Annotated in this window: 429 protein-coding genes, 5 tRNA genes, 3 pseudogenes and 5 riboswitches (2 of these 442 cut by a window edge); of the genes and pseudogenes, 248 read left to right on the top strand and 189 right to left on the bottom strand. The window is 61.6% G+C overall.

Annotated features, from left to right (window positions below; genetic code table 11):
- Positions 1-1467, top strand: partial view of a cation:proton antiporter domain-containing protein gene (locus ACWHTU_RS17745; RefSeq protein WP_447860740.1) — the 3' portion only. 540 nt of this gene lie to the left of the window's left edge; only the last 1467 of its 2007 coding nucleotides appear in the window; the start codon falls outside the window, past its left edge; the stop codon is at positions 1465-1467.
- 5 nt (positions 1468-1472) lie between these two features.
- Here the strand turns inward: ACWHTU_RS17745 and ACWHTU_RS17740 are convergent, their stop codons facing one another.
- Entirely contained in the window at positions 1473-2162 is a 690-nt protein-coding gene (locus ACWHTU_RS17740; protein WP_447860739.1) for a S16 family serine protease, read from the bottom strand.
- Between the two features lie 20 nt (positions 2163-2182).
- Positions 2183-3313 (bottom strand): Rieske 2Fe-2S domain-containing protein, encoded by a 1131-nt coding sequence (locus tag ACWHTU_RS17735; protein ID WP_447860738.1) that lies wholly within the window; start codon positions 3311-3313, stop codon positions 2183-2185.
- A gap of 212 nt (positions 3314-3525) precedes the next feature.
- Here ACWHTU_RS17735 and ACWHTU_RS17730 point away from each other — a divergent pair, with 212 nt between their 5' ends.
- From ACWHTU_RS17730 to ACWHTU_RS17695, 8 genes are all read left to right on the top strand, one after another.
- On the top strand, positions 3526-4056 hold the full coding sequence (locus ACWHTU_RS17730; protein ID WP_447860737.1) for a DsrE/DsrF/DrsH-like family protein: 531 nt from the start codon (positions 3526-3528) through the stop codon (positions 4054-4056).
- Positions 4057-4152: 96 nt separating this feature from the next.
- Complete coding sequence (locus ACWHTU_RS17725; RefSeq protein WP_447860736.1) at positions 4153-4398, top strand: sulfurtransferase TusA family protein; 246 nt, start codon at positions 4153-4155, stop codon at positions 4396-4398.
- Between the two features lie 438 nt (positions 4399-4836).
- A complete protein-coding gene (locus tag ACWHTU_RS17720) occupies positions 4837-5190 on the top strand; it encodes a hypothetical protein (protein ID WP_447860735.1) in 354 nt (117 codons plus the stop codon).
- 56 nt (positions 5191-5246) lie between these two features.
- Positions 5247-5588, top strand: a complete 342-nt coding sequence (locus ACWHTU_RS17715) for a hypothetical protein (protein ID WP_447860734.1) — start codon at positions 5247-5249, stop codon at positions 5586-5588.
- Between the two features lie 120 nt (positions 5589-5708).
- Positions 5709-6989: an imidazolonepropionase gene (gene hutI / locus ACWHTU_RS17710; protein WP_447860733.1), complete on the top strand. Its 1281-nt coding sequence runs from the start codon at positions 5709-5711 to the stop codon at positions 6987-6989.
- A gap of 28 nt (positions 6990-7017) precedes the next feature.
- Positions 7018-8574, top strand: coding sequence for a glutamate formimidoyltransferase (gene ftcD, locus ACWHTU_RS17705; protein WP_447860732.1), 1557 nt, complete (start codon positions 7018-7020; stop codon positions 8572-8574).
- Between the two features lie 87 nt (positions 8575-8661).
- A complete protein-coding gene (gene rpsU, locus ACWHTU_RS17700) occupies positions 8662-8856 on the top strand; it encodes a 30S ribosomal protein S21 (protein ID WP_447860731.1) in 195 nt (64 codons plus the stop codon).
- Positions 8857-8927: 71 nt separating this feature from the next.
- Positions 8928-9587: an endonuclease III domain-containing protein gene (locus tag ACWHTU_RS17695; protein ID WP_447860730.1), complete on the top strand. Its 660-nt coding sequence runs from the start codon at positions 8928-8930 to the stop codon at positions 9585-9587.
- An 85-nt stretch (positions 9588-9672) separates the two neighbouring features.
- On the opposite strand, the gene ACWHTU_RS17690 is transcribed toward ACWHTU_RS17695, so the two are convergent.
- From ACWHTU_RS17690 to hutH, 4 genes are all read right to left on the bottom strand, one after another.
- Positions 9673-10092 carry a hypothetical protein gene (locus ACWHTU_RS17690; protein ID WP_447860729.1) on the bottom strand — a complete coding sequence of 140 codons (420 nt, stop codon included), beginning with the start codon at positions 10090-10092 and terminating at the stop codon, positions 9673-9675.
- 74 nt (positions 10093-10166) lie between these two features.
- Positions 10167-11813, bottom strand: coding sequence for a urocanate hydratase (gene hutU, locus ACWHTU_RS17685; RefSeq protein WP_447860728.1), 1647 nt, complete (start codon positions 11811-11813; stop codon positions 10167-10169).
- Entirely contained in the window at positions 11810-12226 is a 417-nt protein-coding gene (locus ACWHTU_RS17680; RefSeq protein WP_447860727.1) for a hypothetical protein, read from the bottom strand. Before ACWHTU_RS17680 ends, hutU begins: the two co-directional genes overlap by 4 nt.
- On the bottom strand, positions 12223-13749 hold the full coding sequence (hutH, locus tag ACWHTU_RS17675; protein ID WP_447860726.1) for a histidine ammonia-lyase: 1527 nt from the start codon (positions 13747-13749) through the stop codon (positions 12223-12225). The genes ACWHTU_RS17680 and hutH overlap by 4 nt, the downstream gene beginning before the upstream one ends.
- Positions 13750-13851: 102 nt before the next feature.
- Between hutH and ACWHTU_RS17670 the strand changes: the two genes are divergently transcribed.
- Both ACWHTU_RS17670 and polA read left to right on the top strand, forming a co-directional pair.
- Positions 13852-14262, top strand: coding sequence for a PGPGW domain-containing protein (locus ACWHTU_RS17670; RefSeq protein WP_447860725.1), 411 nt, complete (start codon positions 13852-13854; stop codon positions 14260-14262).
- Positions 14263-14293: 31 nt separating this feature from the next.
- Positions 14294-17014, top strand: a complete 2721-nt coding sequence (polA, locus tag ACWHTU_RS17665) for a DNA polymerase I (protein ID WP_447860724.1) — start codon at positions 14294-14296, stop codon at positions 17012-17014.
- Between the two features lie 47 nt (positions 17015-17061).
- On the opposite strand, the gene ACWHTU_RS17660 is transcribed toward polA, so the two are convergent.
- The 4 genes from ACWHTU_RS17660 to ACWHTU_RS17645 form a co-directional block, all read right to left on the bottom strand.
- Positions 17062-18264 (bottom strand): hypothetical protein, encoded by a 1203-nt coding sequence (locus ACWHTU_RS17660; RefSeq protein WP_447860723.1) that lies wholly within the window; start codon positions 18262-18264, stop codon positions 17062-17064.
- A 352-nt stretch (positions 18265-18616) separates the two neighbouring features.
- Positions 18617-19756, bottom strand: coding sequence for a baeRF10 domain-containing protein (locus tag ACWHTU_RS17655; protein WP_447860722.1), 1140 nt, complete (start codon positions 19754-19756; stop codon positions 18617-18619).
- Positions 19753-20019 carry a zf-HC2 domain-containing protein gene (locus tag ACWHTU_RS17650; RefSeq protein ID WP_447860721.1) on the bottom strand — a complete coding sequence of 89 codons (267 nt, stop codon included), beginning with the start codon at positions 20017-20019 and terminating at the stop codon, positions 19753-19755. The genes ACWHTU_RS17655 and ACWHTU_RS17650 overlap by 4 nt, the downstream gene beginning before the upstream one ends.
- Before the next feature lie 15 nt (positions 20020-20034).
- The gene (locus ACWHTU_RS17645; protein ID WP_447860720.1) at positions 20035-21033 is read right to left on the bottom strand and encodes a sigma-70 family RNA polymerase sigma factor; all 999 of its coding nucleotides are present in this window, start codon (positions 21031-21033) and stop codon (positions 20035-20037) included.
- A 381-nt stretch (positions 21034-21414) separates the two neighbouring features.
- Between ACWHTU_RS17645 and ACWHTU_RS17640 the strand changes: the two genes are divergently transcribed.
- Positions 21415-23391 (top strand): hypothetical protein, encoded by a 1977-nt coding sequence (locus ACWHTU_RS17640; protein ID WP_447860719.1) that lies wholly within the window; start codon positions 21415-21417, stop codon positions 23389-23391.
- A gap of 92 nt (positions 23392-23483) precedes the next feature.
- Positions 23484-24245, top strand: coding sequence for a glycosyltransferase family 2 protein (locus tag ACWHTU_RS17635; RefSeq protein ID WP_447860718.1), 762 nt, complete (start codon positions 23484-23486; stop codon positions 24243-24245).
- 91 nt (positions 24246-24336) lie between these two features.
- Here the strand turns inward: ACWHTU_RS17635 and ACWHTU_RS17630 are convergent, their stop codons facing one another.
- The 3 genes from ACWHTU_RS17630 to ACWHTU_RS17620 all read right to left on the bottom strand — a co-directional run bounded on the left by ACWHTU_RS17630 (position 24337) and on the right by ACWHTU_RS17620 (position 27704).
- Entirely contained in the window at positions 24337-25611 is a 1275-nt protein-coding gene (locus ACWHTU_RS17630; protein ID WP_447860717.1) for a hypothetical protein, read from the bottom strand.
- Between the two features lie 69 nt (positions 25612-25680).
- Positions 25681-26313 (bottom strand): hypothetical protein, encoded by a 633-nt coding sequence (locus ACWHTU_RS17625; protein WP_447860716.1) that lies wholly within the window; start codon positions 26311-26313, stop codon positions 25681-25683.
- Complete coding sequence (locus ACWHTU_RS17620; protein WP_447860715.1) at positions 26310-27704, bottom strand: hypothetical protein; 1395 nt, start codon at positions 27702-27704, stop codon at positions 26310-26312. The genes ACWHTU_RS17625 and ACWHTU_RS17620 overlap by 4 nt, the downstream gene beginning before the upstream one ends.
- A gap of 268 nt (positions 27705-27972) precedes the next feature.
- Between ACWHTU_RS17620 and ACWHTU_RS17615 the strand changes: the two genes are divergently transcribed.
- Genes ACWHTU_RS17615 through ACWHTU_RS17605 form a run of 3 tightly spaced genes read left to right on the top strand, consistent with a single transcriptional unit; the run spans position 27973 to position 30915 of the window.
- Positions 27973-29052 (top strand): alkaline phosphatase family protein, encoded by a 1080-nt coding sequence (locus ACWHTU_RS17615; protein WP_447860714.1) that lies wholly within the window; start codon positions 27973-27975, stop codon positions 29050-29052.
- Between the two features lie 4 nt (positions 29053-29056).
- Positions 29057-29512 (top strand): hypothetical protein, encoded by a 456-nt coding sequence (locus ACWHTU_RS17610; RefSeq protein WP_447860713.1) that lies wholly within the window; start codon positions 29057-29059, stop codon positions 29510-29512.
- 35 nt (positions 29513-29547) lie between these two features.
- Positions 29548-30915, top strand: coding sequence for a HEAT repeat domain-containing protein (locus ACWHTU_RS17605; protein WP_447860712.1), 1368 nt, complete (start codon positions 29548-29550; stop codon positions 30913-30915).
- Positions 30916-31010: 95 nt separating this feature from the next.
- On the opposite strand, the gene ACWHTU_RS17600 is transcribed toward ACWHTU_RS17605, so the two are convergent.
- The gene (locus tag ACWHTU_RS17600) at positions 31011-32270 is read right to left on the bottom strand and encodes a hypothetical protein (RefSeq protein WP_447860711.1); all 1260 of its coding nucleotides are present in this window, start codon (positions 32268-32270) and stop codon (positions 31011-31013) included.
- Positions 32271-32577: 307 nt separating this feature from the next.
- On the opposite strand from ACWHTU_RS17600, the gene ACWHTU_RS17595 reads away from it, so the two are divergent.
- From ACWHTU_RS17595 to ACWHTU_RS17580, 4 genes are all read left to right on the top strand, one after another.
- Positions 32578-33660: a HEAT repeat domain-containing protein gene (locus ACWHTU_RS17595; RefSeq protein WP_447860710.1), complete on the top strand. Its 1083-nt coding sequence runs from the start codon at positions 32578-32580 to the stop codon at positions 33658-33660.
- 118 nt (positions 33661-33778) lie between these two features.
- Entirely contained in the window at positions 33779-34879 is a 1101-nt protein-coding gene (locus ACWHTU_RS17590) for a HEAT repeat domain-containing protein (protein WP_447860709.1), read from the top strand.
- Positions 34872-35645: a HEAT repeat domain-containing protein gene (locus ACWHTU_RS17585; RefSeq protein ID WP_447860708.1), complete on the top strand. Its 774-nt coding sequence runs from the start codon at positions 34872-34874 to the stop codon at positions 35643-35645. The genes ACWHTU_RS17590 and ACWHTU_RS17585 overlap by 8 nt, the downstream gene beginning before the upstream one ends.
- A 23-nt stretch (positions 35646-35668) precedes the next feature.
- A complete protein-coding gene (locus ACWHTU_RS17580; protein ID WP_447860707.1) occupies positions 35669-36388 on the top strand; it encodes a HEAT repeat domain-containing protein in 720 nt (239 codons plus the stop codon).
- Between the two features lie 21 nt (positions 36389-36409).
- On the opposite strand, the gene ACWHTU_RS17575 is transcribed toward ACWHTU_RS17580, so the two are convergent.
- Positions 36410-37735 (bottom strand): UDP-glucose dehydrogenase family protein, encoded by a 1326-nt coding sequence (locus ACWHTU_RS17575; RefSeq protein WP_447860706.1) that lies wholly within the window; start codon positions 37733-37735, stop codon positions 36410-36412.
- Positions 37736-37969: 234 nt separating this feature from the next.
- Between ACWHTU_RS17575 and ACWHTU_RS17570 the strand changes: the two genes are divergently transcribed.
- The 3 genes from ACWHTU_RS17570 to ACWHTU_RS17560 all read left to right on the top strand — a co-directional run bounded on the left by ACWHTU_RS17570 (position 37970) and on the right by ACWHTU_RS17560 (position 40777).
- Complete coding sequence (locus ACWHTU_RS17570) at positions 37970-38380, top strand: CBS domain-containing protein (RefSeq protein WP_447860705.1); 411 nt, start codon at positions 37970-37972, stop codon at positions 38378-38380.
- Positions 38381-38444: 64 nt separating this feature from the next.
- Entirely contained in the window at positions 38445-40037 is a 1593-nt protein-coding gene (locus tag ACWHTU_RS17565) for a fused MFS/spermidine synthase (protein WP_447860704.1), read from the top strand.
- Between the two features lie 260 nt (positions 40038-40297).
- Positions 40298-40777: a hypothetical protein gene (locus ACWHTU_RS17560; protein WP_447860703.1), complete on the top strand. Its 480-nt coding sequence runs from the start codon at positions 40298-40300 to the stop codon at positions 40775-40777.
- A gap of 89 nt (positions 40778-40866) precedes the next feature.
- Here ACWHTU_RS17560 and ACWHTU_RS17555 read toward each other — a convergent pair whose 3' ends face one another.
- Complete coding sequence (locus tag ACWHTU_RS17555) at positions 40867-41208, bottom strand: hypothetical protein (protein ID WP_447860702.1); 342 nt, start codon at positions 41206-41208, stop codon at positions 40867-40869.
- Positions 41209-41489: 281 nt separating this feature from the next.
- Positions 41490-41837, bottom strand: coding sequence for a 4Fe-4S dicluster domain-containing protein (locus ACWHTU_RS17550; RefSeq protein ID WP_447860701.1), 348 nt, complete (start codon positions 41835-41837; stop codon positions 41490-41492).
- 242 nt (positions 41838-42079) lie between these two features.
- Here ACWHTU_RS17550 and ACWHTU_RS17545 point away from each other — a divergent pair, with 242 nt between their 5' ends.
- From ACWHTU_RS17545 to ACWHTU_RS17475, 15 genes are all read left to right on the top strand, one after another.
- Positions 42080-42574, top strand: coding sequence for a DUF192 domain-containing protein (locus ACWHTU_RS17545; RefSeq protein ID WP_447860700.1), 495 nt, complete (start codon positions 42080-42082; stop codon positions 42572-42574).
- Positions 42575-42622: 48 nt separating this feature from the next.
- On the top strand, positions 42623-42940 hold the full coding sequence (locus tag ACWHTU_RS17540) for a Rieske (2Fe-2S) protein (protein ID WP_447860699.1): 318 nt from the start codon (positions 42623-42625) through the stop codon (positions 42938-42940).
- A 2-nt stretch (positions 42941-42942) separates the two neighbouring features.
- Positions 42943-43296: a protease inhibitor I42 family protein gene (locus tag ACWHTU_RS17535; protein WP_447860698.1), complete on the top strand. Its 354-nt coding sequence runs from the start codon at positions 42943-42945 to the stop codon at positions 43294-43296.
- On the top strand, positions 43293-44132 hold the full coding sequence (dat, locus tag ACWHTU_RS17530) for a D-amino-acid transaminase (protein ID WP_447860697.1): 840 nt from the start codon (positions 43293-43295) through the stop codon (positions 44130-44132). The genes ACWHTU_RS17535 and dat overlap by 4 nt, the downstream gene beginning before the upstream one ends.
- An 81-nt stretch (positions 44133-44213) precedes the next feature.
- Positions 44214-44720: a ribosome maturation factor RimP gene (locus ACWHTU_RS17525; protein ID WP_447860696.1), complete on the top strand. Its 507-nt coding sequence runs from the start codon at positions 44214-44216 to the stop codon at positions 44718-44720.
- 30 nt (positions 44721-44750) lie between these two features.
- Entirely contained in the window at positions 44751-45953 is a 1203-nt protein-coding gene (nusA, locus tag ACWHTU_RS17520; RefSeq protein ID WP_447860695.1) for a transcription termination factor NusA, read from the top strand.
- Between the two features lie 12 nt (positions 45954-45965).
- A complete protein-coding gene (gene infB / locus ACWHTU_RS17515; RefSeq protein WP_447860694.1) occupies positions 45966-48614 on the top strand; it encodes a translation initiation factor IF-2 in 2649 nt (882 codons plus the stop codon).
- Positions 48615-48647: 33 nt separating this feature from the next.
- Entirely contained in the window at positions 48648-48929 is a 282-nt protein-coding gene (locus ACWHTU_RS17510; RefSeq protein WP_447860693.1) for a DUF503 domain-containing protein, read from the top strand.
- A gap of 76 nt (positions 48930-49005) precedes the next feature.
- Entirely contained in the window at positions 49006-49425 is a 420-nt protein-coding gene (rbfA, locus tag ACWHTU_RS17505) for a 30S ribosome-binding factor RbfA (RefSeq protein WP_447860692.1), read from the top strand.
- A gap of 23 nt (positions 49426-49448) precedes the next feature.
- Positions 49449-50435 carry a tRNA pseudouridine(55) synthase TruB gene (gene truB / locus ACWHTU_RS17500; RefSeq protein WP_447860691.1) on the top strand — a complete coding sequence of 329 codons (987 nt, stop codon included), beginning with the start codon at positions 49449-49451 and terminating at the stop codon, positions 50433-50435.
- A 47-nt stretch (positions 50436-50482) separates the two neighbouring features.
- Positions 50483-50752 carry a 30S ribosomal protein S15 gene (rpsO, locus tag ACWHTU_RS17495; RefSeq protein WP_447860690.1) on the top strand — a complete coding sequence of 90 codons (270 nt, stop codon included), beginning with the start codon at positions 50483-50485 and terminating at the stop codon, positions 50750-50752.
- 188 nt (positions 50753-50940) lie between these two features.
- Entirely contained in the window at positions 50941-53055 is a 2115-nt protein-coding gene (gene pnp / locus ACWHTU_RS17490; RefSeq protein ID WP_447860689.1) for a polyribonucleotide nucleotidyltransferase, read from the top strand.
- A 6-nt stretch (positions 53056-53061) separates the two neighbouring features.
- Complete coding sequence (locus ACWHTU_RS17485; RefSeq protein ID WP_447860688.1) at positions 53062-54315, top strand: M16 family metallopeptidase; 1254 nt, start codon at positions 53062-53064, stop codon at positions 54313-54315.
- Positions 54316-54655: 340 nt separating this feature from the next.
- The gene (locus ACWHTU_RS17480; protein ID WP_447860687.1) at positions 54656-55165 is read left to right on the top strand and encodes a hypothetical protein; all 510 of its coding nucleotides are present in this window, start codon (positions 54656-54658) and stop codon (positions 55163-55165) included.
- An 83-nt stretch (positions 55166-55248) separates the two neighbouring features.
- Positions 55249-55908, top strand: coding sequence for a hypothetical protein (locus tag ACWHTU_RS17475; RefSeq protein ID WP_447860686.1), 660 nt, complete (start codon positions 55249-55251; stop codon positions 55906-55908).
- A gap of 70 nt (positions 55909-55978) precedes the next feature.
- Here the strand turns inward: ACWHTU_RS17475 and mutS are convergent, their stop codons facing one another.
- Genes mutS through ACWHTU_RS17445 form a run of 6 tightly spaced genes read right to left on the bottom strand, consistent with a single transcriptional unit; the run spans position 55979 to position 62371 of the window.
- Positions 55979-58624 (bottom strand): DNA mismatch repair protein MutS, encoded by a 2646-nt coding sequence (gene mutS, locus ACWHTU_RS17470; protein WP_447860685.1) that lies wholly within the window; start codon positions 58622-58624, stop codon positions 55979-55981.
- The gene (locus ACWHTU_RS17465; protein WP_447860684.1) at positions 58617-58961 is read right to left on the bottom strand and encodes a LapA family protein; all 345 of its coding nucleotides are present in this window, start codon (positions 58959-58961) and stop codon (positions 58617-58619) included. Before ACWHTU_RS17465 ends, mutS begins: the two co-directional genes overlap by 8 nt.
- Positions 58958-59503 (bottom strand): HIT family protein, encoded by a 546-nt coding sequence (locus ACWHTU_RS17460; RefSeq protein WP_447860683.1) that lies wholly within the window; start codon positions 59501-59503, stop codon positions 58958-58960. The genes ACWHTU_RS17465 and ACWHTU_RS17460 overlap by 4 nt, the downstream gene beginning before the upstream one ends.
- Positions 59500-60027, bottom strand: a complete 528-nt coding sequence (gene tsaE / locus ACWHTU_RS17455; RefSeq protein ID WP_447860682.1) for a tRNA (adenosine(37)-N6)-threonylcarbamoyltransferase complex ATPase subunit type 1 TsaE — start codon at positions 60025-60027, stop codon at positions 59500-59502. Before tsaE ends, ACWHTU_RS17460 begins: the two co-directional genes overlap by 4 nt.
- A gap of 34 nt (positions 60028-60061) precedes the next feature.
- Complete coding sequence (locus ACWHTU_RS17450) at positions 60062-61615, bottom strand: NAD(P)H-hydrate dehydratase (protein ID WP_447860681.1); 1554 nt, start codon at positions 61613-61615, stop codon at positions 60062-60064.
- Between the two features lie 42 nt (positions 61616-61657).
- Positions 61658-62371 (bottom strand): pyridoxine 5'-phosphate synthase, encoded by a 714-nt coding sequence (locus ACWHTU_RS17445; protein WP_447860680.1) that lies wholly within the window; start codon positions 62369-62371, stop codon positions 61658-61660.
- Positions 62372-62657: 286 nt separating this feature from the next.
- On the opposite strand from ACWHTU_RS17445, the gene alaC reads away from it, so the two are divergent.
- The 13 genes from alaC (at position 62658) to rlmB (ending at position 75359) form a co-directional block, all read left to right on the top strand.
- A complete protein-coding gene (gene alaC, locus ACWHTU_RS17440; RefSeq protein ID WP_447863391.1) occupies positions 62658-63842 on the top strand; it encodes an alanine transaminase in 1185 nt (394 codons plus the stop codon).
- Entirely contained in the window at positions 63842-65155 is a 1314-nt protein-coding gene (locus tag ACWHTU_RS17435) for a homoserine dehydrogenase (RefSeq protein ID WP_447860679.1), read from the top strand. Before alaC ends, ACWHTU_RS17435 begins: the two co-directional genes overlap by 1 nt.
- A gap of 50 nt (positions 65156-65205) precedes the next feature.
- Positions 65206-66264, top strand: a complete 1059-nt coding sequence (thrC, locus tag ACWHTU_RS17430; RefSeq protein ID WP_447860678.1) for a threonine synthase — start codon at positions 65206-65208, stop codon at positions 66262-66264.
- Positions 66265-66279: 15 nt separating this feature from the next.
- Entirely contained in the window at positions 66280-67524 is a 1245-nt protein-coding gene (gene apgM, locus ACWHTU_RS17425) for a 2,3-bisphosphoglycerate-independent phosphoglycerate mutase (protein WP_447860677.1), read from the top strand.
- 9 nt (positions 67525-67533) lie between these two features.
- Positions 67534-68757 carry an aspartate kinase gene (locus ACWHTU_RS17420; RefSeq protein WP_447860676.1) on the top strand — a complete coding sequence of 408 codons (1224 nt, stop codon included), beginning with the start codon at positions 67534-67536 and terminating at the stop codon, positions 68755-68757.
- Entirely contained in the window at positions 68754-70466 is a 1713-nt protein-coding gene (gene cimA / locus ACWHTU_RS17415; RefSeq protein ID WP_447860675.1) for a citramalate synthase, read from the top strand. Before ACWHTU_RS17420 ends, cimA begins: the two co-directional genes overlap by 4 nt.
- A gap of 106 nt (positions 70467-70572) precedes the next feature.
- A complete protein-coding gene (locus ACWHTU_RS17410; protein ID WP_447860674.1) occupies positions 70573-70848 on the top strand; it encodes an integration host factor subunit alpha in 276 nt (91 codons plus the stop codon).
- 41 nt (positions 70849-70889) lie between these two features.
- Positions 70890-71240, top strand: coding sequence for a MerR family transcriptional regulator (locus tag ACWHTU_RS17405; protein WP_447860673.1), 351 nt, complete (start codon positions 70890-70892; stop codon positions 71238-71240).
- A 78-nt stretch (positions 71241-71318) separates the two neighbouring features.
- Positions 71319-71395: transfer RNA gene (locus ACWHTU_RS17400), tRNA-Pro, on the top strand.
- Between the two features lie 288 nt (positions 71396-71683).
- Positions 71684-72469, top strand: a complete 786-nt coding sequence (gene surE / locus ACWHTU_RS17395; RefSeq protein WP_447860672.1) for a 5'/3'-nucleotidase SurE — start codon at positions 71684-71686, stop codon at positions 72467-72469.
- 7 nt (positions 72470-72476) lie between these two features.
- Positions 72477-73136 carry a DedA family protein gene (locus tag ACWHTU_RS17390; RefSeq protein WP_447863390.1) on the top strand — a complete coding sequence of 220 codons (660 nt, stop codon included), beginning with the start codon at positions 72477-72479 and terminating at the stop codon, positions 73134-73136.
- Positions 73127-74593 carry a cysteine--tRNA ligase gene (gene cysS, locus ACWHTU_RS17385; protein WP_447863389.1) on the top strand — a complete coding sequence of 489 codons (1467 nt, stop codon included), beginning with the start codon at positions 73127-73129 and terminating at the stop codon, positions 74591-74593. Before ACWHTU_RS17390 ends, cysS begins: the two co-directional genes overlap by 10 nt.
- On the top strand, positions 74514-75359 hold the full coding sequence (gene rlmB / locus ACWHTU_RS17380; protein WP_447860671.1) for a 23S rRNA (guanosine(2251)-2'-O)-methyltransferase RlmB: 846 nt from the start codon (positions 74514-74516) through the stop codon (positions 75357-75359). Before cysS ends, rlmB begins: the two co-directional genes overlap by 80 nt.
- On the opposite strand, the gene ACWHTU_RS17375 is transcribed toward rlmB, so the two are convergent.
- Positions 75346-75627 carry a LuxR C-terminal-related transcriptional regulator gene (locus tag ACWHTU_RS17375; protein ID WP_447860670.1) on the bottom strand — a complete coding sequence of 94 codons (282 nt, stop codon included), beginning with the start codon at positions 75625-75627 and terminating at the stop codon, positions 75346-75348. The two genes, rlmB and ACWHTU_RS17375, sit on opposite strands and share 14 nt — an antisense overlap.
- Positions 75628-75844: 217 nt before the next feature.
- Between ACWHTU_RS17375 and ACWHTU_RS17370 the strand changes: the two genes are divergently transcribed.
- The 20 genes from ACWHTU_RS17370 to ACWHTU_RS17275 all read left to right on the top strand — a co-directional run bounded on the left by ACWHTU_RS17370 (position 75845) and on the right by ACWHTU_RS17275 (position 99010).
- On the top strand, positions 75845-76627 hold the full coding sequence (locus ACWHTU_RS17370) for a prepilin peptidase (protein ID WP_447860669.1): 783 nt from the start codon (positions 75845-75847) through the stop codon (positions 76625-76627).
- A 323-nt stretch (positions 76628-76950) separates the two neighbouring features.
- On the top strand, positions 76951-77427 hold the full coding sequence (locus ACWHTU_RS17365; protein WP_447860668.1) for a GspH/FimT family pseudopilin: 477 nt from the start codon (positions 76951-76953) through the stop codon (positions 77425-77427).
- Entirely contained in the window at positions 77424-77957 is a 534-nt protein-coding gene (locus tag ACWHTU_RS17360; RefSeq protein WP_447860667.1) for a type IV pilus modification PilV family protein, read from the top strand. The genes ACWHTU_RS17365 and ACWHTU_RS17360 overlap by 4 nt, the downstream gene beginning before the upstream one ends.
- A 41-nt stretch (positions 77958-77998) precedes the next feature.
- A complete protein-coding gene (locus ACWHTU_RS17355; RefSeq protein ID WP_447860666.1) occupies positions 77999-78730 on the top strand; it encodes a PilW family protein in 732 nt (243 codons plus the stop codon).
- Positions 78731-78811: 81 nt separating this feature from the next.
- Positions 78812-80248, top strand: coding sequence for a hypothetical protein (locus ACWHTU_RS17350; RefSeq protein WP_447860665.1), 1437 nt, complete (start codon positions 78812-78814; stop codon positions 80246-80248).
- 251 nt (positions 80249-80499) lie between these two features.
- Complete coding sequence (locus tag ACWHTU_RS17345) at positions 80500-82215, top strand: GspE/PulE family protein (RefSeq protein ID WP_447860664.1); 1716 nt, start codon at positions 80500-80502, stop codon at positions 82213-82215.
- A 365-nt stretch (positions 82216-82580) separates the two neighbouring features.
- Positions 82581-83075 carry a GspH/FimT family pseudopilin gene (locus tag ACWHTU_RS17340; protein WP_447860663.1) on the top strand — a complete coding sequence of 165 codons (495 nt, stop codon included), beginning with the start codon at positions 82581-82583 and terminating at the stop codon, positions 83073-83075.
- Between the two features lie 13 nt (positions 83076-83088).
- Positions 83089-83574, top strand: coding sequence for a type IV pilus modification PilV family protein (locus tag ACWHTU_RS17335; protein WP_447860662.1), 486 nt, complete (start codon positions 83089-83091; stop codon positions 83572-83574).
- Entirely contained in the window at positions 83571-84698 is a 1128-nt protein-coding gene (locus ACWHTU_RS17330) for a PilW family protein (RefSeq protein WP_447860661.1), read from the top strand. Before ACWHTU_RS17335 ends, ACWHTU_RS17330 begins: the two co-directional genes overlap by 4 nt.
- A gap of 32 nt (positions 84699-84730) precedes the next feature.
- On the top strand, positions 84731-85351 hold the full coding sequence (locus ACWHTU_RS17325) for a PilX N-terminal domain-containing pilus assembly protein (protein WP_447860660.1): 621 nt from the start codon (positions 84731-84733) through the stop codon (positions 85349-85351).
- Positions 85352-85360: 9 nt separating this feature from the next.
- A complete protein-coding gene (locus ACWHTU_RS17320) occupies positions 85361-85705 on the top strand; it encodes a hypothetical protein (RefSeq protein ID WP_447860659.1) in 345 nt (114 codons plus the stop codon).
- Between the two features lie 79 nt (positions 85706-85784).
- Positions 85785-89816 (top strand): pilus assembly protein, encoded by a 4032-nt coding sequence (locus tag ACWHTU_RS17315; protein ID WP_447860658.1) that lies wholly within the window; start codon positions 85785-85787, stop codon positions 89814-89816.
- A 249-nt stretch (positions 89817-90065) separates the two neighbouring features.
- On the top strand, positions 90066-90866 hold the full coding sequence (locus ACWHTU_RS17310; RefSeq protein ID WP_447860657.1) for a putative Ig domain-containing protein: 801 nt from the start codon (positions 90066-90068) through the stop codon (positions 90864-90866).
- A gap of 109 nt (positions 90867-90975) precedes the next feature.
- Positions 90976-92043: a PhoH family protein gene (locus ACWHTU_RS17305; RefSeq protein ID WP_447860656.1), complete on the top strand. Its 1068-nt coding sequence runs from the start codon at positions 90976-90978 to the stop codon at positions 92041-92043.
- Positions 92043-92501: an rRNA maturation RNase YbeY gene (gene ybeY / locus ACWHTU_RS17300; RefSeq protein ID WP_447860655.1), complete on the top strand. Its 459-nt coding sequence runs from the start codon at positions 92043-92045 to the stop codon at positions 92499-92501. Before ACWHTU_RS17305 ends, ybeY begins: the two co-directional genes overlap by 1 nt.
- 74 nt (positions 92502-92575) lie before the next feature.
- Positions 92576-93499 carry a signal recognition particle-docking protein FtsY gene (ftsY, locus tag ACWHTU_RS17295; protein ID WP_447860654.1) on the top strand — a complete coding sequence of 308 codons (924 nt, stop codon included), beginning with the start codon at positions 92576-92578 and terminating at the stop codon, positions 93497-93499.
- Between the two features lie 95 nt (positions 93500-93594).
- Positions 93595-94380: a response regulator gene (locus ACWHTU_RS17290; RefSeq protein WP_447860653.1), complete on the top strand. Its 786-nt coding sequence runs from the start codon at positions 93595-93597 to the stop codon at positions 94378-94380.
- Between the two features lie 28 nt (positions 94381-94408).
- Positions 94409-96676: a M1 family metallopeptidase gene (locus ACWHTU_RS17285; protein WP_447860652.1), complete on the top strand. Its 2268-nt coding sequence runs from the start codon at positions 94409-94411 to the stop codon at positions 96674-96676.
- 64 nt (positions 96677-96740) lie between these two features.
- Positions 96741-97883, top strand: a complete 1143-nt coding sequence (locus ACWHTU_RS17280; RefSeq protein WP_447860651.1) for a TolB family protein — start codon at positions 96741-96743, stop codon at positions 97881-97883.
- Positions 97884-97951: 68 nt separating this feature from the next.
- A complete protein-coding gene (locus ACWHTU_RS17275; RefSeq protein ID WP_447860650.1) occupies positions 97952-99010 on the top strand; it encodes a phosphatase PAP2 family protein in 1059 nt (352 codons plus the stop codon).
- A 13-nt stretch (positions 99011-99023) separates the two neighbouring features.
- Here ACWHTU_RS17275 and ACWHTU_RS17270 read toward each other — a convergent pair whose 3' ends face one another.
- The 3 genes from ACWHTU_RS17270 to ACWHTU_RS17260 form a co-directional block, all read right to left on the bottom strand.
- Positions 99024-100787, bottom strand: a complete 1764-nt coding sequence (locus ACWHTU_RS17270) for an ArnT family glycosyltransferase (protein ID WP_447860649.1) — start codon at positions 100785-100787, stop codon at positions 99024-99026.
- Positions 100784-101077, bottom strand: coding sequence for a lipid-A-disaccharide synthase N-terminal domain-containing protein (locus ACWHTU_RS17265; protein ID WP_447860648.1), 294 nt, complete (start codon positions 101075-101077; stop codon positions 100784-100786). Before ACWHTU_RS17265 ends, ACWHTU_RS17270 begins: the two co-directional genes overlap by 4 nt.
- 253 nt (positions 101078-101330) lie before the next feature.
- Entirely contained in the window at positions 101331-102065 is a 735-nt protein-coding gene (locus tag ACWHTU_RS17260; RefSeq protein ID WP_447860647.1) for a glycosyltransferase family 2 protein, read from the bottom strand.
- 206 nt (positions 102066-102271) lie between these two features.
- Positions 102272-102350, top strand: a riboswitch (Fluoride riboswitch).
- A gap of 51 nt (positions 102351-102401) precedes the next feature.
- On the opposite strand from ACWHTU_RS17260, the gene ACWHTU_RS17255 reads away from it, so the two are divergent.
- The gene (locus ACWHTU_RS17255; protein ID WP_447860646.1) at positions 102402-102731 is read left to right on the top strand and encodes a hypothetical protein; all 330 of its coding nucleotides are present in this window, start codon (positions 102402-102404) and stop codon (positions 102729-102731) included.
- A 196-nt stretch (positions 102732-102927) separates the two neighbouring features.
- On the opposite strand, the gene ACWHTU_RS17250 is transcribed toward ACWHTU_RS17255, so the two are convergent.
- From ACWHTU_RS17250 to ACWHTU_RS17115, 28 genes are all read right to left on the bottom strand, one after another.
- On the bottom strand, positions 102928-104196 hold the full coding sequence (locus tag ACWHTU_RS17250) for an MFS transporter (protein WP_447860645.1): 1269 nt from the start codon (positions 104194-104196) through the stop codon (positions 102928-102930).
- A gap of 369 nt (positions 104197-104565) precedes the next feature.
- Complete coding sequence (locus ACWHTU_RS17245; protein WP_447860644.1) at positions 104566-105591, bottom strand: hypothetical protein; 1026 nt, start codon at positions 105589-105591, stop codon at positions 104566-104568.
- Between the two features lie 34 nt (positions 105592-105625).
- Complete coding sequence (locus ACWHTU_RS17240) at positions 105626-106642, bottom strand: hypothetical protein (RefSeq protein ID WP_447860643.1); 1017 nt, start codon at positions 106640-106642, stop codon at positions 105626-105628.
- Positions 106632-107303, bottom strand: coding sequence for a dual specificity protein phosphatase family protein (locus ACWHTU_RS17235; RefSeq protein WP_447860642.1), 672 nt, complete (start codon positions 107301-107303; stop codon positions 106632-106634). Before ACWHTU_RS17235 ends, ACWHTU_RS17240 begins: the two co-directional genes overlap by 11 nt.
- 147 nt (positions 107304-107450) lie before the next feature.
- Positions 107451-107852, bottom strand: a complete 402-nt coding sequence (locus tag ACWHTU_RS17230) for a hypothetical protein (RefSeq protein ID WP_447860641.1) — start codon at positions 107850-107852, stop codon at positions 107451-107453.
- Positions 107853-108077: 225 nt separating this feature from the next.
- Entirely contained in the window at positions 108078-108284 is a 207-nt protein-coding gene (locus ACWHTU_RS17225; RefSeq protein ID WP_447860278.1) for a hypothetical protein, read from the bottom strand.
- A gap of 39 nt (positions 108285-108323) precedes the next feature.
- The gene (locus ACWHTU_RS17220) at positions 108324-109112 is read right to left on the bottom strand and encodes an IS110 family transposase (protein ID WP_447860556.1); all 789 of its coding nucleotides are present in this window, start codon (positions 109110-109112) and stop codon (positions 108324-108326) included.
- A 135-nt stretch (positions 109113-109247) separates the two neighbouring features.
- On the bottom strand, positions 109248-109604 hold the full coding sequence (locus ACWHTU_RS17215) for a YkvA family protein (RefSeq protein WP_447860640.1): 357 nt from the start codon (positions 109602-109604) through the stop codon (positions 109248-109250).
- Between the two features lie 50 nt (positions 109605-109654).
- Entirely contained in the window at positions 109655-110083 is a 429-nt protein-coding gene (locus ACWHTU_RS17210) for a universal stress protein (protein WP_447860639.1), read from the bottom strand.
- Between the two features lie 91 nt (positions 110084-110174).
- Entirely contained in the window at positions 110175-110597 is a 423-nt protein-coding gene (locus ACWHTU_RS17205; RefSeq protein ID WP_447860638.1) for a universal stress protein, read from the bottom strand.
- Positions 110598-110610: 13 nt separating this feature from the next.
- Entirely contained in the window at positions 110611-111816 is a 1206-nt protein-coding gene (locus tag ACWHTU_RS17200) for a cation:proton antiporter (protein WP_447860637.1), read from the bottom strand.
- A gap of 30 nt (positions 111817-111846) precedes the next feature.
- Complete coding sequence (locus tag ACWHTU_RS17195) at positions 111847-112143, bottom strand: PepSY domain-containing protein (RefSeq protein WP_447860635.1); 297 nt, start codon at positions 112141-112143, stop codon at positions 111847-111849.
- A gap of 186 nt (positions 112144-112329) precedes the next feature.
- A riboswitch (Fluoride riboswitch) is annotated at positions 112330-112409 on the bottom strand.
- A 121-nt stretch (positions 112410-112530) separates the two neighbouring features.
- Positions 112531-113376, bottom strand: coding sequence for an ATP-binding protein (locus ACWHTU_RS17190; RefSeq protein WP_447860634.1), 846 nt, complete (start codon positions 113374-113376; stop codon positions 112531-112533).
- 54 nt (positions 113377-113430) lie between these two features.
- A complete protein-coding gene (locus ACWHTU_RS17185; RefSeq protein WP_447860633.1) occupies positions 113431-113856 on the bottom strand; it encodes a universal stress protein in 426 nt (141 codons plus the stop codon).
- 30 nt (positions 113857-113886) lie between these two features.
- A complete protein-coding gene (locus ACWHTU_RS17180; RefSeq protein WP_447860632.1) occupies positions 113887-115917 on the bottom strand; it encodes a proton-conducting transporter transmembrane domain-containing protein in 2031 nt (676 codons plus the stop codon).
- A complete protein-coding gene (nuoB, locus tag ACWHTU_RS17175; protein ID WP_447860631.1) occupies positions 115914-116765 on the bottom strand; it encodes an NADH-quinone oxidoreductase subunit NuoB in 852 nt (283 codons plus the stop codon). The genes ACWHTU_RS17180 and nuoB overlap by 4 nt, the downstream gene beginning before the upstream one ends.
- A 21-nt stretch (positions 116766-116786) precedes the next feature.
- On the bottom strand, positions 116787-118367 hold the full coding sequence (locus tag ACWHTU_RS17170) for a hydrogenase large subunit (RefSeq protein WP_447860630.1): 1581 nt from the start codon (positions 118365-118367) through the stop codon (positions 116787-116789).
- A complete protein-coding gene (locus ACWHTU_RS17165) occupies positions 118364-119836 on the bottom strand; it encodes a hydrogenase 4 subunit F (RefSeq protein ID WP_447860629.1) in 1473 nt (490 codons plus the stop codon). The genes ACWHTU_RS17170 and ACWHTU_RS17165 overlap by 4 nt, the downstream gene beginning before the upstream one ends.
- Before the next feature lie 9 nt (positions 119837-119845).
- Complete coding sequence (locus ACWHTU_RS17160; RefSeq protein WP_447860628.1) at positions 119846-120496, bottom strand: hypothetical protein; 651 nt, start codon at positions 120494-120496, stop codon at positions 119846-119848.
- On the bottom strand, positions 120496-121452 hold the full coding sequence (locus ACWHTU_RS17155) for a respiratory chain complex I subunit 1 family protein (RefSeq protein WP_447860627.1): 957 nt from the start codon (positions 121450-121452) through the stop codon (positions 120496-120498). The genes ACWHTU_RS17160 and ACWHTU_RS17155 overlap by 1 nt, the downstream gene beginning before the upstream one ends.
- Positions 121449-121724, bottom strand: coding sequence for a universal stress protein (locus ACWHTU_RS17150; protein ID WP_447860626.1), 276 nt, complete (start codon positions 121722-121724; stop codon positions 121449-121451). Before ACWHTU_RS17150 ends, ACWHTU_RS17155 begins: the two co-directional genes overlap by 4 nt.
- A 99-nt stretch (positions 121725-121823) precedes the next feature.
- Positions 121824-121903, bottom strand: a riboswitch (Fluoride riboswitch).
- Positions 121904-122022: 119 nt separating this feature from the next.
- On the bottom strand, positions 122023-123600 hold the full coding sequence (locus ACWHTU_RS17145; RefSeq protein WP_447860624.1) for a MutS-related protein: 1578 nt from the start codon (positions 123598-123600) through the stop codon (positions 122023-122025).
- Positions 123597-125132 (bottom strand): MutS-related protein, encoded by a 1536-nt coding sequence (locus ACWHTU_RS17140; RefSeq protein ID WP_447860623.1) that lies wholly within the window; start codon positions 125130-125132, stop codon positions 123597-123599. The genes ACWHTU_RS17145 and ACWHTU_RS17140 overlap by 4 nt, the downstream gene beginning before the upstream one ends.
- A 150-nt stretch (positions 125133-125282) precedes the next feature.
- Positions 125283-125780 carry a hypothetical protein gene (locus tag ACWHTU_RS17135; RefSeq protein WP_447860622.1) on the bottom strand — a complete coding sequence of 166 codons (498 nt, stop codon included), beginning with the start codon at positions 125778-125780 and terminating at the stop codon, positions 125283-125285.
- On the bottom strand, positions 125774-126751 hold the full coding sequence (locus tag ACWHTU_RS17130) for a HEAT repeat domain-containing protein (protein WP_447860621.1): 978 nt from the start codon (positions 126749-126751) through the stop codon (positions 125774-125776). The genes ACWHTU_RS17135 and ACWHTU_RS17130 overlap by 7 nt, the downstream gene beginning before the upstream one ends.
- Before the next feature lie 54 nt (positions 126752-126805).
- Positions 126806-128617, bottom strand: a complete 1812-nt coding sequence (locus ACWHTU_RS17125) for a dynamin family protein (protein WP_447860620.1) — start codon at positions 128615-128617, stop codon at positions 126806-126808.
- Positions 128618-128643: 26 nt separating this feature from the next.
- A riboswitch (Fluoride riboswitch) is annotated at positions 128644-128713 on the bottom strand.
- 92 nt (positions 128714-128805) lie between these two features.
- Complete coding sequence (locus tag ACWHTU_RS17120; RefSeq protein ID WP_447860618.1) at positions 128806-129357, bottom strand: hypothetical protein; 552 nt, start codon at positions 129355-129357, stop codon at positions 128806-128808.
- Between the two features lie 31 nt (positions 129358-129388).
- Complete coding sequence (locus ACWHTU_RS17115) at positions 129389-131065, bottom strand: ATP-binding cassette domain-containing protein (protein WP_447860617.1); 1677 nt, start codon at positions 131063-131065, stop codon at positions 129389-129391.
- A gap of 51 nt (positions 131066-131116) precedes the next feature.
- Positions 131117-131198, bottom strand: a riboswitch (Fluoride riboswitch).
- A gap of 177 nt (positions 131199-131375) precedes the next feature.
- Between ACWHTU_RS17115 and ACWHTU_RS17110 the strand changes: the two genes are divergently transcribed.
- Entirely contained in the window at positions 131376-131717 is a 342-nt protein-coding gene (locus tag ACWHTU_RS17110) for a hypothetical protein (protein ID WP_447860616.1), read from the top strand.
- Positions 131718-131735: 18 nt separating this feature from the next.
- Here the strand turns inward: ACWHTU_RS17110 and ACWHTU_RS17105 are convergent, their stop codons facing one another.
- Positions 131736-132116 carry a hypothetical protein gene (locus tag ACWHTU_RS17105; RefSeq protein WP_447860615.1) on the bottom strand — a complete coding sequence of 127 codons (381 nt, stop codon included), beginning with the start codon at positions 132114-132116 and terminating at the stop codon, positions 131736-131738.
- A 273-nt stretch (positions 132117-132389) separates the two neighbouring features.
- Complete coding sequence (locus ACWHTU_RS17100; RefSeq protein WP_447860614.1) at positions 132390-132944, bottom strand: hypothetical protein; 555 nt, start codon at positions 132942-132944, stop codon at positions 132390-132392.
- A 371-nt stretch (positions 132945-133315) separates the two neighbouring features.
- Between ACWHTU_RS17100 and ACWHTU_RS17095 the strand changes: the two genes are divergently transcribed.
- The 7 genes from ACWHTU_RS17095 to ACWHTU_RS17065 all read left to right on the top strand — a co-directional run bounded on the left by ACWHTU_RS17095 (position 133316) and on the right by ACWHTU_RS17065 (position 141227).
- Complete coding sequence (locus ACWHTU_RS17095) at positions 133316-134782, top strand: SAM-dependent methyltransferase (RefSeq protein ID WP_447860613.1); 1467 nt, start codon at positions 133316-133318, stop codon at positions 134780-134782.
- Positions 134783-135072: 290 nt separating this feature from the next.
- Positions 135073-135363 (top strand): twin-arginine translocase TatA/TatE family subunit, encoded by a 291-nt coding sequence (gene tatA / locus ACWHTU_RS17090; protein ID WP_447860612.1) that lies wholly within the window; start codon positions 135073-135075, stop codon positions 135361-135363.
- 108 nt (positions 135364-135471) lie between these two features.
- Positions 135472-135762 carry a twin-arginine translocase TatA/TatE family subunit gene (tatA, locus tag ACWHTU_RS17085; RefSeq protein WP_447860611.1) on the top strand — a complete coding sequence of 97 codons (291 nt, stop codon included), beginning with the start codon at positions 135472-135474 and terminating at the stop codon, positions 135760-135762.
- Between the two features lie 127 nt (positions 135763-135889).
- Positions 135890-136459 (top strand): Uma2 family endonuclease, encoded by a 570-nt coding sequence (locus ACWHTU_RS17080; protein ID WP_447860610.1) that lies wholly within the window; start codon positions 135890-135892, stop codon positions 136457-136459.
- Between the two features lie 499 nt (positions 136460-136958).
- Positions 136959-138650 carry an alginate export family protein gene (locus ACWHTU_RS17075; RefSeq protein ID WP_447860609.1) on the top strand — a complete coding sequence of 564 codons (1692 nt, stop codon included), beginning with the start codon at positions 136959-136961 and terminating at the stop codon, positions 138648-138650.
- A 123-nt stretch (positions 138651-138773) separates the two neighbouring features.
- On the top strand, positions 138774-139181 hold the full coding sequence (locus tag ACWHTU_RS17070; RefSeq protein WP_447860608.1) for a hypothetical protein: 408 nt from the start codon (positions 138774-138776) through the stop codon (positions 139179-139181).
- Positions 139182-139532: 351 nt separating this feature from the next.
- Positions 139533-141227 carry an alginate export family protein gene (locus ACWHTU_RS17065; RefSeq protein ID WP_447860607.1) on the top strand — a complete coding sequence of 565 codons (1695 nt, stop codon included), beginning with the start codon at positions 139533-139535 and terminating at the stop codon, positions 141225-141227.
- A 47-nt stretch (positions 141228-141274) separates the two neighbouring features.
- Here ACWHTU_RS17065 and ACWHTU_RS17060 read toward each other — a convergent pair whose 3' ends face one another.
- On the bottom strand, positions 141275-141946 hold the full coding sequence (locus ACWHTU_RS17060; RefSeq protein WP_447860606.1) for a transposase: 672 nt from the start codon (positions 141944-141946) through the stop codon (positions 141275-141277).
- A 103-nt stretch (positions 141947-142049) separates the two neighbouring features.
- Here ACWHTU_RS17060 and ACWHTU_RS17055 point away from each other — a divergent pair, with 103 nt between their 5' ends.
- Positions 142050-143714 (top strand): RecQ family ATP-dependent DNA helicase, encoded by a 1665-nt coding sequence (locus tag ACWHTU_RS17055; protein ID WP_447860605.1) that lies wholly within the window; start codon positions 142050-142052, stop codon positions 143712-143714.
- A gap of 112 nt (positions 143715-143826) precedes the next feature.
- On the opposite strand, the gene thrH is transcribed toward ACWHTU_RS17055, so the two are convergent.
- Positions 143827-144447, bottom strand: coding sequence for a bifunctional phosphoserine phosphatase/homoserine phosphotransferase ThrH (gene thrH, locus ACWHTU_RS17050; protein ID WP_447860604.1), 621 nt, complete (start codon positions 144445-144447; stop codon positions 143827-143829).
- 303 nt (positions 144448-144750) lie between these two features.
- Positions 144751-145539 carry a YkgJ family cysteine cluster protein gene (locus tag ACWHTU_RS17045; protein WP_447860603.1) on the bottom strand — a complete coding sequence of 263 codons (789 nt, stop codon included), beginning with the start codon at positions 145537-145539 and terminating at the stop codon, positions 144751-144753.
- Positions 145540-145758: 219 nt separating this feature from the next.
- On the opposite strand from ACWHTU_RS17045, the gene ACWHTU_RS17040 reads away from it, so the two are divergent.
- Complete coding sequence (locus tag ACWHTU_RS17040; RefSeq protein ID WP_447860602.1) at positions 145759-146124, top strand: hypothetical protein; 366 nt, start codon at positions 145759-145761, stop codon at positions 146122-146124.
- Positions 146125-146132: 8 nt separating this feature from the next.
- Positions 146133-147320: a PQQ-dependent sugar dehydrogenase gene (locus tag ACWHTU_RS17035; RefSeq protein ID WP_447860601.1), complete on the top strand. Its 1188-nt coding sequence runs from the start codon at positions 146133-146135 to the stop codon at positions 147318-147320.
- 4 nt (positions 147321-147324) lie between these two features.
- Here ACWHTU_RS17035 and ACWHTU_RS17030 read toward each other — a convergent pair whose 3' ends face one another.
- Complete coding sequence (locus ACWHTU_RS17030) at positions 147325-148137, bottom strand: YdcF family protein (RefSeq protein WP_447860600.1); 813 nt, start codon at positions 148135-148137, stop codon at positions 147325-147327.
- Between the two features lie 152 nt (positions 148138-148289).
- On the opposite strand from ACWHTU_RS17030, the gene ACWHTU_RS17025 reads away from it, so the two are divergent.
- Both ACWHTU_RS17025 and ACWHTU_RS17020 read left to right on the top strand, forming a co-directional pair.
- Complete coding sequence (locus ACWHTU_RS17025; protein WP_447860599.1) at positions 148290-148763, top strand: EVE domain-containing protein; 474 nt, start codon at positions 148290-148292, stop codon at positions 148761-148763.
- A 25-nt stretch (positions 148764-148788) separates the two neighbouring features.
- A complete protein-coding gene (locus ACWHTU_RS17020) occupies positions 148789-149454 on the top strand; it encodes a phosphoribosyltransferase (protein WP_447860598.1) in 666 nt (221 codons plus the stop codon).
- Between the two features lie 75 nt (positions 149455-149529).
- Here ACWHTU_RS17020 and ACWHTU_RS17015 read toward each other — a convergent pair whose 3' ends face one another.
- Positions 149530-149778, bottom strand: a complete 249-nt coding sequence (locus ACWHTU_RS17015) for an ImmA/IrrE family metallo-endopeptidase (RefSeq protein ID WP_447860597.1) — start codon at positions 149776-149778, stop codon at positions 149530-149532.
- 627 nt (positions 149779-150405) lie between these two features.
- Between ACWHTU_RS17015 and ACWHTU_RS17010 the strand changes: the two genes are divergently transcribed.
- The gene (locus tag ACWHTU_RS17010; RefSeq protein ID WP_447863388.1) at positions 150406-150909 is read left to right on the top strand and encodes a PilZ domain-containing protein; all 504 of its coding nucleotides are present in this window, start codon (positions 150406-150408) and stop codon (positions 150907-150909) included.
- On the opposite strand, the gene ACWHTU_RS17005 is transcribed toward ACWHTU_RS17010, so the two are convergent.
- The 5 genes from ACWHTU_RS17005 to ACWHTU_RS16985 all read right to left on the bottom strand — a co-directional run bounded on the left by ACWHTU_RS17005 (position 150860) and on the right by ACWHTU_RS16985 (position 154356).
- A complete protein-coding gene (locus ACWHTU_RS17005) occupies positions 150860-151309 on the bottom strand; it encodes an arsenate reductase ArsC (RefSeq protein ID WP_447860596.1) in 450 nt (149 codons plus the stop codon). The genes ACWHTU_RS17010 and ACWHTU_RS17005 overlap by 50 nt on opposite strands.
- A 67-nt stretch (positions 151310-151376) precedes the next feature.
- Entirely contained in the window at positions 151377-152474 is a 1098-nt protein-coding gene (arsB, locus tag ACWHTU_RS17000; RefSeq protein ID WP_447860595.1) for an ACR3 family arsenite efflux transporter, read from the bottom strand.
- A gap of 4 nt (positions 152475-152478) precedes the next feature.
- Entirely contained in the window at positions 152479-153312 is an 834-nt protein-coding gene (locus ACWHTU_RS16995; RefSeq protein ID WP_447860594.1) for an arsenite methyltransferase, read from the bottom strand.
- Positions 153313-153476: 164 nt separating this feature from the next.
- Entirely contained in the window at positions 153477-153803 is a 327-nt protein-coding gene (locus tag ACWHTU_RS16990) for an ArsR/SmtB family transcription factor (protein WP_447860593.1), read from the bottom strand.
- A gap of 109 nt (positions 153804-153912) precedes the next feature.
- Positions 153913-154356 (bottom strand): PilZ domain-containing protein, encoded by a 444-nt coding sequence (locus ACWHTU_RS16985; RefSeq protein ID WP_447860592.1) that lies wholly within the window; start codon positions 154354-154356, stop codon positions 153913-153915.
- Between the two features lie 323 nt (positions 154357-154679).
- Here ACWHTU_RS16985 and ACWHTU_RS16980 point away from each other — a divergent pair, with 323 nt between their 5' ends.
- The 15 genes from ACWHTU_RS16980 (at position 154680) to ACWHTU_RS16910 (ending at position 172885) form a co-directional block, all read left to right on the top strand.
- Positions 154680-155768, top strand: coding sequence for a saccharopine dehydrogenase family protein (locus tag ACWHTU_RS16980; protein WP_447860591.1), 1089 nt, complete (start codon positions 154680-154682; stop codon positions 155766-155768).
- Between the two features lie 101 nt (positions 155769-155869).
- A complete protein-coding gene (gene amaB, locus ACWHTU_RS16975) occupies positions 155870-157384 on the top strand; it encodes an L-piperidine-6-carboxylate dehydrogenase (RefSeq protein WP_447860590.1) in 1515 nt (504 codons plus the stop codon).
- 94 nt (positions 157385-157478) lie between these two features.
- Positions 157479-158078, top strand: coding sequence for a VOC family protein (locus ACWHTU_RS16970; RefSeq protein ID WP_447860589.1), 600 nt, complete (start codon positions 157479-157481; stop codon positions 158076-158078).
- Between the two features lie 254 nt (positions 158079-158332).
- Positions 158333-158521, top strand: coding sequence for a YgaP family membrane protein (locus tag ACWHTU_RS16965; RefSeq protein WP_447860588.1), 189 nt, complete (start codon positions 158333-158335; stop codon positions 158519-158521).
- 205 nt (positions 158522-158726) lie between these two features.
- Positions 158727-160100 carry a TolC family protein gene (locus ACWHTU_RS16960; protein WP_447860587.1) on the top strand — a complete coding sequence of 458 codons (1374 nt, stop codon included), beginning with the start codon at positions 158727-158729 and terminating at the stop codon, positions 160098-160100.
- A gap of 11 nt (positions 160101-160111) precedes the next feature.
- On the top strand, positions 160112-161173 hold the full coding sequence (locus tag ACWHTU_RS16955) for an efflux RND transporter periplasmic adaptor subunit (RefSeq protein WP_447860586.1): 1062 nt from the start codon (positions 160112-160114) through the stop codon (positions 161171-161173).
- A 77-nt stretch (positions 161174-161250) separates the two neighbouring features.
- Positions 161251-164697, top strand: a complete 3447-nt coding sequence (locus ACWHTU_RS16950) for an efflux RND transporter permease subunit (RefSeq protein ID WP_447860585.1) — start codon at positions 161251-161253, stop codon at positions 164695-164697.
- Between the two features lie 87 nt (positions 164698-164784).
- Positions 164785-165861, top strand: coding sequence for a cytochrome-c peroxidase (locus ACWHTU_RS16945; RefSeq protein WP_447860584.1), 1077 nt, complete (start codon positions 164785-164787; stop codon positions 165859-165861).
- Positions 165862-165976: 115 nt separating this feature from the next.
- Positions 165977-166504 carry a DUF1264 domain-containing protein gene (locus ACWHTU_RS16940; protein ID WP_447860583.1) on the top strand — a complete coding sequence of 176 codons (528 nt, stop codon included), beginning with the start codon at positions 165977-165979 and terminating at the stop codon, positions 166502-166504.
- Between the two features lie 121 nt (positions 166505-166625).
- The gene (locus tag ACWHTU_RS16935) at positions 166626-167087 is read left to right on the top strand and encodes a c-type cytochrome (protein WP_447860581.1); all 462 of its coding nucleotides are present in this window, start codon (positions 166626-166628) and stop codon (positions 167085-167087) included.
- A 178-nt stretch (positions 167088-167265) separates the two neighbouring features.
- Complete coding sequence (locus ACWHTU_RS16930) at positions 167266-168639, top strand: sigma-54-dependent transcriptional regulator (RefSeq protein WP_447860580.1); 1374 nt, start codon at positions 167266-167268, stop codon at positions 168637-168639.
- Between the two features lie 4 nt (positions 168640-168643).
- Positions 168644-169708 (top strand): two-component system sensor histidine kinase NtrB, encoded by a 1065-nt coding sequence (locus tag ACWHTU_RS16925; protein WP_447860579.1) that lies wholly within the window; start codon positions 168644-168646, stop codon positions 169706-169708.
- Between the two features lie 281 nt (positions 169709-169989).
- Positions 169990-170349 (top strand): response regulator transcription factor, encoded by a 360-nt coding sequence (locus ACWHTU_RS16920; RefSeq protein WP_447860578.1) that lies wholly within the window; start codon positions 169990-169992, stop codon positions 170347-170349.
- Positions 170350-170448: 99 nt separating this feature from the next.
- A complete protein-coding gene (locus tag ACWHTU_RS16915) occupies positions 170449-171894 on the top strand; it encodes a sigma-54 interaction domain-containing protein (RefSeq protein WP_447860576.1) in 1446 nt (481 codons plus the stop codon).
- A gap of 673 nt (positions 171895-172567) precedes the next feature.
- The gene (locus tag ACWHTU_RS16910) at positions 172568-172885 is read left to right on the top strand and encodes a hypothetical protein (protein ID WP_447860574.1); all 318 of its coding nucleotides are present in this window, start codon (positions 172568-172570) and stop codon (positions 172883-172885) included.
- Positions 172886-173069: 184 nt separating this feature from the next.
- Here ACWHTU_RS16910 and ACWHTU_RS16905 read toward each other — a convergent pair whose 3' ends face one another.
- The gene (locus ACWHTU_RS16905) at positions 173070-173327 is read right to left on the bottom strand and encodes a hypothetical protein (protein WP_447860573.1); all 258 of its coding nucleotides are present in this window, start codon (positions 173325-173327) and stop codon (positions 173070-173072) included.
- A gap of 811 nt (positions 173328-174138) precedes the next feature.
- On the opposite strand from ACWHTU_RS16905, the gene ACWHTU_RS16900 reads away from it, so the two are divergent.
- From ACWHTU_RS16900 to glgP, 42 genes are all read left to right on the top strand, one after another.
- Positions 174139-175533 (top strand): two-component system sensor histidine kinase NtrB, encoded by a 1395-nt coding sequence (locus tag ACWHTU_RS16900; RefSeq protein ID WP_447860572.1) that lies wholly within the window; start codon positions 174139-174141, stop codon positions 175531-175533.
- The gene (locus ACWHTU_RS16895) at positions 175530-176891 is read left to right on the top strand and encodes a sigma-54-dependent transcriptional regulator (RefSeq protein ID WP_447860571.1); all 1362 of its coding nucleotides are present in this window, start codon (positions 175530-175532) and stop codon (positions 176889-176891) included. The genes ACWHTU_RS16900 and ACWHTU_RS16895 overlap by 4 nt, the downstream gene beginning before the upstream one ends.
- Positions 176892-177199: 308 nt before the next feature.
- Positions 177200-177835 carry a hypothetical protein gene (locus tag ACWHTU_RS16890; RefSeq protein ID WP_447860570.1) on the top strand — a complete coding sequence of 212 codons (636 nt, stop codon included), beginning with the start codon at positions 177200-177202 and terminating at the stop codon, positions 177833-177835.
- Positions 177836-177953: 118 nt separating this feature from the next.
- A complete protein-coding gene (locus tag ACWHTU_RS16885; protein ID WP_447860569.1) occupies positions 177954-178292 on the top strand; it encodes a hypothetical protein in 339 nt (112 codons plus the stop codon).
- Between the two features lie 12 nt (positions 178293-178304).
- Positions 178305-178466, top strand: a complete 162-nt coding sequence (locus ACWHTU_RS16880) for a hypothetical protein (protein WP_447860568.1) — start codon at positions 178305-178307, stop codon at positions 178464-178466.
- 133 nt (positions 178467-178599) lie between these two features.
- Entirely contained in the window at positions 178600-178935 is a 336-nt protein-coding gene (locus ACWHTU_RS16875; protein WP_447860567.1) for a hypothetical protein, read from the top strand.
- Positions 178936-179118: 183 nt separating this feature from the next.
- Positions 179119-179295 (top strand): hypothetical protein, encoded by a 177-nt coding sequence (locus tag ACWHTU_RS16870; RefSeq protein WP_447860566.1) that lies wholly within the window; start codon positions 179119-179121, stop codon positions 179293-179295.
- 54 nt (positions 179296-179349) lie between these two features.
- On the top strand, positions 179350-179661 hold the full coding sequence (locus ACWHTU_RS16865) for a hypothetical protein (protein WP_447860565.1): 312 nt from the start codon (positions 179350-179352) through the stop codon (positions 179659-179661).
- A 14-nt stretch (positions 179662-179675) separates the two neighbouring features.
- A complete protein-coding gene (locus ACWHTU_RS16860; RefSeq protein WP_447860564.1) occupies positions 179676-179960 on the top strand; it encodes a hypothetical protein in 285 nt (94 codons plus the stop codon).
- Between the two features lie 659 nt (positions 179961-180619).
- Positions 180620-181552, top strand: a complete 933-nt coding sequence (locus ACWHTU_RS16855; RefSeq protein ID WP_447860563.1) for a carboxypeptidase regulatory-like domain-containing protein — start codon at positions 180620-180622, stop codon at positions 181550-181552.
- A 170-nt stretch (positions 181553-181722) separates the two neighbouring features.
- Complete coding sequence (hyfB, locus tag ACWHTU_RS16850) at positions 181723-183747, top strand: hydrogenase 4 subunit B (RefSeq protein ID WP_447860562.1); 2025 nt, start codon at positions 181723-181725, stop codon at positions 183745-183747.
- Between the two features lie 102 nt (positions 183748-183849).
- Positions 183850-184800, top strand: a complete 951-nt coding sequence (locus ACWHTU_RS16845; protein WP_447860561.1) for a respiratory chain complex I subunit 1 family protein — start codon at positions 183850-183852, stop codon at positions 184798-184800.
- Between the two features lies 1 nt (position 184801).
- Entirely contained in the window at positions 184802-185473 is a 672-nt protein-coding gene (locus ACWHTU_RS16840) for a hydrogenase (protein WP_447860560.1), read from the top strand.
- Between the two features lie 3 nt (positions 185474-185476).
- Positions 185477-186952, top strand: coding sequence for a proton-conducting transporter transmembrane domain-containing protein (locus ACWHTU_RS16835; RefSeq protein WP_447860559.1), 1476 nt, complete (start codon positions 185477-185479; stop codon positions 186950-186952).
- Positions 186952-188496 carry a hydrogenase 4 subunit F gene (locus tag ACWHTU_RS16830; protein WP_447860558.1) on the top strand — a complete coding sequence of 515 codons (1545 nt, stop codon included), beginning with the start codon at positions 186952-186954 and terminating at the stop codon, positions 188494-188496. Before ACWHTU_RS16835 ends, ACWHTU_RS16830 begins: the two co-directional genes overlap by 1 nt.
- Positions 188497-188500: 4 nt before the next feature.
- On the top strand, positions 188501-190093 hold the full coding sequence (locus ACWHTU_RS16825; protein ID WP_447860557.1) for a hydrogenase large subunit: 1593 nt from the start codon (positions 188501-188503) through the stop codon (positions 190091-190093).
- 173 nt (positions 190094-190266) lie between these two features.
- Positions 190267-191055: an IS110 family transposase gene (locus ACWHTU_RS16820; RefSeq protein WP_447860556.1), complete on the top strand. Its 789-nt coding sequence runs from the start codon at positions 190267-190269 to the stop codon at positions 191053-191055.
- Between the two features lie 39 nt (positions 191056-191094).
- Positions 191095-191301: a hypothetical protein gene (locus tag ACWHTU_RS16815; RefSeq protein WP_447860278.1), complete on the top strand. Its 207-nt coding sequence runs from the start codon at positions 191095-191097 to the stop codon at positions 191299-191301.
- 225 nt (positions 191302-191526) lie between these two features.
- Positions 191527-192054, top strand: a complete 528-nt coding sequence (locus ACWHTU_RS16810) for an NADH-quinone oxidoreductase subunit B family protein (protein WP_447860554.1) — start codon at positions 191527-191529, stop codon at positions 192052-192054.
- Between the two features lie 562 nt (positions 192055-192616).
- Positions 192617-197554, top strand: coding sequence for a hypothetical protein (locus ACWHTU_RS16805; RefSeq protein WP_447860553.1), 4938 nt, complete (start codon positions 192617-192619; stop codon positions 197552-197554).
- Positions 197555-197751: 197 nt separating this feature from the next.
- Positions 197752-198696 carry a carboxypeptidase-like regulatory domain-containing protein gene (locus ACWHTU_RS16800; protein ID WP_447860552.1) on the top strand — a complete coding sequence of 315 codons (945 nt, stop codon included), beginning with the start codon at positions 197752-197754 and terminating at the stop codon, positions 198694-198696.
- A 50-nt stretch (positions 198697-198746) separates the two neighbouring features.
- Positions 198747-199628: a formylglycine-generating enzyme family protein gene (locus ACWHTU_RS16795; protein ID WP_447860551.1), complete on the top strand. Its 882-nt coding sequence runs from the start codon at positions 198747-198749 to the stop codon at positions 199626-199628.
- Between the two features lie 80 nt (positions 199629-199708).
- A complete protein-coding gene (locus ACWHTU_RS16790; protein ID WP_447860550.1) occupies positions 199709-200674 on the top strand; it encodes a formylglycine-generating enzyme family protein in 966 nt (321 codons plus the stop codon).
- Between the two features lie 130 nt (positions 200675-200804).
- On the top strand, positions 200805-201551 hold the full coding sequence (locus ACWHTU_RS16785) for a HalD/BesD family halogenase (protein ID WP_447860549.1): 747 nt from the start codon (positions 200805-200807) through the stop codon (positions 201549-201551).
- Positions 201552-201589: 38 nt separating this feature from the next.
- Entirely contained in the window at positions 201590-202105 is a 516-nt protein-coding gene (locus tag ACWHTU_RS16780; protein WP_447860547.1) for a hypothetical protein, read from the top strand.
- A 53-nt stretch (positions 202106-202158) separates the two neighbouring features.
- Positions 202159-202863, top strand: coding sequence for a hypothetical protein (locus ACWHTU_RS16775; RefSeq protein ID WP_447860546.1), 705 nt, complete (start codon positions 202159-202161; stop codon positions 202861-202863).
- A gap of 236 nt (positions 202864-203099) precedes the next feature.
- Complete coding sequence (locus ACWHTU_RS16770; protein ID WP_447860545.1) at positions 203100-204209, top strand: radical SAM protein; 1110 nt, start codon at positions 203100-203102, stop codon at positions 204207-204209.
- Positions 204210-204252: 43 nt separating this feature from the next.
- The gene (locus ACWHTU_RS16765; protein ID WP_447860544.1) at positions 204253-205917 is read left to right on the top strand and encodes an alpha-keto acid decarboxylase family protein; all 1665 of its coding nucleotides are present in this window, start codon (positions 204253-204255) and stop codon (positions 205915-205917) included.
- The gene (locus ACWHTU_RS16760; protein WP_447863387.1) at positions 205917-206390 is read left to right on the top strand and encodes a DUF4149 domain-containing protein; all 474 of its coding nucleotides are present in this window, start codon (positions 205917-205919) and stop codon (positions 206388-206390) included. Before ACWHTU_RS16765 ends, ACWHTU_RS16760 begins: the two co-directional genes overlap by 1 nt.
- A 71-nt stretch (positions 206391-206461) precedes the next feature.
- On the top strand, positions 206462-206965 hold the full coding sequence (locus ACWHTU_RS16755) for a hemerythrin domain-containing protein (RefSeq protein WP_447860543.1): 504 nt from the start codon (positions 206462-206464) through the stop codon (positions 206963-206965).
- 79 nt (positions 206966-207044) lie between these two features.
- Complete coding sequence (locus ACWHTU_RS16750) at positions 207045-207401, top strand: DUF488 domain-containing protein (RefSeq protein WP_447860542.1); 357 nt, start codon at positions 207045-207047, stop codon at positions 207399-207401.
- Between the two features lie 176 nt (positions 207402-207577).
- Complete coding sequence (locus ACWHTU_RS16745) at positions 207578-208789, top strand: HlyD family secretion protein (RefSeq protein ID WP_447860541.1); 1212 nt, start codon at positions 207578-207580, stop codon at positions 208787-208789.
- 141 nt (positions 208790-208930) lie between these two features.
- Positions 208931-210925 carry an ATP-binding cassette domain-containing protein gene (locus tag ACWHTU_RS16740; protein WP_447860540.1) on the top strand — a complete coding sequence of 665 codons (1995 nt, stop codon included), beginning with the start codon at positions 208931-208933 and terminating at the stop codon, positions 210923-210925.
- Positions 210922-212076: an ABC transporter permease gene (locus tag ACWHTU_RS16735; protein WP_447860539.1), complete on the top strand. Its 1155-nt coding sequence runs from the start codon at positions 210922-210924 to the stop codon at positions 212074-212076. The genes ACWHTU_RS16740 and ACWHTU_RS16735 overlap by 4 nt, the downstream gene beginning before the upstream one ends.
- Positions 212073-213248, top strand: a complete 1176-nt coding sequence (locus ACWHTU_RS16730) for an ABC transporter permease (protein ID WP_447860538.1) — start codon at positions 212073-212075, stop codon at positions 213246-213248. Before ACWHTU_RS16735 ends, ACWHTU_RS16730 begins: the two co-directional genes overlap by 4 nt.
- Before the next feature lie 222 nt (positions 213249-213470).
- A complete protein-coding gene (locus ACWHTU_RS16725; RefSeq protein ID WP_447860537.1) occupies positions 213471-214601 on the top strand; it encodes an ABC transporter permease in 1131 nt (376 codons plus the stop codon).
- 207 nt (positions 214602-214808) lie between these two features.
- Positions 214809-215615 carry an ABC transporter ATP-binding protein gene (locus ACWHTU_RS16720; protein ID WP_447860536.1) on the top strand — a complete coding sequence of 269 codons (807 nt, stop codon included), beginning with the start codon at positions 214809-214811 and terminating at the stop codon, positions 215613-215615.
- A gap of 113 nt (positions 215616-215728) precedes the next feature.
- A complete protein-coding gene (locus tag ACWHTU_RS16715; protein ID WP_447860535.1) occupies positions 215729-216691 on the top strand; it encodes an MlaD family protein in 963 nt (320 codons plus the stop codon).
- A 103-nt stretch (positions 216692-216794) separates the two neighbouring features.
- The gene (locus ACWHTU_RS16710; protein ID WP_447860534.1) at positions 216795-217439 is read left to right on the top strand and encodes an ABC-type transport auxiliary lipoprotein family protein; all 645 of its coding nucleotides are present in this window, start codon (positions 216795-216797) and stop codon (positions 217437-217439) included.
- Positions 217436-217777: a c-type cytochrome gene (locus tag ACWHTU_RS16705; protein WP_447860533.1), complete on the top strand. Its 342-nt coding sequence runs from the start codon at positions 217436-217438 to the stop codon at positions 217775-217777. Before ACWHTU_RS16710 ends, ACWHTU_RS16705 begins: the two co-directional genes overlap by 4 nt.
- A gap of 57 nt (positions 217778-217834) precedes the next feature.
- The gene (locus ACWHTU_RS16700; RefSeq protein WP_447863386.1) at positions 217835-218311 is read left to right on the top strand and encodes a hypothetical protein; all 477 of its coding nucleotides are present in this window, start codon (positions 217835-217837) and stop codon (positions 218309-218311) included.
- A gap of 64 nt (positions 218312-218375) precedes the next feature.
- A complete protein-coding gene (gene glgP / locus ACWHTU_RS16695) occupies positions 218376-220112 on the top strand; it encodes an alpha-glucan family phosphorylase (protein ID WP_447860532.1) in 1737 nt (578 codons plus the stop codon).
- A 12-nt stretch (positions 220113-220124) separates the two neighbouring features.
- Here glgP and ACWHTU_RS16690 read toward each other — a convergent pair whose 3' ends face one another.
- On the bottom strand, positions 220125-220526 hold the full coding sequence (locus tag ACWHTU_RS16690) for a ComEA family DNA-binding protein (RefSeq protein ID WP_447860531.1): 402 nt from the start codon (positions 220524-220526) through the stop codon (positions 220125-220127).
- Positions 220527-220821: 295 nt separating this feature from the next.
- Here ACWHTU_RS16690 and ACWHTU_RS16685 point away from each other — a divergent pair, with 295 nt between their 5' ends.
- The 3 genes from ACWHTU_RS16685 to ACWHTU_RS16675 all read left to right on the top strand — a co-directional run bounded on the left by ACWHTU_RS16685 (position 220822) and on the right by ACWHTU_RS16675 (position 223424).
- On the top strand, positions 220822-221292 hold the full coding sequence (locus tag ACWHTU_RS16685; protein WP_447860530.1) for an FKBP-type peptidyl-prolyl cis-trans isomerase: 471 nt from the start codon (positions 220822-220824) through the stop codon (positions 221290-221292).
- Positions 221252-222907 (top strand): acetolactate synthase large subunit, encoded by a 1656-nt coding sequence (locus ACWHTU_RS16680; RefSeq protein WP_447860529.1) that lies wholly within the window; start codon positions 221252-221254, stop codon positions 222905-222907. The genes ACWHTU_RS16685 and ACWHTU_RS16680 overlap by 41 nt, the downstream gene beginning before the upstream one ends.
- Positions 222908-222986: 79 nt before the next feature.
- Positions 222987-223424, top strand: coding sequence for an OsmC family protein (locus tag ACWHTU_RS16675; protein ID WP_447860528.1), 438 nt, complete (start codon positions 222987-222989; stop codon positions 223422-223424).
- A gap of 553 nt (positions 223425-223977) precedes the next feature.
- On the opposite strand, the gene ACWHTU_RS16670 is transcribed toward ACWHTU_RS16675, so the two are convergent.
- Positions 223978-224460 (bottom strand): aminoacyl-tRNA deacylase, encoded by a 483-nt coding sequence (locus ACWHTU_RS16670; RefSeq protein WP_447860527.1) that lies wholly within the window; start codon positions 224458-224460, stop codon positions 223978-223980.
- Between the two features lie 612 nt (positions 224461-225072).
- Between ACWHTU_RS16670 and ACWHTU_RS16665 the strand changes: the two are divergent.
- From ACWHTU_RS16665 to ACWHTU_RS16630, 8 genes and pseudogenes are all read left to right on the top strand, one after another.
- Positions 225073-225951: pseudogene (locus tag ACWHTU_RS16665) on the top strand (cache domain-containing protein); the annotation flags it as partial.
- 189 nt (positions 225952-226140) lie between these two features.
- Positions 226141-226821: pseudogene (locus ACWHTU_RS16660) on the top strand (sensor histidine kinase); the annotation flags it as partial.
- Positions 226822-226961: 140 nt separating this feature from the next.
- Positions 226962-227432, top strand: a complete 471-nt coding sequence (locus ACWHTU_RS16655; protein WP_447860526.1) for a response regulator — start codon at positions 226962-226964, stop codon at positions 227430-227432.
- Positions 227433-227579: 147 nt separating this feature from the next.
- Positions 227580-229892, top strand: a complete 2313-nt coding sequence (locus ACWHTU_RS16650) for a PAS domain S-box protein (RefSeq protein WP_447860525.1) — start codon at positions 227580-227582, stop codon at positions 229890-229892.
- A gap of 122 nt (positions 229893-230014) precedes the next feature.
- Complete coding sequence (locus ACWHTU_RS16645) at positions 230015-230647, top strand: response regulator (RefSeq protein WP_447860524.1); 633 nt, start codon at positions 230015-230017, stop codon at positions 230645-230647.
- A gap of 272 nt (positions 230648-230919) precedes the next feature.
- Positions 230920-231198 (top strand): hypothetical protein, encoded by a 279-nt coding sequence (locus tag ACWHTU_RS16640; RefSeq protein WP_447860523.1) that lies wholly within the window; start codon positions 230920-230922, stop codon positions 231196-231198.
- Positions 231199-231532: 334 nt separating this feature from the next.
- Positions 231533-232528, top strand: a complete 996-nt coding sequence (locus ACWHTU_RS16635) for a sugar phosphate nucleotidyltransferase (protein ID WP_447860522.1) — start codon at positions 231533-231535, stop codon at positions 232526-232528.
- Between the two features lie 191 nt (positions 232529-232719).
- A complete protein-coding gene (locus ACWHTU_RS16630) occupies positions 232720-233118 on the top strand; it encodes a hypothetical protein (protein ID WP_447860521.1) in 399 nt (132 codons plus the stop codon).
- On the opposite strand, the gene ACWHTU_RS16625 is transcribed toward ACWHTU_RS16630, so the two are convergent.
- The gene (locus ACWHTU_RS16625) at positions 233092-234690 is read right to left on the bottom strand and encodes a phytoene desaturase family protein (protein ID WP_447860520.1); all 1599 of its coding nucleotides are present in this window, start codon (positions 234688-234690) and stop codon (positions 233092-233094) included. The two genes, ACWHTU_RS16630 and ACWHTU_RS16625, sit on opposite strands and share 27 nt — an antisense overlap.
- Before the next feature lie 233 nt (positions 234691-234923).
- Between ACWHTU_RS16625 and ACWHTU_RS16620 the strand changes: the two genes are divergently transcribed.
- From ACWHTU_RS16620 to ACWHTU_RS16470, 31 genes and pseudogenes are all read left to right on the top strand, one after another.
- Complete coding sequence (locus tag ACWHTU_RS16620) at positions 234924-235409, top strand: N-acetyltransferase family protein (protein WP_447860518.1); 486 nt, start codon at positions 234924-234926, stop codon at positions 235407-235409.
- A 223-nt stretch (positions 235410-235632) separates the two neighbouring features.
- Positions 235633-236067 (top strand): c-type cytochrome, encoded by a 435-nt coding sequence (locus ACWHTU_RS16615; RefSeq protein ID WP_447860517.1) that lies wholly within the window; start codon positions 235633-235635, stop codon positions 236065-236067.
- Between the two features lie 300 nt (positions 236068-236367).
- On the top strand, positions 236368-236586 hold the full coding sequence (locus tag ACWHTU_RS16610) for a YgaP family membrane protein (protein ID WP_447860516.1): 219 nt from the start codon (positions 236368-236370) through the stop codon (positions 236584-236586).
- 83 nt (positions 236587-236669) lie between these two features.
- Complete coding sequence (locus ACWHTU_RS16605; protein WP_447860515.1) at positions 236670-237917, top strand: NAD(P)/FAD-dependent oxidoreductase; 1248 nt, start codon at positions 236670-236672, stop codon at positions 237915-237917.
- A gap of 52 nt (positions 237918-237969) precedes the next feature.
- Complete coding sequence (locus ACWHTU_RS16600; RefSeq protein WP_447860514.1) at positions 237970-238539, top strand: hypothetical protein; 570 nt, start codon at positions 237970-237972, stop codon at positions 238537-238539.
- 280 nt (positions 238540-238819) lie between these two features.
- Positions 238820-239257 (top strand): CBS domain-containing protein, encoded by a 438-nt coding sequence (locus tag ACWHTU_RS16595; protein WP_447860513.1) that lies wholly within the window; start codon positions 238820-238822, stop codon positions 239255-239257.
- A 76-nt stretch (positions 239258-239333) separates the two neighbouring features.
- Positions 239334-240131: a sulfite exporter TauE/SafE family protein gene (locus ACWHTU_RS16590; protein ID WP_447860512.1), complete on the top strand. Its 798-nt coding sequence runs from the start codon at positions 239334-239336 to the stop codon at positions 240129-240131.
- 13 nt (positions 240132-240144) lie between these two features.
- Positions 240145-240558: an OsmC family protein gene (locus ACWHTU_RS16585; protein ID WP_447860511.1), complete on the top strand. Its 414-nt coding sequence runs from the start codon at positions 240145-240147 to the stop codon at positions 240556-240558.
- Between the two features lie 137 nt (positions 240559-240695).
- Positions 240696-241055 carry a DsrE family protein gene (locus ACWHTU_RS16580; RefSeq protein WP_447860510.1) on the top strand — a complete coding sequence of 120 codons (360 nt, stop codon included), beginning with the start codon at positions 240696-240698 and terminating at the stop codon, positions 241053-241055.
- Between the two features lie 39 nt (positions 241056-241094).
- Positions 241095-241625, top strand: a complete 531-nt coding sequence (locus ACWHTU_RS16575; protein WP_447860509.1) for a c-type cytochrome — start codon at positions 241095-241097, stop codon at positions 241623-241625.
- Positions 241626-241747: 122 nt separating this feature from the next.
- Positions 241748-242011, top strand: coding sequence for a c-type cytochrome (locus ACWHTU_RS16570; RefSeq protein WP_447860508.1), 264 nt, complete (start codon positions 241748-241750; stop codon positions 242009-242011).
- 397 nt (positions 242012-242408) lie between these two features.
- Entirely contained in the window at positions 242409-242846 is a 438-nt protein-coding gene (locus ACWHTU_RS16565) for a hypothetical protein (protein WP_447863385.1), read from the top strand.
- A gap of 154 nt (positions 242847-243000) precedes the next feature.
- Positions 243001-243285 carry a hypothetical protein gene (locus ACWHTU_RS16560; RefSeq protein ID WP_447860507.1) on the top strand — a complete coding sequence of 95 codons (285 nt, stop codon included), beginning with the start codon at positions 243001-243003 and terminating at the stop codon, positions 243283-243285.
- A gap of 212 nt (positions 243286-243497) precedes the next feature.
- The gene (locus ACWHTU_RS16555) at positions 243498-243869 is read left to right on the top strand and encodes a c-type cytochrome (RefSeq protein WP_447860506.1); all 372 of its coding nucleotides are present in this window, start codon (positions 243498-243500) and stop codon (positions 243867-243869) included.
- 80 nt (positions 243870-243949) lie between these two features.
- A complete protein-coding gene (locus ACWHTU_RS16550; RefSeq protein WP_447860505.1) occupies positions 243950-244420 on the top strand; it encodes an Hsp20/alpha crystallin family protein in 471 nt (156 codons plus the stop codon).
- 228 nt (positions 244421-244648) lie between these two features.
- The gene (locus tag ACWHTU_RS16545; RefSeq protein WP_447860504.1) at positions 244649-244942 is read left to right on the top strand and encodes an Hsp20/alpha crystallin family protein; all 294 of its coding nucleotides are present in this window, start codon (positions 244649-244651) and stop codon (positions 244940-244942) included.
- A 360-nt stretch (positions 244943-245302) separates the two neighbouring features.
- Complete coding sequence (locus tag ACWHTU_RS16540) at positions 245303-246007, top strand: hypothetical protein (protein ID WP_447860503.1); 705 nt, start codon at positions 245303-245305, stop codon at positions 246005-246007.
- Positions 246008-246394: 387 nt separating this feature from the next.
- Entirely contained in the window at positions 246395-246640 is a 246-nt protein-coding gene (locus tag ACWHTU_RS16535; RefSeq protein ID WP_447860502.1) for a hypothetical protein, read from the top strand.
- 4 nt (positions 246641-246644) lie between these two features.
- Positions 246645-247280, top strand: coding sequence for an RNA polymerase sigma factor (locus ACWHTU_RS16530; protein ID WP_447863384.1), 636 nt, complete (start codon positions 246645-246647; stop codon positions 247278-247280).
- Positions 247281-247297: 17 nt separating this feature from the next.
- Positions 247298-247432 (top strand): hypothetical protein, encoded by a 135-nt coding sequence (locus ACWHTU_RS16525; RefSeq protein WP_447860500.1) that lies wholly within the window; start codon positions 247298-247300, stop codon positions 247430-247432.
- A gap of 74 nt (positions 247433-247506) precedes the next feature.
- Positions 247507-247806: pseudogene (locus ACWHTU_RS16520) on the top strand (Hsp20/alpha crystallin family protein); the annotation flags it as partial.
- A 17-nt stretch (positions 247807-247823) separates the two neighbouring features.
- Complete coding sequence (locus ACWHTU_RS16515; RefSeq protein ID WP_447860499.1) at positions 247824-249314, top strand: DegQ family serine endoprotease; 1491 nt, start codon at positions 247824-247826, stop codon at positions 249312-249314.
- 108 nt (positions 249315-249422) lie between these two features.
- Entirely contained in the window at positions 249423-249959 is a 537-nt protein-coding gene (locus ACWHTU_RS16510) for a hypothetical protein (RefSeq protein ID WP_447860498.1), read from the top strand.
- Between the two features lie 162 nt (positions 249960-250121).
- Positions 250122-250460, top strand: a complete 339-nt coding sequence (locus ACWHTU_RS16505) for a hypothetical protein (protein ID WP_447860497.1) — start codon at positions 250122-250124, stop codon at positions 250458-250460.
- On the top strand, positions 250453-250896 hold the full coding sequence (gene trxC, locus ACWHTU_RS16500) for a thioredoxin TrxC (protein WP_447860496.1): 444 nt from the start codon (positions 250453-250455) through the stop codon (positions 250894-250896). Before ACWHTU_RS16505 ends, trxC begins: the two co-directional genes overlap by 8 nt.
- 9 nt (positions 250897-250905) lie before the next feature.
- Positions 250906-251904 carry an NAD(P)/FAD-dependent oxidoreductase gene (locus ACWHTU_RS16495; RefSeq protein WP_447860495.1) on the top strand — a complete coding sequence of 333 codons (999 nt, stop codon included), beginning with the start codon at positions 250906-250908 and terminating at the stop codon, positions 251902-251904.
- An 18-nt stretch (positions 251905-251922) separates the two neighbouring features.
- Positions 251923-252567, top strand: coding sequence for a protein disulfide oxidoreductase (gene pdo / locus ACWHTU_RS16490; protein ID WP_447860494.1), 645 nt, complete (start codon positions 251923-251925; stop codon positions 252565-252567).
- Positions 252568-252665: 98 nt separating this feature from the next.
- Positions 252666-254438 carry an adenosylcobalamin-dependent ribonucleoside-diphosphate reductase gene (locus ACWHTU_RS16485; protein ID WP_447860493.1) on the top strand — a complete coding sequence of 591 codons (1773 nt, stop codon included), beginning with the start codon at positions 252666-252668 and terminating at the stop codon, positions 254436-254438.
- 546 nt (positions 254439-254984) lie between these two features.
- Entirely contained in the window at positions 254985-256694 is a 1710-nt protein-coding gene (locus ACWHTU_RS16480) for an ABC transporter permease (protein WP_447860492.1), read from the top strand.
- Positions 256695-256697: 3 nt separating this feature from the next.
- Positions 256698-257990: an ABC transporter ATP-binding protein gene (locus ACWHTU_RS16475; protein WP_447860491.1), complete on the top strand. Its 1293-nt coding sequence runs from the start codon at positions 256698-256700 to the stop codon at positions 257988-257990.
- A 554-nt stretch (positions 257991-258544) separates the two neighbouring features.
- Positions 258545-259021 (top strand): hemerythrin domain-containing protein, encoded by a 477-nt coding sequence (locus tag ACWHTU_RS16470; protein ID WP_447860490.1) that lies wholly within the window; start codon positions 258545-258547, stop codon positions 259019-259021.
- A 44-nt stretch (positions 259022-259065) separates the two neighbouring features.
- Here ACWHTU_RS16470 and ACWHTU_RS16465 read toward each other — a convergent pair whose 3' ends face one another.
- The 9 genes from ACWHTU_RS16465 to ACWHTU_RS16425 form a co-directional block, all read right to left on the bottom strand.
- Positions 259066-259896 carry a hypothetical protein gene (locus tag ACWHTU_RS16465; protein WP_447860489.1) on the bottom strand — a complete coding sequence of 277 codons (831 nt, stop codon included), beginning with the start codon at positions 259894-259896 and terminating at the stop codon, positions 259066-259068.
- Positions 259897-260053: 157 nt separating this feature from the next.
- Positions 260054-261439 carry a 4Fe-4S dicluster domain-containing protein gene (locus tag ACWHTU_RS16460; RefSeq protein WP_447860488.1) on the bottom strand — a complete coding sequence of 462 codons (1386 nt, stop codon included), beginning with the start codon at positions 261437-261439 and terminating at the stop codon, positions 260054-260056.
- A gap of 4 nt (positions 261440-261443) precedes the next feature.
- Positions 261444-264881 (bottom strand): molybdopterin-dependent oxidoreductase, encoded by a 3438-nt coding sequence (locus ACWHTU_RS16455; protein WP_447860487.1) that lies wholly within the window; start codon positions 264879-264881, stop codon positions 261444-261446.
- A 540-nt stretch (positions 264882-265421) separates the two neighbouring features.
- Positions 265422-266879 (bottom strand): sigma-54-dependent transcriptional regulator, encoded by a 1458-nt coding sequence (locus ACWHTU_RS16450; RefSeq protein ID WP_447860486.1) that lies wholly within the window; start codon positions 266877-266879, stop codon positions 265422-265424.
- Positions 266880-267048: 169 nt separating this feature from the next.
- Complete coding sequence (locus ACWHTU_RS16445) at positions 267049-269142, bottom strand: ATP-binding protein (protein ID WP_447860485.1); 2094 nt, start codon at positions 269140-269142, stop codon at positions 267049-267051.
- A gap of 248 nt (positions 269143-269390) precedes the next feature.
- A complete protein-coding gene (locus tag ACWHTU_RS16440) occupies positions 269391-269768 on the bottom strand; it encodes a c-type cytochrome (protein WP_447860484.1) in 378 nt (125 codons plus the stop codon).
- Between the two features lie 4 nt (positions 269769-269772).
- Complete coding sequence (locus ACWHTU_RS16435) at positions 269773-269931, bottom strand: FmdB family zinc ribbon protein (protein ID WP_447863383.1); 159 nt, start codon at positions 269929-269931, stop codon at positions 269773-269775.
- A gap of 100 nt (positions 269932-270031) precedes the next feature.
- Complete coding sequence (locus ACWHTU_RS16430; protein WP_447860483.1) at positions 270032-272458, bottom strand: Lon protease family protein; 2427 nt, start codon at positions 272456-272458, stop codon at positions 270032-270034.
- Positions 272455-272997: a cold shock domain-containing protein gene (locus ACWHTU_RS16425; protein ID WP_447860482.1), complete on the bottom strand. Its 543-nt coding sequence runs from the start codon at positions 272995-272997 to the stop codon at positions 272455-272457. Before ACWHTU_RS16425 ends, ACWHTU_RS16430 begins: the two co-directional genes overlap by 4 nt.
- A 477-nt stretch (positions 272998-273474) precedes the next feature.
- Here ACWHTU_RS16425 and ACWHTU_RS16420 point away from each other — a divergent pair, with 477 nt between their 5' ends.
- Complete coding sequence (locus tag ACWHTU_RS16420) at positions 273475-274563, top strand: phosphotransferase (RefSeq protein WP_447860481.1); 1089 nt, start codon at positions 273475-273477, stop codon at positions 274561-274563.
- A 123-nt stretch (positions 274564-274686) separates the two neighbouring features.
- Here the strand turns inward: ACWHTU_RS16420 and ACWHTU_RS16415 are convergent, their stop codons facing one another.
- The 10 genes from ACWHTU_RS16415 to glgC all read right to left on the bottom strand — a co-directional run bounded on the left by ACWHTU_RS16415 (position 274687) and on the right by glgC (position 290081).
- Positions 274687-276315, bottom strand: a complete 1629-nt coding sequence (locus tag ACWHTU_RS16415) for a putative maltokinase (RefSeq protein WP_447860479.1) — start codon at positions 276313-276315, stop codon at positions 274687-274689.
- 23 nt (positions 276316-276338) lie between these two features.
- The gene (locus ACWHTU_RS16410) at positions 276339-278333 is read right to left on the bottom strand and encodes an alpha-1,4-glucan--maltose-1-phosphate maltosyltransferase (protein WP_447860478.1); all 1995 of its coding nucleotides are present in this window, start codon (positions 278331-278333) and stop codon (positions 276339-276341) included.
- 70 nt (positions 278334-278403) lie between these two features.
- The gene (locus ACWHTU_RS16405; RefSeq protein ID WP_447860477.1) at positions 278404-279105 is read right to left on the bottom strand and encodes a mechanosensitive ion channel family protein; all 702 of its coding nucleotides are present in this window, start codon (positions 279103-279105) and stop codon (positions 278404-278406) included.
- A gap of 4 nt (positions 279106-279109) precedes the next feature.
- On the bottom strand, positions 279110-280363 hold the full coding sequence (locus ACWHTU_RS16400) for a glycosyltransferase (RefSeq protein WP_447860476.1): 1254 nt from the start codon (positions 280361-280363) through the stop codon (positions 279110-279112).
- Entirely contained in the window at positions 280360-281559 is a 1200-nt protein-coding gene (locus tag ACWHTU_RS16395) for a glycosyltransferase (RefSeq protein WP_447860475.1), read from the bottom strand. Before ACWHTU_RS16395 ends, ACWHTU_RS16400 begins: the two co-directional genes overlap by 4 nt.
- An 85-nt stretch (positions 281560-281644) precedes the next feature.
- A complete protein-coding gene (gene treS / locus ACWHTU_RS16390; protein ID WP_447860473.1) occupies positions 281645-283378 on the bottom strand; it encodes a maltose alpha-D-glucosyltransferase in 1734 nt (577 codons plus the stop codon).
- Complete coding sequence (locus ACWHTU_RS16385) at positions 283347-284045, bottom strand: DUF5752 family protein (RefSeq protein ID WP_447860472.1); 699 nt, start codon at positions 284043-284045, stop codon at positions 283347-283349. The genes treS and ACWHTU_RS16385 overlap by 32 nt, the downstream gene beginning before the upstream one ends.
- Positions 284042-285874: a glycoside hydrolase family 15 protein gene (locus ACWHTU_RS16380; RefSeq protein WP_447860471.1), complete on the bottom strand. Its 1833-nt coding sequence runs from the start codon at positions 285872-285874 to the stop codon at positions 284042-284044. The genes ACWHTU_RS16385 and ACWHTU_RS16380 overlap by 4 nt, the downstream gene beginning before the upstream one ends.
- 20 nt (positions 285875-285894) lie before the next feature.
- Complete coding sequence (treY, locus tag ACWHTU_RS16375; protein ID WP_447860470.1) at positions 285895-288822, bottom strand: malto-oligosyltrehalose synthase; 2928 nt, start codon at positions 288820-288822, stop codon at positions 285895-285897.
- Between the two features lie 2 nt (positions 288823-288824).
- Positions 288825-290081 (bottom strand): glucose-1-phosphate adenylyltransferase, encoded by a 1257-nt coding sequence (gene glgC / locus ACWHTU_RS16370; protein ID WP_447860469.1) that lies wholly within the window; start codon positions 290079-290081, stop codon positions 288825-288827.
- Between the two features lie 285 nt (positions 290082-290366).
- On the opposite strand from glgC, the gene ACWHTU_RS16365 reads away from it, so the two are divergent.
- Positions 290367-291416, top strand: coding sequence for a potassium channel family protein (locus ACWHTU_RS16365; protein WP_447860467.1), 1050 nt, complete (start codon positions 290367-290369; stop codon positions 291414-291416).
- A gap of 81 nt (positions 291417-291497) precedes the next feature.
- Here the strand turns inward: ACWHTU_RS16365 and treZ are convergent, their stop codons facing one another.
- Positions 291498-293375: a malto-oligosyltrehalose trehalohydrolase gene (treZ, locus tag ACWHTU_RS16360; protein WP_447860466.1), complete on the bottom strand. Its 1878-nt coding sequence runs from the start codon at positions 293373-293375 to the stop codon at positions 291498-291500.
- Positions 293376-293665: 290 nt separating this feature from the next.
- On the opposite strand from treZ, the gene glgX reads away from it, so the two are divergent.
- The gene (gene glgX / locus ACWHTU_RS16355) at positions 293666-295801 is read left to right on the top strand and encodes a glycogen debranching protein GlgX (protein WP_447860465.1); all 2136 of its coding nucleotides are present in this window, start codon (positions 293666-293668) and stop codon (positions 295799-295801) included.
- A gap of 6 nt (positions 295802-295807) precedes the next feature.
- Here the strand turns inward: glgX and ACWHTU_RS16350 are convergent, their stop codons facing one another.
- The 21 genes from ACWHTU_RS16350 to ACWHTU_RS16250 all read right to left on the bottom strand — a co-directional run bounded on the left by ACWHTU_RS16350 (position 295808) and on the right by ACWHTU_RS16250 (position 322047).
- Positions 295808-296941: an ABC transporter ATP-binding protein gene (locus ACWHTU_RS16350; protein ID WP_447860463.1), complete on the bottom strand. Its 1134-nt coding sequence runs from the start codon at positions 296939-296941 to the stop codon at positions 295808-295810.
- A gap of 136 nt (positions 296942-297077) precedes the next feature.
- Positions 297078-298163, bottom strand: coding sequence for a HEAT repeat domain-containing protein (locus tag ACWHTU_RS16345; RefSeq protein ID WP_447860462.1), 1086 nt, complete (start codon positions 298161-298163; stop codon positions 297078-297080).
- Between the two features lie 122 nt (positions 298164-298285).
- On the bottom strand, positions 298286-299110 hold the full coding sequence (locus ACWHTU_RS16340) for a hypothetical protein (protein ID WP_447860461.1): 825 nt from the start codon (positions 299108-299110) through the stop codon (positions 298286-298288).
- A gap of 157 nt (positions 299111-299267) precedes the next feature.
- On the bottom strand, positions 299268-300557 hold the full coding sequence (locus ACWHTU_RS16335) for a 4Fe-4S dicluster domain-containing protein (RefSeq protein ID WP_447860015.1): 1290 nt from the start codon (positions 300555-300557) through the stop codon (positions 299268-299270).
- Between the two features lie 107 nt (positions 300558-300664).
- Positions 300665-304102: a molybdopterin-dependent oxidoreductase gene (locus tag ACWHTU_RS16330; protein WP_447860460.1), complete on the bottom strand. Its 3438-nt coding sequence runs from the start codon at positions 304100-304102 to the stop codon at positions 300665-300667.
- Positions 304103-304624: 522 nt separating this feature from the next.
- Complete coding sequence (locus tag ACWHTU_RS16325; RefSeq protein WP_447860459.1) at positions 304625-306085, bottom strand: sigma-54-dependent transcriptional regulator; 1461 nt, start codon at positions 306083-306085, stop codon at positions 304625-304627.
- Positions 306086-306205: 120 nt separating this feature from the next.
- The gene (locus ACWHTU_RS16320; protein ID WP_447860458.1) at positions 306206-308293 is read right to left on the bottom strand and encodes an ATP-binding protein; all 2088 of its coding nucleotides are present in this window, start codon (positions 308291-308293) and stop codon (positions 306206-306208) included.
- A gap of 109 nt (positions 308294-308402) precedes the next feature.
- Positions 308403-309257, bottom strand: coding sequence for a carbohydrate ABC transporter permease (locus tag ACWHTU_RS16315; RefSeq protein WP_447860457.1), 855 nt, complete (start codon positions 309255-309257; stop codon positions 308403-308405).
- Positions 309258-309401: 144 nt separating this feature from the next.
- Entirely contained in the window at positions 309402-310310 is a 909-nt protein-coding gene (locus ACWHTU_RS16310) for a carbohydrate ABC transporter permease (protein WP_447860456.1), read from the bottom strand.
- Positions 310310-311629 (bottom strand): ABC transporter substrate-binding protein, encoded by a 1320-nt coding sequence (locus tag ACWHTU_RS16305; RefSeq protein WP_447860455.1) that lies wholly within the window; start codon positions 311627-311629, stop codon positions 310310-310312. Before ACWHTU_RS16305 ends, ACWHTU_RS16310 begins: the two co-directional genes overlap by 1 nt.
- A gap of 170 nt (positions 311630-311799) precedes the next feature.
- On the bottom strand, positions 311800-312507 hold the full coding sequence (locus ACWHTU_RS16300) for a mechanosensitive ion channel family protein (RefSeq protein WP_447860454.1): 708 nt from the start codon (positions 312505-312507) through the stop codon (positions 311800-311802).
- A 70-nt stretch (positions 312508-312577) separates the two neighbouring features.
- Positions 312578-313858: a glycosyltransferase gene (locus ACWHTU_RS16295; protein ID WP_447860453.1), complete on the bottom strand. Its 1281-nt coding sequence runs from the start codon at positions 313856-313858 to the stop codon at positions 312578-312580.
- 268 nt (positions 313859-314126) lie between these two features.
- A complete protein-coding gene (locus ACWHTU_RS16290; RefSeq protein ID WP_447860452.1) occupies positions 314127-314357 on the bottom strand; it encodes a hypothetical protein in 231 nt (76 codons plus the stop codon).
- A 105-nt stretch (positions 314358-314462) separates the two neighbouring features.
- Complete coding sequence (locus ACWHTU_RS16285; protein ID WP_447860451.1) at positions 314463-315731, bottom strand: glycosyl transferase; 1269 nt, start codon at positions 315729-315731, stop codon at positions 314463-314465.
- A 191-nt stretch (positions 315732-315922) separates the two neighbouring features.
- On the bottom strand, positions 315923-316321 hold the full coding sequence (locus ACWHTU_RS16280; RefSeq protein ID WP_447860450.1) for a response regulator: 399 nt from the start codon (positions 316319-316321) through the stop codon (positions 315923-315925).
- 99 nt (positions 316322-316420) lie between these two features.
- Positions 316421-316669 (bottom strand): hypothetical protein, encoded by a 249-nt coding sequence (locus tag ACWHTU_RS16275; RefSeq protein WP_447860449.1) that lies wholly within the window; start codon positions 316667-316669, stop codon positions 316421-316423.
- Positions 316670-316693: 24 nt separating this feature from the next.
- Positions 316694-316906, bottom strand: a complete 213-nt coding sequence (locus ACWHTU_RS16270; protein WP_447860448.1) for a hypothetical protein — start codon at positions 316904-316906, stop codon at positions 316694-316696.
- A gap of 255 nt (positions 316907-317161) precedes the next feature.
- Entirely contained in the window at positions 317162-317809 is a 648-nt protein-coding gene (locus ACWHTU_RS16265; RefSeq protein WP_447860447.1) for a response regulator, read from the bottom strand.
- Positions 317806-319689 (bottom strand): PAS domain-containing sensor histidine kinase, encoded by a 1884-nt coding sequence (locus tag ACWHTU_RS16260; RefSeq protein WP_447860446.1) that lies wholly within the window; start codon positions 319687-319689, stop codon positions 317806-317808. Before ACWHTU_RS16260 ends, ACWHTU_RS16265 begins: the two co-directional genes overlap by 4 nt.
- Before the next feature lie 176 nt (positions 319690-319865).
- Positions 319866-321155, bottom strand: coding sequence for a hypothetical protein (locus ACWHTU_RS16255; RefSeq protein ID WP_447860445.1), 1290 nt, complete (start codon positions 321153-321155; stop codon positions 319866-319868).
- The gene (locus ACWHTU_RS16250) at positions 321109-322047 is read right to left on the bottom strand and encodes a hypothetical protein (RefSeq protein ID WP_447860444.1); all 939 of its coding nucleotides are present in this window, start codon (positions 322045-322047) and stop codon (positions 321109-321111) included. The genes ACWHTU_RS16255 and ACWHTU_RS16250 overlap by 47 nt, the downstream gene beginning before the upstream one ends.
- Before the next feature lie 181 nt (positions 322048-322228).
- Between ACWHTU_RS16250 and ACWHTU_RS16245 the strand changes: the two genes are divergently transcribed.
- From ACWHTU_RS16245 to ACWHTU_RS16235, 3 genes are all read left to right on the top strand, one after another.
- A complete protein-coding gene (locus tag ACWHTU_RS16245; protein ID WP_447860443.1) occupies positions 322229-322459 on the top strand; it encodes a hypothetical protein in 231 nt (76 codons plus the stop codon).
- Between the two features lie 93 nt (positions 322460-322552).
- Positions 322553-322867, top strand: coding sequence for a hypothetical protein (locus ACWHTU_RS16240; RefSeq protein ID WP_447860442.1), 315 nt, complete (start codon positions 322553-322555; stop codon positions 322865-322867).
- Positions 322868-323186: 319 nt separating this feature from the next.
- A complete protein-coding gene (locus ACWHTU_RS16235) occupies positions 323187-324782 on the top strand; it encodes an OmpA family protein (protein ID WP_447860441.1) in 1596 nt (531 codons plus the stop codon).
- A gap of 98 nt (positions 324783-324880) precedes the next feature.
- Here ACWHTU_RS16235 and ACWHTU_RS16230 read toward each other — a convergent pair whose 3' ends face one another.
- The 22 genes from ACWHTU_RS16230 to ACWHTU_RS16125 form a co-directional block, all read right to left on the bottom strand.
- Complete coding sequence (locus ACWHTU_RS16230) at positions 324881-326851, bottom strand: AMP-binding protein (RefSeq protein WP_447860440.1); 1971 nt, start codon at positions 326849-326851, stop codon at positions 324881-324883.
- Positions 326826-327998, bottom strand: a complete 1173-nt coding sequence (locus ACWHTU_RS16225; protein ID WP_447860439.1) for a citrate/2-methylcitrate synthase — start codon at positions 327996-327998, stop codon at positions 326826-326828. Before ACWHTU_RS16225 ends, ACWHTU_RS16230 begins: the two co-directional genes overlap by 26 nt.
- Positions 327982-328893, bottom strand: a complete 912-nt coding sequence (gene prpB / locus ACWHTU_RS16220) for a methylisocitrate lyase (RefSeq protein WP_447860438.1) — start codon at positions 328891-328893, stop codon at positions 327982-327984. The genes ACWHTU_RS16225 and prpB overlap by 17 nt, the downstream gene beginning before the upstream one ends.
- A 3-nt stretch (positions 328894-328896) precedes the next feature.
- Positions 328897-330324 carry an MmgE/PrpD family protein gene (locus tag ACWHTU_RS16215; RefSeq protein WP_447860437.1) on the bottom strand — a complete coding sequence of 476 codons (1428 nt, stop codon included), beginning with the start codon at positions 330322-330324 and terminating at the stop codon, positions 328897-328899.
- Between the two features lie 130 nt (positions 330325-330454).
- Complete coding sequence (locus ACWHTU_RS16210; RefSeq protein ID WP_447860435.1) at positions 330455-331234, bottom strand: enoyl-CoA hydratase; 780 nt, start codon at positions 331232-331234, stop codon at positions 330455-330457.
- 56 nt (positions 331235-331290) lie between these two features.
- Entirely contained in the window at positions 331291-331665 is a 375-nt protein-coding gene (locus ACWHTU_RS16205; protein WP_447860434.1) for a tetratricopeptide repeat protein, read from the bottom strand.
- Positions 331666-331788: 123 nt separating this feature from the next.
- The gene (meaB, locus tag ACWHTU_RS16200; RefSeq protein ID WP_447860433.1) at positions 331789-332550 is read right to left on the bottom strand and encodes a methylmalonyl Co-A mutase-associated GTPase MeaB; all 762 of its coding nucleotides are present in this window, start codon (positions 332548-332550) and stop codon (positions 331789-331791) included.
- Positions 332547-333506, bottom strand: a complete 960-nt coding sequence (locus ACWHTU_RS16195; protein ID WP_447860432.1) for a hydroxymethylglutaryl-CoA lyase — start codon at positions 333504-333506, stop codon at positions 332547-332549. Before ACWHTU_RS16195 ends, meaB begins: the two co-directional genes overlap by 4 nt.
- The gene (locus ACWHTU_RS16190) at positions 333475-334314 is read right to left on the bottom strand and encodes an enoyl-CoA hydratase-related protein (RefSeq protein ID WP_447860431.1); all 840 of its coding nucleotides are present in this window, start codon (positions 334312-334314) and stop codon (positions 333475-333477) included. Before ACWHTU_RS16190 ends, ACWHTU_RS16195 begins: the two co-directional genes overlap by 32 nt.
- 102 nt (positions 334315-334416) lie before the next feature.
- The gene (locus ACWHTU_RS16185; RefSeq protein WP_447860430.1) at positions 334417-336021 is read right to left on the bottom strand and encodes a carboxyl transferase domain-containing protein; all 1605 of its coding nucleotides are present in this window, start codon (positions 336019-336021) and stop codon (positions 334417-334419) included.
- 14 nt (positions 336022-336035) lie between these two features.
- A complete protein-coding gene (locus tag ACWHTU_RS16180; protein ID WP_447860429.1) occupies positions 336036-336443 on the bottom strand; it encodes a cobalamin B12-binding domain-containing protein in 408 nt (135 codons plus the stop codon).
- Positions 336444-336476: 33 nt separating this feature from the next.
- Positions 336477-337319, bottom strand: coding sequence for an MBL fold metallo-hydrolase (locus tag ACWHTU_RS16175; protein ID WP_447860428.1), 843 nt, complete (start codon positions 337317-337319; stop codon positions 336477-336479).
- 48 nt (positions 337320-337367) lie between these two features.
- The gene (locus ACWHTU_RS16170; RefSeq protein ID WP_447860426.1) at positions 337368-338963 is read right to left on the bottom strand and encodes an acyl-CoA mutase large subunit family protein; all 1596 of its coding nucleotides are present in this window, start codon (positions 338961-338963) and stop codon (positions 337368-337370) included.
- 44 nt (positions 338964-339007) lie between these two features.
- Entirely contained in the window at positions 339008-339907 is a 900-nt protein-coding gene (locus ACWHTU_RS16165; RefSeq protein ID WP_447860425.1) for a 3-hydroxyacyl-CoA dehydrogenase family protein, read from the bottom strand.
- Positions 339908-339930: 23 nt separating this feature from the next.
- Complete coding sequence (locus ACWHTU_RS16160; protein ID WP_447860424.1) at positions 339931-341118, bottom strand: thiolase family protein; 1188 nt, start codon at positions 341116-341118, stop codon at positions 339931-339933.
- A gap of 182 nt (positions 341119-341300) precedes the next feature.
- Positions 341301-342443 (bottom strand): dihydrolipoamide acetyltransferase family protein, encoded by a 1143-nt coding sequence (locus ACWHTU_RS16155; RefSeq protein ID WP_447860423.1) that lies wholly within the window; start codon positions 342441-342443, stop codon positions 341301-341303.
- A gap of 31 nt (positions 342444-342474) precedes the next feature.
- Positions 342475-343464 carry an alpha-ketoacid dehydrogenase subunit beta gene (locus ACWHTU_RS16150; RefSeq protein WP_447860422.1) on the bottom strand — a complete coding sequence of 330 codons (990 nt, stop codon included), beginning with the start codon at positions 343462-343464 and terminating at the stop codon, positions 342475-342477.
- On the bottom strand, positions 343461-344462 hold the full coding sequence (locus tag ACWHTU_RS16145; RefSeq protein WP_447860421.1) for a thiamine pyrophosphate-dependent dehydrogenase E1 component subunit alpha: 1002 nt from the start codon (positions 344460-344462) through the stop codon (positions 343461-343463). The genes ACWHTU_RS16150 and ACWHTU_RS16145 overlap by 4 nt, the downstream gene beginning before the upstream one ends.
- Before the next feature lie 186 nt (positions 344463-344648).
- On the bottom strand, positions 344649-345404 hold the full coding sequence (locus ACWHTU_RS16140; RefSeq protein WP_447860420.1) for a hypothetical protein: 756 nt from the start codon (positions 345402-345404) through the stop codon (positions 344649-344651).
- Entirely contained in the window at positions 345401-346402 is a 1002-nt protein-coding gene (locus ACWHTU_RS16135) for a fumarylacetoacetate hydrolase family protein (protein WP_447860419.1), read from the bottom strand. The genes ACWHTU_RS16140 and ACWHTU_RS16135 overlap by 4 nt, the downstream gene beginning before the upstream one ends.
- Positions 346399-347505 carry a homogentisate 1,2-dioxygenase gene (locus ACWHTU_RS16130; RefSeq protein ID WP_447860418.1) on the bottom strand — a complete coding sequence of 369 codons (1107 nt, stop codon included), beginning with the start codon at positions 347503-347505 and terminating at the stop codon, positions 346399-346401. Before ACWHTU_RS16130 ends, ACWHTU_RS16135 begins: the two co-directional genes overlap by 4 nt.
- Before the next feature lie 76 nt (positions 347506-347581).
- On the bottom strand, positions 347582-348154 hold the full coding sequence (locus tag ACWHTU_RS16125; RefSeq protein WP_447860417.1) for a VOC family protein: 573 nt from the start codon (positions 348152-348154) through the stop codon (positions 347582-347584).
- Between the two features lie 317 nt (positions 348155-348471).
- Here ACWHTU_RS16125 and ACWHTU_RS16120 point away from each other — a divergent pair, with 317 nt between their 5' ends.
- The 8 genes from ACWHTU_RS16120 to ACWHTU_RS16085 all read left to right on the top strand — a co-directional run bounded on the left by ACWHTU_RS16120 (position 348472) and on the right by ACWHTU_RS16085 (position 358107).
- Positions 348472-349215 (top strand): TenA family transcriptional regulator, encoded by a 744-nt coding sequence (locus ACWHTU_RS16120; protein ID WP_447860416.1) that lies wholly within the window; start codon positions 348472-348474, stop codon positions 349213-349215.
- 59 nt (positions 349216-349274) lie between these two features.
- On the top strand, positions 349275-350978 hold the full coding sequence (locus ACWHTU_RS16115) for a long-chain-fatty-acid--CoA ligase (RefSeq protein ID WP_447860414.1): 1704 nt from the start codon (positions 349275-349277) through the stop codon (positions 350976-350978).
- Between the two features lie 36 nt (positions 350979-351014).
- The gene (locus ACWHTU_RS16110; RefSeq protein WP_447863382.1) at positions 351015-352205 is read left to right on the top strand and encodes a thiolase family protein; all 1191 of its coding nucleotides are present in this window, start codon (positions 351015-351017) and stop codon (positions 352203-352205) included.
- Between the two features lie 124 nt (positions 352206-352329).
- Positions 352330-353553, top strand: a complete 1224-nt coding sequence (locus ACWHTU_RS16105; protein ID WP_447860412.1) for a 3-hydroxyacyl-CoA dehydrogenase — start codon at positions 352330-352332, stop codon at positions 353551-353553.
- A gap of 9 nt (positions 353554-353562) precedes the next feature.
- Positions 353563-354351 carry an enoyl-CoA hydratase-related protein gene (locus ACWHTU_RS16100; RefSeq protein WP_447860411.1) on the top strand — a complete coding sequence of 263 codons (789 nt, stop codon included), beginning with the start codon at positions 353563-353565 and terminating at the stop codon, positions 354349-354351.
- A gap of 68 nt (positions 354352-354419) precedes the next feature.
- Positions 354420-355661, top strand: coding sequence for a patatin-like phospholipase family protein (locus tag ACWHTU_RS16095; protein WP_447860410.1), 1242 nt, complete (start codon positions 354420-354422; stop codon positions 355659-355661).
- 107 nt (positions 355662-355768) lie between these two features.
- The gene (locus ACWHTU_RS16090) at positions 355769-356731 is read left to right on the top strand and encodes a hypothetical protein (RefSeq protein WP_447860409.1); all 963 of its coding nucleotides are present in this window, start codon (positions 355769-355771) and stop codon (positions 356729-356731) included.
- Positions 356728-358107 carry a tryptophanase gene (locus tag ACWHTU_RS16085; RefSeq protein WP_447860408.1) on the top strand — a complete coding sequence of 460 codons (1380 nt, stop codon included), beginning with the start codon at positions 356728-356730 and terminating at the stop codon, positions 358105-358107. Before ACWHTU_RS16090 ends, ACWHTU_RS16085 begins: the two co-directional genes overlap by 4 nt.
- A gap of 64 nt (positions 358108-358171) precedes the next feature.
- Here the strand turns inward: ACWHTU_RS16085 and ACWHTU_RS16080 are convergent, their stop codons facing one another.
- Positions 358172-358354, bottom strand: a complete 183-nt coding sequence (locus ACWHTU_RS16080) for a hypothetical protein (protein ID WP_447860407.1) — start codon at positions 358352-358354, stop codon at positions 358172-358174.
- Between the two features lie 80 nt (positions 358355-358434).
- Positions 358435-358875: an Hsp20/alpha crystallin family protein gene (locus ACWHTU_RS16075; RefSeq protein ID WP_447860406.1), complete on the bottom strand. Its 441-nt coding sequence runs from the start codon at positions 358873-358875 to the stop codon at positions 358435-358437.
- A 391-nt stretch (positions 358876-359266) separates the two neighbouring features.
- Here ACWHTU_RS16075 and ACWHTU_RS16070 point away from each other — a divergent pair, with 391 nt between their 5' ends.
- Positions 359267-360709 (top strand): DegQ family serine endoprotease, encoded by a 1443-nt coding sequence (locus ACWHTU_RS16070; protein ID WP_447860404.1) that lies wholly within the window; start codon positions 359267-359269, stop codon positions 360707-360709.
- Positions 360710-360797: 88 nt separating this feature from the next.
- Here ACWHTU_RS16070 and ACWHTU_RS16065 read toward each other — a convergent pair whose 3' ends face one another.
- The 16 genes from ACWHTU_RS16065 to ACWHTU_RS15990 all read right to left on the bottom strand — a co-directional run bounded on the left by ACWHTU_RS16065 (position 360798) and on the right by ACWHTU_RS15990 (position 376687).
- A complete protein-coding gene (locus ACWHTU_RS16065) occupies positions 360798-362615 on the bottom strand; it encodes an ATP-binding protein (RefSeq protein WP_447860403.1) in 1818 nt (605 codons plus the stop codon).
- Between the two features lie 302 nt (positions 362616-362917).
- Positions 362918-363394 carry a hypothetical protein gene (locus ACWHTU_RS16060; RefSeq protein WP_447860402.1) on the bottom strand — a complete coding sequence of 159 codons (477 nt, stop codon included), beginning with the start codon at positions 363392-363394 and terminating at the stop codon, positions 362918-362920.
- 30 nt (positions 363395-363424) lie between these two features.
- On the bottom strand, positions 363425-363622 hold the full coding sequence (locus ACWHTU_RS16055) for a hypothetical protein (protein WP_447860401.1): 198 nt from the start codon (positions 363620-363622) through the stop codon (positions 363425-363427).
- An 89-nt stretch (positions 363623-363711) separates the two neighbouring features.
- Positions 363712-366477, bottom strand: a complete 2766-nt coding sequence (locus ACWHTU_RS16050; RefSeq protein ID WP_447860400.1) for a DUF499 domain-containing protein — start codon at positions 366475-366477, stop codon at positions 363712-363714.
- Positions 366478-366564: 87 nt separating this feature from the next.
- Entirely contained in the window at positions 366565-366903 is a 339-nt protein-coding gene (locus tag ACWHTU_RS16045; RefSeq protein WP_447860399.1) for a HEPN domain-containing protein, read from the bottom strand.
- On the bottom strand, positions 366887-367231 hold the full coding sequence (locus ACWHTU_RS16040) for a nucleotidyltransferase domain-containing protein (RefSeq protein WP_447860398.1): 345 nt from the start codon (positions 367229-367231) through the stop codon (positions 366887-366889). Before ACWHTU_RS16040 ends, ACWHTU_RS16045 begins: the two co-directional genes overlap by 17 nt.
- 31 nt (positions 367232-367262) lie before the next feature.
- Entirely contained in the window at positions 367263-368003 is a 741-nt protein-coding gene (locus tag ACWHTU_RS16035) for a hypothetical protein (RefSeq protein WP_447860397.1), read from the bottom strand.
- On the bottom strand, positions 367987-369540 hold the full coding sequence (locus ACWHTU_RS16030) for a hypothetical protein (protein WP_447860396.1): 1554 nt from the start codon (positions 369538-369540) through the stop codon (positions 367987-367989). The genes ACWHTU_RS16035 and ACWHTU_RS16030 overlap by 17 nt, the downstream gene beginning before the upstream one ends.
- Positions 369522-370382 (bottom strand): DUF1156 domain-containing protein, encoded by an 861-nt coding sequence (locus tag ACWHTU_RS16025; protein ID WP_447860395.1) that lies wholly within the window; start codon positions 370380-370382, stop codon positions 369522-369524. The genes ACWHTU_RS16030 and ACWHTU_RS16025 overlap by 19 nt, the downstream gene beginning before the upstream one ends.
- A complete protein-coding gene (locus ACWHTU_RS16020; RefSeq protein ID WP_447860393.1) occupies positions 370379-371191 on the bottom strand; it encodes a four helix bundle suffix domain-containing protein in 813 nt (270 codons plus the stop codon). The genes ACWHTU_RS16025 and ACWHTU_RS16020 overlap by 4 nt, the downstream gene beginning before the upstream one ends.
- Positions 371188-373353 carry a helicase-related protein gene (locus ACWHTU_RS16015; RefSeq protein ID WP_447860392.1) on the bottom strand — a complete coding sequence of 722 codons (2166 nt, stop codon included), beginning with the start codon at positions 373351-373353 and terminating at the stop codon, positions 371188-371190. Before ACWHTU_RS16015 ends, ACWHTU_RS16020 begins: the two co-directional genes overlap by 4 nt.
- An 84-nt stretch (positions 373354-373437) precedes the next feature.
- A complete protein-coding gene (locus tag ACWHTU_RS16010) occupies positions 373438-374541 on the bottom strand; it encodes a DEAD/DEAH box helicase (protein WP_447860391.1) in 1104 nt (367 codons plus the stop codon).
- Between the two features lie 634 nt (positions 374542-375175).
- Positions 375176-375251 (bottom strand) — tRNA-Lys (locus ACWHTU_RS16005).
- An 81-nt stretch (positions 375252-375332) separates the two neighbouring features.
- A tRNA-Arg gene (locus ACWHTU_RS16000) sits at positions 375333-375408 on the bottom strand.
- Positions 375409-375446: 38 nt separating this feature from the next.
- The gene (locus tag ACWHTU_RS15995) at positions 375447-376088 is read right to left on the bottom strand and encodes a YkgJ family cysteine cluster protein (protein ID WP_447860390.1); all 642 of its coding nucleotides are present in this window, start codon (positions 376086-376088) and stop codon (positions 375447-375449) included.
- Positions 376089-376114: 26 nt separating this feature from the next.
- Positions 376115-376687: a hypothetical protein gene (locus ACWHTU_RS15990; RefSeq protein ID WP_447860389.1), complete on the bottom strand. Its 573-nt coding sequence runs from the start codon at positions 376685-376687 to the stop codon at positions 376115-376117.
- A gap of 286 nt (positions 376688-376973) precedes the next feature.
- Here ACWHTU_RS15990 and ACWHTU_RS15985 point away from each other — a divergent pair, with 286 nt between their 5' ends.
- The gene (locus ACWHTU_RS15985; RefSeq protein ID WP_447860388.1) at positions 376974-377261 is read left to right on the top strand and encodes an HU family DNA-binding protein; all 288 of its coding nucleotides are present in this window, start codon (positions 376974-376976) and stop codon (positions 377259-377261) included.
- Between the two features lie 155 nt (positions 377262-377416).
- On the opposite strand, the gene ACWHTU_RS15980 is transcribed toward ACWHTU_RS15985, so the two are convergent.
- Positions 377417-377692: a MoaD/ThiS family protein gene (locus ACWHTU_RS15980; RefSeq protein WP_447860387.1), complete on the bottom strand. Its 276-nt coding sequence runs from the start codon at positions 377690-377692 to the stop codon at positions 377417-377419.
- Between the two features lie 120 nt (positions 377693-377812).
- Between ACWHTU_RS15980 and ACWHTU_RS15975 the strand changes: the two genes are divergently transcribed.
- The 8 genes from ACWHTU_RS15975 (at position 377813) to ACWHTU_RS15940 (ending at position 383443) form a co-directional block, all read left to right on the top strand.
- Positions 377813-378211 carry a hypothetical protein gene (locus ACWHTU_RS15975; RefSeq protein ID WP_447860385.1) on the top strand — a complete coding sequence of 133 codons (399 nt, stop codon included), beginning with the start codon at positions 377813-377815 and terminating at the stop codon, positions 378209-378211.
- A 301-nt stretch (positions 378212-378512) separates the two neighbouring features.
- Positions 378513-379073, top strand: coding sequence for a dTDP-4-dehydrorhamnose 3,5-epimerase (gene rfbC, locus ACWHTU_RS15970; protein WP_447860384.1), 561 nt, complete (start codon positions 378513-378515; stop codon positions 379071-379073).
- Between the two features lie 79 nt (positions 379074-379152).
- Positions 379153-379656 carry a Fur family transcriptional regulator gene (locus ACWHTU_RS15965; protein ID WP_447860383.1) on the top strand — a complete coding sequence of 168 codons (504 nt, stop codon included), beginning with the start codon at positions 379153-379155 and terminating at the stop codon, positions 379654-379656.
- Complete coding sequence (locus ACWHTU_RS15960; RefSeq protein WP_447860381.1) at positions 379653-380081, top strand: rubrerythrin family protein; 429 nt, start codon at positions 379653-379655, stop codon at positions 380079-380081. Before ACWHTU_RS15965 ends, ACWHTU_RS15960 begins: the two co-directional genes overlap by 4 nt.
- Before the next feature lie 78 nt (positions 380082-380159).
- On the top strand, positions 380160-381461 hold the full coding sequence (locus ACWHTU_RS15955) for a heterodisulfide reductase-related iron-sulfur binding cluster (protein WP_447860380.1): 1302 nt from the start codon (positions 380160-380162) through the stop codon (positions 381459-381461).
- 31 nt (positions 381462-381492) lie between these two features.
- Positions 381493-382110 (top strand): DUF3501 family protein, encoded by a 618-nt coding sequence (locus ACWHTU_RS15950; RefSeq protein WP_447860379.1) that lies wholly within the window; start codon positions 381493-381495, stop codon positions 382108-382110.
- Positions 382111-382217: 107 nt separating this feature from the next.
- Entirely contained in the window at positions 382218-382538 is a 321-nt protein-coding gene (gene erpA / locus ACWHTU_RS15945; protein ID WP_447860378.1) for an iron-sulfur cluster insertion protein ErpA, read from the top strand.
- A 122-nt stretch (positions 382539-382660) separates the two neighbouring features.
- A complete protein-coding gene (locus tag ACWHTU_RS15940) occupies positions 382661-383443 on the top strand; it encodes a 6-pyruvoyl trahydropterin synthase family protein (protein WP_447860377.1) in 783 nt (260 codons plus the stop codon).
- A 34-nt stretch (positions 383444-383477) separates the two neighbouring features.
- Here ACWHTU_RS15940 and ACWHTU_RS15935 read toward each other — a convergent pair whose 3' ends face one another.
- The 4 genes from ACWHTU_RS15935 to typA form a co-directional block, all read right to left on the bottom strand.
- Complete coding sequence (locus tag ACWHTU_RS15935; RefSeq protein ID WP_447860376.1) at positions 383478-383843, bottom strand: thioredoxin family protein; 366 nt, start codon at positions 383841-383843, stop codon at positions 383478-383480.
- Between the two features lie 33 nt (positions 383844-383876).
- Complete coding sequence (locus tag ACWHTU_RS15930; RefSeq protein WP_447860375.1) at positions 383877-384350, bottom strand: peroxiredoxin; 474 nt, start codon at positions 384348-384350, stop codon at positions 383877-383879.
- A 161-nt stretch (positions 384351-384511) separates the two neighbouring features.
- Positions 384512-385282 carry a DUF4026 domain-containing protein gene (locus ACWHTU_RS15925; protein WP_447860374.1) on the bottom strand — a complete coding sequence of 257 codons (771 nt, stop codon included), beginning with the start codon at positions 385280-385282 and terminating at the stop codon, positions 384512-384514.
- A complete protein-coding gene (gene typA, locus ACWHTU_RS15920) occupies positions 385279-387168 on the bottom strand; it encodes a translational GTPase TypA (RefSeq protein WP_447860373.1) in 1890 nt (629 codons plus the stop codon). The genes ACWHTU_RS15925 and typA overlap by 4 nt, the downstream gene beginning before the upstream one ends.
- A 232-nt stretch (positions 387169-387400) precedes the next feature.
- On the opposite strand from typA, the gene ACWHTU_RS15915 reads away from it, so the two are divergent.
- On the top strand, positions 387401-389803 hold the full coding sequence (locus tag ACWHTU_RS15915) for a penicillin-binding protein 1A (protein WP_447860372.1): 2403 nt from the start codon (positions 387401-387403) through the stop codon (positions 389801-389803).
- Between the two features lie 35 nt (positions 389804-389838).
- On the opposite strand, the gene iscX is transcribed toward ACWHTU_RS15915, so the two are convergent.
- The 7 genes from iscX to ACWHTU_RS15880 all read right to left on the bottom strand — a co-directional run bounded on the left by iscX (position 389839) and on the right by ACWHTU_RS15880 (position 395420).
- The gene (gene iscX, locus ACWHTU_RS15910; protein ID WP_447860371.1) at positions 389839-390051 is read right to left on the bottom strand and encodes a Fe-S cluster assembly protein IscX; all 213 of its coding nucleotides are present in this window, start codon (positions 390049-390051) and stop codon (positions 389839-389841) included.
- A 97-nt stretch (positions 390052-390148) separates the two neighbouring features.
- On the bottom strand, positions 390149-391969 hold the full coding sequence (dnaK, locus tag ACWHTU_RS15905) for a molecular chaperone DnaK (RefSeq protein ID WP_447860370.1): 1821 nt from the start codon (positions 391967-391969) through the stop codon (positions 390149-390151).
- A gap of 8 nt (positions 391970-391977) precedes the next feature.
- Positions 391978-392655 carry a Fe-S protein assembly co-chaperone HscB gene (gene hscB, locus ACWHTU_RS15900; protein WP_447860369.1) on the bottom strand — a complete coding sequence of 226 codons (678 nt, stop codon included), beginning with the start codon at positions 392653-392655 and terminating at the stop codon, positions 391978-391980.
- A 192-nt stretch (positions 392656-392847) separates the two neighbouring features.
- Positions 392848-393204 (bottom strand): HesB/IscA family protein, encoded by a 357-nt coding sequence (locus ACWHTU_RS15895; protein ID WP_447860368.1) that lies wholly within the window; start codon positions 393202-393204, stop codon positions 392848-392850.
- Positions 393205-393245: 41 nt separating this feature from the next.
- Positions 393246-393644 carry a Fe-S cluster assembly scaffold IscU gene (gene iscU, locus ACWHTU_RS15890; RefSeq protein WP_447860367.1) on the bottom strand — a complete coding sequence of 133 codons (399 nt, stop codon included), beginning with the start codon at positions 393642-393644 and terminating at the stop codon, positions 393246-393248.
- 85 nt (positions 393645-393729) lie between these two features.
- Complete coding sequence (locus ACWHTU_RS15885; protein ID WP_447860365.1) at positions 393730-394947, bottom strand: IscS subfamily cysteine desulfurase; 1218 nt, start codon at positions 394945-394947, stop codon at positions 393730-393732.
- Positions 394944-395420 (bottom strand): RrF2 family transcriptional regulator, encoded by a 477-nt coding sequence (locus ACWHTU_RS15880; RefSeq protein WP_447860364.1) that lies wholly within the window; start codon positions 395418-395420, stop codon positions 394944-394946. The genes ACWHTU_RS15885 and ACWHTU_RS15880 overlap by 4 nt, the downstream gene beginning before the upstream one ends.
- A 179-nt stretch (positions 395421-395599) precedes the next feature.
- On the opposite strand from ACWHTU_RS15880, the gene ACWHTU_RS15875 reads away from it, so the two are divergent.
- Positions 395600-396016, top strand: a complete 417-nt coding sequence (locus ACWHTU_RS15875) for a 2Fe-2S iron-sulfur cluster-binding protein (RefSeq protein WP_447860363.1) — start codon at positions 395600-395602, stop codon at positions 396014-396016.
- Between the two features lie 114 nt (positions 396017-396130).
- Here ACWHTU_RS15875 and ACWHTU_RS15870 read toward each other — a convergent pair whose 3' ends face one another.
- The gene (locus tag ACWHTU_RS15870) at positions 396131-396847 is read right to left on the bottom strand and encodes a ferredoxin--NADP reductase (protein WP_447860362.1); all 717 of its coding nucleotides are present in this window, start codon (positions 396845-396847) and stop codon (positions 396131-396133) included.
- A gap of 125 nt (positions 396848-396972) precedes the next feature.
- Here ACWHTU_RS15870 and gltX point away from each other — a divergent pair, with 125 nt between their 5' ends.
- Both gltX and ACWHTU_RS15860 read left to right on the top strand, forming a co-directional pair.
- Positions 396973-398394 carry a glutamate--tRNA ligase gene (gene gltX, locus ACWHTU_RS15865; protein ID WP_447863381.1) on the top strand — a complete coding sequence of 474 codons (1422 nt, stop codon included), beginning with the start codon at positions 396973-396975 and terminating at the stop codon, positions 398392-398394.
- Between the two features lie 37 nt (positions 398395-398431).
- Positions 398432-398505: transfer RNA gene (locus ACWHTU_RS15860), tRNA-Gln, on the top strand.
- Positions 398506-398511: 6 nt separating this feature from the next.
- Here the strand turns inward: ACWHTU_RS15860 and ACWHTU_RS15855 are convergent.
- From ACWHTU_RS15855 to ACWHTU_RS15845, 3 genes are all read right to left on the bottom strand, one after another.
- Positions 398512-398862, bottom strand: coding sequence for a hypothetical protein (locus tag ACWHTU_RS15855; protein ID WP_447860361.1), 351 nt, complete (start codon positions 398860-398862; stop codon positions 398512-398514).
- 7 nt (positions 398863-398869) lie between these two features.
- A complete protein-coding gene (locus ACWHTU_RS15850; RefSeq protein ID WP_447860360.1) occupies positions 398870-400582 on the bottom strand; it encodes a glutamine--tRNA ligase/YqeY domain fusion protein in 1713 nt (570 codons plus the stop codon).
- Positions 400583-400731: 149 nt separating this feature from the next.
- Positions 400732-401121, bottom strand: a complete 390-nt coding sequence (locus tag ACWHTU_RS15845; RefSeq protein ID WP_447860359.1) for a DUF6941 family protein — start codon at positions 401119-401121, stop codon at positions 400732-400734.
- A gap of 123 nt (positions 401122-401244) precedes the next feature.
- On the opposite strand from ACWHTU_RS15845, the gene ACWHTU_RS15840 reads away from it, so the two are divergent.
- The gene (locus ACWHTU_RS15840) at positions 401245-401439 is read left to right on the top strand and encodes a PilZ domain-containing protein (RefSeq protein ID WP_447860358.1); all 195 of its coding nucleotides are present in this window, start codon (positions 401245-401247) and stop codon (positions 401437-401439) included.
- 247 nt (positions 401440-401686) lie between these two features.
- Here ACWHTU_RS15840 and ACWHTU_RS15835 read toward each other — a convergent pair whose 3' ends face one another.
- Positions 401687-402223, bottom strand: coding sequence for a hypothetical protein (locus tag ACWHTU_RS15835; RefSeq protein ID WP_447860357.1), 537 nt, complete (start codon positions 402221-402223; stop codon positions 401687-401689).
- Positions 402224-403118: 895 nt separating this feature from the next.
- On the opposite strand from ACWHTU_RS15835, the gene ACWHTU_RS15830 reads away from it, so the two are divergent.
- The 11 genes from ACWHTU_RS15830 (at position 403119) to ACWHTU_RS15780 (ending at position 411787) form a co-directional block, all read left to right on the top strand.
- Positions 403119-403196, top strand: a tRNA-Glu gene (locus ACWHTU_RS15830).
- Between the two features lie 213 nt (positions 403197-403409).
- Positions 403410-403724: a hypothetical protein gene (locus ACWHTU_RS15825; protein ID WP_447860356.1), complete on the top strand. Its 315-nt coding sequence runs from the start codon at positions 403410-403412 to the stop codon at positions 403722-403724.
- 259 nt (positions 403725-403983) lie between these two features.
- Complete coding sequence (locus ACWHTU_RS15820; RefSeq protein WP_447860355.1) at positions 403984-404595, top strand: PilZ domain-containing protein; 612 nt, start codon at positions 403984-403986, stop codon at positions 404593-404595.
- 31 nt (positions 404596-404626) lie between these two features.
- Positions 404627-405382 carry a S16 family serine protease gene (locus ACWHTU_RS15815; protein WP_447860354.1) on the top strand — a complete coding sequence of 252 codons (756 nt, stop codon included), beginning with the start codon at positions 404627-404629 and terminating at the stop codon, positions 405380-405382.
- Between the two features lie 264 nt (positions 405383-405646).
- The gene (locus ACWHTU_RS15810) at positions 405647-406756 is read left to right on the top strand and encodes a deoxyhypusine synthase family protein (RefSeq protein WP_447860353.1); all 1110 of its coding nucleotides are present in this window, start codon (positions 405647-405649) and stop codon (positions 406754-406756) included.
- The gene (locus tag ACWHTU_RS15805; protein ID WP_447860352.1) at positions 406753-407454 is read left to right on the top strand and encodes a DsbA family protein; all 702 of its coding nucleotides are present in this window, start codon (positions 406753-406755) and stop codon (positions 407452-407454) included. Before ACWHTU_RS15810 ends, ACWHTU_RS15805 begins: the two co-directional genes overlap by 4 nt.
- A gap of 74 nt (positions 407455-407528) precedes the next feature.
- A complete protein-coding gene (locus ACWHTU_RS15800; protein WP_447860351.1) occupies positions 407529-407807 on the top strand; it encodes a hypothetical protein in 279 nt (92 codons plus the stop codon).
- A gap of 35 nt (positions 407808-407842) precedes the next feature.
- Positions 407843-409270 carry an aldehyde dehydrogenase family protein gene (locus tag ACWHTU_RS15795; protein ID WP_447860350.1) on the top strand — a complete coding sequence of 476 codons (1428 nt, stop codon included), beginning with the start codon at positions 407843-407845 and terminating at the stop codon, positions 409268-409270.
- Between the two features lie 164 nt (positions 409271-409434).
- Positions 409435-410010: a pyruvoyl-dependent arginine decarboxylase gene (locus ACWHTU_RS15790; protein ID WP_447860349.1), complete on the top strand. Its 576-nt coding sequence runs from the start codon at positions 409435-409437 to the stop codon at positions 410008-410010.
- Between the two features lie 53 nt (positions 410011-410063).
- Entirely contained in the window at positions 410064-410996 is a 933-nt protein-coding gene (gene speB, locus ACWHTU_RS15785; protein ID WP_447860348.1) for an agmatinase, read from the top strand.
- 71 nt (positions 410997-411067) lie between these two features.
- Positions 411068-411787 (top strand): pseudouridine synthase, encoded by a 720-nt coding sequence (locus tag ACWHTU_RS15780; protein ID WP_447860347.1) that lies wholly within the window; start codon positions 411068-411070, stop codon positions 411785-411787.
- A gap of 108 nt (positions 411788-411895) precedes the next feature.
- Here the strand turns inward: ACWHTU_RS15780 and ACWHTU_RS15775 are convergent, their stop codons facing one another.
- The 4 genes from ACWHTU_RS15775 to ACWHTU_RS15760 all read right to left on the bottom strand — a co-directional run bounded on the left by ACWHTU_RS15775 (position 411896) and on the right by ACWHTU_RS15760 (position 417812).
- A complete protein-coding gene (locus ACWHTU_RS15775) occupies positions 411896-412681 on the bottom strand; it encodes an MCP four helix bundle domain-containing protein (RefSeq protein WP_447860346.1) in 786 nt (261 codons plus the stop codon).
- Between the two features lie 276 nt (positions 412682-412957).
- Positions 412958-414628, bottom strand: coding sequence for an ATP-binding cassette domain-containing protein (locus ACWHTU_RS15770; protein WP_447860345.1), 1671 nt, complete (start codon positions 414626-414628; stop codon positions 412958-412960).
- 144 nt (positions 414629-414772) lie between these two features.
- Positions 414773-416254: a TolC family protein gene (locus ACWHTU_RS15765; protein ID WP_447860344.1), complete on the bottom strand. Its 1482-nt coding sequence runs from the start codon at positions 416252-416254 to the stop codon at positions 414773-414775.
- A 124-nt stretch (positions 416255-416378) separates the two neighbouring features.
- The gene (locus tag ACWHTU_RS15760) at positions 416379-417812 is read right to left on the bottom strand and encodes an HlyD family secretion protein (RefSeq protein ID WP_447860343.1); all 1434 of its coding nucleotides are present in this window, start codon (positions 417810-417812) and stop codon (positions 416379-416381) included.
- Positions 417813-418053: 241 nt separating this feature from the next.
- Between ACWHTU_RS15760 and purE the strand changes: the two genes are divergently transcribed.
- Both purE and ACWHTU_RS15750 read left to right on the top strand, forming a co-directional pair.
- Positions 418054-418617: a 5-(carboxyamino)imidazole ribonucleotide mutase gene (gene purE, locus ACWHTU_RS15755; RefSeq protein WP_447860342.1), complete on the top strand. Its 564-nt coding sequence runs from the start codon at positions 418054-418056 to the stop codon at positions 418615-418617.
- Positions 418614-419795, top strand: a complete 1182-nt coding sequence (locus ACWHTU_RS15750; protein ID WP_447860341.1) for a 5-(carboxyamino)imidazole ribonucleotide synthase — start codon at positions 418614-418616, stop codon at positions 419793-419795. The genes purE and ACWHTU_RS15750 overlap by 4 nt, the downstream gene beginning before the upstream one ends.
- 225 nt (positions 419796-420020) lie before the next feature.
- Here ACWHTU_RS15750 and ACWHTU_RS15745 read toward each other — a convergent pair whose 3' ends face one another.
- The 4 genes from ACWHTU_RS15745 to ACWHTU_RS15730 all read right to left on the bottom strand — a co-directional run bounded on the left by ACWHTU_RS15745 (position 420021) and on the right by ACWHTU_RS15730 (position 423720).
- Positions 420021-420743: a rhomboid family intramembrane serine protease gene (locus ACWHTU_RS15745; RefSeq protein ID WP_447860339.1), complete on the bottom strand. Its 723-nt coding sequence runs from the start codon at positions 420741-420743 to the stop codon at positions 420021-420023.
- Between the two features lie 58 nt (positions 420744-420801).
- Positions 420802-421701: a phosphoesterase gene (locus ACWHTU_RS15740; RefSeq protein WP_447860338.1), complete on the bottom strand. Its 900-nt coding sequence runs from the start codon at positions 421699-421701 to the stop codon at positions 420802-420804.
- Between the two features lie 75 nt (positions 421702-421776).
- Entirely contained in the window at positions 421777-422838 is a 1062-nt protein-coding gene (locus ACWHTU_RS15735) for an LOG family protein (protein WP_447860337.1), read from the bottom strand.
- Positions 422839-422952: 114 nt separating this feature from the next.
- Entirely contained in the window at positions 422953-423720 is a 768-nt protein-coding gene (locus ACWHTU_RS15730) for a CBS domain-containing protein (RefSeq protein ID WP_447860336.1), read from the bottom strand.
- A 179-nt stretch (positions 423721-423899) separates the two neighbouring features.
- On the opposite strand from ACWHTU_RS15730, the gene ACWHTU_RS15725 reads away from it, so the two are divergent.
- The 4 genes from ACWHTU_RS15725 to ACWHTU_RS15710 all read left to right on the top strand — a co-directional run bounded on the left by ACWHTU_RS15725 (position 423900) and on the right by ACWHTU_RS15710 (position 427931).
- Positions 423900-425366, top strand: coding sequence for a multinuclear nonheme iron-dependent oxidase (locus ACWHTU_RS15725; RefSeq protein ID WP_447860335.1), 1467 nt, complete (start codon positions 423900-423902; stop codon positions 425364-425366).
- The gene (locus tag ACWHTU_RS15720; RefSeq protein ID WP_447860334.1) at positions 425363-426547 is read left to right on the top strand and encodes a tRNA dihydrouridine synthase; all 1185 of its coding nucleotides are present in this window, start codon (positions 425363-425365) and stop codon (positions 426545-426547) included. Before ACWHTU_RS15725 ends, ACWHTU_RS15720 begins: the two co-directional genes overlap by 4 nt.
- A gap of 3 nt (positions 426548-426550) precedes the next feature.
- Positions 426551-427183 (top strand): Maf family protein, encoded by a 633-nt coding sequence (locus ACWHTU_RS15715; protein ID WP_447860333.1) that lies wholly within the window; start codon positions 426551-426553, stop codon positions 427181-427183.
- Positions 427184-427295: 112 nt separating this feature from the next.
- Positions 427296-427931 carry a hypothetical protein gene (locus ACWHTU_RS15710; RefSeq protein WP_447860332.1) on the top strand — a complete coding sequence of 212 codons (636 nt, stop codon included), beginning with the start codon at positions 427296-427298 and terminating at the stop codon, positions 427929-427931.
- Positions 427932-428017: 86 nt separating this feature from the next.
- On the opposite strand, the gene ACWHTU_RS15705 is transcribed toward ACWHTU_RS15710, so the two are convergent.
- The 3 genes from ACWHTU_RS15705 to ACWHTU_RS15695 all read right to left on the bottom strand — a co-directional run bounded on the left by ACWHTU_RS15705 (position 428018) and on the right by ACWHTU_RS15695 (position 430186).
- Positions 428018-429742, bottom strand: coding sequence for an ABC transporter ATP-binding protein (locus tag ACWHTU_RS15705; protein ID WP_447860330.1), 1725 nt, complete (start codon positions 429740-429742; stop codon positions 428018-428020).
- 99 nt (positions 429743-429841) lie between these two features.
- Complete coding sequence (locus ACWHTU_RS15700) at positions 429842-430060, bottom strand: DUF6812 domain-containing protein (RefSeq protein WP_447860329.1); 219 nt, start codon at positions 430058-430060, stop codon at positions 429842-429844.
- Positions 430061-430090: 30 nt separating this feature from the next.
- On the bottom strand, positions 430091-430186 hold the full coding sequence (locus tag ACWHTU_RS15695) for an AURKAIP1/COX24 domain-containing protein (RefSeq protein WP_083448210.1): 96 nt from the start codon (positions 430184-430186) through the stop codon (positions 430091-430093).
- Positions 430187-430391: 205 nt separating this feature from the next.
- Between ACWHTU_RS15695 and ACWHTU_RS15690 the strand changes: the two genes are divergently transcribed.
- Both ACWHTU_RS15690 and nadB read left to right on the top strand, forming a co-directional pair.
- A complete protein-coding gene (locus tag ACWHTU_RS15690; protein WP_447860328.1) occupies positions 430392-430907 on the top strand; it encodes a hypothetical protein in 516 nt (171 codons plus the stop codon).
- Positions 430904-432550, top strand: coding sequence for an L-aspartate oxidase (nadB, locus tag ACWHTU_RS15685; RefSeq protein WP_447860327.1), 1647 nt, complete (start codon positions 430904-430906; stop codon positions 432548-432550). Before ACWHTU_RS15690 ends, nadB begins: the two co-directional genes overlap by 4 nt.
- Here the strand turns inward: nadB and ACWHTU_RS15680 are convergent.
- The 3 genes from ACWHTU_RS15680 to ACWHTU_RS15670 form a co-directional block, all read right to left on the bottom strand.
- Positions 432486-433202, bottom strand: coding sequence for a lytic transglycosylase domain-containing protein (locus tag ACWHTU_RS15680; RefSeq protein WP_447860326.1), 717 nt, complete (start codon positions 433200-433202; stop codon positions 432486-432488). The two genes, nadB and ACWHTU_RS15680, sit on opposite strands and share 65 nt — an antisense overlap.
- Before the next feature lie 94 nt (positions 433203-433296).
- On the bottom strand, positions 433297-434178 hold the full coding sequence (locus ACWHTU_RS15675; RefSeq protein WP_447860325.1) for an aminotransferase class IV: 882 nt from the start codon (positions 434176-434178) through the stop codon (positions 433297-433299).
- 2 nt (positions 434179-434180) lie between these two features.
- Complete coding sequence (locus tag ACWHTU_RS15670) at positions 434181-435680, bottom strand: anthranilate synthase component I family protein (protein WP_447860324.1); 1500 nt, start codon at positions 435678-435680, stop codon at positions 434181-434183.
- 243 nt (positions 435681-435923) lie between these two features.
- Between ACWHTU_RS15670 and ACWHTU_RS15665 the strand changes: the two genes are divergently transcribed.
- The 3 genes from ACWHTU_RS15665 to atpF all read left to right on the top strand — a co-directional run bounded on the left by ACWHTU_RS15665 (position 435924) and on the right by atpF (position 437544).
- Positions 435924-436145 carry an AtpZ/AtpI family protein gene (locus ACWHTU_RS15665; RefSeq protein WP_447860323.1) on the top strand — a complete coding sequence of 74 codons (222 nt, stop codon included), beginning with the start codon at positions 435924-435926 and terminating at the stop codon, positions 436143-436145.
- A gap of 43 nt (positions 436146-436188) precedes the next feature.
- Entirely contained in the window at positions 436189-436935 is a 747-nt protein-coding gene (locus ACWHTU_RS15660; protein WP_447860322.1) for a F0F1 ATP synthase subunit A, read from the top strand.
- 87 nt (positions 436936-437022) lie between these two features.
- A complete protein-coding gene (gene atpF / locus ACWHTU_RS15655; RefSeq protein WP_447860320.1) occupies positions 437023-437544 on the top strand; it encodes a F0F1 ATP synthase subunit B in 522 nt (173 codons plus the stop codon).
- Between the two features lie 34 nt (positions 437545-437578).
- Here the strand turns inward: atpF and larE are convergent, their stop codons facing one another.
- The 4 genes from larE to rlmN all read right to left on the bottom strand — a co-directional run bounded on the left by larE (position 437579) and on the right by rlmN (position 442367).
- The gene (gene larE, locus ACWHTU_RS15650) at positions 437579-438349 is read right to left on the bottom strand and encodes an ATP-dependent sacrificial sulfur transferase LarE (RefSeq protein WP_447860319.1); all 771 of its coding nucleotides are present in this window, start codon (positions 438347-438349) and stop codon (positions 437579-437581) included.
- 93 nt (positions 438350-438442) lie between these two features.
- The gene (locus ACWHTU_RS15645) at positions 438443-439837 is read right to left on the bottom strand and encodes a M16 family metallopeptidase (protein WP_447860318.1); all 1395 of its coding nucleotides are present in this window, start codon (positions 439835-439837) and stop codon (positions 438443-438445) included.
- 10 nt (positions 439838-439847) lie between these two features.
- Positions 439848-441236 carry a M16 family metallopeptidase gene (locus tag ACWHTU_RS15640; protein WP_447860317.1) on the bottom strand — a complete coding sequence of 463 codons (1389 nt, stop codon included), beginning with the start codon at positions 441234-441236 and terminating at the stop codon, positions 439848-439850.
- A 27-nt stretch (positions 441237-441263) separates the two neighbouring features.
- Positions 441264-442367, bottom strand: coding sequence for a 23S rRNA (adenine(2503)-C(2))-methyltransferase RlmN (rlmN, locus tag ACWHTU_RS15635; RefSeq protein ID WP_447860316.1), 1104 nt, complete (start codon positions 442365-442367; stop codon positions 441264-441266).
- Positions 442368-442565: 198 nt separating this feature from the next.
- Here rlmN and ACWHTU_RS15630 point away from each other — a divergent pair, with 198 nt between their 5' ends.
- The 9 genes from ACWHTU_RS15630 (at position 442566) to ACWHTU_RS15590 (ending at position 452011) form a co-directional block, all read left to right on the top strand.
- Entirely contained in the window at positions 442566-444800 is a 2235-nt protein-coding gene (locus ACWHTU_RS15630; RefSeq protein ID WP_447860315.1) for a transglycosylase SLT domain-containing protein, read from the top strand.
- 81 nt (positions 444801-444881) lie between these two features.
- Positions 444882-445136 carry a cell division protein ZapB gene (gene zapB, locus ACWHTU_RS15625; protein ID WP_447860314.1) on the top strand — a complete coding sequence of 85 codons (255 nt, stop codon included), beginning with the start codon at positions 444882-444884 and terminating at the stop codon, positions 445134-445136.
- Complete coding sequence (locus tag ACWHTU_RS15620; protein WP_447860313.1) at positions 445129-445437, top strand: cell division protein ZapA; 309 nt, start codon at positions 445129-445131, stop codon at positions 445435-445437. Before zapB ends, ACWHTU_RS15620 begins: the two co-directional genes overlap by 8 nt.
- Before the next feature lie 597 nt (positions 445438-446034).
- Complete coding sequence (gene rny, locus ACWHTU_RS15615) at positions 446035-447603, top strand: ribonuclease Y (RefSeq protein WP_447863380.1); 1569 nt, start codon at positions 446035-446037, stop codon at positions 447601-447603.
- Between the two features lie 12 nt (positions 447604-447615).
- Positions 447616-448395 (top strand): TIGR00282 family metallophosphoesterase, encoded by a 780-nt coding sequence (locus ACWHTU_RS15610; protein ID WP_447860312.1) that lies wholly within the window; start codon positions 447616-447618, stop codon positions 448393-448395.
- Between the two features lie 36 nt (positions 448396-448431).
- A complete protein-coding gene (gene xseA / locus ACWHTU_RS15605) occupies positions 448432-449787 on the top strand; it encodes an exodeoxyribonuclease VII large subunit (protein ID WP_447860311.1) in 1356 nt (451 codons plus the stop codon).
- A 62-nt stretch (positions 449788-449849) separates the two neighbouring features.
- Positions 449850-450107, top strand: coding sequence for an exodeoxyribonuclease VII small subunit (gene xseB, locus ACWHTU_RS15600; protein WP_447860310.1), 258 nt, complete (start codon positions 449850-449852; stop codon positions 450105-450107).
- 54 nt (positions 450108-450161) lie between these two features.
- Positions 450162-450944: a TlyA family RNA methyltransferase gene (locus ACWHTU_RS15595; protein ID WP_447860309.1), complete on the top strand. Its 783-nt coding sequence runs from the start codon at positions 450162-450164 to the stop codon at positions 450942-450944.
- 143 nt (positions 450945-451087) lie between these two features.
- Positions 451088-452011 (top strand): SDR family oxidoreductase, encoded by a 924-nt coding sequence (locus ACWHTU_RS15590; protein ID WP_447860308.1) that lies wholly within the window; start codon positions 451088-451090, stop codon positions 452009-452011.
- Positions 452012-452042: 31 nt separating this feature from the next.
- Here ACWHTU_RS15590 and ACWHTU_RS15585 read toward each other — a convergent pair whose 3' ends face one another.
- Positions 452043-452366: a rhodanese-like domain-containing protein gene (locus ACWHTU_RS15585; protein ID WP_447860307.1), complete on the bottom strand. Its 324-nt coding sequence runs from the start codon at positions 452364-452366 to the stop codon at positions 452043-452045.
- A 416-nt stretch (positions 452367-452782) separates the two neighbouring features.
- Here ACWHTU_RS15585 and cutA point away from each other — a divergent pair, with 416 nt between their 5' ends.
- From cutA to ACWHTU_RS15570, 3 genes are all read left to right on the top strand, one after another.
- Positions 452783-453112, top strand: a complete 330-nt coding sequence (cutA, locus tag ACWHTU_RS15580; RefSeq protein ID WP_447860306.1) for a divalent-cation tolerance protein CutA — start codon at positions 452783-452785, stop codon at positions 453110-453112.
- Positions 453113-453237: 125 nt separating this feature from the next.
- Positions 453238-454266 carry a M23 family metallopeptidase gene (locus tag ACWHTU_RS15575; protein ID WP_447860305.1) on the top strand — a complete coding sequence of 343 codons (1029 nt, stop codon included), beginning with the start codon at positions 453238-453240 and terminating at the stop codon, positions 454264-454266.
- 259 nt (positions 454267-454525) lie between these two features.
- Positions 454526-456214 (top strand): formate--tetrahydrofolate ligase, encoded by a 1689-nt coding sequence (locus ACWHTU_RS15570; protein WP_447860304.1) that lies wholly within the window; start codon positions 454526-454528, stop codon positions 456212-456214.
- 6 nt (positions 456215-456220) lie between these two features.
- Here the strand turns inward: ACWHTU_RS15570 and hflC are convergent, their stop codons facing one another.
- Positions 456221-456484: the end of a protease modulator HflC gene (hflC, locus tag ACWHTU_RS15565; RefSeq protein ID WP_447860303.1), read on the bottom strand. The gene runs 597 nt beyond the window's last position; the window shows 264 of its 861 coding nt (coding positions 598-861); the start codon falls outside the window, past its right edge — the gene reads right to left on this strand; it ends in the stop codon at positions 456221-456223.

Here is a 456484-nt window from a genome sequence, read left to right as displayed (position 1 = left end):
GTGTTGCTTGCCCTGGCCAAATCGGCCGTGTTCGTCGGCGTCATCGTGGTGGCGGCCTGGTATCTCGTGCCCAAGCTGCTGGAGCACATCGTCAGGAGCCGCAGCCGGGAGCTCTTCCTGCTGACGATCATCGTGTTGTGCCTGGGCATCGCCTGGCTGACGTCCTTGAGCGGGCTGTCCCTGGCCCTGGGCGCCTTCATTGCGGGGCTGGTCATTTCCGAGTCGGAGTACAGCCACCAGGCGATGGCCGAAGTGCTCCCTTTTCGCGACAGCTTCAGCAGCCTGTTCTTCGTCTCGCTCGGCATCCTGTTGGATGTGCGTGCGGTGTTGGCGCATCCATGGTTGGTTATCGGAGTGATCGCGGCCGTCTTGATCGGGAAATTTCTCGCCGGTGCCGTCGCAGTGCTGGCGGCGAGTCAGCCCCCGCGTGCCGCGGTGTTGACCGGCGTCGCCTTGGCGCAGGTGGGAGAGTTCAGTTTCATCTTGGCGCAGGAGGGCGAGAAAACCGGACTGTTGGCCGGCGAACCTTACCAACTGTTCCTGGCCGTGTCCGTCCTGACCATGGTGATCACGCCGTTTTTGATTCAATGGTCGCCGCATTTGGCCAGACGGACCGAGGCGCTCCAGCGGCTGCACCATCTGCTGCCGGGGCGGACGATGGCCCATGTTGCGTTGGCCGAGGGACAACAGCTCAAAATCAGGGACCATGTGATTATCGTGGGCTACGGGCTCAACGGCCGGAACCTCGCCCGGGTGCTTGCAGAGACTGAAATCCCCTATGTCGTCCTCGATCTCGACGGCGATACTGTCAGGCGGGAATCGCGCCACGGCGTGCCCATTTTCTATGGAGACGGGACGAACCCGAACGTGCTGCGACACATGAAGATAGAAGAGGCCAAGGTGCTGGTGTTGGCGCTTTCCGATCCCTTCACCACTCGCCGGGCGGTCCAGGTGGCGCGGGCGCTGAATCCCAAGCTGCACATCGTCGTCCGGACCCGGTACCTCCGCGAACTCGACGAGCTACATCAATTGGGCGCAGACGACGTCGTGCCGGAGGAGTTCGAGACGTCGATCGAAATCTTCGCGCTGGTGCTCCGCACCTATAATATGCCGCAGGACTTCATTGTGCAGAAGGCGGAGCAGATCCGGCGCGAGGGCTATGCCTTGCTTCGGCGGAGCGAGTTGCCGGAATTGGCGCATCACTTGAGGGGCGGGACGCTTACCGACGTGGAAGTGGAGACCTGCCGAATCGATGAGGACTCGCCGGCGATCGGAAAGTCGCTGGCGGAACTGTCCATCCGGCCGCGAACCGGTGCCTCGGTGATCGCCTGGACGCGAGACGGGATCACCCAATCAAATCCGTCTGAAAAAGTGCGGCTGGAGTCCGGAGACGTGGTGGTGTTGCTCGGGTCGCGCGAACAGATCCGGCGCGCGATGAGTCTCCTGGCCGAGGCGAAGACTGAATAGCCCGGTCACGGCGGGGCTTCGGTCATCAGGGCGTACGCTTCCTGCAGAGACCCGATCTCGATCACGGTTATCTGCCGCTGTGCGGCAAGTTCCGTGAGACTCCCGTGCGGAGTTCGTATTTGGCCGCGGGGAACCAGCAGCGTGGTGAACTTCGCCCCGGCCGCGGCCTCCAGTTTGCTGGGCAGGTCATCCACCTCCAGAATCCGGCCGTCCGCTGTAATGGCGCCCGTCACCGCCACGTCCGGTCGCACCCGATCGCCGCGCCAGGCGGCCATCACGCCTACCGCGACCGCGCTGCCCGCGCTTTCCCCGTCGATCACCGTGTTGGGCGCATGGTTTTTGATGATGACCGTCCATCCGCGCGGATCCCGCCCGAGCGCGTTCGCCGCGGCGATCACAGCCAGCCGTGCAGCGGCTTTCCAATCCTCCCCGACGACCGAGCCGCCGCGAAACGACGATTCGTCGAACAAAACCCTGGGTCCATTGAGTCCGGCGTTCTGATCGACTTGGATGACAACGTAGTGAACGCCGCCGACCCCTTGGAAAGTCGGGCTCACGGCCAGCGCCGGCACGGTCGCGAAACGATGTGATGAGGCGGCGTCGGCTCCGCCCGTCGCAACCCACATTAGGCCAGCAACGGCGGCAGCGAGCAATTCGGCCCGCCATCCCAGTTGGTTTGCGGATCGCGTTATCATCGTAAAACGCAGCGCGACGGTCAGCTTCTCCACCGCAGCGTTACCGGCCCTTTGAGCGGATGATCGAGAGGCTGGCCGGTCTCCGCGGCGATCAGATAGGCCGCTTTCAATTTGTAATACCACTTGGCGGGTGTGTCGGCGTCGTCCAGCAACATGAGGGCGGGTTTGTACCGGAGGCCGACGGCTTGACGTTCCATCGCGCGCTTGTCCTGGTTCAGGAAGGCCGCGGCGAACAACCGGAACAGCGTTTTGGCGAACGGAACCCAGCGAAAACAGTTCCAGGCGGCGCAGAAGTCGATCCGGCATTCGTGTTCGGTGATGGGCGTGACGGTCGCGCGGGTGGACACCCACCACTTTCCGCACTGCACGAATTCATACCGCAGGTTGGGCAAGACGAAGTCGATCGTCGTGGTGAGGGGGCCGCTGCCGGCCAGGCCGAGCAGTTTATAGGGACCGCTGTTACGCGAGGGTGTATGCGCGACCATCCGGAACCCGCCGGGAATGGGCTCGAAGGTCTTGGCCTTTTCGTGGATGCTCTTCCGGGTCCGCCACCAGGCGCTGTGATGCACGAACGGGCCATGGGCCGGGTCCATCAGTCCGACGATGCCGTCGTCGATGGTGCAGTTCAACATGGTCGAGATATGGAGGAGAGTATGGGGCTTGGAAGGAACCGGCAGGCGCGGTACGTCGGGTCGGGGACGATTCGGATCGCGAGCATCCACCATGTAGACCCAGATGTAGCCGTCCTGCTCCTGGCACGGATAAGCCTTGACGCCGATTTTCTCTGGCTCGAGCGTTCCGTTCACGAGAGACGGAATCTGCTTGCAGCGACCGTGCAAATCGAACTGCCAACCATGGTAGGCGCACTCGACGCGGTCTCCGTCAAAGCGCCCGAACGAGAGCGGCATACCTCGGTGCGGACAGATGTCCCGGAGCGCAGCGATCCGGCCCTGCGGTGTCCGACAGAGGACGAGCGGTTGTCCGAGCAACACCTGCGCTTTCATCTTGCCGGCGCGCACTTGCGAGCTGCGGGCAGCCGGATACCAAAAACCGAAAAGCGGACCAGTGCGTGACGGCCTGAAACCGATCTCTGTCTCGTGCTCTGTCTCGGGGTTTATGGAGGAGGATCGCTGCACGTGAGATGGATCCATGTGAATGGAGGAGACACTGAAGACGGACTATAGCGGTCCGTGAGTGCATGGTCAAGCCTGGCGGCATTCGAAGCTCCGGAGCGAACCGCGGCTGGCGCAACGTTCGCGCGCGGTCGCCTTGACAAGGCGAAGAATCGGAGAATATAGTCACCTCGCGCAGTTTTCGCGTGCGTGGGATGTAATCCATCCAGAGAAAGCATTGAGGTGACGCCATGAGTATTGCGCAGATCGAACCGGCCGCCGCATTGGCGGAACTGGAACGGACGAAGCCCGACAAGGTGACAATTGTCTTGCTCAGTGGCGATATGGATCGCGCAATGGCGGCCTTCATCATCGCGACCGGTGCGGCGGCGATGGGCATGGAGGTCACCATGTTCTTCACGTTCTGGGGCCTCAACGTCATCCGCAAGGACGGTGCGACCACGACGGCGAAAGATTGGCTCCGCCGCATGTTCGGATGGCTGAACAAGGGAGGAGCGAGCCGGTTGCCGCTTTCCCGGTTTCACTTTTGGGGTTTGGGCACCAAGATGATGCACAAGGTGATGCGGGACCATCGCATGCCCGGCATCCCTGAGTTGATGCAGATGGCCCAAGATCTCGGCGTTCGCTTCATCGCTTGTACGACCACGATGGGTTTGATGGGGGTTTCGAAGGAGACCCTGATCGACGGTGTGGACCAGTTGGCGGGCGTGACCACCTATCTGGCGGAAGCGAAGCAGGGCAGCGTGAATCTGTTTATTTGACAAGCGAGACATGCGGGACTGGCGAGAAAGGCCAGAATGGAGGTATGGCTCGTTTCTCGTTTCGCGCCCATCTCGCTTGCCACGTGGAGCTTGAGCATGATGCAGGCTGATGTGAAACTCGATACCATCGGGTATTTCTGTCCGATGCCGATTATTATGACCTCGAAGAAGATCAAGGAATTATTGCCGGGTCAGGTTTTGGAAGTCCTCTCGGACGACGAGGGCATCAAGAAAGACATGCCGGCCTGGTGCCAAACGACCGGGCATGAGATGCTGGGCCTCGAAGAAGAGCAGAATCAGTCCAAGCGAATCTACAAGGCCTTTGTCAAGAAAACGAAATAGCTTGCTTGCAGAGTGAGCATCATGAAGCCGCGACTGTGGAACAAGGCACCGGCTTCCTTATCGACAAGTCGTCCACAGTATCGAAACAGGTTATCTTCAATCTTTCCCCAAGATATTGTTTGTAGCTAATTCAATCCCCCCGCATATAGTAGTTTTTCATTGACACGCAAGGAACCCTCTGGTACAACGCAGCTCGATTCTCCTTGCCGGATCGGCGACAAGCTGCCTAGCTAAGTCCTGAAAGGCCACCCGTTTGGGAGGCAGTCAAGGATGGCGAGTCGGAGTCGGCAGCAACGCACCTGCCTGTTGCTTCTTCTCAACGCGATGGTCTCGGCCGGATTTTTCCAGGTACCGCTCCCGCCCTTCCGCGGTCGACACAATCAGCCGCATCAGTCGGCAGCGTCACGGAACGGATGGACTCAACCAAGGAGGTTCCCAATGGCGACGTCTGCACCTGTCGTGGACGAACAACTCGAAAGGATTTCCAGTGAGATTGCCGCCAAACTGGATGGAGGGCGAACCGGAGCGCTTTGCGATCCGGACACCGGTCAGCAGGTGGGGATCCTCGTGAGTTCCTTCCTGGAGAACGTCGCGATCTTCGGTCACACCGGCGAGACGTTGTCGTTGGCCGATGTGCGTCGCCTGCACCGTGCGGCTGTGCAGGCCCATGCCCGGCGAGCCCTCCTGTGTGTGCCGGCCTCGACGATGATCCCCAATTCGGTTTTGCTGCTGGCGACGCTGTCGAAGATCCGCATTGTGCGCCTGCAGGACTCCGAACCGGTGTTGTGGTAAGGCGGGTCGGAAGACGGGCTCGGAGATCCGTCGTCCCGTCCCCGAGGAGGCCATTCATGTCCGGACCGTATCGTTTGCGACTCTTTCATTTGTTCGTGAATCGTCGATCGGCCGGCGCCTTTATTCTGTCGAGAAACGGCCGACTGGCGGATTTCGTCGGGTTAAGCGCCGACGATGTGGCCAGCGCGTTGGCTCGATTCCGAAACGGGTCCAGGTATCGGTATTTTTGGTACGCCTACGCGCGGTCGCCCACCGAAGCAGCCTCTCTTGCCGGCTATTGGTATCATCGTTATCGGCCGACCGATAATGTCGTGCCTCCAGAAGGGACCGTGCATTCCGGTTGGCGATGCTCGATAGCCGGTTGTTCCGCCTGTGCGCTTACACTCACGGGCCGCTGAGCGGGACTCTCCGCCCATCCCCCAGCGTCCTTGTGCCTCGCTTGACTTGGCTCAGGGACGACTTTAGGGTAATCATCGTCTTGACGATCGACGCCATTCGGCCTGCCGAAGAGACGAATCTTGCAATCGGTCGGAACGAGACCGCTTCTGTTGATCAATTGCCGCCAACTTCTGACGCTCCGGGGAACCGCCAGCCCACGAAGCGGCGGGGCCATGGGCGAGCCGGGGTTGATTCGCAACGGCGCCGTGCTGATCCACGGCGCGACGATCGAGCTGGTTGGCCCGCTGGACCGTGTCACGCGATCCCTGGCGGCCCGCAGGGCCGAGTGCATCGATCTGCGCGGTGGAGTCGTTCTGCCCGGCTTTGTCGATTCCCACACCCATGCGCTGTTTGCCGCGTCGCGTGTGGACGAATACGAAGCCAGAATCCGCGGGGCTACGTACAGCGAGATCGCTGAAGCAGGCGGGGGCATCCAAGCCAGCGCCAGGCAGATACGAACGATGAGTGAGCGGAAATTGATCCGGCGGCTCATGGAGGTGGTCGGCCGGTTTGTCGAGCACGGCACGACGACTCTTGAGATCAAGAGCGGATACGGTCTTGAGCCGGCGCAGGAACTGAAAATGCTGCGGGCGATCAAGGAAACCGCCTGCCGCGTCATAGGCGAGTTGATCCCGACGTTGCTCATCCATGATGTACCGGCTCGACTCAAGCCCAGACGGACGGCGTATCTTCGTCTCATCGTCCGGCGCCTCATCCCTGAAGTCGTGCGCAGGAAGCTGGCGGACTGTTTCGACGTGTTTTGCGATCGCGGATATTTTTCAGTGGCGGAAGCAAGGACCCTGTTGGCAGCCGCCGCTCAGGCAGGCTTGAAGCTGAAGTTACACGCCGAGCAGCTTGCGCATACCGGGGCGGCCCGTATGGCGGCCGAAATGGGGGCCGTCTCGGTCGATCACCTCGATCATGTGAGCGACGCCGATATACGACGATTGCGGAAACACGGGACGATCGCCACGCTCCTGCCGGGCAGCGTTCTGCATCTGAATTCCGGTCGGTATCCTCCGGCCCGCCGCCTGATCGATGCGGGCGTGCCGGTTGCGCTCGCGTCCAACTTCAATCCGGGCAGTTCCCCCACCCTGAACATGCAGATGATTCTGGCCTTGGCTTGTTCCCAGATGCGCATGACACCGGCGGAGGCGATCGTGGCCGCCACGATCAACGGCGCCTATGCCGTTGGCCGCGGCGATCGTGTGGGGTCATTGGAGCCAGGGAAGCAAGCGGACCTTACGGTGATGGACGTGGACGACTACCGAGAGATTCCGTACTACTTCGGCATGAATCACTGCAGACTGGCGATCAAGAAAGGGCGTCTCATATTTTCGAAACGGGGTGAGGGGCTATAGCCAGCGCCTCTCGCCCGGAGCGTCAGCGATGGACCACATTGTCGAATGTGTTCCCAATTTCAGTGAAGGCCGGAACCCGGAGACGATTGCGGCGCTGGTGGCGGCGATCCGGTCGATTAGGGACATCTTCCTGCTCGATCAGGAGATGGACTATGACCATCATCGCGCGGTCATGACCTTCGCCGGCTCACCCCACAGCGTCGCGGAAGCGGCCTTTCAGGTCACCCGCGCCGCGACTGGCTTAATCGACCTCCGTGGGCATCAGGGGGGGCATCCGCGAGTCGGTGCCACGGATGTCGTCCCCTTCGTACCGATTCGCGGCGTCACGATGGACGACTGTGTCGCTCTCGCGCGCGAAGTCGGGCGCCGCATCGGGACCGAGCTCAACATTCCCGTGTTCCTCTATGAACGGGCGGCCAGCGCGCCGCATCGCACGAATTTGGAGGCGATCCGGAAGGGAGGGCTGGAAGGGCTGGCCGAACGGATGCGTCACGATCCGGCCTGGCGACCGGATTTCGGGCCGCCTGCGCCCCATCCGACCGCGGGGGTGACCGTCGTCGGCGCGCGCCCCCCACTCATCGCGTTCAACGTCAATTTGAACACCGGTGACCTGGAAACCGCCAAAGCGATCGCCAAGAAAGTGCGGTTCTCCAGCGGCGGGCTGCCTTACGTGAAGGCGATCGGGGTCGAGCTGGCGAGCCGCCGGCTCGTGCAGGTCTCTATGAACTTGACCAATTTCGAGGAGACGCCGATCCACGCTGCGTTTGAAGCGGTGAGGCGGGAAGCCGAGATGCGCGGCGTGCAGGTGGCCGGTAGCGAGATCGTCGGGTTGGTGCCGCAACAGGCGCTGCTTCACGCGGCTCAGTGGTTTCTCGCACTGGAACGCTTCGATTCGAGTCAGGTGCTGGAGACGCGGCTGGCGAACGCGATCGCGCAGGGCGGATCGTCTTTGGAGCGGACCGCGCCAACGTCTTCCGCCGAATGGGCCGCTTCAATGACGGCTTTCTTGGCCGCCGTTTCCGCCGGTACACCGACGCCGGGGGGCGGAAGCGTGGCGGCCTTGGCGGGCGCCCTGGCGGCGGCGCTCGGCGTAATGGGGTGTCGGATCGGACCACCGCGGAGCGGCGGTGCAGCGGCGGACTCCCCGGCGGCTTCGAAGCCGGATCTCGATTGGGCGAGGATCGAGCTCCGCCTTCTGGAGCTACGCGACAAGTTGCGACAGTTGATGCAAGCCGATGCCGACGCCTACGAGACCGTGCTGCGCGCGTATCGCTTGCCGAAGACCGATCCGGTGAGAGCCGAGGCTGTCACGGCGGCCTTACAAAAGGCCACGGAGGTGCCGTTGGAGACTGCGACCTTGACGGCGGAAACCGGGGAGCTCTTGCGCTCGCTGCTTCGCCGCGTCAAGCCGTCCGTCGCCACGGACGTTAAGGTCGGTCTGTGGATGGCGGTTGCAGCGATTGAGGGTGCAAGGGAGAATGCGGCGGTAAATCTAAAATCGCTAACAAATCAAGATGTTGCCAGTCACCTCAAGACGAAGCTTCAGGCTGTCGAACGGAGCCTTGAGGACCTGAAACGTTTGTGATATACTTCCCCCCTCGCGATTTTGCACAAGCAACCTAAACCTAATAGGTGGGTGATTGTTCCACGGGAAGGGCGCAGGCAGAGTGACATGGAAATCAAGGTATTCAACAACAATGTAGAAAAGGCGCTGAAGGTCGCCAAAAAAAAGCTGGCCGGAGAAGGGCTTTTCCGTGAGCTGAAGCGGCGCCGGTTCTACGAGAAACCCAGCGTACGCAAGAAGGCCAAGCAACGCGAAGCTCAGCGGCGCCGGCAGAAGTGGCTCGCCAAGCGTCGGATGGACTGACTCCCTCGCAGCCTTTCCCCTCCCCGCGCCGGTTTTTGCCTTTCGGGTTGTTCGCGACCTCCCGCGTTAGCATGCGTGACGAGGAGATTCATGCCGTGCTGCGCATCCTGCGCAAGGAAGTGCAGCGGTGGCAAGACCCTGTGGTGGGCGTCGTGGCCAAGGAATCCGGTCGCGACCCATTCCGAATTTTGATTTCCTGCCTGCTCAGCCTCCGGACCAAGGACCGTACGACCGCCGAAGCCAGTGCGCGGCTGTTTGCCTTGGCCGCCGATCCGGCCACCATGCTGGAACTGCCCAGGCAGCGCATCGAGCGGACCATCTATCCGGTCGGGTTCTACCGCACCAAGGCCAAACAGATCCACGAGATTTGCCGCCGGCTGTTGGATCGCTACGGCGGTCGGGTGCCCGACTCAATCGATGAACTGCTCACCTTGCCCGGGGTCGGAAGGAAGACGGCCAATCTGGTCGTCACGGTCGGTTATCAAAAGCCCGGCATTTGCGTGGACGTCCATGTTCATCGGATCAGCAACCGTTGGGGATACGTGAGGACGAACACCCCGGAGCAGACGGAGGAGGCCCTCCGCAAGAAGCTGCCGCGGCGATACTGGATTACTTACAACGACTTACTCGTGCCATTCGGGCAGAATCTCTGCCTGCCGGTCTCTCCTTACTGTAGCCGGTGCAAGCTCACCCGATATTGCGAGCGGGTGGGGGTGGCGAAATCCCGTTAGAGGAAAAGGACGCGTTTGTTTGGTTTGTCTGGTTTATCCGGTTAAACCAAATAAACCTGCCAAACGAGACAAACCAGAAGCATATTCAGATGAACAGCTTCGTTTCCGCGTCGGCGGTGAGAGTGAGAATGGCGGGCAGGCCAAGGATTTCATCGACGTTCTTGGCCACGGCGGTGGGATCGACGCCCATATATTCGAGTCCGGCGCTGCAGGCGATCACGCGAAAACGTCCTACCAGGCGGGCTTCCTGGAACATCTCTGAAATTTTTGGAACTTTTTTTTCTTGCAGGAGTCGGCGGACTTCTTCGGCCGAGCCCATATATTCCGATGGAAAATCGATCTCGTCGATCCGTCCCTGGGCCAATTTCTTGATCGTCCAGAACAACAGGATGACGATCACGTCTTTGCCCATTGCGGCGGCGGTCAGCCCCAAGGTGGCGACCTGGTGGAGTTTGTCGTAGGTCGCATTGTGGGCGAAGATGACGAATTTGGGTTTCTGTTGCACGGGTTTTTCCTCGGCTCGTGGGAGGTGATTATACCGTCGGCGTCAAAACCTTCACAAGCCGCGGACGCTGGCGCCTAGGAAGATTTTGTCATGGGGATGTCCAGGCGATGACGCGCGGCCGCGGTAATCGCCTCGGGATATCCGGCGTCGGCGTGCCGCAGAATAGCGAGGGCCGGATCGTTCGTGAGCACGCGCTCGATCTTTCGAGTGGCTTCCGGCGTGCCCTCCGCCACTGTGGCCTGGCCTGCGTGCAAAGAGTAGCCGATCCCCACGCCGCCGCCGTGGTGAAGCGCAACCCAGCACGCGCCGGAGGCGGTGTTCAAGAGCGCATTGAGGATGGGCCAGTCGGCGATGGCGTCGCTGCCGTCGCGCATGGCTTCCGTTTCTCGATGGGGAGAAGCGACCGAGCCTCCGTCCAGATGATCGCGGCCGATAACGACCGGCGCCTTGAGCCTGCCGATGCGAACCAGCTCATTGATCCGAAGACCCATCGCTGCGCGCTCACCGTATCCCAGCCAACAGATCCGCGCCGGCAACCCCTGGAACGCCACCCGTTCGCGCGCCAGCGTGATCCACCGTTGCAGCCGTGCGTTGTTTGGGAACAGCTCCAGGGCCGCTTGATCGATGACCGCGATGTCCGAGGGGTCGCCCGACAACGCGATCCAGCGAAACGGCCCCGTGCCTTCGCAAAACAGGGGCCTGATATAGGCGGGTACGAAACCGGGAAACGCATAGGCGTCTTTGACACCCCGCTGAAATGCCATCGTCCGGATGTTGTTGCCATAGTCGAACACGATCGCGCCGGATTTTTGCATAGCCAGCATGGCCAGCACATGTGCCGCGATCGAATCCAACGCCCGCTCGACATATTCGGACGGCTTGCTTTGCCGCAACTCAGCCGCCGCAGCGAGGGAAAGACCGGCCGGGATGTATCCGTTGAGCGGATCGTGGGCCGAAGTCTGATCCGTGACGAGGTCCGGCACCACGCCGCGACGCACAAGGTCGGGCAGGACCTCCGCGCAGTTGCCCACCAACCCAACGGACAACGGCTCCCTCTTCGCCCGGGCCGCCATGACCCAGGCAAGCGCCTCGTCCACCGAAGCGGTCATCCGGTCGCAATAGCGGGTCTTGATCCGACGTTCGATCCGGAGTGGATCCACTTCGACGCACAGAATGGCGGCGCCGTTCATAGTGGCGGCCAGCGGCTGGGCGCCACCCATGCCCCCCATGCCGCCGGTCAGGACGAATCGTCCCGCGAGATCGCCGCCGAAATGCTTCGCCGCCGCCGCGGCGAACGTTTCGTATGTCCCTTGCACGATGCCTTGCGTGCCGATGTACATCCACGATCCGGCTGTCATCTGGCCAAACATGATCAAGCCCAACGCTTCCAGCCGATGGAACTCTTCCCAGGTGGCCCATCGGCTGACCAGGTGGGAATTGGCGATCAATACCCGCGGCGCCCACTCATGTGTGCGAAGAACGCCCACCGGTTTGCCCGATTGCACGAGCAGGGTCTGATCGTGGTCCAAGGCTTGCAGCTCGCGGACGATGGCGTAGTAGGCGTCCCAGTTGCGCACAGCCTTGCCGCTCCCGCCGTAGACGATGAGATCGCGCGGGTTCTCCGCGACCTCGTCGTCCAAGTTGTTCATCAGCATGCGGAGCGCAGCTTCCTGCGGCCAGCCTTTGCAGGAGAGCGTCGGCCCGCGCGACGCCCGGATCATTTCTGTTTCTCCGTCTTGACCTGGGCTTTTACCCCGTTGATGAAGGCGTCGATGGCAGCGTCCACTTCCCCCGAGGTCATGGCGCGGTCGTGGTTCTCGCTCTCGTCCACGATGTAGGTCTCGTTGTCTTTTTCCTGACGGACCACCACAGTGTTCTCAGGAGTGACCTCGATCATCATGAACCACTCCCTGGCGCCTTTCCGAATGGAGACTTCTTTCGCGAAGGTGCCTGAGCTGACTGTCCCTCTCTTGCTCACTTCAACCATCAGGTCGTCGCTCTCGGCGGCGACGGACCGGGTTGCGAACATGGGAATCGTGCCGGCTGCTCCGGCCAGGACGACTGACAGGAGAGTCGGCAAGCCGGTCACAAGTGTCCGTCTCAGCGTGCAGAGAATTGGGCTCCGGTCGTTCATGACGGTCTCCTTCGTCTGCGCTTCGAATCGGAGAGCACGGTGGTCAGCGCGCCGCTCGCCACCAAGCTCCGGACCCGCTCGATGTCGGGCGCCAGAACACGGTCCTGCACGACGCGCGGAACCCGCTGCCTGATGAGTTGAAGGGTCCGGCGGCTTCCTGCGCCGGGTTGCAAGGGGCGATGGAATTCCACTCCCTGAGCCGCGCACAACAGTTCGATCGCCAGGATGTGTTCCGTGTTGGACAGGATCTGCTTCAACTTCAACGCCGATCCCATGCCCATACTGACGTGATCTTCCTGGTTTCCGGAGGTGGGAATCGAATCGACCGAGGCCGGGTGCGAGAGCACCTTGTTCTCCGAGGCTAAAGCCGCGGCCGTGACCTGCGCCAGCATGAAACCGGAGTTCAGTCCCGGGTCCGGGCTTAGGAACGGAGGCAAATCGCCGTACTCGGGATTGATCAGACGTTCGATGCGCCGCTCGGAGATGCTGGCCAGTTCGGTCATGGCGATGGCCAAATAGTCGAGCGCCAGACCGAGCGGCTGCCCGTGAAAATTTCCGCCGGACAGCACTTCCTCCCCTTCGGCGAAAACCAAAGGATTGTCCGTCACACTGTTCATTTCGATGCACAAGGTTCCGCGGACGTGATCGAGTGCGTCACGCACAGCACCGTGTACCTGCGGCATACAGCGGAGACTATAGGCATCCTGCACGCGGGGACAGCGCAGGTGCGAAATGCGGATCTCGCTCCCGGCCACGAGGGCCCGCAGATTAGCCGCAACGGTGCGTTGCCCCCGATACGGACGCAGTCGATGGATGCGCGGGTCGAACGCGACCGGCGTCCCTTTCAAAGCTTCCAGTGACAGGGCGCCAGCCACATCGGCGGCGTCGACCAGCAGCTCGCAACGGCGCAAGGCCAGTAACCCGACCGCGAGCATCGCCTGGGTGCCGTTGAGGAGCGACAGCCCTTCCTTCGCCTCCAAGTGTAGAGGCTTCAAACCGACCTGCGCAAGCGCGGCCCGTCCTGGCACGCGGCGCGGACCGACGAAGGCTTCGCCTTCTCCGATCAAAATCAGCGCAAGGTGGGCGAGCGGGGCAAGATCGCCGCTCGCACCGACCGATCCCCGGGAAGGGATCACTGGCAGGACATCATGGTTGAGCAGGGTCAACAGCGACTCCACGATCGCGGGTCGGACGCCGCTGTGTCCCCGCGCCAGCACGTTGGCGCGCAGAAGCAGCATACCGCGCGTCTCTTCGCGGCTGAGCGGATCGCCGACGCCGGCGGCGTGGCTGCGGACCAGATTCATCTGGAGTTGACGGATGTCGGACGGCGAGATGCGCTGATCGGCCAGCTTGCCGAAACCAGTCGTAACACCGTAGACGGGGTCGGAACGCGCCGCCACCCGCTTGATCACCTGGTAGGCGGCCGTCATACGGCGCTTGGCGAGGGGAGCCAGCCGGACCGGGCGACGGCCCACCACGACGTCGTAGAAGGACGCGAGCGTCAGGTCTTCGCCGGTCAGCATCAACGGCTTCACGGCTGCGGATTATAGCCCGCCGGAAGATACGGAAAAAGTCAAAGTAGCCTCATGACTTTTTCTGGAAGCCTTTGCTAGGATGCGCGCCCGATGGAAGCGCTGTCGTGGGACACCATCCTGGCCTGGCTGGCCGTTCTGTCGGTGGTCGGATTTATCGGGACCCTTATCGCCATTCCGTATGTGTTGGTCAGGCTTCCGGCCGACTATTTCGATGTCCGCGTGCCGAGGACCTGGATGAAAGACCGACACCCGATTCTGCGGATGATCGGGCTGATTGCCAAGAACGCCATTGGCGTGATTTTCTTCCTGGCCGGTGTCGCCATGCTGTTTCTGCCGGGTCAAGGGATTCTGACGATGCTGATCGGCGTCTCATTGATGGATTTTCCCGGCAAGCGCCGCTTGGAAGCGAAGCTGATCGGGCAGCCGACCGTGCTCCAGGCCATCAACGCGATGCGGAAAAAATTCGGCAAGCCGCCGCTGACGGTGAAAGGCGATCCGTAGAAACCGTATCAACCAGACAGACAAAATTGACATGCCCGTGCTTTATCTCATCGACGGCAGCGCCTACGTCTATCGTGCCTTCTTCGCGCTCCCGCCGTTGTCGAATTCTAAGGGCCTCCAGACCAACGCGGTCTATGGCTTCACCACGATGCTGATGAAGATTCTCCGCGAGCATCGGCCGGACGGCTTGGCCGTGGTGTTCGATGAAAAGGGACCGACCCTGCGCCACGATGAGTTCAAGGATTACAAGGCCCAGCGGCCGCCGATGCCGGAGGGAATGAGTGCGCAGATGCCGTACATCCATCGCGTGGTGGAGGCATTCGGGCTCCCCGCCGTGCGACTGGCCGGCTATGAGGCGGACGATCTGATCGGCACCCTCTCACGCAAGGCGGAGGCGGCGGGGTTCGACGTCGTCATCGTCACCGGCGACAAGGATATGTTCCAACTGCTGACACCACATGTCCGCATTTACGATCCGGTCAAGGACAAATGGTACGGCGAAGCCGAGTGCCGCGAACGGTTCGGCGTCGAGCCGACCCGGGTCGTGGAGGTGATGGGGCTGATGGGCGATGCCACCGATAACATTCCGGGAGTCAAGGGGATCGGCGAGAAGACGGCGATTAAGTTGATCACACAGTTCGGCAGCATCGACGAGTTGTTGCGGCGTGTGGAGGAGGTCACCCCCCCAAGGACCAGAGCCTTGCTGATCGAACAGGCGGACAACGCCCGCTTGAGTCGGCGGCTCGCGACGATTCAGACGGACGCGCCTCTCGAATTCGATCCGGGACAATTTGCCGTCCGGCCAGCCTATGGGGAAGAACTGATTGCCCTGCTGCGGGAGCTCGAGTTCACCAGCTTGCTCAAAACGCTCCAGTCGGCCGGGACCGTCGGCGACGCGCTTGGCTCCGAGGTCCGCATGATCAAGGATTCGGCCGATGCGCGACGTTTCGTCGATACGGTCGGGGATACGGATATGGTGGCGCTCCAATGCGTCTGCAGCGGCGCAGACGGTACCCCGGAACCGGCGGGAGTGCGGGCAATCCTCCAGGGCCTCGCCGTGAGCGTGTCCAACGGCGTGACGGTCTTTGCCGCACCACCTCACCCGGAGTCGCTTCGCGCCGGTCGGCCTGACCCAGTCCATGCGCTTCTGGAGCCGCTGGCCGATCTGCTCCAGAGTCCGACACGGCTCAAAGCGGTGCACGATCTGAAGTTGGCTCTACTCGCCTTGGGCCGGGCCGGATGGGAGCTGGGGCCGCCCTGGTTCGATACGATGATCGCCGATTATCTGTTGAACCCCAATCGCCGGTCCCATTCGCTGGAGACGGTGGCGATGGACCTGCTCGGCTATCGGCTGGGGGTCGGACAGGCGACCGCGTCAACCGAAAACGAAACGTCGAGGCGGTTGTTCGACGAGCCCGGCGACGAAGCCGAACAGCGGACGGCCGAGCTGGCGGCCGAATCGGCGTCGGTGATCCTCCGGCTCGTGCCGCTGCAGAAAGAACGGCTGCAAGAGCAAGGAAGTTGGCGACTCTTCGAAGACGTGGAAATGCCGCTCGTGCCGGTGCTGGCCGAGATCGAGCGCAACGGGTTCCTGCTCGACGTGCGGGCGCTCGATCAGCTCAGCAAAGAGTTGGAACGGGAGCTCGATCGGATGATGGAAACGATCGCGCATTTCGCGGGGGGGGAATTCAACATCAATTCGCCCAAACAGCTCGCGGCCGTGCTCTTCGACAAGCTGGGCCTCACGCCGATCCGCAAGACCAAGACAGGCTATTCGACCGACGAAGACACGTTGACGCAGTTGGCGACGCAACATGAACTGCCGGCGCTGATTCTCAACTATCGCAGCCTCAGCAAGCTCAAGTCCACCTATGTCGATGCGCTCCCACAACTCGTCAATCCCGAGACGGGCCGGCTGCATACGTCCTTGAACCAGACCGTGGCCGCGACCGGGCGCCTGTCTTCGACCGAGCCCAATTTGCAGAACATTCCTGTGAAAGGAGAATACGGACTCCGGATCCGCGAAGCCTTCATCGCACCGCCCGGCCATCTGCTGTTGTGCGCCGACTACAGCCAAATCGAGCCGCGCATTCTCGCCCATCTCTCCCAGGACGAGCGGTTGTTGCGGGTATTTGAGCGGGGCGAAGATATTCACACGGCGACGGCGGTGGAGATTTTCCGGCTGCCGCCGGAGCAGATCACCCGAGAGATGCGGCGGGCGGCCAAGACCGTCGTCTTCGGGATCGTGTACGGGATCAGCCCGTTCGGTCTGGCGCAGAACATCGGCGTCTCGCAGACCGAGGCGAAGAAATACATCGACACATACTTCGAGCGGTACGCGGGCGTGAAAGCCCTGCTGGATCGCACTATCGCCGAGGCCAAAGAGAAAGGATACACCACGACGATCCTCGGCCGCCGAAGGCCGATCCCCGAACTGCAGAGCGCCGATCCGACCCAGCGCAACTTCGGCGAGCGCATGGCGGTGAACAGCCCGATTCAAGGCTCCGCGGCTGACCTGATCAAAGTCGCCATGATCGACGTCCACAAACGGCTCCGTGCCGAACTGCCTGGCACCAAGATGATCCTTCAGGTCCACGATGAGCTGATCTTCGAGACGCCGGAGAACGAGCTGGCTCATGCGAAGCAGCTTGTGAAAACCGAGATGGAAGCTGTCGGGCCCAAGTTGGGGCTCTCGGTGCCGCTGAAGGTAGATGTGGGAGCGGGGAAAAATTGGCGCGCCGCCCATCCGTAGCGCGCGACCCGCGTATGACGGGGCTTCTGCGGAGGCGGGAGAACGGGTTACTTGGAGATGGCAATGGCAGGGACCATGGCACGGGAGACGTCGGTGACGGTCAATTGGAACAATTGATAGACCAGCGCGAACGCTTCGCGGTCCCAGCTTGCCGTTGGGTCACTGGCGATCCAATAGACGCGCCCGTTATACATGACCGCCAAAGCGGCGTCTGCGGGAGCGGACTCGCTTGTGTGGATCGCAAGCGTGCGCACCGGGTTCAATCCGTGAAAGCGGCTCCGTGGATCGGGCTCGACCCCGTATTCAGGTGTCTGTGCCAGTGTGTGCGCCACAAAGTTCAGGATTTCATACAGGCTTCGAAGCTTGATCAGGCCGCGAAACGCATAGGTTCCGCCAGGGCCTTCAGGGCGAATGTCGATCAGGATCGCGTTCGGCGGCGCCTGAACCGCGCTGTCCTGCCAGCGTTTTCGCTCGGCGTTGGGTAAGTGCTCCGGGTTCATGTTCGTGATAACCGTGCGTCCCGTGACCTGCCGACGGAGCACGTAATGGCCATCCGGTCCTGTTTTGCTCCACTGATATCCATGCGTCAACGCGCCGAGCACTTCAGTCGCCGTGGGCGGTTGCGGCAAGAGGGCCTCTTGCTCTTCTTCATAGCGCAACGGCCCAATGAACAACGCCTTAGCCTCGTGGAGTGCCGCCAGGTGCATGACCAGGCGTCGAAACTCCTCATAATCACCTGGCTTGGCCGGATCGTTCACGATAAGGCGGCGTCCGCTCGGTTCATCGAGATAGAATGCGCGCCCCATCAGCCGCAGCAGCAGGTGCAGATTGCGACCTTCGTGCACCACAAAGTCGAATTTCATATGGTCCAACGGGGTCAGGATCCGCCTGGCGAATTCTTCTCCTTGGATCGGCACAATGCTGATCGTCGGATTTTCCGCCACAGACGCGCCAAGGGTCAGCCCGTATGTGTTTCGAGAAAATGCGGTCCCTCCACGCTCGAAAATCTGGCCGCTCACGCCGGCGTTGGAGCGAAAGTCGAATGTGGCGGCGATGTTCGAGGTCACCGTGAAATGCACCGGCGCTTCCTGATGGAGCCGCGCGATATTCAGCAACAGCATCTCGCTCTCCGCCTCCGCGACGCTCCGATCGTATTCCAGCATCGCCCGGTGCAGCGCGACCGGACTCAAACAGCCGGCCGGGAATCCGAGTAAGACCGCGCAGGCCGCGAGATGCCAGGGCCGGACCATCCACCGTCTTGTACAGGCGAATATGCGGACTGCTTGCTCTGCCACGATGCACCCGGTTCTTGTCCCAGAGAGACTCCGGTCGGACACCCGATCTCGGCGTTCAATCTCCCTGCGCAATTGTAAGTCGAATGGGTCCCGTGGAAGAAGGGCGGCGTCGCTCTCCGCCAGACAAGACCGCCCGGAAGCTTTCCGGGAGTGCGCTGGGCAATTGGGTGCACGAGCCGCGGGTTGGGAGGGCCATTGCCGCGCGGTCAAAGCCGCAACCCGATCTTCCAGGGATCGCATGGTCAACCGATCGAGTCGCGGGGCCGTCGCCTTTTTCACGGACCGGTTTTCCCGTCGTGGACGTCGTTCACCCGCGAAGCCATCCGCCGATACCCCCGGCCGCCCGCAGTCTCGCCGCAGCTTCTCCTCGTACCTGTTCGACTGCGGCGCCCTGTTCAAAGGCGCGCTCGGCTGCTCGGGCGACGAGATCGGGCACCTGACGAAGACGGCCGTTGCAATAGGCGCACATGTCCCGTCCCTGTGAAAAGAGGGCTGCGCAATGCTCACACTCCCATCCCTCGCTCTGAATTCCCTCGGCGTGCACCAGTTGCCAGACGCGGCCCTCCTGGATGAAAACCAGGGTGTCATCCAGCCCGATCACCGCACGCTCGTTTTTGCTAGCCGAGGCGATCAACGATTCGACCAACTCGTGCTCGTACGCCCGTTCGACGTGCTGGATGACGGGCAGGAGCGCGTTCAGGACATCGGAGGGACCAGCGTCGATCGGCAGAGGCAGTTCCGCCACTACCCGTGTCCGGAGGCGTTTAGGGAGCAGCCTTCGCAATTCGGCCGTCGCTTCCGTCGGGCCGGCCAACACCAGCCGGTCAAAGGCGTACTCAGTGAAGAGCCGATCCGTCTCCCGGGCTACGCATTTCAGATGCCACAGGGCGTGCATGTCCGCTTTGCGTTGAAACTGTTGGTGCGACCACAGCCGGTCGGTCCCGATACTCTTCACTCGATGGACATCCCTAGCTGCGAACACGCCCGTGTGTTCTGCGATCTCTCCCAGGAACACCGTAAAGAGACGCGCGCGGGCACGGTCGGTGAGGATCACCCCGTACCGTTCGTGCTCATCCAGCGCGTCCAACAGCGGGCGGACGAACGGGGTGTCGCTCCAGAACACATCGTTGCGTAACCTGACGCGCAGCTCGCGCCACCACAGAAAATGCTCCGATTCGTCGCAGAAGATGCACAGGCTTTGGGCGGACGGTACATACTCACCTACAAGCGTCCGCACGCGCGCAGCGTCCCGCTCGAATTCTCGCAGGAACGGAGTCTGGGCAAGTTGTCGCTCGAGTGAGCGCAGCATGTTGTCCAGCGCAACCTCAAACCCCCGATTGAGATTCGCCGGCCGGGCTTGGTCCACGTCGAGATACGCGCTGAGCACGGGGCTCCCGGGAGTCGGTTCTCTGGCCAATAAGGTGTCGATGTCCGAGCGCGTGATCATGTTTCCTTCCTGGCGACCGTCGAACCGGACGTGCTGCCCAACACGGCTTCGACCCGCCGGCGCACGGAGGCCGGCGCTTCGATCGTGGGAGCGGTGCCGAAGAACGCCACCGCCGCTCGCATGGAGCGTGCCCACGACGCGCATCGAGGACATGCGCGCAGATGCCGGCGCACCTTGCGATCCATCTGTCCGTCGGGCAAGCCGAACGGATAGGCGGTGAGTAATGTCACGGTCCGACTGCAGGAAAGCATTCGTGTTCTCATGATGCCGGTCCGTCGCTACGCAGGAACGGCCAGGCGGACTTCAGCCAGCTTCTGGCTGAGGAAGACGCGCGCACGTTCGAGCGCCTCCGCGGCGTCTCTCTCAGTCATCTCCAATAAGTGGGCCGTTTCCGCGATGGAACAGCCTTCTCCATGGTGGAGCACAAACGCTAGGCGCCAGCGCTTCGGAAGCTGCGCGAGCGTTTGATTGATATACCGCTGGAGTTCGCGGCTCTCGAACACTTGTTCCGGCGTCGGGATAAACGGAGCGGGCACGAGATCCTCGAGCCGAAGGACCTCATCTGGTTGATAGAAGTCGTAGATCTCGTCCTCCGAAGCCCGCCTGCTGGCCGTGTCTTCCAGCCGGGCGTCCCGTCCGGTCTTTCGCAGCCGTTCCACTTCCGCCTCGACCTGTTCGATCGCCATCTTCAACAGCCAGCGGTCAATGGGAAGCGTCTCCGGACGCCGATGAAAATCGCGGGCCGCGCGCAACACGACCGCGTCTACGATGTCCTCGGCCGTCACTTGGCCAGGCAGGAGCTGACCTGAAGCGAGGTGCGCGGCGATCTCGCGGCGGGCAAAGCTGTAGAGTTTGTCCAAATGGGTGTGGACAACGTCCAGAAGCGCCATGCGTTCGCGTTCCGGCAGCGGCAGCGATCTGGTTTCTACGGCCTGTGCCGGTTCCTTGCGTCCTTCTCGTCTCTTCCAGATCGGCTCCCGGCGGAGAAACGCTTTATGTTTTTTGAGCTGGCGCTCCAATTCCTGGAATGCGTCCTTGAGCGCGAGCTCCGCCTCCGGCCGCTCTTCCTTCGCCACCAAAGTTCGCCCGGGCACATCCAGCAGCAAAGACACCCGGAACAGCATCCGCGTCGCATGCTTTTCGATGACGCCGCGGAGATAGACCAGATCCTCTGCGAATATTTTCACCTGCCGCTCCAATGTGGCGCGAAGCCGGTCCAACATCCGGCTGAGACGCGAACCGCCCTCGAACCCTTTGAAAGAGACGTGCCACTTCACAATCGTATCCCTCCGTCAGCCTCGGCGACAGACCGCTCCGGCGGATCACGCTCCCCGCTCGCCCACGTTTCCCGCCGACATCCGTGTCCTCCTGACGGTTTCGGCGACTCGTGCGTTGAATGCGTTACGGAGCGAAACTTCAGAATTCTTCGAACAGGCTAATAATCATCCGGCTCCCTGCGGTCAACGGAAAGCGACGAAGAAGAATCTCCCGTTGGGAGAACGGTGCGGCTATCGGAGTTGGAATGTCGCGCGGGCCGGCGGCAGCCGGGGGGAACGTTTTATTTTATTGTGACAAATTCCTTGTCAACCTGGGCGGATTTGCTACAACCATGATCCATCCATGATTCACCTCATCACCCAGTCTGATAACTTGGTCTGATGGAAGACGTGGTTTCGCCAGCGTATCGCTCCGAAGCGGCATGGGTCCTTGTCGTCGCGTCTGGCGTATTGGCGATCGGAACGGCTTCCATAGACGCTCAGCGGGTACCGCTTCTGCTGGTGCCGCTGTCGTTTCTGCTGGCTGCGTACGGCGCCGGCGCATGGTTCGCACGGGTGTGCGGAGAGATCGACCGCAAAGCGCGTTGTCCGGTCTTCGGGCTCGTCACCCGGTTGGGGCTCGGTGTCGCCGGGCTCTCCTTCGCCGTTACGCTGATGGCCATGGGAGGCGGGCTTTGGTTCAGCCCCGTTGTGGTTCTCCCAAGCATTGCGGTCGGGTTGCGGAGTCTCATGCAAACCGTCCGTAACCTCGGACACGGTCCGCCTCCGATGAGACCAGCGCTGGCCGGACTTGTCCTAGGCGCTGCATGGCTTGTCGCCTGGCTGTGGGCGACGATTCCTCCGATCTTCTTTGACGAGCTGGTCTATCATCTGGTGATTCCTCAACGAGCGTTGGCGACTGGCCGTCTGGAGGATACCCCGTGGGTGTTCTACACCCTGATGCCGCACGCCTCGGATGTCCTGCTGGCCTGGGGCATGGCGTTCGCGGGAGACCTTGGTGCGCGTGCCACGCATTTCTCGATGTGGATCGTCTGTTCACTGGCGGCGTGGGCGCTGGCCCACGCCCTTGCGGGCTCTTGCGCATCGGTTCGAGGCGTAGTCCTTGCGGTCTGCGCCCTGGCGGCGTCGCCGACAGTGTGGTTTCTGGCGACCTTGCCGTTCGCGGAACTCTGGCTCGCGACCGCCGTGCTGATCAGCAGCCTCATCCTCGTCAGACCGGACCTGTACACGCGGCCGTGGCTCGCCCTGGGCTTGCTCCTCGGATTGGCCGCGACGCTCAAACTCACCGGCCTGGTTTGGGTCGCCGCCGCGCTGGCCGCGGCTCTGGCGATGCGGTGGACCTGGACGGAGGCGCTCAAAGCGGGACTGGCGGCCTGGGGCGCCGTGCTCCCTTGGTGGCTTCGCGCCTTCCGGTCTACCGGCAATCCGGTCTATCCATTGGCCTATCGGTGGCTGGGGGGAACCGGCTGGAACGACGAGAATCAGGCCCGTTTGCTTGCCGACTTGCCCTATGGATCGGCAAGCTTGGGAGCGGCGGACCTCCTGCGCCTTCCCTTCGACATTCTTCAACACCCGGAGCAATTCGGGTCTGCGGGCGACGCGGGCACGGTCGCGGTTCTTTCGACCGGTGTCCTCCTCGCCATGCCCGTGTTGTCGAGGCTCGCCCGTCGGGATACCCGCCACCAACGCTGGGGCGATGCGGGAGCGGTCTTTGTGTTGATCGCTGGGACATGCTGGGTGCTCACCACTCCCACCGTCCGATTTTTCGCTCCCGTGCTTGCCCTCGGTCTCGCTTCGCTTGCAGCCATCGGCCTGCGCCTTCGAGGGTATGCCCAGGCGTTCATGATAACGCTCCTCGGAGTTGCCGGCGTTCTGGGCGCGCAGAGTTTTCTTAACCAACACATGCAGGTCTTTTCCTCGGATCGGATCGCGCTGGGACGGGAAACGCGCCACAGCTTCTTGAGCAGGAATCTGGAGCACTTTCATGCTGCGGAATTCGTTCGTGCCGCGTTGCCTCCGGACGCCCGTGTCTTGTTCATCGGGGAAACCCGGCCCTATCATTTCGCCCGTGCTGGGATTGCGCCTTCGGCGATGGATTTCCACCCCCTCTCGCAATGGGTCGCGGAAGCGTCCTCGCCGGAAACCCTCGCAGCCAGACTGGCGGAAGAGGAGATTACCCACGTGGTTCTCAATGTTCGCGAGTTCCATCGCCTGCACAAGGCTTACGGGTATCTCGCGTTTCGTGGGCAAGAAGCGGAAGAGCAGGACCGGCGGCTGAAGGCGTTACCACGGGCGCTGAAGCTCTTATTCCAACGCAACGGCGTGTATGTCTTTGAAGTGCCGCGCCAGCAAGAATGAGCAATCAATTGCGAGCGCTCCATGATACGGGGCGCCGAGATTCACGGCAATGGATCCCTTCAAAAGCGGGGGTCGGAAAGGTCCTTGCATCGATGGCAACTCCGGAAGCGGGTGACCGTCCCAAACTGTCGGTGGTCATCCCCGTCTATAATGAACGCGCGACGATCGAGGAGGTGCTACGGAGAGTGAGTGCGGTTCCGATCGACAAGGAGATCATCGTCGTCGATGACGGGTCCGACGACGGAACTGCGGAGCTTCTTGAGCGATTCAGCTCCCGGTCTTCGCAGCCTCATCAGGAGTCGGTCTCGAAGGACGGTAAGGAAGGCTATGGAAATGTTCGGGTTCTGTTCCAAGAACGCAACCGCGGCAAAGGGGCGGCGCTCCGGCGCGGATTCCAAGCGGCGCGCGGCGAGATCGTGATCGTGCAGGATGCCGACCTCGAATATGATCCCCGAGACTATCCCCAGCTTCTCGATCCTATCGAGCGGGGCGTCGCGGACGTCGTCTACGGCTCGCGATTCATGGCCGGCCCCCACCGCGTCCTGCTGTTTTGGCATTACGTCGCGAATAAGACGTTGACGACACTTTCCAATATGCTGACGAATCTCAACCTGTCCGATGTATGGACGGGCTATAAGGCGTTCCGTAAAGAGGTGTTGGACACCATCGCGCTGCAAGAAGATCGGTTTGGGTTTGAACCGGAGATCACGGCAAAAATCGCCGAAGGTGGGTGGCGGATCTATGAGGTGGGCATTTCGTATTATGGGCGCACGTATCAAGAAGGGAAGAAAATCACCTGGAAGGACGGCGTGAGGGGGATTTGGTGCATTCTTCGCTACAACTGGTTCTCTTGATGGGGGCGCGGAAGGGCGCCCAACCCGGTGAATGGACGGGGAATCGCATGCCAGCCCACTCGCGTCGGCCTTGTGAGAATCGAGTCGGGAGCTAGCCGCTACCTGGAGCGTACAGCGTACGCACGATTTCGCTCGTATTGAACAGCATCGCGTTCATCCGCGTGTAGGCTGCATGGCCGAAGAGGTGGTCGAGAGGGTTGGTGGAGCCGGTGCAGTCTTTGTAATCGACCAGGCGGCACAGGCCGTCGGTCGGGCACCGGACGGCGCGGCGAACGCATTCCAGCCAGCGTTCGAAACCGTCGTAGGGCTCGACCAGTTCCCACAGCGCTTTGTTGGCTGCTTTGGCTTCTTCCGTGGTCGGCACCGCGTCGCTGGCGGCGACGGCCAGTTGCTGCACATAATCGCCGCCCCAAGCGACCGGCATCTCCATGGTGATCTGCGGCAGCTCCATTTTCGCCAGCCAGGTTTTCCCGTCGGTTCTCAACACCCGGTGATTCACCACGTGGAGCAGGTTTCCTAAGCCGGACGGGTCCCATCCATAGCGCACCGGGGTCCCGAATGTAACGACATCCAGCGCCACACCGGTCAAGATTTCGGTCGCATGCGCTCGTTCCAGCCGGTCGAGCATCGCCGACAGTTCGACGTGCGTTGTCTGCTCCGCGTATTTGCGCAAGATTTCGAACACCCGCTTTCGTCCGACGATCGGGGCCGGCGTGAGGAGATTCGAGGCGAAGGCCAGCACTTGCCCGGCGTGGCCGTGGGCCTGAATTAGAATCCGGTCGCCGTCCCGGAGTTGATGCTCCCTGCATAGAGCGCGCAAGCGATCAAGCAACCTGCAGGCGGCGAGTGCCCGTCCGAGGTGGTGGTGCTCGCTCGACCAGAGCTCGCGCACGCAGACAATCGGTTTCGACACCGCCTTGTTGACGGCCTTGCTGAACACATCCACGTAGGCGCCGGTAAAATTGCCGGCGTCGCCGGCCCGCTCATCGAGCAGCTTCTTGGTCGGCTCGTCATTAGCAAACGGTGGCTTGAGGCCGGTGCGGCTGCTCGGCAAGCCGTTGTCGCCCTCGCGCATCAGGGCCAACAGGGCGTCGACCCCGGAAATCCCCCTCGAGTAACCGCGCTTCAGACCGCCTGCTTCGTCCAGGCGCTGTACACCGAAAAGATCGCTTCCCAGAAAGGTCCCGTGGAAGAACACCACCACCCGTACCCCCGCTTGCGATAGCTTGACGCCCAGCGCGGCCATCGCGTCCAGCCAGGCGGGCGAATCCGGCGGAGCGCCGGCGGTCAGCTCGCGAAAGCCGACCCGGTCGCCGGGATTTCTGCGGGACATCTCATCGTGCTGAAAATTGTTGTCGATCGGCATGGCGGGATGTACTTACCCGAAACGGGCTTCGGAGTGCAAATGGTCGAAATAGGGTCGGAAGTGTGCGGTTCAGCGGACGACCGCGGGGGGTGAGACCGGAGCCTCCGGCGCAGGTGGGGGAGCGATCCGGGTCTTCGGCATCACGGCGGTGGCGGTGCATGTGCCGCCCGCTTCATCGATCTGACGGTCGATGATCTTCACCCCTTGGAGATATTCCTGGACGATCTCTTCGCGCGTCACTTCGATGTCCTGCTCGGTCTCCCGACCGGCGCGCTCCCGCATCCGGTCAATGGCGTGCTCCTTGATCAGCACCCGGATTTGCTTGGCCAAGTCGGTGCGGGCGGCCAATTCCGACACCCGTTGACAGACGAGGCGCCCTTTCGAGAGATCCCCATAACCCCGGCCGACCAGAAAGTGGTCGGAAGAGGAGATCTGGGATTGCAAGTCGCGTCCCTCCGACAGAAGCGCATCGGCATCGGGCCGAACACCCTGTGATCGGCTCGCCCGCCGCTCATGCTGCTGGAGCTGGTCGAACGAGGTGCCGGCATGTCCGCGGATCGGGGGCGAAACGGGCGAGGGGTCTGCCCCGCGACTTTCTGAAAGAAAAAGCCAGCCGCCCACCACCGCCAAGCCTGTTGCAATGATCAACGAGCAAACCCGCCCTGGCACAGCCAGCCATTCTTTCTTCATCATCAATTTCATTTGGCTCCCTTGTGGCCAGGTCCACCCTGACTCTCGCTTAACCCACGGCCCGGCGGGAACGGCCTGACGTGCGGGGATTCGCGGGGGAGATGGGGACCTGCTCCCTGCGGCGCGAAAAGCCGATCGAGTCCCGGAGACAAACGCCGTTTCCGCGGTAGCGTCGCGCCATCCGGAGCAGGGAGCACCTTGGCGGCAGGTAGAGTTCCGCGCACCGTCGGTGGCGAGGCCGGCATCGTTGCCGGAGTGTGTTGGAGCATCGGCGAAAGATTGCGGGACGACGTGTGCGGCGAATCAGGCATCGGCGGTGTCTGAGGGGTTGGGGGTGGTGCGCTGCCGGTGATCGATCCTGGAGGTGCTAGGAGGAATGGCGTCAAATGCGTCATTGTCGAGAGTCGCCGTGACAGAGAAGATGAAGCGGGTTGGGGCGCGGTCGGCTGCTGATCCGCAGGAGGAGAACTTGCCCCCGGCTGCTTCATCGGCGCCTGGAGGAGTTGGTTCAGCGTGGGCGGAGATGAGAGCGGCAGCGGTTGCTGTGGCACGACCTGGTAGGTCGGCATTGCAAGCGTCGTGTGTGGCGGCGCAGGCGGAGCTGGCGGCTGCGGCGGGGTCGGCGGGACCCGGGCTGTCAGCACCTGCTGAACGACTCGAACATGGGGGTTCGAGGGATTTAATTGCTCCGCTTGTGCGAGAAGCGCCTGGATTGAAGCCGCGTTCACCCAGGGGGAAAATCCAACGAACGGGGAGACGATCACCCAATCGGTCCAGGCTTGCGACACGAGCGCGTTGGATTGGACCTTGTCGAGGATGTCCTGCCGCAGTCGGCTGATCTTCCGGACCTGCTCTGGCGAGGCCGCTTCGGCTAATGCGTGATTCGCGGCGTCCAGCTCCTGGTGAAGCCGATCCACCTCCGCCTTGAGCGCGACCAACTCTTCCCTGGCATCTTCGTTTTTGCGCAATGCGGCAATGGCCCGAATGACGTCCTCGCTGTCGACCTGCGCCGTGAGATCAACCCGGATCACAACCGTTTCGCCGTCGAGGCTCGTTGTGATGTGCTGATCGAGCACCAAGACGACGCCGGCTGTATAGGTGCGGATTTCATCCTGCGTCACATCGAGATCGCGGACGACCGTCACGCTTTCGAGATAGGTCGCCACCTGTTCGAGCGCGTTGCGCTTTGCGGCCTCCGCCGCGAGTTTGATTGCGTCCTCGCGCGTGTCGCGGTCGCCCATACGGTGCTCGCCGCTGGCCGTCACGATGCGGATTTCGGCCCGGGCCTGAACGTCGGAAAAGAACCATGAAAGAAGCAGGATGGCCGCGCAAAGGAGAGAGGAAATGAAGAGGGAACGCCTGGAACCCATCGCCGAGGTCAGGCTGAGTGATCGAGTGAGCATGATCCGCACCCTGCCGGGGATGGATGAGACGCCGGCGCTCTGTTCCGTAACAGCCCTGCTGACTTTTTCCTGCCCGGGCGGCTCAGGCGTTTGGTCCGGTCGCTGTGCTCTTGTGTATAGCATAACACAGGACACTGATCCGCCACCCATGTCACAAGCCTGCACCGATCCCGCTTGCCTTCGCGGAAATTCACATGTTAACTTACAAAGCTCCGGGCTCCCGAAGGGAAAGCTCAAGCGAACAAGGTGATGGGGGGTTTTTAAATTTATGGAGAGAGATGAATTCACTCGAAACAAGTCGATCCCCTTCGTTGCGGCGCTCTTGCTGGTCGCCGCGATCTCTCCCGGGAACTCCGCAACAGCCACGACGATGACGAATGTTCCGGCGGAAGCCGGCTCGGTCGGAGTTTCCCATCCGCCGACGGTTCAGACCGAACACGTGATTCTCTTTGTCTTGGAGGGGCTGAGCCAGGACTCGTTGAAAGGCGGAACCATGCCGGTACTCAGCCGGCTGGTCAAGAATGGAGCGGTTACTTGGTCGGCGACCGCGGTGAAACCCGCGCTCAGGCTGCCGACGATGGCCTCGCTGCTGACCGGCTTGCCGGTCGAGAAACACGGCGTGACCTGGAACTCCTTTGAGTTCATCCGCGGCTATCCGCGCCCTCCGACTGTGTTCGACTATCTGGATTTGAGCGGCGGTAGGGACAGCGCGATTTTCTTCATGGACGAATCTCTCTATCAACTGGCAAAGCCGGAGCCCTACACGGACTATCAGATGTGCGGGCCGCTGAAACCGGAATGCAGCACGGAGACCGTGGTCCGCTACATTCGGGACTATTTCAAGAAAGCGATCAGCGGTCACGGCCACGGCCACGCAATTCTTTCCCTTCCCCACTTGCTGGTGGTGCATCTGCCTGAAGCGGGCCGGGCCGGGGAAGCGCATGGGTGGAACTCGAAAGAATACCGGGAAGCGCTGAAGACAGTAGATAAGGCAATGGGATCGGTTCTCGATCTGTATCGGGAACTCAAGCTGCTAGACCGGACCACCGTGTTCGTCACTTCATTGAGCGGAAGCGGCGAGCGGCAAATCAGTAAAAACGGCAGCGGAGGGCGGGGAGGCGATCTACCTGTGGTGCCCTGGATTGCGTCGGGTGTCGGTATCAAGCCAGGACACGAGATCCGCCAGCCGGTCTCGATCATCGACACGGGCGCCACGGTGCTCCGGTCGTTGGGTCTGGAGACCCACACTGAATGGGAAAGCCGTCCCGTGGAGGAGATTTTCCTGACGGCGTCGGCCGCTGCTCCGGTCAGTGCGGGCTCCATAGAAGTTTCGCCTCAGGGACGGTGATCGCATGCGCATTCGCCAGAAACCTTCTCTCGATCGATCGGTGTTGCGGTGGCGAGAGGCCTGCCTGGTGTCGGTCCTGATGGTCGGGTTTGTGTTGCACACCGCTTCGGCCGCCCCTCCGGCGGCCTATTCGAAGGAGTATCCGATCATAGTGGATGCGACGGCACTCTATCCTCCGACCAGGTGGCAGGTGCCGGGGGTGACACCGATGATCATGACGCTCGATCCCGACACCTCCGACGCCTATCGCACCACCGAACGCAAGGAGCTGAAGTTAAAACCGGGGAAGTATCGCTTCGGTACCTTTACATTCGATTTCCCATTTACCGTGACACTCGACGGCGTCCTCGAATTTTCCCAGACACTCGATCAGTGCGTTGAAGGACGAGGCACGCAGACGCTGACGGTCCGATGTACGAGGACCGTGCCCTACGGCGGCCAGCGGGACTGGGAATACTGAGCGAAGCCTCACGAGGCGGGCTGAGGCAATAAGCTATGGCTCAAGCGGTCGAAGATCTGCTGGAAGCATTGGAAGATGTCGATGACGCCACGCGCGAGGAAGCCGCCAAGGCACTGGCCGAATTGGCTGATCCCGGCACGCTGGAACCCTTGATCCAGGCGTGTAGCGACGACTATTGGTCGGTTCGCGCGCATGCGGCGTGGGGTATCGCCAGAATCGGAGGATCCAAGGCGGTCGAGACCCTCATCAACCTCTTTAACGATCCGATCACAGAGGTGCGCAACGAAGCCGTGGCCGCCATAGCCCATCTGGGGCCGCCGGTCGTCGATCGACTCGTCAAGTGCCTGAAAGACGAACGATGGCGGGTTCGGGAACATGCGGCCAAAGCTTGCGGTGAGATTAAGGACGCACGGGCCGTCGATGCGTTGATTATCGCCTGCCGGGATCGGGACGGCGCAGTGAAGAGTGCAGCGGCCGAAGCATTGGGGAAAATCGGCGATCCGAAAGCCGTGCCTACGCTAATCAAACTTTTCCGCGACTCTTCGAAAATCGTCCGAGAGACGGCCGGAACGGCGTGCGTTGCGATCGGCCAAGCCTCGGTCGAGCCGTTGATCGAATGTCTCAAGGACAAAGATTTTGTCGTCCGGTGCCATGCGGCCCGCGCCCTTGGCGGCATGACGACCGACTATCAGATCGGTCGGCCGTGGGTCCGCGAATCGCGCGTGGTCGACGCTTTGATTGAGGCGCTCAAGGATCCCGACCGCGCGGTGCGGGAGGACGCCACGATCGCGCTGGGCATGATCGGCGATCCGCGTGCGATCGATCCGCTCATCGAGGCGATGAAGGACGGGGCGGTGAAGCGGCATGCGATCGCATCCTTGGGTATGATCGGCGATCCGCGCGCGCTGCCCGCAGTGTTGGATGCGCTGCGCGGGAAAGGCATTCGCCAGGACGGGACGCCGACTCCCGGTTGTATCGTGAGCGAAGAGGCGTTCATCAAGGAGGCGGCGGCGACCGCCCTCGGCCACTTCCGCGACCCGCGTGTCATTCCGGATTTGATTATGTTGCTGAAGGATGGCGTTTTGCGCGAGAAAGCGGCGCAGGCGTTGGTCTTGATCGGCGATACCGCGATCGAGCCGCTGGTCGCGTTCCTACACGACCCGAAGGCGTCGGAGGTGGAAGGGGAAGGCGAGCGCGTCTTATCCTTCGCGTCATCTCGCCTGAGCGCCAAGGACGCCTTGCGCCTGCTGGTGCTGGATACGCTGGAGAAGCTGGGCTGGACGCCGCCGCCCGAGGAAGCGACGGTGGATTCCAGCATGGCCGACAACCTTCGGGTCGAGAAGCCGCTGGGTGAAACCGGGCGATTCGGTCCAGCCGGCGACCTCGCCAAGGGCGCCATGTAAGGCTCAGCGTTGAGCCCCTCCACGGCTCAACTGTCTGCTTGTTAGCAGCTGGGGGACGGTGCTGAACGCTGAGAGCCCAGGAGTTGTGGTCGTCCCTATTTTCTCCTTACCGCCACTCCGTGCGTGTCGGCGGTTTCCTTGCCGTCCTTCATGTTGGTGATCCGTGCGATCCCCACGAATTCCCCTCCTCGGCCTCCATTCGTCACCTTGATCACCCCGACGCCGGGAGTTGATCCCTTGGCGTTATTGACGTTCTTGTCGTTGCCCGTGAGAGGAATCGGCCCTCGCGTTCCTACGAACACATACGCCTGGTCCGGGGATACATCCATCAGGTCCGGCGCCGGGTCATCGCTCACGGGCCCCGCCAATTCGATTGTCCCGACGCTCAGGTTGCTCAACGTGTCGATGACCTCGATGTTGTTGCCCGCCCGGTCCGCACTCCATAAATAGCGGCCAACGGCAACCATTCCATGTGAATCGGCGAACTGGGTATCGCGCGTGGTGATCAGCTTGGCTGAGACCGATTTCGGGAGATCGGAGATGTTCAAGGCGTAGACATCGTAGGACAACGGTGCGACCGGCCATCCTCCGCCGGAATTGATATAGACGGTGTCTCCGACCTGAATCCCGCCGCAACCGGCTGGGTGGATCTGGACATTGTCGAGCGTGGCGACGACCTTCATCGGCGTAACCGTGACGTCTACGACGAATAGTCCTCCTCCTCGAAGCGTGATGAAGGCATATTTGCTGGATGCTTCCGTAATCGGGCAAATCGGTGCCGTGTCCGGGCGCTCTCCGCTCTCCATCGCGCCAAGGTTTATGACGTCCTTTTCAGGGTCGAACCGGAATTGATGACTCGCGTAGTCCGTCCAGATTCTGATGAATTTCTTCTCCGCGATATTGGCGGCGATCACCATCTTCTGGTCCGGCGTCGGCCAAGCCGCATGGACATTCTTTCCCATGCTCAGGCACGCTTCCGGTTTTTTCGTCGCGGCATCCATGAAGAGGACGTGGCCGCTGAGGAACGACAGAATGGCGTGAGACTGGTCCTGGGTGAAAAACAGCATGTGCGGACGGCGGACGGCTTTCTGTGTCGCGTCCTGGCAGAATTTGTTGATGTCGCCGGCGAGATCGATTGTGACCGCCGGTTTGGCCGACGAAGGGTTAGCCGCCAACTGCGCGCCCTCATAGATATAAAGATAGCCGCCGCTTTCCTTCCCGGTGTCCGATTGATCCGTGATCCACACCTCGTAGGCACGGGCTGCCACGGAGAGCCCTAAGCACAAGGCCAAGGCAATGGATCCCGCCAATCCCCATACGCGCGTCGTTTGGTGCCCGGTCCTCTTCATGTTCATTTGGAACCTCCTTATCGGATGAACGGATGAGATGCTCTGCCTGTCAGGTCCTGCATGCTCCAATACATCGGCGTTCAACTTAATTGGAAGCCATGGTGGGAATACGGAATACGATAATCTCATAGTAGAAGGCGAACGGAGCGCATGTCAATCTGAAGTGGCCTCGATCTGTCGCTTGCGGGTCCAGAGGTGGCCGATGGACGCTGGAGGTCTCTACGGTGGTTATGCGCCTGTCCTGGTGGGGCGTCCGTTGACCGCGCGAAAAAGCCTGTGTTAAGGTCAACCGCGGTGGTGGGAGAGGAAAAGCGTGTCCGATTACGTGGCCGAACAAATTGCCGCGCTGAAAGACGAAGATTGGGCTGTCCGCGAAGAAGCCGCGTCGACCTTGGGCTCTCTGCGTGAGGCACGGGCGGTGCTGCCCCTGGTGTCCCTCCTTCGCGATCCCGATCGGGCGGTACGCCAGGCGGCCATCGGCGCGCTGACAGCGATCGGTGAGCCGGCGGTCATGGTGTTAGGAGCCTGCCTTTCCGATCCGGAGCTTTCGATCCAGGAGGCGGCTTCCTCTATCCTCGCAGTCATCGGCGACAGGCGGGTTCTCGAGCCGCTGGTGGCGGCCCTCCAAAGCCCGGATTGGATCGTCCGCATGCATGCCGCCAAGGCGCTGGGGCGAATCGGCGCGGCCGAGGCTGCCCAACCGCTTCTGCCGCTGTTGCAGGACAAGGTGAAAGCCGTGCGCGAAGAAGCCGCCCAGGCGTTGGCCTTGATGGGGTCGGCGGCCGTTCCCCTTCTCTTGCAGGCGCTGAGGCATGAGGATTGGCTGGTCCGGCTGCACGCGGTCGAATCCCTGGGAAAAATGAAATCCCCAGCCGCCGTCGAACCCTTGCTGTACGTGCTGTTCAATGACCGCGATGCTGCGGTGCGGGAGGATGCCATCCGTGCGCTTGGCGAGATCGGCGACTCTCGGGCGGTTGAGTTCCTGATCATGGCCATGAAGGAGCCCGGTTTGCGGTTGCTTGCGGTGGAAGCGTTAGGGCGGATCGGCGATGCCCGCGCTGTGCCGGCCTTGATCGAAGTCGTCAACGGATCGAGCAGGCCGGCCGTCAGCCGTCCGCTTGACGGGTGCGGCGACCGTTGGGACGAAGAAATGGTCGTGATGGGTGCGGCCGTCCGGGCGCTGGGCCTCATTCGCGACGATCGAGCCCTCCCGATCCTAGTTGCGGCGCTCCAGAGCACGATCACCCGCGCCGAGGCGGCGGCCGCGTTGGTGCGATTCGGTCCAGCCGCGGTTCCATATCTTCTCCCGGTGCTGGCGAAGGAACAAGACGACAACCTCCGCTACCACGTGAAGGAGGCACTGACACAACTGGGATGGAGGCGGGGACGGACATAGAACAGGCGAGGAGGCATGGGGCAATGGCCAGGGGCGAGATGGCAGCAGAAGGCGTGAACTTTTTCTGATGGAGCTGCAGCCTCCATCCCCTCATCCGTTGTCTGTCTCGTGAGTCGCTATGCCGAAGGAAAGTATCGAAACCCTCGTTGCGGAGCTGGTGCACGAGGAAGACTGGCGCCGCATGCGGGCGACGGCGGCCTGTCTGTCCGGCGGGCCGAGGGCTGTCCAGGCGTTGATCCGCGCGTTGGAGACGGGCAGTCCTGCGTTGAAGATCGAGGCAGCGGGTATGCTGGCCCGGATCAAGGATCCGCACGCCGGTGTGGCGCTGGTGCGTTTGCTCCGGCATGAGGAGGAAGCGGTTCGGAGGGCAGGCGCTGCAGCGTTGGAGCAGATGGCCGGGGTTGTGGATGCCGAGACAGCCTCTGCCTTAGTGCGACTGCTCTGTGACGCCCAGGCCGAGGAGACGCGCAAGCTGGTGACGCATCTCCTGGGGGTCATTCCCAACGCCATTGCCCCCTTGGGCGAAATGCTCAAGCACCCGGATGAAGAGGCGCAGGTGACGGCCGCGACGATTTTGGAGCATCTGCTCGATCCGCGCTCGGCGGAGGCGCTTATCGATGCGATGGGCTCTCCGGCTGTCCGTGACATCGCTGTCCGCACGCTCAAGAAACTGGGCGCGATCCGCGAGCGGATCGACCGCGCGTTCAACGCGCTACGGGATGTCGAGGGCGCGAGCGAGCGGGAGGAAGCCCGCATGGCGACCGTGATCGATCTGCTGGCCATCGGGCGACCCAGCGTGGAAATTCTCATCGAGTATTTGCGCGACGAGGATTGGGTGGTGCGCGAAGCGGCGGCTGATCTGTTGGGCAAGATCGGCGACGTGCGGGCGGTCGAGCCGCTCATGGAACGGTTGCGCGTGGACAAGGATACGGGGGTCAAGGAGTTGGCGCTTAAAGCGTTGGGCTTGATTGGCGATGCGCGGCCGGTCGAACTGTACATCGAGGCGATTCCGATCCGGCCGTTGCGCGTGTTTGCGATGGAAGCGCTGGCCAAAGTCAAGGATGTGGAAGTGCTGAAGCCATACAAGGATCTCTTCGAGCGTCTGAAGACGGATCGCGATGGGCTGGTCGCGTACAACGCCGGTCTGATTTCGAACAAATTGGCAGCGCTAGAAGGCATGCACACCGTGGAGCACGAAGAGCAGGAACACCATGCGTGATGAGGAACATCGATCGGATCGGGTGGAGCAGTTGATTTCCGCGTTGCGCGACGACAACGACGCGCTGCGGGACCATGCGATCGCGAGCCTAGGGCAAATGGGGTTGGAAGCCGTGCCGCAACTGATCGGTCTGATGGCCGACGAAGACGCGGTGATCCGGGAAGCAGCCACCAGCGCGATCGTCAGGATCGGTCCAGCGGTGGTGGATCGCCTCATTGAGGCGCTCGAGGACGAGGAGTGGTCGGTTCGAGAACAGGCGGCGTCGGCGTTGGGGAAACTCAAGGATCCGAGAGGCGTCGAGCCGTTGGTCAAGGCGCTGAAGGATAAAGACGGCGCCGTCCGAACCGCGGCGGTCTGGGCCTTGGAGCGGATCGGCGATTCGCGTGCTGTGCCCGGCCTGATCGAAGCCTTGAGCGACAGCACGGTCCGGGAGGACGTCGCTCGGGTGCTCAAGAAGATCGGCGACGCCCGCGCCGTGGACGCGTTGATCGAGGGGCTGATGGGCAATAATTGGATGGTCCGCCGCCACGCGGCCGAGGCGCTGGGGAAGATCGGCGATCCCCGCGGCGTTGAGCCTTTGATCGAATCGTTGAAAGACGAGGATTGGCTCGTGCGCCGCAACGCGGCCGAGTCCTTGGCCCGGCTGGGAGACAAACGGGCGATTGAGCCGTTGCTGCCCTTACTGGAGGACGAGAACACGATCGTACAGGAAACCGTGGAAGGCGTGCTGGCCAGTCTCGGCTGGAAGCCCGAGCGCACGACGTAACCGAGGCATAGAGGACGAACACCATGGCAGACGAAGCACCGGTGAAGCTCATTCAGATCGGTCCGAAGGGCGGGATCAAGAAGGACGGATTCAACCTCGTCACCGAGCGGGTGGTGGCGGTGAATCCCGAGGCCAGGCAGATCGAGGTGGAACTGCTGGCCTATGACGGCAAAACCGTGGTCCTGGATGTGGCGGAAGAGGTTCTGGAAGACCTCAAGAAGATTAAGGTCGGCGACGGCGCGACTATCCGCGTTGTGGAGGAGGGCGGGAAGCGCGTCGCCAAGAGCTTTAAGATCCGGGCCAAGGATCCACATGCCGCCAAAGCCGATGCGATGCTGCTGGATCTGAAAGATTCACACTGGCTGAACCGCAAGTACGCGGCCGAGGTGTTGGGAGAGCTGAAGGATCCGAGAGCGGTGGGGCCCCTGGTCGAAGCGCTGACCGACGAAGTCGGGGATGTGCGGCAACGGGCCTACGATGCGCTGATCAAGCTGGGTGGCGTGTCGGTGCCGGCGCTGATTCCTTTGCTGGTGTCCGAGGAAGATGAGTTGCGGCAATCAGTGACGGAGATTATTCGCAAGATCGGCAAACCGGCAGTCGAACCTTTGGCGACGGCCTTGGTCGATGCGGACGATCGACTTAAGAGCCGCATCATGAAGGTGTTGGATCGAATGGGATACAAGCCCAAGCCGAAGGAAGAGCCGGTGGTGGAAAAGCCGAGGCTGACCAGTTCATCCACCTAAAATCGAAACTCCACGTGAGGATCAGGAAGAGAGGCGGGGTTCCCGATCGGGTCGGCCGACGGACACATAGTGAAATCCGAAGCCGGCGATTCGAGCAGGATCGTACACGTTCCGTAGATCGATCAGCAGCGGGCGCCGTAAGGCCGTTTTCAATCGATCGAAATCTAGGTTTCGGAACTGGTTCCATTCCGTCATGATGATCAATGCGTCGGAACCTTCCGCCGTATCGTATGCGTCTTTGCACGGAACGAGGCCGGGGAGCAGTTTGCTTCCCTCGTCCAACGCGGCCGGATCGTAAGCACGGATCACAGCCCCTTCCTTCATCAGTTGTTGTGCGATCGCCAACGCTGGCGCCTCCCGCAAGTCGTTCGTGTTCGGTTTGAACGACAGCCCGAGTAACCCCAGCGTCTTGCCTTTCACACCGCCGAGCGCGCCACGGATCTTTTCCACCATGCGCTGGCGCTGTTGGGTATTGACGCGCGCCGCCGCGCTGGCGATTTCCAACTGATAGCCCACCCGTTCACCGGTCTGCACGAGCGCGGCCAAGTCCTTGGGAAAACAGGAACCGCCGAAACCAGGGCCAGCGTGAAGAAACTTACTGCCGATACGGTGGTCCAAGCCCATACCCTTGGCGACCACTTGCACGTCCGCGCCGACCCGTTCGCACAGGTTGGCGATCTCGTTGATAAACGAGATTTTCGTGGCCAGAAACGCATTGGACGCGTATTTGATCATTTCGGCTGTCGGAATGTCCGTGACCACAAACGGAGTCTCGATCAGATACAGGGGACGATAGAGATCCTTCATGATCGCAATGGCCTGATCGCTGTCAGCTCCGATGACTACGCGGTTGGGCCGCAAGAAGTCTTCGATGGCCGAGCCCTCGCGCAGGAATTCCGGATTCGACACGATGTCGAAGCGATACGGACCTGACAGATTCGCCTTGATGACCTCCCGGAGTTTCTCGCCCGTGCCGACCGGCACGGTAGACTTGGTCGCGATGACTTTGTAACCGTTCATGTTCTTGGCAATGCCGCGTCCGACTTCTTCGACATAAGAGAGATCGGCTGAGCCGTCCGCGCGGGATGGCGTTCCGACAGCGATGAACAGCACTAGCGCTTGGTCAACGGCCTTGGCGATGTCGGTGGTAAAAGCCAGGCGGTTTTCTCGTAAACCTTTGGCGACCAATTCGGTGATACCCGGTTCGTAGAAAGGCACCTCCCCCTTTTCCAACTTGGCGATCCGTCGGGAATCGGTGTCCATGCAGACTACGTTGACCCCGAATTCGGCGAAGCACGCCCCGGTCACCAATCCGACATAGCCGGTCCCGATGACGCTGATATGCATAGTGGAAACCCTCCTGAAGCTGGCGATCGTATGGCCGGATCGTCCGGCGATTATGTCATGTCAAGGTCGACGGAGGGCGAGTATAGCAAAGCGTCGGAAAGCCAGCCACCCAATTCGTTTTCTTCAGCACCCAGGTACGGCCGCTTTCACGGAAGTCAGGTTCCTCGATTGACACCCCTCAGAACCGTTCAGTAGAATTCTGACCCTGCAAGAACACGGGGGAGGATCCGCGTCATGGCCCTGCAGACGGGAGCGATTTTGCGTCCTCTGGCGGTCATGATGAGCCGAGCGCTCAAAACGGTCAGCCCTGATGCGACCCTCCTCGAAGCCGCGAGACAGATGCGCGACGCCAAGGTTGGTGCGTTGCTGGTGAGCGAACGAAATGTCTACCTAGGCGTCGTCAGCGAGTCTGATCTGGTGCGCAAGGCAATGGCTGAGGGAGTCGATGCCCGGCAGACCCGCGTCTGCTCGGTAATGAGCAGCCCCTTGATCACGATCGAGATCGATCGCTCCGCGCACGATGCCAGCGACCTCATGGCGGAAAAAGGCATCCGTCACTTGGTTGTCACCGAAGAAGGCCAAATCGTCGGCATTCTTTCCGTCCGCGATCTGCTCCGGTATTTCAAGAACTGGGGAACGTTGTGATCTCTCATCCCGCGCCGCTCTCTGCTTGAACCCGACCGGACGACTTGATGAGTCCCCCAGCTACATGACCACGGGACCGGGTTCCCCTCCATCCTCTGCGGTGCTGTTGTTGGTAACCGCGCTTATCTCTGGGGCTGTCGTGATGGCGCTGGAGATACTCGGCAGCCGGTTGCTGGCACCTGTCTTCGGAAATTCCTTGTACGTGTGGGGTGCGCTGATCGGCGTGATTCTGGCGGCGATGAGCAGCGGCTATGCCTTCGGCGGGTGGTTATCGGATCGGCAGCCCGGTGAGCGGGTCCTGGCGTGGCTCTTGCTGCTTTCCGGGGGCTGGACCTTTCTGCTGGCGTGGAGCGGGCATCCCGTCATGTTCAAGGTCGCCGCACTGACGGACGACCCGCGATGGGGTCCCTGCTTGGCGGCGAGCTTCTTATTGGCCCCTCCGGCGTTTGGTCTCAGCGGGGTACTTCCGGCTCTTCTCCGCCTCGCCGTGAAGGATATGGGATATTTGGGGCGGCATGCCGGACGCATGATCGCGGTCTCGACGGTGGGGAGCTTGGTCGGAACCTGGGGCACGGCGTTCTTTCTTTTGTCCTGGCTTGGAACCCTGGCGCTGATCGGCTGGTTGGGTGGGATTCAGATTGCGCTTGGGGTACTCTGGTTCGGGCGAGGGGCTGCGTTCCGAACCCGGTCCCTTCTCCCCGTGTTCGGCGGGCTGTTTCTTCTGGCAGGATTGGTAGGCCTGGGTGGGCTGGCGGTCTATCGTATCCAACAACTGCCGAAGCCTGTGCATCAGGAGGATAGCCCCTACCAGCAGATTCGGGTGCGCGATGATGACCTGTTTCGCTATCTGATTCTCGATCGGACCTTTCACGCCGTTATGTGGAAGGCCGACCCGGTCGCACTGTTCTTACCTTACAGCCAACTATTTGTCGCAGCTCTTGCGTTTGTGCCCGAGCCCACACGCGGTTTGCTTCTTGGACACGGCGGCGGATCAATGGCGAAATGGCTGGCTCGGACCTGGCCGGATCTGGAGCTGGACGTGGTGGAGGTCGATCCTGCTGTCGTGCGGGTTGCGGAGCGGTATTTCGAGTATCACCCGCCTCCGCAGCACCACATTCATGTCAAGGATGCACGCGCGTTCCTCCGTTCCACGGCGGCGACCTACGATGTGATCTGGATCGATGTCTTCGCCAGGCACATGGTACCGTTCCACCTCACGACGAGAGAGTTTTTTTCGGAAGTGCGGGCCCACCTGAAGCCCGACGGAGTCGTCGTCGTCAACTTGGCCACATCAGGGGAAGGCGGGGATCGCTTGCGGGAGAGCGCTGTCATGCGCACGTTGCGCACGGTGTTCCCCGCTGTCGAATCATTCGGGGTGAAAGGCCCCTGGCGCACGAAACAACCCGGTGCGCAAAATGTGCTTTTCTTTGCCGGAGTTCCTCTCGATCGACTCACCTTCGAAGAATTTGCAAGCCGGGTCAGCGCCCTTGCCGCGAACGGACGGCTTCCAATGGAAGCGCTGGCGTTGCTGTCGACGCGCAGGATAGAACCTTGGCGGGCCGGACTTGCTCTCACGGACGACTATGCTCCCTACGATCTCCTGATCGGGCGCGCAGTCGATGACGGAGGACTAGAGCCGGCGGGCTTATCGCAATGATGTGAAAGCGTTGAAGAAAATTAATTGAGGCGAACGGCGTCGGCTCCCAGGGCGGCGGGAGCCAAGTGTTCCAAACTACGAGCTTGCTTCCCTTTTCACCCCTATGTTATAAGGTTCCCCACTCTGCACAGGGGCAAGTCTCTGTCTTGACAACAAAAGGAGGCGAACTGGTATCTCGGAACGAGTTCACCAATCCGTGGGCTTGGCGAGGGTTCTTTGCTAAACCTAATCACATTTCTTCTTCATGAAGGAGGTTGGTCATGGGCAAGATGATCTTATTTGTCTTTTTTAGCCTCGTCATGGTTATGGTCGGCGCGTCGGGAGCCTTCGCTCACCAGGCTGGCGGCGTCGAAATCGGCGATCTTGAAACCGGCTCCGTGGTCGGTCAACCGTTCAAGGAATTAGTGGTTGATGCGGAACTGTATGCGGTTGAGATCGGGACCGTCAAAGCCTGGTATCCGCCCGCCACGATCTTGGATTTCAAGGCTCGGCCGGGCCGTCCTGTGTTGTTGAAAGTCACGAACAGTTCCTCTGCCGAGCATGGCTTCTTGTTGACGGCGGACGAGGCATTTGGCGCGCCAACGGTGCTGAAGGCTCAAATTGTGCTGAAGCCGGGCGAAACCAAATACATCGGGGTGCCGACGAGCGATCTGTTCTATGCTACGCAGGGCGTGACGTTGAAGTACCGCTGCCATCTGCATCCGGCTCACGTCGGCGGGACGCTGCTGATGATTAAGTAGGATCCGTGCAAACAAGCGGACATGCAACCCCCGTTCATCCTGGGAGGGTGAACGGGGGTTCTTTTAGGATTTCCAGTCCTGCCGGCTGATCAAGCCTGATTCTGCTCTTCCGGTTGACATTCGGAAGGCGAATCGAGCGGGATGTTCTGAGCTCCGGCCACCTTACCCTCGACGATCAGCAGGAGAAACCGGCTTTCGGTGGGTTCTTGTTTGAATCGTTCCAGGACGACGGTGTTGACGTCCACGACGAGTTCATCCTCGTCCCATTGCGCGCTGTTCACCACCCAGAAATGGCTCATCGCGTCCGGGAACCGGGCGGTCACGAATCGCTCGATGATGGAGCCAAGGTCGCCCGTGCTTGGATCGGCTGGTGCCGCCAGCCACAGGGTCGTCGCAATAAAAAAATAGAACAGAGCCCGTGTAGGGTTCATGGTTTCACCTCCGAGCGCTTGCCCAACTCGGTTCGGCCGGACATTCTCTACGATGATCAGCTTGCCCGCCGCAGTTGGTTCTGATGAGAAGAGGCCAACGCGCCCTTTTTTAGAAAAAATTGTACTGCTCCGCCGACCATAAAATCCAGGAATATGCTGGTTGGTCCCGCAAAGGTGACGGGGTCAAAAACAAAACAGCAAGGCCCTCGCCTCCGCTACAGCGGCGAGGGCCTTGGATGTCAAGGGAAAGCAGCGCGAAGAACTGTGAGGCTCGGGGCGGTTTAGTTCCGCACCCCGCTCCACACCTTATTAGGATCGATCTGCTTGTCGGGATTGAGCTTCCTTGCTTTTTCGAGGAGTGCCTCCGTGGTCTCGGGATAGGCCGGGTCTGGCACACAACAGTTGTCCACCGGACAGACAGCGGCGCACTGGGGTTCGTCGAAATGGCCGACACATTCGGTGCAGCGATCATGAGTGATCACATAAATATTGTCGCCGACCCCTTGGCCATCGCTCACATGGTAGCCTTTGCTTTCGGCATCGCTCCTGGTTTCGAAGATGGCCTCGTTGGGGCACTCTGGGAGACAGGCTCCACAAGAGATGCATTCGTCGGTAATCAGCAGTGACATGACCCTTGCCTCCTTCCCGCGGTATCCGATGTGCTAGAAAAGACAGATCAAACGTTGAATCGCTCCGGTCGCTTCGGCGCGGCCTTCAAAGATCATAAAAAGTGTGTCATTCTAGTTCGCTGTACTTTTCCAAGTCAACTGTGGCCGGGCTGTTCAGAAGACCTATGTGCTCGATATGATGATGAGCCGTTCGACCCAAGCCTCGCGAGAGAATATGCGCGTCCTAAGTTGAGCGTCACGCGATGAGTTCTACAACAGAGTCCGATCCTCGTCAGAGAAAACAGCGCGCGGTCGTTCTGATCCTGCTCGCCATTTTGTTGATCAGCGCTAGCGTGTTCTTCGGCAATCATAAAGATGCCGACATCATTGTCGTGACACTTCCGAGCGGGAATCAGATCGAAGCCGAGGTCGCCGACACGCCCGAGAAGCTGCTGTTCGGGCTTGCCTTCAGGGAGGAATTGCCCGAGGGCTCCGGAATGCTCTACATCTTTGAAGCTTCCGGTCCGCATCGCGTCCGCACGAAAGGATACCGCATTCCCGTGGACATGATCTGGGTCGACGAATATCGCCACATCGTCCATCTCGTCGAACATGCGGAGCCATGCGCCGAAGATCCCTGCCCTTTTTACGGACCTCCTCCTGAACACGCGCGCTATATCCTTCAGGCGACCGCCGGGCTGATCCGTCGCGAACATCTTCAGACCGGTGCTGAGTTGAAATTCGCATTGCGGTTGTAAAATCCTCCGGTCCGCTCTGCGGACTGACTGTTGAGCAAGGGGTGAACGATGAACGGATTTCAATTCGTGGCGCGGGTCGATGAAATTCCTCCGGGCCGTGCGAAGGTTGTGATCGTGAACGGGAAGCCAATCGCGCTGTTCAACGTCGACGGCGCATTTTACGCGATTTACAACGTCTGTCCGCATGAAGGTGGCCCACTCGCTGAGGGACGGCTGAAGGGATGTGTGGTGTCCTGTCCATGGCATGACTTGGCGTTTGATGTGCGGAATGGGCAGGGAACCGATGGAGGTGGATACTGCGTCGGCAGCTATGAAGTCCGCGTCGAGGGGCAGGACGTCTTTGTCGGTGGCCGGCGCAAACTCTAGCTATGAATCGGCAGGGCGAAGCGCTGGCGAGCGAACAAGAGCGAGACGCTAAGGTGCTGACGTCTCGAATGGGCGAGCTGTTGCGGATTCGCCTCTGGGAAGACCGTACCAGAGGAGAACTCTGGATTCCGTGCTACGATCCCGCGGCGTTGGTGCTCGTCGGTGACGATTTCCTGCGGATCGCGAGTGGCAATGCGGTCGATGCCGGTCGCCGGACTTTTGAGTTCAAACCGGTCGCGCCGGGTACGCACCGGGTGGTATTCGAAAAGCGGTTGGGCTGGAAATTCACAGCCGAAGAGCGACGCGTGTTTCTCGTTCAGGTCTCTCCGGGAGGCGACTGTTCGGCGAGGGGATGATGCCTGACATCGGATTTGTCAATGGGCAGTTCATGCCGCTGGCGGACGCCGTCGTTTCCGTCGAGGACCGCGGCTTTCAATTTGGCGACGGAGTCTACGAAGTCATCCGAACATACGGCGGCCGGCCGTTTCACTTGAACGCGCACCTTGCCCGGCTGGAACGCAGCGCAAAAGCCATCGACTTGCCCTGCCCGCTCTCTCCCGCGCAATGGGCGGAACGAGTCGCCGAAGGAATCCGCCTGGCCGGCTATCGGGAGTGCAAAGTGTACCTTCAGCTCACGCGAGGGCCTGCGCCCAGAGATCATATATTCCCCACCGCCGTCCATCCTACCGTGGTGATGACGGTCCGGGAACTCCATCCCCTGAGCGACGGCCTCCGGTCCGGTGTGAGCGCGATTACCCTCCCGGACTTCCGCTGGGGACGATGCGATATCAAGAGCATCGGTCTCCTGGCCAATGTACTGGCCCGTCAGCGTGCCAAAGACGCGGGCGCGTTTGAAGCCATCTTTATCAGGGACGGAGAGGTCACGGAAGGTGCGGTCAGCAACGTGATGATCGTGCGACGCGGCGTCCTCGCGACCTCTCCGGAGGGGGAGCGCATTCTGTCCGGCGTGACGAGGAGCCTTGTGCTCGAGCTGGCTCGCAAGGAGGGTCTTGCCGTACAAGAGCGCCCCGTATCGGAAGCGGAGTTGCGAGGAGCCGACGAAGTTTTTCTGACTGGGACGACCGTCGAAGTGCTGCCGGTCAACCGGATCGATGGAATCGCGATCGGGTCCGGTCGGCCTGGCCCCGTCGTGACCCTGTTGGCAGCGCGTTTTCGCAACCTGACGGTGTAAAGGCCCCTTGCTTTGCTGGGGACATCGTGGTATTTTGCTTTCGCGTGAAGTGGGCGTCGGCCCACTTTTTTGTTTGCGGCGATGGCTGCGGCGGCGGTCGCGGAGGGATATGTGTACAATTCCCAGCGAGTCGCCGAGCGCATCCGGGAGATCGCGTCTCCGATTCTCTGGGCGCTCGGCTTGGAGTTGGTGGATGTCGTCTGCTCGGGAGACGGCCCTCGCACGGTCGTTCGGATCTTCATCGATAAGCCGGGCGGCGTGACGTTGCACGATTGCGAACAGGCGCATTTGTCGCTCGGCCCGGCGATGGATGTGGCAGATCCTATCCCGCATGCGTACACGCTCGAGGTGTCGTCCCCCGGATTAGACCGGCCCTTGAAACGAGTTGAAGATTACCGCCGGGCGGTCGGGAAATCCCTCAATCTGAAGCTGAAAGCTCCCGTCGAAGGCCGGTGGCGGATTGTCGGACGGCTTGTGGCGGTCGAAGATCACGCCGTGGTGGTGGAGTTGGAAAACTCGGCGGTTCGGGAAACGGTTCGGTTGGAGTTGGAGGCTATTGCGGAGGCCAAATTCGAGGTGAGGTTCTAGGGCGAGCGGGACGAGGGGCGAAGGTGAGCCATGAACAGAGAACTGATCGCGGTCATTGATCAAATCGGACGGGAAAAAGGCATCGACAAGGCGAGGGTGATCAGCGCCATCGAGGCCGCTCTGCAGACCGCAGCCAAAAAGCGATTCGGCCAGGCTGAGAACATTCAAGTCGAAATCGACCCGAAAACCGGTGAGATTTCGGTCGTCTCGAAGAAAGTCATCGTCGATACGGTCACCAACCCCAAAGCCGAAATTTCGCTTGCAGAAGCCCGGGAGTTCGACAGCGAGGCGGAGATCGGCGATGAGATCGGCTCGTTGATCGAGATGGACGAACTGGGCCGCATCGCGGCGCAAACGGCCAAGCAGGTGATCTTTCAGAAGGTCCGGGAAGCCGAATGGGAGGCGGTCCAGAAAGAATATGCGACGCGGGTGGGCGATCTGGTCAACGGGATCATCCTAGGTATGGAGCGACGCAACTACCTCGTCGATCTGGGTAAAACGGAGGCGATTTTGCCCGTGCAGGAACAGATCCCTCGGGAAACTTATCGACGGGGTGATCGCGTCAAAGCGTACCTGTTGGAGGTGCGGCGCACGCCCAAGGACGTGCAAGTGATTCTGTCCCGTAGCCATCCTCAGTTCGTCGCCAAACTGTTTGAACTGGAGGTGCCCGAGGTCGCGGAAAAGATCGTGGAGATCAAGGCGATTGTGCGGGAGCCGGGCGACCGGACCAAGATCGCGGTCGCGTCGCGCGACAAAGCTGTGGACCCCGTCGGGGCCTGCGTCGGCATTAAGGGATCGCGGGTGCAGGCGGTGGTGCGGGAGTTGCGGGGAGAAAAGATCGACATCGTCGCCTGGACGTCTGATCCGCGAGTATTCATCGCAGAAGCACTCAACCCCGCCACCATCGAGAAGGTCGGGATCGATGAAGAGAAGAAGTCCGCGCTCGTTGTCGTCGCCGATTCGCAACTTTCGCTGGCAATCGGCAAAAACGGCCAAAACGTCCGTTTGGCGGCGAGACTGACGGGCTGGAAGATCGACATCATTAGCGCGACCGAATACGAGAAAGAGAAGGCCGAGCGGGATAGGGAGATCAGGGCGGCTCTCGCCGAGGAGGCCGAGGCGCAACGAGAGCAGGAAGAAGCGGCCCGGGCGAGCCGTGGCGCTGGTGAAAAGCCGCTGCTAGCGGAAGCCGCTGCGATGCCCGAGGCTGCAGCCGCGGGTGAGGTCCAATAGGGATGGAGCGAGATGCGGGTGTATGAGCTGGCCAAGAAGCTGAGCATGGAGAATCGTGAACTCATTCCCGAGTTGAAACGGATGGGTATCGCGGTCGCCTCCCACAGCAGCACTCTCGACGACGAGACAGCGCAGCGTGTCATAGAAAAATTAGCGCCGAAAGGCAAGACCACGGTCAAAGGCGAAGCCAAGACCGCGGAGACGGGCGACCAACCCGAGTCTCGCGCCGAAAAAAGAGGAATCCGTTCTCACCGCGAAGAAGGGAGTGTGGCATCTCAGGCTTCAGTGCGGGAGGCAGGACGCGATTCGGGCAGGCCCGCTTCCGCGCGACTGCAACAGCCGGCCGTTGAGGAGGCTCCCAAGCCGGACAAGCGGCGCATTCTGATCAAAAGAAAAAAAACCGAAGAAACGACCGTGGAGCCAGTTGCGGGTGCGCCACCGGACGTTACCACCAAGCCAGGCCCCTTGCTCCAGGATACCGCCCGCCTAGCCGGTCCTTCACCGACGCCTGCAGCGGCCGAGCCGCCGCAGGTTGAATCCCAGCTCGAGAGCTCACCGTCTCCGGTGCGGACGGCTGATGTGGTTTTCCCTAGTATTCAGCCTGAGGTGCGCGAGATTAAACCGGCTCAGCCGCCACCGACGGTCTCCACCGTCGAGCCGCTCCTCCCTATCGGGAAGAAAAAGAGCTTCTCGATCGAGGCGCTCGAACCCGAAGGAATTGGGCTGAAGGACAAGCTCAAGAAAGTCCGCAAGCCCAGCCGGGCCCGCGAGGAGGAAGACGTCCGGTTTCGTGACGATGCGGCTCGCTGGGAAGACTTGCGGGCCATTCCCGTGCACCGGAGGGAAGATCGCTCCCGCCATGTTCAGCCGAGTTCCACCGCCGAGATTACCAAGCCTCGCAAGAAGAGCGTCAAGCTGACCGCCGGTCTGACGGTGAAAGAGTTTGCGGAATTGATCGGACAGCGACCGGCCGATATCGTCCGCAAGTTGATGGACATGGGGCAGATGCTGACGTTCAACCAGCCCATTAATCTGGACGCCGCCGTGCTGATCGCCGAAGAGTTCGGTGTCAGGGCGGAAGTCTCGACGGAAAAGGCGGCTGAAGAACTGCTGAAGGAAGCGGCCGAGGAGTTGGCCGACGAACGGCTGGAGCCGCGGCCTCCCGTCGTCACGATCATGGGGCACGTCGATCACGGCAAGACCTCGCTGCTGGACGCGATTCGTCAGACCAGAGTGACGGAGCAAGAGGCCGGCGGTATCACGCAGCATATCGGCGCCTATACGGTCCGCGTGAACGGTAGGCAGGTGACCTTCTTGGATACGCCGGGTCATGAGGCGTTCACCGCCATGCGCGCGCGAGGAGCAAAAGTCACCGACATCGTGGTGCTCGTGGTGGCGGCCGATGACGGCGTGATGCCGCAAACCGTCGAAGCGATCCACCATGCAAAAGCGGCCGGGGTACCTCTCATTGTCGCGATCAACAAGATTGATAAGCCCGGTGCAAACCCGGACCGGGTCAAGCACGCACTTTCAGAGCATGGCCTGATTCCCGAGGCCTGGGGCGGCGACACCATCATGGTCGAAGTCTCGGCCAAGCAAAAAATCGGATTGGACACGTTGCTGGAAATGATTTTGCTCCAGGCCGAGGTGCTGGAACTCAAAGCCAATCCGCATCGTCCCGCCAAGGGCACGGTGATCGAGGCCAAATTGGATCGTGGGCGCGGACCGGTGGCGACGGTGTTGGTTCAAAACGGCACCCTGCGCGTGGGTGACGCGTTCGTGGTCGGGACGTTCAGCGGCCGCGTCCGGGCCTTGATCGCGGATACGGGGGGCAAGGTGCAAGAAGCCGGACCCTCGACACCGGTCGAGGTCATCGGCCTCCCCGGCGTCCCGTCGGCCGGTGATGCCTTTCAAGTCGTCAAAGATGAGCGTGTGGCCCGGGAGATCGCCGAGGCCCGGGCGCTCAAGCAGCGGACTGCAGAGCTGGCGGGTCCAGCGAAAGTCACCCTGGATGATCTGTACGCCAAGATCAAGGAAGGGGATGTCAAAGAGCTCCCGCTTGTGATCAAGGCCGACGTGCAGGGGTCTGCCGAAGCGTTGGCAGCCGCGGTGGAAAAACTCCCGGCCGGCGCCGTCAAGCTTCGTGTGATCCACAGCGGGGTCGGCGGCATTACGGAGACCGATGTGCTCCTGGCGTCCGCGTCGCGGGCGATCATCATCGGCTTCAACGTTCGCCCGGAAGCCAAGGCCGCAGCCTTGGCTGAGCAGGAGGGCGTCGACATCCGGCTTTACAGCGTCATTTACGACGCCATTGCGGATATCAAGGCCGCGATGGAAGGATTACTCGAACCCACGGTGAAGGAACGCGTGCTAGGACGGGCTGAAGTACGTCAACTCTTTACCATTCCCAAGGTCGGCGTCATCGCCGGCTGCTATGTGGTCGATGGAACCATCACCCGGGCGAGCGCAGGTGTGCGGGTCGTCAGGGACCATGTGACTGTGTATGAGGGCAAACTGGGCTCGCTGCGCCGGTTCAAGGACGATGTGCGGGAGGTGCAGCAAGGCTACGAGTGCGGTATCGGCATCGAAAACTTCAACGATCTCAAAACCGGAGACATCATCGAGGCCTACGTCCTCGACAAGGTCGCGGCTAAGCTCTGAGCCAAAAGGCCAGTGTCTCCCTCGGCGGCGGACATGATCGTCGGGCTGTGCACGGTCGAACTGTTCATTCCGAACGGCCACTCTCTCAAAGCCAAACGCCAAATTCTGGTGAGTCTCAAGGACCGGCTGCACGGCAAATTTAACGTCTCCGTCGCAGAAGTGGGCGAGCAGGAGTTGTGGCAAAAAGCGATTCTGGGCATCGCTTGCGTCTCGAACGAGCGGGCCCATGTCAACCGGGTTCTCGATCAGGCGCTGAACGTCATTCGGGGAGTACCGGCGATTCAGGTCGTGCGCACTCAGATAGAACTGCTGTGAGGCGAACGGGGGGCGCGGAGTCGGGGTGTATGAACGCGCGCCTGCGCATGAGGCAAAGCTGTGAGGAGCGGAAATAATGAGGACCGCGTACAAGCGCGCCGATCGTGTAGCCGATCAAATCCGCATGGAGGTTGCCGACATCCTGATGCGCAAGACGAAGGACCCTCGCCTGCGCTCCGTCACGGTCACGGATGTGCTGCTCAGTAATGACCTGCGTCTGGCTCGCATCTACGTCACCACGATCGCGGGAGAAGAAGGCGAGCGGGAGGTTTTCGCCGGACTGACCCGGGCCAACGGATTCATTCGGACCGAGTTGGGGCGGCGATTGACGATCCGCCATATCCCTGAATTGCTTTTCGTGAAGGATGTCAGCGGTCCTCGGGGGGACCGGGTGCTGCGTCTGCTGGAGAGTCTCCACGTAGAACCGGAGGTCGAACCGGGGCCGCCCGAGACGAACTCCGCGACTCACACGATTGATCCTGCCGATGCTTCGTAGCAGGGAACTCTTGGGACCAACGCATGCTGCGTGGCGCTCAGACATCTCAATCCTGTGAAATCGGCGACGGCGTTTTGAACGTGAGCAAACCGGCGGGCTGGACCTCGCACGATGTGGTGGCCAAGGTGAGAGGCCTGTTGCGGGAAAGTAAGATCGGCCATGCTGGCACCTTGGACCCGGCGGCGACGGGGGTGCTGCCGCTGTTGATCGGGCGAGGCACGCGGATTGCCGAATATCTACTGGATTGGGATAAGGAATATCAGGCGGTACTGCGGCTGGGAGTGACGACCGACACCCAAGACGCGACCGGCGCTACACTGGCGACGTGCGTTTTGGACGGGTTGACTGCGGACCGAATCCAGCAGGCGGCGTCTCGCTTTCAGGGACGGCTGATGCAGATTCCCCCTATGTATTCGGCCGTGAAAGTGAGGGGGGTGCCGCTGTATAAGGCGGCGCGGGCGGGCAAGAGCGTGATGCGCAAACCGCGTGAAGTGACCGTCTATGAAATCGAGGTACTGGAAGTGAACCTGCCCGACGTGTCGTTGCGCGTGCGCTGTTCCAAAGGGACATATATCCGGACCTTGTGTGTCGACATCGGCGAGGTGCTTGGGGTGGGAGGCCATTTGCTGGCCTTGGAGCGCCGGCGTGTCGGGCCGCTCGTGTTGGAGCAAGCGGTTACGTTGGAGGACATCGCCCGCCGGTCTATGACCGGACGGCTGGCCGAGTCTCTCCTGTCGCTGGACGAAGCGCTCCGAACACTGCCTGCAGTCGTCGTGGATCAGCGCACGGGGCAGAGGGTCGTCCATGGAGCGCCGGTTCCGCTGCGGGGGGTTATGGAATGGGAATCTCCGACTGGGGAGCCCTACCGGCGGGGACCGGTCCGAATCAAGGATCAAGCGGGGCGTCTGCTGGCGATCGGTGCTGTGCCTGATAGAAGTGGAGCAAGCGGAGCATTCCAGGATCCGGCGGAAATCGCGGTGGTAGTCGAGAAAGTGTTGGTTGAAGCGTAAGGTGAGCGGGATAGAGGTGGACGAGGGACAACCAGGAGCAGGGGAACATGGCGTTGCTCAAGGAGACGAAAACAGAATTGATTCGCCAGTATCGGCGGCACGACAGGGATAGTGGCTCGCCGGAGGTGCAGATCGCCATCCTGACGAACCGGATCGGCTATCTGACGGAGCATTTCAAAATCCATAAGAAAGACCATCATTCGCGGCGTGGGTTGCTCAACCTAGTCGGCCGGCGACGGCGCCTGTTGGACTACCTGCGCCGTATCGATGAGGCCCGCTATCGGGCGGTTCTGGAGCGACTGGGAATCAGGAAGTAACCCTGGCTCCAGTCGCTCCTGCGCTTCGGCGCGTGTATTCACCGGCTGCCGCCACAGGTGAACACGGACATGGGCTGGAACCAAGCTGGCAGCTAATGGCTAGCAGCAGGCTTTTCGCTGTTACGAGTTTTGCGTTCAAGCGCATCTCTGTGGGCATCTGTGGGGCAGGGAACAAAGGAGACCTCTAGATGATTCACGCAGTGGAACTGGATGTCGCGGGCCGCAGGCTGAGGCTCGAAACCGGCCGTGTGGCGAAACAGGCCAGCGGTGCCGTGTGGGCATCCTACGCCGACACGGTCGTACTGGCTACGGCCGTCGCGTCGCAGACCGTAAAGCCCGGGATCGATTTTCTCCCATTGACCGTCGATTACCAGGAAAAAGCCTATGCGGCCGGCAAGATTCCCGGCGGCTATTTCAAACGCGAAGGCCGTCCCTCGGAAAAAGAGGTGCTGACCAGTCGGTTGATCGACCGGCCCCTGCGGCCGCTGTTTCCGGACGGCTATTACTTCGAAACGCAGGTCATCGCCTCCGTGCTCTCGGCCGACAAGACGGGTTCGTCGGATGTGATCGGCATCACCGCCGCGTCGGCGGCGTTGGCGATCTCAGACATCCCGTTCGGCGGACCGGTGGCCGGGATCAAGGTTGGGCGAGTGGACGGGCGGTTCGTCATCAATCCCGACCTGGAGACCCTGGAGCGGAGCGATCTGCATCTGGTGGTCGCCGGAACCGCGGACGCGGTCATGATGGTGGAAGGGGGAGCCAACGAGCTGCCTGAAAACGTCATGATCGAAGCGATCGAGTTGGCGCACGAAGAAATCAAAAAAATCGTGGCCAAGATTGTCGAGCTCCAGGCGGTGGCGGGCAAACCCAAACGTCCGGTGGTGAACGAACAGATCGATCCGGCGTTGGAGGAAGCCGTGCGGGCGCTCGTGGCGGGTCCCATTCGCGACGCGATCCTCATTCCGAACAAGACTGCCCGGCAAGAACGGCTGGATCAAATTCTCAGTGAAGCGGTCGAGAAGCTCAAGGGCGATGACCCAAATCGCGAGCGGCACATCAAGCTGATCTTTCACTCGCTGGAATACAGCGAAGTGCGCAACATGATTTTGGAGAAGGGCGTACGGGCCGACGGCCGAGGGCCGGCTGATATCCGGCCGATCACCTGCGAGGTTGGCGTCTTGCCTCGTACCCATGGGTCGGCTCTGTTTACACGGGGAGAAACCCAGAGCCTGGCGGTCGTCACTTTAGGAACGACTGAAGACGAGCAGCGGGTGGACGCTTTGGAAGGCGAATATTCCCGAACCTTCATGCTCCATTATAATTTCCCGCCCTTCAGCGTTGGAGAAGCCAGGCCGCTGCGTTCTCCTGGGCGCCGGGAGGTCGGACACGGTGCGCTGGCGGAACGAGCCTTGAAACCCGTCATTCCTTCCAAAGAAACGTTCCCCTACACGCTCCGGATCGTGTCGGACATCCTGGAATCAAACGGCTCATCGTCAATGGCGACTGTCTGTGGCGGGACGCTGGCTCTGATGGACGCGGGTGTGCCGATCAAGGAGCCGGTCGCGGGGATCGCCATGGGGCTCATTAAAGAGGGAGACCGGGTCATGGTGCTCTCGGACATCCTGGGCCTGGAAGACCATCTGGGGGATATGGATTTCAAGGTTACGGGGACCAAGCATGGCGTAACGGCCCTGCAGATGGACATCAAGATTGCCGGCATCACGCCGGCGTTGATGCGGCAGGCGCTGGATCAGGCCCGGGTGGGCCGATTGCATATCCTCGTGCGAATGCTTGAAGCGCTCAGCGGGCCTCGGGCGAATTTGTCTCCTTTCGCGCCCCGCATTTTCACCATGAAGGTCAAGCCGGACAAGATTCGCGAAGTCATCGGCCCCGGGGGGAAAACCATCCGCAGCATCATCGCCGAGTGCGGCGTCAAGATCAACGTGGAAGACAGCGGCGTTATCTCTATCGCCGCCGTGGACGAGGCGTCGGCCAAGAAAGCGATGGACATGATCAACAAGCTGACGGAAGAGGTCGAGGTCGGCAAGATCTATTTGGGAACGGTGCGCAAGATCATGGACTTCGGGGCATTCGTCGAAGTCCTGCCCGGGACTGACGGGTTGGTGCACATTTCTCAGCTCGCCCATCATCGCGTCAAATCTGTCTCCGACGAGGTGTCCGAGGGCGATCAGATCTTGGTCAAGGTTCTCGAAATCGACAAACAAGGCAAGATTCGGTTGAGCCGGAAGGAAGCGATGCCCGCGCCGTCAACATCCGCTGCGAAAGAACCTGCCGCAGGATAGCGAGACGTGTATAGAAAACTCGTGCTGGACAACGGCCTCCGCGTGGTTACCGAGAGGATTCCGACCTTGCGATCGGTGACCGTCGGGATTTGGGTCACTGTCGGCTCACGCGATGAACGGAAAGGCGAGGAGGGACTGTCCCACTTCATCGAGCATATGTTTTTCAAAGGGACCCGGCGCCGATCGGCGACGCAAATTTCGCGGGAGATCGACGCGCTCGGCGGAGAGATGAACGCCTTCACCGGCCGGGAGACGACGACGTTTTACGTCAAGGTGCAGGATCAGCAGCTCGAGCCTGCTCTCGAGTTGCTGGCAGATCTGTTTCATCACTCCCGGTTCGATGCCAGAGAAATCCAAAAAGAAAAACAGGTGGTCCTCGAAGAAATTCGGATGGTGCAGGACGATCCCGAAGATCTCGTGCAGGATCTCCATACCAAACAGGCGCTGGCGCGCCATCCGCTTGGGCGTCCAATCCTGGGACGCTCATCCACGATCAAGGGATTGCGCCGACAGCACCTGCTGGACTATACGCGGCGCCACTATGATCCACGTCACACGATCATTGCGGTGGCCGGGAATTTCGAGGAGAAAACCATAGAGCCGTTGCTGGCCCGCTTCTTCGGCCGGTTCAAATCGAACGGCTTTCCGCAGCCCAACCGATGGCCGCCGGAAATCAAGGGCGGTGTGATCGTTCAACGGAAGCCGTTGGAGCAGGTTCACCTCTGCCTCGGGCTGAAGGGAGTACCGGCCGGGCATAAGGATCGGTACGCCGCTCATGCGCTGAACGGGATCCTGGGCGGCAGCGTGAGTTCGCGACTGTTTCAAGAGATCAGGGAGAAGCGCGGCCTGGCGTATTCCATTTATTCCTATCTCTCGACCTTCTCCGACGCGGGAACTCTTACTGTCTATGCGGCGACGAGGCCCAAGGAAGTGCCGCGCGTGATCGAGTTGGTCTGCCGCGAGTTGAATCGTCTGCGGTCTTCCGGGGTGGGGAAAAAGGAACTTGATCGGGCCAAAAACCAGATGAAAGGCAGTCTGATGTTGAGCCTGGAAAGCTCGGACAGTCGGATGAGCAAGCTGGCCAAAGATGAACTCTATCTCGGCCACCATACGTCTCTTGGCGATATGCTGGTCGAAATCGATCGGGTTTCCGAGGAACAAGTGCACCATCTGAGCTGTGAATTGTTCGATCCGCGCTGTCTCTCCGTCACTGCGCTGGGGCCCGTTTCCCGAAATGCGATCCAGCCGTCTTTCGCTTGAGAATCCTGCTTCGCAACGGACCGTCGACGACCAGGGTATGATCGGTAAGTCGGTCCCCTAAGAACTTGAGATTCCGACTGGTTTTGATAGATGACCGCAGAAAGGGACGGCCCAAAACATTCCCTTGACACCATACTGGGATTTCAGTACGATGTCCGCGTTTTTCGTCGCAGAAGCAGAAAAAGAGATTTCAAACGCGCAGCGGGAACGAAACGAAAGGGGGTGTGGAGCGGGTTCTCGCGTTGAGGCGTTCTGGGAATTATAAAAAAATGGAATTTTCGTGTGGGGTATGGTTCTTCATCGTTTTTGTCGTTCATTCATTATGAAGGAGGGACAAGGTATGAAGAGGGTCGTAGTCATAGCGGCAGTCGCGCTGCTCGCCGGTGTTGGCTTGATGACGGCCGAGTTCGTGGCCGCAGCCGACGCTCCCAGTGCTGCGGGTCCCACGGAGCAGATCATCGGCGGAAAGCCTCTAAAAGGTGAACCGGTCAAGACGTTGAAGGGACGCGTCTGGGCACAGTGGGCGGATAACCCTGATACAGAGTTGTTGTTCGGGATTCAATATTGGAATACCGGTGAGCCGGCGTCAGGGACTCCTTTTGGTCGCTCTTCCACCGACTTGGATGTGAAGCCGCCCGATCCGCTATTCACCTGCTGCGCCTGGGGGTTCACCGGCGGAACTGAGAAGAACAACCCGTATTCCGGCTGGTACCATGCCGCGACGACCGTCCGTCTGGCGGTGAAGGACAAGGCGCTTATGGACCAAATCATCAAAGCGTCCCAAGACCTTGTGGCGATGGAAGTCACCCTCGATGGCCGGACCATCACCGGGTTCAAAGTGCTCAAATAAAAAATAATACAACATAGGTCATGGCGGCGCTTGGAAAGACGAATTTTTATCGTTCATAGCCAGCGTTGAAGGAGGGATAGATCATGAAGCTTCATACAAAAGGCTGGGCCTTTCTGGCTGTCTTGGCCTTGATGGTCGGTGCGACATCGACCGCTCTTGCCATTGAGGCGTTTCAGGAGCGGTTCGAATGGGGGGATATGAGCCAGCCGACGACCCTCCAAGGACGGGTGATTATCCTGGATCCATATGACGAGGCGGTGTGGATTAACATTGCTGTCTTCGGCGGTAACGCCGAGAGCGGATACTTCTGGCAAAAGATTCATCCGGGCAAGACGTTGAAATTCTATGCAGCGAACAAGGAGGTATGGGAAAAACTGAAAGCCTTGGCTCGCCCGCATGCCGGTCCGGCTGCTGCCAAGGAAGTGCCGCCGGCAAGCAAGACAGCCCTGGTTGAGTTCGTTGCCCAGGAAGTCGAGCAGAACCATCGGGTGATCCACTCCGTCAAGGAGCTTCCGGAGATCGCTGGCGCACCGGGCAAGACACTGAGCATTACTGCCCTCCGGCTTAAGGAATGCCAGGGGAAGAACGAATTGGATCCGGCGTGTTACAAGGCCAAGCAGACCCTCAACACTTCTCCGAAAGGGGCAGAGGCTGTGGCGATGCAATACGACGTGCTGAGCCCCGACAAGAAGCCGCTGGCTGGCTTGATTCCCTGGACAGCGCCTTATAACGAAGGCAAATAACGCGGGGCCTTTTCAGGAAAAAGCGGCACCCTCGAATGGGGTGCCGCTTTTTTAATTTCCGCGTATGCGCCTAGTTGGCCTGCTGCTCGATTCGCCGCTGGAGGTCGGCCAGGCGGTTCAAAGCGTCCAACGGGGTCATGGAAAACAGGTCCATCTGTCTGACTTCCTCGATAAGCGGGTGCGGTCTGGGCAAGGGTTCTGCTTCCGACCGGGCATGGAGTTCGGTGCTTTCCCCGCAAACGGTCGCCGTTGGTTGTTCCAATTGCGCCAGCACTTCCCGAGCGCGATCGATTACAGGCGAAGGGAGACCAGCCAGCTTGGCGACGTGGAGGCCGTAGCTCCGGTCCGCCCCGCCGGCCACGATTTTACGCAGGAAGAGTACGTCTCCGTCCCGTTCCTGTACGTCCACGCGGTAGTTCCTGACCCCCTCGCGCTGGTTCGCCAGTTGCGTCATCTCGTGATAATGGGTGGCGAACAACGTCCTCGCGCCGAGGTGCCGCCGATCGTGGATGTATTCGGCGACGGCCCAGGCGATGCTGAGCCCGTCGTAGGTGCTGGTGCCGCGTCCGATCTCATCCAATAAAATCAAGCTGCGCGGGGTTGCGGAATTGAGAATATTGGCGGTCTCGATCATCTCCACCATGAAAGTACTTTGTCCTCCCGCCAGATTGTCCGAGGCGCCGACGCGCGTGAAGATCCGATCCACCACCCCGATCTTTGCTTCCGTCGCCGGTACGAAGCTGCCCATTTGCGCCATGAGCACGATCAACGCCACCTGACGGAGATAGGTGCTCTTTCCGGCCATGTTCGGACCAGTAAGGATCAGGAGCCGATTGCTCTCCAGGTCAAGCAGCGTGTCGTTTGGCACAAACCCGCCGTCGATCTCCAGCCGTTCCACGACAGGATGGCGTCCCTCGACGATGCGAATGGTTTCTCCCTCATCGACGGTCGGGCGGACATAGCGGTTGAGGGCGGCGGTCTCCGCGAGGGCGGCCAGCACGTCAATCAGCGCGAGCGCGGCGGCGATGGCCTGCAGACGCGGTGTCTCCCGGGCCACCTGCGCCCGAAGGCGTTCAAAGAGTTCTTGCTCCAGCGCTTTGACCTTGCTCTCCGCGCCGATGACCCGTTCCTCCAACTCTTTCAATTCGGGCGTCGTGAAGCGTTCGGCGTTCACCAGAGTCTGTTTGCGGATGTAGGAATCTGGCACGCGCGAAAGATTCGCCTTCGTGACTTCAATGTAATAACCAAAGACTTGATTGTAGCGGACCTTGAGCGAGTCGATGCCGGTACGTTGGCGCTCCTGAGCCTCCAATCCAGCGATCCAGTTTTTCCCTTCCTTGCTGGCCTTACGCAGTTCGTCGACCTGGGGGTGGACGCCGTCCTTGAAGATGCCGCCGTCGCGCCATGCGGCTGGCGCACCGGGGTGAATCGCGCGGTCGATCAGGTCGTGCAGGTCGCCGGCGTCGTCCCACGCGCGGACAAGATCGCGGACGAGCGGAGCCGAAAGCCGGGAGAGGTGTCGGCGTAGTTCGGGTAGCGCCGCGATGGACTGCTTCAAGGCCAGCAGTTCACGGGGTCCCGCCACGCCGAGGGAGAGTCTGCTGCCGAGGCGGCCGATGTCTTGGACGTTTCGCAGGGCGGTCCGAATGGCGGCGCGAGCCTGGAAAGCGTCTTTTAGTTCGGCGACCGCGTCCAATCGCGCGTTGATTGCGTCGCATGAGAGCAACGGCTTCAGGATCCAGTCCCGCATCAAGCGACTGCCCATCGCTGTGACAGTTCGATCCAGAACGGCGAGCAACGTCATTTCTCCGCGCCGCTCTCCACCGATCATCGGGCGAACCAACTCCAGGTTCTGAACGGTCGCGCAGTCCAGGTGCATGTCCTGGCCGATCCGTCGGACCTGGAGGCGACGGATGTGTTCCAGGCGGGACGACGGCTGGGTCTCGCGCAGATAACGCAACGCGGCGCCGGCGGCTTGAATTCCCAACGTCAGAGATGCACATCCGAACCCATCCAGCGAACTGACGCCGAACTGTTGCTGAAGCACACGCCGGGCTTCCAATAGGTCGAAGCAGGCGGGAGACCGGGCGCACAGGCGTAGTCCTTTGAGTCGTCCGACCCATGGCGCTCCGCCGGGCGACGGTTCTTCCGGATACAGCAGCTCTTTCGGTTCCAAACGGGACAGTTCGTCGATCAGGATTGTGGCGGCCCGATCGCCGTGGAACTCCATGGTCCAGAATTCCCCGGTCGAGAGATCGAGCGCGGCAAGGCCGAAGGCGGGCGAAGCGGCGGCTTGTGCGGAGCGGCGTGACGAGGTCGCCACTGCGGCGAGGAAATTGGGCTCAGCGGGTGATAAGAGTTCGGTGTCGATCAGCGTACCCGGCGTATACAGGCGCACCACCTCGCGCCGCACGAGACCTTTGGCGAGTTTGGGGTCTTCCACCTGGTCGCAGATGGCGACTGTGCGTCCAGCCTTCAGCAGCTTGGCGATATAGCTGGTCGCCGCGTGGTACGGCACCCCACAGAGCGGGACCGGATTTGCACTGGCTTTGTCCCTGGATGTGAGCGCGATGGACAACAGCCGCGAGGCCTCCTCGGCGTCTTCGTAAAACATTTCATAAAAGTCGCCAACGCGGAAGAACAGAATCGCATCGCGGTAGCCGCGTTTGATTTCGCGATATTGCCGCATGAGCGGAGTCAGGTCGGTATCACTCATCCGATCGTTCCTCGATGAATTCGGGCGTCGTGTGTCCGGAGCTCTTGTGCAAAGCCTTGTCGAGCGACTGGCGCAACCGTTCCAGATCCACCTCGGCCTCCTGAAGCGCTTTGGTTTTTCGTCGCAGCTCGATCCGTCCTCGCACCCAGGCGGGAAACAGCAGGATGCCGGCGAGCAGGAGCCCGGTCACGAAGGCTCCCAGAATAGGTTTATAGATCGGTGTTGAGGCGGAGCGGAATCCGAAGAAATAGCGGAGCGTCACCTCCTGTTCCTGGTTCTGAAGGAAAAACGCCAGGGAGAGTAATAACAGGATGCCGACGAGGATAAGCCTGATCATGACCGACGTGTTCCGGTCCTTCGGCGTGAAATGGACCGGTATCCGCTCCGTCCGGTCAGAGCGGCCGTGAAGCCGGCTTTGAGCTTGCGATAGGTGACGTCCAAATGTTCCGGCATGACCCTGGTCTCAGAGAACAACGGCATAAAGTTCGTATCACCGTCCCAGCGAGGCACGATGTGCAGATGGACATGGCCCTCCACGCCGGCGCCGCTCACCCGTCCCAGGTTCACCCCGACATTGAACCCGTCGGGTTTGATTTGCGCCCGCAACACTCGGAGGCTGAGATTGGTGAGCCGCATCAGATCCAGCGCGCTCTCGTCCGACAGCCATTCGATGCTGTTAACATGCGCGTAAGGAGCCACCAGCAGATGCCCGCTGTTATAGGGAAACAGATTCATCATGACGAATCCATGCTGGCCCCGGTGCAGCAGCAAATTCTCCCGGTCTCGCGCTGCCTTTGCCTTGACGCAGAAGATACACTGGGAAGGCTTCGGTGATTGCTGGATGTACGCCATCCGCCAAGGCGCCCACAGCACCTTCATCCGGTTCGACTCCTCGATCGAGGGCGCGATCTTCCAGCCGCGAGACAGAGTTTTCGCAACAGAGCCCCCGAAATTGGGCCGGTCGCGCTCAGGTGTAGCACTCTGGTCTCCCGTCCCCTGTGGGTTATGCGGATCTCGAGCCGGTCGTTAGGTAATTCGGCGCCGGCATGGTCCGCCCATTCGACCACTGTGACCGTGGTGCCGTCCAGATAATCCGAAAGCCCTGTCTGTGCGACGTCGTCAGGGGAAGCGAGGCGGTAGAGATCCGCATGGGCGAGGAGCAACCGGCCGCGATATTCGTGAATGAGCACGAAGGTCGGGCTGCTGACCAACCGGGGGGCGGCGCGAAGCCCTGCGGCGATCCCGCGCACCAGCGTCGTCTTCCCGGTTCCGAGGTCCCCGTAGAGGCCGATCACTTCTCCGCCGCGCAGAGCCCGACCGATCACCCGTCCCAGGCGCTCCGTGTCCTCGACGGAGGAAGAAATAAATCGGAGACAGTCTCTGGACGAAGTTGCCCAAGCCATGCTCACCACACGCCGGGGAGACAGGATCGAACACTTAGCGCCCTGCAACTTGAACGAGGGCATGGGGAATCTGGTCGATGACATCGCCGGCGATCATGCCGGCAATACCCAATTGGGCGGCCGCGAGGTCTCCCGCTAGTCCGTGGAGATAGGTGGCGGCACATGCTGCGTCCCACGGGTTGAGGCCCTGGGCCAGTAAGCCGACGATCATGCCGGTCAACACATCGCCGGTGCCGGCTGTGGCCATGCCCGGGTTGCCGGTCGGGCAAATGGCGACCGTGCCGTCCGGTCTCGCCACGACGGTCCTGGCTCCTTTCAGCACCAGAATGACGCTCCGCTGGACGGCGAATCGGCTGGCGACCCCGATGCGATCCGCATTCACCGAGTGCGGCGTCGCCTCCGTTTCCAGTCTAGCCATTTCGCCGGGGTGCGGCGTGAGAATCGGCGGTGCCTTACACTCCCCCAGTAACGACGCCTTGCCGGCCAGCGCGTTCAGTGCGTCGGCATCCAGTACAGCGGGCTTGCCCATTTGCCTGATCAAGGCTTGGACCAGTTCGACCGTTTCCGGATGAGTCGTGAGGCCGGGTCCGACGGCGACAGCGGTCCTGGCGCTGATGAACGTCAGCAACCGGTCGAGGCCGGACCGCGCCAGCGTCCGGGCTTTGGTCTCCGGCATGGGCACGGTCATGGCTTCCAGCAACTTAGCTTCCAGCGTGTCGTTCACGCTCGACGGCGTGGCCACCGTGACCAGTCCGGCTCCCACCCGCAAGGCGGCCTTGGCGGCCATCGCCGCGGCTCCGGTTTTACCGACCGATCCCGCAATGATCGCGGCATGGCCGAAAGTGCCCTTGTGTGAGGATGGGGGACGGTGAGGAAGGACGCCGCGAACCGCGGCTTCGGTCAGGAGCGACACGCGGCTCTCGACCGCTTCGACATACGCGGGCGGAATGCCGATGTCGACAATCCTGACCTGTCCCGCATGGTCGATGCCAGGTCCCACGTACAGACCCAGTTTCGGCAGCCCGAACGTGACGGTCAACGTCGCGCGGACGGCGGCGCCCAACACGGCACCCGTGTCGGCGTGGATTCCCGAGGGGAGATCCACCGACACCGTCGGTCGGTTCGCCTCGTTGATCGCTTCGATGACTTCCCGATAGTTCCCGGTGATCGGCGCGGAGAGACCGGTTCCAAGCAGCGCGTCGACAACCACATCGCTTTCAGCGAGGACGGTTTTGAGCGGTTCGACGGAGCCAAGCGTGCGCACACCAGACTTCCCGACCGCCCGGATGCAGCGGCGATACATGGTCCGCGCGTCGCGGGAGAGGTCCTTCTCGCCCGTCAGGAGAAACACTCGAACTCCGGCACGCTTCTTCGCCAGCAGGCGCGCGACGACGAGCCCATCTCCTCCGTTGTTGCCTTTCCCGCAGATGATCGTGACGGTCTTGCCGCTCAAACGGCCGAACACGTCTTCCATGTGGCTAACCACGCCAGCGCCGGCGCGTTCCATCAATGTCAGGCTGGGCACGCCGGCCTCCTGAATCGTGCGGCGATCGAGGGTTTGCATCTGCTCGGCGGTAACGATCTTCATCACAGGAGGCATGAAGTTGGAGGCGCGGAGCGATTCGCCGGGTTACGAGAGGAGCTGTTTCATCTCGCGCACCGCCCGTTCGAGTCCGACCAGAACGGCTCGGGCAATGATGCTGTGGCCGATGTTGTATTCGACGATCTCCTGGATATGGGTCAGCCGCTTCACGTTCCGGTAATTCAGCCCGTGGCCGGCATTGACTCCCATCCCGAGCTTGTAGGCCAACTTGGCGGCTTGTGACAGTGCTTCGACTTCGAGTTGCTCCTCTTTCGCGCGCTTCGCGTTGGCATAGCGGCCGGTATGCAATTCCACGTAATCGGCCGCCACCTTGTGCGCGGCCTTGACTTGCACGAGGTCCGGCTCGATGAACAGGCTCACCGGAATGCCCCCATCGTGGAGCAACTCGACGATTTTTTGGATTTTGTCCCGCTGGCCGTCCACATCCAGGCCTCCTTCGGTAGTCAACTCCTGGCGCCGTTCCGGGACCAGGGTGACCAGGTGCGGCTTGACGCTGAGCGCCATTTTGGCCATGGACTCATCGGCCGCGATTTCCAGGTCCAGCTTGGTCTGGACGATCTCTCGGAGCCGGGTCAAGTCGCGATCCTGGATATGGCGGCGGTCCTCCCGCAGGTGTACGACGAGCCCGTCGGCGCCGGCCAGTTCCACCAGCACCGCCGCGGCGATGGGGTCCGGCTCGATACCGCCCCGTGCTTGTCGGAGGGTCGCCACATGATCGATGTTGACACCGAGTCTCGCCATGGCGTCGTTCCTGCGCTGGGCGCGCGATGCGTCGTGCGGAAACTCATTGCGAGCTTGCGCAAGGTGAAGCGCATTATTACAGAAACCTCAGAGGCGAGCAAGAACCAGCCCGTCGGTCCCAGCGGCGCGCGGCCGGAGTCTGCTCGCCGACCCAACGACAACCTGCAAGTATCGGCGAAAATTGACTGAAATCGCCCCGGTCGATTAGAATAGGCCACCTTTGGGACCAGGACAGCCTATCCTGTCAACCCGTCCCCGGCCTGCGTCTGGCGAAGGAGTGTTCGTGCTGGAGGGATTCTACCGGATCAAGCGGCTTCCCCCTTACGTGTTCGCGCAGGTTCAGGCCCTGAAGCTGGAAGCCCGTCGCAGGGGCGAAGATATCATCGACTTCGGCATGGGGAATCCGGACCAGCCGACGCCGAGCCACATCGTCGAGAAACTGATCGAGACGGCCAAGAAGGCCAAGAACCACCGGTATTCCGCCTCGCGCGGCATCACCAAACTGCGCCATGCGATCACCGGCTGGTACAAGCGCAACTACAACGTCGACCTTGATCCCGAAACCGAGGCGATCGTGACCATTGGTTCGAAGGAGGGTCTCGCCCACCTCGCCCTGGCGATGATCGGGCCCGGCGATGTGGTCCTCACGCCCACGCCGACCTATCCAATTCATATGTATAGCTTTGTCATTGCGGGCGGCGAGGTGCGGGGGATTGAACTGCGGCAAGACAGCGATTTTTTTGAAGACTTGATTCGGGTCTATCGGCAGACGTTTCCCCGTCCCCGTATCCTTGTGATTAATTTTCCGCACAATCCCACGACGGCGGTGGTTGACCTGGAATTTTTCAAGAAAGTAGTGGCCTTTGCCAAAGAGCACAACGTCGTTGTGATCCACGATTTGGCCTACGCCGACATCGTCTTCGACGGCTATAAGGCGCCTAGCCTGCTGCAGGTGCCGGAAGCCAAGGATATCGGCGTGGAGTTCTACACGCTGTCGAAAAGCTACAACATGCCGGGATGGCGTGTCGGATTTTGCGTCGGCAATCGCGAGGTGGTAGGGGCGCTGGCCAAGATCAAGAGCTATCTGGATTACGGCATCTTCCAGCCGATCCAGATTGCCAGCATCATCGCGTTGAACGGACCGCAGGATTGCGTGAAGGAGACGGTGCAGTTGTATCAGAAGCGGCGGAACGTTCTGGTGGGCGGTCTGAACCGGATCGGATGGCCGGTCGACAAGCCGCGCGCGACGATGTTCGTCTGGGCTAGGATCCCGCAACCGTACCGGGGCATGGGGTCGCTGGAATTTTCCAAGCTCCTCCTGAAAGACGCAAAGGTCGCCGTGTCACCCGGCATCGGTTTCGGCGAGGGCGGAGATGACTACGTACGGTTCGCACTCGTGGAGAACGAGCACCGGACCAGGCAGGCGATCAGGGGGATCCGCAAGGCGTTGAAATTGAATGGAAACGGGTAATGAGGTCGCGTATCGGGGTCGGCCTGATCGGATTCGGCACGGTCGGAACGGGAGTGGTCAAGATCCTCATGGGGCACGCCGCTCTCATCCGGCGGCGGGTCGGCGTGCCGATCGAATTGGTGCGCGTCGCGGATCTCGACATCACGCGGGACCGCGGTGTCGCGTTGCCGGACGGCGTGCTGACGACCGACGCGAAACGGGTCATCGACGATCCCGCGGTCGACATCGTCATCGAATTGATCGGAGGCTCTGATGCGGCCAAGCGAGTGATCCTCGATGCGATGGCGAAGGGTAAGGCGGTGGTCACGGCGAACAAGGCCTTGCTAGCCGTCCACGGCGAGGAGATTTTCGAGGCCGCGGTCAGGCACCGGGTCGATCTGGGTTTTGAAGCCAGTGTCGGCGGAGGAATCCCGGTCATCCGCGCGTTGGTCGAAGGCCTGGCCGCCGATACGATTCTCTCGGTCTACGGCATCATCAACGGGACGTCCAATTACATTCTGAGCCGCATGACCAAGGAGGGACACGGCTTCACCGAGGTGCTTGAAGAAGCCAAGCGGGCTGGCTATGCCGAGGCGAACCCGACGTTCGATGTAGCCGGTATCGACTCAGCACACAAGCTGGCCATTATGGTCAGCCTAGCCTATGGGACGCCGGTCAACTTCAAGGATATCTATACAGAAGGCATCACCAAGCTGACGCCGCTGGATATCACCTATGCGAAGGAGTTCGGGTTTGCGATCAAGCTGCTCGCCATCGCGAAATTTTTGGACGGGGAGATCGAGGCTCGCGTTCATCCGACGATGATCCCTTCGACTTCCCCTATCGCGCAGGTGGACGGAGTCTACAATGCGATCCAATTGATCGGGGATGCAGTCGGCGATGTCGTCCTCTACGGCCAGGGCGCCGGATCATTGCCGACCGGCAGCGCGGTCGTGAGCGACGTTGTCGCGATCGCCCGCAATCTGCTCGTGGGCGCAGCCGGCCGGGTGCCTCCGGCGTCTTTCCGGCAGGATCAGCGCCGGCCGCTCCGAGTCCGTCCGATCGATGAAATCCGCTCCTTGTACTACATGCGATTTATGGTGCTCGACAAGCCCGGAGTCTTATCGCAGATTTCAGGAGTCCTGGGACGGTATGGCATCAGCATTTCATCCGTGCTGCAGCAGGGCCGCAAGGAGGGGCAAACGGTGCCGGTCGTGATCATGACGCACACGGCGACCGAGCGAGATGTGCAGGCCGCCCTCCGCGAGATCGATCAGATGGCGTTCATCTCCCAACCCACCACCTTGATCCGCGTCGAGGGGCAGGACGAATGAGGCATGCGCCCCGCCGGGTCCGATGCGGTCACTGACCGGCTGTCTTTCCCATGACACGCTGGCGCGGCGTCATCAACGAGTATCGCAAATTCCTCCCGGTGTCCGAGCAGACGCCGGTGGTGACCTTGGGCGAGGGCAATACGCCCCTCATCCATGCCGTGCGCTTGGGGAAAAAGGTCGCGCCCGGCGTCGAACTGTATCTGAAGTTCGAAGGGGCCAATCCGACCGGGTCGTTCAAAGACCGCGGGATGACGATGGCGATCTCCAAGGCCATGGAGGCCGGAGCCCAGGCGGTGATCTGCGCCTCCACAGGCAACACCTCGGCCTCGGCCGCCGCCTACGGTGCTTGCGCGGGCTTGGCAGTTTACGTTTTGATTCCGGCTGGCAAGATCGCGCTCGGCAAGCTCTCTCAAGCCATGATGCATCAGGCAACGGTGATTCAGATCGAAGGCAATTTCGACCAGGCGCTGGCCATCGTCAAAGAACTGGCCGCCGCCTATAAAATCGAGCTGGTGAACTCGATCAATCCTTTTCGAATCGAGGGGCAGAAAACAGCCGCGATGGAGGTCTGCGACCAACTCGGCGATGCGCCGAGCGTCCATGTCTTACCGGTGGGCAACGCCGGCAACATCACCGCCTATTGGCGCGGCTACAAGGAGTATCGCGCAGCCAACCAATGCACCCGTCTCCCGCGCATGATCGGGTTTCAAGCGGCGGGAGCCGCGCCGATCGTACTCGGCCGGGTGGTGGAGGAGCCACAGACGATTGCGACCGCCATACGGATCGGCAATCCGGCCAGTTGGACTGCGGCGCTCGAGGCGGTGCGAGAATCCTTCGGGCTGATCGACATGGTCACCGATGAGGAAATCCTGCACGCCTATACGCTGATTGCGGCGGAAGCGGGCGTCTTTTGCGAACCGGCTTCGGCTGCTTCGGTGGCCGGTGTCATCAAGCTGAGCCGGGTTGGCGCGTTGCGGGAAGGCGACACGGTGGTGTGTACGTTGACCGGCCACGGGTTGAAAGACGCTGATACAGCGATCAGCGTATCCAGGCAACCGCTGACGGTGAAAGCCAGCCGCGAGGACGTAGCCCGTCTCTTGAAGGTCTAGCTCGACGGATGTGCCATGAAATACGTGATTCTCCACGCAAGCGGAATGAATGACGAGCCCTACCGGGAACTGGGCGGGAAAACCCCGCTCCAGGCGGCCTCCACTCCGAACATGGACCGGTTGGTTCGGGAGGGAGAATTGGGACTGGCGGCTGTTCCGTCCGACGGGACGCTGGCAGGCAGTGATGTGACAGGTGTGTCGATCCTCGGCTATGACCCGCGCAAATACTACCCCGGGCCGGCGCCGCTGGAGGCGGCCAGTCTCGGCGTGGCCGTCGGCGAGCATGATGTCGTGTTCCGTTGCACCATGGTGACGTTGCGCACGGAAGCTGTCCAGGGGGGGAAACCCACGATGGATGTCAAGAAGTTCGGCCCGCATGTGATCCTGGATGACCCGACCGCCGGCTACATCGACACGGAGCAAGCGCGCGAGCTCATCGATGCGGTCAACGAGCAGCTCGGTTCCGAGACGATTCAGTTTTATCCCGGCATTGGGCATCGGCATCTGATGGTGTGGGTCGGAGGCAAGGCCCGCGCCTCGTGTGTGGATCCACGCCAAGCGGTCGGGCGCCAGATCGCCGAGTGTTTGCCGACCGGCGATGGAGCGGATATTTTGCGAAAGCTGATGGAGGCCGCCCTCATTATCCTCCGGGATCATCCCATCAACGACGATCGGCGTGAAGCAGGGCTGAAGCCGGCCAACTGTTTATGGTTGTGGGGACCTGGACGTCCGCACGCTTGGCCGAGCTTGACGGAACGCTTCGGGGTCACGGGCGCCGTCGTCGCCTCCAGCGACCTGCATCGGGGAATCGGGATCTGCGCCGGTTTGGAGGCGGTGGAACCGGTGGTTTTAAGCGGAGCCGACGGCCCCACATTGACGACGGTGGGTGAAGCGACGCTTCGCGAGCTGGCCTGCAGGGACCTCGTGTATGTGCACGTGGCGTTGCCCGACGAGATCCTGTACGGTGGCGATCCCAAAGCCAAACTGCGGGTGATCGAGGAATTCGACAAGCACGTTGTGGGGACCGTGGTGAGTGGGCTCCCTCAATGGGGGGCCTACCGAATGTTGCTCGTCTCGGACCATGCAGTGGCGGGGAACAACAAAATGCAGTCCCCGCTGGCGCTGTATGTGTTCGCAGAAGGGCCGGCGCAAAAGATTGCCCCCAGCTCGCGGCGATTCAGCGAAATGGATGCCAAATCGAGCGACGCGCCTTTGCGGGAAGCCACCAAGCTGATCACCAAGCTGTTCCCGCGCGGATAGAGACGGGACATGGCGTTGATCGTCCAAAAATACGGCGGCACGTCGGTCGGGAGCATCGAGCGGATCCATCGGGTCGCCGACCGTGTCGCCCGGGATCACCGGGATGGACACCAGATCGTCGTGGTCCTCTCTGCGATGAGCGGGGAAACCGATCGGCTTCTCCGGTTGGCGCACGAAGTCACGCCCTCGCCGGACGAGCGCGAGCTGGATATGCTCCTGTCCACCGGGGAACGGGTGACGATCGCGCTGTTGGCGATGGATCTGCGGGGACGAGGGCTCAACGCCAGATCCTTTACCGGCCGGCAGGTCGGGATTCTGACTAACAGCTCCCATACCAAGGCCCGTATCGCCCGGGTGACGGCCGAACGGATCAGAACCGCGCTGGCGGAAGGCGTCATCCCGGTCGTGGCGGGGTTTCAGGGGATCAATGAACAGTCCGACGTGACCACACTGGGGCGGGGCGGATCGGATCTGACGGCGGTCGCTTTGGCCGCCGCGCTCAAAGCTGATCGGTGCATTATCTTCACCGATGTTGACGGCGTCTACACAGCGGATCCGAACATCGTGCCGACCGCCAGGCGTATCGATAAGATCTCATACGAAGAGATGCTGGAACTGGCGAGCCTGGGCGCAAAGGTTTTGCAAAGCCGGTCGGTCGAGTTCGCCGCGAAGTATGGGGTGCCGATCGAGGTTCGTTCCAGTTTTACCGAAGGAAAGGGAACGCTCGTGACGACTGAAGACGCGGACATGGAAGGCGTGGCGGTCTCCGGGGTCACCGGCGATCGCAATCAGGCGAAGATCACGATCGTCGGAGTCCCCGACAAGCCGGGCATCGCGGCGCGCATTTTTGGGCCGGTGGCGGAAGCCAATATCGTGGTCGACATGATCATCCAAAACGTGAGCCAGGCTTCGCTGACGGACATTTCGTTCACCGTGCCACGGGCCGATCTGCGGAAAGCGGTCAGCCTCGTGCAGCGCGTGGCGAAGGAGATCGACGCCAAGTCAGTGGCTGTGACCGAGGCCATCGCCAAGGTGTCGCTCGTGGGTGTGGGGATGCGGTCGCATTCCGGTGTTGCGGCCAAGATGTTTGAGGTGTTGTCTCGGGAAGGCGTGAACATCATGATGATCAGCACCTCGGAGATCAAAATCTCCTGCGTGATCGATGAAAAATATCTCGAGCTCGCCATGCGGGCTCTGCATGCCGCCTTCGGATTGGATCGGGTGCCATCATGATGCGCAAGCAAAAGGGCGCGAAGCGAGGGACGAGAAGCGAGAAGAGAGAAGTTCTTCTTCATGATGCCTCCGCGCCTTGCGCCGCCAGCCTCTCGCCTTCGTTGGAGATCTACGACACGACCCTGCGCGATGGCGCACAGGCCGAGGATGTGAGTTTCTCAGTCGAGGACAAGGTCCGCGTGGCGCAGAAGCTGGACGAGTTGGGCGTGCAGTACATCGAAGGCGGGTGGCCGGGCGCCAATCCCAAGGACATCGAGTTTTTCCGGATCATCAAGACCATTCCGCTGCGGCATGCGACGATCGTCGCCTTCGGCTCGACGCGCAAGGCCAGCAATCCGGTTCAGAAGGACCCCAACATTCAGGCGTTGCTCGCCTCGGAGACGTCGACGATCACGATTTTCGGCAAGAGCTGGGGCCTGCACGTGACGGATGCACTGGGGATTTCCTTGGCGAAAAATCTCGAGATCATCGGCGATTCCATCCACTATCTCCGTTCCAAAGGGCGGAGGGTCTTCTACGATGCGGAGCATTTTTTCGACGGATACAAGGCCCATCCGGACTATGCGCTGGAGACGCTGCGGAGGGCGGTAGACGCGGGAGCGGAGCGGATCATCCTGTGCGACACGAACGGCGGGACCATGCCGTGGGAGGTCCGCAGGATCTGCGAGGCGGTGCGTCGGGAGTTCGCCGTGCCGCTGGGCATTCACGCGCACAATGACTGCGAGATGGCCGTCGCCAACTCGCTGGTGGCGGTCGAAACCGGCATCGTTCAGGTGCAGGGGACGATCAACGGCATTGGCGAACGGTGCGGCAACGCCAATCTCTGCTCGATCGTGCCGAATCTGGAGCTGAAGATGGGCCGGCCGGTGCTTGGCGAACGCCTCACGCATCTCAAGCAGGTGTCCGGATTCGTGACCGAGATCGCGAACCTCATGCCCAACAAGCATCAACCGTATGTCGGGGATTCGGCCTTCGCACACAAGGGCGGCGTGCACATCCACGCGGTTCTCAAGAATCCCGCCACCTACGAGCATGTCATCCCCGAGCGGGTTGGAAACCGCCAGCGCATGTTGGTCTCCGATTACGCTGGCCGCAGCGGTCTGCTGGAGAAAGTGGAGACGTATGGAATCAAGCTAAGCAAGGATCATCAGAAGCTGCAAGAATTGGTCAATACGCTTAAGGAGCGCGAGAGCCAAGGCTATCAGTTTGAAGGAGCCGAGGGATCTTTCGAACTGCTCATGCGTAAAGCGATGGGCACCCACACGCCGTCGTTCCATCTGCTTGGGTTCCGGGTCATCGTGGAGAAGAAAGATGAAAACGGCGCGCCGGTCTCGGAGGCGACCGTGATGGTCAAGGTCGGCGAGGCGATCGAACACACGGCTGCGGTGGGGGCCGGCCCGGTGAACGCGCTGGACCATGCGCTTCGCAAAGCACTGGAGAAATTCTATCCCCAGCTTCGTGAGGTCAGGCTTCTGGATTACAAGGTTCGTGTCCTCACGGCCAATAAAGGCACCGAGTCGAAAGTGCGGGTGCTGATTGAGTCGGGCGACCATAAAGACAAATGGGGAACAGTCGGGGTGTCGGACAATATTATGGAAGCGAGTTGGCAGGCCTTGGCCGACAGCATCGAATACAAGTTGCTTCAGAAGGAACGCTCCCGCGGGACCGACATTCCGCGTACCTCATCCAGGTCTGAGAAAACTCCTTGACACGGCTGATAACCTCACGTAATTTATGAAAAAATCTCACTAAAGCTCAGGGATTCGCCGGAGCGATGCGGCAGGAGTGTGCAAGCAGGCTGTCAGGAGGGACGGCATGAGAAAGGCTGATATCGCCAATGAGATCTACAAACAGGTGGGAGTGTCCAAGAACGAGGCCGCAGACATCGTCGAACTCATCCTGAACCTGCTCAAGTCGGTCTTGCAAAAAGGAGAATCGGTCAAGATTGCGGGGTTCGGGAATTTCGTGGTCCGCAGTAAGGGAGCACGGAAAGGTCGTAATCCGCGCACCGGGGAGGAGATCGGGATCACGCCGCGCCGGGTCGTCACTTTCCGTCCCAGCCAGGTGTTCAAGAAGTACGTCAATTCGTAAATCTCTTCGTACACGCCGGCGATCCAGTCGTGAGGGTCGTTATGGGGAATGAACCCAGACTGGGGAGCAAGGTTTTCTACAAGATCGGAGAAGTCAGCCAAATCACGAAACTTCCGGCCTATGTGTTGCGGTTTTGGGAAACCGAATTCAGCTTTCTCAAGCCCAAGAAGAGTCGAGGCAATCAACGGCTATATGTCCAACGCGATATCGAAACGATTTTGGAAATCAAGCGCATGCTGTATGAAGAAGGCCATACGATCGCCGGGGTGAAGCGGTACTGGGCGCGTCGTGGCCGTCATGCGCACAAACAGATCAGGCCGAGGGAGTTAGCTCAGCGAGTACGAGGGGACCTCCAAGCGATCCTGCGCATCCTGGAGTCGCACTCTGGCTGAGCGCATCGTCTTCGCTGAGATCAGAGAACGGTAGCGGTTCCCAGACGATCGAGAAGAACGAGCAGAAATAAGCACGGTCGGGGCGTGGCGCAGCCCGGTAGCGCACTCGTTTGGGGTGCGAGTGGTCGGCCGTTCAAATCGGCTCGCCCCGACCATCCCGCACTGACGAAGTGCGGTGCTGGTAATCCGATGGCGCCGCAAGAAACATTTCCAGGATTCCATTGCAGCGTGCAGGAGCCCGCTCGCCCTGTATCAGGCTGCCGAAATTGCCGTGAGCGGCTAGAGCCCTCAACCGAATTGTTTGAATTGTCGTTCTTCAGATCACTACACATGCTACACATGGTTTGAACCACCGGTTACTTGTTGCCTCATCGCGATGGTGCCGGTGGATCAACGTCTCGGAAGCTGCCCCGTGCAGCTTTTTTTATTGCTTTGCGCCATCCATGCACATCCTGGTGACCAATGACGACGGTGTGGCCTCCCCTGGCCTGCATGCCTTGGCCGAAGCCATGCGGGCGCTCGGTACCGTGTGGGTTGTCGCTCCCGATCGGGAGCGAACGGCGGTCGGACACGCCCTGACGCTGCACAAGCCCCTCCGGCTGACCCCGCTGGGCAATCGGATCTTTGCGGTGAACGGGACACCGACCGATTGCGTGAATCTGGCGGTCAAGGTGGTGCTGCCGAAACCGCCGGGTCTGGTGATCTCCGGAATCAACAGGGGTGTCAATCTCGGTGACGACGTGACCTATTCCGGAACGGTCTCGGCGGCGTTGGAGGGTACCATTCTTGGGGTTCCGTCGATCGCGGTGTCGCAGGAGGGCGGCGACCGATTCCGGTTCGAGGTTGGGGCGCGGTACGCCAAGCGGATCGCCCAGTTGACGCTCGAACACGGTTTGCCGGAGGAGACGATGCTTAACGTGAACATTCCCGACCGTCCCCGGAACGCCATCAAGGGGGTGCGGGTCACCTGTCTGAGCCGCCGGCGATTCGAGAACCCGATCGTCGAGAAAATCGACCCGCACGGGCGCAAATATTATTGGATTGCCGGCACGCGCATCGCCTGGAACCGGCAGAAGGATTCCGATCACGAGGCGATCCGACAAGGAATGGTCTCGATCACGCCGATCCATCTCGATAGTACGCACTACGGCGTGCTGGAGCGACTGCGGAGTTGGGAGCAATTGATTGAAGGCATCCGGCCCGCGGGGCACGCGCGAGGCCGTCGGTAACCTGGGCATGTTGATCTTATGGCTTGAACAGCTCATCACGGAACTCACCCAGTTCATCATTGCGACGATCTCGAAGTTCGGCTACGCCGGTATCCTTCTGACCATGGCGATCGAGAGCGCCTGCATTCCACTGCCGAGCGAGATCATCATGCCGTTTTCCGGGTACCTCACCTCGACCGGCCGGTTTTCCATGCTTGGCGTGACGCTGGCCGGCGCCATCGGCAACGTCGTGGGATCACTTGGGGCGTACTACGTCGGCATCTGGGGCGGGCGGCCGTTCGTGGAGCGATACGGTCCCTATCTGCTCATTTCACGAAAGGATCTCGACCTGGCCGATCGCTGGTTTGCCCGATACGGTGAAGCAGCGGTGTTGCTGAGCCGCCTGTTGCCGGTCGTGCGGACGTTCATCTCGCTACCGGCCGGCGTGGCCCGCATGAACGTGACCCGTTTCGTCGTGTTCACCTTTGTTGGCGCTTTGCCATGGTGCTACGCCTTGGCCTATCTCGGGCTGAAGCTGGGCGAGCGGTGGGACCAGTTGCGCGAGCACTTCCATCGGATCGACGGCGTGATTGGGTTGCTTCTCCTGCTCGTTCTCGCCTATTTTGTATGGTCGCATTGGCCGCGGCGTCGCCGCGTTGATCTGGAATCGGGACCTCCATCGTGTTGAAGATCTATAACACCCTGTCTGGTCGGAAAGAACCGTTCGAGCCGCTCGCGCCGGCCTCGGTGCGGATGTACGTGTGCGGCGTCACGGTCTACGACGAATGCCATCTGGGGCACGCCCGGAGCGCGCTTGTGTTCGATGTGATCCGGCGATATCTGGAACATTGCGGGTTTTCTGTCACCTTCGTAAAAAATTTTACCGACGTGGACGACAAGATCATCCATCGCGCCAACGAGCTCGGGATTCCCTGGCAGGCGGTGACAGCACGCTACATCGACGCCTACTATCGGGACATGGGGCGTTTGGGGATCGGCCGAGCGACGGTCGAGCCCAAGGCCACGGAACACATGGCCGATATCATCGACTTGATTCAAACGTTGATCCGAAAGGGCGTTGCGTATCGGGTGAACGGCGACGTCTATTTCCAGGTGGAGAAATTTCCGGCCTATGGAGTCCTGTCCAAGCGTAAGCTGGAGGACATGCAGGCGGGCGCCCGTGTCGAGGTGGACGAGCGAAAGCGGCATCCGATGGATTTCGCCCTCTGGAAAGCCGCCAAGCCGGGCGAGCCGTCATGGGACAGTCCCTGGGGCCCTGGTCGGCCAGGGTGGCACATCGAATGCTCGGCGATGTCGATGAAACACCTGGGTGAGACATTCGATATTCACGGCGGGGGGGCGGACCTGATCTTCCCCCACCATGAAAATGAGATCGCCCAGTCGTGTGCCGCCACCGACAAGGAGTTTGTACGCTACTGGGTGCACAACGGGTTTGTACAGGTTAATCAAGAAAAGATGTCCAAGTCGCTCGGGAACTTCTTCACGATCCGGGAGGTCTTCGAAAAATGGGGTTACCGGGAACCGGTCACGGCGGAAGTGTTGCGGTATTTTTTCCTTTCCACCCACTATCGCAGCCCGCTGGATTTTTCCGATCAGGCCCTGCAGGAAGCGAAGCGGGCACTGGATGGGTGCTACGATCTCTTTCTTCGGCTCGAAGAAGCGCCCTCCGCTGACGGTGGTGGGGCTGCCAGGCTCTCTCCGGCTCTGCATGCACTTCAACACGCATTCCGTGAAGCCATGGACGATGACTTCAATACGCCGGCTGCGCTGGCGGGCTTTCAACAGTTCCGCTCCACCGTCAACCAGTTGCTGAAAACGGGGCTGTCCCGGGAGCACCGCGCACAGGTCCGTGCGGCGTTTCGGTCCTTGGGGTGGGTGTTGAATTTGTTCCAATTGGAGGTCAAAGCGTGGGAGTTTGCCTCGCGAGGGGAGATTTCAGCGGCGGAGCGGGAAACCTCGAGTCCGTCGCTGGAAGATGCGGAAATCGAACGCTTGATCGCCGAACGGAACGAGGCGCGGAAAAAGAAAGATTTTGTGAGGGCGGATGAAATCCGGAAATCGCTGGCGGCCAGGCGGATCATCCTGGAAGACCGACCGGACGGCACCACTCGCTGGAAGCGGTGAATCCACCGACGTCATCTACGGCCTGCATGCGGTCCGGGAAGCGCTGCGCGCCGGTGCTCGGCCGTTCCAGCGGATCCTCGTGCTTCGCACCGATCGGCAGTTCGCCGAGATCACGCAGCTCGCCCGCGCTAAGCGCGTCCCCATTCATGTGGAACCTCGACCGGCGTTGGATCGACTGGTGCGCGAGGGGCGGCACCAGGGCGTCATTGGCGTAATCGCCGCCAAAGCCTATGCCGAAATGGACGAGATCCTGGAGTGCGCACGCGTGCGCAAGGAGCCGCCGTTCGTCGTTATCCTAGACGGCGTGGAAGATCCGCAGAACTTGGGTGCAGTGCTCCGGTCGGCCGACGCCGCGGGCGTGCACGGAGTCTTTGTGCCGGATCGACGCTCGGCAGGGCTCACGGGGGCGGTGGCCAAAGCGTCGGCTGGCGCGCTCGATCATGTCAGAGTCGGCCGTGCGCAGAATCTATCGCGTCTGATCGAGGATCTGCAGGCCTCCGGGTTGTGGGTGTACGGCCTCGACGCGAGAGCGTCGAAGCCCTACACGTCGCTCGACTTTCGGCGACCCATCGCGGTGGTGCTGGGAGGAGAAGGGAGAGGAATCCGCCCAGGTGTGTTGGAGAAATGCGATGACCGCGCACGGATCCCCATGCACGGCCGGGTCAACTCCCTCAATGTCTCAGCCGCCGCGGCCGTGACCTTCTTTGAAGTGGTCCGGCAGCGATCAGGCGCCGATCCCGTTGTCGCTGCGGTCAGCGGATCTTGATCATTCCTCCCTGAATCGCCGCCTTGAGCAACTGCGCGGTGTTCGACACCCGGACCTTCTTCATCATATTGGCCCGGTGCGCTTCGACGGTTTTGACGCTAATCTTCAATCGTTGGGCAATTTCCTTGTTCTTGAACCCGGACCAGATAAGCTCGAGAATTTCCTGCTCCCGGCTGGTGAGGGCTTCCGGACGCTTGCGTCTGGGCGGAACAAGCTCCAACGTGGCCTTCCGAGGACGGCTTCGAGGGCTGACTTTCACCTTTGGCATAAATCAGGCTCTCCTTCCTGGTTCATCGCAAGACCGGAAAAGTCTCCATGGTCACAAAGCACCGCAGGCGCGGAAAAAGGTGCTGAATGTATAAATAACCTGGATCGCTAGGGCAAATGCAAGTATTTTCTGTCTGAGAAGTTTTGCTCTGGGTGTGGTCGCTAAGATTACCATTCTTGCCTGACTCTGCTTAGGCAGACAAACCGGGATAGGCTCGATGGTTTCGATCCCTGGGTATGTGATCACCGGTCTTTTCGGAGCGCTCATCGGCAGCTTCCTCAACGTATGCATTTACCGGCTTCCGCGGAGGGAGTCGATCGTCTGGCCATCGTCCCGTTGCCCGGCATGCGCTCGGCCGATCGCCTGGTATGATAATATCCCGATTCTGAGCTTCCTCGCGCTGAGAGGAAAGTGTCGGGCCTGCGGCGCACCGATTTCATTCCGCTATCCGCTTATCGAAGCCGCGAATGCGGTCGGATACGGCGTCATCTTCTGGCATTTCGGTGCCGGATGGGTGTCGGCGGCGTACGCGGTCCTCTTTTCCGCGCTACTCGTCGTGACCGGCACTGACTTCACCCACCAAATTATCCCCAACGTGATCACTGTTCCAGGCATGCTGCTCGGTCTGCTCTGCGCGTCCACGATCCTGCCGGTGGGATTGGTCAACTCAATTATGGGTATGCTGGTCGGCGGGGGACTTCTGTGGGTCTTGGCTTGGGTCAGCCCCTATCTTTTTGGGAAGGAAGGCATGGGGGGAGGCGACATCAAGCTTCTGGCTATGATCGGCGCGTTTCTGGGATGGAAAGCGACCCTGTTGACGATCATGATCGGTGCGTCTGTCGGGTCTGTCGTAGGGATGGGGTTGATCTCTCTCAACGTGATCAAGAGAGATGACTACATCCCTTTCGGTCCCTTTTTGGCGCTTGGCGCCGTTCTGTCCCTCTTTTTCCATGAGCCACTGCTCGAATGGTATTTCAACTTGGTCGCTCCGCTGGAATGATCTCGCCGCGGCCCTTGCGCCGACGGTTTTCTCTACGTGTGTCATCCCGTGATCACCGGTTCAAGCTGTATCTAATCCGGCGTCCCCCTGTATCCGAACCGTGACAGTTGGCTCCCCGTCCGCTGTCAGATTATTCCTACCCGCTGCACGCCTCTCATAATGGTCGTCGCGCGTTTCCCGCTTCCCGTGCGGGAGAACCGCGCGTCACCGATTTCGCCTTTGGGAATGTTGCTGCCGGTTTTGGGTGCCGATAGCCGCGGCACGGCTTTTGGAAAACCCTGCGGCTGACGAGGGCGCGCGAACGCAAAGCAGCGCTTCCGATTATGAGAGACACACGGTCCAGTGCAACGTTTCGGAACCGCCTGATCCGGGAAGAGGGAACCAGCCTCATGGAGCTGCTGGTGGTAATCGCCGTCATCGGCGTGGTGACCGTCTGGGGAGGAGAAGGTTTCCTGGCATTGGCCGCCCGACAACAGGAGAAAGCCGCGGTCGCGGAGATCGCGACGGAGCTGCGGTTCGCTCGTCAGCTGGCGATCGGGCGTCGGGAGCGAGTTCGAGTGGTGTTCGATCCGGGGAATGCGAGTCTGAGAACAGAACTGGCAAACGGATCCGGTCGTCTGCTGCGTACATATCGCTACAACGGCAGGAGGACGGTAATCGAGCGGCTCAGCGGCGGCACGCAGATCATGTTTCATCCGAATGGGCGCTCCGCCTCTCCTACCACGATCGTGCTCCTGGGCCAGTCGGGGGAACGCCGGACGATCACCGTCAGCATCACGGGGAGGGTTGCTCTGTCATGAGCACGGAGGATGTTCGATTCGGGTTGAAGCCATTCCGTCAGGTCGCCCTTGCGATGCGTGCCCAGAAGGGATTCAGCCTCATCGAGGTCATGATCGCCATGGTAATCCTTTCCATCGGGTTGCTAGGTGCCGTGACGACTTTTGAGTGGGCCGATCGCGGGCTTCGGGAAGGAATCACACGGACACGTGCGTTGGCCTTGGTGGAGTCCAAGCTGGAGGTCAAGCGGGCGGTGGCGTGGAATCTGCTGCTCACAGAAGATTGGGATGCGGATGGTCTGCCCGATGCGGTGATGCGCGACGACGGCGTTGAGCCGGATGAGATCGCCGGCGATCGGGTCTACACGGCAAGTTCCGATCACCAGGGCATCCGTCTTGTCTGGACGGTGGCGATGGACCACCCCGGTCCCCTGGCGTATGCCGGATCGGTTGTGATCCATGTTCGAGCCGACTATCCGACGGCGAGCGGTCAACGTCGAGCGGTGCGGCTCGGCACGGTGCGGGCGAATCCGCAGTTTGTCGGCTTGCGATAGAACGTTTCCTGAGTATGTGACCAGAGGGATTATTTATGGGGATGGCGAAGTCGCTGGGCGATGAGCAAGGCGCGACGCTGATCGAGTTGTTGATCGCCATGACGGCCGGGGCGGTCGTGTTTTCGGCGGTTCTGCAAACGCTCCATCACTGCCAATGGCGGTTTCATACCCAGCAGGACACGATCGCCCGCCACCAGGATCTTCGCCTGGGGCTGGAGGTGATGGCCAGCGAGCTCCGTTTGGCTGGATCCGGCTTCTCACCGGCCGATCGGCCGGTGCGGAAAGCTGACTCCCAGGAAATCGAGTTTGCGGCGAACCTCGGTGGCTATGTGACGACGTTAGCGCAGCCGGTCATGGCGGGTCAGCAAGAGCTCGTGGTCGGTGATGGTACCGACTGGCCTAAAGGAAAGCGCATTGTGGTGTGTGCGGCGGAGCAGTGCGCGGAAGGGCGATTGGCCAAGGACGGTCAGCGTACCAGGCTGACACTGATCGCGCCGCTGGGACAGTTCTTCCCGTCGGGTAGCGTCGTCTCCGTCTCCAACGATGTTCGTTACTACCTGGGCCATGACGGGCGCGGCGTGACCCGGGTCATGCGCATGGTGGACGGCGGCGCCGGTACGCTGATCGGCGACGTCGCGCATTTCGAGCTGAAATACTTCGATCGAGAGGGGAGGCCCGCCCGCGCGCCGGACCGCGTGGCCCGGATTCGCGTAGAAGTAGCGGTCAGTCGCGCGCCAACGATGGTGATTCAGGAAATCGGACTCCGCGGGTAGGGGGAGGTGCCAATGAATGGAAGATCGGCAAGTGCTCGAGCGTCAGGGAAAAAGAGGGCCGGGATCGTGAATGAGCGGGGGATGGTTTTGTTGGGAACTGTTCTGACCCTGCTGATTCTCGCAGTGCTGGGAATGACATCCCTCAATTTAGCTGGCCTGGAAATTCAGGCGGCCGGCGCGACCAGGGAGGAGAGAACGGCTCAGCATCTGGCCGAGGCCGCAGTGGATCAGGTGATGACGTGGTTCCACGATCCTGGTGCTGCGCCGGAGGGACCGGTGGGAGCGCTGCTTGCGAAACGATTCGAACTGCCCGGAAGCGGCCCGTCGTTTTTCGACGCGCAGGGACGGTCACAGTTTACGGGTACGGCCGAGAAACCGGACGTGCTGTTCGACGCGACGCAGCCCGCCCATGATGAGCTGTTAAACGGGCCGACAGCCGGATGGTTTCGGTCGCTGCGAGGGCTTGGTCGGGTACTCAAGCTCAAGGTGTACAGGCCGACGCGACCCGGTTTGCTGTGCACGATTGAGGCCACGGCAGCGGCCGCCTCTCCGGGGTCACCGGGGCTCGCCAGAACCGTGTCGGTGCAGTTGGGGACACGCACCATTCCTGCCGTCCGAGCAGCCGTCCAGGCAGCCGGGCTTCTCGCCACAGCCACCGGAGGTGCGTCAGCGCCGGTCGAGGTCCATTGGGGCGATCTAAAAGTGGGAGGAGATGTCCGGTGGAACACGATCGATGCGGTGCCGCTCAAAACGGATCTTGCGCCGGTCACGGGTCAATCGTATTCGGAGATGGCACGCCGCGAAGACCGATGGGTCGAGATCTGGGTTGGCGGCTCTGTATCGTTCGGCGCCACGAGTCCGGCGACTGGAGTCTCCCTGCCCGTGAATATCCATCCGTGGCAGGAACCTGTTCCGGGATTACGGATGGATCAATGGGACTACGAGAGCCTCAAACACGCTGCGCTGTTGTACGGGCGTTACTATGCCAGAGGCCGAGACAGCCTGCTCTATCCCGACGGTATCGTCGAGCCGGGGCGCGGGGTGACTGCGGACGAGGTATTTGCCTCCGGTGGCGTGGGCGATCATCGCGGGCTTGTGTTCATCGATACCCTCGATCGGCTCCCGCCGCGTGCGGATAACTTAGGGACCATCGCCGTTGCAACGGACTATGCGGAAGGGCTGTTTGTGGTCAATGCGCACCTCTCGTGGAAGCCGCGCGGAACGGGGCGGCCGGTGCCGGCTCTCAGTCCGCCCCGCGAGGGGCTCACGTCCTTGGCGACGCGGGTGCCCGTTCAGTTGAGCGGAGTGCATCTGCAGGGGGTCGTGTATACCGCCGGCAACTTATTATTCGAAGGCCGGCCGCGAGTCTATGGGGCAGTGCTCGCCGCCGGTTCGCTCGGAGAAGCCGGCGGGACAGGGAACTCACTCGAAGTCTGGTACAACCACGACCTGCGCGGCGGGCTCGTGCGGGGACTCCCGTTGGTCTATCCGGCAGCCGGAACGTGGCAACTTCAGTAGTCTTAAAGCAGGCCTGATCATATTTGCCCGGTGGTTGGACGGGGCCCGAGTCTGTCCGTGCCGCGATGATCGATGAGTTTCGTTAACCTGGCGGACATGCCTATGCTTCGGGGATGAGGAGTGATCTGTATATGGTTGTGACAATCGGAAATCGTCATGACACCGTCCGTTCGAGAGAGGGCTGCGGTGACCGGTCTCCTGTGAAAGAGAGAGTCAGGTGGACATCGCCCGTCCCGGCGGTGGAGAGGGGAATGTTCGAGTATCTGATCCGCAACGGCCTGCTCAGTGCCGCCGACCTCGATACGGCGATCGAAGAGTCGAAGCGGCGCGCCATCGACCTGGAATCGCTCTTACTGGATGCCTACCATGTGCCGAAGATGGAACTCGGCAGGTCGTTGGCCGAGTACTACCGCTGTCCCTATACGCCCTATGATGACCGGACGGTCGTGAATCCCGCGCTGCTGAGGAACCTGAGTCACGATTATCTCAAGAGGAACCATTGGATTCCGTTGAGACGGGACAATAACCTGCTGGAGGTCGTGATTGACAATCCGCACGATATCGACAAGGGCTCGGACATCAAACGCGCCTTTCCCGGGTTGGCTGTCCGCTTCACGGTCGGGCTCAAGCGGGACATCGAGCAGTTTCTTCTGACCGCCGTAGGCCGTGTAGCGACCGGTTCCATCAGCGATATTCTTGGCGAACTCATCAGCGAGGCGCAGTTGGAGCAGTGCGAGGAGGCGGGCAGCACGGTCATCGATGAAAACGACAGCGCAATCGTCCGGCTGACGAACCAGATCATCGCCGAAGCCGACCGTCGGGGTGCGTCCGACATTCACATTGAGCCGTATTCCGATCACAAGGAAACGGCGGTGCGGTTCCGCGTGGATGGAACCTGTTTCACCTATATGAAGATCCCGCCCGCCTACCGGCGGGCGGTCGTGTCCCGCATCAAGATCATGGCCAATCTCGACATCGCCGAACGCCGGAAGCCGCAGGACGGGAAAATTCGGTTCAAGCTCAATAAAGAGCGGCAAATCGAACTGCGGGTGGCGACCCTCCCTACGGCCGGTTCCAACGAAGACGTGGTGATACGGCTCCTGACCGCCAAAGGACCGATGCCCTTGGACGCCATGGATTTCGCTTCACGGACGCTCACGACCATCAAAGAATTGGCGGAGAAGCCCTATGGGATCGTCCTGTGTGTCGGACCGACGGGTTCCGGCAAGACCACGACGTTGCATGCGATTCTGGGTTACATCAATACCGACGAGCGAAAGATTTGGACGGCCGAGGATCCGATTGAAATCACCCAGGAAGGGCTGCGGCAAGTTCAGGTCCAGCCCAAGATCGGCTTCACCTTTGCGACGGCAATGCGGGCGTTTTTGCGGGCCGACCCGGATGTGATCATGATCGGAGAAATGCGCGACAAGGAAACCGCCGACATCGCGATCGAGGCGTCGCTAACAGGCCATCTGGTATTCAGCACGCTTCACACCAACAGCGCGGTGGAGACCGTGACCCGCTTGTTGGATCTGGGCTGTGACCCCTTCAACTTCGCCGACGCCATGCTGGGGGTGCTGGCCACCAGATTGTGTAAACGCATTTGTCGTGGGTGCCGGGAAGCCTACCATCCGACAAGACACGAATATGACGAACTGGTCCACGCGTATGGCGCGAACCATTGGCCGAAGCTCGGTATTGAGTACACCGACGAATTTCGGTTGTATCGCGGGCGGGGCTGCGACGCCTGTAACGGAACCGGATTTAGGGGACGCGTGCCGCTGCATGAATTGCTGCGTGCCTCGGAAGATATGAAACAGCTCATCCAATCCAGAGCGAGAACTTCAGAGATGCTGGCCGTTGCGATGAAGGAGGGGATGACGACGCTGGTCCAGGACGGAATCGAAAAAGTGCTCAAAGGCGTGACGACGCTCAAACAGGTCAGGGCCGTCGCGCTGAAATAGCAGACAGGCCGTCAACCTGCCGGTAAGCGACTGGGGAACGCCTCCTCCACATGCCCGCCATCTCGCCCACCTCCTGCCCGATCGCCTCCGCTGAGGGCCGAATGCTCTTGTGCCCACTGGTGTAACGGGGCCGTGCCCGGCTACTTGTTAGCCGGAAGCTGAAAATGGTCCGATGCGGCAAGCTGTTCGCGGCCTGTTGAGTGGGCGCGGCCGGTCAGTTCATGACGAAAATTGTCATAAAGAAAGACCGGCGAAGTGCGAATTTGTACTCCACCAAATGAGGGGTAACAACGTGAAATCAACCAGTTGGAAGATCACTCTCTTCTCAATCTGAGGGCACGGCACTTGCTCACCTTTGTCGCGCTATGTCTGCCGGTTTGCCGAAATCTGGCCATGTCGACATACCCGGAGAACGGGGATTTACATTTCTGGAAATGATGACCGTCATCACGATTATCGGGATCGGCGCGGCGTTGGCGGTTCCGAGTTATACACAATGGAATGCGCGTTACCAGCTACGACAAGCGGTCACCGAGATCAACACTCAACTAGCACTCGCCAGGTTGGCGGCCATGAACAGAAATATGGCGGTCACTGTGACGGTGAGCGCCGTCGGGGGAAAAGTCACAGTGACGACAACGGATGTGTCAGGTGCGCAGGTGTTGCCGACGCAGGCGATGATGGTCCACGTGACCAACGTCGCGGGAGGACCAGTGCAGTTTAACTCGCTTGGCCTGCGATCCGGCGGCGGAGCAGGGAACCAAACGCTGACGGTGACGAACACTCAGGGATTGACCTATTCGATCAAGATCACCCCGGGCGGGAAAGCGACCTGGTGCGCAAGCCCGACCTGTCCCTGAAGACGAGAACGCCATGCACGCAACGCGTTCAGCGCAGTCGGGTTTTACGTTGATCGAAGGCATGATCGCGGCCGTGGTTCTGGGCGCCGGCCTTTTAGCGCTCTCGGGGATGCAGGCCATCTCGTTCGGACGCAACGTCGATGCCAATGAGTTGACGAGAGTCACGAACCTCGCAGCCGACATGCTGGAACGGATTCAGTTCAATCGACGAAACGTTCTTGCGTACAACAACATCGACACCTTGAACGCCGCGACGCAACCGCCGACGAGTCAGCCCATGGCTCGCGGCGACTATGCCCAGTGGCAGGCGTTGCTGAATTCCTCCGGCCTGGCCGGGGTGCAGGGGCGCGTCACCGTGGCGGCGATAGGGCCGACCACACCGCCGCTGAATCAGAACTCGGTGACGGTGACGATCACGTGGAGCGGTTCTGTGCGAGGGGAGACGAGCGTGATGCGAAACAAGGTCGTCACGCTCACGACGGTGGTGTCGCCGGAATGAAAACCACCGGAACGAATCGAAGCCGGGTCTACGGAGAGGAGCGCGGCGTGACGCTCGTCGAGCTCATGGCGGGCATCTTTGTCACGCTCGTGGTGGTCGCGGCGGGTTTTACGGCGCTCAACACGACCAACAAAGCCGTTCGCGCTAACGATCAAACCGTGGATACGCAACAGAATGTGCGGGTGGCGATGGAATTGCTTTCGCGCGATATCAAGCTGGCCGGGTTCGGCATGGTCAATCAAGTAGGGGCGTGCGCGCTGGCCGGATCGCCTGCGGCCATCGTCCCTGCGGACAACAATCCCGGCGGGGCCGATGCCGGTCCGGATTCCATTTCGCTGGTCGTTCCGACGACCAGTTCGACGCCGCCGCTGTGGACGCTCGCCAGCGCCGTCGGGCCCGGCTTCAACCAAATCACGCTCCAAGCCGGTGCCGTGGCCGAGATGGTGGCGGTCGGTCTCAATCCGGCGCAACCGACCGCCGCGCAAATTTCGATCAATGGCGCAGTCACGGCGACCGTCGCCACGATCAGCGGCGATACGTTAACGCTCTCGAACGCGATCGCTCCACCGGCGACGTTTCTCGCGGGAACCCCGGTTTATCTGCTGCAGTGCGTCACGTACCAAGTGATACGCTCTCCCGATAACAACGCGCTCTGCGGCGGAAACGCGCCCTGCCTGGTGCGCGGCGTCACGGCTGCGCTCAACTGTGATGTCGTGAACAGTCTTTGCGCGCCCATCACGGATGGCATTGAAGATATCCAATTCGCATACGCGTGTGACGGCTGTAATGCGACGGTGAACGGTGGAGTGGCGGACGGAGTCGTCGATGACCAGAACGCATCCAACACGTTTGACCAAGCGGATTTCATCACCAACAGCGCTTGGACCTTGGCACCGTTGACTCCGGACAAAATCCGACTCGTCCAGGTCAACGTGGTGGCTCGACAGACCGTGGCCGATCGGGGGTTCGGCGAGGGCCGGACGGCGATGACGGCAACCGCCGTGCCATTGGTCATCAGCGACCACAACCACGCCGCCGATGCCGCGTATGATCCCGTCACGTATCCGCAGTTCCGCCGGCGGGTGCTGACGCGGACCGTGCAGACGAGGAACTTGGGGCTCTGAACAAATGGGCGGCGGACGGAGACCGTCGGGAGATGACCAAAACCGAGCGCGGGTTTACCGGAAACCAGCGAGGCGTGGCCTTCCTGACGGTCATGCTGCTGCTGCTGATCCTGACGGTCATCGGAGTCGCGGCGGTGACGGTCAGCGGACTGGAGAACCGGATTGCGGGACTCGCGCGAACAAGCGAAGCGGCATCCAGCGCGGCCGAATCATGTTTGGGGACGGCGGTGAACATTATCCAACAGACCATCGACCAGGGTTCGTTGCCGGCGACGTTCTTGAGCAATGCGACCCCGGCCGGCCCTGTGCCGCAGACCAATGCCACCGTGCTCAATCAAGAGATCCTGGGGCAATCGGACAACAATCCCGATGTGGCCGACGGAACAGGGGCCGTGCCGAACCTGGTGCAGACGGTCGGAGCCTACACCGTGAACGGCGACATCGACCGGTTGTATGCCAAAGCGAAAGCAGGCTCCGGCATGCAAATGTTCGGCGGATACGAAGGAACGGCTGGAGGGTCCTCGGCGGGCGGCGTCGACATTCTCTACCGTGTGAACTGCGTGGCGAGAAACGCCGCCACAGGCGCGAGCAGCCGAATCACCGCGATCTACGCCTGCACGATGACGGGCGAAAGCTGTCAGAAACAACTATAGGAGTCGACCATGGACACGCGAATGAGAGCACGGCGCCAGCGGTTCGTTTTCTCCTTAGCGGTCGTGGCCTTGCTCATCGGCGGCTTACCGAAAATGGCACGAGCAGCGGTTGAGGCGCAAACAGGGCAGCCAACCGCGTCCGTAAGCAACTTCCAGTCCGGGCTGGTGACATCGGCGAAAAGCGGAACGACGCTGCAAATCAACAACACGAACTTTACCCTCAAGCCTCAAGTGATCATCAAGGACGATGAGGGGAGGCTGAGGGACGAACGTGAATTGTTGCCCGGGGTGCAGGTTCAGTATCACCTGAAAGAAGGGCAGATCGATCAGATCATGATCGTCCTTCCCAAATGACCCGACGATGATTCACGGATCACGGGATTGGACGCAAGTGGAATCGATGCCGATCCATGCAACACGCGGAGGCCAGACGATGAAACGGCATACCATGACACAGTCGAGCAGAACCGGAATCATGCTCTCGCTGGTGCTGGCAGGGGCTGTGATGTGGCCGGTGGCCGTCAAGGCCCAGAACATGGCCGACTATACCGCCTCGCCGCCGTTCATCACCGATGCGGTGCCGCCGAACGTCTTGTTGCTGATGGACAATTCGGGCAGCATGAACGAAGCGGCGTACGAGGACGCCGCGTTTAATCCGGCCCAGACCTATTACGGTCTGTACGATCCATTGGAGTGCTACAACTATAGCAGCAACAAATTCATTCCTGATCCGGCGGCTAATCCCGCGACGCCGGGAACCTGCACGAACTCTCCGTACTTGTGGTCCGGCAACTTGCTGAACTACGGCACCATGCGCCGGATCGATATCGTCAAGTGGGTCATGATGGGCGGGACCTGTTCGGTCGGCGGACGGGACGCCCAAGGCGGATGCCGGCAGTTGATCGGACAACAAAATTTCGACAACGGGGCTTGTTGCCGGGATCAAACTACGTCGGTCTCGCGGGCTGATGCCAACGGGAGAATCCCTTCCACGTATCTACCTGCGGTCGGCGGCACGGTCTATTTTCATATGATGGGGAGCAGCGGGACCCTCAAAGGCAGTTTTTGCCTGGACGACGATCCGACGCAACCAAGTGGTTCAAGTTGCGGTGACGGCGATGCGTATGCCGAGTCAGGGCCCTGGACGATCCGGATCGACCATTTCGAGAACGCGACGGGTGTTCTCCAGGAGGTTGGCAATAAGGCCCGGTTCGGCCTGATGCAGTTCAAAGGAGCCGGCGACGGCGGCAAGGTGCTTTCCGATGTCGGATCCAGCAATATTCAGGATCTCATCACCGCGATCGAAGCGACGACGCCCTCCACCTGGACGCCGCTGGCCGAGTCGCTCTACGAGGCCACGCGGTATTTCGCGCAGGTTCCACCTGCCTATACCAATTCCGACTATTCATACAACGTCACCAACCGCGATCCCTATTACTTCACCCAGCCCAAGTGGGCGGGCACGTCGCAGTATGTCACCTGCTGCAAGAGTTTTGTCATCATCTTCACGGATGGTGAGCCGACCCAGGATTTGAATGTTCCGTCGGCCTTGCAGGACTACGGGCACACCTATCACGGCGCTCATTGTACGAGCGCCGTCATCACGGATCCCTGTACGCCGCACAAGACGAATTATGCGAACAACGGGTCCCATTATCTGGACGATGTGGCATATTACGCACACACTACGGATCTGCGACAAGCCACGCTTCCGGTGATCAACGAGTCCGGGAAGAATTTGGCGGGCAACCAAAATTTGATCATCTACAGCTTCTACGCGTTCGGCCAGCCGATCGGACGGGAAATTCTTCAGACGACGGCGAAACTCGGCGGTTTCGAAGACCGCAATGGGAATAACGCCCCTGATCTCACGGAAGAATGGGATCGGTACAACAACTACACCGGGGCGGAGGGGCCGGACGGCTTGCCGGACACGTATTTTGAGTCGGCGAACGCCAACGATCTGCGCGAAAAGCTCATGGCCGCGATTACCAGCATCCTGCAACGAAGCGCCTCGGGAACCGCGGTCTCGGTGCTCGCGACGTCTTCGACTGGTGACGGATCGCTCTATCAGTCGTATTTCTATCCCCTCATCTTCGAGGGGTTTAGGGACATCAAATGGACCGGCTATACCCAGGGACTGTTCCTCGACACGTTCGGGAATCTCCGGGAAGACACCGACGGCGATGCGCGGCTCATTTACCAGAACGACAGCATCGTGCAGACCCGTTTCGACTCGAGCACTGGGAATGTGTTTGTCGATCGTTTCCGCGATGCCAATGGTGACGGCAAGGCCGACAGTACGACCCCCTACGAGACCGTGACCTTACGGGACATGAAAGGAATTTGGGAAGCTGGAAAGCAACTCGCGTTGACCGACCCGGCGAATCGGACGCTGCTTACGTGGGTGGACCTGAACAACGACGGAGCGGTGGATCCGGGAGAGCAAATGGACTTCACGACAGCCAATTCGGCGACGCTCGCCCCCTACCTGCGGGCGGGGGCTGCTCCCTACACGGCCGACAACATCGTTAACTTCATCAGAGGGAGCCAAATCGTCGGTCTCCGGGATCGACAGCTCACCGTCAACGGCAGCTTGAAGGTCTGGAAGCTGGGCGATCCCATTCATTCCACGCCGACGGTGGTCGCGGCGCCGAAGGAACGCTTCGACGTGCTCTACGGCGACTCGAGTTACACGGCGTTCTTCCAACAATATCGCAATCGCCGCCAGGTGGCGTACGTCGGAGCCAATGACGGCATGCTCCATGCCTTCAATGCCGGGTTCTATCATCGTGGCGATGATCCCAACACGACGACGGTGACGGAGCACGGATGGTTTACCCGCAATCCCAACGATAACACGAGCGGCAAGTTGCTCGGCGAAGAGCTGTGGGGGTTCATCCCCTATCAATTACTGCCGCACCTGCAGTGGCTCACCAGGACGGATTACACGCACGTGTATTACGTCGATCTCAAACCCAAGGTGACCGATGTGCGTATCTTCACCCCCGATGCGGATCATCCCAATGGCTGGGGGACGATCCTGATCGGCGGATTCCGGATGGGTGGGAGCTGCGGGACTTGTGCGGGGGCGGGCGCGCCTCCCATGACCGTGAATATCGGCGGGACGAGCCGGACGTTCTACAGCGCGTATTTCGTGTTGGACATTACCAATCCCGAGGTGCCGCCCAAGTTGCTCTGGTCATTCTCGTCGTCGGACCAAGGCTTGACGACAAGCTATCCGACGGTCGTTCGGATGAATCCCTCCAATGAGGCAAAGACGAATAATACGAATGCCAAATGGTACGTGGTCTTCGGGTCAGGCGTGACCGGCTACGATGGCAGCGTCGCGCAGGCGGCCAAGCTCTACGCGGTCGATCTGGCGACCGGGCCGGGACCAAACAACAGCTTGGTGACAACGCTCCCCATTGGATCTTGGTATTCATTCATGGCGGACTTGATCACCCTGGACCGCGATTTGGATTATCGGGCCGACTCCGTCTATGTCGGACGGACGATCGATCCGGCCAGCAGCGGCCGCAGCATCTGGTCCGGGAAAATGTATCGGTTGACGATGGGGGCCTGCCCAGGTGCCCCCTGCTCGACTGCCACATGGGGAATCGCCTCGGGGAGCAATCGGATTCCGACGGAGGTCATTGATACCTTCCCGACAGGTGGGAGCACCCTGGTCGGCCCGATCGTAGCCGCGCCCACGGTCACACTGGATGACACGGGGAAAGTCTGGATCTTCTTCGGGACCGGCCGGTATTACAGTACGGCGGACAAGACCAACACCGACACCCAATATTTCTTCGGGATCAAGGACTCGGTGCTCGGCGGGGGCTGTACACAGACCAGCGTCGTCAGTTGCTTGGACGACGATCTGGTCAACGTGTCCGGCGCCACGATTTGCGTAGTCGGCGTCGGGACATGCGGCAGCGGAACAAATCAAGTCACTGGGGTCGCAGGCGTCACCACGTTCGAGGGGGCGGGAACGACTTCCTTGATCGGACTCGTCCAAAGCAAAGACGGCTGGTTCACCACATTGCCGGCGTCGCGCGAACGCGTGCTGGCGAGTCCGACGATTATCGGGGGCATCGTGTTCTTCCCCTCCTTCATTCCCAATAACGACATTTGCAGTGCGTCGGGAGAAAGCAACCTGTACGCGCTCTTCTATCTGACCGGCAGCGCCTACAAGGAAGCGGTGATCGGCACGACCGCGGCTGGAAGCAACAAGACGGTCAACCGGTCGATGGCGTTGGGGACCGGTCTAGCCTCGCAAATGGCCGTCCAGATTGGCACCCAGGGTAGCGGAGGCACAGGCGGAGGGCCGAGCGGGTCCGGCTGTCAAGGCGGCGTGATCGGCTTTGTGCAGTCGAGCACCGGCGCGATCGCACAGCCCTGTACGAAGCCGGCATTGCCCTCGTGGAGCCGGTATGTCTCGTGGATTAATCAGAGAGATTGATCGTTTGCTCTGTGGCGGTAGCCGCACACAATGGTCCGCTTCTGTGCGGTTGTTCGCCGGAGCGGACCATCGTGTGGCTGGAAGCCTATGACAAGCAGAAGGCGATCGGTTTCCCATCGTCTATTTCTGGCGATACCACTCGGCCTTCTGCTCATGGCGGCCTGCTCGCCTGAATCGGCTCAGGTGAGCGGTGCGGAATCGTCTCCCACAAGGAACAACCACCTGCCTTCCGTTCGATCAGCTCGGATCGTGCCGATTCCGCCTGTCCTGTCCGAACCCGTGTCAGTCCAGGTTGAAGGAGAAGATCCGGACCGTGATCCGCTCACCTTTCGCTATCAATGGCTGGTGAACGGCGAGCTGCTTTCCGGAGCCACCGGCCATCAGTTGAACCCCGATCAACTCAAACGCGGCGACCGCGTCAGCGTCGAAGTCATTCCCTTCGACGGCAAGGCGCAAGGTGCTCCGTACAGGTCCGAGCCGGTCATCGTTGGCAATACGCTTCCGGTCGTGTCGCGAGTGACGATCGAGCCCGGTCGGATACAGGTCGGAGATGTGTTGAAAGCCCAGGTGGAAGCGACCGATGCGGACCACGATGAGGTCCGATTCCGATTCCGATGGTGGAAAAACAATCGACTCGTCTCCGAAGGCGAAGAGAACATGTTTGAGACGACCGGGTTTCTCAGGGACGATGCCGTTGCGGTCTCCGTGATCCCGCGCGACGACAGCGGAGAGGGCAAAGAAGTGTTTTCTTCCACGATGATCATTGCGAACAGCCCGCCGAAGATCACCTCGATTCCTCATTCGGCCATCCAACGGGGGCATTACCTCTATACCGTCACAGCTGCCGATCCGGAAGGCGATCCGGTTTCGTTTGCGCTGACGACCGCCCCGCCCGGCATGACGATCGATCCGAAGACCGGCCGTATCGACTGGCAGATCCCGCCGGAATTGAAAGGGTCGTACCGGGTCAAGGTGGTGGTCCAGGACGATCGGGGCGGCTGGGCTTTTCAAGAGTTCGATTTGTCCCCCAGCGCACCCGCTTCGTCCTGATTCGAATCGCCTGGCCCGCTCGCGTCTTATCCCTTGACCTTGTCACGTTTTCCGATCCTCTGTTAGAATCCAGTCGCCACGGAATGGGAGGTTGTCGCAAAAGCGTCGCGTGCGTAAAATCAAGCTGCGAGAAGGGACGAATACCGCTGCGCTCTTCGGTCATCACGACCGGCACCTGAAACTGATCGAAGAAGAGTTTGGCGTTCGGTTGTCGGCGCGAGGCGAAGAGGTGGCGATCGAAGGCTCGCCCGACGCCGAACGGCGGGCCGAACGGGTGTTGACGGAACTGGCTGCTTTAGCGACCGAAGGATACGAACTGAAAGCCGAAGACGTGGGGTTGGTCCTGACGGCGCTTCGGCAGAATCAGGACACACCGCTCAAAGACCTCCTGCTCAGCGCCGCTCCCATCGCCACCAAGAAACGGTTCATTGTTCCCAAGTCTGCCGGTCAAAAGGCGTACATCGAAGCGATCGAGAAATACGACATCGTGATCGCCATCGGTCCGGCAGGAACAGGCAAAACCTATCTGGCGATGGCGATGGCGGTCAACGCGTTGCTGCGCAGAGAAGTCAGCCGCATCATCCTGGCCAGACCGGCGGTCGAAGCGGGGGAGAAACTTGGTTTTCTGCCAGGAGACATGTACGCCAAGGTCAATCCCTATTTACGGCCGCTCTACGACGCGCTCTACGACATGATGGATGTGGACCGTGCCAACCGGCTGGTCGAGCGCGGCGAGATCGAAATCGCGCCGCTCGCGTTCATGCGCGGCCGAACGCTGAACGACTCGTTCGTCATCCTGGACGAAGCACAGAACGCCACGGCCGAGCAGATGAAGATGTTTCTCACCCGTCTGGGGTTCCACTCAAAGGCCGTGGTCACCGGGGATGTGACCCAGGTCGATTTGCCGGCCGACCGCGTATCCGGGTTGATCGAGATCCGGGACATCTTGCGCGATATCGATGGGATTCAGTTCGTCTATTTCGATGAGCGCGACGTGGTCCGCCATCGGTTGGTGCAGGAAATCATCAAAGCCTACGATCGGCACGGCGCCGGTCGCGAGGCGGAGACCAAATCGGCGAAGGCCTCCAGGCAGCCCCCGGCTGCGCGCCATCCTTCCACCCGCCGATCTCAGTCTTCCGACCAGACCTCAAAAGACCACTGGGGTCAACCGCACTAATGCCGGTATTGCTGCGGGCAAGGCCGCGCCGTATTGTGATCCGAACCGCCGCGTTCAAGGCATTGGCCCAAAAGCTGTTAGAGACGGTCGGCGAGTCCCGCGCCGAACTCAGTGTGGAGCTGGTCGGCGATCGTCGGATGCGGAAATTGAACCGCCGGTATCGCGGGCACGATGCGCCGACCGACGTGCTGGCGTTCGCGATGCGAGAAGGGCCGACGCCCGTGACGCCGCTTCTCGGGGATGTGGTAATTTCTCTGCCCACGGCCGCACGGCAGGCGGTACGTGACGGCCGTCCCGTCGATCATGAAGTCGCGGCGCTGCTGATCCACGGGGTCTTGCACCTGTGCGGATATGATCACGAACGTGGAGAGAGAGAAGCCCGCCGGATGAAGCGCAAAGAACGTGCCGTATGGCGGGCGCTGCAGCCAATTCCGACGCTGATAGCAAGTAGTAAATAGCGAATAGCCGAAGGCAGTAAGTGGGATTCCGGGGTTGCTCGCTCCTCGCGATTTGCTTCAAGCCAAGGAAGAAGATGAGTTGGTTTCAACGGCTCAGCCAAGGGTTAGCCAAGACCCGCGGGGTCATCAAGGGCTCACTGAACCGGTTGACCGGCCGGGCTCCGGATCCGGCCTTGCTCGACGAACTGGAGGCCGCGTTGATCTCAGCGGACCTGGGAGTCCGTGTCGTGAGCCGGCTGATGGAGCGTGTGCGGGTGCAGGCCCGCAGCGGAGGCTCGGACGCCGCATATCTGCAAGATCAGCTTCGGGCGATCATTCTCGACAGCCTGCGCGCCTGCGCCGGCGAATCGATTGAACGATTGATTGCCAAGGGCCCGCGCCCCTATGTTGTCCTGACGGTCGGCGTCAACGGGGTGGGGAAAACCACGACGCTCGCCAAACTGGCCCAGCGATTACGGCAGGGCGGCACCACGCCGCTCCTGGTGGCGGCCGATACCTTTCGGGCCGCGGCGATCGATCAACTCCAGGTGTGGGCGGACCGGATCGGTGTGGAGCTGGTTCGCCAGCGGCATGGCGCCGATCCGGCCGCCGTCGCCTTCGACGGCCTGGCGGCCGCTAAAGCCCGCGGCGTTGAGGCGGTGTTGATCGATACCGCCGGCCGGTTGCACACGAAGTCGAATCTGATGGAAGAATTGCGGAAGATCAAACGCGTGCTGGCGCAGGAACAGCCCGGCGCGCCGCAAGAGGTACTCCTGGTCCTGGATGCCACCGTGGGGCAAAACGCCCTGTCGCAGACGCGGCAGTTTCACGAAGCGGTCGGCGTGACGGGGCTGGCGTTGACCAAGCTGGACGGCACCGCGCGCGGCGGAATCGTCGTGGCCATCGCCGAGGAGTTCAAGATTCCCGTCCGCTTGATCGGCGTCGGCGAGGCGGTCGACGATCTGCAGGATTTCGATCCGCAAGCTTTCGTGGAGGCGCTGTTCGACAAGTCGGCCTAATCGCCGGCTTGCTTCGATCACGTCAATTCCTTCTCATGGTCCGGCGCCTGTGTTATGCTGACGGCAGCCTCACGGCTCCCTTCACGAGTCATCCTGTGAACACCCTTCTTGTGATCGATGACGATCGGTTGAATTGCGACCTGCTCCAAGCCGTCTTCTCGCGCCAAGGCTATCACGTGCTCGCGGCGACCAGCGGGCGCGAGGGTCTGGACCTATTTCGCAAACTGACTCCGCGCGTCACGTTGCTGGACTTGCGGATGCCTGAGATGGACGGGCTGACGGTGCTCAAAGAGATCCGCGCCATCGACCCCTATGCTCCAGTCATCATCCTGGGAGGCGGGGCGACTGAGGCGCAGGAAAATCAGGCTCGCGAATTGATGGTCACGGATTTTCTGCGGAAAGGGTTGTCCCTGGACGTGCTGATCGGGACGGTGAATCGGGTGGCCCAGCAACCGACTGCGCGAGCGTTCACCCCGTCCTTACCGCAAGCGATTGCCCCAGCCAGCACCGAAGGCGAAACCATTCTCGTGGTGGACGACGAAATGATGGTGCGTGACCTGCTGGTCCGCTTCCTGAATCTGCGCGGGTATCGCGCGCAGGGAGCCAAAGACGGACCCGAAGCGCTGAGGATGATCGAGCAAGCGCCGCCGGATCTGGTGCTGCTGGACGTGATCATGCCGGGCATGAACGGCGTAGATGTGCTGCGCGCCTTGCGGGAACGAGAATACCAGGGCGGAATCATCATCCTCACCGGCAGTCAGAGCGAAGAGTTGCTCGACAAGGCCTGGGCCATGGGCCCGCAGGAAGTCTTGGGCAAACCCATCGACCTGGAGCGATTGTTGACGGCGATCCAACTTGTGCTGGTGTGTCGGGAATGTTGAGTTTGCTGCTTCTGTGCCACGGTGGAGGGTGATTCTGTTTCGCCTCGTGCGCCTCGCCGGCCTGTTCCCCGCCGCAGTGCTTTCCTTCGCCGGCCTTCTGCAGGGAGGCTCTTCGTTCGCCTGGGCCGCCACGGGACCTGCCGACCCGCTCAAGCCGCAGGACGCGCGCATCCGGTCTCATGCGCTCACCATCGATCTCCTTCCGGATACGCATCGGCTGATCGCCGTCGACCGCATGACGGTCGAACTCGGGGCCGGCCCGATCGAGCAACTCGCGTTTTCGCTGGCGGCGTCGCTTCAGGTACGCCAGATCCGGGCTAGCCTGGAGTCCCAGTCGATCACGGTTACGTGGACGACCGAATCGGAAACAACCCCGGCGCCTTCTGGATCGCAAGGCCAACGGGTGCTCGTCCGATTGGAACGCGCGATTCCGTCCGGCCGGACCCTCATGTTGGAATGGCGGTATGAGGGCCTCATCAATGATCCGCCGCGCGAACCCCGACATCTGCGTTTCGTGACGCCCAGCGAAACCTCCGGTCATATCGGTCCGGAAGGCGTGTATCTGAGCGGCGAAACGGAATGGTACCCGGACCTCGCCGGTTCGCTCGCGACCTTCCATGTCCTGGTGACTGCGCCTCGCGGGTGGGTGGCCGTCACACACGGCAGAGAACTCTCCCGGCGAGAAGCCGGCGGGGGACCAGAGTCGGTAACGGCCGAGTGGGAAGTGGCGGAAAAGACCGAAGCGCTGACGCTCGTGGCCAATCGCTTCGTCACGTCGCAGCGGGAGTGGCGGGACAAGGGAGGACGCCCGATCCGGGTGGCTACCTATCTGTTCCCCGAAGACGCCCACCTGGCGGACGAGTATCTTGACGCGTCCCTCCGCTATCTGGAAGTCTACAGCGGGATCCTCGGCCCGTATCCGTTCCCCAAGTTCGCCGTCGTGGAAAATTTTTTCGCCAGCGGCTTGGGCATGCCGTCGTTCACCCTGCTGGGAAGCGGCGTGATCAAGCGCCACTATGTGCAGCCTTACGCATTGGGCCATGAGATCGTGCACTCCTGGATCGGCAACGCCGTCTTGAACCGGACGGGAACGGGGAATTGGGTCGAAGGCCTCACCACCTACCTCGCCAATTACTATTGGCACGAGTTAACCGGGAAGGCCGAGGAGGCCACACGGGAACGGCGCCTGATGCTCTACGGCTACGCCGTGCATGTCAGGCCGGAGCAAGACTATCCGGTTGCAAGGTTCACGCGGAAAACGGACGAGAAGGACAATGCCATCGGCTACCAAAAAGCGGCTATGGTCTTCCACATGCTACGCGGCGAGATCGGCGAAACGGCCTTCTGGGCCGGCGTGAAGAGGCTGGTGGCGGACTATCAGGGAGCGTATGCCGATTGGCGCGATCTCGAACGAGTCTTCGCCGGAACGGCCGGCAGGGATCTGCGCTGGTTTTTCGCCCAATGGATCGAGCGACCCGGCGCCCCGGATGTGAAAATCACGGGTGCGACGGCACGGCCGGCGGCCGGACCGGCGGAGCCGGGCGGCTATCGGCTTACCGTCCGAGTCGTGCAGGCGGGAACTCCGTTTCGATTCCGGATGCCGGTGCTCGTCCAAATGGAGGGAAATCTGGCGCACCGCGCGGACATCACGATCGAGCAAGCCGAGCAGGATGCGACCCTATCCGTTCCGGCCAAACCCGTCGCCGTCGGGCTTGATCCTGACCTGATGCTGTTTCGATATCTGGACCGTGCTCGGCTTCCGCCGATGCTGAATCTCTATGCGACCGACCGGCGCCGATCGGTGGTGCCGCCTCATGCCGGGCTGGAGGCGGCGCTCGCGCCGTATCGGGAACTGGTCGCCCGCATCGTCAAGCAAAATCCGTCACGACCAGCCGGTGAACAGACCGACGTTGTCGAAGGAACAACAGCGGACAGTGTCTCGGGCGAAGGGTCGGTGCTAGTATTGGGTGGGCCCGGCGCCAATCGGGCCGCCGAGTGGGCAGTGCAGGGCTGCGGCGGGAAAGTGCGGATCGCCGAAGATTGGTTCGCCGTCGAGGGAAATCGCTATGAAGGGCCGCAGGTGGCGCTCTTGGTGTCCTGCCGGCGGCCGGACCTGCCAGCAAGCGTCGTAACGCTCTTTTACGGGGTGTCGCCGGAGGCGGCGGCGAAAGTCGCTAGGCTGTTGTTTTTCTACGGATGGAACAGTTATGTCGTCTTCCGCGACGGCGCGGTGGCGGCCCGCGGAGACTGGGAAGAGTCGCAGGATGTGGTGGAGGTCGTGGTTGAAGCGCCCTAAGTCAATGCCGAACCCTGGATTACTCATCTTGTTGAGCGTGCTCGCGGGGACATTGTGTTCCGACGTGCGAAGTGCGACAGTCGACGCGCGAAGCCTTCCGAACGCCGATCAATCTCGCACGGCGAGCTTCGAATCCCGAGACGCGATCGAGCGGCACCTCGCGAACATCCGCCAGCTCACCTTCGGCCGGCAAAACGCCGAAGCGTATTTTTCCTTCGACGGCACCAAGCTCATTTTTCAATCCACCAATAATTGGATGAAAAACACCTTCGTAGAAACGCACGCGCCGGCGGAGTCGGGCCTCGGCTGTTATCAGATGTACGTGATGGATCTGGAGACCGGCCACATCCGCCTCGTCAGCACCGGGACGGGGGCGACCACCTGCGGCTACTTCTTTCCAGGCGACCGGCGTGTGCTCTTCTCCTCCACCCATTTGCGGGGGCCCGACTGTCCGCCCAAGCCCAAACGGGACGGGGCCTACCGCTGGGCTTTGGACGACTACGACATCTTTTCGGTTAGGATCGACGGTCAGCAAATGCAACGCCTGACCCATACGCCGGGCTATGACGCCGAGGCAACTGTCTCGCCGGACGGCAAGACGATCGTGTTCACCTCGGTGCGCGACGGGGATCTGGACATCTACGCCATGAGCCTGGACGGCACCCACCTGCGACGGCTCACCGACGAAGTCGGCTACGACGGCGGCCCCTTCTTCTCGCCGGACAGCAAACGCATCGTCTATCGAGCGCACCATCCTACGGATCCCGCCGATCTCGCCAAATACAAAGCCTTGCTGGCGCAGAACTTGGTCGAACCGAGCCGACTGGAAATCTTCGTGATGAACGCGGACGGCACGGGCAAGCGGCAAGTAACAGCCAACGGCGCCTCCAACTTCGCGCCATTCTTTCATCCGGACGGCCGGCGGATCATCTTTTCGTCGAACGTGCACGACGTGTCCTCTTCTTCCGGGTCCCCTTCTCCGTTGACGGGTGATGGCCGGCGGAAAACGGAACGCGGAAGTCCGCCGTCGTTTCATCTCTATCTCATCAACGACGACGGAACCGGCTTGGAGCGCGTCACGTTCGAAGGCTCTTTCAACAGTTTCCCGATGTTCTCGCCCGACGGCAAGAAACTGGTCTGGGTGTCAGACCGCGGCGCGAAGGAACCCGGAGAGTTCAACATCTTCCTCGCCGACTGGGTCCCATGACTTCGCCGGAGAGAGCAAACAGCGAACAGGCAACAGCATGGAACGCAGAGCAGATCGCACCTCGCTCTTTGCGGCTGGCGATCGCGCTCCTGTCTTGTGCGTCGCTTGCCGTCGTGTTCTGGGGGCTGACCCAACTGGATGTTCCGGTGGTTCGAGCCATGCGCTCGCTCTATCATCCGGTGGGGTATTTGCCGAATCCCTGGCTGGCCCGGTTCAGTGAGCTCGGCGATGCGCTGGGCCGGGGGCGATCCCTGGTGCTCTTCTCTCTGACGTTGCTGGCCGTCGGGTTCGCGGGCAGGTGGCCGGTCGTACGAGCGGCGGGGCTCCGGACCTTGATCGCGCACGGCGCGGTGGCGATTGTGGCGAACGGGCTTAAGCATCTGATCGGCCGGCCTCGTCCGAAGTTCATGCACACGGGAACTCAGCAACTGGGCCCCTCGATGGATAACGGCTTCGACTCCTTTCCTTCCGGCCATGCCTCCGCCTCTTTCGCGGTCGCAATGGTTTTGTCCAGACAATGTCCCCGAGTCGCGTGGGGCGCGATGGGCGTCGCCGTCGCCATCGCGGCGAGCCGGGTCCTGCGAGGGGCGCACTTTCCCACCGACGTGGCGGCCGGCGCCGTGATCGGGGTCCTCGTCGGGGCCGCGGCGGCCGAGCCGTTCAGGCAATGGCCCGCGGCGCTCAGCCGGGCCCTTCTCAACGTGACCACGTATCTGGCCGCCGCCTTCACATTCCTCTGGACAGTCTCGCACGGTGCGGAGTCTTCCTGGCGTCACACCGCGATGCTGAGCCTGGGAAGCGCCATGATGCTCTACGGCGTCGTCAGCCGGATGTACGACCGATCCGCCGCGGGAAGCAAGCGGTGGGTGGCTGGGCGATCCGAGGCGAAGGTCGCCATCGGCGTCGGCCTGGCGGTCACGACGGGATCGCTGCTGGTGGCGGCGCTGGCTCTGTGCGTCTGCGCGGCCTGGTGGTTGGTCTGGCAGGCTTCGCCCGAGGCGGATTGCGAGCACGCGATGGGGTCGCGCCTGGCGGTCCGCATCCTGTCCGAGAGCGCGTGGCTGGCTGGAATCGTCCTGGCGGTTCTGATGCTGCAGAGCGTGAAAGGTGCGGTACCGATCCACTGAGGAGTGGCGACCGTCAGTGCCCCGGAATCCGCAACAGATCGGGCGGCGGCTGGGCGGCTGGCACCTTCACCATGGGCTCATTGGCCAGCAGGAGATAGCCGTACCGCTGAAGGATGACGGGATAGTCTGCGGCTTCCTCGGGAAGTTTGGATTTGAGCCGGGCCGGCAACAAGATCATCGTCCGGCCCGGTTCCTTCAGATACGGGCGGATGTTCTCCTCCTCGCCGGGATGGATGACGATGGCTTTGCGTCTCGCGTAGAACACCGCGGACGGCCGAGGCGGCCCATAGAGGATGAGCCGGTCTTGAGGCCCCAAGTTCAGCCCGGCTGTAAAGGCCAGTTCCTGGGGCGGAGCGATGAAATAGCGGCTGAGGCGAGGCAGGCTCACCTGAATCGCGATCAACCCCACCAGCGCGATCGACGCGCCGGCCGCCCAAAACGCGCCGGCCCGGCGCGTTTCCCATAGACCGAAATAGCCGACCAGGGCCATGCCGACCACGAGGATGGTGGCAGCGGCATAGGGGCCGATCCCGAGATCCGCCTCCGTCGCCGCGGGAAACTCTTTGGCGATGGTCTCGGCAAACGTGGAATACAACGGAGGCAAAGCGGCCAAGCCCAACGCCAGCGTATAGCCCAGCCCCATCATCACGTGGATCGACGCGCGGGCGCCGCGCGTGGCGGGATCGGCCACGCAGCGGTGCCAATAGGACGCGGTCAACACTGCGGCGGCCGGGAACAGCGGCGCGATATAGTGCGGCAGTCTCGTGGAGGATAGGGTGAAAAACAAGAACACCCCGGCCACCCACAGGGCGGCGAAAAGTTCCAGCTCCCGCGACGGCGTGCCTCGCGCCTCTCGCCAGTCGCGGAACGCGGCATGCAGCGCGAATGGCAGGAGAGCGCTCCAAGGGAAAAACCCGAACAACAGCACCGGGATGTAGAACAAGACGGTGAAGCTGTGCCCTTCCATCGGATTGAGGAACCGGCCGACGGTATTGGCCTGCGCGGAGGCGGTGTAGGCCGAGCCGTGGATGGCCAGCATGGCGGCGTACCAGGGTAAGGCGAGCAGCGCGAACACGAGTACGCCCGCCATCGGAAAGCCGTGCCGCCAAAACTGTCCCCATCGCTTGGTCCATGTGAGATACAGCGCTGCCGTCAACAGCGGCACGACGACCCCGACCGGCCCCTTCGTCAGGGTCGCCAGCGCCATACCGACGTAAAACAGCCACATGACGTGACGTTCAGAACCTTGTAAGCCTGTGCCGGGATCGGTCGAAGCGTGGAGTCCGGACCAGAACCCGTAGAGCGCCAGCGTGGTGAAGAAAACCAGCACGCTGTCCGTCAAGGCCATGCGTCCCAGGCCGATGATCTCGACGTTGAGCAGCAGCATCAGCCCGCTGAACAGGTCGACCGGCGTTCCGCGCCAGCGCCGAAGAAATGCGTACTGCAACAGGATCAACGCGACGCCGAACACCGCCGACGGGAACCGCGCGGCGAATTCGCTCACGCCGAACAGCCGATAGGACAAGCTCATCAACCAGTAAAGGAGCACCGGCTTAGCGTAACGGGGCTCGTAATTGAACGTCGGGCTGATCCAGTCGCCGGTCTCGAACATCTCGCGGCCGGCTTCGGCGTTCCGGCCTTCATCGCGGTCGGTGAGCCCTATCCCTCCGAGGTTGAGGAAGAAGAGGAGCCCGGCGAGTGACAACAACAGCAGCAGGTGGGACCAGGGGGAGGCTGCGCGAAGATCCACGGTCGATGTGACGCCCGCCGTGCTCACCAGCGAACCTCGGTCAGCGACCGCTTCCCGCCAGCGCGATGGATGAGCATGAGGTTCCGCAGATATACGAACGACCCGACGCTCTGGCCGGCGATGAACACCGGATCCATCCGGTAGATGGCGTAGGCCAAGGTGATCAGCCCGCCGATCAGGCTCATGTACCAGAACGCAAGCGGCACGCGGCTCTCGGCGCTCCGCTCGGAAGCCACCCACTGCAGGACCCAGCGTCCGAAAAACAGTCCTTGGCCGAGAAAGCCGATCGCGATCCAGATGGTTTCAGTGAGTGTCATGTGAAAGGCGCGACGCGTGATGTGTAATGCGCAAGGGATTGATCTGTGAAAAATCGAAGAAGTCCCAGCAGCCTGGGCCTTGCGCGATCAAGGCGAACCAAGCCATTGTCGTCGGACCCACCTGTCATTTGTCCGGCCAGGCTGGGTCGAGTCTGCAAGTCCGCGGCAAAGCCATATGTCCTGATCCTTGTGAGACCAAGGGGCTTTTCCCCATGTCCCGATGCGTGCCCTAACCTCGTCGACCGGTACGACGTCACGGGTCACGGAATCGATACCGCAACACTCGTTTCATCATCCACCGCACGGCGATCAGATCGTACAGGCCTCTGAAGAGTCGGTTCCCGACGCCGTACTTCGAGACGCCGTGGGCGCGGGGATAATGCTGCACCGGCACTTCCGTCACGGTGAAGCCGTACATCAGCGCCAGCGCGGGGAAGAACCGATGCATCCCGTCGAAGAGCGGCACCCGCTCCACGACGGCGCGCCGGAACACCTTCAACGAGCAGCCCGTATCGCGGACGCGGTCGCCGGTCACGGCGCTGCGCACGAAGTTGGCGATGCGCGAAGACAGCCGCCGGATCAGCGTATCGTGCCGGTGTTGCCGCCAGCCGCACACCAGGTCGTACCGATCGACGGAGGAAAGCAGCGCGCCGATATCCTCTGGATCGTTCTGGAGGTCGCCGTCCATCGTGATGATCAGCTCGCCGGTGGAGTGCCGGAATCCCGCATCGAAGGCCGACGTCTGCCCATAGTTCCGGTCGAAATGCAGCGCGGTGACCTGAGGGTACTGGTTCGCCAACCGGTCGAGCACGGCGGCGCTGCCGTCCGTGCTCCCGTCGTCGATATAGATGATCTCGAAGGGCGCGGACCGCGACTCCTCGCGCGCGTGAAGCACCTTGAGCAGCCGCTCGGTCAGGGGAACCAGGTTCTCCCGTTCGTCCTTGATCGGGATGACCACCGAAGCCCATGGGCGGGGTGAAACCGTCATGCGGAGCGGGCGGTCCTTCGAAGGATCGAATACACGTCAACCACGGGGGCATTCTACAGAATGCTCCGGGGAGGGTCAAATTAAGCCCTTGAGATTTCTGGAAGCGTGCGGAACAAATCGGATAAGCATCGATCGGCATTGAAGCGCTCAGAGGGCCGGTTGAAGCACACCTGGGTTGGATTGTATATTGTACACTGACACGACAGAATTGAATCGGTGATGGAGTTCACCCCAACCGCCGGAATCTTGAGGAGGGGGTGACCGGCTGATGACTCCTACCAGCGCATTGCGCGGTGGGAGTTTTTTATTTTTGGGGCGGGAAAGGTGGTGAGAAACATGAGTGACACCGGATCAGCCAGGAGCGCGTTCAACATGACATGGCCGGTCCTGGTCGTGGCGCTGGCGCTCTGGATGCTTGCGCCGATGGCGGTCGCAGGTGATCAGCCCGGCACGGGAACTTCGGCTGAGAAAGAAATGAGAGCGGAGCCTCCGCAGGCGCCGCCGTCTTCGCAGCCAACCACGTCCGGCGCGTCTGAACTGACCAAGGAGCGCGAGCGGCCGATGATCATGCCGGAAACCGCAAGCGATCAAAAGCAACCGGAACTGACTCCCGAAATGCTCGAGCAACTGAAAGTTCAGGACGAAAGGTCGGCCCTCTCGTTCTAGCGCAAAAGCGGAGAGCGGATCAGGGAGAGGTCTCGGCGGCAAACGTGCGGGTTAGCCCATGCGCGTCAGAAGCGAGATGACGCTTCGTGCCTGACGAAGCAGAGTGGATCTCCGGTTCTCCTGCGAAGATTCGTTAGGGAATTCCTTGCCAGCGTCCGCGGATGGGCAGGAGGGAGGGTCTGTTGTTGTCTTCAGGTCACTTTTGTCTGTATCTAACCCCAGCAAATTTCCACACGCAGGCCAGCCAAAGGGTTCCCGCGGCACCGACTGCCGCGGCCATGCCGAACGCCCAACCGGGCTGATGCGCGTCCAGGAGGAATCCGACCCAGAAGCTCGACGCCATGTCGCCCACCGCGTTCGCACAGGCCAGGATGCCGAAGCCGAGGCTGCGCAGCTCGCCGGGAAGAAGTTCGGCAGCGATGGCTTTCTCCAGCGTTTCCTCAACGGCAATATAGATGCCTGAGAGGACGACGATCGCGACGAGCCAGCCAAGCGACTGGCTGAACAGCGCAAGAAAAACATTGGTGCCGACCCCCAAGCCGTACCCGCCGATCAGTATCTGCCGCTTATGCCCGCGATCGCCCAAACGGCCGATCGGATAGGCCACGGCGGCGCTCACCAAGTTATGGAGCGTGTAGAGAAGAACGGCGGCCGAGATTGAGTCGGCCGCGGGTCCTGAGCTCTCGGCGAAAGGCTTGGCCGCAAGCCAGATCAGAAATGTCCGAGAGAAATCTCCGAGGCCGAACAGGAAGACGCCGGCGAGGAACATCCAGAACAGGCGGGGGAACGAGCGACGAGGTTTGGGATCGGCATCCTGCGGGGTCAACGAGATCGTCGCGTCGCGCTCCCTTGTGAAAAAGAACAAGGACCCGGCCGCCAGAAGGCCGGGCGCCAACGTCCAGAGGATCACCGTGCGAAACTCCACGCCGGCCCAAACAAACAGCGCGGCCGCCAGCGGTCCGGCGACGGCCCCAAGCATGTCGCCCGCGCGTTCCAGCCCGTAGGCGCGTCCATAGTGGGTCGGGGCCACCGCGTCCGCGAGCAGATGGTCACGCAGCGGGCCCCGAAAGCCGCGGCCGATCCAGGCGGTGCCGCGCAAGGTCAACAGGGCGGCAAGCCCGTTGACAAGCCCGATCCCCCACGTGGCCACCGCCGTGACGAGATAGCCGAGCGACGCCCAAGGCCGTTTGCGGCGAACGTGGTGCCCGACGATCCCGCCGAGGAGCTTGGACAGGCTGACCAGGAAATCCGCGATTCCTTCGATCAGGCCTAAGGCGGCGGGGCCCAAGCCGAGGGTCGAGAGATAGAGCGGCAGGACCGCCGTGCACATCTCATGGCTCAAGTCGGACAAAAACGTAGCCAGCACGATCCCCGCGACGGTCGGCGTGATCCAGTGCGCCCTTGGGGACCGCAAGGGAACGGAGCCATCAGTTATGGTGACGGAATCGGCTTCCTTCTTGGCCATGCGAGAGGATCGTCCTTGTAAACACTTGCACAATTCGCAGGCGAATTACCAGTCATCCGCGAAAAGTTCACAGCCCGGTCCCTCCGGAGCAGAAAGGAGGAACGTTCCGAATGCCCTTATGGAGCTTTGAACAGGAGCGCGTCATTGGTGTCCAGAAACAACAAACCCGGCGAGCCGTCGTGATCGAGCGTCATCTTTGGCATGGTCTTTGCCGAATCGCTTGACGAAAGATGTTGCCGCTCCAGCGCCTCCAGCCGTGCATGCACCGCCTGGCGCTCTTCCGTCCGTTCGCCCGTGCCTGGCTCCGGTTCGTTGTGAATGACCGTCCCACGACCCTGCCGAGAGACGTCATTGGTGCGTTGCGATCGCTTAACGAGCGATCACGCGCCCGCTCCGACTCCAGTAAAAGTAGATCGAAAAATTGGGATAGATCGCGGCGATGTCGTTCTGCCCGGCGAGCGTCAACAGCACACCGGCGGCCCCGACGATCTGATCCGTGAACTTGTACTCCACGGTGGGCTGGACACCGACCAGTCCGAACGAGCCTGGCTTTGTGTTGACGGAGTGTCCGTCCAACCGAAACGGCAGGCCGTGCAACCCCAAGACTTCGATCGCATAGGCGAATCCCTTGGCGTCGTCCAGGAAATGTTCAACGGCCAGTCGATATTGGAAGATGTCGCCGAAATACTGGGGCAAGCCGTTGTTGGAGCTGGGTGGGCCATAGGAATAGAAGATCCCGCCCGAGATGCGAACCGGGCGAATATTCTTGCGAAAAAGGATGGACTCCGTGAATTCCGGCGCTCCGAAGTGGGTCGAGGGAAGGCGGCCCAGCGGTGCGAACCCGCCGGGGATCGACGGTGTGCCGGCCCAGTCGCTCGTGGGCAGACTGACGTAGAACGCATTCGTCAAGGTCGGCCACCAGGTGTCTGGCTGCTGAACGATGGCGCGGTACTTGAGGAACACGGTCGTATCACCCAATCCATGGCCGCTCCGAGCGGGCTGGCCGTTCCCGGAGGATTGCCACCATGAGACTTCCGAGACATACATCTCGAACTCGACGGAATTCGTGATGCCGTAGGAGAACTCGACTTGCGGATTGATGGCGGAGAGCGGTTGGGGGAGTGACCGAGAGCGGCTCGACCAGGTGTTGCCGAACTGACCATGCCCGATCTCGCTGTAGACATAAGGACGGAAAAAATACTGGCCCTTGGGCTGCAGATCCGCCGAACTGACCAACTGGGGGCCGGCCGAAAAAGGGTTCCAGATCGTGCGATACCGGGCGATCTCTTCCTCCGTTGCAGCGGTCGTAAGTCGGGGGAGCAAGGCGACAAGCGTCACGACGCAGGCGGTCACTGCAAGTGAAGCGTAGGTTATCTTCATAGAGCCGAAACGCATAACCGCGGTCCTCCGGTGCTGGTTGTTAAGTTTCTCAGGGCGCTCGCGAGGCCAAAATCTCCTGCAGGAGGCGTTCGAGGTCCTGGCTCATGAGATTGACGTCCGCTTCGAGGAGATCCAGCATGGCGGCCCGGGCGCGGAGTTCCTCAATCTCGTACAAGCCGCCTTCGCCGAAGAACAACGCGATCCGTCGCTGCTCCGTGTCCGAACTCGGCTCGCCCAGACGCCCGTGTTGACGCCAGCGAGAAATCAAGGTCTCGCGCAACGACCGCCCCTCAGGATCGTCGGCTAACGGACGATTCAGGAATCGCCAGACCGATCTGGGGATCAGGGTCGGTTCGTCGGGAGCCTCCCAGACTTCCCGCAAGAGGTTCCGGGGATGGCGAAAGTCGTGCTGTACGCCGCTGAAAAGCGCAGAGGTGCCGAATGCCGTCGCCAGCACGCCCCCTGAGATCGCGCCCGCTGCGGCCGCGGTCTCGTGACCGGCTAAACTCAGCCCGCCGGACAGGACTCCCACCAATGCGTCGCCGATGATGGCGATAAGAGTCTGTGTGCGCACCCGCCGGTCCCGTGTTTCCTGGAGTCGATCCGCGAGCTGATCGGCGCGTTCCTCTTCGCAGTCAGCTTCGGCGGCTGTGCGGGCGACGTCAAAAAAGGCGAGCAGCAGTCGGTCCGACAGCTCCTGCCGGACCTGGAGCAAGCGCACGGCCGAGCGTTCGATCTGCTGCTCCGCCTCGGCTTCCAGCGACGGAAGTTGCGCAATGAGATCGGAGACTCCGATCGTCTCGGCGATAAGCAAGGCTTCGCGAGAGAATCGGTGGCCGAGCGCCGGGGGGACCTGAGCAAGGGGGCTCTCCGAATCCGGAGCGTGTTGACGGATGTATCGGGAGTCCGGAACCGGCGCGGCGGGAGCGCAGCGTCGCTCCACCGCCGCGGACTCGGCCACGGAATCGGTCGCGACCAAGCTTATCCAGGCGCAACCGGTCCCCAGGCAGAGAAGCGCGGCGCCTCCCGTGACCGTCACGAGCCGAGACGGCAGGCTAGATCCCATCGCGGCGACCGTCACGAGGGATCCGCCCGTCCATCGCGTCGTCGGTCATTGCTTTCGACGCGGGAAGCGACCCATGCTGCGGCGTGCTCCGAGAAAGAGGATGCGTGCGCACATAGCGGCGAAACGCGCGGTCCATTGCGGCCGTAGAATTTCCGAGAAACGGGATGTGCCCATATCGCATCGAGAACTGTTGCTCCGCTTCCTCGGGGCTTCGGCCTTCGATGCCGTAGAGATACAGCGCCGAGATTAAGGAGGTCCGGTCAGCGCCAGACTTACAATGGATCAGAATGGGCTTGGGCGCCTCGCGGAGGATGGCCAAGATCCGCTCGAGATCTTGGTCCGCGACGTCGCGATTGGCGGAAATCCCATAGTCGTAGTGCCGGAGTGCCAGCGACTCCGCGGCCATGAGTTCTTCCTGATACCACCGGGAACCGAGATTCTTCCCTCTCAAATTCAGGATGCTCTTGATCCCGTACTCGCGCACGTAGCGGGCCAGTTCATACTGATCCAATTGGCGCGAGCGGTACACCCGGCCTTCGGCGACGACGTCGAAATTCCCTTCTTTCCAGACGTAGAGCCCATAAGAGACCGGACCGATCACGAGAAGAACGACCGAGGAGAAGAGCAGCCGTTTGCAAAACACACCGGTTGAGACTGTCATCCGTCGACTCCCGGGGGAGAAGCGCCGGGCGGCTGCAAGAAGCCACCGGCTGGCCACGATGGGGAGCGGAAAGCCGGACGATCGGAGCGAGGAAGAGACGAACGAGACCGACCGGCTGAAAGGAGCGGAACGCGCATGAGCCGGATCCTAACCGGCCAGCGCGACGGCCTTCTCATATTGTTCTTTCAGCAGTTTCAGCTTGGCATCCACGCTGTTGCGCATCTCCTGCGCGGTCCATTTAGCGTCGCCCGGGGCGGTCTCGATCTTGGGAAGTTCCCGCAAAATGTCGTCCCGGGTTTGCTGCAAATCCAAGACGATGGCGGTAGCGTTCGGCTGGGTTTTGAGCTTTTCGATGAGCGCATCGACTTTCTTCAGCATCTGATCGATTTGGGCGCGGTAGGCCTTGAGATCTTTGGGGAGGCCTTCGACATTCAACGTGTCGGCCGCGTGCGCGAACTCTCCGGGCTCCCCTGTCGGTCCACTCAACCAGACGGAGAAGCAGCCGAACACCGCCGCCAAGACCAATTTCCACGACCTTTTCCCGCTCATGTAAACCTCCCATGAATAGGGCCTCTGTCAACAGGGAACACAAGGCCCTGACTAATAATATGATGGACCGTTAACCTCCCATGCGGGCTCGGGTCGCCCAACCTTCCGGTTCAAAGACAGCCGCCCAATCTCCAGAACGAGGTGCGTGCCTCAAGGCACATGCGGGCTCACTGTCCTTGCTTGTCCATCAGGGTGCGCCAACCTGATCCGACGGTCTCTCGCATGCTACGCGGTCGCGGGCTCGAGCCTGCGCGGATCATCGCGCTCGCCGGACTTCAGCACGCCGTAGGCCGTGGTCAGCAGCTTCCGCGCTAAGGCCACGACCGCGATCTTCTTCCCTCGTCGGCGGGCGATGCGGGCGAAGAATCGTTGCAAGGGCTTGGCCCCGTGGCTCTTCATCCGCGCCACCGTATGCGCGCACTGCAGGAGCACGCGTCGCACCTCGCCCCGGCCATCCCGATTGATCCGTCCTCATGGCCGGACTGCCCCACTCTGATAGATGGTCGGGGCCAGCGCCCCATAGTTCGCCACGGCCTTGCTATCCTCAAACCGCTGGGCCTCGTCCAATGCGCTCACCAACACCCGGGCCGACAGTGGCCCAATGGCCGGGATGCTCTCCAGCAGGGGACAGCGCGGATCCTCGATCGCCTCGAGCCGAGCCGTGAGCTGCCGCTCCGCCGCACTCAACGCCTCGATGCTCGCCATGAACGTCTGCATGATCAGCTTCAGCGGCGCACTCACCGGCAGCCGCGCCAGCTTCGCCTGCCAGGTCGTGCCAGCAAAGAACTTCTCTGGGAGCCGATACCCTTCTTGGTACACATCGCCCCGGATCGTGTTGATCAGCGCGATGCGCTTGCTCTGCAGTTGCTGCCGCGCACTCACCAACTCGCGCAGCTCCCGGACAGGCCCCTCTACCACATGCACGGCTCGCGGCAACATCCCCGCTCGGGCCAGCTCCGCCAGCTTCTTCGCATCCACCCGATCCGTCTTGCCCCGACTCTCGGTGATCCACTTCACCTCGTTCGGATGCCCCACATGCACCTGGACCTCCGGCAGCGTCTGCAAGGTCTCCGCGATCCACTTCATCTGATTGCCCGCCTTGAAGGCGACCAGTTTGGCCCCGAGGCCCACCTGTCGCAGCAACGCGCGCAGTCCCGCCCGGGAGGCCGGCTGCTCCCCCGCGAACACGCGCTGTTTCCGTTCATTGACCGCATAGACCACCAGGCTCTTGCCACTGACATCCAATCCGACGTACACCATACGCTGCCCCCTTTCATTGGTGGTGATCGCTCACCGCAGACAGTCGGGCCTTCGTGCCTCGCCCGTTAACCAATTGAAAGGGGGCCCTATTCATAGAATCTCCTTTCACTGAGACAATCGGTACGGCCAACCCCTTTAGGATGAGCCGGGCTTTCTTCCATCCGGTTTCCCGCTGCCCGCTCCAGCACGTGAACGCCGGAGCAAAACTTCGCCAGTGGGCTGGTCGGCGTCATCCGCGATCCGGTTTCTGCAGCCCTGCATGACGTCTTCGGGAATGAATGCGACAGCTAATCCGAACAAAGCGGGCACAATGATGACATCATCCAGGTGCCCGAGCAGCGGAAGGACATCGGGGATCAAATCAATCGGCGAAACGGCATAGCCGATTGCGAGTGCAAGGAGCCATTTCGCGAACCGTGGAACCCGGTCGTCCTGCAAAACAAGGCGACAGATTGTGATCTCTCGCTTGATCCGATCAAGAGCGCGTTCCATGGTCGATCACCGAACCTGCCCAGAAAGCTTCGCGCTTTGCGCGGGGCAATTCACTTCACCACCAACACGGAGCAGGGTGCGAGGGCGGTGAGGCTCTGGGATGTGCTGCCCCAGGTGTTCTGGCCGAAGATCCGCGAATGGCCGGTAAGACCGACGACGAGCAGGTCAAACCGATATTTCTCCGCGAATTCCACAATGGATTGCGCCGGATGCCCTTTCAACACATGCTGAGTCAACGGCACGCCGAAGGAGTGCGCGATCGATCCCGATCGGATGGCCTCGATACGGGAATACTCGGTCGCTTTGGGGTCGGTTCGGAGCTCTCCACCGACCACCGGAGCCCGGTGCTGCGGAAGTTGCTCTTCGATCGTGATGCTGTGCAGTTCGGCCGCGCATTGCTGAGCCAAATAGCTCCCAACCGTGAGCGCCTTGGTCGATCCCTTGGATCCGTCATAGGCGACGAGGATCTTGTGCAACATGAGAGTGATTCCTTCCTTCGCGTTCGTCCTCTTGCTGGGCCACGTGCCGAGCAGGGCGGCATCCCTCACGGCCAGTCCGCGAGGCCGCGCGTCACTTCACCACTAGCACGGAGCAGGGCGAAAGTCGCGTCAGGTTCTGAGAGGTCCCGCCCCAAATGCGTTCGAACACGCGCGAGTGACCCATGAACCCGATCACCAGCAGGTCAAAGCCGTGATCCTTGGCGAACTTGACGATCGTTTCGACCTCGTGTCCGGGAACCACGTGGGACGTCAGTCGAAGCCCCTGCGCCTTGGCGGCCATCTCGGCCTCATGGGTGACCTTCCGGAAATAGTCCGCCGCTTCCTGTTTCGCCTCGACCACTTCCCCCACCGTCGCGGCGTAGTGGGGCAGATGTTCTTCGACGGAGATCTCGTGCAGTTCGGCCTCATAGCGCTTGGCCACGTCGATGGCGGCGTGGAGCGCTTTCTTGGCGCCCTCCGATCCGTCATTCGCCACAAGAATCTTCCGAAACATGGGGAATTCCTCCTTAGCTCTGGTGGACCGGGCGGTGGGCCTTGTCGGGCTCGACCGCCGGTACCCGCTCGGTCGCACGCCGATCGAGCGCCTCCTCTTGCGGCGCTCCGCCCGGATCAAACCAGCGCTCGGCGATCAACGTCGGCACGATCGCGCTGAGAATGACCGCGGTCACGAGGACCGCATACTGATCTTGGGTGATCAGTTCGTGGCTGAGGCCGTATAGGGCCGAGATGGTTCCGAACGTCAGCCCCGTGGACATGAGGAGCGTGGTGTAGGTGGCTTCGCGGCGGCCAAAGCGAAACGCATGGGCCAGCGGCCACACGCCCACGAACTTCGCCGCCATCTTCACGACGAGAAAGATGCCGATCAGTCCGGCGCTTGCCAGCACCGCGCGGAGGCCGACCAAGGACCCCGCTTTCAGAAAATAAAACGGTGTGAGCAACGAGAAGGCGATCACACGCATCCGTTGGGCCAGCGTCCGGTTGGCGAGGAATTGCGGTGCCAGCACCATGCCGACGAGATAGGCCGGCAGCACGGCTTCACTCTGCGCCGTCGTGGCCAGTGCGCCCAAGGCGAACAGGATCACGAGGATGTATTTGGTTTCCGGTTCACTGATTCGCGGGCCCACCATAGCGAAGAACCACGCGGTGGCCGGAGGTAACGTCCACAGCGCGACGCCCATGACGAGGACGAACGCCAACAGCCACCAGTCATAGCGGGCGAAGATCAATCCGAGTGCCAACACCGTGCCCAGGTCCGTGACGAAGCACGCAGCGAGAATCACCTTGCCCAGAGCCGTGGCATTGTATCCGCGCTCGAGCATGACGGCGTAGACCACGGCCACCGAGGTCGTGGAGAGCGCAATGCCGGCGATCTCGGAGGCGGCGAGCGACCAGCCGGCCACCCAATGGGCATAGGCCATCGCGCCCAAGAACGGGGCCAGAAACGACGCAAGGCCGATGGAGATCGTCTCTTTCCATCGAACGCGAAGGACCACCAAGTCGATTTCCGCACCGGCCAGGAACGTCAACAGCACGCTGCCAACGGCGGCCAAAAAGTCGATCCAGACCGTCGAATGCAGCTCCAACAAATTTCCGCCGGCGATCCCCACGCAAATCTCGACCAATGCGACGGACATCCCAAGCCGGACCGACAACAGCGTGGCCACCAAGGCCATGCCGATCCAGATCGCGGCGACCTGCCAGGTCACTTCCATCGTTCACTCCTTCCCGATCGGTGTCCACCGTCAGTCATGCTCGATCTTCTCGATCCGGCCGGTCGTCGCGTTGACGTGCAGTTCCTTTTTCTGCCCGTCCGCCGTCACCAATTCGACTTCATAGACGAATCTGCCGTCTTCCGTGTCCAGTTCGATCTCCGTGATGCGGGCGTTCGGAAACTGCGCGAGGACGATACGCACGGCCTCCTGCATGTCGATGCCGGGTGTGCGCGGTTCTTCCCCGAAACTAATGCCGAACATCCCGATTCCAAAGAGAATCAGGATCGTGACCAAGGCGCCGGCGAGTATGGCTGTCCTGATGTCCATGGCATTCCTCCCGGGTGAGAAAGCATCCCGTCGGTCGCGTGCGCTCCGCCGCAGAGCGCATGGCTGAATCCTTATGACAGAACGCGAATGACGCCCATGCTTCTCGCCCTTGCTTGAAGTGAACCAGTGGGGTAGGAGGGGCTGCCAACAGTGCAGCGGGCCCAATAAAAAACTCCTACCAGATTGTCTCCGGTAGGAGTTATCAGTCCCGCGCCCGTTCTGATGAGGGCAGGACGGTTCCGGTGAACTCCATCACCAGCCGTTTGTACGCAAACAATACAACCCCGTACAGGTAAAGTCAAGTCCGCCACGCTTGTGATTCGCCGGATCGGCAATCGATCGGCGTTTCCGGCACGATCCAAAGAGAGACACGGCATGACACCGGCATCAGGGACCCCAATCGGCCTCGAGCGAGACCGGGCCGCGGAGCGGCGTCCGAGCTGCCGCGTCGATCCTGTGCCGGAGTTGCTGGATTTTGAGGTCAAGCGACAAGAGACGGACGTCCGTCCGTCCGCCGATCTGGTATCGAGGCTGCCGAGCCATCTCGCAGAGGCGGGTGATCAGGCGCGGGTTGCCGTCGGTCAATCGGAGCACCTTCCGCACGAAGTCCTCCCGATCCGGCACCGTGGCGCCCTCGCGGTCCAGAAGGTGCTCGATCAACCGACGTGCTTCACTCGGAGCCAAGTTGGACAGTTCGATCTTCGCAAAGCCCCATCCGACCCACCACAGCTTGCCGATCTCGCGGGGGGATAAGGAACGGACGGCCGCCACGATCGGCACGCCGAGATCCTCCGCGAGTTCTTCAAGAAAGGCGGCGTACGCTCCGCGTACCTGACCGATATGGTCCAGCAGGAGCGCATACCGTCCCGACCGCAGCCGAGGCCACACCATCCGTCTGAGCTGGCCGATCGAGCACGTCGTGAAGGACCCGTTCCTGACTGCGCCGCAAGAGGAGGTATCAGGCGGATCCGTCCTTCGCGCGACGGGTCGGCGCTCGCGCCAGACAAACAGGGCCTGCGCGATCGCCCGCAGGAGGTGTTTCAGCGTGGCCGCTTCTTCGCAGTAGATCGGAGTACGTACGTTTCCAAATCGCCCGGCGTCGTCCATGACCGTATGAAGGATCGCCGTCTTGCCCGTCCCCTCCGCGCCAATCAGCAGAACCGACTGCCCTTGGCGGATGGAGTTGACCAGCAATTCCACGATCTCTTCACGACCCAAGGGTTTCGCCGTCACAGGCGCGCCTCGCGTCGAATGTGACAGGGTTAGTCGGGGAGACCCCCGTTTTGATTACTTGACGACCAACACACTGCAGGGGGCCAGTCGGGTCAGGTTTTGCGCAGCTCCGCCCCAGACCCGCCGAAGGATACTCGTATGCCCCACCTGGCCGATGACGAGGAGGTCGGTCCGGTGTTCCTTGGCGAAGGCGATCACGGATTCGACCTCGTGGCCGTGGAGCAGATGCGGATGAAGGAGCACCTGGGCCTCATCCGCGACGGTCATGACTTCCCGATGAAGCTGCCGAAAGTAGTCATCGGCTTGCCCGCCGGCGGGTGTCGATTCGCCTTGCTTCCGGGAGACATAGTGCGGGAGCGGCTCGCGCGCGGTGATCAAATCCAGCTCCCCGCTGTACAATCGCGCAACGGAGAGAGCCGTATTAAGCGCCCGTTTCGCCGTATCGGAGCCGTCGTACGCCACCAGGATTTTCTGAAACATGGTCTCTCATCCCTCCTTGCCGGAATTCCTTCAGCTCCCGAACAGAAGCGCGACCAGCAACAGAATGAACATGTAGGCCATATACCGGTTCAAACTGCCCGATTGAAAGCGAACGGCGTACCGCGAAATCGATTTGGCTCCCTTGATCAAGGGCAGGTAGAGGAACCGTTCGACGAACGGAAAGATGTGCGACCGGTATCCCGTAGACCGCACGAAGTAGGAAGAATAGGGAAAAGCGGCCGATGCCCCGTTCGGCTGGGGCCGGTAGATCCAGCCGAAAATGATCCGGATCGCGTTGGAGAAGCCCAAGGGGGAATATTGCATGGTCGGTCGGAGCGCCGGGAGTCCGCCGATCCAGATCCGCTCCACCCGCTTCACACGAAATCTCCCCCAAGCCGCTGAGATCCCCGCCGGCAGCAGCAGCAGGATCGGCAGCATGAACGCGAGATAGGTGGGAGAAGCGGCTGAGAAACGGTTGTCGTACGGAATCAGGATCAGCCCGGCCACCACATGACTGGTTACCGATGTTCCCCACAGCGGGGTCGTGATGGTGTCCAGAAACGGGATCACGAGAAAGGGCAGGACCCCCAGCCCGACGCAACTGATCGCAAGGATGCCCATCCCCCAGCGCATGGACACCGGAACTTCGTGCGCCCGTGCGGCCGCGTCGCTTCGGGCCATGCCGAGGAACGAGAGACCGTACAGTTTGATGAAGATCGTGAGCGACATCGCGATCGTGAGCGCCAACGCCGCGCCCGCGAGCGACAGGAGAATCTTGTTCAACGCTTCGGTGAGGCGAAACCCTTGGAACATCACCTCGAGCGTGAGCCACTCGGTCACAAAGCCATTGAGCGGAGGGATCGCCCCGATCGCGAGCGTGCCGATGAAGCACCAGAGGCCGGTCCACGGCATCCGCTTGGCCAGTCCCCCCATGTGGTCCATGTTGATGCTGTGGATGGCGTACTCGATCGCGCCTGCCCCCAGGAACAAGAGCCCTTTGAACGCGGCATGATTCAGCGTGTGGTAGAGTCCCACGAGCACCGCCAGCGACGCCAGCGCCGGAAGCCCGGAGGCTCCGAAGATCAGCCCCGCTCCGAAGAGCAGCAGCACGATCCCCATGTTTTCGACCGTGCTGTAGGACAACAGACACTTAAGGTCGTGCGTCTGCATCGAGTACATCACGCCGAGGACGGCGGTGACGGTTCCGATCGTCAAACAGACGATGCCCCACCAGACCGGACCGCCTCCCAGGAGGACGAGTAAAACACGGACCAACCCGTACAGCCCGGCGCTGACCACGACGCCGGAGAGCAGCGCCGAGACATTGCTGGGAGCCGCCGGGTGGGCTTCCGGCAACCAGATGTGGAGCGGCACGATGCCGATCTTGGCGCCGAATCCGAGGAGCGCCAGGACGAAAATCAGTCCTCGTGTGTGCTCCGGAATCGTCGGACCGGCCCGGCGAATCGCGTCGAAACCGAATTCGCCCGCATAGCTGTAGAGCAGTAAGAACGCGAAAATCAGCATCCCCGCTCCGATCTCCATGATCACGGTCATCAGGAACGCGGCCCGCGGCGTGGCGGGATAATCGAACCGATACACGGTCATGAAATAGGCGAGGATCGCCATGGCCTCCCAGGCGATCAGGAACAGGACGGCGTTGTCCGCCGCGACGGTCAGCGTGATCGACAGGGAGAGGAGGTTCAGGAGCACCGCGAAGTAGCGGACGTTGTACCGGCTCTCATACTGGCGCATGTAGCCCAGCGAATAGACCGACACGGCCAGGACCACCAGGAAGGTGAGAATCAAGAAGAACGCGGCCAGGGCATCCACGGAAAAGCGGACCCGGCCGACCGGTATGAAGGTGCCCAAAGCCAGCACCGAGGTTTGGTCGGTGGCCAGAAACCATCCCGCCAGGAGCAACCCGATAAACGATGACGCTGCACTGGCTGCGAACCCGGCTCCGCTCGCAAGCCGAGCCGGTCTCAACACGGCAGCCAACACCGCCCCTATGAGGAAGAACGGTGCCCCCACCACTAGGAGGTGCAGCGTGATCGGAGTCATGTGTTCACCGCGCCGGCTCTGATCTTCGGTTCGAGGCGTCCGACCGCGACCAGCAGCCCGTGCATGAGCGCCACGGGCGGTGGCGGGCACCCGGGAATATACACATCCACGGGCACAATTCGGTCTACCCCGCCGAGCGTGAACGCCGTCGGAGGAAATATCCCTCCGCTGCAGGCACAGGCGCCGACCGCGACCACCAACTTGGGCTCCGCCATGGCCTCGTAGGCGTTCCGCAAGGGCTCTTCCATCGGACGAGTCACCGGTCCGGTCACCAACAGGAGATCGGCGAACCGGGGCGACGGCGTAAAGAAAATCCCCAGGCGATGCAGGTTGTAATAGGGATTGTTCAATGCCTGAAGCTCCGATTCGCATCCGTTGCAGGACCCGGCATCCACGTGGCGGATGTGAAGAGACCGGCCGAACACGCGCGTGATCTCGTCGCGCAGCGTGCTTTCGATTTCGGCTTCGAGGTCTGCGGCGGAGGCGTCCGATGATGCGTGTCCGTTACCGAGGATCCGCAAGCCGACGGTCAGATCCGCCTTGCGCCGCGCCGCCAGCTCGACGTTCCTGGTCAAGGTCACGGCTTGCTCGGGGCAGGCTTCTTCGCACAGGCCGCAAAACACGCAGCGACTGTAATCCAGCCTCAGCTCGGTTGCCTCGGATCCTGTCGTCCAGGTCAGCGCTTTCGGAAGACATACCTCGACGCAGCGCCGACAGGTGTCACCGGCACAGCGCTCTTGATGCAGCGTGGGTCTCCCGCGATACCCGTCGGGCATGGCCTCCGGCTCGTCCGGATAGCGTCCCGAGACGATGCCGGTCATGATGCCTTTCAACGTCCAAAGAGCCATGGCGCTCCTCTCGATGATCGGCTAGAGATCGCAGCCCGCATGGGTCAGTTCGAAACTGCGCTCGTTGATCGGCCAATCCATCATCATCGTGTTCTCGACGGTCGTTTGAAACAGGTACCAGTTGCTGAAGGAGGGCGATCGGATCTTGCAGCGTCGCAGCGTGCCGTCTTCGCCGATCGTCACGTACGTCACGATGGCGCCGCGCGGTGATTCGGCGTACCCGATCGCTTCCTGCCCCGCGGACAGCGTCGGCAGTTCCGTACGAATCGGCCCGGGTTCGAGGCAAGCCGCGGCTTCCCTGATCAACTGGAGGGATTCCGAGATCTCATCCATCCGCACCCGCATCCGGGCCAGCGCGTCGCCATAGTGGTACACGGGAACGGTGAACGTCAGTCCGGCGTAGGCCGCGTACGGGTGATCGTATCTGAGATCGCGCTTCAAGCCTGATCCCCGCGCGACCGGCCCCACGGCGCCGTAGTCTCGAGCCGCCTTCTCCGGCAACACGCCGGTGCCGACCAGGCGATCCAGATGACTCTTCGTAGACAGCAGCAGGTCGATCAAGACCACGCATTCCCTCCCCAGGTGGTCGATGCTCTGAAGCAGGTCCTCAAGCGCGTCGGCGCTTAGGTCCCGTCTGAGCCCGCCGACGGTATTGATGCCGCGGAGGAACCGATGGCCGACCAAGCGCGCATTCAATTGCTTGATCCGCTCTTGAACTAGACTGCACTGGGCCTGGGCGACACGGAGGGACGTCGCCTCCGACAGGTTCGCCAAGTTTCCCATGTGGTTGTAGAGCCGCTCCAACTCGGCATAGATGGTTCTGAGGAGTCGCGCGCGAACCGGCACCTCGATGCTGGCGGCCCGTTCCACCGCCTGGCAAAACGCCAACGAGTGCGCGAACGACGAGATGCCGGAAATCCGTTCCGCAATGACCGGACAAAGAACGATCGGCTGTCCCTCGAACAACCGCTCGATACCCCGGTGTTTGTAAAAGAGCTGCATCTCCAACCGCCGGATTTCTTCTCCGACGGTCAGGAACCTGAAATGCGCCGATTCGACCACTCCTGCGCGAATGGGACCGAACGGCAATTCGAACTCGCCGTCCCGTCGGGGACCAAGGTCCGGCTGCCGGGCGTCGAGCCGGGGAACCGGAGTGAAACGATCGAACTCCCGGCGGAACGGATGGACGCCGACGGGCCAGTCGGGATGCAGCACTAATCGGGCCAAGCCGGGATGGCCCAATGGGACCACTCCGAACAGGTCATGCAGTTCACGTTCGGCCCAATGGGCGGCGTGCAACACCGGAGTCACGGATCTGAACGAACGGTCGGCCGAGTCGAGGCTGGTCCGAACGCCGATGAACGCGTGCTCGTCTGGGATCGAAAAGACATAGAGGACCGTGAATCGATCGCCCTCCTGGGTTCCGACGACCGTAGCCAAGCTGCCCTTCAAGGTGCGTGACACAAACGCACAGAACTCGGGCAACTGGTCGGGAAACACCCGGCAGGACACCTCGGGTTCCATGCCGGCGGCAATCTCGACCGGCCCGTTCTTCCACTCGACGGCGATCCGAGCCTGGAGTCGCTCCGTGAGGCCGATCATGGCGAGACCTCTCCCAGCAAGAGCTCGCTCACCTGGTCCAGGACGTGCTGCACCGGATGGGGGATGTAGAGGCCCAGCCAGAGGACCGGGATGAAGCTCAGGACCAGCGGCGCGACGGTCCAGCCGTTCAGTTCACCCCGAGACAGTCGCTCGGGGGGTCTGCCGAACACCATGGTGTTCAGGTAGGAGAAAAAAGCGACGAAGACGATCAGGATCAGGCCCAAGAAGATCAGGCTCGGCAGCCAGAGACGGCGACCGACCCCGGCGGCGAGAATCGCAAACTCGCTGAGAAAGAGACTAAACGGCGGGGCTCCGAGAATCGCCAATCCGCCCAGCATCCAGACGATTCCTGTGACCGGCATCACGCGGATGATCCCGGTGATCCGGCCGATCTCCTTGGTCTGGTATTTTCGAAGGACATTGCCGGCGCCATAAAACAGGAGGGACTTGGCCAGCGAATGATTGAGCATGTGCAGCAGCCCGCCGAAGACGCCGAGCGTGCCGCCGAAGCCGAAGCCGACGGCAATGATGCCCATATGCTCGACGCTCGAATAAGCGAACAAACGTTTCTCATCGCGTTGTTGAATAATTGCGAACGACGCGATGGCCATCGAAAGCAGGCCCACGATGATCAATAAGGCCTGCGGATAAGCCTCCCCGACGCTGGCCGCGGTGATCGTGTAGAAGCGCAGGACTCCGAACATCGCCGTATTAAGCAATGCCCCCGAGAGCAGCGCGCTGACCGGCGACGGCGCCTCGCTATGGGCGTCCGGAAGCCATGTGTGCATCGGAGCCAGACCAACCTTCGTTCCGTAGCCGATTAGGATCAGGATGAAGATCACCTTGACCATGCGGGCATCCAGTTGGGGAGCCACAGCGTGTACGGTCCGCCAATCCAGCGAATAGACCGATCCGAGCACCGGGGTCCCGGCGAAGTACAACAGGATCGTGCCAAGGAGGGCCAATGAGATGCCGGCCGAGACGATCACGATGTACTTCCATCCCGCCTCGAGCGATTCGTGTGCCCGCTCGAAACTGACCAAAAACGTGGACATGATGGTCGTTAGCTCGATGCCGATGAGATACACCCCCAGGTTGCTCAAGGCCGGTGAAACCAGCATGGTCAGGATGAAGAGCGCCTGAAGCGCATGGTAGCGGTGGAGCCGGGCCTGGCTCTCCGGCGAGTTCCCCAGCACATACCGCATGTACCCCACGGAATAGATCGAGGCCGTGCAGGAAACCAGGGCCACGGTGAGAATCGTAAAGACGCACAGGGAGTCCACTTCCAAAAACCCGTCCAGCAGGCGAACGGGACCCGCGGTCACCACTTGAATCAGCAGCAGGACGGCGCAAACCAGCACGCCGACTCCTCCGGCCGCGACTACCCACTCGAGAGTCCGGCGGTAGCGTCCGATCACGGCGGCGATCGCCACCACGAGCGGGATCACGAAGAGAGCCGTCAAGACCATCGGCGCCTCCTATCCGGTCAACCGTTGAAGTTCGGCCGCACTGGTGGTTCCCAAACGGATGGCCATGATCTGGACCATGACGCTCATGGCAATGACGGTCACCAGGATGTCGAAGAGGACCACCAGTTCCACGATGAGCGGCATGCCCGGCGCCAGCACCACGGAGCCGAGAAAGATGCCGTTCTCCACGATCAGAAGCGCGAGCACATGGGTCACGGCTTGAGACCGACACGACAGCACGAAGAAGCCGATCAGGACCAACGCCAGGGCCACCGCGACGGCCCCGATCACGAAGGGATTGCCCTGGCGACCCAACAGACGGAGCGACACGAGATAGGCGCAGATCACCAGGCTGATCCCGATCAAGAGGGAACTGGGCACCTTGAGGAAAAGATTCATCTCCTGTTCCATCACAGGATTTTTTGTGACTCGAAGCAGAATGAGCGGCACGATCAGGCCGCGCACCAGATAGGTCAGCACCGCGACCGCGTACAAGACCCCATGCCCCGTCTGGACGGCCAGCAGCCCCGTCAGAAGCGAGAGGGTCAGCGACTGGAAGGCGTATGCATGAATGTAGACCCGGAGCCACCGGGTTCCCAGGATCACCAGCGCGGACAACAGGATGGCCACGATCATCAGATTCAGGAGCACGGTCGCCATCACGGACCTCCTTCCAGTTGGTGCGCGATGATGGCCAGGAGCGCCAAGATGAACGAGCTGCCGAGATACTCCTGGTAGCGAAAGTACCGAAGTCGCGCGATGGAGGTCTCAACCACCGTCACGACGACCACGATGACCCCCATTTTCAGAAGGAGACCGACCAGAGCCCCGAGCACCGAAAGGACGGACCCGTCCCGGGAGAGCCCCCACGGGAACAGCAAGACGTTGCAGAAAATAACCAACAACAAGAACTGCTTCATATGGGAAGCCCACTTCAACAGGGCCAACCCCCAGCCCGAATATTCGAGAATCCGCGCCTCCTCGATCATGCTGATCTCCACATGCGTGTTGCTGTGCAACGGTAAGCGGTCCGTGTCGGCCAGAAACAGCAGAAAGAAGGCCGCCAGGATCAGCAGGTGGGCCGGACTGAAATACGCGGTGAGACTGTCCCGCAAGGTGTGGTTGACCACATAAGGCAGCATGGATTGGGCGATGAGCGCGACGCCGATCAGCACCAGGATCAGGGTCGGCTCGGCGAGAATCGCGACGAAGGTGGTGCGGCTACTGCCGTGGCCTCCGTAAGGGCTGCCGGTATCCATACCGGCCAAGTTCACCATGAAGCCGGCCAAAGCGAAAAGAAACGCGCCGCCCAGCATGTCGCCCATGAAGCCGAGTGGAAGCGGGAAGTCTGTAAGGACCGGGATCAGCAGCGTGATGGTGATCATCGCCGTGAAGGCCGCGAACGGTGCGACCAAAAACACGGTGGACGCCGCGCTCGGGAGAAGCCAGACCTTCCGGAAGAGTTTCTGCAGGTCGTAATAGGGTTGCAGGATGCTCGGCCCCCGTTTTGATTCGACCATCTCCTCCAGGCGTGTGATCACGCCGCTGATCAGCGGCGAGCACAGGAGCACCGTGATGACCTGCAGGATTTGAAGGACGACGTCCGGAAGTCTCACGACCAATGACTCCTCGGGCTCTCGCTCATTTCACAACCAGGATGTGGCACGGTGCCTGCTGGGTCAAACTTCAAGAGGGGCCGCCGCGGATTCGTGAGAAGCCCAACCGCGTAGTGCGGCAAATCCTCTTCGATCGAGATCGAGTGCAGGTCGGCGCCGGACCGCTTCGCAAGGTCGACGGACACACGAAGGGCCTTATTCGCCCTATCCGATCCATCGAGCGCGACCAGGATCTTGCCGACTTTCAGTAATCCTGCAGCTGGATGCCCCATGCGAAGCCTTTGGCGACATGGGTGACGGGAAGAAGTCGTTGGAGCCTAGCTGGCAGGAGAATGGGTCGTGCGCCGCGAAAAAAAACTCCTACCAGATTCACTCCGGTAGGAGTCATCAGCCCCGCAGCCACGACGTTGCGGCGGGACGCTTCTTGGTGAACTCCATCACCAATACGTCTGGGATGTTACATAATCCACTCACAACAGTCGTGTCAAGAGGCGACGACGAAGTGAGAACCGCATCGCCTTCGTCGCGACCGACGGCGAGCAAAGGCGGCCATGACCGCCGGCATCCTCATCATCCGTCTCGTCGGCCGAGCGGGGATCCTGCCGGATGCCGATCACCTGCAAAAACTCCGACCGCGGGTGTCGCATCCGGTTCATCGCCGAAGATCTTCCGGTACAGGTCTTCGCCATAAGTGGTCTCCTCCGGCTCGCCTTCGACCAGTCTGAAAGTTCGCGTTCCGTCGGCTCGCCTCTCGGCGCGGAGAAACAGGGTGTCTTGCGTCTTCCTTTCGAAGAAACCGTGGGCGAACTCGTACAGGTGCGTCACATAGAAGATCTTGACGCCCTGCTCCAGCAAAGCGTGCACCACCTGCTTCGCGATTTCGGACCCCTCTCGTTCGTTCGTGGCCGCAAACGATTCGTTGAGGAGCAGCATCGAGTTCGGTGCGAGACGGTCGACGATCTCGCTCAATCGCGCCAGTTCCTCGTCCAGTTTCCCCTTCTTCATCGTCGCGTCTTCTTCTCGCTTGTAATGGGAGAAGAGACCCGTGCATAGTTCGGCGTCGAAGGACTCGGCCGGGACGAACATGCCGGCTTGCATCATCACTTGCGCCAGACCGATGCCGCGCAGGAAGCTCGATTTCCCACCCTGGTTGGCGCCGGTGATGATCACAAGGCTCTTGCCGTCGGCGTCGACTGTGTTGCCCACGACGCGGCGCTCCATGTGGAGCGCCAGGCACACGTCGTACAACCCGCTGACGCGATACCTGCGCGTGCCTGCTGGCGCCGGCTTGGGAAAACACAGCGGCTCTCCCTTGGCCGTGAGGCGATCGTGCAGATTCAGGCAACCGAGGTAAAAAGCCAATTCCGCCCTGAGCGTCTGGAAGAACCCGAGTATGTGGTCACTGGACTGAGCCAGCGCATTGGCGGCCGGGTCGATGCCCCGGTCCCGCAGTTCCGACAGGGCTCTGTGGCCGGCTTCATCGCGATCGGCGATCCGAAAGGTGTACGCGGGCGGCCCCTTCCCGAGGAGTCGGGCCAACCAAGTCTGTCTCCTACGGTGCGGTTTGCGCAGGATGTAGTTCGTGCCCTGATTGCCGCGACCCAGTTCGGCGCTCATCAGAACGCCCTCCGGGAACTTCAGGTTCCGGAGATGTTCCTCGATTTCGGCCAAATAGTCGTCGCTCAACTCCGTTTGCAGCATCGCGAAAAAGGCCGAGAACCCCTCCGACTCGAAGCGCCCCGTCTGTTGCTCGGCGACGACCCTGAGCTTCCTGAGGACGCCGAGGAACAGCTGCAGCAGTTCGATCGAGCCGTGCAGAATCGCGCTCGGATACCGGCTGAACACGCCCAACCAGTGTTTCCGCTTCGCATCGATCGCCTCCATCGCGAGGTCGTACAAGGTTCTGACCACTGTCGGATGTTTCAGGCTGTCCTTCAAGACGGCCTGCCGATACAGAACCGTGTCCACATCGTTCTCCAGGCCCGATAGAAGGACTGTCCGGGCCACGTCGAAAAGAAACTCGTCGCCGTTTGCCATGGTACGAAACAGCGTGTTCAGCTCCAGGTCCTGGAGCAGGAGACGTTCGTGGCCCTGCAGATCCCGGCCGGCGGCGAAATCCCGATGCCGGTGCATGAGACGCGCGTTCATGCTCGCAGCCGCTCCTTCAGCCGGTCGTAGGTCATGCGGTATTTTTCCGCGATAGCGAGGGCGTAGGCGAGCCCGTCGGCCGGCCGTCGCTCCACCCTGTACGTTCGAACCGCCGGATTGACCGGATCGACCAGGGCGACCATGCTGACCGTCTTCTCGTTGAGCGAGGCCAGTTCATCAAGAAAGGTGACGCAGACGCACAGCAGATCGAGCCACGAGATCCTCGCCAACACCTTCTTGCTCAAATAGATCGCGTCCTTGAGCCCGGTGGACGAGAAAATCTCGTTCATGACGATGAGGCTGTTCGGCGTGGCCTGAGCCAAAATCCGCCGAATCCGGACCAAGTCGTCTTCCAGCTTGCCACGGAGGTTCGTGATGTCTTCTGCCTTGTCGAAATGGCAGAAAAGGCGGTCGAACAGGAACAGGCGCGCGTCCATGCCCGGGACCGGGCAACCGAGGCTAGCCAGGTAGTGCAACTGGCCAAACATGCGGGCGAACGTCGTCTTGCCGCCGTGGTTCGGGCCGGATACGACGAGGATCCGCTCCGGGCCGCGCAGGGAGAAATCATTGGTCACGACGGCGGCGTGTTCCCGGATGAGCGTATAGGCCAGTGCCGGATCGAAGGCATGCCGAACGTGAATCTCCTTGCGACTGTCCGAAAGCTGCGGGTAGCAGAAGCTCAGGCCGGCGCGCCGGAATTGCTCGACATACTCGAGATAGGCGACGTAGAACTGGATCTCGCGGTCGAAAGTCATGATCGTCTGGTCCGGATACTCGGCGTGTTCCGCGCAGAATCTTTCGAGGGCGCGGAACGTGGCCGGATGCAACAGCGCTACCCGATCCAGGATCTGGGCCTCGACGTGGTTCATGCCTGCGCGTTCCGGGAAGGTAACCCGGTACTCCTTCCCGGCGCCCCGCCGGAATTTGTTGAACGTCCGTTCGACAGCGGTGCGGTAGTCGATCTCCGCGTCATAATGGCAAACTGTGATGCTGCTGTCCCTCAGGAGCAGGGTGTATCGGATGGCGGCCAACGCGGCCGTCAGTTGCCTGGCTTCGGCCGCGAGCGTACGGAACATGGCGGAGCGGACATAGGCCACCAGAAACTCCCCGAAGGCGCGCATGCCGCGGGATGTCGGGTGAAGCTCAGCGAGGTCCTGCGACAGGCGTTCAACCGTGTCGCAATAGAGTGCGGCGGCGGCGAGAAACCACCCTTCCTGCTCATACCTGTAATCAAGCGTCCTCGACCGGTGAAGATGCTGACGCATCGCGCGCATGCCTTGAGCGAATGTGGTCATGGCATGCAGCAGAGTCCGATCCTCGAGATCGCGCATGACTTCCTGGCGATAGGCGATCGTATCGAGATCGTGCAAGGAAAGCTGGAAGAACGGCGCGAGATCGTAGTCCTCCCGGCCGGCCGTGATGGCCTTCACAACTTGGTCGAGGTTCAGGTCATGGAAGAACTCGGGCGCGTCAGGCGTCCCATGCGCCTTCGGGTCATCCGGTCCCGGAAATAAAATGCTGACAAAGCCCATGGCTTCAGCAGATGCCCGCCAACGGGATCAAACCGCCTGATGGCCTGTTCCGCGACGAGGATAAGATGGGACGGACGTGGCGGCCGAGCGGGACCGTCACGGTTTGAGGCGGACATGCAAGAGCCGTATGGTCCTCGAAGGGTTGACCCGTCACGTTGATTGGGCGGAGATGTTGGCGCGCTTCGAACAAGGCGCGGCATCTTCCTTGTCATCCCGTCCGTTTTTCGCCGGAGGCACGTTTCCGATGGCAAGATGTTCCAACTCAAGCATCAGACGGGCGAGCGCCTCGATTTCGGGATCAAGGCTGGCGCCAAGGGCCGGGTCCACGTCCCCGTACCGCCGCAGCCGTTGGCTGTCGGATTCCTGCAACACCACCCAGAGTTGCGAAAGCCCCTTCAGGATTTCTCGACTTACCGGTTTGACTTCACGAGGCAGCGCAAGCCGGTCGCGGAGGGTCGAAATCAGCGCATAGACCTCTGCGACCGTGAGTCGCAACGCCTGTTCCACGTCCGGAGCGAGGTCGTTGCAAACGTCGAACATCAGGCCATGTTCCTCCGGGGAGGCGAGTCGGGCCTCGATGTCGCGCATCTTCTCTTCAATCAGGCTCATCACGATGCGCAGACTCGTCCGTTGCGCGTCGTTCAGCACGGGACGTGTCCCTTCAGGCGTTCGAGCACCGCCAGCACGGCCGACCGCGCGTTGACGGTCAAGGGAACCGTGTCGCCGGCCACGGATACGACTCCATGGAGGAGCGCCTGCTCGATCAGCGGAACGCAGCGCGGCCCGATACGGGCAAGCGCCTCGGCGCAGCGGTCGCGCTGGAGAAAATCCGGGTGGGTCAAGCCGGCGAGGAGAGCCGGGACCGCCTCCAAGACCGCGTCGCCTGCTTCCACCACCGTCAAGGCGAGCGCGGCCTCCGTCCGCACCTTGTCGGAGCGATCACATAAGGCGTCGCGCATCGGGGCCACGGCTTCCTTGGCGTACAAGAGACCGAGCAGACGGAGCGCCTCCGCACGTCGCTCGATGCTCGGCAACAGCTCTTCGTCCCGATACATCCGCCGCTGCGCCAACGTCGCAATGAGAGGCGGAATGGCGGCCCAGCCCATGTCGAGGATAGCCTGCGCGAAACGATCGCGCTTAAAGGCGTCTTCGAGCCCCTCGACCATCCAGGGCAACGCCGCCGTTTCATGGAAGCGGACCAACGCCTCGGCGGCGCTGACCAGGTGCTGGCTGCGCAAGGCGTCCAGCAGCGCCGGGATCGCACGCCGATCGCCGATCCGAGCCAGTTGGCGGGCGACGGCGTTCTGCACGTCTTCCTCGGAAAGGCGCAGGAGCGGGCTGAGTCCGACGAGACGCCGGGGATCGAGGGCGTTCAACAGTGCGTGGAAGGCTGACTCTCCTTTGATCCGGCCGAGGGCCTCGGCCGCCAGCACCCGTCCTTGAGGGAATTGGCTGGGCGGCCCGAGCAGGAAGCGCGCCAAGGCCGGGACGGCGCGTTCGCCCAGTCTCAGGATGTCCGCCTGAACCTGAAGATTCCAATGCAGGTTGTCGAGGCCGCGCACGAGAGCCTCGATGTCCTCATCATCGGCCGGATGACGATCCGCTTCACGAACGTCCATCGTCGCTCACCATGCATCGCCGACGCCGCGCTCGGCCGCGTCTGCTCGAACGCCTTACAACGGGCTGCCGTACGAGGTTGCCTTCCCAGGCGGCGACAGCTCCGCCAGCAACTGCGTCAGCCGCGGCCGAAAACCCTTCAGCCGCTCCAGCTCCGGAAGCCCGGCCGCCTCGCGTCGGGCTTGACGTTCGAGTGCGGCGCGCACTGCCGTGCGGATGTGCCCGATCGCGGCGTCGAGCTGCGCATCCATCCGCGCTTCGAACTGGCGAAAGGTCTCCTCCAGGTTCTGGCGCGTCGCCCAGCGGATCTCCTCGACGTTCCGTCTGACCAGATACGCGATGGTCTCGCGCAGGCGGCGGTCGAAGCGCTTGGCCCGCAAGCGCCGCGGCAGAAGCCAAGTGATCCAGACCCCGGCTTCCTCGGTAAAGGAGGTCACCCAGCGTTGGCTGATCACCCGGGGCTCGCGGACGGTTTCAAGGCGGTCCACCGCCGCGGTGTCCAGGCAGGGCACCTCGAACAAGTCCGCCGCGGTTCGCCGCACGCGGTCGATGAGATGTTCGAGCTCCCGGCAGTGGAGGTCTTGAACGGCATGGAACCGGGAAGCGACGGCGGCCGACAGCTCGCGTGCCGCCTGCCCGAACACCCGATCGACTTCTTCGGCCAGCAAGGTGGAGATCCGGCGTGGCAGCTCCGCGCCGGCTATGCCGGCGCCGGTTTCGCCGCGCACGGTCTCCGCACAGGCCGACAGGGCTTTGGTCGCTGGCTCAACGAGCGCGTCCGCCAGCCGGTCAAGCTCCGCCAACAGCCGTTGCCGGTCTCCGGCCAGCCGATCATGGAAGTACACCCGTTCGCGCTCCATCGTTTCGAGATGGGCGTCGAAGCGCGCCGCGCGCCGCTCCAAATCTTCACGAGGCAGATCGATCACGCGGCGCTGCAGGTCCAGGGCAAACAGGGCCTCACCGATCATCCGCGCCGCTTTCGTTCGAACGGCCTCTTGCAACGCCGCCTGCTTGTCGGTGACGAGAAAGTCCGCCAGGTACGTCTCCAAGGCCGTGATCCCGCTTTCGGAGAGAAGAGGAGCCGAGGCGGTGGCGCGCGCCTCCAGCGCCTGGCGCGCGGAAATCGTGAAGATGCGCTCTTCGGCGCGGAAGCCCGCTTGCTCATGCAGCACCCGTTGGAGGAAGGCGAGCACCTCGGCCCGCTCCGGGGTCGGAAGGAGGTCGGCTTTCGTCAGGACGAAGACCACCCGGGCGACTGCCTCCTTGACCAGCCGGAGGAATTGCAGTTCGATCTCGGTGATCGGCGGGTCGGGCGAGAGAATAAAGAGCGCGCCGTCGCAGACCGGCAAGACGTGCCGCGCCATCTCGGTGTTGTGCGGCAAGGTGGACCCGATGCCGGGGGTGTCGATGATCTCCACCCCGTTCGCGAGCAACGCCGAGGGATGGTCCACTTCGACCTGCGCGACGCCGAGCCGATTGGCGGGGTTTTCTCGTTCGGTGACAAAGCGGGTCAGGACCTGCGTCAACGCGTCCGCCGTCCCGACATGCTCCTCCTGCCGCCCATCCAGCCGGATCACACGGACCCGGCGCTCCGGACCATAGCGCAGGAGGGTCGGGATGGCAGTCAAGGGGAGGACGCCGGTGGGGAGGAGCGGTTCGCCCAACAAGGCGTTCAGCAGGCTGCTCTTCCCGCGCTTGAATTGTCCCAAGACTGCGAGCCGGAACCGGCCTTGGTCGTAACGATCGGACAATTCCGCGACGCGCGCGGCGAGCCCGGTGAAGTCGGAGCCCATCTCCGCCAACACGCCGTGGAATTCGGCGAGGCGAGCGATCAGCCATTCCTTGGGTTGAGCGGAGGCAGGCGCCATAAATAAAAAAACTCCTACCGCGGAAACCGCCGGTAGGAGTCATCAGCCGGGCCGTCCAGCCCGGCGCTTCAGGTGAACTCCATCACCTGATGACAGAGTACTGAGTTTTTATACACCCGGTTCGGAAACTCCGTCAACCGGTCGGCAGCCAACGCGGATTCCCGAGGGCGGCTCGTGGGAAATCGCCATCAATAACCGTGCTCGGGGATCACGTCGTTGAACCGCGGCGCCAGGGTGCGGCTTTCGATGAAGATGATGCCGCGTTCGCCAAAGCCCTCGTAGGTCAGGTTCACCTCCGTATCGGAGCCGCGCCAGTTGAATTCCTGGTTCAGCCCGCGGATCATCGAGCCGGGGGTCCGGTCAGCCCGGCCGAATTCTCGCTCCAGATAGGCCAGGATCTGCCCATGAGTCTGCGCGCCACGATACCGGACGGTGGCGCGCGCGAATTGCCCGTGGATAGCGATCAATCGGACCGAGTCGGGCCGGGCATCGCCCAACAGCGGGGCACCGTGCTTGAATTCGTACGTCTGAAGGCGGTCTCCGGCCTCGACCTGGACGAGCTCCGGGACATCAGCCAGCTTGGCGCCCCAGCGGATGCCGTAAAACCCTCCGGGGTCCCGCTCCATCTCGCCGGCGGTCGCGGACGGCGGCGACAGCACGCCGCAGAAGCTGGCGAGCGCGAGGACGACGCCGGTCCGGAGCATCCCGGCCCAGCCGCCAAAGTTCCGCTGCGGGATCATGAAACACCCGCGTGCCCGCGGCAGCGCCGGATCAGCGCAGCAAGACATGCCGATCCACATAACTCGTGAAGCTCGGGTCGTTGGAGACGAAAATGACCGACCACTCTTCCTCCTTCGAGCACAGCCGGCGAAGCAGGACCTCGCGCAGGCTCGGGATCATGCTGTGCAGGGTCCCGTCGAAGATCAGCAGGCGCGGCCGCGTGACGATGGCTCGCGCGACCAGGATCCGCAAGATCTGGCTCAGCGTGAAATCCTTGCCGTGTCCCGTGACCATGGTCCGCAAGCCGTCCGGGAGCGCGTCGACCTCCTCTTCCAGTTCCACGAAGCGCAGGGCCCACTGGATATCGTCGAAGGAAATCGACGGACGGCCCAAGACGATGTTATCCTCCAGGGTACCGTCCAGCAGCGTGGGATGAGAATCCAGCACCAGCCCCCGGCACGAGCTGATCGAATCCATGCTGAGGTCGACGAGATTCATATCGTTATAGCGGACGACCCCGGCGGTCGGCGCATAGAGGCCGGCCAACACCTTGGCCAGCGCCGTCTTCTCGGTGCTGCTCCGGCAGAGGACCGCCACTTTTTCGCCGGGCGCGACCTCAAGGTTGAAATGACTGAACAGGGGAGCCGAGCCTGGATAGGCGAAGGCCAGATTCTTGCCCGTCACCGTGACCCCTTCGCCGAACCGCGCGATCGGGAGGTGAACTTTGGGAAGCGGGACCTCCTTCGGCAGCGCGAAGAATCCGGCCATTTCCCGGAACGACACGAAGGCGAAGAACAGCACCGCGATACGGCGGGCCAGCGTGTCCAAGTTCAACAGGAGATTGCCCACGATCACCTCGGCGGCGGCGAATTGCCCGACAGTGAGCTGACCCTCGGCGACCAACAAGCCGGCCATAGCGATCAAGCCGCTGTGGCCCGCCACGTGCCACAGGGACGCCGCTTTGTATTGGCGTCCAGTGAGGAGATCCGAGCGGCGCTGCCGCACTTTCACGTACGCTCGGGTCAGCGCGTCGGTTTTGTGCAGCAAATAGGGACTGGAGCCGGCGGCCCGCAGGTGGGCGAGATTGAGCGCGATGTTTTGCATCCAGTGGAAAATCTCGTAATGCAGACGAGACATGTCCAGCGTGATGAGGAACCCGCCACGGCCGAACAGCGAGACGAGGAAGACGAAGCCGGCGACCAGCGCCAGGTTGTAGGCGGCGAAAAAGGGATGATAGAAGACCAGCATCGTCATGCCGATCGACCCAACCACGACGACATTGAACAGATCCGCCGTCATCGCCGCCAGGGCACGGGTCAACAGGTCGGCTTCCATGAAGCGGTAGGCGTGTTGCGGCAGGAAATGGTCTTCGCGCAGCCGGGGCAGGGCCTCGGTGAACGCGACAGCGACGCGAGTATAGAGACGCTGGTTGAGCGTTTCGACCGCACGGGCCTGCAGCACGCGGAAGGCGGCGACGCCCATCAACGTCCCGGCGACCGCTAGGGCGAGCGTCAGGATCATGCGCGGTTCGACAGCGAAGGAAAACGTGCTGACCAATTCCTGGACTGCGATCGGCACGCCCAGCATGAACAGGCCGATCGCCACGGCATAGGAGGCGATGATCCCGAGCATCCTGCGCTCCAATCGGAGAAACAGGCTGAGATGGGCGACAATGTCCCGGACGACGTTCGTGCGGACATATTGAGGCAGGAAGTCCCCGATCGGCATGCTCCCTCGGTCGGCGTTCACCTCCGAAACAAAAAACTCCCACCGCCGCCATGGCGAGTAGGAGTCATCAGCCGCCTCATCATCCTTTCCCGGGGAGGCGGCGGTTAGGGTGAACCCCATCACCCGGCCCGGAAAACCGTATTGTGAACAGTTCCTACACTGAAGCCAAGGAACCTGTCAACCAAACAGGCAAGACGCCGTGGGACGGTTGCGGCGGCTGCCGGGGCGATGACGGCAAAAAAGCCGAACGAGGTGTAGAATGATACGAGAACACAGGATCGTCGAGGACCGACGCGAAAGGAGGGCGGCCATGAAACGCGTGAGAACGGTGGGACTGGGGGCCCTGTGGGCGATGTCGGTAGTCGCGGCTGGGTGCGCTACCGCATCCGATCCTGTCGTGGCCAAATGCGGATCAAACTATACCTGTCTCCGGGACACCATGTTCCAATACCGCCAGCAGGCGGCGGAACTCAGCGCGCTGGCGCAACGGTATGAGTTGGAAGCGATGGCTAAGGCCAGGGAATTGGGACAGGATGCAGAGCCGGTGGCCAAGAGTCGTGAGCTGGCGAAGCAACTGAGAGCCGAAGCTCAACAGGCGGACGAACTGGCGCGCGACGCGCAGCGGCAACTGCCGCACAACATGAAGTACTGACCGGGCGTGGTGCGGCGGCTACCCTCCTCCGGACGGGGTAGAGAGACGATCGGCCCGTCGGCAGGTGGTCTGCGAACGAACCCGCTGGCAGTGGACGAGCGAAGCAGGCGTGCCATCGGCGAATTGCAACGGAGCAGCGGAGGTTGTGGAGTGCGCGCTCGGGAAACCGGGCTCGGGAAGGAATGGAAGGAGACGATGCTCGACGATGCACTGATGCTGGGCGTCGAGCGACCGAGCGGTCAACGAACAGTAGCGCGCGAGGGCCTTCAGCAAGCGGGCGGAAGCAGCCTCTCGTTCGTACCGTGCTTCTCGCAACGACGTGTCCGGGGGAACAGTCCCCGCGCAGCCTGCCGACAGCCCTACTCCTATCAAGACCACCGCGACGGTCGAGAATCGCATGGGGTTGCCCTCCGGAGCGGGCCGTCGCGGGCACAAAAAAACGCCCTTTCGGCCCGTCATGACCAAAAGGACGTCCTTGTCCTTGCCCCGCCAAACGAGAAAAGACCTCGTTGTCTTCTCGTCAGCCTATTCTGAACGGACACCTCTATAGCAAAGCCGCCCCCGCCTGTCAAGGCAAGAAAAGAAGGCGGGAAAAGGGGTCGGGAGTCTTTTCACAATATAAAAATTAAAGACTCCCGACCCCTTTTCTTGGCTCTTTTCTTGGCTGCAAGCTCAGTTTGGCCCTGCGGCCGGGGTGGCCGCGCTGGCGGCGGGCGAGACGGTGAACCGCATGGTCCCCATCAGGGAGATGGGGCTGACTTCCTCGCCCACGTGGATCTCCACCTTATACCGGCCCGGCTTCCAGCCGCCTTGGGGCGGGAAGAGCTTGAGGTAGCCGCTCTCATCTTCGGTGGCAATGTACACCGTGTCGCGGGTCAGCTCGACCTTGGGATCGAGTCCGGGGACGTCCTCCGGATAGCAGACGCCGATGATCAGAAAGGACTGGTAGTGTTGGTGCAGGCGAAACACGATGAACACCGGCTTGGAGTCCGACCGGTATTCCGTGGTGGGATTAATCGGAACATATTCGTTCTGTCGCCGAAAGCCCAGTTCCTCCTCGAACCCTTCCGTCGTTTCAATGGAGCGAAACATGCCTTCCGGAGGGGCGTCGAAGTTGTAGGGCTTGACATCCTCCAGCCGGTTTTGGAACTGGTCGATTGGCACGTTGCGCGTCAAGGGCAGGTCTTCCGCCCACGCCGCCGACCACACCAGCAGTGCGACGACCATGCACGATCCGAGTATGTCCCTTGCTGTGCGCTGTTTGCCGCTTATCATTAATTTATGTTCGTACACCCGGGCACTCGCGGCTGTCAAGCAAGGCCCTCGTCCGTCCCTCCCCTACGCCCGCTGCCAGCTCTGAGCGTTCAGCCAGCCGTCTTCAGCTCCCCCCTCACCTCCCTTTTCCCCCTGTGGAAGGAATGAGGAGTGCTCAGGAATCTTCCGCTGAAGGCTGATCGCGGAAAGCCGATGGCCGCGAGCGATCCCGCGGTTGCGGCCCAGCGAAGCCATTTGCTAGAATCCGCTGCCGCTTCAGGGAAAGGTGAATACCGGGTAGCGAGCAGCTGAGGATGAGAGCTATTCGCTATCGGCTATGAGCTATGCTGCACGACCTCGAGGCCCTGCCCCAGCCGATCGGCGACTATAAGCCGGTTGACTACTGGCAGGCCCATATCAACGAGCTCTTCTATCGCCTCCGGGGCGACCAGCTTCGCCAATACTATCAGACCTTCGCCTCCGCCGATTATCGCCTCGCGCACGCGCTGGCGCAGGATTACTACGAGCGCGTCACGAAACGTGAGCAAACGCTCGGCGCGACTTGCGGGACCGGAGAGAAAAGCGAGACAGAGGCCCAGGGCGAGTCCCGCCCGCCTCGCCCCCTGATCATCCACGAATGGGGGCCCGGCAATGGCAACCTGGCCGCCTGTTTCTTGACCCACTTGCAGCGCCTCGACAAAGACGGGCGCGTGTATCCGCGGATCCGGTACGTGTTGGTGGATAAGCATCCGGCGACCTTGGAGCAGGCCAAGGCGCATCCCGACCTGGCGCCGCATCGGGAGCGGGTGGAGACGCTCTGCGCCGATGTCGCGAACCTCGCCGCGGTGAAAGACGGCACAGTCGATCGGATCATCTGCAACGAGCTGTGGAACGATCTGCCCACCAAATTGATGGTCAGGAAGGCCGGCGAGATCGAAGAGGAACACCTGCGCCCGAACCTCAGCGAGACGAAACACGCGCAGATCACGGACTGGTCGGGATTCGTACGGGCCTTTGAGGCCAAGGACGCCGACACGCTGAAGGGCTTCCCGCCCTTCTTCGAGGACCTTGTCTGGGAAAAGGAGTACCACAAAGTCGAGTGGAAGGACACGCCCTACCGCAAGACCATCGTCGAGTTTCTCAAGCAGATCGACGAGCAGGTGCTCGTGCCAGTGAATCTCGGCGCGTTCGCGACGCTCAAGGAGGCCAAGCGGATTCTCACGCCGGACGCCGTTGGCTTCAGCAGCTTCGACGCGGGCGCAGCCGAGCTGAAGGTCTTGAACAATCCCGACAAGCCCTGCTACGGCCAGTTCGGCGGCCAGTACAGCTTCATGATCAATTTCCCGCTGGTTGCGGCGGTGGCCAAACAACTCGGCATCCCAGCGGTCGTCGTGGAAGCCCAGCGGGAATTCGTCGGGCGCAGCCTGAACACCCACGTCATCACGCTCATGGATCTGCTAGCTGTCCATCCGTCGGCCGGGCAGAAACTGGAACCCTGGGAGCGGGATCGCTTGGTGATCAAGACGATCCGCGCGCTCAACGAGACGGTCCACAGCCCCTACGAGCGCAAGCTGGAGTTCCCAATCCGCAAAGAAACCCCGCCGGAGGAACGAGAAACTCTGCAGGGGATCCTGCTCTCTTTGAAGAAGGACGGCGTGCCCGACACCGTGGCCTACCTCACGGAAGACGAACTCTATCGCGCCATGCCCGACTTGGAAGCGATCGGCTACGACCGGGAGCTGATCAAAATGGCGCTCGAAGCCCCCCTTAGCGACATCGAGTATTTTCATATGTTTTGCGCGCTGAACTAGCGAAGCGCGAACAGCAAACAGCAAGCCGCGACGAGCGTGGAGCGATGCGTCGCCAGCGACCGGCTACCAGCTAGTCGCGGGTCGTGATCCGCGAAAAGACCCGGAACCCCGAGAATTGCCTTGACTATTTGGGAAAACTTTTATAGCCTCACCCCCGTTCGTGGAGAACAGCCCCTGCCTTCGCGTGAAGGAACCGCAGGGTGGCGGCCGGCGCGACGGGGCGTAGGGGGCCTGAGAGACACCGAAACACACGACGACGAGATCACCGGAAGAAACAAGACAGGCACGCGATGTTCGGGTCGTTCGGCTGGATGGAGTTGCTGCTGATCTTGATCATCGTGCTGATCATTTTCGGCGCGGGCAAGATTCCGCAACTCGGCGAAGGGTTGGGCAAGGCGATCAAGGGATTCAAGAAGTCCGTCAACGAGCCGGACGCGATCGACGTCACGGCGCAGGCGGAGCCGGTACCGCCAGCCCAACCGATCACGCAAGCGCAGGCCGCGCCGCCGCAACAACCCCAAGCGCCGCCGCAATCTGGCGCGACTACCTCCCAGCCGACGGAACAACCGAAGCAAGGATAATTTTTAAGGAGAAGGCAAGAGGCTGGAGGCGAGAGGTGATGGGCCAAGAAAGGTCGGAGAGGTTTCTAGCCCTGAGCCCCCGGCTCCAAGCCGCTCGCCGACAACACGATGTTCGGCCTCGGCGCAAGCGAGATTCTCATCATTTTGATCATCGCCTTTCTCTTGTTCGGGCCCAAGCAATTGCCTGAAATCGGCCGGCAGGTCGGCAAAGCGGTCAAGGGCTTCAAGGAAACGGCGGACGATCTCCGGAAGACGGTCGAGCCGGAGATCACCATGATCACGCAAGAAGTCAAGATGGTCGAGCAGGACTTCGAAGCCTCGATGAAAGAAGCCGAGGAAGAAATCAACGCGGCCACGAAGACGGCGGAAGGAACTGAACAGAAAGCGAGCAGCTCATAGCGAATAAACTGGTAGCCAGGGGCGGGAAGGTCAGAGCTACCGGCTACCATTTTTGCAAGCCGGCCCCCGCTCCCCGGGCGGGAGAGCGTTGAGGGAACACAAGGGGTCACGCATCACGGACTTTAAGATGTCCACCGCCACCGCACACGTCACAGCCGAACAGTTCTGGAAGCTCTATGGAGACCGGAACCGGGAGCTTGTAGCCGGGGAGGTTATCGAATTGTCTCCGGGATCGGTCGAGCACGGGAACATCACGCTGAAGGCTGCGTTTCCCCTCCAGACGTTTCTCCAGAAGCATCCGCTGGGCGAGCTGTTTGGGAACGACACCGGCTTTCTGCTCAGCCGCAACCCCGACACCGTGCGAGGCCCCGACGTCGCCTTTGTGCGCCGGGAGCGCCTGGCGGATCTGCCACGCGACGGCTTCTTCCCTGGCGCGCCCGATCTGGCGATCGAGGTCGTCTCGCCCAACGATTTGGCGCAGGATGTTGAACGGAAAGTGCAAGAGTGTCTCACGGCCGGTGCGGCGATGGTGTGGGTCCTCTATCCCGATACCCGGCACGTCATCGTCTATCGGCCCGGCGGCGAGGCCCGCGACTTGAGTGAGAAGGACGCGCTGGACGGAGCGGAGGTGCTCCCGGGTTTCGCCTGCAAGGTGGAAGAGCTGTTCGGGACAGAGCCGATAGCGAAGAGCGGATAGCCGGTGACAGCAGAATCCAAGGGAATGGAACGGGAAAAAACAGCCGGTAAGAACAAGTCTGGAAGCCATGCGGCTTTCAGATGGAGACGATGAGCGTTCAGCTTGCAGCGGAAGAAGAAGGGAGGTGACGCCACTTCAAGGCGAATAGCGAACAGCCGGGAGCTAAGAGCGTCGTGCGGCCGGCGACGAGCTATTCGCGGTCGGCTTTATGTTGGACGGACGGAGGCGTGGGCACAGTCGCCTCCGCGTGAACAGAGAGGCCTTCACCGTGCATCTTCTCTGCCTGGACAGAGCCCTCTCCTGGCGGAGAGGAGCTTCTCCCAGTTCCCTCTCCCCTGGTGGGAAAGGGGAGGGGGAGAGAAAGCGGTGAGGGGACACACCAGCATCGTAGTGGCACGGTTGGACTCGTAAGCGAGAGAACTCTCCTCATTCCCTCTCCCCGGGTAGGAGAGAGGACGAGCGAGGGGGATTCGCTAGCCAATCAAACAGGAGGAACACTATGAGCACCATCCAGGGACGGACGCGGTGGTTGCGCTACGCGATCGCCGCAGGGGCGGCCATCCTGGCCGCCGGGCTCCAGGGTTTCATCGTTCCCGCCTTCGCCGGGTACGAACTGCCCCCCGGCGAACGCATCACCAACCTCCCGCACATCCCGCGGGCCATGCCGCAAAAGGAAGCCTACGAAGTCTACGACCCGGTCATTGGCCGGAACTTCGACATCAAAAACCTCTGGATGCGCGCCGACTTGCGCGTCCGGCCGGAGTTCCGCAACGGCGTCTGCTTCGGCGGTGGCCCGCCGGTCGGCGGCGCCTGCACCACCATTGTCGGCGCGCGGGCGAACGCGCCGGCGTTTCAGAACGGCGGCGCCGGCATCACCAAGGGCGCCAATGACTTCTATGTCCAGCAGTGGGTGCGCTTGGGCATCGGCTACGACCTCTCGCCAGATGTGAATTTTTACATGGAAATCATCGACGCGGCGACCTGGGGGGGAAACGGAGACCCTAAAAATGCTGGCAATGGTGGGGACCCGCTGAACCATAATTGCTCTAACCAGGTAACCGGTGCTTGTCGTTTGGGCGTCCGTGCTGCCTATGTGCTTGTCCGGAATTTCGCTGGCATCGAAGGTCTCAGTATGAAGGCAGGGCGACAGTACGTGATCTTCGGGAACCACTCGCTCTTCGGCCACTTCGACTGGGCCAATACCGGCTATTCGCACGACGGCATCATGTTCGCTTACCAGACCAAGGCCTTCGACTCCTACTTGGGCTGGTTCCGGCAGGCGGAAACCGACATAGCCCAAGGAGCACCGGTCGGCAGCTTGGCTGGGAACATTGCAGGAACAGCCGGCAATGGGCGACCTGATGGCGGTGGCGACGCCGACATGTTCATCTTCTATAACCAGATCAAGACCGTGCCTGGGTTCCTGATCGAGCCGTACTATGTGCTGTACATCAATCAACTCCATGAGTCACTGAACTCGGCTCAGGGCCTTGGGACGCCCAAGTTTTCCAACCAGATCCGCCACATGATCGGCAACCGGATCGAAATGCGGAAGGGCAACTGGGACTTCATCAACGAAACCGCCTGGCAGACCGGCCGGCAGGCTGATGGTGTGGGAAATGATAATTCGCGCAACTTGACGATCAACGCTTGGGCGACCCGGAACTGGTTAGGTTACACCTGGTATGAGAACAAGATGAAGCCGCGTCTGGCGGTGAACTTAGACTATGCCTCCGGCGACGGCCGGGCCGCTGCTTGTACAGCAGGGGCCACGGCTCAATGTAAGACCTCCAATACCTTCGAAAACTTCTTCCCGACGAACCACATCCACATGGGCTATGCGGACGTGATCGCCTGGAAGAACATGCTGTCCCCCCAGGCCAACTTCCAGTTCCGGCCGACGGCGCGCGATCACTTCGAAATCTGGTACATGAACATGAACCTGGCCAGCTCGAAGGACTGCTGGTATCGGGCCGCGCAGGGCTGCTATGTGTTCTCCAAGGCGAACAACACCAAGACCCATATCGGCGACGAAATCGACTTCACCTGGACGCGGATGTTCGCTGACGGCAAGGTGGCCTTCCAGGCGACCTACGGCCACATATTCGCCGGCGGCTATCTGACGGCCAACCTGCCCGGCTCGCCGTCGGATCAGAGCTGGGGCTTCGTGCAATTGTGGATGAACTTCTAGCCTGATCTCCTTCCCCCTGGTAGGGGGGAGGGAAGAGTGAAGGGAACCCCCGCTCCCCAGCCCTCTCCCCTAGTGGGATGAGGGAAGGGTGAGGGGGTGAGCCTAACAAGAAGGAGACCAACCATGAACACACTGAGGGGACTCACGCTGGGCGTCGCCGCTCTGGCGTTGGCGGGCATTCCGTTGAGTGCCCAGGCCCAGATCGCCGAGGTCAACCAGGCGATCATGGAATTGACCGATCCGCCGGCCCTCGGGCAGCGGACCACTGTGGACCTGAACAAGCGTTGGGGATCTGATGTTACGCAGATCAAGAAAGCCGCCGTCCTGCTCCGCGAGGCGCTCAACAAGACGACCGATCCGCAGGCCAGGGCGCAGTTGGACTTGGCGGTGGATTATGCGGAAGCCACGTTGCACAAGGAAGCGCGGCTGTCGGCGCAGGGCGCGCTGTACTACCTCTGCAAGCAAGCCGGCGGACAACCGGCGGATGTCTGCGACAAGGTACCCAAGTTCGGCAGCTACGTGGCCCCGTAATCGGAAAAGGAGAGAGGGGTAGAAGGATCGCGGGGAGAATGCCCCGGACTCCTTTCCCCGATATCCCGCGACCCCGTTCTAAAAAAGCGTCCCCGCTGGGGATCTGCCCGATGCTCAGCGGGGATTTTTTTGTGCCCCCCTCCCTGCCCCCTCCCCAATGCTGGGGAGGGAGAGGGCAACCGTGATGCGGAGCAGGACCGAGAAAAACCTCCCCCTTGATGGAGGAGGCCTACAAAAATAACTCCTCCCCCTTGCTTGATGGAGGGGGCAACGAAAATAACCCCTCCCCCTTGATGGGGGAGGGAAGGGTGGGGGTGGCGAACAACGAAATCGATATAGGAGATGGTACGAATGAGGAAAGGCGTCCGAGTGGTCAAAAGGCTCGTCCTCTTCTTGCCGCTGATCCTGCTGGGGCTGGCGCTCCGGCCGGCCGCCGCGCCGGCCGGCTTTGAACTGCCCCCCGGCGAACGCATCACCAATCTTCCCGCCCTCTCCCGTGCCATCCCGCAGCTCGAATCCTATGAACCCTACGATCCGGTCATCGGCCGGAATTTCGACCTGAAGAACTTCTGGCTGCGCGCCGATCTGCGCGTGCGGCCCGAATGGCGGAACGGCGTCTGCTTCGGCGGCGGCGCGCCGGCTGGGGGCGTCTGCAACACGTTCAATCCCGCCGCCGGTACGGCCAACCGCGCCAATGCCGGTAAGGGCGCCAACGACTTCTACGTCCAGCAGTGGGCGCGCCTGGGCATCGGCTATGACCTCTCGCCGGACGTGAATTTTTATGTTGAGGTGATCGACTCGGCCGTGTGGGGCGGGAACGGCAATCCGGCGAATGCCGGCAACGGGGGGGATCCATTGAACCACAACTGCTCAAGCGTGACGCCGGGCGCCTGCCGCCTCGGCGTTCGGGCCGGTTATGTGCTGATCCGAAACCTGGGCGGCGTGCAGGGCTTGAGTCTGAAGGTCGGCCGGCAATACGTCGTCTTCGGCAATCACTCCCTCTTCGGCCACTTCGACTGGGCCAATACCGGCTACTCGCACGATGGGGTCATGGTCAAGTATTCGACGAGCGCCGTGGACACCTATGTCGGCTGGTTCCGCAGCGCGGAGACCGATCTGGCGCAGGCGGCTCCGGTCGGCAGCCTGGACGGCAACGTCGTGGGCGCGGGCAACGGCCGCCCGGACGGCTCGTTGGATGCCGACTGGTTCATCCTCTACAACCAGATCAAAGCCGTGCCGGGCTTTCTTCTCGAGCCGTTCTACGTGCTCTACAGCAACAACCTGCACGAGTCGGCGAACAGCGGCTTCGGCATCGGCACCCCCAAGCATGCCTCGCAACTGCGCCACATGGTGGGGCTGCGCACCGAGCTGCGCAAGGGCAATTGGGATGTCATCAACGAGACCGCCTGGCAATTCGGCCGCATGGCCGACGGGCTCGGGATGGACAATCAGCGGAACCTGACCATCAACGCCTGGGCGACCCGCAACTGGCTGGGGTACACGTGGTTCGAGTGGAAGTGGAAGCCTCGCTTCGCCGTGGGGTTTGACTACGCCTCCGGCGACGGCAATGCCAACTGCGCCGTCGCGGCGAACACCGGGAACCAACTGGCCGCGCCGACCGCCTCGGCGGGTTATCGGTGCAAGACCGCCAACACCTTCGAGAATTTTTTCCCCACCAACTACATCCACGCCGGCTATATGCTGAACGCCGCCTGGCGGAATTCGATCCAACCGCAGGTCAATCTGCAGGCCCGGCCGACCGCCCGCGATCATGTGGAGTTCTGGGGCCAGCGGCACTACCTGGCCAACGCGCGGGACAACTGGTACCGCGGCGCGCAGGGCCCGCTCGTGTTCTCAGCGGCGAATAACACGGTGAATCATGTTGGCGACGAAGTCGATTTCGCCTGGACGCGGATGTTCGCCGACGGCAAAGTCGCGCTCACCGCGACCTACGGGCACTTCTTCGTGGGCGACTACGTCCGCCGGAACCTCGGCACCAACTCGGATCAAGACTGGGGCATCGTCCAACTCTGGATGAATTTCTAGGAAGAAAAGAAAAGGGGTCGGGAGTCTTTTCCGGCGAGTTCGTTCGCTCAGGAACCTTTCGGCCGGCCGCGCGGTCGCAAGGTTGACTCCAGCCCCAGACGCTTGGCCGTCCGCATGACCCAACTCTCGCTCCCGAACGGCCGTCCCCGCTGCACACACTGCCGCAGCGCTTCCAATTCCGCCCCTGTTTCCGCTTGATTCACCCAGGCCACCCAGTTACGCGGTCGCTCCACCGGCCAGTCCGACAACCACAGCGACAGCTTCGGATCATCCTGCAGCCTCCGCCACAGGCTCGACCAACGCCAGTTTTCCGCCTGCCGCACAAGCCGAGCCCGCACCGGATTCCGCTCCACGTAGCGCGCCACCGTGAGAAAGTGCTCGTCGGTCTGCACCGGAAACGACTTAAACCGTCCTTGATACACCGGCCCCATCCCCGCCGTGCCGCGGTGGGCGTGCCAGCGCTGCGTGTGGGTCACCGTGATCCACTGAAGGACTTCGGACAGCTCCCCATCCTGCCGGGGCCACAGCAGCAGATGCCAGTGGTTGGGCATCAGGCAATAGGCCAAAATGCGCAGGCGGGTCTGCGCATACGCTTCTTCGAGGATTTTCTCGAAGGCGGTATAGTCGGCGGGCTTCTCGAACAGCGGCAGGCGGCCGACCCGCCGATTGAGCACATGATAGACCATCCCGCCGGTTGCGACACGCGGACGCCGAGGCATGATGCTGCTTATACGGCGCGGCCGTGGGTGTGTCAAGAAAAGACTCCCGACCCCTTTTCTTGGCTTGCCGGAGGGATGGCGCTTCTTTATACTGTGCTCCGGCATGTCCGACTGTCTTGACCTCTTCCCGTCGTCATCTTCTCTTGATCTGGATCGGCAACTCCGGCAGCTGTTCGGCTTTACGGACTTCCGCCCCGGCCAGCGCGAGGTGATCGAGGCGGTGCTCGCCGGACGCGACGTGTTGGCCGTGATGCCAACGGGCCAGGGCAAGTCGCTGTGCTTTCAGCTCCCTGCGACGCTCCAGTCCGGCCTCACGCTGGTGATTTCACCGCTCATCGCGCTGATGAAGGATCAGGTGGACGGGCTGCGCGCGAAGGGTATCAGGGCGGCGGCCTTCCACTCCGGTCTGTCGGAGCCGGAGCGGGATCGCGTCATCCAGGATCTCAAGCTCGGCCGGTTGCGGTTGCTGTACGTCGCCCCGGAGCGAGTGCAGCACGAGTGGTTTATGCGGCTGCTCCGGTCCGCCTGGGTGTCGCTCTTCGTGGTGGACGAGGCCCATTGCATCTCGCACTGGGGCCATGATTTCCGACCGGACTACCTCCGCCTCGGCGCACTCCGGCGGGAGCTGCGGATGCCTCCCTGCCTGGCATTGACGGCGACCGCGACGCCGATGGTGCAGGCGGACATCGCCGAGAAGTTGGCTCTGCGCGAACCGCTCCGTGTCGTGACGGGATTCCGGCGGCCTAATCTCCGATTCTCTGTGCAGGCTTGCTCCACCGCAGCGGAGAAGCTCGCGGCCGTCGAGCGCGAACTTGCCGCTGTGACCGAGGGCAGCGCGATCATCTACTGCGCCACCCGCAAGCATGTCGAAGAAGTCGCCACATTCCTCAGGACCACGTATCGAGGACTGAAGACTGCGGCTGAGGCCTGGGCATCCAGCACTCAGTCCTCATCCCTCTGCCCACACTCCGTTTCCGTGGGCTACTACCATGCCGGTCTGGCCGATGACCTGCGGGCCAAGGTGCACGAGCAATTCCTCACCGGACAGATTGCGGTCCTGGTGGCGACCAATGCGTTCGGCATGGGCATCGACAAGCCGGATGTGCGGCTGGTCGTGCACTATGATATGCCCGGCAGCCTGGAGGCCTATTATCAGGAGGCCGGACGGGCTGGACGGGATGGCCGACCGGCGAATTGCGTCTTGCTGTTTCATCGGCCCGATGTCCGCACCCAGGAGTATTTCATCAAGCAATCCGGCAATGGGCAGGCCGACACGCTCCGCGAGCTGTTGCGGCGGATGGTCGCGTATACCTCGGCTGAGACGTGCCGCCAGTTAGCCTTCCTGGACTATTTCGGTGACGTCGATGAGCGGGCGCTCGGCCCGTGCAGGCAGTGCGACCGCTGTCTCGCGCCCCCGCTCGGCGTGAGCGCGACGGATCCGCAAGAGCAGGACGCTGTGAGGGCGGTGCTGCACACGGTGGCCTGCCTGCACGGGCGATTCGGCGTCACGCGGATCGCGGAGGTTCTGCACGGCAGCCTGTCAAAGCCCGTCACCCGGCTCGGTTTGCACACGACGTCGAGTTTCGGCCGGTTGCAAAGTTGGCGGCGCCCAGCGATCAGCCGGCTGATCCAGCGCCTGATCGCGTCGGGTTGCCTCCGAGTCGAGGGGCTCGAATTTCCGGTGCTGGAGATCACCGCCAAAGGGGCGGCGGTGTTGGACGGAAAGGAGCCGCCAGAGGAGGCAAGGTGTGGGCTCAGTGGAGCGTGAATATCCACTGATCAAAAGGGGTCGGGAGTCTTTTTTATACAGAAAGCTGATGTGAAAAAGATTCCCGACCCCTTTTTTAAGTTCGACCCCTTTTTTAAGTTAAGGATGAGGGCTATGGGTGGAGCCCACCGGCCTTCCGCAAGTGCTCTTTCAGCTCTTCATAGGTCTGCGTCACCGGGAATTGCGGGAACTGTTTGGCGACCGTGTCGGGCGGGCGGAAGAAGATGCCGGCATCGGCTTCGCCTAGCATGGCCGTGTCGTTGTAGGCGTCGCCGGCGGCGAGGACCGTGAAGTTGAGTTGTTTCAGCGCGGCCACAGAGTGTTTCTTTTGGTTCGGCAGGCGCAGGTGGTAGTTGACGATCCGGCCGGTCTGATCCACCTCCAGGCGGTTGCAGAACAGCGTGGGATAGGCGAGTTGCCGCATGAGCGGCCACGCGAACTCGTAGAAGGTATCAGACAAGATGATGACCTGGCAGCGCTCGCGCAGCCAGGCGAGAAAATCCGTGGCGCCGTCCAACGGCCCCATTGCGGCGATGACGGCTTGAATATCCGGCAGCTTCAGGGCGTGTCGGTCCAAGATCGCCAGCCGTTGCTTCATGAGCTGGTCGTAGTCCGGCACCTCCCGCGTTGTCGCTTTCAGTTCGTCGATGCCGGTCTTGAGCGCGACATTGATCCAGATCTCCGGCACGAGCACGCCTTCCAGGTCCAAACAGACAATGACGGGTTTCTCCATGGTCATGCGCCTCGAAAAGCGCTCATAGTCGGGAGCGAATAGCAAGCAGCGAAGAGCCGGGAGTTGTCAGCGAGAGGGGCAACTCTCAACCCTGAGCGAGCCGTTTCAGCTCCGCCGCTATTTCTCCCGTTGCCTCCCGCGTACCTGTTGCTCTGTGATCCCTTGCTTGTCCATCGCCATGGCGCTCGGCAATGGGCGATAGGAAGGGCGGAGGCACGCACAAAGGCCGCTGATCATAGCGCAAGAGCGCCGGCGTCGGCAACGTCGCGGCCCGGCCGACGGTGTTCAGGGTTGGGGCGGACGTCATCGCTCGTCGGCGTTTCGCCTGCGTTCAAATTCCTGGCTGAGAAACCGCCAGACCTTGTCGAGCGCCTTGTCCAGCAATTCTGCGCCTCGCCACGTGCGGCGGTTCTCGGCTTGATGGCGGGCCGCCCAGTCCAGGGCCAGCGGAAGCGGAATCAGTCGCGCGGCGCCGCCGGTAAGCTCCGCCCACAAGAATCCCAACACGGTGCTGACCCGGACGGAGACGGGGATTGGCTTCACCGGATTGTGGGCGAGGTCGTTGCACAGCTCGGCCGGCGTGGTGACCAACAACTCGCGGCAAGCCGCCGGCCGGTCGTCGTAGATCGTACAGAGTTCGTCCTCCAAGAACGGGCAGGGCAGGCGCAGCGCGTAATACGCGCGGTTGATCGGCTCGAACTCCTCGTCCGTCAACGGGCGGTCCGTTTCCGCCAACTTCGTCAGGCGCGCGAGCAGGCCGGCTTGCTCCAGCTTGGCTCGGGCTTGCGCCGCCTTGGCCATGAGGGCGTCGCGCCGTTCGGCGGGCAGCGCCTGCACCCTATCGTGCAGTGCGAACGCCTCCGGCGCGGAAACCGGCACCAACATGCGACAGCAGGCGGCGCAACCTTTCCGGCACGAAATCGCGAGTCCCCTCTCGGTGACCCGCCGCTCCTCTTGCGCGAGCGCCTGTTCGCCCAACTTGCGCAGCGCCGGCATGATGGCGGTGATCGGCACGAAGCCGGACGGCACTTCGATGGCCGTCGTGACCTGTCCGGCCGGTGTGTTCAGCGAGACGTCGTAGCGGTCGGTCATCAGAGTCCTTCCGCGCTGCGAGCTGCATGTCTTATCGCCATCATAGGCGACGGTCCGGAAGCGGTCAACCAAGTCAGTCGCGCACAGGCCGGCGGGCGATCCTCGGCTTGCCTCGCTGGGGGCGATCACGGATAATGGCGCGACGAACCGGCAGACAGCGAATAGCCAATAGCGAATAGCTGAGAACCAGGCTGCTCGCTACCGGCTACTGTCCTTACGATGAAACTCACCGGCCACATGATCGGGTTGCTCAAGGAATATATGCGCGATCTGGTCGAGCAAGCTCGTCAGGAGACGGAGGCGCAGCGGACCTTCGGGTTCGCGCCTGCGCCCTACCGTCCGGACCAGGCCATTTCCGACTTGCTGGCGATCCTGGACGACCGCATCGAGTCGGAAGGCGTGCAAGTCGGGTTGCCGGAAGGGTTTTTGCACGACATGTGGACGTTGTGTCAGGAAGCGCAGGCCCAGGTGGCCGATCGCGTCTGGTTGGAGTCGAATGTCGGCCAGGAGGGGCTCTCCAAGGCCGGGATCCGGGAATTGACGTACCGGGCTCTGATCGAATTCATCGAACAGCGCGTCGAGTGAGCGAGCCGATGAGGCGTTGGATCGCCGTGGCCGTGACTCTCCTTGTCGGTGCCAACGCGTTCGCCTTTTCCCCGGGCGAACGCGCGCCGTTGCGCGCGACCGCCCGGGCCGTGACGTCCGCCGCCGTGCCGCCGTTGCGGCTCGTGCCGATCGTCACGAGCGGATTGCAAGAGCCGCTGTATCTTACCCATGCCGGCGACGGTAGCGGTCTCTTGTTCGTCGTGGAGCAGCCGGGCCGCATCCGGGTTATCGAACGCGGCGGGTTGCTCAAGACGCCGTTTCTCGATCTCTCGGAGCGGGTACTCAGCGGCGGCGAGCGCGGGTTGCTCGGAGTGGCCTTTCATCCGGACTATGCCCGAAACGGCCGCTATATCGTGAACTACACCCGACGGCCGGATGGCGCAACCGTGGTGGCCGAGTACCGGCGATCCGACCGGCCGACCCGTTCGCGGACTGAGGAGCGGGTGTTGCTGATCGTGCCGCAGCCCTATCCTAACCATAACGGCGGCATGGTGGCCTTCGGCCCGGACGGGTTGCTGTACATCGGGCTCGGCGACGGTGGGTCGGCGGGCGATCCGCAGAACCGGAGTCAGAACCGGGATGAGCTGCTCGGAAAAATTCTGCGGATCGACGTGGATCGCGGGACCCCTTATGCGATTCCTCCGGACAATCCGTTTGTCGCCGGCGGCGGGCGGCCGGAAATTTTTGCGTATGGGCTGCGGAACCCCTGGCGGTTCTCGTTCGACCGGCGGACGGGGATGCTGTGGGCGGCGGATGTGGGGCAATATGAGTGGGAGGAAGTCGATATGATCCAGCGCGGCGGGAACTACGGCTGGCGCATCATGGAAGGCGCGCATTGCTATTCACCCCCTCGCGGATGCCAGACGGCGGGGCTGATCTTTCCGGTCGCCGAGTATGGACATGAGCGCGGCCGCTGCTCGATTACCGGCGGTTACGTGTATCGAGGCCGGGCCGTGCCCGCGCTTCAGGGACTGTATCTCTACGGCGATTATTGCAGCGGCGAACTATTTGCGCTCGATGCGACCGCACCCGCCTCGGGCGAGGCGCGCGTCCTGCTCCAGACGGGCCTCAGCATTTCGTCTTTCGGTGAGGACGAACAGGGAGAGTTGTATGTCGTGGATCACCGGGGGGGCGTGTACCGGCTGGCGGCGGAGCCGCAACGAACCGGCGGGTGAGCGGCTAGAGTTTGCCGGCCAGCCGGTACAGCACAACGCCGGCTATCTCGACGACGGCGTCTGTGGTTTTGTCCAACGACCAGACGTCTGGGATGAAGTCAAACACGGTCAGTTCGTCCCATCCGTCCGCCGGCCGGTGTCGCACCCTGTACCCGCACGGGTACGGCGTCACGCGCAGGCCTTGCTTGCGGAACAAGGCGGTTGCGCGAGGGATGTGACTGGCGGAGGTGACTAGGAGCACGGACGCGTCGCCGAGGATCTGTTTCGCGTAAACCGCGTTTTCATACGTGGTGCGCGAACGCTCTTCGAGCAGGATGGCGGTTTCCGGCACGCCGAGGCGCTCGGCCCAGCGTTTCATTTCCGAGGCTTCCTTCGGGCCGTGGCCGAAAATCGCCGCATCGCCTCCGGAGAGGAGCAGCTTGGGCGCGAGACCCTGTAAGAAGAGGTCCGCGCCGCAGGCGGTCCGCTGCCTGGTCAGATCGACCAACTCGTGCGCGGGCCGCAGCGTGCCTTTGGCTCGGACGCCGCCGGCCAATACGACGATCGCATCAAAACGCGGCAGGGCCGCCGGCTCGGGTGGCGGGGACCAGGCTTCCAGCGTGCCCAACAAGAGGTTCGCAGTGATTGGCATGCTGAGCAACCACAGCGCCAGGAATGCCGATAGGGCTAGCCGCCTGATCCACCGGTGGCGTAGCGGTGACGGCGGTAGGAAGGCGAGGACGGCCGTAAGCCCCAGCAGCAGGGCGACCCACGACAGCGGGTACACGGCGTATTTGACCAGTTTGTACAGACCGAACCACAAGGGTGATAGTTCCATCGCGGCTCCTCGTTAAGATTATCCCTTTCCCCTCCTTAGTTGTAATGGGGGAGCAGGAAGGGGAAGGAGGTGAGCATTTCTGAACGAGAAGGTACCCGGACTGAGCGCAGAACGCCAGAGGAACAACACCTTGCGCGGGCAAGGAGAATCCTATGCCGGAGACAAAACGGTATTGGCTCATGAAATCGGAGCCGAAGGTCTTTTCCATTGACGATCTGCGGAACGCGCCTCGGCAAACCACCTGCTGGGACGGAGTCCGCAACTATCAGGCGCGCAACTACATGCGGGCCATGAAGATCGGGGACCAGGTGCTGTTCTATCACAGCAACGCCGATCCGCCGGCGATCGTGGGGATCGCCGAAGTCGTCCGTACCGCCTATCCCGATCCCACACAGTTCGACAAGACGGACAAGCATTACGATCCGGCGAGTGATCCGGCCAAGCCCCGGTGGGACATGGTGGACATCCGCTTCGTCCGGAAGTTCCCGGCGCCCCTTCCGCTTGATCTCCTGCGCCGGCAGCCGGGCTTGAGGGGCATGGAGTTGCTGCGGAAGGGCTCCCGGCTGTCCGTCCAGCCGGTCCGGCCTTCGGAATGGGCGATCATTCTGAAGCTGGCCGGTGGCTAAGTCGTCGGTTGACGTGGGAGTTCCGATGCTTCGGAACCGCGAAGAAGCGGGCCGGCTCTTGGCGGACCGCCTGGATTTGTATCGGGAGGATCCCAGTGGACTGGTGCTGGCGCTGCCTCGCGGAGGCGTTGTGGTCGGCGCGGTGATCGCCCAGCGCCTCCGGCTTCCCCTCGATGTGATCATTGTCCGCAAGCTCGGGGCGCCCGGGTGCCCCGAGTATGCCCTTGGCGCGGTGTCGGAAACCGGCTCCGTCTTCATGAACGACGAGGCGCTGGCCGAATTTCCGCTGTCCGATCGCGAACTGGAGGCGCTGATCGCCTCTCAGCGCGGTGAGATCGCGCGGCAGCAGGCGTTGTATCGAAAAGGCCGGCCGCTTCCCTCGTTGGAGGGCCGGGCCGTGATCTTGGTGGACGACGGGATTGCCACCGGCGCGACGTTCTCTGCGGCCGCCGCCGCCATCAAGGCGGCTCGGGCGGGGCGACTGATCGCCGCCATTCCCGTCGGTCCTCAGGATTCGTTGGGGCGAATCAGCCGTCTAGTGGATGAATTGGTCGTCTTGGCCATGCCCGAGCCCTTTCACGCGGTCGGGCAACACTACCTGGATTTCAGCCAGGTGGATGATGACGAAGTCCTTCGCGCCCTCGCGCAGAGCCCCGCCCCCAGTTCCGAACCAAGCCCGGGAGTCGCCTAACCTGGCCATCCGCTCTCCGCCGGCTGCTCACGGCTCTTTGCGACCGGCTCTCCGCCTCCGGTGGTTCACCCTTCGCTAAGTTCTTGCTTTTCCGTTGTCCAGATAGCGGTGCTGCCAATCGAGCCAGGCGTGACCGAGTTCGTGAGCAAGAATATAGCGACGTCGCGTGACAGGCAGACGTTTCCGAATATAAATAGTCCTGGTTTCGTTATCCCACAGTCCGTCCGCGTTCGGATCGCGACGGTCCATCTCCGAATCCGGCACCTGTCGGACCGTGATGCGGTACCCGAACGGAAGGACCACACGGGTCGGTATGCGCAACATGGTCTCTTGACTCCAACCATTCGCAATAAAAAAAGAAAAGAAAGATCGAGATCGAGCTCTCTCCTGGTCTTCAAAGGCCTCAGTTGGAAAACCTGCCCTGAGGCTCCCGTTCAGTCCAAGTCAAGGAACTGTCAAGACGAAGCCACCAACTCGGAACGGTGAGCTCACAGGAGAGCGGCTCACTCAGGCTATCTGCCGCTCGCTGCTGACCATTTGAAGTCGCCAGGTTTCCAAACACCGAGGTCCGGCCAGACCGGAGGCTTTAGCCTAACACAAAATTGGGGGGAGATTCTTGTTCTAAAAGTCTTTTATTATCAATAGCTTGAATGGTCCATTGGGCCAATGGACGACTGGCGCAGATGGTCCCCAAGCGAATGGCGCATCGATGGCCCTGCGCTGCGTTGCGGCATGGGACACCTGGTGCCGCATTGCGGCTCCCAGCGTCCCTGAAAGTCTCTCCATCGGCTTGTTCGGAAAGCCATGGGGATGGGGTGAGGCCTTGGTGCCAACAATTCTGCTCGGGTTTGCTTTTCCATGGCGGGCCGGTATGATGAATCCGTGTAGAGACCCGGCGGAACCGGGGCATGCCGCCGTTGGTGGACGGTTGACGCTCGGCGAGGTCACGTGATGTTGAAGTGCCCGCACTGCGGTAGCCGATGGGTGCACGAGGCTTCGCGCCGGGCTGTCCATGAGCTTCTCCTTACCTTCCTGCTGATTTCTCCCTTTCGCTGCCAGTTGTGCGGGAACCGCTTTTTGGCTTCGCGGGCCGGACCGAGTTTCAACCCGAGGCGGGAGTACCGACGTTTTCCGGTTCAGTACCCCGTTTCATTTGCGCCCGTGTCCGCCGAAGGGGAGAACGATCGGGAGGGGATGATCGTCAACCTGTCGATTCAGGGCTGTCTGGTGAGGAGCGAGGGAGCGCTGGCCAAGGGGATGCAGCTCCGCCTCCGGATCCATACGCTGGATGGCGAGCCGCCGCTGGAGATTGCCGGCGCGGAAATCCGGTCGGTGAAAGGCGACCGCATCGGGCTCTTGTTCACGGATATACATCCGCTGGCACGGGAGCGGCTCCAGCGGATCGTCACCCGCCGCCTGGGACAGGAGACGTTTCAATCGCCTCTTGTTCGATGAATTCCCGCACCCGCCGCTCGATCTGATCGCGTACCTTCCGAAACACCGCCATGCGCTCCTCGAACGTCCCGGTCGCGGCCGCCGGGTCTTCAAAGCTCCAATGGAGCAACTTCGGCGCGCCGGGAAACACCGGACAGGATTCCTTGGCCCGGTCGCAGACGGTGATGACCCGGTCGAAACGTTCGCCGAGATAGGTGTCGACCCGTTCCGACACGTGGTGGGAGATGTCGATCCCGATCTCGCGCATCGCTTCCACCGCGTAAGGATTGAGGCCGGCTGGATGGGTGCCGGCGCTGGCTGCTAGGAACCGGTCGCCGGCCAGATGGCGCAGCAGTCCTTCCGCCATCTGGCTCCGAGCGGAATTGCCGGTGCAGAGAAACAGGACTTTCTTTTTTTTCATAATTTCATGATGTTCTCGGGGCGTCTTGCACGTTGATCCCCGCGCTCGCTCTTTTCCCCACGACCCCTTACCTCTTCTTTACCCTTTCTTCCTGCGGGAACCAGTGTCGCGTACGGTTGCAGGCGGCGCATACCGACAACATCACGGGAACTTCAACCAACACGCCGACGACGGTAGCTAGTGCGGCTCCGGATCCCGGGCCGAAGAGCGCGATGGCTGTAGCGACGGCCAGTTCGAAAAAATTGCTCGCGCCGATCAAGGCGCCAGGCGCCGCGACGGCGTGTTCCACCTTCAACGCTTTCATCGCGCCGTACGCCAGGGCGGCGTTGAAATAGACCTGCAGCAGGATGGGCACGGCGATCAGTGCGACGTGCAGCGACTTGCCCGTGATGTTGTCGGCCTGAAAGGCGAAAATCAACATCAGGGTCGCCAACAACGCTAGGATGGTCACCGGCGCGAACCGGGGCAAGAGAATCTGCTCGAACCAGTCTCGGCCCCGCCGGGCGACGAACCACGTGCGCAGGGCCGTGCCCGCCGCCAGCGGGATCACGATGAAGGCGACGACGGAGTACAACAACACTTCGAATGGAACCGAGAGCGACGAGGCACCGCTGACCAGCAGGCCGACGATCGGCGCAAACAGAAACAACATGATCAGGTCGTTTACGGACACCTGCACGAGCGTGTACGCGGGATCGCCGTCCGTGAGATAACTCCACACGAACACCATCGCCGTGCACGGCGCCGCGGCTAGGATGATGCAGCCGGCGATATACTGATCGGCCTCGGCCGGCGTGAGCCACGGCGCGAAAACATGACGAAAGAAAATCCAGGCGATGAGCGCCATCGAGAAGGGCTTGACTACCCAGTTGACGAACAGCGTCACCGCCAGGCCGCGGGGCTTCCGGCCGACGCTGCGCACGGCGGCCAGGTCGACCTTCATCATCATCGGGATGATCATCAGCCAGATGAGCAGCGCGATCGGCAAGTTGACATGGCTGTCGCGTCCGAACTCCAAGCGCCTGAGTCCGTCGATCAGCGCCGGCGCACTCTTGCCGAGCAGCACGCCGGCAACCATGCAGAGCCCGACCCACAGGCTCAGGTAGCGTTCGAAGGGATTCAGTCGTTTGACGACCGGTTGCGCGACCGGAACGGCAAATTCCATCGGGTCACTCCTTTGCATCGATCGGCGGTTTCGTCGCCCGGATAAAGGCGCTCATGAAGGCTCCGTCCACGTGCGGCGCGATCGCGTCGGCGTCGAGCCCGGAGCTGTCGAGCAACTGTTTCGCGTCCTCCGCTCGATACACGCGGGTCGGCTCGACGGAGACCGCGACGAAACCGGCCTGCTCCAGCCTGGCTCGGTATTCGGATTCCTCCAGCGCGCCGGCTACACAGCCGGCCCACAGTTCCACGCTCCGGCGGATCGCGGTCGGGACGGCCCGGCGGACCACGATGTCGGAGACCGCCAACCGGCCGCCTGGCTTCAGCACGCGGAACGCCTCGGCCAGCACGCGAGTTTTGTCGCCGGAGAGATTGATGACGCAATTGGAAATGATGGTGTCCACCGACGCGTCGGGAAGCGGGATGTTCTCGATCTCCCCCTTGAGAAATTCCACGTTGTCCGCGCCGGCCTTGCGCTGGTTCTCGCGGGCCAGCGCGAGCATCTCATCGGTCATGTCCAGGCCGTAAACTTTCCCGGTCTGACCCACCCGTTTGGCGGAGAGCAGCACATCGATGCCGCCGCCCGAACCCAGATCCAGGACCGTGTCACCCGGGCGGAGTTGCGCCAGCGCCACCGGGTTGCCGCAGCCCAATGACGCGGCGACGGCGTCTTCCGGCACCTGAGCCCTGTCGCTCGCTTCGTACAGATTGGAGGTGATGGAGTCCCATGCTTCAGGTGAGGCTGTCGTTCCGCAGCAGGAACTGCGGCCCGATCCGATGACCTGCAGGGCGGCTTGCGCGTACCTGGTCTTGACGGTCTCTCGAATGTCTTGAGGGTTCATGGCGTCCTCCATACCAAGTTTTGCTTGATCCGCTTACGTGCTCTCGTTTTCTCATCACCGATGCAAGCGGCTGGCACTAGAGTCCTCGACTTCCGACCTTTGATGGCAAAAGGTCAGCCCTTTCACCCAACAACAATTGTTGATGAATCCGGAAAAAAAAGAGATCAGCCGCAGCAACGCGAAGGCTTCGTAAACAATTTCGTGCCGTCTTTCATCGCGCCAACGAGCTTGGCCACCTCTTCGAACGCCTCCGGAGCCAGCGAGTAGTAGTTCCACCGTCCTTCCCGGCGATCTCTGATGAGGCCGGCCTCTTTGAGAATCTTTAGATGAAACGACAGCCGGGACTGTCCTGTCTCCAGCGCGTCGGTCAAATCGCAGACGCATTGCTCGCCGCGGCTGAGGAATTCCACGATCTGCAGGCGCGTCTCGTCCGCCAGCGCATGGAACAGCCGCGCGGCTCGCGTCACATCTTGCGTCAAGGTCTGGGACATGCCAAAAGCTATATCAACAAAAATTGATTTGTCAATCCCCCCCCCGATGGAAAAGGGGTCGGGAGTCTTTTGTGGTCACAAAAGACTCCCGACCCCTTTCTTTTCTTCTTCAGCAACGGGCTTGCAGGAGTGTCGCAATAAATCCAATAAGGCGGTCCAGCGTGCTCGGGGCAATCTCGGTAAACTGAATGCCCATGCCAGGCGGCAAGATTTGACGTTCCGGCTTCCGGCGGATCCAAGCGACCTTGCCGGAGGCGGTGAGGGTGATCCAGGGACGGTCTGGCAGACTGAACGCCACCGACAAGGCCGTACCTACCGGCAGCGGGGTCCCGGTTTCGATGAAGAGTCCACCCCCGCCGATGCTGGAGGTCATGCCCTCGAACGATCGGCCCCCCTTCGCTGCATACGTCACTCGCAGGGCCAAAGACGTTCGTGGGTACCGCCTAGTACGGGTTTTGTGTCGCTCCGCCAGGGCCGAGCTGAGCCACTGGATAAGCGGGCTCCAGGGAATGATGCGCAATGGTTCGCCCTGGTCGTCCAGGACGGAGATCATCTCTTGCTCGATGTCGAGGACGAGGGCTTTCCCTGGATGGGCGTCGGAAGCTGCCCCTTGTAGTTTTATCAAGGCGGCCGGCCCTTTCGCAGGTGGTTGCGGGGGCATGATGAACCCTGCAAGAGGCGGTCCACGCCGGCGAATTTGAAAATGCAGGCTTGGCCGAATCATCTGGACACGGCCGTCGCCGGCGAGGTCGGAATTTGACCGTGGCCGCTCCAATTTGCGCCGGGCGGGACGCGGATTCCTTATCGGGCAGAGTGTCTCGAGCGCTGGTTCAACGGACGCTGGAGGTATACAATGAGCGTCGGGAGGAGGACGGCATGCATCGTGTGTTGGTGTTGGGTGCCGGGAAGATCGGTTCGTTGATCGCTTGCTTGCTGGCGGACAGCGGCCGGTATGACGTCCATCTGGGAGATGTGACGCTGGATGCGCCCAAGCGCCTGGTCGAAGACCTGACCTTGGAACGCCTCACGCCCTGCACATTGGATGTCCGCCGCCCAGAAGTCGTGAGCGAATACCTGCGCGCCCATCCTTTCGACGCCGTTGTGTCGAGCCTTCCGTATTTCTGCAATCCTGTGGTCGCCGAACTGGCCCGCGCCCATCACCTGCATTACTTTGACCTGACCGAAGATATCGAAGTGACCGCGCGCATCAAAGAACTTGCTGCGGGATCGGATCGTGCCTTCGTGCCGCAATGCGGGCTGGCGCCGGGGTTCATCAGCATCGTGGCGCAGGAACTGATGACGCACTTCGAGACGTTGGACACGGTGAAACTGCGGGTCGGGGCCCTGCCCGTCAATCCCAGCAACGCCCTCAAGTACTCGCTCACCTGGTCCACCGATGGCCTGATCAATGAATACGGAAACCTCTGCGAAGGCATCGAGGGCGGGAAGAAAGTGACGCTCTTGCCGCTGGAGGGGTACGAAACCATCGAGGTCGACGGCTTGCTCTACGAAGCCTTCAACACTTCGGGCGGACTTGGCACGCTGGCGGACACCTACGCCGGCAAGGTCCGCACGATGAACTATAAGACCATGCGGTATCCCGGGCACTGCGAGAAAATCCAGCTTCTGATGAAAGATTTGAAGCTCAACGAGGATCGGGACACGTTGAAACGAATCCTGGAGAACGCCATCCCGCAAACGTTGCAGGATGTGGTGCTCATTTACGCTTCGGTCACCGGCAAGCGCCAGGGCGCGCTGTTCGAGGAAACCTATGTGAAAAAGATTTACCCGCAGACCATCCACGGCCGGCTGTGGTCGGCGATTCAGGTGACCACGGCCTCGGGTCTGTGCAGCGTGCTAGACATCGTGCTCGACGACCCCTCGTCGTACAAGGGCTTTATTACACAGGAGACGTTTCCCTTGCGTCGGGTGTTGGAAAATCGGTTTGGGGCCTGTTTTCGATAGCCACATCGAAGGGCCGATAGCGAATAGCTGGTCGTCGGTGATTGATCGCTGAACGCTCCAAGAGCCGCTGCTCGCTATTCGCTGCGGGCTGGAGTTCACCTATGGACGTTCTCAGGGAATTGGGCATCGAGCCGATGAATCCCGGCGGCAGTTCGGGGTCCGGGTGGTGGTCGTCCGCCGGGGCCGGCGTGCTGGAGTCGATCAACCCCGCGACAGGACAGGTGCTCGCGAAGGTCAATCTGTGCTCGGCGGCCGATTACGAGCGAGTCGTGCGAGACGCTGTCGCGGCGTTTCAGACCTGGCGGATGGTGCCGGCGCCTAAACGCGGCGAGATCGTCCGCTTAATCGGCCAGGCTCTGCGGGAGAAGAAAAGCGCCTTGGGCAGCTTGGTCTCGATGGAGGTCGGGAAAATCAAAGCCGAGGGCGACGGGGAGGTGCAGGAGATGATCGACATGGCAGACTTCGCGGTCGGCCAGGCCCGCATGTTGTACGGGCTCTCGATGCACTCCGAGCGGCCGAACCATCGGATGTACGAGCAGTGGCATCCGCTCGGGCCGGTCGGGGTGATCACCGCTTTCAATTTTCCCGTCGCCGTCTGGGCCTGGAACGCCTTCATCGCGGCGGTGGCCGGCGATCCCGTGGTCTGGAAACCGTCTCCCAAAGCGCCGCTCTGCGCCGTCGCCGTGCAGCGCATCTGCAATCAGGTCATGGAGCAGCAGGGCTACACGGGGATTTTCTCGCTGTTCATCACCGACCGGGCCGAGTTGGCTGAGATGATGGTACGGGATTCGCGGCTGCCGTTGATCTCGTTCACGGGGTCGGTTCCCGTAGGGCGTCATGTGGCAGAACTCGTGGCCGGGCGGCTGGGCCGCACGCTGTTGGAGTTGAGCGGGAACAACGCGATCATCGTGGACGAAAGCGCTGATCTGGACCTGGCTGTTCGGGCCATTCTGTTCGGTGCGGTGGGCACGGCCGGCCAGCGCTGCACCACGACGCGACGGCTCATTGTCCATGAGTCGCGTTACCAGGAGGTGGTCGCCAGGCTGGTGGCGGCCTACAAACAGGTGCGCATCGGCAATCCGCTTGACCCCGGCGTCCTCATGGGCCCGCTCATCGATCAAGCTGCGGTGGAGGCCTACCGTGCGGCGCTCGGCGAAGTGAAGCGGGAAGGCGGGGAGATCCTCTACGGCGGCCGTGTGTTGCCGGGGCCCGGATACTTCGTCGAGCCGACTCTCGTGCGCGCGCAGAATCACTGGCAGGTCGTACAACGCGAAACCTTTGCTCCGATCCTGTACGTGATGACGTTCAAGACGCTGGAGGAAGCGATTGCCATGCAAAACGACGCGCCGCAGGGGCTCTCCTCCGCCATCTTTACCATGAACCTTCGACACAGCGAGCGGTTTCTCTCGGCGGCGGGGAGCGACTGCGGGATCGCGAACGTCAACATCGGCACGTCCGGCGCCGAGATCGGCGGAGCCTTCGGCGGCGAGAAAGAAACCGGCGGCGGGCGGGAAGCGGGGTCCGATGCCTGGAAGGCTTATATGCGCCGGCAGACGGTAACGATCAATTGGGGAACCGACCTTCCGCTGGCGCAGGGCATCACGTTTGGAGAGTAATGGACATGGAATGAGAAATGAGGCATGAGGTGCGGACTCATACCGTTGTCGCCGCCAATTCCTCATTCCTAATTTCTTTTCCTGGGGGGGGGCCATGCAGCACGGAGCCGAGCTGGATGCCTTGATCGCGAGGATGGTCGCCGACTATCTTGCGAGGAATCGCGCGGCGCGTATTCTGCGGGACATGCTGGACGAGGCTGGGGTGGGTTTCGAGCCCGTCGTCGATCACTTGACGATTCGGACGCTGGACGTCGATCGGCGGGCCGAGGAGTTCGCGAAGCTCGGCTATGCGCACAGCGAGACGCTGAACTATGACGACTGGTTCGCGAAGGTGTATCGGCTGGCCGGTTATCCGGCGTTGTTCATTGATCAGGCCTATCCGGGTGAGAAGGGCAAGACCAGCATCATTCCCGGCTGGGTGGCGAAGTTCGGGGACCAGGTCTTTCACCATGTGGCGGTGCGGGTGGAGGACATCGAAAAGGCGATCCAACGCCTGCAGGCCAAGGGCGTCATTTTTGCCGGCGAGATCGTCGGCCCGCGCGGCGGCGAACTGCGGCAGATCTTCACCGCACCTGAGTTGGTTGATGGCCAACCCTTCTCCGTGCTGGAGCTGACCGAACGCCACCGCGGCTACCTGGGCTTCATGCCGCCGCAAGCTGACAGCCTCATGAAGTCCACGGTCAAAAGAACGTAACACGTGCCCGGGATAAAAAAGGGGTCGTGGGGATAAAAAAGGGGTCGGGAGTCTTTTATTTATTGGACAGCAGACAAACAAAAAACCGGCCTGAAAAGACTCCCGACCCCTTTTCAGACCCCAGACCCTCGACCCCTTTTCTTGTCTCGTCTTCTTGTCTTTTCCGCGACTCCTGCTCCGTATTCCGTGCCTGATCCGGGCGAATCTTTTTCCTCGGTCTTGCCTCTAATTGGCCAGGACAAAAGGAGGGAGCTATGCGACTCAATGAATGGTTGCGTCTGATTGCCGGGAGCTTTGTGCTGCTGGCGCTGGTTCTGGGCGCCACGGTCCATCCCTACTGGAATTATTTCGCGGCCTTTGTCGCCGTCAACCTGATCCAATCGGCGTTCACCGGCTGGTGCCCGATGATGGCGCTGTTGCGAAAGCTCGGGGTGCAGGAATAACGGCAAGTGGCAAAAGGCGAGCGGCGATGGGAGACAGGGAACGTTCAGGGTGCTGAGTCTTGAATGCTGACTTGGCGAACAGAATTCCGTTTTCTAAACTCAGCGCTCAGAGCTCACAACTCAGTATGTGGTGGGTTAGGGTCTTGTCTATGGCCCAGAGCCTCTCGTCTCTAGCCCCATGCCTTACGAAGAAAGGAGTCCGCCGATGCGAGCTGTCAGGAACACCGCGCCGGGTTTCTCCGTTCTGTCTGTCGCCTTGTTGCTGGCTTGCATGTTGCCGTGGCCGCCGTCCGCGGCATCCGCCGCTCGTGAATTGACGCTAGAGCAAGCGCTGGAGTTGGCGCAGCAACACAGCCCCGTGTTGAAAGCCGCCCGCCAGGATCTGCGGTCCGCGGAAGCCCAACGGCAAATCGCCCGCTCCGCCTACATGCCCAAGCTGGAAGCGGTGGAGGCTTGGACCAACACGAACAATCCCGCACAGGCCTTCGGCATCTTGCTGAATCAGGGGCGGTTTACGCAGGCCGGCTTCGACATCGGGACGCTGAACCGGCCCGGTTCGACGGAGAACTATCGCTCGGCGCTCAATCTGACCCAGCCTGTCTACAACGGGGGACGGGAACGACTCGGGCTCCGCATCGCCGAGGTCGGTCACGCCGCTTCGACGGAGGGTGTGGAAAGTACCAGGCAGCAGGTGTTGTTCACCGTCACGCGGGCCTATTACGATCTGGCGCTGGCCAAGGCGGTGCTAGGTATCGCCCGCGAAACCGTGCAGATCGCCGAAGCCAATGCCAAGCAGATCGCGTCCCGCTACAAAGGCGGCACGACGGTGAAGTCGGATCTCCTACAGGCGGAGGTGCGGCTCGCAGCGGTCCGGGAAGAGGCGATCCGTGCGGACCAGATGGTGCGCGTCGCCGCCATCGCCTTGCGGCATGCCATCGGCTTGGATGAGCCGGTGGACGTCGTCGAAGGCTTGACTGCGGGCGAACTCCGCCCGCACGACCTGGAGTCCGCTCTCGCGACTGCACTTGAGAGCCGACCAGATTATCGCATGCTGGCGGCGGAACTCCGAAAAGCCGAGATGGCGACCCAGTTAGCCAAGTCGGCCTACCTGCCGAATTTCAATCTCCAGGGGAGCTTCGAGAACAACAGCACGTTTCCGTTGGGCCCGAACGGGCAGACGAACTACGCCGCGCTCGGAGTCGTCAGCGTGAATCTGTTCAACGGCATGCAGGACGCCGCCCAGGTGCGCAAGGCGCGGGCGCAGGAGGAAAAGGCGCGCGAACTGCTGGCGGCCAAGCGCCGAGAGATTGAAGTCGAAGTGGTGGAAGCCTATTATGCCCTCGCGGCTGCGCGCGAACGCCTCGCCGTCAGCGAGCGCGCCGTGGCGCAGGCGGAAGAAAACCTTCGGATCATCCGCAACCGCTACGAATCCGGCATGGCGTCAGTGCTCGACCTCCTCACGGCGGAGTTGGTCTTGAATCAGGCCAAGCACAACCGGATGCGGGCGTTGTACGACGAGCGGATCGGCCAGGCGCGCCAGGAACTGGTAACGGGGCAGTTCCGCAAGGGGGCAGGGTGAATGTGAAGCGCATGCGGGCGAACCTCGAAGGTTTTTCTCTGGGTCTCGCCATGTTCTTGGTGACCGCCTGTGGCTCGCGCGATGAGGCCGGCCTGTCCGCGACACCGGGTGCGCCAGCGACGATCAAAGCGGCGGTCACGGAGGTGCGAGCCGCACCGTTTCCCATTACGGTCGACGTGACGGGGCGGGTTGCCGCCGCGTCGCAGACCACACTCTCCGCCAAAGTTCTTGGCACGGTGCAAGAGTTGCGCGTGCGTGAAGGCGAGATGGTCAGGAAGGGGCAGACGCTGGTTGTGCTGGACAGCCGCGACCTGCGGGCCAACCTCGCCCGCGCGGAAGCGGAGTACGACAACGCGCGGACGCAGCTCGCCCGCATGCAGCGGCTGTATCAGGAAGAATCGGTCGCCAAGCAGGAGCTCGACAACGCCACCCGCGCGTATAAGGTCGCCGAGGCCGGGCGACGGGCGGCGGCGGTGCAACTCAGTTACACCGTCATCAAGGCGCCCTTCGACGGTCTGGTGACGGAGAAATACATCGAGGTCGGCGAGTTGGCTTCGCCCGGCCGGCCGCTGGTGAAGATCGAAGACCCCCGGCGCCTGCGTCTGGAAGCGACGGTCTCCGAAGGGGATGTGAAAGCCGTGGCGGTGGGCGACAAGGTGTCGGTCGTGATCGACGCCCTGGGCGATCAGCCCTTGACCGGTACGGTCGCGCAGGTTCTGCCCGCAGGTGATCCCGCCACCCATACCTTTCTGGTGAAGGTCGACCTGCCTCCGACGGCGGGTGCGAAGAGCGGCATGTTCGGCCGCATGCGCCTGGCTAAGGGCGTAAGTCAGACGCTGGCGGTGCCTCAATCAGCCCTGATCGAGCGGGGGCAACTGACCGGCGTGTATGTCGTTGGGGAGGACGGGATCGCCCATCTCCGCTGGGTCAAAGTCGGTCGCGCGAGCGGCGGCTACGTCGAAGTCCTGTCCGGAGTCAACGCCGGTGAACGGATTGTGACCAATGCCGGTCTGGGCGTGGACGGCGCGCGCGTCGAGTCCGCCGAATCGGTCGCATCGCCGGCGAAACCGTGAGCCGGAACACGGCAAGGGCAAGGCCGATGGTCCGATGGTCCAAGGTCAATCGTGAAGAGTCCGCTAACGAATGACCGATGGCCGTTGACGAGCTGAATATGACGAATGTCCCTTCTCCAAAGATCGGCCTGTCCGGCCGCATCGCGGCACTCTTCATCGGCAGCAAGCTCACCCCTCTGATCATCGTCGGCGCGCTGCTGCTCGGCCTCTTCGCCGTGGTCCTCACCCCGCGCGAGGAGGAACCGCAGATCGTCGTGCCGATGGCGGACGTCTTCCTTCCCTTTCCCGGCGCCTCGGCCAAAGTGGTCGAAGAACAACTCACCAAGCCCATCGAGCGCAAGCTCTCCGAGATCAAGGGTGTCGAGTACATTTATTCCCTTTCCCGGCCGGGGGGCGCGCTTCTGATCGTCCGCTTCTATGTCGGCGAGCCGATGGAACAGAGCCTGGTGGACCTGTACGACAAGCTGATGTCCAATCAGGACCTCTTGCCGCCCGGCGCGGGCCCGTTCCAGGTGAAGCCCCGCGACATCAACGACGTGCCGATCGTCACAATCACGCTCTCCAGCGAACGGTATTCGGAGTTCCAACTCCGCCGACTGGCCCAGCATGTCCTGGAAGAAGTTAAGAAAGTCCCGAACACCTCGGGCGGCTTCATCGTGGGGGGCGGCCGGCGCGAACTGCGGGTGCAACTCGATCCGAGCCGCCTGAAGGCGTACGGCATCACCCCATTGCAAATCGCCTCCGTGATTCAAGGCGAAAACCTGTCCTTGCCGGCCGGCCGTTTTCAGAGTGGGAACCGGGACTACGTGGTGGAGACCGGCCGCTTCATCGCCTCGCGGGAGGATCTGGAAGCGCTCGTCGTCGGCGTCTTCCGCCCGGACACGCGCTCTGGTCGGGAACCGGGCGAGGCACGGCCGGTGTATCTCCGTCAAGTGGCGGACGTTACCGACGGCCCCGGCGAGACGACGAGCTATGTGTGGTTCGGCGTCGGTCCTACGGCCCATGAGGCGTTGGGCATGCGGGGTGAGGAGAGCGCCGGATCGCCTCGCCCGTCACGTCTCACCCCTCACGACAGTCCTGCCGTTACGGTCGCAATTGCCAAGCAGGCTCGCACCAACGCAGTGACAGTGGCCCGAGACGTCGTCCGCAAGGTCGAAGCGCTGAAAGGGACGGTGCTGCCGGCGGATGTTCTCGTGACGGTCACGCGCGACTACGGTGAAACGGCGGATGAAAAGGCCAATGAGCTGCTCTGGCACTTGCTCATCGCCGTGGCGGCCGTGGTGGTCTTTTTGGGAGTGGCGCTCGGTCCCCGCCCTGCGCTGGTTGTCTCGATCGCGATCCCCTTGACGTTGGCCCTGACGCTTTTCACCTCGATGCTGATCGGGTACACGATCAATCGGGTCACGCTGTTCGCGCTGATCTTCTCGATCGGCATCCTGGTGGACGACGCGATCGTGGTCGTCGAAAACATTTACCGGCACCTCATGCTCCGAATCCTGCCGCATCGCGAGGCGGCGATCCGCGCCGTGGACGAGGTTGGCAACCCGACCATCCTTGCCACCTTCACCGTCATCGCGGCGTTGCTGCCGATGGCCTTTGTGTCCGGTTTGATGGGACCGTACATGCGGCCGATTCCCGTCAACGCCTCCATTGCGATGTTCTTTTCCCTGCTCGTCGCCTTCGTGGTCGTCCCATGGTTCTGCCAGAAGTGTTACCGCTCCTCCCCTTCCCCTCTCTCCATTAAAGCGAGGGCGTGGGAAAGGGAGAGGGGAGAGGATTCGGCTCAAGAGCACGAGAGGGAGGCCTCTGGCCGGACCTACCGGCTCTATCAGCGGCTGTTGTCACCGGTCCTGGCCCATCCGCTCCTCGCGTTCGCCGTGCTCGCCGCTGTCGGTCTGCTGCTCCTGGCCTCACTCGCGCTTTTTTACACGCGGGCCGTCGCGGTGAAGATGCTGCCGTTCGACAACAAGAGCGAGCTGCAGCTTGTGATCGACATGCCGGAAGGGACGACGCTGGAGGAAACTGCGCGGGTGACCAAGGCCCTCACCCGCTATGTGGCGACCGTGCCCGAGGTGCGCGATTATCAGGCCTATGTGGGTACCGCGTCGCCGTTCAACTTCAACGGGCTCGTCCGGCATTACTTTCTCCGGGATCAGCCGCACCAGGCCGATATCCAGATCAACCTCCTGCCGAAAGACCAGCGCACGGCGCAAAGCCACGAGATCGCCCGGCGCCTGCGACCGGTGGTGCAGCGGATCGCGAGGGAACACAGTGCCAATGTCAAAGTGGTGGAGGTGCCGCCCGGCCCGCCGGTGCAATCGGTGCTGGTGGCGGAGATCTACGGCCCCGACTACGGGCGACAGCTCGCGGTCGCGCGCGATGTGCGGCGCCTGTTCGAGAGCACACCGGGCGTCGTGGACGTGGATGATTCTATCGAAGCGGACCAGGTCAAATACCGTTTCACGGTGGATCGCGCCAAGGCCGCGCTGGCCGGCATCCCGTCGCAGGAGATCATCAACACGCTGCGCATGGCGGTGGACGGCGCCGCGGTCGGTCTGGTGCACATGCCCGCTGAGAAAGAGCCGGTGCCGATCGTCCTGCGCCTGCCGCAGGCGGAGCGGACCGGACTGGAGCACTTCGGCGAAATCGGGATGAAGACCGCCTCGGGGGGGATCGTCCAACTGTCCGAGTTGCTCAAACCGGAAGAAACGCTCCAGGAGAAGACGATCTACCACAAGAACCAGAAGCCGGTCGTGTACGTGACAGCCGACGTCGGCGGGGCCGGCGCCGAACGAGCGGAGAGCCCGGTCTACGGCGTGCTGGGGGTGGGGAGGCAGCTCGACGCCTATCGCCTGCCGGAAGGCTATGCCCTCGAGCAGCATTACGCGTCGCAACCGTGGTCGGAGAGCCGGTTCGCGCTGAAATGGGATGGAGAGTGGCACATCACCTACGAAACGTTCCGCGACATGGGGATCGCTTTCGCTGTCGCCATGCTGCTGATCTATCTGTTGATCGTGGGCGAGTTTCAATCGTTCCTCACGCCGCTCATCATCATGGCGCCGATCCCGCTGACGCTGATCGGAATTCTGCCAGGCCACTGGCTGACCGGTTCCTACTTCACCGCCACGTCGATGATCGGCTTCATCGCATTGGCCGGCATTATCGTGCGGAATTCGATCCTGCTCGTCGATTTCATTCGGCTCGAACAGGCGCAGGGCGTGCCGGTCGCGGAAGCGGTGATCCGGGCCGGCGCGATCCGCACCAGGCCCATTCTGCTGACCGCGGCGGCATTGATGGTCGGGGCCTTCGTCATCATTCTCGATCCGATTTTCCAAGGGTTGGCCGTTTCATTGCTCTTCGGCGCCGGCGCCTCGACCCTACTCACCCTGGTGGTCATCCCGGTGCTGTACTCCACGTTGATCGGCGAGCGTGCCCGGTCCGTTCCTCTTCCGCCGAAGACCGGGGACGAGGAGCGAGCACCGGAACAGGCCGGTCGGATGCTGGAGCCGGCGGCGAGGCCGTGAGGAATGCGACGGACATACGGGCTCGGACTTATGGTATTCTGCGGTGAATTCAGCTACTCGCTACTTTGCGAACAAGGAGGAATGGTTATGTCGCGAAAGGGCATCGTCACCATCGTTGCATGCGTCGTGATCGGGGCCGCAAGCCCGGTGTTGTTCACCAGCGATCGGCACGCCCAAGCCTCGCCGGTCGCCGAGGGCATGCCGGGGACCGTGACAATCGACGGGATCACCGTCCCCGACATCGGGCCGTTGCCGACCGCCGTCCCGATGCCGTCCACCAATCTCACGTACAAGGCGAAGATCGAGTTAGGCAAACAGCTCTATTTCGACGGCCGGCTCTCCAAGAATAATGCAGTCTCGTGCGCGTTCTGCCATACGCCCGGCGCTGGGTTTGCCGATCCACGCCAGACCTCCATCGGTGTGGACGGCAAGGTGGGGGGGCGCCAGGCGCCAACCGTGTACAACACGGCGTTCAACCACCTGCAGTTTTGGGACGGCCGCGCCCGGTCGCTGGAAGAGCAGGCCATCGGGCCGATTCAAAATCCGGTGGAGATGGCGGAAACCCATGAGAATGTGGTCAAGAAGCTCGGGAAGATCAAGGGCTATCGGGAGCAGTTCCGCGCCGTCTTCGGGACCGAGGTCAATCTGCAGGGGATCGCCGAGGCGATCGCGGCCTACGAACGGACGATCATCTCGACCAACTCCGCCTTTGACAAGTACGTGTTGGGCGACAAGGCGGCGATGGACGAGGCAGCGGTGCGCGGCATGGCGCTGTTCAAAGGCAAAGCCCGCTGCATCCTGTGCCACAACGGCCCCAACTTCACCGACGGCAAGTTCCACAACCTCGGCGTCCCGCAAGTCGGCCCGATGAAAGAGGACCTGGGCCGCTACTACGTCACGCGGTTGGAGAAGGACAAGGGCGCGTTCAAGACGCCCACCCTCCGCAGCATCACGGAGACCCCGCCGTACATGCACGACGGGGTGTTCAAGACACTGGAAGAAGTGATCGACTTTCTCGACAAAGGCGGAGGGCCGAATCCCAACCTGAGCCCGCTCATCAAGCCGCTCGGGCTGACGGCCGAGGAGAAAGCCGACCTTCTGGCGTTTCTCAAGGCCCTGACCGGCGAACCGATCAAATTCGAGATGCCCAAGCTGCCGAAGTAATACGTTTGAATCCTTTTGGGAGTCTCCTTCCTCTAACGGGACATGTTGCCGGGCGGGATCGCGTGGTCACGCGATCCCGCCGCTGCTCCCACCCATTACCTACAAGGAGGCCGTTATGAGGAACGGAGTGATCGTTGCGATAACCATCGGTGTGTTTGGGTGCGGTGCTGTTGCGCCGCAGCATGTCGGCGCCGAGCCGAAGTCACCGGTCGATGGGTATGATATCCATGTCCAAGCCCCGCACATGATGCACGACGGCACAGTGGGGGGACCGTATCATCATTACTGCAAGGGGATCTCCGATAAAATCCTCCAGTGCTTGCTGTTCAAATCCACGGATCCACAGGCGCAACTGATCGGGGTTGAATACTTCGTGGCGAAAGAGCTCTCCAGAAAACTCCCGCCCATTAAGTGGCACCGGCATTTCCATGATCACAAGGTGGAGATCGCAACCGGCCGCGTCCAGGTGCTTGAGCCCGCGGACAAGGCGAAAGAAATTGCCGAAGCCGCATCTAATACGGACGGCGTCATCTATCACCTCTGGCAAGAAGGACAAGAATTCCCGGACGGGACGGTGACCTTTCCGCAGTCTCTCGGCCATACGTTCACCGGGCACAGCGAACGGCTCGTTTCTGCCCCGTAAGGTAGGCGGTCCGTGCGTCGGGCAGGGCTGTACTTACAAGCCCTGCCCGTGTGCATGGCGAGTGAATGCGAGGGCGAAAGACGGAACGGCCGATGAACAGGGCGCCGTTTCTTGAAGGGGTATGTGGGGGGCGAACGTGGGCGATTGGCTCCGGCGCGGTGTTGCAGTTCTTCTGGGCGTCACGGGGATCGTCGTGGGGCCTACGTGGGGAGCTGACCCCGAGGTGCTGAGGCCGCGGGTTCCTGTCGACCAGATCGAGGCCGCCCGGACGGTCACCAACCCATTGGCTGCGACTCCGGAGAACGTCGGAAAAGGCAAGGCCCTCTATCATGGCAAGGCCTTTTGCGCCACCTGCCACGGGCGAGACGGAAAGGGGCTCGGGGACATCCCAGGTCTGGTCGGCCGGCTTCCGCGCGACTTCACGGACCAAACTTGGCAGGCGGCCAGAACCGACGGCGAGCTGTTCTGGATTCTCAAGAACGGCAGCCCGGGCACCGACATGGCCCCGTTCATTCCGCTCATTCTGACCGAAGAAGAAGCCTGGCAGGTGTTGCTCTATGTGCGGTCGTTCGGCGGGCGCTGACAAATGAATCGAAAAGGAATCGAAAAGGGGTCGGGAGTCTTTTATTTCTCAGCGGAGTGCGGAAAAGACTCCCGACCCCTTTTGTGCTCTCTTGACGGCTATTGGCGGAAGGGCTAGGCTTGGGCGGCCTGAGGAGACAGCAGGTGCGGGGTGAGGGCTCGAAGAGGAGGCCGTGACGATGGCGGAGAGTGAGGGCGCCGTTCTGGTCGTCGATGATGATGCGGAGATGCGCGAACTGGTCCGGGACGTGCTTGCCGAGCGTGGCCACCAGGTGACCACGGCTAGCGACGGCAAAGAGGCGCTTCAACGGCTCGCCGAAGGAGACTATGCGGCCGTCCTGACCGACCTACGCATGAAAGAGATGCAGGGGATCGAATTGCTGGGCGAGATCAGGCGGCTTTATCCCGACACCGGCGTGATCCTGATGACGGCGTTCGGTTCCGTCGAGACGGCGGTCGAGGCGATGAAGCACGGCGCGAGCGATTACCTGGTCAAGCCGGTCAAAACCGACGAGTTGGTCCGCGTGGTCGAGCGCGTGTTGCGGGAGGCGGCCTTGCGGCGGGAGATTGCGCGTCTCCGAAGGGAGGTGCACAAGGAATACAGCTTCCACCAGATTCTGGGGAAGAGCAAGCCGATGCAGGCCGTGTTCGATTTAATTCGCCGGGTCGCCGACAGCCCGACCAACGTCCTGATCACCGGCGAAAGCGGGACCGGGAAAGAATTGGTGGCCAAGGCGATCCATTACAACAGCGACCGTCGCCATGCGCCGTTTGTGCCGGTCAACTGTGCCGCCATTCCCGAGGCCCTGCTCGAGAGCGAGCTGTTCGGCCATGTGAAGGGCGCTTTCACCGACGCCAAGATGGACAAACGCGGGCTTTTCGAAGAGGCCCATACGGGAACGCTCTTCCTGGACGAGATCAGCGAGTTGCCGATCATGCTGCAAGCGAAGCTGCTGCGGGCGATCCAAGAGCGGGAGATCCGGCGGGTCGGCGCGACCAAACCGATCGCCGTGGACGTGCGCATCATTGCGGCGACTAACCTCAACCTGGCTGAAGAGGTGAGGGCGAAACGGTTCCGGGAGGATCTGTACTACCGGTTGAACGTGATCGAGATTCGTCTGCCGCCGCTGCGGGAGCGGAGAGAGGACATTCCATTGCTGGTGGACGCCTTTCTGAAGAAGTGCGCCGAGGCTCGGGGCAAGCAGGTTCAGGGGGTGAGCGAGGCCGCGCTGGCCCTGCTGGTCGATTACGCCTGGCCAGGGAATGTGCGCGAGTTGGAGAACGTGATCGAGCGCGCTGTGACCTTGAGCCGGGGTGACAAGATTGTGCCGGAAGATCTGCCCTCGGCGATTCAAGGCGCGCGAGGGGAACGGCGGATTCTGGACGAGGCGGTGGAACGGACGCTGTCGTTGGAGGCAATGGAAAAGGAGTACATCCTCCGGATTCTAGAGAAGACTGGAGGAAACAAGTACCAGGCCGCGCACATCCTGGGGATCGACCGGAAGACGCTCTATCGGAAACTGGGTGAGATCGAGAGCAAGACGCGGGAGTAAGCCCGTGGAGCTTCAGGCGGATCACTCGCTCTACAAGCTGATCGTTGAAGCGTCGCCCAACGGGCTTTTATTGGTCGACGAGAGGGGCGCTATCGTGATGGCGAATCCCTGCCTGCTCGCCCAGTTCGGGTATCAGGAGGCGGAGTTATTGGGGCAATTGGTGGAAGTGCTGCTGCCAAAACCGGCGCAGGCGATCCATCGGGCTCACCGGATCGGCTACATGCAGGATCCTCAAGCCCGCCCGATGGGGCGAGGACGGGAACTTTATGGCCTGCGGAAGGACGGCACCGAATTCCCGGTCGAAATTGGACTGACTCCTCTCCGGGTAAGCGGGCGTACGTATGTCTTGGCCTCCGTGGTCGATATCACGGAGCGCCGGCGTTTGGAAGAGCAGTTGCGCCGGACCGAGCGGATCGCCGAACTGGGCACGCTGGCCTCGGGCATGGCGCACGAGATCGGTACGCCGATGAACGTGATCCTCGGCCGGGCGGAATATCTCTTGGAGCGGGTCACGGAGGAGCCGATCAAAAAGAGCCTGCAGGTCATCGTCACACAGGTCGAGCGGATCACGCGGGTGATGAACCAACTGCTGGCGTTCGCCAGGCGACGCCCGGTCGAGCGCCGGCCCCTCGATTTACGCGAGACGATCGAGGGCAGCCTGGAGATGTTCCAGGAACGAATGGCCCGGCACGGCATTAGGATCGAGAAATCCTTCCAGGACGACTGTCCCAAGGTCCACGCCGACGCGGACCAGATGAGCCAGGTGCTGATCAACCTGGTCATGAACGCCATCCAGGCGATGCCGGAGGGCGGCATGTTGCGGGTCGCTCTCGCTCGGGCAGACGGGATGGTCCGGTTGACCGTGGCCGATACCGGCCACGGGATCGCGCAGCAGGATCTCCCGAAAATCTTCGACCCGTTCTTCACCACCAAAGAGACGGGCAAAGGCACGGGGTTAGGACTGACCGTGGTCAAGGGCATCATCGACGAGCATGGTGGGTCCATTCAGGTCGAAAGCGACTCGGGAAAAGGAACCACCTTCACGATCAGCCTGCCGGTGAGCCAGTAATACAACAAGCGAACAGCGGGTAGCGAATAGCTGATCGCTTTCTCCCTCTCCGAGGACTGTGGCATCCTGCGACAGCGCTTTGCCCGCTGCTGAGGTTTTTCTCGCCATTGAGACCGGCCGTCCGTGAGACCTTTCCCGCGCGTTCACGCCGAATCTTCATAAAGAATCGCCTAGTTGCGCAACCTGGCAGACCTGGCTGATGGGCATGCCCCTTGCGTCACATCGTCGCCAGAAGCTTTCCAGTCAAAAGGGGAGCCTTGGTGCACGGAGGGAGGGCAATCGTGTTGCTTGTCGTCGAAGACGACCTGGATATGCGCAGCTTACTCTGCGACGAGCTGATGAGCGAAGGGTATCAGCTTCGGGAGGCCGCCAATGGGGAGGAGGCCCTCTTGGCGATCGCCACGGAGGTCCCGGATTTGATCCTGACGGATCTTAAGATGCCGTCGGGTGGATTGGAGTATGTGAGCCGGCTGCGGCAGGCTGCGCCGCGATGCCCGATCGTGCTTATGACCGCCTTCGGCGAGCAAGCGATTCGGCAGGAGGCGCTTGATCGCGGAGCCACGGTCTACTTCGATAAGCCGGTCCGCATTGCGGAATTAAAGGCGACGATCAGACGGTTGCTGGACCATCAGAGTGCATAAAACAGAACGAACCGTGAAGAGCCGGCAGCTCGAAGGGACGGCTGCCCGTGAGGCCGGCTTTTCGCGGTGGGCTATTTCTGTGGACAGGAGACCACGCACGTGGAGACGGCCGGGTTTCCGAAAGCCTCACCTGCAAGCGGCCCGTTCGTTGATGAGGTGTTGAACGCGCGAGTAGAGGCGCTCAAGCTGCTGGCCGACCATCTTCCCGATCGTGTGCGGGTCGTGGTGCTTGGTCCTGATTTGCGGATTGTCTATTCGAACGAGCCCGCCTGGACGCAGGCGGCCGGTTGCGATACCGAGCGGCCGGCTCTGTGCTACGAGATCATCGGCCGACGGGTGGTACGCTGTGCACCCTGTCCGGCTGTGCAGTCCTTCGCCACTGGCGAAGCGGCATCGGCGCCGGATGCGTCCGGCGCCGACTTTCCGTGCGGCATCAGTCGTGCCGTTCCGTTGAAATCCTCACATAACGAGACGCAGTCGGTTCTCGTCTTCCTGAATCCGCAGAAGGGAGCGGGTAAAGCTCCAATCCCGAACCGAGGCGTCGGCGATCTCGAGGGTCGAGAGGGAGAGGACCGGCTCGGCGAACTGATCGGCCGGAGTCTGGCGATGCGACAGGTGTTCGAGATGATTCGCCTGGTCGCGGACAGCCAAGCCACAGTGCTGCTCCAAGGTGAAAGCGGGACCGGGAAAGAACTGGTTGCGAAAACCATCCACCGGCTCAGCGCCCGCTGCGATCGCCCCTTCGTCGTCATCGACTGTGGGTCCTTGCCCGAGGCGTTGCTGGAGAGCGAGTTGTTCGGCCATGTCAGGGGCGCCTTCACTGGCGCGGTGTCGTCCAAGCGCGGGTTGTTCGAGGAAGCCGACGGGGGAACGATCTTTCTGGACGAAATCGCGGACACCTCCCTGCAATTCCAGGCCAAGCTGTTGCGGGTGCTGCAAGAGGGGGAGATTAAGCCGGTGGGGAGCAGCCAACGGATCAAAGTGGATGTGCGGGTCATCTCGGCCAGTAACAAGGATTTGCTTGAACAGGTCAAGGCGAAAGCCTTTCGCCAGGATCTTTACTACCGGTTGGCGGTGCTGCCCTTGTCTCTGCCGCCGCTTCGCGAACGGCGAGAAGACATCCCGCTGTTGGTCCGACATTTCCTGGCGATGTCCTGCAGGCGACACCGACAACCCATCCGAGCGGTGACACCCGAAGCCATGCAGGCGTTGGCGAACGCGCCCTGGCCCGGGAACGTGCGCGAGCTACAACATGTGATCGAGCGCGCCGTCGTGACCACCGGGGGGCCCGAGCTGACCTGCAAGGATTTTGTCGGTCTTGCCGCGCTTCCTCCGTGCGGTGACTTGCGAACCGTCTCGCGCAGCGCCGCGCGACAGGCGGAGCGGGCTCGCATCCTTCAGGCGCTCCAGGAAGCCGGGGGCAACCGGGTCAAAGCCGCCCGCCTCCTGAAGATCAGCCGCGCCAGCCTCTATAACAAGCTGCGCGAATACGGGATCGACCGGGAGCAGGAACCTCGAAGAATAGGAATAGCCGACAGCCAATAACGCCAGCTTATCCTCGCCCTCCCTCTCTTTATCCCAGGACCCGGTGCGATTCGATTGCAACGGCAGGGATCCGGTCTCCCGAGCCAGGCATGCAAACTTTGCACGTCCCCCCAGGCCGCCGGGATTGTCGTTCTTGCCTTCGCCCGCTCGGCCAATCTGAAAGTTTTGAATTTCATTGAAGAAGGAAACGAGGAAGGTTCTCACCGCCCTGACGGCATATCTGTTGCTGAGCAAGCGGTGAGTGCGTTCCTGTGCCTCTACTTTTTTCTGTATGGCGGGGAATGCCGGACCGTGAGACCTCTGATCTGCGCCTGCTGCGGCCGAGTCCTGACCCACGCAATCTGGGATAAGTTCACTGAACAAGTCTACTGCGACCAGTGCATTCCTCCGCTGCCCCCGGTCTTAGAGCGGAACGTCCGGTCTCGCAGCTTCATGGCCATGAGTCATCGGACGGGAGGGGCACGGAAACGATCCGATGGGTAAAGAGGACGAAAACATCTTGGAACCCCAGGACAGCCCGTGCGAGTGCTGCGGGCGTGCTTCGCCGCGCCTGTTCTTCGACAACCGCAGCCAACTGCTCCTGTGCCCGCGCTGCTTCAAGGGCATGCGAGAACTCCGGGCGCGCCAGCCCGTTCGGCAATCAGCCTAGTGGCAAGAGAGATCAGGTGATCTTGTGAGACGGAAGACCCAATATCAGATGCACTTGGCTGATGAAGAGGCAAAGCTCCGCTGGTTGATCACCCGCCAGCCCGGCAGTGTTGAGCTCCGGTATTACCTGCTGTTTCTGTTGGTGGCGAACCGGTGCCATATTCAGGCGGCCAAAGAATGTGAGCGGATTCTGGCGCATCGGCCGGACGATGTGATCGCCGGAGCGTGGATGGCGACGTTGGCAAGGCGCTTGGCCTTCGAACGGGTCCGTCATGCGATTCGGCGACGGCGCAAGAGCCGTGGCCATCGTTGGTGGGGTCATGTCTGCCGCTACTCGGAGTAACGTGGTCGTCGCTGGCGCGACCGACGCATAGGCTCGTTTCAACCCACTCATTCCGCCGTACCGTCGACACGTCATCTCACGACCTCTTCAAAAGCGGATCATTCCCGATCGCGGGAGTCATCTCGCCTTGCTTAGGCCGGTGCGAAGAGGATGCGCCTATTCCCCCTTGGAATAGGCAGCCGCTTCAGCACCTCGTGTTCTCCTTCTTTTTCACAAACTGGGCGGAAATCCAGTCTCCGACGATCAGATCGGCTAGGGTCTTGCGCTCATCGCCCGCCAGGATTTCGCTGTCCGGCCTGACGACCAGGCGCCGAACCCGCTTGCCGTCGTGCTCGGAGGGCTGAATCACGATGGTGTGGTGGACCAGGTCCAGCCCAACGAGGGTTCCCCGCAGCTTGTAACTCCTTTTGACCGTTCGTTTCTGAAGCGTATCGGCTGCCATAGTTGCGTCTCTCCTTCTGATGGCGGTGTTGATCGACAAGCCTCACCAGAACGCAGAGAGCATGCCTCGGTAGCTGAGAAGGGGGGTCTATGAAAAAGGGCCGGAGTCGGCGGAAAACTCGGAGAAACGAGGGAGTTTGGAGCCCTGTGCATAAGCAAGGGCGCCGGTGTCCGACTCTCTCGTCGCCGCAGCAGTCCCCTGCGAACGTGCAATCTTTGCAGGTGTGAGCACGGTCGCGAGAACAAAGCGGGCGTGGGCGAGCCGGCGGAGCGTATTTCTTCAAGCTGAACGATCGGTTGTTTGCACGGATCGGCAGTAGGGGTGATTGCGCGTGGGAGGTATCAGAGTTGCTTATCATGCTCTGGGAAGGCCATCCGCTCGCAGACGGGCCAGTCGGCAGGCGAAGGCCGGGGACCAGGTGAACGATCTCGTATGGGCGAGAGCCGTCGTCCGAGGTGACGGCGAGGATCTGATCGATCAACGGCAACGAGAGGAACCAACCAAAAGGAGGGGCTGACTCAATGAACATTGTGGAGACATCAGAGCCGGAAGAGACGCCGGCGCGGTACTGCGACCGGTGCGCCCGGAGGGCGTCAACCCTGGTTCTTGATGACCTCAGTTTGCAGGAACTCTGCGCGGAGTGCCGGCGGGAACTGGCGCGATTACGGGCAAGACACAGTCGGCCCGCCAAGTCGGGGCGTTGACCTGGCTCCGGAGCCCGCCGACACCCGGCACGTTCGCCGGGATATACAGCGTCGTCGGGTAGTGTTAGCATATCGGTGAGCCTCACCTTCAGCCCTGGTCGATCAGGATGTTCCGGCCCGTTCCCGAAACGACCCTCTTTCGCGGGATTCCCTTCCGTCTGATCGCATCCGTTCTCATCATCCTGACGCTCGCCGTCTCCGTCATCCTGCTCGTCAGCTTGGAGCACGAAAAACTCCTCCTGCGCGGGCTTACGGAAGGCAAGTCGGTTCCCACGGAGCTGTTTCCTGCGCTCTGGCAGTCACGCCGCGATCTGATCGCGGTGACCGTCCTCCTGTTCCTGGTCAGCGCGATCGGCATCGCCGCGGTGATCACGTTTCTGCACTATCACAGCACCAGGCGGACCCTCGAAGAAGTGAAAGGCCTCGCGCGGAATATCCTGCAGAGCATCCCGACCGGGGTGCTCACGGTGAACCGCGACGGAGTCATCACGGCCGTCAACCCGACCGCCGAAGCGGTGTTGAAGCGTTCCTCGTCTGGCTTGCTCGGCAATTCCTACGCGTCCGTCTTCACCGAAGGCGAGACGATCCGCACGGTACTCGACGGGGCGTTGCGGAACCACCGGTACGTGAGTCAACAGGATTTGCCGTATGAGCGAGGTGATGGGCTTGCTCGGACTATCCGCGTCAGCACGGCGGAATTGACCGGGGACGACGGCCGACCCGCCGGTGTCATTCTGCAAGCCCAGGACGTCACCGAGTGGCTGGCGCTGGAACGACGTGTCCGCGTTGCCGAAAAGCTCGCGGCCTTGCACACCTTGTCGGCCGGGATGGCGCACGAGTTGCGGAATCCGCTTAGCGCGATGGATTTGAACCTGCATCTGCTGGAAGAGGAATTGAAGGACAAAGCGGCGTTGGGTCCGCAGGCCGCGCATTATTTGCACGTGCTCAACGCGGAATGCCGGCGGTTGTCCGCGATCCTGGACAACTTTATGAAATTCGCCCGACCCGGAGCCCCCAGCCTCCGTGAAGTGGATGTGAGGACCCTGATCGCACACATTTTGATGCTCATGCAGTTCGAGGCGGAGGAGCGCAAGATCCGCGTCGAGCGAGTCATCGAAGAAGGCTTGCCACCCGTGCTGGGCGATGAGACGCAGATCAGCCAAGTCCTGGTGAATGTCGTGATCAACGCCTTTCATGCCATGCCGGAAGGCGGCGTCTGCCGGGTCAGCGCCCTCCGGCGCGAGGTGGACGGGAAACCGTGGGTCGAGATCTCCATCAGGGACACGGGAGTGGGGATTAAGAAGGAAGAGTTGGCGCGGCTGTTCGAACCGTTCTACACCACGAAACCGACCGGGAGCGGACTCGGTCTGGCGATCGCCTATCGGATTGTCCAGGACCATGCTGGCACGATCGAGGTCGCCAGCGAACCGGGAAACGGCGCGACGGTCGTGATGAAGTTTCCGGCGGCTGTGGGCCGGCCTGAGGCGGTGACGGCGGAATGATGAAACCGATAGCTGACATCCTCGTCGTGGACGACGAGATCAACATTCGCAACGCGCTGGTGACCATGCTGGAAAAGAAGGGCCACCGCGTATGCGGGGTCGGGACCGGGGAAGAAGCGCTGGCGCGTCTGGAAGAAGCCAAGGCTGATCTGGTGATCACCGACCTGAAGATGCCGGGGATCGGAGGCATGGAGTTCCTGCGCCGCCTGAAAGGCGCGTGGCCGGACACAGAAGTCGTCGTGATGACCGCCTACGGCTCCATTGATACGGCCGTGGAGGCGATGCGGTTGGGCGCGTACGACTATCTGACCAAGCCCATTGATCGGGAACGATTCCCCGTCGTGGTCGAGAAGGCGCTCGAACGCCACTTTTTGGCAGCTGAAAACCAACGGCTTCGGGATCGCCTGGAGGCGCGGACGCGTTTCGAACAAATGATCGGCGCGAGCGAGCCCATGCAGCGCGTATACGAATTAGTCGATTTGGTGGCCGGAAGCGACGTGACCGTCTTGCTCACTGGGGAAAGTGGAACCGGCAAGGAACTTGTTGCCCGGGCGATCCATCACAAAAGCGCGAGGACGGACGGGCCCTTTATCACGTTGAATTGCGGAGCCCTGCCGGAGAACCTCTTCGAAAGCGAGTTGTTCGGCTATGAAAAAGGGGCATTTACCGGAGCCATGGCGACCAAGGTCGGCCGGTTTGAGCTGGCCGACGGGGGCACGCTGTTGCTCGACGAAGTGGGCGAGTTGTCCCTGAAGTCTCAGGTCGACTTTCTGCGGGTGTTGGAATCCAAAGAGTTTCGCCGGCTCGGCGGGACCAAGGTGATCACGGTGGACACGCGGATCATCGCCGCGACCAACCGGAACCTGGAGGAGGCCGTCAAGCGAGGCGAGTTCCGCGAAGATCTCTATTATCGATTGAACGTGGTGCCCATCAAGCTCCCGCCGTTGCGCGAGCGGGGGGACGACGTTCCGCTGCTGATCGAACACTTTCTCCACGAATTCGCTGCGCGGCACAACCGGGAGCCCAAGGAGATGTCGCGCGAGGCGATGCGGTTGCTGCGGCTGTACGCGTGGCCGGGGAATATTCGGCAACTGCGCAACCTCGTCGAGCGGTTGGTCGTCACGGTGCGTGAGAAAACCATTCAGCCGCAGCATCTGCCGGAAGACATTCAAGCGAGCAAGGAAGACGCCCGGACCATGGTGATCACGTTGGGCAGCTCGCTCGAGCAGATTGAACGGGAAGTGATCCGACGCACCTTGGCCGAGGTGACGAATCACCGGGAAAGGGCCGCGAAACTGTTGGGAATCAGCCTGCGCGCGCTGCAATACAAGATCAAGGAGTACGGAATACGAGACTGACGCGTTTCCCCATCCCCCGTTGATCCGTCCGCCGAATTCGCACATCTCGAACGGTAACCCGAGGGCGGTGACGGAGCCCATCCCATCTGCAAGTTCCGCCGCTCCGCAGCATCAACAACGCATCGGCATCTGCAGTTCTTGCACGGCTCGGGGTGCGATAAAGCGATCCGTTCCCTCGTCCCTCCACGTTCATACCATAAGCCCTCGATATTCATAGAAGTCATTCGTCGGCGCGGCTTCGGCACTCCGCCTGCAATAACAGGCGAGAGAGGCCGGACGCCGAGGGCGAGCGAAAGGAGGGCATGTCCATGAGACGATCTGGTTTCCGTTTGAGCGTCGCGGGCATCATCGCAGGGGTGGCGGTGGTTCTCCTAGCGGCTGGCTGCGCCCAACCGCCCACCGAGCGCCTGGAGGCGGCACAGAAGGCCGTGGAGGCGGCACGCTCCGCCGGGGCCCCTGAGTATGCGAAGGAGGACTTCGCGAAGCTCGAACAGGAATTCGCCCTGGCGAAGGAGGAGCTGGCAAAACAAGAGAAGGCCATGGCGATCTTCAGGTCCTACGCCGACGCCGACCGGATGCTGGCCCGCGTGGCCGAGGAAGGCAAACAAGTGGAGACCAAAGCCGCCGCCAACAAAGAAGCCGCAAAGACGGCCGCGCTGACCGTGGAGAAAGAGGCGCAGCAAGCGGTGGCGACGGCCAAGGAGTTGCTGGCGAAGGCGCCGGTCGGAAAGGACCGGGCTGCGGTGGAGTCCATCAAACATGATCTGAGCGGCTTGGAAGAAAGCCTTGGGGCGGTTCACCAGCTCATCGAGAAGGGCGACTACGCGGGCGCGGAAGCACAGGCCAAATCGCTCAAGGACAAGGGTGCATCAGTCTCCGATGAAATTCAGCAAGCCATTGAGAAGGCCAAGAGCGGGAAAAAGGTCGCGAGTCGCAAGGGCTAGTTCGGTGTCTCCTTCGTGCACCCGCTCCCGGTGAGGATTGAAGACCAAACAGCGAGCGGCGCACACGACGATTGGCTGCCAGCTATCCGCTGCTGGCTATGCTTAGGGAGCCATGAGGTTGGATAAATCATATGAGGCGGCCCGCCATGCGAAACCGGTGCGGTGTCCACGATGCCGGCGGGCAGCCGCGGTGCTCCTTTTTGATTCGCGGGCCGTCGGGATGGTCTGCACCCACTGCCACGAGGCGCTGATGCGTGTTCGCGGAGAGGCCGCGGCGATTGCCAGGGACCTCCGGGGAGCCGTATCGGGCAGGACCAGGCCGGTGCGATGTCCCCGGTGCCGGCGACTCGCACCGGTGTTGCTGTTCGATTCGGAGACCACCGGCATGGTCTGCCGTCGCTGTCATGAACAACTCATGGACTCGCGCGGAAAAGCCGTGGGATTCGCTCAAAAATAGCGCGGAATCTTCATGGCCCCACAAGTCAAGCCTGGCCTCTTTGAAGTGGTGCTGCTGGCAGGTGCAGTGGCGGCGACCTTGGCGTACTTGGTTTCCGAATCCGCCTTTTCGCTGACCATTATCTCGGTAGCTGTCCTCGCTATCGTGGCTTTATTCCGTGACACCCTTCGCTGAGGGGCTTGGCAGATACCGGTGTAATCGACACGCGTCACGTCCAGCCGCCGTGGAGTGAACAAGAGCCCAAGCACGGACGACGCCAGCCATGCGATGACCGGCTGTGGCAATGTGATCCGATCGGGAGGCGCACATGGTGAGGAAGAACACAAAAAATCGTGAAAAACAGGTGGGGACGTTGGAGATCGTCTGCGCGGTGATCGCGGTCGCGGCTGTGGCCGCCAGCGCGACGTGGGGGCTCCAGCTCAATCTCCTCATCGCGCTGGTCATGCTGGTCGCCGCGTACGCCGTGCTCCGCGACGTCCGCCTGCTGTGGCGTTTGAAACAGCAGAACGGCGAGAGCGACGTCGCGGCGAACCGCCTGCGCGCCGTAGAGAATCCCGCGAGGGTGCAGTTTCTGCGCGGCGGAAGGGATCGAGCGGCGTCATCGGAACGATCCGCCCCGCCGGTCTCGTCTAACCCTCGGTAGTTCTTCGCGTGTCCACGTAACCATGCCCACCAATCTTCGTGGCACCGACCTTGCTGGGCAAACCGACTCCTTAAGAGAGAGGCGCGCAGGACAACGCCATGACCTCGGCGGTCGATCGGCCGAACGTTGCTGGGAACGAACTGCCTCACCGTTGCCTTCTGTCACGATAGCCACGAGGACGCCATGGTCAGCCTGCAGGACTTGGATGTGAGGGAGATGGACCATGTCATCGACATCTTCCGCAAGGTTCGGAAAGAACTCAGGATCGCCATGCCGAAAGACGGGAAGACCGTCCGATTCACCGGGACGCAGGTCCGGGCCAACCACAGCGTGGAGTCGGTCAACCCGTTGATGGCGTAGGAACCGTAGGGGGAGTCGCTCGACTGGACACCCGTACGATTCGGGATGGGCTCGATGGGAGAGCGAGGAACGGAGGCGTCGCAAGCGCCGCTATCGCTACGGCCGGATCAGCAGGAGGAGCAATCGGTGACGGCCGGAGAACGGAGCATCCGACTTCGTCGATTGCAAGATGCGGTCGTCGTCTGCCCGACCGATCTCGCGACTCGCTGCGAGTTGGCGAATCTGCTGGAAGAACTGGGCCGGCCGGAGGAGGCGCTGTGTCACTGGAAGGCGGTCTTGGCCTGCAACCCGAATCATCTCGAGGCCTGGGAAGGCGTCGCGCGGTGCAGGGAAAAGCTGGCGCGGGGGCTCCCGCGCACCTGCTGAATGCGGAGCTGGCTATGCCGACGACCTGGGGAACCGTGGAGACCGTAGGCAATCATCCGGATGGTTCCGGTGAAATCGTGATCAGGACGAGGCCGAGTCGGCACGCTGACCTCAGGGTCCATGCCAGCGTATCGCCCCGGACGCTTATCGCTCGGGGAGTTCGGCGTATCGCTTTGGCCGATATCCGGGCAGGTGAGTTTGTGGAGTTGACCTATCACCATAACCTCCACGGAATGGAAGTGGAATTGATCTACGTCCGGTCGGACCCGGGAGGGTTCAGTAAAGCGCATTCGGCGTAGACCGTGAATGGGCCGGGATTCGGTTTTTGTGGCGGCCGAAGCGGCTCGGCGTTCATCCGATCGACAACGGAGAAAAAGCGGGAAACGTGCAAAAATCCGTGAAGACAGCTTTCGGCGGGAAAGAAGAGAAACAGGAAAAAAATACACCGATGGCCTTCGGGGTGACATGGCCATGGACATGCTCATTGTCCAGCTTCCACGGGGCACACGGCCGTGGTGCGATGGAACGCTGAGACTGGCCGGGTCACGACGAATCATCCCGGGCTTCGCGTGACGATGGTCAGAAATGGAGGTAGAGATCTGAGCGGGAACCTCGTACTCCCGCATGCGGGACGGGAGTTCTTGTCGGCCCTCTATGACACGCTGTTTCTGAGCGGCGATCACGTGCGGTGGTGGGACCATGGGGGATCCTGACCGCCTGGCGGCTTCACCGGAATGGTGGATTGCAGAGAGGCGGCGTCGTGCCCCCTTTCACGGCTTGGCTTCCCGCGCGATGGGATCATGAAACCGACTTTGTTCTGACTCTCGCGGGAGAGGGCGTCGTCGGACTGAAGAAAGGTCTCTCCGTGCTCGAAGTAGCAAGATGAGCCCATAGTGAGCAGCGAACAGCCAACAGCAAGCGGCAAGATCACGCATGAGGAGTTGCAAGGAGGGGTGTGATGGGAGTGTTCACGCGAGCGGTGTTCGTGGCGGTGATGAGCGGCTTAGCGGGGGCAGCGTGGGCCTACGAAGAAGTTCCGGTGCCGGAGGGAGGCGCCATCGTCGGCACCGTGATCTTTGATGGGAAGGTCCCCAAGCCGAAAGGCTACAACCTCACCACCTTGCCTGATCCGTTGTACTGCGGGCGCGTTTCCGACGGACAGGGCTGGCGTATTCTGCAACCCTTCGACGTCGGGCCCGCGGGCGAGTTTCGCGACGTGGTGGTGTATCTGGAGGGAGTCGAGAAGGGCAAGCCCTTTCCCGACCACAGCGTGCCCCAAATCCAGGCGAAAGATTGTCTCTTTCTCCCGTTCACCACGGTCGTGCGAGACAATCAATCGGTCACCGTGGTCAATATGGACCCGGTCATGCACGACATTCAGGCCTATGAGACCTCTCACTTGGGAGCGCGCGTGCTGTTCAACGTGCCGCTGCCGATGAACACCCGGCATCCACGGAACTTCAAAGATCGCAGCGAAGCCGCCCTGTACCACAAACACATGGCCGGCGCGCCCATGAAGCAATTGGTCAATTTGAGCAAGGGCCGGCGGATCTTCGTCATGCAATGCGGCTTCCACGCGTACATGGAAAGCTGGGGACTGGCCGTCCAGAACCCGTACTTTGCCAAGACCGACGAACAGGGCCGGTTCACCATCACGGATGTGCCGCCGGGCACCTACTCGTTGGCCGTTTGGCATCCGTACATTCGGACCGTGATCACGCAAACCGTGACCGTCGGTCCCAAACAGACGGTCGAAACCCGCCTGGTGGTTCCGGCCCCGACGGGACGGCTCTATGCCAACGAAGTCTTGGACCATCCGTACAACCGATACAGCGTGACGGACGAAGTGAAAAAAGAAATCGAGCCGATGGTGGAAACCCAACGTCATTGATCCGGCCAGCCCGGTCATCGTCGGGAGCGGCAGCGATCGGTTCCTTTTGCCCGAAGACCGTCGCAGGCTTCCTCTGTGCGCCCCGGAAATGGCAGATGTACTTCTCATGAGCATTCATCCGTTCACACCGATCCCGATTCGGCCAAACCGATAGGACACTTTCCAACCCCATGCTGAATTTCTTGTGGTTCGTGCTCGGGTGCTATGCGCTCGGGATCCTGTCACCCCTGTGCGTGCGCCGTCCGCAGGCGCAAGCCCTTGCCGCCCACCTGTTCGCCGCCGCTGCCGCCGGAATCGGGGTTGGGCTCGGAATCTGGGGACTGCTCTCCACAAAACCGCTTGCCGCCGCGATCGAGTCGTCCCTGCCGCTGCTCACCTTTGCGATCAGGCTCGATCCCCTTGCCTCGTTCTTCCTGCTCACCATCTCGCTCGTCGCGCTCGCCGTCTCGATCTACGCGATCGGCTACGTCCCGCACATCCGGGGCGGTGCCTCCGGGAAAGCGCTTGGCGCGCTCTACAACGCCTTCTTGGCCTCGATGACGCTGGTGGTGCTGGCCGATAACGGCTTTTTGTTCCTCATCGTCTGGGAGCTGATGTCGCTGCTCTCCTACTTCCTGGTGGTGACGGAGCATGAGAAGGCGGATGTGCGCTACGCGGGCTTGTTCTACCTGATCATGGCGCATGTCGGCACCGCCTTCATCCTGCTGGCGTTTCTGATTTTCTTCCAGCAGGCCGGGTCGTTCTCGTTCGACGCGTTCCGGCGTGTGGAGACGTCTTTGCCGGACGGGATGAAAACCCTCGCGTTTGCGACGGCGCTGATCGGTTTCGGCGCCAAAGCCGGCATCGTGCCGCTCCATGTCTGGCTCCCGTACGCCCACCCGGCCGCGCCCTCGCATGTCTCGGCGCTGATGTCCGGGGTCATGATCAAGACGGCGATCTACGCGCTGATTCGCGTCTGGTTCGATTTTCTCGGCGGACAATTCCCGTGGTGGTGGGGGTTCGCGGTGCTCGTCATCGGTGCGGTGTCGGCGCTGTTGGGCGTCATGTACGCGTTGATGGAGCATGATCTCAAAAGTCTGCTGGCCTATCACAGCGTCGAGAACATCGGGATCATCCTGCTGGGGATCGGAGCGGGCATGATCTTTCAGACATATGGGCTCAAGGAGTTGGCTGCCCTGGGTGTGCTGGCCGGGCTCTACCATACCGTCAATCATGCGATCTTCAAGGCACTCTTGTTTCTGGGCGCCGGCGCGTTGCTCTACGCGACCCATACGCGCAACTTGGAAGACTACGGAGGCTTGCTCCGTCGCATGCCCTGGACGGGGCTCTGTTTTCTGATCGGAGCGGTCTCCATTTCGGCGCTGCCTCCCACGAACGGGTTCGTCAGCGAGTGGCTCGTGTTCCAAAGCCTGTTTCTCAGTTTTCAGATTCCGACCGTGCTGCTGAAACTGGTGCTGCCGCTCGCCGCGGCGATGTTGGCGCTCACGGGGGTGTTGGCGCTCGCTTGCTTTGCGAAGGCGTTCGGCATCGCGTTTCTCGCGCTGCCCCGGAGCCCCCAGGCGCGGCGCGCGCAAGAGGTGCCGGTCTCCATGCGCCTCGGCATGGGTGCGCTAGCTGCGGTCTGCGTGCTGCTGGGGATCGGGGCGATGGTTGTGGTCCTGCTGCTGGACCGGGTCGTCGCCCCGTTCGTGGGAACGGCGATCAGCGGCAAAGTGGTGACGCTCGACGGCTGGGCCCTGGCGCCCGTGAACGTGGAGTTTTCTAGTCTCTCTCCTCCGGCGCTCGCTCTCGGCTTGATCGTCTTGTCGCTCCTGGGGCTCGCCTTGGTCGCGGCGTTCGGCGGTCTGACGCAGAAACGCTATTCCAGGACCTGGGGATGCGGGATCAACCTGACGCCCCGCATGGAATACACCGCAACCGGGTTCGTCCAGCCGATCAAGCGGGTGTTCAGCGCGATCTATCGACCCACGGTGAAATTGGAGACGGAGATGCTCGAAGAGTCCCGCTATTTCGCCAAGCGGCGCCGGTTCGAGTTCCATATCGAGCCGGTCTTCCAGAAATATCTCTATGACCCGATCGTGGCGTTGTTCTCGAGATGTGCCGACCGTCTGCGGGTCATCCAGGCCGGGAGTCTCCATCTCTACCTGACCTATATCTTTGTGACCTTGGTGGTGCTGTTGCTCTTGGCGGTTTAGAAGAACGTTCGTGCGGTTTATCTCGTTTGTCTGGTTTGTTTGGTTCAACGAAACAAACCAGACAGACCAGATAGACCAGATAGACCAGATAGACCAACTCACATGCTGCAAGCCGCTGTTCTGGTTGTTGCCCAAACGATCGTCCTCCTGATCGTTTCCCCGTTCATCGTGGGACTCATCCGCAAGGTGAAGGCGCGCCTGCAACTGCGCCGGGGGGCGAGCGTGTTCCAGCCCTATGCCGACCTTGCCAAGCTCTTTCGCAAGCAGCCGGTTGTATCCACCGCGACGTCGTGGATCTTTACCGCGACACCATACCTCGTCTTCGCCTCGACGCTGGCGGCTGGTCTCCTGGTCCCGGTCTTTACCTCCAGAATCCCGCTGAGCTTCGCGGGGAACATCATTGCGCTTGTGTATCTGTTAGCGCTGGGGACCTTCTTTCTCATCCTGGCCGGCCTCGACGCCGGCTCCGCCTTCGGCGGAATGGGAAGCAGCCGGGAAGCGATCGTGGCCTCGCTGACCGAGCCGGCCATGATCATGTCCATCTTCGCCATCGCGCTGACCGCCGGGTCCACGAATCTCTCCACCATCGTGCACAAGACCGCCTTGCTGGAAGGAATCGTGACCGATCCCTCGCCGCACCTGATGGCGCTGGCGGCGCTGTTCATCGTGGCCATCGCCGAAACCGGCCGGGTGCCGGTGGACAATCCGGCGACGCACCTGGAACTGACGATGATCCATGAAGCCATGATCCTGGAATATTCAGGCCGGTACCTGGCGCTCGTGGAGTGGGCGGCCGGGCTCAAGTTACTGGTGTTCCTCACGGTGATCGTGAACGTGTTTGCCCCTTGGGGGATCGCCACCAGCATGGAACCGGCCGCGCTCGCGCTCGGCCTCCTGGTCTATCTGGCGAAGGTCTCGGGGTTGGCTGTGGCGATCGGCGTCCTCGAATCCATGTTCGCCAAGCTCCGGCTGTTTCGCGTGACGGAATTTCTGGGGGTCGCGTTCATCCTGGCGCTTCTGGGCATGATCTTCTTCTACGTCCTGCGAGGGTAGCGTGTCACTCGTTTCTCCCGAGATCGGTTCGCAATTGGTGGATCTCTGCTCCGCGCTGCTCCTGCTGACCTGTTTCGGCATCGTGGCCCAACGGAGGCTGTCGGCCTGCGTGGACTTGTTCGCCCTGCAGTCGGGGTTTTTGGCGCTGACCGCGACCGCGGTGGCGTTTCTCACCGGCATCCACCACATCTATGTCGCGGCCGCCCTCACCGTCGTCATCAAGATCATCGTGATCCCGCGCATCCTCAAACAAGTCATCGAGCGGTTGAACGTGACGCGCGAACTGATCATGAACGTGAACATCCCGGCCGGATTGCTGATCTGCGGCGGGTTGGTGATGCTGGCCTTCTCCATCTCCCAGCCCATCATCCCGTTGGGATTCCTGCTGACCCGGGATTCGCTGGCCATCGCGTTGGCGATCGTGCTGATCGGCTTCTTCACGATGATCGCCCGCAAGAAGGCCGTCACGCAGGTGATCGGCTTCCTGGTCATGGAAAACGGCCTGTTCCTGGGTGCCACGGCGGCCGCCTACGGCATGCCGCTGATCGTGGAGTTGGGCGTGTTCTTCGACGTGCTGGTCGGCGCCTTGATCATCGGGATCTATACCCATCGGTTGCAGGACGCCTTCGACACGGTGGATACGAGCAAGTTCACGATTTTGAAGGAGCCGTGAGGCATGGCTTGGCCGCTTGTCCTCTTGGTCGCGGCGCCTCTCGTCGCCGGTGTCGCGAGCCTGCTCGCGAGAGACCGGCGCGTCGTGGACGCGCTGCAGTGCGCGCAGGCCGGCGCGCTCCCGGCGTCGGCCGTGCTGGTGGCGGGGCGCGTCGTCTCCGGCGGGGGCGTGTCGGCGGGCATCTTCTTGCAGGCCGACGCGCTGAGCGCCTGGCTTGATCTGATCATCGGCGTGGTGGGGAGCACCGGGACCTTGTACGCGGTCGGCTACATGGGCGAGGAGATGGACCGCGGCCATCTGTCCGCAAGGCGCTACCAGCGGTTCTTCTGTCTGTTCGATCTGTACCTCGCCGCCATGCTCGTGGCGGTCAATCAGGAAAACATCGCGCTCATGTGGATTGCGGTGGAAGGATCGACGCTCTCCGCCGCGCTGCTGATCGGATTCGAGCGCAGCAAGGTCGCCTTGGAGGCCGGCTGGAAATACGTGATTCTCAGCTCGGTGGGCATTGCGCTGGCCCTGTTCGGGACCATCCTCGTCTACTATTCCTCCGAACATCTGCTGGGGGTGTCGAGTGAAGCGCTGCGCTGGCTCCAATTGTATCGGGTGGCGGAAGGGCTGGATCCGACCGCCATCAAGGTGGCGTTCATCTTCGCCGTGATCGGCTACGGGACGAAGGCCGGCGTGGCACCGATGCATACCTGGCTGCCGGACGCGCACGCCGAAGCGCCGACGCCGGTGAGCGCCATGTTGTCGGCGAACATGCTGACGCTGGCGGTCTACGCCATCCTGCGGTTCAAGGCGGTGACGGACCGGGCGGTGGGACCGGCGTTCAGCGGCAGACTCCTGGTCGGACTGGGCTTGCTCTCGCTGACCATCGCGGCGGCGTTCTTCCTCGTGCAGCGCGACTACAAGCGACTGTTCGCCTATTCCAGCATCGAACACATCGGGATCGCCTTGCTGGGCTTCGGCGTCGGTGGAGCCGGAACCTTTGCGGGGGCCTGGCATCTGCTGAATCATGCGCTGGCGAAGTCTACGGCCTTCTACGGCGCAGGGCTGGTCTTCCTCCGGCACGATCACAAGTTGCTCGACCGGGTGACGGGGCTCCTCGGTCAGATGCCCCTTGCGGGCGGCGCGATGCTGGTCGCCGGTGTCGCGCTGGCCGGCCTGCCGCCGTTCGGACTGTTCGCGAGCGAAGTCTTGATCGCGGCCGGGGCGTACATGGCGAGGCCGGAGCTGGCCGCCGCGTTTCTGGGGCTGCTTGCGCTGGCGTTTGCGACCTTGCTGTATCAGGTGTTCCGCATGACGCTGGGCTCGCCGGGAGACGCGGGTCGTGCGGTAGGGCCTCGGTGCCGCCTGTTCACCGGCGCCGCCGTGGGAATCAATGCGGCGCTGCTAGGCACGATCGGCCTGCACGTGCCGCCGGGGCTTGAAACCCTGCTCCGGGCGGTCGTGTCAATCCTGACTGTGGAGGCACCGTGATGGGGACGGGTGCGGCTCCGGTTGTGGTCCTTCTCGGGGCGCCGCTGCTGGCGGCTGGTCTGAGTTTGCTCACCAGGCGCGCTCAGGTGCTGCACGGGCTGAACCTGGCCACCATGAGCGCGCTGGGCATTGCCGAGACGGCCGTGGTTCAACACATCGTGGTGCGGGGACCCTTCACGGCGTTGCAGGGACTCGTCTCTCTCGATGCGCTGTCCGCCTTCATCCTGTTGATCATTGTGGGCATCGGTCTCACCTGTTCGCTCTATACGTGGTCCTACCTCGACGAGTACGTCGCGCAGGGCGCGGTCTCGCCGCGGCGGCTCAGTCGGTTCTTTTTCCTGTTTCATCTGTTTCTCTTCGCGATGATCGTCGCGACGGCGGCGAACAACCTGGGCGTGCTCTGGGTTGCCGTCGAAGGGACCACGCTGGCGACGACCTTTCTCATCGCGTTCTTCCGAACGCGTGAATCGCTCGAGGCCGGCTGGAAATATCTGATCCTCTGTTCGGTCGGGATCGCGCTAGCGTTGTTCGGGACCGTGTTGACCTATTACTCGTCGGTGCGGGTCTTAGGGGACGTCAGCGCGGCGCTGAACGTCACCATGCTTCAAGAGGTGGCCGACCAACTGGATCCGCATGTGCTCAAGCTCGCGTTCATCTTTATCCTCGTCGGGTACGGCACCAAGATCGGCCTCGTGCCCATGCATACTTGGGTTCCTGAGGCGTACAGCGAAGCGCCCGCGCCGGTCACGGCGATGCTGGCCGGCGTCTTGGAGACCGTCGCGGTGTACGCCGTCCTCCGCAGCAAGGCTGTCATGGACCATGCGCTGCCGGCAGGGTTCACGGGCAACTTGCTGATGGTCTTCGGTTTGCTCTCGTTCGTCGTGGCCGCGCTCTTCATGTTGGTCCAGCGGGACTACAAGCGCCTGTTCGCGTACTCGAGCGTCGAGCACATGGGCGTAGCGATGGCGGGATTCGGGGTGGGCGGCCCGGCCGGCACGTTCGGCGGCCTCTTTCACCTCCTCAACCACGCGTTGGCCAAGTCGCTGGCGTTTTTCTCGGCCGGCAACGTACATCGCCGGTACGCCGCCCGCGAGATCGACCAGGTGCGAGGACTGGCGACCGTTCAGCCGCTGACGGCGGCGGCCATGCTGGTCGCGGGCTTGGCGCTGGTCGGCATGCCCCCCTTCTCGATGTTCATCAGCGAGATCATGGTCGTGTCGGCGCTGGCGAATCAACGTTTTGCCTCCGATACGCTCCACCTCGGAAGGTTCCTAACCGTTACCATTGCCGATGATGTGCGCAGTCTTGTGATCGTGACGCTCTTCCTGGTGTTCGCCGTCGCCCTGTTCGCAGGATTCATGTCTCGCGTGGTCGTGATGGTCTGGGGGACTCCCCCGGACGGCGTCAGGCGCGGCGAAGGATGGGAGATCGGACACGTGCCGCTGATTGTGACGATCGCGGCGCTGGTCGGGCTTGGGATGACGATGCCGGATCCGATCAAAGGGTTGGTGGATCGAGCGGTCTCCGTGTTGCTGAAGGAATAAGAAGATGGCGGACGCAAAGGCGGCGGTCGCGTTGTTGCAACAAGCGTTTCCGAGCGCGGTGGTGGGAACCGGCGAGGTTCACGGCAAGCCGCTCGTTCGCCTCCAAGTCGATCAGGTGCCGTTGGTCGCGCACTACCTGCACACCAAGCCGGACCTCCGCGGCAGTTTGTCGCTCCTCTGGGCGGTGGACCACCGACCCCGCGAAGCGCGCTATGAGCTGTTGTACCTCTTCACGCTCGAGGAACGGCGCGATTGGGTGGTGCTCGCGACCGAGCTGTTGGGCAATTCCCGCCAGTTCCGCTCCATCACGCCGTCCGTCCACGCGGCCAAGTGGTACGAGCGCGAGATCCGCGACATGTTCGGCCTGATTCCCGTCGGACATCCGGACATGCGCCGGCTGGTGCGCCACGAACACTGGCCGAAGGGGACGCACCCGCTCAAGAAGGATTTCCGATGGGACACCGTGCTCGCCCGGGCCCAGGGGCAGTATGCCTTCCGTCACATCGAGGGCGAAGGCGTGTTCGAGGTCCCGGTCGGTCCGATCCATGCGGGGATCATCGAGCCGGGCCACTTCCGATTCTCCGTCGCCGGGGAGCCCATTATGCAGCTTGAAGTACGCCACTTCTGGAAGCATCGCGGGGTCGAGAAGCTGTTCGAACAGATGACCCTGACGGACGCCGTCTCGCTGGCGGAACGGGTGTCCGGGGACACGACCGTCGGCCACGGTCTCGCCTACTGCCAGGCGGCCGAAACGCTGCTGGGGATCGAGGTGCCGCCCCGCGCTCGCTATCTCCGCAGTCTCTTCCTCGAGCTGGAGCGCATCCACAATCATCTGGGCGACGTCGGCGCGATCTGTAACGATACCGCCTATGCGCTGGCCCACGCGCATTGCGGCCGGATGAAGGAGCGGATCCTGCAGCTCAACGATCGGTTGGCCGGGTCGCGATTTCTGCGCGGCGTGATCTGTCCGGGCGGCGTCGGCCTCGATCTGAGCGAGCGGCAACTTGAGGATGTGGTGGCGGAACTGGACGCCATCGAGCCCGATTTCGCCGAGCTTGAACGGATCCTATTCGCCAATGCCTCGCTGACGGACCGGTTGGAGACGACGGGTGTGCTGACTGAACAGATTGCCTGGGACCATGCCGTGGTGGGGGTTGTGGGCCGGGCCTCGGGCATCGATCGGGACATCCGGCGCGATCGTCCGTTCGCGGCTTACACAGAGCTTCAGCCAAAGGTAGCGCTCTATCGATATGGGGATGTCCGCGCTCGGATGCGCGTCCGGATGGACGAGATACATGAATCAATGAGACTCATTCGGGAGATCCGCCGGCGAATCCCGTCCGGGTTGGTGACAGCGACGCCGAGCCGAACACCGGGAGCGGGAGAATGGGCGTTGTCCGCGGTTGAAGGCTGGCGAGGTGAAATTCTCTACATGGTCATGGCCGGCACAGGCGGGCGGATTCACCGATGCAAGGTGCGTGATCCCTCGTTCGTGAACTGGCCGGCAATCCAATGGGCGGTCTTAGGCAATATCATCCCGGATTTTCCGCTGATCAACAAAAGCTTCAATTTGTCGTATGCGGGGAATGACTTATGAGGAAGAGCGGGTAGCTGGCAGAGAGCAGCCTGAGGTTGCCGGCCCTACGCTGCTGGCTGGTCGCGAATCCAGGAGATTCTATGAATAGGGCCCCCTTTCAATTGGTTGACAGGCGAGGCACGAAGGCCCGACTGTCTGCGGTGAGCGATCACCACCAATGAAAGGGGCAGCGTATGGTGTACGTCGGATTGGATGTCAGTGGCAAGAGCCTGGTGGTCTATGCGGTCAATGAACGGAAACAGCGCGTGTTCGCGGGGGAGCAGCCGGCCTCCCGGGCGGGACTGCGCGCGCTGCTGCGACAGGTGGGCCTCGGGGCCAAACTGGTCGCCTTCAAGGCGGGCAATCAGATGAAGTGGATCGCGGAGACCTTGCAGACGCTGCCGGAGGTCCAGGTGCATGTGGGGCATCCGAACGAGGTGAAGTGGATCACCGAGAGTCGGGGCAAGACGGATCGGGTGGATGCGAAGAAGCTGGCGGAGCTGGCCCGAGCGGGGATGTTGCCGCGAGCCGTGCATGTGGTAGAGGGGCCTGTCCGGGAGCTGCGCGAGTTGGTGAGTGCGCGGCAGCAACTGCAGAGCAAGCGCATCGCGCTGATCAACACGATCCGGGGCGATGTGTACCAAGAAGGGTATCGGCTCCCAGAGAAGTTCTTTGCTGGCACGACCTGGCAGGCGAAGCTGGCGCGGCTGCCGGTGAGTGCGCCGCTGAAGCTGATCATGCAGACGTTCATGGCGAGCATCGAGGCGTTGAGTGCGGCGGAGCGGCAGCTCACGGCTCGGCTCGAGGCGATCGAGGATCCGCGCTGTCCCCTGCTGGAGAGCATCCCGGCCATTGGGCCACTGTCGGCCCGGGTGTTGGTGAGCGCATTGGACGAGGCCCAGCGGTTTGAGGATAGCAAGGCCGTGGCGAACTATGGGGCGCTGGCCCCGACCATCTATCAGAGTGGGGCAGTCCGGCCATGAGGACGGATCAATCGGGATGGCCGGGGCGAGGTGCGACGCGTGCTCCTGCAGTGCGCGCATACGGTGGCGCGGATGAAGAGCCACGGGGCCAAGCCCTTGCAACGATTCTTCGCCCGCATCGCCCGCCGACGAGGGAAGAAGATCGCGGTCGTGGCCTTAGCGCGGAAGCTGCTGACCACGGCCTACGGCGTGCTGAAGTCCGGCGAGCGCGATGATCCGCGCAGGCTCGAGCCCGCGACCGCGTAGCATGCGAGAGACCGTCGGATCAGGTTGGCGCACCCTGATGGACAAGCAAGGACAGTGAGCCCGCATGTGCCTTGAGGCACGCACCTCGTTCTGGAGATTGGGCGGCTGTCTTTGAACCGGAAGGTTGGGCGACCCGAGCCCGCATGGGAGGTTAACGGTCCATCATATTATTAGTCAGGGCCTTGTGTTCCCTGTTGACAGAGGCCCTATTCATGGGAGGAAACGATGTTTCGCATTCTGAAAAAAAGCCTGAAAACCGGTGTGGTGACCGGCCGATATGCTGAGCCAGTCCAGGCACAGATGCCGCCCGATGCGGCAGCGGTGGAGAAAAGCCAACCTTTCCGCCGCTCGCTGGCGATCCGGGAGGTGGACACCGGCTCCTGTAACGCTTGTGAGATGGAAATGAACGCGCTGATGAATCCGGTGTACGACGTCGAACGCTTCGGCATCCACATCGCGGCATCGCCGCGGCATGCCGATGCCCTGGTCGTCACCGGGCCGGTGACGGTGAACATGGAGCGGGCGCTGAAGGACGCCTATAAGCAGACGCCTGATCCGAAGGTTGTTATCGCCCTCGGTGACTGCGCGATCACCTGCGGCGTCTTTAAAGGCAGCTACGCCGTGACCGGTCCGGTTGAGAAACACGTGCCGGTGGATGTGCGGATCCCCGGGTGCCCGCCGAGGCCGGCGGAGATCCTGAAGGCGTTGGAAGCACTTCGCGGGCTTTCCTCCAACAATGTGACCTCAGACTAGCCTCCTTCTACTCAGCAATTCGGCACATTCATCCTTCTGGGGACCCTTCTAATCCAGCACGCAGAACACTGTCCCATCTCTCCTCACTTTTCTTCTTCGTGTGTCCAAAACAATAGACAGCCTAACCGATTGAAACTGCAAGGCTGCCGTCGGGGCGTACCCCGACACTGTCTAAGACCGTGGAAAAGCGCCCCGTCACCGCCTTCGGCGCCGTTCGCCCAATCATTCGAAAAGTCCGCTCCTACACGGCAGAAGATCGCGTTTCCCACAATTCCATGTTGTTCGGCACGCCGGTTGCCCACATGGAGAGCGCTGGTGAAGGCGCGGGTGATTTTGGACCGGCCTCCGAATGACCCTTGAACCTCTGCAAAGAGGGCCCTTCACCAGCTCTTTTCAGCAAGCGAAGGCGAGCAGCGAAGAGCTGAGAGCCAAGGCCGGAAAGAGGAGGGAGAAGGGTGACCGCACTTCATTCTTCATGTCGCAATGCGCTCGGGATTGTCTCATCGTTGCTACTCGCTATCAGCTTTCGGCTGTTAGCTCATTTTAACAAGGAGGCCGCATTATGAAGTGGTCGTATTTCCATGAACAACGCGGGCACGGTCGTCGAGGAACGACCCGGTGCTTGCAGGCCGCGGTCTTGGCGGGTGGGCTGATCGCTTCGCCGTGGCTGTTGGCCGCGGAGCCGGGAGGAACGTCCCATCAGGGACACGCCACGCCCGTGGCAATGCCAGGCTGGACTCAGACGTTGAAGGGCCAGACCGTAGTCGAGGACACCATCGAAGGGCGGGCCGATCGCTCCGAAAAGATCGAGCTGCAGCACCATCGGCTCATGCGCCGGCTCGAAGAGCAAGCGCAGAAAGACGCCCAGGCCCAGCAGACTTCTGGCCTGTTCAACAACATGTCCATGATGCACCAGTACATGGGCCAGGATGGGAGCAGTTTTCTGCTGGCCACGGACCCAACGAAGGGAGAGCCGGTCCTCAGCACCGGCGGGCGCTGCCCAGCCGGCGTGCCGACCAAGCATTACGATGTCTCGATGATCAACGTCGAGATCACGCTGAACCGGTGGTTGGATTATTATCCCGGCTACATGTACGTCTTGACCGAGAACATCGACAAAGTGCGAGCGGAGGAGGCGCGGAACAAGGCGGCTCGGGAGAAAGAAGGCTTTGATCCGGGCGCCGTGTCCACCGGGTTGCAGGGGGATTACATCCAGCCCCTCGTTCTCCGTGCCAATCAGGGCGATTGCGTGAAGATGACGCTCCGCAATCAAATGGAGGACGAGGAGGGAAGCCTGTTCATCCAGGCGTCCAGCATGGTCGTCAGTGCGACTGGCAAGCCGGCGACCACAACCAATCCGGACGCCATCATTCCTCCGGGCAAATCGCAGGAGTTCGAGTGGTACATCCACCCCCACATGCAGGAAGGCGTGCGGCAGTTTCACTCCTGGAGCCATGACCGCGAACTGACCGTGTTGGGGCTGTTCGGTGCGTTCGTGATCGAGCCGAAGGGGTCCAAGTATCTCGACCCGCTCGGCACCGGTCCCGCCCCCGAAGCGAAGAGCGGCTGGCAGGTCATGATCGACAACGGCACCGGACCAGACTTCCGCGAATTCGTGATCTTCTATCACGAAATCGGCGACGAAGCGTTCCGTCCGTTGAACAAGAAGGGCGACTTCTTGCCGCAGCGCGATCCGCTGACCGACGCGTATCGGCCGGGTGGCCGCGCGTTGAACTACCGCAGTGAGCCCTTCGGCATCGACCAGATGCATCTCCAACACGAGTACTTCGGGTTCGAGGACGAGTCGTTGGCTTACAGCGCCTATACGTTCGGCGATACGCCGACCACGATTCCACGCGCCTATTTGGGTGATCCGGTCAAGTGGCGGTTGGTGCACGGCGGCTCCGAAGTCTTCCACTCCCACCATCCCCACAGCGGATCGATCCGCTGGCAGCGCAGCCCGGCCACCGAACCCAATATGCTCTGGGCGGCCGGTCAGGACGGGCCGGTGAAGTATCCGGTCATTCGGACCAAGTCGGACCGGGTCGACGTTGAGGTCATCGGGCCCTCCGAAGCCTTGGACTTAGAGCCGGAATGCGGTGCCGGTCAATGCCAGCACCTGGCGGGCGAGTTCCTGTTCCATTGCCATGTGGCGCATCACTATGTGGCCGGCATGTGGGGCTACGGGCGTGTGTACAACACGCTGCAGGTCGGCCAGGGCCATACCGATACCATGCCGGATCTGCGGGAATTGCCGGATCGGCTGGGCCGGATGAAGCTCGGCGTGACCTCCGACAAGCTGATCGGCACGACCGTGGATTGGTTTGGCAAGAAGTTCAAGATCGTCGATAAGAACCAGAAGACCAACTGGAAGGCCAATCCCGCCGTCGTGAACATCAAGGACTGGGTCGAGATGTTCCTGCCGGCGCAGGGCAAGCCCGGCCATACGGACGACGAGCGTGGCCAGGTCATGGCCTATGACGCGACCGTGTGGGACTGGGTCTGGAGAGGGAATGTCGCCTACGGCGAGCGGGAAAGTACCGCCAAGAACCCGAAGTACCTTGCAGCCGAGAAGTGGGACGAGAGCACCAGGCCGCCCATTCTGTTCGACCCGACCACGGGTAAGTTGGCCTGGCCGTTGTTCAAGCCGCACTTCGGCAAACGCGTGCCGTTCTCCGCGAACCACAATGGCGCGCCCTGGTTGGAGCCGATCCACCAGGATGAAAACGGCGAGCGGACCAGCGAACCGGCCAAGCCTGGCGAGCAGGGCCGGTGGAGTCTGTGTCCGGACAACGCCAATCAGAAGTTCTACAACCTGCACTTTATCCGGCTCCCGATCACCCTGGCCAAGAAGCAGGGGAATGAGCCGCCGATCGTGGATAAAGACGGCCTGATCTACGTCTTGCACGAGGAAGAACGGCTGATCAGGGCCAACGACGATCTGAAATATCCCGCAGTCATTCGCGCCAATGTGTATGACTGCGTAGACTTAGTGTTGACGAGCGAGTGGGACGATGACGACTTCACGAACTTCCAGGCGTCCAAGATCAACATTCACCCGCATTTCTTCCAGTTCGACACGGGGAACTCAGATGGGGTGATTTCCGGATTCGAGTACGAAATGTCGGTCCGGCCTTTCACCATGTGGGGGAAGAAGACTAAGCACGGATTGCCTGCGCCGATGGTGGCGAAGCTCAAGAGCGCGGTGAAAGCCGGAGCGACGTCCATCAAGATCGAGATGGCGCCCGGGGCCACGCCGTTCCACGTCAACACCGAGGTGATGGTCGGGATGGACTGTGTGGAGAAGGGTGACGATCCCACGGCTTCGCTGCCGCGGGATAAGAGCTGTTCGGAAGTCGCCCGGATCAAAGAAATCAAGGGCGATACGATCACGTTCTTTAAGCCCTTGAAGCACAACCATCCGGCGAACGACTTGGTGTCGCCGGAGTTCGTGCGCTATCGCTGGTGGGTGGACGTGGACATGGGAACCGTGTTCTGGCATGACCACGCGTTCGGCGCCACGACCTGGCCGCACGGCGGGTTCGGGGTGACGATCGTGGAGCCCTACGGATCCACCTACCATGATCCGAAGAACGGCAAGCTCGTCTGGAGCGGGCCAATCGCGGACATCCACACCACGGAGCCGATCGGCGCCGGCGTGAGCGGAAGCTTCCGGGAATTGATGGTGTCGATCCATGACACCGTACCCCATACCGTAAACATCATCCAGGCGGGCAATCCGCCCGGACAACCGGTCGAAGTCGCGCTGGAAGCCGGCAAGACTGTGTCCTTCCAAATGCCGGAGAAGATCCTCATGGCGCCCAACCCCTATATCAACGGGGGCACGCATACGACAGGGAGCGGCATGAACTTCCGCGCCGAGCCCTTTGCGCAGCGATTGGCCAACAATCCGGATACCTCGAAGCTGTTCAGCAGCGCGATCCACGGCGATCCGGATACGCCGCTGTTACGGGCGTACGTCGGCGACACGCTGGTGTTCCGGTTGCTGCATCAGCTCATGAACGAGTCGCACGTCTGGACGCTGTCCGGGCACACCTTCTTGACGGAGCGGTTCGCCGCGGACGCCAATCGGAAGTACTCGATCCACGTGGGGATCGCCGAGCGGTACGATCTGGTGACCAAGGCTGGCGGCTTCCAGGGCATGCCGGGCGACTACATCCACTTCAATGGCCGAACCTCGCACTTCGCCGAAGGCGGATGGGGCATCGTCCGGGTGCTGGACAAGCCGGTGCCGGATCTCATGCCGCTGCCGTCCGGGACGAAACCGTTCGAAATTCCCCCGGTGCCCAAATCGGTCTGTCCGGCCGACGCTCCGGTGAAAACCTTCAACGTGGTGGCGATGGACCGTCCGTTGAAGCTGAACCCGAAGGCGCCGGACGCGATCGAGGTGGACTTCGAGCGGAAGATCGAAATGACCGTGCCGGAAGGGAAGATCTTCGCGCTCGAGGAGGAAGTCACCAAGGTGGCGTCGGACGTGATGCCGCACCCGCTCACGCTGCGGGTGAACCTGGGCGACTGCATCAAGGTGAACCTGAAAAACAAGATGAAGAACAGCCGGGCGTCGTTCTTCGCGCCAGGGCTGGCCTTCGATCCGAGAGACTCACTCGGCCTCAACGTCGGGAACAACCCCGGCGATCAGACCATCGGCCCAGGCGAGAGCCGGACCTACACCTACTACGCGCATCCGGCGAACAAAGAGACGACGTCGCTGGTGTGGGACGGCGGCAACATCGTGACGAATCCGCGCAACGGCTTGTACGGGGCGATCATCGTCGGGCCGCGCGGATCACAGTATCGCGATCCGGTGACCGGCCAGGACATTTCGCTCAAGAACGCCTGGCGCGCGGACGTGATTATCGACCGGAGCCTGCCGGAGAACGCGGGCAAGGTGAACTACCGGGATGTAGCTCTCTTCTTCCAGGATGAGGACAACATCATCGGCACCGCGTTCATGCCCTACGTCCAAAATGTCGCGGGGTTGACGGCGGTCAATTACCGGGCGGAACCGTACAAGTTCCGCGAGGAGCAGGGCTGCACGCTCGGCCGGATCTTCCAGCCGTGCGCGGTGGATAAGCCCGAGGATCCGGCCACGCCGATCATCGAGGCGCATGCCGGTGACCCGGTGCGGATCCATGTGATCGGCGCCAACAGCGAGCAGAACGGCATGTTCACCATCGAGGGCCACGAATGGCCGATCGAGCCCTACATGCCGGGCGCCGATATGATTAGCGTGGTGGAGTACGCCGGATCGGAGACCTTGGATGTCTTCCTCCGGGGCGGCGCAGGAGGTCCGTACCGTCAAGTGGGCGACTTCGTGTGGTCCAATGCACGGCTCCCCTACGCGCAGTCCGGACAGTGGGGCTACTTCCGGGTGCTGCCGGCTGGTGATCAGCGACTTCTTCCGCTGAACGGTGCCGGCGCCGGCATCAAGCGTGCGGAGGTCGAACCGGCGGCGATCCCGACCGCGATGAATAAATGAATGAAGGAGGGGAGGCGCGGGAGCGGTCACTGCTCCCGCGCCATTACAAATCGGAACGAAGAAAAAAGAAGCAAAGGTCAAGGCAAAGCGGGCGGGGGAGCTACCGAAAATCAGCGTGGCTTCCCCTGTCTTGTCTCAAGGCGGCTCGTAGCTCTCGGTTGAAAGCCAACTCTTCTAGCTAGAAGGGGAACTGCGGAATGGGGGGAAGGCAACAGGTGTACACCACGGGTTTCCTGGCGGTCGTGTTCGCCTGCTTGCTTGGTGCGAGTGGGGTGTCGGCCTACGAAGAGGTCACCGTGATCGACGGCGGGACCCTCACCGGCACGGTGATGCTCGAGGGGAAAGTCCCCAGGCCGAAAGGCTACAACCTCGCCACACTACCTGATCCGGTGTATTGCGGTCGGATCTCCGACGGGCGGGGCTGGCGATTGTTGCAACCATTCAACGTCGGCGCTCACGGCGAATTCCGGCAGGTTGTGGTGTACCTGGAATCGATCGACCGAGGGAAGCCGTTCGGGCCGTTTACACCGCCGCGTATCGAGGCGATCGACTGCCGATTCCTCCCGTTCGTGACCGTCGTCCGCGATCAACACGACATCGTAGTGGTGAATATGGATCCCGCGATGCACGACATCCAGGCCTATGAGACCTCGGATCTTGGGCCGCGGGTGCTGTTCAATGTGCCGTTACCGATCAGTTCGAAATATCCGCACGAAGCCGGACTCAGCGCACATTTCCACAAGCACTTCGCCGGTACGCCGGTAACCCAGGTTGTGAGAATGACCAAAGGGCGGAAGGTGTTTGTCATGCAGTGCGGCTTCCACGCTTATATGGAAGCCTGGGCGCTGGCGGCAGACCATCCCTATTATGCGGTGACGGACAATGAGGGGCGGTTCGAACTGACCGACATTCCCCCAGGCAGATATACTGTGAAAATCTGGCATCCGTATCTCCGGGAACCGGTGGAGCAGGCTGTCACGATCGAGCCGAGGGGACAGACCGGCGTGACCTTGCAGGTCCAGTCGCCCAAGGGGCGCCTGTATGCCAATCAGATAGTGGACAGTCCCTACATCCGGTATCAAATCACGCAAGACGTGCAAAGCCAGATCGTGCCGACGCTGGAGAAACAGAGCTATGAATGAGGGCGGCGAGGGGCACGAGGCGAGAGGCACAAGGGAGCAAGGCAAGAGCCGTGACTTGGACAGACGGGACGGTCCGTACGTTATGTTGCCTGTTGGCCTTTTGCTTCGTGCTCCTGATCCCTAGCCCGAATATGGCCGACCATGACCGTCCGAAACGGCCACCGCTGTGGACCCCGCTTTTTGAAGCCGAGCGACTCGCTGCAATGGACGTGCCGGACGAGATGGTCATTGTACCGGCGGGCTGGTTTCTAATGGGGAGCGACCCCAAGGTGGACCGTGCCGCCGGGCCCCAGGAGCAACCGCAACGGCTTGTCTATCTGGACACGTTCTGGATCGATCGTTACGAGGTGACGAACGTGCAGTATCTCCGCTATGTCCTCGCGACGGGCGCCGACTGGCCTCCCTATTGGAGAGAAGAGCCTTTTCCGGAAAAAATGGCCTTGCATCCGGTCATCGGCGTGAACTGGCGGGAGGCGGACGCCTATTGCCGGTGGGCAGGCAAGCGATTGCCGACCGAAGCGGAATGGGAGAAAGCGGCGCGGGGAACGGACGGCCGCATCTTTCCCTGGGGCAACGAGCCGGCCGGGTGGCTCAAGAGCAACATCGCCCATCCCGGTTCAAAGCGCGGCACGAAGTATCCGCCGCTCGCCAACGTCAACCGCTATGACCGGGGAGTGAGCCCATATGGCGCGTATCAGATGGCCGGCAACGTGAGCGAGTGGGTGGCCGACTGGTTCGATCCGGAGTATTACCGCCGCGGCGAGACGCGCAACCCGACCGGTCCCTCGCACGGCACCGACAAAGTGTTCCGCGGCGGTTCCTGGAATGAAGACCCGGAGGTGGCCCGTTCGGCCGGACGCAACGCCGCCGTGCCCGACCACCGGAGTTATCTCATTGGATTTCGATGCGCATGCGATGCACGTGAAGCGTGAAGCGCGGGCCGAACTACGATGATCCTGCCTGTGCGAAGACGCTTCACGGACGACGAGAGACGAACCAAGGAGGCCGACACATGAACAGGGATGACTCCGGCGGATGGGCGAGGGCCAATCAGGTCGTGAATGTGCTCCTCGCCGTCGGCGCCGCGCTAGCTCTGGCAAGTCTCGCCTGGGGACTCGACACGCAGGACATCACGGTCGAATGGACGCCGGAAGGCAAGCAGCTCGCGCTCAAGCGGGTGGCGACATGGCCGGTAAAAGAGGAAATGGTCTTGGTGCCGGCCGGAGAATTTCTCATGGGCAGCGACAAGCGCGTCGACCGCAACGCCTATCGCGCCGAGTTGCCGCAACGCCGGGTGTACCTCGACGCTTTCGAGATCGACAAATACGAGGTCACGAATCTCCAGTATTTGAAATTCGTGCTGGCCACTGGTCGTAATCCGCAAATTGACTGGCGGTATGACGGCGGTAACTTTCAGGAAAGCATGGCTTACCATCCGGTGATGCACGTCACCTGGTACGACGCGGACGCTTATTGCCGGTGGGCGGGCAAGCGATTGCCGACCGAGGCGGAGTGGGAGAAGGCCGCGCGTGGGGAGGACGGGCGGATTTATCCCTGGGGCAACCAGACGGCAGGGTTGAGCCGCGCGAATTTCGGGCGATCGGGTCTCTCCGGCCCTGTGCGAGACCGACCGGAGCGGCTCCTGCTGTACCCGCCCATCATCGCGGTGGACAAGTACGAAAACGCGGTGAGCCCGTACGGTGTGCATCAGATGATCGGCAATGTGGCGGAGTGGGTGGCGGATTGGTACGACAAGGATTATTACGCCGTCGCGCCGGATCGGAACCCGAGAGGTCCGGAGCACGGAACCCAAAAGGCCTTCCGTGGCGGCGGCTGGATCGACAGCACCACGACTATGCGGGCGGCGATGCGTAACGGCGCCGACCCGAACACGAAGATGAACTGGCTGGGCTTCCGCTGCGCGCGGGATGTGGCGCCGAAAGCCAGGCCAGTGGCGACGGAAGGGACCGCGCGGTAGCCGAGAACGAACCGCTCGGAAAAGCGCTCTGCTTTCTTCATTACCGGCTATGTGCTGCTCGCTGTTCGCTGACGGCTGAGGGCACCCGTTCAAGGGGCATGGTCAAGCAATCGCTCATCGGGAGGCCACGATGAAGGCGCTCGCTCTAGACGTCGAGTCGAGTCTCAAACGGGTGATCGAGGCGGTGGATCTGGAGCCGGCCCACAACGCCTATTGGTTGCAGAACGAGTTCCTGCTGCTCGAACACTTCCTGCCAGCGGATTTGGTCGAGGTGTTGATTGCGGAAGCGAACGATCTCCGCTCCGCCATCAACCGCAATTACGTCCCCGGGCATAAGAAGGGGGGCAGCGTCAGCTTCTATGCGATCCGGGACAAGGCGCCGATTATGCTCACGCTGTACCGATCGCCGGCGTTGCGCTCATTGTTGAGCGGTCTGACCGAATCGCGTCTGTTGCTCTGTCCGGAAGACGATCCCCATTCCTGCGCCCTCTATTTCTATACCGAGCTGGGCGATCATATTGGCTTTCACTACGACACCTCCTATTACAAGGGAAAGCGCTATACGGTCCTGATCGGACTGGTGGAGCGGTCAGAACACTGCCGGTTGGTCGCGAGGCTCTATCAGAACCAGCCGGAGCGGGAAATTCGAGAAATGCGGATCGCCATGGAGCCAGGAACCGCGGTGATCTTCAACGGCGACAAGCTGTGGCACGCTGTGACGCCGTTGGGCAAGGGAGAGGAGCGCGTCATCCTCACCCTGCAATACGTCACGAATCAGGAGATGGGGCCCTTCAAACGGATGTTCTCCAACTTGAAAGACGCCTTCGCCTATTTCGGGCCGGCGGTGCTGATGCGGAGCAAACCAGCGAAACGGTGACACGATCGTTGCCACGATGCGGAGGGCCGCCATCGGTCATGGAACGGCAAGTTATTTCGCTGACCGTCAGGATTCCGGAAACCGAGGCGGCGTTACTCTCCGCGGCCATTCCCTTGGCCCATTTGGCGCCTCGTTATCAGCTCATCGAAACGGAGGGAGCCCCTCGCGCGCACGTGGCGCATTTTCCGGATCTGCCTGCGGAGATCTATCAGGCCGCCAGGCTGATCGGCGAAGCGCTCAACCTACCGCAGGTCAGTGTGACGATCAATTCGCGATCCGTCGTGAATCTGTCCAAGTTCTTAAGTGTGTTGCTGTGTTACGCGGAAAGTCTCGGAGAGCAGGACAAGGAGGCCTATTGTGCCCGGCAGGCGGATCGGATCGGCGAAGCGGCGGGCTGTCCCGTGTGGACCTGCCATGCGCGCTGTCCGTTCGTGTGCGCGCGGTGTCTGCAATTGGTTCGCAATGCCGGCGCGACGCCGGTCGAGGAGCAACTCAGGACGATCGCGGTGCTTGCGGAGGTGGATTGGTGTCCGAATCTCAAATGGCATAACTGACAACGGCTCGGGGCCGGCCGGGCAATCATGCATCACACAAGAGGAGGTCACGCATGATCGACGGCAGGCTCAAGGGAGTATTATTCAAATCTGTTGGGGGGGTTCTCACGGGGCTCGGCATCGCCCTAGCGACGCTTCCGCTGGCGTGGGCGGAAGAAACCGGCAACATGGTGGTCTTCAAGGGCGGGTTCATGCGGCTTAATAGCGACCGGGGTGGGGAAATTTTTACCGATACCCAAAATGCTCTGGGGATCGGGCGGAACGACAATGCCTACGGCTGGTATGTGGGCGCCTGGTTGGACAACGTCCTCACGAAGGACACGTGGGGGATGATGAGCGGCGTCTGGGCCGTCGGGGAAATCGGGGTGCAGTTCAACCGGCTGGCGTCGAAGACGGTGACAAGTGCAGTGCCGACCGTCACCGCGCTAGCGGGGACCCCGCTGGGAGGCGGCACCACCCCCGCCAAGACGCAGCTTACGATGGTCACCATCGACATTGCCCCGAAGCTCAAATTCATGGAGGGTAGCGCCTTTCGACCCTGGATCATCCCCATTGGCTTGGACATTCATGTCATCAGTCCGCCCTCTAACCAAACTCAGTACCTGGATGTGGGTGTCCAGTTTGGAGCCGGATTCGAGTATCGCGTCTGGAAGGCCTTTCATCTCGGCGCCGATGTCCGCTATCACCTGGCGGCCAACATGACCAATACCGAGAACAGCTATTTCCAAGTCGGACCCTATGTCGGGATTGCATTCTGATGCAATAAGTCGCGAATAGCTGGTGGCAAGTAGCGGATAGCTGTGGGTTCGAACAGTCTGAGCCCTGTCATGTCCAACACCTGCCGGCGATTTGCGACCAGCTTGCTGATGGAAGAGGGGAATGAGCGGTGACCAGCTCAGCGGACAAGGTGAGGCTGTTCCTCCTGTCACCTTGTCCGTCCCCGTCGGTTGGACTGGCGAGTAGCTTACGAGGCGGCTCTCTGTTCGCGTAAGCCATGATGCGTCCTCCACCACCGTGTCTGGTCTACTGGGAGCTCACCAAGCGCTGCAATCTGCGCTGCGCCCACTGCCGGGCGGTGCCGGAGGCGGACACCGATCCGCGCGAGTTGAGCACGCCGGAGGGCTTCCGGCTGATCGACGAACTTGCGCTGATCGGCCGGCCTCTGCTGGTGTTCACCGGCGGGGAGCCGCTTCTCCGGGATGACCTCTTTGTCTTGGCCGGCTATGCCCGGCGTCGCAGCGTGCCCTCGGCACTCGCCACGAACGGCACCTTGGTCTCCCGCGCGATGGCCAAGCGTATTGTCACGGCGGGTTTCAGGCGGGTGTCGATCAGCCTCGACGGGCCTAATGCGGAGACACACGATGCCTTCCGCCGCGTGGCCGGTGCCTTTGATGCGGCGGTGGACGGATTCATCTATCTCAAGGAACTTGGGATGTCCCTGCAGGTCAACACCACCGTGACGTACCATAACCGAGACCAGTTGGAAACGATCTATGAGCTGGTCCGCAAGCTCGGCGCTGACGCCTGGCACCTGTTCTTGCTGGTCCCGGTCGGCTGCGGGCTAGAGATCGATTCATCCCTGCAACTGACTCCACATGACTATGAGGCGGTGTTGTGGTGGATCGACGAGGTGGCCGAACGGGAGACCATGGAGATCCGCGCCACCTGTGCGCCGCATATCCAGCGTGTCCGCCTCCAACGGCAGGCGCTCGCGGGGCGTCATGCGTCGATCGCGAAGCGTGAAGCGTCTGAAACAGAAGCCCAAGAGACACGTCACGGAGCGCGGGTGACGAGCCAGACCCGCCGCGGCTGTCTGGCCGGCAGCCGGATCTGCTTCGTCTCGCATCGGGGCGAGGTGTTTCCGTGCGGCTACCTCCTGGTTCAGGCTGGCGATCTGCGGCGGCAGACCTTTGCCCAAGTCTGGGCTGATTCGCCGGTGTTCGCCGATCTCCGGGATCCTGAACGCCTCATGGGGAAGTGTGGGCGGTGCGAATACCGGATCGTCTGCGGTGGCTGTCGCGCCCGCGCGTTCGGCCGGACCGGCCACTACCTGGGCGAAGAGCCGGCCTGCCTCTATCTCCCCCAACCGACGCTCACCGGATAAGGGGAAGCGGCGCAAGCGCCATGACCCGATGGGACCAGTCCCCATGCGGTTGGCCTCCTATTTGTTCACCCGGCTGTATGAGCTTGGCGCGGCTCATGCTTTCGGGATTCCCGGTGATCTCATCCTGCCGGTGTACACCGAAGTAGAGCACGGTCCGATCCGACCGATCCTGACCACCCACGAACCCTCCGCCGGATTTGCGGCCGATGCCTATGCCCGCCTCAAAGGGATAGGGCTGGCCATCGGCACCTATGGGGCCGGCGCCCTCAACATGGTGAATGCCGTCGCCCAGGCCTACGCCGAGAAATCGCCGATGGTGGTCCTGAGTGGGGCGCCTGCTCTGGCCGGTCGTAGGCCGGAACTGTTGATCCACCATAAGGTCAGGACCTTCGAGACCCAGCGGCGCATCTACGAACAGCTCACCGCAGCCGCGGTAGCGCTGGAGGACCCGGCGAGGGCGTCCGCGGACATCGACCGCGTCATCGACGCGGTGCGCTGGGAGAAGCGGCCCGGGTATGTGGAGATCCCCTGCGATCTGGTCGGGGTCGATATCGGCGAGCCGAGCGCGGCCGCTGTTCCGGTCCGAGAACGGGACGAGGCAGCGTTGACCGAAGCAATGCAGGAGATCACGACCCGCTTGAACCGCAGCCGCCACCCGGTCATCCTCGCCGGGGTCGAGATTATGCGATTAGGACTCAGAGATCGACTGATCCAACTCGCCGAGCGGTACGGGCTCCCCGTCTCGACCTCCTTTATGGGCAAAGCCGTCTTCCCGGAACACCATTCGCAGTTCATCGGAACGTATATGGGCGCGGCCGGCCATCCTTATTCGCATCGGATGGTCGAAGAGGCCGATTGCCTCCTGATGTTAGGCGCCTGGCTTACCGATACCGAGACCGGCTTGTTCACGAGCGCGATCAAGCGGGAAGCCGTGATTCAAATCCTGGCCAATGACACCGTGATCAGCCATCATCGCTATGAGCGGGTCGGATTGGTCGAAGTGATGACATCGCTGCTTGCGGGAAGGGCGATCGCGCCGCGGACGTTCAAGAACGAGTATGTGCCCGAGAGGCCAGGCTCGCGCGGAGGCTCGCTGATCGACGACGTCTTTACGGAATTGAGCCATCTGGACGATCGGCGCTATGTGTTCACGACCGATGCAGGCGATTGTTTGTTCGGTTCGGTGGAACTCAACGCGGAGCTCATCCTGAATCCGGGCTACTATGCCAGCATGGGCTTCGGCGTGCCGGCTGCGCTGGGCGCCGGTTTGGCCCTGCCCGACCGCCGGCCGATCGCCCTGGTGGGCGACGGCGGATTCCAGATGACTGGGATGGAGATCGCCACGTTGGTGCGATACGGGGTGCATGCCGTGGTGATCGTGCTCAATAACCGGGGGTATCGCAGCCTGGAAGCCTTAGGCGCTCCGCCGACCGTGTGCGAGATTCCCTCGTGGGACTATGTGGCAGTCGCCGAAGCGCTGGGCGCGATCGGCGTGCGCGTGAGCACGCGGACTGGGTTTCGAAGCGCGCTCCATGCCGCCTGCGAGAGGCCGGGCGTAACGCTCATCGACATCCTGGTCGATCCCTCTGACCGTTCGTCCACACTCGATCGCCTTCGGGCGGCGATCCGCTCGCGGCGCGCGACCAACGACTCTACGAGGAACGGTTCAGGATCCACCTGGTCTGGTCGGTTGGAAACGGCTGCGTGATGGTGTTGGTGGTCTGGCTTCATCTGCTCGCGGCGGTCAGTTGGATCGGCGGGATGGTGTTCCTCTCCCTTGTGCTGGTGCCGGCACTCAGGCGTGAAGGCGTGTCGTCCCAGCGGACGGCGCTGTTCCGGGTCATCGCCTTTAGGTTTCGGGCTGTCGTGTGGTTTTCCATCGCAGTTCTGGTCATCACCGGCCCTATACTGCTGGCGCATCGCGGCCTGTCGTTGCTCGAGCCGAGTCGGTGGCCGGCCGTGTTGACGGCCAAATTATCCCTTGTCCTGCTCCTCCTCGCGCTGACCGGCGTCCACGATTTCGCGGTCGGGCCCCGCGTCAGCCGCATTCAGCCTCTTCCGGAATCCGATCGAACGGAAATCGACCGTCTTCTGATCACCTGGTCGCCCTGGCTGGCGCGCTTTTCGCTCGTGCTGACGCTCGTCATCTTGTTCCTCGCCGTGGCATTGGTGCGAACGTAAGCACGGGGTAACGGACGGCTTGAACCGCGACCCTAAGCCGGGTAGTCTACTGACCTATGTCCAGCGGAAGCGTGCACAAAGACCGGATCGCCGGTTTCCTCGCCGAAGACCATGCGCGGCTCGATGGACTGCTCCGCGCCGCCACGGCCGATCCGAGCCATATCGATCACGAGGCCTATGATCGATTCCGTTCCGGGCTGCTGCGCCATATCGGGATGGAGGAAAAAATCCTCCTGCCAGCCATCCAGCGGCTGCGCGGGGGCGAGCCGCTTCCGATCGCCGTCAAACTGCGGCTTGACCACGGGGCGCTCGCGTCACTGCTCATGCCCACGCCGACGCTGGCGGTGCTGGCAGCGATCCGCGCCATCCTCGCCGCCCACAATCGGCTTGAAGAGGGCACCGGAGGCCTGTACCAGACCTGCGACGAATTGGCTGGTGGCGCGGCCGACACGATCCTTGCCCGCCTGCGCGAGGCACCGGAGGTGGCGGTGATGCCGCATTCAGATAGCCCCGCGGTGATGACGACGGTCCGAAACGCCTGTGCGCGGGCGGGGTACGCGTTCGGTGATCCGTAACTCTCGAGCGGGCAGCTTACCGCGAATAGCTCAGAGCTATTTGCAGTTCGCCATTCGCTCTTAGAGAGGGAAGCCGTCGATGATCCGAGTTGAACGCGTGTATGACCTCAAACAGCGCGGCGCCGGCGCCTATTTTCTCGTGGACCGGCTTTGGCCGCGCGGAGTGAAAAAGGAAGCCCTGCCCCTCGACGGCTGGCTCAAGGATGTGGCGCCCAGCGACAAGCTCCGCACCTGGTTTGCGCACGATCCCAAGAAATGGGCCGAATTTCAACGCCGCTATTTCGCGGAACTTGACCGCAACCCCGAGGCCTGGCGTCCACTGCTGGAGGCGGCGCGGTCCGGCACGGTGACGCTGCTATTCGGTGCCAAGGATGTCGAACGCAACAACGCGGTGGCGCTGAAGTCCTATCTGGACGCAAAGCTGCGGGAGGCATGAAGTCCGCCGCCTTCGACTCTCCTCGATCCTGTCGCCTTCCGCCACAGCCAGGAGGTGTGGTTCTGTAGCAGGACTTCCCCTGAGTCCTCTGGCTGTCCCATGGAATGGCTCGACAACCGCGTGATTTTCTTACACAAAGACTTGCTCTGCCCGACGGCAAATGAGTGGGCCCTGCCTTGCAAACCCAGTGGAAGGTGCTCGCCTTCCCAAGGGTCAAACTGACTAAGGTACGCTATCCGGAGGTCGGGCGGGTGCATCAGGCATTGACCACGGCGTCCCTTCTCCACCTGTCCAAACGATATGGGTTCGCCACAGTGGTCACGATTGCGCTTGTTGTCGGCGCGCTGGTGGCGCTCACACGCTGCGCGTGGGACAGCGGGTTCCCGGACGGGCTGATTCAAGCTAACGGGCGCATTGAGGGGGACCACGTCACAGTTGCCAGCAAGTTTCCGGGTCGGATTGAGCAATTGCTAGCCAGAGAAGGAGACACTGTCCAAGCAGGTCAGGTGCTGGTCCGTTTGGACGACACCCAGACGCGGGCCAAGGTGGAGCAAGCAACACGGGCCGTCGAGGCGCTCGAAGCCCAGGTCCAAGCGGCCCACACCTCGCTGGCCGTGTTGAACGTGGAGGTGCCGCTGGCCATCGAGGCCGCGGAGGAGTGGGTCGCCAGCGCTCGTGCAGCCGTGGCGAAGGCCGAGGCGGTGGAACAGGAAGCGCGCCGCGATGTGGAGCGGATGCGGCCGCTTTTCGCCGAACAAGCGGTCTCGCAGCAACAGCTTGACCAAGCCGAGGCCCGATGGGCGGTGGCACAGAACGACCTGAAGGCGGCCAAGTCCGCGCTGCTTCGGTCGAAGAAGGAATTGGCGCAGGCGGAACTAGGATGGAAGAAGATTCGCGCGAAAGAACACGAAGTGGCCGCGCTGGAGCGGCAGCGTGATCAGGCGGAGGCGGCCTTGACCGAAGCCGAGAGTGTGCTGGCGGACTTGACCATCGTCGCGCCGACGACCGGCACCGTGACGACCCGCATGATCGATGTCGGGGAAGTCGTGGCCGCCGGCGCCCCGCTGCTCGAGCTGGTGGACTTGGACCGTCTCTATCTTCAGGTCTATGTGCCGGAGGTGCAGATCGGCAAGGTCCGTCTGGACTTGCCGGCCCGCATCTACACTGACGCGTTTCCCGATCAGCCCTTCGAAGCCGTGGTTCGCTATATCGCCTCAAAAGCTGAGTTCACGCCCAAAGAGGTCCAGACACCGGATGAGCGGGTGAAACTGGTCTACGCGGTGAAGCTGTATCTCAAAGAGAACCCGGGCCATCGACTGACGCCAGGATTGCCGGCCGACGCGGTCATCAAATGGCGGGATGACGTGGCGTGGGCGAAGCCGAAATGAGGGTAGGGGGCTGGATCGTCCTTCGTGCTCGCAGACCGCGCACGCAAGAGTTGATCAAATGATCACATCGAGGGCGGTGCTCGGTCGATGCGCGCAGTACGGAACAATCCAGCCACCCTACCCTTGGAGAGAAGAAAATGGATGAGGGAAGCAGTGGAGGATAATGGTCCTATTGTCCGAGTTTCCGCCTTCGTCAAGCGCTACAAGAAGCACCTCGCCGTGAACGGGGTGGATCTGGTGGTTCGCAGGGGCGAGATCTATGGCCTGATCGGGCCGGACGGAGCCGGCAAGAGCAGCCTCATGAAGGCCATCGCCGGGGTATTGACCTATGAGGCCGGCGAGGTCGAAGTCTTCGGCGTGAAGGTGGATTCCGAGCGGGCGGCGGAGCGGGTCAAACCCCGCATCGGGTTTCTCCCACAAGGCCTCGGCCTCAACCTCTATTCCGAACTCTCGGTGGAAGAGAACATTGATTTCTTTGCGCGGCTGAGGCTGGTGCCGGAGCGTGAGTTGATGGAGCGGAAGGTCCGTCTTCTCGCGATGACGCGGCTCGACAGGTTCCGCGACCGCGCCATGAAGCATCTCTCCGGCGGGATGAAGCAGAAGCTGGGGCTGATCTGTACGCTCATTCACGAGCCGGAGTTGGCGATTCTGGATGAGCCGACCACCGGCGTCGATCCCGTCTCGCGCAGGGACTTCTGGGCCATTCTGGGCGAGTTGCTCCGGGAACGCGGAATGACGGCGTTGGTGTCGACCGCCTATATGGATGAGGCGGAACGGTTTCATCGGTTGTCATTTGTGTCGAACGGGAAGACGCTGGTTTGCGGAACGCCTGCAGAGGTTCGGGCGTTGGTTCCCGGAACGATGGTGGCATTTGAGGCGACTCCGCAAATCGAGGCGCTCGCTCGGCTGAAGAAGGAATACAAGCAAGTCGAAGCGCTCGGTCCTCTGCTCCATGTGTTCATGGAGGAGACTGATCCGAAGGCCGCGACGACGCGCATCGAGTCCGCTCTAGGCGGGATTAGAGTCGAGCGGCTCCGCGTGGAAGAGCCGGAACTCGAAGATGTCGTCGTGGCGCTCCTGCTTCGACAGCATGAAGCCCCGTCGGGTTTGCCCCCGCCCTCCAAGCGGTCGGCCTGGAGAGCCGGAGAAGATGCCGGTCCCGCTCGCGACAGGCTTGCCATTGAAGCGAGAGGGCTCGTGCGCGAGTTCGGGTCCTTCCGGGCGGTGGACCGCGTGAGTTTTCGGGTCAAGCAAGGCGAAATCTTCGGCCTTCTCGGAGCCAACGGGGCCGGGAAGACCACCGTGATCAAGATGCTGACCGGCATCTTGCCGCCGACGGACGGTCAAGGGTGGGTGGCGGGCGTTGATATGCGGACGGCCGGCGGCGCGATCAAAGAGCGGATCGGCTACATGTCGCAAGCGTTCTCCCTGTATCGAGACCTGACCGTCGTGGAGAACATCCGACTCTTCGCCGGCATCTATGGGTTGGCCAAACGGGAGGCCGCCGCGCGGCTGGAATGGATTCTGACGATGGCGGGGCTGAAGGGTTACGAGTCGGACCTGACTGGTCGACTTCCGATGGGTGTCCGGCAACGGCTGGCGTTGGGCTGCGCACTGGTCCATCGCCCGCGCGTGCTGTTTCTGGATGAGCCGACCTCCGGCGTAGATCCCATCGGGCGCCGCAACTTTTGGGACATTCTGTTGCGATTGGCGAGGGAAGAAGGCGTCGCGATCCTCATCACGACGCACGATATGGGCGAGGCAGAGCATTGCGATCATCTGGCGCTCATGTATGTGGGCCGGATCGTCGCGGAGGGCGCGCCCGCGGACCTGAAACGTCAGGTGGAACGCGAAGCCGGCTATTTGCTGGAAGTGGCGACCGATCGGCCGGAGGTGAGCCTCGCGCGGTTGCAACGGGCGGGATTCGCCGGCGCAGCGCTCTTTGGAACCAAGCTCCACTGGCTCTCACCCGATCCGGCACGCGACGAGGCGAGCATTCGTGCCATCTTGTCGGCGGAGGGGATTCGAATCGACCGGGCGGACGTTCGCCCTCTCACGCTCGAAGACGTGTTCGTCTATCGGGTGATGGCGCTGGAACGGCAGGAGCGGGCAACCAACGACGGAGCGGCCGCATGAACCTTCGGCGAATCGCGGCGGTCGTCTCGAAAGAATGGCGCGAGGTAACCCGCGACCGGATGTTTCTGCTCCTGGCGTTTTTGATGCCGGCGCTCTGGATGATCGTGTTCGGGTACGGACTCGTGCTGGATGTGGAAAACATTCCGTTCGCCGTCGTGGACCGGGATCGCAGCGCCCTCAGCCGCGACTATCTGCATCGCTTCATCGAGTCCCGGTACTTCGACTTTCAAGGGTACGTGGCGGTGGAGGAGGCGGCGGACGCGTTGCTCCAAAGCGGAAAGGTCCGCGCCGTGATCGTCGTACCGGAACAATTCCAGGAACGTCTGTCGGCCGGAACGGGCGTCGGCGTTCAGACGCTGATCGATGGGACGTTTCCGCTGCGGACGGATATCACGAAAGGCTATGTGATCGCGATCACCGCCGCCTTCAACGAAGAACTGCTCATCACGCATCTCGCGCGCAGCCAAGGCCTCTCCCGCCGGCAGGCGGAGACGTTGGCGCGGCCGATCACGCCCGAGGTGCGCTATCTGTACAACGAAGAGGTGCGGGGCACCTGGTCGATTGTGCCGGCCCTCGTGATGTTCACGCTCATGGTCTCGTCTCCGCTCCTTACCGCGCTCGGGATCGTGCGGGAGAAAGAAACCGGGTCCATCTACAACATCTACAGCGCGCCGGTGAGCCGCATCGAGTTTCTAGCCGGCAAGTTGGCGCCCTATGTCCTGATCTCCATGCTCAACGTGATCATCCTGTGGCTGATGGCCCTCCTGATCTTCAAGGTGCCGTTCAAAGGGAATCCGGTCTTGTTCCTGGCGGTGTCCATGATGTTCGTGCTCAGCAGTACTGGGATTGGCTTAATCGTCTCGCTCCTGGTGCGCACCCAGCAGGCCGCGCTGATCATTACGGTCGTGGTGAGCACGGTGCCCACTATCCTGTTTTCCGGCCTGCTCTTTCCGGTTTCCTCCTTGAGCCCGACTTCGCGGTTTCTGGCGCATCTCTTCCCCGGCATGTATTACGCCAACGTCTGTTGGGGCGTGTTCCTCAAAGGGGTCGGGCCGGAGGTCCTGTGGCGTGACGGGTTGGCCCTGGTGCTTTATGCGGCGGCGCTCAGGCTCATTGGCTATCGGTTGTTCACGAAGAGGCCGCGATCATGAAGCGCGCCACAATGATGTTCAAGTCTCCACGGACGCTGACCTGGTGGCGCCGATTGGCGGTGATGACACGGAAAGAGCTGTGGCAGTTGTTTCGGGATCTCCCGCTGATGGCGTTTGTGGTCTATTCGTTCACGTTGTCCGTGTATCTCACCGGGAGCGGCATCCAGACGCAACTGCGGAACGCCGGCCTGCTGGTGTATGACGAGGACCATCGCGCGTCGTCACGAGAGCTCATCCGCCGGTTTCATCCGCCGTATTTTCGTTTTGATGGGGAGCTGTTCGGGGCGGATGAGGGAGTGCGTCGGCTTGACCGGGGAGAATCCTTGCTGGTGTTGGACCTCCCCCCCCGTTTTCACGAATCGCTCCACGGTGGCGAGTCTGTCGCGGTGCAGCTCCTGGTCGATACGACCAATTCCGCCCAGGGGCTCTCGGCGGCCGGCTATGCGACCCGCATCATTGGCGAATTCGGCAGGGAGGCAGCGCTGGCGCGAATCGGCGCGGCGAACGACTCGTCGCCGAACCGGCCGATGGTCCTGAACGATCACCGGGTCTGGTACAACCCGAACCAGACAGAAAGCTGGTTCGAATCCGTGTCGCACCTCCTCCGCATGATCACGATCTTTGCGATTATGCTGCCGGCCGCCGCGCTGGTCCGCGAAAAGGAACACGGGACGGTCGAACAGTTGCTGGTGTCCCCGCTCACCCCGTTCCAGATCATGCTCTCCAAAGTGCTGGCCATGACGGCGGCAATCCTCGTCGCGACCGCCGTCGCGTTGTTCGGAATCATGCGACCGGTGTTCGGCGTCCCGGTCCGGGGAAGCGTGACGCTGTTCTTCGCACTGACGGCCCTGTTCGTCTTCACCACGGCCGGAATGGGTTTGCTCGCAGCGTCTCTCGCCCGCAATCAGGCGCAGGTAGGTATGATGACGTTGCTGGCGGTGGCGCCCATGCTGTTGCTCTCCGGTATCACCACGCCGCTGGAGGCCATGCCGGTCTGGGTGCGTGCCCTCATGGCTTTGTCACCGCTCCGGTATTTCATCGACATCGCGCATGGCATCCTCTTCAAAGGGGCAGGGCTTCCGATCCTCTGGCCAATGGCGGTCTCTATGGCGATGCTGGGCGTGGCGCTCTTTGGGTTCGGCATGTGGCGGTTCCGGCGGCAGTTTCGATGAAAGAGACCGGCTCTGCCGTCGGGACGAGGTCTGAAAAGGCTCTCGGTTCTTGACTGCAAGATAAAACGTTCTCCTCGTCCCCGTGGCCCGTTGCATGGCGAGGATCAATGAGTGCTCCGGGCAGAAGCGGCAGGGGTGTTTCGCGTGAGCACCACGAGAAAATTCAGGCCATTGTGGCGTACGATTAAGTAAAGGTTGTCCGGTGCTAATGGAGTATACGCCATGGGGGTGCGGGGGGAGACGGCGAGAGCCTCGGTGGCGATCGGGACCGATGCGGTCATCCGTATCGCCGGGGTCTGGACCTTGCCGGAATTGCCGGCGATCGAACGGGAGGTAGCCAGCGCATCGTGGCCGGCGGGCCGCGATCTGGTCTGGGATGCCAGCCAGGTCACCGCGATGGATTCGGGCGGGGCGGTGTTGCTCCACCGGACGCTGGTGCAGCTTGACCGCCAGGGGCGGCACGTCACGTTGCGCGGGTTGCGGCCGGAGTTCGCCGAGCTGCTCAAGTTGGTCTCCGCGCATTGGACCCGCGTCGGGCGGGAAGCGACCGGACCGTCAGCAAACTGGTTGGAACGAGTTGGGGCTTTCGCGTGGAATCGCCTGCAACAGTGGATCGGCGGTCTGGGGTTTTTAGGAGAGAGCGCCGTCGCACTGGTTCGGTCGCTGGCCGCGCCGCGCTCGATCCGGTGGCGAGCGCTGTGGAACAGTCTGGAGCTGGACGGGTTCAACGCGCTGCCGATCATCGGGTTGCTGACGTTCCTGATGGGAATCGTGATCGCCTATCAGGGGGCCGAGCAGTTGCGGAGCGTCGGCGCCAACATCTTCATCGTGGACCTCGTGGGCATTGCCCTGCTGCGGGAAATTGCGCCGCTCGTGACGGCGATCTTGGTGGCGGGCCGCTCGGGGTCGGCCTACACCGCTCAAATCGGGACCATGCAGGTCACTGAGGAATTGGACGCGCTTCGAACGTTGGGCCTGTCGCCGATGAAGGTGCTGGTGCTCCCCAAGGTGTTGTCCTTGGCGATCGCCCTGCCATTGCTGACGGTCTATGCGGATGTGGTGGGGGTCTTCGGCGGCATGCTGATCGCGGCGGGCCAGTTGAGCGTGACCTTCCTCGAATTCCTGACCCGTTTCGAGGAAGCGATCGCGCTGCGGCATTTCCTGATTGGTGTGGTGAAGGCGCCGGTGTTCGCGGCGATCATCGCGCTGGTCGGCTGCTATCAGGGATTCCAGATCCGCGGGGGCGTGGACGATGTCGGCCGCCACACGACGATCAGTGTGGTCCAGAGCATCTTTCTCGTCATCGTGTTCGATGCGTTCTTTTCGATTCTCTTGAGTTGGTGGAAGTTGTGAAGTGTGGGACCGGTGCGACTGGCGAGACGAGCGAGACAGGCGTGAAACACGCGCTGGGTGTAAGCCGCGGGACTGGCGAGACGGGCGCGAAGCGCGCGAGGGGCGTGGAACCTGCCTCTGGACGTTCGACAATTCGCGCGAGTCGCGCTTCCCCCGCGTTTTTCGCCGACGTTGGAGCCGAAGATGGCGCCAAGGGGAGAAAACGAAATGGAAAGTGTGACCGGCTCTGACAGCGGTATCGTTCCGCTGATCGACGTTCGTCGTGTCTCCACGCGGTTCGGCGAAGCGGTGGTGCATGACGATGTGAGCCTGACGGTGTACCGAGGGGAAGTCTTCGCCATTGCCGGCGGCAACGGCTGCGGCAAATCGACCTTGCTGCGCGAGATCATCGGGCTGTTGACGCCGAGTTCGGGAACGATCCGGGTGTTCGGCCGGGAATGCGCCGGCCTCGGCGAAGCCGGCGTCCGCGCCCTCCACCGCCGCTGCGGCGTGATGTTTCAACATGGGGCGCTGTTCAGTTCGCTCACCGTGGCGGACAACGTCGCGGTCCCCTTGCGGGAGCACACCGGCTTGAGTCCAGGCCTGATCCGCGACATCGCCATGTTTAAGATCGCGCTGACCGGCCTCCCGTCGTCGGCCGCCGACAAGTATCCCAACGAGCTGAGTGGTGGCATGCGGAAGCGGGCGGCGCTGGCCCGCGCGATCGCACTCGATCCGGAGCTGCTCTTCCTGGACGAGCCGACATCCGGGCTCGATCCGATCAGCGCCGGCGCGTTCGACGACCTGGTCAAGGAGCTGAAGAAACTGCTGGGCCTGACAATCGTGATGGTCACGCACGATCTCGACTCGCTCTGGCGGGTGGCCGATCGGGTGGCGGTCTTGGGAAACGGCAAGGTGCTGGGGATCGGCACGATGGAGGAATTGTCCCAGTCAGCCGATCCGCTGATCCGCGAGTATTTCCACGGTCCGCGCGGGCGGGCGGCGAGGGAGCAATCCATGAGGCGGAAAGCGTGACAGCACATGAGCGCGAGAAATGCGGGGCACGCGCGAATAGCGCGACGCGCGCCTGGTGCGCGTTTCTTGCGAGTCCCGCTCGTCACGCGCCTGCCGCGTGAGAGGATACGGAGATGGAACCGAAAGTGAACTACGTCCTGGTCGGGCTCTTCGTCGTGGTGCTGAGCGCCGTCTTGCTTGGAATCGTGCTGTGGCTCGGCAAGGGCGAATACGGAACCGTGTATGACCGGTATTACGCCTTTATGCAGGAGTCGGTTGCCGGCCTGAGCGTGAACTCGCCGGTGAAGTATCGCGGGGTGGAAGTCGGGTACGTGGCCGATATTCGGCTCAATCCCGAGAATCCGGAGGAGGTGCGGCTCACGTTGGACATCACCCGCGGCACCCCCATCAAAGAAGATACGGTCGCGGTGCTTCATGTGCAGGGGTTGACCGGCTTCGCCATCGTGGACCTCACCGGCGGGACCCGTGACTCGCCGCCTCTCACGGCCAAGCCTGGCCAAGCGTATGCGGTGATCAAGACCGGCCCGTCGCTGCTCGCGCGATTGGACAGCGCCGTCTCACGGTTGCTGGAAGACCAATCGCTCTCCCGGCTGCTGGCCAATCTCACTACGCTGGCGCAGGACGCCCGCGGCGTGATCGATCAGGAGAACCGCGCGGCGCTGAAGCAGATCCTGTCGGACTTGGCCACGGTCAGCCGGACTCTGGCGGCGCGGAGCGGGCGGGTGGATCAAGGGCTGACCGGCGCGGCGCAGACGGCAGAGCATCTCGCCAAGCTGAGTCGCACCCTCAACGAGCAAATCCCGGCCCTGCTGGAACGGGTCAACAGGAGCGCGGCTTCGTTGCAGGCGATGACGGAAGAACTCGCCCGCACCGGCAAGGCCATCGGCGCGCTCGTGAACGAGACCAAGCCCAATGTCGAACAGTTCTCCCGTCAGACTTTGCCCGAGACTAGCCTGCTCATCGCGGAGCTCCGGCAACTGACCGCCACGTTGCAACGCGTTGCCCGACAGATTGAGCGGGAACCGAACGCGCTGGTCTTCGGCCGGTCGCTGCAGCCGAAAGGGCCAGGGGAATGAAGAGAACCGGTTCGACGTTCACGGTGTGGAGTTCGACGTGAGCAGCACTTTGACCTCGACCCGCGAACCTCGAACACCTCACGGTCGGGTGGAAATGCGGAGCATGGTGAATCGAGGGGTCGGGACGGTCCTCGGTGCGCTGGTGGCGACGGCGCTCACGGCCTGTCTAGCGCCGCGGTCGGACAGCGGGCCGGTGCATACCTATCTCCTGCGTGCCGAGGAGACCATGTGGGCTGACAAGGAACCGGGCGGCCGCGCGGGCGCCTCGCCGGTGTTGCTGGTCGGTCCGCCGCAGGCGGAGGCGGGATTCGACACGCCGCGCATGGCCTACGTGACACGCCCCTATGAAGTCCGGTACTACGCCGTCAACCAATGGGCCGATACGCCGGCCCGCATGCTGGCTCCGCTGTTGGTGCAAGCGCTGGAGAAGAGCGGGGCCTGGCAAGCCGTGATCCCGATGCCGAGTGCGCTGCGCGGGGACTATCGCCTCGATACTCTGGACGTGGCGTTGGAGCAGCAGTTTCTGGAGACCCCCAGCCGCGTCCGCATGGCCTTGCGCGCGCAACTGGTCGATCTGAGGGAGCCGAGCGTGGTCGGGACGCGCCGATTCGAAGTGCTGGAGCCTGCGCCCAGCGAGGATGCTTACGGCGGCGCACTGGGGGCCAACCGGGCGGTGACGAAATTGCTGGAGCAGATCGCGCAATGGGCAAGCGCGTGTCTCCATAAACATTCGGACTGCGCACGATGACGAAATCGGGTTTCCTCGCATTATTGATGACCTTTGCCATCGCAGATGGCGGCCCGCGTGCGCTTGCGGCCGAAGGAGATCCCATCAAAGGCAAAGCGCTGTACGAAACCCACTGCCTGGCCTGCCACGGTCCGCAGGGCAGGGGGGACGGGTATAGGCGGTTCAACCCGCCGGTCGCGGATCTCACGTCGCCCCAAGTCCTTAAGAAACCAAACTCCCAGCTCTTGCGCAGCATCCACGAAGGCCGCGCCAACACGGCCATGGGGGCGTGGAAATGGGTTCTGTCCGAAGAGGAGACCCGCGATGTGTTGGAGTATGTGCTGACATTTCCCCGCTGATCTTCCCTCCTTTCCCCTTCCTTCGGAGGGGGAAAGAAGGCGGGGGTGATGCGAGCCATGAAGTCTTCAGTGAAAACGGGTTTTAGCTTTGGATTGACCTCGGGCGTCATCACGACGTTGGGGCTGATGGTCGGCCTCCATTCCGGTACCCAGTCGAAGTCTGTGGTCATCGGGGGCATTCTCACCATCGCCGTCGCGGATGCCCTGTCGGACGCCCTGGGCATCCATATTTCCGAGGAGTCGAAAAACAGCGGTACGCCCTTGGAGATCTGGGAGTCGACGATCGCCACGTTTGCGGCAAAATTCGTGATCGCGATGACCTTTGCTGTCCCGGTCTTCCTGCTACCTCTTCAACTGGCAGTCGGCATCAGCGTCGCCTGGGGGTTGTTCCTCTTGACCCTGCTCAGTGTTGCGCTGGCCCGAGCGCAACGCATCGCGCCGTGGAAGGTCATTGGGGAGCATCTGCTCATCGGCCTGTGCGTCGTGGCGATCACCCATTACCTGGGAGGTTGGATTCGGGAGACGTTGGGATGACTTGCGCCTATGGCTGAAATGACGTAGTGAGAGGAGCCAAGAAGAACGAGTGGCACCGCGTGACATGAGTACCGAACCGATCGAGACCCCGCTTGTGGCCTACTTCTCTATGGAAATCGGCTTGGACCCGGCGATTCCGACCTATGCGGGAGGACTCGGTGTGCTGGCGGGCGACACGATTCGCTCGGCCGCCGATCTGGAAGTGCCCATGGTTGCCGTGACCTTGCTGCACCGGTACGGCTACTTCTACCAGCGGCTGGATCACGCCGGCCGGCAGGCCGAGGAGCCGGTGCTGTGGCCGATCGATGATTTTTTGGAGCCGGTGGATGGACGCGTGACGGTGGACATCGAAAACCGGACCGTAGCAGTCCGCGCCTGGCGGTATTTGGTGAAAGGTGTGTCGGGTTTTACCGTACCGGTGTACTTCTTGGACACGGACGTGGATGGGAATCAGCCGGGAGACCGCCGGCTGACGGATGTATTATACGGAGGCGACGCGTCCTATCGGCTCTGCCAGGAAGTGGTGCTGGGGTACGGCGGGCTGAAGATCCTCCGCGCATTGGGCTATCGCGAGGTGCCGTGCTATCACCTGAACGAAGGACATGCCGCGCTGTTGGTTCTGGCCCTGCTGGAAGAGAAATTGGCCGCGCGAGGAAGGACCGGGCCGGTCTCCGCCGACATGCTGGAGGCCGTGCGCGCGCAATGCGTCTTCACCACCCACACGCCTGTCCCGGCCGGCCACGACCAGTTTTCGGCCGACCTCGCCCGCCGCATACTCGGCGAGCGTCGATGTGGATGGTTGCAGGCCTGCGGGACCGGACCGGCGCTGAACATGACCGAGTTGGCGTTGCGTGGGTCCCGGTACATCAACGGTGTCGCCATGAAGCACGGCGAGGTATCCCAATCTCTGTTTCCCGGCTATCCGATTCACTCGATCACCAACGGGGTTCATGCTGTGACCTGGGCCGCCCCGGCATTCCAGGCGCTGTACGATCGCCGCCTGCCGGACTGGCGGCGCGATCCATTGTCGCTGCGGTACGCCGTGGGCATTCCCGGTGCGGAGATCTGGGCGGCGCATACGGAGGCCAAGCGGGCGCTGGTGAAATTAGTCAATCGCGAGACGAATGCGGGATTCGATCGCGACGTGCTGACCATCGGATTTGCGAGGCGCGCCGCCCTGTACAAACGTGGGACACTGATCTTCCACGACCTCGATCGTCTCAAGGCCATCGCCCGGCAGGTGGGGCCGTTCCAGCTTGTCTTCGCCGGCAAGGCCCATCCGCGGGACCAGGACGGCAAGGACATGATCCAGCGGATCTACGAGGCGCGGAAAGCACTCGAAGGCGCCGTCGCAATCGCCTACCTCAACAATTATGACATGGCGTTAGCGAAGCTCGTCTGTGCCGGCGCTGATGTGTGGCTCAATACCCCCTTGCCGCCTCTGGAAGCCTCCGGAACCAGCGGGATGAAGGCGGCGATCAACGGCGTGCCCAGCCTCAGCGTCCTGGACGGTTGGTGGATTGAAGGCCATGTCGAAGGGGTGACCGGCTGGTCGATCGGGGAGCGCATCGACTCCTGTCTGGAACCGGCCTCCGGGATGGATGCCTGCCACGCAGCGGCGCTCTATGACAAGCTCGCGAACCACATCCTGCCCTGTTTTTATAAGGACCGCGAGCGCTTCATTGGGATCATGCGGCACTGTATCGCCTTGAACGGCGCCTTCTTCAACACGCATCGCATGATGGCCCAGTATCTGCACAACGCCTACCGACTGGTGGGGCGCTACGTCCGGGGGATGTGATGGGTTTTCTCGTTACTCGGGCCTCACGGTTACGCGATCTTTGATCATTTCGTACTCGGCCTCCGAGAGGATCCGCTTCTCTACGAGCTCGTTTCCTGTCCGATAGGGCCGTCCTGCGATGATCGACCTGGCGGTTGGCTCATCGATTCCGGGCAGCGTGACAAGTTGATCGAGGGAGGCAGTGTTGAGGTCGATCACCTGGCCGACGACGGGACGGTCCCGTGGAGGCCGGTCCAGGCGCTCGACTGCAATATCGGGCGGTCGTTGCACCTGCGGCGGAAACGTCGATCTGCTCACGGCGAAGGCCGTTTGGTCGAAACGCGGGAACAGGAAGGACAGCCCCGTTGCGAGGGTCATGATGCCCCAGGTCAGGATGAGCGGCCTGATTGCGGCTAAACCGGTTCGGTGAGTCATGGGGTCTGTCTCTTTGTGAAAAGTGAACGTTCGTTTGCGTCGCTCTATGTTATGTATTAGACGATCGCTGTGTCGGATTGTTTCTGCAAAGCCCGCTCTCTGTGTCGATGACGCGGCGTTCAAACTGTGTTAGGCTACGCCCACGCCAACGGCCTGGAACGGAGCCTCCTCGGTTTCGCCCTCTCCAGGCCACGATTTTTTTGTCTGAGCCCGAACGGGGAAGAACCCGGCGATGCCGTCACATCGGGCGCGGCTGGAGCGTGTGTCCTCGTCGGCAGCGAAAGGAGTGCCCCCCATGCACGTATCAATCGGAAAAGTCGTGACGGTCGAATATACCCTGCGGATCGATGAGGAAGACATCGTCGACACGAATGTCGGCGTGGAGCCCTTGATCTATCAGCATGGGGCGCAGGAAATTCTGCCCGGTTTGGAGAAGGGGTTGGAGGGCATGGCGATCGGCGAGAGCAAGCGGATCATAGTGAGTCCGGCCGAGGGCTACGGCGACGTGCATCCCGAAGGGTTCTTTGAGATCGCCAAGGATCGGATTGCGCCGGACGCCTTGCGCGTCGGGGCCAAGCTTCAGGGCGAGGCGCCAGACGGGACGCCGGTGTATCCGCGGGTGGCGGAGATCCGGGAAGAGACCGTCGTCCTGGACTTGAACCACCCATTGGCCGGCAAGACGCTGTACTTCGATGTGAAGGTGTTGGATATCCAGGAAGGCGACGATGAAGGCATCGGATCTGCTCGTGCGCTGTCTGGAACATGAAGGGGTGGATTTTGTCTTCGGGGTGCCGGGCGAAGAAAACCTCGACGTGATGGACTCGTTCTTGGGTTCGCCCATCCGCTTCATCGTCACACGCCATGAACAGGGTGCGGCGTTCATGGCCGACGTGCACGGACGGCTGACGGGCCGGGCCGGAGTTTGTCTCTCCACGCTGGGGCCGGGCGCGACCAATCTCCTGACCGGCGTGGCCGATGCCTATCTCGACGGCGCCCCCTTGGTGGCGATCACGGGGCAGGCCTCGCTCGACCGCATGCACAAGGAATCGCACCAGTTCATCGACGTCCTGTCCATGTTCCGGCCGGTGACTAAATGGAACGCCGAGCTGTTCACCCCCCAGATCATTCCGGAAACGGTGCGCAAAGCCTTCAAGGTCGCGCAAACGGAAAAACCGGGGGCCACGCATCTGGAGTTGCCTGAGGATGTCGCCGCTCAGCAGGTCGCCGATTCGTCCTACCACAGCCCGTTGCGCGTCCAATTTCCGTTCTTGCCCGAACCGCTCACCGCGCAGGTGAATCGGGCGGTCGAGGTGATCGCCAAAGCCCGCCGGCCGATCATCCTCGCGGGCAACGGAGTGGTGCGCGGCCGCGCGCATGAGGCACTCCGCCGGTTGGCCCGCCAGTGTCAGATTCCCGTCGCTCACACGTTCATGGGTAAGGGGGTCATGCCGGACAGCGACCCTCTGTCTTTGTACACGATCGGCCTGCAACTGCGGGATTATTCAGCCGTGGTCTTTGCCGAGAGCGACGTCGTGATCACGGTCGGCTACGACCTGGTCGAATACGCCCCCTGCTTCTGGAATCCGAACCGGGACAAACACATCGTCCATGTGAACGTGACGCCCGCCGAGGTGGATGCGCATTACATCGTCGATGTCGGGGTGCTGGGTGATCTTTCGCTGTCGCTCGATCAGATCGCGGACCATCTCACGTCCTTTGAGCCGCGGTGGGCGAAAGGCGGGCGGGAACGGATTCAGGCGGCCTTCGAAGCGGAATGGGCGGCTCCGCTTTCATGGCCGATGCGGCCACAGCACATCGTGCGCGAACTGCGAGCGGTGCTCGGATCGGACGCCCTGGTGATCTGCGATGTCGGCGCCCACAAGCTCTGGATGGCGAGGATGTTCCCCTGCGACGTCCCCAACACCTGCATCATTTCCAACGGATTCGCCTCCATGGGCATCGCGTTGCCGGGCGCCGTCGCGGCCAAGCTGCTGTTCCCGCAACGCCAGGTGGTGGCCGTTGCTGGCGACGCCGGGTTCCTGATGAACTCGCAGGAATTGGAGACAGCCGTGCGGCTCCGCCTGCCGCTCGTCGTGCTGATCTGGCGGGACGACGGCTACGGTGTCATTCGTTTCAAACAGCAACTGAAGTTCGGGCGCACGGCCGGCGTGGAATTCGGCAACCCGGACTTCGTCGCGTACGCCGAGAGCTTCGGCGCGGCCGGCTATCGGGTCGAAGGGCCGACGGAGTTGGGCGCCGTCCTCAAGGAAGCCCTCGCGTGCGGCAAACCGGCGGTGATCGATTGTCCGGTGGATTACTCGGAAAATCTCAGACTGGCGGAGCGGCTGAAACGGGAATGCGGAGTTCGGAATACTGAATGACGAGTTCTCTGCAGGGGAAGACGCGCAATTCATCATTCAGCATTCCTCATTCATCGGTTCACCAGGAGGGTGGAGGGTGATGATGGAAGTGAGGAGCAAGGTGTACACCTACCGCACGACGGTCAAATGGACCGAGCAGAAGATGGGCGTGATGGCGTCACCGGGCAAGCCGGAGGTTCCGATCGCCACGCCGCCGGAGTTTAAGGGACACGAAGGGATCTGGTCGCCCGAAGAGTTGTTCGTCGCGTCAATCAATAGCTGCGTGATGAGCACCTTCCTCGCCTTCGCCGAGCGGGCCGGCCTGGCCTTCACGGCCTATGAGAGCGACGCCGAAGGGCGCGTCGAATTGGTGGACGGCAAGCTTCAGGTGACCACGGTGGTCGTGAAACCCAGGGTGACGCTCGCGCCGGGCGCCGATCCCACCAAGGCTCGTGAGATTCTCGCCAAGGCCGAAGCCAACTGCCTGATCTCCCATTCGGTCAAGACGAAGGTCACGATGGAGGCGACGGTCGTGTGACGTCCTCAAATTCTACTTTTTTCTCCGCTCAAGAGGTCATAGCCACTAGCTCAAACCAATCTCCCTCTTTGCCGTTCGCTATCCGCTATCAGCTACCGGCTACTCGTTCCTAGGCTGCGCGCTTTCCAGTGGTTGGCGACGGTTCACGCTGCGCCCCGGACTCTTCGTTTCCCCCTGCCGTCTTAGAAGCAGCAAGCATGACCTGTAAGCCGACGAAAAAGGTCGCAAGCGAAGCCACGAGACCGATAACCACTCCCCAATATCCCCATGTGTCCCAGGCGGCCATAGATCTGACTCCCAGAGGGGGCCGTACCTCTTCTCCTTACCAAGGGAAGGGGAAAAAGGAGCCCGCCGCAACACGAACCAGACAATCCGGCTTCTGACTCACACGAATACTCCCCAAGCCGGCTTCGCTAATACTGGAACCAAAAAAGACAAAACGGCTATCACCCACTTGGTGGATTTTTGCTCCATCTTCCGGGTGAGATGGCCGTCCGAGCACCCCGTTGATGCCGCCGAGAGCTTCAGGCCACCCTCTGCTTAGGTCTCTTTCTCACCAGACTTCCGAAGGTGATCGGTGGAGCTCCGCTACCCTGGGGAAAACCAGCGCGGCAAAGTCGGCATAGCGCATCCGAACCGCTTCGCAATGGTTGCCGGCTTGAAAGAAGATGTGCTCGTCTTCGGTCAGCGACCGATCCACATAGACATCCAATCCATACAGATTCCCGAACGGCGGCATGGCGCCCAGCTCGCAATCGGGGAAGAGGTCCTTGAGTTCGTCTTCGGTTGCCAACCGCACCTGGTGGGTCAGAAACAGGTCGCGGAGCCGATGAAGATCCAGATTCCAACTCGCGGGCAAGACGGTCATGACGAAGCGTCCATTGACTTTCACGATCACGACCTTGGCCATCTCCTTCTCGGGGGCATGGAGCGAGTGGGCGATGGCGAGGGCCCGGAAGGCCTCCGGGTGCGGCAGGACGTCATAGTGGACGTGTTCGCGATCAAGAAATTCTTTGAGCTTGCCGGTAATGGCCATGGCGCACCTCCTGCCTCTTGGTCTATCTCGTCTATCTAGATTTATTGAGCCTGTCTTGTCCGAAGTTTGGGCGATCGGTCAGCCGGTCGACCCGACAAACCAAGATTGCCGCCACCAGCCTATTCCCTTTCCTGCTCTTGTTCAATGCCCGGAAAGGCCGCGGCTGTCGCGCCTTTTGGCCGTTGACTGGAAACCGCGACCCGTTGACCGTCGACTGTCGACCGTCAGGCGGAAAGCGGGAAACGGAGAACGCGGCGCTTGTCTCGACCAGCGGAGCCTGCTATCCTTCCGCCGCCTTCTTGTGCTCCGTTCTCAGGGTTTGCTGTAGCCGAGAACCAGCATGCGGACCCCGCGCACGCTTCATCCGCGCAATCGCGTTCTGCTCCGCGCCGATCTCTGTCGAGATCCGATTCCCGCGATGTACCCTCCGCGCTTAGCGTTCGCCGTCGCTTGCACAGGCTTCTCGCCGCGCAATCTTCTTGGCAGGTTCCGCCAATGTCCTCTAATGTCCTCTAAGGAACCCGTCCCTTGAAAAGGGGGATAGGGGTGGAGGCAAAGTAGACAGCTCTTCGTTCCTCGCTGTTGGCTGTTTTGCAGTGGAAGACCCGAACGGTGAATCGCGCCGCATCGAGATCCGCAGCGAGAAATCGGTGGTCGGAACTGTCCCTTCCTTTCCTTCTGTTATCATCCCTTGCGATCGGGGTGGGCATCGCGCTGTTTTCCTTGTTCTACCTGAGAACCGCGCTCGTCCGTGAACGAGGCGAGGATCTGGCCAGGACGGCGGTCGCAGTGGCGGACACGCTCGATCGTATTTTGTTCGAGCGCGTTGGCGACATTCAGGCCTTCGCGCGCGACAGCGTGCTCCGGAATGGTACGCCGGACTCGATGGCCGAAAGGCTGCGGCAGTACCGATCGCTCTACGGATATTACTCGTGGATCGCCGTCACGAATAGGGAAGGTCAGGTCATTGCGGATACCGGAGCGGTGACAGCGACCACCGGCGACGTGGTCGGAAGCGGGCTCGATGATCGCGGACAGGATGTGAGCCGGCAAGATTGGTTTCAGGAGGTTCGCCGGACCAGGGCGGTGCACGTGGCTGAAGTGAAGCCCTCGCCGGAGTCGGGAGGTGCGATGGCAGTGGGATTTTCCGCTCCGCTCCTGGGAGCGGCTGGCGAATTTGTCGGCGCGGTCACCAGCCGTATGCCGCTGGAAAACGTGCGGCCCGTGCTGGAGCAAGAGGGCCGGTTACGGCACGGCGAGGGGCGAACGTACGACTGGCTGTTGTTGGATCGAAGCGGCCTGGTCATCAGCGCCGGGGATCGGGAAAGACCGTTGCCCGTCAAGGCGGAGGCGATGGATTCCGTGCGGGCGGCCGACGCGAACCCGCGCAAGTCCGGCTTCGTCGAGGAAAGGCATCTGCGACGGCAGGTTCCGGTGTTGACCGGGTACGCGAAGACCCGCGGCCATGCCGGTTTCCCCGGCTTGAACTGGACCGTCCTCATTCGCCTCGACCGCGACCAGGCCTACGCTCCCATCGATCGTCTCGTGTGGCTGGTGGGCGGAGTCGGCCTCCTCGTCATCGCGCCGCTGACGGGCTATGCGGCGTGGGCCTCCTGGCGGCTGGTGCGGGAGAGCCGGGCTCTGCGACGGACGCGGCGGGAGTTGGAGGCGTCCGTCGTCGAGTTGGAACGGTCGAATCAGGAACTCCAGCAATTCGCCTATGTCGCCTCGCACGACCTGCAGGAACCGCTCCGCATGGTGGCCAGCTACACGCAACTCCTGGCGAGGCGTTACAGGGGTAAGCTGGACGCCGACGCCGACGAGTTCATCGGCTACGCGGTGGACGGCGCCGTTCGCATGCAACAGCTGATCAACGATCTGCTGGCCTACTCTCGGGTCACCTCACACGGGCACGCCTTCGAGCCGACGGATTGCCAGGCGCTGGTGCGGGACGTGCTCCTGAACTTGCGTGTCGCGATCGAGGAGAGCGGGGCTGTCGTGACGTACGACCGCCTTCCCACCGTGATGGCCGACGGCGCGCAACTGGGCCGGGTTTTCCAGAATCTCGTCGGCAATGCCATCAAGTTCAGGGGCCGTGAGCCGCCGCGGGTGCACATTGCGGTTGAACGGAGGGACGCCGAATGGCGGTTTGCGGTCCGCGACAACGGGATCGGGATCGACCCGCAGTACGCTAATCGGATTTTCGTCCTCTTTCAGCGCCTGCACAGCCGGGAAGAGTATCCCGGCACCGGCATCGGTCTGGCGATCTGTAAAAAGGTCGTCGAGCGGCACGGCGGGCGCATCTGGGTGGAGTCAGAGGCCGGCAAGGGGGCGACGTTTTACTTCACGCTCCCTGTTTAGAACATGCCGTCCATCGTCAATGGTCATGCGTCAATAGAGACTGAAGGTCATGGGGCACTGGAAGCGTTTCTCCGGCGCCATCCTATTCGATAAGACGATAAGGAGGCGCCGGTTCAACCGAAGGTTGGTATGGAGGCCCAATGGTTATTCCTGAACTGGTACGGCCGGTCGAGATTCTTTTGGTCGAAGATAACCCCGGCGATGTCCGGCTGACTATGGAAGCGCTCAAAGAGTCCAAGGTCATCAATCGATTGACCGTCGTCAAGGACGGGGTGGAAGCCTTGGCGTTTCTCCGCCGGCAGGGTCCATACGCACAGGCGCCTCGCCCGCATCTCGTGTTACTCGATCTGAATCTGCCCAAGAAGGATGGACGGGAAGTGCTGGCCGAGATCAAAGCAGATGAAGACTTGAAGCGCATTCCCGTGGTCATTTTGACGACCTCACAGGATGAACAAGACGTGTTCAAGAGCTATCACCTTCACGCCAACTGTTACATCACCAAGCCGGTAGATTTGGAGCAGTTCATCACGGTGGTGAAGTCGATCGAGGATTTCTGGCTAGGGATCGTGGTGCTGCCCAAGAATGGCAATCAGGTGCGGCGTGAAACGTGACGCGCTGAAAAGCTGACGGCAAATAGTTGGAGCCAACAGCCAACGGCTGAGGGCGACCGGCCGCCGACTATTAGTTGCTCGCTCTCGATTTCAAGCTGTTTGCTATGAGCTGTTCTCTATTCGCTCTTTGCCCAGAGGATTTGACGAATGACGAACCAGGATGCACTGCGCATTTTGTTGGTGGAGGACAACCCCGGGGATGTCCGGTTGCTGAAGGAATATCTGGCAGAGGCGGGCACACTTCAGGTTCAGGTCACCCAGGTTGACCGGCTTGCCGCCGGCATCGAGCGGCTGATCGATGCGAAGCCCGACGTGGTGCTGCTGGATCTCTCGCTTCCAGACAGCCAAGGCCTGGAGACATTGACCCGCGTGCACGCGGCGGCGAACGGCGTGCCCATCGTCGTGCTGACCAGCCTCGAAGATGAAGCACTGGGGCTCCAGTTGATCCGGGCCGGAGCGCAAGACTATCTGGTCAAAGGACAGGTCACCGGTCCGCTCCTGCGGCGGGCCCTGCGCTACGCCGTCGAACGAACACTCGCTGAAGCGGCGTTGAAGCACTCCGAGCGGGCCCTGCACGAGCAGGCTTGGCTGCTCCGTTCCATTTTGGGCAGCATGAGCGAAGGCGTCGTGGTCGTTGATGAAACAGGCACTCCGGTGCTGGTCAACCCTGCGGCCCAGCGCATCCTGGGGGCCCCGCCGCCGGAAGTCTCGTTGGCCGAGTGGATCGAGCCCATGAGGGCCGTGGTCTCCGATGACGCTTCATCCTATCCGAGTCCGAGCACGGACTTGCCGCTTTTACAGGTTTTCCGTGGGGGTGAGGTCAACAACGCGGAGCTGTTCATCCGCCGAACGGGAAGTGCCGAAGGGTTCTGGCTGAGTGTCAGCACGCGGAGCTTGCAACGCACCGACGGTACCGCCAGGGGAAGCGTGGTGGTGTTTCACGACATCACCCGTCACAAACTCGTTGAGGCGGCGCTGCGCGATTCCGAGCACCGGCTCCGTAGCCTGCTTGAAAGCGCCAAGGATGTCATCTTCACGGTTTCCACCAATGGCGCGATCGCCTCGCTAAACCCCGCCTTTGAACGCTGGACGGGCTGGTCCTGCACCGAGTGGATCGGAGAACCCTTCGGCTCGCTTCTTTATCCCGACGATTGCTCTTGCGCAAGGGACCTGTTGGCGACCCCGCTGGCGGAGGGACAAGCGCTCACGGCGGTCTTGCGTGTGCGCACGAAAGCCGGCGGCCATGTAATCGGGGAGTTGACCCTTGTCCCCCATGTGGCGGGTGGCCGGGTGGTGGGCCACGTGGGCATTATACGCGATATCACGGAACGGAAGCGGGCGGAAGAAGACCGGCAGAAGCTGGCGAAGGACAAGCTCTTGCTCTTGGAATCCACCGGCGAAGGCATCTACGGGATCGATCTGCAGGGCCGATGCACCTTTATCAACAAGGCCGGAGCGAAGATGCTCGGATATCAGCCTGAAGAATTGCTGGGCCAGAACATGCACGAACAGATTCATCATCAGCGCCACGACCGCTCACCATATCCGTGCGAGGAATGCCGGATCTATGCGGTGTTCCAGAGCGGAGAAGGGTGCCACGTTGAAGATGAAGTGATGTGGCGAAAGGACGGAACCGCGTTACCCGTGGAGTATTCGTCGTTTCCTGTCTTCGAGCAAGGCGTCATCACCGGGGCGGTCGTGACGTTCACCGACATCACCCAGCGCAAGCAAGCAGAGGCGGAACGCGAGGCGGCATTGCGTCAATTACGGGGTTTGTCCCGGCGTTTGGAGCAGGTCCGAGAAGAAGAGCGGGCTCGCATCGCCCGGGAACTCCATGACGAGCTGGGCGTCATGTTGACCTGTTTGAAAATCGATCTGTCGCAACTGAACCGGGTCGTGTCGATGGTCGACCAGGGCGCGGTTCGTGTGCACTTACAGGACAAGATTCTGTCGATGATGCAGCCGCTTGACAATACAATCGCGCTGGTGCAACGGCTCGTGAGCGAACTCCGGCCCGGCGTGTTGGACGACCTCGGGTTGGTGGCGGCGCTCGAATGGCAAGCGCAGCAGTTTCACAAACGTACTGGAATCGCCTGCGCCTTCCGCTCCAGCCTGGAGGATGTTGAGATCGATCGGGAGCAGGCGACGGCAGTCTTCCGCATCTGTCAGGAGGCGCTCACCAATGTCGCGCGCCATGCGCGGGCGACCGAGGTCACCGTTTGCTTGGAACAGACACGCTGCCGTCTGTTGCTGGAGATAAAGGACAACGGGTGCGGCATTCGGCCCGACAAAATTTCTGGCGCAGGATCGCTCGGGCTTGTGGGCATGCGCGAACGGGCCGAGCAGTGGGGAGGAAGCCTGATCGTGACCGGTCGGCCGGGCGAGGGTACGACGGTGACGTTGTCGTTGCCGATCGTGAACAGCCACAAGCCAGCAGCAAAGAGCGAGAATAGCAAGTAGCGCATCGCAGGCAGGTAGAAACGAAGAACCCATCTCTCCCTGGTTTCCGGCTATTCGCTACTGGCTGTTCGCTGAGGGAGCTATTCGCTCCCCGCTATGGGCTATGTGCTTGGTTTCCATCCATGTTGAAAATTCTCGTCGCCGATGACCACCCGTCGTTTCGACGCGGTGTCAAAGATATCCTGGCGGACGGTTTCGAAGCGGTCAAGGTGGGCGAATGTGGCACTGCGCAGGAGCTGCTCGAGCAGGTCCGCCACAAGAAATGGGATCTGGTCGTGATGGATATCAGTATGCCCGGACGGAGCGGCCTTGAGGCGCTGAAGGCGTTGAAGGCCGAGCGGCCGACCGTACCGGTGCTGGTCCTCAGTATGCATCCGGAAGACCAATACGCGATCCGGATGTTCAAAGCGGGCGCCGACGGGTATCTCACCAAAGCCAGCGCGCCGGAGGAGTTGGTCCATGCAGTCAAGAAGCTGCTCGCTGGCGGGCACTACGTCAGCGCCTCGCTCGGGGAGAAGTTGGTTCAGAGCGTCAAGCAGGGGACCGAGAAGCCGCCGCATGAGCTATTGTCGGACCGCGAATTCGAGGTGCTGTGCCTAATCGGCTCCGGCAAAACCGTCAGCGAGATTGCCGAGGTCATGCACTTGAGCGTCACCACCATCAGCACTTACCGTGCCCGTATCCTTGCAAAGATGCGCATGAAGACCAACGCCGAGCTGACGCGGTACGTTATTCAGCACGGCTTGGGGTTGTAAAGAGTGCTGAGTTCTTGTCGTACCAACCACGACAACCCGATGGGTTGAGATTCGACAACAAAATCCTCCTCTTCCTGATAGCGCACGCCGCACGTTTCGCGTATATCTGCCCGCGAAAGGTGGGTGTGTCATCCAGCAGCGGCACATCCGCGTCACAGGCGAGTGAGCGAGAGACGGAGCGGCCTCGGTGGAGGACGCGACTCGCCGGCTTGTCTCGCACGACCGCGAGAGAGAGGCCGGCGGTTCGCCCGAAGGTTGGCGGGGAGGACGTCATGGACCGGTCGTATCAGCTTGAGGCGGCGATTTATCGGCACGTGAGCCGTGTATCCGAATGTTCATTCGAGGAGTTGGTCGGCTGGCTGCCGCAGTATGCCTGGAACGAAGTGTTTGGCACGGTGGATCGACTGAGCCGGCAGGGGCGCCTCACGCTTCGCCATCCGACCCGGTTCGGGTTTCTGATCTCGCTCCCGCCCGGCGCTCGGGATGCTGCGAGCCTCCCTCGGGATGGGCGCGGTGGCGAGAGCCTCGCTGTGTGCCGGGCGGCATCGTGACTCCATGGGAGGAGATCGACGCCGTGCGGTGTCGGCGCTGTCAGGGGCTCATGTGTCCGATCGAGCTGCGGGATTGGACGGGCAGTAGAGGGCAAGATGCGTCTCGCGCGCTTCGGTGCCTCCTCTGCGGAGACATCGTCGACGAGATTATCGTCAGCAACCGGAGCAAGTCAGAAGGCGGATGCTCCGACGGCCGGAAAGGACGTCCCCGGCATGTCGATCGAGTCACCATGATCCAGTAGCTTCTTGCCGCCAGCCTGTGGGCATTTCCCCTCGCCTTTCCTCTTCCCGGTTGGGGAGAGGGAAGTGAGTGACCATGTTCGGGAGGACGAGCATGAATAACATCCAGCCGTGCGATCGGCTCTGGTCCATCATCTTGGCAGGGGGCGAGGGGGAACGTGTCCGGCCATTCGTCCAGCGGTGGCTGGGCCGCCCTAAGCCGAAGCAATACTGCGCCTTTGTGGGAACCAGGTCCTTGTTCCAGCATACGCTCGATCGAGCCGACCGACTCACGGCTGCGGATCATAAAGCGATCGTCATCGCACGCGCGCACGCCTGGGAGGTCTGGCCGCAGTTGGGGCAGCGACCTTCGGGCATGGTGATCCTGCAGCCGGCCAACCGAGGCACGGCAGCCGGGATCTTTCTCCCGCTGACCTATATCAAGGCCCGCGATGCCGAGGCCACCGTGATCATCTACCCATCAGACCATTTCGTGTATCCGGAGCAGCGGTTTGTCGACTCAGTCCGGCGGGCGGTCTTGACCGCCGAATGGCTTCCGGATCGACTCGTGCTGCTCGGCGTGACTCCGGATCGCCTGGAATTGGACTACGAATGGATCCTGCCCGGCGAACCGCTCGATCGCTCGTCGAATTATCGGATTCAGGCGGTGCGGGCTTTTTCCAAGAGACCTGCGCTGGCTGAAGCTGATGCGGCGCTCGCGGCGGGCGCGCTGTGGAATACGTCAGTGTTCGCTGCCAACGCGCAGACTCTCTGGGGCCTGGGTGATCGGTGTTTCCCGGACTTGATGTCGTTGTTCGAGCGCTTGCACCTGGCGATCGGCACGCCGCACGAGGCGCGAGTGCTAGACACCATTTATCACCAGATGCCGAGTTACAGCTTTTCATCCGGTTTGCTTCAACGGATTCCGGAACAGACCGCGGTCATCGAGATGCAAGAGGTCCTCTGGAGCGATTGGGGCAAACCCGAGCGGATTGCCAACTCGCTTCGACGGATCGGCCGGCAGCCCGCATTTCCGCTGTCCTGTCTCGGCAGGCCCTTTGCGCCGACCGGGTTAATGGCCGACGACGGGTGTACGATAGCGGGTGTGTAACGGGGAGGGTGCGAAAGACAGGGAGAGGGTGTCGCGCAATGCGAAAGGAAACGGCGTTCGAACTCGGGAACAACCAACCTTTCGTTGCTGACATGCTGACCCGCTATAGAAGCGGAAATCTTCCGGACGGGGGTTGTGCCCTCACTGCAGCCGTACGAGTCGTTGACCGAAGGTCGGGGAGGATATTGTCCATGAACAGTGAGTTCAGCGAGCCCGCCCCTGACCAAGAAAGCGGACGACGTCACGATGCCCGGGTCGGCGTGATCGTCCTGTCGCCTTCACTGCGCGTGCTCTACGCCAGTCGGGCGGCCATTGAATGGCTAACACCCACCACTCTCAGGACAGACTTGCGAGAGCCAGCTTCCTCGTCGGGCGGTCTGCCCCAAGGCGTAACCAATATCGCGAGGACCATCGTGGAGGAATTGGGCCGTCGGGTGGCCTCCCGGAACTGGGAGCCGTTTGAAGTCCGGCGACACCTCGACGAGTGGCAGGAACCGGTGTGGCTGCGCGGGCTGGGGTTGCCGAACCCCCAAGGGCTTCAACGGTCACGGATCGTGCTGACGCTATCGAGGAACCCATTTTCCCCGTGACAGGATCTCGCGTGCGGCATTGTAGCCGGCGGCTCCCGTCACACCGCCGCCTGGATGGGCGGCTGCCCCGCACAGATACAATCCGGCGATCGGCGTTCGATAATCCGCATAGCCGGGCACGGGCCGAAAACAAAACAACTGATTCAGCGTCATCGCTCCCTGAAAGATATTGCCGCCGGTCAGGCCGAACATTTGCTCAAGGTCCAGGGGCGTCAAGACCTGCCGGCCGATGACGGAGGCTTTGAAGTTCGGGGCATACTCGGTTAACAGATCCACACAGCGATCCGCAAAGCGCTCCCGCAATTGATCCCACGTCGCCGCGCGCAGGTTGTACGGCGCGTATTGGACGAACATCGACATCAGGTGGGAGCCCGGCGGGGCGACGGAGGGATCGACCACCGAAGGGATGGTGCATTCGAGAATCGGGCGATCGGAGGGACGGCCGTACTTGGCCTCATCGTAGGCCCGCTCGAGGTACTCGAGATCGGGACAGATGTGAATTGTCCCGCGGTGTTGAGGGCCAGGCTTGGTACCGGGACAGGCAAGGAAGCTGGGGAGCTCGGACAAGGCCAGATTGATTTTGAGCGAGGCGCTTCGGTAATCGATTCGTCGCACCGCCTGCACGAACTCGTCTGGCAGTTGTTTGGGATCGAGCAAGCGGGTGAACGTGACATGGGCATCGGCGTTGCTGGCAACCACCGGAGCCTTGAACTCGTCCCCGTTGGCCAACGCGACACCGGCGACTTCCCCGTCCTTGACCAGGATGTGGCTCACCTCAGCCTCGCAGCGAATGGTGACCGAGAGATCGCGAGCCGCTCGTGCCAACGCCTGGGTCAGGCCTCCCATCCCGCCTTGCACATACCCCCAGATTCCCCGTTTCCCGTTGGTGGTTCCCATCACGTGGTGAAACAGGACATAGGCGGTTCCGGGCGTCGAGGGTGAGGCCATGGTGCCGATGACGGCATCGGTCGCCAGCGTCGCCTTGAGCTCCTCCGACTCGAACCATCGCTCGAGGATCGGTCGGGCCGCTCCGGTCAGGAGTTCAACCAGGTCGCCGATCCGAGGGCCAATCCGCGTCACCATGCGACCCAGTCTGAGCAGCCTCCAGAGATCTCGCAGCCCAAGACGACGGATATTCGGCGGGGTCACGGTCAGGAGGGGCTCAAGGACCGTGGCGAGCCCTTCCAGCCAGTCCTGGTATCGGGGGTAGTTGTCCGCGTCGCGAACGCTGAACTTGGCAATCTCCTGGTGGTTCAGATCAGGATCGGCGCCTAGCAGGAGAAACCGCCCGTCGGGAAACGGTGTGAAGGAAGAGGGACTGCGCTCCAGGATCCTCAAGCCATAGGCCTCCAGGCGGAGGTCACGGACGATCTCCGGGCGAAACAGGCTGATCACGTAGGCGGCGGTCGAGACTTTGAAGCCGGGGAATACTTCTTCGGTGACGCAGGCTCCGCCCACGAGATGCCGTCGTTCGAGCACCAACACCTTCCAGCCGGCGCGGGCCAGATAGCAGGCGGCCACCAACCCGTTGTGCCCGGCCCCGATAATGATGGCGCCGTAGTCACTCGCCATAGGTGTCCGCAATGAAAGCGCTCGGGGAGGTGAGACCGATCATACTCGCGGGCCTGATTCGCTTCCACTGACCTCTTCCGACGCGATAGCCGGAGGGAGTACCCTGATGCCGAACCCCCAAGCCCTCTGCTTATGTGCACAATTGTTGCGCCGGAGAACGTGACTCGTGATGCGGGATGGGTTAAAGCGCCTGCTAGTGGACAGTTATTGTTTGCCGAGGTCGAAACAGGACCATGACCGCGAGGATCAGCGAACCAGTTGAGTTTCGTCTACCATCCGAGGACGACCTCCCTGAGCTGCTGGCTTTGGAAAAAGCCTGTTTTGACAGTCCCTATTACCGCCCCCATCAATTCAACCGATCGCAGTTCACGTCTTTCCTTCGAAACCCGCGGGCGATCTTCCTAGTGGCCGTTCGGCATGGCCTCTTGCTCGGCTATCTCGCCGGCACCTGCGGCGCCGGCTCTCGACGGGGCACCGCGCGGATCGACAGCCTGGCTGTTGCTCCGGGAATGCGGAACCAAGGGGTCGGGGGACTCCTCCTGAGGCGATTCATTGAAGAGGCCCAACGCCGTGGTTCCAAGCGTGTGACGATCGAAGTCGCCAGGGCAAACACCGACGCCATTCGCTTTTTCACGAACCGAGGCTTTAGTCCGGTGAGACGGCTTCCCGCATATTACGGTGGTCGGTACGACGGCCTGCGCATGCGGCGTCAACTGTGAAGCAGCACAACCGTCTATCGATCTTCTGGTGTGTCCGGGATGCGAGCGTGCCCGCGTCTCGCCGAAGATAGCCTCCACATTCCTGCGGTGTGGCATCCCGCGCCAGTGACCTTGCTCATCACTGGGGTCTTTCTCCCCTGTTGGCGTCATACTCGGCGAAGCCCGGTTCCTTGTAAGCTCTGAATCTCAAAGCCTTTCCGAACCACCTACCAGACGGCAACGCATGGCACATTCATCGCAAGCCGCCATGAGAGAAGGGGACGCGATGGAGCAAAAGGAACACAACAGCGGCGCTCGACGCAGACGATGGACGCGTACAGTCGTCCTGATTGTGGTGGGCATGGCTGGGGGGCTCTGGATGTTGCCGCAACTTTTGTCGTCGGCCGAGCAGGAAGCGGGTAAAGGCAGAGCGATCTACGAGAAGCATTGTCTGATCTGTCACGGATCGCGAGGCAAAGGCGACGGTCCTACCGGCAAGGTCCTGATTCCTCCGGCCACCGACTTAACGAGCGCAGCCAGCAAAAAGAAATCGGATGCAGACCTGCTCAAGATTATTCGGGACGGCAAACCCCCGACCGCCATGCCGGCCTGGAAGGGCCAGTTATCGGAGCAGGACATCCGGGATGTGCTCGCCTATATCCGCAGCTTGAGCCAATGAGAGAAGCCATGCCGCTGCGAACGCCCTGTCTGGCCGAGCTCGCGCTGGAGGGCCACCGTCGCCGCAGGAGACCGGTTCTTTGTGACAGGCCGGACCGCATGGCGCTACCGGCGATTGGCCATCGGTGCGAAGGTTCGATCGAGCCATCGAGAGAGATAAAGGGGATCGGGCTGAATCCTTTTTGAGGGTAAGGACTCATACCGAGTAAAACGGAAAACGCGAGGGAGTTGCTCTCCTATGATGTCCGGAGCTGAGGACCGACCACTGAGAGCTGGCGGCTTGAATCAAGGGGGTGCGACCATGATGTGTAACGTGGGCGGGGTCGAGCGGCCGATTCGCATCGTGCTGGGCGTGTTGTTCCTTGCCGTCGGCGCCTTGGCGGATTTGCCGCCAATCGGAGCCGGGATCATGATGATCGTCGGGGCCGTGGCACTCGTCACAGGTGCGATCGGCTTCTGCCCGGCCTGGAAACTGTTCGGCATCAACACGTGCGCGCCGAAGCCAAGCATGAAACAGTGACGGCCGGTCAGTCGTGACGCGGTCCGCAAGCGACTATTCCGAATTCCTAATTCCTAAGTCTGAATTCCAACCGGAGGTCGGGTATGGCTCGCATTGTGATTATCGGCGCATCGATCGGCGGACTGCCGGCGGCCTACGAGGCGCGGGCAATGCTGGACAAGAAGCACAAGGTCACGGTCGTCTCGAATGTGGACTACTTTCATTTTGTGCCGTCCAATCCCTGGGTGGCGGTCGGATGGAGAACGCGAAAGGACATCAGTTTTCCCCTTGGACCGGTGTTGCAAAAGAAGGGGATCGAATTCCTCTACGCTGCCGCGGAGCGGATCGAGCCTGAGCAGAACCGGGTCATCACGGCCAAGGGCCAGGTGCCGTACGACTACCTGATCATCGCCACGGGGCCGAAACTGAACTTTTCCGCGGTGCCGGGCCTGGGGCCGAGCGGCTATACCCAGTCGGTCTGCACCGTGGACCACGCGGAGCAAGCCTGGGGCGCGTACCAGTCGTTTCTGAAAGATCCGGGGCCCATTGTCGTGGGCGCGGCACAGGGCGCCTCCTGCTTCGGGCCGGCCTACGAAATGGCGTTCATTCTGGATGCGGACCTGCGCAAGAAGAAACTGCGTCGAAAGGTGCCGATCTATTTCGTCACGCCGGAACCCTACATCGGGCACATGGGACTGGCCGGCGTGGGCAAGTCCCGGCGGTTGATGGAAGACGAGTTCGCAGAACACTCGATTAAGGCCATTCCGAACGTCGCGATCAAGGAAGTACAACCGGGCAAGGTGTTCCTGGAGGACGGTCAGGAGATTCCCTTCCGCTATTCGATGTTCATTCCCCCGTTCACGGGCGTGGACGCCGTGGCGGGCACGCCCGGACTGTGCAACCCGAAAGGCTTCGTCAACATCGACGCCTACCAAGCCAATCCCAAGTACAAGAACATCTACGCGGTCGGCGTGTGCGTGGCGATCCCGCCGGTGGAACAGACGCCGATTCCAACCGGCGCGCCCAAGACCGGCTACATGATCGAATCGATGGTTTCGGCCGCCGTGCACAACATCAAGGCGGACATCGAGAACAACCCCAAACGCGAGACGGCGACCTGGAACGCGATCTGTCTCGCCGATATGGGTGACACGGGCATGGCCTTCGTTGCGCTGCCGCAGATGGCGCCGCGCAACGTGACGTGGGCGAAGAAGGGCAAGTGGGTGCATCTGGCCAAGGTCGCCCTCGAAAAATACTTCCTCCACAAGATGAAGAAGGGCGTGAGTGAGCCTTACTACGAGAAGGCAATCCTGAAAGCTCTGGGGATCACCAAGCTGGAACAGCAGGCGTAAACCAGCCGCTCGCCTCGCAGCGGCCGCACAGGATTCAAGAAGGGATCAAATCATGACTCGAACACACGGCCCCGTCCGGATTCTCGGCCTCTCGGTCGCCGCGGTTCTGGCGTGTGCCGCGGCGGGTCCGGCTGCCGAGTCGCAGGGAGAACACGCGCGAATCAGTCTCGAAAAGGCCAAGGCGCAGATCGAACTGGCGCTCAAGCAAGCCGAGTTGTCGCTGGCGCCGCATCAACCGGGGAGCGGGTGGACGAGGCAGCACATGCAACGGGTTTTGAACGTCATCGAGGGCCGCCGCGGTCCGGATTTCAGGGAAACCGTCGAGGACCCTGGAGACGGCTATGGGGCGGTGTGGCATCTGCGGGACGCGCTCGATGCGTTGCCGGGCGGCCTCTCCACCGATGCGGGGACCGCATTGGATCATGCGCTGGCCTATCTGAACGATGCGGCAGAACATGCCAGGCGTTCGCTGAAGGGAACCAGCGTAGCCCAGGTGCATCGGGAAGCCGGATTAGCCGCGGGGATGCTGGCGGCCGCCTTGGGGCGAGAAGGCAGTTCGGCGCCGGCGATCGGCGCCTTGACCTATGGCCTCAACGCGTTGGGACAGGCCCCGGCAAAATAGTTGGCGGAGCACCGGCCGGCTTGTTGTCGGCGATCCGTTTCTCGGTTGTGTCGCAGAGACCGCCAAATCCGCGCGGGGCGTGGCGAAGTATGCAATTTGTCCAGATGAGGGCCTTTTGAAAGGTAGGAAGCTGCGGCCGTTTTTACACGGGTCAACTGGAGACCTCGTTGAGAGCTAAGGCGATTCTGCCCGGGCCTGGCATGACGGGCGAGGCGCGCCTCAGCGGCTGAACGGCGTGAAGTCAACCATCATTCATTTGAAGCCATCAAGGAGGGGAGCTATGGCGAATATCGCTGCAGGAGTACCGGTCGGGGGACTGAAAACCGTCGGGCAGATTGTGCCCACAAATGAGCTGAAGTTTTACGCCAAGCAGAACGGATTAGCGGTCGCGGTTGAGCTGCTCTCCACGCACACACCGGGGGCGCCGGTCGTAGACGAGAAAAACCGTTTTATCGGATTCATCAGCGAGTTTGACGTTCTCCGCGCGCTCGAGGCCGGAAAGGATCTGAGCCAATGTACCGCCGACCAGATCATGGCCAAGGACCGGATTGCGATCAAAGATACGACCACGATCCAAGAGGCGGTAAAGATCATGGAAGAGAAGCGTCTCCTGAATCTGCCGGTGGAGAAGAACGGCGAGGTGGCCTATACGGTCACTCGGCATGATCTCCTGCGCGCCTGGATCGGGCTTGGTCTCGGGATGGGCTTAGAAGCGTAGCCTCCTCTCCGACACGCGATCCCTCGATCAAGGAAGGGTTCGGGCCGAGGATCCTGCTTTACGCGATACGTTCTCCATGATCTGGCAGGCGGCTCTCGCGGTGGCAGCAGGTGTCCCCATCGGTCTCCAACTTGGCGCGACGGGAACGGGCGGCGCGCTGCTTGCGGTGCCGATGATGGTCTACATCGCCGGCATCCCAGTGCAACAGGCGGCGGCCATGTCGCTGGTGATCGTCGCCGCCACGGCGTTGGTGGGGAGCTGGGAGTACGCCAAGATTGGGCAGATCAGGGCCAAAGCGGCTCTGGCGTTCAGTTGGACGGGTATCATCGGATCGTGGGGCGGCGCGTACGCCCACAAATTGATCCCAGGGGAGGTTCTGCTCATCGGGTTCGGCGTGATGCTCTTGATCGCGCGGGCGTTGATGGTGCGATACGGCGGGCTTGCTTCGCTGCCAGACAAAGAAAAGCCGTGCGCGGCGACCTTTCCCCGGACATGTTGGGTGAAAGTCGCGGCCATCGGACTCGCGGTGGGCGCGGTGAACGGATTTTTCGGCGTCGGGGGCGGCTTCATGATCGTGCCGACGTTGGTGCTCGCGCTGGGATTCACGCCGCGGCTGGCGGTAGGGACGTCGTTGACGATCATTGCGCTGATCTCGATCGGCGGAATCGTCGGCCATGTGCAGTTCGGCTCGTTCGATCCGCGGCTGGCTGCCTTGGTCATCGCGGGTAGCGTGCTCGGCATCCTGCTTGGCGCACGGCTCGGTCGAGTGGCGTCACCCCAAGCGGTGAGCGCCATCGCGGCGACGATCACGGTCAGCTTTGCGCTCTGGCTGATCGTATCGAACATGATCAAGCTGTGGGGGCTTCAAGTGTGAAAGGAATGCGATCATGCAGCTCACCGTCACCCATCAAGGCGGCGTGCGATTCGACGTGACCAGCGGCCGGCATACGGTGATTACCGACCAGCCGATCGAGGATGGCGGGGCGGACGCCGGGATGAGCCCGGTGGAATTGTTCGTCGGCTCACTCGCCGGTTGTGTCGGCTACTTCGTGGCAAAGTTCTGCGCGAGACATCGCATTCCCATCGATGGGTTCGCGATTGATGCCGAGTGGTCCATGGCCGAACAGCCTCACCGCGTCGGCGCCGTGGCGCTCCGGCTGCGGCTCCCTGCGGAAGTGACGGTCGAGCAGCGGGAGCGGCTGCTCAAGGTCGCGCGCGGGTGTACGGTGCATCACTCGCTGGTCGTTCCGCCGGAGGTGGCGATCACGCTTCAGGTGGGGCAGCGCCAATCGGTCACATGACGCAAGGAGGGTCGACGGAGAGCGCGGGCTCGGGATTCTTAAGGCTATCTCAAGGCGGGCCGAGGGCTATATGGTTCATGGACGACTCTTTCATCATCAGGACGAGTCGTGCGAACCCTGTAACAGGGAGGTAAGGCATGGCCTCATTCATCATTTCTGGCAGTCGAGGCACGGACGATCCAACGATGGCCACGCTGCCCTTCATGGCAGCGAAGGCGGCCAAGGAGCAGGGACACGATGTGGTGTTATGGCTTCAGAACGAAGCCGTGGTGTTGGCCCGCAAAGGCGTGGCGGATCATGTGACCGGAGTCAACCTGACGCCGCTGAAAGACCTGCTGGCGGCGCTACAGAATGCCGGTGTGCCGATCTGGGTTTGCGGCGCCTGCGCCGTCGCGCGCCAGGTTGGCCAAAGCGATTTGGTTGCGGGAGCGACGATCAAGGGGATGCCCGAGTACGTGCAAGCCGTCGCGATGCGTGACCGGAACATCGCGTTCTGATTGACGAAAGGCAATCGTAACATGGTCTATGGAGGAAGGTTGGCGACAGCCGCAGCTGTGTTAGGGCTGTTTGCGCTCCCACTGTTCGCAGCGGAACGGTCGATGATGCAGCCGCGGGTGCCGGCCGATCAGTTGGCGGAAGCACGGGCGTTGGTGAATCCGCTGCCGCATGCGCCGGACGTGATCGAGAAAGGCAAGGCGCTCTACCATGGGAAAGGGACCTGTGTCACTTGTCACGGCGTGAGCGGTCGGGGCGACGGTGTCGCGGCGGTGGGGCTGGAACCTTCGCCGCGGAACTTTCACCATCGCGGCTTCTGGCGGCACCGAACGGACGGCGAGATTTTCTGGGTCATCAAACATGGCATCGCAGGGACGGCGATGGCGCCTTTCGGCGGCATGCTGACGGACGAGGAGATCTGGTCGATCATCGAGTACGAGCGCAGCTTTGCGGAAGACCGAGGACGCCGAGCACCCATGGGACCACGGCACGAAAGGGAGCACAGGGGACCAGGTGGCGGAATGGGTTCGCGCGAGGGAGGATGCTGTGATCCACTGGAAACAGTCCGGTGACCGCGGCACCGCATGAGATGGACGAGACGGAGCCGGTTGGCCGCTTCGGTTGTCACGGTGCATGTCGTAGCCGATAGTGGAGCCGGCGTGACGGCACTGGCCGCGGCCATCCGAGCGGTGCAATGTTCGTCAAGAGCACGTGCGCGGCGTGCCATCGCATCAAGGGCAAACCGATACCGCGCCGGACAAAGACAGCCCCGGATCTCATCTGGGCCGGGAACAAGTATCGTCGCGAGTGGCTTGTCGCGTGGCTTCAGAACCCGGACTTATTACCTGTCGGGAATGATTTCCGATCGGAGCGAAAGAAGCGGCATCTCGCTCTGCCTGTCGATCAGGCGAAAGCCGCGGGTGAATTTCTTGCCACGCGGAAGGATCCTCGCATCTAGGAAGGCATCATGAAACCGGGACCGCCGGAGCAGCTTGGGCGAGGCCAGAAGCTCTCTCGGGAGCGTGGGTGCTAGAACTGACACCTGACACCGGCCCAAACGGCTAAGGGGGTATGTGGGAGGCACGTCGAGTACCTCATTCATCAAGCTCGGTGAACGCCTCAATGCTGAGCTGATGGGTCTATCGCTTTAACCAGAACCCGAACGATTTCGAGCCGGACAGCGGCTCCTACATCCCGAATCCGCCGCTGTCTGACGAAAGCATCTATACAATCACGGCCTCCATGGTGACGTTCATAAAGGCGGGAGGCTGAAGGTCGAGGAGACTGGTTCCCGCCGTGATAGCCAGAAGGTGGAGGGATCCATGACGGCGCGTGTAATTGGAGGGACGGCCTTGGTGCTGTGGGCGGCGACAATCGTCGCTCTTGGCTGGATTTTCGTCATGGGATGGACGGTATCCGGCACCGATGGTCGCACGGAAATCTTCCTGGCACCGGCCGAGCGGGATCAGATCCTGGCCGAGATGCGGCAACTCTTGAAGGCGGTCCATGGGGTGGTGGCCGGATTGAGCGGTTCGGACGATGACATGAAAGCCGCCGAAGAGGCTGCGCGAGCAGCCGGCATGACCATGGCGGCCGATACCAACCCTGCAATCATGGCCAAGCTCCCGCTGGCCTTCAAGCAGATGGGCATGTCGATCCACCAAGACATGGATGCGCTTGCGGACGCGATCGTCCAAAAAGAATCATCACAGCAACTCCTTCAGCGGCTTTCGAGCATGACGGCGCGCTGCACTATCTGTCATGACCTGTATCGGTTTGCCGCAGGGCGCTAGGTGTGGGAAGCGTGAAGCGTAAGGCATCGCTAATCGGCTGTGAGGCGTGAAGAGAGATGGATGAATGGGGAACTCTTGTCAGTGTTGCGAACCCTTGAGGTTTACATCGACCGCGAGCAATGTCGCTCCGGCCGTATTCAGAGGGAGGTGCCTTATGAAGTCAAAAACGATGCTTTCCGTTGCCGTGGCCGCCGCCACGCTGCTGCCGTTAGGTGTAGTGTCCGTGGGGTCGGCTCAGGAGCGCGAGCGCGAGAAGACTCAGACGCAGCAGCAGCTCCAGGAGAAGGAGAAGACCCAGACCAAGGAGCAGGTGAAAGCACAAGAACGAACGCGCGAGCGGACACGGGAACAGACCCGCACGGAACGGCCGGACAAACCACAGATGGAGAGAACGGAGCGGCCGGAGCGCCAGGGTAGCGGCGCTGGTGGCGGGCGATAAGGAATCGGCAAGACAGAAGAGTGTAGTCATGTCTGCCGAATCCAAGTTGGAAGGTTGACCGGTAATCATGAAGACCTATTGAGAGTGTTCTACCGAGTCACTCGTCATCCCATGCTGGGGAACCAGCCGGAATCCTTCCGCGCGAAAAATTCGCTGATTCCAGTCGATGGCGCGGAGTAACGTCACTGATATCTGCAGGGGAGAGAGAAGTTATGATTCGAGCGACGTGGCGGAGTCTGTTGTTTCTGGTCGGAGTCTGGGCGATGAGTGTGGCCATGCCCATGGGTTCTCTTCTTTGGGCCGAGCCGAGCAAGGGCAAGCCCGAAGCGGGGAAGCAAATCTATATGGAAAGCTGCCAGCACTGTCATGGGCCGACGGGAAAGGCCGACACCGAGTTGGCCGCCTCGCTCACGCCTCGGCCGGCCGATCTTACAGCCAAAACGACGCAGTCCAAGAAGGATGGGCAACTCCGCAAAGCGATTGTCGAGGGGGTGCCCGGCACGGCCATGAGCGCCTTCGGCGAGGCGTTCGACGACCAACAAATGGCCGACGTGATCGCCTACATTCGGTCCCTGAAACCATGAAACGCTCGTGGCCGGTGTCGCGCGGCGACTGAGAGTTCACGAGTTTACACACCAGATCACACAACAAGGAGGGAAGAGTCATGGGTACCTTGATACCGTGGGAGCCATTCACGAGGTGGGATCCGTTCAAGGAACTCGAGGAGATGGAGCGACGCCTCTCGACCTGGTTTGGCCGGCCTGTACGCCGTCGGGAAGGCGAGAAGGAAGCCCTGACGGTCGCGGAATGGTCGCCGCTCGTGGATATTGAAGAAACCGAGAAGGAGTACCTCATTAAAGCGGAGCTCCCGGAGATTAAGAAGGAGGATGTCAAGGTCACGGTCGAAAACGACGTGCTGACGATCGCCGGCGAGCGCAAGTTCGAGAAAGAAGAGAAGGGCAAAAAGTACCATCGGGTCGAGCGGAGCTACGGAAGCTTTGTGCGCAGTTTCACACTGCCGGAAGACGCGGATGGAACGAAGGTGTCTGCCGAATACAAAGACGGCGTGTTGCGCATCCATCTGCCGAAGTCGGAGAAGGCGAAACCGAAAGCCATTGAGGTGAAGGTTGCATGACCAGTCCGATGAGCCTGTGAGCCGCACCAGAGGAGGTCGCTCGGATCTCGGGAACGGCATGCCGGTGAGTGGTTCGGTCGTGCACCTTATGGAATTCTCGCTCCCGCCGACGGAAGCGTTTTCACTGACGGTGGTTGGCCTTGGCTGTCGACCCTTTTGGGCCGCGCGCCGGTGCGCACCAACGGAGACAGGTGAGAAGCCCTTACTGTTACCGAATGGACGCCGTTGGTGGATATCATTGAGGACGAGAAGGAGTACCTCATCAAGGCGGAGCTGCCGGAGCTCAAGAAGGAAGACGTGAAGGTGACGGTGCAGGACGACGTGTTGACCCTGTCGGGGGAGCACAAGGACGAGAAGGAAGAAAAGGGCAAGAAATGCCACCGCTTCGAGCGCAGCTTTGCGCTACCCGGCGATGCCGACGGCACCAAGGTCAGCGCGGAATTCAAGGATGGCGTGCTGACGATCCACTTGCAGAAGTTCGAAAAGGCCACGCCGAAGGCGATCGAGGTGAAGATCCCGTAACGAAGACCCCGATCACAGACGAGCGGCGAGCGTCAATGGGGGTGTGACAGCAAAAAGGGGGTACGGTCCAGATGTGTCTTGTTCCCACCACCAATTGATCTAAGGTGCCACCCTCAGGTTTAGCGGGACGTGATCCCGGAGCAACAGCCTGGTCATAACAGTTGACGGTTGCGTGTTAGTTGGTGTGTCGGCGACATGACCTAATTGAGCGATCAACAGATCGAGTCTGCGATTAAGCAGCGACTCAACGGAAATGGTCGAAAAACAGTCGACTGAGTATCCGGGCGCAAACGGCGATCCGTTTCATGATCCGACGCTGGATGCATAAACTCTCCAACCCCTACAGTGCGAGGTGGTCTCATGACGGGTGCCGGGCGAACGATGACAAGACGGAGTTGGCTCTCCACAGGCCTCTTGGTGTTCCTCGCCGTCCTTGGAGTACATACCTCTGCCGCGATCATTGACCATCTCGCCGCGCAGGATGCCGCCACGCCACGCGTGCTGCCGCGGTCGTTTCAGCGGGCCAGGCTCGGGATGGCGCTGGGCGAATTCAGCCGTGTGAGTCCGGAGACGGCGAAAACGCGCCGGCAGAATCTGGCGACGGTAACGTTGACCGAGCCGTCGTCGGATCCGGCCATCCGGCGCGTCTTATATCGGTTTCACCGGGGCAAACTGTACGAAATTCAGATTCACTATCGTCCCGAGCGTTTACCGAGCGGTGTGACGGGGTTGCTGGCCCGTTTGAAGGAGATCTATGGGCCGCCGTCAGTCGACCGGGAAGACCATCTGGATATCGATTCGGGCGATCTGCGGCGCCGGCGAACGGTCTGGCAGGACGGGCGGACGAAGATCACGTTTCTGGAGCGGGAGATCATCGACGAACATGGCCATCGCTCCGAGCCGACGCTCACGTTGACCGATCTCGAGCTGGAACGCCTGCGTGATGCGGACCAAAACGAACAGGCACGGCGGCAGGTTGAACGCATCCCGATTCCGCTGCCGGATGGCGGACCAGGGCCGGGCCGGGTGGCCGCGGAGGGCAGGCATAGGAGTCTCGGAAACTGAACGTGTCGGATCGGATGGTGCGTGCTGCACGGCCTGGGAGACCGGGTCGATGCGGTTGGCACCGCTGTCCTCGGGGCGGCGATCGGCCGTCCGTGCCGGTACGAGCACCACAAACAGTGATGAGGAGCCCATGCAATGGGATCTCAGATTCAAGGGACTTGGCGAAGATACTCGCACCGCCCACATGTTGGCGCGATGGCGGAGCAGGTTGGAGCGGCAGCTGAAGGGATTCGCTTCCGATCGAGTGTCACTGCGAGGTCTCGTTGAGCGCCATTCGAACAAACGGCGGTTTCAAGCCATGCTCCTGCTGTCGGTTCCGGGACGAGTGATAGTGGAAAGGAAGATGGTGCGAGCCTTGAGCCCGTCTTGAAAGAGGCGTTCACGGAAATGATGCGACAGGTGGATAAGCATCGCGCGATGTTGCGCCGCGAACCGCTGTGGAAACGACGTGAACGCCGCGAGGCGCTGGCCCTTGCCACGAAACTCAAGACGGTGCCGTTGGAGGAACGGGACCGTGAGGCGCTTCTCACCGCGCTTGGCGATCATCTCGACACCCTGCAGCGGTTTGCTGCGCACGAAATTGCGGCCAGGCTGGCGGCCGGCGATCTGTTCCCTGGCCAAGTGACCGTTTGACGACATCGTTGACGCGGCGGTCCTCACGGCGGCCCAGGGTTTTGCCGATCGACCCAAGGACCTGCCGCTCGATCGCTGGCTCAGGCAACTCGTGCTCGAGCAGGTCGAGCGCGAGGTCAGGCGGATGCGAAAAGAAGGAGGCTTGCTGCGCCTGGAAGAAGCCAGTGCGATGCCGGGGTCTGAAGACGGCCTGTTCGAGTTTTACCAACCGGACGAAGTCGTACGATTGGAGGACCTTGTTCCGGCCTCGGAGCTTCCGACACCGGATCAGATGGTCGAGCGGCAGGAACTTCAACGCACCGTCAATCGAATGCTCGTGCACCTGCCCACACAGTGGCGGCTCGCGCTCGTCCTCCATGAAGCGGGAGGCTGCTCGCTCGCCGAGACGGCCCATGTACTCGGGATCACGGAGTCAGAAGTCAAGCATGCGCTGGACAACGCACGGGCCTTCCTTAAGCAAAAACTGGCCGAACTCCACCCTTCAGGTGCGATGGCGCACGGTGATCACGGCCAGCGGATGAACGAACCCCGTCGGATGGTCATGGGAGCATTGGTCGAACAGGTCTGCGGAGAGGGAGCGGCGAAGCTGAAGGAGGCCGGCGGCCTTGGAGGGTGGCTTGCTTCGCAAATCATAACATAAGGAGTAGGGGGGGGACGATGTTTCCTTTGCGTGACAGCCTGCCCAGCCTCAATCCGCCGGTGATAGTGACGGCGCTTGTACTCGCCAACGCCGCGGTCTTTTTGTTTGAGTTGCTGTTGCCCTCAGCGGTCCTACTAGACCGCTGGCGATGAGGTCTCATCCTGTGCCGACATGGACTGAGGGTGGTCGAAAACCTTTTGGATGAGGAGGGCGCCGTGAATCTGAAAAAACTTATGTGATCACCACTGAAGTCCCGGGCTTGGAGGCGAGCGATCTTCAACTGGAACTCTTGGACGACACCCTGCTGATCCGGGGAGAAAAGCGGCAGAAATGGGAGAAGCAGCATGCCGGCGTCTACCGGATGGAGCGCCGCTACGGCGCGTTCGAGCGCATCTTGTCGTTGCCTGACGATGCCGATCTGGATCGATTGGAGGCCAAGCTCAAACATGGGGTTCTGACGGTGACTCTGCCCTGTAAGCCGAGCGCGAAGGCCGCGTCGCGATTCATCGAAGTCAAAGCCGGTTGAGGGATGCGAGGAGGATCATGATGAGACAGGCGGCACATACCCGACGAGAGATTTCGTTTCGGTGGTGGCGAGCGGCGGCGATCGCGGGATGGCTGGCGGTCGGGATCGGCGTCGTCGGGATGACCGCCGAAGCCGCACCGTCGATTGGGTCAGCGCCTGGGCAGGAGACCCGACCGATCCTCGTCTCCACCGGCGCGCTCCCGCCGAATGAGGCGTTGGTGGCGGTGGCCGAGCGTGCGACGGCGTCCGTCGTCAATATTGCATCGTCCCGTAAGGTGGCCGTCGGCGAACCGTTTGGGCCGTTCTACGGCGACCCGTTTTGGCGGCGGTTTTTCGGAGAGGAACTCGGCCCACGAGGGCCGCGCCGCGAGGAGCGGGAGTTTGGCGAAGGCTCGGGTGTGATTGTCAGTTCAGACGGGTACATCATGACCAACAACCACGTCGTCGAGGGGGCCGAGGAACTCACCGTCATTCTCCCTGACAAACGCCGCTTCAAAGCGAAGATCATCGGCACCGATCCGAGGACGGACCTCGCGCTGATCAAGATCGATGCGATGGGCTTGCCGCCCTTGCCGTGGGGAGACTCCGGTAAGTTGCGGGTGGGCGAGCTCGTGCTGGCCGTCGGTAGTCCGTTCGGGCTGACGCAGACCGTGACCATGGGCATTGTCAGCGCGGTCGGCCGGGCCAATATGGGCATCGTCGATTACGAGGACTTCATCCAAACCGACGCGGCCATCAACCCGGGTAACTCCGGCGGCGCCCTGGTGAATCTGAAGGGCGAGCTGATCGGCATCCCCTCGGCGATCTTCAGTCAAACCGGGGGATATATGGGGATCGGATTTGCGATCCCCAGCAACATGGCCAAGAGCGTCATGGCCAGCCTGCAGAAGCACGGGAAGGTCATCCGCGGCTGGATCGGCGTGTCGATCCAGGAGTTGACCCCTGAGTTGGCAAAGGAATTCGGAGTGAAGGACGCCAAGGGTGTTTTGGTGGCCGACGTGCTAGACGACGGACCGGCCGCTAAAGCCAAACTCGAGCGCGGCGACATCATCACCGCATACGATGGAAAACCGGTTACCAATCCGACGCAGTTGCGCATGTTGGTGGCCGACACCGCGCCGGGAACGACCGTAACCCTCACCGTAGTGCGGGATGAACGGACACGGGAGGTAAAGGTGACGGTTGGGGAGTTGCCGAGAGAAACCGCACGAGCGTCCGGTGAAATCGAGGGTGATCACGCCTTGGCCGGTATCGTCGTCGAACCTGCCCCTCGTGACCGGTCCGGTCGGAGAGTCGGAGGAGTCTGGGTCGTTGACGTGGATCCCGGGAGTCCGGCCGCACTCGCCGGGCTGCGACCCGGGGATCTCATCCGAGAAATCAACCGGAAGCCGGTGAAGTCCGTCGAAGACTTCGAGCGGATGGCCGGACGACTCCGTCCCCAGGAGCGGGTGCTTCTGCTGGTGACCCGTGGCAATGCGACGATTTTCCTGTCGATCAGTCCGCAGTAGTGAAGGGATGTGAGTACCGCAAAAGACCATCGCCGAGTGGTTCGGTAGGCGCCCAGTCTGTCGGCGTCGCCTCTCTGGCGCGCTGACTTGTGAAGGAAGGGAAAGGTCATGGCACGGGATCGATGGCACCTTACGCTGGTAGAGGAGCAGGATTTCTTGCCGGTGCCCTGGACACCGCAACAGAGCGAGCCGAGGGTTGCAGCCTCTTTGACAGATATGGGCGCCGCGGGGCTAATTGCTGCTTGTACGTTGCTGGCGTGTCGGGGTCCTGGTCCCCAAGCCTGGACTCTTGGGTACCGGCACGATCCCGTCGCCTTCTTGCTCGATACGATCGAGGAAGCCGTCTGCCTCTGGACGACCGACGGTGCAAGGCTTTATCGCAATCGGGCAGCCGAGGTCCTGAATCTGGACTGGCGCGGCTGCGTCCGATTAGAACACCTTCGGCACAATGACCGCGACCTGGAACGGCGGTGTGCCTCGTTCTCCTTCGGCAACGCCGCTTATGTACTGGAGATCGTCCATGAGGTGAGACACGCCGAGAAGAGTGTGGGTGCGCGGGGGGAGAACGGCATCCGAGACGAAGCCGCGTGGCCGAAAGACGACGCGATTGCCGGGGCTTCAAAAGCCATGCAGGGAACGCCGTGACGCAGAGGGATGACAGACGCTCACGAACGAGGATGACAGTTCTGGCGGCCGTGGATGGTTCGCTGTATTCCCGTTGGGCCATTGAATGGCTCGGTGTGTTGCCATTTCGTGATCCCCCTTGTTGTGCACGCACTCCATGTCATCGATGTGCCGAGCCTTGCGGTGCCTGTGCTTCCCCGGCCAATTGCCGGAGCACTTCGCCCCACCGTTCAGGCAGAGGTGCAACGATTGGTCATCCATGCACGCGAGGTGCGCGCCGACACGGAGAAGCTGTTGGAGGCCAACGGGCTTCAAGGCAAGGCGCTCCTTGTGCGCATGGCTCGTGCACCACGCTCGTCGTGCGTGGGCGACATGGACGGGGCTGAAAGGCTTGACACGCGACACAATCAGATCGTGCAGGTTGTCTCGGGCCCATCGAGGGCCAGGGCGACGGCGCAAGGTCCCGTGGTAGGGAGCGACATCGAGCATCTGAAGCGGGCAGGGCTGGCTGCGGATGAGTGAGCCGGTACACATCGTCTGTTCCCAGTGCCGGGGCGTCAATCGCGTGCCCGGAACCCGTCTGAGCGAGGGCCCCAAGTGCGGCCGGTGCCATGCGCCGCTGTTCACCGGACACCCGATCGCCCTGACCGGGGCGGACTTCGACCTGCACGCGACACGCAATGATATCCCGTTGCTCGTGGACTTCTGGGCGCCTTGGTGCGGACCCTGTCGGATGATGGCCCCCGCCTTTGAGCAGGCCGCGAAGATTCTGGAACCACAGGTTCGCCTGGCCAAGGTGAATACGGAAGAAGAGCAGGCGCTGGCGGCTCGCTTTGGAATCGTCAGTATCCCCACACTCATTCTCTTTCACCAAGGGCGGGAGATCGGGCGACAGCCTGGGGCGATGGGGACGCACGACATCGTCCGGTGGGTCAGGGCCCAGAGCCAAGGCCTGTGAGATCAGGCGATGGAATTCCGCACGGTCTCCTTCGATTGGTCTCCGATGCAGGACGTGCCGCGGCCTGATCCGGCCCGGCTGTACGATCTGTTGATCCTGGGAGGCGGTCCGGCAGCCATGGCTGCCGCGCTGTACGGCGCACGAAAACTGCTCACGCTGGCGCTGCTCACGAAGGACTTCGGCGGTCAGATGGCGGAAACCACGGAGATCGACAACTACCTGGGGTTTCAGACCGTGACCGGCCGCGAGCTGGTCGAGCGGTTCCAGCAACATGTGTCCTATTTCAAGGTCCCGGTGTACCAGAGCGACTCCGCCAAAGACGTGCGAAAGGAGGACACGCAGTTCCGCGTGCTCTTCGAGAGCGGGACCGAGTTTCGCGGCCGGACGGTGATTGTCGCCACGGGCAAACGAGCGCGCATGTTGAACGTGCCGGGCGAGAAGGAACTGATCGGGAAAGGGGTAGCTTACTGCGCCACCTGCGATGCGCCGTTTTTCACGGACAAGCAGGTGGTCGTGGTGGGCGGGGGGAATTCGGCCTTTACGGCGGCCGTCGATCTGCTGAAGGTGGCCAAGCAGGTAACGCTGATCAATGTTGCCGCCGGATGGCAGGCCGATGAAATCCTCGTCCAAGCAGTCAGGTCTCATGCCAGGCTGCTCGATCGTCACGCGGTCACCCGCATCATGGGAACGGAACGGGTGACCGGGGTAAGGATCAAGGAACTGGAATCCGGACGGGAAACGCTGGTCCAGGCCGACGGCGTGTTCGTCGAAATCGGGCTCATCCCGAACACGGAGCCGGTGCGTCATCTCGCCAAGCTGAACCAAGCCGGGGAACTGATCGTGGACTGCCACTGCCGGACCAGCGTGGCGGGCTTGTTCGGAGCCGGCGATGTGACGACAGTACCCCACAAGCAAATCATCATCTCCGCCGGCGAAGGCGCGAAAGCGGCCCTCTCCGCCTATGAGTACCTGGTGCGGGGCGAGTCGGCGAGCCAGTCGCCGGAATGAGAATGAGGAGGAAGAGCGATGGCGTTGTTAAAGGAAAAAGACCGGGACGCGCTCAAGAAGACGTTCGACGCGCTTCCTCACGTCGTCACGCTCCTGATGTTCACGCAAGAGATGGAATGCGAGACCTGCCGGCTCGCGCGCGAGCTGGTCGAGGAGCTGGGGAGCTTGTCCAGGAAGGTGCGCGCGGAGGTGCATGATTTCGTGCAGGAGGCCGACTTGGCTAAACGATACGGCGTGGACAAGATTCCAGCCATTCTCGTGACCGAAGGCGGGAACGCCCGCGTCCGGTTCTCTGGGGTGCCCGGTGGCTATGAATTCGGATCGCTGGTGGAAGCCATTCGGCAGATGGGACAGCGCGATCCTGGATTATCGGCCGAGGTGCGTGCGATGCTGGCCCAGGTCGATCGTCCGGTGCACCTGCAGGTCATGGTGACGCTGACCTGCCCCTACTGCTCGCGGGCGGTGGCGACCGCGCATCGCTTCGCCATGGCGTCTGAGCACATCACAGCGGACATGGTGGAGACGGCCGAGTTCCCGCACCTGGCGGTGAAATACGACGTCCAAGGCGTGCCAAAGACCATCATCAACGACACCCACAGCGTGCTTGGGGCGCAACCGGAGCTCCTCGTGGCCCGAGAAGTGCTGAAGGCGCTCGGGAAGTAGCCTCCTGGCCTACACAAGAGTGGCGGGGCATGTCCAGCCGGGTGTCGACGGCAGCCCGAAGGACGGGCAGATTGTTGAAGCGTTCAGAACCTAAATTGATGGTCCAGCTATCCGACAATGCGCTCCGAGTGCTGCAGGCGCGGTATCTCCGCCGCGACGCAACGGGGCAAGTCCTGGAAACGCCGGAGGACATGTTCGCCAGAGTGGCGGATGCCATTGCTCAGGCTGAGGTGGCGTTCGGTCATCCCGATCGAGTCTCGTATTGGCGCGATGAATTCTACCAATTGATGACTTCCCTGACCTTTCTACCGAACAGTCCCACGCTCATGAATGCGCCCGGCGGACAGCTCAGCGCCTGCTTCGTGCTGCCCGTGGAAGACTCTATCGAGGCCATCTTTCGGGCAATCACGGAGATGGCCTTGGTGCAACGCTCTGGCGGCGGGACCGGGTTCTCATTTTCCCGTCTGCGGCCCAAGGGCGACTTCGTGGCATCGACGGGCGGGGAGGCTTCAGGCCCGGTTTCCTTTATGAAGATTTTCGACTGCGCCACCGAGCATATCAGACGCGGCGGCCGGCGGCGCGGTGCCAATATGGGGATCTTGCGCGTGGATCATCCGGACATTCTCGAATTTATTGCCGCCAAGTTGGATGGAGTCAGCCTGCAAAATTTCAATCTGTCCGTCGGGGTGACGGATGCTTTCATGGAGGCGGTGTGCCAAGGAACCTCTTACGACCTCGTCCATCCGAAAACCGGTCGGACGGGCAAACAGCTCAGGGCCATGGAGGTGTTCGAGGCGATCACGGACGCTGCGTGGCGGACAGGCGATCCGGGTCTACTCTTTTTGGATGCGATCAACCGGGCCAATCCCACGCCGCATCTCGGCGCCATCGAGGCCACCAATCCCTGCGGCGAGGTCCCGCTGCTGCCCTATGAATCATGCAATCTCGGCTCGCTCAATGTCGCGCTCCTGATATCCGAGCGAAACGGACGTCCGGTTGTGGACTGGGAACGCTTGCGCACGAGCGTCCGGCTGGTGGTTCGCTTCCTGGATAACGTGATTGAAGTGAACCACTACCCGACGCCCGAGACCTCGCGCATGGCGCAGGGCAACCGCAAGATCGGCCTCGGCGTGATGGGGCTTGCGGACCTGCTCATCCGATTGGGGCTCTCCTATGATTCCGACCAGGCGATCGAGCTGGCCGAGCAGCTCATGCGCACGATCGCCGAGGAAGCTCGCGTCGCCTCGCAGGCATTGGCAGAGGAGCGGGGAGTGTTCCCGAATTGGAGCGGGAGCATCTACGAGCGGCAGGGACTACGGCTGCGCAACGCGACCTGCACGGCCATCGCTCCCACCGGCACCATCAGTATCATTGCTGGAACGAGCGCCAGCATCGAGCCACTGTTCGCACTGGCTTACCGGCGTCGGCATACCCTTGGCGGGGAAGGCTTGGTGGAAGTGAAGAAGAAGCTTCTCCTCGACTATTGCACCTGGCACGGTCTGAACACAGAGAAGGTGATTGCTGAGGTGCAAAAGCGTGGCCGTCTGGCCGGCGTGCCCGGTTTGCCTGATGAGGCGACCCGTCTGTTTGTGACCGCCTTGGACGTTCCCGTTGAGCGGCATCTGCAGATACAGGCGGCCTTCCAGTGCCACGTGGACAATTCCGTCTCGAAAACGATCAATCTTCCGCAGGAGGCGGTGCCGGCGGAAGTGGCGCGGGCCTACCGGCGTGCCTGGGAACTGGGGCTGAAAGGCGTGACGATTTATCGCTATGGCAGCAAGGACTCGCAGGTGTTTGAGCTCGGGATCGGAGAAGAAGCCTTTCAGTACGACCATGCCTCCACATGCGATCGACAGGAGTGTCGCCTGTGAGAGTGAGGATGAATATGAGGCGAGCTTTCAGGGATGTTTGCCGTGAACGCGGCGCAACCTCAGGGGGCCGCCGGGTCTTATGAACCTCACCATTGTGCGGTTGACAGCCTCTGCGAATGTCGGTATTGAACAACACGCGGACACATCGCGAGCGATGGCTTTGGAGGAACCGGTTGGACTCGCCGGTGACGGTTCGGAGGACCCGCACGTAGACAGTTCACTGCCCTTCTGCGCCTGCTGGGTTCGCAGAGTCGCCCGCATCGTGCTCGCGTAATTCACGCGCCTGATGGCTGTCTCCGTTCGGTCCGTACGCACGGGCAGAAAGGAGGACGGCCATGCATTCGCCGCAGATCCACTGATAAGCCGGGTGGGTGGTTTCTGCGCCTCCGCTGGAGCACTTCTCTTGTCCAGCTTACTTGCCGTGCTGATCGGCGGACAGCTTCCCGCCGCTATCTCCCCGCGGCCCCCCAAGTCAGCCGCGGGAAGCGGATTTTTGGCCATTGGAGGGTGGACGTTATTCGGGGCTCGACGGTGAGAAGGCTGCCTGTGAGATTGCTGGCTCCTCCGCTTCCACTTCGCTCCTTCACATGGGGCGACCTCGTGGTCGGCCTCCTCGTCGCGGTGATGGTCTATGTAGGCGTGCGCCTGGCGGTCCATGCGCCGCCGGAGCTGAAGGGGCCGGAGATTTCACTCTCTCTGACCGTCTTGCCCTGGTACGCCTTGCTATCCATCGGGCGTATGCTCGTCGCCTATACACTCTCGTTGCTTTTCACGCTTCCCTATGGTTATGCCGCCGCCCGGTACCGGCGTGCGGAGCCTGTTCTGCTTCCTTTGCTCGATGTGTTGCAAAGTGTGCCCATTCTCTCGTTTCTGCCGGTGGTCTTGCTCAGCTTCAGCGCGATTCTGCCGCAGGCGGTGGCGGTCGAACTGGCATCGATCATACTGATTTGTACGAGCCAGGTGTGGAACCTGACGTTCAGTTGGTACCAATCGCTTCGTACCATTCCGACGGATCTACAAGAGGCCGGTCGGATCTTCCGCTTGAATGCCTGGCTCCGCTTCCGGTATCTGGAGCTTCCCTTCGCCACCATCGGGTTGCTGTGGAACAGTATGATGAGTTGGGCTGGGGGGTGGTTTTTCTTGATGGCCGCCGAGATTTTTACGGTGGGAGACCGCGACTTCCGGCTTCCGGGACTCGGAGCCTATTTGAAGGAAGCAGCCGCTCAAGGGAACGTGATGGCCATGACGTGGGGCCTTGCCACGCTGATCCTAGTGATCGTCATGTTGGATCAACTGGCGTGGCGACCGCTGCTGGCGTGGGCTGAACGCTTCAAGTTAGAGATGGTCGAAAGTCGAGACGCGCATGCCTCGTGGTTCTACAACGCGCTCCGCAGCTCGAGGATTGCGGGGTGGCTGCGAACGAGCGTGATACGACCGACCCTCGAACGCCTGGACGCCTGGTTTACGCGGCGGTTCCCTCTGCCGGTGGCACAGAGGTCCGAAGAACGTCTGCTGATCTGGTCGTGGCGTGCTGTCGCTGCCGTCGGAGGCTGCGCTCTGCTCTACGGGGCATATCGGGCCGGGGCGTCGTTGACTACGGTCACGGCAGCCCAATGGCGGGATATTGGGGTCGGTCTCTTGGCGACGCTGGGACGCGTGGTTGCCGCCTTGATCATTGCGCTAGGATGGACCCTTCCGGTCGGCGTGACCATCGGAATGAATCCGCGGGTGGCCGGGTGGCTGCAACCGGTGGTCCAGGTCGCCGCATCCGTTCCCGCCACGGCCCTCTTCCCGATCGTCTTGCTCCTCCTGCTGGGCCTGCCCTGGGGGCTCAACATGGCGGCCATCCTCCTCATGCTGATGGGCACGCAATGGTATCTCTTGTTCAATACGATTGCGGGGGTTTCGGCTATCCCCCAGGATCTGAAGGATATGGCAGCCGTGCTGCGGTTGTCGCGCGCCGACCGTTGGCGGACGCTGCTCCTTCCGGCATTGGTGCCGTCATTAATCACCGGGGGCATTACCGCAAGCGGCGGAGCGTGGAATGCGAGCATCGTGGCGGAGTACGTCGAATTCGGGGGGCAGGTCGAGGCGACCATCGGCCTTGGAGCGCAGATCGCCCAAGCCACGGCGCGCGGGGACTATCCGTTGCTGCTTGCCGCGACGTTGACAATGATTTTCACCGTCGTCACGCTCAACCGCCTGCTATGGCGACGGCTGTATCGACTGGCTGAAGAACGGTTTCGCATGGAGTAGGCTGTGACCGGCAGTCCGTTGTTTGAACTCCAGCATGTTACGCATGTCTTCGGTGGGAGGGAGCGGTTCACCGCTCTGAAGGACGCGTGTCTGCGCCTGCACGAGGGAGAGTTCGTGGTGCTTGTGGGACCTTCTGGATGCGGAAAAAGCACCCTGTTGCGGATTCTGACCGGTCTTCTGCCGCCTACGGAGGGGCATGTGCTCTATCGGGGGCAGCCGATGCACGGCGTGAACCCCCATGTGACCTTGGTTTTTCAGACTTTCGCACTGTTTCCTTGGATGACGGTGCAGCAGAATGTGGAAATCGCGCTGAAAGCGAGAGGGGTGCCGCCGGTAGAGCGAACGGCCCGCGCCACGGAGTTGCTCGACCGCGTCGGGTTGGATGGGTTTGAGTCGGCCTATCCGCGGGAGTTGTCCGGTGGGATGCGACAGAAAGTAGGGTTTGCCCGGGCCATGGCGGTCGAACCAGAATTGCTCTGCCTGGATGAACCCTTCTCATCCCTCGATGTGCTCAGTGCGGAAGCCTTGCGGCGGGAACTGTTGGAACTTTGGACGAGCGGGAAGATCCCCACGAAAACCATCCTGATGGTCACGCACAATATCGAAGAAGCCGTGCTCCTCGCCGACCGGATCGTGATCATGGCCAAGGCGCCCGGGCGAGTGGTGACGGAGCTGCCTGTGGATTTGCCTTATCCTCGACGACACAAAACCACCGCGTTCCTCGCGCTCGTCGATGAAGTCTATGGGCTGCTGGCGACGCAAGCGCCGTCTGTGCGCGGATTACCGGCTGCGGCAGCCGGCGAGCCGGGCTATATTCGAGGTCTGCCGGCGATCACGATTCACGATTTGGCGGGCTTAGTTGAGCATCTGACCGAGATTCCCGGTCATCGCGCCGACCTCTTCCGGTTGGCCGAAGAACTCAAGATGGACACCAAGCATTTCTTGGAATTGACGGATGCGACCACCCTGCTGGGCTTTGCCGCGATTGCGGAGGGGGACATCACGCTGACTCCGCTGGGGGAGACCTTCGCGGAAGCGAGTATTCTGGCGAGGAAAGAGATCTTCGCCAGCCGCCTGCGACGTCTGCCGATGTTCCAATGGCTCGTCCATTTGCTCAAGGCGTCGGAGCGACAGGCATTGACCTGGGACATGGTCCACACGGCCCTGGAGCTCGAGTTCGCGCCGGAAGAAGCCGACCGTCAGCTTGCCACGCTGGTTACCTGGGGGCGCTATGCCGAATTGCTCACCTACGATGACCGGACAGGCGTCATCGCTTTGGAAGCCAAGGAGGTGTGACTGAGGAAAAGCCGAGTCCTCCTTGGCATGAGGATTGTTTGTGTTTGAATAGCAACCCAGCGACCAGTCGAGAGTTATAGGACTCATGTTAGGGCAATAGCCCATTCGCTCGGATATTTGTCAGCGTCCTCCCCAGTCTCCGTGCCGGAACAGAAGAAACGGCTCGGGCCGCTCGCTCGAAGCGTGGCGTTTTGCATCAATACCCCCTGGACCGTTGGGGTGTTTGTCCCCGATTCCTGCCGGTCCTTTTCCCTGTCGACCAACTCAACCCCCCGTTTTAATGGAACAATCATCGCTTTCCAGTAGTGTGGGGGGCAGGGCATGATCATTGCCCGATAGCAGAGCGAAAACTGTAAGGCAAGCCCGATCAGAAGGCGAAACTGCAGAGGAGCACGAGCCCCGAAACCGTGCGCTTACCAAAGAACTCGGCGGCGATGAATGAGGGCGGTGACCTCCGAGAGCGAGTCCATGCGGACACATCAGCCCTCTGTGCTTGCTCGGCCTGTCACAAGGAGTAGATCGCTCATCGTTGAAAGAAAAGAAAGGAGTGAGCCATGACCGAGAGCACGATACGGAGCTATTTCGAAGAGGATCATGACCGGCTCGACGAGCTGTTCAAATCGTTTCGGGAGCTGAAGCGAAGCGACTATCCGAAGGCCAAAGAGGCTTTCAAGCAATTCAAGTTCGGCCTGCAGCGGCACATCGTCAGGGAGGAAGACCTACTGTTTCCAATCTGGGAACAAAAAACCGGTCTCACCGAAGCTGGACCCACGCAGGTGATGCGTACGGAGCATCGGCAGATCGGAGTGCTACTGGAGGCTCTTCACGAGAAAGTGAAGGCACAAAATCCGGAGAGCGATCAAGAGGAAGAGCGACTGCTGGCGGTCCTCGCTTCACATAATCTGAAAGAGGAGCGAATTCTGTATCCCGCCATCGATAAGGTCTTAGAAGACAGCGAACGAACCGCCATCTTCAAGGCGATGGAAGAAATGCCGAGTGAGCGATACGAGATCTGCTGTGGGCATGGCTGATCCGCTGTCCGTTGTCTTCGGGGAACGCGCTGAAGACGCGACGTTCACGGTCCTTGATCACCGGTCCACGAGGGTGCTTCCTGATAGCGGGATTTCTTCGGATCTGGCGCCGGTGAATCCTCACAGTGATTCAACTGAGAGGCGACATTCGTTGGGATTCCGTCTCGCATCGAGGGAGAGGTCTCTCGAAGAAGAGGACGCACCGAGGCGGGAGCCCGTGACCCGAACAGTACGAGGGCGATCAAGGTCAGGCTTCCTCCGACCAGGAGGAGACTGCTCCGCCGGGTGGTGCGCGCTCCGTCCTCGTACAGGGCGCCGGCCACCTGCGCCACGCCGTCCAACACCTGATCCAAGGCTACGCTGACTTGGATCAACGTGGTGCCGGCCCGGGCCGCGGCGTGCTGCTCGGCCTGTTCCTGCCAGGCGGCGGCCTCTGCCAGGCGGGTCGCGGTCCACCGGCGCCGGATCAAGCGGACCGTCTCGTCGGCGTCGGCGAAGTAGGTCTCGACCTGGGTCCGCAAGGCCTGCAAGGCCGCGGTAGCGGCGGGGCCGCCGCGGGCGACCTGCCGGCTGGCGGCGGCATAGCGGTCGAGGGCGCGGAGAACCCGCGTCCGCTGCCCGGGCAACGCGGCGAGGATCCGTTCCGCCTCCTGGGCCGTCGGGGCTTCCAGGGCGCGCAAGATGGTGCTGCGGTAGCGGATGAGGTCGCCGGAGACATGGCCCAAGTCTGCCGCCGCGAGGGTATATTCCGTGTAAAGGACGCGCAGGTCCCGATCGACCTGGGTGAGGGTCTGGGCGGCAAGGAACCCGGCCAGCGCGATCAGGAGACTGACCGCCACCTGGCCGAGCGTAGGACGGGGAATAAGCCCGCGCATCGCGTCACTCCGTGCAAGCGAGAGTCAACCGAGGCAAAAGGAAGGGGACAAGGAGCCCCTCCTGTCTGCTCCTTGTCCCCTTGGGGACCGACGGGAGAAGGACCCCGCTGTGCCGGGGTCCTTCTCCAGGGGTGCTCCATCGGAACCGGCGTGGGGGTTACAGCCAGTTCACGCGCTCGGCCGGGCGGATGTAGATCGGCTCCTCCACCTGCTGCCGCACGACCTCCTTGCCCGACTTGTTGAAGCCCAGCACGGTGTCGTTGTACATCTCGAACCGCTTGCCGTGGATCTGGGTCTCAAACACCTTCGGGCCCGGAATGACGTCGTAGCGGAAGATGATCTGCTGGCTGGCCCGCCACAGTTGCAGCACCGCCAACAGTTCCCGGCTCGGCACCAGGTACTTCTCGATCGCGTTGTCCACCCCTGGCCCGAACATCTGCCGCGCGTAGCCCCGCGGGCTGTGCCGCGGCGGGATGTAGTAGCCGTTGGGCTCGGTGCCCCACTGCGGGTACAGGGGCAGGGCCACCTGCTCCACGCGGATGGCGAAATACAAGGGGTGCCAGCGGTCCTCCGCCCACAGGCCGTCCTCGCCGATGCGCACCAGGCTCTGCAGGCGGATCTTGCCCACGCAGGCCGCCATGCAGCGGGTCTCCATCGGCTCGCCACCCGTCAGCGGGTCCTTGCCCTCGATGCGCGGATAGCAGGCGATGCACTTCTCACTCACCCGCGTCGTGCCCCGGTACATCGGCTTCTTGTAGGGGCACTGCTCCACGCACTTCTTGTAGCCCCGGCAGCGGTTCTGGTCGATCAACACGATGCCGTCCTCCGGCCGCTTGTAGATGGCCTTGCGCGGGCAGGCCGCCAAACAGCCCGGATACGTGCAGTGGTTGCAGATCCGCTGCAGGTAGAAGAAGAACGTCTCATGCTCCGGCAGGCTGCTGCCGGTCATCTTCCACGGTTCGTCCCGCGAGAACCCCGTCTTGTCGATGCCTTCCACGATGGCCCGCATCGAGGTGGCCGTGTCCTCGTAGATGTTGACGAACCGCCACTCCTGGTCCGTCGGGATGTAGCCGATGGCCGCCTGGCCCACCTTGGCCCCGGCGTCGAAGATCGTCATCCCTTCGAACACCCCGTAGGGCGCATGGTGCTTGCGGCCCACCCGCACGTTCCACACCTGGCCCCCCGGGTTGACCTGCTCGATCAGTTGCGTGATCTTCACGTCGTAGAACTGGGGATACCCGCCGTAGGGCTTGGTCTCCACGTTGTTCCACCACATGTACTCCTGCCCCTTGCTGAACAGCCAGGTGCTCTTGTCCGCCATCGAGCAGGTCTGGCACGCCAGACAGCGATTGATGTTGAACACAAAGGCAAACTGCCACTTCGGATGCCGCTCCTCGTAGGGATAGAGCATCTTGCGGCCCAGTTGCCAGTTATAGACTTCCGGCATGGTGTCCTCCGTTTTCCGTGATCCGTCCTCCGCCACCCAGTCCCGGCTCCGGGGTCCCGTCCCCTTGCGGGCGACGGGGCCCGGAACTCGGGTCATGGGCCTACACCTTGATCTTAATGTGCTCGCCCTTGAGCCACTTGATCATGAACTCGTTCTCCTGGCCCGGGGTGAAGCCCGTGCGCACCGGCTCCCACGGCCCCCGCGCGCCGATGCCGCCGTCCTCCGCCTTGGTGATGCGGATGAGGCACTCCTTCGGCGTCGTGTTGATCGCGTGGTGGTCTACCTGGTAGCCCCACTTGAACTTCCAGGCGATGGCGTGCTTGCCCGGCAGGCTGTCCGTCTGGTGCATCGGCATCAGCCAGTTCCGGGTAAAGGACTGTTGGGCCCCATACCGGAAGTTCGACTGATAGCCGGTATCCACCGCGATCGCCCGGCCGTCCGGCCGCGTCTCGTGCCCCTTCACCGACTTCGCCGTCGCCACGTACGGCGCGTGCTTCGCCATCGTACAGTGATACGGGAAGGCCGGGTTGTACTTACAGCGGATCATCAAGCGGGCGACCTTGTAGTAGGGATCCGAGGGCTTCCAGCCGCGATAGGGCCGGTCCACCGGGTTGCCGTCCACGTACACGTAGTCGCCGTCGTTGATGCCGCGGTCCTTGGCCGCCTGCGGGTTGATGTGCAACTGGTGCTCGCCGACCCCCGGCGTCCGCTTGTCCATGCGGTAGGGATCGCCGAAGTTCGACTCGTACATCTGCACCCAGTCGTTGACCGACCACTGGCTGTGCACCCGATGCCGGGTCTTGGGGGTGACGCAGTAGAACTGATACCCCTTCTCCCACAACGGGTTGGCATGCCGCTTGATCTCCTGCCAGGGGAGCTTCAAGTTGCGCACCGTCTTGTCGTCATGGTGCTGGGCGGTGATCGGAATGCCGTAGTCGTCCGGCCGGACGTACGGGTTGGTGGTGAAGATCGCATTCGGGAGATAGGGCGTGGCCTCGGTGCCTTCGCGGTGCACGACGAAGTTTTCGCCGTACTCGATGGCCTCCGGCTCCACCCGGTAGTTCTCGAACCGGCCCGACCGCGTCCACATGGGCTTGGCCTCGTTGACCTCTTCCCAGAAAGGATGCCGCGGATAGGTGCGCGTCATCACCATCCAGCCCTTCTCCGACTTCAGCATTACGTCTGCGCTGTAGCCATAGGCCGTTGAGCTGGCATCCAGTAGCCGTTGCACGTATACGTCCACGCGGTTGGTATAGACAAAGTGGAAGTAGTCGCGCATGCGCTTGTCGCCCGTCATGTCGCTCAACTTGGCCGCGACGCCTGCGAAGGTGTCCAGGTCGTTCCTGGTGTCGTACAGCGGCCGGATGCCGCCTTTCCAGACCTGGAACCAGGGATTGCTCACCGTGGCCGTCATCTCCGGATAGGTGAACTCCATCCAGGAGTTGCAGGCGAAGGCCACGTCGGCATGGTTGACGTCGGAGGTCATCTCAATATCCTGGGTGACGATGCACTCGATATTGGGATCGACGTTCTTGACCATGTCGTAGTGGTGCTTGGCGTTGTTGAGCACGTTGACGTTGGTGACCCAGCGGAACTTGCTGGGGCTGGGCATGTGGGTCTTGCCGGTGAAGACCTTGCGGCCGTACTTCGGCGTGTTGACGATCAAGGCCGTGTCACCATGGTTCCAGTAGCCGACTTCCTCACCATAGTAGTACGACTTGGTCTTGATCTCCTTGCCGTGGGCGCCGGGATCCAACGTGATGTTGAAGGGATCCTCGCCCGTGTGGACGGCGATCCCGGCACCAGACCACGGGGTGGCGTTCCAGATCCCCGCCTTGTAGTTGCCAGCCCAGGTATGCTGGCCTGTGCCGAACTTGCCCATGTTGCCGGTGATGATCAGCACCATGGCTGCCGCGCGGGAGGCGGCCGTCATGTGGAAGTAATGGTTCGTGCCTTCTCCGTTGTGAATCGCATGTGGCTTGATCGTGCCGGCATCGCGCGCCCATCGGACGATGAGGTCCTTGGGCGCCCGGTTGATCTGGTGTACCGTATCCAGGTCATAGTCCTGGAAATGGATCAGGTACATCTGCCAGATCGGCAGCACGTCCACTTCCCGGCCGTTGAGCAATTTCACCCGGTAGGTGCCGGTCAAGGCCGGCTCGATGCCGGTCTGCCGGAAGTGATACCCGACCAACTCGCGGTGAATTGGTACCGCCTGGTTCTTGTTCAGATCCCAGACCATGAAGCCGCCGAGCCGCTCAATCTGCTCCGGCTTCAGCGACTGTACCCGGCCCGAATAGCTCTTGGAGAAGTCCGGGAACTTGTAGTCTGCAATCACGTCGCGCGGATCGAGGTATTGCAACGTGTCGCTGCGGACCAGGAGCGGCGAGTCCGTGTATTCTTTCAGGAAGTCAACGTCGTGCATGTTCTCGTCCGTGATGATCTTCATCGCGCCCAAGAACAGCGCGCCGTCCGAGTTATTGCGGACCGGAATCCAGTAATCCGCCCGGTAGGCGGTCGGGTTATATTCCGGTGTGATCACGACGATCCGGCAGCCGCGCTCGATGGATTCCAGCTTCCAGTGGGCTTCCGGCATCTTGTTCTCGACGAAGTTCTTGCCCCAGCTCGTATTCATCTTGCTGAAGCGCATGTCCGAGAGGTCAATGTCGGAGGCCTGGGCACCGCACCACCACGGATCCGAGGGGTTCTGGTCGCCGTGCCAGGTGTAGTTCGACCAGTAGCGGCCGCCCTGCGCCTGCTCCGGGCCGACCTTGCGGATCCAAGCATCCAGCAGCGCATTCACGCCGCCATTCATCCGGGTGTTGCCCATCTTGCCGATGATGCCGAGCACTGGCATGCCCGCCCGATGCTTGAAGCAGCGGGTGCCCGCGCCCTTCATCATCTCGATCATCTCCGGCGGATAGCCCTGCTCGCGCAGCCGCCGCGCTCCCGCCTCGCCGCTGTAGCGCTGGGCGATGATGATCATGGCTTTGGCCACATAGGTGAAGGCCGTGTCCCAGGACACCCGCAGCATGTCGTCCAGGTAGCGGGCGTCGAACTTGTACTTGCTCTTCACCTGTGGCGTGAGTTCCGGCGCCCCGGCGTCCATCCATTCCTTCCACCCCTTGCGCATCAGGGGCCCTTTCAGCCGATAGGGGCCGTACACCCGCCGGTGGAAGGTATAGCCCTTCAAGCACATCCGAGGGTTATGGGCGAAGGTGCCGCGGTTGCCGTAGAGGTCCTCGTAGGTCTGGTGGTCGTAGTTCTGCTCTACCCGCATGACGACGCCGTTGCGGACGAAGGCGCGCACACGGCAGCCGTGGGTGTCGTTGGGGGAGCAGCACCAGGTGAACGAGGAGTCATAGCGGTACTGGTCGTGGTAGACCCGCTCCCAGGACCGATCGGGATAGTCGCCCAGGGGGTTGCCGACCTCGATGACCGGCTGCAGGGCCGTCAAGGCCAAGGCCTTGTCAGCCAGGGCCACCGCGGCGACCGTCCCCGCTGAGACTTTTAAGAACTGTCTACGTGACAAATACATCGTTAGTACCTCCCTTGCTGCGATGACTCTAAGAACTTCACTGTCTTCGCTTTGTCACAGTCCGTTGACCGTGCAGGTGGTATCCGCGATCACCTCCTTCCTCCGGCGCACCGGTCCAGTTCTCACAACTCTTCTCGGCAGGCTGGTTTCTGAGCAAGGAAGTTGCCAGGGCGGCTTCACCGAAGTTCAAAACACAGAAAACGTCTGAACTTGTTGAAAAAATAGAGATTGTGAAAGAGGACAAAGAGAAAGAAAGGGAAGGGAAAATAGGAGAACGGGTTAGGAATTCATATTTTTATATGTAACTGTTACTAAGAGATAAACAAAATGTGGAAAAGCAATGAGTTGGAAGTACATATCGAAATATGTGCAAGTGCTTTGCAGAATAAAAAACGGTGGTCGCGTTGCGGAGAAGAAGAATACCGGAGAGCTCTGTCACCTTTAAGAAATGTCCGACTATCCTGCAACCTTTATGGTCCGATCAGAGCGGGGTCTGCATTACCAAAACCTCACACAAGGGTTCGCCACGGTCAGCAAAGGTCAAGAGCCGTCGCCGTCGGCTCCCCCGAGGTGTCGTTTCATGAGAAGGGAAAAATGTTGTTGCGAGATGCCGCTGCTCTCCGCCGCCTTGGTAATCACGCCCCCGTTGGTGGCCAGTTTGGATCGGAGAAACGCTCGGATGAAGGCGGTGAGCGCCTTGCGCTTGGCCTCCATGTAAGTCAGATCGGCATACGGATCGTCCAAGAAAACCCTCGCCTGACCGGTAGGGAGCAGGGTTTTCACGTCGGCGCGCGTAATCTTGTCGGACGTTGCGAGCATGACCACCCGCTCGACGACGTTGCGCAGTTCGCGGACGTTGCCCGGCCAGGGATAGGCTGTCAATGCGTCGATGGCGGCAGCGTCGAAGTAGCACCGCGGCTTCCCCATCTCGCGCCCGAGCCGATCCAACAGGTGGCGCGCGATCACCGGGATGTCCTCGGTCCGCTCCCGCAGGGGTGGCACCGGAATATGCACGACGGCCAGACGGAAGTAGAGGTCTTTGCGGAACGCGCCCTGTTTGACCTTCTCCGCCAGGTCCTGGTTCGTAGCGGCGATGATGCGCAGGTCCACCCGCTTGGCCCGCGTGCCGCCAACGGGCCGCACTTCATTCTCCTCGATCACGCGCAGCAGCTTCGCTTGCAGGCCCAGCGGCAGCTCGCCGATTTCGTCGAGGAACACGGTGCCGCCATGGGCCAGTTCGATGAGCCCCGGCTTGTCGGTACTGGCGCCGGTGAAGGCGCCGCGCACGTGGCCGAACAGTTCGCTTTCGATGGTGCCCTCCGGGATGGTCGCGCAGTCGATGACCTGGAAGGGCTTGGCGCGTTCGCGGCTGTGTTCATGGATGGCTCGGGCGATAAGCCCTTTGCCGGTGCCGGTCTCGCCGGTGATGAGCACGGTGGAGCGGACCTGGGCGGCTTCGCGGACCTGGCGCAGGACGCGCTGGAAGGCCGCGCTGACGCCCACCAGGCTGCCGGTCTCCAGGTCGTGGCGTACCATCCGTTCGAAGGCCGAGGTGCGCCGCAGGATCTCGGAATAGCGGATGGCGCGATGCAGCCGCATCCCCAGGTCGGTGGGATTGAGGGGTTTGAGGACATAGTCGAAGGCGCCGCGCCGCATGGCCTCGACCGCCAGGTCCACCGTGTTCATCCAGGTCACGACGAGGACCGGGAGGTGGCGGTCGAGCTCCAGGAGGTGGCTGACCAGATCGAGGCCGTCCATGGCGGGCAGGATCAAGTCGGTGAGGACCAGATCCACCGTCCGCTCATTGAGCAATTGGAGGGCGCCTTCCGCGGTCGCGCGGACTTCGACGTCGAGGTGATCGTCCAGGGTTTTGAGGTTGGCCTGCTCGAGCGCGTGCAGGAGCATCTCCGCATCGGCGGAATTGTCTTCGACCACTAAGACGGTAAAAGGCGCCTTGGGCTTCTTGACGAGTAGTTGAGGATCTACCAGGGAGTGCATCTCAGCAGGTCCTTTCTGGCGACTGTTCTATGTCCATAGAACCTAACAGCGGGCAGCGAACAATTCTCCCTCCAGGTTGCCGTGCGACGCGCATGACCGGCGGGTTTGCCTTCTTCCATTTCCGCGAGTCACGCTGTTTTCACTTTTCTTTCCCGCAGCGTCAAACACGTCACGGTTCGCTTCGCCCGCCCATGGCTGCTCCTCCCGTTTCCGATCCAGCCAATACAGCATGGGGGAAAGTGGTCATGTCGCCGATCACCGGCAGGGAGAAGGTCACGGTGCAGCCCGGGCCGTCGGCATTGGCGTCAATGCGCACCTGTCCGCCGTAGAGTTCCACGATGCGTTGGACGATGGTCAGGCCGATCCCGCTGCCCGGGGCCTGGTCCGGCCGCAACCGGACGAACGGCTGGAAGACCCGCTCCCGATGTTCGGGCGGAATGCCGACGCCGTTGTCGCGCACCGCGAACCACACCCGGTGGTCGCGGCAGTCCGCCTGGATGGTGATCGCTGGCGCCGCCTCCGGCCGGGCGAACTTCAGCGCGTTGGACAGCAGGTTGTCGAAGACCTGGCGCAGGTAGGCGCCATGGCAGGCGACGGGCGGCACCGCCAGGCTGACCGCGACCCGGGCACCGCGCGCCTCCAGTTCTCCCGCGCGGGCTTTCAGCACGTCGTGGACCACCGTCGCCGCGTCCACCGCCTCTACGGCACTCGCGCGGGCGCCGACCCGGGCCACCGTCAGCAGGCTCTCCACCCGCGCCTCCAGCTCCCGGGCGTTCTCTTCGATCAAGGCCAGCCACCGCGCCGCCGGAGCGGGGAGCGCGGCGCCGTACTCCTGCTGCAACAGCGCGGCGAGGCTGCCCATGCGTTTGCCGGGCGCTTTGAGGTCGTGGGCGAGGGTTTCAGCCAGGTGTTCCAACTGCCGCAGCCGCGCGGCCAGGTCCTTCTGCTTCTGGTGCGCCTGCTCGTAGAGCCGGGCGTTGGCGATGGCCAAGGCCGCCTCTTGCGCCAACCCTTGCGCCAAGCGCACGTTCCAGCCAGCCGGGCCGCGATCCTCTTCCTTCAGCAGCAGCAGCACGCCGAAGGGGGCCCCCTGGGCCAGCAGCGGGATCGCCAGCACGCTGTCGCCGATGAGATTGCGCCGGCTCACTTGGGGGCGGTGGTCGCGGCGCAACTCATGGCCCATCGCCGGCTCGCGGGCGTCGAAGGCTCGCACCGCGACGGGGAATTCCTCCCACAGCATAACGGACTTGCGCAGGGTGTCACTCCACGCCCCGGAGGCGGCCTCGACGACCCAGCAGCCCATCGGCTCGTGGCGCAGCAGCACCAGGCAGACATCCGCTTGGGTCAAGTCCACGGCGCGGTCGACGATCCGTCGCAGGGAGCCGTCGAGGCCGTCGGGGCCGATGGTGTTGAGGTCGTGCCCGGTGGCGATGAGGGCTTCGAGCTCGCGGATGTGGGCACGGATCCGATGCGCCATCGCCTCATAGGCGCGCGCCAACTGGCCGATCTCGTCCAGCGATTGCACGGAAATCGCCGGGAGCGGCGCGTCCGCGGCCTGCGCCTCGCCCAAGCGCTCGACGGCGGCACGCAGCACGGCCAGCGGCTGGGTAATGGATTGCCCCAGCAGGCGCCCGCCCAGCGCGCCGAGCGCCAGCCCCCCGGCGAGCGCACCCAGCAAGCCCCAGAAGGTCACATGGGTGACGCCTTCTTGGTCGGCGGTCAGGCGGGCCAGTTCGCGGTCGAGATAGCCCTCCAGGGTCCGCAGGTCCTGCCGCACGCGATCTGACAACGTGAGCCCTTGCCCCGATCGCACGTAGGCCAACACCTCCTCCCGATGCCCCTGTTGGAGCCGTTGAATCAGGGTGTGTTTGGACTCGGTCAGGGCTTGCAGTTGTCGGCCGGCCCGGCGCACCGCTTCGGGCGGCACCCCGTCGACCTGCGCGACCAGGCGCAGCGTGCGCGCCAGCACCGGCTCCAGGTCCGCCTGCGCTTCCTGGAGAGGGGTCAGGAACGCCGGTTGCTGGGTGAGCAGGTAGCCGCGGAAGGCGTCTTCGGCGTCGACCGCCAGGCGACGAAGGACTTCGATCTGCTCGCGCGCGAGGTGGACTTGATGCCGCTTCTCCTGGAGCTGCAGCAGATGACGCACGAAGGCGAGATGCACGGCTAGCGCGACGAGCACGGGGACAAAACACCCGATGAGAATCAGCCAGAGCTTCTGCTGGACTTGGAGCTGACTCCACCATGTCCGCAGAGGAAAGATCATCGTGCTGGATCCGTGTTGATGAGGGACGGCGCTCGCCCGCGCGGGCGAGCCCGATGGTATTCGTCGCCTCAATGCGGTGTCAAGCCGGTAGCTTGTCTAAAAATAGCCCACAGCACATCACATATAGCGAGTAGTTGACAAGTAGCCAGTAGCTCCAACTTCTCTCTCATCATAGAGTAGAGTGAAGGACACCGAAGGAGGTCGAATGTGCTGCCAGCTATTTTCACAGCAGCGGGTGAGCGATGGGCTCATGGGACTTGTTGGGAAATGAAGCGGATATACGCCAACACTTCCTGCAGTTCGTCTTCCGTCAGTTTCCCTTGCCAGGCATGCATCGGGCTAAAGACCACGCCGTACTCGATGATGCGCAGGAGTTCTTCGTCAGACTTCAGCATCGAGACGGCACGATGAAAATTCGCCGGCCTCGTCCCCAACGAGGCAGCTTCAGGGCCGTCACCCCGGCCGCTGACGCCATGGCAGGCCAGGCAATGCCGTTCATAAACCGCCTGGCCGCGGTTCACGTCGGCTCCGCCGTCCTGGGCCCCCAGATCGGCCGCCATCATGCCAAGCACCGCGCTCAACATGATGAAACCGAATGCGCGCCGTAGAACCAGGCTGCGGTCCATGCCCTCAGCTCTTTTTGGCGGTGTGGGGGACGAAGGAAGTGATCATCTGCCGCATGTTCGTGCTCCCGCAGGCAGGGCATTTCACTTCGCCCTTCTCATGCTGTTGCAGGGTCAGCACGAGCAAGGATTCCTTCCCACAGTCTAGGCATTTGTACTCATACATCGGCATGGGTCGCTGCGCTCCAATTCCGAATTGGAATTGTGAATTATGAAAATTGGGAATGTTGCATCAAGTTCAGCATTCAGAATTCATCATTCAGTCGCTACTCTTTGGCCGCTTCCAGCCGCTCCGAACCACTCCATGCCGCGACCGCGTGCGCCATTTCGGCGAGACGTCTAGCTACGCGCCCGTAGATGCTGTCAGGCGGATAATCTCCATCGGGTGCTCGCTCTCCGGCCGGGATTCCGGTCAGGAGTTCCAAGGCTTCTTCTACGGTATTCACACCGTAGACGGCGAACGTGCCGGCTTCGACGGCGTCGACGACTTCGCGCCTCAACGACAGGTGTTTCGTATTGCGGGCTGGAATAATGACCCCATGGCGCCCCATGAGCCCGCGTTTCTTGCAGGATTCAAAAAACCCTTCGATTTTTTCGTTCACGCCACCGATCGGCTGTACTTCACCCAGTTGATTGACCGAGCCTGTGACCGCCAGCCACTGCCGCACGGGCACGTCAGCCAGACTGGAAAGGACCGCGGCCAACTCGGCGACGGCGGCGCTGTCCCCCTCGACCTCCGAGTAGGTCTGCTCGAACGTGAGGCTTGCGCTCAAGGCGAACGGATGGGCGCCGGCGAATTTTCCAGCCAAGAAGCCGGCCAAGGTCATCACGCCCTTGCTGTGAATATGCCCGGCCAGCTCGGCTTCCCGCTGGATGTCGATGAGTCCCTTGGTACCGACAAACGTTCGGGCGGTGATCCGGCAGGGGCGGCCGAATGAATAGTCGCCCAGTTGGTGAACTGACAACCCGTTGACCTGGCCGACAACCTCGCCCTCCAGATCGACCAGAATGGTGCCTTCTTTGATCTCGTCCTGGATCCATTGCTCGGGCAGGTTGGCCCGACGTCGCTTCCGTTCGATCGCGGTCTCGACGTCGGCCTGGGTTACCAGGCTGCGTCCTTCCTGCTTGGCCCAGAACGCGGCTTCGCGCACCAGGTCGCTGATCTGGCTGAATCGAAGGGAAAGCCGGTCGTGGCGTTCCGCGAGACGGAATCCCTCACGGAGCACCTCGGCAACCGCGTCTGCTGTGAAGTGGGGGAGCTGCTCATCGCGGCACAGGCGGGCGATGAACCGGGCATACTGCCGCTCCTGGTGCTCATCGTGGTGCACGTCGATGTCGAAGTCGGCTTTCACCTTGAAGATCTTCGAAAAATCCTCTTCATACGCTTGCAGGAGATGGTAGATGATCGGGGGGCCGACCAGGATCACTTTGACGTCGACGGGAATCGACTCGGGTCTGAGGCCGGCAGTCGAGAGCCCGAAGAACTCGCTCGGATCTTCGATCTTAACCGATCGCGTCTTGATGACGCGCTTCAGGGCATCCCATGAAAAGGGTTGGCGCAGGACATCAAGCGCGTTGAGGATCAGGAAGCCTCCGCTCGCCTGCAACAGCGCCCCAGCACGGATTTCGGTGAAATCGGTGTACATCACGCCCAGGTGGGCTTTCCGTTCGATCTTCCCGACGAGGTTGGCATAGGTCGGATGCGGTTCATCCACCACCGGTGCCCCGCTGTCAGCCTTGTGCTCCACCACGACGTTGACCTGGTAGCGGGTCAAGTCCGAGCGTCGTCCCGGCGGCTCGAGCCCCGGGATCGGCAACACCGGACTTTCGCGCGGAAGGAAATCCTTATAATTGGCGATCACGTCCTTACGGACTTCGTCCAAGTAGGCGCAGACCGCCGGCAGGTCGGCGTACCGATCTCTCAAGGGCTGAAATCGCGCGTCCAGCACATTGGCGACGAGTTGTCGATCCATCTCATGAAGCCGCTGCTCGGCTTCATGGTCCAGGGTATGGACCCGCACGTGGAATTCGCGGATTTCGCTTTCCAGCGTCTTTCTCCGTTCCGTCAGTTCGCGCTGCTCCTCGTCCGACAGGGCCTCAATCTCCTGTTCAGTCATTGGGCGACCGGCCCGGAGAGGGACCAACCCGAAGCCGATTGGCGTTTCCTCAAACCCGAATCCGCGCTCCCGGCAGAGCTCAGCCAAGTCCCGGAACAACGCTTTTTTCTTTCCTTCGGTTTCTTCGATCAGCTTGGCCTTCGCATCGAGATACTTCTTGGTCTCGAAGATCGCGGGAATTTCCCGCCGGAGTCCGTCGATGAATGCGGCCATGTTGCGCATGAGGGGCCGGCCTTGACCCGCCGGGAGAGCCAGGCAGATCGGCCGGGTGGGATCATGGAAGTTATTGACGTAACACCAATCCGGCGGGGCAGGCGATGACTGCGCCAACCGGGCGACCATCTGGCGGACAAGCGAACCTCTGCCCGTCCCGGCCGGCCCAGAGACATAGAGGTTAAATCCGGCGCTCTGCATCCGCAGGCCAAATTCCAAGGCCTCGACCGCCCGTTCCTGCCCGATAATGTCATCAAGCGGATCGAGTTCGCTGGTGTCTGCAAAGCCGAGCCGGCTCGGTTCGACCGTAGGCGCCAACATCGAAGCCGGCAGTTTGAACTTGTCCATCACGTCGGCGTTCATTCGATCACCGGCACGGGATTCACGGTGGTGGCTTGAGGACCTTTCTCGCCTTCTTCAACGTTAAACACGACCTCGGTCCCGTCTTCGAGTTCGTCGAATGACAGGCCGTGGAGCGCGTTCTTATGAAAGTACACCTCGCCTCCGCCCTCCATGAGAATGAATCCATACCCTTCTTCGGGGAACAGTTTGCAGACGACACCGCGGAACGGGGGAAGTGGCGGGGTGCGGATTTCGGTGCTGGCACGCTTTTCACGGAATTTGCGCAGTTCGATCGCGACGGCGTCGAAGGCGGCGCGGATGGCTTCCTCGAACGTCTTGTCCGCTTTCCGAGCCGTGATCGTATGACGTCCGGATAGGGTGATGACAACGAGTGCTTCGGCCACGTTTTTAAGCTTTTTATGGTGGCGGTTCTTGGTCAAGGTCACACGCCCATGAATCAGATCATTGTGACCGCGTTGCAGATCGTTCATCCGTTCCTCTATCTCGGTTTTCCATCGCGGCGTCATCGCCACGTTGCGGCTCTCGATTTCTAGGTCCATCGCGCCTCCTGATCCTGAAGAGAGGGTATCCATCCGTTGGATCAGCAAACGATATGCCTTGAGCAAACCCAGGCGGGGGATGAGAGGCTAAGGTGGGGGAATGAAGAAATTTTAAGGAAGGTTGGTCCAAGGGAGGTTCAGAGTGAGCAGAGAGGATGTTCAATGGCCGACACGCAAAAGTCCGCGCGAACATTCAACATTCCCAATTTCTTCTTTCCCAATTCTCATTCATTCCTGCTCCATTCTGGCCGCCTCTCCTTCCTGGCCACATATTCCTAGCCGGCTCACCGACTGGCGCATAATTCCTCAGTCTCTTTTCCAAGACTGCAGCCGAATGCAGCACTCCAAGGCATGTTTTTCGGGACAGGGAGCATGCCAATTCTAAATTCTAAGTTCCGAATTCTGAAGTTGTGGCGGGGCATTTCTGAAAATTTCCTTTATTGTCGATTTGGAACATGACTTGCGTAAGGAGTCTGTATGCCGACGCTCCAGCGAGCGAAGTTAGAAGCCTATTTGCGGCAACGATTCGGTTCCGCCACCCGGCTGATCTCCTTCGGACCCATCGGGAAGGAGACCGCAAGGGACAGTTATAAGCAATACGGATACGGAGCACCGGTTCGACTCACGTTTCAGGTGGGCCGGACGATCCGGCAGGCCGTGTTGGAGACAATGAGCCCCGGGCCCTTCGGCCACGAGCACATGGCGGACCGGGCGCAGGCCCTTCTCTGGGACTATGATTCTTACGGCCGCCTGCCGCGACATGTGAAGGCTCTCGATGTCGGCGCGTTCACCAAAGACCATGCGCTGTTTTCCGTCGCGGCCGCGCGCGAGTTCTTTGTGCTCACAGCTTGGGCGGAGGGGGCGAGCTATCACACCGATCTCGAACGGCTGACGAAGGAGAGCAGGTTGCGGGATCTCGATCGGCGACGCGCGGCTGGCCTGGCGCGTTACCTGGCGGCGATCCATCGGGTCAAACGGCGCGATCCCGACTTGTATCGGCGGAGGCTGCGCGAGCTGATCGGCCACGGAGAATGCATTATGGGATTGACCGACAGCTATCCGACGCGCTTTGCGTTTATCACCAGCGAGCTCCTGCGGTCGATCGAAGAAGCCTGCAACCGCTGGCGATGGCGCTTGCGGAACCGGACCGGCCGTCTTTCCCAAGTTCACGGGGACTTTCACCCGTGGAATGTCTTGTTTCGTCGCGGCACGGATTTCAGCGTGTTGGACCGTTCGCGCGGGGAGTGGGGCGAGCCGGCCGATGACGTGACGGCGATGTCGATCAACTATCTCTTTTTCTCCTTGTGCCGCTGGGGGAAGCTGCAGGGGCCGCTAGAGGTGCTGTTCCGTATGTTCTGGGAGACCTACCTGTCGGCGAGCAAAGACCGCGCGGTCACCAAAACGGCCGCGCCGTTCTTCGCGTTCCGCGGGTTGGTCATTGCGAGTCCCTTGTGGTATCCGGACCTGACCATCCAAGTCCGCCGGACCATCTTCCGCTTCGTCGAAAATGTGCTGGCCGCCGACCGTTTCGACCCTGCTGAGGTGAACCGGTACCTGCGGGAATGAGACAATGCCACTCGTGTAAAGAGACGAGTCTCTTTCAACGGCGATCGTCGATTGACCGATGATGAAACGACGAATTAATGCCTGCGTTCCGCTCGGAGAAAAGCGCGATCGGTGCCAGCCGCTCTACGTGAGGAGCTGGCGCAGGCCGCGCAGCGGAATCCGGACCCAGTCCGGGCGATTGTTCAGTTCGTATTTCAATTCATAAAGCGCTTTTTCGACGAGGTACAGGCGAAGCAGTTCTTCGGTCTGCGCCGTCGATTCGACTCGGCAGGCGGTGGTGCGGGCCGTCTCTCGGTAGGCCCGGAGAAAGGTCGTACACACCCACCGATACCAGTCGTCGGCCGATCTCTCGGCAAGACCGTTTGTTCGCGCGCGCTGTTCGAACAGGACCGCCGACACGGCATAGTGAAACGAACGCAGCATCCCCGCAACGTCGAGCAGCGGCACGTGCTTGGCTCGTCGCTCGCTCAGCGGGCGGTCGGGCTCGCCTTCGAAATCGATGATCACGAAGTCCCGGCCCGTGTGAAGCACTTGCCCCAAATGGAAATCGCCGTGACAGCGGATACGAAACGCGGCGGGCTGGAGGCCACGCCATATCTCCAGGCGGCGAGACAAACGTACGTTCCGATTGAGAACGTCGTCGGCCTCTCTGCGCACCTGGTCTGGGAGATCGGCCTGCCGCTGGCGCAGCAAGTCGAACACCTGGCTTGCCGACCGCACGATCGATTCGCAACGTTCCCACAGGTAGGCGGCGGAAACCGGTTCCGGCGCGAAGTCAGGATGAGGGGATGACGCCATCGCCGTGTGCAATTCGGCGGTGCGCTGGCCCAACAGTTGAGCCGAGTCCAGATACGGACCGAGCCGCGCTTCGGCCTGTTGCGGGACGGAGCCGTCAAGCAGCGCGGACAGCAGGTCCTCTGGCTCCGCCGTGTCGTCGGAAACCGTGGGAGTCGGCCGCTCTTGGGCGAAGTAGGCGCGCAGCGAGTCCAGCGTGTATCCCCAGGCGTCGCCCCGATTGGGCACGAAGCCTTGAAGGACGGCCAAGGTCGCCGGTTCGCCCGTCCCCCGGAAGTACTCGATCGCGCCCAGGAGGGGCGGGACATGGGGAAACCGTCGCTCGGTGAGATGCCGGCCGATTTCCAGGTCCGGATTGATTCCGTCTTCGAAGCGCCGATACAGCTTCAAGATTGCCCGTTCGCCGCACCGCACAGAGGTGTTACTTTGTTCCGCCGTGATCACCCTCGGAGCCGGCAGGGCGCCGATCGCGTCCAGCTCCGCATACGCGTGCGTGGAGGTCGCGATCATTTCGCCCGCTGTGCCGGCGAAGCGCTGGCCCTGCCCGATCGCCTCGAGCAGGGTCCTGGTCACGTCCGGGTTCCATAACGCGTCATAGAGAACGCCGTTGCCTAGGTCGTCGTCCGGGTTCGCGAACAACCGGCCGATCACCGCGGCGCTCGATTCGCTCTCGATCCGAACGGCCGCTTCACCGAACGCGGCGGCCAGGGGAATCTGGTATTGTTCGCTTTCTCCTTCCTCGTAAACGACGTGACTCAACAGCACCACGGCATGAGTCTTCGCCGTACGAATCGGAACCGCATCGCTCACCGTGACGGATTTGATCCGTCTGGCCTTTCCCCCGAACCAGCGGCGGGTCGGCAGCGTGTCGCGTAGCAGGGCTTCCAACGCCTCTTTCGTCTGCCCCTCCCACAGCGTGTCCCAGCGGCCGGTGAGCCTCGACGTCATGCGATCCATCGCGCCGTCCGTTCCTTGCACGGTCACAGGTAGTAGTCGAAGTCCCGTTCGGTCCGGACCCGGCGTCGAACCCGAAAAATGTGCGCCGGCACGGTCCGCGGATCGAGCTGGACATAATTTCTCGCTCCCTTCCAGAGATAGTACGTATCGGTCAGGAGGTCGTGGACCTGGTACGGTACGTCGGGGTTGATGCCGAGCTCGTCCAGCTTGAGTTCCACCCAGCCGGCATGGATGTGCACGGGGCTGAGGTTGACGACCGTCACCACGATGTTGGATCGATCTTCCGTACGCTTGCTGTAACACAGCAACTCGTCGTTGTCGACCGGATGGAACCGCAGGCTCCAGTCGTTCTGCAAGGCGGGATTGTCTCGCCGGATCGCGTTCACGCGGGCGATGAAGTCCCGCAGACTGTCCGGCCGCTCGATGTCCCAATGCTTGATTTCGTATTTTTCCGAGTCGAAATACTCTTCGCTTCCTTCCTCATAGGGACAGTGCTCGCACAGCTCGAACGCCGGGCCGTAGATGCCGTAACTGGCGCCCAGGGTGGCTGCCAGAGCTAGCCGGATCATGAATGCCGGCCGGCCTCCGCGCTGCAAGTATTCGGTGAGAATGTCCGGCGTGTTGGGCCACAGATTAGGGCGGAAATACTCCCGCACCTCCGTTTGGGTCAGCTCCGTGAAATATTGCATCAGTTCCGTCTTGGTGTTGCGCCAGGCGAAATAGGTGTAGGACTGGGTGAAGCCCAGCTTGGCCAGTCGGTACATGACCTTCGGCCTGGTGAAGGCCTCAGACAAAAAGATGACGTCGGGGTGTCGCCGTTTGATGTCCGCGATCAACCATTCCCAGAATGGAAACGGCTTGGTATGGGGATTGTCCACGCGGAAGATGCGGACCCCCTGGTCGATCCAGTAGGTAACGACGCTCTTCAATTCCCGCCACAGCTCCTGCCAATCCTCGGTCTCAAATTCCAGCGGGTAGATATCCTGGTACTTTTTGGGTGGGTTCTCCGCGTACTGGACACCGCCGTCCGGCCGTCGCCGGAACCAATCCGGGTGTTCCTTAACATAGGGATGATCAGGCGAGCACTGGAAGGCCAAGTCCAGCGCGATTTCGAGACCCTGCTCCCGCGCCTTGGCGAGCAGACGGTGGAAATCGCTCAGGGTGCCCAGTTGCGGATGGATCGCCTTGTGCCCGCCCTCCTCGGCGCCGATGCCCCAGGGGCTTCCAGGATCGTCGGGTCCGCTAACCGGCCGGTTGTTCTTTCCCTTGCGGTGCGTCCGGCCGATCGGATGAATGGGCGGAAAGTACAGCACGTCGAAACCCATCGACGCGATGTAGGGAAGCCGGTCTTCGCAATCCCGAAAGGTCCCGTGCCGACCTGGTTCGGAGGAACAAGACCGAGGAAACATTTCATACCAGGTGCTGAAGCGGGCCTTCTTACGATCGACCACGACCACCAGTTCTTTCTCATAGGTCGCGGCAAACCGCCGGTCGGCATGCCGCTCCATCAGTGTCGCCACCTCGTCGCTCAAGGCGATTCGGATCTGCTCCACAGGGTCTGCGCCCGCCGCCTCAAGGTCGTCGGCCGATCGGGCCAGCGCTTGCGCATCGGGACCGGCAGCGCGCCGGGCCACGTCCTTCAGCAACCCCGCGCCGATCAACAGGTCCACCGCTACGTCCTGACCTGCCTCGACTTTCTTGGCCAGATCGCGTCGCCACGACTTGAACCGATCCGCCCAGGCGGTCAACGTATACACGTACCGTCCCGGCTCCGCGACCCGAAACACGCCTCTCCAGCGATCGTTGGCTAGGAACACGAGCGGGACTTCGGTCCAATCAGGGTCCTGTTCCCTGCGGTACAGCAGCAGGCCGGAAAGCGCGTCATGCCCGTCGGCGAAGATGTCCGCTTCCACGACGACCGCTTCGCCGACAATGCGCTTAATCGGAAACCGGCCTCCGTCGATTTCCGGCGTAACATGTTCGATGACGACGCGGATTCTGCCTTCCGTACGCTGCATGTCCGCTCCTTCAGAAAACCAGCCGGTCGCGAACGGCAAACTGCCGAGAGCTGTTCGCCGACGCGTCCGCTTACAGATGCGAAATGTCTTCCTCCCGTTCTCGGGCGTCGCGGAGGCGGCGTTCCAGCGCTTCCTTTGCGATGTTTCTCCCGCCGAGGCCAAGCGCAATGGCCAGTGCCAACACGACGCCGCCGAACGTGATCGAAAAGGCCGCAACCACAATCTCCTTGGCGATCCCCAACTGAGTCAGGACCATCGCTGCCGTGAAAATCATGATCCCCCACCGGATCAGATTGGCGATAAGCCGGGCCTCCCGAATCTGTGCGTTTACAGCGGCGATCAAAGCCGCTTCGGCGAAAAAATTGGCCAGGAGCAGACCGAAGAGCAGCAGGAACAGTGCCGCCAGCAAGCTGGGCAGAAAGCCGAAGATGACATTCATCAGGCTAGTCGAGGCCGGCAGTTGGAGGGCGCCGAGGCCCATAAACGCGAACAACAGAAAAATCATCCAGAAGGCCAGTCGGCCGACAAGGTGGGCGGGAGACTGCCCGATGCCCGCCTTGATTAGCGAAGCGGTGAGCCCCCAGCGCTCGCAGAGCGAGTCGAACCGGACGGCACGGAGGAGGCGCAGCAGCACGACCTTCGCCAGCCACGCCGCCGCCAGTCCGGCCGCCACCAGGCTGATCATGGCGAGGAGATTGGGTAAGAACAGCGCGATCCGCTTCATGGTGTCCCGGAAGGCTTCGACCATCGCTTCTCGCCACAGTTCGCTCATCCCGCTACCTCCATCGCTGCAGCAAATACGGTTTCGTTGCTTCGTAGGTGGCACACAGCGATTCGACGGCCTGTTCGACCTCGGACTGGCCTCCGTCCTTCATGTCAAGCACGAAGGACGCGGTCCAGCCCAGGTAGAGGGGCGTCATGGCTTTCAGCAAGTGCTCCCGGTGCAGCAAACGCTCGTGATAGGCCAAGGCAAAGTCGTACACGATCTGGACCCAAAGTTGGACGGGCAGGCGAAACTCTTCGCTCTCGAGACCGCCCAACGGAAGCAGTTCGCTCAACGTCTCGTAAGGCAGGACGACTTCCCAGATCGGCAACAGGTCGCGGAGCCCCTGCTTGAACGCCTTCACCATGCGCGCCACGTTGATCGCGACCGGAGCCGTCTCCATTTCGAACGGGGGACCGAAGACCGGCACGGGCACGGAGGCCGTCACGTTTTGCCACTCCGTTTGGTAGCGCTCCATGAGCGTGAAGACCGCGCCGACCGCGCGGGTCAACTGCGCTGACAAGTCCGCCTTGCCGTCGCGAGGCGCGTGGAGTACCGGTCCCAAGTAGGCCTGACAGACACGCGCGTCCTCCGCCAACGCGGAGGTCAGCATCCAGATATCCAGACTCTGCCGGGTTACGACGCTTCCCCATTCGCCCTTGGCCGACCAGGCCGCGGCGCGCGCACCCGACACGCCGTAACCGCCGCCCGGCGCCTGGCGCGCGCGCTTCCCGTACAACGCGCGAGTCAACGGATAGACGACGCCGTTGCTCAGGCTCCCGTCGTATTTGTGACGGCGAAAGAGCGGCGCAACATAATCGAACCGCTCGTCGCGGATCGGTCTGATCAACAGGTCCATCCAGCCGGGTGTGATCGACAAAAGGTCGGCGTCGATCACTGCGCAAGCCTGCACCCGGAGGGCGGTGCCGATCGCGAAAAGGGTCCGGATCGCCTCCTCCATGGTTGCGGCACCCTGATACGGGGCGACGGTCAGCGGAGAAGGAGGCAGGGAAACGAGCAGCCGGAGCGGGGTCTTGAGCGCGGCGCGTTCCGCGATCGTCAGCGTCCCGTCCTGCGAGCCGCCGTCGCACACCGCGATCACGCAGCGTGCGTCCGGGAACCGCTCGATCAACCCTTGATCGACGGTCAGCAGCACCCGCTCGATGGTCTTAGCGTTGTTGTAGGTGGGCACTCCGACCAGAATGTCGGCGGCGCCGATCTCCGACAGCCGTCCGCGCACGTCGTGAGCGAGGAAGTCGAGTGTCATGGTCCGCTAAAGATCTTCAGCAAGGTCAGGTAGTCGCCGAGGTGCCGGGTGATCAGAAAATTGCGACGCACATGTTCCCGCGCGGCGCCGCCCATCCGGCCAATCAGCCCGGGGTTGTTCAGGAGGTGGCGGATACGGAAGGCGGCGCCCTCGGGGGAATGCACGGTATAGCCGGTCACGTCCTCGATGATCTGAGCCGCGATGCCTCCGGCCGTCCCGCCAATCACCGGCTTGCCTTTCCACATGGCTTCCGACACCGTTAGTCCGAATCCTTCTTTGAGGGACTTCTGGATCACAATCGTCGCCGCCCGCTGCAGGGCGTTGATCTCGAGGTCGGCTTCCGGCGGCAGTTGCAGCACGTGGATATCAGGGTCTCGTCCGGCGGCTTCCCGGACTTCGGCAAGCACCGCTTCTCCTTCGGGATCATGCGTCCCGCCGCTACCGGCCAAGACCAGTCGGCAGTTGTGATGCTTCTTGACCAGCCGGTAGGCCTGGATCACGCCGACCGGGTCCTTGAACCGTTCGAATCGGGAGACCTGCAGGAGGATCGGCTTGTCCCTCGGGATTTGCAGCCGGTCCATAATCGCGTGCACCTCGCTCCTGGCCAGTTCGCGGTTCTTGTGGCTCAGCGGGTCGATGGAGGGATGAATCAGAAATTGCGGGATCGGCAGGCGTTGGGTGAAATGGGGGAGCGAAAAGATCGCAGCGTCATACTTTACCACGTACCGGCGCAGGAAGCTCCACACCCGTCGCTGCGGCTGCGCGATGTCGAGGTGACAGCGCCAGATCCATGTGCCTTTCTTCCGATGCTCGACCAGCGCCGCGGGTTGTGGATCGTGGACCATGACGAGATCCGCCTCCAGGTTGAGGGTCTGGGCGTTCCGCTGGTTGATCTGCAGATAGGTCTGGTACATCTCCTCCGTGATCGTCTGCTCCTGGCCCTGCAGCGCGTTGGCGAAGCGTTTGGTGACGTCGAAGAATTCCTGGACGCCCGCGATGATTTCCCAGCGCGCCTCGACGCCCAAGCTCTTCATCATCGGCACGAGGCGGCGCAGGATTTCCGCGACGCCGCCTCCGTAGCGGACCGTGTTGACGTTGACGAAGCTCCGGCCCTTCACCAGCTCGCTGAGCCGGCAGAGAAAATCCACGGTTCCCTTGGGCGCGATCTCTCGATACTCGTCCAAGCTCGCGGTCATGGCGGCGGTGTCCTCACGCTCAAAACACTCCTGAACTGGCGGCTAGGATTGGGCGGTCGGCAGTCGGGAGTTCATAGTTCCTCGTTCAGATCGCGGTGCGTTCGATGCCATAAAGATTGTCCTCGCCGTCCTTCGAGCGAAGCAGGAACCAGTAGTACCCGTAGGGGCCTACGCTGAGTACGTACGGACGGTCGCCGATCGGGGGAAACCGGGACTCGCCGAACAGCTCGATCGGCGTCGAGCCGCGGAACTGGCTCAGGTCCAGCTCGACCGGCTGGGCCGAGCCGGCGAGATTGTGAACCAGGAGGACAGTCTCCCCGCGGTAGGCCCTCACGTGGACCAGCACCTTCTCGTTGGCGTGCGGGAGAAATTCCATCGTTCCGCGGCCGAACACGGGCCGAGCTTTTCTGATACGGATCAATTGCCGCATCCAGTTCAAGAGGGAATGCGGAGTCTGGATCTGCGATTCCACGTTGATCGCCTGATAGCCGTACACCGGGTCTGCGATCACTGGCAGGTAGAGCTTCGCCGGGTCGGCTTTGGAGAAGCCGGCATTCCGGTCTCCCGTCCACTGCATTGGGGTGCGCACGCCGTTCCGGTCGCCAAGGTGGATGTTGTCACCCATGCCGATCTCGTCGCCGTAGTAGACGATCGGGCTACCGGGCAGCGTGAACACCAAACTGTTCAGCAACTCAAGCTTGCGCCGGTCGTTCTCCAGTAGCGGCGCGAGCCGCCGCGCAATCCCGATGTTGCGCCGCGCCTGCGGATCCCGCGCATAGGCATAGTACATATAGTCCCGCTCCTCGCCGGTGCACATCTCCAACGTCAACTCGTCGTGATTCCGGAGAAAGAGGCACCACTGGCAGTTCTCAGGAATGGGCGGCGTGTGCGTGAACATGTCGATGATCGGCTGGCGATCCTCGCTCCGCACACTCATGAACAGCCGCGGCATGAGGGGGAAGTGGAACGCCATATGGAACTCGTCGCCGTCGCCGAAGTAGGGGCGCACGTCGGCCGGCCACTGGTTCGCTTCGGCGAGGAGGATGCGTCCGCAGTACCGTTCGTCGAGGTACCGGCGGATCTCCTTCAGATAAGCGTGCGTCTCGGGCAGGTTTTCGCAAATCGTGCCTTCCCGCTCGAACAGATAGGGCACGGCGTCGCATCGAAACCCATCCAACCCCAGATCCAGCCAATAAGTCATGACATCCAGCATGGTCCGGCGCACCTCAGGATTCTCGTAGTTGAGGTCCGGTTGGTGGCTGAAGAAGCGGTGCCAATAGTAGGCTTGCGCCTCCGGGTCCCAGGTCCAGTTGGACTTTTCCGTGTCGATGAAGATGATCCGGGCCCTGCTGTATTTCTGATCGGTGTCGCTCCAGACGTAATAATGACGCCGGGGCGAGTGAGGCGACCGCCGCGCCTCCTGGAACCAGGGATGCTGATCGGACGTATGGTTCAGCACCAAGTCCGCGATCACGCGGATGCCGCGCCGATGGGCGTCGTCGAGGAACACGCGCACATCCTCCAGTGAGCCGTAGTCCGGATAGACGCCGAAGTAATCCGACACGTCGTACCCGTCGTCCCGCAACGGCGACGGGAAGAAGGGCAGCAGCCACAGGCAATCGACACCCAGCCATTGCAGATAGTCCAACTTCTCCCGGAGGCCACGGAAGTCGCCGATGCCGTCGTCATTGCCGTCGTAGAAGGCCTTGACATGCAGTTCGTAGAAGACCGCGTTCTTGTACCAGTGTTCGTCGATGCTCAGCACGGTGTCCTTCCTTTCCGTTCGTTCACGGCTCGCCGGTCCGGTCCAGGAATTCATCGCAGGCGACCAGCAGGGCGGAACGGAGACGTTCCAGGCTCCCGACGTACGGGTTGATGGCGCGGAGCCTGGCCGCTAGGTCGGGAAGTCCCAACGCTTGCCTGACCCAGAAGGAGAAATCGCTTTCTTCTCGACGGAGGCGGACCCGCGCTTCGAACATGTGATAATAAATCGCGCTGGCGTCCACCTCCGCCAACGCGTTCCGGAATTCGGGCAGGGTGCAGGCCTGCAGACCGGTCGGTACCTCGATGATGCGGGACTGATTGAAATGGAACGGTTCCCCGAAGATGACCCGGGGTACGACCGAGGTCCGCGACAGATGGTCGTCGATGATCGAGATGATCTCCTCCCGCAGTTCTTCCAGGCTCGCAAAGTCGAAGGGGTCCAGCACTGCCAGCCGTTCCCCGAGCACCCGGTCGCGAACCTGGGTGACCACCCAGTGGGCAAAGTCGTTAGCATAGGCACCGGCGATGGCGCTGTGGCGCAGGAAATAACTGTGCGTGTGGAAGTAGACGGAATCGACCGGCACCTCTTCCAGCAGTTCGGCCAATTCCTTTTCGTCGTTGGCTTTCTTGCCCAGCAGTTCCTGCAACTCACTGCACCCGATGAATGTGAATGGCGTGGCCGCCGCACTCGGACGCCGCTTTTCGCGCTCCTGCGGCGTCATAATGCTCCTCCCCGTCCCAGGTAGCGATCCAGATTGTACGCGGCGCTGATTAACCCGATATGCGTAAAGGCCTGAGGGAAATTGCCCAATTGCTCGCCCGTCGGCGACAGTTGCTCCGCGTACAGTCCCAGGTGATTGGCGTAGCTCAACATTTTTTCAAAGATCAGCCGCGCTTCTGCCAGCCGCCCGGCCCTGGTGAGCGCTTCCACCAGCCAGAAAGTACAGACGCTGAACGTGCCTTCGCCGCCGGGCAAGCCGTCCGGCGCGGCCCGCCCGATGCGGTAGCGGCGCACGAGACTGTCGGACACGAGCTCTTGCAGGGTCTGGTCCAGCGTGGAGAGCATGCGCGGATCAGTCGGCGAGACGAAGAACACCAGCGGCAGCAGTAAGTTACTTGCGTCCAGTTCCCGGCCGCCGTAGTGCTGGACGAAAGCGCCGGCCTCCGGGCTCCATCCGCGGCGCATGACATCGGTGTAAATCCGGTCCCGTTGGGCCGCCCAGACAGCGCGGTCCGCCGGGAACCCTCGCTTGTCGGCGATCCGGATCCCCCGGTCCAGCGCAACCCAGCACATGACCTTGGAATACACGAAGTGCTGGCGGCCGCCGCGCACCTCCCAGATGCCTTCGTCCGGTTGGTCCCAATGGGCGCAGACGTACTCCAGCAGCTTGGTCAGGTTGACCCACAAATCATAGCTGATCGGACGGCCGTGCTTGTTAAACAGATAGACGGCGTCCATCAGCGCGCCGTATATGTCCAACTGCAGTTGTCCCGCGGCGCCATTGCCGATGCGGACGGGACGCGACCCCCGATGCCCGGCTAGGTGCAACAGTTCCACCTCGGGCAGATCGTGCCGCCCGTCGATCCCGTAGACCGGCCGGAGTGCGCCGTCCGGCTCGAGTTCGTGGCAACGGGCGTTCAGCCATTCCATGAAGCGGCCGGCTTCCTGCGTGAACCCGAGGCGCAGCAGGGCGTACAGGGTAAAGGCGGCGTCGCGCATCCAGGTGAAGCGGTAATCCCAATTTCGCACGCCGCCCGGATCTTCTGGCAGGCTGGTCGTGGGCGCGGCCACAATAGCGCCGGTGGGGGCGTAAGTGAGGAGTTTCAAGGTCAGCGCCGATCGCTGCACCATTTCGCGCCACCGCCCGTGGTACTGACACTGGGCCAGCCACTTTCGCCAGAATGCCACGGTGTCCCGCAATGCCGAGTCGCCCGACTGCGGCACGTCCAGCAGTTCAGCATCGGCGCAGGTATCCAGATGAACGAGGAAGAACGTCACGCTTTGGCCAGCGGACAGGGTAAACTCCGCGGTGCAGGTTCCTTCCGAGATGGTGAACGGAACCGGGCTGACTAACCCGACGGCCATGTCGCCGGCGCGAAAGACCACTCCGCGCTTGTGCGCGACCGCGACGTGCCGGTCCCGTCCATAGTTGAAGGCCGGCGCGCATTCGAGTCGGAAGTGGACCCTGCCTCGCGCCACCGAGACGATTCGGATGATCTGCTGGCGACGTGGGCGAATGCCCGCTTCGTCCTGCTCGATCGGCATGAAGTCGGTGATCTCCCCAACTCCCTCAGTATGCAGAAATCGGGTGAGCAGCACGTTCGTCTCGGGCAGGTACATCTGTTTGCGGATTCCCCGGTCAGCAGGAGCGATAACGAAGCGCCCGCCGCGCCGCTCGTCCAGGATCGCCGCGAAGAGGCTGGGCGAGTCGAACGTCGGGAGACAGCACCAGTCGATCGAGCCGTCGAGGCCGACAAGCGCGACCGTGTGCAGGTCACCGATCACGCCGTGATCTCCGATCGCCGCGCCCGGCGTGTCCTGAACGCTCATGCCTCCGTCCCTCCGTTCGGTCACGAGATCCGTTCCAGCAAGGCGACCGGACAGGTTCTGAAGATCTCAGCCGCCGGCAACACCTGGGTCCCTTCTGCGTCGGTCGTCTTCAGCAATTCGCCGGTGAGAAGGTTCCGATAGAGCGATCCGGACCGCCACGACGGTACCGTGAGCCACGTGTCACCCCAGGCGCTGCGTCCCAGAGGGAACGACGCGGCGCCACGGCCCAGTCCAGCCGCCAAACGGGTGACCGCCGCTACCACCGCCTGATCCCGGTGAATCCGCGCATAGGCGACCAGGTGGTCCGGCCGGTCGCCGCGCGCCCCCAATGGCACGTACTCGCCACGCAGGAAGAGATCGGTATGCTCGCGGCGGTATCGCAGGCAGCTCGTGGTCACGTACAGTTTGATCCGTCCGTCGGCGTAGCTCTCCATCAGCCGCGCGACCAGGCCGCGCCGATCCGCTCCCGCTTCATCGCACGCCTTCTGCAGATCGGCGAGCAGGCCGGTCCGAAGGTCATAATCCACCGGGCGGCGGTTGTCGGGATCGACGAGGCTGAAGTCCCACAGCTCTGTGCCCTGGTAAAAGTCCGGAATGCCGGGCGCCGTGATTTTGAGCAATACCTGTGCCAGCGAATTGCAAGCGCCGTAGCGCGCGATCCGTTCCTGGAACGGCAGAAAATCCTCCAGAAAGGGGTTCGGCTTGCTGCGGTCCAGCAGCGCCGCGATAAAACGGAAGACCGCGGCTTCGTAAGCGTGGTTCGGATTGACCCAGCTCGTGTGGACCTTGGCCTCCCGCAACGCCTTCTGCATGTAGCCCTGGATGCGGTCGCAGAAGATCCGATATTCGCGGTCATCCGGTTGCGTCAGGGGCCAGACGCCCAGCAGCGTCTGGTACAGTAGGTATTCTTCGTTCCGGTCCGGCGCCGGCTGGCCGTCCACCTCGGTCTTCAGTTTCTTGTTCAACCGGCTCCAGCCGGTGACACGCACCCGCCACTCCTGCGGCAGTTCCGACAGGACGTTGATCCGGGCCCGCACGTCCTCGCTGCGCTTGGTGTCGTGCGTCGAGGTGGCTGACAGCGTGCAAGGCCAGCGGGCCTGGCGTTCGCGCATGCGCTTATGAAACAGGGCCGGCGGGACGCCGAACTGTTGCGGGTCTCCCCCGACCTCGTTCAATGAGACCAGCCGGTTGTACAGGTAAAACGCCGTGTCCTCGATCCCCTTGGCCGTCACCGGACTGGTGGTCTGTTGGAACTTCATCACGAACTGCAGTTGTTCCCGCCGGTCCTGCACGGTGCGCTCATCCCACTCTTTCAGCAGCAGGGTCTGGACGAAGTCGAACACCAGCCCGCTAAGGGCGGGGTTGCGCCGCTTGGCTCGGGCGACTGCCTGCCGGATGTACGTCCGATCCCGCTCCAGGACCGGCTCCGGGCCGTCGGTGACGTAGGTCCGGTAAACCGGGAAACAGGCGATGATTTCTCGGATCGCGTGCGTCAGACTGTTCAGGGTGAAATCGCGCGAGCGGCGGTCCCGCTCCGACAGTCGATTCAACTGGTGCCCGAGCACATTGATCTCGCTCGCCATCGAGACGCGCATGATGAGCTTTTTCGTCTCGTAAATCAGGTCGGCGTAGGACGGGCGGGTGCGGGTGAACCGCGCATACGTCTCGTCCATCGCCCGTTCGTGGGCCCCTTGGACGAACAGGCCGTTGACCAGGTTCAGGAAATCGTACCCGGTGGTGCCGTACACCGGCCAGGTCTCGGGCAAGGCCTCGTCCTTATCGAGGATTTTTTCCACCACGATAAACAATGGCCGGTCCGCGGCGGCATCCTGTTCCGAGGAACGCGGCAATTCGCGCGCCGCCCAGGCCTGCACCTGCCGGAGGTAACGGCCGGGGTCGTAAAGCCCGTCGACGTGATCGATGCGCAGACCCGTCACGACCCGCTCTTTCAACAGCGAGAAAATCAGTTTGTGGGTCTCACGGAGCACCGCCTCGTCTTCCATGCGAATGGCCGCCAACTCGTTAATATCGAAGAAGCGCCGGTAGTTGATCTCCTCGGATGCCACGCGCCAGAAGGCCAGCCGGTACGGCTGGTCGTTCAGCAGGTCGTCGAGCAGATCGAAACTGCGCGGATCGCCCTTGGTCCCGTTGAAGCGATGCACGTTCTCCTCGATAAACGCCGCGATGGTCGAACTGTCCCGCGCCAGCGCGGCCAGGCGCATCCGAGCGATCTCCTTCTCGCGGTAGCGTTCGCGCACCTTCGGCGGATCGATTTCCGTGCGGGCTGGCAGGTGGCGCAGCGCCGTGATGATGCTTTCGAGCTCCTGCACGTGCGGGGCGTCTTCGCCGGTCTGCGCGATCAACTGATCCAAGCGATAGGAGAGGATCTTCACCCAGGATTTGGGCGACACCGGCAGGGTGTGGTTGTAATAGCGGACGACGAAACTCCCGTCCACGAAGGCCAGCGCGATCTCTCCGTTTTCCAGTACCGCGCCGTAAAGATCGCCAAGGATGGGCAGCAACACCTTGCCGTCCAGTTCGCGCTTGAGCGGGTGCCAGTCGATGTCGAAGACGTTGGCGAAGCGTGAACTCGGCCCGTTTTCCAGTACATCCAGCCACCAGCGGTTGGCTGACTGTCCGATGCCCATGTGGTTCGGAACCAGGTCGAGCAGGTGTCCCATGCCGTGGGCTTGGAGCGACCGCACGAATTCCCGGTAGTCGTCTTCCGTGCCGAGCTCGGGGTTGAGGGCCGTCGGATCCACCACGTCGTAGCCATGGGTGCTGCCCGGCACCGCCTTCAGGTACGAGGAGGCGTAACAGTCTGTGATGCCGAGAGCATGGAGATACGGGACGATGCGCGTCGCCGCTTTGAAGGGGAAAGCCTGGTTGAACTGGATGCGATAGGTCGCGGACGGAAAGCGCGGCCCGCCGGCTGTAGACAGCTCCATAGTCACAGTGTCCTGGGGGAAAGTGGCGAGGGCTGACCTCGCGGCAACACGACCAGGCCGGTCTTTGTCACCGCCTGATGGCGCATCCGGTCCTCCGCCGGATCGAATCCGATTTCGGCTCCAGCCGGGATCACATTAAACCGGTCCGCAATCACGCGGCGGAGTTGGGCCTTCGAGCCGATGACCGCTCCGTCCATGATGATGGATTCCTCGATCCGCGCGCCGTGCTGAATCACGACGTGCCGGCCAATCACCGACCGCGTGATGTCCGCGTCGACAATCAGGCTGCCCTGGCCGATCATGGACTCGTCGATCCGCGACCGGACCAGACTAGCCGACGGCGCGTCGTACTTGTCGGTCAGGATCGGCCACTCGGTGTTGCGAAGATCGAAGATCGGTGCCTCCCCCAGCAAGTCCATGTGGGCCTGCCAATAGGCGTCCAAGGTTCCCACGTCCCGCCAGTATCCCCGCTCCTCGTAGGGTTTCAGGCCTGGCACGTCGTTGGACAGAAAGTTGTAGGCCATCACGCGATGGGTGCGGAGCAGGCGCGGGATGATGTCCCGTCCGAAATCGTGGGAGCCCGGCCGCGCGGCGTCCTGTTCCAGGATCTCCAGCAGCACGTCGGTGTTGAAGAGATAATTGCCCATCGACGAGTAAGCCTGTTCGGGATCGGTCGGCATGGGTTTAGGCTGCTTGGGCTTTTCTTCGAAGCCGAGAATCCGATCTTCCTGGTCCTTGTGTCCGACCTCCACGATGCCGAAGCCTTTGGCCGCGTGGAGAGGAACGGGAAGGGCCGCCACCGTCACGTCGGCGTGACGGGACAGATGAAACCGAACCATCTGGTTGATGTCCATTCGATAGATATGATCGGCCCCGAACACGGCTACCAGATCGGGATCGAAATCCCGGATCAAGTTCAGGTTCTGATACACCGCGTCGGCGGTGCCTTCGTACCAGCCGCCCCGGGCTTTCATTTGCGGTGGCACCACCGTGATGAAGTTCTGCTTGATCAACCCGCCGGTCCGCCACGCCCGGCGCAGATGTTCGATCAAGGACTGCGACCGATATTGGACCAGCACGTACATCGCCAAGATGCCGGAGTTCAAGAAGTTGCTGAGGACGAAGTCGATGATGCGGTACTTGCCGGCGAATGGAACCGCAGGTTTGCTGCGGACCGCCGTCAGCGGCATGAGGCGCTCGCCCTTGCCGCCGGCCATGATCATAGCTAGAACTCTGGGTTGGCGTCGTCGCTCCACCATCGCTCCCTCATTTTCCCGCCGGAACGGCGGATTGCCCCTTCCGTCGACTAGACCTATGATACCCCTGCTCCATGCCTTACGCCACCGCTTCGGCCCGCTTTGAAAATAGCCAGCGGCAAAGACTGAGCAGCCTGTGGCTTTACCCCGTCTTTCCTCTTTTTCTCTCCTTTGTGAGTCTCGCTTTTATCCTGCACGAGCGAGCGAAGGCTCGTAAACGGCCGGAGCGGAAACGGATCGCGCGGCTTTTGACATCGTTTGAAGCGCCTTGCTAGGGTGAGTTGCTTTATGCATGCAACCCGATTTCCACGACGGTTGCCCTCGCGTGTCTTATTCACGCCCGCGGACGTGACGCCCAGCCGGACGCTGCTGGTGCGGCTCGGCATGGTCCTCGCGCTGCTGGCCGCGGTGATCCTTCTTCTCTGGCTGGATCGGGCCGGGCTCTGGGACCAACTCGACGGGGAAGTCTCCTTTGGCGACATTGTCTATTTCAGCATGATCACCGTGACGACCGTGGGATACGGCGATATCGTGCCGATCACGCCGCGGGCTCGTCTGATCGACGCCCTCATCGTCACCCCGATCCGCGTGGTCGTGTGGTTCCTGTTTCTAGGTACGGCGTATCAACTGGTCATTCGTCAATACATGGAGGCGTATCGCATGGCCAAACTGCAAGCCAGGCTGCACGAACATGTGATTGTGTGCGGCTTCGGCTACACCGGGCTGTCCACTGTGAAGGAACTCCTGGCGAAAGGCCTTTCGCCCAAACGTATCCTGGTGATCGATTCCGAGGAACAGCGGGTGCGCGCGGCCGTTGAGACAGGGGTTGTCGCCTTCCAGGGCGATGCGACGCAGGAAGCGATCCTCAAGGACGCAATGCTCGAGCAAGCGAAGGCGCTCATCATCGCCGCGGGCCGGGACGACACCAATGCCTTGATTCTGCTTACCGCCCGCCATCTCCATCCGTCGTTGCGCATCATCGTCAGCGCCCAGGAGGAAGAAAACGTCAAACTGTTCCGACAAGGCGGTGCGAACACCATCATCTCTCCGGCCACCTTTGGAGGGTATGTCTTGGCTGCTGCCGTGGAGCATCCGCGCCTCGTGCACTATCTGGAAGATCTGCTGACGGCCGGGGGGCGCATCAATCTGGTCGAGCGGGCCGTCCGTCCGGGGGAGATCGGCAAGCGCGCCGGGGATCTCAAGCCCGATGTGCTGCTCCGTGTGTACCGAGGCGGCGAGGTGCTTACTTTGTGGGATCTGCAGGAACGGGAAACGCTCCGAGCAGGCGACATCCTGGTCCTGCTTCAACCGGCTCGACCTGCTCAAGAACCGGGCTAGCCCTTGCATCCGACTTGGACGGCCGGGCCGATCGTTTCGCGCCTTGGCGAAGCCAGCGTGCCCATTTGCCCTATGGCGCTATCATGGATCCGATTTCAGGTAGATAGCTGCCGTATACGCGGCGAGACGGACGGCCGCATCGCCATGTTCGGGCGCCAGTTCCTTCGGCCAACAGTCTTCTCCGCTTCCGCCAAAGTCTGCGGCTTCGGAGCACAGCGACAAGCGCCACGTTCCCTGCGGCGGGTGCAGGTTGAAGGAGGCCGGCCCCTTGTTGAATCCCAAGCAGATCAGCGCGGCCGAGCCGTCGGCGGCCCAGCGGTGCAGGGTCAGAATCTGCTGCGCGTCGTCGGTCCGGACGCGGTGTCCGGCCTCGCCGGATTCCGAGGCGGCGAGGGCCGGAACGGATCGGCGCAAGGCGATCAATCGGCAGTACCAGCGGAGCAGGGCCGCTTGCTGCGGATCGGTCGGCTCGCCGGGACGCACCCGCGAACGGTCGAAGGTCGTGGGATCCTGCGGATCGGGAATGTCGCCCGTCCATCCGAAGGCGGCGAACTCCGCCTTCCGTCCGCGGCGGACGGCTTCGACGAGGCCCGGGTCTCCATGATCGATGAAATAAAGGAAGGGCGCGCGCTCGCCGTATTCCTCACCCATAAAGAGGAGCGGAATGTTCGGAGTCAACAGGACAGCCGCGGCCACGACCTTCAGCGCGCCGAACGAAATGAGCGTGCTCAGGCGGTCGCCGCGGGCACGGTTGCCGACCTGGTCGTGGTTTTGGGCGAACACGACGAAGCGCGAGGGGGGCAGGCCACGGGACACGCTTCCGTGACGCCGCCGGCGATAGGCTGACCGCTGCCCGGTGTAGACGAAACCGTCCTGCATCGCCGTCGCCACCTGGTCGAGCCGCCCGAAATCCTGATAGTAGCCGTCCCGTTCGCCGGTGAGCAGCGCGTGGAGCGCATGGTGGAAGTCGTCGTTCCATTGCGCGTCCAGGCCATACCCGCCCTCCTCCGGCGGCGCGATGATGCGGATGTCGTTCAGGTCGCTCTCGGCGATGACCAGAGCGGATCGTCCCAGCCGCTCGGCTTGCGCGTGGACCGCGTCGGTCAGTTCGCGCAGGATGTGGCGCGCTCCGAAATCGTAGATGCCGTGAACGGCGTCCAAGCGGAGTCCGTCGATGTGATATTCGGTGATCCAATGGAGCGCGTTGTCGATAATATATCGCCGGACCTCGTCGCTGTCCGGACCGTCATAGTTAATCGCCGCTCCCCATGGGGTCCGATACCGGTCGGTGAAGTAGGGCCCGAAGTCCCCGAGATAATTCCCCTCCGGCCCCAGATGGTTGTACACGACATCCAAGATCACGCCTAGTCCCTTGGCATGGCAGGCATCGACCAGCAGCCGGAGTCCCGATGGCCCGCCGTAACTCGCCTGCGGCGCGAAGAGATAGACCCCGTCGTACCCCCAATTTCTGGTTCCGGGAAACTGGGCGACCGGCATCAACTCGATCGCCGTCACGCCCACCTCCCGCTGAAGATAGTCCAGCAGGGGAATGACGGCCTGAAAGGTACCTTCGCGCGTGAAAGTCCCGATGTGGAGTTCATAGATGACGAGCCCATCGCGCGTGAGGCCACGCCAGCCCTGATCCGTCCACCGGAACGCGTGCGGGTCCACGACCGCCGAAGGACCATGCACCCCCTCCGGCTGAAAGCGCGACGCCGGATCAGGTCGCTCCTGCTCGCTGTTCAGCACATACAGGTACCGATCGCCTTCGACCACGCCCGGCACGTCCGCTTCGAAGTAACCGAGGTCTTGCACCTGCAAGGGAATGGGACGGCTGTTGCGTCCGAGCAGTCGGACCGAGACTGTCTTCGCCCGGGGAGCCCATACTCGGAAACGGACGCGGTCAGGGCCGAGAAGTCGCGCGCCCAGATCAAGTTGCCACGGCCGACTCCAATCCATCGCGTGCTCCACGTCAAAATGAGTTTGAGGTCAGAGGTCAGGAGGAGGAAGACGAACCCCTTGCCTGGTGCCTCGCTCCCTTTTCTCCCCTTTGCGAGAGAATGAGCCTATGCTACGGGGTTCGACAGCCTTGCACAACCGGAAACACGGGTGCGTTGCGCCAGGCGGGTTGCCGCGGCTATAACTTACACCGCGTGCGTTCTGTCTGGCAGGAACCCATGCACGTAGCGCATGAGAGGCCTCTGGCCGTTGACCGGTGACCATTTCTTTTTTTATAGGAGTGCTCCGAGATGAAAATCTGGCCTGGTCGCCCGTATCCCCTGGGCGCGACGTGGGATGGAGAAGGAGTCAATTTCGCGCTGTTTTCGGAGAACGCCACCGCCGTCGAGCTGTGCTTGTTCGACGGGCCGCATGACACACGGGAGACCCACCGGATCCGTCTCGAAGAACGCACCGACCAGGTCTGGCATGTGTATCTCCCTGAAGTGCGGCCAGGACAACATTACGGCTATCGCGTGCACGGACCCTATGCGCCCCAAGAAGGGCACCGCTTCAATCCCGCCAAGCTGTTGATCGACCCGTATGCGAAATCGATCGCGGGTACGGTCGAATGGTCGGACGCCATGTTTGGCTATCGCCTCGGTGATCCGGAGGCGGACCTGTCCCGGGACGACCGGGACAACGCCGGGAATATTCCCAAATGCGTCGTGATCGATGAGGCCTTCACCTGGGGCGGCGACCGCCTGCTGCGCACGCCCTGGGAGCGGACCATCATCTACGAAGTGCACGTCAAAGGACTGACGGTGCAGCATCCGGAGGTGCCGGAGGCGTTACGAGGCACTTACGCCGGCCTGGCCACTCCTCCGATCATCGACTATCTCACGGAGTTGGGGGTGACGGCGGTCGAGCTGCTGCCGGTTCATCACTTCGTGCGGGACAAGCATCTCCACGATCGCGGGCTGACGAATTACTGGGGTTACAACACCATCGGATTCTTTGCGCCGGACATCCGGTACGGGGCCTCGCCGGTGCGCGGACGCCACGTCAAGGAGTTCAAGACGATGGTCAAAACGCTCCACAGCGCCGGGATTGAGGTGATTCTGGACGTCGTGTACAACCACACGGCGGAAGGCAACCATCTCGGGCCGACGCTGTCGTTTCGCGGCATCGACAACGCCACCTACTACCGTCTGGTCCCCGATCAGCCTCGATACTATATGGACTATACAGGCTGCGGCAACAGTCTGAACGTCAGACATCCGCGGACGCTCCAGCTCATCATGGACAGCCTGCGCTATTGGGTGCTGGAGATGCACGTGGACGGCTTTCGCTTCGACTTGGCCTCCACGCTGGCGCGCGAGCTTCACGATGTGGACCGGTTGAGCGCTTTTTTCGACATCATTCATCAGGATCCGGTCCTGTCCCAGGTCAAGTTGATCGCGGAGCCGTGGGATTTGGGCGAAGGCGGCTATCAAGTCGGCAACTTCCCGGTGGGCTGGGCCGAGTGGAACGGCAAGTATCGGGATACCATCCGGCGGTTCGTCCGAGGGGACGGGGGCCAGGTGGCGGAACTGGCCTACCGCCTGTCCGGCAGCAGCGACTTGTATGAAGGCGGAGGACGACGGCCCCATGCCAGTATCAATTTCGTCACCGCTCACGACGGCTTCACCCTGCACGATCTGGTGTCCTACAACCACAAGCACAACGAAGCCAACGGCGAGGACAACCGCGACGGGACCGACGACAACCTGAGCTGGAATTGCGGGGTCGAAGGCCCCACCGCCGATCCGGCGATCAACACGTTGCGCGAACGACAGAAGCGGAATTTCTTGGCCATTCTGCTCCTGTCGCAAGGAGTCCCGATGATCTGCGGCGGCGACGAGATCGGGCGGACCCAACGCGGCAACAACAACGCCTATTGCCAGGATAACGAGCTGAGCTGGTTCGATTGGAAACTCGACCGCTCGGCACGCGAGCTGTTGGCGTTTACGCAGGGCCTGATCGCGTTTCGTAAGCGGCACCCGGTGCTCCGGCGGCGGCGCTTCTTTCAAGGCCGTCGCATCCGGGGCTCCGAAGTGAAGGACCTCGCCTGGTTTCGTCCCGACGGCAAAGAGATGACCGACGAGGATTGGGGCTCCGGCTATGCGCGGTCTCTGGGGTTGCGCCTGGCCGGGGACGCCATCGAAGAGACGGATGAGCGGGGCCAACCGATTCAGGACGAGACCTTGCTCATCCTGTTGAACATGCACCATGAACCGTTGTCCTTCACGTTGCCGGCGCATAAGCGCGGCGTGCGGTGGGTGCCGGTTCTGGACACCGCGCTCTCAGGCGAGCGGAAGCCGCTGAAGAAGATGTTCAAGGGCGGGGAGTCATACGAGCTGGAAGCCCGGTCGGTCGTGGTGCTCCGCCTGCGGCAGAAAACCTGAACCCCGTCATCCCGGCTCCAGCCCGATTTCACAGTCGATACGCGCGCCGGTTTCCGCATCGAAGAGGTGGGACACCATCCGGTCGAGCGAGATCGTAACCTGATCGCCGGGTTGAAGCCGATCGGTCGCATCCGCGAGACCGACGAGGATCGTTCCCGGATTGTAACCGCCGAGTTCCGCACTCACCCACAGTTGGCTCCCCGAGAGTTCGGTCAGCCGCACCGTGCCGACGATGCCGTTGCTCCCACCCGCGGCGTCGGCCGCACACATCCGCACATGTTCCGGTCGGATGCCAAGCGTGACGGCCGTGCCGGCGGGTGCTCCGCGCCGCGTCTCGACTCCCGCAGGCAGACGGAAACGGATCGGCCCTGCCCGAACTTCCCCGTCTTCCAGACGCGCATCCAACAGATTCATGGGCGGGGAACCGATGAATCCCGCAACGAACCGATTCGCTGGTGCGTCGTAGAGGTCGCGCGGTGTGCCGATCTGCTGAAGGCGACCACGATCCAGGACCGCCAGACGGTCGGCGAGCGTCATAGCCTCGGTCTGGTCGTGAGTGACATAGATCATGGTGGTCTTCACGTCGTCGTGCAGTTTCCGCAGTTCAGCCCGCATGCCAGCCCGCAGTTGGGCATCCAAATTGGAGAGCGGTTCATCCAACAGAAACACCCGAGGCCTTCTAATCAGCGCGCGCCCCAACGCCACCCGTTGCCGCTGGCCCCCGGAAAGTTCCCGCGGGCGGCGTTCTAGAACGGTTACGAGCCCCAGGAGCTCGGCGATGCGCCGCACCTCGGCAGCAATCTCCTCGCGGGACCGGCTGGTCCGGCGCTTCGCCACGTGGAGCGGAAAGGCCAGGTTTTCCGCCACAGTCATGTGCGGATAGAGGGCGTAGCTTTGAAAGACTAGTGCGACATCCCTCGCCCGCGGCGGCAACTCCGTCACATCCAAACCGTCGAAGAGGATGCGACCCTCCGTCGGAGTATCGAGCCCGGCGATCAGATGCAGCAGCGTGGATTTGCCGCAACCGGAGGGGCCGACGATCGCGAACAGTTCTCCATCGCGCACGGTCAGCGTCAGCCCGGCAAGTACGTCGGCTCGGCCGTAGCGCTTGCTGAGCTTTTCAAGTCGGACTTCGGCCATCTTGCCTCTCCGGCCAAAGGGGAGAGAACGGTGAAAGCCTGGAAACGAGCCGATCGCTAGCAGCGTATCTACATCGTTCAAAGCTGCAGGCTGTTCGCTATGGTTCACGCGGAACTCGTAGTTCCGTGCCAGCGGATCAGTTGAGCTGATCGAAGGCGTCGATCTGTTTAAGGGTATAGCTCAGCGCATCCCAGAGTTTTCCCTCCGGTGACGTGCGGTCGCTCGTGCGGACATCGCGGAGAGACCGTTGCAAAGCCAAAAGCGGTTCATAGGTCCGCCGGTCGGGCAGTTGCCCCAAGGCCCAGACCACCTCGGTCTTGAGCGCGACGTCGTCCGTCTTGAGCGCGTCGAGCAGCGGGGGAATGATCGCTACGTTCCCATGCAGGGCGCCGACTTTCCCCAACGCCTTTGCGGCGGCGAGCTTCAGCGGGGGACTGCCGACGTGCAATGCCTCGATAAGCGCGGCCAGGCTGTCTTGTTGGCCGATGTTGCCCAGGGCGATGGCCGCCGCCGCGGCGATCTCCGGGTTCGGGTCGTGGAGCAGAGTCCGCAGGTCGGGACTCGCCGAGGCGGCGAACAACTCGCCGAGCGCCCGGATGATCTTCACCTTGCGTGTGGAGGGCTCATCAGTTTGGCGTAACAGCGCCAGCAACCGCTCTTCCTGTTCCCATTCCTGAGTGAGGATCACTGGGAAGTCATACGCTTCCAGTCGCGCCCGCAAGTGCTCCAGGGCAAACGCGCCGGGGTCCTCTGCCTTTGCCTCTGCTGCTGCGGCAATGGCATCGGCAAAGTCGGTTCTCACCTCCCGACGCCACTCCGAAGGGCGGTCCTGGACCCAGTAGGTGAGTTGGCAGGCTGGCCCTTTCCAGGTGCGCAGCGGCAGATCGGGCAGATCGGCATCGCCTCCAAGAGAGGTGGTGCCTTCCCATACCTTGCGCTGCTCGCATTTGACCTTGAGGATGGCGTCATGCGGCTGGGCCGGATCGGTCAGTGTGGTATAGCCAATCTCGGCGAGTCGGCGGACGACAACGTCGCGGAGGGGAGTGGGGTCCGCTTGGCCATGGTCGGTCAAGGCTAGGACGTTGACGAGCACCCGCTGGATCTGCCGCAACTGCTGTTTTTGGTCCGGCGTGCGGATCTCCCGCCGTGCCTGACTTTCCGAACTGGCGAATACAAGGGCGATGAGTAGCACGGTGAACGAGTATCCTACGATCTTCATCATCTTGCCTCCGTAATCGCGCATTGAGCCGACTCGATGTACCTTACTCGAGGTGGTCTCCCAGTGCAACTCCGAGGGGAAAGAAACCCGGGCAGTCTGGGAAAGTCGGCCGGGTAGGACGCAGTTCACTGGTCGCCGGGGGGCGCTTCCCGATCATGTGGGTTGTATCGAGCCGGAACCGAAGGCTCTGGAAGCCGATGGTCCAGCGGAAGCAGGACATCCGCTCTCGGGGTCCCATTTCGCAACGGAAGAGACATTGTACGGGATCCTGAGCGAATTGAGCGGGGAGCCCGTGACCCGAACAGTACGAGGGCGATCAAGGTCAGGCTTCCTCCGACCAGGAGGAGACTGCTCCGCCGGGTGGTGCGCGCTCCGTCCTCGTACAGGGCGCCGGCCACCTGCGCCACGCCGTCCAACACCTGATCCAAGGCTACGCTGACTTGGATCAACGTGGTGCCGGCCCGGGCCGCGGCGTGCTGCTCGGCCTGTTCCTGCCAGGCGGCGGCCTCTGCCAGGCGGGTCGCGGTCCACCGGCGCCGGATCAAGCGGACCGTCTCGTCGGCGTCGGCGAAGTAGGTCTCGACCTGGGTCCGCAAGGCCTGCAAGGCCGCGGTAGCGGCGGGGCCGCCGCGGGCGACCTGCCGGCTGGCGGCGGCATAGCGGTCGAGGGCGCGGAGAACCCGCGTCCGCTGCCCGGGCAACGCGGCGAGGATCCGTTCCGCCTCCTGGGCCGTCGGGGCTTCCAGGGCGCGCAAGATGGTGCTGCGGTAGCGGATGAGGTCGCCGGAGACATGGCCCAAGTCTGCCGCCGCGAGGGTATATTCCGTGTAAAGGACGCGCAGGTCCCGATCGACCTGGGTGAGGGTCTGGGCGGCAAGGAACCCGGCCAGCGCGATCAGGAGACTGACCGCCACCTGGCCGAGCGTAGGACGGGGAATAAGCCCGCGCATCGCGTCACTCCGTGCAAGCGAGAGTCAACCGAGGCAAAAGGAAGGGGACAAGGAGCCCCTCCTGTCTGCTCCTTGTCCCCTTGGGGACCGACGGGAGAAGGACCCCGCTGTGCCGGGGTCCTTCTCCAGGGGTGCTCCATCGGAACCGGCGTGGGGGTTACAGCCAGTTCACGCGCTCGGCCGGGCGGATGTAGATCGGCTCCTCCACCTGCTGCCGCACGACCTCCTTGCCCGACTTGTTGAAGCCCAGCACGGTGTCGTTGTACATCTCGAACCGCTTGCCGTGGATCTGGGTCTCAAACACCTTCGGGCCCGGAATGACGTCGTAGCGGAAGATGATCTGCTGGCTGGCCCGCCACAGTTGCAGCACCGCCAACAGTTCCCGGCTCGGCACCAGGTACTTCTCGATCGCGTTGTCCACCCCTGGCCCGAACATCTGCCGCGTGTAGCCCCGCGGCGCATGGCGGGGTGGGATATAGAACCCATTGGGCTCGGTGCCCCACTGCGGGTACAGGGGCAGGGCCACCTGCTCCACGCGGATGGCGAAATACAAGGGGTGCCAGCGGTCCTCCGCCCACAGGCCGTCCTCGCCGATGCGCACCAGGCTCTGCAGGCGGATCTTGCCCACGCAGGCCGCCATGCAGCGGGTCTCCATCGGCTCGCCACCCGTCAGCGGGTCCTTGCCCTCGATGCGCGGATAGCAGGCGATGCACTTCTCACTCACCCGCGTCGTGCCCCGGTACATCGGCTTCTTGTAGGGGCACTGCTCCACGCACTTCTTGTAGCCCCGGCAGCGGTTCTGGTCGATCAACACGATGCCGTCCTCCGGCCGCTTGTAGATGGCCTTGCGCGGGCAGGCCGCCAAACAGCCCGGATACGTGCAGTGGTTGCAGATCCGCTGCAGGTAGAAGAAGAAGGTCTCATGCTCCGGCAGGCTGCTGCCGGTCAGCTTCCACGGTTCGTCCCGCGAGAACCCCGACTTGTCGATGCCTTCCACGATGGCCCGCATCGAGGTGGCCGTGTCCTCATAGATGTTGACGAACCGCCACTCCTGGTCCGTCGGGATGTAACCGATGGCCGCCTGGCCCACCTTGGCCCCGGCGTCGAAGATCGTCATCCCTTCGAACACCCCGTAGGGCGCATGGTGCTTGCGGCCCACCCGCACGTTCCACACCTGGCCCCCCGGGTTGACCTGCTCGATCAGTTGCGTGATCTTCACGTCGTAGAACTGGGGATACCCGCCGTAGGGCTTGGTCTCCACGTTGTTCCACCACATGTACTCCTGCCCCTTGCTGAACAGCCAGGTGCTCTTGTCCGCCATCGAGCAGGTCTGGCAGGCCAGACAGCGATTGATGTTGAACACAAAGGCAAACTGCCACTTCGGATGCCGCTCCTCGTAGGGATAGAGCATCTTGCGGCCCAGTTGCCAGTTATAGACTTCCGGCATAGTGTCCTCCGTTTTCCGTGATCCGTGATCCGTCCTCCGCCACCCGGTCCCGGCTCCGGGGCCCCGTCCCCTTGCGGGCGACAGGGCCCGGAACTCGGGTCATGGGCCTACACCTTGATCTTGATATGCTCCCCCTTGAGCCACTTGATCATGAACTCGTTCTCCTGGCCCGGGGTGAAGCCCGTGCGCACCGGCTCCCACGGCCCTCGGGCGCCGATGCCGCCGTCCTCCGCCTTGGTGATGCGGATGAGGCACTCCTTCGGCGTCGTGTTGACCGCATGGTTGTCCACCTGGTAGCCCCACTTGAACTTCCAGGCGATGGCGTGCTTGCCCGGCAGGCTGTCCGTCTGGTGCATCGGCATCAGCCACGACCGCGTGAACGACTGCTGGGCGCCGTAGCGGAAGTTCGACTGATAGCCGGTATCCAGCGCGATCGCCCGGCCGTCCGGCCGCGTCTCGTGCCCCTTCACCGACTTCGCCGTCGCCACGTACGGCGCGTGCTTCGCCATCGTACAGTGATACGGGAAGGCCGGGTTGTACTTACAGCGGATCATCAAGCGGGCGACCTTGTAGTAGGGATCCGAGGGCTTCCAGCCGCGATAGGGCCGGTCCACCGGGTTGCCGTCCACATACACGTAGTCGCCGTCGTTGATGCCGCGGTCCTTGGCCGCCTGCGGGTTGATGTGCAACTGGTGCTCGCCGACCCCCGGCGTCCGCTTGTCCATGCGGTAGGGATCGCCGAAGTTCGACTCGTACATCTGCACCCAGTCGTTGACCGACCACTGGCTGTGCACCCGATGCCGGGTCTTGGGGGTGACGCAGTAGAACTGATACCCCTTCTCCCACAACGGGTTGGCATGCCGCTTGATCTCCTGCCAGGGGAGCTTCAAGTTGCGCACCGTCTTGTCGTCATGGTGCTGGGCGGTGATCGGAATGCCGTAGTCGTCCGGCCGGACGTACGGGTTGGTGGTGAAGATCGCATTCGGGAGATAGGGCGTGGCCTCGGTGCCTTCGCGGTGCACGACGAAGTTTTCGCCGTACTCGATGGCCTCCGGCTCCACCCGGTAGTTCTCGAACCGGCCCGACCGCGTCCACATGGGCTTGGCCTCGTTGACCTCTTCCCAGAAAGGATGCCGCGGATAGGTGCGCGTCATCACCATCCAGCCCTTCTCCGACTTCAGCATTACGTCTGCGCTGTAGCCATAGGCCGTTGAGCTGGCATCCAGTAGCCGTTGCACGTATACGTCCACGCGGTTGGTATAGACAAAGTGGAAGTAGTCGCGCATGCGCTTGTCGCCCGTCATGTCGCTCAACTTGGCCGCGACGCCTGCGAAGGTGTCCAGGTCGTTCCTGGTGTCGTACAGCGGCCGGATGCCGCCTTTCCAGACCTGGAACCAGGGATTGCTCACCGTGGCCGTCATCTCCGGATAGGTGAACTCCATCCAGGAGTTGCAGGCGAAGGCCACGTCGGCATGGTTGACGTCGGAGGTCATCTCAATATCCTGGGTGACGATGCACTCGATATTGGGATCGACGTTCTTGACCATGTCGTAGTGGTGCTTGGCGTTGTTGAGCACGTTGACGTTGGTCACCCAGCGGAACTTGCTGGGGCTGGGCATGTGGGTTTTGCCGGTGAAGACCTTGCGGCCGTACTTCGGCGTGTTGACGATCAAGGCCGTGTCACCATGGTTCCAGTAGCCGACTTCCTCGCCATAGTAGTACGACTTGGTCTTGATCTCCTTGCCGTGGGCGCCGGGATCCAACGTGATGTTGAAGGGATCCTCGCCCGTGTGCACCGCCAATCCGGCGCCGGACCAGGGCGTGGCTGCCCAGATGCCCGCCTTGTAGTTGCCAGCCCACGTCTGTTGCCCGGTGCCGAACTTGCCCATGTTGCCGGTGATGATCAGCACCATCGCCGCGGCGCGGGCTGCCGTCGTCATGTGGAAGTAATGGTTCGTGCCTTCTCCGTTGTGAATCGCATGTGGCTTGATCGTGCCGGCATCGCGTGCCCATCGGACGATGAGGTCCTTGGGCGCCCGGTTGATCTGGTGTACCGTATCCAGGTCATAGTCCTGGAAATGGATCAGGTACATCTGCCAGATCGGCAGCACGTCCACTTCCCGGCCGTTGAGCAATTTCACCCGGTAGGTGCCGGTCAAGGCCGGATCGATGCCGGTCTGTCGGAAGTGATACCCGACCAACTCGCGGTGAATTGGTACCGCCTGGTTCTTGTTCAGATCCCAGACCATGAAGCCGCCGAGCCGCTCGATCTGCTCCGGCTTCAGCGACTGCACCCGGCCTGAATAGCTCTTCGAGAAATCTGGAAACTGATAATCTTGGATCACGTCGCGCGGATCGAGGTATTGCAACGTGTCGCTGCGGACCAGGATCGGCGCGTCCGTGTATTCTTTCAGGAAGTCAACGTCGTGCATGTTCTCGTCCGTGATGATCTTCATCGCGCCCAAGAACAACGCGGCGTCGGAATTGTTGCGTACCGGAATCCAATAGTCCGCCCGGTAGGACATGGGGTTATATTCCGGCGTGATCACGACGATCCGGGCGCCCCGCTCGATGGATTCGATTTTCCAGTGGGCTTCCGGCATCTTGTTCTCGACGAAGTTCTTGCCCCAGCTTGTGTTCAGCTTGCTGAAGCGCATGTCCGAGAGGTCGATGTCGGAGGTTTGGACCCCAGCCCACCATGGATGCGCCGGGTTCTGGTCGCCGTGCCAGGTGTAGTTCGACCAGTAGCGGCCGCCCTGCGCCTGCTCCGGGCCGACCTTGCGAATCCAGGTGTCCAGCAGCGCATTCACGCCGCCATTCATCCGGGTGTTGCCCATCTTGCCGACGATGCCGAGCACTGGCATGCCCGCCCGATGCTTGAAGCAGCGGGTGCCCGCGCCCTTCATCATCTCGATCATCTCCGGCGGATAGCCCTGCTCGCGCAGCCGCCGCGCTCCCGCCTCGCCGCTGTAGCGCTGGGCGATGATGATCATGGCTTTGGCCACATAGGTGAAGGCTGTGTCCCAGGACACCCGCAGCATGTCGTCCAGGTAGCGGGCGTCGAACTTGTACTTGCTCTTCACCTGTGGCGTGAGTTCCGGCGCCCCGGCGTCCATCCATTCCTTCCACCCCTTGCGCATCAGGGGCCCTTTCAGCCGATAGGGGCCGTACACCCGCCGGTGGAAGGTATAGCCCTTCAAGCACATCCGAGGGTTATGGGCGAAGGTGCCGCGGTTGCCGTAGAGGTCCTCGTAGGTCTGGTGGTCGTAGTTCTGCTCTACCCGCATGACGACGCCGTTGCGGACGAAGGCGCGCACACGGCAGCCGTGGGTGTCGTTGGGGGAGCAGCACCAGGTGAACGAGGAGTCATAGCGGTACTGGTCGTGGTAGACCCGCTCCCAGGACCGATCGGGATAGTCGCCCAGGGGGTTGCCGACCTCGATGACCGGCTGCAGGGCCGTCAAGGCCAAGGCCTTGTCAGCCAGGGCCACCGCGGCGACCGTCCCCGCTGAGACTTTTAAAAACTGTCTCCGTGATAGATACATCGTCCATACCTCCCTTTTTTCACAACGACTCCAACCTTTCCCTTCGCTACCGCTCGTGTTTCCGTGTCCTGTCTCACCTCCTTGCTCCGGTAATCCTCACCACTGGACGCACATCATCCTGCTCCTGCTGTTGAGCAAAGGATTTGCCACAATGTTGGACTTGAGGCACAAAACGGAGAAGCAGCGCAACTGATGGAAAAAAGGAGCATCTCAAATCGAGAGCGGAAGAGAAGAGAAACGGGAACTAGGACAGGGAAAGCCGTCCGGTCATATTTTTCTTGAACAACGGTAAACGAGATCACGAAAGAAATGTGAGATCAATGAGTTATGTGTCACATCAAGATGTGACACGGTGCCAGGTGAGTTTTATCTGGGATCGAAGAGGGGATGCAGTGGCCAGGTGCAAGGATATCACGTCACCATCGAGAAATAGGTCAATCGCGATTGGAATTCTCGGATTCGCCTGTCGAACCTCACTGTCACCAACGGTCCACGTGAATAATACCCCGCGCCGATAGGCCATCAATCTTCGTTGCCCTTGGATTCTCCAAGGTATCGTTTCATCAACATGCAGAAATGTTGTTTCGAGATCCCGCTGCTCTCCGCCGCCTTGGTAATGGTGCCCTGACTCCTGGCTAATTTCGACCGCAGGAACGCTCGCGTGAAAGCAGTGACCGCCTTACGCTTGGCTTCCATGTAGGTCAAGTCTCCATAAGGATCGTCCAAGAAAGTGGTTGCCTGTTCGCCAGGCAAGAGCGCCTCGACTTGAGCGCGCGTAATCTTGTCGGACGTTGCGAGCATGACCACCCGCTCGACGACGTTGCGCAGTTCGCGGACGTTGCCCGGCCAGGGATAGGCCGTCAAGGCGTCGATGGCGGCAGCGTCGAAGTAGCACCGCGGCTTCCCCATCTCGCGCCCGAGCCGATCCAACAGGTGGCGCGCGATCACCGGGATGTCCTCGGTCCGCTCCCGCAGGGGTGGCACCGGAATATGCACGACGGCCAGACGGAAGTAGAGGTCTTTGCGGAACGCGCCCTGTTTGACCTTCTCCGCCAGGTCCTGGTTCGTAGCGGCGATGATGCGCAGGTCCACCCGCTTGGCCCGCGTGCCGCCAACGGGCCGCACTTCATTCTCCTCGATCACGCGCAGCAGCTTCGCTTGCAGGCCCAGCGGCAGCTCGCCGATTTCGTCGAGGAACACGGTGCCGCCATGGGCCAGTTCGATGAGCCCCGGCTTGTCGGTACTGGCGCCGGTGAAGGCGCCGCGCACGTGGCCGAACAGTTCGCTTTCGATGGTGCCCTCCGGGATGGTCGCGCAGTCGATGACCTGGAAGGGCTTGGCGCGTTCGCGGCTGTGTTCATGGATGGCTCGGGCGATAAGCCCTTTGCCGGTGCCGGTCTCGCCGGTGATGAGCACGGTGGAGCGGACCTGGGCGGCTTCGCGGACCTGGCGCAGGACGCGCTGGAAGGCCGCGCTGACGCCCACCAGGCTGCCGGTCTCCAGGTCGTGGCGTACCATCCGTTCGAAGGCCGAGGTGCGCCGCAGGATCTCGGAATAGCGGATGGCGCGATGCAGCCGCATCCCCAGGTCGGTGGGATTGAGGGGTTTGAGGACATAGTCGAAGGCGCCGCGCCGCATGGCCTCGACCGCCAGGTCCACCGTGTTCATCCAGGTCACGACGAGGACCGGGAGGTGGCGGTCGAGCTCCAGGAGGTGGCTGACCAGATCGAGGCCGTCCATGGCGGGCAGGATCAGGTCGGTGAGGACCAGATCCACCGTCCGCTCATTGAGCAATTGGAGGGCGCCTTCCGCGGTCGCGCGGACTTCGACGTCGAGGTGATCGTCCAGGGTTTTGAGGTTGGCCTGCTCGAGCGCATGCAGGAGCATCTCCGCGTCGGCGGAATTGTCTTCGACCACCAAGACGGTAAAAGGCGCTTGAAGCTTTTTGGAAAAGATTTGCGAATCCGCTACAGCGTGGACCATGGGACACGTTCCACCTCCTCTCCATAACGCCGTCATTCGTCAATCGCGTGAGGAGGACGCTGACTCTTTCGGGTGACGGCCGTTGATGAAGAACCAATCACGCCTTCTTCCTGAAGCCTACTATTGGGTGCCCGCCTCAACCTTAGAAACCTTAGAAGACAAGTCACAAGCCAGGGTCATGTCGCCGATCACCGGCAGGGAGAAGGTCACGGTGCAGCCCGGGCCGTCGGCATTGGCGTCAATGCGCACCTGTCCGCCGTAGAGTTCCACGATGCGTTGGACGATGGTCAGGCCGATCCCGCTGCCCGGGGCCTGGTCCGGCCGCAACCGGACGAACGGCTGGAAGACCCGCTCCCGATGTTCGGGCAGAATGCCGACGCCGTTGTCGCGCACCGCGAACCACACCCGGTGGTCGCGGCAGTCCGCCTGGATGGTGATCGCTGGCGCCGCCTCCGGCCGGGCGAACTTCAGCGCGTTGGACAGCAGGTTGTCGAAGACCTGGCGCAGGTAGGCGCCATGGCAGGCGACGGGCGGCACCGCCAGGCTGACCGCGACCCGGGCACCGCGCGCCTCCAGTTCTCCCGCGCGGGCTTTCAGCACGTCGTGGACCACCGTCGCCGCGTCCACCGCCTCTACGGCACTCGCGCGGGCGCCGACCCGGGCCACCGTCAGCAGGCTCTCCACCCGCGCCTCCAGCTCCCGGGCGTTCTCTTCGATCAAGGCCAGCCACCGCGCCGCCGGAGCGGGGAGCGCGGCGCCGTACTCCTGCTGCAACAGCGCGGCGAGGCTGCCCATGCGTTTGCCGGGCGCTTTGAGGTCGTGGGCGAGGGTTTCAGCCAGGTGTTCCAACTGCCGCAGCCGCGCGGCCAGGTCCTTCTGCTTCTGGTGCGCCTGCTCGTAGAGCCGGGCGTTGGCGATGGCCAAGGCCGCCTCTTGCGCCAACCCTTGCGCCAAGCGCACGTTCCAGCCAGCCGGGCCGCGATCCTCTTCCTTCAGCAGCAGCAGCACGCCGAAGGGGGCCCCCTGGGCCAGCAGCGGGATCGCCAGCACGCTGTCGCCGATGAGATTGCGCCGGCTCACTTGGGGGCGGTGGTCGCGGCGCAACTCATGGCCCATCGCCGGCTCGCGGGCGTCGAAGGCTCGCACCGCGACGGGGAATTCCTCCCACAGCATAACGGACTTGCGCAGGGTGTCACTCCACGCCCCGGAGGCGGCCTCGACGACCCAGCAGCCCATCGGCTCGTGGCGCAGCAGCACCAGGCAGACATCCGCTTGGGTCAAGTCCACGGCGCGGTCGACGATCCGTCGCAGGGAGCCGTCGAGGCCGTCGGGGCCGATGGTGTTGAGGTCGTGCCCGGTGGCGATGAGGGCTTCGAGCTCGCGGATGTGGGCACGGATCCGATGCGCCATCGCCTCATAGGCGCGCGCCAACTGGCCGATCTCGTCCAGCGATTGCACGGAAATCGCCGGGAGCGGCGCGTCCGCGGCCTGCGCCTCGCCCAAGCGCTCGACGGCGGCACGCAGCACGGCCAGCGGCTGGGTAATGGATTGCCCCAGCAGGCGCCCGCCCAGCGCGCCGAGCGCCAGCCCCCCGGCGAGCGCACCCAGCAAGCCCCAGAAGGTCACATGGGTGACGCCTTCTTGGTCGGCGGTCAGGCGGGCCAGTTCGCGGTCGAGATAGCCCTCCAGGGTCCGCAGGTCCTGCCGCACGCGATCTGACAACGTGAGCCCTTGCCCCGATCGCACGTAGGCCAACACCTCCTCCCGATGCCCCTGTTGGAGCCGTTGAATCAGGGTGTGTTTGGACTCGGTCAGGGCTTGCAGTTGTCGGCCGGCCCGGCGCACCGCTTCGGGCGGCACCCCGTCGACCTGCGCGACCAGGCGCAGCGTGCGCGCCAGCACCGGCTCCAGGTCCGCCTGCGCTTCCTGGAGGGGGGTCAGGAACGCCGGTTGCTGGGTGAGCAGGTAGCCGCGGAAGGCGTCTTCGGCGTCGACCGCCAGGCGACGAAGGACTTCGATCTGCTCGCGCGCGAGGTGGACTTGATGCCGCTTCTCCTGGAGCTGCAGCAGATGACGCACGAAGGCGAGATGCACGGCCAGCGCGACGAGCACGGGGACAAAACACCCGATGAGAATGAGCCAGAGCTTCTGCTGGACGCTAAGCCGGCTCCACCAAGATTTCAACGGCGAAGCAATACGATAGAACATGGCATGCCTTGCAGAATTACAAAAATCGTATAAACCGCTTGAGTGGGGAGTCAAGCTGAGGTGGAAGGCAGGTCAGCGGACTGATCAGGCCGGTTGGGTTTTGCTGGTGTCATCCCTTTACACCGCCCGCTGTGAGACCGGTCACGACCTGGCGCTGGAAAACGAGCGCGAGCAGGACGATCGGCACTGTCACGATGATGGAGGCGGCCGCCATCTCGCCCCAGGGTGTTTCGTGCAGGCCGGGGAAGAGCGCGATGGCGACCGGCGCCGTGCGCGACGCCTCGGTCGCGGAGAACGTCAGGGCAAACATGAACTCATTCCAAGAATAGATGAACGCTAGTAGCGCCGCCACCGCCACGCCCGGCAGCGCCGGCGGCAGGATGACCGAAACCAAGGCGCGCACCGGGCCACACCCGTCCACACGGGCAGCCCAATATAATTCCCTCGGAACCTGCCGGAAGACGCCGGTCAAGATCCACACGGCCAACGGCAGGGCGAAGGTGGTGTGAGTCAGAATCAGCGCCGCCAGTGTATCCCGAAGCTCCAGTTCACGTACCAGCAGATAGAGCGGGCTGATCGCCGCGATAGGTGGAAACATCGAAATCGACAGGGCGAGCCCGAGGACGGCCGACTTTCCCTTGATCGGCAGGCGGGCCACCGCGAAGGCGCACAAGGCGCCGAGCCCCACGGCAAGCCCCGTCGCGCTCGCCGCCACGACCGCGCTGTTGAGCAGGTTCCTGACCAGCGGCGAATGGTCCAGCACCGAACGATAATGGGCAGAGGTCGGATGCTCCGGCAGGATCGGCGGCAGCCGCAACAGATCGGCGTCCGGCTTCACCGAGGTGAGGAGCTGCCACAGGACCGGACCGAGGCAAACCAACACGACCAGCGTCAGAGAAACTCCCCGCACCGCCGGTCCGACGCCGGCCGACAGGGACGCCCGCCACTCAATCTTCGTCCTCATGGGGCAACCGTCCACCGCCAATCGAATGACGCAGCGAGGTGACTTGCGCGACTCCCTGCAAGATGCGAGTCTCGCTGGTCTCGCCCAGCCCGTTCGTCTCGCTTCCTCGCATCCTGTTCACCCTTCATTTTTCGCCTCGTCGGCTTATCCCGCCTCTCTGAGCCGTTGCCGGAGGAGAAACAGATACCCTCCGATCACGATCAGCATAAGCGCGAACATCGCGCAGGCCAATGCGGATCCGTATCCGAACTGGAGCGTCTGAAACAAGGTCTTGTAGGCATAGATGGACAGAGTCTCGGTGCTGTTGCCGGGTCCGCCTCCGGTCAGGACATAGATTGCGTCAAAGATGCGAAACGCATCCAACGAACGGAACACCAAGACAATCAGAATCATCGGCGAGAGGAGCGGCAGCGTGATGCGACGGAAGATCGCCCAGGCTCCTGCGCCGTCGACGCTCGCAGCGCGATAGAGGTCGGGGGGGATGGCTTTCAACCCGGCCAAGAGGAGCAAGGCAGCGAAGGGCGTCGCTTTCCACACGTCCATGGCAATCGCGGCGTGGATCGCCCAGCCGGGGTCGCCGACCCAGTTGACGGGGGCTTGGATCAAGCCTGCGCCCAACAGCAGGTAATTGATCAACCCGAGATCGGGTTGGTAGAGCCAGTCCCACAGACGGGCGGAGACGACCGTCGGCACGGCCCACGGAATGACCACGATCGCCTGAAGCCAGGGAAAGCGGGTCCCAATTCGATCCAACAGCAGCGCGATGCCCAACCCGAGCATTAGCTCGGCCGCGACCGACACGGCGGTAAAGTACAGCGTAACCCGGCAAGCGGACCAGAACCGGTCGTCTTCGATCAGCCGGAGGTAATTGGCGAAGCCGACGAACTTATGCAGGCCGAAGATCGGGAGACGCCGCTGGAGGCTCAGCCCGGCAGCCACGAGGATCGGGCCCAGGGCCAGCGCCATTAGCAGCAGGACGGCTGGGGCGGCGCACAGATAGCCCCACACGGAATCCGGGATCGTCGCCCGCTCTCGGACCGAGCGCCTCGCCATTACAACTCCCGCCAATCGCCGAGAGTTGTGGAAGCGGAAACCGACCAATCCGCCTCGAGGGACAGGATGTACGCGGTCTGCCGTCGCAGCGATGCCAGCGCAGCCGTAGCCGACTTGGTGCCGACCAGAGCGGCGCTCAGTTCCGGTTGCCAGGCCTGGGACAACATCAAGTAATAGGGCGTGACCGGACGGGGCTTGGCCGCTTCCAACATGGGATACAGGGCTTCAAACCAGAGCCGGTGGTGAGCCGGGAGGTTGTTCCGGTACAGAGCCGGCCGGGTCGGGTTGTACCCGATCTCCTTCGCGATGGTCTCTTGCACCTCCGGGCTCGTGAGGTACTTGAGCAGTGTCCCCGCTTCTTTGGCATGGGCCGTCCGCGTCGGAATAGCCAGCGTCCATCCGCCCAAGACGGGTGATGAGGCCTGTCCAGGAGTGGAGGGCAGGGGCGCCAAGCCGATCTTGCCGCGCACGGGCGAACCCTCGCGTTGGAAGATCGTCCAGGCATAAGGCCAGTTGCGCATAAAGATCGCATGGCCGGCGCCGAACTGGTGTCGGGAAGTTTCCTCGTCCGCCGTCGCCACCGACTGTGGCGAGATTCCCTCGGTGATCAGCGAACGCATGAAGACCAGGGCTTCGACGATCGCGGTGTCATCGCCGGCCGGCAGGTCCCCGCCGTAGCTTCGGATCAATTCCAGGGCCGTGCAGACGAGGCCTTCGTACTGTTTGCCCTGCCAGACGAATCCTTTCAACACTGGGTCCCGTTCCCGGTCAAGGATCGCGCGGGCCGTGCGCGCCAGTTCCGGCCAGGTGCGCGGCGGCGGGAAGCCGTAGCGTTCGAGCAGATCGCGGCGATAGAACAGAACGCCCGCATCCACATACCAGGGCGCCGCGTAGAGGCGTCCTGCAAACGTCGCCGCCTCGACGGCGGCGGGAAAAAACTCTCGGCGCTCCGCAGACGTGATGACGTCTTCCAGATCGCGAATCCAGCCGGCCCGTGCGAACTCCTGCACCCAGATGAGGTCCGCAGCCAGAAGATCGATCCCCGGGTTCCGGCTTTCAAGATTGACGGCGTAGAATTGATGCTGCTGATCCGAGGTGCTGGGCAACACCTCGTCTCGTACGATGACGCCAGGATGGCGGCGTTCGAACTCGCGCAGGACCGCGGCCAGCGCTCCGGGCCTGGCGGCCAGCTTCCCATGTTTGAACACCAGTATCGTCCTTGCATCGGATGAAGAGTCCTGAGCACAGGCGGAGACCGCGAGAGAGAGGCACACACCCAAACCGACCGCCGTGATCTTCACCGCCCAGCGATTCGTCATTCCCATTCCCGTGCCCCGCTACGACAGCATCCGTTGCTGGTTAAGCGCAACGGTCACTCGGCCTTCGTCCACCGTGAACCACCCGGTCTATCTGGTTTCCTCGGTCTGTATGGGCTATCCGGTCCCATCCCTGGCAGCAGCCATCACGTCTTGCGTGTCACGCTTCACGATTACAGATGTCTGAGGTCGTCCGGCGTCCGGTCTTTGTACCGGTTCGACAGGCGACGCTCTAAAAATTCCTTGGCCAGGTCCTTGGCGCCCAACCCGAAAGCGATCGCCGCGGCCATCACCACGCCGCCTAGCGTGATCCCGAAGCCCACCACCACGATGTTCTGGGCGATGCCCAGTTGCTCCAACGCCATGGCGACGGCGAGCAGTTGAACGCCCCAACGGGAGCAGGCCGCTACCAGCCGCGCCGGCGGAAGTCCGGCGTTGACGGCGGCGATCAGCACGGCTTGCGAGATGAAATTGGACAGGAGATACCCGGCTACCAAGATCACCGCCGCCGTGAACAAATGCGGGACATAAGCCAGGAATGATTTGGCGAACTGGTTGATCGGTTGCAGGTTCAGGGCTCCCAGCGCCGCCATGGTCGAGAAAATCACGATTAGCCAGTAGGCGGCACGTCCGACCAGGCGCGAGGGGTCCGTCTTTACGCCGCCGCGCAGCAAGGCCGTGCTCACGCCGATCCGGTTGCACAGGTGATCCAGTCCGACCACCCGCAGCACCCGTTCGATGGAGTGGCTGATGCCCCAAGCGACGAGCAAGCCCCCCAGCAGGATGATGGTCATCGCTAGGATGTTCGGGAGGATACCCAACACCTGGCGGCCCAAGAGTTCCAGCGGCTGCAACAACGCCTTTTCCCAAAAGTCTTTCATGATCGTCTCCCCGCCTCGGCGGATCCGGGCGAATAGCGAGCGGCAAACAGCTCACCGCGATGTGAGCACGCTATGAGCCGCTTGCGGTGTGTTCCCATCGCGCTACCAGATACGGTTTGTGTGTTTCAAAGGCTTGACACAGGGCCTCGATGCGGCTCTCAGCCTCCGCCGAAGTCAAGGCTTGAGTTTCCAGCACGAACGTGGCGGTGCGGCCCAGATAGAGCGGGGTAAACGCCTTGAGCAGGTGATCGCGGGGCATCACCCGCTCATGGTACGCCACGGCGGCGTCATAGACCACGTGCGCCCACAGATCGTCCGGGATGCGGAACTCTTGCGGCGAAGCGGTTCCCAGCGAGCGCAGCCGCTTCATCGTCTCAGGCGAAAGCATCTGATCCCAAATTGGGCCCAGGTCCGTCAAGCCTTGGCGGAAACTGGCGATCATCCGATCCACATTGACGTTGACGGGCTCGACGCCGACCTCGTACTGAAAGCCGAACAGCTTGACGGGGTTCGATCCCTGGAGCGCAGACCAGATGGCGGCATGTTCCTCCATCAACGCGAAAACGGCGCCTAACACCTGAACCAGCATGGCGGACAGGTCCGCGGCCGGATCCTTCGGGTTGTGGATCTTGGCGCCCAGGAAACTCTGGCACACGCGGGCGCCGCTGGCGATGGCTTCCGTCGTCATCCAGATGTCGATGCCGAACTTGGCGACGTCGGATTCCCAGACATGCTTGTCCAGATAATGATCGGCCAGGCGCCCGGAAAATCCGAAATCGCCCCCGATGGGCTGGCGGATCCGCTGTCCGTAGAGCGCACGCGTCAGCGGATAGACAATGCTGTTGGTGATGGTGCCGTCGTACTTGTGGCGGAGGTAGTACGGCGCCACGTAGTCATAGTGCTCCTCCAGTACGGGACGAATCAGCAGCTCGATCCATTCGGGCGTGATACTGCGCAGATCGGAATCCACCACGGCGCAGGCCTTCGCCTTCAGCCGGCGGGCGATCTCGAAGATGGTCCGGAACGCGCTGCCTTTCCCGGGAATGCCGTGGTAGGGTGTGATGATCTTGTGCAGCGGACTCTGGCGATCACCGATAAACAAGGCGTGGAGATCCGCGACCGTCCGGTTGACCACTTCCTGCGTCCCGTCGGACGAGCCTCCGTCCGAGTTGACCAGGACCGACCGGGCGCCTGGGAAATACTTCGCCAGGCCCGCGTTGACGGCTCGCACGACATGCCCGATCGTTTCGGCGTTGTTGTAACTGGGAATTCCGACCAGGATGTCAGCCTCGCCGAGTCGCCGAACTTTTTCCTCGGTCTCGGGCGTCAGGGGAGTGTCGTTGGCAGACATCCTGATTTTATCCTGTAAGACAACTCTCCGCCATCAGTGGTCAGCGATCGGTTCCCGATGGATAGCCGCGCGACAGGCGAGACGAGCGGATGAGCGGAGCCGCCTTCTTCCGGTCGGGCATTTCGCGCGAGTCTCGCTCGTCGCGTTCTGCGTGTCACGCATGACGGTTCCAGCATCGCCTCGTTCACCCGAATCGTGGCGGTCGGGCTCATTGTGCCCTTGGGATCATCGGGTTCCAACCAAAACATTGGTAATGGACCGTCCTGGCTTACCCGAAACAGAGGCTCGCGTACTGCTCTGGCTTGATTGTCACGAGATCCTGGATCGCGCCGAAGCTCATGAATTCCTTCTGGCAGGAGACCTGGTCCAGTTTCTTGTGTTCGAGGACACCCACGTTGACGGGGCCCTCTCGCAGATTCTGCCAGCGGACTTCGTCGCCGACGTTAACGTACAGGGTCTGCGGGCTGATGCGGTCGCGAATCTGGACATCATGCATCACGCCAGTGCGGCTACTCTCGTGCAGACCGCCACCAACCGGACGTGGCGGCAAGGACAGCGCAGAGGACCGCGAACAGGCTGGGCGGTATCGGAACGCGCGTGTCCCTCATGACCCTTCTCTGGCTGATTTTCCGGGCCGGCGGGATTTTGGTTCTCCGCCGGGTTCCCACTCATGGTCTTCCTCGACCGCTTCGATCAACCGGCCGAAGATGTCCGGCACCGCGGCGGTCACGCGGCTCCAATTGGAAATCATCGGCACGCCCAGAGGATCTTCCAGAAATCGGTCCGTCGCGAGCTTGATGCCTTTGAGGAACACCTCGACAGCGGTCCGTTCCTCGTGGCGGTCGAATTTCAGGCTGTTGATAGCTGCGTCGTTTTCGTAGCGGCTGATGGCCTCCTGGGCTGCCTGCAGATAGGTCGCCCGCAGAGTCTTGAGCGTGCTCTCCGACAGGACGACTCCGTCGCTAGCCAAGTTGCGGAACAGTGCCTTTGTGATGTCCACGCACATCTTGAGCAGGCCGCCTTCCGGGTTGTTCGCAGACAACGGCTGATGTTTATGTTCGTAGGCGTCCGCGATATCAACCTGACAGATCCGGCGCAACGCGCAGTTGCGATGCACCTCCGCCAACACCCCGATTTCCAAGCCCCAGTCGCCGGGGATACGGTTGATCCAGGCTAGGTCCCGCACCATCGCAAACTCGCCGGCCAGTGGATAGCGGAAGCTGTCAAGAAACGTCAGCAGTGGCTGAGGACCCACAAGCTGCTGGAAGCTCCGCAGCAACGGGGTGATGAACAGGCGGGTCACGCGGCCGTGCAACCGGTCGGTCACTCGGGCATAGAAACCCTTACAGAATTCATAACCAAGGTTGGGGTTGGCGATCGGGTAACAGAGCCGGGCGAGATATTCCCGATTATAGCTAAGGATGTCGCAATCATGCAAGGCGATCACCTTGCTCTGCCGCCGGGCCAACACATAGCCAAAGGCGGTCCAACAGCCTCGCCCTTTGCCCGGCAGGCCGATGTCGATCTCGTGGGAGACCAGCAGCTTGAGGATCTCCTGGATGCGGGCCCCGTCGTTCCAGATGATCCGGACGCGTTGGGGGAGCACGGAGAAATATTGCTTCGCCAGGCGAAACTCCAGCGCGGAGGCCCGATCGAGCGAAATCACGATCTCGTTCAGGTACCGGACGTGTTTCAGCGTGTCCACGATGCCCTTCAATGCCGGCCGCTCGAGCTCTGCATAGAGCGAAGGCAGCACGAGCGCGATGGGATTCTCCGAGGCGTGACGCTCGAGTTCGATTTCCAGTTGTTCGATATTCGGGCGCCCCAACCGGTGCAGCACCGTCACGACGCCGTTTTGATGAAAGTCCGCCATGCGTGATCTGCTCTGTCGCGCTTACTTTAAGTGTCGTTCATCCGCGCGGTTTATGCAACCCGGTCTTCAATCCGGATGCGGCGGATTGCGCGATAGCAACGGGCTGAAATGAAGGGGGGCCGTCGGGGGTCGCAGCGGGAAAGACAGAGGAACGGCTGGACACCGATCCGAAGCGAGACCGCACGTCCGCGTCAGGCCGGATCGCCATGGTCGAGGAAGATTCGTCGGCACTTCTTGGCGAAAAGGTCCTGGTCGAACGGTTTGACCAGATACTCGCCGGCGCCGAGCGTGATCGCTGTTCTGAGTCGCTCCAACTCGGCCGCGGTGGACATCATGATTACCGGGATCTCCGGGTGCCGACTGCGGATCTCCTGGAGCACGGCCAGTCCGTCTGGGCTCGGCGTGTGCAGGTCGAGCAGCACACCGTGGATCGGAGTCAGGTCCGTGGCGATCCGCGCCAGGCCCGCTCGGCCGTCACGTTCTCCGACAACGTCGAACCCTATCGCCGACAACCGCTCGCAGACCAGCGCGCGGCACTGTTCATCGTCGTCCACCACCAGGATCCTCCTGCGCATCCCGGGACCGGTCATCGCCTTTGTCCTGTCCCGTTTCCTCGCGCCGTCGCGCGATCGCGGGAAAAGCTGCCGTTGCTGTGTCTTCCCGCAGTCCTCTGCGGCCGAGCCGACCCCTCAACCGATCACGATGCCGGCCTTCTTGGATCGGGCGCGGCCGTGGGCCGGTTCCGGACGGGAGACGCGGTTCTGCACGATGAGGGGGTCGACGATGTCTCCGCACGTGATGCAGCGCCAGCCGGTGAAATACAAGGTACCGGTGTCGGATTCCCAATCGACGAACGTCTCCTGCACCATCAAACTCTGGCAACGTGGGCATCCCATCGGAGACCTCGCGGTGCGCGATTTCTCGGGTGTCTCGATCATCGTCTGGCTGCTGTTCTCCCGCCGTCACGTGCCGGCCGCCGGGCGATAGCCGGGGCGGTCGGCGAGATTCTGATCGCCGCGTCCATAACTCATGAGCTGCCGGTAGAACAGGCAGCAATCGGGGCAATAGGTAGGGGAAAATATGAAATCAGAGGGGGCGAGACGATATCGCTTCATGTAGGCCAGCACGTCGCCCCAGTCGCCTCGACCGAATCCGATTCCCTCGTCGTCACGCACGCGCCGGCACAGTGAACATAAAGGAACCAACCTCGTCATCGACCGCCTCTCTACCCAGCTTCGCTCGATCGGCCGCTGCCTTGCGGGTTCTCGCGATGAACGCTGCCGAGACTTTCACGAAGAAGCGAGAGCATCGTTCGCGCGTCCTTCCAATACCCTGACGAGGGGGGAAAGAAAACCCGGCATTTCCCCAGGAGCGGAGAAAAAAATCCCCGGGGTCGCGGCAATCGGCACGAGGGAGGCGATCAAGAGGGATCACTGGGAGGTCGTGAGGCCGTGGGCGATTGCGTACTTGGTCAATTCCGCCGTCGTGTGGAGGTTGAGTTGTTCCATGATTTGGGCCTTGTGAAATTCCACGGTTTTTGCCGAGATGTTGAGCACCTTGGCGATTTCCTTGTTGGAGCGGCCCTCGGCCACGAGTTGCAACACCTCACGTTGACGAAGGGTCAGCGAGTCGCGGCGGGCGACCGGACTGGTCCCGCTGTCCAGCAGCGAATGGATGAGGTCCTTGGTGATCAAGGGCGTGATATAGAAATGGCCGCCGAGCACAGAGTCGATCGCCTGAATGAGTTCCGCGCCGGCTGACCGTTTCAGCAGGTATCCGGACGCACCCGCTTTGAAGGCCTCGTTCACGTAGGCTGGATCTGCGTGCATCGTGACGAAGACGAGCTTGACTTCCGGCATCAGCTTCTTTAATTGACGCGCCGCGTCGATCCCGTTCAGCAGCGGCATCGAAATGTCCAGCGTCACGAGGTCGGGTTGAAGCCGGGGCGCGGCTTCGAGCAGTGCGCGGCCGTCCTCGACCGTGCCGACCACCTCGTACCGCTCGCTCAACAGCTTGCGGAATCCTTCCAAGACCAGCGTGTGGTCGTCCGCCAACAGCACGCGAGGCAATGGGCTCATGAGGACCTCCCGGGCATCGGGATCCAGACGCGCACTGATGTGCCCAGGCCCGGACCCGATGCAATGTCGAACGTTCCGTTTACGAGACGCACCCGCTCCTTCATGCTGACCAATCCCAGTCCGGTCTGCCGGCGCTTCATGAGCTGGGGGTCGAACCCGCAGCCGTTGTCCCGCACGGTTAGGGTCACCCCCTGCTCGACACCGGCCAGTTCCACGTCCACACAGGATGCCTTGGCGTGTCGGCTGGCGTTGCCGAGACTTTCCTGGGCCACGCGGTAAAGACAGGTGGAGACCGCCTGCGGCAACGGGTCGGCGACGTTGCGCAAAACCAACGTGCCTTTGATCCCGGTCCGTGTGGAAAAATCGTCGATCAGCCGGTGCAGCGCGATCGGCAAGCCCAAGTCATCCAAGATGGAAGGATGGAATTGATACGCCAGGTGTCTCACGTCGTCCGAGAGTTCGACCAGGCGAGTCTGAATCGTCCGCAGTCCCCGGCCGATCCGCTCCTGGGACAACGGCAGGCTCCGCTCCAGCGTTTCCACTTCCACGATCAGCATCGCCAGCCGTTGGTTGACGTCGTCGTGCAGATCGCGGGACAGGCGCCGCCGCTCTTCTTCCTGCGCGGTCAACAGCCGGGCGGCCAGGGCCCGCAACTCCTCGCGGCTCTGCCGCAACGCGTGCTGGCTGGCTTCCAGGGCTTGCTGCACGCGTTTTCGGTCCGTGATGTCCGAATGCACGGCGACCCACACGGTTCCATGCTCCGGATGTTCCAATGTGGAGATGCTGGCCCAGGACCAGAACGGCGTCCCGTCCTTTTTTCGATTGAGAATCTCCCCTCTCCACACGCCGACGGCGTCGAGCTGACGGACGATCTCACCGGCCGCCTCTCCCGGCATGTTGATGATCCCGATCGGCTTGCCCGTCAGTTCGTTGGGGCCGTAGCCGAAGATGTGTTCGAACGTGGGATTGGCGTACACGATGGTCGCATCGCTCTTGCGGACAAGACAGATCCCCTCAGCTATATTGGCGGCGATGACGCTCTGGAGACGGAGGGCTTCCTCGGCCTGCTTGCGCTCCGTGACGTCGCGCGTGATCTTGAGGAACCCGCGCAGCCGTCCCGACTCGTCCCGCAGCGACGTCAGCACCACGTTGGCCCAGAAGCGGGAGCCGTCCTTGCGGACGCGCCAGCCCTCGTCCTCCACGCGTCCCTGGGCGGTAGCCTGCTCGAGTAGCCAGCGAGGTTTGCCGCTCCGCTTGTCGTCCGCCAGATACAACTGGGCGAAACTGCGGCCGATGATTTCGTCCGCCTTGTAGCCGATGACGCGCGCGGCGCCGGCGTTCCAACTGGCCACCAGCCCCTCCCGGTCCAAAAGAAAAATCGCATAGTCCTGCGTGCCCTCCACCAGCAGGCGAAACCGCTCCTCGCTGGCGCGTAAGGATCGTTCGGTCTCCATCCGTTCCGCGATCTCGGCCACCAGCGCTTTGTTGACGCTCGCCAGTTCCGCCGTCCGTTCCTGGACGCGGACTTCCAGCTCATCGTAGGCGCGGCGGAGCGATTCTTCCGCCCGTCGGCGTTGGAGAAAGAACAGCACGGGAACCCAGATGACGAGCGTGCTGAACAGCCGATTGGTCAGAACCATCCACGTCGGCACCCCGGCGATCGTCGGACTGAACCATGCACCCAGCCCGTTCAGCCCCGAACAGAGGCCCGCCACGAAAATGGGAAACCGTCGGCTGGATGAAGCAAAGGCGAGGATCACGACGCCGCTGTACAAGACGCCATCGGCTACTCCCAGCGGAAGCGAGAGATCAAGGAGAAACAGACCGAAGGTCAGTCCCGTGACTCCCAGGACGAGGGATGTGTCGTTGCGTGAGGTCATTCCGCCGACACGCTCCAGTTGCGCGGAATTATCCTCTCCGCTCGTCGGCCTATTCAAGCGCGGAGTGTTCCGGGTGGCCCCTCGGTTGAGCCGACTGAGCGCGGAACAGCCGGCGAGGAGCGGAACGGATGTGCCTGATCGACCGGCGCGCTAGCCTGCGATGCGCGAAAGGGTCGTTATTGGCCGGGAGCGGCGACGCGGCTCATGCTGACGGCCTTGACAATTTTGGCTTGCCGGATGGACTCGAGAAAACGGTCGGGCGGGCCGACCGGGCGCGGCACTTCCACCGGATACCAGCCGGCGTTGACGGAGCCCTTTCGGCCGTGGATCTCGTCGATCAAGTGCTGGATGCTCTCTTCCGACGTCCCTTCTTGGAACGTGACCCAGAAGGTGAAGGGCTGCGCCTGGGGATCGGGGCGCGCCTCGGCGATTTGCGTGGACGCGGCGGAGTCCTTGGGCGTTCCGGCCAAGGCCGGGGTCTCACCGGACGCCGGCACGGCCTTGGACACATCCACGCCTGCCGACTTCAGGCGATTTCTCAGCTCTTGGTTACTGTGCTCTAGTGTCGCCATCTGCTTGCTCAACGCCTCGTTGGCCGCGGTTAGGGTTCTGAGCTCGTGGCGCAACTGTTCGCGCTCCAGATCGGCCCGGCTCAGGAGCAAGCGGGTGAGGTGTTCGACCTCTCGGCTGACGGCCTTGTTGCGGTCGCCGAGGTTCTGTTGCACGGTCAGCACGCTGTCATTGAGTTTCTGCTGCGTATCCGCGACCGCGGCTAGTGTTCGTTGAAGCTGCTCCAACTCCTGCCGCTGACTCTGCACGGCCTGTGAGGCGTCGGTCTGGGTGTCGGCCAAGCGCGCGACGTCCTGCCGAAGGCGATCGACCTGGGCCTGTGTCGCCGAAACCAGCGCCGAGACCTGGCTGGCGGGCATGACCAGGGGTTCCGGTTTCAACCAACCGGTCATCCGATCGGTCCACAGCGCCACCACCGCGGCGACGAGCGCGACCTGTGTCAGGACCAACACGCGCGGCCATGCCGGTTCGCGAGGCCCGGCACCAGAGACCCCGGAAACTAAGGAAACCGCCGCTTGCTGAACCCGATGCCACAGCGCCGGAGCGGCCTTGTACGTGACCCGGACCGATCCTCCGTCCATCCGGTTGTGAACGGTGATCTCGATCGCGTCGTGCAAAAGCGGGACGCGCGCGGTGCGGAGGCCGAACTCCGGCGCGCACAAGCCGCCGATGAGCGCGCCGTCTTCTGTCCGGATCTCCACAGAGTGAACGATCCGTTCGCGGCTCGCAAAGGCAAATGTCGGCTTGGTGGCTGCGCAGGCAACCGTGCCGACCCGCTCCTGATTGACGAACACCTGCAGCAGGTCGGGCTCCTCCCGACGCCGCTGGGTTGAACGGCTCTTGAGCGCGTCAAGCAGACGTTGGCGATATTCGCTGAGCGGGCCGTCCTGTTCCATGTCTTCTCCCACCTCCTTGTTCCGGTAGGAAAAAGGCCACCACTCCGCCCTTCTGGCGCGGGCGAATATGGAGGTCGATGCGCGGTTTCAATGCGCCGTTGAGCTCAATATACCGAAGGTCGCAGACTTCGACAAAACAATCGCGACACATGGCCAGATGCCAGACCCGGTAGTCGTACCCGTAGTCCTGACCGAAGAGTTCATCCCACTTCTGTCGGGACAAGCAAGGGTAGTGCTCGGGTTCGCTCTTCCGATAATGTGTCTGGAGCAGATGAATGAGCCGTTCGGTCTCCGCGTTCACGCGTTCGGGATGCCGTTGCTTCTGCTCTTCCAGTTCGTGCAATTCGTCTTCGGTAAGGCCGATCTCCTCCACAGCCCGCTGCCAGCCGCTCTGGCGCCACCGTTCGAAGTTCTTGTAGACGCGCTGGCTTTCGGCCATGCCGAGTCCCAGGATTTTCACCACCTGGCCCTGGCCGAATCCGTATAGATGGTAGAACAGCGCCATCAGCGCATCGCGGCTGACCACGGCCCGTGATGTGAGTCCGTCAAGAAACCGGCCCAACGGCGACAATAAATCCTTATGATAACAAAGGGGGTCCGGTTGGCTGTAGTATTTCGCGATCAGACTGTCCAATAAAAACAGCGGACGGCAAGGAACCTCACTCCGGCCACAGACCAAAAACCGCTCGACCAGTTCATACCCCCACCGCAAGGCCAGTTTCTCATGGGCGATATCGTTCTCCCACTGGCCCGTTTCCTTCAAAAAACGTTTGGTATGGCCGGTGGCGCGGTCCAGCAACTCGGGCATCGCCTCCGCCGCAAAGAGATCGAATTCCTCCGCGCTGGCGACGATGCCGCTCAGTCTGCCTGCCACGTCACGGTCTTCGCCCATTGAGGCTCCTCGCACTGTGATATCTTCCCTCCAACCGGAGTGGGAATGCAATTGGACATTTTTGTGAGACATCCAGGCTTTTTGTCCATTGGGGCCCCACAGGGATTTTTGTAAGAAATTCTCGTGCGCCGTGCATGGGGTACGGCGCGACGCAAACCGCTTTTACCTAGGAGGGAGTTGTATGAGGAGATTGGCTGGACTGATCGCGATGGCCGCCATGTTGGTGTTCGGGCTGGCGACAACCGTGACCTATGCCGGGAACGAACCGGCTCCGACGGAGCAGCAGGACAAGAAAGACACCAGCGGATCGAGGCTCTTGGCGGACGAAGAAAAGGACAAGGACAAGGGCGACAAGGGCGGCAAGTTGACGGACGAGAAAAAGGACGACAAGAAAGACAAAGGCGGCCATTGAGTGGTGCGGTTTGTCCGGGAAGGGACACGGCGTTCAAACGCCGTGTCCCTTCGTTGCTTTTGAATTCTTGAACTCCATATCGGGAGGGGACTCATGAGTGCCATCATCGGATTTGCCCTGCTCTCGCTCATCGGCGCCTGGTGGGGCCCACCTGCGACCCTCGCCGCGGACACAAGCACGGCTCCAGTCACCGGCTCTCCCCAGTCGATCAAAGTTGAACTCCTCCGGATCGACGGCGAGTTCTACATTGTCAAAGACGAAACGGGTAAAGAACGGCGACTGCACGTCGGCGGGGACACAGAGGTGTACGGCCAGATCAAGCCTGGCGACCTGATCGAAGTCTGGGTGCAGCCCGACGGGCATGTCAAGACGATCATGATCGTCAAGAGTGCGCCTGCCGCCAACTGACCTGCCCCGGTGCCGGCCGCCCTTCTAGGCTAGCCGTCGCAATCGCTTCCACTGATGCCAGAAGGCGCTGACAGCCCTGCCGACCCCTTTGTGATCGAGCCATGGGACCTTCACCCGCACCTTTTCGCCCTTGCTCGTGCCTTATGCGCGGACGCTTCGGGCTTGCTGACGCCAGGCGCGGCCTCTCCGGCCCTTGCGTCCTCGCTAACGTCGCCGGTCGGCCTGGGGTGAAGAGGAGATAGACGATGCGGACCGCGGTGTTGCGTAAGGGTAGCCGGGAGGGTATGCTCGTTTTGGAACTTGAAACAAGGAGGACCTGATGATGACACGCACAATGCTGCTGGCTCTTGCCATGTCCGTTTTGGTGGTGACCGGATGCGTCAGCAAGGGCACCCACACGCAGACGCTGGGCGAGTTGGACGAAGCCCGGAAAGCCTCGGCCCGGACCGCGGCCGAACTCGAAAAGCTGAAGAAAGAGTCGGCGGCTGAGTTGCAGGCGAGCCGGCAGGCCAATGCCAAGTTGACGAGCGATCTGGAGGCCGCGCGGACCGAAATCGGCAAACTCAAGGAGAACGTCTCGGCGATCCAGAAGGGCTTGTACGAAGAGCGGGATGCGCGTCAGCAAGTGGAAGGCGAATTGAAGAAGCTGCGGGACGAATATCAGGCTGCGCAACAACAACTGGCCGACTTTCGGCGGGAGCGGGACCTGCTGCAGGCCAAGGTGGACGAGCTCAAACGAGACCTGACCGCCGCGAACCAGGCGATGACGAACGCCGAGGCGCGCATCGCCGCGATGCAAAAAGAAAAGCAGGAACTGACGGCCTCTCTTGGGGAGGCCCGGGATCGCGCGCGCGACCTCGAAACCAAGCTGGCGGCCGAATCGGCTCAAGCCGCCGCGCTGCGCGAGGACAAGCAACGGCTCATGAGCGGGACCACGACAGCCCAAGAAGAAATCGCCAAGCTCCAGAAACGAGCTGCTGAACTGGAAACTCAGGCGGCGCTGACGGCGGATTTGACCAAGCGGCTGGAGGAGCGGGATCAGGAAATCGGCAAACTCCGCCAAATGGCCGCCGACCGCGACGCCCTGGCCGCCAAGGTGGCGTCGCTGACGGAGGAATTGAACAAGGCGAAGGAACGCGTGGCGAGTGTGACCGGCGATCTCTCCAGCCTGCGTGATGAAGAGGCCAAACTGAAACAGGAACGTGATCGGTTGGCGCAGGAATGGGAAAAGCTCCAAGCTAGCCTCCAGCGGGAGCAGGAGCGACTGAAGGCGGTAGAAGCCGAGAAAGCGAGGCTGGAGCAGGAGCGGGACAAGCTGATGGCCAGTTTGCAGCAGGAGCAGGAGCGACTGAAAGCCGAGGCGGCCGAAAAGGCCAGGCTCGAGCAAGAACGGGCCGCCAAGGAAGCGGAGATCCAGCGGCTGACCAAGACGCAGGAAGAATTGAACAAGGCGTTGCAGGAAGAAATCGCCAAAGGCAACATCAAGATCAAGCAGATCGGGGACCGACTGACCATCAACATGGTGGACAAAATTCTGTTCGATTCCGGTCAGGCCAAGGTAAAACCGGAAGGGCTCAAGGTGTTGAAGCAGGTCAGCGACATTCTCAAGACCGTGACGGACAAGCAGATCCGAATCGAAGGCCACACGGATAACGTGCCGATCGGCGTCAAGCTGCGCGAAAAATTTCCGACCAACTGGGAACTCTCCACCGCGCGCGCCACCAGCGTCGTGCGTTATCTGATCGAAGAAGGCGGGGTGGATCGGAACAATATCTCGGCCGTCGGTTATGCGGATACGAGGCCGGTCGAAAGTAACGACACGGAGGAAGGTAAGGCCGCCAATCGGCGGATCGAGATCACACTCTATCCGAAGGATCTGTCCGAGATCGTCAAGCAGGTGAAGCAGGCGAGCTGACCGGTCCGGATAAACCTTTGGTTCACCTGTCCGTGAGGATCAGAGCTGGGCGGGAGGCACGAGGCAAGGACCACGGGTTTCAATTCGGCTCCGACGGATTAAGCGGAGCGAATCTCCCGGATAGCCGATACGGCCTGCGGGTTCTCCAGGCTGGAGAGATCACCCGGGTCCTGACCAAGCAGCATCGACCGGATCACGCGGCGCAGAATTTTGGCGTTCCGGGTTTTCGGCAGGTCCGGCACTGCGTGGACTGCGGCGGGCTTGAGGGGCTTCCCCAGCCGTTCCCCCACCAGACTCGCCAACTCCTCGGAGAGTGCCTCGCTCGCGTTCCACCCTGGGCGCAGCACCACGCAGCACACTAAAGCTTCCCCTTTCACCGGATGGGGGACGCCGACCGCGGCGGCTTCGCTGACCGCCGGGTGACCGGTGAGAATCGCCTCCACTTCGGCCGGCCCTAGGCGTTTCCCGGCGATCTTGATCGTGTCGTCCGAGCGGCCCAAGATGTACCAGAACCCGTGTTCATCAATGGTGGCCCAGTCACCGTGCACCCACACCTGCGGCCACCGGGACCAGTAAGTGTCCAGGTAGCGCTGCGGATCGCGCCAGAAGCCCTGGGTCATCCCGACCCAGGGCTTGGTGACCACCAACTCTCCGACCTGCCGACGCACGGGCCGTCCGTCGGCGTCAAAGATCTCCGCTGCCATGCCCAGACAAGGGCCGGTAAAGGCGCAGGGCTTACAGGGCTGCAGGACCGTCCCGCCCACGATCCCGCCGGAGACTTCGGTGCCGCCTGAATAGTTGATGATCGGGCACCGCCCCCGGCCCACCTGCTGAAAGTACCAATGGTAGGCATCCGGAGTCCACGGCTCCCCGGTCGAACCCAGCACGCGCAGAGAGTCGAGAGCATGCTGACGGACCGGATCGTCACCATGTTTCATGAGCGCGCGGATTACGGTGGGGGAGAGGCCCAGAATCGTCACGCGGTGACGGTCCACCAGTTCCCACAGCCGTCCCGGATGAGGCCAGTCCGGAGCGCCCTCGTAAAGCAGGCACGTCGCCCCCAACGAGAGCGCGCCCAAGATCTCCCACGGCCCCATCATCCAGCCCAGATCGGTGAACCAGAACAGCGTATCGTCGGGTTGCAGGTCGAAATGAAAAGCTAAGTCCTGCGCGGCCTTGATCGGAAAGCCGCTGTGGACGTGCACGGTGCCCTTGGGCCGTCCGGTAGTGCCCGAGGTGTAGAGGATCATGAACGGGGCGTCGGCTTCCATCCCCTCGGTTATCGGTGCTTCGCGCTCGTCGGGAGTCGGCTCGTGCCACCACACGTCGCGCCCGGCCTGCCAGGCAACCGGACAGGCGGCCCGCTGTACGACCAACAGATGCTGAACCGTGGGGCAACGCGACGCCGCCTCGTCCGCGACGTGTTTCAGCCTGACCAGCCCGCCGCGGCGGGAAAAGCCGTCGACCGTGACGAGAAGTTTCGCCTCGCAGTCCTGCACCCGAGTTGCCACGGCCTCCGCCGCAAAGCCGGAAAAAATCGGCATATAGATGGCGCCGATCTTGGAGCAGGCCAGCATGACGACGGCCGCTTCGGGAACCATCGGCAAAAAGACCGCCACTCGATCGCCACGGCCTACCCCGAGGCGTCGAAGGATCGCCGCGGCGCGGGAAATTTCGTCCGCCAGTTGGCGGTAGGTGAAGGAGCGCTGCGTTCCGTCTTCGCCTTCCCAGCGGATCGCCGCCACGTCGGCCCGCGGGCCGGTGCGGTGTTTGTCCACGCAGTTGTGCGTCACATTCAGGCGTCCTTCCACAAACCACTGAGGCCACTGGATTCCGTTCGTCAAGTCCAGCACCTGTGAGTAGGGGCGAGCCCACTCGATCCCCAACTCCTGGATCGCCGCCTCCGTGAACCATTCGATCTCGGAGATTGATCGCTGGTGCAGGGAAGGATAATCGGAGATCCGGTGTTGTCGCATGAAGCGGAAAAGCCGGCTTCGCCGGACATACTCCGCCGTGGGACGCCAGAGAATCGGCTGGGGCTGGTCAGGTCCGTTCGTCGATCGGGACATAGGCTCGCGGTGGCGGCCCGGTATAGAGCGCGCGGGGACGGATCAGCCGGTTGTGGTCCTGCTGTTCGATCACGTGGGCGCACCAGCCGGTGATACGCGAGCAGACGAACACCGGCGTGTAAAGGTCGCGGGGAATCTCCATCAGGAGGTAGGCGACGGCGGTATAGAAATCCAGATTAGGGTACAGGCCCTTCTCCTGCTGCATGATCCGGTCGACGATTGTCGCGATCTCGTACCAGCGCAGGTCGCCGCACGCGTGGCTGAGCGCTTCGGCGTGTCGCTGGATGATCGCCGAGCGCGGATCGCCCTTTTTCAACACCCGATGTCCGAAGCCCATCACGCGCTGCTTGGCCGCCAGCGCATCCCGCACCCAGCGCTCGGCCCGGTCGCGCGTTTTGATGTCCAGCAACATGGCCGCGACGGCTTCGTTCGCGCCGCCGTGGAGCGGGCCCTTAAGCGTCCCGATCGCCGACGTGATCGCCGCGTGCAGGTCGGTCATGGTGGAGGCCGTGACGCGCGCGGCGAACGTCGAGGCGTTGAACTCATGCTCGGCGTAGAGAATGAGCGAGACGTCCAGCACCCGGGCCATGGCCTGGGCCAGGCTGTCGCCCTGATGGTCAGTCAGGAGATAAAGCAGATTCTCGGCGAAACGCAGGTCGGCGCGCGGCCGAACCTGCCGCTTGCCGTGCGCGAGGCGGTAGGCGGTGGCGATCAGAACCGGAATCTGGGCCAGCAACCGAACGGACTTGCGGACGTTCGCCTCGTGCGAGCAGTCGGCGGCGTCGGGGTCCGTCATGCCGAGCAATGACACACCGGTGCGTAGCAGGTCCATCGGATGGGCTTCGCGGGGCGCCACGCCGATAAAGGCTTCCACCGGGCCGGGCAGCGCCCACTGGCTGTGCAGCCGGCCGGCAAAGTCGTCCAGTTCCTTGCGGGTCGGCAGCTTGCCAAAGAGGAGGAGGTAGGCGACTTCTTCGAATGTCGCCCGCTCCGCCAGGTTCCCGATCGCGTAGCCGCGATAGCGCAGCCCCGAGCCGTCTTCGTCCACTTGGCAAAGGGCCGTCTCGCCGGCCAACACGCCTTCGAGGCCGGGACTGTACGGCGTGAGCGGGGGACCAGGTTGCGAGTCGTTAGATTTGGGATTCATGGTCACCAGGCCGGAATAACCGTTCCCGCTGTTCGTATTCAGTGTACCGCAGCAATTCGTACAGTTGCTGTCGTGTGTGCATCCGGTTCAACGAATCCCGCTGGGAACCGAGCGTTTTCAGCTCCAGCAGCAGGGTCTCGATCGCTTTAGTCGCCACGCGGAGGGTGCTGACGGGAAACAGCACGAGGCGATAGCCCAGTTCCTCGAATGCTCCGACGCTCAGATACGGGGTCTTGCCGAACTCGGTCATATTGGCGACCAGCGGAATCTTGATCCCCGCCTCGGCCATCTGCTCGGCGAAACGGCGGAACTCATCCGCGGACTCGAGCGCCTCCGGGAAGATGGCGTCGGCTCCGGCCTCGACGTAGGCGCGCGCTCGTTGCACAGCCGCGTCCAGGCCCTCGACCGCGCGAGCATCGGTGCGGGCGACAATTACAAAGTCCGGATCGCGCCGCGCTTCCACGGCGGCACGGACCTTCGCGACCATTTCCTGCGTGGAAACCAGCCGCTTCCCTGGCAGATGCCCGCACTTCTTGGGAATCTCCTGATCTTCCAACTGAATCCCAGCCAAGCCCGCCTGCTCGAATTCGCGAATCGTCCGCATGACCGACAAGGGAGGACCGAAACCGGTGTCAACGTCGGCCACGGCCGGGATCGTGACCGCATTGGCGATCGTCGCGGCGTCGGCCAACACCTCCGTCATGGAAAGCAAGCCGATGTCCGGCAAGCCCCGCGCCGCCGCCAGCGCGGCGCCGGACACGTAGCACGCGTCGAAGCCGGCCCGTTCGATCTGGATCGCCGTGAGCGCATTGAACGCACCGGGCAACACCACAGTCCGCTTGGCGATCAATTCGCGCAGCCGTTGCGGCTTTGTGTGCACCTTGTCACGTCTCACGCCTTACCCGTCGCGAATTCTGAGCAAAGGCATCAAGATACCGATATCCTTGACACTCTCGAGTTGCCGGATCAGCTCGATCACCTTGCGCGCCCGCGCATGTCCCAACGGCTTGGCGGCGAGACCTAGAAACTTCTCCTCGACCTGGCTGTCCAACATCGGGTTGCGCGGATGGCCAAGCGGATCGTCCACTTGTTTTGTGTATTCTTTGCCGGACGCCATCTTGACCGTTATCCGCGTCGGCATTGACTCCGGATAGCGGCCGGCGAACTCCGGTTGCGGCACCACGCGGACCTTCTGCATCAGGGTGTGCACCGCCGGGTCGTCCAGCCGTTTCCGGTCGAACGAGGCGAGCGTCACGGTCCCGTCTAGCAAGGCCACGGCCACGCAATAAGGAAAACTATGGTCGGCCGTCTCTCTCGTGCGAGGCCGCCACTTCTCCGGATCGCGGCCGATGATTTCGATTGCTACATCGTAGCTGCCGAGTTCCACCTCTGCGATATCCGCCAGCGCCCGCGGGCCTTCCATTTCCAGCAGCTCCTGGCGCAACGCGAGGGCCGCCTCCACCGCCGTCTGGGCATGATACTCGACGGGGTAGTGTTTGATGTAGGTATCCAGAATCTTGAAAGGCGTCCGGCCTCCTTCTTGGCCTGCCGGGGCGGAGCCTGCTCCCTTGCCCGGTTTTTCCCCGCCCAAGACCGACAACTCGAAGGGTCCCGATATCAACTTCATGAATCCTTTCTCGCCCTCGAAGATCGGTGCTGGCCCTGTCATGCCCTGTCGGGCCAGCATCGCCGCGAACACGCCGTTGCGCGCCGCGTTGGAGAAGGCGCACGCCTTCCACATCGACAGGTCTCCGACCCGTGTCTGCCGCAAGGCGATGTTCGCGACGCCGGCCAAATTAATCGCCTGCGCCGTGCGTGCCGCCGGCAGCGCGAAGAGTTTGGCCGCCGCCACCGCAGCGGTGAACGGGCCGTACGTCACGTGGTCCCAGCCGCGGGGGCGAAGCGCCGCTGCGTCACAGAACCGGCAATGCAGCTCATAGGCCAGAACCAGCGCTTCGATCACCTGTTTGCCCGATGCACGGACGACTTCGCCGACCGCTAGCACGGCCGAGAGGTTGTCGGAAGGATGAGCTGGTTCTTTGGAGAGATAGGTATCGTTGAAGTCCAGGTAGCGGACCATCGCGCCGTTGGCGAATGTCGCCAAATCGGGTGTCGTCTTGCAATCGGTCCCCCAAAGGGTCGAGCCTCCCGAAACCTTCACCGATGCGGCCAATCGTCGGGCGATGCGGCAAGGTTCCGCACGCCATGCGCCGAACGCGCAGCCCAGACTATCGAGCACGCGACGTTTTGCTTCGTGCACGACCGCCTGCGGCAAATCCCTGTAAGAAAGCCGGTGGACGTAGTCAGCCAGCCGTTCCGCGAGCATGCTCGATCTCACGAAAGGAACGTCATCGGTTGAGGGTCATTGATCGCCGGTGGAACGCGGTCGCGACCGCACAAGGGACGGGTTCCGGCCATTGACGATCGGCTGTGGACCATGATCTTGAATACGACTTTCACTCCTCACTGAATTTCGGCGGTCGTTTCTCCAAGAACGCTTGCACGCCTTCCTTCTTGTCTGCCGTCTCGCATAGCGCCCCAAACAATTCGGCCTCGCGGGCGAGCCCCTCCGCCATCGGACTGTCGAGCCCGGTGCGGATGGCGCGAAGCGCGGCCTGAACGGCATGGCGTCCCTTCGAAGCGATCTTGGCTGCGACGGCGGTCGCCTCCTTCACGACCTCGGTCGCCGGTACGATCCGATTCACCAATCCCAGGTCCAGCGCCTGCTCGGCTGTGACCGCCTCGCCCGTTAGAATCATCTCCGCCGCCCGCGAGGGACCGATGATGCGTGGCAGACGTTGGGTGCCGCCGAATCCCGGAATCAGCCCCAACGTGATTTCCGGCAAGCCCAGCGTGGCGCCGGCCGCGGCGATCCGAATGTGGCAGGCCATGGCGAGTTCGAGCCCTCCGCCCAGGCACGGACCGTTGATCGCCGCGATGATCGGTTTGTCGAATCGCTCGATGCGGTTCAACAGGGCCTGGCCGCGGCCGGCGAGGTCCGACCCGGTATGCGCGCTGTTCACCTGCGCCAACTCCTTGATATCCGCTCCGGCACAAAAGAAACGACCTTCGCCAGTGAGCACCAGGGCGGCCAGGCGTTTGTCCGCCTCCAGTTCCCCCAGTACCCGATCCAACCGTTCGAGCACCGATCGGGTGAGCACATTGGCGGGCGGATTGTTCATGGTGATCCGTCCGATCCGGTCCGTTACGGTCACAGCCACGCCTGGTTCAGCCATACCCTTCTCCCCTCGCCCGGGCCTGTTTCCTCGCCAGGCCGTTCCCACTAATGTTGTTACATCCCGAGATGCTTTTTCAGGATCGGCGAGTCCTTAATAGCGACATTGGTCGGGGCCAGTTCCGTTGCTTTCTTGAACTCGGCTGTCGCCTCCTCGTGTTTGCCCATCTTGTCGAGGGTCAACGCCAGATTGAAATGCGCCTCGGCCAGATTGGCGTCCTTCTTGATGGCCTTTTGAAACCATTCGGCCGCCACGTCCCAATGGCCTTGTCTGAAATGCCCTACGCCTTCATCGTTGTCCTCGCGACCGGCCGAGCCGGCCGGGGACATGAGCGCTGTCTCCGCCCCGCCCGTGGGCTTGCCGGAATCGCAAGCCGGGAGCGACATGAACAATCCGACCGCAACCGCGATCAAGAGAGACACACGTGCCATGGCCTCCTCCCTACCAAGCTTCGTATGAGCCGCTCGCTCGTTTTCGGTCGCGTAACCGATACAAGCGGATGGAGTCCTCGACCCACTGGACTTTCTTGATCTCCCATATTGAGCATATTGAGGCTACGCATCCTTGCCCTGAAGATCGAGAATCCGCTGATGTTCGGCGATCGCCCGGATAAGGTCGGGAATGCCGTCGCCTTTCAACGCCGACACGCGCACCACGTGTGGGTGCCACTCCTGCAGGTCCCGTACAGTCGACTCGGCGCCTTCCCGGTCCGCCTTGTTCACCACGATGAGGTCGGCGATCTCCAATAACCCTGCTTTCATGGCTTGCACGTCATCGCCCAGTCCTGGCGCCACCACTGCCACGACAATCTGGGCGACCGTGGCGATGTCCGTGCCATCCTGGCCGGCCCCGATGGTTTCGACCAGGATCACATCGTAGCCCGCCGCGTCCAGCACGGTTACGGCGTCCCGCGTCGCCTCCGCCAGGCCGCCGTGCCGGCCCCGCGTGGCCATGCTGCGGATATAGACGCGCGGATCGAGCGCATGGTCCTGCATGCGGATCCGGTCGCCGAGAATGGCGCCGCCGCTGCGCGGACTGGTGATATCCACCGCCAGCACCGCGACCGTCTTCTCCTGCCGGCGATAGGCCCGCACCAGTTGGTCGATCAACGTGCTCTTGCCGGCGCCGGGATAGCCGGTGACGCCGATCACGGCCGCGTGGTTTCGGCCGGGGAGCAGGGCGAGCGCCGCCGTCCCGTGAGGGTCGCCGTTCTCCAGCAGGGTGATCAGGCGAGAGACGGCCCGCAGATCGCCGGTTTTCACGCGTTCGACAAACGCCGCGATATCTAGCATAGGCCGCACTTCTGAGTTCATCATGGCTCCTGATCCCCGACCCTGCACTCCGTGCCTATTGTCAAAGCCGACAGCCGCGAGGTCAACCCGCGGCTCAGATGTCGAACGAGTCGCCGAGCTGCCGCTACCACTTGGATTTCATTCACCGGCACCGTCGCGCCGGAGGCCTTTAATGCGTACACCAAGTCTTCAGTGGCTACGTTGCCGGATGCGCCAGGGGCGTAGGGACAACCTCCCAAGCCTCCGGCTGAACTGTCGAATGCCTCGACCCCGTATTCCCACCAGGCGGTCAACGCGTTGGCGACCGCCATCCCGTACGTGTCGTGAAAATGGAGCGAGAGGCGGTCCCTTGAAAGGCACGGCAGTGCTGCGTCCAGGAGCCGCCGCACATCGGCCGGCGCCGCCTTCCCGATCGTGTCCCCCAGTGAGATCTCGTCCGCACCCAGGTCGAGGAGCCGCTTCATCACCTCCGTCACCCGTGTCGGTGCGATCCGGCCTTCGTAGGGACAGAACACAGCGGTGGAGACATACCCCCGCACGACCATGCCGTCGCGTTTGGCGCCGGCCACCACGGGCCGGAATCGTTCCAGCGATTCGCGGATCGTCGCCTTAATGTTGCGCTGCGTGAAGGTCTCGGAAGCGGCGGTGAAGACCGCGATCTTCTGCGCCGATACCGCCCGCGCCCGTTCCAGCCCGCGCTCGTTCGGCACCAGCGCCGAGTAGATAACGCCGGGCACCCGCTCGATCTTGCGGAATACCTCGTCGGTGTCCGCCAGTTGCGGCACGGCAACAGGCGAGACGAACGAGCCGACTTCAATCTCGCCGACGCCGGTCCTCGACAATGCGTTGACAAAGGCGACCTTGTCGTCGGTCGGTATGATCCCCGGCTCGTTCTGCAGGCCGTCCCGTGGACTGACCTCGATGATCCGCACATGGGGCGAACGGGGATCAGGTTCGTCGGAACGCGCGTTCGGGTGCAAGGGGCGCTCCACACTCGGTTCGTTCTTCGGCCCACGCCGGGGCGCGTTTCTCCCAGAAGGCCCGGAGTCCTTCTTGGGCTTCCGCCGACAGTCTGGCCTCCGCGCTGGCGTGCGCGCACACTGTCCATTGATCCGCGTCGGGCAACCGGAGAATTCGGCGGAACAACGCCTTGGTGTGTCGCGACGCCAGGGGCGCCAGGTGCAAGACCGCCTCGATCAGTTCGTCGATCCGCTTGTCGAGCCCGTCTTGCGCGACGATGTCGTGAATCAGGTTGAACTGTTTAGCCACCGCAGCGGAAAAGGCTTCGCCGGTCAGACAGTAGCGGCGGACAAACGATTCGCCGGCTTTGCGCAACAGGAACGGCGCGATCACGGCTGGAACCAGTCCCAGCTTGACCTCGCTGAGCGCAAAGACTGCGTCCTGGGACGAGACGACGATGTCGCAGACCGCCAGCAAACCAACTCCGCCCCCGAAGGCCGAGCCATGGATGCGGCCGATCACGGGACAGGAGCATTCATCGATCGCGCGATACATCCGGATCAGCCGTTCCGCGTCTTCATGCGCCTGCGCCGCCGACACAGGCGGGTCCGGGCTCATCCACCGGAGATCGGCGCCGGCGCAGAAAACCGGACCGGCACCGGTCAGAACCGCGCCTCGCACCGACGGGTCGGCGCCCAGTTCTTCGAACGCCGTGCGCAGCTCATCGACCATCACGGCGTCAAACGCATTCCGCCGTTCGGGTCGATTCAGGGTGACATGCGCGATGCTGCGCGAGAACTCGACCAGAAGGGTGTTGAATTGGGGCATCGGTTCATCTCCCTTTGAGTTGAGCGGGGAGCCCATAGCGAACAGCCGGCCACTGACAGGCCCCCATCCCAACTTGCCCCATATACAGATGGGGGGGAGGGGTCACATCCGGAATACCGGCGCGTGGCTCTCGCGGATCGGCGCCGTGGCGGCGATATCGAGGCACAGGCCGAGGACGCGGCGCGTCTCCGCCGGGTCGATGATCCCGTCGTCCCACAAGTGAGCGGTGCTGAAATAGGGGCTCCCCTCCCGCTCATATTGCTGCAGAATGGACTCGGTGATGCGCCGCTGCTCTTCGTCAGACAGGCTCTTGTACTCCCGCTCGAGCTGCTGCTGTTTCACCGTCACCAGCACCTGGGCCGCCTGCCAGGGACCCATCACCGAGATCCGCGCATTGGGCCAGATGAAAAGGAACCGAGGGTTGTAGCCTCGCCCGCACATGGCATAGTTGCCGGCGCCGTGCGATGCGCCGATGATCACCGTGAATTTGGGTACCTCCGTCGTGGCCACAGCTTGTACCATTTTGGCGCCGTCTTTGATGATCCCTCGTGCTTCGTACTCCCGACCGACCATGAAGCCGGTGATGTTCTGGAAAAAGATCAGCGGGATGCGCCGCTGACCGCAGAGCTGGACGAAGTGCGCTCCCTTCAGCGCGGCTTCGGACAGGAGCACGCCGTTATTCGCTACGATGCCGACCTGATGGCCCATCCAACGGGCGAAGCCGCAGACCAGCGTCTGCCCGTACCGGGCCTTGAATTCATGAAAGCGGCTGCCGTCCACCAGGCGCGCGATGACCTCTCGCACCTCGAACGTCTGGCGCGAATTGCTCGGGATCAGCCCATACAAGTCGCTCGCCGGGTAGAGCGGCTCCTCGATCTCGGCGCGGCGGGGCATGGGCGGCTTCTTGCCCAGGGTGGCAACGATGGAACGGCAAATCTCCAGCGCGTCGTGGTCGTCTTCCGCCAGGTGGTCGCTCACTCCGGAGAGCCGCGTATGGAGGTCGGCCCCGCCCAGCGCTTCCGGGGTCACGTCCTCACCGGTGGCTGCTTTGACGAGCGGCGGTCCGGCAAGATAGATCGTGCCGGTTCCTTTGACAATCACGTTCTCATCGCACATGGCCGGGACATATGCGCCTCCGGCCGTGCACATGCCCATGACTACGGCGATCTGCGGAATGCCCAATGCCGAGAGGCGGGCCTGGTTATAAAAGATACGCCCGAAGTGATCCCGATCCGCGAAGACTTCGGCCTGCAAGGGGAGAAACACGCCACCGGAATCCACCAGATAGATCGCCGGGAGGCGGTTCTCCAGCGCGATTTCCTGGGCCCGGAGATGCTTTTTGACCGTGAGGGGGAAGTAGGTACCGCCTTTGACGGTCGCATCGTTAGCGGCGATCACACAGGGGCGTCCGCAGATGTATCCGATCCCCGTAATCAATCCGGCGGCGGGAACCTGGTTGTCGTACAGGCCGAAGGCCGCTAGGGGACTGAGCTCAAGCCAAGGCGAATCGGGGTCGAGGAGGGCGGCGATCCGCTCGCGGGCGGTGAGTTTGCCGCGTTTCTTCTGCAACGCCACCGCATCGGCCGGTCCTCCGGCTTGGGCCTGAGCAAGGTGTTTCTTCAGGTCGGCCAGGAGGTTTTCGTAATGCCGCTGATTCTGTCGAAACTCGTCCGAGGTCGCGACCACCGCCGTCTTGAGTACGCGCATAGAAGCCGGCCTCTCTACCGGTGCAGCTTGAGCCCTTTGACAAACTCCACGATCTCGCTCATCGGCGTGCCCGGCCGGAACAGTCCCCGCACGCCGGCCGCTTTCAGACGCGGCACGTCTTCGTCCGGGATGATCCCCCCGCCGAACACGGCAATGTCGTCTGCCCCCTGTTCCTTCAACAATTCCAACACGCGAATGAAGAGCGTGTTGTGGGCGCCGGAAAGAACGCTCAACCCGATCGCGTCGACGTCTTCCTGGATGGCGGCGCTCACGACTTGTTCCGGCGTCTGATGGAGGCCCGTGTAGATCACCTCCATACCGGCGTCGCGGAGGGCTCGTGCGACCAGTTTGACGCCTCGGTCGTGGCCGTCGAGACCGACTTTGCCGATCAGCACGCGAATAGGCTTCACCGTGACGGTCATGGCTGTGCCTGAGGGAGCCGTGTGATCACGTAATCATGAAACCCTGACCGGCTCCAAGAAATATTTCCCCTCCCTATCCCGCCGCACATACCCCATCGTAATAGCCGGGTCATGTTCGAAGATCAGCAGCCAGTTCTCGTCGCAGGCGCGCCGGAGCACCTTCCGTTTGGTCTCCAATGTCTGCAACGGATAGAGATCGTACCCCATGATATAGGGCAGGGGCAGATGCGAGACAGTGGGAATCAGGTCCCCGAGGAAGAAAGCCACCTGGCCTTCCGACTCGATCTTCACGCTTTGATGATGGGGCGTGTGGCCGTGCGTCACCACCACGGAGACACCGGGCACGATCTCGGCGTCGCCGTTGAGGAATTCCCACCGGTGTTCCTGTGCGAGCGGAACGAAGTTCTCCTCGCGATAGCTGGCTTTCGTCCGCTCGTTAGCCGACACCGCGTCTTCGTATTCACCCCGCTGAATGGAGTAAGAAGCCTTGGGAAACGCGGGCACGACCTGCGGGCCCTGCCGCAACGTATTCCCGCCCGCATGGTCGAAGTGGAGGTGCGTATTGATGACGAGATGAATGTCCTCGGCCGCGACGCCATGCTCCTTCAACGACTCGAGCAGGGTCGGCGTGCGGTCGATCGCGAACCGCTCGCGGTATTTGGCGTCCCACTTGTCGCCGAGGCCCGTATCCACCAGGATGTTCTTCCCGTGCGCCCGGACTAACAGGCAGGTCACGCTCAACTGAATGCGGTTCTGCTCATCCGCCGGACAACACTGCTCCCAGAGGACCTTCGGCACGACCCCGAACATTGCGCCGCCATCCAACCGGAACCGGCCGTCGGCGACCGGGTAGATGTCAAATGCACCGAGCTTCATGTTGCTTGCAAGTGCTCAGCTCAAGCTGATCGTTGGCAACCGATGGTTCTATAGCACCACTGGCTCTCTATATGTCCCGAATACTTCCCTGAGCGCCGCACAAATCTCCCCCAAGGTCGCCTTCGCCTTCACCGCCTCGATCAGGTAGGGCATCACGTTCTCGCTGCAGGCGGCGGCCTCCTGCAACTCTTCCAACGCCCCGGCCATCTTATAGGGGTCTCGCGCCTTGCGGAGATCGGAAAGCCGTGCGACCTGCTCCCGCTCCACCTCCGGGCTGATCCGCAAGATGGGAATCGGACGGGACTCTTGTTCCACGTACGCGTTGACACCGACGATCATTCGTTCTTTCTGCTCTACCTCACGCTGATACCGCTGCGACGCTTCCAGAATTTCCCGTTGCGGGAATCCGCGTTCGATGGCCTTCACCATGCCGCCCATGGCATCGAGCTTGCAGAAGTACTCGCGCGCGCCTTCTTCCAAACGATTGGTGAGCGCCTCGATATAATACGAGCCGCCGAGCGGGTCCACGGTGTTTGTCACCTCGCTTTCATAGGCGATGATCTGCTGCGTCCGCAGGGCCAGTTTGACCGCCTCCTCGGTCGGCAAGGCCAGTGTTTCGTCCATGGAGTTGGTATGAAGCGATTGGGTTCCTCCCAACACCGCGGCGAGGGCCTGGAGCGTCGTCCTGACGACATTGTTCATTGGCTGTTGCGCGGTCAGGGAACAGCCGGCGGTTTGCGCGTGGCAGCGGAGTTGAAGCGAGCGAGGATCCTTGGGATGGTACCGGCGCTCCATCTCGCGCGCCCAGAGCCGCCGGGCCGCCCGGAACTTGGCGATCTCTTCGAAGAAGTCGTTGTGGACGTTGAAGAAGAACGACAACTGCGGCGCGAACTCGTCCACCGCCAGCCCGGCCTTCACCGCCTCGTCTACGTAGGTCAGGCCGTCGTACAGCGTGAAAGCCAACTCCTGGACCGCCGTCGAACCGGCTTCGCGGATGTGATAGCCGCTGATGCTGACCGGGTGCCACTTGGGGACGGATTTAACACAATAGGCGATGGTGTCCGTGATGAGCCGGAGCGACGGTTCTGGCGGGAACAACCATTCTTTCTGCGCGATGTACTCTTTCAGAATGTCATTCTGGAGCGTCCCGTCCAGGCGCTCAAAGGAAATACCCCGCTTTTCCGCCACCGCTAGGTACATGGCAAAGATGACGGCCGCCGGACCGTTGATGGTCATGGAAGTCGTGACCTGATCCAATGGGATGTCCTCGAACAGCCGCTCCATGTCGGCAAGGCAGGAGATCGCGACGCCGCAATAGCCAACCTCGCCGCGCGCGCGCGGATCGTCTGCGTCCAGCCCCATCAGGGTCGGCATGTCAAAGGCGACGCTCAAACCGGTCTGCCCGTGCTGGAGCAGGTATTTGAAACGGCGGTTGGTATCCTCCGCGCTGCCGAAGCCGGCGAACTGACGCATAGTCCAAAGCCGGCCGCGATACATGGTGGGATAGACGCCGCGGGTATAGGGAAATTCGCCCGGCGCGCCGAGCTCGGTGTCGGGGGTCCAGCCCTTGAGGTCGTCGGCAGTGTAGACGCGCCGAATCTCCAATCCCGAGAGCGACGTGAATCGTGACTTGCGCTCTTGCATCGTCTTGTGCCTTCGGCTCGAGCCGGGCTGCCTAAGGTCAGCGATCAGACCTTATTCGTTGTCGCCTCGCGCGGATCGCCGCTCCTTTCGTACATGTAGAACCCGCGTCCGCTCTTCCGTCCCAACCACCCCGCCTCGACGTACTTGCGCAGCAGCGGACAAGGCCGAAACTTGGGATCACCGAGATCCGCCTGGAGGACTTCGCAGATCGCCAGCACAGTGTCCAAGCCGATCCGATCGGCCAGCGCGAGCGGCCCGACGGGATGATTCGCGCCGGCGGTCAGGGCGAGATCGATATCTTCGGCCGTGCCGACCCCTTCTTCCAGCGCGAAGATGGCTTCGTTGATCATAGGGATGAGGACGCGATTCACGATGAACCCCGGCACGTCCTTGCAGACCACCGGCGTCTTGCCCAGGCGCCGCACCAGGTCGAGTACAAGGTTGATTGTGTGCTCGGAAGTTTCCAGGCCGCGCACCACTTCGACCAGCCGCATCACCGGCGCCGGGTTCATGAAGTGCAATCCGACCACCCGGTCTGGCCTGCCCGCGGCCGCGCCAAGCTTCGTAATGGAGATGGACGAGGTATTGCTGGCCAGAACCGTGTCGCGCGGGCACACGCGATCCAAGCGTGTGAACAGTTCCTGTTTGAGCGCAAGATCCTCGGGAATCGCTTCAATGACGAGCTGGGCGTCGCGGAGCCGGTCAAGGTGGACCATCGGGTGGATCAGCGTCATGACGCTGCCCGCCTGGTGCCGGCTGAGGGTGCCGCGCTCGACGGCCCGCTCAACGCCCTGACGGATCTTCTTGAGCGCTTCCTCCAGCGCCGGTTCGGCCACGTCGAGGAGCAGGACCTGGTAGCCGGTCTCGGCGAAGACCTGGCTGATCCCACGCCCCATCTGCCCGGCGCCGACGACGCCGACCGTCTTGATGTCGTCAAGATGCATGGATCTGCAATCCGTTGCCTTCTTCAGCTTGGCCGTTCCACGATCATGGCCAGCGCTTCGCCGCCGCCGATGCAGAGACCGGCCAGGCCGCGCCAGGCGCCACGGGCTTCCATGGCGTAGAGCAAGGTTGTGAGGATCCGCGCGCCTGTCGCGCCGATGGGATGGCCCAACGCCACGGCGCCGCCGTTCACGTTGACCTTGCGCGGATCCAGCCCCAATTCCCGATTGATCGCTACCGATACGGCGGAGAAGGCTTCGTTGATCTCGAATAAGTCGATATCGCTCACCGTCAGACCAGTCTTCTTCAGGACAAGTTTGATGGCCTCGACTGGTGCGATGGTGAACCATTCGGGCGCCAACGCCGCGCCCGCGTAGCCGACGATCCTGGCCATCGGCTTGAGCCCCAGGGCGGCCGCTTCGTCCTCTGCCATCACGACAAGCGCCGCCGCGCCGTCGTTGCACGACGGCGAGTTCCCCACGGTGAGCACGCCGTCTTCCTGAAAGACCGGCTTCAAGCTTCGCAGCCTGCCGAGATCAGCGCGGTTGGGTTCTTCGTCCTCCGTCACGATGAGCGGCGGCCCTTTTTTTTGGGGGACCTCGACCGCGACGATCTCTCGCTTGAAGGCTCCGGTGGCGATGGCTTCCCGCGCGCGACGATAGCTTTCAAGCGCAAAGTCGTCCAACTCGGAGCGGGTCAGCCCGTACTTGGCGGCGCACAGCTCCCCTCCGTTGCCCATGTGGAATTGGTTATAGACGTCCCACAGGCCGTCTTTGACCAGACTGTCGATCAATTCGGCGTGGCCCAAACGGTAGCCTTGGCGGGCCCTTTCCAAGAGATAGGGCGCGCGCGTCATGCTTTCCATGCCTCCCGCCACCACGACACGGGCGTCACCGGCGGCGATGGCTTGGGCCGCCATGATGACGGTCTTTAAGCTCGACCCGCAGACCTTGTTCACGGTCGTCGCGCCGACGGAATTCGGAATCTTAGCGCCGATAGCGGCCTGTCTGGCCGGTGCCTGCCCCAATCCCGCGCTCAAGACACAGCCCATAAACACTTCGTCCACCCGCTCCGGCGGCAGGTCGATCCGCTTCAAGGCTTCGGCGATGGCGATGCTGCCCAGCTTGGTGGCCGGGAGGGGGCTAAACACGCCGTTGAAACTCCCCATCGGAGTCCGCACCGCGCTGACGATGACGGCTTGCCGCGTTTTCATTACGCTCTCCATAAGCCTTCCATCCATAATCCAGACTCTCCGCCGAACATACCGGTGACGCCGACCTGGGCGTCCGTGCACGCGCAGCGGGGTCCCTCCACCGGATGGGGTGCGAGCCTACACCCGTTGCAATTGGAGAAACGCAACGGCTACCCGACTGGTCGGTGACAGGTCCCGCCTGTTCATCCCAGGAACTTCTCCCACTCGCTCTGTTCAAGGTACTGTTTCACTTTGGCCATAAACTGATCGGCCGTCGCACCATCGATCACCCGGTGGTCGAACGACAGGCTCAGATAGCACATCGGCCGGATCGCGATGGCATCGTTGATCACGACAGCGCGTTTCTGCACCGCCCCGATGCCGAGAATCGCGATCTGCGGCTGATGGATGATCGGTGTACTGAAGAGGCTGCCAAACCCACCATGGTTGGTGATGGTGAATGTGCCGCCCTGCACCTCCTCGGGGTTCAGTTTCTTGGTCCTGGCCCGCTCCGCCAGATCGGCGACTTCCCGGCCCAACTGCAGGAGCCCCTTCTGATCCGCGTGTCGTACGACTGGCACGAGCAACCCGTCCTCCAGCGCGACCGCGATGCCTATATGGACGTCTTTCTTGATAATGATGCCCTGATCTCCCCAGGACGAGTTCAGGATGGGGACGTCCTTGATCGCTCGCGTAACCGCGTTGATGACGAAGGGGAGGTAAGTCAAAGAACGCCCTTCGCGGAATCTGGCGATAGCGGTGAAGTCCGCTTCGAAGAACGTGGCCACATGGGCTGAGGTCTGGCGGCTCTTGACCATCCGCTCGGCGATCGTCTTGCGCATCGGCGTCAGCGGCAGGATTTCTTCGCCCGCCGAAGGCGCCTCGGCGGCCCGCGGTTCGCGGTCTGCGGTCCGACGGGCCACGAAGTCCAGGACATCCTTCTTGGTCACGCGTCCCCCGGTGCCAGTGCCGGCGACCTGCGACAGGTCTACGCCGTGTTCCTTCGCCAGTTGCCTGACGGCTGGGGAGTAGTGGTCCGGCCCTGCGGCGGACGGTTCCATCGGGCGGACGACCACGCCGCCGACGCGGTTGATGACGCCGGTCGAGGGCTGCTCGCTTTCCAACCGCCCGAGCAATGTGCCGATTGGCACCGTCTGGCCGGCCTGCACGAGCACTTCACTCAGTACCCCGGTGGCCGGGGAGGGGATTTCGAGCGAGACCTTGTCGGTCTCCACTTCCAACAACGGCTGGTCTTTCTCAATACGGCCGCCGGGCGGAATCATCCACTTAATTATGGTCCCCTCGGCGATGCTTTCTCCGAGTTGGGGCATGAGAATGTCAACCACGTCGCCCTCCAGGTTCCGTGAGGCCCAAGGCTCAATACGCCGCCAACTTCCGTGCTGCGGCGACGATGTCGCCGACCTTCGGGAGAAAATACTCCTCCAGCGGCGCACTGAACGGCACGGGGGTATCGGGCGCGGCGATGCGCAGAATCGGCCCATCCAGGCAGTCGAAGCATTCTTCTGCCAACAGCGCGGCGATTTCCGCGCCGATGCCGCCGGTCTTGTTGTCCTCATGGAGCATGATGGCCTTGCTGGTTTTGCGCACCGAGGCGAAGATCGTTTCCTTGTCGAGCGGGATCAACGTCCGCAGGTCTACGATCTCGAGCTCGATCCCTTCCTTGGTCAACATCTCGGCCGCCTCCAACGCGAGGTGCACCGTTGCCCCGTAAGTCACGACCGTAATATCCTGGCCGGCCCGTTTCACCTCGGCTTTCCCGATCGGTACGATGAAGTCCTCGCGCGGCAGCACCGCCTTGATCCGGCGGTAGAGAAATTTGTGTTCGAAGTAAATGACCGGATTAGGATCGCGAATCGCCGCCTTCAGCAGGCCCTTGGCGTCGTACGGCGTCGAGGGAGCGACGATCTTCAGCCCCGGCGAGTGAAAGAACCAGGCCTCCGGGCACTCCGAGTGGAAGGGCCCGCCGTGCACGCCGCCGCCGAAGGGAGCCCGGATGACCATCGGCACCGCGGCGCCCCAGCGGTAGTGGTTCTTGGCCGCGACCTCCGTGATCTGATCGAACGCGCAGGAGATGAAATCGGCGAACTGCATTTCCACCACCGGCCGCATCCCCATCATCGCGGCGCCGATCGCCGCGCCGACGAAACCGGACTCGGAGAGCGGCGTGTCCAGGACCCGCCACTCGCCGTATTTTTTCTGAAATCCCTCGGTGATGCGGAAGGCCCCGCCATACGGACCGATGTCCTCACCCAAAAGAAAGACCCGTTCGTCTCGGGCCATCTCCTCATCCAGCGCCTGCGAGATCGCCTCCAGGTATGTGACTTCCTGTGCGGTCGCCGTCGTCATGGCTGCACCTCGTCCTCCGTCGCGAACACCCCGTCCAGCACTTCCCGTCCCTCCGGCAGCGGGCTCTGTTCGGCGAACTCTACCCCGGCCTCGACTTCTTGCTTGACCCGGGCGTCGACTTCTCTGAACGTCGCGTCGTCCGCGTAGCCGAGCTGTTTGAGCATCTGCTCGGCCTTCATGATCGGATCCTTTTTCTTCCATTCCTCCAACAACTCGCGCGGCACGTACTTGGCCGAGTCATGCTCCGAATGGCCGTGCATCCGCATCGTCTTGGCTTCGATGAAGGTCGGCCCGTCACCGGACCTGGCCCGCTGAATCGCGCGCTTGGCGGCCAGGTAGACCGCCGCGACGTCGTTGCCGTCCACAATTTCGCCGGGCATGGCATAGGCCTTGGCGCGTTCGACTACGTCCCGAATCGCCATCTGCAGACGGAGCGGCGTCGAGTAGGCGTATTGATTGTTATTGCAGAAAAAGACAACCGGCAGCTTCCGCACGGAGGCGAAATTCAGGGCTTCGTGAAAATCGCCCCGGCTCGTCCCGCCGTCGCCGGTGTTGGTGATGACCACGCGCGACTCGCCGCGCAGCTTGAAGGCCAGCGCCGCGCCGGTTGCCACTGGCAGGTTGTCGGCCAGGTGACTCACGAATCCGATCACGCCGCGTTTCAGGTCGCCAATGTGCACGTTCCCGTCCTTCCCCTTGGTCGGTCCGGTGCGCTTGCCCAGATACTGCGCGATGACTTCGCCCGGGGTGATACCGCGGATGAGAAATGCGCCCATATCCCGGTGATAGGGAGCGATGACGTCGTCTCGTTCCAAGGCGGAGGCATAGCCCACTGCGATCGCCTCCATGCCGTGGCTGGTATAGACTCCGCCCATGATCCGGCCCTGTCGGTACAGCGCCGTGATCCGTTCCTCCAGCGTTCTGGTCAGCCGGAGGTAGTAGTACATCTGGAGCAGATCGTCCTGTTTAATCTCTTTCGCGACCACGGCGAGATCCATCTTGCCCTCCATACCAAGCTTCGCTTGAGCCGCCGGCTCTTCAGCGTCTGATCGTCCTCGACGCTAGCGGATAGAGTCTTCAACCCCCAGCGTTTCGTGGCAGTTGTTTTTTTATAGAAACTCAATCTGCGGTTGAGCCAGCGCTCCTTGATCATGTCGAATCGAATGCGTCGGTCCGGCCGTTCGCTAAAATTCCGGCATCTCCTTCCATGACAATAACGGCTGCTGGGCTCGGCACAGCGGACACTGATCCGGTTCCCACTGGGGCATGTCGAGGTCAGCCGCGTAGTAAAAGGGATACTGCCGCACGAGTTCCTGCAAGAGCGGGAATTGGCCGCTGTCCCGCCGCGCGAAAACCATCATACCCGCCAGGATGCCGCCGTGGTCCGTGATCACTTTCCCGAGTTTGCTGATGCAATTCCCGCGCGTCGTCACGTCGTTCAGGGCGACGAACCGCTCCCCCGTGCGAATGGCGCCGGTCCTGATCTCCGTGCCGATCTTGCCGGTTTCCGGGCTGTACGGCGTCAGGGTGACTCGCAGCCGCATTTTGTCGTGCAAGATGTCGGCAACCCCCTCCGCCAGGAGTTCAGCCGCCGACATCGTCGCGACGATACCAGTGATCGGGTCGTGTTGAAAAGTCAGCCGAATCCAGTCCGCCATGTCGCGCGCGATCAGCCGGATCAGTTGGGGAATGCGCGCGATGGACTCGAACCGCAGATACGTTGCGGTGTGGTGTCCGGAGACCATCTCGACATGCGTGTCGAAGTACATGCAACGCGCGGTCCGCAACAACCGATGGATATCCCAGTCGGACAGTTTGGATTGGGGGCCATCGCGGATGATGTACTTCAGTTTGGCCTCGATCTCGGGCCCGTCGTACAGCGTACGATGGCGTTCGATCACGTCTCCAAGAATTCGGTCGTCTGTCACGTGTACGCTCATGATGGATTCTCCCGCTCAGGTTGTTTCACGATGCGCGTCCGAAGCACGCCGATGGGCTGAATTTCCAGCTCGACTACATCCCCGGGATTCAAAAACCGATCTAGCTCCAGGCCGCAGCCGCCACCGACCGTGCCGGATCCGAACAGATCTCCCGGGTAGATCGTTTCTCCACGCGACACATGAGCGATCATCTGCGGGAACGTCCAGTGGATGGTGCCGAAGCGACCGCGTGACCAGACCTCTCCGTTGACCCGCGCGATCATGGTCAAGGCGTTGAGATCCGGAATTTCGTCAGGGGTCACCAGGCAGGGGCCGATGGCCGTCGCGAAATCCTTGCCTTTTGCGGGACCCAGGCGGCAGGCCATCTCCTGGAACTGGATGTCGCGGGCGCTAAAATCGTTCATGATCGTATAGCCGGCGATATAGTCCGCCGCTTCCCGCTCGGACACGTCCCGTCCCCGGCGGCCGATCACGCAGGCCAACTCCAGTTCATAGTCCAATTTTGTCGTCTGGAGCGGCCACGGAAGGTCTTCGTCTGGACCGATGATCGTCCGGTGGTTGCCCTTGTAGTAGACGGGGGCTTTGTACCACTCGGGCGGAATCGGTTGCCCCCGTTTCCTGGACGTGGCGGCGATGTGCTCTTCAAAGGCGATGAAGTCGCGCAGCGACGGCGGATTGGGAAGGGGGGCAATGATGCGCACGTTCGCGGGGAGATAGGCGATCGCTTCGCCCTCAGGCCCCGACGCCTGATCACCCAACCGGCTCGCATAGTCGAGCGCCTGTCTCGCCGCAGCCATGGCCGATGGGCCGCCTTCGAGCAGTTCCAGCATGGTCGACGGAACCGCCGCGTCGGCGAGCCGATAGGGTTGCGCTTCGTTCCGGTCGGCCAGCATCCGGGCGTAAGCCATGTTCAAGTCCACCAGCTTGGAGCCAAGCAGCGCGCCGACACGGGTAAATGTCCCCACCGGCGTGCGGACTTGAAAGCTGTACAGTTTCATGAGCGGCTCCAGCTCAACGCATAATCTTTGATTTCAACGGATTCCAGGGCCGGCGCGACGAGAAAGGGCCGGCGAGATTCGATCATGACGGCTACTTCATCGGTGTGGGTCTTGACTTTGCTCGCCTCCACTGCTTGCGGGTGAGGCCCGTGGTGGATGCCCTGGGGGTGCAAAGTCAGCATACCGGGTTCAATGCCGGCTCGGCTGAAGAAGTGCCCCTGATGGTAGAACAAGATTTCATCATAGTCCATGTTCCGGTGATAAAACGGCACGCGCAGGGCCTGAGGATCGCTTTCCAGCGGACGCGGGGCGAACGTGGAAAACATCGCGCCGCCTGCCTGAAACGTGACATGCACGCTGGGCGGCAGGTGATACCGCGCGCTCGTTACTGGGCGGAAGTCCCTGACATTGAGCTTGGCGACCCACAGATCGCCTTTCCAGCCCACCACGTCCATGGGATAGAACGGATAAAAGACCTTCGTGTATTCCCCGTGGCGTTTGATCCGCACTTCCCACTCGCGCCGCTCCCCGCCGTCTCGAACCGAGCCCAGTTCCGGCGAGACCAACACGCCTTTGTCGAAGAGCGCATGCTGGCCGAGCATACCCCGGTCGGGCAGGGCGATAGGCGCCGGCGTTTCGACGATCAGGAACAAGGAGGGGCTCGAGTCGACGAGAGTCCGGTACGTCGTCCCCTTGGGAATCACGACGTAATCGCCGGGCTCGTACGGGAGCCAGCCATAATCGGTCTCATAGTGGCCGCGCCCGCTGTGCACGAAGTGGACTTCGTCGCCGTCCGAATTGCGGACGAAGTAGGTCATCGATTCGGACCGGCGGGAGAGGAAGACCGTGGCGTCCGGGCTGCGGAGGATCTCCAACGGACTCGCTTCCGCCGAACATTGGTCCGGAGTGGAGAGCGCCGCGCAGGTGAACGCGCGGGGCCGGAGCGGACCTTCGATTCTCACCCATCCTGTCGGTGGATGGGTCCGATAGAGATGCGAGGACGGGCCGCTGAAGCCTTGGCGCCCGTGTTCTTCTTCGTACAGGCCCTCTGGAATGCCGACGTGAGCTTGATTTGGGACCTGACCTTTCTTCACAAGATACATTGCGGCCTCCCCCTTCTCACCGGCGCCTCCGCTTGCGCTCGCCGACAGGACGGGCTCCCGGCGGCGCCGAGCGCACTCAGGCAGACTTTTTGAACGGAACCGGACAGGATTCGTAGTCGATGATCGTTTGTTCGACGCCGCTGATCTGATCGCGCTCGATATCCTTATAGAGCGCTTCGACCGTGCTGCGCACGAACGTTCTCGACTGCTCGTTCCCATGCTGGCGTTGGGTCAACTCGACAAAGAGACCGCTGCCGGGGAACAATGGATACGTAAATCGTTGCTTCAGGGGACCGAAGCCGTCTCGGCCTTCCTTCAGAGGACCGCTGAACTTGACGCCGTGCGCTTCCCATTCCCGGCAGACTGCCTCGATGTCGTCCACTTCCATCGCGATGTGCTGGACCCCTTGCCCGTATTTCTCGATGAACTCGTTGATCTGGGACTTGACGATCTTGTCTCTCCCCTGCATGAGCGCGATCTTGGCGTTGCCGCGCTGCACCACGACGGTGTCCATGCTGGATTTGTCGCTCCCGACATCCCGCGCCGACCAGATGACTTCGAAGCCCAGAATCTTGGTGAACAAGTATTCTGCGGCTTCCAGATTCTCCACGCACAGCGTGATGTGATCGATCCCCATTGATCCTTTCATAACGGCGCCTCCTCCTCAACCTGGCGAACCCGAAGCGTGATCCGCCCGACGTGTCTGATGATCGTGGATACAGGCGGAGTATAACATAGAGACTCTATTGTGCAATAGAGAATTTATATCAAACGGGGTGATATCGTGCCTGATTGCAAAGAAGGCTCCGTGCCAATGAACATCGGAAACAGCAGTCCAGACAAACAGAATAAAGGGATATGTTTTGCATTGCGACGATAATAGAAAAGGTATATCATTGAACCAGATGGAAAATGGGAACAGGGTCGTCCGGTGTCGTGGACGGAGTGGGGAGTGGGAGGTGGGTTATGACGTTCTACGAGCAGATGCGCAGCGAAGTTCTCCGTCATGGCGCGATCAACAACCCGTATCTGGATCGCTTTCGGCTCGGCGACGTGACCGATGAGGAGTTTCGGGAGTTCGCCGTCGAGTTCTACAACTTCGCGCGGTTCTTTCCGAAGATCCTGGTCTCGCAACTGGTCAATACGGAAGACGAGAAAGTGGCGGACGAGTTGACGAAGGTTCTGTATTCGGAACTGGGCGACGGTCGGACCAGGAATCGGCATGAACTCCTCTATCGCAACTTTCTTCGTTCGGTCGGCATCGATGTGCATGAGGCGATGATCCGGCCGATGTTGCCGTCGACCCGCGCATACATCGAGGGCATGGAACGGCTCTACAGCGACGGCAATCACGCCAGGGCGCTCGGCGCCTCGTTCGGCTTGGAGAACATGGCGATCACGATGTGGGACCACCTCATCCCGGGTCTCACCCGGCTCAAGCGGGAGCGGTATCCCGGGATGGACATGACGTACTTCACGTTCCATCGCCAGCTCGAGTCCGCCCACGAAGAGGCCATGGAACACGCCGTGGCGGCGGTGGAGGGAACGACCGGCCCGGATAGCGCTGGCATGTCCGAGCAGGACAAGGAAGATTTCCGCAGGGGCATGAAGGCCGTGTTGGATTACCTCGAAGGATTTTGGATGGGGTTGGAGAACAGACACCGGGCGGCTCGTCCGCCGTATCCCGCCACCGCGCAGGGGGCGGCCTAGTCCGGTGCGACCGCTGACGCCGCGACGAGGGGCCGGCGTCAGCGCCAACGAGGAGGCAAATGCTGCAGCCCTGGTTCCGCCACTACGATCCCGGCGTTCCGCCCTTCTGCCGGTACCCCGATTGGACCGTGGGGGACCTGCCGCAGCGATCCGCGACACGGTTTCCCGAACACCCGGCGCTGATCTTCTACGGCCGACGTGTGTCCTTCCGTCAATTCGACGAACTGAGCACGCGGTTTGCGCGGGCATTGATCGCCCTGGCGGTGCGGCCGGGAGATCGCGTGGCCCTCATGTTGCCGAACATCCCGCAGTCGCTTATCGCGTATTACGGCGCGCTCAAAGCCGGAGCGATCGTCGTGCCCATCAATCCGCTCTATGTGTCGAGGGAAATTGAGGCGCAACTGGCCGACTCCGGCAGCGAGACCCTTGTCGTGTTGGACCAGTTTTTCCCGCGCCTCGAGGAGGTCCGGCGACATACGGGACTGCCGCTCCGCACGATCGTGACGAGCGTCCGGGATTTTCTCCCGCCGGGCCTGCGCCTCCTGTATCCCTTCAAAGCCATGCTCACTCGTCGGTGGATCCGCATCGACGCACGACCGCCGGTCTATGAGTTCCTCGCTCTGCTGGCGGGAACGTCCGCCTCGGGCCGGGTGGCGCTTCCGCAACCGAGACCGGACGACCTGGCGCAGCTGCAATACACTGGCGGGACGACGGGCACGCCCAAAGGCGTCATGCTGACTCACCGCCATCTCATCACCAACGCCTTCCAGTGCCGGTGTTGGGTGCCCGATTTTCGCGAAGGAGGTGAAATATTCTTGGGGGTGGTCCCGTTCTTCCATGCCTATGGATTGAGCACCTGTCAAAACCTGGCGGTGATGACCGGGTGTTCCATTGTGCTCCTTCCGCGCTTCCAGGTCCTCGACGTGCTCCGCGCGATCCAGCGGTACCGGGTCACGGTCTTTTCCGGCATCCCGATGATGTTCTCGAAGATGAGCGAATTCCCGGAAGCCCGCCGATACGATTTCCGGTCCCTGCGTGTATGCCTGAGCGGAGGGAGCGGCCTGCCCGCTGACGTGCAGGAACGGTTTGAACGGCTCACCGGTGTGAGGATTTCCGAGGGCTACGGTCTGACGGAGGCGGGGCCCGTGACCCATTGCAACCCGATCTATGGCGAGCACCCGCGCGGCTCAATGGGGCTCCCATTTCCGGATACGGACGCCCGCGTTGTGGATCTGGAAACCGGTCGGCGGGACATGCCCATCGGCGAAGTCGGCGAATTGATGGTCCGCGGCCCGCAGGTGATGGAGGGGTACTGGAACAACGAAGCGGAAACCAAGGCCGTGCTGAGCGACGGCTGGCTCCGCACAGGCGATATCGCCAAGCGGGACGACCGAGGGTTTTTCTTTGTCGTGGATCGGAAGAAGGATCTGATCATCTCCCGCGGCGAGAACGTATATCCGAGGGAAGTGGAAGAAGTGCTGCTCAAGCATCCAGCCGTCGGGGACGCCGTGGTGATTGGCATCCCCCATCCCCAGTATGGCGAGGCGGTCAAGGCCTACGTGGTCGCCCGATCAGGACGGTCGGCGACCGCGCAGGAGCTGATCGAACATTGCAGTCGGTCGCTGGCCCGGTTCAAGGTCCCGGCGGCCATCGAGTTCCGTGCCGAACTGCCGAGGACGGTGGTGGGAAAGGTTCTGCGGCGCATGCTGCGCGATGAACACCTCCGGGCAAGCGAGGCGACGGCTCAACGCAAGGTTGGCTGACAGCCGAGCACGCTAGGGGCGGAGGCCGTGAAGAAGATGAAAGAGGTTGTCATCGTCACCGGGGTCCGAACACCTATCGGGAGCTTCGGCGGAGCGCTCAAGGACATTCCCGCCCATAAGTTGGGCGAACTGGTCGTGCGCGAAACCCTCGCCCGCGCCGGCCTTGATCCGGCGCTGGTCGAGGACGTGATCATCGGGTGCGTTGGCCAGACCAGCGACGCCTACAATGTCGCCCGGGTGATCGCGCTCATGGCCGGATTGCCGATACGTCTTCCGGCGTATTCGGTTCAGCGCAACTGCGCTTCGGGTCTGCAGCCGTTTGTGAACGCCTGCCAAAATATCCAGAGCGGCGACGCCGACGTGCAAGTCGTGGGCGGCGTGGAGAACATGAGCCGCGCGCCCTTTGTGTCGCGCGACATGCGATGGGGGAAACGCCTGCGGCACGCGGAATTCATCGACAGCATCTGGGAAGGGCTGACTGACGCGTTTTGCGGCCAACTCATGGGGCGGACCGCCGAAAATTTGGCCGAAGAGTTCGACATTAGCCGGGAGGAACAGGATCGGTTCGCCGTGGAGAGTCATCGCCGCGCGTTCAGGGCCGTCCGTGAAGGCAAGTTTAAAGATGAAATTCTTCCGGTTTCCGTGCCGAAAACCGTTGCTGGTCGCGAAGTGGCGCCGACCTTGTTTGCGCAGGACGAAGGGCCGAATCCTGGCTTGACCGAGCAGCAGCTCGCGCTTTATCCACCCATGTTCAAGGAGGGTGGGACGGTCACGGCGGGCAACAGTTGCCCGCTCAACGACGGGGCGGCGGCGGCGCTCGTGATGTCCGCCGAACGGGCTCGGGATCTGGGACTTCAGCCGATGGGGCGGATCCGGGGGTACGCCTTCGTCGGGGTGGAGCCGACCCGGATGGGAATCGGGCCGGTGGAAGCATTGCCGTTGGCGCTCAAGCGGGCGGGTGTGAGTTTGGCCGATCTGGAATTGATCGAGGTCAACGAGGCCTTTGCGGCGCAGTACTTAGCGGTCGAGCGGCTGTTGGGGCTGAAGCGGGAGATCGTGAACGTGAACGGCGGAGCTATCGCGTTAGGCCATCCGGTCGGGATGACTGGGACGCGCCTGATCCTCACCCTCCTGCATGAGATGCGGCGTCGCGGCGCGGCCCTGGGCGCGGTGACGCTGTGCGTCGGCGGGGGCCAGGGCGCCGCGATGGTGCTGGAGCGCGTCTGAGGCGCAGTTCTCAGTGTTGAGTGCTGAGTTGCAGGAGGAAACGATGACCGTCAAAGCACAATCAGCCTACTCTCTTCAACTCAGAACCTAGCACTCGTGACTCGAAGCTTGAGCGGAGCGAAGCATGTACATCTATACCGTCGGCGTCGTAGGAGCTGGAACGATGGGCGCGCAGATTGCGCAGGTTGTCAGCATGGCCGGCGTGCCGGTCGTGCTGGCCGATGTCAGCGAGGCGCTGGCCCAGCGGGGACGGGAATCCGTGCGGGCCCTGTACCAGGCGCGCGTCAACAAAGGCAAGATGACGCCCGAACAGCTCGAAGAGAAGATGCTGCTGGTCACAGCGGCGTCCGGTCTCGCCGGCCTTCACCAGGTGGATCTGGTCATCGAAGCGGTGCCGGAAGACTTGAAGCTGAAGAAACAGGTCTTCCATGAGTTGGATCAGATCTGTCCGCGCGGTGCGATCCTGGCCAGCAACACGTCCGCGCTTTCTATTTCGGCGCTGGGCGCCGCCACAAGCCGGCCGAGCAAGGTGGTGGGCCTGCACTTTTTCAACCCGGCTTACGCCATGGCGCTCGTCGAGGTCATTCCCGGTCTCGCCACCGATCCCCAAACGGTGGATGACATGGTCGGCTTTGCGGAAAGCATCCGAAAGACGCCGGTGGTGGTGAAGGAATGCGCCGGTTTTCTCGTCAATCGCCTGCTGATGCCCTATCTGAATGAAGCGATTCTTTGCCTGCAGGAAGGTGCGGCGCCGGTCGACGACATCGATCACGAAATGGTCGCCTTCGGGATGCCGGTCGGACCGTTCACCCTGCTGGATACCGTCGGGTTGGATATTTCCCTGGAAGTCGCGCGGATTCTCCATCGCCATTACGGACCTCGCATGACCCCGGCTCCATTGCTGGAAGCGCTAGTCAAGGCGGGTCGGTTGGGTGTGAAAGCCGGCCACGGGTTCTACGACTATGTCAGCGCGGAAGAAGGGGGACGCGAGCAGGGTCTTGATTCTGTGATCCGGCGGGTTCGGGAGGAAACGGGCGTGACGGGCGCGCGATGGACGAGATCACGGCTCCTGTTGGCGATGGTGAACGAGGCCGTGACCGCCCTGCAGGAAGGCGTCGCCTCCGCGCGCGACATCGACTTCGCGATGGTCGCCGGAATCGGCTTCCCGGTCGACAAGGAAGGGCCGCTCCATTTCGCCGACCGGCTCGGCATCGATCAGGTGCTCCATGAGTTGGAGGATTTCGCGCACAGCCTCGGGCCGCGGTTTTGGCCCGCGCCCATGCTGCGCCGGATGGTGGACGCAGGATTCACCGGCCAGATCGCCGGGCGGGGATTCTTCACGTACTGAGGCGAGGTCATGGGAGTGAGGCCCGACGGCGTGCTGACCTGCTCGGTGGAAGAGTCCGTCGCGACATTGACCATCAACCATCCTCCGGCCAACACGCTGACGGTCCACATGCTGGACGAGTTGGAAGCCGCATTCGACGGACTGGCCAAGGACGACACGGTCAAGGCCGTGATTTTGACCGGTGCCGGTCGATTTTTCATCGCTGGGGCTGACGTCCGCGCGCTGGCTGAGATTGCGTCGGCCCCGGAGGGCGAACGGATGGCGCTTCGTGGGCAGGCGATTGCGGACAACATCGAGGCCTTCGAGAAACCGGTCATCGCCGCCATCAACGGCGCCTGTCTCGGCGGCGGGCTCGAACTCGCGATGGCCTGTCACATCAGGCTGGCGGCGGAGGGTGCGAGATTGGGCCAACTGGAAATCAATCTGGGCCTCATGCCGGGCATGGGCGGCACCCAGCGCCCGCCTCGGCTTATCGGTCGATCCAGGGCAACGGAACTGATGCTGACCGGCGACGTGATCTCCGCGCAGGAGGCGAAGGCGTTGGGATTGGTGTCGCAAGTGATTCCACCAGACGATCTGTTCCGTCAGGCGCGGGGGCTGGCGCGCAAGATTGCTTCCAAAGGTCGGGCGGCCGTCAAGGCGGTGCTCCAGGCGATCAGGGAAAGGACTGAGCTGAACGTGCGCCAGGCTTTGGCTTTGGAGGCGCGCCTGTTCGGCCGGCTCTGCGAGACGGAGGACAGAAAGGAGGGGCTTGCCGCTTTTTTGGAAAAGCGGCAGCCTCGTTTTACGGATCGGTGAGGGCACGCGGCTCGCGGTCGGGGGAGGAGGATTGGCAAGGGGATGGGCATTCAGAAAGGAAAGTGATCATGGGATCGGACAGATCAAGCAAGCGGGCGTTGGCGTTGGCGGGAGGAGGATTTACCGGCTACCTCTTCGAAATCGGCGCCTTGACGGCGTTGGACGACCTCTTCGACGAGAGCTTCACGGTCAACGACTTCGAGGTGTACGTCGGCGTCAGCGCCGGCTCGGCGGCGGCCTCGCTGATCGCGAACGGCGTCAAGCCGCAAGAGATTCTGGAGACGAACTTATCGAACACGCGGCCGTATTATTTCGACCACCGGGATATCTTCGCGCCCGCCTTCGGCGAAGGACTCAAAACTTTCCCCCGTGCGATCCGGCAACTCATCCCCTTGCTCAAACTGTATGTCCGTCATTACCCGGAGATGACCCTGATCGATCTCCTGGACAAAGCCCAAGAGGCGCTGCCGAGCGGGATCTACACGTTGAAGCCGTTCGCTCGGTACTTGGAGAAAACATTCCGCGACAAGGGGCTGTCCGATTCGTTCGCGGAGTTGCGTCGCGAATTGTATGTTCCCGCGATCGATCTCGAAACGGGGGACAGCGTGATCTTCGGCGACGAGGGGTGGAAGGACGTGCCGATCTCCAAAGCTATCACCGCCTCCTCGGCCGTGCCGATCTATTTTTGCCCCGTGCGGATCGACGGGCGCGATTACATCGACGCCGGAATCGGCCGACTGACCTTCTTCGATCTGGCCGTCGCCAAACACATCGGTTTTATGGTCGTGATCAATCCGATGGTCCGGGTTCAGCCCCCGCGATCGTCTCGGCGTGCATCGGCGCACCCGTCGCACCAGGCCTCTCTGCGGGACAGAGGATTCCTGGCTATCGGCGAACAGGCTTCTCGTATCAACTTCGACGTGCGGTTTTCCCAAGCCCAGGAATTGTTCGAGCGCAGCCATCCCGACAAAGATCTGTTGGTCATGACCCCGACCTCTCACGACGCGCTCTTGTTCGAACGAAGCTTTTTGACCTACCAGGACCGGATGCTGTTGCTCGGCGCCGGGTATCGGTCGGTCGTGACGTTGGTAAGAGAGCGGGGCGACGAGCTGGTGGCACAATTCGCCCGTCACGGGATTACCTTGTCCCTCGCTCGATTCGACACACTGGTGAAGCAGCGCATGACGCAGCTCGGTCGGAGCGAGGCCGCCGTCGGTATGCCGCCGCATCCGACCGGCATTGCTCCCGTCAATGTCGGATCCGCGCGGACCGCTTGGTGCAAGGCCGATCCGCGATCCGGGAACGGATGACGAGGCGGAAGGGGGCCGCCACGGTGAATACCCTTCAGGTCGGTTCCGTCGGTTGGAGGATGAGGAATGTGGCCGGCGTGGTATGATCGGCGTTGGGTGAGGCCGGCATGACGGAAATTGCCAGTTATCTTGAAGCGGTCAAAGAACGATACGGATTGAGCAGCGATTACGCGCTTGCCGAGAAGCTCGGAATCGCCCAGCCCGAAGCGAATCTCATGCGCCGGGGGCTCAAAGTTCCGAAGCCGGAGGTCTGCATCACGATCGCCAAGCTGCTGGACAAGAATCCGGTGGAGTTGCTGCTGGTGGCCCAGAAGGACAAGGCGCCGGCGGCGGCCAAGGAATACTGGAATTTGGCCCTGACCGCCGTGGACGTGATGCTGCACGTCCCGAAGACCCCCCGGTATCTGCCGAAGAAGGTGGAAGCCATCGGGCGCGAGCTGCGCCAACTCGAATCCCAGACGTTGGTCTATGAAGGGGCGGCCGCCAACGCCGAAGCCGTCCGGCTGATGGAAACCGCCGAGCGGTCGGTGGATGCCATCATGGAGCGGTGGAACATTTGGAAGAAAGGCGAGGCGCTCTATCCCAGCTATCTCCTGGCCAACCAGGCCGCTGTGCGCCGCAACGTCACGATCCGCCGGTTGCTGATTCTCACCAAGGACCAGATGCAACGGGCTTCCCTGGTGGCGGACGCGATCGCGGTCATGGACGACCAACATCGGGCCGGCATCAAGATTTATTACGCCTTTCGCGAGGAGCTTGACCGGTCGCCGATGTTTCAGCGGCTCGAAGAGGATTATAGGAAACAAGGCGCCGCGCAGGATATCAATGCGGCCCTGTTCGACGGCGAAATCCTGATTTTCTCGCAGACCTACGGGCAAGTTCCGCTCGGCATGGTCGGCAAACCGACGCCGATCACGATGATCAGCAAGCTCCAGATCACCTGGAAGCCGGACCTCATCCGGGACCTCGATCCTGCGCCGCTGTTCGACATGACGCGCTACGTGTTCGAATACCAAGGGGCGAAGGCATTCAAAGCGCAGTTGGCGCGATTCAAGAAGGCTGTCGCATGAAGTTCCCATCCGAGCCATTCAAGATCAAAGTCGTCGAACCGATCCGCCGAACCACGCGCGAAGAGCGGGACCGCCTGTTGCGCGAGGCCGGCTATAACCTCTTCAAGGTGCCCGCTGAAAGTGTGTATGTCGATCTGCTCACCGACAGCGGCACCTCGGCCATGAGCGACAATCAATGGGCGGGCCTGATGCTGGGCGACGAATCCTACGCCGGCAGCCGGAATTTCTATCATTTCGAAGAGACCGTGAAGTCCATTTTCGGCTACCGGTACGTGATCCCCACCCATCAGGGCCGCATGGCCGAAAATCTGTTGTTCTCGACGGTGGTCAAGCCCGGCATGTGCGTCCCCAACAACATCCATTTCGACACCACCCGCGCGAACGTCGAGCATCAGGGGGCCGAAGCGCTCGATGTGGTTGTCAAGGAAGCCTACGATCCGCACTGTGACATGCCGTTCAAAGGCAACATGGATCTGGTGCGGCTGGAAGATGCGATCAATCGAGTGGGGCGCAACCGCATCCCGCTCGTGATGATCACCATCACCAACAACAGCGGGGGCGGTCAGCCGGTGTCGATGGCCAACATCCGCGCAACGAGCGAGCTGTGCCGGCGCTACGGCATCCCGTTGTTCTTCGACGCCTGTCGCTTCGCGGAAAACTGTTTCTTCATCAAGGAACGGGAGCCGGGATATCAGACCAAGTCGATCGCGGACATCGCACGCGAACTCTTCAGCTACGGGGACGGATGTACGATGTCTGCCAAGAAGGACGGGCTGGTGAACATCGGCGGGTTTCTCAGCCTGAACAATGCGGAGTGGGTCCAGGGCATCACGAACAGGTTGATCCTGGTCGAGGGCTTTCCGACTTACGGCGGATTGGCCGGTCGTGATCTCGAGGCGATGGCCAGAGGGTTGAAAGAGGTGCTGGACGAAGAGTATTTGGAATTCCGGATTGGCCAAGTGCGGTATCTAGGGGAGCTGCTCGAACAGGGCGGCGTGCCGATTTTGAAGCCGGTGGGCGGGCATGCTGTCTACCTCAACGCCAAGGAATTCCTGCCGCACATTCCGCAATCGCAATTTCCCGCTCAGGCGTTGTGCGTGGCGCTCTATCGGGAATTCGGCATCCGCGGCGTCGAAATCGGTACGGTGATGTTTGGAAAGAAAGATCCGTCCACCGGCCGAACGATCCATCCCGAGTTGGAGATGGTCCGCCTCGCCATCCCGCGGCGCGTCTACACCAACATGCAGATCACGTATGTCGCGGAGTCCATCATTGAACTGTTCCGCACGCGCGAGGCCATCCACGGCCTCGCCATGACCTACGAAGCTCCGGTGCTTCGCCACTTCACCGCCCGGTTTGAAGAACTGCCGGCCTGAACGCCCATGCGGGGCTATTCGAAGGTGGGTAAGTCCTCGCGCCGACGATGTTGCAACGAAACTGTCAGAGCCCGGTCGGCACATCAATCTCGTACAGAGCCTCATGACATCGTGGATCGAGATAGTACGGCACGTAGAGCGGGCTGCCGTTCGTCTGTTTGCCCGGACCAGCCGTCGGTTCGGGCTTGAAGCCATCCGCCGTGGCGTCATGAAGCCGGGGTTCGACTGAGTCGGTGAGATGAGACATTGGCGTCGCCGTCGCTGGTCTGGCAAACAAGAAAAGCGCCACCGGTAACGGTGGCGCTCGGGGTCGGATAGACGCCCGCCTCACTTGCACTCTTCGATGAGGATCCGACGCGGCTTGGCTTCCTCCTTCTTGGGGAAGGTGACGGTGAGAATCCCTTCCTTATAGGAGGCCTTGGCCTGTGAATGGTCCACGTAGGACGGGATCACAAAGGTTCGAGCGAAGGAGCCCTCCGCGATTTCGTGAACGAGCCATGAAGCTTGACCCGCTTCCGGGGCAGGGCCCTTCCGCTCACCTTTGACGGTGAGCATCCCATCCTCAACGAGGATGTCAAGATCCTTCGCATCCATGCCAGGGAGGACGGCCTGGACATAGAAGGCATGGTCATCCTCGTACACGTTGCAGGACGGGATCCAGGCACTCACCCGCGACGTCACCCCGCGGACCGCCTCTTCGAACAGCCGATCGATCTGGCTTTCGAAGGGAAGCCGCATCAGGTTCGACACATACGGGACCAGCGTCATAGCGTTATCCCTCCTTTCTCGCGTGGAGATTTGGAATCGGCGAGGTGGATCGAAACGGGAGGGATTCCCGGCGACAAGGAAGCAACGGATACGCGATGTCGCCGGTGATAGGCGGAGCAGTGCTCACCGCTCCGATCCAGCTCGCCAAATTCCGCTTTTCAACATAATCACGCCCAGCGACCGGTCAAGAGCGTGCTCGGCACGAGCGTGAACCTTGTATTAAGCAAGTTAAGATCAAGCCGGGGAACCGGGTTCTTGACCGTCTGGTGAAGCCTGCTTACCTACAAAACCATATAAGAAGAACTCCACAACCAACCGCCTCCAGCCGGTGTGTGCCGGCGTGTCGCTGCCGGGAGAATGACGGGCGGACACGGGGATGGGGAGGGGAGGTATGCAGGCGAGACTGGTGAACGAGTTCCGCCGGATCGTCGTCTTCCTGGGTCTTGGGCTGGCGGTCCAGACGTGTGTCTTGTTGTCCGAGCCGGCCGGAGGCGCTGGGACGGCCGGCGCCGTCGAGACGGCCGGAGCGGCCATCAACGAAGCGTTCATCGACGCAGCCGCTCGGGCCAAGGCGGCGGTGGTCAACATCTCTTCGACCTTCAAGCCGGTGACTCGCAGTGGACCGTTCGGAGATCCCTACTCGCGCCGGTTTTTCGGCGAAGAGTTCGAGCGGGGTTTCCCGCCGCCGGAACAAGGGCAGGGCTCAGGCGTGATCGTCAGCCCGGACGGCTACATTGTCACCAACAGCCATGTGGTGCAGGACGCTGCGGAAGTGCAGGTCCTGCTGGCCGACAAGCGCACCTTCAGGGCGAAAGTCGTCGGCACCGACGCCCGTACGGACATCGCCGTCATCAAGATCGATGCCACACATCTGCCGACGTTGCCCTGGGGAGATTCTAGCCGCTTGCGGGTCGGGGAAGTCGTGCTGGCCGTGGGGAATCCGTTCGGTCTGAACGAGACTGTCACTATGGGCATCATCAGCGCGGTGGGACGGGCGAATGTCGGCATCGTCGATTACGAGGATTTCATTCAGACCGACGCCGCGATTAACCCGGGCAATTCCGGCGGGGCGCTGGTCAACCTCAAGGGAGAGCTGATCGGGATCAACACCGCGATCTTTTCCCCCACTGGCGGATTCATGGGCATTGGGTTCGCGATCCCCAGTAACATGGCCAGGAGCGTCATGACCAGCTTGCTGGAGCACGGCCGGGTGATCCGCGGGTGGATGGGACTGGGGGTTCAGGAGTTGACGCCGGAGTTGGCCCGCGCATTCGGTCTGTCGGAGACGGCAAAAGGCGCGCTGGTGTCTGATATTCTGGAAGACGGCCCCGCCGCCAAGGCGAAGCTTCAACGCGGCGACGTGATTACGGCTTATAACGGAACGCCGGTCAAGGACGCCACGCACCTGCGCATGCTGGTCGCTGAGACCAAACCGGGAACGACCGTGACGCTTTCCATCCTGCGCGGGAACCGGGCACAGGCGATCCCGGTCACCGTTGCCGAGATGCCGGCCGAGCCAGTCGCTCGGCAGGGTCCCGAAAAAGAACAAGTCGAACATCCGCTGGAAGGCGTTGCGGTAGACGAAGTACCGCCGACCATGCGTGGGCGATCGGGACGGAAAGAAGCTGGCGTGTTGGTCGTCGATGTGGAACCGGGCAGCCCGGCGGATCGGGCTGGCCTGCGTCCGGGAGATATTATTCGGGAGATCGACCGCAAACCGATCAAGTCTCTCCGCGACTTCGAGCGGCTGAGCAACGAGCTTGCGCCAGGCAAGCGCGTCCTCCTGCTGGTGAAACGCGACGGCGCGACCGTGTTCCTGTCCATTGTGCCGTGACGCGGCCGGTTTTAACCCGCTAACATCGTTGCAAAGCGGAGGCAGCGGCGGGTCAGCAGATGACCCCGTGGCTGGGGCCGCGGCACGGTTACGAGCAGGTCAACACTTCGCGCACTTTGCGCGCCAGGATGGCGGGCGTAAAGGGCTTCTGCAGAAAGTTGACGCCCGCCGAGAACACGCCGCAAGACCCCAGGACCTCGTCTGCGTAAGCCGACATGTACAGTGTCTTCATGTCCGGCCGAAGCGCTTTGAGCTGCTGAGCGAGCTCGGGGCCGTTCATCCCGGGCATGATCACATCGCTCAGCAGGAGATGGAGCGGGCCTTGATACGCTTTGACGAGTTGCATCGCCTGACGGCCGTTGGCGGCTTCGAGCACCCGATAGCCATGTCCGCTCAATGCTTCGCGTGCCAGAGTTCTCACCATCGCTTCGTCTTCCACGAGAAGGATGATCTCGGTCCCGCCGCTCGACGCCGCAAGCGGCATCGCCGGTGGCGCTTCCTCTCCTGCATTGCTGAACTGCGGGAGATAGATATGGAATGTCGTCCCACGGCCGCGCGCACTCTCCACCGCAATGTAGCCTCCGCTTTGCTTGACGATTCCGAACACGGTCGAGAGTCCTAGGCCGGTGCCCTTTGCCGGCCCCTTGGTCGTAAAAAAGGGCTCGAAGATACGGGCTTGGGTCTCGGTATCCATTCCGATTCCGGTGTCTTGGACGGACAGCAGGACATGCGGGCCGACCTCGCTCCCGGGATGACCGTGGGCGAACGCGGCGTCCAGATCGACGGTGCGAGTCGCGATGGTGAGGACGCCGCGCTCAGGCATCGCGTCCCGAGCATTGAGGATGAGGTTCATGATGACTTGGTTCAATTGCGCGGGATCCATGAAGACATGCGCGGGGCCGGCGGTGAGATCCAGGCGTAACTCGATATGTTCCCCGATCACCCGCCGGAGCATCTCGGCCATCTCGGTGACCACGTGGTTCAGTTCGACGATGACAGGTTTAAGGGTCTGTTGCCTGCCGAAGGCGAGGAGCCTCCGGGTCAACGTCGCAGCTCGCTCCCCTGCGAGGCGGATCTGGGCGATTTTGGCTCGGCGAGGATCGTCTTGCCTCAACTCGGCCTGGAGGTCGTCGGAGTACCCATTGATGACCGTGAGCAGATTATTAAAGTCATGCGCGATTCCCCCGGCCAACTGGCCGATGCTTTCCAACTTCTGCATGTGGCGCAGTTGGGCTTCCAACGCCGCCTCCCGTTGGTGGCGGCGGTAGCAATCGTAGAGGGCCCCGACAGCCTGAGTCAGCAATGCAAGCTGGGCCACTTCGGTTCCGGTGTATCCGCCCGGCCGATTCGCCACGCCGATCAGCCCCACGACCTCCGCACCCCGCAACGTGGGGACACCGAGGAAATGCCGGAGTGGCGGATGCCCGGGTGGAAGCCCGCCAGCCCGCGGATCCGTCGGCGGATCATTCGCCAGCACGGGCTGGCCGCTGGTGATGGCTCGGCCGAACAAATTCTCGAAGCGAGTGAACTCCAGATACCCGACTTCCTGATACGTGCGGAGAGCCGTCTCGTAGAACTCTCGATTGATGGCCTGATCCCAGACGATCCCTTCGTGCGCCAGGATCCGTAAAACCGGCCCCTCGACGACGACCCCGATGAATCCGTACTCGCTCGCGGTTTGGTCCAATACCGCTCGCAAGAGGCGGGCGCTCGCCTCTCGCCAGTTCCCGCTGCCGAGAAACGCCAGCAGCGTCGTATGGATCGTCTCCAGTTGCGAGGCTTTCCCCCGCAGGGCTTCCTCTGCTTGGCGGTGCCGCGCTTCGCGTTGTTCGAGTTGATGACAACGTTCACGAAGGCGTGTCAGCTCCTCGATCAGACCTTCCTTGGTTAGTTCGTCATCCGTCATCGCCTCCCCCATCGGATGCCGCCAATGGCGGCTTGGTTGAACGCAAACGCCGATTCTTGGCCAACGGATTCTCTTAGCGTCCGGTAGGATAAGGCAAATGTTCCCAGAAATCGATCACCTCGTTTGGGGAAGAGTGCGCGGGATGTGACACGGAGAAGGTCGTCCTTTTGGACAGCCCGGCCTTCGACAACCGGTCAACGGACACCGGTATGGCGGGCTGCCGAAAGTTCGGTGGAAAACGGCGGGTGAAGCTCACCCGCTCGTCAAATCGAGAAATCGAGGCCGAAGGAAGGCCAGTTGCGTTACGGCCGGCACCCGCCTTTTCCGTGATTGGCCTCCGAAGGCTCCTCCCACTTCTCCGGCAGGCAAATCGCTCGGGCGATCGCATAATAGGTCAACAGTCGAACCCGCTGACCGGGATGTTCGACGGGGTGCGCCCACCAGGCGGATCCGCGAAAGACCACGTTCCCTGAGTCTGTGCCCATCGCTTTAACGGTGACGCGCTCATCATGGAGCACCGCGGCTCGGTTCCCGGTGGTCTCCGCGGGAACGAGGAGATCGGCAGTCTCGACCACCACGACATGATCGGCGCCGGCGTCCTTGCCCAGTTGGAGCAGTTCAACCCGTTGCTCGTCAAGTGAGCGAATGCGCTGCGCCCGCTCCCGCAAGTTGGCAGGGAGGGTCTCACGCGCCAGAATCGTAAAGCCCGCCTCCCGGAGGATCTCCTTGGTCGTCTCCACCGCCGTCGTCGTGGCCGGGGTGGAGGAGTTCCCCCACACGAGGACCCGGGTTAGCGGTTTCTCCGGTGGTTAGAACTCGCCCGTGGTCTGGGGGTAGACAAGATGCTCAGCGAAGGCGGGCAGTGAGATAGGGAACGTGCCCGCCGAGAGGCACAGGACCGCCGCAACGATCGCCACTCGAGCCAGCATCCTCCCGTTCTTGCGGAACACCGACCCCGCGCGGTGGACTGAACTGACGAAGCCGACGTGGATACAGAAAATGATCATCAGCCTGATGGTCCTTTGGGGGGATCTTCGTGCTCTGCTGCGACGCCGTTGCCCGAGAAAGCGATGCGGGATTGCCAAGTTCAAGAGATTCAGAGGCTCTTCTGAAGCTCGATTCGGACCTGATTGGCCAGATTGAGATCAGCCAAAGCTTGCTGGAGGTCGGATGCCAGTGTGCTGGCTGTGGTGTCATCGACTTCGACGGAGCAATCCAATCCGAGGCGAAGGTCGGACCCAGAGCGAAGCTTGGGAATCAGCTTTGTGCCCAAGCGGTTCCAGAGTTCCGGTGGGACCGTTCCTGTGATGCGAAGACAAACCTTTGCCGTACCCGCTGCAAGGGCTTCGGTCGGCGTCGAAACCACGGCAAGCGGCAGAGTCACCGTGGGTGGCTCGGCAGGGAGGGGCGGCGCGGGTGGCGCTTTCAGTGCACGGGCCCGTTCCTTGAGCAGGAGGTAGACGTCGGCGTCGAAGGCGACCTCGTCCACCGGGAGCAATTCCGAGAACCAGACCCGGGAGAATCCGCCGCCCGGCTGCGCCCCCGAAGCCAGCCCAAACTCACCGCGCGAGACAAACTCCGGGATTCTGTTTCTCAGGTATGCCTCAGGGTCTACCAGCCGATCCAATGATCCGTTCAAGAACGCCTGTCGGAGACTGGACAGCGGCCACGCGCCGGTCTCCCGAAACGCCGGCGGCCACTTGCACTCCAGGTAGCCGGCCCCCGGCGATTCGTTGAGTAAGGCGTGAGACTTCAGCGCCGTGAGCACTCTGCCGCACAGTGTCTCGGCATGGCTGGCATGCCCGGCACCAAGATCGATGACCGTGAGCCCATCCGATTCGTTGTGATCCGCCAGCACAACATAGCGATAGCTGGCCCATACCTCGTCCCTGGCACTTTCTTCCGCCTCGCGCACCTTGGCTCCCACGTCCGCCCGGTCGGCCCGGTCGTACTCGCCGGCCAGCGTGCCGTCGGCCAGGTCCTTTTCCACGCGCTTCCAGGCCAGCCAGATCTCCAGCTTATCCTTGAGATCGCGTCCCGGCTTTCGGACGCACCACATCAACGCCCCTGGGTACAGTCGTGGTGACTTGCCCCGCTGTTTGGTCCATTCAGCGAGCGTGTGACGAAGGCTGCCGTTGTCATCCCATTCCAACCAAGGATCAAGAACGACGAGCGTAAGCCGAGGTGTGTCTTGAACGGCCGTGCCGTCTTCAGGGAAAGCGACCAGTGGGATGGTCGCTCCACGCTCGAACTCTTTCCTCACGACCATCAAGGCGGCGTTGCGCACCTCCTCGTCATCCAGCGAAGCCCGCCTGTCACTGACGACTTTTTTCAGCGTGGGTTTGAAACCGAACCGGAACCCATCGTGACCGACCTTTCGGATGAAGTAGCCCTTCGCCTCAAACGCCATCGCCGCGTTATCGATCGAGGTGGTCTCAATTTCTGGTTCGCCCAGCGCGAAGCGAAGCTCAGGCAGATGGGCGGCCTTGTCCCCTTGCCCTCCGGAAGACTCAAACAGGATCGTGGTGCCGACGCGACGATGGATATCCCGAAGGGGGCCTTTCGTATCCACATCAAGTGCCCGTGCATGGCTATGTTCGTCGGTCAGATCGGTTTGAATCGCGCCCAGCAGCCGAGGCTCGCCCAACTGGCCTAGAATCACCGCGCGAAACTCCGGGACTTCGAGGGGCGCGGAGCCGAGCGTGATCAGCGGCTCCCGCCGTGCCCGCTGATAGCCATCCCGGTACGCCCAAGAGATCCACTGGGCGAGCATGGCAAGGGTCCCGCGTGTTTGCTGATACTGGAGCAGTGCCTGCCATTTCCGTTGGAACACGGAAAGCGTCGCCGGATGGAACGGGTAGCAGGCTTCGAATCGACTCCGGAGAAAGTCGCGTGATGTGGCGTCCGTGGTCACCGTATCGACCGCCGTCCACTCCGGGGGCAGTTGCGCGCGGCGCTCAAAACACCAATCGGCATAGACCTTCGCGACAGCCTTCCGAACCTTCTGAGGCCCAAGATCCTCAAAGAGCCTCCGCCGGACCACCTCGCTGATTTCGCTCTCGTCGTTGGCGAAGAGATCCTTGGCCACGCGCTTCACAACCTTCGTAATTTTGTCCTGCCACTGCAGGTCCCAGTCCGTCATCTCGACTTGGCTGCGGGGCAAGCTGATCATCGCCGCACTGTGCGTGGTACCGGTCAGCGCCACCGTCAGGTTTTGGATAAACGCATGGAAGCCCTCAGCCATGCCGCGATGGCGATTTAAGAAGTTCAGGACCTCATCAAACAGGATGAGAACGCTCCCGCCGGCGGCCTGAATCACGCGGTTGATCGTGTCAGTCCCAGGGGGCGTGGTCCTGGCCGTGGGGCCAAGCGCCGTGACGCCGGCATCTCCAGCCAGTTGGCGAGCCAGATCAATCCAGGGCGTTTCGCGGCCTTCTTGGGGGTCCCAGGCGTTGCCGACAAAGACCGCGACCTTCGCCGTCGGGATGTCGGAGAGACCGGCCCCTTGGACCAACTCCTTTACTCCATCATGGGTGGCCACTGTCTGGGCATGTTCCACGAGGTGGTACAGCGAGGCGAGGGTGTGCGTCTTCCCGCCGCCGAATTGGGTCACGAGAGTCAGGACCGGGGCGGCGTTCTCGGTCTTGCCCGACAACCGGCGCAGCACCATCCCGGCATGGTCTCGAAGGGCGCGGGTGAAGCAGGTGCGGTTAAAAAACTGGACGGGGTCCCGATAATCAATGGGCGCGGTGCCCGCGACCACCTGCTCAAGCGCGATGGCAAATTCGTCGGGATTGAACGACCGTCCCTCGCGCACTTCGGGACGCGGCGTGACGACTCTGTACCAAGGGTCCACGGCCATCAGTTGTTCTCCCGAAACGCCTCCGGCGGCAACAGTGCCCGCACGGTCTCACGAACACGTCGCGCCATGACGACGGCCTGCTCTGCCTCAGAGCCGATCGATCGGATCCCAATCGCCTGGATAGCGCGCTTCGATGGTATAGCGATTCAAGGGCTGCACATCCTGTGGGCCCGCACCTCGGAACCCGGCATCCAGCGCCAGATTAAGCAAGACGACGAGATCATGAGATCGCGGAACATCGAGCTGTTTGAAGGCGAGCCAGCCCTTCAGATACTTCTCCACGCATTGCTGTGCGTGAAAACACACGGTGTCGAACGGGCAGTCCTCATCACGGATGGTGAGGGTATGCTCCGCGTTGCACAGATCGTGCTCCGCTTTCTCAACCCACTGCCGAACCTGTCGGACCACATCATGCGGCTCGGTCATAGAGAATCAGCCCTTCGAGCGCCGCAGGCCGTAAGACCGACCCAACCTGATGCCGAGCCCGATCAAATTCCTCCGGAGTAACGACAAGAAGATCCAATGGAATCCTTCTGTCCGCGAGCGCACCGTCGATTTCGGTAGCCTTTCGCCGTTTGGACCCCTCCACCGGCATCACGATCAACAGATCCACATCGCTATCCGGCCCCGCCTGGCCCCGCGCGTGCGAGCCGAACAGAATGATCTTCTCCGGGTTGAACTGGGACACAATGCGTCGGACCATTTCCGCAATGGCATCTTGAACAGTTGTTGTGTTCAATCCTGTAGCAGCCATCGCCACCTCCGTGGCTGACGAGAGCGGGCCTCTATCTTGGCACAGCCAATAACATCGCGTCGAGCAGGCGCTTTTCTTCGCTGTCTGTCGGATACAAGGCCGAGAGGGCGTTGGCCAAGCGCAGGAAGTCCGGGCCGCGCTCCTGCTCGGCTTTCAGCAAGGCTCGGAGCGCATTGGCGCGGCCGGCGGCCTGGAGCAACATCGCCGCATGGACTCGATCCAGTGTCGTGGCCTCGCGGCGAGCCGTCAAGGCCTCCTCGGTCGCTTCGGTGACAGTGCTGCGCCGACCCCTCCGGCCTGACCCGCGTCCCCGCCGCGGACGGCTACCTTCAGCCTCCGCATCCTCCAAGAAACTGAACACCTGCTGTGGGTTGCGACGCGCAGCCCGCTCGATCTGCGTCGCAGCGACCGCCAGGCCGGCCTCGCCGAAGAGCTGTTCCGCCCGCTCGCTCACGGGCAGGAGACGCACGATCCCTTTCTCCGTCTCGATGATCCGGCCCTCCCACTGGTCCAGATGAATCCCCAGCGGCTGGGCGAACCGGCGGACCACGTCGAAGATCAAGGTGGAGCCGCCCTTGGGTTTGGGGGGCGGCTCTTCATCCGACTGATCCGTCAGATCCGACGGATCGGACTGATCCGTCGGATCAGACGGATCAGCCGAAGAGCCAGCCGTGCTCTGCAACGTCCACAGAAACAGCGCCGTGAGCCGCGCGTCTTCCTCGAGGGCGCCGGCCGCCCCGTTGCGGGCTTTGGCTTCAGCGGTGCCCAGCACTTGCTCCAGCGCCAGACGGCCGACGGTCTCCCAGACATAGGCGAGAAAGCCCCGCTGGTAGGGTTCGCTTGCCGTTGGATCGCCACTGAGGGGGATCTCGCGGCCTTCGGCATCCTCGACCTTGGAGTAGCGGCTGTAGATTTCCATCGCCGGGCCGATACAGGCAAAGACCAGATCGGCCCCCCCGCACGCCTTCGGGTTGCAACCGCTCGATCCAGTCGCCGACGCGGACAGGCAATTCGCGGTACACCTCATCCCAATCGCCGATTCCAGCACCGTCGGGCCGTGGCCGGCAAACCAGGTGGACGCTGGTCGCAAGCGCGGCGGAATCACGGGCCCGGAGACGCGAGGCCATCTCCGTCGCAATGGGCCACGAGCCGGTGATCGTCCAGCCGCCTTTGATCATGCCGGACAGCAGCGCCTCCCAGTCCTCCGTCGTCTTGTGGGCGAAGACCACGGAACCCACGCCATCGCCGCGCAGCACCCGCCGGCCTTCGGCGAAGGCGCGGGCCATGGCATCTTCGTAGAAGGCCTTGTCCTTGGGCCGACCGTCCTCGGTTGCGGAACGCTCGTTCTGCACCGCCTCGCGCGCCTTTGGCACAAGCTGGTTCGTGGGATCGAACGGATCGCGCAACAGCGGATGGCCCGGCAGCGCCCGCTTGAGCCAGACAAAGAAAAAGTCCGACAGGTCGGCATAGGGCACCGTATCATAGTAGGGCGGGTCGGTGAACCAGACCGTGGCCGTGTCGTCGGGCAACGGGTGCTCTGTGGCGTCGGCGAGTTGGACTTGGCCCGCTCCGGAGGAGAAACTCACACATTGGGCGCCATCGTTCGTATTCTCCACGCTGACAATGAAGCTGCCACTGGCCTGAGCAGAGGGGACTCCTTCGGCGAAGTCCCAAGCGATCGGTAAGGCTTGCCTTCCAAAAACGTGTCGGGGGCATTCCGCAATTGGTTCCCAAGCGCAAATGGAATTGGCCAACTCGGAAAGTTTAGACAGCGAAAGCGCCAGCCCCTCCCGCACCGCTGGCGGTACCGTAGGGGACAGTTCCCGCACCAGCCGCGCCAGCGTCACTAGCCCCACCTTCTGCCGGGCCGTGAAGAGGTCACCCCAGTGGAGCATGCCGTAGCGCTGCACGCGGAAACCCAATGTGCCGATTGGTGGCAACGGCTCACCCGGCACGGGGCTGAGCGGAGATGATCCGTCTGATCGGTCCGATCCGACAGATCCGTCCCATCGCCTCACGATCGCGGCCAGCCGCTGCTGGGCCTTCCACACCGCCTCGTAGTCGCGGTCGGTGGGCAGGCGATACCGTCGCCCTGGTTCGCCCGGCCGGAGCGTCACCACCGCCAAGAGCCGCGCGCCGCCGATTCTTCTTGTGTGATCGGTCTGATCTGTCCGATCCGACGGATCAGCAAAGACCACCTCCGCCCCGCCGCGCTGCGCGGCAAGCTGCGCGCGCACCCGCTCCGGCGCGAGCGCCGCGCCGCAACAGAGGCAGGTGGCCCGGGCGCGGCTCACCGTGCCCGGGGGCACGTCGTTGTCGCTCTTGGGCTCGAAGATTTCAAATCGGACCGATCGGACGGATCTGTCGGATCGACCGATCCGTCTGAAACCACGACCCGCAGCGCCCGCTTGCGATTGGCCTTCTTGCACAGCCAGAACGACCGGACCAACGGAATCTCCGCCCCGCAACCGGACGATTCGCAGCGCACCGTTCTGGCCCACAGATAAGCGATGGGCCGCGCGCCGTCTGGGTCCGGCGGATACAACTCGGCCAGCTCCTTTTCGGCCGCTGCTTTGATCTCCGCGCCCACACGCCGCAGTTCGTCGGCCAATGCCGGTCCATGGCGCGGGATGTCTTCCAAGAGGACTTTCAGAATGAGGCAGGCCACCGGGTTCAAATCGCTGGCAAAGGCCTCGCACCCCAGCCGCAACGCTTCGAGCGGAATCGAGCCGCCCCCGGCAAAGGGGTCCACAACCAGCGGCGCTTCTTCGCCGTGAGCCGCCTTGACCAGCCCACGAGAGACTTCAAGATAAGTGCGATCGGAAGAGAGGTCCCAATTGGCGAAGTCGCCGATGAACTTCAAGAGCGCCTGCCGAAGGTCCTCATCCTTCGGCTTGATCGTTCCGACGACGCGCGGCAACAGGTCGCACGCCTGCTTTTTGAATTCAGCAGGGCAGCGTTCGTCACAGGGATCCGGCAAAAGCAGCGCGAGCAACATCGCTCGACAGGCCGCGAGCGGCCGCCTGGCCCACCACAGATGGAGCGTGGACGGATGCCCGTGCCGAATGGACTTCTCCCGCGCTGCATGTTTGGAAACAGTCGCAATGGGAAAGTCGACTTCCGCCAGCCGTTTGCATTCTTTGGGGATCATAGAGGCACCACCCCCTTGCAAGTTGGGTAAGCCGAGCACCCCCAGAAGTGATGGCCGGCGTTTTTTCCGCTTTTGGCCGTGCGCAGCACCGTGGGCTTGCCGCACTGGGGGCAGGGGGGAATGCGATCGGTCGGATCGGACGGATCAGACTGATCCGACGGATCAATCCGATTCTTCTTCCCCCGAAAAGCCAGGCGGGCCGCGGCGAGCTGCTCGCTGTAGCCGCCCTGCTCGATGAACTGCTTCCCCAGCGCGGCAATTTGCTGGTCCAGCAGGTAATTGGCCTGATGGATCAGGCAAATGATGGCATTGGCCCGCACGGCCGGATCGTCGGCCTCAAACCAACGGGCATAGAGCGCCCAGCGCTCTTGATCCGACAGATCGGTCAGATCGGACCGATCCTCCTTAAACCGCTTTGGCACCTCCCGCACGGCCCGTGCTTCGGGCGAGTCGGGCGCCCACTGGACGAGATGCCGATGCCGCAAATAGTCTTCGAAGTCAAGGAGCAGTTCTTCTAGGCTGGCCCAGGCGGTGTTGAGCAGCCGCAGTTCGGTTTGGGAGGACGTGGCGGAAGCGCGACTGCCTTCCGCGATATTCTGCCGCCCCGAGCGCGCGGCCTGCACCATCTGGTCCACTAGACGGCTGCGCGAATCGAGAAATTTCTCGCAGAACCAGTAGGTCGCATCGTAGATGAGGGTGGCGGTCTGGAAGCTCGCGCTTGCGCGGTAGCCGCCCGACGGGCGGAGGCGCGTTGGAGATCGGTCTGATCTGACCGATCGGTCTGATCTGTCTGATCCGTCGGATCTCATGCTCCCCCTCCGTAGGGTTCTTGTTCCTCCCGCACTGTCATGGGCTGCGTCATCGCATCGATCGACAAGTAGTAATGATCCACTTTTTTCACCTCGTGCCAATCGAGCCGTGCCGGGTCTTTGATGGGCGCTTGCAGGCGCGGCTGGGTTTTGCAGTGGGTCACCACGTAGAGCCAATAACAGTCGCGGCGATCTTCGGCGATCCGCTTCTCGTTCGGGGTGAGGCAGACGGTCCCGCTTTCTCCAGCGATGCCCTTGACCTCGATGAGGCGCAACTCGCCTGACGTCGGATCGAGGCTCGTCAGGTCGTAGCCGAGATTTTTGTCATGCACATCCTCCACGGTCCGCCCCCGGGCGCGTTCATACTCGATAACCACCCGCATGGCGATGGCTTCCGTTTCCGAGTCGGGCCGCAGTTTCTGGACCTCCGGCGCATGGCGTTCCGGATGAGGGAGGACGAGGATGCTGGTGAGCCGCTCGACGTTTTGCAGCGTCAGTGAGCGTTGCCGTTCCAATTCCTCCCGTCGGCGCTCGCGTCGGGCCATCAAGGCGGCCTGGCGCTCTTCCGCCATCTTCAACCGCCCCGCGGCCCCTTCGACCCCGCGCTCGGCTTCTTCGCCAAACCGGCCGATCAGGCGATCTTCCTTCGCAATGAGCTCGGTGAGCGAGAGCTCGATATGGGCCTTGATGCGGTCCACCTCGGCCAGCCGCTCGGCGCGCACTTCTTCGAGGAACGGCGTGAGCACGCGCTGGTTGAGCCAGCCTCGGTCCTCCGGCTTGTGGGCGATCGCCGGCAGCGGGTCCGGCACCGGCGCAGGAGTCAAATTTCCGAGCACACTGGGCTCGTGCAGGCGTGGGAGATCGTCATCCGAAACTTCCACCGCGAACAGCCGCTCGTGGATGGTGTCGCCCAATCCGTCCACGACCTTGGCTCTGTAAAAATCTAGCCGTGCCGGGGCGTCATGATCGAGGGAGTAGAAACAGGCCCCGGTCGCCCAGGACTCCTGCGCCGCCGCCACCGCATGGCGGCGGAGCGCTTCGAACAGCGGATGGCCGGGCGTGATCCATTCCAGATTGTGGGTCTCGGCGACCGTGCGATCGGTGGACAGGCGTGGGTAGCGGTTGGCCAACGCCGGGAACCTCCAATCTCCAGCGGTTTCAAAGCGCCGGAGCGCAGCCGAGGTCGTACCAGGCTCAAACGTATGCGGCAACGACGGCACGGCTTTGAGCGTGAAGGGAATGGACGGAGCCACCTCTCGGATGAACCGCGCGATTGTCTCCGGCACGATGCGCCGCTCCTGCGCACGGGCGCGGCGCTCGATGAGCATGGTCAGATTGAGCTTCTTCGAGGCCAACCCTTCCAGCGCATGCTGGCAAATCTCGCGGAAGCGCTCTTCTTTGACATCGCGGAGCAGCCGATCTTCAAGGTCGGCGTCACCCAGGCGCCCCGCATAATAGTCCCGGAGCACGCGTTCAAGATGGGCGGCGGGCAGCACCTCGCCTACGACGTTGAAGACTGCGTCATCGTCGAGCGCGTTGCGGATCTCTTGGAGCTTGTCGAGCAGCTTCCGAAGGACGCGGCCTTCGATGGTGTTCGTGGCCACGAAGCTGAAAATGAGACAGTCATGAATCTGGCCGTAGCGATGGATGCGGCCCATCCGTTGTTCGAGCCGGTTGGGATTCCAGGGAATGTCGTAATTGAACAGGATGTGGCAGCACTGGAGATTGATGCCCTCGCCCGCCGCCTCCGTGGCGACGAGGACTTGGACGGCCCCGTCGTTGAACTGTTGTTCCGCGTACAACCGGCTCCCTGGTTCATCCCGCGAGCCGGGCTTCATGCCGCCGTGGATAAACCCGACGCGGAAGCCCCATTGCTTGAGGCGGGCGACCAGGTAATCCAGCGTGTCTTTGAATTCGGTGAAGAGCAGAAGCCGCTGGTCCTGCCGATCAAAGAACCCTTGCTCGTGCAGGACCTCCTTGAGGCGAGATAGCTTGGCCTCTCCGGCCGGTCGGCCGGGCACAGCTCCGGCGTCTTCTACCCGTTTGGCTTGCTCTGCCAACGCGCTGAGTTCGGCGATCTCATCCCGGACTTGCTGCGGGTCCGCCGCCAGCGTGACGGCCTCCAGGATTTCTTCCAGGCGTTCTCGCTCGCTCTCCTCCATTTCCTCCAGCTCCTCTGGCTCGGGGATCTCCGGAGGCACGAGCCTGGCTAACTGTTGCGCGCGCTTGAGCCCCTCTTCCAGTCGTCAGGCGCGGTTTTCCAACGACCGCCGTAATGAATAGGTGCTGGAGGCGAGCCGTCGCTGGTAGAGCGCCATCAGGAATCCCACTGCCCGGGCGCGCGGATCGTCCCCTTGGGCTGCCGCCTTATGGGATTGGGCTTTCACATAGGCGGTGACCGCGTGATAGAGCCAATCTTCGTCGCCATCGATCTTGAAGTCCACGGTGTGGGGGATCCGTTTGGTGAAAATTTTTCTGGCGATCCACTTGCCGTCCGGCTGCCGTTCCGGGAAATAGACCATGGCTTCCTTCGTGCGGCGAAGGTAGAAGGGGGCTGAACGACGGTCCATCGCCTCCCGAATGGACCGCACATCGGCATAGGCATCCTGGTCCAGGAGCTGGAGGAAGAGACTGAAATTCTCAGGGTCTCCCTTGTGCGGCGTGGCCGTGAGCAGGAGCAAATGGTCGCTCGTATCGCGCAGCAATTCGCCAAGCCGATACCGTTGGCTCTTATGTTCGCTGTCCGCGGCCGACATGCGATGGGCTTCATCCACGATGACCAGGTCCCAGTGGACCTGACGGAGCCCCGGCACCATTGTCGAGCGTTTGGCCAGGTCGAGCGACGTCAAGACCTGCTTGCGCTCCTGCCACTGGTTCATACCGAACTGCTCGCGAATGTCATCGCCTTTCAACACCACGAACTTCTCGTCGAACTTTTCCCTTAATTCGCGCTGCCATTGGAACGTCAGGTTGGCGGGGCACACGATCAGAATGCGCTCGGCGAGTCCCCGCAGCTTGAGCTCACGAATGAGCAACCCGGCCATGATGGTCTTGCCAGCGCTCGCATCATCGGCCAAAAGAAACCGGACGCGAGCCAGTTTCAGGAGATGGTCATAGACCGCTTCGAGCTGGTGGGGCAGCGGATCAACGCGGGAGATAGACAGGCCGAAATAGGGATCGAACTCATAGGCGATGCCGAGCGCGTAGGCTTGGAGACCCAGCCGGAGGTTCTGTCCGTCGCCGTCGTACCGGCGGATGGCATCGAGGATACGGAGGCCTTTGATGTCCGTCAGAGAGAGCGTGACGCTGCGGAAGCGCTGAGTCTGTGTGCCGCGAGCCCGACGGTCCATGTGGAGGAACCAGCGACGCGAACCGTCTCGACACGCATCGGCTCGTTGAAGAGCGATCCTATGAGGATTTGACCCTCTTCTAAAGGATCTGTCTCAGCCATGCAACCGGCCGAAGGCTCCCGCTCACGAGTTTTGTCGGCAGGGAATACGCCATTCCCTGTCAGAAATCAACCCGACTTGCGTAGGAGGAGCGACAGAGATGGAAGTATTGTAAGGGGATGCTGACACGCCAGATGGTCGGGCAGGATGGTTTCAGATATCTCAGTTCGGAAATCGGAGGGTTTGGAAGGCGGTTGGAGACTGAGCGGGCCGAGTCGCGGAAAAGATGTGGGATGGTTTTATAGAGACGGCTGGTGGCGCCAAGCGAGCGATAGCACTAGGCGGACCAGTGGATTGAGGACTCTATCCGGTCGCGTCAATCTCGATAAACCTCAAACGAGCGGGCGGCACGCGCAAGCGAGGTTTGGATGGAACCAGGGATACACGTAGCGTTTATCCCGTCAGCAAGAACAATCAGATAGCCTCCGGGTCGAAGAAGAGGCTTGAACGGGGAGAAGAGCCCTGGAGGGATTTTTCTGCCCGCGCTCATTACCGGAACACCGATGAAGAGCGGGCGGTTCGAGCAAGCTTGGTTTGGTGGGCCGTGCAGGGATCGAACCTGCGGCCCGCTGATTAAGAGTCAGCTGCTCTACCAGCTGAGCTAACGGCCCACCGCGAAACTCGCCGGTCGTTGGGAATGGTTGCCCTGTCGCCAAAAGCGACCACTAGGCCGTGGTCGACTCAACGGGGTATGGCGCGCCTGACAGGATTTGAACCTGTGGCCCCTAGCTCCGGAGGCTAGTGCTCTATCCACTGAGCTACAGGCGCACCCGCCGACGAAGTAGAGCCGAACTTATCACAGCGCTTCACACCCTGTCCAGGTGGGCGCGGAGAACCTCCGGTACTCGCTCGGGGAGAAATCCATAAGGCAGCAGCATTTCCTCCCCCGCGATCTGCCGCTCTCGGCGGACACGGTCCAGTTCGTCGGCTTCCTGCCGCGCCAGGAGTTCCTCTTCCAGGCGCAACGAGCGGGACAGGCGGATGAGCGGGACGGACGTCTGCACCGCGCAGGCCCCGTGAACCCTTCCCCGTTCTTCCACGGGAATGCCCATCATCCGGCAGGTGACCGGCCGGAACGGATAGACGCCGCAACCGCCGTCCGGTTGAAGCGCAGGACAGGGGATCTCGGCGAATTCGGTGGCCAGCTGATCGATCTCCGCATCGGGCCAGTCGTCGAGCCAAGGACGTTCGGCGAGGCGGGGATACCGGGATTCAATCGTGGCGACGTATCGGCGGGCGAGGTCTTGAATCGTATCCCGGCGCACAGGCTCCATTAGCCCCAGCCCCCGCTGTAATTCCACAATGTCCAACACGGTGACGGGGAACGGGCCGAAGCAACACTGGTAACACCCTTTGCGGCAAGGAAGCTGGCCAAGGAGGGCGGCTCGCGCTCGATCGAACCACCGGTCGGCGAGGACCGGAAGGCGGCTCTGCGGCCTCTGTGACACAAGTATGACTGGAAGACCGATTGTGGTCAGACCATGTCGATCTCGGACGAGATCTCGTCCTGCAGTTCGACGATCAGCTCGCCTTTCGGCGAAAAGAATCCCTTCCCATCCATCTGGACGATCCCGTTGCAATGCTCTTGGAAAAACTCCAGGATCCAGCCGTTGAAATCGTACCCGTCTTCCGTCACATCGTCCTTCACCAATCGCGTGGTGGCGATGAACCGAGCCCGTCGCACATGCTCTCGCACGAGGTCGGCTTCAATGTCGTCGTAAACCGACAACCGTTCGAGAAATTGTTTCTGCTCCTGTTCAAACGCCTCTTTATAGGTCCCCCGGTCCCGCAGGCAAAAGAGTTGGATCGGTTTACGATCACGGTTGTATCCCAGGGAGATATGGACCCAGGCCCATTCTTCGAGCGCCGCGGGATCCATTTTGGGAATCAAGGGAACTTGGCCGCGCGATTTGAGAAAATCCAGCAGCAGTTTGAGCGGGGGGGCATTCTCACGACCGCAGAAGACCCTGCAATAAATGTATGATTCTCCCTTCGCCCCCTCTTCCGCTTGCGGGGAGGTCGGCAGAATCGGTAGTTCTTTGCCCATGAGGACCTCGTGCTCGTGAAATGGAATGATTTCGAGTTCTTGCAAACTGGCTGTAACTCTACTCTCACATCGGTTGCCAATCAAGAGTGCGTGAGTATGCTTTTTGCCATGCCAGATGCGCGTTTTTCCGGTTGACAGCCTCCAGGGCTTTGGCTACACTCTGCGCCGGTTTGCGCGCCCTTCACAGGCTGCGACAAAGTTCCTACACAATAGACCTGGAATACGGGCAGTTCCAGATCGCCGCCGCCACTTACTATTCACCATATGAGATATGAAGGAGGTACGTATGGCCAAATCGATGACGAAGTCCCAGATCGCCGATCACCTGGCGGGGAAGGTCGGGATCACCAAGAAGGCCGCCGTCCAGATGCTGGATGAGCTCGCTGCACTCGCATACAAGGAGGCGAAGAACACCTTCACCGTTCCCGGGATCGGCAAGCTGGTGTTATCGAATCGGAAGGCGCGCATGGGGCGTAACCCTCAGACCGGCGAGCCGATCAAGATTCCCGCCAAGCGCGTGGTCAAGTTCCGCGTCGCGAAAGTCGCTAAGGACGCCATCCTCGGGAAGAAGTGAGCGCAAGCGACCCGGTCGCACTGAACTCAGCGATTCCGCCTGTTCAGGCTTCATAGGTTTCCCACGTGCGAGGGCCGGTTCCCACGGGAATCGGCCCTTCTGCGTCCGTGATCGCCGTTTTCGCCAGCGTCGCCCCTGCACGCCGCCGTGTCCGGTCAGATGAGCGAAGGGCCTAACCCGCTTCCTCCTGTGCCGTCGTGGCCGACCAGCTTGATGGCGTCGCCGTCGTGCACCACCGTATCCATGCTCGCGATCCGTTTGTTGACGGTCACCAGCACTTTCTTTTCCTTCATCAATTGCAGGATGTCCCGCAGGTTCCGGCCCTGGCGTTGGATGAGTTGTCGCACCGTGATGGGGTCGGTGACTTCGCAAGCCAGATCACGCTCGCCGTCAGCAGCTTGGAGTTGTCCCATGAGCGTAATGGTCACCATCGGCTTTCTCTCCACGACATCATCTGCGCCAGGATAATACTGGGCACGGGTTGGGCCTGTCCAGACTCTCAGTCGGCTGCCGTTGACTCCGCCCGATTGCTTTGCTAAGGAACGCCGATCATGCCTTCGTTGGATATCCATCGACCCGGCATGGATGACCTGCAGTTCGTCCTGTTTGTGGTGGCGCTCTGCACTTCCGGACTTTCTTCGCTCGACGTCCCGGAAGAGATGCGCGTCGAGATTTTCGACCGCTGCTGGGCGTTGATTCACACCGATCCGCCGCCGACGGAACCAACGAAGCGGGTGATCGATCTCCGGTTCGGGACAGAAGTCACCCTGGAAGCTATGGTGGAGACGATCCGGAGCCGCTTGACGGAAGCAGGCATTACCATCCTGACAGGGGATCATCCGCCTAGCGAGCCCACGCTTCCCAGCACACCCGCCGCGCTGCCGCTGATCGAGCGCCTCTGGCAACTCTACCCGCCGACGGACCCGAGCGACTGCAGCGACGAACCGTAACGCTTTGAAAAGACTCAACAGCACAGACCGGAGAGCATGGCGATTCAGCTTGTCCTCGTTTCTTCTCCCAGGGCACCACAATGCTTTGAAGAAGGCAATGGGTCCCGGCAATGGGCTATGGAAAGAGCTGAGTGAGGGGCATGGTCATCTTGCAGGGTGGTCCCAAGGCCATGAGAACTCCTGAAGATCGGCGCGACGCTATTCCTTCGCTTCGCTTTTTCTCTCAACCGAACGGAGCAAGAGCGGGCCCCTCATTAGGGGCCGTCAAACGGACCATCGATCGAGAATAGAGGAGGGAGCGGTGCGTGTGATATCGACCGAACTGGAAGGAGTGGTGTTGATCGAGCCCGAGATCTTTCAAGATGCGCGCGGATTCTTCATGGAGACGTACCACGCAATGCGCTACGCCCAGGCGGGCATCGAAGGTCCATTCGTGCAGGACAACTTGTCATGGTCGGTGCGCGGAACCGTCCGTGGTCTGCACTACCAACTTAAGCAACCCCAAGGCAAGCTGGTGATGGTGCCGTATGGCTCGGTCTACGACGTGGTGCTCGATATCCGCAAGGGCTCTCCCACGTTCGGCAAATGGTACGGCGTCGAGCTGTCCGCCGAGAACCGCCTCCAGCTCTATATCCCGCCGGGGTACGCGCACGGATTCTGTGTGACCAGCGACGGCGCGGCTTTCCTGTACAAGTGCACGCGATTCTATTCCCCGTCCGATGAACGCGGCATTCTGTGGAACGACCGAAACTTGGGGATCGCCTGGCCGGTGGCCGAGCCGCTGCTGTCGGCGAAAGATCGCGCGTACAAGCCGCTCGCGGACATGGCCGACGAATTGCCGGTCTACAGCCGTACTTCCTGAAACACGCCGACGGCTCCGGTCCTCTTGAACTTGTCGATGTCCGTATGATATTTAGGAACCATTCCTATCGAGGAATGATATGACGCTCAGCCTCGACGAGATACGGAGGCGGTTTCGGGAGCGCGGGGTGCGCATGACGCCTCAGCGAGCGGCGATCTACGGCGCCTTGGCCAGAACCGCCAACCATCCGACAGCCGAGGATCTGTATCGGGAGGTCAAAAAGATCCATCCGATGATCTCTCAGAATACGGTGTACTACACGCTCGGCGTGCTGCGCGAAGCCGGCCTCGTGCGGGAAGTCAATTACTGGCATGACCGATCCCGGTTCGACGCCAACATCGATCTGCACCATCACCTGATCTGTCTGGGATGCCGAAAGATCGAAGATCTGATGGATGCGACGCTTGATCGACTGCCAATGCGGGTCGGCGGTCGGCTGGACTTCGAGGTGACTGGGCATCGGGTTGAGTTTCACGGCTACTGTGCGGCGTGTCGGCGCAGGAAAAGGCCGGGCGCTGCGGCGCGCCGCATGGGGCCTCATCCATCACAACACCTATCTGTTCAGAGGAGGAGGAAACGATGAGCAAGAGTCTCAAAGGTACCAAGAGCCATGAAAACCTGAAGCACGCTTTCGCCGGCGAATCCCAGGCGAACCGGCGCTATCTCTATTTCGCACGGCGCGCGGATATTGAAGGCTATCCGGACATCGGCGGCCTGTTCCGTGATACATCGGAAGCGGAGACGGGCCACGCGTTCGGCCATCTGGATTTCCTGAAAGAGGTCGGCGATCCGGTAACCGATGTGCCGATCGGCAATACAGAAGCCAACTTGAAGTCGGCCATTGAAGGTGAGACCTACGAATACACTCAGATGTATCCGGGCATGGCCAAGACCGCCCGCGAGGAAGGTTTCCCCGAGCTGGCCGAATGGTTTGAAACCCTGGCGAAGGCGGAACGGTCCCACGCCAACCGCTTCACGAAGGGATTGGAAAGCTTGAAGCAGGGATAATCAGTCGAAAGCCATCGGCATTCAGCCGTCAGCTCCGGAGTTGACGGCTGACCGCCGGTGGCTAGACCTTCATGACGCATGAAAGGCCTGCGCCTGATCAATCCGATCGAGCGGTCGCAGTTGGGTAAAGAAACCCAGCGCGTGTACGAGATCTGCGACGGCTGCCGCCGGTGCTTCAATCTCTGTCCATCCTTCAACACGCTGTTCGACCGGATCGATGCGCAGGAAAGCGATGTGTCCAAGCTTGCGCCGGCCGATTTCGAACAGGTCGCCCACGAGTGCTACTACTGCAAGCTTTGCTTCAATCACTGCCCTTATACCCCGCCCCATCAATACGAGATTGATTTCCCCCGGTTGATGCTCGCGTGGAAGAAGCAACTTGCGGCGGAGAAGGGGGTGCGGTGGCGGGACCGTCTCCTGACGAAAACCGACTTGATCGGCGCCGCCGGCAGCCTGGCGGCGCCGATCGCCAACTGGATGATGGAGCGCCGGTGGGTGCGCGCGGTGCTCGATCGGCTGCTGGGGTTGCACAGGGACCGGCAGATGCTGCCCTTTGCGCGGGAGACGTTTGTGCGTTGGTGGAGACGGACACGGCGAGCGGCCTCTTCAGGCTCGGCCGAACGCAAGGTCGTGCTGTTCGCGAGTTGTCTCGTGAACTACCAGGCGACGGACGTCGGCAAGGCGACGGTCCAAGTGCTGGAAAAAAATAAAATCCGCGTGGTTGTGCCGGAGCTGCGATGTTGCGGCATGCCGGCGTTCGACATCGGTGACACTGGGGCGATCGTGAAGACTGCCAAGGCCATGATCCGTGGCCTCAGGCCCTGGCTGGACGACGGCTATGATGTCGTCGTGCCGGTGCCGAGTTGCAGTTTAATGTTCAAGCGAGAGTATCCGTATCTGTTGCCGGGTGATGACACGGCACAACTGGCGCAACGGACCTTCGACGTGTGCGAGTACCTGATGAGGCTGAAGCGGGAAGGTGAGTTGGCGATGGATTTCCCGCGCAAGCCGGGCCGTGTGGCCTATCAGGTCCCTTGTCATCTGCGTGATCAGAATATCGGCTTGAAGTCCAAGGACTTGATGGAGTGCGCCGGCGCGCAGGTCGAGGTGATCGAACGCTGCTCCGGCCATGACGGGACCTGGGCGGCCAAGACGGAGTTCTTCGACTTGTCGATGTCGATTGCCGGCAAGGCGGTGCGCGACATCAGAAAGGCACCGGCCGATCTCATCGCTTCTGATTGCCCCCTTGCCGGTCTTCAACTGGATCAGGCCGGCGCCTCCGCTCACGCCGGAGGAACGCGCACGCTTCATCCTATTCAAATCATCCGCGATGCCTATGGGTTGCCGTCATCAGGGTGCGAGCGTGATCCGGATGCGTGACGGTGGACAACTCACACAAGCAGGTGATCGGATGAAAGGCCTGACACTCGACGATGTGCTTTCCTACGCCGACTATGAACGGCAACGGGATGCGTTTCGTGCGCGCATCATCGCGCTGAAGCGGCGCCGACGCATCTCGGTCGGCGATCTCGTCACGTTGGTCTTTGAAAATCGCGACACGATCCAGTTTCAAATCCAGGAAATGCTCCGGGTGGAACACATCCTCGACCCTCAGAAGATCCAGGCCGAGCTGGACGTGTACAACGCACTGCTGCCGGCAAACGGAGAATTAAGCGCAACGCTGTTCATTGAAGTGACGGAACAGGAGCAGATTCGGCCCGTCCTGGACCTTTTCCAAGGCATCGATCGCGGAGAAACCGTCGCGATCGCGGCCGGACCCTATGTCGTCTACGGGGAGTTCGAGGGGGGACGCAGCAAGGAGGACAAAATCAGCGCCGTGCATTTCGTGCGGTTCCGGACGACGGCGGAGTTTGTGAAGGCCGTGGCCGATGAGCGGAGTCCGGTCACGCTCACGGTCCACCACGGCCGGTACCGGGCGCAAGCGGTTGTGCCGCCCGAGATGCGGCAGGAATGGTTGAAGGATCTCGGTCTCAATGCGGAAACGCTGTGGAGCGAGACCGGCGGATGAGTCCGTTGACTTCGCGCGGGAGTGCCCTATACTCTGTAGGTATCGATGACCGGGGATGCCGTGATCGTGTAGACGGCGTCGCACCTGAATGATGAATGGAGGAAACGATGATCACCATTACCGAGAAAGCAGAGCAGAAAATTCTCGAACTCATGAAGGAAGAGCAGGACACGGTCGGGCTGCGCATTTACGTGCGTGGCGGCGGGTGCCACGGCTATCAGTACGGCATGGCCTTCGAGTCCAAACTCTCCGATGATGACACGGTTATTGAGAAAGGCGGTGTGAAAGTGATCCTGGACTCGCAGAGCGCTCCACTGCTGAACGGCGCAGAAGTCGATTACGTGGATAGCCTCCAAGGATCCGGTTTTTCGATCAAGAATCCGCAGGCGAAGACAACCTGCGGGTGCGGCAGCTCCTTCAGCGCATGACCCCCTGCGGACGCGAGAGTCGATTTTGTCGATTTTTATGGAAGGGTCGGGATCACTACCGTAGCGGTGAATGAAGATTCCGGCCCTTTTCCGTTTCTCTTGTTGATGAGAAAGAACACGCGATGCCTTCCGTCCTGTTGACCAAGCGCATCGAATTCGCCGCCGCCCACCGCTACCACAAGCCGAACTGGGACGCCGCTCGCAACCGGGCGGTCTTCGGTGCTTGCCATAACGAGCCGGGGCACGGACACAACTATCTGCTGGAAGTGACCGTTGCGGGCGAAGTCGATCCGCGCACAGGCATGGTGGTGAATCTCTTCGACGTCAAACACGAATTGCAGGAGGTGCTCGAAGAGTTCGACCACAAGCATCTCAACATCGATACGCCCTATTTCACCGATATAATCCCGACCACCGAGAACGTTGCGCGTGTCTTGTGGCGACGGCTGGAGACTCGTCCGCAAATCGGCGTCCTCCACACCGTTCGGCTATACGAGGATGAAGATCTGTACGCCGAAGTGACAGCGGCAGCCGGGTTGGAGGTGGCCAACGTGACGAGACGGTATGAGTTTACCGCTGTCTATGAGGGGAGGCCTGCGCTGCCGGACACGAGCGGGACATGGAGTGGCCATACCTGGGACCTCTTCGTGACCGTGCACGGGCCGATCGACCGGGACACCGGCATGGTGACGGACATCGGCGTGCTGGATCGGTTGGTGCATGAGCAGGTGATTCGCCCGTTCGACGGCCGAAACTTGCGGCAGGTCTTGGGCAGTCAGCCGATCACCGGCGAGAACCTGGTGTGCACCATCTGGGACCGCCTCGTCAAAATCATCTCCACCGGCACCCTGCATCGTATTCGCCTCGTCCAAACCAGAGATCTGGCGTTTGAGTACGGCGGCTGAGGGTCTAATAGGCTCGACGCCTTCGCCCTGAGGTCTACTTCAGCAGGTGATCCGAAATCAGCGCGGCAAGTTCGTCGGCTTCCAACTTGCCTTCGCGCGTGAGGAGGAGTTTGCCCTTGGAGAACAAGTGGGTGGTCGGGTAGGTTTCAAACGAATGGAGCTTCTTAATCTCGCGGCAGCGGCCGGGGATGTGCATCTTGGCTTTGCCGATCCGGACGTCTGTGAAACGCGAGGCGACTTGCTCCAAAATCGGGTCGTATTCGTTACAGGGCTCGCAGGAAGCGATGCCGTAGACCACCACCGCGGCGGGCGAATCGATGAACTCTTTGTAATTCTCGTCGCTGACGTCTTCGACGACCATGGCGGTGTTGAAGACCGAGCGGGCCGGCCGAACCGTCACCCGCTCAGTCCTTGACGCTCCGTCTTGTGCGGATTAGTTCAGCCTCTTCAGCGCTTCGAGAATTTCCTTGTCATCGCGCGCCGTCTTGATCTCCTGCACCTTGACGTAGGCGACCTTGCCGTTCTTGTCCACGATCACGGTCGCGCGCTTTGCACAGTTCAGCGGCTCGAAGTACAGACCGTATTTCTTGCAGACCTCTCGGTGCATATCGGCGAGCAGACGGTGCTTGAGGCCCAACGCATCGGCCCAGGCCTTGTGCGAAAAGAAGCTGTCCGTGCTGATACCGAAGACTTCCGCGTTGACGCTTTGGAAACTGGGGAAATCGTCGGTCAGACACTTGTTTTCATTGGTGCAGACTGGGCTCCAATCGAGGGGATAAAAACAGAGCACGACGTTTTTCTTGCCCCGATAGTCGCTCAGCCTCACGTCTTTCTGATCCTGATCTTTCAAGGTGAAGTCCGGCGCTGTATCTCCGACTTTGATTTCAGGTGCCACATCAGTAGTCATACCGACCTCCTCTTCAGGTTTAAAAGGCCCGATGCCCCATCTTCGAGCTTGGTAACACGGGGCTGAAAAGTTTGTCAACGGGCCAAAAGCCCTAGCCGGAGAGGGAAGACTGTGCGCAAACGGGAAAGTCCGTCGAGAAACCGAGGGGTTAGAAGGTTCGCTCAAAGAAGCGGTTGTATTTCACGGAGAATCAGCAGCGTCCCGCCGGGCGAAGCGGTGCGATGTCGGACCACTCGAACGGCGCAGGAGAGAAACGGGCACTCGATGACCTCGCCGACCTTGGGGCTGCGGCCGCGCCGGATCAGTTCGTTGGCGAGCTCCCTCAGCAATTCCGTCACCGGCGCGTCGGGAAGACCGAGGGGCTGGAGCAGTTCGATTTCGTCCAGACCAAATTTGCTGAGTCCGAGCGTGTGGAACCAGTCGAACTCGGGGCGCATACCCTCCGCCTGCACAACGCGGACATGATGGTCGCAGTGGAAGGAGGTCAGATCGAGATCCTTCCAATCGGAAGGATTCAAATACGCCTGAGCGGCGACGTCGTAGGCCGTGCCGTCGGTCAGCAAGGTGAATTCCCGAGCCAGGCGAGCGGCCAACAAAATTGTGTCGGCTGCGTTGGCCGGCGTCAGGCTGCCGGTCGTCACCAAGCCGATGCGCGAATGGTTCCAGACCAGTCGTTCCTTCCATTCGTTAGATTCTTCGGCCGAAAGCGTGATCCGGATGTGAACATGCCATGGGCCGTGAGTGACGCGGAAGGTTTCGCCTTCGCGAGCGATCTGCGGTTTGGACGGTTCACGCGTGAACTGGAGTGGGCCTCCGTATTCCCTGTCGTATCGGCGTTGGAGGACATCGGTCGGCGGGGCTGGGAATGTGTAGCCGATTGCGTACAGCGGCCGGGCGGCGGAGGGCTTGGGGAACTTGCGCCGGATCTTCAACTCTTCCGATCCTTGCGGGCCTTTCGTCGATCTTCGGGATTGAGGAGTTGCTTGCGGATGCGGAGACTCGTCGGTGTCACCTCGACCAGTTCGTCCGGTCCGATGTATTCGAGCGCAAACTCCAGCGTCATCTGCCTGGGCGGTGTGAGGGTCAAGGCCTCGTCTGCACCCGCAGCCCGTATGTTCGTCAGGTGCTTGGTCTTGCACACGTTCACGTCGAGGTCCTCATCGCGGCTGTTCTGGCCCACGACCATGCCTTGATAGACCTCGACGCCGGGTCCGATGAACAGAGTCCCGCGCTCCTGCGCCATGAACAGCGCGTAGGCCGTGCTGACTCCGTCCTCGAAAGCGACCAGTGATCCGTGCGGGGGCGTCAGCGGTGCACGGTCGCCCATCGGTTCGTAACCCTTGAAGACATGGTGCAGGATCACGGTGCCACGGGTCCTGGCCAGAAGGATGTGTTTAAGGCCGATGATCCCGCGCGTCGGAATGTCATAATCGAGATGCGCCTCGCTCGCGGCGCCTTCGGAATGAACCAGCTTCATGTGGCGCAGTTGGCCGCGTCGCCGACCGATCTCTTCGATCACTGCCCCCTGGTATTCCGAGGGCACTTGCACGGTCAATTCTTCGTACGGCTCGAAGATCTGCCCGTCCTCATGGTGCAGGATCACCTCCGGTTGAGAGACCTGCAGTTCGTACCCTTCGCGGCGGATCTGCTCGATCAGGACGGCCAGATGCAACTCGCCCCGGCCGGCCACCAAGAACCGGTCCGGGCTTTGAGTTTCCTGCACACGTAGGGACACGTTGGTTTCCAGTTCCTTGAACAGCCGTTCCCGCAGATGGCGTGAGGTGAGGAACTTGCCCTCCCGTCCGGCGAAGGGGCTGTTGTTTACCGAGAAGGTCATCTGAACCGTCGGCTCGTCGATGGACACGGGCGGCAGCGCGATCGGGTGGTCGGCGTCGGCGATAGTGTCGCCGATGCCGATGTCGGGCAGGCCGGCGACTGCGACAATTTCCCCCGCCTCGGCGCGCTCCACGTCCAGACGCTCGAGACCGGAGAAGACCGAGAGATCCGAGACCTTGCCGGGCACATGGGTTCCGTCGCGTGTGATCCGGACGACGGTCTGGCGCCAGGCGATGGACCCGGACTGGATTTTCCCGATTCCCAGCTTGCCCTTGTAGGTGTCGTAAGCCAGGGCGAGGACCAAGATCTGCAACGGCGCGTCGGGGTTGATCGCGGGAGCGGGGAGCTGCTCCAAGATCGTATCGAGCAGAGGCGTGATGTCCGTGCCCGGCTTGTCGATGTCCAGCGTCGCGATGCCTTTGATCGCGGCGGTGTAGACGATCGGGAAGTCGAGCTGTTCGTTGGTCGCGCCCAGGTGGGCGAAGAGATCGAAGGTACGGTTGAGCACGTCGTCCACGACGGCATCCGGCCGGTCGATCTTATTGATGACCACGATCGCTTTATACCCCAGCGAGAGAGCCTTACGGAGCACGAAGGTGGTCTGCGGCATCGGTCCTTCCTTCGCATCCACCAAAAGCAGCACGCCGTCCACCATGCGCAGCGTCCGCTCCACTTCGCCGCCGAAGTCCGCGTGCCCCGGTGTGTCCACGAGATTGATCTTAACGCCCTTGTAGACGATGCTCGCGTTCTTGGCGCGGATCGTGATGCCGCGCTCGCGCTCCTGATCCATCGAATCGAGAATCCGCTCACCCATCTCGTCGATCTTGCGATGCGCGTGCGTCTGGCGGAGCAAGGCATCGACCAGAGTGGTTTTGCCGTGGTCCACGTGGGCGATGATGGCGACGTTACGGATGTCGGTCCGACGTCCATGGGGAGCGCGTCGAACGCCTGGCTGGAGATTGGGAATTGCGTGTTGGGTCATGAATCGATCGGCTCCTCTTTTCAAAAAAAAGACGCCCTGGTGAAGGCGTCGCTGCACTATATCCGAAAGCTGCCCGCCGAACAAGGCCGCTTTTCTCGATTCTGCGGGTAGATCCAACGCTCGGCACTCAGAACTCCAAGAACTTCCCGTGCTTGAGTTTTGAGCATACGCATTGTATGGTTGAGTATTATTCACATCCCCCCGTGTTCATCCTCTCTGGAGACTCGTTTGCGTGCCTGACAGCGAGCGGTTTATTGAGGTTCGGGAACGGCCCCGGCGATGGGCGTGGTGGCAGATCGTCTTGGCGGCGGGGACGCTCCTGGTGTTTTTGGCCGGAGGTTCCGCCGCCGGCGTGCTGTGGTATTTCTCGCAGGATCTGCCGCCGCTCGATCCGCTTCAGAATTACCAACCCAGCCTGGTCACCCGTGTCTATTCGGATGATCGCCAGATCATCGGGCAATTCTTTATCGAGCGCCGCTTGCTGACGCCGCTCCAGGAGATTCCCAAACCGCTGATCCAGGCCGTCATCGCCGTGGAGGACACGCGCTTTTTCGAGCACCCGGGCCTTGACGTCGTCGGGATCTTGCGCGCGGCCTGGACCAATCTCCGGCGAGGCGGCCGTGTCGAAGGCGCTAGCACCATTACGCAGCAACTTGCGCGGTCCCTGTTTCTCTCGCCGGAACGGACGTTCGAGCGCAAGCTCAAGGAATTGATCCTCGCGTATAAGATGGAGTTGGTGCTGACCAAGGAGCAGATCCTGGAGATGTACTTGAACCAAATTTACTTTGGACAGGGTGCGTATGGTGTCGCAGCCGCGGCACAGACGTATTTCGGGAAGGAGCTGCCGAAGTTGACGCTGGCGGAAGCGGCGTTTCTTGCTGGCATGCCCAAATCGCCGAGCGCCTATTCCCCGTTCAAAGCGCCGGAACGGGCGAAGAAGCGGCAGGAGCACGTGCTGGCCCGCATGGAAGAAGCGGGGTTCATCACGCCCGAAGAACGGGAACAAGCGGCGGCTGAACCGCTGGCGTTCCGGCGGCCCGGCGCGGAGCAGATCGCGCCCTATTTCATCGAGCATGTCAGGCAGCTTCTGGTCGCCAAGTACGGGGAGGCGATGGTGTACAAGGGCGGGCTGGAAGTTTTCACGACCTTGAACGTCGAGATGCAGAAAGCCGCCGAAGCCGCCGTCCGCAACGGTCTCCGCGATCTGGACAAGCGGCAGGGCTGGCGCGGACCGCTCCGAAGCGTTGATCCGGCGGCGTTGACTGCGAACCCGCCGGCGGCGTCCCAGATGTGGAAAGAAGGAGACATCATGGAAGGGGTGGTCACCAAGGTCGGCAAAGACCACGTGTGGGTCCACCTCGGAACGGGGGTCGGGCGGCTCTCGTTTGACGACATGGCGTGGGCGAAACGGCGACTGAAGGGCCGGGATCCGACCAAGGACTTTGTGTGGGTGCACAATCCGAAGCAACTGGTAAAGCCTGGAGACGTGATCGAAGTCGCCGTCAAGAAGGTCGATCGCGACTTTGTGCATCTGCGGTTGGAGCAAACCCCGATCGTCGAAGGCGGGCTTGTGGCGATCGACCCCAAAACCGGCGCCATCCGCGCGATGGTCGGCGGATTCGACTTCAATCGGAGCGAGTACAACCGCGCGGTCATGGCCCATCGCCAACCTGGTTCGGCGTTTAAGCCGATCATTTACGCGACGGCTCTTAGCCAAGGGATGAGCCCGGCGACCTTGGTGCTCGACGCGCCGGTGGTCTACGAGCAGGAAGACGAAGAGAAAATCTGGAAGCCGGAGAATTACGAGCGGCGCTTCTTCGGCATGATCAGCTTGCGGGAGGCGCTCATCCATTCGCGCAACCTGGCGACGGTCCGCCTGTTGGAGAAAGTCGGCGTACGGAACGTCATCGAATTCGCCCGGTCGGTCGGCATCGTCAGCCCCTTGACCCCAGACCTGTCGCTCGCCTTGGGCTCCAGCAGCGTTAGCCTGGTGGAACTGGTATCGGCCTACGGCGTGTTCGTCAACCAAGGAATGCGGGTCGAGCCGTATGCCATCGCCAGCGTGAAAGACAATGCCGGTCGCACCCTGGAGGAGACCGTGCCTGAACCACGGCAGGCGATTCCCAAGGAGACCGCTTATCTCATCACGAACATGATGGAAGATGTCGTGCAACGGGGGACCGGTCAGCTTGCGAAGTCCATCGGCCGGCCGGTGGCGGGCAAAACCGGCACGACCAACGATTACACGGATGCGTGGTTCATCGGCGCCACGCCGAATCTGGCGGCGGGGACCTGGGTGGGCTTCGACGACCGGCGACCACTTGGCGAAACCGAATCCGGCGCCCACGCCGCCTTGCCGATCTGGATCAATTTCATGAAGGAAGCGCTCAAACAACTGCCGGTCGTGCCGTTCACCATTCCCGATGACGTGGTCTTCGTGAAAGTGGATCCCTCGACCGGCCTGCTGACGTCCGACCAAGGGGAGCAGGGCACCGTGGAGTTGTTCGCGAAAGGAACGGAACCGACGCAGGTGGCGCCACAGCGTCTCGATCCGACCGAGTTCTATAAGTTGGATCAAATTCCGGAGGGCCAACCAGGGACTGAAGAAGGCGGTGGTCCGGAGAAAGCCAACTGAGGGGGGGGAGCGACTCGGACCGGTTTCGGGAAAGGCTAGGATTTGGCGTCTTGGTATTCCTCGTGCCAGGCCATCTGGATCGCTTCCAGAATTTGCTCATTCGACTTCTTGGGATCGTCCTTGAATTCCGGCAAGGCGACGATCCAAGCGTGCAGGTCCGTGAAGCGAACCGTCAGCGGGTCAGTATCCGGGTGGGTTTCCAACAAACGAATCGCGATTTCCTCCGCATCCTGCCATTTCAGATCCATAGCGAACTCCTACTCAAGCTGTCAGTTCATAGCCTCCGGCAATCGACTTTCTCGCTTTCGCTGAGCCAAGCTGACTGCTGAACGCTGATCGCTCTTCTTATGGCAACTCCGACAGCTTCTTGTTTTCGAGCGCCTCTTTCAGCGCCGTGTCCATCAACACCTCTGCGAGGTGATGCGTGGCCTTCTCGACCTCGGCGATCCGGGCGCGGATGGCTTTGTGGTCGTCCGTCGCCTTGGCGGCCTCCAAGGCAGTCGTCGCCGTTCCGATCGCGGCGATTTCCTCGGCACTGATCAGATGCCCGCCTTGCTTGAGGGCCTTTTGGGTTGCCTTGAGAATGGCCTCGGCCTCCGTCCTGGCCTCGATCACCTGGCGCGCTTTCAGGTCTTCGGCCGCGAACTTGAACGATTCACCGATCATCCGCTCGACTTCTTCGTCGGTGAGTCCGTAGGACGGTTTCACCTGGATTGACTGGGTTTCGCCGGTCCGTACGTCGCGCGCCGAGACGTTGAGAATCCCGTTCGCGTCGATCAGGAACGTGACCTCGATGCGCGGGATGCCAGCGGGCAGCGGCGGCACTTTCAACTGAAAGCGTGCCAGACTGCGGTTGTCTTTGGCCAGTTCCCGTTCCCCTTGCAGGATGTGGATGTCGACGGACGTCTGACCGTCCACATAGGTGGTGAACATTTCCTTGGCGCTGGCCGGGATCGTGGTGTTGCGGCGGATCAGCGTGCTCATCACCCCGCCCATCGTCTCGATCCCCAGCGACAGCGGCGTGACGTCCAGCAGCAACATATCCTGGGTGCCGCCGCTCAGGATGTCCGCCTGAACGGCAGCGCCCAGCGCAACCACCTCGTCGGGATTCAACTCGCTGTGTGGCATCTTGCCGAACAACGCTTGAACCCGCTGCCGCACCAACGGCATGCGGGTCGCACCCCCGACCAGTACCACTTCATCGATGTCCGCTGGCGTGAGCCCCGCGTCCTTTAGCGCCTGCCGACAAGGCGCCAGTGTCCGCTCGACAAGATCGATGGTCAGCGATTCCAGTTGGTCGCGGGTCAGATCCAACACGAATGGCTCTCTGCCGTCCGGCAGATCGATCACCAGAGAGGTCTTGTACTCGTCGGATAACCGAATCTTGGCCCGTTCCGCCTCCAGCCGTACCGCTTGGATTGTGTCGGGGTAGGCATCCAGGTCCAGTCGGCGCTGCTCCTGCACCTGCTTCAGGAGCAGATCGGCGATACGGCGGTCGAAGTCGTCGCCGCCCAGATGAGTGTCGCCGTTCGTCGCCAGCACTTCGAAGATACCGTTCTTCAGTTTGAGGATCGAAATATCGAACGTGCCGCCGCCCAGATCGTACACGGCGATGAGTCCCTGAGTTCGTTTTTGAAGACCGTACGCAAGCGAGGCGGCTGTGGGCTCGTTGATGATCCGCAGGACTTCCAGCCCGGCGATCATGCCGGCGTCTTTTGTTGCCTGTCGCTGGCTGTCGTTGAAGTAGGCCGGCACGGTAATTACGGCCTTGGTGATGCTTTCGCCCAGGTAAGTTTCCGCCCGCTGCTTCAGTTCTTTCAGGATCATGGCGGAGATTTGTGGTGGGGAGTAACTTTTCTCGCCGATCTGGATGCGGATCACGCCGCCTTGTTCATGGAGTTTGTAGGGAAAGTAGGCGAGTTCTTCCCGGACATCGGCCAGCCCTTTCCCCATGAAGCGCTTTATCGAGTAGATCGTCCGCTCGGGATTGCGGATCAGGTGTTCCTTGGCCGGGTCGCCGACGATGAGCCCGTTGTCGGTGAGGGCTACGACTGAGGGCACCAGGGTGCGGCCGTTCTGACCGGGGATGACCTTGGGCTGGCCGGCGTCCATATAGGCGACCAGCGAGTTGGTCGTGCCGAGATCGATGCCAACGATGCGTGCCATAGCGCAGTCTATCCGATGGTCAAGATGAGGTCGTCGACGATATTGCTGATGTAGGTACGATTCGACAGGATCTCCCGCATTTCTTGGAGGATTGCTTCCCGTTCCTTGTGGAGGTGATCGGTGGCTTCTCCGCGGTCCAGCAGCGCATCCCACGCGGTAAACAGCTCGAACAGCCGGGCTTCCATTTCGGTCCGGCGGCGCTCCAGCGTTAGCCGGTCCGCTTCCAGCTTGGCTCGTAGGGGCTGTAGTTCGTCGGGCGGTCGCTCGGAGGATGCGGATCGGAACTCTTCCAGATCTTCCTGAAGCGCCAGAATCTCTTCGAACAGATCGGCCGGCGGAGAGGTGCGGATCTCTTTCGCGGAGCCTGCTTCCAAGCGCAGCAGATACTCGGCCCGCAGGAACGGGTCCTTCAGCGTCCGGTAGGCGGTGTTCAACAACGCGGAATTGTTAAGGCTGATCGCCCGCTCGGTTTCGGTCTTATTCTGGTAGAAATCCGGATGAAACATGCGGCTCAGTTCGTAAAACTTGGTTTCAAGCCGAGCTGGGTCGATATTCAGGCGACGCGGAAGGCCCAAACAGGTAAAGTAGTCCATCTCCTTGGAGACGGGTTGCACCTTTACACACCGTTCACAAAAATACTCTCCGCTGATCTCCGATTGACAGTGCCAGCACATGCTGCGCGCCATCTGGAGCTCGGTGCGCGGGGTGGAAGTCTTCTGACTTGGCAGCATAAGATCCCTTCGACAAAACCTGTTAAAAACCCTGGCCAGAAACGCGAATAGCTAACAGCACGTAGCAGAGGTCGCACCCTCAGGGGCCGGTTCTTTCAACCCTGGGAGTGGCTACTTGCTATTAGCTATCCGGTTATCCGCTTCCTATCAGGCCGAGAATGATTCCCCGCACCCACAGGTTTTCTGCGCATTGGGATTCACAAACTTGAACTGGCCGCCCATGAGGTCTTTCTGGAAATCCAGTTGCGTGCCCTGCAAATAAATGGCGCTCTTCGCGTCCACGATCACCTTGACGCCGTCAACCTCGTACACCGTGTCATACTGACCGATCTTGTCGTCAAAGTTGATCGTGTAGCTCAGTCCCGAGCACCCCCCGCCTTTGACGCCCAGCCTCAAACCGCCCTCTGTTACGCCCTGGACGTTCATCAGCCGCTTCACTTCCTTCAATGCTGATTCGCTCAGCGTGACCACCGGGGTCCGGGCCGTTGTGTTGGTTGTCTCCATGTCGTACTCCTTCGTCGCTGGATCCCCACACAGGGACGTCCTTATGCGGACGTCTTGCTCGTTCCTTCTGTTTTTTTCTTGTAGTCCGCCAGCGCGGCTTTGATCGCGTCCTCCGCCAAGACCGAGCAATGGATTTTCACCGGCGGCAGATTGAGTTCCTGCACAATGTCCGTGTTCTTGATCTTGGCTGCTTCTTCGAGCGTCTTGCCCTTGAGCCATTCGGTTGCCAGGCTCGAGCTGGCGATGGCCGATCCACAGCCGAACGTCTTGAACTTCGCGTCCACAATGGTGTCGTTCTGCACTTTGATCTGCAATTTCATCACGTCCCCGCACTCCGGGGCACCGACGATGCCGGTTCCCACGTCCGGGTCAGTCTTGGGAAAACTCCCCATGTTGCGCGGGTTGTTAAAGTGATCGACGACCTTTTCGCTGTACGCCATCGTACCCTCCTTCGGATCTCGTCATCCGTGCAGCCTCTTTCGTTCAGTGCGCTTCACGGCTTACCATTTCACGCTTATCAGCTTATCAGTGGACGGCCCACTGGACGGATTTCAAGTCGACACCCTCCTTGGCCATTTCGTACAAAGGAGACATTTCGCGGAGTTTATTCACGACCTCGATAACCCGCTTGATCGTGTACTCAATCTCCTCTTCGGTGTTGAACCGACCTAAGCCGAACCGGATCGAAGAATGCGCCAGGTCGGCCCCGACCCCCAGAGCCCGCAACACATAGGACGGCTCCAGGGTAGCCGAAGTGCAGGCCGATCCGGACGACAGGGCGATTTCCTTCATCCCCATCAACAGCGACTCTCCCTCGACGTATGCGAAGGAGAGGTTCAAATTATGCGGCAATCTCTGGGTGGGATGGCCGTTGAGATAGACGTCCTCCAGCGCATTCACAATCCCCGAGTACAACCGATCGCGCAGGGTCGCGAGGCGCGAAGCTTCGGCCGCCATCTCCTGTTCGCACAGTTCGCAGGCCTTGCCGAATCCCACGATCAAAGGGACGGGTAAGGTGCCCGACCGCATCCCGCGCTCGTGCCCACCGCCATCCATCTGGGCCGCAATCCGAACGCGGGGGGCCTTTTTCCGGACGTACAGGGCTCCGACGCCTTTCGGTCCATAGATCTTATGCGCGCTGAACGACATCAGATCGATTCCCATCTCCTGCACGTCCACGGGAATCTTGCCCACGCCCTGCGTGGCGTCGCAGTGGAACAGCACGCCCTTTTCTTTCGCGATCTTGCCGATCTCCTTGATTGGATTGATCGTCCCGATCTCGTTGTTGGCCAACATGATCGAGATAAGGATGGTTTTGTCGGTAATGGCGTTGCGCACGTCGTCCGGATTGACGAGACCCTGCTTGTCCACCGGCAGATAGGTGACCTTGACGCCGCGTTTCGCTTCAAGGGCTTTGGCAGTGTCCAGCACCGCGCGATGTTCTGTGGACGACGTAATAATGTGGTCGCCCTTCTCGTGGTACATCTCGACCACACCCTTCAGGGCTAAGTTGTCGGACTCGGTGGCACCGCTGGTAAAGACGATTTCTTTCGGGTCGGCATGGATCAGTTTCGCGATCTGTTTGCGGGCATTTTCCACCGCCTCCTCCGCCTCCCAGCCGAAGGAGTGATTGCGGCTAGCGGCATTGCCGAATTTTTCGGTGAAGTACGGAAGCATGGCGTCCAACACCCGCCGGTCCACTGGGGTGGTCGCATGATTATCCAAATAGATCGGAAACTTCATCGTTCGACTCCTTGTGCGGTAGTGATCGATTGAACAGTGATCAACGGCGTGCCGCCCATCATATCCTGCAGCGTCATGCTGTTGAGGAGTTGGTAGATGCTGTCCTGGACCTTGAGAAGGGGGGTCCTGATTGTGCAATGCTCGCGCTGCATACAGGGTTCACCCTCCTTTTCGTGATAACAATCGGTAATGCCAAGCGGCCCTTCGATGCTTTCCAAGACTTGGGCGATGGTGATATCGCGCGCGCTCTTTGCCAATAAATATCCGCCCTTCGGTCCGTTATGGCTTTCGATTAGCCCGCTTTTAGCCAAGGTCTGGAGCACCTTGGCCAGCAGTTCGAGAGGAATGTTGTACTCCTCAGCAATTTCCTTTGTGTTGACGATCCTGGCACGGGTCACATCGCCGAATTGCACGGCGGCAATGTACTGCAACGCCATCAGCCCGTAGTCCGCTTTTTTTGAAAACTTCAACATGGCTATTGCCGATTGAATCGATCGGAGACTATAATGATCTCCGACTTCTTCAGTCGGACTTAACCTAACACGCTGCAGAACGTACTGTCAATAGCCAATAGCCTAATAAGGCCACAAGAAGAAGATCTGCGCCCCGCTTTTAGCAGCCCTTGAACTAAGGGAGGAGGAAATCAACACACATGGGAGGCATCAACCCCTATATTGAAAAGGCCGAAGTCGAGCTACCAACCAAACCGTACACGGTCACGTTCATCATGCCGAACAAGACTGAGACCAAAGTCGAGGTCCAGCCGGATAAAATCCCTTATGGATCAACCGGGCTTCCCGGCAGCATTTTGGATATCGCCATGGGCAATGGAATCGATCTCGAACACGTCTGCGGCGGTGTCTGCGCTTGCTCTACTTGTCACGTCATTGTGCGGAAGGGATTGGAGTCCTGCAACGAAGGGACGGATGATGAATTCGATCAGCTTGAGGAGGCGCCCGTGACGACGTTGCAATCGCGCTTGGGCTGCCAATGCGTTCCCAACGGCACGATGGACGTGGTGGTTGAGATACCCGCGGTGAACAAAAATCTGGTTAAAGAAGGACACTGAAACTGGAAAAGGGCTAAAGCACTCTCGTCGACTGGCATTGCTCAATCGTCGTCATGGTTGTTCATTCCAACCTTTCGTTTGCCGAATGACGTATGACGATAAACGGCTCTTTTTTTAATCGTATGTCTCTACTCGCACCTCCCGCCGGTCAAAGCCCAGTTCGGTAAAAAAGGTCCGCAACGGCCGAACAAAGGCTTTGATCCCGCAAATCATCGGGACCGTCTGCTGTCCGTCGGCCAAGATCGGCTTCAGCCGTTCAATCATGGCCTCGATTTCTGCCTCGGGCGGACTGTTGTGAGGAAGGACGACCGGCAAGTAACGGAAGTGTGCCTGCCGGGACGCGAGGGCGGCAAACTCGTCGTGATACACCATGTCCTCCCGATCTGGAGCGCTGTAGAGCAATGTGACTCTGTGATGCAACGGGTGCGAAGAGAGAAAGAAATGGGTGAGCATGCAGCGGAACGGGACGATGCCCGAATAGCGCGCGATGAACAGCAACTCTTTCGTCGATGGATCCGGGAGGACGAAGTTACCGTAAGGTCCCGAAAGTGGGATCCGGTCGCCGGTTTTGAGAGTTGCGAGATAGTGGGAGCCGAGCCCGCCGGGTACAAGATCATAGACCAGCGTGAGACGGCCGGATGGCTGCTCCGGCTCGGCCATCGTATAGGCGCGGTTCAAGGGGGGGTGTGTACCGACCGGCAACTTCAAAGAGACCCATTGTCCCGGCTTGAATGAAATGCGGCGTTCCAGCGGCTCGAGCACCAATTCCCGCACACGCGAAGTGAGTGGGCGGGCACTCACGACTTGAGCCAGTTGTATCGGTTCCCCCATGCTATCCGGGTGGTCGAACTGTACTCGCAAGTGGGGAGCGTGGTATAGATACGCGGCCGATGACACGCCTTTGCTTATACACATCGTAGTGCTAATGTCCGGACATTTTCAATGAGTCAGCGATGCTGAGAAACGTTCGAGTTCGATTCGCGCCCAGCCCGACCGGCTATCTGCACATCGGCGGGGTCCGTACCGCCCTGTTTAACTGGCTGTTCGCGCGCCAGAACAAAGGAACCTTCATCCTGCGTATTGAAGACACGGACCAAAGCCGGTCGACGGAGGAATCCATCCAGGCCATCATCGAGGGCCTCCGATGGGTCGGTCTGGACTGGGACGAGGGGCCCTATCGACAGACCGAGCGCATGGATCTCTACCGACAGCATGCCATGAAGCTCTTTGAGCAAGGCCGAGCGTATTGGTGCGTCTGCCGAGCCGAGGAGTTGGAAGCTCGGCGTAAGGAAGCCGAAGCGAAAGGGTTTTCGCCGAAGTACGACGGCCGCTGCCGCGACCGCGGCATCACGACGCCGACCGGGGACGCGGCGTTGAGGTTCAGAGCTCCGCAGGAAGGACAGACTGTCATCGACGATCTGATCAAGGGGCGCGTGGTCTTCGACAACAGCGTGCTGGACGACCTAATCATTCTTCGGTCCAACGGCTACCCGACGTATAACTTTTCGGTGGTTGTGGACGATGCGTTGATGAACATCACCTACGTCGTGCGCGGAGATGACCACCTCACCAACACACCCAGACAAATTCCCATATTTCAAGCGTTGGGCTATCCAGTGCCGCGGTTCGGCCATCTCCCGATGATCCTAGGATCGGATAAGACCAGACTATCCAAGCGCCACGGAGCGACCTCGATCATGGCGTACAAAGAAATGGGCTATCTGCCCGAAGCCATGGTGAACTATCTGGCGCGGCTTGGCTGGTCGCACGGCGATCAGGAGATCTTCACGCGGGAGGAACTCATCGAAAAGTTTTCCTTCGATCACGTACAGAAGTCTTCGGCGGTGTTCAATCCAGACAAACTACTTTGGCTGAACGCCTATTACATTCAGCACGGAGTGCCGATGCGGATCGCGCAGGCGCTTGTCCCCTATCTGGAGCAAGCCGGCTTGAAAGAAGAGATCGCAGCCGTTTCAGCCGAGTGGCTGGAAAAACTGGTCGTCGCGGTGCGGGAGCGGACCAAGACCCTCGTGGAAATGGTGACCTGGGTGACGCCATATTTTGGTCGGGATGTGGCCATCGACGAAGAGGCCGCCAGGAAGTTCCTGACGCCGGCCATCGTCCCTGCGCTCACGAAGCTCAAGGTCAGAATCGAAGGCGCCGCGGAGTTTTCCAAGGCCTGCCTGGAGGAGGTCTTCAAGGGCGTGCTTGAGGAAGAGGGCCTGAAGATGGGCCAATTGGCCCAACCGGTGAGGGTTGCGCTCACGGGTCGTACCGCCAGCCCAGGCCTGTTCGATGTGATGGAGCTGCTGGGCCGGGAACGGACCCTTTACCGTCTGCAAAGGGGGATTGAGCGTGCTCAATCCACCCCGTCTTGACTCACCGCCGTCGCTTATATTAGGTTGAGCCCACGGTTGGGGGATCGTCTAGTGGTAGGACGTCAGACTCTGGATCTGACTACCTAGGTTCGAATCCTAGTCCCCCAGCCAGTCTTTTTATCCTCCCTCTGCAGGGACCCTCACTGCCTGCCAGCCGGTCACCACGCCGCCTTCGAAGTACACCCGGAATTCCGCCGTCGTGCAGGGATTCTTGCCGCCCGGTGGATAGAGCCAGACCTCTACCGGTCTGCCGTTATGCTGGATGGTCTTTTTGCAGACCGGTTCGCCGAGGGTCAGGAAGACCTGGTCGCGGTCCATCCCATTGATCAAAAAACCGCGGTCGATGGCGCGCTGAATGTTCTCAGGATACGTGGGATACCGTTCGATCATCAGCCGCTCGCGTGTCGCGTCGCATGCTGAAATGAGAAGGATCGAGCAAAGCACAGCGAGCCAGAAGGTCGTCCGCACGGGGACCTCAAAGCTGTCGAGCGTGACCGGTCTTCTGCGTTTGCACGATCTTGGCCCAGGTGTCCTTGAGCGTGACGGTGCGGTTGAAGATGAGTCGGTTCGCGGTGGAGTCCGGATCAACGCAGAAGTAACCCAGCCGTTCGAATTGGTATCGCGCGCCGGGCGCGGCGCCTTGCAGGCTGGGTTCGACTCGGCACGCGGTGAGCCGTTCCAGAGAGTTCGGATTCAGGTTCGCCGTGTAATCCTGACCGTCCGGAACATCGTCCGGATCAGGCTTCGAGAAAAGATAACCGTACAGCCGCACCTCCGCTTCGATCGCGTGGGCTGCTGAGACCCAGTGAATCGTCGCTTTGACCTTGCGTTGTTCCTGAGACGAACCACTCTTGGTCTCAGGATCGTACGTGCAGTGCAGTTCGATTGCTTGCCCCGTCCGTTCGTCTTTCACCACGCCCGTGCATTTGATGATATAGGCGTAGCGAAGGCGGACTTCGCGTCCGGGCGCGAGGCGAAAGAACTGCTTCGGCGGGTCTTCCCGGAAATCGTCCTGCTCGATATAGAGCACCCGCGAGAATGGCACCAGCCTCGTCCCAGCCGCAGGGTCTTCAGGATTATTGACCGCGTTCACTGTTTCAACCTGGTCTTCTGGGTAGTTGTCGATGACCACCCGCAGGGGTCGCAACACGGCCATCACACGCGGGGCGCGTTTGTTCAAGTCCTCGCGAACAAAGTGTTCCAGTAATCCCACCTCCAGCGTAGCGTCCCGTTTCGACACGCCGATGTGTTCGCAGAACGCGCGGATCGCCTCGGGAGTGTAACCGCGCCGCCGCAGTCCTTTGAGCGTGGGGAGGCGAGGATCGTCCCAGCCGTTCACGAATTTCCGTTCGACCAAGTCCAGCAGCTTGCGCTTGCTCATGACCGTGTGCGTGAGATTGAGACGCGCAAACTCGATCTGGCGCGGGCGATGTTGGGTCTCACATTGTGCCACGACCCAGTCATACAGTGGCCGATGGTCTTCGAACTCGAGTGTGCAAATGGAATGTGTAATGCCCTCGATCGCATCCGACAGCGGATGAGCATAGTCGTACGTTGGGTAGATGCACCAGGCGTCGCCGGTCCGGTAGTGTCTGGCGCGGCGGATGCGATAGAGTACCGGATCGCGCAAATTGATGTTGGGCGACGCCATATCGATCTTGGCCCGGAGCACATGAGCGCCATCGGGAAATTCTCCCGCGCGCATCCGTCGGAAAAGATCGAGGTTTTCCTCGACGGACCGATTCCGGTAGGGGCTGTCCTTACCGGGCTCTGTCAGGGTGCCGCGGAACTGCCGAATTTCGTCCGCGCTGAGGCTGTCCACATAGGCCTTCCCTTTCTGGATCAAGCGGACGGCGTACTCGTAGAACTGCTCGAAGTAATCCGAGGCGAAGAACATCTTGTCCCGCCAGTCGAACCCCAGCCAGCGCACGTCTTCCTGAATGGCCTGGACATACTCGAGACTCTCCGTCGTCGGGTTCGTGTCGTCGAACCGTAAGTGACAGACACCACCCGGGTTCTCGTTGGCAATGCCAAAGTTCAGGCAGATGGACTTGGCATGGCCGATGTGGAGATAACCGTTCGGCTCCGGCGGGAAACGCGTCACCACGCGTCCGCCGTGTTTTCCGGTCTTGAGATCCAGCGAGACAATGGTGCGCACGAAATCCAATGGCGCTGAAGCATTCGGCATATTCGGGTCATCAGGGCGCATGTCCTTCTTACTTATACTTTGTATATAGCGCCGACCGCGCGGGGATAACCCCTTCGCGCACAGTCACTTGTACCACAAGAGAGGGCAGGAGGAAAAATGCCTGTTGGCGCCGTAGGGCTTTGGAACTCTCAGACGGTTTGAGGCAGGGGCATTTGAACAACGTTGAAGTCTTTCTGGGCGATGAGATGATTTTCCATGAGCAATCGGAACTCATAGCGGCCGGGTGCCGGAAAAACGAGCGAAGGCATATTGATGCCGAAGTCTGAAATTTGGAGGCGATCCGCGATGTACACATTCGGAAGCGCGGCGCGGCAGACAAGCTGCTCGGTATTGAGGTGCATGAGCTCGATGTCGAAGTGATAAGTGCCCTCCGCATCGGTAAGGCAGAAGTAGAGACCCATCTGGTGATGTTGGAACGGAAAGGCCACTGCCTGGAGATGAGTAAAAATACCGATCAGGCTCTTTTTCTTTGTCAGGCTGTCCTCGATCACGGTGTCGCACACCAGAAACGCCTGCACGCTGGGCTTCACGATCTCCCTCATACATGCTATTCTACGGCCCGCGTTCTCAAAGTCAAACGAGGCGTCTTTTCCCGCAGGGGATGAAGAGCGCCGCCTTGCGCGCGGTGCATCCGGTTCCTTGTGCGGAGATCGCTCTGCGACTGGCACGGCGATGATGGATCGGAAAGCTCCACGGTTCAAGACCCGAATCCGCATCTTTTTTCCGGTGGAGAAATCGAAGGGGAAGGCACCGTCCTTGACTTGTCCAGGGGTGGCTGTCGGGTGGAATGTGAAACCGAACTGTCAATCGGCGACGAAGTCGAGGCGTGGGTGTAGCTGGCCGACCATGAGTGGCCGCTCAAGATAAGCGGGCGATTGTCCGGTGGAGAAAGGCCGCCGAATTTGGGCTGGAGTTCCTGCAGATCCAGCCGGCGCACAAAGAGCGCTTACGCCTGGTGCTCAGGTGCTCAACGGCAAGAACCTCGGCCCGAGGACTTAAGGCTTTGAAGAGTCTTCACTCTCCCGCCAGTCAACGCTTGGTTGTTGTATCATCGACCGATCAACCGTCCTCCAGCTCCAAGACCTATCCGATCGACGCAGCCCCACCGCGAGCTTCAAACACATCGCTAAACAACGTTAGGCCGGGGACGACGCGACAGTAATGAGAAGTGATCTCAACAAGGTGCCCTTTGTGGGTGTAAAACTTCCCGTTCGGGATCTGGATCTTCCCGCTATGCGCTACTGTAATTTCCAGCACAACGTCGCCGCTGCTTCGGTCGGACACTTTCAGCCACAGCGGCTCGTTAAACAAGGACAGCGAGGCCGAACCGATGGTGAGCGCGAATCGGTTCGCCGTATTAAACGCCCACGCGTTGCGTCGCAGATGGGCGATATGGTTCCCTGCGCTGTCATAAAAATCCATGGTCAACAGCAGTTGACCTTCCTCTGGATGGAACTCCACGACCATTTGCTCCTTGCCCTGCAGCTTGATGACTCCGTTTGTGTTGCGGAAGACGTTCGAGCCGATATTAAGCTCGATCGAGGGCTTGGACTTGCTGGGTTCAACGGCCTGAGTTGGTCGCGCGGGGCTCGCTCCGCTGGGATCGAGTTTCTCGGCCACAAAACCTCCAGATTGTTTTCGATGTCCGCCCTCGATAACCTGTGGCGTGTATAAAATTGGTTTGTTCAGGCGCGCGCAGCGGACCAGGCACGACAAAGGCTAGGCCGTTCTCAAAGTGAAGTCAAGCCCGTGATCAAGGGCTGCGACCGGGCTTGACAAGGCGTTCGTATTTCGAGGCTTCGGGGAGAGGATTGCACGTCACGGAGAAGCAGGAGGACTTTCATTCCCCAGGCTATCGGTCGCGGTCACACAGATCGACGCCATAACCTCGTGTTGCTTCAGCGGAATCGGAATGATCTGCGAAATTTGGCCGCCGCCGTGAGGGCTCGTGGCGGGGATTTCTTTTGCAGTGACAGACCCGTCACCCGTGTCGACATAGATGGTCGTTTTGGCTAACGATGTGAGAGGACGACCGTCCTGAGCGGTGGTCGGTTCGGTATAGAAGACGGACACAGTCGGCTTAGCCGCCGTGACGTGAATCTTAGAAGAACTGCCGCAGCGAAGCGATTCCTTGGCGGGAGAAATGCTCGAACAGCCAAACAGGATGAGGCACAATGTCCACAAGAGAACTCCCGAGCCAGCTGCGGGATTAAACATCGGTTTCATCGATCAGCTTCTTGGCAGTGGCGATTGGGAATGGAGCCATACGTCGGTCCGGCCTTCCAGTGCTGAAGCCTATCGGGAGCGATCATCTATATATAGACAATTATATAGACAATACCGCCGGCGTAGGGATCTTGCTTCTAACGGGGGCCTGATCAACGGCCGAACGCCGTACAGCGGTTTGCATTCGGCTTTCATCGTATGGTACTGTGCCTTCCCGTCGCGCTAGTAACAGGCAAGCGCCTATTCACACCTCGTTCGTCATTCAACTCAGTCGATTCATGGCTTCGCTGGTCCCATCGTCTAGCCTGGCCTAGGACGGAGCCCTCTCAAGGCTCAGACACGGGTTCGAATCCCGTTGGGACCACCAAACCGCACTTCGTGCGTGCCGCCCGCTCTTTATCGCCTTTGCGCGTTTGACGCGGGCGGATAAAACCTTCCAGTGGCTCTTGTTCCAATCGTCAGTTCGCCGCTTGGCGGCTCGTGGCCGCGTCTGGAGCCGTCGCTCGCCTCCCTACCGACGAGGAGCTTCCTTTCCCCCAATGCAGAATAGCGCCTCGTCGTTTGGCAGGTCACCCTTGCGGTGCGAGCTTATCTTGATCTCCTGCGCAAGGCTGTTTGGAATGACCGCCATGCCTCTCTGGCTTCCGTCGTTTTCTTTGAGGCGTCCGTTCCTGAGGTGTTCGGCCAGACGGTGTCGATTCTGAACGATGGTCACGATTCGGTGTCCAAAGCCGTCGAATCGACCATGGCTCAAACGTTGCGGTCCAAAGGATATACCGTCAAGGCACATTCTACGGATGGTTTTGTCCTGCTGCTTCATGTGCGCAGAGTCCAGACGAAAGCAGGAGCGAACGCCGGACTTGCGAGCAGTCTGGCGATTGTTTCGATGGAATGAACGCAACTCGCTGACCGTATCCTGTCCAAACCATGTCAGGACGAACATGCTGCTGCGCAACGACTCGAGAGTGACCTGGAGACTCGCCTGCCCAGATCGACAGCACAATCGCCTTTGCTCCCACAGTGGAGGGGTTGGCGGATCTGCTCGGCAGATTCTCCCATAAAACAGTGCAAGCCGCTTCCCATAAAGCGGATGTCTTGGCGCAGGAAGCTCAGAAGAGGCATGGGCGATCGGGCCGGCCCTCGGCGGGCCTTCCATGACGGGCCGTTCTAACTCGCTAGCAGGTACGACTATGTATTGTCGCGTGCGTCCGCGTCACTTAGTGGATTACCTCGTTTCCTGTTCGGAGGATGGATCACTGGAGGCTGAAGGACGTGTGTTTGATGTGTCAGTGCCGGGCTGCTGGTGCCCCAGTCGCAAGGACTTGGTTCCGGCGCAGTATGTGCAAGCCCGTCTCCGCTTGCCGATCCCTGAAAAAGCGATCGCCGTACGCCTCGCGGCTGTGATCTGGACCCACGAAGCGCGCTTCGGTTTGGAAATTCTGATGATGGATGCCGAGGACAAGGCGCGCTTGATGCGGTATCTGGAAGCGCGGCGCTACCTGCCTCGATACATTCGCGTCCGTCTCCAGAAATTGGTCGTTGCGACGGGAACGGACGAATTCACGCCACCCCCTGCCTTGACACCGTCCATAGGGATGGACCCGCGCAATTGGGGTCCGCGCCCCTTTTTGATCGATCCGCATTTTTCTCGAAGATTGATCCGATTTCCTCCGGGCACGCTGCCCGGCACTCCTCGCTCTCGTTCCGAACGAACACACGGAGCAGGGGGCGTCATGGACTTCACTTTTAGGCACCACGCGGTATAATCCAAACAGAGACCGTCTGGGGGCGTTTCCCATGAGCGATCAGGGTTCTTCCAACAAACCGCTGTCTGCGCAGAGGGCTCGCCGCGGGGCCCTCAGGTTCGCGCGGTTTGCCGCGTCCTTCGTTGTGGCGGTCGTGGTCATCAATTCGCCCGCGCTGGCCCGGTCGTTTCAGGAGGAAGTCCAACACCGAAAGCAAATCATTCCAATCTTGGGCACCACGTTCGACCGGGACAGAAAACCGATCGGGGTAGTCGCCCAACTCCAGGTTTCCGTAGCGAGCCGAAAGGACCGCAACGGGATGGAGGTCACCTTTGAGTCCAATCCGGGACGATTTTCGATCCGAGCACAGGTGGCCGTGGTGACCGCGATCAATCGAGCGGCCCGACTGGCCGGTCTGAATACGGATTCCTGGAGTGTGTCGTTGACCGTGCCGTATGAAGGAGTCACCATCTATGGCGAAAGTCTATCCGCCATGGTGGGCCTGACGGTCGTGGCCTTGGCGAAGGGCGATTTCATTAAGCCAGCCCGCGTGTTGACCGGTACCGTCACCCGGGACGGGCATATTGGCGCGGTCGGTGGCATTTCGCTCAAATTGGCGGCCGCGCGGGATCAGAATCTGCGCCGAGTCCTAGTGCCGGAGGAGTACGATATCGCAGATGGTGACTGGGAGACCCCTTTCCTGTTGCAGGTATCTCCCGTGGGAACCGTCACGACCGCTTATGAGGCGCTGACGGACCGGCCGCTCGAAGCTGCAGGGCCTTCGGATCCTCCGCTCGCTGAAGACTAGCCACGCCCTGTCCGGATCCGGCTCTTCGCGTCGAGTCCTGTGCTGTGGCGACGCCGCCTGGTTGTTTGGCTGTCGGCATGGGGTCGCGTCCGATTCGGCGCGCACGTGTCCGCGGAGTCATCGATGATCTTCCTCTACTGGCGAAGCTAACGGGGAGAATCGTCTCTCCGCTAAGGTCTCGTGAATTGACGCCTATACGATCGGTTGTGTATAAGGGAGTCGCTTTTGTGTCGCGCTCGTTCGGCTTGAGTAGGAGTGCGCAGCATGCCCGCACGCGAATTCCACGACGGCGCAAAGGACGGGTTAGAGGCGCTTGAGCCTCTTGATCCAGACAAGATCACATCTTTTTCGGACCTCCTTGTCGCGATGCGCAAGACCGCTTTCGGAGGCCGGCGCTTAGGCGAAGCCTTCGAGGTGCTGGTAGCGATGATCGAGGATCCGGACTGTTCGGTCGTCTTGACGCTGTCGGGCGCCATGACGATCGCCAAAATGGGCAAGATCATTAGCAGCATGATCGATTACGGGATGGTTCAGGTCGTCGTCTCAACCGGCGCACTGATCGCGCATGGGCTCAGCGAGTCTGTGGGGAAGGTACACTATCGGCACAGTCCGTCGATGAGCGACGAGGAGTTGTTCCGCAAGGGCTATAACCGGGTGTACGATACTTTGGAGATGGAAGCCAACCTCAATTACGTAGAACATGTGGTGTCGCAAACGCTCAAGCGGATCAACGCCGATCAGCCGTTGTCTTCGGAAATCTTGACGCGGGAATTGGGGCGGACATTGGCGGAGGAGTATGAAGGCAGCGGCATTTTGAAGAGCGCGTATCTCAAAAAAGTCCCCGTGTACATCCCGGCTTTCACCGATTCCGAAATGGGACTGGATGTGGGCACCTGGGCGATGGGCAAGTCCGTGGACTTAGCCCGGGCTCAGGCTCAGGGACAAGCGGGGGGAGATCTTGCGGTGTTACGGGCGCTTCATCGGTTCTGCCCGGCATTCAATCCTTATCTGGATTTGAACAGCTACACGGACCATGTCCTCTCGGCCAAGCGGTTGGGTATTTTCACGATCGGAGGCGGAGTGCCGCGGAACTGGGCGCAGCAAGTCGGGCCATATATCGAGATCGGGAACTTGCGGCTGGGGTTGAACGTCAAACCGCCTCGCTTCCAGTACGGGGTGCGGATCTGCCCCGAACCCGATTACTGGGGAGGGCTGAGCGGGTGCACCTATCAGGAGGGGATCTCCTGGGGGAAGTTCGTACCTCCCAGCGAAGGCGGCCGTTTTGCCGAGGTATTGAGTGACGCGACGGTAGTCTGGCCTCTCCTGATGATGGGATTGCTGGAACGGTTCGGGCACAAAGGGAAGCCCGCATGACCGCGCGATTCTCGCAAGGATCGAGTGAACCGACCGTGTCGACAGGCAGACGAGCGGCGGCGCCCTTCCAGACGGCGCTGCTGGCTTGCGTGGCGCTGCTGCTTTCATCGGGCGGCACCCTGCGGGGTGCCGCGGACGCGGCGGATCTTCGGGTCCGCGGGAATTCGGATGCGCCGGTGACTTTGATTGAATACTCGGATTTCACCTGCGGGTATTGTCTGAAATTCTTCCGCGAGACCTGGCCCCGCATCCAGGCCAAGTATGTGGAGACCGGCAAGGTCCGATTCGTCTATCGGGACTATCCCCGCGCCGATCAGGGGCCGGGGGTGGATGCGGCGATCGCTGCGCGTTGTGCCGGCGATCAGGGCCGCTACTGGGCTATGCATGATCGTCTGTTCGCGGACGGCGGGCGGCTCGACGCGACGACGTTCGACCGGCACGCCAAGGCTCTGGGGTTGGATACTGCGAGCTTCTCGGCCTGCATGCGCGACGGTCGGCACGTGGATTCGATTTTCCACGATCGGCAGGAGGGAGCCCGCTGGGGATTCCGCGGGACGCCCGGATTCGTCCTGATGCCGACCGGGCGCGGCGGGGACACGGCCGTCATGATTCCAGGGGCGTTTCCCTATCAGGTATTTGAAGAAGAGATCGAGCGGCTGCTGGCGCGGGTCCGGCCGCGAGGCAAAGGTGGTGCGTAACGGCACTGCGCTGTTCAGCCGTATTCGTCCACTTAATTATTATTACAATGTCCATGGTCGGTTAGGAACTGCGTATGTCATCCGCACAAGCGTTTTGGTCTGTACCCTGCGAAGACGGCGAACCGGACCTGTGGGTCTGTATGTCGTGCCTGAACGAAGTCTTCCGCCGCAAAGTCCCCAAGCCGGACTGTCCCACCTGCCATGGGGTGTCCACCTATGAGGCGTTCACGCTCGAGGCTATTCGGGATTGGGGGACGGAAGAACTGATCGCCAAGGCCGTCGCGGCTCAGGCTGAGGACAACGCGTCGCAGGCGACGCCCAGCGGTCTGTCCGCCGTCGAGTCCGCGGACTAATCCTTCCGTCATCAGACTCATGGGGAATTTGCTCGGTGGAAGCGGCGCGCCCATTTCTCCTCGGCGGTCACTGGCAACGGTCGGCTTTGACCGCCAAGGTCGTCAATCCCTTCACCGGTGAGACGATCGCCGAAATCTGTCGGGCCGGACAGACGGAAGCCGCAGCGGCGGTCCAGGCGGCTGAGGCGGCGACGGTCCCTATGCGCGAGCTGCCCGCCCACGTCCGCGCCGATGCGTTGCTTCGGATCGCCGCCGCGTTGCGCGCCCGACAAGAAGAGGTGGCCCGGACCATTACCGCTGAGGCGGGAAAGCCGATCACTGATTCCCGCCGCGAAGTCGCGCGCGCTATTCAGACGTTCAGTGTCGCTGCTGAGGAGGCTAAGCGGATTCCCGGCGAGATTGTCCCGATGGATTGGACGCCGGGAACCGAGTTCTACCTCGGGATCCTGCGCCGGTTCCCGATCGGCCCGATTCTGGGCATCACTCCGTTCAACTTCCCGCTCAATCTCGTCGCGCACAAGGTCGCTCCGGCTTTGGCGGCGGGCAATCCCATCGTGATCAAGCCGGCGCCGCAGACGCCGTTGACGGCGTTGCTGTTGGGTGAAATTGTGCTGGAATCCGGTCTGCCCGCCGGCGCCTTGAGCATCGTGCCGTGCGACAACGCGGTGGCAGAGCGCCTGGTTGTCGATGACCGGTTTAAGATGTTGAGTTTTACCGGTAGCGCTGCCGTGGGGTGGATGCTCAAAGGCAAGGCCGGAAAGAAGCGGGTGACGCTGGAACTGGGCGGCAACGCGGCGGTGATCGTGGAGCCGGATGCTGACCTGGATGTTGCGGCGCAGCGGTGCGCGGCGGGTGGCTATGCCTACGCGGGCCAGACCTGCATTTCGGTCCAGCGGATCTTCGTTCATCAGTCGGTGCTCCAGCCGTTCACCGAAAAGCTTCTGGCTCAGGTGGCTGCGTTGAAAGCTGGCGATCCGATCAAGGAGGACACGGTCATCGGCCCGTTGATTGATCAGGCTGCCGCCCGACGGGTGGAAGCCTGGATCGGCGAGGCGGTGGCGCAAGGCGGGAGACTGTTGCTCGGTGGCAAGCGGTCGGGTTCGGTGGTGGAGGCGACGGTCCTGAGCGAAGTCACGCCTACCATGAAAGTGTCCTGCCAAGAAGTATTCGGGCCCGTCGTGACCGTTTCGCCGTATCAACGCTTCGAAGACGCGTTGACGGCCGTGAACGATTCGCCCTACGGTTTGCAGGCCGGGGTGTTCACTCGAGATGTGGGCCGGATCTTTCATGCTTTTCGAAATCTGGAGGTGGGTACGGTCTTGGCGAACGAAATTCCGACGTTCCGGGCGGATCATATGCCTTACGGCGGAGTCAAGGACTCCGGCCTCGGGCGCGAAGGGGTACGGTATGCCATCGAAGAGATGACGGAACCCCGGCTGCTCGTCCTCAACCTTCGCCAGTGAACTGCGTCCCTCCTAAAAAATCCTTCCGCCATATTGCGGAACCGTCTTCAACTTGGTACAACACCGGCCTTGTGCGCCGGTTGTCCGAAACGGCGCGTGAGTGAAATCCGGTGGGCAGCGGACGCGGCTGACGCGTTCGCACGGATGAAGGGGGGAGCGCGACGATGGTTCCGACTCATATGTTCTTGACCAGAGGCGTCGGAGTGCACAAGGAAAAGTTGGCGTCCTTCGAACAGGCTCTTCGTAGCGCAGGCGTGGCGTACTGTAATCTTGTCAGCGTGTCTTCGATTCTTCCGCCCAATTGCAAGATCATCCCGCGCAAACGCGGGGAAAAGCTGCTCAACCCGGGCGAGATCACTTTCTGCGTGATGGCCCGTTCGGAGACCAACGAGCGGAATCGGTTGATCTCCGCTTCCATCGGTCTCGCGATTCCGACGGACCGCCGCACCTACGGGTATCTGTCGGAACACCATGCTTACGGCGAGACGGATGAGGAATCCGGTGAGTATACGGAAGATCTGGCGGCCCAGATGCTCGCCACGACGTTGGGGATCGAGTTCGACGCCAATCAGGCCTGGAAGGAGCGGGAGCAGGTCTTTAAAATGGGCGGCAAGATCGTTAGGACGTTAAACATCACCCAGTCCGCGATCGGGCGGCCCAACAGATGGACGACGGTGGTGGCTTTGGCCGTCTTCATTCCGCCGGAGAATCTGCCCAAGAAGGTCCGCCGCCGTCCATAAGCGTCAACGCGCATCGGCTGCGGCCGCCCAGCGTCCAGATCAGCGGCTATACCATGACCCTTCCTCACGGTTGGCTCGGCCAGGAGCGGAATTTTCTCGGCATCGGCGAACCCTGGTGCCATCCGGATCATGCCGGAGTCTACGTCCTTCCGGCACCCTACGAACACACCTCCAGCTACGTTCGTGGTTCCGACCGAGGGCCATCGGCGATCATTGATGCCTCTCATCAGGTCGAGTTGTATGACGAAACCCTGCATTGTGAACCCTACCGGGAATGGGGTGGAATTGCGACCGCCGCCCCGCTGGCGCTTGAGGGGAAAGTCGACCGGGAAGCTGTGGAGGCCATCGAAGCCTACGTCCGTCCCCACGTGCAACCGGGACGGTTCGTCCTAACCTTGACCGGAGAGCATACAGGCGCGCTCGGCGCAATCCGCGCCCATGCGCACCGTTATCCCGATCTCTGTGTGGTCCAGATCGACGCTCATGGGGATCTTCGCAAGGCCTACCAGGACAACCCGTACAGCCATGCGAGCGTCATGGCCCGCGTGGTCGACGAAGGGTTGCCGCTGGTGCAGGTCGGGATTCGGTCGATCTCGCCGGAAGAAATCGGCTTGATCAACCGGACTCCCTCCGTGACCACGTTTTTTGCGTCCCAGATTTTGGATCCCGCCGGTCCTTATGAAGGGCGCGCCGCGCGGTGGGTGCCGGACGTGGTGAAGGCCTGCAAGGGGCCGGTCTATCTGACGTTCGACTGCGACGGGCTGGATTCCTCGCTCCTGCCGGCGCTGGGCACGCCGGAGCCTGGCGGGCTCGGGTGGTACGACACATTGGCTTTGGTCACGGCGCTGGCTCAGGGGCCTGGCATCGTCGGCATGGACGTCAGCGAGCTTGCTCCGATCGAAGGGTTTGTGGCGCCGCAGTTCGCCGTCGCGCGCCTGCTCTACCGCATCCTCGGCCGCGTTCGCGCAGGACGCCGCGTGACGTAGCCCGGCTCTTTCCCCCCTTCTCCCCGCCGATCTTTGTTTCTTGGTACACTCGGGACCGCGAGTGTGTACCCATGACCCGGATCAATAAATTTTTCACCGAGCAGGGCATTTGCTCCCGCCGGGAGGCGGATCGGCTCATTGAAGAAGGTCGTGTCACGATTAACGGCCGGATCGCCCGGTTGGGTGACAAGGTGGGGCCCGGCGACGTCGTCACCAGGGACGGCCAGGTGATTCGCCAGAATGTCGCGGCGGTCTATATCAAGTATCACAAGCCGATCGGCGTCATCACGACCAGCGAACCCCATGTGAAACGCAACATCATCGCCGAAATCGGGCATCCCGCGCGCATCTTTCCGGTCGGGCGGCTGGACAAGGACTCCTCCGGCTTGATCCTCCTGACCAACGACGGCGACATTGTGAACGAGATTCTCAGGACCGAACACGGTCATGAGCGGGAGTACGTGGTCCAAGTCGACCGGGAGTTTGATGGGCGATTCCTGGAACGCATGGCCGGCGGAGTGGTGGTGCTCGGGAAGCGGACCAAGCCGTGCACTGTGGCGAGGCTTGGCCCGCGCTGCTTCCGCATTGTGCTGACGGAGGGACGCAATCGGCAGATCCGGCGCATGTGCCAAGCCCTCGGGTATCGAGTCGTCAGCCTGCAGCGCGTCCGAATCATGCACATCACGCTCGACGGCCTGCGACCGGGCCAATGGAAAAACCTCACCGAGCGAGAACGGTCGAAACTGTTTCGCGCACTGGGAAAGCCAGAGACGAGAGGCATGCGATCGTGAACGCTGAGGAACTCGGCAACGCGAAGAAGCCTCTTATCAGTCGCTTCGGGCTCCAGACGATTCTGGGATCGGCGGCCTCCCTCAACGGCAACGCGAAGAAGCCTCTTATCAGTCGCTTCGGGAGACCGAGCTAGGGCTTTCGGCGGAGACGGTGATCGGCGAAACGGCCGGTTCTTGCTCTTCGTGTCGAGCGGGCGGGAGGGTGGCCGGAAGCTGCGGTCCCGGCGACCGCGGGAGGAACAAGTTCAGCAACGCAATGAAAAAACTCCCGCCGACCAGCATCGCGCTGGTGGTACGGATGGTTCTGGTCCCCTCGTCGCGCATATCTTTGGCGACGTCCGCGACGGTTTCGATGAGTCGATCCAACGCCAGGCTGACTTGGATCATCTTGGGACCGGAATTGTCCGCAGCGTGGATTTCGGCTTTACGGCGGAGCTCGGCCGCTTCCTTGGCAGAGGGGGCGTTCCATTCCTGCGTCAGCAGTTGAATCGTCAAGCTGGCTGCGGAGAAATATTGGTCGAGACTGTCGCGGACCGCTTGGAGGTCACGCGGCTCGCTGCGGCCGCTGCGCGAGACCCGCAAGCTCGCGGCGGCGTAACGGTCGATAGCGTGTTGGATGCGGGCCCGTTGATACGGCAGGGACTCCGTAATGCGCTCGAATTCCTTCTTGTTGGGGGCTTCGAGGGCGCGAATGATCGTATTCCGGTACCGCATCACATCGGCGGAGATATGAGCCAGGTCGGCCGCGCCGAGTGTGTATTCGGTGTACATGACGCGCAGGTCTTGGTCGACCTGGCTCAATGCCTGGCCGCTGACCCAGCCAAGCCCCGCGATCAGCGCGCTGATTAAAAGTTGCGACCCGCTGGGCCATGTGATGCGAAACCGACCAAGCATGGTTCGCCTCCCTCTCCCGTAGGGCGGCCTCGCCGAGCCGGGAGCGCATGCGAGCCAGTCTAGCAAATTCGATCCTGGAAAGGAATCGCCGTGCGCCGCCCTTCGGCCCGTTGTCGGGCAGTATGATACGGCGTCCGCCCGTGCGGCCAATGCGAAGGCCGACGACGTGTTTCCGGCGCTGTTGCCGGAGAAGCCGATGATGTTCTCGCCGGGAGCCACCCCGCACTGATCACCACCGCGGCCGCAACGAACTGACCGAGCGTGACGCCCACGGCCTCAGTCCAGCACGATGCGGCGATCCACGTAGGGGGTGAGGTCGGGATCGTTAGAGACGAAGATAACCGACCAGGGTTCTTCCTTTGAGCACAACCGCCGCAGAATCGTTTCCCGGATGGCTGGTTGCATGTTGTGCAGCATCCCGTCGAAAATCAGAATTTGCGGCCTCGACAGGATCGCGCGGGCGACCAGGATACGGAGAATGTGGGTCGGGGCGAGGATCATGCCGGGAGCCCGAACGTGGGTCTTGAGCCCCAGCGGGAGGGCGTCCACTTCTTCTTCCAGCTCGGCGAACCGCAGGGCCCACCGCACATCGCTGTAGGGGATACCGGTGCGGCCCAGAACGATATTCTCTTCCAGTGTCCCTTCGAACAGCGAGAGTTGGGAATCGAGCACGAACCCGCGGCATTTGTTGATCGTCTCCAAATCAAGGTGGCGTAGATCGACGCCGTTGTAGCGGATCACGCCGGCGCTCGGGGGGTCGAGACCGGCGAGAACCCGCGCCAGCGTCGTCTTGGCGATAGTGCTGGTCGCGTAGATGCCGACCTTCTCTCCCGGCGTCACCTCGAGGTTGAAGCGTTGGAAGATCGGTGCCGCGTCCGCGTGATGGACGTAAGTCAAATCCTTGCAGGTCACCCGAATGCCGTGAATCGTCGGATCGGGCAGCGGCACGGACAACATCGCCGTACTGACGTCCTTGGGCAAGGAGAAAAGAAAGTCCAGCTCGTGCAGGGCAGTGAAGAAGTAGAAGATGTGGCCCATGCGTTTGACGACGGCGTCGAAGTTCAGCAGCAACGTGCCGACGACGACCTCGGCGGCGACCAACTGGCCTAACGTCAGTTGGCCGATCGAAAGCAGCCAGCCGGCTGTAGCAATGAGCCCGCTGTGTCCCAACGCCTGCCACCCGACGGAGCCGAGATACTGCCGCATCAGAACATGAAAGCGCGTGCGTCTTGCAGCGACATAGGCGTTGACCAGTTCATCGGTTTTCTTAATCAGCAACGGTTCGCTGACGGTCGATTTGAAATGCAGCAGGTTGTAGGCGATCTCCTGCATCCAATGCAGCGTGTCGTATTTGGCGTGGGACATCTGGATCGTCGCCCGCAGGCCTCCGTGGCTGAGCAGGAATATGATCACGCAGAAACCGGCGAGGAGCACGGCGTTGAACAGCAAGAAGTACGGATGGTAGAAGACCAGGATCGTCATGCCGATGGCGCCTCCGACGACGACATTGACGACGTCGATCAGGAGCACCGAAAGGGCGCGCTGCATCAGCACTGTCTCCAAAAAATAGTTCGCGTACCGCGGCTGGAAGCCCTGGGATTTGAGGCGAGGCAGGTGCTCGGTCATCGCCACAGCAACGCGCGCAAAAATTCGACGCTCCAAGATCTCGACGGCGAAAAACTGCAATGCACGGAAGGCGCCGACAAACAACAGCACCAGCACCATAATGGCGGCTAGTGTCACGATCGTGATCGGCTGGATGGCGAACGCGAAGGTGTTGACCAGCTCTTGGACGGTTAACGGGACGATGAGCGAAAAGAGCCCGATCGCCAGCGAATAGGATCCGAGCAGGCCGAGCACCCGGCGTTCCAGGCGTAGGAGCAGTCCGAGACGGCCGAGCATCGACTGGAGCGTGAGAGGATGGCTGTCGGAGCGGTTGGGATCCATGCCCTCGCTCGCTGGCAGGTACTCACCAGGCTGGAAGACCGATCACCAGCAGATGCCGGATCATCGCCCTTTCGCCCGGTTGGGCGGCCGAACAATTCCCTAACCGTATCAAAGCACGAAGGAAAATGCCACTGCCTTCGGCGATCATTCCCGCGCCCGGTAGGTCACCGGCACGGCCGACGGTTCGCTCTTGGCCCACGCGCCGATCGCCCATTGATAAAAGGCCAAGGCCTTCTGGTAATCCGCCTTAGCGCGGACGAGTTGATTTTCCGAGTCCACGGAGTTGCGCTCCCGCAAATTCACGAACAGCACGCTGGTGGCACCCAAGCTGAAACGGAAGCGTTCTCCCTCCTCGAGGGTCTTGGCGAGCCGCAACGACTCGGCGGCGACGGCGATGCGTTCCTTTGCCCGCTCGATGGCAGACAGCGCGTTATCCACATCCACCACGACCTGCTGTTCGCGGAACTTCTGGACAAGCACGAGGCGATCCGCCTTCGCTTGCGCTTCCAGTACCTCGCCGCGGCTTCGCCGTTGGAAAATGGGGATGCGGAATTCTGCGCCGAACCTGTAACCGAGGCCGAGAACGAATTTTTCCGGGGCGCGCGCCGGCTCGGCCGACAGGTCCAAACTGGGCAACAGATTGTTTTTGGCCAATTCCAGATCAATGTTGTTGAGTTTCGCCTCGATCCCCACTTCCCTGACTTCGGGGCGATCGGCCTTGGCCTGCAATTTATGGGCCTGTACCGTTTCGGGCGGCGGCACGGTAACCTGCGACGGCAAGTCCGGTGCGCGCTCGGCTGGGGGCGTCACGGGGGCGTGATTTTCCCAGAGAAACATGGACAAACGATATTGTTCCTGCTCGACGGCGCGCTGGGCGGCGATCCAAATTTCTCTGCGGCGCTGTACCTCCTGATTCGCCTCGACGACATCGAGTGGCGCGACGGCGCCGGCCTTGGCACGTCCCTCCACCTGCTTTGCCCGATCCTCCGCGACGCTCAGCGCGCGCTTCTGAATGTCGGCCAGTTTCACGGCGGCGACCCAGTCCCAGTATTGCGTGGCGGCGGCTAGGAACAGGTCCTGGCGGGTCTGCGAAATCTTGACATCCGCCATCGGGTCGGCCAACTGCGACCGCTGAAGTTCGGCTGCATCGGGATTGATCATCAGGCCGCGCAGCAATGGGATGAATCCGCCGAGAACGACCTGGTTCCTGCCGTTGTTGAACCCGAGGTCGGGGATTTTCGCGGCGGCCGTGCCGATGACATCCCGAACACCGGCTTGGGCCCGGACCCCGGATTGATGCCGGAATTCCATAACCGTGTCGTTGAAGCCGGCGGTTCTGGTGTCGGTCGTCCCGCTGGGAATGAACCGCTCGAGCTCCATATCATTGATGAGGATGGGCTCGAAAGCTCCCAGTGCTTTGAGCAACTTGCCTCTGGCGGTCATCTTCTCGGTGCCAGCGCCTTTAAGCAAGGGATGCGAACGGTCCACCCAGGCCAACACTTCGTCCAACGAGAGCGGAATGGGGGGCAACGGTTTTGACTTAGCCGCGTCGGCGGCGAACGCATGGCTTGCGGCAGAGCAGGCCGCCACGATGAAGCAAGCGATAACGGCAAACAGATGATTCATCGTGCACACTCCTTTCTGGTTCGGTCTTCACGCATCGGCGCGTCTGACCCGTATTGCGCTGACGGATCGCCAAGAGAAGCAAAGCGACGCGAACGTCGCGACGGCGAGAGTCCGGGACCGGCGCTTATTTGGCACCGCGGCCGGCCTTGGGCAGAAGCGTATCGATGAGCGTAGGCGGCCGTTCCTGATAATCGGGCGGGAAGAGGTTGAACCGGCGCCACAACTCATACCACAACGGTACCCGGTTGCAAATCACCCAGCCCATGACCTTGGTGCCGAGACGGACATGTTCCTGCGGGGGCCAGGCGCGATCTTCGGGATCCGGAACAACCCAAAAACGATAGTTCCCTTTTCCATCGTCCACCTGGTCGATCACTTTGATGACGCCCCCATAGGTGCCGGCCATCAGTTCCGGCCAAGCTGGAAGCGGAATGGCGGGGATACCGTAAAACAGGAGCCGCACCTTGCGACCGACATTGAGCAACGGAGCGTCCAGCCCGTCCGCCCACAGTTCGGCTGCCCGGTCTGCAAAGGGCGCAATCCGCACCAATTTGTCGCCCTGTTTGACTGTTTCGCCGGGTCCCACCTCCGCCATCCGGACGACCGTCCCATCAATTGGCGCAAGAATCCGGCTGGCGATCCTGCGTTGCGTGGCATTGGAGAGCCGAAGCGTGACATCGGCCAGTTCATTGGCCGCCTTGGCGGCGTCAGCGAAGGCGCCGTCACGGGCCGCCTCGGCATCGATGAGGCGTTGAAGCACTTCGGCGCTGACCTGGTCTCGGCCGAAGCTTAACGCTCTCATCGCCTGCTGGGCCGCTTTCAGCGACGCCTGCGCAGCCTGCAGCTCGGCTTTGCTCGCAATGGCCGCTTGGATCGTCAGTTCGAGCTCTCGCTGGGAGACCAGACCTTTTTCGACGAGCTGGCGATGGCGGTCCACGTTCAGCTCAGCCGTGTCGACGGCGATCTTGGCGGCGGTCACCTTCTGTTGAGCTTCCCGCACCTTGTTTTCAGCCTCCACCACGCGGGCCTCCGCCGATGGCACCGCCGCTTTGACCAGGTTTTGCATTTCCTTGATGCGCTTGTCCAACTGCTCGGCCCGTTCCAGTGAGGCCTTACGGGTTTGCTCCAGCGCAACCTTCCGCTGTTCCAGGAGGGCGAGGAGGTCCGGCGCCATAAAATTCGGGTCCCAGTCGTCCAGCTCGAGAATCAAATCCCCCTGTTTGACGCGCACTCCCTCAAAGACGTGCCATTTTTTGATACGCCCTGTGATCTGTGCCTCGATATCCTGCGGCCGTTCATACGGCGAATAGGCGGAGAGCTGGCCGGTGACCGTGATGGTCTGCGTCCAGGGAACGAAAGCGATGAGCAGGGCAAAGAGCAAGACTAGCTTGATGGCGAGTCGCGAGGAGAACTTCAGTCGTTCGGGAATCTGAACCGCCTCCCAGGATTGGAGTCTGGAAGAGGTGGCGAGATCGTCGACGGTGATTTCGTCCAAACCGGTGGGTTGATTGACCATCGACTGGACCTTGGATTTCAATCCCTCTCCCAGGCGCTGCATCGCGACCTCCGATGATCGGGATGGAAGGCAGGTGTATCATAAAAGAATCCGGTTCATGGGGTCAAACAGCGTCGGCATTCTTCACATTTTCACATCCACCTCGCGCGTACCTTGACCCTCTCTCTCGGAACGGCTAATGTGGCCATGGCTTAGTCGTTGCGGGCCGCGACATTCCGGTGAGACAGGGGGGAATGGTCGCGCACACATTCACGGCCTGGTTGAGAGCGGTGGAGGAAAGTCTATGGGGGGGTCGCGCGAACGCCTGTCGAGGAACGGCAAGGGACGCATCCGGCCGCTGGTCGGGGTGCTTGGAGGGAGCAAGAGCGACTTTCCGATCCTGGAAAAGGCCGTCGCGGTCCTCACCGACTTGGGTGTGCCGAACGAGCTGCTGGTCGTCTCGGCTCACCGCACGCCCGATCGCCTCTTCGCCTATGCCGAACAGGCGGCGAGCCGCGGCATCGAGGTGATCATTGCCGGCGCAGGAGGTGCCGCCCATCTGCCGGGGATGCTGGCGGCCAAAACTCACCTGCCGGTCATCGGCGTGCCGATTCCCACAGAACATTTGGGAGGTCTGGACTCGCTCCTCTCCATCGTGCAAATGCCGCGAGGGGTGCCGGTCGCGACTGTGGCCATTGGCGGGGCCGAAAATGCGGGCCTCCTGGCCGCGCAGATCCTCGCGGGGCGGTATCCGGCCATCCGCCAACGCCTGCAACGGTTCCGCGCCGAACAGACGCGCGCGGTCCTCGCGTCCCAGGGACCCTTATCGACTCCGTCGACGCGGACGGCGAAAACACGCAAGACGTGACCGTGGTGCCGATCGAATCCGGTTCTGTGTTGGGTGTTCTCGGCGGAGGGCAGCTGGGCGCTATGTTCGCCCAGGCCGCCCGTCGTCTCGGTTATCATGTCGCCGTCTGGGACCCAGATGCCGAGGCCCCTGCCCATCGGAACGCCGACCACATCTTCGTCACCCCGTTTACCGATCTTCTCACCCCGGCGCGGTTTTCCGATCTGGTCCGCGCGGCCACGTATGAGTGGGAAAACGTGCCGGCGACTCTGTGCGAGGTTTTGGAACGCAAGATCCCGGTTCGGCCGTGCAGTCGAATCTTGCGGTTGATCCAGGATCGGTTGACGCAAAAGGAATTTTTGGCCACCCGCGGACTTCCCGTGCCGGCGTTTCGCCCGATCTGGTCGCCCGACGAATTGCCGTTGGCGGCGGAAGAGGTGGGCTATCCCTGTCTCTGCAAGATGGCGACGTTCGGCTACGATGGGAAAGGCCAATGGCAGATCCAGAATCGGGACGAAATGGAGATGCTGCGCCAGAGGCTCCGGGAGACCGCGCGAGACGGCAGCCGATGGATTGTCGAACCGTTTCTGCGTTTCGAACGGGAACTATCGGTGCTGGTTGTGCGCGGAGCGGATGGAGGCCGCCGTCTCTATCCGGTCGTGGAGAACATCCACGAAGCCGGCATCCTGCGGACCACCCGCGTGCCGGCCTCGGTGGAACACGGGATTGCGGAGCGTGCCGCGGCGCTGGCCGAAAAGGTCGTTGAAGCCCTCGACGGAATCGGAGTGTTCTGTACAGAGCTCTTCCTCATGCCGGACGGCCGACTCCTGATCAACGAAGTGGCGCCGCGGCCGCACAATTCCGGCCATTACACGCTCGACGCGTGCACGGTATCGCAGTTCGAACAGCAGGTGCGCGCGCTGTGCGGTCTGCCGCTTGGAGAAGTCCGTCTGCTGAGCCCCGCCGTGATGGTCAATCTCATTGGCGACGATGTGCTACAGGTCGGCGCAGGAACGGGACAAGTGGAATTGTTCGGGACGGCAGGCGCGGCGCTGCATCTCTACGGAAAGCGAGTGGTCCGTCCCGGCCGCAAGATGGGCCATGTCACGTTTCTGGCTGAAAAGCCGGAGGAAGCGTGGAAAGCCGCCATGGCGTTTCGCCGCAAGCTTGCTAGCCGTCCCCTGCCATCGCCGTTTTGACCTTAGCGAGCAGACGACGCTGCCACCGGTTGCAGGATTGTTTGCAGGCACTGAGCGCGAAAGGCACTGAAACGATCCCACCGGACGAAGACGACGGCGTGCGGAAGACGCTCGCGTTCGCGACCTGAGCCAGCCTCGCGCTCGCGCTTGGTCGCGGCGTCTCCGGCAAGCGTTATTGGCGGGTTGGAAACTCGCGGGAGCCGTCTATCCGGATTTCTCCGCCGCTTACCAGTCTTCGTATCGCCAGGATCGATGCCGGCGCGGAGCAAACAACCGGACATTCCGACGTTTGAAAATTCCAATCAGGGCCATGCCCGCGAGAAACCCGCCGATGTGCGCGAAAAAAGCGACCCCGCCGCCCTGCCGTCCGAGGCTGAGCCAGCCGCTCAGCGCCTGCAGCACGAACCAAAAGCCGAGGACGAACCCCGCCGGCACATACATCATGCGCGAGAACAACCCCAGCGGAATGAGCACCAGCACCTGCGCGCGGGGAAACAAGAGCAGATAGGCGCCCAGCACACCGGAGATCGCCCCGCTCGCGCCGACCATTGGGATGGTGGAAGACGGATCGATCAGTGCGTGGCTCACGGCGGCGAGAACTCCGCAGGTCACGTAGAAGATCGCGAACCGGACGTGTCCCATGACGTCTTCGACGTTATTGCCGAAAATCCACAGATACAGCATGTTGCCGATCAGATGCATCCATCCTCCGTGCAGGAACATGCTGGTCAGCAGCGAGAGCGAAGGGGGGACGGCCGTCACCTCCTGCGGAAGCGACGCATGGCCGAACACCACAGCCGGAATGGCGCCGTACGCGTAAATAAAAGCCTCGCCCGGGCCGGCCGGCAGGGAGGCTTGGTAGAGGAACACCGCGACACAGGCGGCGATGAGCGACACCGTGACGATCGGTGTGATTTCGGTGGGATTGTCGTCGTGCAGCGGGATCATGGTCGCGTGTTAGAGACGAAAGCTCAAGGCGAGGGGGTGATCCAGGGCGGTCATGGGCTCAGGTTATCCCGTCCGTGGAGCGTGGTCCCTCATTTCCGGGCTTTCGCCTCTCTCCCGCGGCACGTTCGAGCGGAGCGAGCGGCGACGGGGCGTCCGGCGGCAAAGGGACCGAAAACCCGGCGGCGTGGGTATGGCCGCCTCCTCCGAACTCGGCCGCGATGCTGCCGACATCGGTGCCGTCTTCGCGGGAGCGCAGGCTGTAGTAACGGCGGCCGTTCTTGTCGTGCCAGATGATGCAAAACGGATAGTCAGGCGAAAGCCGTTCGCCGATCTGACTGGTCAAGACCGGGCTCTGTACGGCGGGGACGACTTCGCCCTGGAACGAGACCAGGGTCGCGTGCGCCGCGAGCTTGCCGACCAGCTCATTTTCGTACCGGAGAATCGCGCGCCCCTCCTGTTCGAGTTCTTTTTGTCGAAAGGAATTCCAGAGGTTGAAATCGAAAGGATAGGATGCGAGCGCGGCGTTGATTTCCCGACTGCCCGGCAGTACCCACTGCCACAGGTCCTTGTCCTGGATGTATTGCAACAGCCACGGGGCCGGCTCGTCGTGGGCCCACTCCCATGCCAGCATCGCGCCCGACTTCTTGAGGTCAAAGTACGCATAGGGCAGCCCGGCCAGCGCGTTCTGGGCGGTGACGTGATGGTCGAGCACCAGCAAACAGGATGCTTCGCGGGCCATGTGTTCGAGAATCGGTCTCGAATAGCTGAAATCCACGATGACAATCCGCTGGCCAGCCAAGTTGGCGGGCGGCGGGTCGCCGTGCTTAACGGCGACGAATTGCGCCGAGGGAAAGCGCTTCCAAATGGCCCAGGCCGCGCCGAATCCGTCCGCGCATTCCGCATGATAGAGCACGAGGCTGGGCGGTTGGTCCGATTTATAGCGAGGCAGGCCCGACATTTCGCGTCACAGAATACCATGTCCGGCGACGGAGGCCAAAGAGTCTTTTGACGGAATCGGGAGGAAATGCGGGGCTCAAACGGGTGGGAGCGTCGGCCCCGGCAGCGCATTCAGATGGTCGATGAGTTGGCGAAGCCGGCCGGCGCTCCTTCGGTTGAAGAGAAACACCAGGCGAGGGAGGTCCTTCACGGCCGGCTCGTCAAGTTCCTCCGGGAGAGGACCCCGCTGTTCGAATACGCCTTCGCTCAGCAAGTCTTTGAAACGGTCGTTCACGTCGGCCACTTGCGCATCGGAGAGCGGATGTTTCAGGCGCATGGCCAACTGTCGACCCACGAACCGGATGGAATGGTAACGGCGATAGAAAGTCAGGATTTCCGCCACCGCTTGCTGCTCGCTGTCGAAGATTTTGAACAGGCTCAGATCCTCCTGGTTAATAAGGCCGCGTCCCAACAACTGGTCGGCGATGAAGTCGTACCAATGATTCCAGTAGTCGCACCCGGGTGCCTGAAGGCAGACGATCGGCTGAGGGTCGCTTTTGCCGGTCTGCGTCAAGGTCAGGATTTCGAATCCCTCATCGTGCGTGCCGAAGCCGCCGGGGAACAACGCAATCGCGTTGGCTTCTTTCTGAAAGGTAAGTTTCCGTGTAAAGAAATACTTGAAGGTGATGAGCTTCGGATCGTCGGCGATCACGGCGTTGGGACCCTGCTCAAACGGCAACAGGATGTTGACTCCGAAACTGTTCTCCCGGCCGGCTCCTTCTTGGCAGGCCCGCATGATGCCGTCCGCCCCTCCGGTGATCACCATGAACCCGTGTTGCACGATCAGGCGGGCGAACCGGTACGCCAGTTGGTAGTTGGGATCGTCCGGTTGGGTGCGGGCCGAGCCGAAGATGCTGATCTTCGGACGGCCGCGATAGGCCTGGAACACGCCGAAGGCGTGGCGAAGTTCTTTCATCGCCCGGTTGACGATCTTGAGGTCGAGCAAGTCCAGGCGGGATTCGCGCAGCCGCAAGACGCCAACCAGGATTTCTTTCATCAAAACGCTGGACAGGTCATCATCCGGTCCGTCCAGCAGGCTGTGCACCTGGGCCAGGATCTCTTCTTTAGTTGGAGTCGGGCGGCTGCGGGTTTGTGCCATGGGATCTGTTCCTTGGGGGACCCGTTGGAGAAGATGACGAGACCGACGCAGCGGTCGAATTCTACCAGGCAATCGTCGGCTGGTCAAAAGGCCGATGTGGGGAGAACCGCGGCCCTACGAGGATTTCTTGTAAAGATTCTGGATAGCCCATGCGCTGATACGCGATTGGTCTTCGTCGGACAGGTCGGTAAACTGAATTTCCACCCCGGGCGTCCGACGGTGGTGTTCGCCCTCGGATCGGTGAGGGGGGTGATAGCTCGTGACGATCACGCCGTGCACGTGGATGGAAACCGTTGAGCCCGGCAGGGTGAACGAAAGCGTCACGTGGGTCCCGGGCAACAGCAGATTCGGCGTTTCGACGAACGCGCCCGTGTGGCTCAACTGGATGATCGTGACCTTCTGGTCGACGCCCCGCTCGCGACCGTCAGAGATGCGAACGGACGCTGGAATTTGCGCGTGGCGTCGCTGAGGCGGGGAGACAAGGTCGCGGGCCGTCAAAATTCCCACCGGTTGATTCCGGTGGGTGACGATCAGCAGCGGGACCCCGGTCGAAACCATGAGCGTCGTGGCCTCTTCGATAGGGCGGTCGAATTCAATTGAGTGGACCGGCCTGGACATGATCGCGCGGGCCTCGATGTTGTGGGGTTCCAGCCCCTGCGCGACGACCTTCTTGACGATATCGCTGTGGGTCACGATGCCGATCAGGGTCTCGGTGTCTTTGACCAGAAGACACGGCACCTGTTCCCGTTGCATGACCAGCGCGGCTTCGCTGACCAGCACGTCGCCCGGAATTTGAATGACGCCGGGTGTCATCATCTGGGCCACCATTGCAGATGGAGAGTCGAACGCGATGTTGCGATCCTTGTTCCCGGTGCCTCTCATCGCGACCTCAATCGATCGGGCGATTGACGCGGTGTTCGAGGTCCCGGGATCACGATGCACAGGAAGTATAGCAGACGGAAACTCCGCGGAATGCCGCCTGTTCCCTTGCCAAGCAGACCCTCGGCCGATTAGACTGGCCCGGCGGCTTCGCGCTCCCGGTTCTGTCGAGTATAGGGGCAATGGCGGCGGTTGACCAGGAATTCTTGAAACGCATCGACGCGATCCCGATGCATGGGTTCGGGTTGTCGGCGGATGTGTATTGTCCCGAGGTTGGCGAACTGCTCGGAGCTTTGGGCGACGACGCATCGAACGTGGACTATGTGGAGCTCTTCAAAGCGAATGATGCGGCGCTTGCCGCGGTCAGACGCCGGCTGCCGTCGATCGCTCTGGCCTATCACGGGGAAGGATTGTGGATCACGCAGCCGGATTGGTGCGAACAGTATCCCTACAGGTTGGAATTGGAGACGGCGGCGGCGCATCTGCGGGTGCTGCGCAGCCATTGGATGACTCACGAATGCGCGAGCAAGCAGATGGCCGGCTATGCCTTCGGCAGGTATCTGCCGCCGCTGTTCACCGAGACCAGCGCGGCAGTGGTTGCCGAGCATATCACGCTGGTGCAGCACCACCTCGACCGGCGCTGCGAGATGGCGAACGGCATGGGACCGCTTTTTCTGCTGGAGATGCCTCCGCTCACCTATTTCGGATTCGGGACCGTTCCGATTGCGCGGTTCTTTCGACTAATCGCCGATCGCACAGCCTGCGGCCTGGTGCTCGACCTCGGCCATCTCTGGACGGTCTACCGGTATTCGAACGAGGGAAGGCGTTCCAGCATGGAGCGCTTCGCAGAGAACTTCCTGGATGTGTTCCCGATCGAGCGTGTGGTGGAGATTCATGTGGCCGGTCTGTCGGCGGAGGGAGATGGGGAAGAAGCGGCCGACAACACAACCCCTCCGCGTCTCCTTGACGACCATGCGGCGCCGATCCCGGACATGCTGTTCGACTTGCTCGCGCAGGTGCTGGCCCGTCCGGACTTGGTCCATCTCAGAGGGATCGCCTTGGAAGTCGACAATAAACCGATTCCACAGATCGTCCGGGAATATCGACGGTTCCGCAGAGCGTTCACCAGCGCCTTTGATCGGCGGGGCACGCCGCCTTCGGAGAAGGTGCACGCGGCGAAGTTCGATCGTAAAGGTCCGGGGGCGTCGTGCAGCCGCACCGACAAGATGCGGCTTCAACGCGACTATGCGCGATATGCCGAGCTTGTGTCCGGAGTCTCGCATCCACTGGCGACGGAATCACTGGAGCTGATTGGAGATCGTGATGGCGTGGACCGCTATCGTCGCCGCTATCTGCCGAATGAGCTTCTTCATTGGGGGGGAGACCTGCGCGACATGTTTCCGGAAACGTGCCGATTGTTGGAGGGGCGTAGCGTCGAGCTCGAGGAGTTCGTAAGCCATTGGTTTCGCATGCCTCGTCCGACGACGGCCCCGTATGATTTCTTTCTACTGAAGATCGAGCGGTTTGTCGAATTTGTCCGCAACCGGCTTCCCTCCGCGGTTCCGGCAGCGGAGCGCGAGGCTGCGATGCTGCGGACCGCCTACCAAGTGGCCAATGAGCCGGCGGTGGGAGTCGAGGTGACGGCATGAGCTTCTGGGATTCGCTTTCCCGGCCGATCATCGGGCTGGCTCCCATGGACGGCGTCACAGATGCGGCGTTTAGGAAGCTGGTGGCGGAACAGGGGCGTCCCGATGTTCTGTTCACGGAGTTCACGCATGTCAATCACATCTGCCGTGGCCCCGATTTCTTGGTGGAGACGCTGCGGTACAGCGAAGTCGAACGACCGATCGTCGCGCAACTGTACGGCAAGGATCCCGAACTGTTTTATATTGCCGCGCATGCGGTGTGCGAGCTCGGATTCGACGGGCTTGACATCAACATGGGCTGTCCTTCGCGCAACGTCGCCTCCTCGGGTTGCGGCGCAGGCTTGATCCGAACGCCGGCCCTCGCCCGCGCCATTATCCGCGCCGCGCGGCAAGGCATCCTGGATTGGTCGGCGGGACAGACGCCTGAGCAGGCGGGCCTCAAACCGGCGCGCGCGGATTTCCTGAGAGCGATGAATATCGCTAGGAACGGACACCCGACGGTGCCGCGCCGGGTCATTCCACTCTCGGTCAAGACGCGTCTGGGGTATGACTGCGTCATAGTTGAAGACTGGATTGCTCACTTGGTGGAGGAGCGGCCGGCGGTCATTTCCGTTCACGGTCGGACGCTGCGGCAGATGTACCAGGGCGAAGCGGACTGGAACGCCATCGCGCGGGCCGCGCGGATCGTGTCCGGAAGCGGAACCTTGCTGCTGGGAAACGGTGATGTCATGTCCATGCGGCAGGTTGTCCGGCGCGTGCTCGAGAGCGGGGTGCACGGCGTTCTCGTCGGAAGAGGAGCTTTGGGTGCGCCCTGGGTGTTCCGCACCAAGGACCTCGCGAAGCGCGAGGTCTGGTCGGGGCAGGACGGAGCTGACCGGCTCTCTGGCCCGCTTGATGTCGCGGTGAGCATGGGCGAGCGGTTCCGGGTGATGATGGCCCATGCCCGCCAGTTCTATGCGTTGTGCGGGCCCGAACGGTTTCCACGCATGCGCAAGCACTTGGGCTGGTATTGCAAAGGCTTTCCCACCGCCGCCGCGATGCGGGCGAAAATGTTCCAGGCGTCCAGCCCCGCCGATGTCGAGCGGATCATCGCGGAGTTCGCCCCACTGGCTGGTGTCGGCCGCGATGAACGGTCCAATTCTTCAGCACACGCGCGATCCTCTTCTGTCCTTTCGGTCATCTGATTCATGCCGCTGATCCTCGCGTCAACCTCTCCCCGCAGGATCGAACTTCTGGGCCTTCTCCAAGTCCCATTCAGGGTCGAGAGACCGTCGTATCAGGAGCAGGTGCGCCCCGGCGTGCCCGCCGCAACTCTGGCGGCGGAATTCGCTCGGGGCAAGGCGGACTCTTGCGCCGCGCGCTTTCCCGACTCGCTGGTTCTCGGCAGCGACACGCTGATCGATCTGGACGGTGCGGTGCTGGGCAAGCCGGTCGATCTGCCGGGGGCCCGCGCCATGCTCCGGCGCCTCTCCGGCCGAGAACACGTGATCCATACCGCGGTTGCCTGCAGGCGGCTCCTCGACGGCGTTGACGATGTGGTTGAAACGAGCGTGCGGGTCTGGATGAAGAATTTCGGACCCGAAGAGATCGAACGCTATCTCGACACCGGCGAAAGTTTGGGAAAGGCCGGCGCCTATTCCATTCAGGGCCTAGGAGGCCAATTGATCGCCAAGATCTCTGGCGATTATACGGCCGCGGTGGGGTTGCCGATACGGCTGGTGGCCGATCGTCTCCAAGCCTATGGGATCGAGGTGCCGGTGGATGTGGAGGCCTTGTACCGGACGAAACCGTATCCCAATTGGTCGCGCTTCGCGAGCTAGATTGCAAAACGCTTTGGCCATTCCTTACAATGCCACCCACACGAGGCACGTTTCGCGCAAGGAGGGGTTCATGTGTGCGGGGGTCGAATCTGGAAAATGGAGGGGGGGAGGAGTGTCGGCGGCGCTGGCGGCCGTGACGTTAGTTGGATGGGCTCTGGGGGCTGCTCCGGCCGCCGCGATCGATGTGAAGCTGACGATGGAGGAAGCCAAGAAGGCTCTCGAAGCGGGTCGGGTGCCGATGGAAAAGGCGAATACTCCGGAAGAGGTCAAAAAGGTTTTGCAGCAAGCGTCCTTGGCGACTCGCGTCGGCGCCGATCCAGAGAAGGACCCGTGCGGTGCCAGCGCCATTCTGCGAACCAAGCGGTATCGGTTGGAAGCGTTCGGGCGGCAGGAAGCCACCGAATCCAAGAAGCAGAAGAAAGACGTTCGAATGCCAGAAGAGTTCATCCAGAAAGTCATCGACATGCCGAACATGGAGATCGAGGTGCAACTCTGCGGAGACGATGAGTATTTCGCAGAGGGGGTTCAGGTGGTGTTTCAGCAGAACGGCAAGACCATCAAGCCTATCGATGTGAGTCCGGCCGAACGCGGCCGCAAGAACGATGGCCAGGGGCCAGCCTACCGTTCCCGTTTCACCGCCCGATTCGCCTATGAGAGCTTCGACCCGAACGCCAAAACCAAAGTGATCATATTCTATCCGGACGGGAAGATGGTCGATTTCGACGCGGATTTCTCGAAGGTGAAATAATAAAGTGAACGGCGACCTGCGGATAACTCAGAGCGGGTAGCAGATCTTCGAGGGGAAGACTTCGCTGGGTGCCATCGGTTGTTCGCTCATTGCTCTTGCAAGCGGAGCGTATACAGGTAGTGATAGAAACCCCGCCGTTCCATCAATGAGGCGTGGGTCCCCTCTTCTATAATCCTGCCCTTATTTAGCACCAGAATCCGGTCGGCCTGCTGGATGGTAGTGAGCCGGTGCGCGACCACAAAGGTCGTCCGGCCGGCCATCAACCGTTCGAGCGCATCCTGAACGAGTCGCTCGGATTCACTGTCCAGCGAAGAGGTCGCTTCGTCGAGAAGGAGAATTCTCGGATTTTTGAGAATCGCCCGGGCGATCGCCACCCGTTGTCGCTGGCCGCCTGAAAGATTCACGCCCTTTTCGCCGACGACGGTCCGGTACCCGTCGGGCAACGTGCTGATGAATTCATGGGCATGGGCCGCTCGGCTGGCGGCGAGGACTTCCTCTTCGGTCGCATCCTCGCGACCGTACCGGATGTTGTCGAGAATCGTCCCTCCGAACAGGATGGTTTCCTGGGGCACCAAGGCGATCTGCCGATAAAGACTGTCCAGCTTCACTTGGCGGAGATCATATCCATCGATCGTAATCCGCCCCTCGAGGGGATCGTAGAAGCGATGGAGCAGATTGATGACCGTGGTTTTGCCCGCGCCGGTCGGTCCCACCAGCGCGATCCGCTCTCCCGGCTTGGCCTCGAACGAGACGTCCGTTAGTACCGGCGCGCGCGTGTCGTATGCGAAGGAAATCCGCTCGGCCCGCACGTGGCCGGCGATCAGCGGCAAGTCCACGGCGTCGGGCTGGTCGCCAATGTCGGGTTCGGTGTCGAGGATCTCAAAGATTCGCTGCAAGGAGCCCTGGGCTTCTTTGACTTGCGCGAACACGCGAGCGGCCGAACTGAAGGGCCCGATCAGGATACCGGCGAACAGCACGAAGGCGAACAGGTCTCCTGGCGTCACCATCCCTTCGATCACCTGGAGACCGCCATACCACAGCACCGCCGCTGCAACCGAGAAGGTCAGTAGGCTGATGGTGGGGATAAAGACGGCGAGCACTGCCGCCCGGCGGAGCGAGATGGCCAGGGAGGCCTGGATCTGCGAGGCGAACCGTCGCTCCTCGTGGGCCGTTCGGACGAAAGACTTGACGATGCGGATACCGGAGAGCACTTCCTCCACGAGCGTGCTGATCGAGGCGGTCTGGTCCTGAATTGACGTGGAGAGCGCTTTGAGCCGCCGGCCGAAGAGGCGGGCGACGAGCACCAAAATTGGCAGGAGAAGCAGAATCAACAAGCAGAGGCGCCAATTCATCACGAACAGAAAGACGGTGCCGCCGACAAACGTGACCAACTGCTTGGCTGAATCGATGGGTGTCTCGGTCATGACGGTCTGGACAAGGTTGATGTCGTTCATAAGCCGAGAGAGTAGCTCCCCGGTCCGGCGTTTCACGAAGAAGCTGACTGACAATCTTTGGAGGTGGGCAAACAGATGCATGCGAAAATCCGCCACGACCCGCTGCGAGACCCAGGCTGTCAGATAGCTGTGCCCCATGGAGAAGAGCCCTTGCAGCGCGATAAGCCCGATGAACAATCGGATCGCGTCGGTCATGCGTTGCGGGTCCCGGTGCACGGTGATGATGTCCCAGAGGCTGCCGGCCAGTCTCAACAAGGCGAGGTTGAAAGCCGCGACCGCCATGGTCATGATCGTGGCGGCCGCCATACGCGGCAGGTAGGGTTTGAGAAAGGGATACAAGCGGGCGTAGTGCGACATGAATCGGGCTCTTAAGCACGGATGGTTGCCAAGGGAAGCGCCATGAAAGTGGGCGACGGGGAGTGAGGCCGAGAAGACGGGAAGCCGAGGAGAAGAAATCTACAACTGGGCGATCGACTCAATGAGGTTCTTGTTGATCGCGACGAAGTCGGATCGATCTTTGTCGTTGATGAGCACATCCGTCAAGTTGATGAAGAGCCGTTGTTCTTCGTTGATCGCGTCAGAGACGCGGTTGCGCATCGGGGGGATGAGAAAATCCCCGACGTATGTGCAGTTGACCGTTCGAACGCGGATGCGGACTTTTTTGCCCTCGGGCACGGTGGCCTCCGTCCCTCAAACGAGGTGTCCTCAGCTCTTCCGGCGCAGGAACTTCTGGCGCCGGCGCAGCTTCTTATACTTGTGCTTGCGCATCTTCTTCCGGCGTTTCTTCAGCACGCTTGACATACGCGATCTCCTCGCAGTCGGAGTCTAGAGTCTTCCCGCGCAAAATGCAAGCACTATGCGGTGCTTTACGCAAAGCCTCTAACCCGACGCGGCAGTCTCGTACCATAGCGTTTGCGACGCTGTCAAGCAATCGACCAACAGAACCGCGTCCGCTGCGCCGTGCCTGTCGCTTGACCCGCTTCGACGCGGATTTCTATACTGCGGCATGGTCACGCCAGAACGTCGCATAGTAAGACTCATCGCGCTTTTGTTTCCTCTCGCCATGTTTCTGTCCGCCTGTTCGTCGAAAGGGCCTCAGTATCCAGAAGATCATGAGCGGTTTCGGCGAATCGACGCGGCGGTCGAATCGCTGCGCAAAGCCTACGTCAATAGAGATGCTTCGGCGTTAGAGGCGTTGATGTTGCCGCTGGACGCGCTGGAGCGGCTGCACCGCGACGTCCGACGCGACTTCGACAGCTTCCAGGAGATCGCCCTGGACTGGACGATCGAGCGCATCGTGATCGACGGAGACAATATCGACGTCTTCGTGCATTGGCAAGGACAGTGGAAGCGGGAGCCTGGCGAACCCGGTATCCGCCAACGCGGACACGGCCGTCTTCAGTGGGTCGGAGTTCAGTCGATTCTTCTCAAGGGACTGGAGGGCGATTTACCCTTCGGGATGACGGTCCGCCAAGCGGGTTCCGAACAAACGGATGTCGATTCGGGGAAGGGGCAGCGATGAGGTCGGTGACTCGAAATAACACGGCGGAGGCAGATTTTTTGGTCGTCGGGAGCGGGGTCGCGGGCTTGCGCGCCGCGATCGAGCTGTCTTCGCACGGCCGCGTCTTGATCCTGACGAAAGGTCACCCGCTTGAAAGCAGTTCGATCTATGCGCAAGGCGGCGTCGCGGTGGCGTTGAGCGAGGAAGATGATGTGGCCATCCATCTAAACGACACGCTGAAGGCGGGCCATGGGCTGTGCCGGGAAGAGGCCGTGCGGGTGCTGGTGGAAGAAGGGCCGGAACGCGTTCACGAACTCATTGCCTGGGGAGCCGAATTCGATAAGGTCGACGGAAAGTTCGCCTTTGCCCGGGAGGCAGCGCACAGCCGCAGCCGCATCCTCCGAGCGCGCGGGGACGCGACCGGCAACGAGATGGTTCGGGTGTTACTGGCTCAGGCAAGTCGGCACAAGCAGATCTGGCAACTCGAGCGCCATTTCACGGTGGACTTGGTCGTCGTAGATGGACGGTGCTGTGGCGCGCTGGTGCTGGATGAGCTGTCGGGGCAGCGGATCGTGATCCCTGCCAAGGCGGTGGTGCTGGCGACCGGAGGGGCAGGACAGATCTATGCGCGGACCACGAATCCGCCCAATGCCACCGGGGACGGGATGGCGATGGCTTTGCGGGCCGGGGCGGTACTGGAGGATATGGAGTTCGTGCAGTTCCATCCTACGTCGCTCTATCTGCCGTCCAGTCCGCCGTTCCTCCTTTCCGAGGCAATGCGTGGGGAGGGCGGCCGACTCCGCAACAGCAAGGGTGAACTTTTCATGCACAAGTACCATCCGGCGGGAGACCTGGCGCCGCGCGATATCGTCGCCCGTGCGATTTGGTCCGAGATGGCGGCAACCCGTTCCCGCCACGTCTACCTGGACGTCACGCACCTGGACGCGGCGTTCATCAAACGGCGGTTTCCAACCATCTACGCCACCTGCCTGCGCTACGACATCGATATCACGGAGGAGTGGATTCCGGTCTCGCCCAGCGCCCATTACATGATGGGAGGGGTGCGGACCGACCTGTCGGGCGCGACAAGCCTGCCCGGCCTGTTCGCGGCTGGAGAAGTCGCCTGCAGCGGAGTTCACGGCGCCAATCGTCTGGCCAGCAACTCGCTGTTGGAAGGGCTGGTGTTCGGGACTCGGGCAGCGAGGGCGGCGACAGCGTTCGCTTCGCGCCTGCCAGGCGTTCCGGCGGTTCCGTCCGCGAAAGAACTGGAAGGCGGCGGATTGTGCGAGCTGGAGGATGCCGAGAAACTGCGGAGTTCGTTGCGTCGACTGATGTGGGGAAAAGTCGGATTGGTCAGGACGCAGGACTCCCTCGCCAGCGCGACGGCGCAACTGTCGCGCTGGGCACACTTGGTGTCACGGTCCTTCAGAACGAGGACGGCGTTGGAAGTGAAGAATATGATTCAGGTCGCACAGTGCATCGCCGAATCGGCGCTATGGCGAGAGAACAGTGTCGGTGCGCATTACCGGGCGGACTTCCCCGAAAAAACGCGACCGGATTGGCGCCAACATAGCCAAGTGACGCAGGTCAACGAGCGTGTCATGGCCGTGGAAACGACGAAAACGCGAGGTCAGGTGGTTGAGTGGCGTGGGCGCGTGCGGTAACGGTCTTGAGTCCGGAACCGGCATTGGCGAACAGGAACTGCCGGTAATAACGGAGGACTTTGGAGACATACCGGCGCGTTTCATCGATCGGCGGTAGCGCCCGGTACCGGTCCACCAGGGTTTCACCTGCATTGTAGGCCGCGAGGGCGAGGGGAAGGTTGCCATGGAAGCGGTCGAGCAGGTAGCGCAGGTGCCTGGCTCCTCCACTGATGTTTTCGTCGGGATCATAAATGTCTTGCACATCCCATTGCATGGCTGTTTGCGGCATCAACTGCATGAGTCCCACAGCTCCCGCTCGCGAGACCGCCATGGGGTCGAAATCCGACTCTGCTTTGATCACCGCCCGCAGCAGCGCCGGGTGAAGGCGGTGCCGCCGGGAGTGCCGTGCGATCACGTGTTCCAACTCTTTTTCGGACAAGGAGTTGCGAAGGCTCGTCGACTCCAGGTCGATTCTCCGATAGCGGGGATCAGACGGCACATTGGTCAGGGAGACGGTGCCGTTCGCGTCAATAAACTGGTAGATTTCGGCCCGAGCGAGGACAGGGAAGGGCAGGATCGTCGTCAGAGCAAAGAACACCACGCCGATCGTAGGCCGGAGGCTGACGTCACTCGGTTGCAGGGTGATCGTTGCTCGGCTTGACAATGGAAACATGGTGTTCACCATAGCATCACACTCAGGACCTGTCAAAAATTAGCAAGTCCTGTGCCGACATCGAATTCCGCTGCCGTCAAGCCCGCACGAACGGTCACGGTGAGTCTTCCCCAAAACGGCGGCGCTGGTCGACAAAAATCGCGTGCAACTGTTGGGTCGTCGGACCTGGTCGTCCTGATCCAACCGTGGATCCGTTCACCCGCGTGACGGGCATCAGTTCCATGCTGGTATTGGTGAGGAAACACTCTTCCGCTTCCAGCAAAGCCGGGACGTTGTAGCGGCCTTCTTCCGTCGGGATCCCGTGCTCGCGAGCCAATAGGAGGACCAGATCCCGGGTGATCCCATCCAGAATGCCGCACTCGACCGCCGGCGTGCAGAGTCGGCCATGGCGAACGAAAAAGAGGTTGCTGGTCGTGCACTCGGTCAAGTGTTCCTGCCAATTCAACATGACGCTGTCGAAAGCTCCCGCTCGAATCGCTTCCTGCTTCGCCAGGATGTTGTTCAGGAAGTTCAGCGATTTGATGTGCGGGGATAAGGCCGCAGGCAGGTTGCGCCGGGTGCGCGCGATGATCACATGGACGCCGTCGCGATAGAAATGCGCCGGATAGGCGGCGAGAGCTTTCGCCACAATGACCACTGTTGGATGCTGACAGAGCGAAGGGTCCAGCCCGATCTCGCCTTCGCCGCGGGTGACTGTGATGCGGAGATAGGCATCAGTTTCTTCGTTACCGACGGCGTTGCGTGCCATGGCCTCGTGCAACAAGCCAGGCCAGTCCTTCGAAGGAATAGGAATCTCGATTCCGATGGCCTCCGCCGAGCGACGCAATCGGGCCAGGTGGCGGTCCCGCATGAAGATTTGAGGACCGTACGATCGGAGGGTTTCATAGACTCCATCACCATAGAGAAAACCATGGTCGAAGACCGAAACCACGGCTTCCTCCGCTCGAACGAAACGATCGTTCAAAAAGATCCACATGGTCAGGCTTCCTGCAGGGCTTTGAAAAAGGCGAGGGCCTTGAACAACGTTTCGTCGTACTCCCGGGTGGGATCGGAGTCAGCCACGATGCCAGCTCCGACCTGCAAATACCCGCGTTCGCCAGTCAAGACCAACGTGCGGATCACGATGCTTAGGTCTAAGTCTCCGCTCCAGCTCAAATAGCCGAGCGAACCTGTATACGGTCCGCGCCGGACGGGTTCCAGGCTTTCGATGATTTCCATACACCGGAGTTTAGGCACGCCGGTGATGGTGCCGCCGGGGAACACCGCCTTGATCAGATCGCCCGCGTCCACGGTGGGACGCAATGTGCCGACGATGTTGGACACAAGATGGCTCACATGGGAGTATTGCTCGACAAGCATAAACTCGTCGACGTGCACGGAACCGAATTCGCAGACACGACCCAGATCATTGCGCTCGAGGTCGACCAGCATCAGGTGTTCGGCACGCTCCTTGGGGCTGGTGAGGAGTTCGTCGATGAGTCGCCGATCCTCGGTGCGGTCCCGGCCCCGCGGTCTTGTGCCGGCAATCGGACGGGTTTCCACACGGCGGCCTTGTCGTCTGACGAGTCGTTCGGGCGAGCAGCTCACGAGGCAAACATCGTCAAAGATCAAGAGCGCCGAAAACGGAGCGGGATTCACGCGGCGGAGCCGATCGTAGAGGTTCAAAGCCAACGGCTGCCAGGCCGCGGAACGGCTGGGGCCGGGCCTCACGGTAGCGTCTTTCCAGGTGAGCGTGAATCGATGAGAAAGGTTGGCCTGATAAATGTCTCCCGCGGCGATGTATTCTTGGCATCGCCGCACGCGGCCCATGTAGGCCTGGCGGGTTTGGTCCGGATGCATCTCCAGCGCGCTCCAGGGTTCCGCATCGTCCGCATGGACAGACCGGCTTGTCAGTCTTGCCTCCAGCTCCGCCAAGCGATCGCACCCTTCCCGATAGAGCTTCTCTCTGGGTTCGCTCAGCATCCGCGCTAAGGGTGGACAGAAGATCAAGTGGAGCGTCCGGGTTCCGTGATCCAAGGCGGCGAGTAGATCGACAAAAGCAAAACAGAGATCGGGCAGGTCGAGATCATCCTTGACCAACGAAGGGAGCGTCTCGAAGGAGCGGGCGAGGTCGTAGCTCAAGAACCCAATGGCCCCTCCGAAAAAAGGCGGGACCCCGTCGGGTCTGGAGATTTTGCCATCTAGCAAGACGCGTTGAAAGCAATCAAAGGGCGTTTGCGCCAAGACCACTCTCCGGTCCGGCGTGTTCACGACACAGGCCCCGTTTTTGCCCGTAAGCGTCATATACGGGTCGCTGCCCATGAATGAGTAACGCGCGGTCGAGTCATTACCCTTGCCGCTTTCCAGGAGGAACGACGGTCGGTTGGGTCTGGCGATGCGGCGGTAAAGCTCGAAGGGGTCGGCTGCCGGTTGGGGAAGGGAAAGCACCAGCGGCTGCGGAGGGCCGTTCAGAAAAGACGCGCGCGAAAGATGAACCATATCCTGAAACCGGTTATAGGACTGACCAGCGGAATCGCGGTATGGTTGTACCATAGGGCAAGGGAACCAAGCCAGTTGCGCAACCCCCCCGGCGCATCGACGGAATCCGCCGCTCCGGCGACCCGTACTATCGCGACGACCCTCGCCTTTACTTGACAACGCTCGTGTGTTTTTGCTTGAATGGCGCGCTCGCGACCGGCAGAGTGCTGACTTGCGGAGCAGTGCTCGCCTGAAGGTGCACACATGCCTCCCTCCAGCGATCCGTTTTACACGGGTCTGGGACAGGCCGTTCGGATCGGAACCGAGTTACTGGCGGCCTTGATCGTGGGAGGGGGGCTCGGCTGGCTTGCCGATACCTATCTGTTTGCCTCCAGTCCATGGGGAACGGCGATCGGACTAGGGTTTGGTGCTGCTGCTGGAGTGCTGAATGCTTACCGAGCAGCCCAGCGGTGGCCGCAATCGTAACATCAATAACGAATAACGCAACAGCGGCAGGAAGGGACGAGTCTTGGACAATCCGCTTCACCCGTTCGAGCTGCACGAGTGGATTCCCATCTCGCTGTTCGGGTTCGATATTTCCATCAACAAAGCCGTGGTGATGATGTGGATGGTTGCTGGATTGGTCGCCGGCCTCTTTCTGGCCGCGGGTTCATCGCGGAAATTGGTTCCCTCCAAACTTCAGGCGGTGGCCGAACTGTTTGTGGAATTCATCCGCAACATGATCTTGGACACGATGGGAAGGGACGGGATGCGATTTTTCCCGTTTATCGCCACCCTGTTCTTGTTCATTCTGTTCTGTAATTTGCTCGGACTGATCCCCGGTTCCTATACCGTGACCAGTCAGATTGCCGTCACCGCGGCTTTTGCCTTTTTCGTGTTCGTCATGAGCATTGTAGTAGGAATTGTGCTCCATGGCGCAAGGTTTCTACGCATCCTCATCCCTGCGGGCACACCCAAGCTATTGCTCCCGCTCATGGTTCCCATCGAGTTGATCAGTCAACTGGCTAGACCGGTCTCCCTATCCGTCCGGTTGTTTGCGAATATGACAGCCGGGCATACGATCTTGTCTGTCTTGTTCGGTCTGGCTATCGCTGGCGGCCTGTTGATCGGCTGGCTGCCGTTCGCGTTTACGATCGCAATGAATGCCTTGGAAGTCGGCATCGCACTGATTCAAGCCTACATTTTCACGATTCTGACCTGCGTCTATCTGGGTGATGCGATTCATTTGCACGGGGAGGAAGGGCATGGACATTAAGGTGTAAGGGGGGGACAAGACAGCACCGTTTTGTGTCCCTAAGATAGCCCATCGCCTATCGCCTGTGGCCGTTTAACGGGTGGGATCATGCCGCAATTCGAGACTCACTTTTTCTCCTCGTTGATCTTCTGGGAAATCGTTTCATTCGCAGTGCTGCTCTGGGTGCTCTACAAGTTCGCCTTTCCGCCGATTTTGGAGGCGCTGGAAACCCGGGAGCGCAAGATTCGAGAAAGTCTGGAACAAGCCGAGCGGCATCGGATGGAGGCCGAACGGAAGTTGCGCGAATACGAAGCCAAGCTGAACGCCGCTTCCCAGGAGGCGGAAGCCATCTTAGCTCAGGCGAAGGAGCGTGCCCAACGGCTGTTGGAAGAGAACGAGCAGCGGTTGACGGCCGAGGCGGAGCGGATCAAAACCGAAGCTGCCCGCGAGATCGAACACGAACGCCGCAAGGCCATCGAGGAGATCCGTAACCAGGCGACCGAACTGGCCCTAATGATTGCGGAAAAGGTGGTGGAGAGAAGCCTCACGGATGCCGACCACCGGCGATTGGCCGACGAAGCGCTCGCAGCCTTGGCGAAGACCGCCACAGAGCTGAGTTTCGAGCGATGACTACCGACTCGACTGCCCTGCGAACACCCAGCACTCAGCGATTTGTGCTTCCCTGCCGATAGCCCTCCAAGTCCAGCGTGACAAAACGGAATCCCAATTTCTTCAAGCGCGCGACAAGGCGGTTGCGCCGTCCATCCGTCAGCATCCGGGAGAACTCCTCGACCGCAAGCTCGATCCTCGCGATGTCCCCGTGATCCCTTACCCGGACATGCGAGAACCCCTCTTCCATCAGTGCCGCTTCGGCCCGTTCGATCCGTGACAAGGTCTCCTTCGTGATCGGAATTCCTCTGGGAATGCGGGAGGAAAGGCAGGCTGCAGCCGGTTTGTCCCAGTTGGAAAGACCCAGCTCTCTGGCAAGCGCGCGAATATCGGCCTTAGTCAGACCGGCCTCGACGAGGGGACTCCGCACACCCCATTCGCGTGCTGCCGAGATGCCAGGCCGGTCGTCACCGAGATCGTCGAGGTGAGTCCCATCCACGATCTGAGCCAGCCGTAAATCATTGCGCATCCGGCTGAGCAAGGAATAGAGATCAGTCTTGCAATGATAACAACGGCGGTCGTCATTGCGGACGAAGTCGGGGATCCGCAGTTGGTCTGTCTCGACGATCAGGTGCCGCGCGCCGATTTCCATCGCCACCCGACGGGCTATCGTCAGCTCGTGTTCTGGAAGCGTCGGAGAGACGGCGGTAACGGCCACGGCGAGGGAGCCGAGCCGGTCGTGGGCGACCTTCAGCACGACCGTGCTGTCGATGCCTCCGGAAAACGCCACAAGAACGGACCCCATCCCGTCCAGGATGGTTCGCATCGTCTCAAGCTTGCTCGATAGGGCGGGTTGCATCACCGTCCGGGTGCAGGTTTTCGGCCGGGGCTCGAGGCGACCGCGCGAGCGCCCTCCCCGCTACTGACGCACTTTTGCTTTCGCCTGGTCGCCCACGACAACCAGGACGTAGCGCTGAGGATCGAGGTACTGCTGTGCGACGCGCAGGACGTCATCTTTGGTGACCTTCTCGATCCATTTCGCATAATGCGTGAAATAATCGAGACCGAGACCATAAAATTCCACTTGAGCCAACACCTGGGCGAGCTTGGCGGTGGAGTCGAGCCGCAACGGAAAGCTCCCGATAAGGAAAGCCTTGGCATCCGCCAATTCCTGATCTGACACCGGGGATTCGCGGAGGGTCTTGATCTCATTTAAGACTCCAGCGATGGCCTCGTTCGTGGCCTCGCTTCGCGTCTGCAGGTTCACCATGAATGCGCCGGGCATCAGGCGGGCGTCGAAGTGGCTCATGATCCCGTAAGCCAATCCCTGTTTGTCGCGGATCGAATCCATCAAGCGGGAAGCGAATCCACCGGCCCCCAAAATGTGGTTCATCACGGTCACCGCGTAGTAGTCGGGATTGGTCCGGCTGATGCCCGTATGGCCCAGGATAATGGTCGATTGCGTGAGAGCCTTCTCGATCAGGTGGACCGTTTTACGCTCGATGGGGGCCGGTTTGCGCGTTGTCCGCGGCGGCGGCGAGCCGCGCTTCCACGAGCCGAAATGAGTTTGGACGAGGGAGGCTGCCTGGTCGTGCGTCAAATCGCCCACGATCGCCAGGATGGTTTGGTTCGGTAGATATTCCTTCGCGAAGAACGTCTGAACGTCGGCCAGTGTGATCCTGCTCACCGTTTCCTCGGTACCGTGCACCGGCCACCGATACGGATGGTCGTGGAAGACCAACTGGTGAAACGCCTTCAGCGCCACTTGGCCCGGATCGTCGTTGTCGCTCACGATCTCGCCCAGGATCTGGGTCCGGACCCGCTCAAATTCCTGTTTCGGGAAGGCCGGACGGATCAGGATATCGGCCAACAGCGAAAAGCCCAGATCGACGTCCTTTTTCAACACACGAACCGACGCCGTGGTGAAGTCCTCGGAGGCTTTGGCTTCCAGCGAGCCGCCGACGAAGTCGATTTGTTCCGCGATCTGCTTGCTGCTGCGCGTCGCGGTCCCTTCGTCCAGCAGGCTGGCGACGAGATTGGCCAACCCCGCTTTTTCCGGGGGGTCCTGCACCGAACCCACCTTGACGAGCGCGTGGATTTCCACGATGGGCAAATAGTGCTGCTCCAGAAACAACACTGTGAGCCCGTTCTGAGTCACGAAACGAACAGGATTGAGTTCGGCCGCGACCGCTTGTGGAGACCAGGCGGCCGAAACGGTCAGCGCGAGCATGAGCAGGACGAGGAGACGTGCGGCCGGGCCGCAAGGCCCGGCGCTCGCTCGGAAATCGCCGGGACTGTCTGGTCTAAGGCGCATCGCTGGTCCTTTATCGCGTGAGTTGCCGCGCCGATGCCGACGCGGGTTGCTGATTCCGCGGAGGAAGAGGAATCAGCGTGCCGACGGTCCTCGCGTCTTCAGTCAGATATTGCCGCGCAACGCGTTGGACGTCCTTCGCGGTGACGGCTCGGATGCGGTTGACGAACTGTCCGACCTTCTGCCAACCGGCACCGATCGTCTCCGCCTCGCCGAGCAACATCGCATGACGGAAGTTGGAGTCCTGCTGAAAAATGTATGCGGCTTCGATCTGGTTCTTGGCGCGTTTGAGTTCCTGCTCCGTTGGCGGCTCGGCCTGCAACCGTTTGATCTCCCGGTTCAGTGCCTCTTCCACGGCCTCCACCTTTTGTCCCGGTTTCACCAGGGCATACACATAGAACAGGCCGGGGTCAGCCTGCATGAGGCCATACTCGGCGCCGACCGCCAGGGCCAGTTTCTGTTCGTAGATCAGGCTTCGGTAAAGCCGCGAACTCTTGCCATGCTGCAAAATCGACTCGAGGATGTCGAGCGCGTACGAATCCTCGCTCGTGTAGTTGGGCACACGGTATCCCATGATTACAAACGGCGCCTGCGCCTCGCGCTTGAGGACGAAGCGCCGCTCTCCCCGCTGCTCCGGTTCCATGACGGTGACCGGCGGCGGGTTCGGACCTCGCGGAATCGGCTCGAACAACCGTTTGATCGTCGGCAACAATGCCTCGGCTTTAATGTCTCCGACAACCACCAGAGTCGCGTTGTTCGGTGAGTAGTAGGTGTCATAGTGGCGTTGGAGGTCTTCCAGCGTCATGGCGTCGAGATCGGAGAACCAACCGATGATCGGCCAGTGGTAGGGATGGCTCATGAAAGCCTGGGCGAAGAGCACTTCGACGAGGGAACTTTGGGGATCGTCCTCGATCCGCAGGCGACGCTCTTCCTTGACAACCTCCCGTTCAGGTTGAAACTCCTTCGCGTCAAGCGACAAGCCTTGCATCCGATCCGCTTCCAGCTCCAGGGCCAGCTCGACCCGATCGGCCGCCAAGTTTTCGAAGTACGAAGTGAAATCCTGACTGGTGAAGGCATTGCTGATCCCGCCGTTCTTTCGGATCAATCGATCGAAAGCGCCTTTGGGGTACTTGGCCGTTCCTTTGAACATCATGTGTTCCAGCATGTGCGACAGCCCGGCCCGTCCCATCACTTCGTTGCGCGAGCCGACTTTGTACCAGACCTGCACGGTCGCCACCGGCGCCTTCGGCACCTCCACCAGCAGCACCTTCATGCCGTTTGATAACACGTGCTCGCGTGGCTCGGGCAAGGCCGCGCCCGCGGCGTGTCCGGTCAGCAAGCCTACCGCCAGGGCTACAGTGCACAGCGATGTGTGTCGTGCGATGGGTTTCACCGAGATCATGCTCCAACGCGCATCGGGCGGCGCATGCTAACAACGGGGTTGAACGGGTGTCAAGGCGAGGCCCTGCAAGGCGGCAGCCGATCGGCCGAGTTGGCCGCATGCGCCCAACACGTCTCTTCCTTTACTTTTGCGCACGAACACTTCAAGCCCGGCGCGCTTAAGGACGGATTGAAAAATCAGGATGGCCTCTTCGCTCGGCCGTCTGAACTCGCTCCCTGGAAATTCATTGAAGGGGATCAAATTGACCTTGCACCGGATTCCACGGACCAAGGCTGCCAGTCGCTTCGCATCCTCTCGGCTGTCGTTGACGCCAGCGAGCAGGACGTATTCAAAGGTCAGTCGGCGGCGCACAGGCAGAGGGTAGTCGCGGCAGGCCGCGATCAATTCGCGCAGGGAGCAGATCCGGTTCGCAGTTGGCATGAGCCGATTGCGCTGTTCGTCTGTCGTCGCGTTCAGCGAGATGGCCAGGTTGACGCCTAACGAAGCCGCGTCTTTCAAGCGTGACGCCAGTCCGGCGGTCGATACGGTGATGCGCCGGGACGAAAAGCCTGCGCCCCAGGTTCGGTTGGTCAAGCGGCTGATCGCGTCGGAGACCGCCTCGAAGTTAGCGAGCGGCTCCCCCATACCCATGAAGACCAGATTGGTCAGTGTCTCGTGGGTGCCCAGATGGTCTTGCACGGTCAACACCTGATCGACGATTTCGTGCGCCTTCAGGTTCCGATGTAATCCCATTGTCCCGGTCAAGCAGAAGCCACAGTCCAGGGTGCAGCCGATCTGGGTGGAGACGCACAAGGTGAGGCGTCCTTCATCGGGAATCAGCACGCTCTCCAAAAGACGATCGTCTTGCAGCCGGAATAGGAATTTCTTCGTTCCGTCGTCGGAGACCAGCACGCTGACACGCTCGATTCGCCGGATATCGGCGCAACTGCTCAGGATGGTCCGCTCCTGTTTCGACAGGTCAGTCATGGATTGGATGTCCCGAATACGGTTCTGGTAGAGCCACCGAAGGATCTGGCGAGCCCGATATGGAGGCCATCCGAAGCTCCGAACGAATTCCTCCATCGCCCGGCTGCTGAAAGCCAGCAGATTGGAGACAGCCGACGGCGCCGATAGATGATACGACATTGGCATCAGTGACGCTCCGCTGAACGGAGCCTAACACACAGAAAATTGGCGCGACAAGGACGGCCGGCGAAGATCCGTCCCGTCCGGTGGAAGCGAAACGTCGTCGTCCTGCTTGGTTACAGCAATGCTTTGCGGTGATACTTTGTTATAATGTGTCGCTGGAACGCCATGCTCTCCTCGCTTTTCCGCACACGCCGTTGGTTCATGCGTCCGGGGCTGCTTCGTCGCACCGTCTTATGGCTCTCTCTGGCCTGCCTGCCGGCGCTTGACGGGTCCTCTTTTGCCTTGGAGATACGGGCGTATGAATCGTCTTCCCCGTTCCCGTGCGAAACCGCCGAAGATTGTTTTCGATCCGCGGTCGCCGTCAACGAAAAAGCCGACGTGTTTATCAGTCGAGACCAACAGCTCTCGGCCAAGATCGATCGGCTGCGCGCGGTTATGGAGCGACATCCCGCTTCCTTGTGGGCGAAGCGAGCCGGCCTACTGATTGGGGTGCTGTTGAGCGAGCACGAGCCTGCCGCGGCGCTGCGATTTCTTCGGGCGGCCCAACGGGACTTTCCTGTTCTGGATGATTATGTGCGGTTCTGGCTGGGAGAAGCGTTGTTGCGAGCGGGCGATGCGTGGCCTGCGGCGGTGCTGCTTGACTCCATCGTTTCGGCCGTGCCGGACACGTTGCTCGCCGGCCGCGCGGCCTTTCGCGCCGGGGAGGCATGGTATCGGGCCGGGTCCTGTGAAGAAGCAACCGCTCGGTTTCTCAACGGCCTTGCGCTGAACGACAAAGATCCCGACGCGCCGTCGGCGCTGCTGCGTTTGGCCGATTGCGCCGTTCGAGACGGGCGATTCGCAGAGGGCCGGGCGTACTTGCGGCAAGTATGGAGCCGGTATCCTCAAATGCCCGAGGCCCGCGAGGCGCAATCGCGACTGGGCTCCGGGATCGGCGGTGAGCCCTGGTCGCCCCAGGCCGATGACGTGTATGCTCGCGCCCTGGCGTTTCTAGGGCTTTCGCTGCATGCCGAAGCGATCGAGGAACTGCGCGCCTTCCTGGCGATGGCCCCGCAACACCCTCGACGGCACGAGGCTCGGCTCAAACTCGCAATCGCCTACGTACGACTCAAGCAGTATGACCAGGCGAAAACCGTGTTCCGGGAGTTGGGGGCGGAGCGGGTTCCCGAATCGAACGAGGCGATCGTCTGGTTGGCCAGGATTTATCTGCGGGAAGGAGAGGGAGAAAAATTGCTCGACTTGGCTCAGTCGCTGGCCAAGTCGTCGCTGTCCGCCGAACAGAAAGCGACCGTGCAGTTCTTTACGGGGATCTGGTTGGAGGATCAGGCTCGGTACGCCGAGGCGATCGAACGGTATCGTCAAGCGGCGAAGACCAGCGAGTCGATGTCGCAACGTCTCGATGCTCTCTGGCGGATCGGGTGGGTGCAATATCGGATCGGCCGGTTCCGCGACGCCAGTGACACGTTTCACACGGTGGCCGCCGCAAAAGATAGGGATTGGGAACCACAGGCCCTGTATTGGGCGGCGAGGGCGTTGGAACACGAGGAACGCTCCAAGGATCAGGCGAAGGAGCTGTATCAGCAGGTATGCCAGCGGTATGTGTTCACTTATTACTGCCAGTTGGCACGGAAACGGGCCGAGGTTCCTGCTTTCCAACCGGCATTGATGGATTCTCCATCCGATGGCCTCGGTCTGCTGCCTTCCGGCAAGCGCGTGGAAATCGAGCGGGAAGCCGGGTACCGCCGGGCGGTCGAGTTGAAAATTCTAGGCTTGGATCAGGACGCTGCGAGGGAATTGGCCGCTCTGACCGAACGATTTGGACGGGATCAGGAAGTGGTGCTGGCTCTCTCCACGCTGTTGAGCGAAGCGGGCGCTCATCATCACGCGTTACGGCTTGCTCGACTGCATTTTCGGGAGAAATTGGAACGAGGCGGCGGTGGCGTTTCTTCCGTGCTTTGGAATCTCGCCTATCCCATCGCGTTTCTGCCCATTATTCAAGCGCAAGCCGCGAAGGGGGTCGATCCGCATCTCGTGGCCGCTATCATTCGAGAGGAAAGCCAATACGACCGGCAAGCGGTCTCGCGTGTGGGCGCGATCGGGCTCATGCAAGTGATGCCGACCACCGCCAACCAGGTGGCTCGGCGTCTGGGGGTTCCCGGTTTGAAACGGGAAGATCTCTTTGATCAGGAGACCAATATTCGGATCGGCGTCCGATACCTCGAGCAACTCATGGAGCAGTTTTCGGGGAATCCGATCTACGTCATCGCCGCCTACAATGCCGGGCCTGCGGCGGTTAACGCCTGGATCGCGATGAATCGAGGCCGGGATGCGGACGAATTTGTCGAATCGATTCCTTACCAGGAAACCCGGCAATACGTGAAACGAGTCCTTCGCAGTTACCACGAATACCTCCGCCTCAACAGCGGCGCGTTCTGAGCCGTTGTTGCTTTCTTGACAAGCGCTGATGAAGTTTTTATAGTGCCCGCGATTTGCGGTTCCGCAACGAGAAGTCCGCCTATGTCGCTGGAGAGATTGGATGCGCTCGAGACTCGCATTCGCGATCTGGTCAAGTTAGTTCAGGAACTAAAACGGAAGAATGCCGCGCTCGAGGAGGAACTGCGAACGACACGGGAACGGCTGGCCATCCAAGACGATCTGAATCGCCGGTGGGAACGCGAGCGGAACGATATCCGGACGAGAATCGAGAAGGTTTTGGACGAGATGGACGCGCTCGAGTGCCTGGAGGATTCAAGGGAGGTGGCGCTTGACTAAGACCATCGAAGTGGAAATCTACGGTCAGCGATACAGTATTCGCGGGGACGCCGACGAGCAGTATGTGCGCCGACTGGCCGGTTTCGTTGACGAACATATGCGGGCCCTGGCGAAAGGGATGAAGACGGCGACGCTCGCCAGGCTGGCGATCCTTGCCGCCATCAATATCGCCCATCAACTGTTCCAATCCGAACAGTTGCGGCAACAGGGAGAAGCAGCCGTCGAACGGCGCATGCTTTCACTCATGGAGTCCATCGAAGAAGAGATGCCGTCGCTCCTCTCGCAGGAAGTTCCGTCTTGAATTCCACGCAGTCCTTTGCTATCGTCTTTCTCGGAAAATTCGGTGCGTCGGCCGTAAAGACATGAGGGATGTGGCGGCCGGTAAGAAACGAGAGACCGGGACTGGAAAGTCGGGAATCGGGACGACGAACACGACGATCGCGAACATGATGCTGTGCTGTGCGGTAATCCTGGAGATGCTTGGAAAAGGGTTCATGCGGATGGCACCGCTTTCCCTTCGGTTATGGACGGTATCAGGCTTGCGTTTTTTCTTGCCTGAACCACAGCCCGTGGGTGAGCGGGTTCCCGTCACGGTGCCCGATCGGTCTACCGCGATGTGGAACGGGGTGAGACGTGCCCGAAGGGGCGGCGCTTCATTTTGTGCCAGGGGACGTCCCGGGGATCACCGCAAGTCGACCGTCCTTCTCCTCCCATAAAGCCTGTCCGATCCTGTCCGGCCTTTCACAGGTCGGTCTCGTTTCTTCTGTCGGTTGTCCGTCCGATCCTGCTCATCTGCGGCCGCTCTGGTTGATGAGCGTTGCGGAGCCGTCATCCTTCTCCGATTTCGAGGATCCATGGCTGAGCACGTCCATGCGTCAGCGAGAAGGGGGTGAACGTCATTTCTCTCACCGTACTGGCATACGTGGCGACGGTGCTGTTAAGCGCACTCGCGGGAGCCGGATTGTATGAACTGGTCCGGCGGAAGTCGTTGATGGCCAAGCAGGCCGAGAGCGAGGAACAGGCTCGGCAGATTGTGCTGGGCGCGCAACGTGAGGCGGAAAACCTGATCAAGGAAGCCAAGCTCGAGGCCAAGGACTTGGTGTTCCAAGCCAAAACGGAGTTCGAGCGGGAACAGAAGGCCAGGTCGGCTGAGATTCTTACTCTGGAGAAGCGCCTGGTCCAGCGGGAGGAGACCCTCGACCGGAAGCTCGGTATGCTGGAGAAACGCGAGCAGGAAGTGCAGAAGCGTGAGCAGGAGTTGCTCAGGCGCGAGGAAGGCCTGGTTCAGAAAGAACTGGCGTGTGCGCAGGCTGCCAAGGAACATCGAGAAGCGCTGGAACGGGTTGCGGGGATGACGGCGGAAGAGGCTAAACGGCAATTGTTGCAGGATCTCGAGAGCCAGGTTCGCCTGGAAGCCGCTGGCATCGCGAAACGAACGATCGAGGAAGCGAAAGAGAACGCAGAACGGGAAGCCAGAGAGATCATCGCCCGATCGATTCAGCGGGTGACCAGGGACTACGTCTCGGAGGCAACGATCTCCGTAGTGCCGATTCCGAACGACGCCATGAAAGGCCGCATCATCGGCCGTGAAGGCCGGAACATCCGCGCGATCGAGGCGGCCACCGGCATCGATCTTATCATCGACGAAACGCCGGAAGCAGTCATCATTTCCGGATTTGATCCGCTGCGCCGCGAGATCGCCAAGGTGTCGTTGGAGCGGTTGATGCAAGACGGACGCATCCATCCCACCAGGATTGAAGAGATCGTGGAGAAAGTGAAGACCGACATCGACAAGCTGATGATCGAAGAAGCCGAACGGATCATTTTCGAACTCGGCCTGTCGGGTTTTCATCCGGAGTTGGTCAGGATCCTGGGCCGATTGAAGTACCGAACGAGCTACGGACAGAACAACCTCTATCATGCACGGGAAGCGGCCTACATTTGCGGGATCATGGCCGCTGAGCTGGGTCTCGACGTGAAGCTGGCGAAGCGAGGCGCGCTCCTACACGACATCGGCAAGGCGGTGAGTCACGAGGAGGAAGGGCCCCACGCCATGCTGGGCGCCGACATTGCCAAGCGTTACGGTGAAGACCCCAAGGTGGTCAATGCGATCGCGGCGCATCACGAACAAGTGGAGGCGATCTGTCCGGAAACCGTGCTGGTCGCATCCGCCGAAGCCCTGTCGGCCGCTAGGCCAGGTGCCAGACGGGAGGCGCTCGAGTCGTATGTGAAACGATTGGAAAGGCTGGAAGCGCTGGCGGTCGGGATGAAAGGCGTGCAGAAGGCGTACGCGATTCAGGCGGGGCGAGAGATCCGGGTGATCGTGAAACAGGAAGATCTCACGGATGCGGAAGCCTTTCAGTTGTCCCGCGATCTGGCCAAGAAGATCGAGCAGGAGCTGACCTATCCCGGTCAGATCAAAGTAACCGTGATCAGGGAAAGCCGATTCGTGGAATACGCGAAGTAAACGCGAAAGGCCATGAAAGTCCTCTTCATCGGCGACATCATGGGGGAACCCGGGCGGCGGGCCATTTCGCGGACGTTGCCCCGCGTCATGAGCGAGCATGATGTGGATGTGGTGATCGGTAACGGGGAAAACGTCGCCGGCGGCTTCGGGATCACGCCGGACCTCGCCCATGAGCTGTTCGATATGGGGCTCTCGGTCATCACGACCGGCAACCACGCCTGGGACAAGAAGGAAATTGTGGAGTTCTTTCCCCATGAGCCCCGGCTTCTGCGTCCGGCCAATTATCCCGACGGCGTGCCAGGTTGGGGCAGTATCGTGGTCGATACGCCGAAGGGAGAACGGCTCGCGGTTCTCCATCTGATGGGGCGCGCCTACATGCCCGCACTGGATTGTCCCTTTCAAGTTGCCCGCCGAGAAGTCGGCAGGTTGAAGCGTGAGACTCCGGCCATACTCGTCGATATGCATGCGGAGGCTACCTCGGAGAAGATGGCGATGGGACACTTCCTGGACGGCGAGGTGACGGCGGTGGTGGGTACCCACACGCACGTTCAAACGGCGGATGAGCAGATCTTGCCCAAAGGGACGGCCTATATCACGGACATCGGGATGACCGGCCCGATCCATTCCGTGATCGGCATCAAGAAAGAACTCGCGATCGAAAAATTTCTCACAGGAATGCCTCGCCGGTTCGAGGTCGCCTCAGGACCTGCCCTGTTGTGCGCGGTCCTGATCGAGCTTGACGCTCGGCTCGGCAAGGCTGTTTCCATCCGTCGCGTCAGAATCGCCGAGTAGCGCCTGCGCAGATCCAGCGCCACCGGACCGGCCTCTATGTATCCGGGTGAACCTCCCAGACGGGTTCTCACGGTTTCCGAACTGACGATCCTTGTCAGAGACACTCTCGAGGTTCGTTTTTCTGATCTGTGGGTCGAGGGTGAAGTCTCCAATCTCCGCGCACCGGGATCCGGCCATCTCTACTTTACTTTGAAAGATCACAGCAGCCAGATCCGGGCCGTCCTGTTTCGCTCCGCCTCGTTGCGCCTGCGTTTTGCGCTGAGAGATGGCATGCAGGTGATCGCCAGGGGCCGCCTCACAGTCTACGAGCCGCGTGGAGAGTATCAGCTCGTGATCGAATCTCTCGAGCCCAAAGGGCTCGGAGCGCTGCAATTGGCCTTTGAACAGTTGAAGGAGCGCCTTGCGTGGGAAGGGTTGTTCAGTCCGGACAGAAAACGGCCTCTGCCGGCTTTCCCGGGAAGAGTGGGCGTCGTGACCTCGCTGGACGGGGCTGCTGTGCGCGACATCGTGTCCGTGTTGCGCAGGCGCTGTCCGATTCTGAGCGTGCTGATCGTTCCTGTGCCAGTCCAAGGAGAAGGGGCGGCAGCGCGGATTGCGGAAGCGATTCGCATGCTCAGCCTGTCCGGTCTGGTCGATGTCATGATTGTGGGACGGGGCGGCGGCTCGCTCGAAGATCTCTGGTCTTTTAACGAGGAAGTGGTCGTGCGGGCGATTGCAGAGTCCAAGGTGCCGGTAGTGTCCGCTGTGGGACATGAGATCGATTACACGTTGGCCGACTTTGCGGCCGACTACCGGGCGGCAACCCCTTCTGCGGCGGCCGAAGCCATCGCACCAGTCCTTGACGAGGTCGTCGAGCGGTTGCACGAATTGATGGAACGCGCCCGCCGGGCTGTGCGGTTGCGTCTTGCCGCTGCGGCAAATCGTCTGCAAAGCTGCCGGAGCAGCTTTGCAATCGGGCGATTACGAGTGCAGCGCGAGAGTCAGCGCCTGGATGATATGAGAGTCCGTCTGATGATGGGGATGAGGAAGACCCTCGCTGGAATGCGTCAACGGGTGTCGGCCTTCCGCCACGCCTTGCTGGTGCAGAGTCCGCTTGCGCCTCTCAAGGAAGTGTGCGCGCTGGTGCCTCAACTGCTCAAGCGTCTGAAGCAGCAGATGGACACCGTACTCCGTACAAAGCGGCAAGCTCTTCGATCTCGCCTGATGTCGCTGGAGGGTCTCAGCCCGCTCGCGATTTTGAAGCGCGGGTATAGTATCGTACACACAGTCCCCGACGGACACCTTGTGCGACGGGCTGACGACGTGTCTATGGGCGACGAGGTCCAAATCACGTTGTCGGTCGGCCGGTTGTTGTGCGCTGTGCAGGAAACGTGGCCTGATTCTTCGACTTGACCTCTTCCAACGGGATTGTATAATACTGCTCATTCTCTTGGAGGAGCTTTGAGGAGAACCTCATGGCTGCAGTGAAGTTCGAACATGCCATGGCCAGACTCGAAGCCATCGTGTCCGAGCTGGAAAAAGGCGATCTGCCGCTCGATGAGTCGCTGAAGATCTTCGAAGAGGGAATTCGTCTTTCCAAAACCTGTCTGAAAATGTTGGATGAAGCCGAACGCAAGGTGGAAATCTTGATCCAGGAAAAGGACGGGAAAAAGCGGCTCCGCGCATTCACCTTGGAAGACGACGAGACCGAGGACTCCTCCTCAGCCTCCTAGTTCCTCGGCGCTGGCGAGGCGCCATTGCCCTCCGGATTCTCCGCCTGTTGTTTCATGGTCCAGAAGCTGCCTCCGGCCCGGGAACGTCTGGATCGCGTGCTTGTGACGCGAGGGTTCGTAGAAAGCCGGGAACTGGCCGGCCGCCTTATTTTGGCGGGGGCGGTCAGGGTGGACGGCGTTCCTGTCAACAAACAAGCCAAACTGGTTCCGATCGACGCGAAGATCGAGCTAACGCAGCGTCGGGGCCCTTTTGTGAGCCGAGGCGGAGACAAGCTCGTCGCGGCGCTGGACACATTTCAGATCGATCCTCGAGGACTCATTGCGTTGGATGTGGGATGCTCGACCGGAGGCTTCACCGACTGCCTCCTTCAGCGGGGAGCGAGACGGGTGTATGCTGTCGATGTCGGATATGGGCAGCTTGATTGGCGGCTTCGCCAAGACCCGCGAGTCGTCGTGTTGGAACGGCACAATATCCGCCACCTGCCGCTAGCCTTGGTGCCCGATCTCATCGACTTGGCGGTCATCGATGTCTCGTTCATCTCGCTCACTTTGGTGCTGCCGTGCGTCGTCCGCTTTCTGGCAAGTGAGGCGTCCGTCGTTGCCTTGGTCAAACCGCAGTTTGAAGTAGGGCGCGGACAGGTCGGCCGTGGGGGCGTCGTCAGGGACGACGGGCGGCGACGCGCGGCCGCGGAAAAAATCGTTGCGCTTGCCAGAGAGTTGGGCTTGACGCCGCTGGGAATTCTTGACTCCCCGGTCTTAGGGCAGAAGGGGAATCGCGAGATTTTGCTGGGGCTCAAGCGGCGGGTGAGCCCGGCGTTAGAGATCCCCGGTAGTTGACGGGTTAGCGCATTTGGTGCCGGGACTCGAGGCTCGGGAGCGGGGCTGGCGCTGTCGGAGCGGTGACCGCAGCCACGGTGGGCGCAAGACTCGAACACTCGACACGAAAGTCGGCGACAGACATCTTTCATGAGGGGAGCGGCATGAAAATCTTGGTGACTGGGGGGGCAGGATTTATCGGGTCGCACCTCGTGGATCGCCTCATTCAGGAGGGGCATGAGGTGACCGTCGTTGATAACCTTTCGACCGGCAAGCGCCGGAACCTCAACCGGCGAGCGCGCTTCTACAAGCTCGATATTCAAAGTTGGCGCCTGGAGCGGGTCTTTCGGAACGAACGCCCTGCTCTTGTCATGCACCTGGCGGCACAGATGGACGTACGACGTTCGGTGGAAGATCCAGTCTTCGACGCCCGGGTCAATATCTTGGGAACCTTGAACGTCTTGGAGCAATCGGTCAGGCACGGGGTCAGAAAAATCGTTTTCTCGTCGTCAGGTGGAGCGATCTACGGAGAACAGTATCTTTTCCCCGCGCCAGAGACTCATCCCACTCAGCCGTTGTCACCCTACGGCATCAGCAAGCTGAGCGGTGAGCATTACTTGGCCTACTACCAACGTATCAGCGGGATCCGCTATGTCAGCCTCCGGTACGCGAACGTCTACGGGCCGCGGCAGGATCCCGAAGGAGAGGCGGGGGTGGTCGCCATTTTTATTCAGAAGATGCTGAGCAGCGAACAACCTATTATCAATGGGAATGGACGCCAAACCCGAGATTTCGTCTACGTGGACGACGTGGTCGAGGCGAATTTGGCAGCCATGGCCCAGGAAGTGCAGGGGACTTATAATGTGGGTACCGGCGTCGAGACCTCGATCAACGATCTCTTTCGCATGCTCGTCGAACTCACTAAAGCTTCCTGCAAAGAGGTGCATGGGCCGGCAAAAAAGGGCGAACAAGCCAGAAGCGTGATCGACTCCGGCAGGATCAGGCAAGAGCTAGGTTGGGAACCGCGCGTCGAATTGCCCGAAGGCCTGAGAAGAACGGTCGACTACTTCCGCGAAAAGCTAGGGTGAAGAGGTGGACTATTGTGCAGCCGATCATCCCCTATCGATATCGGGGTACCGACGGATCGACCTGAACGGACCAGGCGTCGATTCCTCCGACTAAGTTTTTGACGTTCGTGAACCCCTGCTGAAGGAGAAAACTGGTGGCATCGGCGCTTCTCATCCCATGATGGCAATAGGCGATGATTTCCGCTTGCCGGTCCAGTCTGTCCAAAGCGTGCGGAAGCGTCCCTAGAGGAATCAAGATCGATCCCTCGATCTTTGCCAAAGAATGTTCCCACGGTTCACGGACATCGAGTAAAACGAGCTTATCGCCTTTGTCCAGGCGAGCCTTCAAGTCTCGAGGAGTAATCGTAAAACTCATCGTATCACCTCCGCGTTCCTCACTCGGGACTCATCTTAGGTGACGGCGGGAAAAAGAGTCAATCGAGAAGATTCCTGTTCTCAGTCCGTTGCTTCGAGAATCAAAACGAAAGGATGAATGCGCAAAACGGGCGGGTCCACGGGGAAGCGGGTGGCTCCCTGAAATCCCCTTAACCTGGGTCGGGAATCCCCAAAAATGCCGTTGATGGACATTTTTGTTGATACCTAACGAGCAATGTAGAGTTTTGCATGCACTTTTAGGCGGCGTCCTTATCCAACCTGACAACCATTTTGTCGCCTAACAGGTTGAATTCAAAAGATTTTGGTCCTCTTGGGCATTTTTGACAGGTACAAGACTTGCTTGTACACGGTATGGAATCCCGGCTTTCGGGAATCGATTAGGTTTAGAGGGAGCCGATGACCAATCAGGTGTCCGAGGTCGTTGTTCTGGTGACGGCATCGTCCACGGGGGAAGCGGTTAAGCTGGCCAACCTGATGGTGGAGGCAAGACTTGCCGCCTGCGCCACGGTTATCCCTCAAGTTCGATCCATCTATAGATGGGAAGGGAAGATTCATGACGAACAGGAGGCGATGATTGTTTTCAAGACCGCTTCCAGGTCCTTTCCAGCACTGGAGGAGGCTATTAAGCGCCACCATAGCTACAGCGTCCCCGAGATCATCGCGCTTCCGATCGTTCTCGGCTCTCAGCCATACCTGGAGTGGTTGAGAGGAGAACTTCTTAAGTAGTTGAAAAGATTAAGTATTAAGTCATAAAAAGAGGGTTGACCATCGATAAGAGGGTCAGGTAAACTCGCGGAGAGCCGTTAATAAAATAAAAAAGGAGTGTGGGGATCCAAGAAGGAGACACGGGCATGCGCCAGCATATGGAACAGAGCGACGCCTATACCGTCGTTATTTTTCGAGGATCGACAGCCAAGCCCCTACGTTTTAGTTTTCCCCGGAAGTTTGTTCGTAAGCTATTGATTCTCTTGGCTGTATTGGTTTTTGCCGATCTTTTGGTTATCTCACACTACGTGATCCGGACGGGAGAGGTTTGGGAACTTTCTGCCTTTCGAGCCGAGGCAATGAGTGCCCGAGAGCAAACCGCCGCTTTCTCGGCGGCAGTGGATGACCTCAAACGGCGGTTAACGACTATGAAAGAGGTCAATCAGCGACTCCGAGTCATGTTGGGGATTGAGTCGGTAAAGCCAGGAGACTTGCTCAACGGACGGGGCGGTGAAGATACTCCTCTTCCAGAAGGGAAAGACATCGGCTTTGAACAATCTTCCGTTCCGTCTCGCCGGAGTTTAGATGACTTCCAGGTGAGCGGTCGTGCCGAAAGGCTGCAAGTTCAGGAGAACGCGGCCGACACGCGCACACAGCTTGAACAGGAAGCTTTAGCGCAGCGTGTCAAAGAACAATTGGCATGGCTGGCCAAAGAAGCCACCCGGCAAGAGCAGGCTTTGCAAGAACTGACGGCGGCGGCTGAACAGCGTTCATCTCGATGGGCGGCAACCCCGTCTATCTGGCCGGTGAGAGGGTGGGTGACGTCGGGGTTCGGACCGAGGATCTCTCCTTTCACCGAAAAGCCAGCCTGGCATGATGGATTGGATATCGGTGCTGCACCGAACGCGCCGGTTCAGGCTCCGGCTCAAGGACGGGTCACGGCGATTGGATTCGACCCGAAGCTTGGAAACCTTGTCCGCATTGATCATGGCTATGGAATCGAGACGCTCTACGGCCACTTGGCCAAGCCGATGGTGAGAGAAGGCCAACGAGTCAAACGGGGAGATGTTGTGGGGTTGGTTGGTAGCAGCGGACTCGCGACCGGGCCCCATCTCCACTACATGGTTAAGGTGAACGGACAAGCAATCGACCCGATGCGATACATTTTGGAATAGATTTCATCCTCACCTTCCATCCTTTCTTCTTTTTCCCATCGGTCGACCCCCATGATTCATGGGGCTCGGTCTGGGTGCACTCGAGCGCGTTTCCGGTTCATTCGTTTTTCCTTATACGTGACCAAGGCCGGTGAAACGAACGCTCCGGTGACACTTCTGCTCGAGGCGCCGGGCGCTCATTGCAAGCTTGGCGGGAATCCTATGCTATCTCCGGCGACTTTGGATTTTGCCGGAATGATCAGTTCAAAAGAGAATCGGTATGAGCGACTTGGAGATCGCACGGTCCGTGAAACCTCGCCTGATAGAAGCTGTCGGTCAGGACGTCGATTTGACACGAGACGAACTGATTCCTTATGGGAAATTCAAGGCCAAAGTCGAGTTGTCGGTGCTTGATCGGCTCGCTCATCGGCCCCAAGGACGCTATGTCCTGATTACGGCCATCAACCCGACACCGATGGGAGAGGGAAAAACGACGACCGCAATCGGGCTTGCGATGGGGTTGTGGCGGCTCGGGCATCGGGCGATTGTGACCTTGCGCCAACCGTCCTTGGGCCCGGTGTTTGGGATCAAAGGGGGAGGAACCGGCGGGGGCAGAGCGCAGGTGATTCCCATGGAGGATATCAACCTCCACCTGACCGGGGATGCGCATGCCGTAGCCGCAAGCCACAACCTCCTATCGGCGTTTCTCGACAACCATGTGCACCACGGCAACGCCCTTGGTCTTGACCTGACTCAACTCCTCTGGCCGCGAGCAATAGGGATCAGTGACCGGGCTTTACGGAAGATTGTTCTCGGAAGCTCAGATGGGAAGGTCGGCCGAGAAGCTCAGTTTGTCATCACCGAGGCGTCAGAGGTGATGGCGGTGCTGGCGCTGGCGTCCGGCCGGCAGGATTTGCGGCGCCGCCTCGGCCGAATCCTGGTAGGGCTCACGAAAGAGGGACAGCCCGTGACGGCAGAAGATTTACGTTGTGCCGGGGCCATGGCTGTTCTTCTGAAAGACGCGCTGCTGCCCAATCTTGTACAGACCCTGGAAGGAACGCCCGCGCTGATCCATGCGGGCCCGTTCGGCAATATTGCGCATGGCAACTGCTCGATTCTTGCCGATGCAATCGCGCTACGCTGCGCCGACTATGTCGTGACGGAAGCTGGATTCGGCAGCGAACTGGGAGCCGAAAAATTTTTTGACATCAAATGCCGGATATCGGGTTTCCAGCCCCATGCGGCGGTTGTGGTTGTCACCCTCCGGGCGCTCAAGCTTCACGGCGGAGGCGGAGTGGTCAAACTCGGCGCCCCGCTTCCCACAGGCCTGACGGGCCCGAACAAGGAAGCCTTGACCCGCGGTCTGGAGAACCTGGAGCAGCACATCGCGAACGTCCGCGCCTTCGGCATTCCGGCCGTGGTGGCTGTCAACGCGTTTCGGGAAGACCGAGCGGACGAGCTGGAACTGGTCTGCAATCGAGCGTTGGAAGCGGGTGCGGTGCGTGCGGCGGTCTCGACTCATTGGGCAGACGGTGGAAAAGGCGCCGAGGAGTTGGCTAGAGCCGTCGTGGCTGCCTGTCAGCAACCATCCAACTTTGCGGTGTTGTACGAGGACGGCTGGCCGATCCACCTCAAGATCGAAACCATCGCCACTCGCATGTACGGAGCTGCCGGTGTCTCGTACAGCGAGCAAGCCGAGCGTCAGATCGAGCGGGCGGCGCAACTGGGTTTTGGAAGGGTTCCCGTCTGCATGGCCAAGACCCCTCTTTCTCTCTCGCATGACCCGACGCTGAAGGGGCGGCCTTCGAAATTCACACTCCCGATCGACGAGCTGCGCATTTTCGCCGGCGCCGGATTCTTGACGGCGATCTGCTCCGGCATTCAACTCATGCCGGGCCTCCCCAGACGGCCCGCAGGGGAGAGAATCGATCTTGATGCGGAAACCGGAGAGATCACGGGATTGGCTTGACGCTGATCAACGCTGTTTGAGGTATTTGAAGAATTCCGAGTCCGGGCTCATAACCACGGTAGACTTGCCGTTGAAGGTTTTCTTGTAGGCTTCCATCGAACGGGTGAACTCGAAGAACCGGGGATCTTGCCTATAAGCATCCGCGTAAATCTTGAAGGCCTTGGCGTCGCCTTCGCCGCGAAGCTCCTCGGCTTCTCGGTACGCTTCTGCCAGGATGATCTCGCGGTCCTTCTCCGCCTCGGACCGGATCTTCTGCGCTTCCTCCGCCCC

The organism is Nitrospira calida, assembly GCF_976986435.1.
The sequence above is the reverse complement of the archived record's forward strand: the minus strand, read 5'-3'. Positions and strand labels throughout refer to the sequence as shown.

Bases quoted from the DNA above. Each gene is read 5' to 3' on its own strand.
- ACWHTU_RS17585 (WP_447860708.1), top strand. From the start codon at position 34,872: ATGCGTGATGAGGAACATCGATCGGATCGGGTGGAGCAGTTGATTTCC.
- thrH (WP_447860604.1), bottom strand. From the start codon at position 144,447: ATGGAGAAACCCGTCATTGTCTGTTTGGACCTGGAAGGCGTGCTCGTG.
- glgC (WP_447860469.1), bottom strand. From the start codon at position 290,081: ATGGTGGAGCGACGACGCCAACCCAGAGTTCTAGCTATGATCATGGCC.
- ACWHTU_RS15990 (WP_447860389.1), bottom strand. From the start codon at position 376,687: ATGGGCAAAGAACTACCGATTCTGCCGACCTCCCCGCAAGCGGAAGAG.
- ACWHTU_RS16110 (WP_447863382.1), top strand. From the start codon at position 351,015: ATGAAAGAGGTTGTCATCGTCACCGGGGTCCGAACACCTATCGGGAGC.
- ACWHTU_RS16190 (WP_447860431.1), bottom strand. From the start codon at position 334,314: ATGCCCCAATTCAACACCCTTCTGGTCGAGTTCTCGCGCAGCATCGCG.
- ACWHTU_RS16645 (WP_447860524.1), top strand. From the start codon at position 230,015: ATGTTGAAAATTCTCGTCGCCGATGACCACCCGTCGTTTCGACGCGGT.
- ACWHTU_RS17070 (WP_447860608.1), top strand. From the start codon at position 138,774: ATGAACACACTGAGGGGACTCACGCTGGGCGTCGCCGCTCTGGCGTTG.
- ACWHTU_RS17640 (WP_447860719.1), top strand. From the start codon at position 21,415: ATGGAAGACGTGGTTTCGCCAGCGTATCGCTCCGAAGCGGCATGGGTC.
- ACWHTU_RS17390 (WP_447863390.1), top strand. From the start codon at position 72,477: ATGTTGATCTTATGGCTTGAACAGCTCATCACGGAACTCACCCAGTTC.
- ACWHTU_RS17560 (WP_447860703.1), top strand. From the start codon at position 40,298: ATGGGCAAGATGATCTTATTTGTCTTTTTTAGCCTCGTCATGGTTATG.
- ACWHTU_RS15810 (WP_447860353.1), top strand. From the start codon at position 405,647: ATGCCCGCACGCGAATTCCACGACGGCGCAAAGGACGGGTTAGAGGCG.
- cimA (WP_447860675.1), top strand. From the start codon at position 68,754: ATGATGCGCAAGCAAAAGGGCGCGAAGCGAGGGACGAGAAGCGAGAAG.
- ACWHTU_RS17680 (WP_447860727.1), bottom strand. From the start codon at position 12,226: ATGAACGACCGGAGCCCAATTCTCTGCACGCTGAGACGGACACTTGTG.
- ACWHTU_RS16750 (WP_447860542.1), top strand. From the start codon at position 207,045: ATGATCCGAGTTGAACGCGTGTATGACCTCAAACAGCGCGGCGCCGGC.
- ACWHTU_RS17465 (WP_447860684.1), bottom strand. From the start codon at position 58,961: ATGATCAGGCTTATCCTCGTCGGCATCCTGTTATTACTCTCCCTGGCG.
- ACWHTU_RS16010 (WP_447860391.1), bottom strand. From the start codon at position 374,541: ATGGACCGTCGGGCTCGCGGCACACAGACTCAGCGCTTCCGCAGCGTC.
- erpA (WP_447860378.1), top strand. From the start codon at position 382,218: ATGATCACCATTACCGAGAAAGCAGAGCAGAAAATTCTCGAACTCATG.
- speB (WP_447860348.1), top strand. From the start codon at position 410,064: ATGACCCTTCCTCACGGTTGGCTCGGCCAGGAGCGGAATTTTCTCGGC.
- ACWHTU_RS17205 (WP_447860638.1), bottom strand. From the start codon at position 110,597: ATGTTTCGGAAGATTCTTGTGGCGAATGACGGATCGGAGGGCGCCAAG.
- ACWHTU_RS17540 (WP_447860699.1), top strand. From the start codon at position 42,623: ATGAACGGATTTCAATTCGTGGCGCGGGTCGATGAAATTCCTCCGGGC.
- pnp (WP_447860689.1), top strand. From the start codon at position 50,941: ATGATTCACGCAGTGGAACTGGATGTCGCGGGCCGCAGGCTGAGGCTC.
- ACWHTU_RS16455 (WP_447860487.1), bottom strand. From the start codon at position 264,881: ATGTATTTGTCACGTAGACAGTTCTTAAAAGTCTCAGCGGGGACGGTC.
- ACWHTU_RS17545 (WP_447860700.1), top strand. From the start codon at position 42,080: ATGAGTTCTACAACAGAGTCCGATCCTCGTCAGAGAAAACAGCGCGCG.
- ACWHTU_RS16990 (WP_447860593.1), bottom strand. From the start codon at position 153,803: ATGTCCCAGACCTTGACGCAAGATGTGACGCGAGCCGCGCGGCTGTTC.
- ACWHTU_RS15985 (WP_447860388.1), top strand. From the start codon at position 376,974: ATGGCCAAATCGATGACGAAGTCCCAGATCGCCGATCACCTGGCGGGG.
- ACWHTU_RS17200 (WP_447860637.1), bottom strand. From the start codon at position 111,816: ATGGAAGTGACCTGGCAGGTCGCCGCGATCTGGATCGGCATGGCCTTG.
- ACWHTU_RS16380 (WP_447860471.1), bottom strand. From the start codon at position 285,874: ATGAGCGTTCAGGACACGCCGGGCGCGGCGATCGGAGATCACGGCGTG.
- ACWHTU_RS15960 (WP_447860381.1), top strand. From the start codon at position 379,653: ATGAGCAAGAGTCTCAAAGGTACCAAGAGCCATGAAAACCTGAAGCAC.
- ACWHTU_RS16980 (WP_447860591.1), top strand. From the start codon at position 154,680: ATGCATCGTGTGTTGGTGTTGGGTGCCGGGAAGATCGGTTCGTTGATC.
- ACWHTU_RS16255 (WP_447860445.1), bottom strand. From the start codon at position 321,155: ATGGAACAGGACGGCCCGCTCAGCGAATATCGCCAACGTCTGCTTGAC.
- ACWHTU_RS16890 (WP_447860570.1), top strand. From the start codon at position 177,200: ATGAGACGATCTGGTTTCCGTTTGAGCGTCGCGGGCATCATCGCAGGG.
- ftsY (WP_447860654.1), top strand. From the start codon at position 92,576: ATGAGTTGGTTTCAACGGCTCAGCCAAGGGTTAGCCAAGACCCGCGGG.
- ACWHTU_RS17350 (WP_447860665.1), top strand. From the start codon at position 78,812: ATGGTTTTGTTGGGAACTGTTCTGACCCTGCTGATTCTCGCAGTGCTG.
- ACWHTU_RS16100 (WP_447860411.1), top strand. From the start codon at position 353,563: ATGGGAGTGAGGCCCGACGGCGTGCTGACCTGCTCGGTGGAAGAGTCC.
- ACWHTU_RS17370 (WP_447860669.1), top strand. From the start codon at position 75,845: ATGGTTTCGATCCCTGGGTATGTGATCACCGGTCTTTTCGGAGCGCTC.
- nusA (WP_447860695.1), top strand. From the start codon at position 44,751: ATGAACAGAGAACTGATCGCGGTCATTGATCAAATCGGACGGGAAAAA.
- ACWHTU_RS17525 (WP_447860696.1), top strand. From the start codon at position 44,214: ATGGCTGCGGCGGCGGTCGCGGAGGGATATGTGTACAATTCCCAGCGA.
- ACWHTU_RS17420 (WP_447860676.1), top strand. From the start codon at position 67,534: ATGGCGTTGATCGTCCAAAAATACGGCGGCACGTCGGTCGGGAGCATC.
- ACWHTU_RS17550 (WP_447860701.1), bottom strand. From the start codon at position 41,837: ATGTCACTGCTGATTACCGACGAATGCATCTCTTGTGGAGCCTGTCTC.
- mutS (WP_447860685.1), bottom strand. From the start codon at position 58,624: ATGAGTGATACCGACCTGACTCCGCTCATGCGGCAATATCGCGAAATC.
- ACWHTU_RS17080 (WP_447860610.1), top strand. From the start codon at position 135,890: ATGTCCACCGCCACCGCACACGTCACAGCCGAACAGTTCTGGAAGCTC.
- ACWHTU_RS16690 (WP_447860531.1), bottom strand. From the start codon at position 220,526: ATGACTCACCGAACCGGTTTAGCCGCAATCAGGCCGCTCATCCTGACC.
- cutA (WP_447860306.1), top strand. From the start codon at position 452,783: ATGACCAATCAGGTGTCCGAGGTCGTTGTTCTGGTGACGGCATCGTCC.
- ACWHTU_RS17025 (WP_447860599.1), top strand. From the start codon at position 148,290: ATGCCGGAGACAAAACGGTATTGGCTCATGAAATCGGAGCCGAAGGTC.
- ACWHTU_RS15885 (WP_447860365.1), bottom strand. From the start codon at position 394,947: ATGAAGTTTCCGATCTATTTGGATAATCATGCGACCACCCCAGTGGAC.
- ACWHTU_RS15770 (WP_447860345.1), bottom strand. From the start codon at position 414,628: ATGGATCCCAACCGCTCCGACAGCCATCCTCTCACGCTCCAGTCGATG.
- ACWHTU_RS15630 (WP_447860315.1), top strand. From the start codon at position 442,566: ATGCGTCCGGGGCTGCTTCGTCGCACCGTCTTATGGCTCTCTCTGGCC.
- ACWHTU_RS16245 (WP_447860443.1), top strand. From the start codon at position 322,229: ATGAGGAGATTGGCTGGACTGATCGCGATGGCCGCCATGTTGGTGTTC.
- ACWHTU_RS16055 (WP_447860401.1), bottom strand. From the start codon at position 363,622: ATGATCATTTTCTGTATCCACGTCGGCTTCGTCAGTTCAGTCCACCGC.
- ACWHTU_RS17125 (WP_447860620.1), bottom strand. From the start codon at position 128,617: ATGGCGCCTGCCTCCGCTCAACCCAAGGAATGGCTGATCGCTCGCCTC.
- hutU (WP_447860728.1), bottom strand. From the start codon at position 11,813: ATGATCCGGGCGTCGCGCGGGCCGACGCTCTCCTGCAAAGGCTGGCCG.
- ACWHTU_RS16835 (WP_447860559.1), top strand. From the start codon at position 185,477: ATGGCTTGGCCGCTTGTCCTCTTGGTCGCGGCGCCTCTCGTCGCCGGT.
- ACWHTU_RS15790 (WP_447860349.1), top strand. From the start codon at position 409,435: ATGGTTCCGACTCATATGTTCTTGACCAGAGGCGTCGGAGTGCACAAG.
- ACWHTU_RS17115 (WP_447860617.1), bottom strand. From the start codon at position 131,065: ATGCCGATCGGGGACTTCCTGCCTCAATATGTCCGCACGAACGTCGTC.
- ACWHTU_RS16425 (WP_447860482.1), bottom strand. From the start codon at position 272,997: ATGGACCTAGAAATCGAGAGCCGCAACGTGGCGATGACGCCGCGATGG.
- ACWHTU_RS17105 (WP_447860615.1), bottom strand. From the start codon at position 132,116: ATGCGATTCTCGACCGTCGCGGTGGTCTTGATAGGAGTAGGGCTGTCG.
- ACWHTU_RS16625 (WP_447860520.1), bottom strand. From the start codon at position 234,690: ATGGCGAGTGACTACGGCGCCATCATTATCGGGGCCGGGCACAACGGG.
- ACWHTU_RS15895 (WP_447860368.1), bottom strand. From the start codon at position 393,204: ATGGAGACAACCAACACAACGGCCCGGACCCCGGTGGTCACGCTGAGC.
- ACWHTU_RS15955 (WP_447860380.1), top strand. From the start codon at position 380,160: ATGAAAGGCCTGCGCCTGATCAATCCGATCGAGCGGTCGCAGTTGGGT.
- ACWHTU_RS16895 (WP_447860571.1), top strand. From the start codon at position 175,530: ATGATGAAACCGATAGCTGACATCCTCGTCGTGGACGACGAGATCAAC.
- ACWHTU_RS16670 (WP_447860527.1), bottom strand. From the start codon at position 224,460: ATGGCCATTACCGGCAAGCTCAAAGAATTTCTTGATCGCGAACACGTC.
- ACWHTU_RS16905 (WP_447860573.1), bottom strand. From the start codon at position 173,327: ATGGCAGCCGATACGCTTCAGAAACGAACGGTCAAAAGGAGTTACAAG.
- ACWHTU_RS16145 (WP_447860421.1), bottom strand. From the start codon at position 344,462: ATGGATCTCGCCGTGGTCGCGAAAGAGATTAAACAGGACGATCTGCTC.
- ACWHTU_RS16185 (WP_447860430.1), bottom strand. From the start codon at position 336,021: ATGCGCGTACTCAAGACGGCGGTGGTCGCGACCTCGGACGAGTTTCGA.
- ACWHTU_RS16125 (WP_447860417.1), bottom strand. From the start codon at position 348,154: ATGAAAGGATCAATGGGGATCGATCACATCACGCTGTGCGTGGAGAAT.
- ACWHTU_RS16485 (WP_447860493.1), top strand. From the start codon at position 252,666: ATGGTCCAGCTATCCGACAATGCGCTCCGAGTGCTGCAGGCGCGGTAT.
- ACWHTU_RS15670 (WP_447860324.1), bottom strand. From the start codon at position 435,680: ATGGTTCATCTTTCGCGCGCGTCTTTTCTGAACGGCCCTCCGCAGCCG.
- ACWHTU_RS16045 (WP_447860399.1), bottom strand. From the start codon at position 366,903: ATGACCGAGCCGCATGATGTGGTCCGACAGGTTCGGCAGTGGGTTGAG.
- ACWHTU_RS16415 (WP_447860479.1), bottom strand. From the start codon at position 276,315: ATGGATCGCATGACGTCGAGGCTCACCGGCCGCTGGGACACGCTGTGG.
- ACWHTU_RS16560 (WP_447860507.1), top strand. From the start codon at position 243,001: ATGAAGTCAAAAACGATGCTTTCCGTTGCCGTGGCCGCCGCCACGCTG.
- ACWHTU_RS15870 (WP_447860362.1), bottom strand. From the start codon at position 396,847: ATGGGGGAACCGATACAACTGGCTCAAGTCGTGAGTGCCCGCCCACTC.
- typA (WP_447860373.1), bottom strand. From the start codon at position 387,168: ATGACCCAACACGCAATTCCCAATCTCCAGCCAGGCGTTCGACGCGCT.
- glgP (WP_447860532.1), top strand. From the start codon at position 218,376: ATGAGTACCGAACCGATCGAGACCCCGCTTGTGGCCTACTTCTCTATG.
- ACWHTU_RS16150 (WP_447860422.1), bottom strand. From the start codon at position 343,464: ATGACGACGGCGACCGCACAGGAAGTCACATACCTGGAGGCGATCTCG.
- ACWHTU_RS16525 (WP_447860500.1), top strand. From the start codon at position 247,298: ATGTTTCCTTTGCGTGACAGCCTGCCCAGCCTCAATCCGCCGGTGATA.
- ACWHTU_RS16590 (WP_447860512.1), top strand. From the start codon at position 239,334: ATGATCTGGCAGGCGGCTCTCGCGGTGGCAGCAGGTGTCCCCATCGGT.
- ACWHTU_RS15800 (WP_447860351.1), top strand. From the start codon at position 407,529: ATGTCATCCGCACAAGCGTTTTGGTCTGTACCCTGCGAAGACGGCGAA.
- ACWHTU_RS16770 (WP_447860545.1), top strand. From the start codon at position 203,100: ATGATGCGTCCTCCACCACCGTGTCTGGTCTACTGGGAGCTCACCAAG.
- ACWHTU_RS17060 (WP_447860606.1), bottom strand. From the start codon at position 141,946: ATGCCTCGGCGTCCGCGTGTCGCAACCGGCGGGATGGTCTATCATGTG.
- rlmB (WP_447860671.1), top strand. From the start codon at position 74,514: ATGAAATCCGGAAATCGCTGGCGGCCAGGCGGATCATCCTGGAAGACC.
- ACWHTU_RS16860 (WP_447860564.1), top strand. From the start codon at position 179,676: ATGCCGACGACCTGGGGAACCGTGGAGACCGTAGGCAATCATCCGGAT.
- ACWHTU_RS17590 (WP_447860709.1), top strand. From the start codon at position 33,779: ATGCCGAAGGAAAGTATCGAAACCCTCGTTGCGGAGCTGGTGCACGAG.
- ACWHTU_RS16675 (WP_447860528.1), top strand. From the start codon at position 222,987: ATGATGGAAGTGAGGAGCAAGGTGTACACCTACCGCACGACGGTCAAA.
- ACWHTU_RS15735 (WP_447860337.1), bottom strand. From the start codon at position 422,838: ATGGCACAAACCCGCAGCCGCCCGACTCCAACTAAAGAAGAGATCCTG.
- ACWHTU_RS16170 (WP_447860426.1), bottom strand. From the start codon at position 338,963: ATGCAAGAGCGCAAGTCACGATTCACGTCGCTCTCGGGATTGGAGATT.
- ACWHTU_RS15965 (WP_447860383.1), top strand. From the start codon at position 379,153: ATGACGCTCAGCCTCGACGAGATACGGAGGCGGTTTCGGGAGCGCGGG.
- ACWHTU_RS17140 (WP_447860623.1), bottom strand. From the start codon at position 125,132: ATGGGCTTTGTCAGCATTTTATTTCCGGGACCGGATGACCCGAAGGCG.
- ACWHTU_RS17600 (WP_447860711.1), bottom strand. From the start codon at position 32,270: ATGAACATGAAGAGGACCGGGCACCAAACGACGCGCGTATGGGGATTG.
- ACWHTU_RS16120 (WP_447860416.1), top strand. From the start codon at position 348,472: ATGACGTTCTACGAGCAGATGCGCAGCGAAGTTCTCCGTCATGGCGCG.
- ACWHTU_RS16535 (WP_447860502.1), top strand. From the start codon at position 246,395: ATGATGCGACAGGTGGATAAGCATCGCGCGATGTTGCGCCGCGAACCG.
- ACWHTU_RS16315 (WP_447860457.1), bottom strand. From the start codon at position 309,257: ATGAGGACGAAGATTGAGTGGCGGGCGTCCCTGTCGGCCGGCGTCGGA.
- ACWHTU_RS17165 (WP_447860629.1), bottom strand. From the start codon at position 119,836: ATGGTCTTGACGGCTCTCTTCGTGATCCCGCTCGTGGTGGCGATCGCC.
- ACWHTU_RS16070 (WP_447860404.1), top strand. From the start codon at position 359,267: ATGCAGGCGAGACTGGTGAACGAGTTCCGCCGGATCGTCGTCTTCCTG.
- ACWHTU_RS16130 (WP_447860418.1), bottom strand. From the start codon at position 347,505: ATGTATCTTGTGAAGAAAGGTCAGGTCCCAAATCAAGCTCACGTCGGC.
- iscU (WP_447860367.1), bottom strand. From the start codon at position 393,644: ATGGCGTACAGCGAAAAGGTCGTCGATCACTTTAACAACCCGCGCAAC.
- ACWHTU_RS17130 (WP_447860621.1), bottom strand. From the start codon at position 126,751: ATGGACGTTCGTGAAGCGGATCGTCATCCGGCCGATGATGAGGACATC.
- ACWHTU_RS17330 (WP_447860661.1), top strand. From the start codon at position 83,571: ATGAAAACCACCGGAACGAATCGAAGCCGGGTCTACGGAGAGGAGCGC.
- ACWHTU_RS17460 (WP_447860683.1), bottom strand. From the start codon at position 59,503: ATGAAGGTGCTGTGGGCGCCTTGGCGGATGGCGTACATCCAGCAATCA.
- ACWHTU_RS16015 (WP_447860392.1), bottom strand. From the start codon at position 373,353: ATGGAGGAGAGCGAGCGAGAACGCCTGGAAGAAATCCTGGAGGCCGTC.
- ACWHTU_RS16685 (WP_447860530.1), top strand. From the start codon at position 220,822: ATGCACGTATCAATCGGAAAAGTCGTGACGGTCGAATATACCCTGCGG.
- pdo (WP_447860494.1), top strand. From the start codon at position 251,923: ATGGCGTTGTTAAAGGAAAAAGACCGGGACGCGCTCAAGAAGACGTTC.
- ACWHTU_RS17580 (WP_447860707.1), top strand. From the start codon at position 35,669: ATGGCAGACGAAGCACCGGTGAAGCTCATTCAGATCGGTCCGAAGGGC.
- ACWHTU_RS17245 (WP_447860644.1), bottom strand. From the start codon at position 105,591: ATGCGTTTCGGCTCTATGAAGATAACCTACGCTTCACTTGCAGTGACC.
- ACWHTU_RS17335 (WP_447860662.1), top strand. From the start codon at position 83,089: ATGCACGCAACGCGTTCAGCGCAGTCGGGTTTTACGTTGATCGAAGGC.
- treY (WP_447860470.1), bottom strand. From the start codon at position 288,822: ATGGAGCTGTCTACAGCCGGCGGGCCGCGCTTTCCGTCCGCGACCTAT.
- ACWHTU_RS16265 (WP_447860447.1), bottom strand. From the start codon at position 317,809: ATGAGCCCATTGCCTCGCGTGCTGTTGGCGGACGACCACACGCTGGTC.
- ACWHTU_RS17625 (WP_447860716.1), bottom strand. From the start codon at position 26,313: ATGAAATTGATGATGAAGAAAGAATGGCTGGCTGTGCCAGGGCGGGTT.
- ACWHTU_RS16040 (WP_447860398.1), bottom strand. From the start codon at position 367,231: ATGGCTGCTACAGGATTGAACACAACAACTGTTCAAGATGCCATTGCG.
- ACWHTU_RS17075 (WP_447860609.1), top strand. From the start codon at position 136,959: ATGAGCACCATCCAGGGACGGACGCGGTGGTTGCGCTACGCGATCGCC.
- ACWHTU_RS16715 (WP_447860535.1), top strand. From the start codon at position 215,729: ATGGAACCGAAAGTGAACTACGTCCTGGTCGGGCTCTTCGTCGTGGTG.
- ACWHTU_RS17145 (WP_447860624.1), bottom strand. From the start codon at position 123,600: ATGAACGCGCGTCTCATGCACCGGCATCGGGATTTCGCCGCCGGCCGG.
- ACWHTU_RS16740 (WP_447860540.1), top strand. From the start codon at position 208,931: ATGAGGGAAGCAGTGGAGGATAATGGTCCTATTGTCCGAGTTTCCGCC.
- ACWHTU_RS17160 (WP_447860628.1), bottom strand. From the start codon at position 120,496: ATGGCGACCGTGCTCCTGAATCTGATGATCGTGGCCATCCTGTTGTCC.
- ACWHTU_RS17730 (WP_447860737.1), top strand. From the start codon at position 3,526: ATGAGTATTGCGCAGATCGAACCGGCCGCCGCATTGGCGGAACTGGAA.
- ACWHTU_RS16465 (WP_447860489.1), bottom strand. From the start codon at position 259,896: ATGCGCGGGCTTATTCCCCGTCCTACGCTCGGCCAGGTGGCGGTCAGT.
- ACWHTU_RS17195 (WP_447860635.1), bottom strand. From the start codon at position 112,143: ATGGACATCAGGACAGCCATACTCGCCGGCGCCTTGGTCACGATCCTG.
- ACWHTU_RS17650 (WP_447860721.1), bottom strand. From the start codon at position 20,019: ATGAGAACACGAATGCTTTCCTGCAGTCGGACCGTGACATTACTCACC.
- ACWHTU_RS16510 (WP_447860498.1), top strand. From the start codon at position 249,423: ATGGCACGGGATCGATGGCACCTTACGCTGGTAGAGGAGCAGGATTTC.
- ACWHTU_RS15570 (WP_447860304.1), top strand. From the start codon at position 454,526: ATGAGCGACTTGGAGATCGCACGGTCCGTGAAACCTCGCCTGATAGAA.
- ACWHTU_RS16900 (WP_447860572.1), top strand. From the start codon at position 174,139: ATGTTCCGGCCCGTTCCCGAAACGACCCTCTTTCGCGGGATTCCCTTC.
- ACWHTU_RS16430 (WP_447860483.1), bottom strand. From the start codon at position 272,458: ATGAACGCCGACGTGATGGACAAGTTCAAACTGCCGGCTTCGATGTTG.
- ACWHTU_RS15640 (WP_447860317.1), bottom strand. From the start codon at position 441,236: ATGATCTCGGTGAAACCCATCGCACGACACACATCGCTGTGCACTGTA.
- ACWHTU_RS17345 (WP_447860664.1), top strand. From the start codon at position 80,500: ATGTTCGAGTATCTGATCCGCAACGGCCTGCTCAGTGCCGCCGACCTC.
- ACWHTU_RS16610 (WP_447860516.1), top strand. From the start codon at position 236,368: ATGATGTGTAACGTGGGCGGGGTCGAGCGGCCGATTCGCATCGTGCTG.
- ACWHTU_RS16570 (WP_447860508.1), top strand. From the start codon at position 241,748: ATGTTCGTCAAGAGCACGTGCGCGGCGTGCCATCGCATCAAGGGCAAA.
- ACWHTU_RS16585 (WP_447860511.1), top strand. From the start codon at position 240,145: ATGCAGCTCACCGTCACCCATCAAGGCGGCGTGCGATTCGACGTGACC.
- ACWHTU_RS17100 (WP_447860614.1), bottom strand. From the start codon at position 132,944: ATGGTCGTCGCACTGCTGGTGTGGTCGGCGGCGTGGGCGGAAGACCTG.
- ACWHTU_RS17715 (WP_447860734.1), top strand. From the start codon at position 5,247: ATGTCCGGACCGTATCGTTTGCGACTCTTTCATTTGTTCGTGAATCGT.
- rpsO (WP_447860690.1), top strand. From the start codon at position 50,483: ATGGCGTTGCTCAAGGAGACGAAAACAGAATTGATTCGCCAGTATCGG.
- ACWHTU_RS16655 (WP_447860526.1), top strand. From the start codon at position 226,962: ATGGTTATTCCTGAACTGGTACGGCCGGTCGAGATTCTTTTGGTCGAA.
- ACWHTU_RS16615 (WP_447860517.1), top strand. From the start codon at position 235,633: ATGGCACATTCATCGCAAGCCGCCATGAGAGAAGGGGACGCGATGGAG.
- ACWHTU_RS16775 (WP_447860546.1), top strand. From the start codon at position 202,159: ATGATCGACGGCAGGCTCAAGGGAGTATTATTCAAATCTGTTGGGGGG.
- ACWHTU_RS15680 (WP_447860326.1), bottom strand. From the start codon at position 433,202: ATGTTTCCATTGTCAAGCCGAGCAACGATCACCCTGCAACCGAGTGAC.
- ftcD (WP_447860732.1), top strand. From the start codon at position 7,018: ATGGACCACATTGTCGAATGTGTTCCCAATTTCAGTGAAGGCCGGAAC.
- ACWHTU_RS16160 (WP_447860424.1), bottom strand. From the start codon at position 341,118: ATGAAAACGCGGCAAGCCGTCATCGTCAGCGCGGTGCGGACTCCGATG.
- ACWHTU_RS16095 (WP_447860410.1), top strand. From the start codon at position 354,420: ATGGGATCGGACAGATCAAGCAAGCGGGCGTTGGCGTTGGCGGGAGGA.
- ACWHTU_RS17450 (WP_447860681.1), bottom strand. From the start codon at position 61,615: ATGAAGATCGTTACCGCCGAGCAGATGCAAACCCTCGATCGCCGCACG.
- iscX (WP_447860371.1), bottom strand. From the start codon at position 390,051: ATGGATCTGAAATGGCAGGATGCGGAGGAAATCGCGATTCGTTTGTTG.
- ACWHTU_RS16345 (WP_447860462.1), bottom strand. From the start codon at position 298,163: ATGATGAAGATCGTAGGATACTCGTTCACCGTGCTACTCATCGCCCTT.
- treS (WP_447860473.1), bottom strand. From the start codon at position 283,378: ATGAATTCCTGGACCGGACCGGCGAGCCGTGAACGAACGGAAAGGAAG.
- ACWHTU_RS17655 (WP_447860722.1), bottom strand. From the start codon at position 19,756: ATGATCACGCGCTCGGACATCGACACCTTATTGGCCAGAGAACCGACT.
- ACWHTU_RS16180 (WP_447860429.1), bottom strand. From the start codon at position 336,443: ATGACCGTCACGGTGAAGCCTATTCGCGTGCTGATCGGCAAAGTCGGT.
- ACWHTU_RS16460 (WP_447860488.1), bottom strand. From the start codon at position 261,439: ATGACCCGAGTTCCGGGCCCCGTCGCCCGCAAGGGGACGGGACCCCGG.
- ACWHTU_RS17110 (WP_447860616.1), top strand. From the start codon at position 131,376: ATGAAACGCGTGAGAACGGTGGGACTGGGGGCCCTGTGGGCGATGTCG.
- ACWHTU_RS16950 (WP_447860585.1), top strand. From the start codon at position 161,251: ATGGCCGTTGACGAGCTGAATATGACGAATGTCCCTTCTCCAAAGATC.
- truB (WP_447860691.1), top strand. From the start codon at position 49,449: ATGCTGCGTGGCGCTCAGACATCTCAATCCTGTGAAATCGGCGACGGC.
- ACWHTU_RS17605 (WP_447860712.1), top strand. From the start codon at position 29,548: ATGGCTCAAGCGGTCGAAGATCTGCTGGAAGCATTGGAAGATGTCGAT.
- ACWHTU_RS16930 (WP_447860580.1), top strand. From the start codon at position 167,266: ATGGCGGAGAGTGAGGGCGCCGTTCTGGTCGTCGATGATGATGCGGAG.
- ACWHTU_RS16420 (WP_447860481.1), top strand. From the start codon at position 273,475: ATGCCGACGCTCCAGCGAGCGAAGTTAGAAGCCTATTTGCGGCAACGA.
- ACWHTU_RS16735 (WP_447860539.1), top strand. From the start codon at position 210,922: ATGAACCTTCGGCGAATCGCGGCGGTCGTCTCGAAAGAATGGCGCGAG.
- treZ (WP_447860466.1), bottom strand. From the start codon at position 293,375: ATGGATTGGAGTCGGCCGTGGCAACTTGATCTGGGCGCGCGACTTCTC.
- nadB (WP_447860327.1), top strand. From the start codon at position 430,904: ATGAGGTCGGTGACTCGAAATAACACGGCGGAGGCAGATTTTTTGGTC.
- ACWHTU_RS17150 (WP_447860626.1), bottom strand. From the start codon at position 121,724: ATGGGGCATCCAGCTGCAGGATTACTGAAAGTCGGCAAGATCCTGGTC.
- hyfB (WP_447860562.1), top strand. From the start codon at position 181,723: ATGCTGAATTTCTTGTGGTTCGTGCTCGGGTGCTATGCGCTCGGGATC.
- ACWHTU_RS17260 (WP_447860647.1), bottom strand. From the start codon at position 102,065: ATGACGGTTTCACCCCGCCCATGGGCTTCGGTGGTCATCCCGATCAAG.
- ACWHTU_RS15820 (WP_447860355.1), top strand. From the start codon at position 403,984: ATGACGGGCCGTTCTAACTCGCTAGCAGGTACGACTATGTATTGTCGC.
- ACWHTU_RS16960 (WP_447860587.1), top strand. From the start codon at position 158,727: ATGCGAGCTGTCAGGAACACCGCGCCGGGTTTCTCCGTTCTGTCTGTC.
- ACWHTU_RS15740 (WP_447860338.1), bottom strand. From the start codon at position 421,701: ATGTCGGGCCTGCCTCGCTATAAATCGGACCAACCGCCCAGCCTCGTG.
- ACWHTU_RS17435 (WP_447860679.1), top strand. From the start codon at position 63,842: ATGAGGTCGCGTATCGGGGTCGGCCTGATCGGATTCGGCACGGTCGGA.
- ACWHTU_RS16710 (WP_447860534.1), top strand. From the start codon at position 216,795: ATGGTGAATCGAGGGGTCGGGACGGTCCTCGGTGCGCTGGTGGCGACG.
- ACWHTU_RS16780 (WP_447860547.1), top strand. From the start codon at position 201,590: ATGGAACGGCAAGTTATTTCGCTGACCGTCAGGATTCCGGAAACCGAG.
- ACWHTU_RS17265 (WP_447860648.1), bottom strand. From the start codon at position 101,077: ATGACACTCACTGAAACCATCTGGATCGCGATCGGCTTTCTCGGCCAA.
- ACWHTU_RS17235 (WP_447860642.1), bottom strand. From the start codon at position 107,303: ATGACAGTCTCAACCGGTGTGTTTTGCAAACGGCTGCTCTTCTCCTCG.
- ACWHTU_RS16240 (WP_447860442.1), top strand. From the start codon at position 322,553: ATGAGTGCCATCATCGGATTTGCCCTGCTCTCGCTCATCGGCGCCTGG.
- ACWHTU_RS16205 (WP_447860434.1), bottom strand. From the start codon at position 331,665: ATGGCACGTGTGTCTCTCTTGATCGCGGTTGCGGTCGGATTGTTCATG.
- ACWHTU_RS15590 (WP_447860308.1), top strand. From the start codon at position 451,088: ATGAAAATCTTGGTGACTGGGGGGGCAGGATTTATCGGGTCGCACCTC.
- ACWHTU_RS16105 (WP_447860412.1), top strand. From the start codon at position 352,330: ATGTACATCTATACCGTCGGCGTCGTAGGAGCTGGAACGATGGGCGCG.
- ACWHTU_RS15645 (WP_447860318.1), bottom strand. From the start codon at position 439,837: ATGCGCCTTAGACCAGACAGTCCCGGCGATTTCCGAGCGAGCGCCGGG.
- ACWHTU_RS16650 (WP_447860525.1), top strand. From the start codon at position 227,580: ATGACGAACCAGGATGCACTGCGCATTTTGTTGGTGGAGGACAACCCC.
- rlmN (WP_447860316.1), bottom strand. From the start codon at position 442,367: ATGCCAATGTCGTATCATCTATCGGCGCCGTCGGCTGTCTCCAATCTG.
- ACWHTU_RS16235 (WP_447860441.1), top strand. From the start codon at position 323,187: ATGATGACACGCACAATGCTGCTGGCTCTTGCCATGTCCGTTTTGGTG.
- ACWHTU_RS16605 (WP_447860515.1), top strand. From the start codon at position 236,670: ATGGCTCGCATTGTGATTATCGGCGCATCGATCGGCGGACTGCCGGCG.
- ACWHTU_RS16855 (WP_447860563.1), top strand. From the start codon at position 180,620: ATGGGAGTGTTCACGCGAGCGGTGTTCGTGGCGGTGATGAGCGGCTTA.
- ACWHTU_RS15720 (WP_447860334.1), top strand. From the start codon at position 425,363: ATGAGCTTCTGGGATTCGCTTTCCCGGCCGATCATCGGGCTGGCTCCC.
- tatA (WP_447860612.1), top strand. From the start codon at position 135,073: ATGTTCGGGTCGTTCGGCTGGATGGAGTTGCTGCTGATCTTGATCATC.
- ACWHTU_RS16020 (WP_447860393.1), bottom strand. From the start codon at position 371,191: ATGAGATCCGACGGATCAGACAGATCAGACCGATCGGTCAGATCAGAC.
- ACWHTU_RS15805 (WP_447860352.1), top strand. From the start codon at position 406,753: ATGACCGCGCGATTCTCGCAAGGATCGAGTGAACCGACCGTGTCGACA.
- ACWHTU_RS16440 (WP_447860484.1), bottom strand. From the start codon at position 269,768: ATGGACCGCAGCCTGGTTCTACGGCGCGCATTCGGTTTCATCATGTTG.
- ACWHTU_RS17480 (WP_447860687.1), top strand. From the start codon at position 54,656: ATGAAGAGGGTCGTAGTCATAGCGGCAGTCGCGCTGCTCGCCGGTGTT.
- ACWHTU_RS16135 (WP_447860419.1), bottom strand. From the start codon at position 346,402: ATGAAACTGTACAGCTTTCAAGTCCGCACGCCGGTGGGGACATTTACC.
- rbfA (WP_447860692.1), top strand. From the start codon at position 49,006: ATGAGGACCGCGTACAAGCGCGCCGATCGTGTAGCCGATCAAATCCGC.
- amaB (WP_447860590.1), top strand. From the start codon at position 155,870: ATGGACGTTCTCAGGGAATTGGGCATCGAGCCGATGAATCCCGGCGGC.
- ACWHTU_RS15815 (WP_447860354.1), top strand. From the start codon at position 404,627: ATGAGCGATCAGGGTTCTTCCAACAAACCGCTGTCTGCGCAGAGGGCT.
- ACWHTU_RS16400 (WP_447860476.1), bottom strand. From the start codon at position 280,363: ATGACACTCGACTTCCTCGCTCACGACGTGCGCGGACGGCTGTCGGAG.
- ACWHTU_RS16945 (WP_447860584.1), top strand. From the start codon at position 164,785: ATGTCGCGAAAGGGCATCGTCACCATCGTTGCATGCGTCGTGATCGGG.
- ACWHTU_RS16140 (WP_447860420.1), bottom strand. From the start codon at position 345,404: ATGAGCGTACACGTGACAGACGACCGAATTCTTGGAGACGTGATCGAA.
- ACWHTU_RS17250 (WP_447860645.1), bottom strand. From the start codon at position 104,196: ATGGCCAAGAAGGAAGCCGATTCCGTCACCATAACTGATGGCTCCGTT.
- ACWHTU_RS15880 (WP_447860364.1), bottom strand. From the start codon at position 395,420: ATGTTGAAGTTTTCAAAAAAAGCGGACTACGGGCTGATGGCGTTGCAG.
- ACWHTU_RS17445 (WP_447860680.1), bottom strand. From the start codon at position 62,371: ATGGCGAGACTCGGTGTCAACATCGATCATGTGGCGACCCTCCGACAA.
- ACWHTU_RS16730 (WP_447860538.1), top strand. From the start codon at position 212,073: ATGAAGCGCGCCACAATGATGTTCAAGTCTCCACGGACGCTGACCTGG.
- ACWHTU_RS16405 (WP_447860477.1), bottom strand. From the start codon at position 279,105: ATGAGCGAACTGTGGCGAGAAGCGATGGTCGAAGCCTTCCGGGACACC.
- infB (WP_447860694.1), top strand. From the start codon at position 45,966: ATGCGGGTGTATGAGCTGGCCAAGAAGCTGAGCATGGAGAATCGTGAA.
- ACWHTU_RS16330 (WP_447860460.1), bottom strand. From the start codon at position 304,102: ATGTATCTATCACGGAGACAGTTTTTAAAAGTCTCAGCGGGGACGGTC.
- ACWHTU_RS17055 (WP_447860605.1), top strand. From the start codon at position 142,050: ATGTCCGACTGTCTTGACCTCTTCCCGTCGTCATCTTCTCTTGATCTG.
- thrC (WP_447860678.1), top strand. From the start codon at position 65,206: ATGACACGCTGGCGCGGCGTCATCAACGAGTATCGCAAATTCCTCCCG.
- ACWHTU_RS16630 (WP_447860521.1), top strand. From the start codon at position 232,720: ATGAACAGTGAGTTCAGCGAGCCCGCCCCTGACCAAGAAAGCGGACGA.
- ACWHTU_RS17475 (WP_447860686.1), top strand. From the start codon at position 55,249: ATGAAGCTTCATACAAAAGGCTGGGCCTTTCTGGCTGTCTTGGCCTTG.
- ACWHTU_RS16995 (WP_447860594.1), bottom strand. From the start codon at position 153,312: ATGAACCCTCAAGACATTCGAGAGACCGTCAAGACCAGGTACGCGCAA.
- ACWHTU_RS15675 (WP_447860325.1), bottom strand. From the start codon at position 434,178: ATGTGGATCTTTTTGAACGATCGTTTCGTTCGAGCGGAGGAAGCCGTG.
- atpF (WP_447860320.1), top strand. From the start codon at position 437,023: ATGCCGCAATTCGAGACTCACTTTTTCTCCTCGTTGATCTTCTGGGAA.
- meaB (WP_447860433.1), bottom strand. From the start codon at position 332,550: ATGATGAACTCAGAAGTGCGGCCTATGCTAGATATCGCGGCGTTTGTC.
- ACWHTU_RS16580 (WP_447860510.1), top strand. From the start codon at position 240,696: ATGGCCTCATTCATCATTTCTGGCAGTCGAGGCACGGACGATCCAACG.
- ybeY (WP_447860655.1), top strand. From the start codon at position 92,043: ATGCCGGTATTGCTGCGGGCAAGGCCGCGCCGTATTGTGATCCGAACC.
- ACWHTU_RS15765 (WP_447860344.1), bottom strand. From the start codon at position 416,254: ATGAATCATCTGTTTGCCGTTATCGCTTGCTTCATCGTGGCGGCCTGC.
- ACWHTU_RS15695 (WP_083448210.1), bottom strand. From the start codon at position 430,186: ATGTCAAGCGTGCTGAAGAAACGCCGGAAGAAGATGCGCAAGCACAAG.
- ACWHTU_RS17325 (WP_447860660.1), top strand. From the start codon at position 84,731: ATGACCAAAACCGAGCGCGGGTTTACCGGAAACCAGCGAGGCGTGGCC.
- ACWHTU_RS15850 (WP_447860360.1), bottom strand. From the start codon at position 400,582: ATGCCGAATGCTTCAGCGCCATTGGATTTCGTGCGCACCATTGTCTCG.
- dnaK (WP_447860370.1), bottom strand. From the start codon at position 391,969: ATGGCACGCATCGTTGGCATCGATCTCGGCACGACCAACTCGCTGGTC.
- ACWHTU_RS16845 (WP_447860561.1), top strand. From the start codon at position 183,850: ATGCTGCAAGCCGCTGTTCTGGTTGTTGCCCAAACGATCGTCCTCCTG.
- ACWHTU_RS15760 (WP_447860343.1), bottom strand. From the start codon at position 417,812: ATGCAGCGCCTGGGAGAGGGATTGAAATCCAAGGTCCAGTCGATGGTC.
- ACWHTU_RS16620 (WP_447860518.1), top strand. From the start codon at position 234,924: ATGACCGCGAGGATCAGCGAACCAGTTGAGTTTCGTCTACCATCCGAG.
- ACWHTU_RS16350 (WP_447860463.1), bottom strand. From the start codon at position 296,941: ATGGCCGAAGTCCGACTTGAAAAGCTCAGCAAGCGCTACGGCCGAGCC.
- ACWHTU_RS17510 (WP_447860693.1), top strand. From the start codon at position 48,648: ATGATCGTCGGGCTGTGCACGGTCGAACTGTTCATTCCGAACGGCCAC.
- ACWHTU_RS17570 (WP_447860705.1), top strand. From the start codon at position 37,970: ATGGCCCTGCAGACGGGAGCGATTTTGCGTCCTCTGGCGGTCATGATG.
- ACWHTU_RS17315 (WP_447860658.1), top strand. From the start codon at position 85,785: ATGAAACGGCATACCATGACACAGTCGAGCAGAACCGGAATCATGCTC.
- ACWHTU_RS16365 (WP_447860467.1), top strand. From the start codon at position 290,367: ATGCATGCAACCCGATTTCCACGACGGTTGCCCTCGCGTGTCTTATTC.
- ACWHTU_RS15715 (WP_447860333.1), top strand. From the start codon at position 426,551: ATGCCGCTGATCCTCGCGTCAACCTCTCCCCGCAGGATCGAACTTCTG.
- ACWHTU_RS16830 (WP_447860558.1), top strand. From the start codon at position 186,952: ATGGGGACGGGTGCGGCTCCGGTTGTGGTCCTTCTCGGGGCGCCGCTG.
- ACWHTU_RS16215 (WP_447860437.1), bottom strand. From the start codon at position 330,324: ATGCTCGCGGAACGGCTGGCTGACTACGTCCACCGGCTTTCTTACAGG.
- ACWHTU_RS15940 (WP_447860377.1), top strand. From the start codon at position 382,661: ATGCCTTCCGTCCTGTTGACCAAGCGCATCGAATTCGCCGCCGCCCAC.
- ACWHTU_RS16320 (WP_447860458.1), bottom strand. From the start codon at position 308,293: ATGTTCTATCGTATTGCTTCGCCGTTGAAATCTTGGTGGAGCCGGCTT.
- ACWHTU_RS16080 (WP_447860407.1), bottom strand. From the start codon at position 358,354: ATGTCTCATCTCACCGACTCAGTCGAACCCCGGCTTCATGACGCCACG.
- ACWHTU_RS17660 (WP_447860723.1), bottom strand. From the start codon at position 18,264: ATGGTCCGGCCCTGGCATCTCGCGGCCTGCGCGGTCTTACTCGGATTC.
- ACWHTU_RS15930 (WP_447860375.1), bottom strand. From the start codon at position 384,350: ATGACTACTGATGTGGCACCTGAAATCAAAGTCGGAGATACAGCGCCG.
- ACWHTU_RS16935 (WP_447860581.1), top strand. From the start codon at position 166,626: ATGTGGGGGGCGAACGTGGGCGATTGGCTCCGGCGCGGTGTTGCAGTT.
- ACWHTU_RS17565 (WP_447860704.1), top strand. From the start codon at position 38,445: ATGACCACGGGACCGGGTTCCCCTCCATCCTCTGCGGTGCTGTTGTTG.
- tatA (WP_447860611.1), top strand. From the start codon at position 135,472: ATGTTCGGCCTCGGCGCAAGCGAGATTCTCATCATTTTGATCATCGCC.
- ACWHTU_RS16435 (WP_447863383.1), bottom strand. From the start codon at position 269,931: ATGTATGAGTACAAATGCCTAGACTGTGGGAAGGAATCCTTGCTCGTG.
- ACWHTU_RS17610 (WP_447860713.1), top strand. From the start codon at position 29,057: ATGCGCATTCGCCAGAAACCTTCTCTCGATCGATCGGTGTTGCGGTGG.
- ACWHTU_RS16250 (WP_447860444.1), bottom strand. From the start codon at position 322,047: ATGGGCGAAGACCGTGACGTGGCAGGCAGACTGAGCGGCATCGTCGCC.
- ACWHTU_RS16225 (WP_447860439.1), bottom strand. From the start codon at position 327,998: ATGAATCCCAAATCTAACGACTCGCAACCTGGTCCCCCGCTCACGCCG.
- ACWHTU_RS15975 (WP_447860385.1), top strand. From the start codon at position 377,813: ATGCCTTCGTTGGATATCCATCGACCCGGCATGGATGACCTGCAGTTC.
- ACWHTU_RS17185 (WP_447860633.1), bottom strand. From the start codon at position 113,856: ATGTTTCAGAAAATCCTGGTGGCGTACGACGGCTCCGATACGGCGAAA.
- ACWHTU_RS16790 (WP_447860550.1), top strand. From the start codon at position 199,709: ATGAACAGGGATGACTCCGGCGGATGGGCGAGGGCCAATCAGGTCGTG.
- hscB (WP_447860369.1), bottom strand. From the start codon at position 392,655: ATGGCGCGCAGCATGTGCTGGCACTGTCAATCGGAGATCAGCGGAGAG.
- ACWHTU_RS17375 (WP_447860670.1), bottom strand. From the start codon at position 75,627: ATGCCAAAGGTGAAAGTCAGCCCTCGAAGCCGTCCTCGGAAGGCCACG.
- ACWHTU_RS16230 (WP_447860440.1), bottom strand. From the start codon at position 326,851: ATGTCCCGATCGACGAACGGACCTGACCAGCCCCAGCCGATTCTCTGG.
- ACWHTU_RS16805 (WP_447860553.1), top strand. From the start codon at position 192,617: ATGAAGTGGTCGTATTTCCATGAACAACGCGGGCACGGTCGTCGAGGA.
- ACWHTU_RS17010 (WP_447863388.1), top strand. From the start codon at position 150,406: ATGTTGAAGTGCCCGCACTGCGGTAGCCGATGGGTGCACGAGGCTTCG.
- ACWHTU_RS16600 (WP_447860514.1), top strand. From the start codon at position 237,970: ATGACTCGAACACACGGCCCCGTCCGGATTCTCGGCCTCTCGGTCGCC.
- ACWHTU_RS17230 (WP_447860641.1), bottom strand. From the start codon at position 107,852: ATGAGCGGGAAAAGGTCGTGGAAATTGGTCTTGGCGGCGGTGTTCGGC.
- ACWHTU_RS16550 (WP_447860505.1), top strand. From the start codon at position 243,950: ATGGGTACCTTGATACCGTGGGAGCCATTCACGAGGTGGGATCCGTTC.
- ACWHTU_RS16515 (WP_447860499.1), top strand. From the start codon at position 247,824: ATGATGAGACAGGCGGCACATACCCGACGAGAGATTTCGTTTCGGTGG.
- ACWHTU_RS17095 (WP_447860613.1), top strand. From the start codon at position 133,316: ATGCTGCACGACCTCGAGGCCCTGCCCCAGCCGATCGGCGACTATAAG.
- ACWHTU_RS16090 (WP_447860409.1), top strand. From the start codon at position 355,769: ATGACGGAAATTGCCAGTTATCTTGAAGCGGTCAAAGAACGATACGGA.
- arsB (WP_447860595.1), bottom strand. From the start codon at position 152,474: ATGGAATTTGCCGTTCCGGTCGCGCAACCGGTCGTCAAACGACTGAAT.
- ACWHTU_RS15980 (WP_447860387.1), bottom strand. From the start codon at position 377,692: ATGGTGACCATTACGCTCATGGGACAACTCCAAGCTGCTGACGGCGAG.
- ACWHTU_RS16335 (WP_447860015.1), bottom strand. From the start codon at position 300,557: ATGCCGGAAGTCTATAACTGGCAACTGGGCCGCAAGATGCTCTATCCC.
- ACWHTU_RS16640 (WP_447860523.1), top strand. From the start codon at position 230,920: ATGGACCGGTCGTATCAGCTTGAGGCGGCGATTTATCGGCACGTGAGC.
- rpsU (WP_447860731.1), top strand. From the start codon at position 8,662: ATGGAAATCAAGGTATTCAACAACAATGTAGAAAAGGCGCTGAAGGTC.
- ACWHTU_RS17015 (WP_447860597.1), bottom strand. From the start codon at position 149,778: ATGTTGCGCATACCGACCCGTGTGGTCCTTCCGTTCGGGTACCGCATC.
- ACWHTU_RS17340 (WP_447860663.1), top strand. From the start codon at position 82,581: ATGTCTGCCGGTTTGCCGAAATCTGGCCATGTCGACATACCCGGAGAA.
- ACWHTU_RS15610 (WP_447860312.1), top strand. From the start codon at position 447,616: ATGAAAGTCCTCTTCATCGGCGACATCATGGGGGAACCCGGGCGGCGG.
- ACWHTU_RS17040 (WP_447860602.1), top strand. From the start codon at position 145,759: ATGAAACTCACCGGCCACATGATCGGGTTGCTCAAGGAATATATGCGC.
- larE (WP_447860319.1), bottom strand. From the start codon at position 438,349: ATGCGAACCATCCTGGACGGGATGGGGTCCGTTCTTGTGGCGTTTTCC.
- ACWHTU_RS17120 (WP_447860618.1), bottom strand. From the start codon at position 129,357: ATGATCCCGCAGCGGAACTTTGGCGGCTGGGCCGGGATGCTCCGGACC.
- ACWHTU_RS15775 (WP_447860346.1), bottom strand. From the start codon at position 412,681: ATGCTTGGTCGGTTTCGCATCACATGGCCCAGCGGGTCGCAACTTTTA.
- ACWHTU_RS17030 (WP_447860600.1), bottom strand. From the start codon at position 148,137: ATGGAACTATCACCCTTGTGGTTCGGTCTGTACAAACTGGTCAAATAC.
- ACWHTU_RS16175 (WP_447860428.1), bottom strand. From the start codon at position 337,319: ATGAAGCTCGGTGCATTTGACATCTACCCGGTCGCCGACGGCCGGTTC.
- ACWHTU_RS17180 (WP_447860632.1), bottom strand. From the start codon at position 115,917: ATGACTCCGATCACGCTGCACCTCCTAGTGGTGGGGGCACCGTTCTTC.
- ACWHTU_RS16340 (WP_447860461.1), bottom strand. From the start codon at position 299,110: ATGCGCGGGCTTATTCCCCGTCCTACGCTCGGCCAGGTGGCGGTCAGT.
- ACWHTU_RS16765 (WP_447860544.1), top strand. From the start codon at position 204,253: ATGCGGTTGGCCTCCTATTTGTTCACCCGGCTGTATGAGCTTGGCGCG.
- glgX (WP_447860465.1), top strand. From the start codon at position 293,666: ATGAAAATCTGGCCTGGTCGCCCGTATCCCCTGGGCGCGACGTGGGAT.
- ACWHTU_RS17720 (WP_447860735.1), top strand. From the start codon at position 4,837: ATGGCGACGTCTGCACCTGTCGTGGACGAACAACTCGAAAGGATTTCC.
- ACWHTU_RS16410 (WP_447860478.1), bottom strand. From the start codon at position 278,333: ATGCAGCGTACGGAAGGCAGAATCCGCGTCGTCATCGAACATGTTACG.
- ACWHTU_RS16595 (WP_447860513.1), top strand. From the start codon at position 238,820: ATGGCGAATATCGCTGCAGGAGTACCGGTCGGGGGACTGAAAACCGTC.
- ACWHTU_RS16940 (WP_447860583.1), top strand. From the start codon at position 165,977: ATGAGGAACGGAGTGATCGTTGCGATAACCATCGGTGTGTTTGGGTGC.
- ACWHTU_RS16810 (WP_447860554.1), top strand. From the start codon at position 191,527: ATGTTTCGCATTCTGAAAAAAAGCCTGAAAACCGGTGTGGTGACCGGC.
- ACWHTU_RS16165 (WP_447860425.1), bottom strand. From the start codon at position 339,907: ATGCATCTTGACGACATCAAGACGGTCGGCGTCGTCGGCGCCGGGCAG.
- ACWHTU_RS17365 (WP_447860668.1), top strand. From the start codon at position 76,951: ATGAGAGACACACGGTCCAGTGCAACGTTTCGGAACCGCCTGATCCGG.
- ACWHTU_RS16280 (WP_447860450.1), bottom strand. From the start codon at position 316,321: ATGACCGGTCCCGGGATGCGCAGGAGGATCCTGGTGGTGGACGACGAT.
- ACWHTU_RS16260 (WP_447860446.1), bottom strand. From the start codon at position 319,689: ATGACCTCACGCAACGACACATCCCTCGTCCTGGGAGTCACGGGACTG.
- ACWHTU_RS15780 (WP_447860347.1), top strand. From the start codon at position 411,068: ATGACCCGGATCAATAAATTTTTCACCGAGCAGGGCATTTGCTCCCGC.
- ACWHTU_RS17020 (WP_447860598.1), top strand. From the start codon at position 148,789: ATGCTTCGGAACCGCGAAGAAGCGGGCCGGCTCTTGGCGGACCGCCTG.
- ACWHTU_RS17045 (WP_447860603.1), bottom strand. From the start codon at position 145,539: ATGACCGACCGCTACGACGTCTCGCTGAACACACCGGCCGGACAGGTC.
- ACWHTU_RS15725 (WP_447860335.1), top strand. From the start codon at position 423,900: ATGGCGGCGGTTGACCAGGAATTCTTGAAACGCATCGACGCGATCCCG.
- zapB (WP_447860314.1), top strand. From the start codon at position 444,882: ATGTCGCTGGAGAGATTGGATGCGCTCGAGACTCGCATTCGCGATCTG.
- ACWHTU_RS16870 (WP_447860566.1), top strand. From the start codon at position 179,119: ATGGTCAGCCTGCAGGACTTGGATGTGAGGGAGATGGACCATGTCATC.
- ACWHTU_RS16555 (WP_447860506.1), top strand. From the start codon at position 243,498: ATGATTCGAGCGACGTGGCGGAGTCTGTTGTTTCTGGTCGGAGTCTGG.
- ACWHTU_RS17405 (WP_447860673.1), top strand. From the start codon at position 70,890: ATGGGGAATGAACCCAGACTGGGGAGCAAGGTTTTCTACAAGATCGGA.
- ACWHTU_RS17320 (WP_447860659.1), top strand. From the start codon at position 85,361: ATGGACACGCGAATGAGAGCACGGCGCCAGCGGTTCGTTTTCTCCTTA.
- ACWHTU_RS17670 (WP_447860725.1), top strand. From the start codon at position 13,852: ATGGAAGCGCTGTCGTGGGACACCATCCTGGCCTGGCTGGCCGTTCTG.
- ACWHTU_RS16300 (WP_447860454.1), bottom strand. From the start codon at position 312,507: ATGAAAGACTTTTGGGAAAAGGCGTTGTTGCAGCCGCTGGAACTCTTG.
- ACWHTU_RS17360 (WP_447860667.1), top strand. From the start codon at position 77,424: ATGAGCACGGAGGATGTTCGATTCGGGTTGAAGCCATTCCGTCAGGTC.
- ACWHTU_RS16210 (WP_447860435.1), bottom strand. From the start codon at position 331,234: ATGGCTGAACCAGGCGTGGCTGTGACCGTAACGGACCGGATCGGACGG.
- ACWHTU_RS16725 (WP_447860537.1), top strand. From the start codon at position 213,471: ATGGGGGTGCGGGGGGAGACGGCGAGAGCCTCGGTGGCGATCGGGACC.
- ACWHTU_RS15585 (WP_447860307.1), bottom strand. From the start codon at position 452,366: ATGAGTTTTACGATTACTCCTCGAGACTTGAAGGCTCGCCTGGACAAA.
- ACWHTU_RS15595 (WP_447860309.1), top strand. From the start codon at position 450,162: ATGGTCCAGAAGCTGCCTCCGGCCCGGGAACGTCTGGATCGCGTGCTT.
- ACWHTU_RS16395 (WP_447860475.1), bottom strand. From the start codon at position 281,559: ATGACCGCGAGCTTGGACGAGTATCGAGAGATCGCGCCCAAGGGAACC.
- ACWHTU_RS16800 (WP_447860552.1), top strand. From the start codon at position 197,752: ATGGGGGGAAGGCAACAGGTGTACACCACGGGTTTCCTGGCGGTCGTG.
- ACWHTU_RS16820 (WP_447860556.1), top strand. From the start codon at position 190,267: ATGGTGTACGTCGGATTGGATGTCAGTGGCAAGAGCCTGGTGGTCTAT.
- ACWHTU_RS16305 (WP_447860455.1), bottom strand. From the start codon at position 311,629: ATGACGAATCGCTGGGCGGTGAAGATCACGGCGGTCGGTTTGGGTGTG.
- nuoB (WP_447860631.1), bottom strand. From the start codon at position 116,765: ATGGCTCTTTGGACGTTGAAAGGCATCATGACCGGCATCGTCTCGGGA.
- ACWHTU_RS17555 (WP_447860702.1), bottom strand. From the start codon at position 41,208: ATGAACCCTACACGGGCTCTGTTCTATTTTTTTATTGCGACGACCCTG.
- ACWHTU_RS15730 (WP_447860336.1), bottom strand. From the start codon at position 423,720: ATGAGAGGCACCGGGAACAAGGATCGCAACATCGCGTTCGACTCTCCA.
- ACWHTU_RS16635 (WP_447860522.1), top strand. From the start codon at position 231,533: ATGAATAACATCCAGCCGTGCGATCGGCTCTGGTCCATCATCTTGGCA.
- ACWHTU_RS17065 (WP_447860607.1), top strand. From the start codon at position 139,533: ATGAGGAAAGGCGTCCGAGTGGTCAAAAGGCTCGTCCTCTTCTTGCCG.
- xseB (WP_447860310.1), top strand. From the start codon at position 449,850: ATGGCTGCAGTGAAGTTCGAACATGCCATGGCCAGACTCGAAGCCATC.
- ACWHTU_RS16880 (WP_447860568.1), top strand. From the start codon at position 178,305: ATGGCCCCACAAGTCAAGCCTGGCCTCTTTGAAGTGGTGCTGCTGGCA.
- ACWHTU_RS17740 (WP_447860739.1), bottom strand. From the start codon at position 2,162: ATGATAACGCGATCCGCAAACCAACTGGGATGGCGGGCCGAATTGCTC.
- ACWHTU_RS16385 (WP_447860472.1), bottom strand. From the start codon at position 284,045: ATGACGCCGCAGGAGCGCGAAAAGCGGCGTCCGAGTGCGGCGGCCACG.
- ACWHTU_RS16785 (WP_447860549.1), top strand. From the start codon at position 200,805: ATGAAGGCGCTCGCTCTAGACGTCGAGTCGAGTCTCAAACGGGTGATC.
- ACWHTU_RS15665 (WP_447860323.1), top strand. From the start codon at position 435,924: ATGCCTCCCTCCAGCGATCCGTTTTACACGGGTCTGGGACAGGCCGTT.
- ACWHTU_RS16050 (WP_447860400.1), bottom strand. From the start codon at position 366,477: ATGGCCGTGGACCCTTGGTACAGAGTCGTCACGCCGCGTCCCGAAGTG.
- ACWHTU_RS15950 (WP_447860379.1), top strand. From the start codon at position 381,493: ATGAAAGGCCTGACACTCGACGATGTGCTTTCCTACGCCGACTATGAA.
- ACWHTU_RS17240 (WP_447860643.1), bottom strand. From the start codon at position 106,642: ATGGGATCTAGCCTGCCGTCTCGGCTCGTGACGGTCACGGGAGGCGCC.
- ACWHTU_RS17630 (WP_447860717.1), bottom strand. From the start codon at position 25,611: ATGCCGATCGACAACAATTTTCAGCACGATGAGATGTCCCGCAGAAAT.
- ACWHTU_RS17410 (WP_447860674.1), top strand. From the start codon at position 70,573: ATGAGAAAGGCTGATATCGCCAATGAGATCTACAAACAGGTGGGAGTG.
- ACWHTU_RS17735 (WP_447860738.1), bottom strand. From the start codon at position 3,313: ATGGATCCATCTCACGTGCAGCGATCCTCCTCCATAAACCCCGAGACA.
- ACWHTU_RS16075 (WP_447860406.1), bottom strand. From the start codon at position 358,875: ATGACGCTGGTCCCGTATGTGTCGAACCTGATGCGGCTTCCCTTCGAA.
- ACWHTU_RS16295 (WP_447860453.1), bottom strand. From the start codon at position 313,858: ATGTCTGCCAACGACACTCCCCTGACGCCCGAGACCGAGGAAAAAGTT.
- polA (WP_447860724.1), top strand. From the start codon at position 14,294: ATGCCCGTGCTTTATCTCATCGACGGCAGCGCCTACGTCTATCGTGCC.
- tsaE (WP_447860682.1), bottom strand. From the start codon at position 60,027: ATGGCTTGGGCAACTTCGTCCAGAGACTGTCTCCGATTTATTTCTTCC.
- hutH (WP_447860726.1), bottom strand. From the start codon at position 13,749: ATGCTGACCGGCGAAGACCTGACGCTCGCGTCCTTCTACGACGTCGTG.
- ACWHTU_RS16825 (WP_447860557.1), top strand. From the start codon at position 188,501: ATGGCGGACGCAAAGGCGGCGGTCGCGTTGTTGCAACAAGCGTTTCCG.
- ACWHTU_RS17635 (WP_447860718.1), top strand. From the start codon at position 23,484: ATGGCAACTCCGGAAGCGGGTGACCGTCCCAAACTGTCGGTGGTCATC.
- ACWHTU_RS16115 (WP_447860414.1), top strand. From the start codon at position 349,275: ATGCTGCAGCCCTGGTTCCGCCACTACGATCCCGGCGTTCCGCCCTTC.
- ACWHTU_RS16025 (WP_447860395.1), bottom strand. From the start codon at position 370,382: ATGATCCCCAAAGAATGCAAACGGCTGGCGGAAGTCGACTTTCCCATT.
- ACWHTU_RS16495 (WP_447860495.1), top strand. From the start codon at position 250,906: ATGGAATTCCGCACGGTCTCCTTCGATTGGTCTCCGATGCAGGACGTG.
- ACWHTU_RS16275 (WP_447860449.1), bottom strand. From the start codon at position 316,669: ATGATCGAGACACCCGAGAAATCGCGCACCGCGAGGTCTCCGATGGGA.
- ACWHTU_RS16325 (WP_447860459.1), bottom strand. From the start codon at position 306,085: ATGGTCCACGCTGTAGCGGATTCGCAAATCTTTTCCAAAAAGCTTCAA.
- ACWHTU_RS16085 (WP_447860408.1), top strand. From the start codon at position 356,728: ATGAAGTTCCCATCCGAGCCATTCAAGATCAAAGTCGTCGAACCGATC.
- ACWHTU_RS17615 (WP_447860714.1), top strand. From the start codon at position 27,973: ATGGAGAGAGATGAATTCACTCGAAACAAGTCGATCCCCTTCGTTGCG.
- ACWHTU_RS17255 (WP_447860646.1), top strand. From the start codon at position 102,402: ATGAGTGACACCGGATCAGCCAGGAGCGCGTTCAACATGACATGGCCG.
- ACWHTU_RS16065 (WP_447860403.1), bottom strand. From the start codon at position 362,615: ATGACGGATGACGAACTAACCAAGGAAGGTCTGATCGAGGAGCTGACA.
- ACWHTU_RS16705 (WP_447860533.1), top strand. From the start codon at position 217,436: ATGACGAAATCGGGTTTCCTCGCATTATTGATGACCTTTGCCATCGCA.
- ACWHTU_RS16310 (WP_447860456.1), bottom strand. From the start codon at position 310,310: ATGGCGAGGCGCTCGGTCCGAGAGCGGGCGACGATCCCGGATTCCGTG.
- ACWHTU_RS16445 (WP_447860485.1), bottom strand. From the start codon at position 269,142: ATGATCTTTCCTCTGCGGACATGGTGGAGTCAGCTCCAAGTCCAGCAG.
- ACWHTU_RS17620 (WP_447860715.1), bottom strand. From the start codon at position 27,704: ATGCTCACTCGATCACTCAGCCTGACCTCGGCGATGGGTTCCAGGCGT.
- ACWHTU_RS17355 (WP_447860666.1), top strand. From the start codon at position 77,999: ATGGCGAAGTCGCTGGGCGATGAGCAAGGCGCGACGCTGATCGAGTTG.
- ACWHTU_RS17005 (WP_447860596.1), bottom strand. From the start codon at position 151,309: ATGAAAAAAAAGAAAGTCCTGTTTCTCTGCACCGGCAATTCCGCTCGG.
- ACWHTU_RS16470 (WP_447860490.1), top strand. From the start codon at position 258,545: ATGACCGAGAGCACGATACGGAGCTATTTCGAAGAGGATCATGACCGG.
- ACWHTU_RS17725 (WP_447860736.1), top strand. From the start codon at position 4,153: ATGATGCAGGCTGATGTGAAACTCGATACCATCGGGTATTTCTGTCCG.
- trxC (WP_447860496.1), top strand. From the start codon at position 250,453: ATGAGTGAGCCGGTACACATCGTCTGTTCCCAGTGCCGGGGCGTCAAT.
- ACWHTU_RS16285 (WP_447860451.1), bottom strand. From the start codon at position 315,731: ATGGCGGACTTTCATCAAAACGGCGTCGTGACGGTGCTGCACCGGTTG.
- ACWHTU_RS16680 (WP_447860529.1), top strand. From the start codon at position 221,252: ATGAAGGCATCGGATCTGCTCGTGCGCTGTCTGGAACATGAAGGGGTG.
- apgM (WP_447860677.1), top strand. From the start codon at position 66,280: ATGAAATACGTGATTCTCCACGCAAGCGGAATGAATGACGAGCCCTAC.
- ACWHTU_RS16985 (WP_447860592.1), bottom strand. From the start codon at position 154,356: ATGATCTCCGTCCTGGACGACCAGGGCGAACCATTGCGCATCATTCCC.
- ACWHTU_RS16540 (WP_447860503.1), top strand. From the start codon at position 245,303: ATGACGGGTGCCGGGCGAACGATGACAAGACGGAGTTGGCTCTCCACA.
- ACWHTU_RS16970 (WP_447860589.1), top strand. From the start codon at position 157,479: ATGCAGCACGGAGCCGAGCTGGATGCCTTGATCGCGAGGATGGTCGCC.
- ACWHTU_RS15875 (WP_447860363.1), top strand. From the start codon at position 395,600: ATGGGAGGCATCAACCCCTATATTGAAAAGGCCGAAGTCGAGCTACCA.
- ACWHTU_RS15690 (WP_447860328.1), top strand. From the start codon at position 430,392: ATGGTCACGCCAGAACGTCGCATAGTAAGACTCATCGCGCTTTTGTTT.
- ACWHTU_RS16875 (WP_447860567.1), top strand. From the start codon at position 178,600: ATGGTGAGGAAGAACACAAAAAATCGTGAAAAACAGGTGGGGACGTTG.
- ACWHTU_RS15745 (WP_447860339.1), bottom strand. From the start codon at position 420,743: ATGATCCCGCTGCACGACGACAATCCCACCGAAATCACACCGATCGTC.
- dat (WP_447860697.1), top strand. From the start codon at position 43,293: ATGATGCCTGACATCGGATTTGTCAATGGGCAGTTCATGCCGCTGGCG.
- ACWHTU_RS16450 (WP_447860486.1), bottom strand. From the start codon at position 266,879: ATGCACTCCCTGGTAGATCCTCAACTACTCGTCAAGAAGCCCAAGGCG.
- ACWHTU_RS16965 (WP_447860588.1), top strand. From the start codon at position 158,333: ATGCGACTCAATGAATGGTTGCGTCTGATTGCCGGGAGCTTTGTGCTG.
- ACWHTU_RS16720 (WP_447860536.1), top strand. From the start codon at position 214,809: ATGGAAAGTGTGACCGGCTCTGACAGCGGTATCGTTCCGCTGATCGAC.
- xseA (WP_447860311.1), top strand. From the start codon at position 448,432: ATGTATCCGGGTGAACCTCCCAGACGGGTTCTCACGGTTTCCGAACTG.
- ACWHTU_RS16955 (WP_447860586.1), top strand. From the start codon at position 160,112: ATGCGGGCGAACCTCGAAGGTTTTTCTCTGGGTCTCGCCATGTTCTTG.
- ACWHTU_RS15575 (WP_447860305.1), top strand. From the start codon at position 453,238: ATGCGCCAGCATATGGAACAGAGCGACGCCTATACCGTCGTTATTTTT.
- purE (WP_447860342.1), top strand. From the start codon at position 418,054: ATGGGGGGGTCGCGCGAACGCCTGTCGAGGAACGGCAAGGGACGCATC.
- ACWHTU_RS17220 (WP_447860556.1), bottom strand. From the start codon at position 109,112: ATGGTGTACGTCGGATTGGATGTCAGTGGCAAGAGCCTGGTGGTCTAT.
- ACWHTU_RS17575 (WP_447860706.1), bottom strand. From the start codon at position 37,735: ATGCATATCAGCGTCATCGGGACCGGCTATGTCGGATTGGTGACCGGG.
- surE (WP_447860672.1), top strand. From the start codon at position 71,684: ATGCACATCCTGGTGACCAATGACGACGGTGTGGCCTCCCCTGGCCTG.
- ACWHTU_RS16865 (WP_447860565.1), top strand. From the start codon at position 179,350: ATGGGAGAGCGAGGAACGGAGGCGTCGCAAGCGCCGCTATCGCTACGG.
- ACWHTU_RS16700 (WP_447863386.1), top strand. From the start codon at position 217,835: ATGAAGTCTTCAGTGAAAACGGGTTTTAGCTTTGGATTGACCTCGGGC.
- ACWHTU_RS17695 (WP_447860730.1), top strand. From the start codon at position 8,928: ATGCGTGACGAGGAGATTCATGCCGTGCTGCGCATCCTGCGCAAGGAA.
- ACWHTU_RS17210 (WP_447860639.1), bottom strand. From the start codon at position 110,083: ATGTTGCACAAGATCCTCGTCGCCTATGACGGATCCAAGGGATCGACC.
- ACWHTU_RS17535 (WP_447860698.1), top strand. From the start codon at position 42,943: ATGAATCGGCAGGGCGAAGCGCTGGCGAGCGAACAAGAGCGAGACGCT.
- ACWHTU_RS17170 (WP_447860630.1), bottom strand. From the start codon at position 118,367: ATGATCGGCCTCACGGAGCGACTCCAGGCTCGGATCGCCGTCGAGTGG.
- ACWHTU_RS16760 (WP_447863387.1), top strand. From the start codon at position 205,917: ATGGTGTTGGTGGTCTGGCTTCATCTGCTCGCGGCGGTCAGTTGGATC.
- ACWHTU_RS17035 (WP_447860601.1), top strand. From the start codon at position 146,133: ATGAGGCGTTGGATCGCCGTGGCCGTGACTCTCCTTGTCGGTGCCAAC.
- ACWHTU_RS17215 (WP_447860640.1), bottom strand. From the start codon at position 109,604: ATGGAACGCGCTCTTGATCGGATCAAGCGAGAGATCACAATCTGTCGC.
- ACWHTU_RS15705 (WP_447860330.1), bottom strand. From the start codon at position 429,742: ATGTCGCACTACGCCCGCTTGTATCCCTTTCTCAAACCCTACCTGCCG.